This window comes from Burkholderia sp. FW306-1C-G01B, assembly GCF_058781685.1.
Window position 1 is genome coordinate 343,461 of sequence record NZ_JBYSWZ010000001.1, and the last position, 451,071, is coordinate 794,531.

Sequence of the window (451,071 nt, forward strand, 5' to 3'; positions counted from 1 at the left end):
GTGCGTGTGTCGTGTGTGCGTCGCCGCGATGCCGGATCAGAACACGGCCAGCGACGCGTTCGTGATGTCGGTCATCAGCATGTGGCCGGGCGTATGCGCGATCGCGATCGGCAGCTTCGCGTCCATCAGCGCGGTTTGCGGCGTCACGCCGCACGCCCAGAACACCGGCAGCTCGCCGTCGCGGATCGTCACCGCGTCGCCGAATTCGGGTGCGTTCAGATCCGCGATGCCCAGTTCCTGCGGGTGGCCGATATGGATCGGCGCGCCGTGCACGCCCGGAAAGCGGCTCGTGATCTGCACCGCACGGATCGCATCGGCGCCGCGCATCGGCCGCATCGACACGACGAGCCGGCCGCCGAAGATGCCTGCGCGCCGGTTCGGAATCGACGTGCGGTACATCGGCACGTTGCGGCCCTCCTCGACGTGGCGCAGCCCGATCCCTTCACGGGCGAGCATCTCCTCGAACGAGAACGAGCAGCCGATCGCGAACACGACGAAATCGTCGCGCCACAGCGCCTCCAGCGACTCGACGCGTTCGGTCAGGCGGCCGTCGCGGTACACGTTGTAGCTCGGCACGTCGGTGCGGATGTCGAGATCCTCGCCGAGCGCGTCGATCCGGAACGCGCCCGGTTCGCCGACGCCGAGCAGCGGGCACGCCTTCGGATTCGCCTGACAAAAGCGCAGGAAATCGTGCGCGTACGCATCGGGCAGGATCGCGAGATTCGCTTGCGCGAACGGGCCGCAATGGCCTGCGGTCGGGCCGCGGAACGCGCCGCGACGCACGGACTGGCGGAATTCGGAAGGCGTCATGAGATTCAATGGCAGATCGGGATGTGGTCGGGATGACGGTGTCGCGTCATCGGATACGGCGAAGAATAGAAAAGAAAAAATTTTGTCGCCAACGAGTTTTTTTGCGCTGCGTGTATAGAATTTCTTAACGTATCTTCGGGTTTTCCCCGGTCCCGTTCATTTTTTCAGCGGGGCAAGCTGCGCGCCCAATGCCTTGCCGACCGCCATGAACACGCGTTTTCTCGAAACCTTCGTCACGCTCGCGAAGCTGCGCAACTTCCGCACGACGGCCGCCGCGCTGCACGCGACGCCGGCCGCGATCTCGCAGCGCCTGAAGGCGCTCGAGGACGAATTGCAGACGGTACTCGTCGACCGCGACAGCCGCGAATTCCGGCTCACGCCGAACGGCGAGTACCTGCTCGGCTATGCGAAAGCCGTGGTCGAGGCGACGCAGGAGCTGCAGGCCGCCGCGTCCGGCGAGAGCGCGCTGCGCGGCAAGCTGCGGCTCGGCGTGATCGAGACCGTCGTGCATAGCTGGCTGCCGCACTATATGCGCCGCCTCGCGGCCGACTACCCGCAACTCGAGATCGACCTGACCGTCGACGTGAGCGTCGTGCTGCAGCGCCGGCTGATGGCCGGCGAGCTCGACCTGATCATCCGCGTCGAGGGCAGCGACGAGGCGTCGGTCGTCTGCGACGCGCTCGCGAACTATCCGGTGCGCTGGATCGCGCGCGCGGGGCTGCTGCCGAACACGCGCACGGGCCTTGCGCGGCAGGTGCTGCGCCAGCCGATCCTGACCTACGGGCGCGGCACCGCGCCCCACCGCGCGCTCGAGGACATCGTCCGTACGCTCGCGCATGCGCATGGCGTGCCGCTGTCGGACACGCGCATTACCGGATCGCCGTCGATCTCGGTGATCGTGCAGCTCGTGCGCGACGGCTTCGGCGTCGCCGCGATTCCGGTGCTGTTCGTCGATGCGCTGATCGAGAGCGGCGAAGTCGTCGAACTGCCGCTGCAGCCGTCGCCGCCGTCGATCGTCGTGTCGATGTCGCGGCGCGCGGATGCGCCGCGGTTCGTGCACGGCGCGTCGATTGCCGCGCGGGCAGCGTGTCATGAGTACTGCGAGAAGAGTACGCGGCGGCTGGTTGAGGCGCTTTGAAGCGGCGCGGCACAGCCGGACGCCGTGCCGTCATCGGTTCGCCTGAATCAGGCAGCCAGTCACGCGGATTGAGCCGCATGCGGCTGCGCCAGCTTGCCGTCGCCGTACTCGCGGAGCACCTTCGAGATCACGACGCGATAGCCGTCGAGCCAGCGCGCCTGCTTCGCCTTCGCTTCGAGGTGCGCCGGATGCTGCATCAATTGCTGCAGTGCCGCTTCCGATTCCCAGTAGTAGACGTTCTGGATCAACCCCGCTTCGGCGTTCTCCCACGTCTCCTCGCCGAGATAGCCGGGCGTCGCGCGCGCCATGTCGGCGATCTGCCGGTCGAGCCGGTGGAATTCGTCATCGTATTGCCCGGCACGAAAAATGAAGGTCGACGCGTACATGCCCGCTCCGTCGGAAACGATCGAAAGAGCGCCAAGTGTAAGGCACGCGACGGATCGTCAGCGCGCCGACGAAGCGGTGCCGATGCCGGAACAGTTCGCGCAGCGACAGCGTCGGCGCGCTGTTGCAACAGCGTCCGCATGCATTGCACGCGAGCAGGTACGTGTCTACCACGGCCGCCGCACCGAATCCTGGTAACGCGTGAGGATGAAGCGCGCGACGTCGTCCGAGTGATATGCGGCGACGAGCTGCGCGACCCACGGTTTCGCGCGATCGGCGTTGCGCACCGTCAGCACGTTCGCGTACGGCGAACGCGCGTCCTCGATGCCGATGCTGTCGCGCGCGGGCTGCAGCCCGACGCGGGCGGCATCGTCGCTGTCGATCGCGACGAACGCAGCCGTGTCGAGCGCGGCGTAAAGACGATCGCGGCGCAGCGCGACAAATTTCAACCCGAGCCGGTTGCCGGTCACGTCGCGCAGCGTTGCACGCAGGCCGGCCTGCTCGCGCAGCGTCACCAGCGTGTCGTTCTGCAGCAGCACGAGCGCACGCGCCATCCCGCGCCGATCGGCGGGAATCGCGACCGTCGCGCCGGGCGGCAATTCGTTCAGGTTTTTCAGCTTGCGCGAATAAAGCGCCATCGGCAGCGTGACGGTCGGCGCGACTTCGGTCAGCGCGTAGCGTTTCCGCGCACGCGTCGCGGCAAGCTGTTGCGCATCCTCGAAGCTGGCCGCGTCGATCCGGCCGTCGGCGAGCGCCGCGTCGATGCGCGACGCATCGTCGAATTCGACGACGTCGACACCCAACCCGCGTGCAGCAGCGACCCGCTTCACTTCGTCCAGGATCTGCGCATGCACGCCGCGCGTCACGCCGACGCGCACGGCCGGGGCAACCGATTCGGCCGCAACGGCCGATCCCTGATGGACGACACCGCACGCGGCCAGCAGCCATACGGAAACGGATCGCACGATGCGGTTCCTCACGATGCATCCCTCAGGATCGTGCGAAAGCCGATGTGCGACGCGCCGAGATCGGCCTCCTGCTGTTCGCGCGATGACGCGCGATAGCGCACGCAGTAGTCGCGCGAGCACAGGAACGAGCCGCCCTTGATGACCATCGGCGTATCGTGCCGGCGCGTCGGCGGTGCGACGGCCGCCGTGTCGCCGTTGGCGTGCGGCTGATGCGGGCCCGTGTACGCGTCCTTCGTCCATTCCCAGGCATTGCCGATCATGTCGTAGAGGCGGAAGCCGTTCGCTGCATAACAGCCGACGGGCGCGAGACCCGCATGACCGTCCTCGGCCGTATCGAGCACCGGGAACGCGCCCTGCCAGTAGTTCGCGGCCGGCTTGCCCTGCGCATCGCGCGGCGCCGCGTCGAGCGACGCGTCGTCGCGGCCGGCCTTGCCCGCGTATTCCCATTCGGCCTCGGTCGGCAGATCGCGGCCGAGCCAGCGCGCATAGGCCAGCGCATCGCGCTGCGTGACGAGCGTGACGGGCAGGTTGCCCAGCCCGTCGACGCCGCTGCCGGGCCCGCGCGGATGACGCCACGATGCCCCCTTCACCCACGACCACCATGCGAGGTCGCGCGCATTCATCTCGTCGCGCGTCGGCATGTTGAACACCGCCGCACCGCCCTGCTGCTCGGCCTCGGTCACGTAGCCGGTCGCCTGCACGAATGCGGCGAACTGCGCGATCGTCACGTCGGTCTGGTCGATCCAGAAACCGCCGACGTGCGTGCGGCCGTCGCCGGCCGGACGCTCGTCCGCATAACCGCGCGTGCTGCCGAACACGAACGCGCCGCCGCGCAGATGCACCATCCCGGCCTTCGGGTCGTCGCGCCACTTTGCCGGCAGCCCCGAGTAGCGCTCGCACTGCCGCTCCGAGCCGAGCGGCGCGAGCGCGCGGCCGCGATTCGCGTCGTCGAAAGCGCCGCCCGCCGGCGCCGCCGGATTCGCATAGCCCACCGCGAACGCGGCGGCGAACAGCGTGGCGGCGAGCGCCGCGCCGATCGTCCAGAACCGGAACCGCATCGTGTCGTCCTTTCAAGAAAGCGCCTGCCCGCTCCAGGTTTTCCGCCCCGAAGGAAGCTCCCTTGGGGGATGCCCCGTCGGGGGCCCTGGAGCGAAGCGACAGGCCCGGGGGCGCTCAGTAATAACCGCGCGGACGCAGCGGCTCGACGCCGCCGACGTTGCTCATGTACGTCTTCCACTGGTCGACGAGCGTGCCGATCACCGACGGGTTCTGCGCCGACACGTCGGTCGTCTCGCCGCGATCCGATGCGAGGTCGTAAAGCTGCCAGTGACCGTCGAGCGGCCCGAGCGGCGGCTCGGTCCACAGCGCCTTCCAGCGCCCGTCGGCGCTGCGCAGGTACGCGCGGCCGTATGCTTCGTCGCCGAACGGCGCCGTATGCACCTCGCCCGTCGCCGAACCGGTGAGCACCGGCAGCAGCGACTGGCCCGTGACCGGGTACACGTAGCGGTTGTTGTAGATCACCTTGCCCTTGTTCTGGTCGACGCCCGTCAGCGTGTTGACGAGCGGCGGCGCCGGCTGCGACGGCGGCGTGACGCCCGCGACCGCGAGGAAGGTCGCCGTGTTGTCGGTCACGTGCGTGAACGCGCGCAGCGTCGGCAACTGCTGCGACTGGCCCGGCAGGCGCACGATCGTCGGCGTCGATACGCCGCCTTCGGCCGAGTAGCCCTTCGTGTGCCGGAACGGCGACGCGCTCACTTCGGCCCAGCGCAGCCCGTACTGCAGGCGCTGCGCGTTCTGCTTGCCGTTGTCGGTGCCGAGCGCCGAATAGGTCGGCTCCTGCGCGTTCGCGGTGTCGGTCGCCGTCGGGTCCGCGCCGGAATCGATCGGCCAGCCTTCCGCGCCGTTGTCCGACTGGAACATGATGAACGTGTTGTCGTATTCGCCGATGTCCTTCAGGTGCTGGATCAGCAGGCCGATGTTGTAGTCGAGGTTCTCGACCATCCCCGCGTAGATCTCCATGTAGCGCGCCTGCGCACGGCGCTCGGCCGGCGACAGGCTCGACCACAGCTTGTCGACCTTGCCGGTGCCGTAGTCGCTGTAGCCGTCCGCGGCCGGATGCACCGCGCTGATGTATTTCGCGCTCGCGGTGCCGTTGTTCGCGGTCGCGGGCGACGCCGCCGTCGTTTCGGGCACGCCGTCGAACGGCTTGAAGTCGGCGGGAATCAGGCCGAGCGCTTTCTGCCGCGCGATCCGCGCGTTGCGGATCGCGTCGTAGCCGGCGTCATAGACGCCCGCGTACTTGTGCAGCCACGGTTCGGGCACCTGCAGCGGCCAGTGCGGCGACGTGTACGCCGCATATGCGAAGAACGGCTTGCCGTCGCGCTGGTTCGAATCGATGTACGAGATCAGCTTCTGCGTATAGAAATCGGTCGAATAGAACACGGCCGGGCTGCCGCCCGTACCGCCCGGCTGCCCGGGCTGACCAGGCTGCACGTAACGGCCGTCCTCCGTGTAGTTCGACGAGCCGGCCGGCTCGTGCGCGAAGTGGTTGGTCGCCGCGCCGCCGAGCAGCACGTAGCTGCGCTCGAAGCCCCACTGGTCGGGCGTCTGCCCACTGCCCGTCGCACTGCCGACGATCCCCGAGCCGATGTGCCACTTGCCCGCGATATAGGTGTGGTAGCCGGCGTCCTTCAGCAGTTGTGCGAACGACAGCGCACGGTCGTTCAGGTAGCCCTCGTAGCCGGGCAGCCCGCGCCGCTCGTCGGTCGGCACGCCCATCGTGCCTTCGCCGACGAGATGGTGATCGGTGCCGGACACCAGCATCGCACGCGTGATCGCGCACACGGTGCCCGTGTGATGGTTCGACAGGATGCGGCCCGATGCGACGAGCGCGTCGAGGTTCGGCGTGTTGATCTCGCCGCCGAATGCATGGATGTCGGAATAGCCGAGATCGTCGGCCATGATGTACAGGATGTTCGGGCGCTTTGCGGCCTGCGGCGGTGTCGTGCCGGCCTGCGGAGGCGGCGGATCGCTGTCGACGCCGCCGCACGATGCGAGCGACACCGCGCCGGCGATCGCGGCGCAGACGACACGGAAACGGAAAGCATGCAACGGCGACGCGGACTTTTTCATTATCGTGAACGCTCGATCTACGGGATCGGCGATCTTATCTTCGCGCGCGCGGCGCCCAAAGTCGGATTCGTCACATGCTAACGGGGTGCGGGAATATGCGATGCGGGCCCGATGCAGGCCGTTTGGCGCGGCCCGCGCCGCGATGCGTCAGCTGCGCCCGCCGAGGCTGCCGCCGCCGTCCACGGCCAGCACCTGCCCCGTGACGAAACCGGCTTCGTCGGACAGGAAGAACGCGATCGCGGCCGCCACGTCATCGGGCGTGCCGAGCCGGCGCGCGGGAATCGTCGCGAGCACCTTGCGTTCGGCTTCGCTGCCGACCGGCCGCGTCTGTCGGAACAGTTCGGTCTCGATCGGGCCCGGCGCGACCGCGTTGACGGTCACGCCATGCTCGGCCAGTTCGAGCGCCCACGTGCGCGTGCAGCCGACGAGTGCGCTCTTCGCGGCCGAATACGCGGTGCGATCGAGGCTGCCGAAAATCGCGCGGCTGCAGATGTTGACGATGCGCCCGCGACCGCGCGCCTTCATCGCATCCGCAAAGTGCTGAGTGACCTGGATCGCGGCACGCACGTTCAGATCGAACACCGCCTGCAGCGACCCGAAATCGATCTGCCCGAGCGGCTGCGGCAACACGATGCCGGCGTTGTTGACGATGCCGTCGACGTCGTGCCGCTCGCTGATGCGCGCGAGCGTTGCCGCCGTCCGTTCGATGTCGGCAAGATCGCACGCGAGCAATTCGCCGGGGAAATCGATGCCCTGCGCATGCCGCGCTAGGCCGATGACGCGATGGCCGCGCTGCGCCAGAAATGTGCTGACCGCGAAGCCGATGCCGCGCGACGCGCCTGTGACGAGGTAGGTGCGGGATGACATGATTCGTGCCTGTGTGGAAGGAATCGAAGAAGTCGCGATGCGTATGCAGCCACGCGGCGCATCCGCGTTCCGGACGATTGTGCATCGGATCGGAAAAACGCGTACGGTCGCCACGCCCGCATCGTTCAGCCGCTCCGCCCGGATGCGGTGCGCGCTTGTGCGGGTCGCCTTCCCGCCTCAGTCTTCCGACGCCAGCATCCGCGGAATCTCGTCGACGAGCGCATCGATGACGACCCGCACCTTCGACGGCACGTGGCGCGACGACGGCCGCACCGCGAACACCTCGGCGCCCGACACGCTGTTGCTGTCCATCACGAGCACGAGGCGGCCGTCGCGCAGGTAAGGCGCCATCAGCCAGCACGGCAGCCACGCGAGGCCCGCGCCGGCAGCGGCCGCATCGGCGATCGCCTGCAGGTCGTCGAATCGCAGGCGGCCGGCCGCGCGGTGGTCGTGCACCGCGCCGTCCGCACCGATGATCCGCCATGGTGCCGGCTGCCCGCCGCGCGAATATGCGATGCCGACGTGCGACCCGAGTTCGTCGAGCCCCGTCGGCCGGCCGTGACGTTCGAGATACGCGGGCGATGCGCAAATGCCCATCCGCTGTACGCCAAGCCGCCGCCCGACGAGCGTGCTCGTATCCGCAAGCTCGCCGATGCGCACCGCGACGTCGAAACCGTCGTTGATCAGGTCGGCCAGGCGATCGCTGAACGACACGTCGATCTCGAGCCGCGGATGACGCTCGACGAGGCGCCGCATGACGGGCGCAACGCATTGCCGCCCGAACAGCACGGGCACGCTGATGCGCAGCCGCCCCGACGGCTCGCGCCGGCCCGCGTCGAGCGCGGCCTCCGTTTCGCCGAGTTCGGCCAGCAGCCGGCGGCACTGCTCGTAATAGACGAGCCCTTCGTCGGTCAGGCTGAGCTGGCGCGTCGTGCGCTGCAGCAGCCGCGCGCCGAGACGGCGTTCGAGCCGCGCGACGACCTTCGCGATCGCCGAACGCGTGACGCCGATGCGCAGCGCCGCCGCCGCGAAGCTGCCCGACTCCACGACGTCGACGAATTCGGCGACGCCTCTCAAACGCTCGTCCATGCGATTCCGCTCCGGTTGGATGACAGGTTTGTGTCCATGACGGCGACAGTCAGTGGCCGAATTCTCGCCAATGCGTCCCCGTGCGCAACACTATGATAGTTCTACCTATCTCGAAAAGGAGTCGACATGCACGCATGGCAAGTCAAACCCGGCGACGGCGCTGCCGGGCTCCGGCGCATCGACGCGACACGCCGGCCCGTCGGGCCGACCGACCTCGTCGTGAAGATCCACTCGGCAGGACTGAACTACCGCGACCTGATGTTCGCGCGCGGCGACTATCTCGGCATCGGCAAGGACGCGTTGATTCCTGTTGCCGACGGCGCCGGCGAAGTCGTCGAAACCGGCCGCGACGTCACGCGCTTCAAGCCGGGCGATCGCGTGATCAACACGTACTTCCCGCGCTGGATCGACGGGCCGCCCACGCCGCAGAAGGTCTCGGGTTCCCCCGGCGCGCAATTCGACGGCGTGCTGGCCGAGCACTTCGTGTCCGACGAAGCGGCGCTGGTCGCGATTCCCGCGCATCTCGACTACGACGAAGCGGCGACGCTGTCGTGCGCGGGCATCACCGCGTGGAATGCGCTGTTCGCCGACGGAGGCGCGGGGCCGGGCTCAACCGTCGTGCTGCTCGGCACGGGGGGCGTCTCGATCGTCGCGCTGCAGCTCGCGCACGCGGCGGGGTTGCGCACGATCGTCACGTCGTCGAGCGATGCGAAGCTCGAACGCGCCCGCGCACTCGGTGCGGATGCAACGATCAACTATCGCGCGACGCCCGAGTGGGAGCACGAGGTGCTGCGGCTCACCGGCGGCGCGGGCGCGGATCTCGTCCTGGAAGTCGGCGGACACGACACGCTGCCGCGCTCGGTCGCCGCGACGAAGCTGGGCGGCATCGTGTCGGTGATCGGCGGCGTCAGCGGCTTCGGCGGCCCCGAACTCGGGCTGCTTTCGCTGATCGGCGGCATTCGGCAATTGCACGGGATCATGGTCGGCAGCCGCGCGATGCTCGACGACGTCGTGCGGTTCGTCGATGCGAAGCGGATCAAGCCGGTGGTCGATCGCGTGTTCGGCTTCGACGAAGCGCCGCAAGCGTATGCGTACCTGCAGTCGGGACAGCATTTCGGCAAGGTCGTGATTCGCGTCGCTTCGTGATGGATGAAGGCGGCGGGCCGCCGCCTTCTTTCCGGCGGGTTCCATCAGAACTTGTGCCGAATCCCCGCATGCACCATCAACTGCTTCGACGTCGACGACAGATCGGCCGCGCCCGGGATATACGCCTGATCGAGCGACGAGCCGGTCGCGTCTCCTGCGATCCGCTGATACGCGCCCATCAGATACACATCCGTGCGCTTCGACAGGTTGTAGTCGGCCATCAACCCGATCGAATGAATCCTCGGCTTCGCGGCGCCGGTCGTCGCGTCGTAGCGCACCGTCGTGTACACATATTGCGCGCCGACGAACAACGCCGGCGTGAACTGATACTTGCCGTTCACTTCGAAGTTCTGATACTTGATCGACGTCACCGCACCACCCGCAAGCGGCCCGGTCACCGGTGCGATCGTTTCGTCGCCGAACAGGTAGCCGACGTTCGCGGTCGGCCGCGTGACGTTGCTGTTCGTGTACGCGAATCCGACCGTCGCGGGCCCTGCGGTGTAGTTGATGCCCGCCCCGAAGATCCGCAGCCGTGCCGACGCGAAGTTCGCATCGGCGCCGACCGACCCGGAACCCGCGATCGCACCGCCCGATGTTGCGCCCGGGTTGTCCGCGTTCAGGAACGCCGCACCGACGAGCAGGCCACCCTGCTCGTACTGCGCGCCGACGCTCCAGACCCGGTTGTTCGCGAAACCCGTGTCGTTGCTGAAGCTGTACGTGCCGCCGAACGAGAAGCCGGAGAAATCCGGACTCGCATACTTCACGGTATTGTTCGTGCGGAACGTGTTGCCGGTGTTGTCGTTGTCGAGCGGGTGCGAGAACGGATAGACGCCCCAGCTCCCGTTCGCGGTCGTCGGCGCGAGATAGTCGACGACCGAATCGTATTGCCGGCCGAGCGTCAACGTGCCGAAGCGCGTGCTGCCGAGCCCGACGTAGGCCTGACGCCCGAACATGCGGCCGCCCTGCGCAAGCGTGCCGCTGTTCACGTTGAAGCCATTCTCGATCTGGAACAGCGCGCTGTAGCCGCCGCCCAGGTCCTCGGTGCCCTTCAGCCCCCAGCGGCTGCCCTGCGCGAAGCCGCTCGCCATCTGCCACGCACTGTGCCCGCCAACGTTGTTCGTATAGTCGATTCCCGCATCGACGAGGCCATAGAGCGTGACGCTGCCTTGCGCGAACGCGAACGCGGGCGCTGCGCACAGCGCCGGAAGCGCGACAAAAATCGATCTCCAGTTCATCCGTAATCCTTATTTATTTATGGTCGATCGCGCACATTGCGTGCGCTGCTGCTTACTTCGTGCCGTAGATATCGAAGTCGAAATACTTCCGGTTGATCCGCTGGTACGTGCCGTTCGCGAGAATCGTTGCGAGCGCGCGGTTGAATGCGTCGCGCAGGTCGTGGTCCTGCTTGCGCAACCCGAGGCCGTCGCCCTGCCCGAAGTACTTCGCGTCGTCGATCGGCGCGCCGGCGAACATGAAGTCCTTGCCCTGCGGCTTCTTCAGAAAGCCGTCGCTGGCCGCGATCGATGCCTGGAACGCCGCGTCGAGCCGCCCCGTCACGAGATCGGCGTACACCTGATCCTGGTTCTGGTACGACACGATCTGCACGCCGGCCGGCTGCCAGTTCGCGACCGCGTAGTCGGCCTGCGCGGAACCCTGCTCGACGCCCACGCGCTTGCCTTTCAGCGATTCGGCCGTCGGCAGCAGCGGCGTGCCCTTGCGCGCGATCAGCCGGGCGGGTGCATTCGAGATGCGGTTCGTGAACGCGATCTGCTGCATCCGCTTCGGCGTGATCGTCATCGACGACGCGATCACGTCGAACTTGCGCGCGAGCAGCCCCGGGATCATCCCGTCGAAGCTCGACTCGACCCACACGCAGCGCGCGTGCAGCTCCGCGCACAATGCATTCGTGATATCGATCCCAAAGCCCGTCAGCGTGCCGTCGGGCAGCTTGTATTCGAGCGGCGGGTAAGTCGGATCGACCGCGAGGCGAATCTCCTTGTCCGTCCAGTCGCCCGCATGCACCGATCCTGCCGCCAGCGCTACCGCGAGCGCCGCCATCCACTGTTTCATTGCCCGTCTCCTTGTGTAAATCGTGAATCGTGACCCGAAATCGTGCAGCCGCATCACCCGAGGTATCGCTCCGCGAGCGCGGTCCAGTAGCTCGCACCCGTCGCGAGGCAAGCATCGTTGAAGTCGTAGCCCGGGTTGTGCAGCCCGCATCCAGCCGTGCCGTCGCCGTTGCCGATCGACAGGTAGCTGCCCGGGCACGCCTCGAGCATGAATGCGAAATCCTCGCTCGCCGCGATCGGCCGCAGATGCGGAATCAGCGCCGCGTCGCCGCCCCATTCGCGGGCCACGTCGCGCGCGAACGCCGTTTCCGCCGCGTGATTGACGAGCACCGGATAGCCGTATCGATAGTCGATCTCGGCCGTCGCGCCGTAACTCGCGGCCTGCCCATCCACGATCTCGCGGATGCGTCGCTCCAGCAGCGCGCGCACGTCCGGCGACAGCGCACGCACGCTGAGTTCAAGGTCCGCATGCGGCGGGATCACGTTCGATGCGGTGCCCGCATGGATCGAGCCGGCCGTGACGATCGCCAGTTCCTGCGGATTCACGTTGCGCGACACGACCGTCTGCAACGCCATCACGATCGACGCGCACACGACCACCGGATCGATCGTCGTGTGCGGCGCGGCGCCATGCCCGCCGCGCCCGATCACGCGCACGCACACCTCGTCGGCCGACGCCATCGCCGCCCCGTCGCAGAAGCCGAGCACGCCGGCCGGCAGGCCCGGCACGTTATGCATCGCGAACACGGCATCGCACGGAAATTGCGTGAACAGTCCGTCGTCGATCATCCGCTTCGCGCCGCCGAGCCCTTCTTCGGCCGGCTGGAAAATCAGGTTCAATGTGCCCGCGAAGCGCGCGCGCCCCGCAAGACAGCGGGCCGCCGCAAGCAGCATCGCCGTGTGGCCATCATGGCCGCACGCGTGCATCACGCCGTCGCGCCGGCTCGCATGCGGCAGCCCGGTTGTCTCGCGGATCGGCAGCGCGTCCATGTCCGCGCGCAATCCGAGCCGTTTCCCGGCGCCGCGCGTCAGCGTGCCGACCACGCCCGTGCCGCCGAGCCCGCGCGTCACCCGATAACCCCACGTTGTCAGGCAATCGGCAACGAGATCGCTTGTCGCGTGCTCCTCGAAGCCAAGTTCGGGATGCGCGTGCAGCCGATGACGCAGCGCGATCATCTCCGCCTCGATGGCCGTTATTTCCGGATGAATATGTTTCTGGTCCAACCCCGATTCTCCTGAATGCATTCCGGTCGTCGATCGCCCGGATGACCGATCGTGGCCGAATCGTATGCAGCGAAAATCCCGGCGACCAGCCTCGGTTTCGTTATGATGACAACCTTTCGTTGTCGGGTATCGCACCATGAGCAACATCAAGCTGCATCAGTTGCAGGCGCTCGTCGCGAGCGCGGAGGCCGGCAGCATCCGCGGCGCGGCACGCACGCTCGGGCTGTCGCAGGCGGCCGTCACGCGCGCGCTGCGCGAGCTGGAGGCGAGCGAGCGCCTGCCGCTGCTCGTGCGTGCGCCGGAGGGCATCGGCTTCACCGAATACGGAAAGACGCTGCTCACGCACGCGAAGCTCGTGCTGAAGCAGCTCGAACACGCGCAGAGCGATCTCGAACGCATGCGCGGCCGCGTCGAGGGCCGGCTGAGCATCGGCGTCACGCCGTGGCTCACGATGACGTTCCTCGCGGAAGCCGTGCTGCGTTTTCGCGAGCGGATGCCCGACGTGCGCCTCGAACTCTACGAAGCGCTGATGGCCGTCGCACAGCCGCTGCTGCGCGACGGCAGCATGGACTTCGCGCTCGGGCACGTGCAACCGGGCGGCACGCAGGAATTCGCGTTCGAGCCGATGCTGCGCTACGAGACCTCGGTCATGGTGCGCGCCGGCCATCCGCGCGAACGCGCACGATCGATCCACGACCTGCTCGACAACGACTGGGTGCTGAATTTCGCGGCCGACGGGCAAGCCGCGCTCGTCGACTACCTGTTCACGCGCCACGGCGCACGGATCGACGAACGGCGCATCGTGCGCGCGCAGTCGGTCGCGATGCTGCAGACGATGCTCGAGCAGGCCGACATGTGCACGTGGTGCCCGACGGTACTCGCGGCCGTGCCGCCGTTCGGCGAACGGATGCGGCCGTTGCAACTGAAGGAGACGTTCGAGCCGCGCGACCTCGGGATCGTCACGCGCCGCAGCAGCACGCTGAGCGACGCCGCTCGCTGCTTCATCGACTGCCTGCTGCACGTGATCCGCAGGCATGCGCGCTCCGCGCGCAGGGAGGATCTCGCGCTGTTCAGGACGGTATCGCTGCTGATCTGATCTCCGCCCCGCCCGTCTCCCGTCCATAGCGCATCCGCGCGAATGCTTTTCCGAATCCGTTATTGGATCGCGCCGCCGAGCGTTTTTATACTCGTCAGCACTCTCTCCCAAAGAGTGCCAGCCAATTTCGACAGAACAGCACAGGACGAAAAGATGAGCCTACGCCCCTTGCACGACCGCGTCATCGTGAAGCGACTCGACCAGGAAACCACCACCGCGTCGGGCATCGTGATCCCCGACAGCGCCGCAGAGAAGCCCGACCAGGGTGAAGTGATCGCCGTCGGCCCCGGCCGCAAGGACGCGGACGGCCAGCGCATCGTGCCCGACCTGCAGGTCGGCGAGCGCGTGCTGTTCGGCAAGTACGCGGGCCAGGCCGTCAAGGTGGACGGCAATGAGTTCCTCGTCCTGCGCGAGGAAGACATCGTCGCGGTCGTCAATCAATAACGGAGCGCAATCATGGCAGCGAAGGAAATCATTTTCAGCGACGTCGCACGGGCGAAGCTGACCGAAGGCGTGAACATTCTCGCGAATGCGGTGAAGGTCACGCTCGGGCCGAAGGGCCGCAACGTGGTGCTCGAACGCAGCTTCGGCGCGCCGGTCGTCACGAAGGACGGCGTATCGGTCGCGAAGGAAATCGAACTCGCGGACAAGCTGCAGAACATCGGCGCGCAGCTCGTGAAGGAAGTCGCGTCGCGCACCAGCGACGCAGCCGGCGACGGCACGACCACGGCCACCGTGCTCGCACAGGCGATCGTGCGCGAAGGCCAGAAATACGTCGCGGCCGGGCTCAACCCGCTCGACCTGAAGCGCGGTATCGACAAGGCCGTCGCAGCGGCCGTCGACGAGCTGAAGAAGATCAGCAGGCCGACCACCACGAGCAAGGAGATCGCGCAGGTCGCGACGATCTCCGCGAACGGCGAGGAATCGATCGGCCAGCGCATCGCCGAAGCGATCGACCGCGTCGGCAAGGAAGGCGTGATCACCGTCGAGGACGGCAAGTCGCTCGCCGACGAGCTCGACGTCGTCGAGGGGCTGCAGTTCGATCGCGGCTACCTGTCGCCGTACTTCATCAACAATCCCGACAAGCAGATCGCCGAGATCGAGAACCCGTACATCCTGCTGCACGACAAGAAGATCTCGAACATCCGCGACCTGCTGCCGGTGCTCGAACAGGTCGCGAAGTCGGGCCGGCCGCTGCTGATCATCGCGGAAGATGTCGAAGGCGAGGCGCTCGCGACGCTCGTCGTGAACAACATCCGCGGGATCCTGAAGACGGTTGCCGTCAAGGCGCCGGGCTTCGGCGATCGCCGCAAGGCGCTGCTCGAGGACATCGCGATCCTCACCGGCGGGCAGGTCATCGCCGAGGAAACGGGCCTGACGCTCGAGAAGGCGACGCTCGCCGAACTCGGCCAGGCGAAGCGCATCGAGGTCGGCAAGGAAAACACGACCGTGATCGACGGCGCGGGCGATGCGAAGAACATCGAAGCGCGCGTGAAGCAGATCCGCGTGCAGATCGACGAAGCGACGTCGGACTACGACCGCGAAAAACTGCAGGAACGCGTCGCGAAGCTCGCGGGCGGCGTTGCGGTGATCAAGGTCGGCGGTGCGACCGAGATCGAGGTGAAGGAGAAGAAGGATCGCGTCGACGACGCGCTGCACGCGACGCGCGCGGCCGTCGAGGAAGGCATCGTGCCGGGCGGCGGCGTCGCACTGATCCGCGTGCGGCAGGCGATCCGCGAGCTGAAGGGCGTGAACGCCGACCAGGATGCGGGCATCAAGATCGTGCTGCGCGCGCTCGAGGAACCGCTGCGCCAGATCGTCGCGAATGCGGGCGAGGAAGCGAGCGTCGTCGTCGCGAAGGTCGCGGAAGGCTCGGGCAACTTCGGCTACAACGCGCAGACGGGCGAGTACGGCGATCTCGTCGAATCGGGCGTACTCGATCCGACCAAGGTCACGCGCACCGCGCTGCAGAACGCGGCATCGGTCGCCGGGCTGCTGCTGACGACCGATGCAACCGTGTTCGAAGCACCGAAGGATGCGGCGCCGGCCGCGACGCCGGGCGGCCCCGGTGCGGGCGGGCCGGGGTTCGATTTCTGACGATGCGCCGCGCGTGATGGTTCGCCGGCATGCGCTGTCTTGCGGAAACATGCAACGCGTGGCGACGGAAGTCGTCACGCGTTTTTTTGTTTGGGATCGACGCAACACCGTGGTGCGCAGGCCCGTTGCAGCGCTCGGGTAAGATAAAGGCCCATCCCGCCGCGCCGTCTTCCACGCCATGTCGACCACCGTCAACGTCTTGCTCCCGCTCGCCGGCGTCCTGCTGCTGAGCGTCGCCAGCCCGGGCCCGAACTTCGTGATCGTCACGGCGACCGCTGTCGCATCGCGCCGCGCCGGCGTGATGACGGGGCTTGGACTGGCCGCCGCGTCCGGTACCTGGGCTGCGATCGCGATCGCCGGGCTGAGCCTGCTCGTGACCCACGTGGCGTGGATACACACCGCACTGCGGCTTGCGGGTGCCGGCTACCTGATCTGGCTCGGCCTGAAAATGATTCTGACCGCACGCAAGCCATTGCCCGTTTCCGCACCGGCCACTGCCTCCGACTGGCACGCCGCGAAAAAGGGCTACGTCGTCAGCATGACGAACCCGAAATCCGTCGCGTTCTACGGCAGTATCTTCGCGCTGATGGTGCCGACCCACGCGCCGGCATGGCTCGATCTCGCGGTCGTCGCGTTGTCGATCGCGATATCGTGCGCGTGGTATTGCGCGATGGCGCTGCTGGCGTCGCACCCGTCGGTGCGCCGGCTGCTGGTTCGACGCAAGGCCGTGCTCGATACGACGGCCGGCTTGCTGCTGATGGGCGTCGGCGGCCGGATGCTCGCCGGGCGTTGAGCGACGTGCCTGACGCATTGCCCTCACACCTTTACGACCTTTTTACTTGCGCCCGCGTGTGCGTTCACTAGAATGTGTTCGCAATCCACCACCGAGCACGCGACATGCGCATCCGAAGTCCTCGTCCCCCGAGTTGCTTTTCTGCCTGACAGGCAGGGCGCCTGCGTCTCTCTTTCCCGAGCCGCCGTCCTGCCGACAGGCGGACGGTGCGCGCCGTAGTCACATCCGCGCACGCTTGAATACGACGTCGATGCGGTAATCGCGCATCGTGCGCTCAGGCGTGTGCTCGCGGCAAATCCCCTGCAACGACGCGCGATCGATCCGCCGCCCCGGCAATGATCGATCGCCTGCCCGCATCCGGCATGGCGATACGGTCAGTCGTCAGCGAACCGCCGACCGCACCACTCGACTGCGCGCCTTACGTGCGCAACAGCGGCTTCACGTCCGGGCAGATCTCACGCGTGCTGAAGCTCAGGCGCTGCTGACACGTTTGCACGGCGCATTGCGCGCCGCGTCTCGATCGTCTTTCATACAGGAGCAATCATGCTTGGCTTGACGTTCTGGAAACACGTGATCGGCGCGCGGGCCGATGCCATCCGCGAAGACAAGGCAACTGCGCACGACCGGCACCGCCGGCGGTCGAGAACGCTCGTGCTGACCAGCGCCGCGGTGGCGTTCGCCGCCATCGCGTTCGGCGCGCCGGTCGTCGGCATTTCGGTCTTTCTGCTGACGACGCTGCCGTTCGTCCTGTCGGGCACGTGAAGACGTCCGTATCGCGCACGCGGCGCAAGCCACGCCGCAATCGATACGAAATTTTAATGCCGCCCCCCGCGTCTCTGACACCGTCTTTACGCGGATGTGTCTAGGATTTCCGTGTCATCACGACACGGAGAGATCCGCATGCAAACGCAGCAGGCCGCCGTCGGCGGCCAACCCGACCTTCCCCATCGACGCGGCGGCTTGCCGCTCGCGACCCGGCTGGCGGATGCCTGTCCGCCGGACAACATCCTGCTCGACGTGCCGGTCGAAAGCGCGATCCAGTTGTTCGACCTCGCCGCGCGATACGTCGCGCGCAGCAGCGGAGTTTCCGCGGAACGGATCCGGACCGAACTGGCGAGGCGCGAACGGCTCGGTTCGACCGGCCTCGGCCAGGGCGTCGCGATTCCGCATGCGCGTGTCGACGGGCTCGGCTCGGCCGTCGCGCTGTTCGTTCGCGCGCTGGCCCCGTTCACGTTCAATGCGCCGGACCGCAAGCCCGTGCGCGAATTCATCGTGCTGGTCCTGCCGAAAGAGGACGACCGCGCACACCTCGAACTGCTCGCCGACGCGGCGCGGTGCTTCAGCGAACGCCCGTTCCGGCAGGCGTCGCGCGACGCGCTGACGCCCGGCGAGATTCACCGGCTCATGCAACGCACGCACTGACGCCGCGTCGTGCGGCGACAGGCACTTCCATCATTATTTCGGATTCCCATGTTCCCAGACCCTGAAAGTCCCGCTCTTGCGTCACGGCGCGTGGCCGGCTTGGCTCGCTTGCTGCCGTTCATGCAGGCCCTGCACGGGCAGACCGTCGTCATCGTCGATGGCGGCGCCGCGAGCGATACGCACGCTCGCCAGGCATTCGCGCAGGACGTCGCGCTGCTCGCGCTCACCGGCATTCGTCCGGTCGTCGTCCAGGGCGTGCCGGCCGCGTCCGGCAAGCAGCCGGTCCAGGCCACGCGCGCCGCGCTGGCCGACATCAACCACGAACTGGTGCGCGCGATCGGCAGCCACGGCGTCAAGGCGATCGGCATCGACGGTCACGACGGCGGCCTGCTGATTGCCGGCGCCGAATCCGACCGCGCGAACACGAGCCCGGTCGCGCAATTCGACGGCACCGCGTTGAACGCGTTTCTCGGGAACGGGCTGGTGCCCATCGTGATGCCCGTCGCGCCGGACGACGCAGGCCAGGATCGCCTGCTGCGCCCCGAACGCATCGGCAGCCTCTTCGCGCAGCGCACCGGCGCCGTCACGCTGGTGATGATGGTCGAAAGCGCGCTGCTGCGCGAACTCGGCGAACTCGCGGGGCTGTACGGCATCACGGAACTCGAGCAATGGCTCGCCGAGCATCCGGCAGCCGATGCGGCGCCCTGCATACGGGAGGCGCTCGATGCGCTCGCGCACGGCGTGCAGAACGTCCATCTCGCCGATATCGGGCAACCCGAATCGCTGATCGACGAACTGCTGACTGAGGAAGGGTCGGGCGTGGTGTTCTGCCGTCGCGGCAATACCGACCTGCTGTCGGAAACGCGCCGCTACTTCGCCGATTCCGCGTGCGTGCTGCGCGACGGCTTCAGCGTCGAGCAGAAGCAGGTCGTGCGTTTCTGATCGGGTAGCAGGAAATCGCTTGCGGCAACCCACGAGGGCCGCCGCAAGCGAACGACGTCAGCGGTCAGCGCCGTGTCGCGAGACGCCGCACCACACGAACGAGCGCATCGACCTCGTCGCACGTGTTGTAGAACGCGAGCGAAGGCCGCACCGTTGCCTCGAGCCCGAAACGCCGCAGGATCGGCTGCGCGCAGTGATGCCCCGAGCGCACCGCGATGCCCTCTTCGTTCAGCGCCTGCCCGACTTCCTCGGTCTCATAGCCCTTCAGCACGAACGACAGCACGCTCGCCTTGTCGCGCGCGGTGCCGACGAGCCGCACACCCGGCACCGGCGCGAGCACGCTCGTCGCATACGCGAGCAGGTCGTGCTCGTAGCGAGCGATGTTCTCGATGCCGACACGGTTCACGTAGTCGAGCGCCGCGCCGAGCCCGACCGCATCCGCGATGTTGCCGGTGCCGGCCTCGAAGCGGTTCGGCGGCGGCTGGAACACCGTACGCTCGAACGTCACGTCCGCGATCATGTTGCCGCCGCCCTGCCACGGCGGCATGTCGTCGAGGATCGCGCGCTTGCCGTACACGACGCCGATCCCGGTCGGCCCGTAGATCTTGTGTCCGGAGAACACGAAGAAATCCGCGTCGAGCGCCTGCACGTCGACGCGCATGTGCGAGATCGACTGCGCACCGTCGACGAGCGCCTTCGCACCCACGCGATGCGCGAGCTCGACGATCTCCTTCACCGGCACGACCGTGCCGAGCGCATTCGACACCTGCGTGACGGACACGATCTTCGTGCGGTCGTTGAGCAGCTTCCGGTATTCGTCGAGCAGCACCTGCCCCGAATCGTCGACCGGAATCACGCGGAGCTTCGCGCCCTTTTGCGCGGCAAGCTGCTGCCACGGCACGATGTTCGCGTGATGCTCGAGATGCGACACGACGATCTCGTCGCCCTCGCCGACGTTCTGCACGCCCCACGTCTTCGCGATCAGGTTGATCGCCTCGGTCGTGCCGCGCACGAACACGATCTCGTCGGGCGACGACGCGCCGATGAAACGCCGCACGGTGTCCCGCGCATGCTCGTAAGCATCCGTCGCGCGACCGGCCAGCGCATGCGCGGCGCGGTGGATGTTCGAGTTCTCGTGTGCGTAGAAATACGCGAGGCGGTCGATTACGGCCTGCGGCTTGTGCGTCGTCGCCGCGTTGTCGAACCAGATCAATTGCTTGCCGTTCACGCGCTCCTGCAGGATCGGGAAATCGCGGCGAATCGCGTTCACGTCGAACGGCGGGTGCGCGCCGCGATGCAGGTTGCCGTGCGGCTCGACCGCATGCGTATCGTCGATGAAGTAGCGCGGCACGTCCGCGCCCGATGCGCGCGACACCGGCACGTCGCGATGCACGGCGAGCAGGTCGCGCAGCGCAGCGTCGCCCGGCAGCCCGAACGCTTCCGGCGACGCGAGGCCGTTCGACGGCACGACGATGTCCTGCGGCGTCGCCTGCCAGCCCTGCAGCGAACCGTCGGTGAAGTAGTACGGCGACGCAGCCGGCGCTGCCTTCACCGCGCCTTCCGACGCCGCCGCATTGCCCTGCGGCACGCCGAGCGCCGCGCCGCCGATGCGCGGCTCGAGCGCGGGCGCGATCGACACGACGTTGTCTGGCAGCCCGTTCTGCGCGGCCGCATGCGGCGCGAGCGCGGGCACGCGATTGCCGAGCGACAACACGTGCGTCGGTGCGGACGGCGCGAGGTTCGTGCCGGGCGCCTTGCCCTGCGGCAACGCGAAACCCGGCACGCCGGTGCCGGTGCCGCCCGGCCCCGCGAGCGGCGAGCCGGCCGGCGCCGGGTTGCTCACCGACGCGAGGATCGGCGCGGCGGCCGGCAATGCCGACGGCACGCCGCCGACCGCACCGCTGCCCGCCGACAGCCCGGGCGCGGTGGCCTGCCCGGGCGGCGTCGAGAAGAACTCGGACGCAAGCCGCGCCAGTGTCGCGGGATCGGGCAAGCCTGCCGGCAGCGGCGCGTGCGGCAGCGCGTGCGCGTCGCCGCCGGCCAGGCCGGGATTAACGGTAGGTGTCGGGATAGTCATGGAACTTGGCGATTTCGACGTCATCGAGGACAGCCAGCGCATCCGGCGAATGGACCGCGAGCGAGCAATACAGCGAGATCAGGTACGACGCGATCGCCTGATTGTTGATCCCCATGAAGCGCACCGACAGGCCCGGCCCCTGCTCGCCCGCGACGCCCGGCTGATAGAGGCCGACGACGCCCTGCCGCTTGTCGCCGACGCGCAGCAGCAGGATCTTGGTCTTGCCGTCCGCGACCGGCACCTTGTCCGACGGGATCAACGGAATGCCGCGCCACGTGAGGAACTGCGAGCCGAACAGGCTGACCGTCGGCGGCGGCACGCCGCGCCGCGTGCATTCGCGGCCGAACGCGGCGATCGCGAGCGGGTGCGTGAGGAAGAACGCGGGCTCCTTCCACACCTTGGTCAGCAGCTCGTCGAGATCGTCCGGCGTCGGCGCGCCCGTCAGCGGGAAGATTCGCTGTTCGTCGGTCACGTTCGCCAGCAGCCCGTAGTCGGGGTTGTTGATCAGCTGGCTTTCCTGCAGCTCCTTGATCGTCTCGATCGTCAGGCGCAGCTGTTCCTTGATCTGGTCGTGAGGACTGCTGTAAAGATCGGAGATCCGCGTATGCACGTCGAGCACCGTGCTCACCGCGTTCAGGAAATATTCGCGCGGTTGTTCCTCGTACGGCACGAAGGTCTGCGGCAGCACGCTTTCGTCCTCGAGCTGCGTGCATGCGGCACGCACGGCTTCCGGGTTCTTCACCTGGTTCAAGCGGTAGATGCCGGCCTCGACCGGCACCCACTGCAGCAGATGGGTCAGCCAGCGCGGCGTGATCGTGGAAAGCTGGGGGACGGTCTTGGTAGCGTTCGCTAGTTGGCGGGCGGCGTGATCGCTCAGCGCGGCCGTGCCGCTTGCAACGGTCGACATGTGTGGCTCCGGGTTCTTAAGATGAAAAACGGGATTGCTTATGACGCGAGGGGATTATCGGAAGCACGCCCCTGCCGGCTCAACATGCTATAGCCGTCATGTCGTGCAACCGAAAGGGAAACGAAACGGGGCGGCCTCAGGTGACGTACGCGCCCGGCAGCAGCGTCGAGATCGACACGTCGAACGCGCGCGCGATCTTGTCGGCCGTGACGATCGACGCGATCGCCTCGCCGCGCTCGATCTCGCCGACATACGAGCGGTTCAGCCCCGCGTGCTCGGCAAGCTGCTCCTGCGACCACGTGCGCGCTTCGCGCAGCTTGCGCACGTTGGCGCCGAAGTGATGGATGAGGTCGCTCATCGCGCCTCCCAGGCGACACGCGCCGCCGCGCGCGGCGCGGCGTTCGCTTCGCTGCGCAGCACGGCCTGCGTGACGTTCGCGCCTGCCGGCACGTCCTGCGTGAGCCACACGTTGCCGCCGATCACCGCGCCGCGCCCGATCGTCACGCGGCCGAGGATCGTCGCGCCCGCATAGATCACCACGTCGTCCTCCACGATCGGATGGCGTGCAAGCCCTTTCTCCAGATGGCCGGCCGCATCGCGCGGAAAGCGCTTCGCGCCGAGCGTGACGGCCTGGTACACCCGTACGCGCTCGCCGATGATTGCCGTCTCGCCGATCACGACACCCGTGCCGTGGTCGATGAAGAAACCCGCGCCGATGCGCGCGCCCGGATGAATGTCGATGCCCGTTTCCGCATGCGCCTGCTCGGCGATGATCCGTGCGAGCAGCGGCAGGCCGAGCCCGTACAGCTCGTGCGCGAGCCGGTGGTGAATCATCGCGAGGATGCCCGGGTAGCACAGCAGCACTTCGTCGACGCTGCCGGCCGCCGGATCGCCGTGAAAAGCAGCGAGCACGTCGCTGTCGAGCAGCCGGCGAATCTCCGGCAGCCGCGCGGCGAACGCCTGCACGGCCGTCGAAGCGACTCCTTCGACGTTATCGATCGGCTCGTCGGCATTGCGCTGGCGCGCCGCGTAGCGCAACTCGAGCGTCACCTGCGCGAGCAGCGCGTTCAATGCCGCGTCGAGTGCATGGGCCACATGAAAGTTCTCGCTCTCCTGGCGCAGGTCGGGCGGCCCGAGCCGCATCGGGAACAGCACGCCCTTCAGCGCGCCGACGATCTGCGCGAGCGCCTCGCGTGCCGGCAGGTCGCGCCCGCCCGGCTCGAGCGAGCGACGCTGCTTCTCGCGCCACGCGCGGCGGACGGTCTGCAGCGATTGAACGATATCGTCGATGTCGAATGCGGCCATGCTGACTTCTCCCCTTGTCGGCCGTGAATCAGTCCTGCGCCCACGGCAGGCCGCGAAAACGCCAGCCGTTGCTGCCGCCGCGATGCCGCCCTTCGTCGAGGTCGCCTTCGAACCCTTCGAGCACGTTGAATACCTGCGTGAAGCCGCCCTTCGTCGCGGCCTCGGCCGCCTGCGCGGACCGGTTGCCGCTGCGGCACAGGAGCAGCACCACCGCGTCCTTGCCGGTCTTCGCTTCCAGTTCGCGCACGAAGCGCGGGTTGCGCGTCAGGCTCGTGCCGGTCGCCCACGGCACATGCAGCGACTCCGGCACGTGGCCGACGAATTTCCGTTCCTCGGCGGTGCGCACGTCCACCAGCAACGCGTCGCCGGCCGAGAACAGCGCCCACGCGGCCTGCGGCGCGACGCCGCCCGCGTAGGGCGTGCCGGCCGCCGCGGCCGCCGCACGTGCGTCTTCGAGCGCCTGCTGTGCAGCGGTTCGTTGTTCCAATGCAACCGTCATGACACTTCCTTGTTTTCGCAGATTCGTATGATCAAAAAACACCGGGAATGCGGCCGTTGCAGCTTGCGTGCTGTCTATAGCCGTCAGCGCCACTATGCGAGTGCGGCCGGGCAAGCAGAACCAATAAAAATTCATTTCCTAATCAGCGGCGCGCGAAATGCAATAGCAGACGCGCGTGATCGGGCGAATTGCTGCCTGGCGAGAGGTAATGCCGACGAAAGGCGCCGGGCGGTATGCGTGCCGCCTGATGCGTGGGTGCGTCGCTTCCTGGGCGGAAAGGTCCGGCGAGTCGGGCCGCCGAACGGGACCCGAACGAATGATGCGGATAGCTATAACGTTGTTCCTGCAACGATATCGACGATGAATCCGCGGCGTCGAACCGTCTCGACGCAAGGCGCGCTCGCACATGCGTCGAGATGCGCCGCCGCCGCGCAGTGGCGCCTCATCCGCTTACTGTGCGTCGTGCTTTGCACGTTCCGCGGCCGCGATGATCGCGTCGGCCACCGCCTTCGGCTGGCTCAGCATCGCGACATGGCTGCCGTTCACGCGCGTGACCGTCGCGCCGATCCGCTTCGCCATCGCCTCTTGCAGCTTCGGATCGATCATCCGGTCCTGCGTCGCGACGACGAACGTCGACGGCTTCGCATGCCACGCAGCCTGCGCGACCTTCTCCGAAATGCAGCCGCCATACCACGGCCCCTGGGTCGCCGCAACGATGCGCTGCTGCGCGGGCGGCAGGTCCGGCGCGAAATCCTGCGCGATCGCCTTGTCCGACAGCCGCGTGAAGCCGCCCGCGTCCTTGCGCAATTCACCAGCCCATGCCGGTGCAGGCAGCCCCTGCGTGACGTCGGCGATCGACTGGCCGTTGTCGGGCGCGAATGCCGCGACGTAGACGAGCGACTTCACCTTGTCGTCGTTGCCCGCATCGCTGATCACGACGCCGGCCCACGAATGGCCGACCAGCACGACCGGCCCCTTCTGCTCGTCGATCGTGCGCTTCGTTGCGGCCGCATCGTCGGCAAGCGAGCTCAGCGGATTCTGCACCGACACCACGTGCAGCCCGCGTGCCTCGAGCAGCGGAATCACGCGGTTCCAGCTCGAACCGTCGGCGAACGCGCCGTGCACGAGCACGACATTCGTGCCCTTCAGGTCGTCCTTCGGCGCGGCCTGCGCCGCGACCGCACCGAACAGTCCGCCGATCACCGCCGCGGATACCAGAACCCGTTTCATCGAACCGGCCATCGTCATGCTCCTTTCTCTGTTGTGTTGTTACATGAAGTGAAGTGCTGCGGTAGCGGCCGCGCCTGCATGCGGCAGGCGCGGCAACGGATCACGAATGCGCGTACAGGTCGTCGTCGGCGTTCCGCGCGGAGCGCGCCGGTGCCGCGTCGCGATGGCTGGCGGGCGTCGACGCATCGGCCACGTTGTCGCCCTGCGACTTCGACGGGCCGTTCTGGTCGGAACGCACGACCTGCAGCGCGGCGGCAACATCGTCCGGGTAATGCGGTTCGCTACGGGCCGGGTTGTAGCCGGCCTGCTCGAGCCGGACGAGTTCGGCGCGCACGTCGGCACGCGACAGGCCGTGGCCGGTATCGGCGAACGACAAAGCGGGGACGGCAGCGAGGACAGCAACAGCGAGGATTCGGGCGGCTTTCATGAGTGTTCTCCTAGACGGAAGTTGGGGTGTCGATCACTTGGCATCCGATGCGAACGTCAGGCATCGAACGTTTCCTGCATGTCGACAGTAGAACCCGCCCACGTATCCGGCATGTTTCCGAAACCGGTGCTTTGTGCATGCCATTTTTTCCGGAACGGCCGCAGATACAGTGCGATACAAACCCGCCTGCCGAAGTGATCCCCGACACACACGCACTACACACGCGCCACAAAAAAAGGCGTGCCTCGCACGGCACGCCTTTCCGTCAAACCCGTCGCTTCGCGTCACGTCACGGCGCGAGCCGCGTGAACACGTAGTCGTGATTCTTCACAAGCGCCTGGTGACACGCGAAACACGTCTGGTGCTGGCCGATATCGGCCGGCACACCGTTGATGAAGCGCCCGAAACCCCAGCCGCCCGTCGACGCATAACGACGCGAGTCCTTCACCATCACCTGCACGGTCGTCGCCTGGCCCGGCACCGTCGCCGGCGCGAACTCGTCGGACTGCTTGCGCTTGTATGCGAGCTTCACCAGGATCGTGCCGTCCGGAAACGGCAGCGTCGCCTGTTCGAGCGCGCGGATCGCGACGGGGTTGCCGAGCACCACGCGCAGCTCGTCGAGCGGCGCGGCCTCTTCGGCCGGCGCGACCATTTCCCACTTCCGGTAGCCGGGCGGGATCGTCACGCCGTAGATCGGCGACGCGGCCGGTTTCGGCTGTTCCGCGAACGCGGCCGGACCGCTCGCCGACAGCGAGCCGGCCAGCAACGCGCCCGCGACGAGCGCGCGGCCCATGCCGCGACGCCGGATGCCACTGCGAGCCCGTATCACAGATGCTCCACTTGCAGGATCGCGTCGGCAAACGCCTGCGGCGCTTCCTGCGGCAGGTTGTGGCCGATGCCGCCGTTGATCGTCCGGTGCTGGTACTTGCCCGTGAATTTCTTCGCGTACGCGGCCGGGTCCGGATGCGGCGCGCCGTTCGCGTCGCCTTCCATCGTGATCGTCGGCACGGTAATCGCGGGCCCGGCGGCGAGACGCCGCTCGATGTCGTCGTATTGCGCTTCGCCCTTCGCGAGCCCGAGACGCCAGCGATAGTTGTGGATCACGACGGCCACGTGATCGGGGTTCTGGAACGATGCGGCCGAGCGCGCATAGGTTTCGTCGGAGAACTGCCACTTCGGCGACGCGAGCTGCCAGATCAGCTTGTTGAACGCGTCGCGGTTCGCCGCGTAGCCGAGCTCGCCGCGCTCGGTCGTGAAGTAGAACTGATACCACCACTGGAATTCGGCCTGCGGCGGCAGCGGCTTGCGGTTCGCCTCCTGGCTGCCGATCAGGTAGCCGCTCACCGACACCAGCGCCTTCACGCGCTGCGGCCACAGCGCCGCGATGATGTCGGCCGTGCGCGCGCCCCAGTCGTAGCCGCCGAACACCGCGCGGTCGATTTTCAGCGCATCCATCAGCGCGACGATGTCGACGGCCGTCACCGCCTGCTGGCCGTTGCGCACCGTGTCGGCCGAGCGGAACGTCGTCGACCCGTAGCCGCGCAGGTACGGCACGATCACGCGATAGCCGGCCGCGACCAGCAGCGGCGCGACTTCCGCGTAGCTGTAGATGTCGTACGGCCAGCCGTGCAGCAGGAACACGACCGGGCCCTTCTTCGGCCCAAGGTCCGCATACCCGACATTGAGCACGCCCGCGTCGATCTGGTGGATCGTGCCCAGCGACGCAACGCCGGCCGCGCGCTTCGCAGTCGATGCATCGGGCGCCGACTGCGCGCGCGCCAGGTTGCCGAACCCGAGGTCGGCGAGGCTCAGGCTCGCCAGCGTCGTACCCAGGATCAGGCGGCGGCGGGTGTTCACGGTATCAGGCATGATTCGTTCTCCATTGTCGATCGTCAAGGAAGGGGCCCGCGGCACGTGCGGGCATGCGGGTATCACCGTTCGCAGCGGCTGCGCATCGCGCTGCGCCGCCGTGTGAAACGCTTCACCGGTTTTATATCCGAACCATCCGGATGCTTTGTATCCCAACGTATCTGTGTGCGAACACGACACACAGCGATTCAAAAATAGCTCGGGAAACGATGCTTGCGGCCGGCCCCGCGACACACGCGCCCCCCGTGCGCCCGTGCGTCGGAACAGCCTGGCGATCGCGGGCGGGCTGAGCACCGCGACGGGTAGCCCATGAACGCTCAATCCGTCGTGATCGTCAGCCGGACAAGGCTGAAATGCATGTGGGTGCTCGCGGCGCTCGACCGTCTCGGCGCACTGGCCTGTCGTCCGTCCGCGTATTGCCATTCAATGTCGCGCATCCGGCGGACAAACGGTTCGCGCAGCCGCTGAGCGCGGTTGCGTAGAAGCGAACGCGGGCCGCCATCGGCCAGCCCGCGTTCGCCGCTCAAACCACCCTTACCCGCGACGCAACGGCCGGAACCCGGCACGCACTTCGCGAGCAAACAGTTCCGGCTCCTCCCATGCCGCGAAATGCCCACCCTTGTCGACTTCGTTGAAGTAGATCAGGTTGTGATAACTGCGCTCGGCCCAGCTGCGCGGCGCCTGGTAGATCTCGCCCGGAAACACCGTGATCGCCGCCGGCAGCGAGATATCCACCGCGTTGAAGTTGTTCGAGTGATCCTCCCAGTAGATCTGCGCGGCCGACGTCGCGGTGTTCGTCAGCCAGTACAACGAAATGTCGTCGAGAATCTCGTCGCGCGGGATCGAGCGTTCGGGCACGCCGCCGCTGTACGTCCACTGCGAGATCTTGTCGTACATCCACGCGGCCTGACCGGACGGCGAATCGGCGAGCGCATAACCGACCGTCTGCGGACGCGTGACCATCATCGCCGAGTAGCCGCAGTTGTCGCGATAGAACGTCGCGAGCTTCTCGTACGCGGCCTTCTCCTTCGGCGACAGCGAAGCCGGCGCGGGCGAATCGGTCGCGAGCAGCGCAGCGATGTCCGGCGGTACCGTCGCCGGCATGTTCACGTGAATCCCGGCCAGGCCCTGTACGCGCTGCATCGCCATCCGGTGCGAGATCACCGAGCCGCAGTCGCCGCCCTGCGACACGAAGCGCGTATAGCCGAGCCGCGCCATCAGCTCGCCCCACGCGCGCGCGATGTGGTCGGAACCCCATCCCGTCTGCGTCGGCCGGCCCGAAAAACCGAAGCCCGGCAACGACGGCACGACGACGTGAAACGCGTCGTCCGCGCTCGCGCCGTGCGCGGTCGGGTCGGTCAGCGGGCCGATCGCCTTCAGCAGCTCGAAGATCGAACCGGGCCAGCCGTGCGTCATGATCATCGGCATCGCGTTCGCGTGCCGCGAGCGCACGTGGATGAAATGAATGTCGAGCCCGTCGATTTCCGTGATGAACATCGGGAAACCGTTCAGGCGCGCCTCGCCCTTGCGCCAGTCGTAGTCGGTGCCCCAGTAGCGCAGCAGCGCCTGCATGCGCGCGAGCCGCACGCCCTGCGATTCGTCGGCGACGGTCTCGCGGCCCGGCCAGCGCGTCGCCGCAATGCGGCGGCGCAGGTCGGCCACGGCTTCATCGGGAATGTGCGCGGTGAACGGGCGTATGCCGCTGCCGCCGGTCGCGGCATACAGCGCGGTGGGTAGCATCGCCGATACCCCGGCGGCCACGGAAGTGGCCAGCAGGTGGCGACGCATCGGGGAAAACGGTGTGGAAGACATCGTTCGGCATCTCCTTTCGTGAAGTGGAAAGTGAACATGCCGCGCGCTCGCTCGCGCCCTGGCTTTCAATCCGGCGCGCCCTGGTCACGCGGCGTCGCCCATTTGAAAGGTCTGATGTATCCGGGATTTGTCTGATTTGTACGCGTTTGTAGCCGCTGCGCGGCGAGCGAGCGGCACGCGCGCCGCTCGCCGGTACGATGCTCAGAGCGCGTTGACGATCGCGCCGTCGACGCGAATGTTCTGCCCGGTGATATAGCCCGCGCCGTCCGACAGCAGGAACGCGACCGTCTTCGCGATCTCGCCGGTCTTGCCGAAGCGGCCGGCCGGAATGCGCGCGACGATCTCGGGCGTTTCCGGCCAGCTGTCGATGAAGCCCGGCAGCACCGCGTTCATCCGGATGTTCTCGGCCGCATAGCGTTCCGCGTAAAGACGCGTCCATGCGCTCAGCGCCGCGCGCAGCGCCGACGACACCGGCATCGGCTGCTCGGGCGCGTCCGCCGCGAAGCTCGAGATGTTGACCACCGCGCCGCCGCCCTGTTTCTGGAAGATCGGCGTCACGCGGCGCATCACGCGCACGACGTTCAGCAGGATCAGGTCGAGCCCTGCGTGCCAGTTGTCGTCGGTGATCGCCAGCAGCTCGCCCTTCGGCGGATGCCCGGTGTTGTTCACGACCGCGTCGATCCGGCCGTAGCGCGCGACCGCCTCCTGCACGAGCCGGTCGATATCGGCTTCTTCCGTCACCGAGCCCTGGATGCCGAACCCGCCCAGTTCCTCGCCGAGCGCCACCGCGCTGCCCGACGGCGACATCAGCGCGACGCGGTAGCCCGTGGCTGCCAGTTCGCGCGCGATCGCCGCGCCCATGCCCTTGCCCGCCGCCGTGATCAACGCCACTTTTTCTACAGTCACGATCTGCTCCCTCGCTTGAATCCTGCCGCCGCGCAGCCGCCATTCGGCGCGCCATGGTGGTAATGTAGGCGCATCGCAGACGACTGTCGAACCAGTATTTCTGCCTCCAGACGATAGTTTTTCTACATCCTGACAATGCTGCCCCGCTCTTCCCGCCTGCCGCCGCTGAATGCGCTTCGCGCGTTCGAAGTGTCCGCGCGGCACCTCAATTTCCGCGCCGCGGCCGACGAGATCGGCGTCACGCAAGGCGCCGTCGCGCAACAGGTGCGCCACCTCGAGGACGTGCTCGGCCTGAAGCTGTTCGAGCGCCTGCCGCGCGGCCTCGCGCTGACGCACGACGGCGCCGCGTATTTCTCCGACGTGCAGCGCGCGCTGCACGCGATCGCCGATGCAACCGACAAGCTCGTGAAGCGGCGCGCGGCGCTGACGATCAGCACGACGCCGTCGTTCGCGTCGAAGTGGCTGATCCCGCGGCTCGCGCAGTTCACCGACGCGCATCCCGACTACGACGTGCGCGTGATCGCCGACCAGCAGCTCGCGACGTTCCGCCACGACGGCGTCGATCTCGCGATCCGCTACGGCAAGCCGCCGTTCGGCAAGCATCTCGCCGCGCATGCGCTGTTCCCGCTCGATGTGTGCGCCGTATGCAGCCCCGCGCTGCTGGCCGCACCCGCGTCGCCGCGCGCACTCGCCGGCCACGTGCTGCTGCACGACGCGCACGACCTGTGGCCGGAGTTCATTGAAGCGATGCCCGAGCCGGTCGATATCGATCCGCACAAGGGGCTGCGCTTCAACCAGACGTCGCTCGCGATCGATGCGGCTGTCGCCGGCCAGGGCATCGCGCTCGCGACCGATCCTTTGGTCGAACGCGATATCGCAGCAGGCCGGCTGTGCAAGCCGTTCGATTTCGCGTTTCCGCTGTCGGTGGGGTTCTATCTCGTGTATCCGGCCGAGCGCCGCGACGACGATGCGATCGTGATGATGCGCGACTGGATGATCAGGCAGGCGGTGGCGGACGAGCGGCCTTGAGCGGCCTCGAGCGGCCTTCGTCCGGATCAGGGGGCGATCCAGCGGCCTTCGTAGCCGCTTTCTTGCAGATCGAATACCGCTCGGCGATGGCCCGCGCGCGCGAGTTCGAGCCAATCGATCCGCGTTACCGTCATGTGGATCACGCAAAAGTTTTCGTAGCCGTCGCCGGAAGGCGCGGTGTCTTGCCTCGCCGAGACATGCGCTGCTTCAGGCGACTCGACCGGCGTGCCGGGCGGCAACGGTGCGCGATACAGCAGCAGCGTATGCGGACGGCTCGATTGCCAGATCGCGCGCCGCTGCGCTTCGTCGTCGCAGATCGACGCAACGCCTTCCGCGCGAATCTGCACGAGCGCATCGAGATCGCTCGCGACAATCGCGATACGCGGATCGCGGCGCAGCTCCGCAACCTTCTGCGAACGCGCATCGGTATGAAACGACAGCACGCGATCGGCGCGGCTCACCTGGCGCAGCACGATCGTACGCACCTTCGGCGCGCCATCGAGGCCCAGCGTTGCCGCCTGCAGCATCGTGAACGGCGAGCGCTGCACGCCGACGCCGGATTCGAGGCAGGACCACAGGCGGTCGTACGTTTGCGCGAGCGATTCGGAAGTCGAGTCGGACATGACGGGCGGCGGCGATCGGACGTGTTTCGATCGCGCAAGCTTAACCGTTTGCCCCGGCCACGGCTCGCGTGCGATGCGGCCGCCGCCTTGGTGCCGCTCAGTTGTAGCCGAGCACGACCGGCGCCGCATCGCCGGCATCGGTCGCCGGCTCCGCGCCGAACCGGCCGAGCACGTCGGCCACATACTGCGGCCCCGCGCTGATCTGCGACGAGCGATGCGCAACCGGGCGGTCATCGCCGGCGCGTGGTGCCAAGCCGATCGATGCGGTGTCGTTGACGGCGATAGTCACGTTCATGTCTCCTCACGCGGCCAGCGCCGCACCATACGCGCGCACGAGGCGCGCGACGCCTTCCCGGATCGCGTCGACGTCCGGCGCGGCGAACGACAGGCGCAGCGATGCCGCGTCGACGTTGTCCGCGAAGAACGCGTTGCCGGGTACGAACACGATCCTGTTTGCGATCGCCTGTTGCAGCAGCACGTCCGACGACACCGCGCCGATCCGCGCCCACACGAACATTCCCCCTTCGGGGCGATGGAATTCGATCGCATCGCCGAAACCGTCGCGCAGCGCGTCGCACATCGCGTCGCATTTGCGCTGGTACGCGGCCGTGATGCGCGGCAGATGGCGTTCGAGCGCGCCGTCGGCCAGATATTCGGCGGCGGCCGCCTGCGTCCATGGCGAGCTGCACAGATCGACCGTCTGCTTCGCGATCACGCAGCGCCGCGCGATTTCGGCCGGCGCGATCGTCCAGCCCACGCGCAGCCCCGGTGCGACGATCTTCGACAGGCTCGCGAAATGCACGATCCAGTCGCGTGCGCCGTCCACTTCATCGGCGAGCGCGAGCATCGACGGCACGGCTTCGCCCGCGAAGCGCAGGTCGCCGTACGGATCGTCCTCGACGATCAGGAAACGGTATTGCGCCGCAAGACGCAGCAGCTTCAGCCGGCGTTCGCGCGTGAGCGTCGCGCCCGTCGGGTTCGCGAAGGTCGGGACGGTATAGAGCAGCTTCGGCTGTACGATCGCGCCGGACGCGAGTTGTGCTGCGAGACGATCGACGTCGAGGCCGTCGCCGTCGACCGGAATCGTGACGATGCGCGCCTGCTGCAGACGCAGCGCCTGCAGCGTCGCCGGGTAAGCCGGCTGTTCGGTCAGCACGACGTCGCCCGGCGACACCATCACGCGCAGCAGCAGGTCGAGGCCCTGCTGCGAGCCGGTCGTGACGAGCAGTTCGGCCGGCGTGCACGCGACGCCGCGACGCCCCATCAAGGCGATCAGTTGCTGCTTCAGTTCGGCGAGGCCGTCGGTCGGGCCGTATTGCAGGCAGCGGACGGGCTGCGCGTATGCGCGTTCGGCGGCCGTGTTCAGGCCGTCGACGTCGAACAGGTCGCTGGCCGGATAACCGCCCGCGAACGAAATCATGCCCGGTTCGGACAGGTACTTGAACAACTCGCGGATCGGCGAGCCGGCGGGATTCTGGAATGAGGGCGTGAACGCGTACATGTCGTCGTGAGCAGGATGGCGCGGACGGCCGGGATAGCCGCCAGGCGCCTGCCACCGGGGGCGCTTCTGGCGCCACGGCGGCGAATTCGAGCCACGATTGTCGATAGTCATTAAGGCCGCGGCAAACGATATCTATGCACTAGGTCTTGCGGTTTGGTCATCAAATGGGGTTGTCGCGGCGATCCAGTCCGGCCGATTGTTTCGTCACGCGCAGCCCTTGCCTGCCCCTGTTTGCCGGGGTGAAGCAGACTCAGCGCCCCGTCCCGGCGGGCTCGCCCGCGGGCGGCTTGGCCGCCCGGTTGGTGAGTTCGCGCATGAGGTCGTCCGACACATAGTGGGGACCATCGAACAGATAGACCGGATAGCCGCGATAAACCACGAGCTGCTTGCTCAATTCCTCGGCGCTGGCTGAACGGAATCCGCCACGCTCGGCCGGCCGGAAGGCCTCGGCGATGACCCGCACGCGCCGTTTGCCCAGGCGTGAAGCCAGCTCGTCGACGTAGGTGCGCGCGACCTGCGGCTCGCGGGCATAGACGCCGCAGCCGTCCTGGAAGAAGACCCCGACGTCCGCGGGCAGCCACGTTGCGAGCCAGTCCGCCAGTGCTTTTCCGCCGATGTTGGTCTGGTCGTAGACGCTCACCCAAAGCGGACGAGGCAGCCGCTGCAGGATCTCGGCAAGCTTGGGCGCCTCCTGCCAGGTCGGATCGATTTCGACCGGGAAGTAGTAGCCGGTGACATGCAGCGGCAGATGCACGCGCGCCACCTCCGCGGACTGGTCCGCGAGCGTCGACAGGTGGGTGCGTGCGCGTTTTTCGTCCTGGTAGCCGGCCAGGCCCAGGATCACGTTTCTGGCCCACGGCGCACGACCGATGCGTTCCCAGTCGGGAAGGCGCGCCGCGGTATGGATGCGGGTATTGGCAACGAACGCGGTATCGTCCACGACGACCCATTGGATCAACAGATCGTGTACGCCGAGCATCTGCCAGTTTCCGACGGGATTCGTCGTCGTGTTGTCCACCTGCCAGACGATTCCGTCGGCGTGAACGTCGTGCGCCGTCCAGCTGCAAGCGGCCACGACGAGCGATGCGCCGATTGCCGCGAGCGTCGCCGCCCGGTGCGAACGCGGCGCGCTGGAGAGCCGACGCGGCCGCCCTGCCGGTCGAAACTGGCCCATACGCTGTTGAATTTTGCGCACGGCCGGGATGGCGGATGTGGTCATCGCTGGCTCCCCTAGCATTGTCGCGCGTCATCGTAGCCGATCAAACGCAAACGTGGGACCCCCATTTCCGATGCGGGTCGCACGAGGTTACCACCACACTCGCGTCACTTGGCAGTCGTGCCGTCTACCCACTTGTAGCCGAGATTCGTAATGCCGGTGATCAGACTCTGGAAGTCCTGGTAGGCCGGTAATCCGAGATCGGGTTCAAGCCAGTACGGATGGAAGAAGAAGGACGCGAAACCGTCCCGCACCGCCAAACCATATTGAGCATTGGTCACGAGTTGCTGCCATGGATACGAGATACACGAGAACGGGTCGATATTGCAGATGTTGTATTGAACACTGCCCAGGTTCTCCGGGATGATCCGTACCCCATAGTAATCGGCGTTGATGATGTACGGGAAGAACTGCCCGGCCGAAAAGTCCTGGTTGGGCGCCCCCGTTCCGATTTGCGGCTTGGTCGCGGTGTAGTAAACGGCCCGCTGGAACGTCGTCGGGAACGTGAGGGCGGTGGCCGCCGCTGCCAACGGCGACACCTGGTACTGCGGCGCGGCCCAGCCGACGATCTTGTAGCCGTTGGCCGTGAACTCGAGTATGCCCTCGGCCATCCTGCCTTCCGCCCATTGAACGGAGTCCTCATCGACGGGACGGTTCTGGACCGCATACCAGAACTCATAGTCGCTGCCGCTGACCGCGGTGAGAAGATTCGGCGTCGAATTGTACTGGTGCGTAAGGCCGTGCACCACGATCGAACCGCCGCGCGCGACCGCGTAGTTCAGCGAACTCCTGAGGCCCGTTGCCTGAGCAAGATGTATCGTCTCCGGGACGCCGCCGGTGTAATAGCCGTTCGGATCCGTATACACGGGGATGGTGGCCATCGTGAACGGAATCCTCTTCAAGTACAGGTAGTCCGTGAGCCTTTTCATCGAACTCACCGTTGTATATGCGTCAAGGTCCTCCAGACGTACGAGAGCACGGTGATTCACCGGTGCATTGGTCTGCAGGATGTCGTGCAGGATGTCGCATATCACCAGATACCGATCCGTCGGGCCGATGTAGGAAAACGGCATATCCGCGAAATACCAGAACTTGCCCGAGCGCATGACGTATGGCGTGGTCGCGCCGGTCTTGCTGTTCTTGATGGTGACGAGTGCCTGCGCCTTGGTGGCATCGACGATCTGGGTCAGCCCGACATCCGGGTCCGCACTGATGGCGCCGGTTGACGCGTTATACGCGTAGTACTTGACCATCGGCAGATTCTTGTACGTGACCGTGTCGTAGAAGCCGGGATTCGGATTGCTCGACGATGGTGTCGCGTTCAACCCGGCAATGCCGAGAAAGCTGAACCCGAAGGTCTGGTTGAAGGTATAGGCCGTGTTCCATGCAAGCTGCCACAAGTTGTATTTGAACCAGACCACGGTCTTCGTGGCGGTCATCACGTCGCTCATGAACGCCGTCGGAATCGGGTTGTTGTAGTAATCGCCGATGTAGAACGTGACGTCATGGTTCGTGACCATTCCGGCCGTGTAGTTCTGTATCGGAACCAGATCGACCGTCGCGTTGAAATGGCCAAGCAGGTTCCTCAACATGATGCTGTACATCAGGCCAAGCTTCGAATACGGGTCGTTGGCCGGGTTATCGTATAGCACGAGCGTACGTGCCGTGGTGACCTGCGCGTGCGCCGTGCCCGGCAACGTCATTTGCGCGAGTCCGGCAAGCAGGGCTATGACAAGCAAGATCTTTTTCATGGCCGTTTCTCCCTAGTCGCGTTGCACGTTGCCACCGGCTTTCTTGACGGACTTCAAGTTGAACTTGGGGCGCCCCGTCTCCTTGTATGCCTTCTCCCATTCCTCGTCGGACATACCCGGCTTCACCTTGACCTGGGCGGAACCGTTGGGTAACGGAGGCGGCTTGATCTTTGCGGCAGACGAATTGCCCTTCTCCTGTGCATTCGTATCCTGAACAGCGGCGGCGAAGGCGAGCGCGGAGATTAATGTGACGAGTGATCCAACGGTGCTCAATCCGCTCCGAAAATATCGATTGCGATGAGAAATCATGATTTTCATCCTTTGATATGCAAAATAAATTCATCCAATTAACGAAACGAGCACGGCTGGCGCCATTAATAATCAGGGTGTTATGTCGTTATTTTTTCATGCGCACTTGATGCCAGACAAAAATACAGGACGCGATTGTTTTTCTTTCAAGCTAGAAACGTACCATCGGTCGCAAATGGGCACGGGATCAAGGCGCCGAAATCGGCACGCCATGGCAATCCAAAATTGTTTAGAAAAAACGTTTCAGGCGTGCAACGTATCCGCTTTCGAGGCTGTCATCTGACAAACAAGTGAAGCCTGTTCCGACGATTCAGGGAAAAACCAGTTCCATCAATGCTTTGCGCATGGTGACGCGGAAATCGACTCGTATGACTCGAACACGTCTTGGCGACCGGAGAGGCCGGTGATCGCCGGAATCGCGTGACGATTTCCCGACGGAGGCAGCCGGGGCGCGACAACGGGTCCGCAAATCACGTTTCGTCAGATCAATCGATCATGCGTTTCAGCACTGAAACGTTTGGCTCGAATTCGGTGGGTCGATCTTGTGCGACGCCCCGCAGACGCCCGGACGGTCAAGGGCGGCGCGGCAATGGCGCGCGACTTGCTTTACGAACTGCGTATTGAAACGACTGAAACGACGGTGCGCAGGAAGCGCTGCGGGGAGCTGGATCGAGAGCGGATGCAAGCATTAATGGTGCAGGATCCATTCCGACGGGAGACGGAAGTAAGCGAGGCAAATACCAACTTTGAAAAGTCACCCACTTAACACGTTTCATCTTCAAGGATATTACGTGATCGCATCGAGAAAGTTCCAGGCTGACAGAGTCTTTTTCGAGCGACGGGATTTTTTGTGGCGCAAGCCGCGAAGTGGGAGTGACGGGGTCGACGAGGACGGGCAGATATTCGTCCTTCGTTGGTGCAAGGGAGAAAAATTGCATACAAGATAAAATCGCGGGGAAATGATGGGTAACACAATATGGATTGCATATTTATATGCACTTAACATCATCGCCATTTTTACCGCGATCGTCATCCTGGTAAGCACACTGGATGACCTTACGCTCGACGCCTGCTATTGGTCATTCGAAATCGGGCGGTTTCTGCGTCACGAAAAAACACAGACTATCGATATCGGCATGCTGCGCGCCGAGGAAGAGCGGTATCTGGCGCTCATGGTGCCGGCATGGAAAGAGTATGACGTGATCGCCAAAATGATCGAAAACACATTGGCGACCATGGAATACGAGCGATATGTGATCTTCGTCGGAACCTATCACAACGACGCCGAAACCACGGCGGAGGTCGATCGGATGGTCCGCCGTTATCCGGGCAGGGTGACGCGCGCAACGGTCATGAACGATGGGCCGACCTGCAAGGCAGACTGCCTGAACTGGATCATCGAAGCGATCCTGCGCTACGAAGATACGCATCATATTCAATTCGCGGGCGTCGTGATGCACGACTGCGAAGATGTGATTCATCCGATCGAACTCAAATACCTCAGCCATGCAATTGCGGATAGCGACCTGGTCCAGCTCCCCGTTCTGTCATTGCCGCGGAAATGGAACGAGTTCGTGGCCGGATGCTATATGGACGACTTCAGCGAAACGCACCAGAAGGACGTACCGGCGCGAGCCCGTCTGACCGGCGTCGTCCCCGGCGCGGGTGTTGCGTCCTGCTACAGCAGGCGCGCCATCGAAGCGGCGATGAAGGAGAGCGGCGGCTGTCCGTTCAACACCAGTTCGCTGACCGAGGACTACGACTTCAGCTTTCGGTTGAGAGACCTGGGTATGAAGGAAACCTTTGCCCGCTTTCCGCTTTCGGATATCCCGCAGGATGCAGGGGCCAAGCGCGCAAAGGGCAGTGCCGCCAATCGAAACCTGCTGGCCACCCGCGAATATTTTCCAAAGACATTTCGCACCGCATATCGGCAGCGTGCGCGCTGGATCCTCGGCATCGCCTTTCAGGGGTGGGAGCAACTCGGCTGGAAGGGCGATTTCCTCACCCGCTACATGTTCTTCCACGACCGCAAGGGTATCGTTACCTCACTTTTTTCAGTGATTGCTTACGGTGTACTGATCAATTTCGTAGCGCTTGCCGCCCTTCAGAAATTCGGTCATGCCGTCCCCGTCAGCGCCCCCCTCGTCACGGCGAGCGAATGGATAGCCCCGCTGCTCTGGGTGAACACCGTCATGCTGTTTGCCCGTGCCGCGCAGCGCTACTACTTTGTCAGCAAGCTGAACGGCCCGGTCCAGGGGCTACTCTCGATTCCGAGGATGTTCGTCAACAACCTGATCAATTTCTACGCGGTTTGCCGGGCGTGGCGCATCTATCTCGGCCACCTCGCAAGCGGCAAGCCGATCGCCTGGGACAAGACCAGTCATACCTACCTGTCGAACGAACAGCTCGGGAAAGTACGCCGCAAGATTGGCGAAATCCTGGTCGGTTGGGGCGTGGTCTCACTGGAGCAATTGCAGGCAAGCCTGGAGAAACAGCTGACATGCGGCAAGCGGCTGGGCGAACTGTTGATCGAAGGTAGTGCGATCTCCACCGAATCGCTGGCGGATGCGATCGCGGAACAAGCGGAACTCCCGCGGGTCAGCCTGGGCAATGTGGCGGTCGGCCACTTCGCGGATTCGCTGGCATTCGAACTGCAGTACACGTATCGGGCTATCCCGTTTTCAACCGCAGACGACGGAACGTTGAACGTGGCGGTCGGGCGGCCGCTCACGCAAGACGAACAGGATATCGTGAGGCGCGGCGCCAAAGCGAACATAGCGTATTTCATTGCCTGCGATACGGAGATTGCAGCCGAACTCGCCCGACACTCGCGCCTCGTCGAACTCGCGCGAGCACGCGACGGCGACGATGCAGCGTGGCAGGTTGCTCCAATGCAAAAGCCGTCGGGAGAACAGGCATGAAACGCTCCAGACTCCCGATCGCTGCTGGCCTCAAGCGCTGCGCGCGATTGAGTGCATTGGCGATCGCCGTATCGTTGGCCTGGCAGGCCCCCGCACACGCCACGCAGCCGCTCGCTCCCAAGGCTTATCGGCTCGCCGATGGCGCATACAAGGCAATCAGTGCCGGCGACCTGCCCCGCGCGGAAGAGTATGCACAGCGCGCCCTCAAGATTCAGCCCGGAAGCGAACAGCTCGGGTTGCTGCTCCTCGATGTATTCAAACGTGAAGGAAAAATCGACGAAGCGGACGCCATGATGGAATCGTTAAGCGTTCGGTTTCCGAAAAGCGCCGCGGTACGGGCCGAGCATGGCTACCTGGCGCAGCGGCAACAGCGCTACGACGTGGCGTGCAGCGATTTCTCGGCCGCCGTCGCGACAGGTAAATGGAGCAAGGAGCAGCAGCGCAACCTGCGTCTCGCATGGTCGGACAGTGCGCTCGCGGCGCATCGTCCGCATGACGCCGGCATTGCACTGGCGCCGCTGGCAGATGAAAAATCGGCCGCGGTTCAGTTGCGTATCGCGCAGTTGAGCTTGATGTCGGGCGATCGCGAAAGCGCGATCCGCGTGGCGGATCTTGCCGCCCGCGACGCGACGACGGACGCCGAGCGGAAAATGGCCGCGTCGATCGTGACGCAGGCCCAGCAACCCGAGCAGGCGCCGCAGATACCGGTGGACGATACCGCGACACAGAAGTTGCAGCAGGCCTATGACCTGCTGCGCGAACACAAGGATCGCGAGGCGCTCGACGCATTCCAGGAGGGTTTCGACGGCGGAGCCGGCAACGCGATGAACTACGCGGACGCAGGTTATGCCGCCAAGCGTATCGGCTTGAACGAGCAGTCCGTCGAGCTGTTCGAGCACAGTCTCGACGCCGATGAAAACGAACACAAGTTCGATGCGCAGCACAAGTTCGGCTATCGGCGAGAAGTCGAGCAACTTCAGCGCACCTGGGGCTTCGTGCTGAGCGCGCCCTACCAGTCGGCCGCGTTCGGCCCGCAAGGCACCATCAGCGTGTTGCAGCCGGGTATCGAAGCGTACTGGCAGCCACCGAAGATCGGCTACCAGAACGGACGCATTCTCCAGTTCTTCGTGCGCGGATACGGCACGGCATACGACGGAAGCGGCAACGTGACCGGCATGCCGACCGTGCAGGGTTCGGTGGGGGTTCGCTACAAGCCGATACCCGACCAGAACGTGGTGATGACCGCCGAGCGGCTTTTCCACGTCGGCAGCCTGTCGATGACGGACTGGCTGATGCGCCTGGGCTATTCGTCGGAGGCGGGGACCGACCTGCGGGTCACCGAACCGAGCTGGCGTAGCTGGCAGGCCTATGTCGAAGGTGCGTACTTCATCAAGGCAGGCCGATACATCATCTATTCGGAGTTGCGTTACGGGCACACCTGGCGTTTGACGGCGCTCAGCGATCGGCTGACCGTCTATCCGCATGCCGCGGTGGCCGGCGATCACGACAACCGCCAGCCGGACAAGACGGCGATCGGTGCGGGGCCCGGCATCCAGTTCCGGTACTGGTTTCGCGAAGGCAGGTATAGCGCGCCGGCGAGCTATCTGGATGTCACGGTGCAATACAGGTTCCCGTTGACGTCAGCGGTACGCGCACGTGGTCTCGTGGTACGCGCAACATTGTGGTTTTAACCTGCGACGCTGACGCTTACGCGCGGATGGCGCGATCAGCTGGGAGACTTGAGCGTGATGATCGTTTGACGCAGCAGCTGGAAGTAGGAGCTCGTCGAGTACGGGAGCATTTGTTCGACGTAGTTCCACCAGAAGAAACCACCGATGAAACGCGGGTCGTTCATGGTGTTGACCATCGGGTAATAGGTTTTGATCAGGTTCTGCTGCACCGACGCCGGCGCGGAGATATCCGACGTACCGATTTCGCCGAAGCCGACCTTCGCGTTCGGGAAAATGCTTTCCAGCGCCGCGAAATCGTTCTTCCACGACGGGCTCAGCCCCGGGCAATCCTGGTACGGGTAATAGCTGAACAGCGCATAGTCGGCCTGCTGGCGAACCGTCGAGGACAGGAACGTCGTCGGCCAGGTCTTCCAGTAATCCTGGGGTTTCTCCCAGCAGTTGGTACCCTTGCTGTCGTCGTTGTAGTACAGCGTGATCGCAGTCTTGCCGCCGTTCGATTTGACGATCGTGTTGGCCGCGGCGACCATCTGGCCGATCTGCTGTTCTTGCGAATTGACCACCGAGTTCGTACCGCTCGGGTCGTTGCGCAGCCATTCGCCGTTGATTTCGTTGGCGATCTCCCACACGTCGACGGTGTTCTTCAGTTGCGACACCAATTCCTGCGTTCTCGCTTGATACGTGGAGAGCGTCGTCGGGAAATAGTAAGAATCGTAGATCTCGCCCATCACATACGCGACCGAATGCAGGCGCAGCAGCGGTGCGTAGTAGTCCGAGGCCGGCGTACCCGGATCGAACACGACGCGCACGGTCGGCCGGTACGGCAGGTTCTGCAGCGACGCGATGATCGCATCGAGTTTCGTCAGGTCGTCGAGCGTGACGCCGTAGACCGGATTCTTCAGGGGTTCGACCTGAGCTTGGGCGGACTGGGAAAAAGGCAAGAGCCCAGCATAAGCAATGCACGCGGCAACGGCCGTGCGCGAGATGTTTTTCGTCAGTCTTTTCAAAACGTCCTTCCGTCCTAAAGTAAGAAGAAGCGCGATTTTAGACGAAAATAAAAGCCAATTATCGGATGATATCGACAGAAATGGCTCCGGAACATCGCAGGGCGATGCCTCGCGCAGGAGAAGTTGCGACGCGATGCCTTCGGGAGAAATGTCCAGCATCCCTAAACGAACACCCAGCAACATTGGTTCACAAGGCGGCCAAATAGTGAAACCCGTCACCAGCGGGATTCGGCTATGGATGCCTTGCGAACCCGTCGCCGCCCTGCTTCCGACGCTCGATCACGCAAACGTATGCGGTTGGTTTCAATCACCGTCAACGCCGCCATAGTCACCATCCGCAGCACCGGCGAACTCGAAGTGAGGGTGTTTACGGATGCGCTGACGCTCGGCAGGAACGGTCCCACCGCCGCGTTACTACCCGTTTCGGTCTTGAGCCGGCTGTACGCGATGTGGCTGGCGTCCACGTTTGGACCGACCGGCAGGTTGGCAGCGCTCTTGAGCAGCGACGTCGGACCCGCGATTTACGGCGGGTATGGAAGCAACGATCACCGTAGGGTCGACCCAGGGTCGCCTGGTCGTGAAACGCACTCGCTGCGGCAGGTAATGAGTTGGGGTATGCGGCGCAACGCTCGCACCTACCGCGCGGCCGATGCTGACATAGAATGAAAAAATGCTCGGTTGAAGATGAGCTGATGGCAAAAAAAAGGAGTGCCAACATGAGACGCCTTTATTTCCTCGTACCCGATACGCAGATGGCGAAGGCGATCGTCGACGACTTGCTGCGCGCGCGCATCATCTGGCGCCATATCCACGTCCTCGCCAATCACAGTGTCACGCTCGATCAGTTACCCGAAGCATCTTTGCTGCAAAGCAGCGATGTCGTGCACGCGCTCGAGCGCGGCGTCGCACTCGGCGGCGCGACAGGCGCGCTTATCGGTCTCGTCGCGCTTGTGTTCCCCCCTGCGGAGCTCGTGATTGCGGGCGGCGCCGTCGTCGCGTTGACGTTGGCGGGAGCGGGCTTCGGGGCGTGGACGGCCGCTATGATCGGCATCGCCGAGCCGAACGCGCGACTCCAGCGATTTCGTGACGCCATACGGGACGGCCAGATTCTGATCATGGCCGACGTGCCGGCATTACGAGAGCAGGAAATCGAGGAGATGGTCGCCCAGCATTTTCCGAAGGCGGATCTGGAGGGCGGCGAGCCTACGACACCGATCTTTCCCTGAAACTCGAAAACCGGCATACGCAACACCGAGGCCGGCTCTGCATCGAGCGTGCCGGCTTCACGCCAGTGTGAAATCGGCATACGTCCACGCGGGAGAATTGCCGGGGTGCTCCCCGGTACAGGGGCTATTCCGTGACGTCACATGCCTCTTTGCGTCGCATCCAATCAGACGCCCGCAATCGCGCGGCGCCGCAATCCCCGTTCCCTATCCCGACACGCGCCGGCGCCCTCGCCAGCATTCATCGATGCGTATCGCCGAGCGCGCTATCGCATAACCGCAACCTCGGGCGGCATGCTGCCGCGCGCCAACTGCTTGCCTGCCGACACGACGATGCCGAACTTCGAGCGGAACGCCGTCGTGTCATCCATCGCGCAGGGTTTTTGTACCTTGCGTTGGCACCCATATCTGCCATTCTGAATCGAATAAGGACTTACTTTTGACGCGAGTGGCGCCTTCTGAACCTGAGTGCTGAAGCTGAACTGTCGGCAAGGAGGTCATATGGAACTGAACATTCAATCGCACCATTGGCAACGGCGCAGGCCCGACTGGCTCGCCGCTGCCGTGGCCGGTCTTGCGGGCGGCGCCCTGGTGATCGTGCTCGAATTCTTCTGGTCGACCATGGTGATCGACGAAAGCCCGTGGCAACCGACCCACAAGATCGCGGCAATGGTGATGGGCCGCAGCGCGCTCGAACAGATGTCGGTCTTCAGCTTCGGCATCGTGGGGATGGCGCTGGTACTGCACTACGTGCTCGGCGCCATCATGGGGATGATGCTCGCCGCGATCATTGCGCCGTTCCGCTTCGATTCGAGCGTCGGCATGGAGGCCGTCATCGGGCTGGCCTTCGGGATCGTCGCGTATGTGTGGAACTTCTATGTGATGACAGCCGTGTTCCCATGGTTCGTCTCGGAGCGGGGTTCCGGGCCCTTGTTGGCAAACCTGCTGTTCGGCGTGGTCACCGCCGTCGTCTACGGCACGCTCGAACGGCGCAAGCAGGACGCGATGCACTGACGCGCCGTTTTTTTCCGCCGTGCCCAAAACCGGCGCCCTCGCGGGACGGCCGCCTCGACAACCGATGCCGGAGGCGGCCATTTTGCATTGCATCGCAGCGAGCGGCTCCTCCATTCGCGCGATACGCCTATGGCGCGCGCTGCCCTATTGCGCTGCCTTGCACGATGCAAAGGAGAGGACTACCTTTGCTTTAACGCCGCTTGCAACGCTTGGCGAATCGGACCTGGCAGAGTGCCGGCGAAAACAACAATACGAAGTACGGCAAGGCGGCACAACGACGCCAGGAGCGCTTGTCGGCGGCTCCGGCGAGTGACACGCAGCGAGGCGGCCCATGGCGCTTGCGATTGCCCTGATCCTGATCATCGTACTGGCGGTGGGGTTTCACTTTGCCAGTCCCTGGTGGATCACGCCGATCGCGTCGAACTGGGTGCGCATGGACGACATGCTGACGATCACGATCGTCATTACCGGCGCGCTCTTCATCGCGATCAACCTGTTCATCGTGATCGCACTGATGCGCTACCGCCACCGCAGCGGGCATCGCGCGGCCTACGAGCCGCACAACAGGCGGCTGGAATGGTGGCTGATCGGCCTGACCGCTGTCGGCGTGGCGGCGTTGCTGGCACCGGGGCTTTTCGTCTACGCGGACTACATCCGGCCGCCGCGCAACGTGCTGCAGATGGAGGTGCTCGGCCAGCAATGGCAATGGCGCTTCCGCTTCGCCGGCCCCGGCGGCAAGCTGGGCACGACGGACGTGCGCTACATCGGCAACGACAACCCCTTCGGCCTGAACCCCGGCGACCCCAACGGCCGTGACAACTACCTGATCGAGGCGCCCGAGGTACACCTGCCGCTCAACCGGCCGATCCAGGTCCTGGCACGGTCGCGCGACGTGCTGCACGACTTCTACGTCCCGCCGTTCCGTGCGCGCATGAACATGGTGCCCGGCATGGTGACCACCTTCTGGTTCACGCCGACCAAGGCGGGGCGCTACGACATCCTGTGCGCACAGCTTTGCGGTATCGGGCACTCCGGCATGCGCGGCGTGGTGGTGGTGGAAGACGAAGCATCGTTCTCGCGCTGGCTCGCGCAGCAGGCCACGTTCGCGCAGCGGCAGCAGGCCAGGGTGCAGGCAGCAGCAGCCGCTACCGGCGGCAGCGCCCAGGCGCTTGCCGACCAGGGCAAGACGCTCGCGGCGGCCAAGGGCTGCGTCGCCTGCCATACCGTGGACGGCAGTCCGCGCGTGGGCCCCACCTGGAAAGGCCTGTACGGCAAGACCGAAACGATGGCCGACGGCAGCACCGCGAAGGTGGACGAAGCCTATCTGCGCGCCTTCATCCGCGACCCGAAGGCCCGCGTCGTGAAGGGCTTCTCGCCCGTCATGCCGACTTTCGACCTGAGCGAGCAGGAACTGACCGCGCTGGTGACCTACATCGAGTCGCTAGGCGGTCCGGCCGCCAGCAGCGCAACGAATCCCTAGCGAATTCCCAGCGGAGCACATGCAATGCCCTACGCGCACACCGACCACGCCCCGCAAAGCTTCTGGACCCGCTATGTCTGGAGCCAGGACCACAAGGTCATCGCCGTGCAATATGCGCTGACGGCCATCGCCATCGGCCTGGTCGGCATGGTGTTGTCGGACCTGATGCGGCTGCAGCTCGGCTTTCCGGGCAAGTTCAGCTTCATCGACGCCAACCATTACTACCAGTTCGTCACCATGCACGGGATGATCATGGTGATCTACCTGCTGACGGCGCTGTTTCTGGGCGGCTTCGGCAACTACCTGATCCCGCTGATGCTGGGCGCGCGCGACATGGTGTTCCCGTTTCTCAACATGCTGAGCTACTGGGTCTACCTGCTGGCCGTGCTGGTGCTGGTGGCGAGCTTCTTCGTGCCGGGCGGGCCGACCGGCGCGGGCTGGACGCTGTATCCGCCGCAGGCCATCCTGCCGGGCACGCCGGGCGTGGAATGGGGCATCGTGCTGATGCTCGTGTCGCTGGCGATCTTCATCGTAGCGGCAACGATGGGCGGCCTGAATTACGTCACCACCACGCTGCAGGCGCGCACCCGCGGCATGACGCTCATGCGCATGCCGCTCACGGTGTGGGGCATCTTCATCGCGACCATCATGGCGCTGCTGGCGTTTCCGGCGCTGTTCGTGTCGGCGGTGATGATGCTGCTCGACAGGATACTCGGCACCAGCTTCTTCATACCGGCCGTGGTGTCGATGGGGCAGACGCTCAAGCATGCCGGCGGCAGCCCGCTGCTGTTCCAGCACCTGTTCTGGTTCTTCGGGCATCCGGAGGTCTACATCGTCGCGCTGCCGGCCTTCGGCATCGCGTCGGACCTCATCAGCACGCACGCGCGCAAGAGCATCTTCGGCTACAGGATGATGGTATGGGCCATCGTCGTCATCGGCGCGCTGAGCTTCGTGGTCTGGGCGCACCACATGTTCGTCGCCGGCATGAATCCGTACTTCGGCTTCTTCTTTGCCACGACCACGCTCATCATCGCCATCCCGACCGCGCTCAAGGTCTACAACTGGGTGCTGACGCTGTGGCGCGGCGATATCCACCTGACCGTGCCGATGCTGTTTGCCATCGGTTTCATCAGCACCTTCGTGCTGGGTGGGCTGACCGGGCTCTATCTCGGCAACGTGAGCGTGGACATTCCGCTGTCGAACACGTATTTCGTGGTGGCGCACTTCCATATGGTGATGGCCGTGTCGCCGATCCTGGTGGTGTTCGGCGGCATCTACCACTGGTATCCGAAGGTGACGGGCCGCATGCTGAACGATACGCTCGGGCGCGCGCACTTCTGGATCACCTTCGTCGGCACCTATGCGATCTACTTCCCGATGCACTATCTCGGCATCCTGGGCATGCCGCGGCGATATTACGCGTACGAGGGCTACAGCTTCATTCCCCATTCGGCGCAGACGCTCAACACCTTCATCACCGTCGTTGCGCTGATCGTCGGGGTGGCGCAGTTGCTGTTCGTGTACAACCTCGCGTGGAGCCTCGTGCGCGGCAAGCGCGCCGACGGCAACCCGTGGCGGGCCACCACGCTCGAATGGCAGACGCCGCAAACGCCGCCCGTGCACGGCAACTGGGGCGCCGCGCTGCCCGTCGTCTACCGCTGGGCTTACGAATACAGCCCGCCGGGGCACAAGGAAGACTTCGTCCCGCAAAACCAGCCGCCTGCGACAGCGCCCGAGCCGGCGGCCCACCCGACGCTTCAACCCGGCGAGGCTCGCGAATGACCACACTGCCCCGCCCCTACGTTCCCGACGCGCCGCCGGTCCTGCCGAATGCGAGCCGCATCGGCCTGATGGTCTTCATGGCGGTGGCGACGACCTTGTTTTCGCTGCTGCTGCTCGCTTATGGCATGCGCATGCGCGAGCCCGACTGGCAGCCGATCCCGCATCCGGCGCTGCTGTGGTGGAACACCGGCGCGCTGGTGCTGGCAAGCGTTGCCATGCAGCGTGCCCGGCAGCTGACCTTGCACCGCGTGGCGTGGCTCGCGTCCGGCGGCGTGCTGGCGGCCGTGTTCGTGATCGGGCAACTGATCGCCTGGCGCATGCTGTCGGCGGCCGGGCAAACCGTCACCGTCAATCCTTCCAATAGCTTCCTCTACCTGCTCACCGGCCTGCACGGATTGCATGTGCTGGGCGGGCTGGCGGCCTGGGCCGTGACGATCGCGCGTCTCCGGCGCACGGACCCGTTCCGGGCCCAGCGCGCCATCGCGCTGTGCGCCCTCTACTGGCATTTCCTGCTGGCGGTCTGGCTCGTGCTGCTGGCGGCGATGTGGTGGCTCACCCCTGCGTTCGTCGCGGCCATCTGCGGGCCGCTGTATGGAGCCGCGCCATGACCGCCCCCACGCTTCCCACCGAATCCGCCGACACCCCGCCCACCGACGCCGGGCCTGACGGCTGGCGCGGCATCGTCACGGACTGGTCGGCCGACCGCGAAGCCTTCAAGGTGCCGTGGGGCAAGGCGATGATGTGGATCTTCCTGCTGTCGGACACCTTCGTCTTCAGCAGCTTCCTGATCGGCTACATGTCGGTGCGCATGTCGACCACGGTGCCGTGGCCCGATCCCTCCAAGGTGTTCGGGCTCACGGTGGGCGGCGTGGACGTGCCGTTGCTGTTGATCGCCATCATGACGTTCACGCTGATCACCAGCAGCGGCACCATGGCGATGGCCGTCAACTTCGGCTACCGGCGCAACGCCAGGCGCGCCGCCGCCCTGTTGCTGGCCACCGCGCTGCTGGGCGCGACCTTCGTGTCGATGCAGGCCTTCGAATGGACCAAGCTGATCGTCCATGAAGGGATTCGCCCGTGGAGCAACCCGCTGGGCGCGGCGCAGTTTGGCGCGTGCTTCTTCATGATCACCGGGTTCCACGGCTTTCACGTGACCTGCGGCGTGATCTACCTGCTGCTGATCGCGCGCAAGATCCTGCAACCGGGGTTTACCGAGCACGGCAACTTCCAGATCGTCGAGATCGCCGGCTTGTACTGGCACTTCGTCGACCTGGTGTGGGTGTTCATCTTCGCGCTGTTCTATTTGTGGTGAGGCAGGCCATGGACCACACCGATCCCGCCGATCGACCCGACGCCGCGCACGGCCAGCAGCATCCGATCGGCCTTTACCTGAAAATCTGGGGCCTGCTGTTCGTGCTGAGCACGTTGTCGTACATGGTGGATTACTTCCACGTGCAGGGCCTGCTGCGCTGGGTGCTGATCGTCGTGCTCATGATCGCCAAGGCCGGGCTGATCGTATCGATTTTCATGCACATGATGTGGGAGCGGCTGGCGCTGGTGTACGCCATCCTGATCCCGCCCCTGTGCCTGCTGGTGCTGATGGTGCTGATGGCGGCCGAAGCGCATCACACTTTCGGCATGCGGGAACTCTTCTTCCACTGATCCCTTCGCCGCCCGTTCGTCACGCGACGAGCGCTTCGCACATGCAGGAGGACGCCATGAAATTTTCACGCCGACGTTTTATTGCAACCACCACCGTTCTGGCATCCGCGCTGGCATTTGGACGCCGCGCGACGGCGGCAGATGCCGGCGCCGTTCAGGAATCCGATGCAAATGCCCAGGCCCTCGGTTACAAGACGGATGCAAGCCGGGTCGACCATGCGAAGTTCCCGAACTTTCAGGCGGGCCAGGCTTGTGCGAACTGCCAGTTCTTCCAGGGCAAGACCGGCGTCGCGATGGCACCGTGCACCATTTTCAGCGGCAAGCAGGTCAATGCCAAAGGCTGGTGCAGCGCCTATGCGAAAAAGGCGTAGCAGAAACGGCGTGGCGGCCGTGCTGCCGGCGGCCTGAAACGGCATCGGCGTGCCAAAGTGGAATTGCGTCTCGTGTGCGCGTTGGAGCGGCCGCTCGCCGATGCGTGTTGGGCGGCAGCAACCGGCCGAGTACCGACAAACGCGGGGGGTGGCCGTAGCCCTCCCCCACAAGCGCCGATCGATCAGGCAGAAGCACTCCGATTGGCCTCGATCACCGTCAACGCCGCCATATTCACGATCCGCCGCACCGTCGAGCTCGAAGTGAGGATGTTCACGGGCGCGTTGACTCCGAGCAGGAACGGCCCCACCGCCACATTGCTGCCCGCCTCGGTCTTGAGCAGGTTGTACGCAATGTTCCCCGCATCGACGTTCGGACAAACGAGCAGATTGGCAGCGCCCTTGAGCGGCGACATCGGAAGCAGCCGCGACCGCAGCCCTTCATCGAGCGCACAGTCGCCGTGCATCTCGCCATCCGCCTCGATATCAGGCGCCTGCTCCCGGACGATCTCCAGCGCCCGGCGCATCTTCACACCCGAAGCCGCGCTGCCTGAACCGAAGTTCGAGCGCGACAGCAACGCAGCCTTCGGCGTCAGGTTCAGCCATTCCATCTGCCGGGCCGCAGCAATCGTGAATTCCGCGATCTGCTCGGCATCGGGATTATCGTTCACGTGCGTATCCACCAGCGCCACCGTCCGCTGGTCGAGCAGCAGAATGTTCATCGCCGCGTAGGTGGACGCACCGGGCTTCTTGCCGATCACTTCGTCGACGAACCGCAGGTGATTGTGATACTCGCCGACCGTCCCGCAAATCATCCCGTCCGCATCGCCGAGCCGCACCATCATCGCGCCGATCAAGGTCAGGCGACGCCGCATTTCGACGCGCGCCATCTCCTTCGAAATGCCGTCCCGGCAGCGCAGTTCCCAATACGTTGTCCAGTATTGCGGGAACCGCTCGTCATATTCCGGATTGGTCACTTCGACATCCTGACCGAGCCGAATACGCAGACCGAACCGCTCGATCCGCGCCAGCAGCACCTCCGGACGCCCGACCAGGATCGGACGCGCAAGCTTCTCGTCGACGATCACCTGCACGGCGCGAAGCACGCGCTCGTCCTCGCCTTCGGTGAAGACGATCCGCGCCTTGCCGCCGTCACGCACAAGCTGACGCGCCGTCGCGAACAGCGGCTTCATGAACGCGCCGGAGTGGTAGACGAATTGCTGCAATTGCTCGACATACGCGTCGAGATCCGTCAGCGGGCGCGTCGCCACGCCGCCTTCCATCGCCGCCCTGGCCACGGCCGGCGCGATACGCACGATCAGGCGCGGATCGAACGGCTTGGGAATCAGGTATTGCGGGCCGAAGGCCACGTCGTACGCGCCATAGGCCGCCGCCACCACTTCGTTCTGCTCTTCCTCCGCAAGCCCCGCGATCGCGTGAACGGCGGCGATTTCCATTTCGCGGGTGATCGTCGTCGCGCCCACGTCCAGTGCGCCGCGGAAAATGTACGGAAAGCAGAGAACGTTGTTGACCTGGTTCGGATAGTCCGAGCGGCCCGTCGCGATGACGACATCGTCGCGCGTCGCATGCGCCAGTTCCGGGAAGATCTCCGGCGTCGGGTTGGCCAGCGCGAGAATCAGCGGACGCGCCGCCATCTCCTTCAGCATCTCCGCGCTCAGGATGCCGCCGACCGACAGGCCCAGGAACACATCCGCGCCGCCGATGACTTCGGACAGCTTGCGCGCATCGGTTTCCTGCGCGAAGCGCGACTTTGCCGGGTCCATCAGCGTGGTACGGCCGCGATAAACGACGCCTTCGATGTCGGTCACCCAGATGTTTTCGACCGGCAGCCCGAGGTCGACCAGCAGGTCCAGGCAGGCCAGCGCGGCCGCACCGGCCCCCGACGTCACGACCTTCACCTCCGAGATCGACTTCCCGACGACCTTCAGCCCGTTGATGAAAGCAGCCGATACGGTAATGGCGGTGCCGTGCTGATCGTCATGGAAGACGGGAATCTTCATGCGTTCGCGCAGTTTCTGCTCGACCGTGAAGCACTCCGGCGCCTTGATGTCCTCGAGATTGATGCCGCCGAACGTGGGTTCGAGGCCGGCGATGATGTCGACCAGCTTGTCCGGATCGGTCTCGTTGATCTCGATGTCGAAGACGTCGATCCCGGCGAACTTCTTGAACAGGACGGCCTTGCCTTCCATCACCGGCTTGGATGCGAGCGGGCCGATGTTTCCCAGACCGAGCACCGCGGTGCCGTTGGTGATCACGCCCACCAGATTGCCGCGGCTCGTGAAGCGGTGCGCCTGCAGCGGATCGGCCGCGATCGACTCGCACACCCCCGCCACGCCCGGGGTGTAAGCCAGCGCGAGATCGCGCTGGGTCACGAGCGGCTTGCTGGCGACGACCGAGATCTTCCCCGGCGTCGGAAACTCGTGATAGTCGAACGCTGCCTGCTGCTGTGTCTCAGTCTGTTTCATGTCTTTCGGTCCGGGCACGGGCGCCAGGCCAGTCCCGGCGCGATCCTTGGAGGTGATTCTAGAGATCCGCCATAAGGAGATGATTCTGTTTTAATATCGGTCCATCACTTTTTCATGATGGGTGCGTGGCCAGTCAATGACTTTTGACGCAAACGACGTGGTCAGGCGGCTTGGCGCACGTCTGAAGATTCGGCATCTGGTGCTGTTGCTGCAGATCCAGCAGCACGGGTCGCTGACGCGCGTCGCGGAGCACATGGCCAGCAGCCAGCCCGCCGTGACGAACGCGCTGTCCGAGCTGGAGAGCATGTTCGGCACGCCGCTCTTCGAGCGCTCGTCGCGCGGCATGCGGCCGACCGCGCTCGGCGCGGTCGTGCTCGAACGGGCGAAGGCGATGATCAAGGATCTCGACCACCTCGCCCGCGAGATGGAGGCCGTCGCCGCCGGGCATGCGGCCCACCTGCACATCGGCGTGATTCCGTTCATCTCCGGCCAGATGCTGTCCGCGGCGCTGAAGCGGCTGCAATCGCGCATGGAACGGCGCCTGACCGTGACGATTCACGAAGGCACCAGCGATCAGCTGCTGCTGCAGCTCAAGGATCACAGCGTCGACATCGTGATCGGGCGAGCGTCGTCGGCGATCGATCTGGGCCGGGTTTCGTTTGAGGTGCTGTACCAGCAGCAGCCGCGCATGATCGCGAGCCGGCGCCTTGCCGCGAAACTGGCCCGCACGACGCTGGACTGGAACAAGCTGCACGCGCTCGACTGGATTCTCGGCGCGCCGCATACGCCGATGCGGGAACAGGTGACCGACCTGTTTCTGTCGGCCGGCATCCCGCCGCCCGTTCCGATCGTCGAAAGCTACTCGTCCAAGCTGATCGGCGAAATGATCGCGTCGAGCGACGAGGCCGTCTCGATCGTGCCGGCCGATATCGCGGAGGAACTGGTGCGGATTGCCGGCGTGGCGATCGTGCCTTACTCGCTGGTGTGGACGCTTCCGCCGATTGCGCTGTTTACCCGCTCCGCCGATTCGCACTCGCCGGCGCGGGATTTGCTCGTCGAAGCGCTACGGGAGGTGTGTAAGGAGACGTATGGGGAGGCGCGGAGATAAGGTTTGTCCCAGGCAAGGGACCTGCTGCACGGCTACGAACAATTCATACTCGCGGTGCGAGCGGTCAATCTTGGCTGCTTCTCATATTCGCGCATGCACGCTCTCGGTCACGCCAATGTTCACTCGTGGCTTCGAAGACATCCGTCTACCGCTATCGATAAAAGCGTGACGCGAGAGACAGTCCCGCCGCCCAACGCGGCTCGACAGAAATTCACCCCTCCGCCCGCTGACAAACCACCTCGATATTGTGCCCATCCGGCCCGATGACGAACGCCGCGTAGTAATTCGCGTTATAACGCGGCCTCAACCCCGGCGCGCCATTATCTTTCCCGCCCGCCTCGAGCGCCGCACGATAGAACTCGTCGACTTGCCGCCGATTCTCGGCCTTGAACGCGATGTGAAGATGCGCGGGCTTCTCCGTCGTCTGGAACAGACACAACGAAGGCTGCCACGGCCCCGGCGGACAAAGCTCGACGCCGTACGAAGGCTCCCCCTCCCCCGCAACCACCACACCAAGCGGCTCGAGTGCCTTGAGGAAAAACGCCTTGCTCGCTGCGAAATCGCTGACTCCGAATTTGACGTGGTCAAACATCAGTTCCCCCTCGGATAGTTGGGCTCGCCCGCGCCCCGACGTGAAGTGCGGATCACCGCGATGTTGCCACATGCAGCCATCGACGGCAGCCCCGTCCGCCCCATCACCCCAGCTCGAACGACGTCACCCCGAACACGCGCTCGAGCGCGATCGCGGGTGCGTCTTTCGTGTACATCCGTGCGGTTTCGAAGACGCTCGTCATGCCGTGCCGTTCCGCCAGCGCGACGGCCGCGGGATTCGTCTCCGGCACGTCGAGCACGATGACCTCGCCGGGCATGCTTGCCGCCAGCGCGCGAAACAGCCCGGTGGCAACGCCCGCATCATCGGCGAAGAGCGGGCCGATCTTGCAGCCCGCCTCACAACGGCGCACGACACCGTATCCGGCGACACGGCCGGCGTCGACCGTTGCGAGCGCAACGGCATCCGGTTGTGCGATCCACGCGGAGACGAAACGCTCGCGCGCTGCGGGGAAACACTGGCGATCGTAGTCAAGCAACTGCTCGAACGGCACATCGCCTGCTGCCGCTACATGCGCGCACCCGATGCCGTTCACGCGGCCCTGATAGCGGATGTTGCGGTACGCGAGCCGGAACCCGGACTTCCCGTAGTTCGCCTGCTGGGCGACGACACCATCGAGACCGATGTTGCGGTCGCCAAGATAACGCATGCCGTGCTGCCAGATTCGCATACCGAAGCCTTTGCCGCGAAACCCGGGCTTCACGATGTAGAGGCCGATGAAACCGAAGTGTTCGTCATAGGCGACGGCGGAAAGGCACGCGACCGGCTCGCCGCGCCAAACACCGACGAAGAACCCTGCCGGGTCCGCTTCCCTGAAACAGTGCGGATCATGCCAGCCGGGGTTCCACCCTTCAGCAGCCGCCCATTCGACCGACATGGCCAGCTCGTCGGCCGACATGGTGCGCACGATAAAGTCACCGCTTTGATCCATGGTTCGCCCCACTCGCGGCTTTAGAGATCGCCGCCTCGTGTTACGGAAAATGCATCGGGAAAGCGCCAGCAAGCGAGCACCGGCCAACTGACGGAACAGGCCGGGCAATCGTGCCCGAAGCCACGGCCGCCGATCGCGTCATCATAATCCCAAGGGCGGGCATTCCTCGAATGTCCGAACGGTCGACCGGCTGCAACGGGTCGCCGAGCACCCACCACCAAAATCCGCGAAGAACAAAAAAAGCCCGACAAAGTCGGGCCAATGGGTTTGAGACACAAGGAGAATACCGCCCACCCCACACCGGGCGGTCACGCCGCGCTACACGACGTTCTTTTCGACGATCGGCCGGTTTTCCAGCACCCGCGCCCAGCCGAGCGGCGACAGGTCGAGCGTTTCGTAACGCCCGCCCAGAATGAGTTCACTAACCCCGCGCCCCGTCGCCGGCCCCTGCTGCAGCCCGTGGCCGCTGTAGCCGTTCGCGAACACGACGTTATCGAGTTCCGGGTGATACCCGATGATCGCGTTGTGGTCGAACACGTTGTACTCGTAGTACCCGGACCAGCAGTTCTCCACGCGTAGCGCCTCGAACTCCGGCACGCGATTCGCGAGCGTCGGCCAGATCACGTCGTCGAACAGGTCGTGATCGACTTCGTCGAGCGGCAGATCGTCCGGGTCGCGATCCGGGCTCGGCGACGTGCCGCAAATATACGTGCGCCCTTCCGGCCGGAAATACACGCCCGTCGGATCGATCAGCAGCGGACAATCGGCGAGCTTCGCCGGCGACGACACGTTGAAGATGCTGCGGCGCCGCGCATACACGGGAATGTCGATGCCCATCATCGACGACAGCGTGCGCGTCCACGCACCGGCCGCGTTGACCAGCGTGTCGCACGCATAACGCTCGCCGTCGCCCGTCACGACATGCGTGATCTTCCGTCCATCGCGTTCGACCGACTTCACGTCGGCGGCCACATAACGCGCACCGAGCGCCTGCGCTTTCTTGCGCAGCGCCTGCACGAGCCCGTAGCCGTCGAACCAGCCTTCGCCGCTCACGCCGTACGCACCCGACACGAGATCGTCGACGTTCAGCCACGGAAACTTCGCGCGCAGTGCATCGCAATCCATCAACCGGATATCGGCGCCGAGGCTGGTCTGCAGCGCGTGGTTCTCGCGCAGCGTCGCATCGCCGGCCGCCGTCGCGAGGAACAGGTAACCGCCTTCGTGCAAATCGATCGACGGCCGGTTGCCGTCCACTTCGAGCCGTTCGCCGATCGTGCGCAGGAAGCCGATGCCGAACAGCGACATCTCGATCGACAGCGGCGTCGAGAACTGTTGGCGAATCGACGCGGCCGACAGCGCCGACGACGATCGCGCATAGGTGGGGTCGCGTTCGATGACGGTCACGGCGACCGTCGGATCGGTGGCGCGCAGGAAATAGGCGATCGAGCTGCCGATCACACCACCGCCGACGATGACGACTTGAGAACTCACGACTGACTCCAGTTGCACGTAAAAGGCACGGCCAGCCGGCCACGCCCGTTGGTTGTTCGTGCCGCGTCGCACGCGGCGTCGCGTCCGCAGACTTCCCCGGCGATCGCCCCGGCATGCGCCGCGATCGCAACCGATCGCTCACGGTATTTCAGCACGTCCGGCATCGCCGCGGAAGTCCGCGCGCGCTTGCGTTCAATCCGCCGATTTCGTCGTGACGGGCTGCCACGCGGCGTTCTTCACTTCATACAGCGTCGAGCTCGGGTTCTTCAGGTCGCCCGTGTTCGTGAACGCGATCGTGCCCGTGATGCCGTCGTAGCGCGTGTCCTTCAACGCGCCGTTGAAATCGGCCGGCTTCGTCGAATTGGCCTTCTGCATCGCGTTGATCGCGATCCACGTCGCGTCGTACGCGAACGGCGCATACGCGAGCATGTCGACGCCGTACTTCTGCCTGAATTTCGTTTCGAACAGCTTGCCCTTCGAGAGGCGCGACAGCGGCTGCCCGTATTCCCACACGGCCGCGCCTTCCGCCGCGTTGCCGGCCAGCCTGATGAAGTTCGCGTTCATCACGCCGCCGCCCGCGAGAAACTGCGCGCGGATGCCGAGTTGCCGCATGCGCTTCACGAGCATCGCGGCCTGCGCGTCGAGGCCGCCGAAGAACACGAGATCGGCATTCGTGCTCTTGATCTTCGTGAGCTGCGCGCTGAAGTCGACGGCCTTGTCGTTCGTGAATTCGCGCGCGACGATCGTGCCGCCGTTCGCCTTCACGGCCTTCTCGAATTCGTCGGCTTCGCCCTGGCCGAACGCGGTGCGATCGTCGAGGATCGCGATGCGCTTCGCCTTGGTCACGCTCGCCGCGTAGGCGCCTGCGTTGCCTGCGTTCTGCGTGTCGGTCGCGATCACGCGGTACACGGTGCCGAGCCCGGCCCGCGTGATGTCGGGATTGGTCGCCGACGGCGTGATCATCGGAATGCCGGCCTTCGCGTAGATCTTCGACGCGGGCAGCGTCGTGCCCGAATTGAAATGGCCGATCACGACGGCCACCTGCGCATCGGCGAGCTGCTGTGCGGCTTGCACGCCGGTGCGCGGATCGCTCTGGTCGTCCTGCGACGCGACGACGAACTTCACGGGCTTGCCGCCCACCGTCGTGCGCGCGGCATTCGCTTCGTCGACGGCCATGCGCACGCCGTTCTCGATGTCCTTGCCGTACGCGGCGCCGCCGCCCGTCAGCGGGCCGGCCACGCCGACCTTGACGACCGTCTCCTGCGCATGGGCCGCGCCCGTCTGGAACGCGAGGATCGCGGCGGTCAATGCAACGCCGGAAAGCGAACGAATGCGGAACGTCATGGCAATCCTTCTTCTGTGGGTCGGGATGCAACGCGCGACTGCCGCGCGTCGGCGACCTCTCGCGTGCCGGTGATGTCGTCCGCCGCCGGGGCGCCATTCGACGAAGGCGTCAAACCGGTCGGCCGATCACTGCGGTTCCGTCTCCGAAGAACCTTTCACCGCGAAAGAGGTGAACGGATTGTGGGTAGCCAATACCCGTGCAGCAAACGAATTATCGGAACTACGTTGTGAGGATTTTTCATCAAGTTCCGCGCGGCCGGCCCGCGCGACGGCCGGCCGTGAGCCGAAGGCGCCAGTGGAGATACGCGTCGGCGCCCGTCCAGAAAGGCCGGCTGCGGTCATGCCGATGAAGCATCATCGCCGCGACGCCGGCACGCCATCGCGACGCCCGCAGCGTCGCGTCATCCGGTCAGTGCCGATCCGCGCCCGTATGCTTGCGCACCGCATCGGCCGCCTCGCCGGCTTTCTCCTGGATCTTGCCGGCCTGCTGTTCGGCGATGCCTTCCGCTTCCGTCTCGCGGTCGCCCATCACCTTGCCGAGCGCTTCCTTGACCGACCCCTTGACCTGCTTGAGCTTGCCTTCGATGCGATTCCTGTCCATGGTCGTCTCCTGCGACGGTTGGGAAAAGCCGGCGGCGTGACGGCCTGCGCCGCACCGCCGAGTGGACAGGTTTGCACGCATCCGCCGCGCATGGCAGATGCGGATGCACCAGCGCGCATGGTGCATTCGCACCGGCGGCGTCAGTCCTTGCCCTTCTCCCCACCCTTCTCGCGTGCGCCGTTCGCTTCGGCTGCGCCGACGATCCCGCGCTCGCGCGCCCACACGATCGCCTCGCCGCGGCTGTGCACGTCGAGCTTCGCGTAGATCGTCGCGACGTGATTGCGCACGGTGTTCGGCGCAAGCCCGAGGCGGCCGGCGATCTCCTTGTCGGCGAGACCGTGGCACAGCAGATCGAACACGTCGCGCTCGCGCGCGGTCAGGTCCGACAGTTGCGCCCCCGCGTCCGGCGCATTCGCGCGCCGCACGTTCGCGAGCTTCTCGATCAGCGTGCGGCTGAACCACGACGCATCCTGCATCGCGGTTTCGATCGCGTAGACGAGCTCCATCTCGGTGCGCTTGCGATCGCTGATGTCGAGCAGCGCGACGAGCAGGCAATCCCGCCCGTGAATCGCGACAGGATCGGCCGACACGACGCAATCGCGCACGTCGCCGTCGCGCGTGCGGATCTGCACATCGGCGTTGCGCACATTGCCGTCGCGCGCGAGCCGGGCCTCGATACGCTGCCACGCACCGCGTTCGGCCCACAGCCCGATCTCGTCCGCGGATTTGCCGAGCAGGTCGTCCTGCGGATGGCCCGTCATCGCGGCGAAGGCATCGTTGACGTCGAGCAGCTCGCAACGGTCGGCCGTCACGATCGCGGTCGCGACCGGCGCCATCCGGAATGCCGTCGCGAAGCGCTCCTCGCTCTGCCGCAGCGCGCGCTCGGCCTGCTTGCGCGGTTCGAGATCCATGAACGTGAACAGCATGCAGGCTTCGTCGTTCATGTCGATCGGCTGCCCGGCGACGACCACCGCCTTCGTGCCGCCGTCGGCGACTTTCAGCACGGCTTCCATCTGCGGAATCGTCGCGCCTTCGCCGAGCCGCTCGATCGCAAGCTCGCGCCGCTCGGCCTGTTCGAGCACGTCGATCTCGTACACCGAGCGGCCGAGCACGTCGTCGCGCGCGTGGCCCGTCAGGTCGAGAAAGCCCTGGTTGACCTTCACGTAGCGCAGATCGTCGAGCCGGCAGATCACGGCCGGCGCCGGGTTCGCGTTGAAGGTGCGCTCGAAGCGCTCCTCGGCGCTCGCCCATTCGGTCGCATCGTGCAGCACGAGCGCGAGGCAGTCCGGCTCGCCGGCCGCGTTCGTCAGCACGAGGCTGCGGATCCGGTGAACCCAGCTCACGGTTTCATCGGCGGCCGATTCGACTTCGACCGTCACGTCGCTGAACTCCTCGCCGGCGATCACGCGATCCATCGGATAGTGGCCGTCGCGCACCGGATGGTTGTTCCGGTAGCGCAGCCGGAAGCGCTCGCGATATTCGGTGACGGTCGCGCCGAGCGCCGTCAGCTCGGTCACGCCGTGCATCGCGAGCGCGGCCTCGTTCGCCCACACGATCCGCTGGTCGGGCTCGACCAGGATCACGCCCTCGGTGAGCCCCGCGATGATCTGGTGCAGCTGGCGCCGATCGGTATGCGACTTGAGCGCCTGTTCGTTGACCTGTTCGTTCATCGAATGGTTGTCCATGTCATCAACATGACTGCCGGCCCGGCCGCGCCTCTGTCGACACGCGCCGGCCGGCGCGTGTGGCGATGATCGCTTGTCGCCCATCGGCGCGACAGGCGCGAATGCACTACCCGCCATAGTACATTCGCACGGCCCGCCGCTACCGTACGGCATCGCGCCGATCGTCGCCGCTTCCGTCCCGCCCTCCCCCGCATCTCGGGCAACCGACGCACTCCATCCCCGTCACCGCCCCCGTGCAAACGCACTAGTCGAACAGGTGAATTTGCGCGATGTCCCCATCCGTTCGCATCGGTACGCTGGTACTGCATCGGCGCTCATGCGCTGCTTTCCGAACCGCACAGGAGAAGCACGATGAAGCTGCATCAGACACCCGATCCGACGCGGCCCGAACCGCCTCCGGACAGTCCGCCCGAACCGTCTCCCGGCACGGACCCGCCGGTTCCGCTGCCGCCCGACGTGCCGCGCCCGGACATCCCGCCGCGCGAGCCCGGCTACGACACGCCGATCGCCCGGTGATCGATAACGCCGTTCGCACTTACCCATTCAACACGCCAATCGACGGAGAACTTCAATGAACAAGACCCGGCATTTTTCGACCCTGCTCGCCGTTGGCGCAGCCTTCCTGCTGAGCGCCGCGCCGCTCGCGAGCGCCTATGCGCAGGACACGTCGGCCGACAACGGCAACGGCATGCAGGCCGAATCGAACCAGCCCGTCACCGACACGTGGATCACGACCAAGGTGAAGACCCAACTGGCCTCCACCGACGGCGTGAAGAGTCTCGACATCGGCGTGAAGACGGTCGACGGCGTCGTCACGCTGACGGGCGTGCTGCCCTCGAAGATCGCCGTGAAGAAGGCGATCGCCGTGTCGCGCGCGGTCAAGGGCGTGAAGCACGTCGACGCATCCGGCCTGAAGGCAAAGGCCTGACCTCCCGCGCGGCGGCTGCCGCGCTTTTATCCCATTCCGACAAGGAGCACACGATGAACGAGGACAAGATCAAGGGCCAGTGGAAGCAGCTCACCGGCAAGCTGAAGGCCAGGTGGGGCAAGCTGACCGACGACGATCTCGCGGTCGCGGAAGGCAATCGCGACTATCTGACCGGGAAGATCCAGGAACGTTACGGGATCGCCCGCGACGAGGCCGAGAAGCAGTTGAAGGAATTCGATCGCGAGCTGTAACGCAACCGGCAAACCGCAACCCTTACCCCGCCGCGGCGCCGCCGGCGTCGCGGCCGCCAGGACAACGACATGGGCAAATATCTGATCGCCTGGCTGCTCGGCGTGCCGGTCGGGCTGCTGGTGCTGTTTTATCTGATCACGCACATCTTCTGACGGCGGCGCGGCGTCCGGCGCGCTCCGCCTGCGCCTGCGCCTGCGCCTGCGCCTGCAGGCTACCCACCCGACAGCGCCATCGACGGCGATCTGCCGCTGCCGATCGAACGTCCGCGCGCATCCCGCTGTATCACGGGCCACCCAACGCAAATCGGGCAGGACGCATGCGCTCCCTGCCCGATCGGCTCGTTGCTTCGGCAGCGGGGCGCAGCGCCCCGCTTTACGTTCGTTACTTCGCCGCGTTCGCCGTCATCTTGAAGATGCCCTGCGCGTTGCCCGCGTCGAAACGCAGGTCGGTCACCCAGCGGCGCGCAGCCTGGTCGAACGTGCGCTTGCGCGTGATGAACTCGTAGAACGAGCCCGGCACGTTGCGCTTCACCGTGCCGCCGTCGCGCGTGCGGAACTCGCGCTCGACGGTATCCGCGCGATACGCGGTCTGGAATACGCGGCCCGAGCGCGAGCGCTCGACTTCCGGCTTCATCGGCCGGCCTTTCGCCTTCTCGTCGTCGGACAGCTTGAACACGTCGGCGACGCGGTCGGTCGCATGGTTGAACGCGTTGCCTTCGGTCGAGATCCACGCCATTTCCGCCGATTCCATCAGCAGCGTTTCGTAGTCGAGTTCGTTCGGCAGATCGTGCTGGCGCGCGAAGGCGCCGACGATCTCCGGCAGCAGCGCGTGCGCGGCGTCGAGCGACAGCCAGCCTTCGCGTTCGACTTCCCACAGCAGCGCGACGGCCGCCGGCGACAGCGGATCGCGCGACGAGCTCACGACGTTCGTCACGGCCTGCTGGAATTCCTTCGAGAAACGTTCCGGATGCAGTTCGCTGACGAAGAACTGCGCGATCTCGTCCGGCGCATCCTCGTGTGCATACGCGCGGCCGGTCATGCCGAGCTTGTCGAGCGGATAGCGGCCGTTCAGGCGGAAGCCGAGCGGACGCAGGATGCGCGTGAACGCGGCCTCGCCCGGCGGCAGCGCGCCCGTGTGCGGCCAGCGCACCGTGCGGAGCGCGCCGTGGTCGAAGTAGACCGAGCCGCCGCTTTCGATCGCGTCGGCCGTGTACGCGCGGCCGTTCGCCGAACGCTCGAGCAGCCCTTCGAACAGCGCCATGTTCATCGCCTGCGCGATCTCCGCGCGCGTCACGACGCCGTCCTCCCATTCTTCGAGGATGGCCGGCATGTTCAGGGTCGAGAACAGGGCGTCGGTCTTCGCCTGTCCCAGCAGCTTCGTCAGCAAGCTCTCGATATTCGGATTGCGCATCAGGATTCTCGTCTCGGGGGACCGCCGGCAAACGTGCCGGCCACTCGTCGGCCGGCCGCCCGGCGGGCGCCTGACCTTGCGTGGGGAGCATTATTCAAAGGGTTGCAGCCGGGCGTAAAGCGAGATTAAATTGAAACGTGATGAGTTTTTGGAATTATCGACCGTCCCCGACCCGCTCGCCGGCCCGCGCCGCGCGGGTCAGTTCGTCAGACAAATAGAGCATCATGCGCAAATTCAAGATCCCCAACATGGGCGCACTGGTGGCTTTCGAAGCCGCCGCGCGCCACGAGAGCTTCACGCACGCGGCCAAGGAGCTGTTCCTGACCGAAAGCGCGGTATCGCGGCAGATCGCGACGCTCGAGGCAAGCCTCGGTGTGCGGCTGTTCGCGCGCGTGAAGCAGCGCGTCGTGCTGACGCGCGCCGGCAAGCTGTATGGCACGCAGGTGCGGCGCGCGCTGGAAGCGCTCGACCGCGACACGCTGTCGATCATCGCGCACGGCAGCGGCGGCGGCTACCTGGAGCTCGCGGTGCTGCCGACGTTCGCGTCGCACTGGCTGATCCCGCGCATCAAGAGCTTCTACGACCGCACGCCCGACGTGCGCGTGAACATGGGCAGCCGCACCGACCTGTTCTCGTTCGAGGACACCCATTTCGAGGCCGCGATCCACTACGGCAAGCCGACCTGGCCCGGCACGTCGTCCGACTACCTGTTCGGCGAGGAAGTCGTGCCGATCTGCTCGCCCGCGCTGCTCGACGGGCCGGTCGAGCGTGTCGAGGATCTGCTCGCGTATCCGCTGCTGCACTCGACGACGCGCCCCGGCGCGTGGGCGCAGTGGTTCGAGACGCATGGCGTCGAAGATATCCGCACGATGCAGGGCGTGCGCTACGAACTGCATACGATGCTGATCAGCGCGGCCGCGGCCGGGCTCGGGATCGCGCTCGTGCCGAAGTTCTTCGTCGAGGAGCAGTTGCAGCAACTCGGCCTGGTCGTGCCGTGCGACGCGGCGACGGTCGGCGATTCGGCGTACTACCTCGTGTATCCGACGGAATTCAGCCACAGCAAGCCGCTGGAGCTGTTTCGCGGCTGGCTGCTCGAGCAGGCGAGCGCGTATGCGGCGCCGGACGGGGATGCGAACGGCGCCGACGCGGAGGATGACGAGGACGTCGAGTAACGCGCTCGCTTCAGTCACAGCGCCCGGGCGCGGCCATTCATGCTCGACACATCAAACGCTTTCCGGAACATTGGCAGCAAGGTGCGGGTCGTCGTGACGAAGACCCGCATTGTCGCGCAGCGCGAGCGTTACATGTGCCACTTCACCGTCGCGGTCAACGTACGCGGATCGCCGGGCATGTTGTACAGGTCCGCGTTGCCGTGCGCGGCAATGAAGTAGCGGCGATTGAACAGATTGTCGAGCGTGAGCGTCACGTCGACCTTCTTGCTGCGATAGCCGGCGCCCAGGTTGAACACCGTGAACGACGGCAGCGTGACGAGATCGCTGGCCGACGTGTAACGCGCCGACTGGAACTGCATGCCGGCCGCCGCATAGAAGCCGTACGGCAGCTCGCGCTTCAGCCACAGGTTCGCGCTGTGACGCGGCATCAGCCCCGGCGTGTTGCTCGACAGCGCGAGGCCGGCCGCCGTCGATTGCGGCGAACCGTCGACCGTGCCGTTCATGTAAGCGTAACCGGCGTACACCGACCACTTCGGCGCGATCTCGCCGGTGAAGCCCAGCTCCATCCCGCGCACGTGCTGCGTGCCGATCGGTAGCGCATAACCGGGATTCGCGGGATCGCCGATCTGCTGGTTGGTCTGGCGCATGTCGAACAGCGCGACGCTGGCCGTCGCCTTGCCGCCGAGGTCGAAGCGCGAGCCGACTTCATACGCGGTGGTCTTCTGCGGCGCGAGCGCGGCGCCGTTCGCGAACGCGCCGGAACTGATCAGCGTATCGGCGAGCGGCGAGAACGACTGGCTGAACGAGCCGTACAGCGTCAGCCAGTCGAGCGGTTCGTAGATCAGGCCGACGCGCGGGCTCCACGCGTGGTCGGTGCGGTCGAGATTGACGTTCGACGACGTGTAGTCGTGGCGGATCTGGTTCAGGTAGTCGAAGCGCAGGCCGGCGAGCACCTTCCAGTGTTCGGTCAGCGAGATCAGGTCCTGCGCATAGACGCCCGCGAGCCCGACGACGGTCGACGCATTCGTCTTCGCACGCGCGCCGGTCGGCACGCCGGGCAGAATCACCTGCTGCGGATTGAAGAGATCGTAGGTGGCGACCTTCGTCACGTTGTAGATCGTGTCGAACTTCTGCTGCTGCGACAGTTCCAGCCCGTACAGCAGCTCGTGGCGCATGCCGAACAGCGACGTCTTCTGCGTGAGCTCGAACAGGCCGTCGATGCCGTGGTCGGTGCGCTGGCGCGTCGACTGGTCGAGCGTCACGACCGGACGCGCGGCCGTCTTGATCGGCTCGAACGTCACGTAGTTCTTGCGTTCGAGCGAGAAGTCGTACGCACGGATCGCGCCATGGAACGACAGCGTATCGCTGAAGCGGTGATCGAGCGACACCGTCGCGCTCTTCGCGGAGACGTCGTTGTACGAGCTGTTCGCCGCGTCGGCCGAGCCGTAATACGTGTTGATCGGCACGTCGACCGGCCGGCCGCGATACGCGGGCAGGCCCTGGTCGGACGTGCGGCGATCGTGCAGGTAGTCGAATTCGACGTTCAGCACCGTGTTGCTGTCCAGCTTGAACTGCGCGGACGGCGCGATCGCCTGGCGATTGAGCTGGAACTGGTCGCGAAAGCTGTTCGAGTTCTCGGCCGCGCCGGTGATGCGGAAGCGCGCCGCGTCGTTCGCATTCCAGCCGAGATCGAATTCGCCGCGCCGCTCGCCGCGCGTGCCGAGCGTCACGCCCACGTCGCGCACCGGGTTCGCGTCCGGCCGCTTCAGCACGCGATTCACGATGCCGCCCGCCGAGCCGCGCCCGTACAGCACGGCCGCCGGCCCCTTCAGCACCTCGACGCGCTCGACGTTCGACAGGTCGCGATAGTAGAGCGCGTCGTCGCGAATGCCGTCGACGTACTGGTCCGTGATGCTGTTGAAACCGCGGATCGTGATCTGGTCGCGCTGGCCGTCGCCGACCGAGAAGCCGACACCCGGCACGTTGCGCAATGCGTCCTGCATCGACGTCGCGTTCTGGTCCTCGATCACCGCGTGCGGGACGACGTTCACCGTCTGCGGCACGTCCATCAGCGACATGTCGGTCTTGGTCGCCGCGCGCGACCGGCCCGCGTCGTACGACGCATGCTCGGCGGCCGCATTGACGGAAATCGCGGGCAAGGTCGCCGCGGCGTCGCTCGCCTGCGCGAACGAAGTGCGGGCGCCGGCCAGCGACGTGACGATCAGAAGCGCATGGCAAGCGCTCGTGTTGAGTTTCATCGTAAGCGTAGGGGGTGAAGGAAAAACGGCGAACGGAAACGCGTCCGGTCGACGCGCGAATCGCGCAGCGACCGACGAAGCCTTTCCGTGAACTCGATGGCGCGCGGGGGATCGCCCCGTCGCGCATGCCGGCGGCGAACGGCCGGCGCGGGTGGATGCCGGCCGGCACGACCGGCACGAAAAAAGCCGTGACATCCCGTCACGGCTCGTAATGGTGCGAAATAATAAACGAGAATGATTCGTGTTTTCGATTAATTTTTAACGTGTCGCCTACCCGCAACGTGCATGCGCATCGCGTTCTGCATTCCTGACGAATACCTTTCGTTTTGAGGCGCTGATCCGCATATCGCGTAAGCGCGTCGAAAGAAATCGATCGGCCGTATCGAATGGATTGTGCGGAAACGGTCAGGCAGAAGGTGGGGTTCGGGATACGACGACGAAAAGCCTGGAGAGGATCACGTATTCAACGGTCCGGTGCGCGCCGGACCGGGCAACCCCGACCCGGCGCTCCGGGCAGCCGACCTCGCATCGGCAGCGCGGCGGACCTTCTTCTTTTGTTCACTACGTCTGCTCTCTCAGGCTCGCTTCATTTTTTTTCTTCGTCGCGCTGCGCCATTATCCGCCTAAACCGGCCGGAGTGAAACGTTTGCGCCTGCAACAAACGCGTTATACCCGCCATTCGGCAACATTCTTTCTGAATGCTTACGATGCATGCGATACGATCCGGCAATTCTTGCATTCGCATCGGCGTTCCTTTTTAATGGAACTGGTTCCAATCGCCGATTCGGCCATGTTCCCGCGTGACGTGCCGTCGTGCCCGCGTCATCATGCCGATTCAGGATCGAGGATCATTCAGCTCAGGATTCGCATCGCCCGTCCTTCCCGGACACCTAGTCAAACGAGACCGTCATGCCCGATTCCGCCTCCCTGCAGCAACTGTTTCCCGCGTATCAAGACATCCCCGCCGAGTTCCGGCTCGCTTCGCCGATTCACCAGCGCGTGTCGCTCGTCGACGGCGAGCTTCGACCGTGGAACGGCGCGACCAAGACCGTGCTGTCGCCCGTGTGCGTGCGGCAGGCGGACGGCAGCGTCGAGCAGGTCGAGATCGGCAGCTATCCGGTAATGGGCGAAACGGAAAGCGACGCGGCGCTCGACGCCGCGGTGCGCGCGTACGACTCGGGCCGCGGCGAGTGGCCGACGATGAAGGTCGAGCAGCGCATCGCGTGCATGCAGGACTTCATCAAGCGGATGGTCGCGCAGCGCGAGCTGGTCGTGAACCTGATCATGTGGGAGATCGGCAAGAGCCTCGCCGATTCGCAGAAGGAGTTCGACCGTACCGTCACGTACATGACGCAGACGATCGATGCGCTGAAGGAGCTCGACAACGCGAACTCGCGCTTCGTGATCGCGGAAGGCACGATCGGCCAGATCCGCCGCACGCCGCTCGGCGTCGTGCTGTGCATGGGCCCGTACAACTATCCGCTGAACGAGACCTTCGCGACGCTGATCCCCGCGCTGCTGATGGGCAACACCGTGGTGTTCAAGCCGCCTCAGTACGGCACGCTGCTGTTCGAGCCGCTGCTCGAAGCGTTCCGCGACGCGTTCCCGCACGGCGTGATCAACACGATCTACGCGCCGGGCGCGGTGGTCGTGCCGCACATGCTCGCGTCGGGCAAGATCAATGTGCTCGCGCTGATCGGGTCGAGCAAGGTGGCCGATCACCTGAAGAAGCAGCACCCGAAGTCGCACCGGCTGCGCGCGATCCTCGGCCTCGACGCGAAGAACGCGGCGATCGTGCTGCCCGACGCCGATCTCGACCTCACCGTGAAGGAATGCCTGCTCGGCGCGCTGTCGTTCAACGGCCAGCGCTGCACCGCGCTGAAGATGCTGCTCGTGCACCGCTCGATCGTCGACGAATTCCTGAAGCGCTTCACCGCCGCGCTCGAACAGCTGAAGATCGGCATGCCGTGGGAAAAAGGCGTCAGCATCACGCCGCTGCCCGGCATGCATCGCACGGCCTACATGACGGAGGCGATCGACGACGCGAAGGCCAAGGGCGCACAGGTCGTCAACCACTCGGGCGGCGAATTCAGCAAGACGCTGTTCTATCCGGCCGTCGTGTATCCGGTGTCCGAAGGGATGAAGCTGTACCGCGAGGAACAGTTCGGGCCGATCATTCCGGTCGCGCCGTTCGACGACGTCGACACCGCGCTCGACTACGTGACGACGTCGGATCACGGCCAGCAGGTCAGCATCTTCGGTTCCGATCCGGTGCAGATCGGCGCGCTCGTCGATCCGCTCGTGAACCAGGTGTGCCGCGTGAACATCAACTGCCAGTGCCAGCGCGGGCCCGACGTGTTCCCGTTCGCGGGCCGCAAGGATTCGGCCGAAGGCACGCTGTCGGTGAGCGATGCGCTGCGCGCGTTCTCGATCCGCTCGATGGTCGCGGCGAAGCAGACCGACAGCAGCAAGCAGTTGCTCGACTCGATCGTGTCGGATCACACGTCGAAGTTCATCAATACGGGCTTTATTTTCTGAAGCCATCGTGAAGCGGGAACCCTCCGCCGCGCGTCGATGCTGCGGAGGGTTTCGGCGAACACCGCGCTGTTTGTCATGCGTTCGACGCCAGCAGCCTGATCCCCGCCACGCCGAACACGACGGCGAGACACGCTTCCATCGCGCGACGGCCGCGCACGTACAGCCGGCGCGCGCCGTCCATCGAGAACACGAACGCATAACCGCCGAACACCAGGCACCCGATCACGACACAGCCCGGCACGACCGCGCCGTGCGACGCGCCCGCGCCGTTCGACGACAGTGCGACGATCGACACCCACACGAGAATGGCTTTCGGATTGGTCAGGTGCAGCATCGCGCCGCGCATGTAGAAGCGCGACAGCCGCTGCTCGCGCGCCGCGTTCAGCGATGCCGCCGCCGTGCCCGACAGCGCCGTGCGCCCCGACTTGAATGCGAGCCACAGCAGGTACAGCCCGCCGAAGATCTTGATCGCGACCAGCAGCTTCGACCATGCGAGTAGCGCAGCCGACACGCCGAGCGCCGCCACGGTCGCCCAGAACATCGACCCCGAAATGACGCCGAGCGCGAACGCGAGCGCCGCCTTGCGGCCCTGGTTCGCGGCGACCGACATGATCGCGAGATTGCTTGGCCCCGGGCTGGCCGTACCGATGAAATAGGCCGTGTAGGCCAGCAGCAGGTTGGCCGAGAAGAAGGCGTGGACGCTCATGTCGAATCTCGCAGGGTTGGTTCCGGGATTGTTGGCAAACGCGAGCCGTCTGCCCATGGACAATTGCGCGGCCAATCGCTGGGCCAGTTCGACGGCCACGCCAATCGAATCGTCGTTCGTGAAACCGTCTCGGATATGAAACACCCGGCGCATTCACCGCCCGTTTCCGCCATGCAACGGAGCTCGTCCCGTTTCGACGTTCCCGCCAGCGAACGCACGGCAGACGCGGGCGGAACGCGTGGATCGGCACGTTTCGGCCGTTCGCCGGCAGAAACGCACCGCGCGTTCCGCCCGCGTTACGTTACATCCGTGAAGCATTTCGCGTCGCCGCGCCCCTGCGTGCGCCTGACGTCCACTACGCCCCGCCTGTAGACACCCTCCTCGACCGACCGCGCAACCCACTACCGGCGGGACTCGCCGGCCGGCGCCGGATCGCCGCTCGACATTGCCCGACAATCGGATCGCGGCGCTGGTACGGAAACTGCATTCCGTTCCGGTAAAAGCCGCGCCGACGACTCGCGCGGACACAAATTCAACCTCGGGCGCATCCACGAATACGCCCGAACGATCCGCACAAGTAACGAGGCCCCTCATGGATGCGCTGCCCAATTCGTCCGACACGGCGTTCCAGCTCTTTCTCGCGAAGGTGCTCGAACAGCCGCTACCCGACTGGACCGACAAACAGCAGATGGAACTCGAGATGGCACGCACGCTGTCGACCGAAATGGTTCACCTCGCCGAAGAGATGCGCGGCCGCGCGCCCGATCTCGCGCGCTGCCTCGTGCTGCTCCGCTACGCGAAGGTGCTCGACTTCATGCTGACGTCGCTCGCCGCGCGCCGCGACATTCATCCGCAGACGCTGCGCACGCTGTTTCGGCTCGCGAACCTGAAGGTCGATGATTCGTATCCGGCGTGACGCGGCCTGGCGAGGCGGATTCCGTCAAGGGCACTTCCCGATACGACGGAATGCGCGCATCGATCGCCGCCGCGATCACGAAACCGGACGACGCATGACGCGGTAACCCCGCGCACACGCCCGCTCGCGCGCCGGCTTATCCCGATCATCAGCGCTGTGGCCGGCCCCTCCCCGCAAACGGATGTACAATCGCGCGCCATGAACGCACTTCGCCGCTTCCTGCTCCGGCAAGGCGTCGCGCGACAGCTTCTGTGGGGTTTCCTCCTTGTGACGCTGCTGTCCCGCGCGCTGATGTCGGGTGCCGTGATGCTCGATCCGGACGGTCCGGATGCGGGCTCGGTGGTGCTGTGTTCGGGCCGTGGCCCGCTGATCGTCGACGTGGCCGCACTGGCCGCCCGCTTCGACGCCAGCGCGCCGATCACGCCGGCCAACGATGCGCTCGCGCTCGTCGATGCGCTGAAACATGACGCGCACGCCGACAAGACGGCGCCCTCAGGAAACGGCGACAGCCTCTGCGCATTCGGCGCCGCACTGTTCACGGCACTCGCGTCGTTCGTGCTGCTGGTGCTGCTGTTTCCCGCCGCGGTTCCGCGGCGCTTCCGGATTCCTCCCGATTTTCTTCCTGTCGTGCGATCGATATTCGACGATCGCCCGCCCTCCCGCGCCCCTCCTCTGTTCTGCTGAACGTTCCGCCCAGCGGCTCGTGCACGTCGATGTGCATGGGCCTTCATGCCGTTCGTTTCACCACACCTGATTCAAGCGTCCACCCAACTGCCCGCGTCGCGCGGGCAACGCCGCCTTGCGCATGGCCTGCGCATCGGGCCGCGTTGCCCGTTACGTCGACGCTTGCATTCCGGTGTGTGGCGCGTTGACGGCGGCCGGCCCGCGCCGGCCTCGCCGATCGACGATCATGAGGAGCTGACATTATGTCGACCACCATCGAGCGGGCGATCTCGCCCGCCCATTCCGCAAGCGCCGGTTACCGGACGCTCTGGCGCTGGCACTTCTATGCCGGCCTGTTCGTCATGCCGTTCCTGGTGATCCTCGCGATCACGGGAACGCTTTATTGCTTCCAGCCGCAGATCGAGCCGCTGCTGTATCCGCACCGGCTGCTCGTCGAGCCGCGCACCACGCAAAGGCTCGATCCGGACACGTTGCTCGCCAACGCGCGTACCGCGATGCCGGCCGGTGCGACGCCGGTTTCCGTCCAGGTCTCCACGGCGCCCGACCGTAGCGCCGAATATGTGTTCCGGCTGCGCGACGGCAGCCGCGAGAGCGTGTACGTGAACCCGTACGATGGCAGCGTGCTCGGCACGCTGAGCGTCGAGCGCCGCTTCATGCAGGTCGACCGGATGCTGCATCGCAAGCTGCTGCTCGGCAAGACGGGCGAATTGCTGATGGAGCTCGCCGCGTGCTGGACGTTCGTGATGATCGGCACCGGCATCGCGCTGTGGTGGCCGCGAGGCACGGCGCGCGTCGGGCGCGCGCTGCGGCCCGACCTGTCGCTGCGCGGCCGGCCGCTGTGGAAGAACATCCATGCGACGGCGGGCATCTGGCTCGCGGCCGGCACGGTGGCATTCATCCTGTCGGGGCTGCCGTGGTCGGGCTCGTGGGGCAAGAACTTCAAGGCGCTCGCCGCGACCGTGAACCTCGGCGCGCCGGAGGGCGCATGGGGCGGCGCGTCGGTGCGTTCGAGGCGCCCGGGCGCAGCCGCAGAGCCTGCACATGCGCAGGCCGCCGCGCCGTCCGGCCAGCACCACGAATCGGGCGAGTCGATGCCGGGAATGGTGATGGACGACCTGCCGCTGCCGCAAACGCCGTGGGCGGTCGGCAACGTGCCCGTTCCGCATTCGCCGTCCGCGCCGACGCCGGCGCCGCTGCCGCTGGCACGCGCGATCGCGATCGTCGCGGGGCTCGGCGTGACGAGCGGCTACACGCTCGCGCTGCCGTCGGGCGCGGACGGCGTGTTCACCGCGTCGTACTTCCCGGCCGACCCGAAAGCGGAGCGGACGATCTACATCGACCAGTACAGCGGCGCGGTGCTGAAGGACATCCGCTACGACGACTACGGCGCGGTGTCGCAAGCCGTGTCGTACGGCACGTCGCTGCACATGGGTCGCTACTTCGGGCTTGCGAACCAGATCGTCTGTGCGGTGCTGTCGCTCGGGCTCGCCGCGATGGCCGTCACGGGCGCGGTAATGTGGTGGAAGCGCCGCCCGGCCGGGAAGCTGGGCGCGCCGTCGCGCGAACGCGGCACGCCGCCGATGCGCGGCTGGATCGCGGGGCTCGTGCTGCTCGGCATCGCATTCCCGCTGATGGGGATGACGATCGTCGCGGTCTGGTTGATCGACCACCTGCTGTTCGGCCGTGCGGCGCGCGCGGCAGCATGACCGCGAAGCGATTCCACCGATTCAAAGGATTCCGAAGCATAAAGTTCAGACTAATGCTACCCGCTGCCGTTCTCACGGCTTTCGTGCCTGCCCGGCAGGCACGGGAAAGCGACGTCACGCGCGCGGGCCCGCCACGCGCCCCGCCATCCACTTCCGATAGCGCCGCGTCTGGCATTGGGCGGCGAGTTGCTGCCGGACCAGCGCGCGCAGCGGCGACACCTGCGGGTTCGTGCGGCGCCCTTCGCTGAGCCGCGTGAGCTGGAACTTGACGACGGCCATGTTGGCCAGCGCGCCCAGCGCCTTGTTCTTCCACCGGATCGGCTGCAGCACCGGCGCGCTGTCCTTGCCGGCCCGCCAGTCGCGTGGCAGGTTCGGATCGATCGACAGCGCGGTCGCGATGCCGACCATCGCCACGCCGCTTTCAACCACCTGCTCGGCGACCGCGCGGCGCCGGATGCCGCCCGTGACCATCAGCGGCATCCGTGCGACGGCCGTGATGTCGCGCGCGAATTCGAGGAAATACGCTTCGCGCGCAAGCGTGCGCCCGTCGCGCGCCTCGCCCTGCATCGCCGGCACTTCATAGCTGCCACCCGACAGTTCGACGAGATCGACGTCGAGCGGGTTCAGCAGCTCGACCACGCGCTTCGCGTCGTCCGCGCTGAAGCCGCCGCGCTGGAAGTCGGCCGAGTTCAGCTTGACCGCGACGACGAACGCGGGCGACACCGTCGCGCGCACGGCCCGCACGATGTCGAGCAGCAGGCGCGCGCGATTTTCGATGCTGCCGCCCCACTGGTCCTGCCGGCGGTTCGTCAGCGGCGACAGGAACTGGCTCAGCAGATAGCCGTGTGCCGCGTGAATCTGCACGCCGGTGAAGCCGCTTTGCTCCGCAAGCTGCGCCGCGCGCACGAAACGCTGCTGCACGTCGGCGATATCGGCTTGCGTCATTTCCTTCGGCACCGGGAACTGCTTCGACAGCGCGCCGAGCGCGAGCGGCACGGCCGACGGCGCGAACGTCGTCTGTCCGAGCGCCGCCTGCATCTGGCGCCCCGGGTGGTTGATCTGCATCCACACGTGCGCGCCGCCCGAGCGCGCGATCTGCGCCCAGCGGCGGAAGCGGTCGAGATGCGCGTCGCTCTCGAGCACGACACCGTTCGGCCCGGTCATCGCGCGGCCGTCCACCATCACGTTGCCGGTCAGGATCAGCCCGGCCTGGCCGTCGGCCCAGGCCTGGTACAGGCGCAGCAACGCGTCGGACGGCGCGTGGTCCGCATCGGCCATGTTCTCTTCCATCGCGGCCTTGGCCAGCCGGTTCGGGATCACCGCGCCGTTGGGCAGTGTCAGGGGCGTAAACAGGTTCATGGAGTGCATCCTCGATTGACGATGCCCAACGATAACTTTAAAGTCAACTTTAAGGTCAAGCCCCTTTGGAGCACCCCATGAAAATTGGCGAACTGGCGCGGGCCAGCGGCCTCGCGGCGTCGCGCATCCGCTTCTACGAAGCGAGCGGCCTGCTCGAACCGGCCCGCCGGCAGGCGAACGGCTATCGGGAATACGGGCCGGAAGCGCTGACGCGGCTCGCGATCATCGACCGCGCGCAGCGCGCGGGTTTCGCGCTCGACGAAATCCGCGCGGTGCTGCCGCCCGATCTCGGCGCATGGCCGCGCGACGAGCTGCTGGTCGCGCTGCGGCACAAGGTCGACGAAATCGCGCTGCTCGAACAGCGTCTCGCGCAGAACCGGCGCCATCTGGAGACGCTGATCGACGAGATCGAGAACAAGCCGGAGGGCGAGGATTGCGCGGGTGCCGCGCAACGCATGCTCGAGCGGCTGTGCGAGCAGGCCGGCGAACCGCTGGCGCCTGCGCCCGTCGCACGGCCGACGCGCAAGCGCGCGTGACCGATTGCACGGCGGCACCCACCGATCCATCAACCCGCGCGGCGGCGAGACGAGACGACGCGTATGCGTCGGCTTCCGCACCGCGATCTCATGACCTTGTCGCGACGGCACGATTGTCGGTTCAAACCGACGATCCGCACAATGCGTGACCGCGACGGGCCTCGCTGCAACGACGCCACGGGGAGTTGACAAGGGGCTTCGCGAGCGTTTCCTTTCTCCTCATCAAGGCCGACTGGCGAAGTGACATCTCTCGTTCGCAAACGGTGACGACATCATTTCGGCCTACGCGTGCCAGACATGCGCTTTCGGCCAAAGATCCAGGATTCGGGCGACAGCCATTCCGACGTGGGGGCGTATCCATGGCGGAGTTCCCCCCGTACACCGATCCGTTTGACGTGCAATGTCCGGCGAAACGGGCGGACTATCGTCGTACCGGAAATAACGTGCGCACGACGCGGGATATCCGGTATCCGAACCTGCCATAGCTAACAGGTTCCGGTCCAAAGGCTTTCTCTTACATTAACGACCGGGCCCGCGGAGGTGGAGGCGTGTGCCGGCCGGTTGTAGCCGCCAGACAAGATCCACAATACCGAGAGAACCGCGCGATGAGTGAGCCGAGGGCCGTCGTATTTTTCATCAACCCGCCGAACAGCAACGACCTGGATGCGGACGGCGCGGGCCAAACGAACGACATCGTCGTATCGAAGGGCATTCAACATACCGACTGGGCCAATTTCCCGCATCTCGGCATCCTGTCGCTGGCTTCTTATGTCGATGCGCTGCCGGGTTTCGAAGGCCACTACGTCGATGGCGTGATTCATCCGCTCGACCGTATCCTTGCGGCTATCCGCGAGCGGGCCGGCCGCACGCTCGCCGTCTGCCTCAGTGCGATCACGGCCAATTATGAAGCCGCGATCCGGATCGCCCGCGCGGTCAAATCCATCGATCCGCATATCGCGATCGTGGTCGGTAACGATCATTTCACGGCATTGAGCCGCGAGATCCTCGATCGCCACGGTGAACTGATCGATTGCGGATTTGTCGGCAACGAAGTGTATGGCGGCCTGGTCGATTTCCTGAGGGATCGGCAGCAATCACGCACCGACGGCGTCTATCCCGGTTCGGTTCGCCTGGAATCCGGGCGGATCGTCGCCGATCCGGCGATTCGCGAGGCGGTTAACCGCGTCATCGACTATGGCCTGATCGACCGGACCTTGCCGCATACCGCCGTCTACACCGAGAATTTCACCCGGCGCCTGGGCCGGCGGATCCTGGCACTGACCGGGCGGCAGGTGCGCAAGGGCGTGCCTGTCGAAATCGGGCGCGGCTGCATCAAATTCAGCGGCGACGATGCCTGTTCGTTCTGCTCGATTCAGTACGGCAGCATGTGGAAGAACGAACTGCCCGCGGACCACGCGTGGTCCGCCGTCCGCGGCGCATGGGAGGCGGGTTACGATTACCTGTACGTGACGGCCGACGAACTGCCGCTCACGTTCGCGCGGCTGATGCTCGACATGGCGGAGTCGCCGCCGCCATGGTGGCGCGCGTTGCCGGCGGACGCGCGCCCGGTCCTGGTCGGCTACGCGCGCGCGGACGGCATGGAGAAGGAACAGGTACTGAAAGCGATGCGCGAGATCGGCTTTCGCATTCTGTTCGTGGGCGTCGACGCGGGCGCCGCGCGTTCGCTGCAGGCGCTCAACAAGCCACTGCGGAACAAGGACCCGGTGGCGGCCGCGCAGCGGATGTCCGACGCCAATCTGCGGGCGCTGGACAACGCACGCGCGCATGGCGTGGCGATCAAGGCGGGATTCGTGCTGGGGCATCTGGGGATGAACGAGGCGTTGCTGGAGGAAAACATCGAAACCTACATCGCGTTTCTGAAGGCCGGGCGGGATGTGATCATCAGCGCCGACATCGAATTGCTGTCGCCGGAACCGGGCTCGAAGGATTTTCGCTATCTGACCGATCCGGACGAGGCTGAAACGATGTCGGCTCGATTGGGTCTCGCGCTCGGAAGCCGCGCGCAGCGGCAGGCGGTGGCCGATCGCTACCGGAACGTCGATATCTTCGATCGCGAGGCTGCCATCGACGACTATATCGGCGTGTTCATGCCCGAACTGTCGAAGGAGCGGCTCGCCACCGCGCGCGATCGCGTGCGCACCGAATGCGGCCGGCTCGGCATCGTGATCGGAGACGATCTCTGATGTCGCCAGAACAAGCGCTGCTCTTCGGCCTGACCTGCCTCGGCTTCGGTTTCATTCCGGGGCCCGCGCTGCTGCAGACCGTCTCGTTGACGCTTCAGCACGGGCGCCGGGCCGGCTTCCTGTCCGCGCTCGGCATTCACCTCGGCGCCTTTTTCCAGATCTGCATCGTCGCGCTCGGTGCGGTCGCGGTACTGAAGACATCGCCGATGCTGTATCACGTGCTCAAGGTGATCGGCGGCGCCTACCTGGTCTGGCTCGGCATCCAGCGCATCCGCGCGCCCGTCGGGCAGGACGCGGCGATCGACGTGCCGCGCAACGTCGTGTCGTCGAGCGCGTTCATCGAAGCGTCGAATCCGAAGTCGGCGCTGTTCTATTTTTCGTTCCTGCTGCAGTTCACCGATCCGGTCGCGTCGCTCGGGCTCGGCTGGCAACTGTTCCTGCTCGGCGCGTGCGCGAACCTGCTGTTCTCCGCCGCCGACGTGTTCTGCATCCTGCTCGCCCATCCGTTGCGTGCCCGCGTGTCACCGGAAGGCCAGGCGCTGCGGATCGGCCAGTTTCTCGCCGGCACGCTGTTCGTCGTGCTGGGCGTGATTGCGATCGTCAGCGATTAGCGCGGGAAGCCCGCACGAGGCAACGACCGGCGCACCGACCGCACGACGCCAGACCGCGCGAGCGGTGGGCAGGTCGGCACGCTTGCGCGCGGCTGTGCGTGGGTTCACTTACGTCGCAGGTAATCGACGCGCGCGTTGCGAGGCTCGATCATGGTTACACCGATCACCGAACCGCATCACGCCAGGGAGCCCGCCATGACCGCCTACGCCATCGCCCATCTGCACGACGTCGACATGTGCGACGACATCGTCGAATACCTCGAACGCATCGACGGCACGCTCGCGCCGTTCGACGGCCGGTTCGTCATTCACGGCGCACGGCCGGAGGTACGCGAAGGCGTGTGGCGCGGCGACCTGATCGCGATCGCATTCCCGGATCTCGACACGGCGCGCGCATGGTACGAGTCGGATGCGTACCGGCAGATCCAGCCGCTGCGCGCACGGCACGCGAGCGGGCCGCTGATCCTGATCGACGGCGTCGATGAACGACACAAGGCGACCGACATCCTGCGGTGAATCGCGACGCCGGCACCGCTTGCGACACGTCACGCGCATCGGCCCCCGCGAAGTCGCCGGTGCGCGCCGCGCGACTGGATACCGCGTTACATTCCCTTGAGCGGCTGCCCCGGTTGCCACGCATCGATGATCGCCTTCGCCTGCGCGCGATCGCGTGCCGACAATACGGCTTCGAGCTCGCGAGCCGTCACCTCCGAGAATTCGACGTCGCGACTGCCGTTTCCGGCCTTCACCGCGGCGAGATAGAACGTGTAGGCGGTCAGCAGGTTCTTCTGCACGCCGCCACGCCCCCGCTCGTACAACGTCCCCATGCTTTCGAGGCCCTGCGGATAGCCCTGGCGTGCAGCCGCGCGATACAGCACGACGCTTTTGTCGACGTCGAGGGGCAGCTTCATCCCCTGGTCGTACATCATGCCGAGCGTGCTCTGCGCGGGCGCGTAACCACGGTCGGCCGCCAGCTGGAAACAATCCGCGGCCACGCGGAAATAGCGCTTGGCCGGATTCTCCTCGTACCGGAACAATTGCCACGCGATATCGTCGATCCGCACGCCCATGTCGTACTGCATCTTCACGTCGCCATGCTGCGCGGCGATGAAGCTCCACTTCACCGCCTGCTCGTCGTCCTCGTAACGGTAATGCTCGCCAAGCAGCGCAGCCGCTTCGGCGTTACCCGCGTTCGCGGCGGTTGTCAGCTCGGGGATCGCCGTCTGCCAGTCCTTCTTCGCGAGGGCGTCAAGGCCGGCCTGCAGGTCGGCAAACGCCGGCGCCATGGCCAGCACGAGGCTCAGCGCCACCAGGGTTTTCTTCATTGCTCTCGATATTGTGATTATTCGATCGGATTGCGGCGAAGCGCGACGTCGTGCCCCCGAGCGTCGCGCCGCGCATGCGGCCGTCCGGCGTATTCGTCGTTTTCCGGCCCCGCATGGCGGAACCCGTTGCACCGGATGGCTTTCCTTTTACCGCAACTGCAAATCCGTCGTCAATGAAGCGCCCCTCGGAACGCGCTGCCGCCTACGCGTTCCGCTCCATCGGCTCGCCGACGACGAAGCCGCCGCCCTGGAACCGCTGCGCGGGATCGTCGTAGTCGGCAGTCGGCGCCGTGACCGGGAACAATCCCGCGAACTGCTCGGAGCTGTCGCGCGGGCGAAAGCCGAGGAAACCGGCCTTCGTGTTGTCCCACCACTTCACCGGGTTGTCCGACGCGCCGTAGACGATCGCGTGCCCGACGCGGTTCGTCAGCAGCGAGCAGCGCACGAGCTCGATGAAATCGCGATAGCTGAGGAACGTCACGAGCATGCGCGGGTTCTTCGGCACCTCGAACGACGAGCCGATCCGCAGGCACACGGTCTCGATCCCGAAGCGGTCGAAGTAGTAGCGCGACAGCGATTCGCCGAAGCATTTCGTCACGCCGTACAGGCTGTCGGGGCGCAGCGGCGAATCGGCGTCGAGCACTTCCGTGACCGGATGGAAACCGATCGCATGGTTCGAGCTCGCGAACACGACGCGCTTCACGCCGTGCTTGCGCGCGGCTTCATACAGGTTATACGTGCCGGTAATGTTCGCGCCGACAAGATCGTCGAACGGCGCATCGACCGAAATGCCGCCGAGATGAACGATCGCGTCCACGCCGTCGACGAGCTGCATCACCGCCGGCCGGTCGGCCAGATCGACGACACGGGTTTCTTCATGCGCGGCCGCGTCGCCGAGCGCCGCGATATCGCTGACGCGCACGACGTCGGCCCATTGCGCGAGTGCGCCGCGCAACTGGCGGCCGAGGTTGCCGGCCGCGCCCGTCAGCAACAGGCGCCCGAACGGTTTGCGCGCGCCGGTGGATGAGGCGTTCATCGAATCTCCTTCTCCTTGAATCTGACCTGGACTCCGATCCGGTTTTTACGTCGAATCGGAAAACGTTTTCCAACTATACGCGGGACCGCAACCGAACGTCAATGGTCGAACCTGTTCGCAGCCATCCGCACTTTCCCGATATCGGCGCGTGGCCGCGTGCCGGCTTTTTCTGCCACAATCCGGCGTTATCGAACGAAAACGTTACCCTTCCGATGAAAAAAGTTTCCCCGACGATCCGCGACGTGGCCGCGGAAGCCGGCGTGTCGGTCGCGACGGTATCGAAATACGTGAACGGCACGCAGCGCTTCTCGCCGGCGGTCGAAGCGCGGCTCAAGGAGGCGATCGACCGGCTCGGCTACCGTTCGAACCCGCTCGCGCGTTCGATGATCACCGGGCGCACGCGCACGATCGGCCTCGTGATCCTCGACATCAGCAACCCGCACTTCACGAATGTGGTCAAAGGCGCGAACCGGATCGCGCTGCAGCACGACTACACGCTGCTGCTCGTCGATACCGAGGAGAACCAGGCACGCGAACGCTCGCTGATCGAGGCGCTCGCGCAGCGCGTCGACGGGCTGATCGTCAGCACGCGGATGCCCGACGACGAGGCCGGCTGGATGCTCGATCTCAACAAGCCGCTCGTGCTGCTGCGCCGCAGCCCCGGCCTGCCGATTCCGAGCGTCGGCATCGACAACCGGCTGTCGACCTACATGCTCGCGCGCCACCTGCTCAATCTCGGGCACACGCGCATCGCGTATCTCGGCTTCGGCACGGCACGCGTGAACGACGAACGGATCCAGGGCGCGCGCGACTGCCTCGCCGAAGCGGGGCTCACGCTCGACGTGCACGACGCGCACGCGCCGACGGCCGAAGCCGGCGAACGCGCGTGCTCGCGCGTGATGCTCGGGCCGCAGCGCCCGCAGGCCGTGATCTGCTACAACGACCTGATCGCGCTCGGCTTCATGAAGGAAGCCGCGTCGCTCGGCTTCCGGCTGCCGCAGGACGTGTCGGTCGCGGGCATCGACAACGTGCCGTACGGCGAATACGCGGCGCCCGCGCTGACCACCGTCGACATCCAGAGCGAGAACATGGGCGAGCTCGCGATGCAGAAGCTGATCGACGCGCTCGCGGGGCGCACCGATGCGAGTTATTCGACGTTCGAGCCGCGGCTGATCATGCGCGCGTCGACGGCAGCGGCCGGTTGAGTCACCTGTCCCGCGCCCCAAAAAGAAAACGCGCCGCACTAAGCGGCGCATTCGTTCGCCGACATACGATCAAGCGTCGAGTTTTGCGGGCTTCATCTTCGGCGTGAGCACGTGCATGATCGCCAGCGCGAGCAGGTACGCGAGCGCGCCGATCGCGAACAGCACCCAGTAGTGGCCCGTGCGTTGCAGCACCTGGCCGATCACTTCCGAGAACAGCACGCCGCCGATCGAACCGGCCATCCCGCCGATGCCGACCACCGACGCGACCGCGCGGCGCGGGAACAGGTCGGAGGCCGTCGTGAACAGGTTCGCCGACCAGCCCTGGTGCGCGGCGGCGGCGAGGCCGACGATCAGCACCGCGATCCACAGGCTCTGCACCTGCGACACGAACGCGATCGGCAGCACGCAGCACGCGCAGATCAGCATCGCCGTCTTGCGCGCGCGGTTCACGCTCCAGCCCGCGCGCAGCAGCATCGACGACAGCCAGCCGCCGCCGATGCTGCCGACCGTCGTCAGCGCATAGATGCAGACGAGCGGCAAGCCGATGTGCTGCATGTCCATCCCGCGCGACTCGTTGAGCCACTTCGGCAGCCAGAACAGGTAGAACCACCACACCGGGTCGGTCAGGAACTTGCCGACCAGGAACGCCCACGTCTCGCGTTTGCGGATCAGCTCGCCCCAGCGCGGCGCGCCGGCGTTCGCGTTCGCAGCGTCCAGCGCTTCGGCTTCGTCGCGCGGCTCGTCGTATTCCGCGGCGAGCGCGCGCGTGTCGGCCTGCCGATAGAGCACGAGCCACACCGCGAGCCAGATGATGCCGATTGCGCCGATGATCACGAACGCCGCGCGCCAGCCGTAGGCCACCGCGATCGCCGGGATGATCGCCGGCGCGAACACCGCGCCGATGTTCGCGCCCGAGTTGAAGATGCCGGTGGCGAGCGCGCGTTCGCGGCGCGGAAACCATTCGGCCGTCGTCTTGATCGCGGCCGGGAAGTTGCCGCCCTCGCCGATCCCGAGCAGCGCACGCACGAACGCGAAGCCCGTCACCGAGCCGACCGCCGCGTGCAGCATCGCGGCGATGCTCCATACCAGCATCGCCACCGCATACGACACACGCGTGCCGAGCCAGTCGACGATGCGCCCGAAGCCGAGCAGCCCGAGCGCATAGAACGCGGAAAACGCCATCACGATGCGGCCGTACTGCACCTGGCTCCAGCCGATGTCGTGCTGGAGCATCGGCGCGAGCAGGCCGAGGATCTGCCGATCCATGTAGTTGATGACGGTCGCGAAAAACAGCAGCGCACAGACGGTCCAGCGGTAGCGACTGGCGACGGCGCGCACCGTGCCGACGACGGCAGATTGCATGAATGTCTCCGATGCGCGGCCGCGCCGTCGCGCCGCACGATATTCGTTGACCGGCGATCGGCGCCGGGGCGGACGGCCGTCGCACGCTATCGCGGCACGGCCGATCGCCAACCAATCTGGAAAACGTTTTTCAAAGCATAGGGCGTCGGCCGGCACGCTGTCAGTCGGGGATTTCGATGAGTCATCTCAAATTGGTCTCGGTAAAAGAGACGACTGTTTCGAAGAGTGGTATTAACCGTTTTTCCTGGATTTTCCAACGCGCGAATCGGGGCACGGACGCCGATACACATGTCCGATTCCAGCCAGAATCGATGACGGGGATGGTTTACAGTCGTTTCATGCGCCTCGATCCCGACACCTGCTACGACGCCCTGCTTTCGCGGAACCGCCGCTTCGACGGCTGGTTCTTCGTCGGCGTCGCGACGACGGGCGTGTATTGCCGCCCCGTCTGCCCGGTGAAGCCGCCGAAAGCGCAGAACTGCAGCTATTACCCGACCGCCGCGGCCGCCGAGAAAGCCGGCTTCCGGCCGTGCATGCGCTGCCGCCCCGAGCTCGCGCCCGGTCACGGCTTGCTCGACCTCTCAGGCAATCTCGCCGATGCGACCGCCACGCTGATCGAGGACGGTTTCCTGAACGAGCATTCCGTCGACGCGCTCGCGCGGCGCGTCGGCGTGACCGAACGCCATCTGCGCCGGATCTTCGCCGCGCAGTTCGGCGTATCGCCGGTCGAGTTCGCGCAGACGCACCGGCTGCTGATGGCCAAGCGGCTGCTGACCGACACCGCGCTGCCGGTGGCCGTCGTCGCATCGACGGCCGGGTTCGGCAGCGTGCGGCGCTTCAACGACCTGTTCCGGCAGCGCTACGGCCTCAATCCGCTGCGGCTTCGCAAAGGGTCCGGCGCGTCCGCCGATGGCGACATGACGTTCCCGCTGCCATACCGGCCGCCGTTCGCGTGGGCCGACCTGATGCGCTTTCTCGCGCAACGGCAGATCGGCGGCGTCGAGCGGATCGACGCGCAAGGCTATGCGCGCGTCGTCGAATTGCCGAATCGCAACGATGGCAGCCGCCTGACCGGGTGGTTATCCGTCGCGCATGTGCCGCAGCGCTTCGCGCTGGCCGTCACCGTGTCGCCCGCGCTGACGCCGGTCGTGCCGGCCGTGCTCGCGCGCGTGCGGCGGCTGTTCGATCTCGACAGCCGCCCCGACGTGATCGACGCGCATCTCGGCGCACTCGCGAGCGGCTCGCCCGGCTTGCGCGTGCCCGGCGCGTTCGATGGCCTCGAAATCGCACTTCGCGCGATAGCGGGCGAACAGCTCGCGGCCGCGCATGCGGGTGCGGTGCTCGCGCGCATCGCCGAACGCTTCGGCACGATGGTAGAAGGCGCGCCGCCGGGGCTGACGCATGCGCTGCCTCCCGCGGCGACGCTGTCCGCCCTGCCGCCGGCGGCGCTTGAAGAACTCGGCATTACGCGCGAAACGGCGCAGGCGATCCTGTCGCTCGCACGCGCTGTCACCGACGGCATGCTCGCACTCGAACCGATGGCGCCGCTCGACGCGACGCTCGCCGCGCTGCGCGCGATGCCCGGCTTCGACGAGCGCGCGGTGCAGTACGTCGCGATGCGTGCGATGGCCTGGCCGAATGCATTCCCGGCCGACGATGCGTTGCTTCCCGCACGCGGCGAACACATCGAACGCTTGCGCATGCCATCATCTGCGCCGCATGCCTCGCGCTGGGCGCCGTGGCGCGCGTATGCCGCATTGCATGTGTGGCGCCTTCAAGGAGACGTATTGCGATGACTCCCGCTCACCTGATTCCGAGCCCGCTCGGCGACATCGCCGTGCGCATCGAGGACGATGCGCTGACGGGCCTGTTCTTCGTCGGCCAGAAATACTTCCCGTCGCTTTCGATCGCGCCGGAAGCAAACGCGCTCGTCACTTCGCCGATCGCGCGCAAGGTCGCGGAAGAAATCGCGGAATACTTCACCGGCATGCGCGAAACGTTCTCGGTGCCGATCCACCTGCGCGGCACGACGTTTCAACGGCGTGTATGGAAGGAACTGCTCGCGATTCCGTTCGGCGAGCTCGTGTCGTACGGCGACATCACCGAACGCGTCGGGTTGCCGATGAGCGCCGCGCGCGCCGTGGGCGGTGCGGTCGGCCGGAACCCGGTGTCGATCATGGTGCCGTGCCATCGCGTGGTCGGCGCGTCGGGCAGCCTGACCGGTTATGCGGGCGGCATCGACCGCAAGCGCGCGCTGCTGTCGCTAGAAGGCGCCGGGTTCGAGCGTGGCGCACATCATCCGGTGCAGACAGCGCTCGCGTTCTGAGTGACGGCGCGGCGCGGCACGCGTGGCCGCATCACGCGTTCAATACAGGCCGGCGCGCTTCACGCTTCGCATACGCACCGGGCGTCATGCGGAATTTCGCCTGGAACAGCGCGATGAACGACGACGTCGAGTCGTAGCCCAGTTGCGCGGCCACCGCGCCGATCGGCTCGCCGGCATCGAGCAGCGGCAGCGACGCGAGCAGCCGCACGGCCTGCCGCCATTCGGTAAACGACAGCCCCGTGTCCTGCCGGAACAGCCGCGACAGCGTGCGCCGCGTCGCGCCGACCTGATGGCCCCATTCGTCGAGACTGCGCGTATCGCCCGGATGCGCATGCAACGCGCGCGCGATTTTCAGCAGGCGCGGATCGCGCGGCAGCGGCACCGTCAGCGGCGCCGGCCGCATCCGCGCGATCCGGTCGGCGATCAGGCGTACGAGCGCGCCGTCCGGCCCCGCTTCGTCGTAGTTCACCGGCAATTCGGCCGTGGCAATCACCAGCTCGCGCAGCAGCGGCGTCATGCAGAGGATCGCGCAATCGTCGTTCGCATCGCTGCGTGCGATCGCTTCGTCGAGATACAGGCTGTGGAACGCGACGCAATCGCGCGTCGTCACCGCATGCGGCACATGCGGCGGAATCCACATCGCGTAATGCGGCGGCAGCAGCTGCCGGCCCGACGGCGTCGACACCTCGAGCACGCCGCTCGTCGCATACATCAGCTGGGCCCACGGATGACTGTGCGCGTCCACGCTCACGTTGCCGGGAATCCCGAACGCACGCACGTACAGCGGCCTCGGCAGGCGCGCCATCGGCGGCACTGCATAAGGGTCACCCGATTGTCCCGCCAGCAACATAAGACGTCCTCCGAAGGTCATTGCACGAACGAGTGCGATGCTACCGTGGCGGCTCTTCTTTCACACGGCTTCCGAACATGAGCGCTCATACCCGCACCACCCGCAAGACCGTCACCGCGATCCGTTCGACCAAAGGCATCGGCAGCCTCGTGTCGCTGACCGCGTATTCCGCGCCGATGGCGAAGCTCGTCGACGACGTGGCCGACGTGATCATCGTCGGCGACTCCGTCGGCATGGTGCTGTACGGGATGCCCGATACGCTGCGCGTCACGCTCGACATGATGATTGCACACGGTGCGGCCGTCGTGCGCGGCGCCGCGCAGGCGTGCGTCGTCGTCGACCTGCCGTTCTCGACGTACCAGGAATCGCCCGCGCAGGCCTATCGCTCCGCCGCGCGGCTGCTCGCCGAAACCGGCGCGCAGGCCGTGAAGCTCGAAGGCGGCAGCGAGATGGCCGACACCATCCGCTTCCTGACCGAGCGCGGCATACCGGTGATGGCGCATGTCGGCCTGATGCCGCAGCAGGCCAACGCGACGGGCGGCTTCCGCGCGCAGGGCATGGACCCGCGTTCGGCCGCGCAGGTGTTCGACGCCGCGTGCGCGGCCGAGCGGGCCGGCGCGTTCAGCGTCGTCATCGAAGGCACCGCCGAAGCGCTCGCGCGCCACCTGACTGCAACGCTGACGATCCCGACGATCGGCATCGGCGCATCGCCCGCGTGCGACGGACAAGTGCTCGTGACCGAGGACATGATCGGCGCGTTCGATGCATACACGCCGCGCTTCGTGAAACGTTACGCCGATGCGAATGCGGTGATGCGCGACGCGATCCGCCAGTACGCGCACGACGTGCGGCAGCGCGTGTTTCCGGAACCGGCCCATTGCTTCGGGTACGGCAAGCCGCTGCAACTGGCGGACGCGGCCATTGCCTGATGTCACGCGAACGACGCGATCACGCGCGCTTGCGCATCGCATGCGTGACCCGCGCGTTCGCCTCGAATTTCGCGCGATGCGTCGAGAAGAACGTCCGCACGTTGCGGACGTTCGATGCGCCGGTGAACAGCCGCCGCGCGAATTCGTCGTATTCGGCGACGTCGGCCAGATCGGCCACCACGACGAAATCGGGCCCCGGCGACACGCGGTAGCACTGCGTGACGGCCGGCTCCGCGCAGACGTACGCTTCGAACGCGTCGTAGTCTTCGGCCGTCTGCCGGTCGAGGCTGATCTCGATCAGCGCCGTGACGGCCGTGCCGATCGCGACCGGATCGAGCACCGCGACCTGCCGGCGGATCACGCCGGCTTCCGTCAGCCGGCGCACGCGACGCATGCAGGTCGGCGGCGACGACAGCGCGCGCTCGGCCAGTTGCAGGTTCGACACCGACGCGTCGTCCTGCAGGATCGCGAGGATGCGCAGGTCGAGATCGTCGAGGGTGATGCCGGCCATCGGCGGCTCCTTCCGGTCAGGGCGTGAAATTTAATTTCAACATGATAGACGATCTACGCGTCGTTTCATTTATGTCGATATTTTGAAATTTAATTCCATTCAACCGCCTCTACCATCGCTCTCACTGATCCAGACAGGACATTTACGGAGCGCGATATGTGTGGAATTGTCGGGGCGGTCGCCCAGCGGGACATCCTGCCGAACCTTGTCGACGGCCTGAAGCGGCTCGAATACCGCGGCTACGATTCGTGCGGCGTCGTGGTCTACCGCGACCGTGCGCTGGCACGTGCCCGCAGCGTCGATCGCGTGGCCAACCTGCAGCGCGAGATCGCCGAGCATGCGTTGTCGGGTTACACCGGCATCGCGCATACGCGCTGGGCCACGCATGGCGCACCCGTCACGCTCAACGCGCATCCGCACTTCTCGCCGAGCGACACCAACGCGCGCATCGCGCTGTCGCACAACGGGATCATCGAGAACTGCGACCAGTTGCGTGCGGAACTGCAGGCACACGGCTACGTGTTCGCGAGCCAGACCGACAGCGAGGCGATCGCACACCTGATCGACCACCTGTACGACGGCGACCTGTTCGATGCGGTGCGGCGCGCGGTCGCGCGACTGCGCGGCAGCTACGCGATCGCGGCGATGTGCCGCGACGAGCCGCACCGCATCGTCGGCGCGCGCGACGGGATGCCGCTCGTGGTCGGCGTCGGCGAAGGCGAGAATTTCCTGGCGTCCGACGCGATTGCGCTGTCGGGCATCACCGATCGCATCGCGTATCTGGAGAACGGCGACGTCGCCGATATCCAGCTGCATCGCTACTGGATCGTCGATGCGGCCGGCCAGCGCGTCGAGCGCACGGTGCAGCGGGTCGCCGCGCATAGCGGTGCGGCCGATCTCGGGTCGTACCGCTACTACATGCAGAAGGAGATCTTCGAGCAGCCGCAGGCGGTGGCCGATACGCTGCTCGACGTCGCGTCGATCATGCCCGAGCTGTTCGGCGACGGTGCGTGGCGCGTGTTCAATGAAGTCGACTCGGTGCTGCTGCTCGCGTGCGGCGGCAGCTATCACGCGGCGCTGACCGCGAAGTACTGGATCGAGAGCATCGCGAAGCTGCCGGCGAGCGTTGAAATTGCCAGCGAGTTTCGTTATCGCGACAGCGTGCCGAATCCGCGCACGCTGGTTGTCGCGGTGTCGCAGAGCGGCGAGACGGCTGACGTGCTCGGCGCGGTGCATGTCGCGAAGCAGCGCGGGATGATGCATACGCTCGCGATCTGCAACGTCGCGACGAGTGCGTTGATGCGCGAATGTGCGCTGCAGTTCGTGACGCGTGCGGGGATCGAGATCGGGGTGGCTTCGACGAAGGCTTTTACGACGCAGCTCGTTGCGTTGTTCTTGCTGACGTTGTCGCTTGCTCAGGTGCGCGGGCGGTTGAGTGATGAAGAAGAGAAGGAACATCTGCGTGCGCTGCGGCACCTGCCCGATGCGATGTCGAAGGTGCTCGCGCTGGAGCCGCAGATCATGGCGTGGTCGGAATTGCTCGCGCGACGCGACAACATGCTGTTTCTCGGACGCGGGATGCATTACCCGATCGCGCTTGAAGGTGCGTTGAAGATGAAGGAGATTTCTTATATCCACGCGGAGGCTTATCCGGCGGGGGAGTTAAAGCATGGGCCGCTTGCGTTGGTCAGTAACGAGATGCCGGTGATTGCTGTGGCGCCGAATGACATGCTGCTTGAGAAGCTACGGTCGAACATGCATGAAGTCAGTGCGCGGAACGGGCGGCTTTTTGTCTTTGCGGATGTGGACTGTGGGCTGGTGCCGGGTGACGGGATCGAGGTGATTCGGCTCAACGAGTACTACGGGCCGCTTTCGCCGATTCTGCATACGGTGCCGATGCAGTTGCTGGCGTATCACGCTGCGTTGGCAAGGGGGACGGATATTGATAAGCCTCGGAATCTGGCTAAGTCGGTGACGGTGGAGTGATGACATCTGCTCTACGGTGAGCACGTGTTCGCGAGAAATGAAAGCGTTCCGCGATCTCCGTTAGAAGCGTTCCGCGGAGGGAGTCAAATTCCCCTAAAAAACCTTGCTGGACAGGGCACGGAACGCTTTTTCCATAGCTCCAGAATTGCGAAAAAAAACGGAGCTCGCGCCCCCCTATGATCCGCTTTTATCTGGTGCGAAAACATCAGGCATGCGCTCGCCCTGCTGCACCATCACGCCAGGCGCGTGGTGACCCTGTGCCTTCCAGATGCCCGTCTCGGGACAAATCTGCCCGGTGCGAACGGTTGCAGGCGCAACCGAAACTGTGGTCGACTGGGTTGGTTCCTGAAACGTGCGCGCGAAGTCCACAAGGTCCAACGGGTAGACGATGTGCTCGCGCAACGATGGGTCGTCCAGCTCCGGCAGGTACGCGAGGGCAGCAACCTCGATAGCCCAGTAGCCGAAAATAGATCACGCTCCTCCGAAACGTCGAGGTGGCTGTTATGTCTTTATGGAGCCAAGAATCTGCGACGCTACCAGCTTCGGTAATGGTTCACATTTGCATTGGCACAAATCGTTCTCCAATGCGACCTGCTTACCCATCATCGTCATCGAACGTGGGGAGCCGTCGCTTATGATGACGCCCGTCGTGCCGCAGGCCGGACACTGAACGGAGGCGCCCAGATATGCGAAAGGTTGACCTTGAAACGAGGTCCCTGCGATACCGTCAACCACAACCCCACTGCGGTCGGTCTTATCGCCCTGACGAATGAACCGTCGGCTCATGCTGTAAGCCCGTTGGACGGCGTCGCAGCGTTGCACGCCCGCTCGACCTCCTCGGGCCACACTGGTTCGCGACAGGTCAGTTGCGCGATGTAGTAGGCAACCGCAAGGACGAGTGTCGGTAGCGCAGCAATAACCGTCACCAGAGACATAACCAGATTCCCCGACTTCAACAGGTCTGATGCGCCGTCGAACTGCAACTTTAGAGAATTTCGGAACGAGACTTCTGTACTGAGAAATTCGGCTACCGGAGGTACGGCAGATGGCCCCTCTTCCATGAAGCGCCGATAGTATTCAAAGTCTTGGTAGAGCTCTTCCATCGCCTGCTGTCCAGCCGAGCTGTTCTCGTCAAATGCCAGCTCTACGTACTTTCCGACGGAGAACGTCCCGACAACCACCCCCTTGTCGTTAAGCACAAGGCAACGGACCACACGAGGTGCGGTTGCCGCGAGACCAGCTTTGGGCTTGCGCTCAATATATAAAAATGCGCTATCCCACGGAACTGAGAAGACGCCGCCTGGCCCATTGTGACGGAAGGCGTATATCGTGCGGTCCAGGCGGTTAAACCGTATAGGCTTGCGAGTGTAATTAAAGCAATCGACGAGAAGCGCTCGCACTGTTACTGCGAGCCCGCCAATTCCAGCTAATGTGAAAATAGCCAGCAGGAAGTAAACAATACCCTCCTGCCCTTTTGCCCGGACAGCGATTGGCATGTGTGTCGCTATCCACATAAACATCGCGACTAGGCAGAAGAAGAGAAGTCCAGCGGTAGAAAACGCCAGTAACCCCCAGCCCTTTTCACGATAAAGGCCATCACATACCTCCAGGTAGGTATCGGTTACTTTGAAGACCGTACCCGCGCTCTTTGCCCTGTCAGTACACGGTTTGTTGATGTGCAGCTGTGCCGATGACTCCGTATCCGTTACCGGTCGATTGAGCTTGTACCGGGAGTGTCCGTCGAAAGCCATACTGGTTCCATTTAAGAAAAAATTACTGTGAACGCCTTCCGGTCCTCTTCCAGGCGTTCAAATCTTTCGCTAGTCGCCTTGATACCGAAATAGCATTGCTCTAGCCAATCGTCAATTTCTCGACTCTTGAAATAGTTAATCAACACGCCGATAAGAGCAGCCAGAAGGAGCAACGGCAAGGTCAAAACACTTCCTAAAAATGCAGCAACGACCAAGGCCCCTCCGATAAGTGCCGACGTAGTGTAGAGCGCAAACATAAGGATATTTCCGTGCTCGAGTTCATCATAGGCGTGGTATGCGTCGATAGCCGCCGATACTAACCCGACAACAGCCCCGCCGAACCGAGCAACGATTCCCAGGAATCGCCCGACCTTGGCCATGCCTTCGGATAGCTTTACGCCCGCCTTCTCCAGCTGTTCCAGCGCAGACGAACCATATTGCGCAACGCCCGCCACGAGCCCACCAATTGCGTTGTCGAACTTGATGCCAGCTTCCGTTTGATTGAACCGGTTCGACTTCTTCAACTCTTCACGAGCAAAACGAAGATTGATGGCACTGAATATCGCCCCGATGCCAGCAAACCCAGGTTCCCCCTTCGTCATAAGTCGGAATTTCGGCATGTAAATCGTCTCTACCACGTCTGGCGTCAGCGTCGCGCTAGCCAACTTCTCGAAGCCAGGTTTAGCCTTGACGCTTGCCAAGGCCGCGGCCTCTGTTGCCGGGCTTTCGACTGGCACGAACTGCTTCGCCTTGATTTCCGGGTCGACGCCTCCCCCGACGGTGGCCTTGTCCTGAAGCTGCTTTTTCAGGTCCTGCACGCTGATTTTCTGCCGGCCCGGCATCACTTCCTGCATCTGACGGGCGATGTAGTTCACCCACTGGTTTACCGAACCGTATACGGCCTTAAACTCGAACAACTGTTTCGTCCGCATGCACAGAGTCGCATACAGCACTTTGGCCGCAGCCGTATCTACGCTCGCACTGATAGCTTCGGCCACGGGCCCACCTGTCTCATGGAGAAGCCACGCTAACGCCTTCGCAACAGCAACCTTGATACCCTTATCCTTCGACTCCTCCACCTGCTCTATCTTGCTGTATGACTCGATGAGCTTCGCCACAAACTCCCTCAGCTCCATATACGGATAACTGGAGACTTCTTTGACCTTCTCGGCCAACACTGGACTATTCAGAACGAACGCCCTCAACAACGGATTGCGGGTATCGGATACGCTGCCTTTAGCCCATTTGACGAGCACATCAACGACATCCTTGCGGTCAGCCGAGCCTTCGATGCATCGTGTAAACGTGTTGGTGTAGCTCAGTCCGCATCGCCAGCTTCCCGGCTCGTAATCCGACTCGAAAACATTCAGCAGTGCGGAACTGGACAGCCACGCCTGATGGTCTTGCGACAGCGGTACAAGCGTGCTCGCCTGCTCCGACTTCATCGCGTTCGCCATCTGTTGCCGAAAGTCGACGATAGCCTGCTGCCGATAGTGGGTCGTATAGGGCTTCCATGCCTCCGGTCCGGCCGTGGCAAGTTCAGACTCCTTCTGCGCATCAATGCTTTTGAGCCGTTTCTCCAACGCCTTGCCACCATCGAACAGAGAGCCGGCGCCCGAACCGTTATAGGCACTGACTTCTTGCAGGTAGGCAAAACGCTCGACGTCCTCTTTCGCCGACACCGCGACCGCCTTTTGCAGCGCGTCGATTGCGCTGGCAGCCCAGATGCCGTGCCCATACGGCGCGAGCGCGGCGCCGAAAGCGACGCGCTGCTCGAAGTTGAGTTCCTGCGTGATACCAACCGGGTCCCACAACGCAAAGAACAGCCCCTTGTTCGGCAGAATGGAATCCATCGCCTTTTTCAGGACCGGCTGCTGCCCGGCACGGTCGTGGTACGGAAAGCAACCGGTGACGAGCGCATCGGGACTGCCTCCCTTGTATTCGCTCAGAAGCCCCTCAAGATGGTCCAGGCCGTCCGCGTGCGATTGTTTCATGTTGCCGTTGTACCAGGCGGTCGCATCGAACTTCTGCATCCGTTTGTCACGACAGCCCATGAAGTTCTTCGCATAGGTGTCGCGGACTTTCTGCGTCCAAAGCTCGTCGCTGAACGCTAGATACACGGTTCCGGCATGTTCGGCGTCTTCAATGGTGATGCACTGTGCCAGTTGCGCATGCCCGGGTTGATGGCAGCTGAACGGTTTCTCGAAGCTACGGTCGAGCTTGATGCCGACCGGATAGTCGTACAAGTATCCTTCCGCCGTAACCGCATATATCTGCCACCGCTGTGTCTTCGGATAGAAGATATACACATAGCCGTAGCGCAAAGTGCGCAACGTGTACTTCGCTTTCTTGAGCGCAATGCCGACGACGCCGTCGCCGAACTTGCTGCCCATGAGCGACATCGCGCCAGCAGAGCTGTGAGCCTTCGAGTTGGCCACGACCCCGTAGCGGACGGGCAGAATCGGCAATCCCTTCTTCTTGCACATGTTGCATGAATTCGGCGCACGCGAGCTTGTCTGCATCGCAGACTGCGTGAGCTGGGAAATGCTCGCAAAATTTGTGTCGAGTGCCATTCTCTATCTCTCTCGTGCCGCCACTCGGGCTTGTTTATTGATATTGGATGCTCTCGCGCGCAATCGTTTCCCAGTCTGCTGCGCTCCAGTTCGCGACCGCTTCAGCATACGGGGCTTTCTGCGGCGCCTGCAGAACGGCCCGAATACGCGGGTGACGGTCGAAGTAGGGGGAAACGAGTGTGCCATGAAGTGCAAAAGCAAGCAGGTCCCCGCCGGCGAGTCCATGGGCTTCGCCTTTTGCAAGCTGCGCATCAAGCAGCGCCGGCATATCGGGACGAGACACCGTACCGTTGCGCCGGAGCAGGTCAAGCGCGCTCTGAACCAGCTCGATACGCGCGATTCGCGCGTGCTGGTCCGCCGTAACGACGAAGGCTGCTTCCGGTTCGGTTACGCCGTTGACCACCGTCCAGCCGCTCGTGGGGTCGAGGTACGTCCACGTTTCAACCGGCCCCAGAAGCGCCCTCATCTGCTCAGCCTTCAAGATGCGACCCAAGTGCGGAAACACGCGCGGGTCGTAGTAGCGGAAGACCGCATCGCCCGGAGTCGGCGCCTGCAGTATCAACCGGTCCGCCAGATGTTGCTGCAGCCGGCCCGTCGCCTTGCCGCATTCGACAATGGCGCAAACGACCGGCGGCAAGCCGTTCTTCAGGTCCGACTCGGCGCGTTCTCTCAACGCTGACAATTGCAGCTCGGGATGCTCGGCACAGTAAAGTACCGGAGCCACGCCCTCGAGTTCGGGCCGCGCCGCAGGAACCAACTCACCGACTTCATAGACCGGGGGCACACCGGACAGCTCGAGCTTCCCGTTGACAGCCTCAACGATGACGTAATGAACCATACCAACCGCCCTACACGAGCGCCGAGCCGGCCTGCGCGGCGGCGGCAAACTGCTGGGCGCACGATTTCGATGACGCGAGCTGTGCCGACGCATTGTCGCCCGCCGGGCCATCGAAGACGAGGGGACTGCCCTTGACCTCGACCGTACCCGGTGCATGGACGTAGATATTGCCCCCGGCGATACGAATGGTGGCACCACCGGCGCTCAGCGTGATTTCCTTCTCGGCCAGCACGTTGACGGCATCTGCGGTGGAAACGACCTTCACCGTCTTGTCGGCGGTGATTTCGATGTTGTCCGACTGTGCCTGCACTTCGACCTTGCCCTTGCCGGCAAACAGCTTGATACCGGCGTTCTGCACGAAGAAGCTCAATTTCTCGCCAACGCTGGCAATCCACGACCTGGCCGCCGAAACGTAAGTGCTCTCGCCGCTGACCAGATTGACGTGCTGGGTCGCTGCTGCGTGGAGCGACTTCTGCGTCGACAGGCCCATGTCCGCCGGACTCGCGAGCAGCATGACAGGCTGCGAAAACGCATTGGCGCTTCCAGTGCCTCCGCCCGCTGTCCTGCCCCCCGCCATAGAGCCCTGCGCATCGCTCTGCGTGGCTGCGGCGAAGTCCTTGATGGCATCCTGGACATCGTCCAGGGTCTCGGCCTTGCCGTCCGCTGCTGCCAGCGACCGATGCTGAATCACGCCGCTCGAATCGATAAGGTGCTGCGTGGCTTCCTTCACATCCAGCGGCTGATTCGACGTACCGCCGCGGGCATAGGTCGACACATAGAGTCCGCGTCCGGCCCGCAGTGCGCCTGACGCCTCAGTCTTCAGCTCGAAGCCCGTGCCAAGGTAGTTACCGCGCGTATTGCCGTTGTGGTCAATGAGATAGCCGATGTGCAGATACGAATTCGCCGTCGAGCTGTAAAGCTGCGCCCGGTTCTGCGACGTGGAGTCGTCGAAAACGAGTTGATTGAAACCTTGACCGCTGTACTCCTGGGACTTGAAACCGGACAGCAGGCCGTTCGAATGCCAATGCGGCGCGTTGACGGAGTGAAAGAGCACTCCACTGACGACCGGGCGGTCACAATCCCCGTCGAGGTAGTTGACCGCCACCTCCTGACCGATTCGCGGCACAAAAACACCACCGAACCCTTTGCCTGCGTGCGGCAGTATCACTCGCATCCAGCACGATGATGTCTCGTTGTTGCCGCCCAGACGGTCCCAGTGCATTTGAACCTTCACGCGGTTCAACTCGTCCGTGTACACCTCCTCGCTCGCCGGTCCGACGACAGTGGCCGTCTGCATGTGCATGACCGGCTTTGCGTGCTCGAACGGACTGCGGAAAGGCACGGAGCGACGCTGTGCCTCAATCTCGACTAGCACGAAGCTTTCATTGCCCAATCGGTCTTTGGACACGAATGCGGCTTGCTGGTCCTTGTACTCTGCACGCAGACGTGACAGGCGCCGCTGCAGGCTACCCTGAAATGGACGGCTGTTGCCCAGCGGCAGATTGTTCTGGATAGCCCAACGCACACCGAGAATCGCGAACTCGCGGTCTTCGCGCTTGTCGCCATCGTGTTCGGGGTGGTCTTCCAGTGTGAACCACCGGCCGGCGTCCATGCACGACACGCTGCCCGCTCCATGAAAACGTTTGCTGCGTGAGGCCATTTCTTCGAGACGGACCCGCACCGCGCGCTCTCCACGGTCATATGATTCGCCAGTAACCGGGAAGCTGTAGTGGCCGGTGTATTCGTACATCTCTAGCTGCTGAGGGATATCGCCTTGGTCGGCCGGGGAACGGCCCGCCCGCTGCAAAGCGCGCGACGGACGTTTGTAATCGGCCGTGCTGAACGCGTAGCCGACGCTTTGCGTCGTGCGCTCGCTGCTCCATTCGACGAGCGTACCAGCTTGACCATCCCGGTCCCCGCGATAGAACGATACCTGCTGGATGGCGAGTGCCTTGCACTTGAAAAGGTCGTCGGTCACGACGACCGTATGCGACTTGCCGTCCTCGGCGTGCTCGATATACGTGAACCAGCCCTCCGACTCCATCAGCCGATGGATGAAATTGTGGTCGGTTTCGTACTGGGTGCAATACGACCGAACCGCACCCGGGTCTTTCACATCGACCCGGAAGTGCCCCCGTGCCTGCGAATGGCCATTGAACACTTCGGCCAGGATGTCGGCGGTCGTCAGGTCCTGGAAGATGCGTGCGTCCTTCCGGTACTGCAGAAAGCGCATCCATGATGAAAACGAAAGCTGATAGTAAGTGAGCCCCCCGTCCGCTCCGAGGCGCCGCGTCGCATAGACGTAGCCGTGCCACGGAAGATACGACTCGTCGGCTTGACGCACCCATAGCGTGACGGGTTGCGCCATCAGCTTCTTCAGCTGGAGCGCAGACTCCCTGGAGACAACGTCGACCGCGAGGTCGAAATCGCGGCCCATACGCGATTCGCCGATAACGCGCTGCGGCAACAGCACTTTCGCCCCGAGGGGAGTGTCCAGGATGAGCGTCCGGTTCGTCTGCTCGATACCTGCGTCGAGCATCAACGCGTTGGGCAACCTACCCATTTCGAATATCTCCTCGGGAGGTAAAAAAAGAACATAAAGCGAAGTGGCACAACATCAGAAGAGATTTTGCCACAACGACCTGCTCGATTTGATAACAAAGGTAAAAGGGCCTCAGACGCCTGCGAACGCGATTCAACGCAACGAAACCTTTCGTCTCGGTAATATTGATACTCTTGCACCACCCTAACAACGAGTGCCACGTCTCTCGCTCCATCGGCAGTGAAACGGCATAATTATCTCGCGAGCCATCTCTCAACGCATAATCCTGAAAAATTCACAAATCGACCGCCGAGCAATCATTTTTTTATTTCGCTCGCAAGCATTTATATTGATAGAAAACAACTGCCAGAAATAACAGGCCGCGTACATTCCGCTCGGCGTTACCGACGCCAATGGTTGCTGAAATCATCCATCGTCAACACAACTGGCCCATCGCCGTGTGCGAGCATCTTGCGCTCCGCCATGGCCACGAGGCGACCGCGGCCGTCGGCAAACGCCTGGAGAATCCGAGCCTCGCTGGCGCCGGGCGGCACCCAAAAGTGCCGCTCCAGGACCTCACGCGCCACGTGACACGCGACCGCCTGACCACAGTTCGACAACACAAAAGCAACGCTTCGGCCGTCCGGCGCGACGCGGGGTTGAAGTTCTGCTGTTTCCACGATTGAGGTTCATCCACCTAGTTCGACAGTAACGCCTGGCATCTGACCGGTTGGGGCGGCAGCCGGTCGCTTGCTGGCCTCGTCACCGAAACTGCCGGTTCATACCGGTCATCGAGACGCGATAGGTGTACATCCTCTTGCTCACACCGTATTCCACGGTGACCTCGTCGTCGGACAGCCCTTGGCGCCGGAATGGACAAGAGCGTCGCGGGGAAGTAGAAGCACACCTGCCAGCCAGTCCGCCTCCTCCTGCTCCTTGTCGTACGCTCTCAGCAACATCAGGCCTTCGGTGGAGATGCTCATCTCTTCCGGTTCACGGTTACGAATACGATGAGCAAGCTCGTGCATCAGGTCACTCGCCTGCCGTGCCGGCGAGTGCGACGAATTCAGAATAACCAGCGTCTTTTCGCCGACGATGAGCGTCACAGCAGACCAGCAACTCGGCGTGCCGTCATTGCGCAGGAGCACCGCCCTAGCCTCAGGCTGCAACCCAGGAACGTCATCAGGCGTCCAAACGCGTATTCCAATATGAGCCGCCAATTGCCGAGCGCTCAAGGGCGCGGTCGAAGGCAAATCAAGCTCGCGGCGAGTGTCGGCTGAAAACCGCTCGCACCAGGCTTTGTATCCACGCTGCACAGTATGCTCAGACCTCTTCCTTCAGAAGTGCCTCCTGAGCGAGAACAATCATCTCACTCAACCGCACCGCAAGCCCCCCATCACGCGATGTACCTATTCTTGATACGAATATCGCGCCCCCGAAACGGGCCGGTATCGTGATCGTGCACATGCACGATCACCTGCTTCGATTCGAACAGCCTCGATACCTCGCGAAAATCCTGATTCACGCGCTTCATGCCCTCGAACATCTCGGCATGCAGCACTGCGTCGTCGAGCTGCATTTGCGCGCTTCCTGCGGCCCGTTCAAGATGGACGTGCAGGAAGCTCGTCAAGTACTCATCCTCGGTCGCGGCGAGCTGGAACGTGCTGATCGCATCGTGCAGCACCGGCGAAGCGGACAGAACCTGCTCGATATCGGACGGGAACACCTTCGCGCCGTAGAACGGCACACTCGAATCGTTGCGGCCGTAGACAAACAAAAACGGGAAATGGCTGGTCCGCGACGCGAAGTCCGTCAGGCGCATGCCATGTGCCGACAGGCGCTTGTTCAACACCCGGAATGTATACGTCCCTCCCGAATCGCGAATGTTGTAGCGGATCTTCGGCGCGGCGCCGGACTGGCGTCCGATGGTCACCAGCAGTTCGCCGTCGGCATTCGTTTCGATCACGTAGTCGAGCGCGTTGTACTGGAAAATCATCGGTGGCGTATCGCGGCCGAACAACTCGCGGCACAACTCCGGGCGGCTCATCAGCGCGCGCCGCAGACCAATCGTCGTCGGTGTCTCGACGCCGATGTTGATCTCGAGGTCCGACGCGCCATACGACGAAATGACCGTGCTCGCCTTGCGCAGCAGATGGTCGCGCAGCGCTTCCGACAACCCCTCCCCGCCAACGATGAAATCGATGTGATAAGGCGTCAGGTCGAGATCGCATTCGTCGACCACCGAACGGATAAACGGCGGGTAGCCAAATATCAGGTACTGATATTTCGGCCCGAACAGTTTCAGCGTGTTGATCAGCTTGGCCTTGTCCGGTCCGATGGACTTCATGATGCCCACGTCGACGAGCGACATCGATACGTTCATGCCCGTCGCCCACGGCCCGAGCGCAAAGCAGTTCAGCAACATCTTGCCGGAGTCGCGAAACACGAGCTGATAGTTCAGTTGCAGGATGCGCTTGACGTCGCTGCGTTCGGCCGCGCTGCGCACCCAATTGTTGGGCTGGCCGGTCGACCCCGACGACTCGTCGATGACGACGCCTGACTTTGGAATGGCTCCGCCATAGCAGCGCTGCTCGATCGAATAGCGCTTGATGTAATTCTCCTTGGTCATGGCGGGCAGGTCCGCCAACCGCCACTTCCCGCCGGCCCGGTAGCCCTCGGCCTTCAGGAACTCGATGTACGCCGGGCAAGCCGTGCTCGCCTTGAGAAATGCCACGCGGGCGCGCATGCGGCCGACATAGGCCAGATAGGGCTGAAACACCGGTGCGTTGAGGAACACATAAAGGCGGCCGTCGACGCTGATCACGCGGCGAAGGAACCATAGCGTCCAGAGAATGGCCTCGAGAAACAGGCGATAGAGCGTATTCATGCGGATCTCGGAGAGTGGGACGGAACCGGCGCATCGACGAGGATATCGGCGAGCGCCCTGCGCTGGCTTTGCGGCGGCGTACGCGAGTAGCCGACCTTGAAAACGAGCCATGCCCTGTCTACCTGGGCATGCGCGTTGAACCACGCGGCGGCGTCAGGGTTCGTGACCAGATTGCCGTACGGATGCAGATACAGGCCGAGGCTCGTCAGCGCCAGCCAGAAGCGCAGCAGGAAACGGCCCGACTCGATCGCATTCTCCGGGTTGAAGAAATCGCCGCTCAGCACGCCGATTGCGGGTACATGGCCCAGTTGCGCGCGATATCGGCGCTTGAAATAGAAACGCGTCGGCCTGAACGTCAGGATTTTCGACAGATGCGCGGAAAGCCAGAACTCCGCGCGCGACAGGTTCATGCAGCGCCAGTCGAGACCGTCGCGATGGCGGGCGGTCGAGCGTTCGGTGAAGCGAAACCAGGCGGTGATTTCGTCGTGGTAATCCGCGACGTTCATGTCGTGGAACACGGCGTCGATGTTCGCAGCGATGATCGGCTCGACAAGTTCGGCGCCCGACAGGTGCGTATATCGATGTCCCCATTCGTCGGCCAGCGCCGCCAGTTGCGTGACCGCCACGTCCGGTACCGGTGTCGGATCCATCGAAATGCGCGACGTGCGGCGCGCCATCATCAGCGCGGACGGGTCGTCGCGCGACACCCCGGCGTTGGCGACGAGCCGCAATGCTGAAAACGGAATCAGCCCCGGCGGGGTCGGCCGGGACAGGATGGCCGCGAATTCCTGCACCGGACGATGCAGTTGCCATTCGACACGCAAGCCGTGCGGTGCCGCGAGCAGATCGATCGCTTCGATGAACATGCCCATCGCGGACAACAGGAACGAACCGGTCGCGTCTTCTTTCGGCAGCGTGCGCGTGCCATCGACGAAAAGCTCGGCGCAATCGTCCGAGATCAGTTGCACACGCCACGGTTGAACGTTATGGGGCGACGGTGCATGTCGGGCAACGGACAGGATCGCGTGCCAGACGGAAAAGGCTTCAGTGGAAATCCCCGGCATATCTCGTGGCTTCCTTATTGTTGTTCGGCGAATTGCCGTTGTGCGCGAGAACCCGGTCCCTCTCAAGACCGGGGTTAAGCTGTGCGCATCTTACATGATGGTCAATGTCCCTTCACGCGTGCCCTGGCGGACCACAACCGGGAGAAGGGGGCTCGCCTCCCACTTGCCCGGCCGATCAAACCTTTCCTTACTTTGCAATGGCGACCCAGCCGCGGTTCTTCACGTCGCGAACCCAGAGCGACGCAACGCCCCATCGACAGCGACATACCGGAACATTGGTGCATTTCGCGCACGGCTGTATTGTTTCGACCGGACGCCGACTACACCGCGGACGCACGCATTCGTGCAGAGGATCGGCGTCGAAGCACGGGACATGCGTGCACTCCGGAAGCCGGTCAAGATCATCGCGTCGTACAGGAAAAACGCTACTTCGACAGACGCAGCTTCTTCGACAGCACGACACCGCTCGACGGGCTCACCAGCCAGATGGCATGGATATCCATGTGCAACCTGGAGATTCTGGTCGTAATGTCCGTCGGCTCGTCAATGCTCGGATCGACATGCTCGATTTGTTCGGTCAGGTAAGGCCGAACCAGGCGCCCGGAAAAAACGAGTGCGAAGTCGCCATGCGTTTGGGCGTACACGGCGGGCGAAAGCCGCATGCGGCTACGAACCGTGGTCATTTTGCCTTTCCCGGACTCGAGTTCGATGATGTCGACCTGCTGGATGTACCCTTTTGCCTTCGCTTCGGGTGCAATCACGAGCCCTCGCCCTCGTGGCCCCGTCGTGACCTTTCTGAGCAGGATGTCCGTCCGGTCGTCGAGCTCTACGTCGAACAGGTCGACGTCCAGCGTCAATAGGCGCCGCTGTGACTGGTACCTCAGCCCGTACCGCACCGGCACCACGAACGTCACGTCACGATCCAGATCGACGGCCGCCAGGTCGGGATTCGGGCCATGCCGGCCGGCAGCGCCGGAGACCAGGCCGCGAACCCGGTTGCTCAAGGAAGGTGGGATGGTGCTGATGTGCTGCTTCTTCAGCGCATCCCGAATTGCAACCGGGTCGTCGCCGACAATCGGTCGTGCGGGTGACGTGTCGTGATTGACAGCGGACGCGATGCGCGTCGTGCCGTCGACAGCCTCCGCCTCTGCATGCGCCGCGATTGGCGCCAGCATCATCGTCAAGGCGACGACGCACACGAAGTTCGAACGACCCAACTTGGATTTCCGGTGAAACACGGCGAACTCCTGATTTTCTCGCAGATCGGTCAACGACGAGCACTATAGAGTGGAATGATCGGCAACGCATCCACTGCTTGAATTCACCGGTGGTCGGCGCGTCTCATCGTAGGCTCATTGTCGGCCCGGCAGCAGGTCAACGGGCACACTGCCGTGTTGCCCGGGCAACAACAACCGACCGGAAGCGAGCGGCGGCGCACATGTCGGCATGTCGCCGCGCGACCAGTCCGGTGCCGGGCGGACCTTGACGCAAGTTCCGCCCGCCGCCCCACCCCCAATCAAAACACCGTATGCAACCCCACCCGCGCCACCGTCTGGCTCGCCGAACTTGAAGCCGCATTCGGATCCAGCACGCCATTGACCTGCGCATTCGCGCCGCTGTTCGCGCGCTGGTAGTCGGCCGAAACATAAACCATCGTCCGTTTCGACAACAGGTATTGAAGCGCCACGCTGAGCTGATGAGCATGGTTGTTGTTCGCCGCTTCATTCCCCTTCATGTACATGTATTTCGCCCCCAGGACGACATCCGGCCTGACGTGCCACACCCCGCCGCCTTCGGCCATCCACACCCCGGCATCGTTGAACGAATTCCGCACGGTAGTCACCAGCGCACTCGCGGTAACGACACCAAAGTCGTAGTGCATTCCGACGCCCCAGTTGCGCACGCTGGTCGACGGCACGCCCGGCGCCGGGCCGTACTTCTGGTTCGTATAAGCCGCGCCCACACCAAACGCTCCCACCTCATAGTTCAACCCGGCGCTGACCGCATTGTCCGCGCCGATCGAGCCGGCCACCCCGCCGAACGCATACATCACGCCGCCGGACAAACCCGCGACCGTCGGCGAACTGTACTTGACGGAATTCGCGATCGGCTTGCTGCCTGCCGTGCGGTCCCAGTCAAACGCACCGGTCGGATTGTTCGGCAGCGCGAGACGCTGGAACGGGCCATTCCGGAAACCGTATAGCCCATTGATGTCCCTCGCAATCGCATTTCCCTTGGAAAAAAGGGAATCCACCATGAAGTCGTACTGATTGCCCAGCGTGATGCTGCCGTACCGGTCGCTTTCGAGGCCCACGTAGGCATTACGCCCGAAAATTCCGGACCCGATGATCGCGCCGTTCGCCATCGAGAACTGGTTCACGAGCGCGAACGTGGCGCGATATCCGCCGCCGAGGTCTTCGGTGCCACGGAAACCGAAGAGATTGGGCGCGTATATCCCGTCATCGAATTTGACGTTCTTTCCGCCGCCCTCGTTGCTGACGTACGTGATGCCGCTGTCGATCAGACCGAACATCGTCACGCTGCTCTGCGCCCATGCGCCCTGCGCTACGGCAAGAATCGCCACTGCTCCAAACCTGAGTTTCATTCTGTCTCCGTCTTTTTGTGGAAATGCGAGCCTGCTACCCGCTACGTGGCGGGTACTCGCTCAATGCTTCGTAAAACAACGCCTTCACCCCGGCAGATATAACGACGCCTGGAATATGATTAGTTTTACTGATTTATAAATTCGAAGATCGCCGCATGGAAAATGGATTGCCCCACCCATACCGATCAGAAAACTCGAATCAAGCGCCTCGCCAGATAACCCACGCGGCAGAATCCACCTCGACAGCCACGGCTTCCAACGCCGAACCCGAGCAAGGTCCGTCGATACAAACACCGTCATCGAACCGGAACAGCGCGCTGTGATGGGCACACATCAACACCTGCGACCGGTAGCAGGAAACATTGCCCGGCACAAAATCGAGCGGCACCGAGAAATGCGGACAACGATTCACGTACGCCCACACCCGCTCGCCTCGCCGCACCACGATCACAGGCCGTCCGATGCAAGCATCGTCGATGACCCGCGCGCCGCCGTCCGGCACATCGGAAAAGCGGCAGAGTTGCGTTGCGTCCACGCTTCACACTCTCTGCTCGGGGTTTCCCAGGCTCCAGTCCCACGGACGCACTTCCACGCGCGAGAACAACCCCTCCTTCACATACGGATCGTTTCCGACGAATTGCATCACCGCATGGATGTCGTCGGCCTCCACGACGAGCAGCGTTCCGTTCATCGCGTCCCCCTGCGGGTCCAGCGTCGGGCCGCCGAGCCGCACATACACGCCGTGCTGCGAAGCCGCGCGCAGGTAGCTCCGATGACTGAGCCGCACGCGGTCGCGCACGTCGCGCATACCGGGCTGGTCCGTCGCAAACACCGCGAAAAATCGAGCCATTCGATCAGCTCCGGTCGAGGACGAAGTCGTACGTCGCTTCGCGGTACGGGCCGTTCAGTCCGAACTGACGGGCGAGCTCGTCATCCGCGGCGCGCGGGCGATACGCGACCATCAGCGACGGCTTCACGCCGAAGACGGCATCCGACTTCAGGTACGGGTCATCCTCGTCGAAAAGATGCGTGACGAGCGTACGGAAGCCCGGCGCGTCGATCATGAAGTGCAGATGCGCGGGCCGCCACGGATGGCGGCCGGTGGCATCGAGCATCTTCCCGACCGGGCCGTCGGTCGGAATGGGATAGCTGACCGGCAGAATCGTCGTGATCGCGTAACGGCCTTCGGCATCGGTCCGGTAGCGGCCGCGCAGGTTGCCGTGCGGCTGCGCCGTGTCCTGCCCGGAATACATGCCGTTTTCCGCGGTCTGCCACACGTCGAGCACGGCGTCCTTCACCGGAACACCGTCGGTGGTCAGCACGCGCCCATGCACGACGACCGGTGCGCCCGGCGTGAGCGCCATGTTCTCGCCATACGCACGCTCGGGCATCCCCTTGATGTAGAACGGGCCGAATACCGTCGTCTCCGTTGCGCCGGTTGCGAAGCGATGGTTGATCGCATCGACGAGCATCGAGACGCCGAGCGTGTCCGACAACAGGATGAACTCCTGGCGCACCACGTCGTCGCACATCTGCCCCGTCTCGGTCAGGAAGCGAATCGCCGCCATCCACTCGGCTTCCGTCAGTTCCGTCTCGCGCACGAACGCATGAAGATGCCGCACGAGGCTCTGCATCAGCACGCGCAAGCGCGGGTTCGGCGTGCCGTCGAAGCTGGCGACGACCTGCTCGGTCAGCCTCGTGTCGCTGTCATGGTGGTCATTCGTCATGTCTGCCTCCCTTTTTGCTTCCAGCCGTTCAATGCGGCGTGCGCCCTTCCCACGCGTCCTGAAGCAGCGCACGAATCGCCGCGCGTTCGATCGGCCGCGGATTCGCATACGGGTTCCGGCATGCGAGGTCGGCCGCTTCGTCGAGGCCTTCCTGCGGCATCCCGATGTCGGCGAGCGCCGGCGTGATGCCGAGTTGCTCGTTCAGCCCGAACAGCAGCGGGCCGGCTTCGGCCGCATCGTTCCCGCCCAGCGCTCGCGCGACGCGGCGCAGCGCGTCGGGCGCGGCGGCATGGTTGTAGTGCGCGGTATGCGGCAACATGGCCGCATGCGTCTGCGCGTGCGGCAGGTTGAAGGTGCCGCCGAGCGTATGACAAAGCTTGTGGTGCAACGCCATGCCGACCGCGCCCAGGCAGGTTCCCGCGAGCCACGCGCCATACAACGCGCGGCTGCGCATCTCCTGGTCTTCCGGATCACGCACCACGACGGGCAACGCTTCGCCGAGCGCGCGAATCGATTCCTCGGCCATCAGGCTGATCACCGGGTTCGCGTCTTCCGCATAGAGCGCCTCGACGGCGTGCGCCATCGCATTGATACCGGACGCCGCCGAAATGCCCGGCGGCAGCGACAACGTCAACGACGGGTCGTAGAGCACGGTACGCGGCAGCACGCGTGCGTCGCGCCCGGTGCGCTTCAGCCGGCCTTCGGTGAGCCCGTAGATCGGCGTCATCTCCGAGCCGGCGTAAGTCGTCGGCACGGCCAGGATCGGCAGCGACGATTCGAGCGCAATGGCCTTGCCCAGCCCGATCGTCGAGCCGCCGCCGATCGCGATGCAACAGTCCGCGCCCAGTTCGGCGGCCATCTCGCGCGCGGCACGCGCGACTTCGACTGGAACGTGCATCACCGCCTGTGCGCACACGCCGGCCGCACGCTCGCCCAGTACCGCCTTCACGCGGTCGGCGAGCGGCCGCTGCTCGGGCGTGGACAGGATGAGTGCGCGGTGCGCGCCGAGCGCCGACAGCTCATCCGGCAGCCTGGCGAGCGCGCCCCATTCGAACACCACGCGGGAAGGCGTGCCTTGATAGACGAAACGTTCCATGAAAGCCTCAGCGCTTGAAGTGCGGCGGCACGTTGCCGTCGACATTGACCCAAACTGACCGAGCTTCAGTGTAGTCGTGCATGGCCTCGAAGCCCATCTCGCGGCCATAACCCGACTTGCCCACGCCACCGAACGGGCTGCCCGGATTGACGCGCTTGTAGCAGTTGATCCAGCACATGCCCGCGTTGATCTGCGACGCCATCTTGTGGGCGCGCGAAAGGTTTTGGGTCCAGAGGCCGCTGCCCAGCCCGTATTCCGTCGCATTGGCGATGGCAAGCGCTTCTTCGTCGCTGCCGAAGCGCAGCACGGTGACGAACGGGCCGAACACTTCCTCCTGCGCGATGCGGTCGGTCGCGCTCTTCGCTTCGATGACCGTCGGGCGCACATAGTAGCCGCCGGCGAGCGCCGGATCTTGCGGCGCGCTGCCGCCGGCGAGCACGCGGCCGCCCTGCTCGCGCGCGACGTCGACGAACGACAGCACGCGCTCGAGGTGCTGCTTCGACGTCAGCGGGCCCATCTCGGTATCGGCGTCGAGCGGGTTGCCGATCCGGATCGACGATGCGAGCGCAACGAATCGCTCAAGGAACGCGTCCGCGATACGCTCGTGCAGCACGAGGCGCGACCCCGCGATGCACGCCTGCCCCTGGTTGTGAAAGATCGCCCAGGCGGCGCCGTTGATGGCCGCGTCGAGGTCGGCATCGTCGAAGACGATATTGGCGCCCTTGCCGCCCAGCTCCAGTTGAACGCGCTTCAGGTTGCCCTGCGACGCGTCGACGATCCGGCGGCCGGTTGCCGTCGAACCCGTGAACGCGATCTTGCCGACGCCCGGGTGTTCGGCGAGCCGCTGGCCGGCCGTATGCCCGTAGCCGGGAACGATATTGACGACGCCCGCGGGGAACCCGACCTCGGCCATCAGCTCGACGATGCGCAACGTCGACAGCGGCGTGATTTCGGACGGCTTGAGCACCACCGTGTTGCCGGCGGCCAGCGCCGGGCCCATCTTCCAGCTCGTGAACATCAGCGGGAAATTCCACGGCACGATCTGGCCGACGACGCCGATCGGCGCGCGCTGCACATAGTTCAGGAAGCCGGTTTCGACGGGAATCACCGAGCCCTGCAGCTTGTCGGCCATGCCGCCGAAGTAGCGGAAGCACGCCGCCGTGCGCGGCACGTCGAGCGCGCGCGAATCGCGAATCGGGTGGCCGGTGTCCAGCGATTCGAGCTGCGCCAGCTCCTCCGCATGGGCCTCGATCGCATCGGCAAGGCGCAGCAGCAGCCGGCCGCGTTCGGCTGCCGGCATGGCCGACCATTTCGGGAACGCGCGGGTCGCCGCTTCGACGGCCAGGTCCACGTCCGCCGCGGTGGCCGCGGCGATCTTCGTGATGACGGAGCCGTCGTGAGGATTCAGCACGTCGATCGTGCCGCGGTCGACGGCGTCAACGAAGCGCCCGTCGATGAAGAGTTGGGTTTGCATGAATCGTCCTCGGTGTATTGCTTAAGCGAAAGCTGAAGCGCTGCTCAGAACGCGATCGGATACGGCGCGAGCTCGCCGCTCTCGTAGCGTTGCGGCAGGTCCGGCGTCGCGTTTTCCCAGACCAGCAGCATCGAACGCTTCGTCGAGTAGCCCTGGTGCCGGATGTCGGCGGGCATCGCACAAATGTCGCCTGCGCGCATCGTGACGCGTGCCCGCGGTGCGCCGGTGTTCTTGTCGCCGATGTCCCACACGATTTCGTCGGACAGTTGCAGGAACCATTCGACGCGGTCGTTGCCGTGGAAGACCGGCAGGATGAATTCCTCGGTGGTCGGGCAGAACAGGCTGCGCCCGCACACCGACGTGACCGACGGATTCCACGTCACGTCCGAGCGCGACAGGTACTTGAACAGGTTGAACGCGTGCAGTTCGCCTGCGAAGCCCGGCTCGACATGCACTTCCGGCTCGTCCTGCGCGACGTCGAGAAACGCGCGGTTGACCGGCAGTTCGTCGCGCAGCGGCGAATCGCCTTCGAGGCCCGGCATGCGGCGCGTCGCGATGCGCGTGCGCTCGATTGCCGAGCCGTTGTCGCCGTGCTTGCGCCCGAATGCCGTGCCCGTTTCCTCGGGCGCCGCGAACGGGTCGAATCCTTCGTTCGTCCAGTCGTGCAGCATCGCCTTGAAGGTCGCCATGATCGTCGGCGTTTCGAAGGTCTCGGTGTAGTCGACCCCGGCGTCTTTCAGGATGCCGTTGAAGGTACCCGCATACATGTCCACCTTGCCGTAGTGATTGCGCGTGCCGAACACGTGATCGAAATTCACCCAGCCGTAGAAGAAGCCCCACGCCACGTCGCGCATCATCGCGCGCAGGAACGCGTCGGCCGGCATCGCATGCGTGCGCGTCTGACCTTTCGCGGGCCAGCTGATCTTCACGAAATACTCATCGCGCTGAAACGCGAACTCGCCGAGCTGGAAGCGGCGGTAGCCGGTAACGGCATCGGCTTCCGTGGCTCGCACCAGATCGGCGGCAAAGCCGGCGGAAGGGTCGAGGGTCTCGAGGGTGGCCATAACGTGTCTCCTGGGATAGTCGAATGTGTGCGGTCGGAACGGTCAGTGCAGGCAGATATCGGCCCACTTCTCGACGGACAGCTCGCCGAGCACGGTCTGTACGAGCGCGACGCCCGGCTTGCCGGCGACGAAGCGATACGCACAGCCGGCCGGCAGCAGCGCTTGATGCCCCTTGCGCAGGACGACGTACCCCATCTTGCGGCCGGCCGGTTGTGCGCCGGCGCTGACGGTGCCGCGGCCCGAGGTCGGCGGCATGTCGAGCTTGATGAATTCGATCCGGACTTCGCCGTCCATCTGGATCGTGAACTCGTCATGGGCGCACGCGAACCAGGGCGACTGGCCCTCGGTCCTCAACACTTCGATCACGTATTCGAGATTCTTGCCGGCGACGACCTTTTCGTAAGGGGCCGACTTCGATGCCACCTCGAAGACGTTCGAGAAGGCGTAGTGCTGGGCGCTGCCGCTGGTGATTTCGATCTCGCCCTTCCTGTAGCTGTCGAGCGAGCCAAAGACGGTGTGGAATGCCGCGTCGGTCATTGCTGTCTCCTGAGTTGAACTGCTTGTTGGATTCAACTCTAGGGGCAAGAGACAGCGGCAACAAGGCAACGGATGGCGATTACGGCATTTGCGTTTCGCGAATAATCGCGCGGGTCACCGCACCCAGCCACGCTCCAGAAGCGGAAGATCCCATGGGGGCTCGTCGCCGATGTATTCGGCGAGGAATTCGACCAGCGCCTTCACCTTCAACGCCTGTCGCTGCGTTGCGGGATAGACGGCGGCAAAGCTCAGCGGCGCGAGCTGGTAGTCGGTCAGGATCGGCACCAGCCGGCCCGCGACGAGCGCGTCGCTTGCCACGAGCGTCGGCAGGCAGACGACGCCGCCGCCTGTCAGCGCGCACTCGCGCAGCAGGTGAACGGAGTTCGAGCGAATCATGCCCGGCAGCTCCATTTCGACGACCTCGTCGTCGCGCGTCATCGTCCAGCGATTGCGCGACGGATAACCCGAATACAGCGCGGTGGTGTGCTGCAGCAAATCGCGCGGATGTTGTGGCGCACCATGCGCTTCGAGGTAAGCGGGCGACGCGCAGAAGAGACGCCTGACCGTGAACAGCCGCCGCTCGATCAGCGATTCGGAAATCGGCGGAAAGATCTGGAACGCGATGTCGAACCCTTCTTCGACGGGGTCGACGACGCGATCATTGACGATAACGTCGAGCTGGATGCCCGGGTAGCGTCGATTGAATTCGACCAGCGGCGCGCCGAAGTGATCGAGCGCGAACCCGGGCAGCATCTGGATGCGCAGCCGCCCGGTCGGCGTGGCGCGAAGCTCGCGCATCTGGTCCGTCAACTCGTTGACGCGCCCCACCACCTCCGCGCACTCGCGATAGAACGCCTCGCCCACTTCGGACAGGCGCACGTGGCGCGTGCTGCGATGGAACAGCGGCGCATTGACGAACTTCTCCAGTTGCTGGATGCGGTTCGTCACGACCGAACTCGTCACACCAAGCTGCCGCGCGGCCTCGGCGAAGCTGCTCGCCTCCGCGACCCTTACGAATGCCTCGATGCTCAGGAACCGGTCCATACCGCGCCCTTTTTTCGACAGCGAAACCGGCAGTCTACCCGCACCGGGCAACGGGCTGTGTCATGCGAAAAGCGTCACTGTGTCGCCGAATCGATGTCAATCGCGGAGCGCGCCGGCTCAGGCATTACCTCGGCTGCTTTCCGGCTGCCAGCTCCGGTTGAACGACCACGCGACGCTGCAGCACGGCGGGCGCGGTTTCCTTCAACAGCATGCTGACCACGATGCCCAGCATGACCGCGCACATCGGCAACCACAGAATGTTCTGGATGCCGAAGTGTGCGGCGACGTAGCCGCCCATCGCCGGCGCGATGCCGCCACCGAAAATCTCGCCGACGCCGACCACCACGCCGATCGACGTCGACACGAGACCGACAGGCGCAGCCTCGGTCGCGACCGGGCCGGACAGCAGCGACACCAGCCCGAGCGTGAAGAACGACGCGACGAACAGGACGCCGAACAACGCGAGCGGCTGCGGGCCGAGGCCGCGGAAGATATAGAGCATCACGGCCGTTCCCGCGAAGCCGACGATACTCGCGAGGCGGCGCCCGACCAGGTCGGAGAGGCCGGGCAAACCGAACTGCCCGAGAAAGCCGCCGAAGCCGATCGCCGACACCACGAGGCCCATCTTCTGCGTGCCGAGCGACAGGTAATCCGTCAGGTACAGCGGCAGCAGCGCGCCGAGCACGAAGACGCCGGTCATCGCGCAGCACAGTGCGGCCATCGCGACGAGGATGTTGCGGCTCTTGAGCACGTGGCCGAGCGAAGCCGGCGCGTGTTCCGACGCGACCGCCTTCACGACCTTCGGCTCGCGGATGACGAAGAACATGATCGCGCCGAGGATCAGGCCGGGAATCGCCACCAGCGCAAACACCCAGCGCCACGACACGAAGCCGAGCAGCTGCGTGGCGATGATCGGCGACAGCGCCAGGCCGAACAGCGCGAAGCCGCTTTGCTGCAGGCCGAGGTTCAGGCCGCGCCGCCGCGGATGCGATGCGTCGGCCGTCGCCGCGAAGCTCGTCGGGCAGAACGAGCCCTCCGCGACGCCCATCAGCCCGCGAATCGCCATCAGCCCGAGCAGGCCGCCCGCGAGCCCCGAAAAGCCCGACAGCAGCGAGAACGCGATGATGGCCGGAATGAGCACCTTCCTGCGGCCGACCTTGTCCGAGATGCCGCCCATCAGCGCCGCGAAGACGCCCCACGACAGGCCGAGCACGCCGATGCAGTTGCCGACGTCCTGAGCGGTCAGGTTGAGGTCCTTCATGATCGAAGGGAACAGCGGCGCGATGAGCCAGCGGTCGAGGCCGACCAGCCCGAAGCCGAGCGCCAGCAGCGTTACCGCCTTCCACTCATAGGAGGTATCCCACTCGTTTGCTTTCATTTCCGTCTCCGAGGACGTTGGTTCGCCTGCGCGCGCCGCAGCGCCTGCGCATGAGCCAGGTCCGATGTTTTTTGTGTGGTGTGCGACGTGAATCGCGACGAAGTGCCGGCTGCCTTTCCGGTTCGACGCATCGAATCCAGCCAGCCGACGCCACCACGATAGGTGCACGGCCGCGGATCGGGTATGGAACAACCGGCGAACGCGCCATTCGCGAAATGCAAATAATCGGACGCAAGGGGGCGGGAAGTGTCTGCGGGGAAGCATCGGGCGAATCGCCGCAACGCTGGAATGGCGCTGACGCGTGCGACACGGGGGAATCCCTCATAGACATCGAGGCAGCCGCGAGCGGCCTGGCCCGGGCCATCAAGAAATCAATTCCCCCATTCCACCTCGGAGGAAAACGTTATTCCATATCGAGCGGGTTTCCCAAGCAATTTTGGATTCTTTTTCCCTCCTGTCCCCCGTATCATCTCTTCCATTCCGAAAGAGAAAGACCAAGAGAAGGACATGAGCGATACCACCACGCTGCATTACCTCGACTACGCGGCAACGACGCCCGCGGATCCGCGCGTGATCGAAGCGATGACGGCCTGTCTCGGCTTCGACGGCATCTTCGGCAATCCCGCGTCGAGTTCGCATGCCGCCGGCCGGCTGGCGCGGGAGCAGGTCGAGCGCGCACGCGCGCAAGTCGCCGCGCTGATCGGCGCGGATGCCGACGAGATCGTCTGGACGTCGGGTGCCACCGAATCGAACAACCTCGCGCTGAAGGGCTATGCGGAAACCGCGAGCGACAGACGCCACCTGATTACGAGCCGCCTCGAGCACAAGGCCATTCTCGACACGATGGCGAACCTGTCGAAGCGCGGGATGTCGGTCACCTTCCTGACGCCCACGCGCGACGGCGAAATCACCGCCGACGCGGTCGCCGCGGCGATCGGCCCCGATACCGGCCTCGTGTCGCTGATGCTCGTGAACAACGAGATCGGCACGCTGACCGACATCGCCGCGATCGCGCGCATCGTGCACGCCGCGGGCGCGCTGCTGCACGTCGACGCCGCGCAAGCGCTCGGCAAGACCCCGATCGACGTGCGTGCGCTCGGCATCGACATGATGTCGATGTCGGCCCACAAGGTGTACGGCCCCAAGGGCATCGGCGCGCTGTTCGTGCGCCGCGACATCGCGGACCGGATCGCTCCGCAAATTCATGGCGGCGGACACGAGCGCGGGTTGCGCTCGGGCACGCTTGCGACGCATCAGATCGTCGGCATGGGCGTCGCATGCGAACTGGCCGCTGAAAAACTCGGCGGCGAAGCCACGCGGATCGCGGCGCTCGGCGCACGGCTGACGGATGCGCTGCTCGCGCTCGGCGACGTCACGCAGAACGCCGCTGCCGCGCGCCGCATCCCGCACACGCTGAGCCTGACGGTAAACGCACCCGGCTTTTTCCCGTTCATGCTCGGCGAAGCGCTCGCCGTGTCGTCTACATCCGCATGCAACTCGACCAGCGGCGCACCGTCCCACGTGCTGACCGCAATCGGCCTCGACGCGGAGACTGCCGGCCGCACCGTGCGCGTGAGCTTCGGTCGCTTTACGACGGAGCAGGACGTCGATTTCGCGATCGCCTGTTTCCGGAAAGCGATCGAACAATGCCGCGCGACGGCGTCGAACGGGTTTTCCGCTTCGCGGCAGATCACGCCGGCCGACCTGAAAGCGATCCGGAATGCAGGTTTCCGCTCGGTCATCTGCAACCGTCCGGACGGCGAAGGCGACGATCAGCCTGCGTTCGACGAGATCGCAGCCGCAGCCCGCGAACTGGGCCTCGAAGCGCGCTACCTGCCCGTCGAGCGCGATCGCATCGGCGACGCGGAAGTCGATGCGTTCGGTGCGTTGGTCGATTCGCTGCAAAAGCCGGTGCTCGCGTATTGTCGAAGCGGGAGCCGCTCCGGCATGCTGTGGAACCGTTTGTCGAGCCGGCGTACGGCCTGACGCGGAACACTGCCCGAGCACGCCGCACCACCCGCCTTCGCACGCAAAGGATGCCGATGCGTTGATACACCGCCGGGTGGTGATGCAGCGCAACCCATCAAGCCTCGGCCTCCCGGCAGACGACCGCCGTTGCATGACCCGCCGGCAATCCTGTCGCTCGCGCGCCCCTATTCGCCGACGCCCCCATCGCCACTCACCGGCGTATAAATCGCCAGCTTCAACGCGGGATCGTCGTTCGCCTGGAACGTCGCGTATTCATAACGCTGCTTGCCGCGTTGCGCATGCACGAGCACCTTCTGGCCCGACGCCCCGCTGCGCACATCATGCGCGCCCCACCATTGCGCAAACTCGTCGCTGCTCGCGCGCAGGCGCTCCACCAGCGCAATGAACGCCGGATCGTTCGCATGGAGATCATGGTTCGTGCGAAACAGCGCGATCATCCGGTGCGCTTCGTCGGCCCAACGCTCGGCGAAGAGCCGGCGCGCGTGCGGCTCGACGAACATGTAGACCAGGATGTTGCGATCGGCTTCCGCGAGCCGATCGACGCCGAGCAGGTCGGCCGCTGCGGCATTCCACGCGAGGATGTCCCAGCGCCGCCCGGTCACGTACGCAGGCAGGTGAAGATTCGCGACGAGCCGCGCGATGACGGGCGGCACGCTCTCCGGCACGAACGCACGCGACGTGTCGCGCCGCGCGAGCGCGCGCAGATGGGCTGCCTCGGCCTTGTCCAGCCGCAGCGCGCGTGCCAGAGCGTCGAGCGTCGCATCCGACGGGCTGACGTCGCGCCCCTGCTCGAGCCGCACATACCAGTCGACGCCGATGCCCGCCAGTTCCGCGACTTCCTCGCGCCGCAGGCCGGGCGTGCGCCGGCGCGGGCCGTCGTGCAGGCCGACGGCATCCGGCCGCAGCTTCTTGCGCCGCGAGCGCAGAAAATCGCCGAACGGGGTTCGCGTGGTGGCGGTCATCGGGTTCGCTCCGTGCAGGGTGGTATCGGGCAATCCTGGGCTCGTGCCAGGCCTTGTTGCGAATTCTAAGCCTGCCAGAATCGGCGCGTCCCCCAACCCTCTGGAACAGTCATGAAAGCTGCGATTCTGAAGTCGCTCGGCATGCCGCTCGCAATCGAAACGATGCCGGACCCCGTGCTCGGCACCGGCGAGGTCATCGTGGATGTCGTCGCGACGCCGGTGCTGCCCTATGCGCACGAAGTGTTCAGCGGCGAGCGCCGGTATCCGATCGAACTGCCGATCGTGCCCGGCTGCGGCGCAATCGGCCGTGTCCGGCAAACCGGCCCCGACGCGACGAAGTTGCAGCCGGGCGACTGGGTGTTCTGCGATCCGACCGTGCGCTCGCGCGACGATGCGCTGATGCCCGACATCGTGCTGCAGGGCTGGAGCGCGCGCGGCGAAGGCGGCAAGCAATTGCAGCGCCATTTTCACGACGGCCCGTTCGCCGAACGACTGCGGGTGCCGACCGAGAACGCGGTACGCATCGGCGACATCCCGCGGGCCGACGCCGCGCGCTGGTGCGCACTCATTACGTTGCTCGTGCCGTATGGCGGGCTGCTCGCGTCCGATCTGCGGGCGGGCGAGATCCTGCTCGTCAGCGGCGCGACCGGCAACTTCGGCAGCGCAGGCATCGCGGTCGCGCTGGCGATGGGCGCACGGTGCGTCGTCGCGCCCGGCCGCAATGCGCGCGCGCTCGCGGATCTCGAACGCCGCTTCGGCGAACGCGTGCGCACCGTCGCGCTGACCGGCGACGAAGCCACGGATCGCGCCCGCATGCAGCAGGCGGCGCCGGGGCCGATCGACTGCGTGATCGACCTGATGCCGCCGTCGGTGCCTGCGACGACGGTGCGTGCCGCGGTAATGGCGGTGCGCCCGTATGGGCGCGTAGTGCTGATGGGTGGCGTCGGCATGCTCGGCGGTGCGGGGCTCGAGCTGCCGTATCCGTGGCTCATGCGTAACGACATCACGCTGCGCGGCAAGTGGATGTGCCCGACGGAAGCCGTGACGTTGATGACGGGACTTATCCGCGGCGGGCTGCTCGATCTCGGGCATTTCGATGTGACGGTCTTCGCGCTCGACGATGCGAACGACGCGGTCGCGCATGCGGCGGCAAACGGCGGGCCGTTCAGGATGACCGTGATCGCGCCTTGAGCTCGGCGCGTGGTGCTCGGGCGAGCGATCGTTGCGGCGCGCGATTCGACGGAAGGCGCGCGGCACGCTCTGCGCGAGTTTCCGCCCGCGAAGGCCGGGCTCATCGACCGGGAGATCATTCCGCGCGGGGCCTTCCTCGGCCGGGAGGCGTTGTTTGCGGCGGGCGATGCACGAATTCCGCCCGTTCAGCGCGCGCCCGGCACCGCACGCTGCAGCAGCTACCTCGGATACTCCAGTTGCAGCGCGACCCAGCCTGACGTCGCGTCGCCGTAGCGTGCCGCGATGTCCGCGAGGACGCCGGGAAGCACCGCTTCGCCACGCCGACCGTCCGGAATCGTCACGCGCTCGTGCCGGACATTTGCCGGCTGCGTCAGCAACCGCAGCCCGTGCTTCGACTCGATCACGCGCGCATCCGCCGTCGCGACAACATCGCTGCGCCATGTCCGCGCCCAGGCGTCGGCGGTCAACGCAACCGAAAGTTCGTCAAACCCGTTCCCGACCGGAAGATCGAACGTCTCATGCCGCCAGAACGCAATGCGGTCCATCAGCGCGGTCGTCACCGCACGCGCGGTCAACACGAACCGGCTACCGTCGTGAACATCGCTCCATGCTTGCGCGCCGACGCTCCGCGCAGTCTCGCGCGCCGCTGCCGGCCCGAGCAGCGCACTCACCAATGCGAGCGAAGCGGGAATCGACGCCGACACGCCGGTCGTCGTCATTACGTTGCCGTCCATCACATAACGACGATCGTCGACCCACATCGTATCGGCGAAACGGCGACGCAGGCGGTCACGCGAATACCAGTGAGACGTCGCGGTGCGATGCCGCAGCAGGCCGGCGTTCGCGAGAACCTCTGCGCCGTCGCAGATCGCCACCATCGTCGCGCCGGCGGCGGCCTGCCTGCGCAGCCACGCCAGCACCGCCGGCCGGTCGGCACGATGCAGCGCGGGCACGATCACGACATCCGCCCCCGACGGGACGGTGGCGTCGAACAGGTCGAACGTGGTATCGGCCAGCACGCGCAGCGCGGGCATCAGTTCGACGGCGCCTTCGTCGGCCGACACGGCAACGACATCGGCCGCACCGGATGTCTTCAGAATCGCGTAAGGCACGATGAAATCGGTCGTCTCCGTTCCGGCGTTGTCCGCGACGACCGCAACGAGAGGCCGCCTGCGGCCCTCTTTCGGTACGCTCATCGTCAGTGTTTGTACGACCGGCAGCGTGTCTTCCGCCATCGTCTTCATCGGCCGCCCCAACGCCCACGCACCAAGCATCCCGCACACGAGCAGCATCGCCGTCGGGCGCGCCGCCCAGCTTGTCTTCCGTTCCCGCATCGTCCACCCGCGTCAATCGATTGCACGTCCGGGAAATTACAAGGATCATGCTCGCGGTCACAAGGACAACTCCACCGCACTTTCTGCCATGTCCCAGTCAACCTGTTCGGCACGCGACATCGTTGTCGTCGGCTTCGAGGGCGTCCAGTCGCTCGACATCACGGGCCCGATGGAAGTGTTCGCGGTCGCGAACCGTCACCTTCCCGGCCATGCCGTGCCGTACCGGCTCACGCTCGCATCGCAAGACGGGGACGACATCGTCACGCACGCGGGCCTGCGCCTGGCCGGTGCGACCGCACTTGCGGCGCTGCCCGCGCGTATCGACACGATCATCGTCGCCGGCGGCAACGAAGCGGCGCTGCGACGCGCTGCATCGGATGCCGGCGTGCTGCCGTGGCTGCGCACGCGGATCGCGGACACGCGGCGAATCGCGAGCATCTGCACGGGCGCGTTCGTGCTCGCCGCGGGCGGATGGCTGGACGGCAAACGTGCGACCACGCACTGGAACCAATGTTCGGCGCTACAGGCGCTTTGTCCTGAAGCACGGGTCGAGCCGGACGCGATCTACGTGAGCGACCCGCCGTTCCATACCTCGGCCGGTGTGACGGCCGGCATCGACCTGTGTCTAGCACTCGTCGAGGCGGACTGCGGTGCGCCGACCGCGCTCGCGGTCGCACGCGAGCTCGTGCTGTTCATGCACCGTCCCGGCGGACAAGCGCAGTTCAGCGTCGGGCTCGACATCCAGGCAAGCGCGACGCCGCGCATGCGCTCGCTGCTCGCCGACATCGCCGACGATCCGACCGGCGATCTTGGCGTAACCGCGCTGGCCACCCGCATGCACATGAGCGAACGGACGTTTGCGCGCAATTTCTTCAAGGAAACCGGGCTCTCGCCCGCGCAATACGTGCTGGCGGCGCGGGTCGAGCGCGCCAAGGTGCTGCTGGAGCGCGCCGACTGGCCACTCGAACGGATAGCGGAGCGTTCGGGATTCGGCAGCGTGGACGCGTTGCAGCGTGCATTCGCGAAACGGGTCGGCACGTCGCCGCGCGACTATCGTGCGCGCTTCGGGCAGCGACGCGACAAGCGGCAGACAGGATAGGCCGCCAACGGTTTCGGCGTCCGTAGCGATCGAGCTGCGATCACGCCACGCCGGGAGGCCGCTTGTTCCGCCGCTACCGCATTTCGACACAGGCGGGGCATCCGTGCTTCGTCCGACATTCAGGACGAGAAAAGAACGGGCAGGCACGCCCTCAAACGGTGCACGCATCCGGATTTTCACTACGTTGCCGAAATCCGATATTGTCCGGAAATTTGGTTTCATACCGTTCACGCATCGGACCGGAACGCGATTGCCGTTCAACCGCGGCATCGCGTGCCGCCGACGAGTTCCAGGAGCGGGCCGTCGCACGAGGCCCGGGCGGCGATGACAGTCCTGCCACGCGGGACATTCGTGACGGAGCGAACATGGACGCAAAACTCTTGCCTGATTCAGGCACCGACAGTGACGTAAGCCTCCTGCACAAGATGGGCTACGCGCAGGAACTGTCGAGACGTATGAGCGGTTTCTCGAACTTCGCCGTGTCGTTTTCGGTGATCTGCATCCTGTCGGGCGGCATTACCGCGTTTCAGCTCGCGTTTTCCGCCACCGGCGGCGCATCGATCGGCCTGGGCTGGCCGTTGGGTTCGCTCTTCGCGCTGATCGTCGCCGTGTCGATGTCGCAGATCGCGTCCGCGTTCCCGACGGCGGGCGGCCTCTATCACTGGGGCGCGATCCTCGGCGGGAAGAAGTGGGGGTGGATGACGGCGTGGCTCAACCTGCTCGGCCTCATCTTTGTGATCGCCGCGATCAACTTCGGCACCTACGATCCGTTCTTCAAGACGTTGATCGCGCCGATGTTCGGCGTCAGTCCGGACAGCCTGACCTGGTGGCATCAAACGGCGTTCATCGCGTTCATCACGCTCTCGCAGGCGATCCTGAACGCACGCGGCATCCGGATCGCGAGCAGGATCACCGACCTGTCGGGCTATCTGATTTTCGTGGTGACGATTGCGCTGGTCGTTTCGCTGCTCTACTACTCGCCCGTCGCGTTCGATGCGCACCGGCTGATCACCTTCACCAATTTCACTGGAGTCGACGGCGGCGCGTGGCCGAAGCAGGCCACGCCGCTCGCGTTCCTGTCCGGCCTGCTGCTGGTGACCTACACCATCACCGGGTTCGACGCTTCCGCGCACACGTCGGAAGAGACGCACGATGCGGCAAAGAACGTGCCGCGCGGCATCATCGGGTCGGTGTTCTGGTCCGCGATCTTCGGCTACGTGATGGTATGCGCGTTCGTGCTGGTGATGCCCGACCTGACCGCCAGCATGAAACAGGGCACCGGCTTTTTCGAAGCGATACTCGCGCCGATTCCGAAGACCTTGCGCGTCTGTCTCGAACTCGCGATGTTCTTCATCAACTACGTGTGCGGGCTCGCCGCGATCATGTCGACGTCGCGGATGGTGTATGCGTTCGCGCGCGACGGCGGGCTGCCGGCGTCGAAGCTGCTGCGCAGCGTGAATCACGCGCACCGGACGCCCGGGCCCGCGATCTGGACGTGTGCGGTGCTCGCGATCGTCGTCACGTTGTATGGCGATGCGTTCTCGGTGCTGAGTGCCGGTAGCGCGGTGTTCCTGTTCATCTCGTATGCGATGCCGATCGGCTCGGGGATGCTGGCCGAAGGCCGCACGTGGACCGAAAAAGGTCCGTTCCAACTCGGCATCTGGTCGAAGCCGTGTGCGTTGCTCGCGCTGGTCGGCGCCTGTGTGCTTGCGTATGTCGGCATCCAGCCGCCGAATGAAAAGGTGCTCTACGTGCTCGTCGGCTTCGTCGCGGTGCTCATGGTGATCTGGTACGGCTTCGGGGTGCGCAACACCTTCGCGGGGCCGCCGGTGCTGAAGGACACGCGAAACCTCGACCGCATCCGCGAACTCGAGGCGAACGTCGATCCGTCGGTCTGAAGCGCCTTTGAAGCGCCTCTGAAACAGACTGAAGCCGCCGACTCGCAGGTGTCACGCCGCGAGTCGGTTTTCTTGTTCCGACATCGATGTGGAACGACGAGGTCAACCGCAATGCGGCGGTCGAACCTCGCGAACGTCAGCCGTAGACGGGGAAACGTCGCGTCGGCTCGGCCACTTGAGCTCGTACGCGCTCGAGGGTTTCAGCATCGTCCGGGCTGTCGAGGACATCGGCGGCCAGAAGGATTGCGACAATCCGCCAGAACACACCGCGCGACACGGACGCAAAAAAATCGAAGGTTCGCATTGCTGCGGAACCTTCGACCCGGTTCGCCGACCATGCAGACGCGGCGCCTGCCCTTCAGCTTCTTGCGAGCATCGGCATCAGACGGCGGAAAAGCAGTTGTCGACGAACAGATGGGTGCCGTTGACGAAACTGGACTCGTCGGACGCCAGGAACAGCGCGGCCGCCGCGACCTCCGACGGCTCGCACAGCCGGCCCTGCTGAATCGCGATCGCCGCTTCGGTCGCGTCGACGCCCATCGCCTGCAGGTCCCTGAGTTCGCGCATCCCGTGCGGCGTGCGGATGAACCCCGGCGCCAGCGCATTGCACCGAATTCCGCGGTCGCGATACTCGACGGCAATAGCCCGCGCGAACATGTGGCACGCACCCTTGGTCGCGTCGTAGAGCACTTCGCCCGGCGTCGCGCAAACCGCGGAAATCGACGACGTACACACGATGCTGCCCCGCCCCTTCTCGAGCATCTGCGGCAGTACCGCCTTCGTCATCAGGAACATGCTCTTGACGTTCACGCCCATCAGCCAGTCCCATTCCGACTCCTCGATGTCGAGGAACGGTTTGACGATCAGCGTCCCGGCGTGATTGAACAGGATGTCCGCATTGCCGTACTGCTCCCGCGCCGCATTGACGGCCTGCCGGACCTCCGCCTGTTTCGACACGTCGGCGCCGAGGCCGATCGCCTGCAGGCCGGCATCGCGCAGCCTGGACGCGAGCGCTTCGGCGGCGTCGCCGTCCCGGTCGACGATTGCAACCTTCGCGCCCTGTGCGGCGAACAGTTCGGACGCAGCCCCGCCGCACCCGCCGGCGCCGCCGCTCACGATGGCGACCTTGCCGGCCAGGCGGCCGTCAATCTTGACATTCATTCTTCGTTCTCCTGTCTGGTTCGATCGGCACGCTCAACTGAACAGCGTCCGAAGATGATCGTTGAGGAAGTAGCCCTCGGGGTCCACGCTGCGGCGCAGTGCGCGGAATGCTTCCGCCTTGGGGAACCAGCGGTCCACGTCCTCGCGGTTCGTGAAGTGCAGCTTGCCCCAGTGCGGACGCGAGTCGTAGTCGCGCAGGATGTCGTCGACGTCCTTCAGGAACGGCCAGTAGTCGACACCGTTCGGGCCGCCCGAGCATGAAATGGTGACGCTGTCCTGATGGTTGAACGGGCTGATCCACGCCGGATCGCCCTTCGTGAAGCGATACTCGACCGGGAAAATGCAGTCGCGGTGTTTCGTGAGAATGAGCTCGCGTACGCGGCGCAGCGCTTCCTTTCCGTGTTGCGCGGGCACCGCGTACTCGAGTTCGTGGAAGTTCGGCACGTAATGGATCGCATACACCTCGGAGCTGTATGCGATCTTCTCGTGCTCGCCTTCATGGAACGTGCGCTCGGCGGTGATATCCATCACCTTGATCTCGCACACGTCGTAGTCTTTCTTCGAATTCGACACCTTGGCGGTGTCGGGCAGGCAATACAGGTGGCGGCTTTCGGACGTCGGACACCAGAAGAAGCCGAAATGCCGATGCTTCGCCGCCAGGTCGTCGTATTGCTCCATCAGCGCTTCGAAGTCCTCGCGCCAGACGCGGTCGTGCAGCCAGAACGCATCGGTCACCTGCAGCGTCATCTCCGAGACCACGCCGAACATGCCGATATTCACCTGAGTCGCATGGAGCAGGTCGAGGTCCTTCCGGTCGCTCACTTCCATGATCGAGCCGTCCGGACGCACGATGCGCATCCCGACGACCTGCGACGACAGGTTGCTCAGCGTCGTCCCCGTGCCGTGCGTGCCGGTTGCGAACGCGCCGGCAATCGCCTGCGAATCGATGTCGCCCTGGTTGACGAGCGACAGGCCGATGTCCTTCAGGTGACGCGTCACCGCATTGAGCCTGGTGCCGGCCTTCACCGTCACGCGCTTGCGCGCTTCATCGACATCGATGATGCCCTGGTAGTCTTGCAGCGACAGCAGCAGGCCGCTCGTCGCCACGACCGGCGTGAACGAGTGCCCCGACCCCGAGCAGCGGACGTGCTTGCCCTGGCGCGTCGCGGTGCGCACCAGTTCCGCGATCTCGGCCTCGCTGGCCGGCGACGCCAGGTGCGCGGCCACGCACGACTGATTGCCGACCCAGTTTCTCCAGAATCCGCCACGGGGAAGTTCCATCAACGTCTCTCCAGATAGGCACCGCGGTGCGTTGTCGGCATGGGTCGGCGGGGCGGCGGTTGGCGGTTGGACGCCCCGCCGAACCGCTCGGTGAACTGCGTCGCATTCGTGCCAAAGGTAGGGTACCGAAACGCTTTCCACTATCGGATTTCGGCAAGCGAGGGTTTCCACGAGGCGGCGCTTTTTGACCGGCTCGCCGAGCGGCTACAATGATTCGACCCGGCCCGCCCCTTCCCGCCCCGATGACGCCGTCTGCCCACCCGAGCGATTTCTCTGGCGCCCCGTTGTTCGCGCGAACGGTCGCGTTCTGCGCGTTCACCGACGTGGAGGAACAGGCGCGGTCGTTCGAAGGCTGGAACCTGAATTACACGCAGATCTCGGGCGGCCTGTTTCACGGCTCGTCGTCGATCGTGTCGCTGGGCGGCATCAAGCTGCTGGTCGAGGATCTCGACAAGGTCATCCTGCAGCGGGGCGCGGTGCCGTCGGACCGGATCGCCGTGGCCGTGCCGCTGGAACTGGAAGGGCATGCGCGCATGTGCGGCGAGAAGAGCGGGCGCGACAGCCTGCACGTGTTCTCGAGCCTGCCTGAATTCGAGTTCTACTCGCCCGACCGGCACGTGCTCGTGAATGTCGAAATCGAGCCCGACAAGTTGTCGACGCCGGCGATGCGCACGGTCGCCGCATCCCTGCGCGCGCGCACGCTCGCACCGCTGATCCCGATGCCGACCCACGTCGCGGACAATCTTCGCGATCTGCTGCGCCGGACGCTGGCCGCCGCGGCGAAAAGCACCTCCGTCGAAGACGTGACGACGCAGGACCGGATCGAACTGCTGGAGCGCACCGTCCTGTACGCGATCTCGGAAGTATTGACGGCGGCCGCGCCGGAGGCCGGCGCGCAGGCCGCGCGCCCGACGAAGTACTGGTCGCTGGTCAACGCCGTGCAGGAGCGGCTTCAGGACGCATCGACCTGCCCGCTGTCGATCGCCGAACTGTGCGTGCAACTCGGCATCAGCCGGCGCACCGCGCAGTATGCGTTCCACGACGCACTCAACCTGAATCCCATTGCGTATCTGCGGGCCGTTCGACTGAATCACGCACGCCGCGAACTTCGGCTCGGCGAATCCGTGACGTCTGCCGCAACCAAATGGGGCTTCTGGCACCTGAGCAGTTTCGCGCAAGACTATCGCGCGATGTTCGGCGAGTTGCCATCGGCCACGGCCAGGCGCTACGCGCGCCACGCAACCTGAGCGCGTGGCGCGGTTCGGCGGCCGGTGCCGACCTCGCACCGGCCGCCGCCCTGCCCGCTACGTCACTCGTCCTGCTGTTCCTGCTGCGCCTGCACCTGCCGCTGCTGGATGAACTGCCGTACATCGCTCATCGTCACGCGGCCCGTGTGCTTCGCATCGATCTCGTCGAAGTGCTTCGACACGAAACCGAGCCCGCTGCTCTGCGCCTGCGCCTTCGTCACGGCCGCGCCGTTGCTCAGCACCGTATTGGCGCCGAGCCTCGCGTCGACGCGCCGCTGCGCCTGCTGCTGCAGCGTCGCGCCGGTCGACGGCAACACCGGCGCCGCACGCGTGGCAGGAAAGAACGGACCGTCGACACCGCGCCCGCCATGCGGCAGCTTCACCGGCGCCACCGCCTGCGGCGGCAATGCGTAGGCGCTGCTCAGCGCGGCACCGAGGACGATCAACGCAGACGTACGCCGAATCAATTTGATTAGGGACATGATCACTCGCATTCAATGGATGAATAGAGGGTTCCTTTGACAAGGAGTCCGTCGCTCAAGGGGCCGCCGCCAGCGTCGTCGCGGCCGTCGCGCCCGGGACGCTGCCGGTCGGCACGCTGGGCGGGTTCTCGTCCGGCCAGGGCGGCGGCAGCGTATGCAGCGTCAGCGCCGTCGGAATCCGCTTGCCGCGATAGAACGTCACCAAGTCCCGCTTCATCTGCGGACGCGCGACATCGTCCAGGTAAGTCATGTGACCGCCCTGGAAGAAGTTCACCTGCAGCTTCGGGTTCAGCCCCTTCACCGTCTGCAGCCGCGCGAGTTGCTTCTCGGTGTTGAAGAACGGCGTCGCGAGATCGTGGAAGCCATTCTCCGCGAGCACGCGAAGCTTCGGGTTGAGCTGCAGCGCACCGAGCAGATCGGGGATCGTGTCGGGCATCGGCTGGCCGTCGTGCGAGAAGTCCCATACGCCGATGATGTTGTCGTTCAGCGGCAGGTAGGTCGCATTCGGCGCGGTGTAGCCGAGGTAGTCCGGCATCTGCGTCGCGAGCGCGTTCGTGAACGGCTGCGAGATCAGGATGTCGGACGGGTCGCCGTCGGTTTGCAGACGCGGATCGGAGTTCGGCAACGATACGCGTCCGTCATAGCGGCCGACCGTCGTTCCGGGCAGCAGGCTCGTGCCGAACGGATTCGCGTTGAAGTAGCCGCGCAGCGCCTGTTGCGTCAGGCTCGACGGGATCGACCACAGCTGGAGCGTCGCATCGCTCGGGAACACCGGCGTGCCGAGCGCATCCGGAATGCCGAGCTGGCTCAACACCCACGACTGCGAATACTTCTGCAGCTGGTTGTAGATCAGCGTCGTGAACAGTTCCGTCTGCAGTGCGTACAAAGCCTGGTTCACCGGCGCCGGCGATACCTGGTTGAAGTACGCCGCGACCGCCGCATAACCGGGTAGATAGCCGGCCACCGTATCGGTTTCGAGCAGCAGCCCTTCCGTCGACTGCGTGATCGCCACCGCTTCCACCGCATCCGCGAAGTAGTTCAGGATCGCCGACTGCAGCACGATGCCCGTCAGGTGCACACCGGCCGATTCGAGCGCGAGCGCCAGCATGTCGGTACGCGGCGTGCCGTACGATTCGCCGTACAGGTAGATCGGCGAGCTGCCGCGGCCGTTGACGTTCAGGTAGCGCTGGATGAAGTCGCGCATGATGTTCACGTCCGCATCGGAACCCCAGTACTTCTGGTTGGTGTTCGGCAACACGGCTTCCGACAGCCCGGTTCCCGGCGGGTCGATGAACACGAGATCGGTGGTGTCGATCAGGCTTTCCGCGTTGTCGACGAGCGGATAGTTCGGCCAGTTGCTGCCGAACAGCGGATCGGGCGTGGCGACGCGGGTCGGCGCGAACGAGCCGAGGCGCAGCCAGATCGACGACGAGCCGGGGCCGCCGTTGTACACGAACGTGATGGGACGCGGCTTGCCGTTCGTGCTCGGCGCGGTGTACGCGACATACGACATCGACGCTTCCGCATTGCCGTTCGCGTCCTGCGCGGTCAGGTGGCCGGTGGTCGTCGTGTAGTTGATGGTCGTGCCGCCGGACTTCCACTGGTAATGCATGACCGCCGCTTTCTCGGACACCTGCGCGGCGGCGAGGCCGTCGGTCGCATTCATCGAATACGCGACCTGATCGACGTAAGGCTGGTTGGCCGCCGGCGTCTGGCTGCCGGCCGATTGTTGCGCGCTGGCCTGCTGGCTGGCGGTCGCCTGCGCGAGGCTCGACGCGCCGACGGACGACGAATCGTCGCCGCCGCACGCCGCGAGCGCCAGTGTCATGACGGTCAATGCACCTAGCCCGGCCAACCGGCCGTGACGGCCACGGCGGCCATGGCGGCCATGGCGGCTGCCGGTACAGCTCCTGTCTGGTTTCATCTCTGCCCTTTGATTTGGTTCGGATACCGCTTCACAAAGGCCGCCTTCGCCGGCGAGACACGCAGCAACACCCGCCACTCGCGCAAAAGGCGGTTGGGATCGGACTGCTTCAAGAGACTGAACGTGATACAGACACAGCAAACTGCCGGCGAGAATCGTGCTTGAACCGCCCCCTGCAGTTTGGACTTCTTTTCTGATTACCGAAATTTACGACATCGACAAAATAGGCGGTGCTGCGCCGCGTTGTCAAAGATCATTCCGATATTAAAAATCATGCAATGATGCGAAGGCCGATCAGTGTCTGGCTTTTGAAAGAGATCTGGATTATTCGTGAAAGGTGCGCTTTCTCTGCAACGCTTCGCCGAATATTTTTACTTTTCGTACACATCGCAAAAGCCTTTGCTGTATTGATGCAGTGCCTCAAAATCCCTCAGATCGACAGTATTTTTCTTTCATTTTTATTATTCTCAATCGATTAAGACGGCACAGCGGCATGCATACATGATTCGATGATTCGATTCGCTGCTACCGTTATTTAATCCTGGTGGCTTATGCATACCTCGCCATCCACAAAATACCGATTTTGCTAATTCTCATCGGCCGCAACGGAATTATTTACCCGATATCCGGCCGGATTTTCCGCAGTGCGAGCGGCGCGCGACACACACGCCGCCGCCTGCACAACGACGTGCGGCAGTGCCGCACGTCGTCCATCGCAATTACTCAACCCGCCATCAATGCCCGCCGCCCGGCAGCGCGATATCGATCAGCACCGGATCGTGATCCGACGAACGATATGCATCCGGTGCGTAGTACGTCTTCTGCTGCTCGGCCGACTTGTACGCCATCGTGTATTGCAGCGCGAGCGGCTCGTCCGCGTTGATGTGCCATTCGTGCACGGCCTTCACGTGCGATGCAAGCGGCAGCGTCGCGAGCGCGTGATCGAGATAGCCGGCTTCGCCGTTGTACACATAGCTGTACGCATTCGCGCCGATCCAGCGCGCGACGAGGTTGCGGTAGCCGCGCGATTCGAGCGTGCGGATCGGGTCTTCATGCGTGTAGCTGTTGAAGTCGCCGATCAGCAGCACGCCCTGGCCCGCGACACCCGTCGGCGTACCGGCGAGCCAGTCGGCAACCTTCGCCGCCGCACGCGTGCGCGTCGGGTTCCAGCAGCCCTGGCCGTCGCCCTGGTCGAGATCGTCGTTCGCGGCGTCCGGGCAATTCTTCGACTTCAGGTGGTTCACCGCGATCGTCAACGCCTGCTTGCCGCCGATGCGGCGGAACGACTGCGCGAGCGGCTGGCGGTTCTTGTCGTCGATCGCGAGCGTGGCCGCGCGGCCGACCGGTTCGACCTTGCGGCCGTCGTAGATCATCGCGACCGCGATCGCATCGCCGCCGAGGCGCGACGTGCCCGGATCGACGACGCGCCAGTTGTTGCCGAGCTTCGCCGCAAGCTGGCGCACCGCGCTCAGTTCGCCGTAGCCGTTGTTCTGGATTTCCATCAGGCCGATCACGTCGGCGTCGAGCGCCTTCAGCGCGCTGACGATCTTCGCTTCCTGGCGCTGGAATTCCTGGTAGTTCTTCGCGCCGCGGTTGTTCGGATCGTCGAAGCCGCCGCCGAGACCGTTGCCGTTGAAGTAGTTGAGGACGTTGAACGATGCGACGCGCAGGTTCGATTTCGGATCGCGCGCGGGCGCGTTGGTGCGCGGGTTCGTGCGCGCGTCGAATGCCGGCACGGCCGCGCCGGGCAGCGGCTGCACGCGCCACGCGCCGTAACGCACTTCGAGCACGCCTTCGACGTCGCGCACGGTGTAGCCTGCGCGCAGCGTGTTCGCGGCCGACAGGCCCGGCGCCGGATACGGCACGGTCGCGGGGTTCTGCTTGTTCGAGCCGTCGTCGAGGACCAGCCGGTTGCGTGCGTTCGCATCGATCTGCGTCTGCGCCTGGGCGGGCGGCACGACGCTCGTCGGCGTGCGCAGGCGGCCGTTGCTGAGCAACACGCTGCCGTAACGGCCGAGCTCGTAGTTGTCGGTGACGTTCAGCGTCTGCGGCAGGCGCACGAGCATCCCTTCATAGGCGGCGAACGCGTTCGGGCTGTCGACCGGCAGCGCGAGCGTCGCGGGCGTGACGGTCTGGCCGTTCGCGCACACCGCGATCGCACCCGACTGCGTGAGCTGCGTCTGCCCGTATTTCTCCTCGACCTTGCCTGTCACGTGCACGAGATCGCCGGCCTTCGCGCGCACTTTCGGCGCATAGACGAACAGGCCTTCGGACACGCCCGGCTGGTTGCGGCGCTGCGCGTCGGCCTGCTGGACGAAGAAGCCGCCGAAACCGTCCGTCCCGCCGAAATCGGCAGTGACGACGGCTTCGATCGACACGTTCTGGCCGGCGAGCGGCGACGGCGCGCCCGGCCCCTGGATATCGGCGATCGGCGTCGCGCTGCCGCCGCAGTTCGGGCTGACGGGCGCGGCGGTGGCGGCGATCGCCGGCGCAGCGAGCGTGGGCAGAAGCAATAACGGGGCAAACAGGCGGATTGTCGAGCGCATGGCGGGGAATCCCGGTTGTGAGGGTGGCGAAAGCTTAGCGGCGCTCAATGACAGTTTTTGGTAATCGGCAGACAGGCCGATGTAATTTCCGTTATCGCGTCGCGATCGCCACCGGCCACACGATCGCGCATAAAAAGCGGGGAATCGTCCGACAAAAATTCGCCATGCTCGCGACGATTCCCCTGAGTGACTTTGTCAACGCACCGTCGCGCTAGACCGTCCCCGGCAGCGCGCTCGACACGAGCACGGCCGCCACCATCAGCACGCCGGCCAGCACGACCGCCTCGATCCGCAACACCGCGCCGAACCGGCGCAACGGGCCGGCCGGCATCGCGGCGGCCGGGTCCTTCAACGCGGCCAGCAGCTTCGGCATTCCGAAGAACCGGTTGTGTCCGCCGAGCGCCGCTGCGATCAGCACGAGCGCGAGCTTCAGCAACAGGATCTGCCCGTATGTCGATGCGAGCAGGTTGGCGGGCGTATCGACGCCGCGCCATCCGTTGTACGCGCCGGTCGCGAACAGCACGATCAACGCATAGGTCGACGCATCGGAAAGCGACTGCACGAACGACGCGCCGGTCTCGCGTTCGCCCGCGGGCATGCCGACGAGCCGCGGCATCACGCCGAACGCCGTCACGAGCACGAGCCCGACCCACGCGCTGATCGCCAGCAGATGCAGCCAGTCGACCCACACCGGCACGCTGAACAGCCCTGCGTCGACCGGATGCCCGCCGTTGCTGCGCGCGAGCGCGACGCATGCGAGCGCTGCCCACATCGCGAACGGAAAGCGCGTGTCGTTCGCATGTCTGATGAACGACAGCAGCACGACAACAGCCATGAACACGGCGCCGGCCAGCCACGCATGGCCGAAGCCGGTGCCCACGAGCATCGCGCGGACGGCCGGCCCGGCGTCGAGCATCGACACTTCGCTCATCAGCGCGCAGTGCGCCCAGAACGTGGTGATGCTCGCGAGCAGCGACGCGACGGACGCGATGCGCAGCGTCGCGACGAGACGCCGCGCGATGCCGTGCTGCCACGCCGACGCGCCGCGCGCGAGCCAGTGGCTGCCGAGCAACGCGCCGACGATCACCGCGAACCCGGCGTTCTGGATCGCCACCGATACGAGCCGCAGCAGGCCGACGAAACCCTCGTTCACCCTTTCACCTTGAACGTATAGGTGCCCTTGGTGCGATGCGCGTCGGCCGTCATCACCGCCCACTGCACCGTGTACGCGCCCGGCGCGAGCTTCGGCATCGCGATGGTCATCACGCGCGGATTCGACGCATCGACCTTCGCCTTTTCCTGCGTGACGGCGTTGCCGTTCGCGTCCGACACCTTCACCGAACTGAATGTCGGTTCGAGGTCTTCGTTGAACGTAAGCCGCAACGCGTCGGGCGCCGTATCGACCGTGCTGCCTGTCGCGGGCGCGGCGCTTTCGAGCTTGCCGTGCGCCGATGCCGCGACCGGCGCGGCCGCGAGAATCGCGCCGGCCGCGGCGAAGGCGGCCAGCCGCGTGAGAGTCGTGATCTTCATGTTCATGCCCGGCGTCACGGCTTCTTCAGCTCGACGACGGTCAACGCACCGCCCACGTCCTCGGCGACGAAGTCGATCTTGTCGCCTGTCTTCACCTGCGACAGCATTGCAGGGTCCTTCACCTTGAACACCATCGTCATCGCGTCCATCCCGAGGTTGTCCAGCGGGCCGTGCTTGATCGTGAGCCTGCCCGCGGCCGTGTCGACCTTGCGGATCTCGCCGTGCGACATCCCGCGCTTCGCGTCGGCGCCCTGCTTCGCGCCGCCGCTCATGTCCATGCCGGCCATGTCGCCGGCCGCGTACGACGCGGCGGAGAACGCCAGCGCGCAACCCATTGCAATCGAAACCAGTCCCTTCTTCATCATGCTTGCTCCCGAGTGAGTGAATCGAAACCGGCAGCCGCATCGGCACGGCCGCCGCTTGCTGCTACTGCTGCTCAGCCGTCCGGCAATTCGCCGGTGTATTCGTACGCGACGGTGCCCTTCGGATGCCGGAACCAGCCCGGATCGCGATAGTCGTTGCGGCCGAGCCCCTGCCGCACCTTGAGCACCGTGAACATGCCGCCCATCTCCAGCGGCCCGAACGGGCCCGTGCCCGTCATCATCGGCAGCGTGTTGTCGGGCAGCGGCATCTCCATGTTGCCCATCGCACCGCCCGTGCTGCCCATCGCCATGTAGTCGGGCACGAGCTTGCCGATCTTTTTCGCGAGATCCTTCTGCGGCACGCCGATCAGGTTCGGCACCTGGTGGCCCATCGCATTCATCGTGTGATGCGACTTGTGGCAATGGAACGCCCAGTCGCCCGGGCGATCGGCGGTGAACTCGATCGCGCGCATCTGGCCCACCGCGACATCGGCCGTCACTTCCGGCCAGCGCGCCGCCGGCGGAATCCAGCCGCCGTCGGTGCCCGCGACTTCGAAGCTGTAGCCGTGCAGGTGGATCGGATGGTTCGTCATCGTCAGGTTGCCGAAACGAATCCGCACGCGGTCGCCCGCGCGCACCGGCAGCGGGTCGATGCCCGGGAACACGCGCGAGTTGAAGGTCCACATGTTGAAATCCGTCATCTCGTTCACGCGCGGCGTGTAGCTGCCGGGATCGATGTCGTACGCGGCGAGCAGGAACACGAAGTCGCGATCGACCGGCATCGTGCCGCGATCCTTCGGGTGCACGATGAACATGCCCATCATCCCCATCGCCATCTGCACCATCTCGTCGGCGTGCGGGTGATACATGAACGTGCCGTGCGATTCGAGCTGGAACTCGTAGACGAAGGTCTTGCCGGGCGGGATATGCGGCTGCGTGAGGCCGCCGACGCCGTCCATCCCGTTCGGCAGCCGCAGCCCGTGCCAGTGGATCGTCGTGTGCTCGGGCAGCCGGTTGGTCACGAAGATGCGGACCTTGTCGCCTTCGACGGCCTCGATCGTCGGGCCCGGCGACTGGCCGTTGTAGCCCCACAGGTTCGCGTTCATGCCGGGCGCCATCTCGCGCACGACCGGCTCGGCCGTCAGGTGGAATTCCTTCCAGCCGTTCTTCATCCGCCACGGCAGCGTCCAGCCGTTCAGCGTCGCGACGGGCGTGTACGGGCGGCCGTTGGGCGGCACGAGCGGCGGCTGCGTGGCGGTTTTCGCCATCGTGGGCGCTTCGGGCAGCGACGCGGCGCCGGCCTTGCTGACCATCGCCGCGCCCAGCAGCGCGGCGCCCGAGCCGCTGAGAAATTGTCGACGGGACACCATGTCAATGACCTTCAGGATGCGTTGCGGGCGCGGGTTGCGCCGCGGGTGAGGAAGCCGGCTGCGGCGCAGCGTCGGTTCCGGGTTCGGGTTCGGCGGAAACCGCCGCGCGCGGCGCGGGGCCCGAAGTCGGCAGCCGGCCGCCGACGGCCATCTGCAGATCGGTTTCGGCGAGCCAGTAGTCCTTCAGCGAATCGATGTAGCCGTTCACCGCGCCGACCTGCTCGCGCGCATCGGCCAGCAGCTCGAACACGCTCGCGAGCATCCCGTTGTAGCGCAGCAGCAGTTCGTCCGAGATCGTCTTGCGCAGCGGCACGACTTCGTCGCGATAGTGCTTCGCGACGTCGTAGCTCGTCACGTATGCCGCGTACGACTCGCGCACTTCGGAGCGCGCGTCGATGGCCGTCTTCGCGAGCCGGTTCGCCGACTGCATGTAGACGGCCTCGGCCCGCGCGACCTTCGCGCCGCCCCAGTCGAACAGCGGAATCTCGACGCTGATCTCGTAACCGTGCTCGTGGCCCTTGCCGGTCTCGTAGTTGTTCACGTAGCCGAGATCGACCGCGTTGACGAAGCGCGTGGCCTTGCTGAGGCCGAGCGACGACGCGACGCCCTGCGTCTGCAGCTTCGCGGCCTGGATATCGAGACGGTTGCTCATCGCGAAGCGTTCGAGATCGGGCAGGTCCGGGCGCGCGTTCGGCAGGTCGGGCAAACGGTCGGGCAGCGCGTACTGCGCGCGCTCGCCCCACAGCCCCATCGCACGCGTGAGCTTCTCGCGCGCGGTCACGGCCTGTTGGCACGCCTTCGCGTGCTGCGCGACCGCGTCGGCATGGAACGCCTGTTCGCGCGCGTAATCGAGCCGGCTGAAGTTGCCGGCCTGCCGCATGCGCTGTGCGAGTTCGGCAGCCGCGCTCGCAGCATCGCGCACCTGCTGCGCATAGTTCGCGGCCTGCTCGGCAGCGACGGCCTCGACATACGCGCGGCGCGCGTCGGCCGCCACCTTCAGCATCGCGTCGGCCGTTTCGAGCTTGGTCTGTTCGAAACGGCGGCGCTCGAGGTTCGTCGCGAGCGGCATCGTCAGCAGCGCGAACACGTTCGCCGAGAACGTGCGGCCGAGGCTCAGCTCGCCGTCGCCGGCGCGCGTGCGGCTGAACGAGAAGCGCGGGTTCGGCAGTCGGCCTGCCTGCACTAGGTCGGCCTCCGACAGCCCGAGCTCCGCGTACGACGCCTGCAGGCCGCGGTTGTTCAGCAGCGCGACCTGAACTGCATCGTCCATCGACAGCGGCTTCGCGAGCAATTCCCGGGTCCGCTTGTCGACGGCTTCGCGGTCGGCATCGGTGCGGACGACGACGGCGTCTTTCCCGATCCGTTCCGACGCGGTGGACGACACGGCGCCGAAGCCGCCGTCCTTCGAAAACGTCGTGCAGCCCGCGAGGAATGCCAGCGCGACTGCGGCCGCGCCGATTCGCGGCGATATCGCCAGGTTCCTCATCGCGCGGCCCCTCCGTGCGTCGAATGGGCGCCGCCGTTGCCCGCCGGGTTGCCGGGCTTCGCGGCGCCGGTCGTGTGCCCCTTCACGGGCCGCTCCATCACGTCCCGGTTCAGCTGCTTCCAGCCCGGGCCTTCGTCGTCCCGATACGGCCGGTAGCCGTCGAACGCGGACGTCACGGTGACGTCCGGCACCGTCGCGGCGGCGTCCGCCGGATCGGGAAGCGGGGGTTGCGCAGGCGCGAGCGACGGCACGATGGCCGCCGCGCTCAACAGCGCCGCAGTGATCAATCGCATGAAAAAGTCTCGTCGTGAGTCGTCCGGCGGCTGGCGTGCAGCCGGCGGAGCGGATTGCGGGTCGCGGCCGGTCGGCCGCGGGCAGGGACTAGACGGGAATCCGGCGAGGCGGCCGCTCGATGCCGCCGGTCAGGAACGACACGACGACTGCCGAAGGCGAATACGACGCGATCGCGATGCTGGCGTCCGACGCAGCCGGTACCGCTGGCACACCGGACATGCTCGTGCCGAAGCAGCAGGACACACAGGCGGCGCACGACGGCGCGTGGCTGTCGTGATCCCCCTGTTTCTCCTGCGTGCCCTGCGCGATCGACATCGTGTGCGGCGCCTCTTTCGCATGCGGCACCGCAGCGCCCGCGCACTGCATCGACAAGGTCGCGAACGACTGGATCGGCAGGCTCAGCGCCAGCAGCAAGACGAGGATGAATTTGCGCCAATACGACATGGAAACGGAATCAGGCAAGCAACGACCGGATGGGCCGGCGCAGCACCGCGACGGCGCGCTCCGGGGACAGGACGGCTGCAGCTTATCGCCGCCGCCGTGACGACGACATGGTCGAAACATGACAGGATTTTCATGAAACGCGGGCGAAGCGACGAGTCAGCACTTCATGAAAATTCCGTCATCCGCCGGTCATCTTTCGCGCACGCGCGGCACCGTAAGCTCAGGCGTTACACTGACCGGCTGGAACCACGGACAGCCTGCCTCACCATGCGGATACTGATAGTCGAAGACGAACCCAAGATGGCGTCGTACCTCCGGAAGGGGCTGATGGAGGCGAGCTACACGGTCGACATCGCGGAGAACGGCAAGGACGGGCTGTTCCTCGCGCTGCACGAGGATTTCGATCTCGTCGTACTCGACGTGATGCTGCCGGAGATGGACGGCTTCGAGGTGCTCCGGCGGCTGCGCGCGCAGAAGCAGACGCCCGTGCTGCTGCTCACGGCCCGCGAGGCGATCGAGGACAAGGTCGCCGGCCTCGAACTGGGCGCCGACGACTACCTGCTCAAGCCGTTCGCGTATGCCGAGTTCCTCGCGCGCATCCGCTCGCTGCTGCGCCGCGCGCCGCGCAACGTGCGCGACATCCTGAATGTGGCCGATCTCGAAGTCGACCTGATCAAGCGCCGCGTACGGCGCGCCGACCACCGCATCGACCTGACCGCGCAGGAATTCGCGCTGCTGCAACTGCTCGCGGAACGCGAGGGCGAAGTGCTGACGCGCACGTTCATCACGTCGCAGATCTGGGACATGAATTTCGACAGCGACACGAACGTCGTCGATGCGGCGATCAAGCGGCTGCGCGCGAAGATCGACAATGCTTACGACAGGAAGCTGATCCACACGATCCGCGGCATGGGTTACGTGCTCGAGGATCGTTCGTGACCGCCAGCCCGGCTTCGTATTCGCTGCTGCGGCGCCTGACGCTCGCGTTCGCCGTCGTCGCCGCGCTCGTGTTCGCGCTGACCGGCGCGTACCTCTATCGTTCGCTGTCCGCCGAACTGACGCGGCGCGACGACATCGAGATCTCCGGCAAGCTCAACCAGTTCCTGCAGCTCGCGCACGCGAGCGGATCGACAGCCGCGCTGCGCGCCGATCCGGCCGTGTTCCACGAGGTGCTGCTGTCGCATCCGGGCGTCTATCTCGGCATCTACGACGGGCAGAACCGCCCACTCGTCGAGCACACCGACGAAGCCGGCAATACGCTCGCCACGGTGATCGCCGCGCCGCATGCGGCCAGCGGAACCGGTAAACCCGGCGACCCGTTCACCTGCTCGCCGCCCGGCATCGGCGCGTCGCGCTGCGTCTATGCACGCGCCACGCTGCCGTCCGGCGAGGCGATCCAGGTCGCGCTCGCACGCACGGCGACGGATCGCCAGTCACTGCTCGAAAGCTATCGCGTCGACATCTGGCTCGCGGCCGCCGTCGGCGCGCTGCTGGTCGGCGCGCTCGGTTATGCGGTCGCGTCGCGCGGCCTGCGCCCGGTCGAGAGCCTCGGCCGGCAGACGTCGCTCATCGAGGCGCACAACCTGAACGCGCGCCTCGATGCGCGCGGCGGCCCGGTCGAGCTGCGCGAGCTCGCGACCTCGGTCAACCGGATGCTCGACCGTCTCGAACGCGCGTTCGTGCGGCTGTCGCAGTTCTCGTCCGATCTCGCGCACGACATGCGCACGCCGCTCGCCAACATGATCAGCTCGTCGCAGATCACGTTGTCGCGCGCACGCACGACCGAAGAATACGAAGCGCTGATCGATTCGAATATCGAGGAATGCGAACGGCTGCAGCGGATGATCGAGAACATGCTGTTTCTCGCGCGCACCGACAATGCGCGGCAGCACCTGAAAACCGCCGAACTCGACGCGGGCAGCGAACTGCGCCGGCTCGCGTCGTATTTCCAGGCACTGGCCGACGAGGCCGGCGTGCGCATCGACGTGCGCGGCAATGCGCCGGTCGTTGCGGACGCAACGCTATTCCGGCGTGCAGTCAGCAACCTCGCATCGAACGCGCTCGAACATGCGCAAGCCGCGTCGACGATCGAACTGGCCGTTTCCGTGCAGGCCGGTTACGCGGTCGTCGAGGTCACGAATCGCGGCGCCGCGATTCCGCCCGAACAGGTCGACCGGATCTTCGAGCGCTTCTACCGCATCGATTCGTCGCGGCACGGTGCGGCGCGGAACGCGGGGCTCGGGCTCGCGATCGTCAAGTCGATCATGGAACTGCATCGCGGCAAGGTCGAGGTCGCAAGCAGCGACGGACGCACGACGTTCGCGCTTTACTTTCCGCGCGGCACCGATAGTTAGTTTGGCAGTTCGCTGCCGGCTTGCGATCACCGCGCTTGCACGGCATCGAACGATCCGCGCAAGCGGACGAGCAGCGCAATGGTCGCCGCGCTGAACACCGCCCCCGCGTAGAACGTCGCCGCGGCGCCCGCCCTGTCCCACAGGATGCCGGCGACGACGCTCGATACGAGCGTCGCGACGCCGCTGAGCAGATTGAAAACGCCGAACGCCGTGCCTCTCAATTCGGACGGCGCGGCATGCGCGACCATCGTGGCGAGCAACCCTTGCGTCATCCCCATATGGAGCCCCCACAGCGCCACGCCGACGAGTACAGTTCCCCAGTGCGTGCCGTGCGCGAGCACGAGGTCGGCTGCGATCAGCATGACGAGTCCGGCCACCATCAGCTTCGTGTGGCTCGTCGTGTCGGCGAGCTTGCCGAACGGATAGGCCGACAACGCGTACACGACGTTCATCGCCACCATCACGAGCGGAACGAGCGCAACGGGTACACCGCTGCCCATCGCGCGCAGCACCAGGAAAGCCTCGCTGAAGCGGGCCAGCGCGAACACGGCACCGACGGCGACGACCCACCAGTAGCGCGCGCCGAGTTGCTTCACGACGTCGCGGCGGATCGGGTTGACGCGCTTGTCGCCCGGTGCGCGCGCCGGCTCTTCGATACCGAACGCGAGCAGCGCCACGGCCAGCATGCCCGGGATCACGGCCAGCCAGAACGCGAGGCGGAAGTCGTCGCGCCACATCAGCATGATGGCGACGGCCAGCAGCGGCCCGAGAAACGCACCCACCGTGTCGAGCGACTGCCGCAGCCCGTACGCGGCGCCGCGCAGGTGGACCGGCGTGACGTCGGCCACGAGCGCGTCGCGCGGAGCGCCCCGGATTCCCTTGCCGATCCGGTCGACGATCCGCGCCGTCACCACGACGCCGATCGTCGGCGCGATGGCGAACAGCGGCTTGCTGAGCGCGCCGAGTCCGTATCCGGCGACCGCCAGCCACTTGCGATTGCGCAGATAGTCGCTCAACGTGCCGGAGAACACCTTGACGACCGGCGCCGTCGCCTCGGCGATCCCCTCGATGACACCGATCGCGGTCGCGCTCGCGCCGAGCCCCGCCATCAGGAACATCGGCAACAGGCTGTGGATGATCTCCGACGATACGTCCATCAACAGGCTGACGCAGCCCAGTACCCAGACGCTGCGCGGGATCTGACGAAGAATGCCGGTCGACGATTCGGTCTGCATGGGTCGCTCTCGATTCGGGAATCCTGACACGGGACGCCACCGATACTACTGCGGGCCGGTGAAACGCGGCACACGGACGCGCCGACGTTAATAGAGAGTCAGGGGCTTCGCTTGGTTTTCGGATCAGCCGCCTGGCCCGGCATTGTTGCGCACGGCCGCCAGTAAACCGCAAGGTGAGTTCGTCATCAGGTTAAATTGAATGACGCATTTTGAGGGTTATACGACCTTTGAGCCATCCAATCCAGGTTTCATAATTTGCGCAGGTATCAAGCCGGAACACGTGCACGAACGCGATTGCACCTTGTGCCTCCGGTGTGATCAATCTCGAGAAAAGAAAGGAACGGAAGATGAGGCTCAAGAACAAGTCAGCTTTGATTACGGGCGGTACCAGCGGCATCGGTCTCGCGACCGCCAGGCTTTTCATTGCAGAAGGCGCCCGAGTTGCGGTTACCGGTCGCGACGATGCAGTGTTCGAGCGCGTGAAGGCCGAGCTTGGCGAGAATGCGTTGGTTCTCAAGGGCGATGTACGTTCGATCGAGGACATGCGAGCGATTGCCGCAGAGGTAAAAGAGCAGTTCGGCGGACTGGATGTCGTGTTCGCCAACGCTGGCTGGGCTTTCCCGTCCGCGGTCAACGACATCGACGACCACCTCTACAACGAGATCATGGACATCAACGTCAAGGGCGTGGTGTTCACGCTTCAAGCGGTTCTGCCGGACTTGCGAGAGGGCTCCTCAGTCATCCTCAACACATCGTTCGTCGCCCAGACCGGCAAGCATGGCATCTCGTTGACCGCAGCGGCGAAGGCCGCCGTGCGATCGCTTGCCCGTAGCTGGTCCCACGAGTTTCTCGATCGCAAGATCCGGTTCAACGCGATCGCGCCTGGCGGCACGGACACGCCCCTGCTCAGCAAGTGGGGGATGTCGGACGAGGATGTCCGCAACTTCAAAAGCGAGTTCGCGAAGACCATCCCGGTAGGCCATCTGGGAAAGGCAGAGGACATTGCCTACGCGGCGCTCTATCTCGCCAGCGACGAATCCTCCTACGTTGTCGGCAGCGAGCTGGTTGTCGATGGCGGCGCCTCGCAGCTTTAAGCCTGCGCGTTCCGATTCAAGAGCCCTGCACGTTCTTCCGGCTCATCCACACCTTGATCACACGTCCACCCGCATGCGTGTCGTGGTGGTTTTCAATCCGGCCCCAACCCTGTTGCGCACGGAGGGGCCGAAGCGCAAGGAGAAATGATCTTGACCGACAGCAGCGAAAAGAATGCCTACGGAAAGGCACTCACCGGAGCAGGCCGCTCGCGCCGCGATATTCTCAAGCTCGGCAGCATCGCCACGCTGGGCGCCGTGCTGGGTGGCGGAGCCCTGCTTGGCCACACCACGCCTGCTCTCGCGCGGGCCGCCAGCAACGGAGAACTTGCTCCGGATGACCCGCTCAACATTTTGATTGTCAATTACGACGGCGGGACGCTTCTCGACTTCGCCGGCCCCAGCGAAATTTTCCACCGGTTGCCGAATACGAACGTTCGCTATGCGAGCCTCAATGGGGGCAACGTGACCCTCGAATTCGGGGTCGTGTATGGCAAGACCGAACGACTGGCCGATATCGAAAAGACGGACCTGATTCTGGTGCCCGGCGGGTCCGATTTGACGGCGCCGATGCGGCCCGAGTATCAAGCGCAGATCCGGCGTTTGGCGGAAAGCGCCAAACATGTAACGTCGGTTTGCAACGGATCGCTGGTGCTCGCTGCGACGGGCATTCTCAAGGGCAAGCGAAGCGCCTGCCATTGGGCCTTCGTCAACAAGCTGTCCGAATATGGCGCGATCCCCGTGCCGGATCGGTTCGTGGAAGACGACAACGGCCGCTTCATGAGCGGCGGCGGCGTGACGGCGGGCATCGATTTCGCACTTCGCGTCGCAGAGAAGCTGCGCGGTCGGCAGGCCGCCGAATTCACGCAACTCGTGATCGAATACGATCCCGCTCCGCCGTTCCATTCCGGTCATCCCAGAGACGCACGGCCGGAAATCATCGCGATGGTCGACAAGGAACTGCCTGGTGCATCCAGGGGGCTCGCACGCATCCCTGGCGTTCGCTGAGATGCCCGCGGCCAATGTCGGTGGGACTTGCACGCGTTTCGATGAAGCCGCGGCCGACATCGCTTGCCTCACCTGCCCAAACTGGCGCAGCCCCTTCGATTCAAACCCTGATCGGAAATCCTCAAATGCAACAGATTCGTCGTTTTACTGCAGCCCTTGCAGCCTGCTCTACCTTTTTCGCGTTTGCGGTGCCAGCCATTGCCGGCGGCCCGCAGCCTCAAACCGAAGCGGCCATCAAAGCCGAAAACGCGCGATGGGCGGATGCCTTTGCGCGAGGGGACTATGACGCGATAGGCCGTCTGTATACGAAAGACGGCGCACTCCTGCCGCCCGGCGGCGACAGGGTGACGGGGGGCAGCGCGATTGCCGCGCACTTCGCCAACGGGTATGCCGGGGCAAAACCCGACACCGTATCGTTCAGCAATTACGAGTTCTACGGTAACGACCGGACCGTGACGGAGGTTTCGGATGCGGAAATCCGCGACCATGTTGGAAACCTCAAATACCGCGGTAAGCAGATCCTCCTCTTTCTGAAGGAGGGCGGCGCGTGGAAATTGCATCGCGACATCTGGAATGATTACGCTGCCCAGAAGTCCGATGGCCATTGAACGCCCCGCGATCCAGGTAGTCACGTACCGCGAGCGCCAATAGCCCGGCGCTCGATCAGCGCGCACTGTTCAATCTGCTCTCGCGCCGGATCGCCTGCGGAGGGTGGCCATACAGTTTGATAAAGGCCCTCCGCATGCGTTCCGGATCAGTGAATCCCACGGCCAGAGCAATTTGTTCGATGGGTTCACTACCGTCCTGCAGGCGCAGCCTCGCAGCTTCGACGCGCAAACGTTCGACCGCCTTGGCAGGTGTTTCCCCGGTTTCCCGACGAAACGCTCGTCCGAACTGCCTCGGACTCAATCTTGCCGCATCGGCGAGTCGCTCCACGGGTAGCGCTTCGGCCAGATGTTCTCTCGCGAAGTTCAGGGCGATGCGGATACGATCCGATTCAGGCTCCATTTGCGACATGGCAGAGAATTGGGACTGCCCGCCCGGTCGACGGTACGGAACAACCAGAAGCCTGGAAACAGCGCGCGCGACTTCCGCACCCATATCTCTTTCGATCAAGCCGAGCGCCAGGTCAATTCCGGAGGCAATGCCTGCCGACGTCCAGATGCGGCCGTCTACGATATAGATGCTGTCACCCTCGACCCGGGCGCGAGGGAAGCGGGACTGCAACAGCGCAGCGTACCGCCAGTGCGTGGTTGCTCTCAAGCCGTCCAGCAAGCCGGTTTCCGCAAGCAGAAACGCTCCCGTACACACGCTCGCCACCCGCGACGCCCTGGCGCACAATTTCCTGGCAGCGGCGATGTTCCCCGGTGTCTGCATCGGGCTGATATCACCGCCCACGAAAACGACGGTGTCAAACATGCGCCTTCCGACCGGCTTGGTTTCGATCGAAAGGCCGGTATTGCCACGTATCGGGCCCCCAGACTCCGAGAGGACATGAAGATCGTACGGAGTATGGCCAGCGGCTGTGGCCACCTGATTAAAGGCCGACAGTGGCCCCCCAAGATCGAGAGCGTCGTAGCCACTGCAAACAAAAAACCCGATTCGATGCATGACGGAGTCGTTGGCCAAATACCCTGAGAAGGCGTATTTTACGGACATCCCTCAAATCGTGCCATGCAGGCGGAAATGACGGAAAAACGTCATATGCCCCTCACCCACCAGCTGAAGTGTCATTGGAACGGTAACGACTTCGACCGATTACGCGCCGTGCGGCAGCCGGTCCGCACCGCATGCGTCAGTCAACCCGCCGGCGCGTGAACGCGCCGCGGCGCGCCCCGCGACCGGCTCACTCTGCCAGCAATTCAGCGCCGCGGCGCGACGAGATGCCGGCCAGCTGGTCGGCGGGCTGCGGCCGCGCGAACAGGAAGCCCTGCCCCTGGTGGCAACCGATCTCCTGCAGGAAGGCCAGCTGCTTTGCCGTCTCGACGCCCTCCATCACGACATCGAGCCCCAGCGCGCGCCCCATCGCGACGATCGCTCGCACGATCGCGTCGTCCGTGCTGCCCGAACCGCAGTCCGCGAGGAACGACTGATCGATCTTCAGCGTATCGACGGGCAGATCCTTCAGATACACCAGCGACGAATAGCCCGTACCGAAATCGTCGATCGCCAGGCTGATCCCCCGCGTCGCCAGTTCGCGCAGCAGGATGCCCATTTCCTCGCGGGTGTTCATCGCCATGCTTTCGAGCAACTCGAGCTGCAGGCATTCGGCCGGCAATGCGGTTTCGCTGAGAATGGTCGTCAGGTCGCTGAGGAAGTGGTCGGTAAAGCACTGCCGTGCCGACACGTTCACCGACACACGCCCGAACTCGAAGCCCTCGTCGAGCCAGCGACGCGCCTGCCGGCAGGCTTCGTGCAGCACCCACCTGCCGATCGGGACGATCAGCGCGGACCGCTCCGCCAGCCCGATGAAATCGCCCGGCGGCACCAGGCCCCTGCGCGGATGCAACCAGCGCAGCAGCGCCTCCACGCCGACGATCCGGCCGCTGGCCAGATCGTATTGCGGCTGGTAGAACAGGCGGAATTCATTCTGCTCGAGCGCGCGGTGCAACTCGCCGAGCGTCTCCAGCTGCTCGATCGCCGACGACGTCATCTTGCTCTCGAAGAACTGGAACACGTTCCTGCCGCGGCTCTTCGCGCCGTACATCGCCTGGTCCGCGAGCAGGATCAAGTCCTCCGCCTCGGTGCCGTCGTCCGGATAGATGCTGATGCCGATGCTCGGCGTCACGAAGATCTCGCGATCACCGATATCGATCGCCCGCCCCACTTCGTCCAGCAGCTTGCGCGCAACTCGCCCGACGTCGCGGACATCGTCGACCTCCTCGAGCACGAGCGCGAATTCGTCACCGCCCATGCGCGCCACCGTGTCGTTCGCGCGCACTTTCGCGACGATGCGCTCCGCGACCATCTTCAGCACCTCGTCGCCGGCGTTGTGGCCGAGCGTATCGTTGACCAGCTTGAAGCGGTCGAGATCGAGGTACATCACCGCGACCTTGCGACCGAGCCGCTTCGCGTGGACGATCGCGTGCGCGAGCCGCTCCTCGAACAGCATCCGGTTCGCGAGATTGGTGAGCACGTCGTGCGTGGCGAGATAGCCCAGCCGCTCCTCCGCCTGGCGCCGCTGCGTGATGTCGGAAAAGATCGCCGCGTAGTGGGAGATCTCGCCTTCGCTGTCGCGAATGCTGGTGATCGTCAGGTATTCGAGAAACAGCTCGCCGGTCTTGCGGCGATTCCAGATTTCGCCTTGCCAGTGGCCATCGGTCGTTAGCGAATGCCACAGCTGCTTGTAGAAATCGGGCGTCTGGCGCCCGGAACTCAGCAGGCCCGGGTTGCGCCCGATCACTTCGTCCTCGGTGTACCCGGTCAGGCGCGTGAAGGCCTGGTTGACGCGCTCGATCTTCGCGTGCCGGTCGGTCACCATGATGCCTTCGAGTGCCGATTCGAACACCCGGTCCGCCATGCGCAGGTTGAAGCGCGCGAGACCCAGCGCTTCGTCGCGCTCGCGCAAGGCGCTGCGCAGCTCGTTCGCGTATTCGTGCTCGATGCTCTGCAGCACATCCGCGAAACAGAGCAGCCCGGTCAGCCTGCCATCCTCGTCCTGGATGCCAACATGCCGCATATTGTGCTCGGTCATGAAGCGCTGCGCCGCATACAGGCTCTGCTTGGCGGTCAGCATCTGCAGCGGCTTGCTCGCATAGGCCCCGACCACACCTTGGGCCCCGCCGTCCGCCAAGAGCCGGACGATGTCCCGTTCGGTCAGGATGCCATGCTCGCCGTCGTCGTAGCTGACGAGGATCGCATCGAGCCGTTGCGCGCGCATCCGCGCGATGACTTCGTGCAGTGCGACCCGCTCGGGCACCACAACGGGCGGATGGACGCAGATCGATTCGATCGGCTTCAGGTGCAGGAAAAATTCCGGCCCCTGGTTCACGACGACGTCGGTCTGCGTCAGCACGCCGATCGCGGCGCCATCCCGGACCACCACGAAGTGCCGCACGCCCGACTGCTTGAACTTCATCGCGGCTTCACCCAGCGGCGTATCGGCCTCGAGCGTCAGCACCGGATGACTCATCACCTCGCTGACCGGCCTATCGAGTTCGCGCGGATCGTCGCCGGCCGACAGTGCATCATGCTCGGTCCAGATCCCGACGACCTCTTCATCCTGCATCACGACGATCGAGCTGCAACGTTCGGCGAACATGCGTCGCGCGACCTCCCGCACCGGCGTGGCGGGCGCGCAGGACAGAATCTGACGCGCAACGAGGCGCGCAATCGGAACATCGTAGCTGTTCGGATACATTCTCTAACCAAGACGAAAAATCCTCGCCGGCGCACGTCGATCCGGCAACCTTCGGGCTCGCCCGCGGCGGCAGGCAAGATACGATCTCACTTGCCCCGAATGGTTGCGTACTCATCGAACTCGCAAACGGGGAATCGACCCATCGCTTGAGGCGTCGTGGCGACGCGCGCGGCACTTTGACCCCGAGACCACGGCCGACGCCCCCTTGTCCGGCGAATCCACACGCCGGCGCACCGCCCTCTCAGGGGCAGCCGCCCTGAGTTAACGGCAGATTCGGACAAGAGTTGAGTGCCAGGACGACATCCGGGTTGCGCGGCGGCAAGTCGAGCGGCTGCGGGCAGGGTGACACGTGCCATCGTGTTCGGATCGACATCGCATGCTCCGCCGATCCCGCTCGCGGCGGGATCGACGCCGTCGGCGACTGCCGGGAAGTCTGGGCGATCGAGGCGAGAATATAGATCGGGCGGGAGAGCGCTTGCCGGCCAGTTCAGAGACGGTTTCAAAAAGGCCCAGTGAAGCTGTCAACTTTCGCGGCGAGCGGTTCGCCCCAGGCATTGGAGCAACCGGGATCGTGGAGATGGGCAAGCTCGTCATCGACGATGAATTGCCGACACTGATCGAGTCGTTACTACCGTCACCAGGCCGCAGCGCGAGAAGAACCCACGCCGCATGCCTGTTTCGAATCGCGCTGCGGCGGGCGGGCCCCACGCATGGTTACCTCGCCTGCCCGTGAGCCGACTTACGGAATCGGAACGGCTTGATCTTCCGGTTTGAAATGAAAATCGTAGTCGTCACTCATCGACTGCGGCGGGGTGATACGGACGATCGGGACGAAGCCGCCGTTGGTGACGTTGTAATAGTCTTTCTGATCCTTTTGCGCATTCGCGAGCGCTTGGCCACCGGGCTCCGAACCGTTCGCCACATAGAAGAACGATTGAATCGGTAGCTCTGCGGGATTGAGGTTTGCCGGCCACGCGGCGATCACGAGCTCATTGTGGTCGCGGAACTCGGTCTCGCCCAGTAGTTGCATTGCCCTGATCAACTGGTTAAATGCGCCAGTTGTATCACCAAAGGGTGAACCGTGCCGCACATCGAAACCGCATTGATAAAGGTTTCTATTACTTCCTGCAGGCGCCGCGTTCCAATCGTTCAACCATGCTTCAGCGGTAACGATTCCTTGCTGCTGACAAAGGACGCTCTGCGCAGGAAACGTCTGCGTCGGTCCGCACCCATGGTCCGTCGATCGGCGGTCGGTCCAGCCGTCCATGGGAAAAGCGCACAGTACCTCGAGCTTCGTTTTATCCGCCGGCCCCTTGTACGGGCCGAGAACCGGAAACAGCGTGAAGCCGTTCGAGCCGCCGTTCTTGAATCCGCCGAATTTTGCGTCTTTGCGAAGATAGGAAAACGAGACGCGACCGGTTGCCACGTCTTCAGGAGAAGGTTGCCACGAATAATAGCCTGGCCCCGGTACGGTTTCGCGAATGATGATACCGGTGCATAAAAATACGGGAGCGGTATTGCTGCCGCAGTCTCCGTGCGTATCCATGTATTGATGCCACATGTCGCGCGCCGTGTGGGCGGTTGCGGCGCTTAGCACCTCGGCGGCGTTGACCGAAGCGGCCCAGATAAATGTCGCGACGAAAGCAAGCCGATACAGCATCTTTCTCATCTATCTCCTCCACCTACTAAGCACTGGCTCTTTATGTTCGTCGTATCCATACGCCAGCATTTAATGGATGAACGGACGTTATTCCCAATCACTAAAGTGGGTAACTGTCATTTACGACAGTTGGGCACGATAGGTATTTGTGTCCTTAGAGACGGTCCCGTAAAGATCGGCCGGCCCGGTGAACGGTATTCCAGCAGATCAGGCCGCAGCCGAGTTCGAGGAACGCGCCGTGAATGCCGGTACGGTACCTCGCGATCACCGGCTCGATACCGCGATTGAGCAACGCTCGTCGATGTCGCTCGAAGTCTTAGCCGCGATCGGCGTAGGCCAAACGCGGTTCCGTGCAGCGGGTGGCCGCGCAATCGTGGAGTAGTATTCCCCCATGTCCAAGTCATTGCTCGGCCTCTGCGGCGCACCGCCAACCATCCGTGACGAGGGCGGCAAGCTCGTTAAAGGGTTTGGAAACCGCTTCAACGATACGTGTGGTGGCGTCGGCCGTGACAACGGCATTGATTGATGGGAATGCATCATGTCAGCTGATTGGAAGCACCGTGCCAGGCTATTTATCCAGCGTTTCTGGCAGCCGACCAGTGCATGTATGACCTGCATGCCGGGGAGCTGGGGCAGTATTACGAGCGTTGCCCACTGGACGATTGCATTTCATACAGGTCTGCTTACCGGGCTCCTGGCTGTACTTTTGACTTTCACGCCTGCGGCGAAACTCTACGAGCATCGATACGGCAATGCGCTGGTCGTTGGCTTCCTGACAACGCTAGGCGACGCCTACTCGCATACGAGTCACTACCGTATCCCCTATGTCGAGCACATCTTGACGGGTGCAATTTCAGGTCTCTTGACGCTGGTGGCCTCATATCTTTTCGAAGACCGCGCGCGACGCCTTCGGGCGGTATGGGCCCGAGTTTTCGGATAGCTTATCCGGTGACTTTCTGAACCCTCCTGGCCGAGCGGAAAGAGGCTCCCCGGTGTGGCTACGCTTCATGATTGGGCGACTGCGTATGGACAACGGGAGTTCGCGGCCGTTACATGCCCCAGCGTCAGGGTGCGGCCACGAGCGGTCATAGCCGTAAAGCGCAAAATGTTCTCCATAGCGGTCGTGGGTGGCGTCTATTTCGGACAAAAACAGTGCCCCACGCAGTGCACAATCCGGGATCGTCGCACGTTGATTAGCCTTTCCGATATTGTCTCGAGCCTCGTCGCTCCAGGGTCATGTTATGTCGACGAGGATTCTGCGGCCTTGGCCAGCTTCGCCATTGCCTTCCTTGCCGAACGAAGTTGTTCATCGCCCATCCGACGGGCGAGTTCCGCCTTGGCCCAATTCCACACCGGGAACGCGTCGACCATGAGTTGACGCCCCGATGTCGTCAGAACCAGCCGCTTTCCAGCGCGACCACGTCCGCCTGTCGCGCTGACCAAATCTCTGCTCTCCAGATTCTGAACATTCCGGCTGAGGGTAGTCGGATCGACCCCGGCACTATCGGCAAGCTCGACGAGCGTCGCCCCTTCGGCCGCACCGATCCCAACCAAGAGGCTGAATTGCTCGGCCGTCAGCCCGAGCGGCTTGAAACAGGCATTGTAGTAGCGCGTTAGTGCACGCGCCGTTGCACGAGCCTGGAAGCCCGGACACTCCGCTGCGACGTCTTTCAAAGATTCTGGATCAAAACCGTTCACGTCTACCTCGTTGACAGCACTATCCTTGCATAATAATGTATATGCATTATTAGTGAGGGCACAATGCCAGCATACGTACACGTCAACCTACGCGTCATCGACTCCGCCAAGCAGGCCGCGCTCGCCCCACGTTTTCAGGCGGCGCTAACAGAGGCGGGCGGGAAGATCCTGCATTTCGGTCCTGTTGCGCAGATTCTAGAGGGGGATGAGGCGCCGCTGCCGATGGCCGGCGTGTTTGAGTTTCCGACTCTCGCCCAGGCGCTGGCCTTCTACAATTCCGAGAGGTATGCGCCGATCAAGGCCGAACGTCGGGAAGCCCAGCAAGCGCGGATGTTCATAGTCGAAACGCACTCGTGAGTGACCGCTTTCGGAAGGCGTGACGGTCCAGATTGGGTCGAACCGCGACATCCGCGAAAAACCATTCTTTCGAAACGAAGGCTTGTCGAAAGAAATCCGCTCCGCTAGACTGCTCTTCGTCTTTGGGGAGTAGCCTGCTTTCCGCCCCGCGGAAAGCGAACGCGTCAACACACTCGGCTTTCGGCCGTGGCGCGTTCGGCCGATTCGGTCTGGCGAGACCATGGGCACATCGCGTCGTTCCTGGTCGGACGTCGGCGGATGTGCCATGGTTCGTCAGCGTCCGACCACGGAGTCCCCATGTTCCTCCCAGCCGTTCCCCCGCGCCCCATCGCCCGCTACGCACCAGCCTGCGGAGGTGCCGCATGACTTTCATGTTCGTCGAACTGGCGTTCATGCTGATCGTGATCCTCGTGGCCGCCGAACTCTTCACCAATGCGCTCGAACATCTCGGCGAACGTCTGAAGATTTCCGAAGGCGTGACCGGTTCGCTGTTCGCGGCCGTCGGCACCGCGCTGCCCGAAACGATGGTGCCGCTGCTCGCGCTGGCCGGCGGCACGGCGAACCAGGCGGTGAACGAGGAAATCGGCGTCGGCGCGATTCTCGGCGCGCCGCTGATGCTCGCGACGCTCACCACCTTCCTGATGACGCTCGCCGTGATCCGCTCGCGCGGCCTGCGCGGCACGATCGCGCCCGAACGCACGGGTTTCGTGCGCGACATGAACTACTTCCTGGCCGCGTTCTCGCTGGCGACCGCGGCGATGTTCGTCCCGCATCACGACTGGGCCGTGCGCGCGCTGCTTTCCGCGATGCTGGTCGGCATCTACGCGATGTACGTCGTGATGACGTTCCGCGCGTCGAACCAGCTCGTCGATGCCGGGCACGGCACCGAGGCGCCGCATACGATGTTCCTGGCGCGCACGGGCCTGCCGACCAACCTGGCGACCATCGCGCTGCAGTTGCTGCTCGGCGTCGCGCTGCTGGTCGGCGGTGCGAAGGGCTTCATTCACGGCGTGGAGGGCGTGTCGCACGTGCTCGGTATATCGGCGCTGCTGCTGTCGCTGATCATCGTGCCGATTGCCACGGAATTGCCAGAGAAGGTCAACAGCGTGCTGTGGATCCGCCGCAAGAAGGATACGCTCGCGTTCGGCAACATCACCGGCGCGATGGTGTTCCAGGGCACGTTGCTGCCGGCGATCGGCATCATGCTGACGCCGTGGGAACCGCGCCTCGAAGTGCTGACCGGCGTGATCATTACGCTCGCGGCGGCGGCGTGGCTGCGCGTCAATGCCCGCCCGCGCGGGCTCGCGATCTGGGCGTTGCTGGCGAACGGCGCGGGTTATGTGGTGTATCTGTTCCTGACGCTGGCGCGCTGACGCCGGAATCGGGCGCATTGCCCGATACGCGCACACGCGCGGACGCGGCAACGACCGCCGCGCCGGCGCGGTGTGCATCGTTGCACGGATGCTGGCGAAAGCAACACCCGCACCCGGACGATCAGGATGCCTTCACCAGCTTGACGATCGTCATCGTGCCGTTGACGTTCTCGATCCGGACCTTGACCTTGTCGCCCACATGCACCTGCGCGAGCATGGCCGCGTCCTTCGCCTTGAACGCCATCGTCATCGGCGGCATCCCGACGTTGTCGAGCGCGCCGTGCTTCAGCGTGACCTTGCCGGTCGCGGCATCGACCTTCTTCACTTCGGCATCGGTCAGCGCGGCATTCGACTCGGCCGAGCCATCGGACGACATCTTCATGCCCGACATGTCGCCGGCGGCAAAGGCCGGCGTTGCAAGAGCGCCGATCGCGAGAACGGCAGCGGTGGTAGCAATCAGTTTCTTCATCGTGATTCTCCGGTTTGGGTGGATGGCACGTTCATGCCGTGAGGAACTGCATCGGAATGCCGCGCATCGCTCGCGCTTCGCACACGACGGCGCTGAAGCAGAAGCCATGCGGCGGGAATGACGAACATCGACAGCAGCGGCGCGGTGACCATGCCGCCGACCATCGGCGCGGCGATGCGCTGCATGACTTCGGAGCCGGCGCCGTGCCCGACCATGATCGGCACGAGGCCGGCGAGCACGACGGCAACCGTCATCGCCTTCGGCCGCACGCGCAGCACCGCGCCTTCGCGAATCGCATCGAGCAGCAAAGCATCGGTCAGCGGTTCGCCGACGTCGAGCCGGCGCGCCAGCGCGCCCTTCAGGTAAAGCAGCATCACGACGCCGAACTCGGCGGCCACGCCTGCCAGCGCGATGAAGCCCACCGACGTCGCGACGGACACCGCATGACCGAGCGCCCACACGAGCCAGAAGCCGCCGACCAGTGCGAACGGCACCGTCGACATCAGCAGCAGCGCGTCGGCCGCCGAGCCGAACGTGAGGAACAGCAGCAGAAAGATCACGACGAGCGTCACCGGCACGACGGTGCGCAGCGTCGCCGCCGCGCGTTCGAGATACTCGAACTGCCCCGACCACGCGATCGAATAGCCGGGCGGCAATGCGACCTGTTGCGCGACGGCCTGCTGCATCGCGCGAACCGCCGTGCTCAGATCCGTGCCGCGAAGGTCGACATACACGTAGCCGGACAGCCGCGCGTTTTCGCTGCGGATCATCGGCGGACCATCGGCGATCGCGATGCGCGCGACATCGCCGAGGCGGATCTGCGCGCCGCGTGCCGTGACGACCGGCAGTTGCCGCAGGTTCTCGAGCGAATCGCGGATCTCGCGCGGATAGCGGATGTTGATCGGAAAGCGCTCGCGCCCCGCGATCACTTCGCCGACATCGTCGCCGCCGACCGCCGACGACACGACCGACTGGATATCGGCGACCGACAGCCCGTAGCGCGCGGCGGCGAGCCGGTCGATATCGACGTCGATGTAGCGGCCGCCGTTCAGCCGCTCCGCGAGCGCGGACGTGACGCCCGGCACGTGCTTCACAGCTGCCTCGACCTGCGTCGCGATCGCGTCGATCTCCTTCAGGTCCGGCCCGGAGATCTTCACGCCGACCGGCGTCTTGATGCCGGTGGACAGCATGTCGAGCCGGTTGCGGATCGGCGGCACCCACACGTTCGACAGGCCCGGCACCTTCACCGTGCGATCGAGTTCGTCGACGAGCTTCTCCGGCGTCATGCCGGGCCGCCATGCGCTGCGCGGCTTGAAGCGGATCGTCGTCTCGAACATCTCGAGCGGCGCCGGGTCAGTCGCGGTATCCGCGCGTCCCGATTTGCCGAACACGGTGTCGACCTCGGGCACGGTCTTGATCAGCCGGTCGGTCTGCTGCAGCAGCTCGCTCGCCTTGTCGGCCGAGATGCCGGGCAGCGCAGTCGGCATGTACAGCAGGTCGCCTTCGTCGAGCGGCGGCATGAATTCGCCGCCGAGCCGCGACAACGGCACGGCCGTCAGCACGAGCGCGACGATCGCGACGCCGATCGCGAACCACGGGCGCCGCAGCGTCGCTTCGAGCAGCGGCCGGTAGAGCCGGATCAGCACGCGGTTGATCGGGTTCACGTGCTCGTGCGGAATGCGGCCGCGCACGAGATAGCCCATCAGCACGGGCACCAGCGTGACCGACAAGCCGGCGGCCGCGGCGATCGTGTAGGTCTTCGTGAACGCCAGCGGCGCGAACAGCTTGCCCTCCTGCCCTTCCAGCGAAAACACCGGAACGAACGACAGCGTGATGATCAGCAGCGAGAAGAACAGCGCCGGCCCGACTTCCGCGGCCGACGCCGCGACGAGTTCCCAGCGGCGCGCGGCTGTGATCGGCTCGCCGGGATGCGCGTGGCCGTATGCTTCCAGATGCTTGTGCGCGTTCTCGATCATCACGATCGCCGCATCGATCATCGCGCCGATCGCGATCGCGATCCCGCCGAGCGACATCAGGTTCGCGTTCACGCCCTGGTAGCGCATCACGATGAACGCGGCCAGCACGCCGAGCGGCAGCGACAGGATCGCGACGAACGCGCTGCGCAGATGGAACAGGAACACCGCGCAGACGATGCCGACGATCACGAATTCCTCGATCAGCTTGTCCTTCAGGTTGCCCACCGCGCGCTCGATCAGTTGCGAACGATCGTAGGTCGTGACGATCTCGACGCCGGGCGGCAGCGAACGCTTCAGGTCGGCGAGCTTCGCCTTCACCGCGTCGATCGTCGTCAGCGCGTTCTTGCCCGAGCGCATCACGATCACGCCGCCCGTCACCTCGCCCTGCCCGTTCAGCTCCGCGATCCCGCGCCGCATCGCCGGACCGACCTGGATGCGCGCGACGTCGCCGAGCAGCACCGGTGTGCCCGCGTCGTCGGTGCGCAGCACGACGTGCCGAAAATCGTCGAGCGTGCGCAGGTAGCCGGACGAACGCACCATGTACTCCGACTCGGCCAGCTCGACGACCGATCCGCCGGACTCCTGGTTGGCCTGGCGAAGCGCGTCCGCCACTGCCGCCTGCGTGATCCCGTACGCGCGCAGCTTGTCGGGATCGAGCACGACCTGGTACTGGCGCACCATGCCGCCGATGCTCGCGACTTCGGATACGTCCGGCACCGCCTTCAGCTCGAACTTCAGGAACCAGTCGTTGAGCGCGCGCAGTTGCCCGAGATCGTGACGGCCGGTGCGGTCGACCAGCGCGTACTCGTACACCCAGCCGACGCCGGTCGCATCCGGCCCGAGCGACACGGTCGCGCCGGCCGGCAGCCGGCTCTGTACCTGGCTCAGGTATTCGAGCACGCGCGAACGTGCCCAGTACGGATCGGTGCGGTCGTCGAACAGCACGTAGACGAATGCGTCGCCGAACGACGAGTACGCGCGGACGGTTTTCGCGCCGGGCACGCCGAGCAGCGTCGTCGTCAGCGGATAGGTCACCTGATCCTCGACGACCCGTGGCGCCTTGCCCGGATACGACGCCTTCACGATCACCTGCGTGTCCGACAGGTCGGGCAACGCATCGAGCGGCGTCTGCCGCAGCGAATGAACGCCCCATGCGGCGATCAACACGGTGGCCAGCAGCACGAGAAAACGGTTGCGGACGGACCAGCGAATGATGCGCGCGATCATTGCCCACCTCCTTGCGGCTCGACCTTCGTCAGCCGGTAGCCGTCGTCGGTCTGCGTGAACGCGAAACGCACCGTCTGGCCCGGCTTCACGTCCGGGAACGCCTGTGCCGACGGCTTGCCGAACGCCATCGTCATCGCGCCCCAGCCGAGCGCCGGAACAGGTTGATGCGAAAACGTGATGTCGTCGGCAGTGATCTTCTCGACCTTGCCGGTGGTTTCGTAGATCGGCGCGGCGGCGGCGGACGATGCCGGCGTGCTTGCTCCCGCGGCCTGCTCCAGCTTCGGCAGCACGCTTTTCATGCTGGCTTCCGAATCGATCAGGAACTGCCCCGATGCGACGACCGTATCGCCTTCGTTCAACCCGTCGAGCACTTCCGTGTCGCCGCCCGCGTCGTTGCCCACCGTCACCGATACCGGCTGAAGCCTGCCGTCGCCGTTCTTCACGATGACGATCGTGCGCTTGCCGGTCGCGATCACCGCTTCGGCCGGCACGAGCAGGCGCGACACCGACTCCTTCGCGGCGACGCGCACGCGCATCAGCATGCCTGGCGTGAGCTTCAGCGTTGCGTTGTCGAGCTCCACGCGCGCCTGCAGCGTGCGGCTGCCCGTGCTGATGCCGGGCAGCACTTCGCGGATGCGCCCGGTGAAGTGCCGCGCCGGATCGCCCGCGAACGTCGCGTCGACCGACATCCCCGGCCGCACGTTCAGCGCGAGCGCTTCCGGCACCTCGACGATCAGCCACAGCGTCGACAGCCCGGCGATCTTCGCGAGCGTCTGCCCGGGCGCGACCATCGCGCCGTCGCGCACGTTCAACTCGCTGACGACACCGGTTTCCGGCGCGGTCAGCACGACGTGCGTCTGCGCGCGGCCGGTGCGATCGAGATTCGCGATCACGCCGTCGGGAATCGACAGCGCCCGCATGCGCGCACGCGACGCATCGAGCAGGCTGCCGTCCATCCCGCCGCGCTTGAGCGCGAGATATTCCTCCTGCGGCGCGAGCCAGTCCGGCACGAACAGCGACGCGACCGGCGCGCCCTTCGCGATGCGCTGCATCGGCGCGCGCGCATAGAGACGGTCGATGTAACCGGTGACGCGCGACTGGACGACGTCCGCGCGCGATTCGTCGAACTGCGTGGTGCCAACCGCATCGAATCCGGCCGCCGTCTGCTGGCGTCGGACGGTCGCATAGCGAATGCCGAGGTTCTGCTGCAGGCCCGGATCGATCCGGATTCCCGAAGAACCTCCGCCTTCGTCCGCATAGACAGGCTGCAACTGCATGTCCATGAACGGCGATTTGCCCGGCTTGTCGAAGTGCTGGTTCGGCACCATCGGGTCGTGCCAGTACAACACCTTGCGTCCCGCCTTTGGATCGGTCTCGCCGGCTGGTGCGACAGCGGGCGCTGCGACCGCCCCCGCGCCGCCCGCCGCATGGCGAACGCCCGCGAAATAGCCGGCGCCGAGCAGCGCCGCGGCAGCGAACGTCATCAGCACCGCGCGCGCCAGTGATTGCTTCGTCATGAGGTTCTCCTTCACTGCGCGGCGGCCAGCGTCGCCGGCACGACCTGATATTCGAGCTGCGCCCAGGTCTGCGACACGTCGCGCCTGAGATCGAGCACCTGCAACTGCACTTCCAGTTGCGCACGCCGCGCGGCGAACGTGTCGGCAAGCGAACCCGTGCCGGCCCGGTAGGCGGCGTTGGCAAGCTGCACGCGCTGATCGGCGGCGGGCAACAGCGATGCGCTCAGGTTCGCGATGCGTTCGCGGCCGTTCGCCAGCGTTTCGGACTGCGTGCGAATATCGGCCTGCACCTGACGCAGCGTGTCCTCGTACATCAGCCGCGCCTTCGTCGCGAGCGCGGCCTTCTCGGCGACGTCGCGGTTCTGGCGATTCTTGCGGTTGAGCGGCAACGGGATCGAGACGCCGACCGACACCATGTTCGAATACGCGCCGCCGCGCTGCTGGTACGCGATTTCCCACGTCCAGTTCGGGCTGCGCTCGCTGTTCGCGACCGCGGTGTCGGCTTCGGCAACCGCGATGTCGCCTGCGGCGGCGACGAGCGCCGGTTGCGACAGACGCAGCTCGTCGGGCGGCAGCGACGACACGAAGGATTCGGGCGCGGGTGGCGTGCCCGTCACGTCCGCGACCGGCGTGGCCGTCCAGCGGGCAAGCGCGACGAGTGCGGAGCGATACGCCTGCTGCGCCTTGAGCACCTGATCCCGCGTTTGAGCGAGCATCGCGCGGGCCTGCACGACATCGCCCGCGCTCGCCTTCGCGCCGCGATACGACGCCTGCGTCGCGTCGAGTTCATGGTTCATGTGCGCGAGCAGCGCCTGCTGAAGCGCGAGCGCCTGCTTTGCATAGACGGCATCGAGCCAGGCCGTCGCGGTCTGCCGGCGCACAGCGGCGAGCTGCACGAGATACCCCGCACGTTCGCGGCCAACCTGCTGGTCGGCCAGCGCCGAGCGCAGCCGCCGCTTGTCGCCGGACACCCATTCCTGCTCGATGCCGATGCGACGCATCGTCATGAAGTCCTGGCCGACGGTGAAGCGTTGCCCGCCGTTGACCGGCAGGTTGTCGATGCCGGCCTTGAGCATCGGGTCCGGCAACTGGCCGGCCTTGACGGCTGCTTCCGAACTCGCGCGCACCGAAGCCTGCGCGGCCTGCATCGACGCGGAACGATCGGTGGCGGACCGCAGCGCGGCGTCCAGCGTGAACGGCGACTGCTGCGCGTGAACGGCGCCCGCCGCCAGCAGCGCGGCCCACAGCACGGGCGCGCGCCGACACGCACGCCGCATGCGCGGCGTGCCGAAATCGAATGACATGGTCTAACCCCAACGTCGGAACCCAAAGGGATTCCACGTCCTGAGCACAGGACGAACCTCACCGCCTGGGCGGTGAACCGGTCGGACGGGATCAGCTAATGCGTGGAGGGCGCCACAACCCGCTCGGGTCGCGGACCGGGACGGACTGCGTGTAGTGGAAGACGATCGTGCTGGCGAATGCAGCGGGACGGGTGACGTCGACGCGGGCGGCAGGGTGATAGAGACTGCCGAACTGGCATTGGGCCGTCACCTTGCAGGCCATGCCCTTGGCTTTGGCCTTCGCTTTCGCGCTGTCGGCGGCGGGCGACTTCATCGAATCGCAATCGCTCATGTCGGCGGACATCTTCATGCCTGTATCCGCTTCCATCGACATCGTGTGCTGCATCGGACATTCACCGGTCAGGCCGCTGGCTGCCAGCCCGCTGATGGGCAGCACCGCGCAAAGCAGCAGCAGGATGAAGGTCCGAAGCAGTTTCATGGCGGCGATTATAGCGCGGCATTTTGCTGCATGGCGGCGCCGATATTGCGCGAAACGGTCGCGGTGCAACGGGATGACGCGCCGTATCCGTGACCGTGCCGCCGTCGTCGCCGTCGCCGCGCGCTACCGCGACAGGCCGTCCGCCGCCAGCACGACCTGCACCGCCGGCCGTTCCCGCACGCGCTCGTACCACGCCCGCAGATGCGCATACCGGCTCAGGTCGATATCCGCGTTGTACACCGAGCGCATCCAGTCGGCCTTGCCCCAGCCGGTCAGCGCGAACAGGTACGGATCCGCGACTGTGAACGTGTCGCCCGTGACGAACGCGTTGCCGTCGAGCTGACGGTCGATCCATGCAAAGCGGCTGTCGAGCTTCTGCCGCGCCGGCTCTACGTACTTCCCCGCCTGCACCGCATACAGCAGCGGGATGAAACCCTTGTGGATCTCGGTGCCGAGGAAGTTGAGCCATTCCATCAGCCGGTAGCGCGCGAGCGTGCCGTACGCGGGCGCGAGCGCGGCTTCCGGGCGCAGATCCGCGAGATACTGCGCGATCACCGGCCCTTCGCGCAGCATCGTGCCGTCGTCGAGTTCGAGCAGCGGCACGTAGCCGAGTTCGGTCACGTCATAGTAGTTGCGTCCGCCTTCGACGACATGCTTGCGCGCGTCGACGTCGATGATCTGCGCGTCGATGTCGCCTTCGTGCAGCACGATGCGGATCGCCTGCGAACAGCTGCCGGGAGCGTGATAGAGCTTCATGCGTTTCCTTCGTTGGTTGTCCGTGTATCGATTCGCCGCGACGCGGGCGCTAATATCTCGCATCGGCGCATGGCCGGGAAGACGGCAGTCGTTTGTGCCGTAGTCACAAAAAATTTACCGACCAGGGTTCAGCAGGATGAAAACGAGTGCGACAGGATGTTCCGTTGAAGAAGCGATGCGCCTGCTCGGCGGCCGCTGGCGGCTGCTGCTGGCGTCGTATCTGCTCGACGGGCCGCGGCGCTTCAGCGACCTGCGCCGCGACATGCCGGGCATCTCGCAGCGCATGCTGACGCTCGACCTGCGCGCGCTGGAAGACGCGGGGCTCGTGCGGCGGACCGTCTATCCGGAAGTGCCGGTGCGCGTCGAGTACGATCTGACCGCGGACGGCGACCGGCTGCGGCCGGTGGTCGAAGTGATGCGCGAATTCGGGCTGTGGCTGAAGGCGCGCGATGCCGATGCGTCGTGCGATACCGGCGTGGCGCCCGAAGCCGCGGCTGCGATCGAAACTGCAAGCCGCTCACCCCAATAACCTATTACGCAGGAACCTACGTTCATGGACCTTCACGCTACCGTCGGCGCGGCAACGTCCGACCTCGACGACGACGAAAGCTTCGCCAACATCTACTGTCACGACGCGGAGCAGGACTATTGCTTCGCGCTGTCGCGCTTTCCGGACGACACGCTGATCGAAGTGATGGTGCGCGACCAGATCAATATGCGCGTCAAGGATCTGTCGGTACGCCTGACGGACGACACGATCGACGTCGAGATCGAACCGGGCATCGCCGCGCGTCTCGACGGTCAAACACGCTATGTGATCCATCTCGCGCCCGGCCAGTACGATCCGGTCGCACTGCGCGCCGCACTGAAGGAGATCTTCGTCGGCAAGAGCGGTTATCGCGACGAAAGCGCGGGCGGTTAGTCGATCGCCTGCATGCCGGCGCGGTGCAGGGCTGGGTCAACGCGAAGGAAGCGGCGACCAACTGATGCACGATGCGGCGCCACCGCCGCGCTCTCCCACATATTGAACACTCGACTTCCTATTAATAGGGATGCCTGCCCAAATGTTGACGCGATTCGCTCCACGGCTCTAACGTTCGCCCCAACGCCCTTCGATTCGGCCGCACCCCGCTCGCGGGCGCCGGCCGGGCACCGAACACAGGAGACGACCGTGGCCCAATCCGCGTCACGCACCCACGCCAATCCGCCGGAGCGGCCGCTCGCGCGAAAGTCGCGGGGACACCTGCCGGTGTTTCCCCTTAATGACGTTTTTCACCGCAATCGCTACAATCCCGCCGCTTCTCACCGGGGAACCGCATGCTGCCGAACGTGAACCCCTTCCACCGCGACAACGACCGCTTCAACGTGTCGTTCAAGGCGCTGGGCGAGCTGATCGAGACGGTCGGCACGCCGCACTTCGTGCCGAGCCTCACGCAACTGCTGAACGACGTGGTGCCGCTCGACGTCGTGCACGTCGAACGCTCGCGCGTCGACGGCACGATGCCCACCGGCTACCGATGCGAATGGATCGGCAGCAGCGGCATCGGCACCGCGACGTCGGACATCTCGGACGTGATGACGCTCTACTACGAGCGCTTTCTCGACAGCGATCCGCTGTTCGCGGGGCTGCGCGGCAAGACGGGCACGATGCTCGTCGTGCGCGACATCGCGGCGATCCCGCCCGGCGAATTCCGCCAGCGGCTGTTCGACGACGTGCATATCGGCCACGAATGCGTGCTTGCGCGCGGCACGCGCTATTCGCAGCATTCGATCGCGCTGGAGCGCGGCCGCGACCGGCCGCCGTTCACGCTCGCCGAGATGAACCGCTTCCGCGGCATCAGCGACGTGCTGTTCCCGCTGCTCGAACTGCATGCGTCGACCACCGCCGTGCGGCGCGTCGCGCATCCGGCGCCCGAAGTCCATCCGCTCGCGCAGTTCGATGCGCGGATCGCGGCTGACGGCGTGAAGCTGTCGAAGCGCGAATACGAAACCTGCAAGCACCTGATCTCCGGCAAGACGGTGCCGGAAACCGCCGGGATCCTCGGCGTGCGCGTCGCGTCGGCCGAGTCGTACGTGAAGCGCGCATTCGCGAAGCTAGGCGTGCGCACGAAACGCGAGCTCGCTGCGTGGGGTTCGGCCACCACCGCGTTCCCTTCCGCCAGATAGCACGACGGCGCCGCGCCAGATCCGCACCGAATCCGTGCTGCTGCGCCCGTACGACATGGCCACGCGCGCAGCGCCGTCATTGTCGATGGGCCGCCGCTTCCGCCTCGGTATCGTGATACTCGGTAAACGCCGTGATCTTTCCGTTTTCGATCGTGAACAGATGCACCCACTCGTCCTCGTACGTGCGCCCGGTCGAGTGGACATACCAGCGTTGTGCGCCGAGCACGACGACCCGGTTGCCGCTGGCGATGAACTCGAGCGGCTCGAACCGCTCGACGGTCTGCGTCGACGCAAGCGCCCCGAAGAACGCCGCGACCTCTTGAGGCCCATGTCGTCTGCCAGCGAACGGAATGATGCCGGTCGGCCCTGGTATGAACCAGTCGACGCTTTCGGAAAGCGTCTGCAGGATGCCGTCGATATCGGCCCTGCCGAACGCCGCGTACGCCTGCTGCACCAGTTGAACGTTGCTTTGCTCGGTCATCGTGCCCTCCCGTCATCGCCGGTTGCAGCGTTGCGGCGCGAAGCCCGGGCTGCAGTCATTTCAGCATAGTCGAACCGCAGCGCGACACACTTAGGGTTGGCGAGCAATCGAGCGGCGCCGATTTGATATGAGCAATCAGGGACCGCTATCCTGCCGCGACGATGACATGCGCCGGAATCTTGCCGGCCACCGGCCCGTCGCCAGCGTCATTGCCGCATCACTTGCGCGTCGCCACGATGAACAGGCGCGGGAACGGCAGCAGCACGGTGCCGTCGTCGAGTGCCGGATAGCCGTTCGGCCCGGCAAGCGCCTCGCGATAGCGCGCAAGGAACGCACGCTGTTCGCCGTCGTCGAGCGCCGCGAGGAACGGCCGCAGCGCACTGCCCTTGAACCATTCGACAACCGCGTCCGCGCCGCCGCGCAGCGGGTGGTAGTAGGTCGTGCGCCACACGTCGACGCGCGAACACAACGGCGACAGCAGCGCGTAGTAGTAACGCGCGTCGAACCGTTCGGTGCGCGCCGCGCCTTTCAGCTTGTCGGCCCACGGCCCGGCCGCAGCGACTTCGCGCATCAGCCGGTGCGCGGGTTCGTCGAGGTTGTCGGGCATCTGCACCGCGAGATGGCCGCCCGGCGCGAGCCGGCCGACGAGCATCGGAAACAGCGTGTCGTGCGCAGGCACCCATTGCAGCACCGCGTTCGACAGGATCAGGTCATAGCCGCCCGGATCGTCCCACGCGGCCACATCGGCGATATCGAAACGCAGTGCCGGCAGGCGCTTGCGTGCGGCCGCGATCATGTCCGCCGATGCGTCGATCCCGTGGATCGTCGCGTCGGGTGCGCGTGCGATCAGCGCTTCCGTCGAATTGCCGGGCCCGCAGCCGATGTCGATCGCCGTGCGGATCGGCGTACGCGGCACGGCGGCCAGCAGGTCGCGCACCGGCCGCGTGCGTTCGTCCTCGAATTGCACGTACTGGCTCGCGTACTGATCGAGTGGGGTCGTCACGATGGCTCTCCTTGTCGGCACGGGCGGCGTCGCCGCATCCGGGCGCGGGATGCATTCGGCCGCCGATGCAGCGCATTCTGCGACTGTGCCGCACTTCAGTAAAATGAATTTAATATTGCTATTGATTCAAATTTCTGATGAAGATCGATACGCTCGGTGTACAGGCTTTCGTCGCAATCGCCGACGGCGGCAGCTTCAGGCAGGCGGCCGACACGCTGCACGTGACGCAAACGGCAATCACGCAGCGGCTGCGCAAGCTCGAGTCATTTCTCGGCGTCGCGCTGGTCGAACGCACGACGCGCCGCACCACGCTGACCGAGATCGGCCTGCGCTTCCTGCCGCAGGCGCGGCGGCTGCTGAACGAACTGTCCGATGCGCTGACCGAAATCCGCGAGACGGGCCTGAGCCAGCGCGGCGACGTCACGATCGCGTGCGTGCCGACGGTCGGCGTGCAATACCTGCCGCGCATCCTGCGCGCGTTCTCCGGTCACCGGCCGCACGATCGCGTGAAGATCCTCGATCACGCGTCGGCGTCGGTGCTGCAGGCCGTGCTGCAGCGCGAAGCCGAATTCGGCATCAGCATCGCCGGCGACCAGCACCCCGAACTCGTCAGCGTGCCGCTCACGCACGACCCGTATGTGCTTGTCTGCCGCGACGATCATCCGCTCGCGAAGCGGCGGCGCATCCGCTGGGCGGCACTGCAACCGCACCCGCTGATCTTCGCCGGCGAAGTGAGCGGCAATCGCGGGCTGCTCGAAGGCGCGCTGAAGACCAGCGGCGTGTCGCTGCATTCGTTCTACGAGGTGCAGCGCAGCTCGACCGCGCTCGGGCTCGTCGCCGAAGGGCTCGGTGCCGCCGTGGTGCCGAAGCTCGCGATCCAGAAGAACGCGTATCCGATGATCCGCACGATCGAGCTCGTCGAGCCTTCGGTATCGCGCACGCTCGTGCTCGTCACGCGCAAGAGCGCGCAACTGTCGCCCGCGGCGCGGGCGCTCTACGACATGATCGTCGAACGCGCGACGCCTGGGCGGTGATTCGCGAGCAGGATGGGCATTGCGCTTGCCGCCACCGCCTGCGATGTCGGCGGATGTCAGGAACAGGCTCGTAACCGCGACAACGCGCTCAAAGCGTCTTGACCATGAACACGCGCGCGGTCCCTTCCGGCTCGCACGGCACTTCGCCGAAGGTCTCGTAACCCTGCTTCCGGTAGAAGTCAGGCGCCTGGAACGAGATCGTGTACAGCACCGCGCGTGCGCACCCGCGCCGTTTCGCTTCCGCTTCGGCCTCGCGCAGCAGCCGGCTGCCGAATCCACCGCCGCGCAGCGATTCGGGCAGGTAGAACAGATCGATGAAGAACAGGCCGAGCGAAGTCCGGCCGGTGAGGCCGCCCAATACCTCACCGGTCGCGGGATCGGTCACGTAGACGTCGAGCGCGGCCGCATCGGCGCGCCCCGTCATCGCGTGGTTGAATTCGCCGAGCTTGCGGCTGATGAAGTCTCGTGCGGCCGGCTGCTCGGTGTCGGTCAATTGAAGGGTGACGTCGGGATGGGCTGTCATCGGGCGAACGCGTGCGTGAAAAGGCCACCGGGCGTGCAGCACCCTGCGGGCGTCGCACGACTATAGCGCGTCGCCCGCGCATCGGCATGCGGCCGAATCGAGTGCAACCGGCGCTGCCGCTGCAACAGCACAAACGGCGGGCGCATCGCGCGCCCGCCGCTTCGTTGCACGTTGTCGCGTTGCGTCGGCGCACGCCACCGCGAACGCCGCCTTCATGTCGGTCGCGCCGCGCCGCTCGCGCATGATCTGCCCGGCGACACGAAAGCCGCCAAGCGAACCAAAGGATGGAGAAAACGCGCAGCCGAGGCGGCTACGCCGTGCGACCTGTGCATCGCGCGGATCACGTCACTTCGCGTTCAGTTCCTGCCAGCGCCGGTAGACGCCGATCGCGTCGCCGTGCTTCTGCTGCACCATCGGCAGCCGCCGCTCGCCGATCGGCTTCGCATACTCGGCATAGAACGTGTCGAGCTCGAAGTACTTGCGGTCGTCGCGGTAGAACGGCGCGTAGTCCTCGCGCGTCGTGATGTAGATCACGCGCTTCGGGCTGCAGTAGTACAGCGATCCGAGGCACATCGGGCACGGGCTCGCGAGGATGTAGATCTCGCAGTCGGTCAGGTGTTCGGTGCCGAGCTTGCGGCACGCATCGCGCACCGCGAGGATCTCCGCATGCGCGGTCGGGTCGCTGGTCTGCGCGACGAGGTTCGGGCTCTCCGCGACGATCTCGCCGTCGCGGACGATCACCGTCGCGAACGGGCGTCCGCCCTCTTCCACGTTCTTCATCGCGAGATCGATCGTGCGTTTCACAAAATCCATGACTGTGTCCTCATTGAAACGGAATGGCGGGAACGTGCGCCGGCCGATGGCCAACTCACGTCGGGCGAACCTGCGCGGCGCCGCGCCGGCGGCGGAACGGTCTGAACAGTCAGAACGGCTTGGTCGGCAGGTACTTGCCGTCGAGCGTGATCACCGCGCGCGAACCGCCTTCGGGATCGTCGACCTTCTTGACGTCGAGCCGGAAATTGATCGCGCTGATGATGCCGTCGCCGAACTTCTCGTGGACGAGCGCCTTCAGCGTCGTGCCGTACACCTGCAGCATTTCGTAGAAGCGGTAAATGGTCGGGTCGGTCGGCACGCGATCGTCGATGCTGCCGCGCAGCGGGATCGTCTGCAGCAGCAGCACCGCGTCGTCGTCGAGGCCGAGCTTGTCGGCAACGACGCGCGCGGCGCCAGCCGGCAGCGCGTGCTGGCCGAGCAGCGCGGCCGTGACGAACGCTTCGCTCAGGCCCGTGCCTTCGGTGAGCTGCGCGAACGACAGGTTCTTGCGCGCCTTCGCGAGAACGACGGCCTCCGCAAGCGCGTGGCGGGCGGTCTGACTGTGCTGGGACTGGATCATGGCAATACCTCGTGGTTGGGTAGGAACGGTTCAGGCCGCGGCGGGAAGCGTCGCGGGTGTGGCGCGGACGCCGGGATGGTCCGCCAGGGAGACGAACCGGCCGGTCGCGCCGTCGTGGGCATCGATGCAGCCTGATTCGATGTCGTAGACCCAGCCGTGCAGCGCAAGACGCCCTTCTTCGAGCGCGAGTCGCACGGCAGGGTGCGTCTTCAGGTTCGCGAGTTGCGCGACGACGTTCTCGCGCACCATCGAGTCGATCCGCTCGCGTTCGCTGCGATGCATGCGCGCCTCGTTCACGACGCGCGCCGAATCGGCGTAGCGCAGCCAGTGGCCGACGGCCGGCATATGGTCCATGCACTGGCAGGTCGCGATCGCGGTCATCGCACCGCAATCGGAATGCCCGCAGATCACGACGTCGGTCACGCGCAGCGCGGCCACCGCGTATTCGACCGAGGCCGACACGCCGCCCGGCTCGGGGCCGTACGACGGCACGATATTTCCGGCGTTTCGGATCACGAACAGATCGCCCGGTTCGCGCTGCGTGACGAGCTCGGGCACGAGCCGGCTGTCCGAGCACGAGATGAACAGCGCACGCGGGTTCTGGCTGCGCGCGAGATCGCGGAACAGCGCGGCGCGCTCCGGATAGGCGTCGCGCTGGAACTTCAGAAAGCCTTCGATGATGTCCTTCATCGCGTGTCCTCCGGCGTGGGTGAAATCGATGAAGGGCAGGTTACGCCGGACTTCCAATAACGTAAAAGACTGATTTATGATCCACCGGATAAGCACGACTTATAGGAATCGCCATGCTGCTGCGCCATATCAACTACTTCCTGGCCGTCGCCGAACACCGCAGCTTCACGCGCGCGGCCGCCGCGCTGCATGTTTCCCAGCCCGCGCTGTCGCAGCAGATCCGCCAGCTCGAGGAAACGCTCGGCGCGCAACTGTTCGACCGCACCGGGCGTGTCACGCGATTGACGGACGCCGGCGACGTGTATTTCCGCTATGCGCGGCAGGCGCTGCACGATCTCGCGGAAGGCCGGCGCGCCATTCACGACGTGCAGGATCTCAGCCGCGGCTCGCTGCGGATCGCGGTCACGCCGACCTTCACGAGCTATCTCGTCGGGCCGCTCGTCGAGGCGTTTCACGGCCGCTATCCGGAAGTGTCGCTGTCGGTGCGCGAGATGTCGCAGGAGCGCATCGAGGCGCTGCTCGTCGACGACGAGCTCGATGTCGGCATCGCGTTCGAGGAGGTACAGACGGCGGATATCGAAGCTAAGACGCTGCTGGTCGAGACGCTCGCGCTCGTCGTGAACCGTCGGCATGCGCTCGCCGGGAAACGCAAGGCCGGCCTGCGCGTGCTGCACGACGCGCCGCTCGTGCTGCTCACGGCCGAGTTCGCGACGCGCGTGCAGATCGACCGTTATTTCCGCGAGCACGACGTGCGGCCGCGTGTGCTGATGGAAGCGAATTCGCTCGGTGCGGTGATCGAGATCGTGCGCCGCACGAATCTCGCGACGCTGCTGCCCGCGACGATCGCGACCGGGCACGACGATCTCGTCGCCGTCGCGCTCGATCCGACCGTGCTGCGGCGCACGGCCGTGCTGCTGCAGCGCAAGGGGGCGTACCGGAGCGCGGCCGCGCGCGCGTTCGTCGAGTTGGCGCTTGCGCAGGGGGCGGGGAAAGCGAAGAGGGAAGGCGATTCACGTCTGGCGCGCCAAAAGGCGGCCGGCAAATGAACGCCCGAATTACGTCGAATCGACGCGAAAAAACACGTCAGTTGTACCCGAGAATCGCCACCGCCGCGACGTCCGGCCGATCGTGCGTATTCCCGACGAGCGACGTCATCGGCTCCTGCAGCACGGCCTGATACGACGTCACGCGCGCCTCCTCCGGCATGCCCGCTTCATCCGATACCGGTTCGTCAAACGCGTCGAAACCGCTATCAAACCCCGGCTGCTTCTGCGAAAAAGTCATCTCCACTCCTTCGATATGTCGTTGATGTTCTAACTGACCTGCTTCAACTCCGCCGCATGCACGGGTGCGCCGTCATGCACGGCCTCCGATCGCGCAAGCTGCGCGCGCGTGCGCCGCGTGATGTGAATCACCGCGAACACGACCGGCGCGATCAGCAGGCCTTCCGCCAGCTCCGGATCGACCGGCAGGTTCATCACGTGCAACGCCTTGAACGCCGCCGTCGCGAGCGACAGCACGTAGTACGAAATGGCCGCCACCGACAGCCCTTCGACCGCGTGCTGCAGATGAAGCTGATTGCGCGCGGTGCGCTCCATGCCGGCCAGCAGGCGCGTCACGTCCTTTTCCTGCGCGAGGTTCACGCGCGTGCGCAACAGGTCGACCGCACGTGCGATCCGCGCGGCGATCTGCTCGTGGCGCGCCCACACGCTGCGGCACGTCTCCATCGCCGGCGCAAAACGCCGCTCCATGAATTCGGCGATCGTCGGCATTCCTTCGATACGCTCCTCGCGCAATTCCTGGATGCGCGCCAGCACGAGCTTCTCGTAAGCGCGCGATGCACTGAAACGCGCGCCCGAACCCGACAGCGATTCGACCCGCACCGCGAGATGCGTAAGCTTGACGAGCAGCGCCGCGTCGTCGCCGTCGGCGCCGCTCGCGTCCATCCGCTGCATCAGCGCATGCAGTGCCGCGTGGATCTCGTCGAGTTCGCGGCTCATCCGCCGCGCGACGGGCAGCGCGAGCAGCGCCATCATCCGGTACGTTTCGATTTCGTACAGACGCTGCAGCAGGCGGCCGCCCTGCTCCTCGCGGAAATCCTCGTCGACGACGAGAAAACGCATGAAGCCGTCGTCACGCACATGCCAGTCGCAGAACACCTTGCCGCCGCCGAGCACGTTGCTGCCAACGAGCGCGGGCCCGTCGATCCAGCGGCGCAGGTCGCCGCAGACGAGCCGCGCGGCGTCACCCGACAGCAGTTCCATCCGCACCGCGACGAAACGGATGCCCGCGAGTCGCGCGAACCACGCGGCTGGAATGCCTTCGATCGCGAGATCGTCGAAATAGCCGGTGTCGCGACGCGGCGCGACGAACGTGAAGGTCGAGAATTCGGTGTGACGTTCCCACTTCAGGTGCCAGCCGCACGGCGACTGCACCGCGTAATGCGTCGCGCCTTCGTGCGGCGCGGCAATGCCGGTATCGCGGCACAGCGCGTGCAGCAGCGTTTCGTGGATGTCGGGCTGGCCGTCCGCATAGATCGCGTAATGCGTGAGCGACATGGCTTCGGCAAGCCGCAGGAACGGCCGCGCATGCAATTCCGCGGCCAGTGCGGCGCGCAACGGATGGTCCATCATCGATACACCACTCTTCCCTGTTCAAGCCTGCGTGCCGGGCGGAGCGCCAGCGTGATCGCACTATGGCAGACACACAGCAACAATAAAAACGCATAATGCTGATCGTTACGTTCAGTTTTCCTGATACCCATGAAGATGCTCGATCACGACGTGCTGGCCACCGTCGTCGCCGTCGCGGAGACCGGCAACATGACCCGCGCCGCCGAAGCCGTGAACCGCTCGCAGTCGGCCGTGAGCATGCAGATCAAGAGCCTGGAAGACGCGATCGGCCGGCCGCTATTCGTGCGCAAGCCGCGCAGCATCGTGCTGACGCGCGAGGGCGAGGTGCTGCTGGGATTCGCCAGACGAATGCTGGCGCTGCGCGACGAGGCGTGGGCGGCCGTGGTGCGGCCGGAAGTGACCGGCAAGGTCGTGATCGGCGTGCCGGACGACTATGCGTCGTCGCTGCTGCCGTCGGTCCTGAAGAAATTCTCGGCGACCTACCCGAAGGTCGAGATCCAGGTGATGGGGCTGCCGAGCAGCGCGCTCGCGCCGCTGATCAAGGACGGCACCGTCGATCTCGTGTGCGGCACGCGCATCAAGGGGCTGACCGGCGACTTCATCCGCCACGAGCCGATGGCGTGGGCCGCGATGACGAACGGGCCGCGCGTGTGGGAAGAGCGGCCGCTGCCGATCGCGGTGTTCATGCCGGGCAGCGTCGCGCGCGAGAACGCGATCCGCAGCCTCGAACGCGCGAAGGTGCCGTATCGCACCTCGTATGAAAGCCCGAGCCTGCTCGGGCTGCTCAGCATGGTCGAGGCCGGCCTCGCGGTCGCGCCGCTCGCGCGCTGCGCGATTCCCGCGCAACTGTCGATGCTCGGCCGCTCGCACGGGCTGCCCGACCTGCCGCCGCTCGAACTGATTCTCGCGCGCAGCACGAAATCGAAGCGGCCGCCGTGCGACTTTCTCGCGGAGCAGTTGATGGAAGACCTTCAGCGTCAGACCGGGCAAACCGGCGACGCGTGATCAGCGCGTCGCGCGAAACCCGGCCGCGGCCAGCGCCGCATTGACGTTCGCCGCGACCGCATCGACGAGTGCCTCGAGCGTATCGCCGTGCACGTGCGCGTGTTCCGGCGCGACATGCTCCGCACGTTGCCAGCCCCACTGCGCGCCCGACGCGACCGACAGCGTCGCGCCGAACCGCTTGCCGTGACGGCGGCCGAAGATGCTCACGCGCCGCTCGTCCAGATACGCCTGCTCGGGCAGACAAAGGCCGATCTCGATCGCGACCTGATCGGGGTCGTTGACCCGTGCGGCCGGATTGACCGCCGGCGCGAACACCTTGCCGATCCGCAACGTCACGCAGGTCTCCCAGGCCGCGAGCGGTCCGCCGGCCGCGTCGACGCGCTCGGTGTCGACCGACCACTGATGCCCGTCGGGCACGACGATCGCCTGATGCAGCAACATTTCGGCCACGCGCACCGTCGTCACGAGCTGCCGCGCGAGCTGCCGGCCCGACGGCAGCGACGCCGTCCGCGCGCGGCGGCTTGCCGGCCGCGCGACATGCACTTCTTCCGTGAGGTACATGAACCCTCCGTATTCAGGATCGGGGCCGCGCACGACGCGGCGCACGAACATCCGCCGCCGGCGGGCGGACGTCACCGCGACCGGCGATCCGGCGGCGAGTCAAACGAGCAACAAGCAACGAACGCGCAATAACCGTTCCCGGCTCACCGGGCCTGCGGCCCGATGCGCAACCGGCGCGCGACGGGCCCGATCACCGCATCGGCCTGCTGCGCGATCAGCATGTGCAGCGTGAAGTCCAGATCCTCCGGCGCGATCTCGAAATGCACATGGATCACGTCGCGCACGGCGCGCGCGCTGACGACATACACGCCGAGCGGCGAATGCAGCAGCGCCGCGAGGCGGGCGCGCGCAAGTTCGCCGGAGTCGGCCGTCAGCGTGACGGGCAACTGCAGGCGCGGGCGCGGCGGCGGGAACGGGATGACGTTGTCGGGTGTGCCGGCGCGTAACCGGCGGCCGGCGACATCGAAGGCGGGAACGGGATGAATGAAGGTCATGGAGCGGACGGAGGCCGTCTCGGCTGTTCGACACGTCCCCAGCTTAGAAGACCGCGCATAAACGCCGTGCAAAAAAACGGCGCGGCGGTGCAAAAAACGGCATGCGGGCCACGGCCCGCCGTCATCGGGCCGCACGGTGGACGAACACGCGCCAGGCTCGCGCCCTTCGCGTCAGGCTCGCCCGCGCCCGGTCGTCCCTGTCGCCCCGCTACGCGAACGCCTCGAGCGACGCACGCCGCCGGCTGTTGCGCATGAACAAGTGTGTGTCGAGCCGCTCCTCGAGCGTGCGGATGCGCAGGCTGATCGTCGACTGCGTGCGATGCAGTTGCCGGGCCGCCGCGGTGAAGCCGCCGCTTTCGACGACGGCGACGAATGCCCGGATCAGCTCCGGATCGAGCGAAGTCAGCTTCGATCGGCCCTGGCGCACGAGCAGCTTGTGTGCAACCGCAGGTGGATCAGCGTCTGCAACCACGTCGAAGCTGGAACTCATGCGTTCGCGCTTGGAACCGTCGGCGGCAGGCGCAGGCAGCCCCAATTCCTCACAAAGCGTCGGCAGCATGGTGTGCGTGCCGGCATCTTTCAATCCCGTGACGAGCGGCTCCAGCAGTTTGCGAAGTTGCGCGCAGTCCATCGGGCGCGACTCAGTCTCGCAGCGCCATGGCGCGCAGCAGCGCATCGATCTGCCCGAACGCATCCTGCTGCCACTGTTCGGGTGTGCGATCACCCAGCACATGCGTGTCTTCGACGAAGCGCCTCACGCAGGTGGGACCGTATCCGTCGAAGGTATCGAATTTCTCGGCGATGTGCCGAAAGCCGTGTTTGCCGCTTGCATGCCCCAGGAGTGGGAGACATTCTTGTGCAAGCGCCTCGATCTCTCCAGGGTAGTTCCGCACGCAGTAGTAGATGTCATAAGCGTCCTTCTGCTTGTAGCGGCCCGCCAGCGCATGGCCCATCATCGCCAGCAAAGCAGGAATCGAGCACACCGCGATCTCCACGCGGTTCGTCCCTCCGTCCGGCATATTTCACTAAAAACACCACCTTCAGCAAATGCTGAAAGTAGCTTTTACATTGAAATTCTTGAGCGAAGTAGCACCGTAGCTCACGCCCAGATCAACAACCGAGTTCAGCCACACTGAGTGTCGGTCCTGGACTTGGGTGGATATCCGAGGATTTATCTGACCCCGATTTAAGTCGAACCGATACCGGTAGGAACGTCGATTTGAGGAGGGGGTAGACACGATCAGTCTTCTGTTGCCGCAACTGTTCGCAGGCGGGCTTCGGAGTGCGCCTTACCCCGAGCAACAGCGACGCCATAGCGTCGACAAGATCACAGCCGCCGGCAGCCATGACCGGTCGACATTCGCCGCGCAGCCGATACACTGTGTGCCGCCTCGAGGGTTCGCTCCGGCAATCACCGTCTATCCCTCTGTCCGATTGAGCGCGCCCCGTCGTCATGATCCAGTGGCCGTTCCGCCCGGCGCGCATCCCGATCCAATGGAGTCCCGCTTGAAACACTGGCGCCGCACGCTGCTTGCATTCACCGCCGGCCTTCTGGCCGCAGCATCCGCGCATGCCCGCCCCGTCTGTACCTTGGTTGCAGATGCGACCACCGGCCAGGTGCTCGTGCAGCAAGGCGATTGCGCGACCCGCGTCACACCGGCGTCGACCTTCAAGGTGGCGATCAGCCTGATGGGCTTCGACGCCGGCTTCCTGAAGGACGAACACACGCCGACACTCGACTTCCACGCAGGCTATCCCGATTGGGGCGGCGCCCCGTGGCGCGAGCCGACCGACCCGGCGCGCTGGATCAAGCTGTCGATCTTCTGGTACTCGGAACAGGTCGCTCAAGCGCTCGGGCCGGCGCGCTTCCAGCAGTACACGAACGCATTCGGTTACGGCAATGCGGACGTGACCGGCAAGCAGGGCGAACTCAGCGGCGTGATGGGCGCATGGGTCAATTCATCGCTGCGAATTTCGCCGCTCGAACAGGTCGCGTTCATGCGCAAGATCGTGCACCGGACGCTGCCCGTCAGCGCGCATGCGTACGACATGACCGAGCGCATCACGCTGATCGACGCGCAGCCGGGCGGCTGGACCGTGCATGGCAAGACGGGCACGGGCTCGCCGGGCTTCAAGTACGACGGCGCGCACGCGTACGGCTGGTTCGTCGGCTGGGCGACGAAGGGGCCGCGCACGCTCGTGTTCGCGAACCTGATCCAGGACGACAAGCGGCAGACGCCGAATGCGGGCCTGCGCTCGCGCGATACGTTCCTGGCCGCGCTGCCGGCGCTCGCCGAACCGGCCCGGCCGCAATGAGCGCCGGCCCGCGCAACGCGCGGATCGACCTGCTGCGCGGCGTGTCGATCGTGCTCGTCCTGCTGCATCACTTCAACATCGCATATCCGCTGCGCGATACGGCGCTCGCGCGCGTGCTCGCGCCGCTGCGCTGGAGCGGCTGGCTCAGCTACGAGCTGTATCTGTTCCACATGATCGTGCTCGGCACGCTGCGCACGTTCTGGCCGCCGTCCGCCACGCATGGCGACGGCAAGCTGGCGTTGCTCGTCGCGTATCTGGTGCTGTCGGCCGGCTTGAGCGCGGTCATCGCGCGCGCGGTCTCCATCATTTGCCCTTGCACTGCGCATGCATGTTCGCCGCCCCAAGCTCGCGCCACGGCCCCCATTCGCCACCCTGGCCGGGACCGTCGCCCAGCACCCACCAGCCGTTGAGCCAGTGCTTGCCGGCGTAAGCCACTTTCTGGCAGGGCGTGGAATAGGTTTGCTTCGGATCCCACGACGCAACCGTCTCGCCGGCGTCGGCGCGCACCGTCACGCGATGGGTTGCCGCCGATTTGCGGTTCAGCGTATCGGTCACGGTCAGGCGGAAGCCGTATTCGTGCGCGCTGCCGGCCTTCGGCGCGACGAAGCTCACGGTTGCGCCCTGTTGGACGACCTGTAAGCCGGCCGGGCTCGTCCACGCGTACGACAGTCCCTTGCCGCTCGATTGCGCGCCCGACAGCGTCACGTGCTCGCCGCCCGCGACCGCCGACGGTCCGGCGATCGATGCGCCGGGCGGCGCGATCGCCTCCTGCGCCTTCACCTTGAGCACGTGGGTCTTGCTCGCCGCATAGCCGTTGGCGTTGATCACGGTCAGCCCGAATGCATAGTCGCGATCCTTGTCGGACGGCGGGACGACGACGCTCGCGCTGCTGCCGGCCGGTTTTAGCGCGACGCCGGCCGGCGCGCTCCATTCGTATCGCAGGCGTTCGCCGACCGACGTCGCGCCGGACAACGTGACCGTTGTGTTCGCATCGGCTTGCGCGGGCCCCGTGATCGCCGCCTCCGGCAGCAGCACACCGTCGTTTTGCACGGTGACCACCGCGCCGTCCGGCCCGACCGAGTTCACCGTGACGATCTTGCCCGACAGCGTGTCGTGCAGCGCGTGCCCCGGCATCAACGGAGCATCCTTCATGCCGTTCGCGCTGCCCGGCGTCGTATCCACCAGCGTGTTCATCAGCGCGTTGCCCTGGTACTTGACAGTTCTCACGATCACGCCGTTGACGAACGGATCGTCCGCTTTCCAGTCGTCGAAGCCGCGCAACGGCTGCCGGAATTCGAGCCACAGCTGCGTACCGTCGCTGCGCACGATGCGATAGCCTTTCGAGCCGGCCCGGTCGCCGAACAGCGGCGCCAGCTTGTAGGTGCCGGACTCGCGAATCTCCGGGGCATCCGTTTGATCGAGCCAGCCGGAGAACAGCTGGTAGCTACCCGGATAAAGACGACGGCCGCCGCCGCCGACCGTGTCGGACGGATCGTCGACCTTGCCCGTGCGGCATGCGGCGCCCACCTGCACGGCGCCGCCGACGGTCGGGCAATCCACCCGCGAATCGGGATGGGACGCGCCGAGCGAATGGCCGAATTCGTGCGTCCACATCCAATACGCGTGGCCGCTATTGTTCGACAGGATCCAGTTGCCGGGCTTTGCCGCCTGCCCGGCCCAGTTGCAACTCCCCAGCTTCGGAAGGTCGACGAACAGGTAGTCGAACTGCGCCGGATCGACACCCCGCCCCTGCGCGGCCTTGCGTGCCGAATCGAGCAGCGCGCTCGACGTGCAGGTTGCCGGGCGCGCGCCGAGGTCGACGTCGGCAAGCACCGTCCCGGCAAGCGTCGCCTTTCCGTGAGAAGCCACTTCGATGTAGCGGCGCAGCGACGAATAGTCGTCGCCATCGCCGAACACGGCCTTGCGGATGACCTCATGATCTTTCGCTGCGACATCGCTGAAGCGTGCGGCCAGCACCAGCGCCGTTTTCTTGCCCAGCAGCGGGCGCTGCGGCGGCGCGAACGTCGCCGCCGATACCCACGTCGCCGACGGCTCGCCACGGGCGGACTGCATCGCGACACCGTCGCCGCCCTCCCGGATCGCGAGCACTTCGTCCCGGCCCGTCGAAATCCGGTACGCGTTCAGCATGCCCAGCCGTCCGGCCGGCCCGGTCTCGAAGCGCCACTGAGACATCTTCGCATCGCCGCCGGCGCATGGCTCGACCGACACACGGCCCATGCCGGTATTGCCGGCCTGGGTGCGCAGACACATGTCCTGGCCGCGCGCCTGCGCGGCCCCCGCATTACGGATCTGGTAGTAGCCCGCGCTCGGCACGAATGCCCAGTCCTGCGCGGCGCCGCCGTCGCAGGCGGCGACGGCGGGATCGATGCTTCCCGGTTGCCACGCCAGGCATCGCTCGGCGCCGTCCTGGTAATGTTTGATCGGGTCGTAGGCGGGGGCGGCGGATGCGCCGGACGGTATCAGCAGGGCTGCGATGGCCGCTGACAGGGCCGTCAGCGCGAAAGTCTGGTTAAGGGGCTTCACGATCATGAGATAACATTCGGCGCAAGCGGTGCGCATTGAAAGGAGTGCCCATTGTTCCGGCGCCCCGCAACCCGCTCAAACAACCTCAACCTTTCCTCAATCCGATTCAATGTCTCGCCCGCGGAGTCGATTTCATGCGGGATCGGTACGCGCGCCCGCCTGCTCCGGGCCGGCCGAAACAGAGCTAGACTGTTGGACGGAAAATGCGGGGTCGCGTGTTCCGGGCGGCATGGGCCGCCGTGTCGTCGCCGTCATCCGAAAACATCGTATTCGGGGAAATTCCGCCCAATGCTCGACTGGCTCCGCCGGATTCCAACGCTCGCAGCGTCGATACGACCGTCCACGTGGCTATTGCTGGCCGGCGTCGCCATGCTTGCGGCGCTGAGTTGCACGCCGGCCGTCGAGACGCTGCTTTCGCCGCTCGACCGTCTTTACTGGGACCTGGTTTCATCCGGCTTCGATCACGGCGCGCGCGACAAGGTCGCCGCGATCATGGTCGATAAAAAGACCATCGCCGAGATGGGCGACAGCGGGAGCTTCACGCGCACGGCCTATGCGAAGGTGCTGGACCGCGTCGCCGGCGCATCGAGCGTCGTGCTCGACATGACGATGATCACGGCGTCCCAGGACGATGCGGTTCTGGCGGCGGCGATCGCGAAGCACGGTCGCGTGGTATTGCCTGCGCAGGGGGCGCCGGTCAACGGAAGCGCCGAGACCATGATTTTTCCGGCGCGGCCGCTGCGGGAAGCGGCTGCCGCGGTCGGCCAGCGCAGCGTCGTGCTGGGCAGCGATCATCTGGTGCAGGGCATCGTGCCTTACGTCAGGAATGGCGACGGCACCGAGATTCCGCACGTCGGCCTGCAGGCGATCCGCGTCGCGAACACGCCGTTGCCGGACGTGCGCCGCCATGTGCAGGTTCATGTGACCGGGATGGGGCATGTCGAAGGCGGCTCGATCCTGCTGCTCCTGCCGTCGCGCTTCGACCTCGACCGCTATTCATTCGTCGACGTGCTGAAAGGTCGCGTTCTCGCGTCGACATGGCACAACCGCATCGTGTTCATCGGCGACGGGGTATCCGATCTGTCGGGCGTGTTCTATCTTTCGCCCCGCAGCGACGGGAGACTGCGGCGCGTCGAGATCGATGCGCTCGTGACCGATGCGCTGCTCGCCGGGCGCCTGATGGTGCGCATGCCCACTTCGATACAACTGGCCGTCAGCATCGCGGTCGCGACCGGCATGCTGTTGACCTGCATGTTCGTGCCGGGCTGGCGCATGTACGGATTCGCGCTGGCGTGGCTGGCCGCATACGTCGCCGGCGAAACGGCGCTGCTCATCTACGGCGCGTACTGGACGCCGGTCGGGCCGTTGCTGGCGGTGTGCGTGACGATCTTCGCCGTCTGTGGCTGGCGGCGGGCAGGCAGCCTGCGCGCGGCCCTGATGAAGGAATACCGCGGGTTGCGCGGACTGGCCGGTCGGCATGCGTTCGCCGGTCTCGCGCAACCGGCGGACGCCGGCAACGCGGTGTCGATCGACGACGACGTCGCGCAGGCGATGTCCCGCATTCGCGAATGGCAGTCGACCTATGTCGACGTGATCCATACGCTGCCGTATCCGATCTTCGTCGAACAGGACGGCCGCCTGCTGATGTGCAACGAACGCGGCAGCGCGATGCTGAAATCGATCGACGTCGACAGCGATGCGGCCGCCAGGCAGGTGCTCGCCATCGCGTACGACGAGATCCTGGCCGCGAAGGGGACGGGGAGGATTCACTCGGTCGAACTGACCTTGAATGCGCGCACGCACATGATGATGGTGACGCCGTTCGGCGACGGCGATCACCATCGCTCCACGGCGAGCATGATCTGTCTCGTCGACATTCACAACATCAAGGCGGCGGTCGAAAGCGACCGGATGACGCTGCGCCACATGGCGCACGATCTGCGCAATCCGCTGTCGACCGTGCTGTCGCTGCTCGAGCAGCGCACCGTCGCCGACGGCGCGGCAGATACCGATTTTCTGGCGAATCTGCACAAGCTCGTCGACTACAGCTTGCGCGTCGCGCAGGATTTCACCCAACTGTCGCGTGCCGAACATCTCGACAAGAACGCCTATGTGCCGGTGTCCGTGAGCGATCTGACGACCGAGGCGGTCGACCAGGTCTGGCACAGCGCGAGCGCGAAGCGGATCAGCGTCGAAGGTCCGCATGAAGACGGCGACGAGGCGTTCGTGCTCGGCACGCGCGACATGCTGCTGCGCGCGTTGATCAACCTGCTCGAAAATGCGATCAAGTATTCGGACGAGGAGACGGTCGTCGACGTGTGGATCGGCGTCGGCGAGCGCAATGTTTCCATCACCGTGGAAGACAAGGGCATCGGCATTCCGGCGGAAGCGATGCCGCGATTGTTCGAGCCGTTCTTCCAGGTCGACGGCACGCATCGCGATGCGAGCCGCGGGGTCGGGCTGGGGCTGCCGTTCGTCAGGACGGTCGTCGAGCGTCACGGCGGATCGATCGACGTGACGTCCGCGCCGGGGCTGGGCAGCCGCTTCACCGTGCACTTGCCGGTGACTCGCGCGGAGCTGAACGGCCCGGCGTAACCGGCCGCCGCCGAAATGAAAAAGGCCCTCGCGCGAGGCGAGGGCCATGCCGGCATCGGTCGATGCCGGTTGAACGATGCGGGTTTCGCGCCGGCCCGGGCGTGCGCCGCGGGCCGGTGCTCGTCGGGATTCGCGTCAGTCCTTGTGCTCCTCCCAGGCCTGATCCCACGCGGTGCCCTTGCCCGGCTCATACGCCCAGGCAGCCATCGAACACCAGTTGGTGTACGGGAACGGCTTGCATCGGTACAGCTTGCCGTTGTTCGACACGATGTCGCCGGCGCCGTACTTGGTGCCTTCCTTGTATTGCGGATGGTTGCCGCCGCCGCCTTCGCCGCCGCCTTCGCCGCCGCCGTTGCCGCCGCCGCTTTCGCCACCGCCGTTGCCGCCTTCGCCGTTGCCGAAGATCGTCCACGCATCGCTCCACGCAGAGCCCTTGCCCGGTTCATAGGCGGCCGGCGCACCCGAGCACCAGCCGCTGTACGGGAACGGCTTGCACTGGTACAGCTTGCCCAGGTTCGATACGACGTCGCCGGCCTTGTACTGCGTACCGGCCTTGTATGCCGGGTACTGGCCGCCTTCGCCGCCGCCGTTGCCACCACCGCCGTTACCGCCGCCGCCCGTATCCGTCGCCTTCACGAGCACCGTGTGCTGCGCGGTGGACGACAGCTTGCCGTCGCCGACCTTGACCGAGAAAGTGAACGACTGGTCCTTCGCAAGCTTCGGCGCGGTGAAGCGCAGCGTCGGGCCGGAAGCCTGCGCGTCGACGCCGGACGGAGTCGTCCACTGGAACGTCAGTTTGTCGCCGTCCGGATCGGTCGATTTCTCGGCCGACAGGACCACGGCCTGACCGCCCTCCGCCTGGGCCGGGCCGTTGAGCCGTGCGACCGGCGGACGGTTTTCGGCCGGCGGCGGTTCGACCGACGATTCGGCCTGAGCGGTCACGACGACCTGGGCGGCATCCTTCAGTCCCGCCGGATCGGTCACCGTCACGCGGAACGTATAGCGGGTGTCCTGCTTGACCGCCGGGACGTCGACTGTCGCCTTCGCACCGGCGGGATTGCCGATCGTCAGCGGATCGCCGCCGATCTGTTCCCACTTGAAGGTCAGCTTGTCGCCGTCGGGATCGCGCGAGTTCGATGCGTCGAGCGTCACCGTCTGCGGCCCGGTGACCGTCATGCCGGCGCCCGCGTTCGCGATCGGCGGATGATTCTCCGCGCCGCTACCGCCGTCGCCGTGACCGAGGCCCTCGTGCATCGCGTTCAGGATGTCGCCGTTGTCCGCGTCGATTTCCCACGAGAACATCCCGCCCAGTTGATGCTTGCGCACGTAGTCGCCCTTCGCGTTCACCGAGCGCGGATCGTCGAACGTGAGGAGCTCGCCGGTGCTCTTGTTGAACACGTACGGCGCCTCGGCGGTCTGGTCGTAGTGGTACTCGTAGCCGTTGATGCCCGCATTGTTCGGCCCGATCATTTCCGACTTGAGTTTCTTGTAGTCGAGAATGCCGGCTTCCCACTGCCCCTTGTGCGGCCCCTTCGCGGTGCCGGTGAACGGATTGCCGTCCGTGTAGCCCGACACGCCGGTCCAGCCGCGGGCGTATGCCGCCGCGCCGACGACGAGCTTCTTCGGATCGACGCCCTGCGCGAGCAGCGCCTTGATCGAGTTGTCGGTCGTGTACTTGGTGTCCGGCCGCGCGGCGGGTGCGTACAGCGCCGTCTGGTGACCCAGCTCCGTCAGACTGAACGCACCGTAGAAGTCGTACGTCATGTCGAAGATGTAGTCCATGTACTTCGTGGCTTCCTTGTAGTTCACCACGTCGATCTTGTCCTTGCCCGCGCCGATCGCCGACGTCAGCTCGTAGGTCTTGCCGGTGTCCGCCGACACGCGATCGAGCATCTGCCGCAGTTCCTTCATCAGCGTCACGTACAGCGCGCCGTCCGTCTGCGGATTGCCGATCGCGCCGTTCGCACCCTTGCCGCCCGGGAATTCCCAGTCGATGTCGACGCCGTCGAAGAACTTCCAGGTGCGCAGCAACTGCTCGGTCGAATCGACGAACACCTTGCGCTTGGCCGGATCGTGCAGCTGGAAGAACGGATCGGACAGCGTCCAGCCGCCGATCGACGGCAGGATCTTGAGATCCGGGTTGCGCTTCTTCGCGGCCATCATCTGGCCGAGCACGCCCTTGAGCTTCGAGTTCGCGGTCTGGCCTGGCAGCGTCATGCCGAGCTCGCCCCACGTGTCGTGGATCGCGACGCTGAAGTCGGGCAGCCCCGCGCACGTCTGCTGCAGCGCGCGGAACGAATTCGGCACGTCGCGCGCGAGCGACGCGTTGATGTCCGCACCGCCGCAGATCGGAACGAAGCCGTACAGCATGTGCGTCAGGTTCTCGACCGGCACGTTGTCGACGTTGAACTTGCGGTCGTAGACCGACCACGCCGCGAAGTAAGTGCCGACCACCGAGCCGGACGTGTTCTTGAAGCGCTTGTGCGCCTTGCTCGCGTTGTCGGGCAGCGTGTCGGCCAGTTCCGGAATCGTGTCGAAGACGATCACGTCGATCGGCGCGCTGTCGGTCGACGCGCCGTTCGCGTCGATCACCCGGACTTGCATCTTCTTCACGCCCGGCGTCTTGACGTTGGCGACTACGGTCCCGCTCTGGGCGCCGCCGGGCGTCAGCTTGATTTCCGACGCGGCGTCGACCGCGCCGTCGACCACCGCGACCGCCTTCACCGCGGTTGCGTTGCTCCAGATATCGAAGGGCAGCGGCACGTCGACCTTCTTGTTGAGCTTGACGATGTCCTTGTAGGGCGCGCTCCCGGCTTTCTGCAGGTCGATTTCGACGAAACCGTGCGGCTTCGACGTGATTTCGTACTGCTTGAGGCTGGGTTTGCCGGGGGCTGCGAATGCCGCGTTCGCGAAACACAGCGCGCTGGCCGTGGCGATCGCCGCGAAAGCAAGCGTCTGGTTACGGCCGGATGCAGCAGCGATGCGCGATCGATGGAGGTTGAGTTTATTCAGGCGCAATTTGATCGTCGTCCTTGAGTAATTGAAAGAGTGTCTGAATCGACCTTTGCATTGTTTTTTATCCGCCGTCTCGCGCAAATCAATCTAAAGGATGTCTCAAGAAATGCTGGCCCCGAAGGAGCCGGACGCCGGTTTCTTGATGAATCGCTCAAGAAGATTCACGGCCCGGTCACGCTCGCGGAAACTGCAACCCGTGTCACATCCCAGTCGATGCATGACGCACATACGCCGGGCCTCGCACAGGCACCGATCAACCTCTCTTTCGAAAGCAGTATCGCCAGATACGATCAATCACCAATACACCATGAACAAACACACCGCGAGCCGAACGCTCTTCAAACTGTCGCCGCTGGTTGCATGCGCTTCCATGTTCTTCGCACAACATGCGGTCGCGCACGGCTATCTCTCCGATCCGCCGTCGCGCAACCTGATGTGCAGCTCGAAGCAGGGTCCGGCGACGAACTTCAATTGCGGCTCGGTCACGTGGGAACCGCAGAGCGTCGAGGGCAAGCAGGGCTTTCCTCGGGCAGGCGCGCCGGACGGGCAAATCGCGAGCGGCGGCGTCGTGCAGTTCAGCGAACTCAACGAGCAGTCCGTCGATCGCTGGAAGACCAACGACATCAAGCCGGGCGCGCACCAGTTCAAATGGACGTTCACCGCGCCGCACGTGACGAAGGAGTTCAAGTACTACCTGACGAAGCCGGGCTGGAATCCGAACCTGCCGCTGACGCGCGACCAGTTCGACCTGACGCCGTTCTGCACGATCGACGGCGGCATGAAGAAGGCCGATGCGATCGGGCCGCACGGCTGCACGATTCCGTCGGACCGGACCGGGCATCACGTGATGCTGAGCACGTGGCACGTCGGCGACACGGCCGGCATGTTCTACAACGTCTCGGATCTCAACATCAAGGCGGACGGCGGTCCGACCGATCCGGGCAAGCCGAGCTGGTCGTCCGTGGGCAACATTGCGCCGACCGTCGATCTGAAGGCCGGCGACAAGGTCATGAACCGCGTGTTCAAGTCGGGCGGCGAAGTGCCGTCGATGAAGACGACCGTCACGATCGGCACGGCGGAACAGGGTGAACGCAACATGTGGCCGATGCTGCTCGCGAAGGAAATCAACCGCGTGCAATCGGCAAGTCTGCTGGCCGGCGTCGAGCGCGACGGGCGCATCGAACCGTCGCTCGGCGCGAACGACGTGTTCGCGAAGAGCGGGAGCGGCATCGTGCGTACGGAAACGACGGTCGAGAAACAGCCGGAATCCGGCATCGACGAAAACTTCAGTATCACGAACAACCCCGAATTCAAGATCGAGAACGGCAAGGCGACGGCGAAGTTCTTCCTGAAGTTCAACCATTCGAAGGACACCAGTGTCACGGTGAAGGTTTACGACGCGGCCAATTCGCTGGTCGGCTCGAAGTCGACAACGATGCGGATGCAGGGCGACCTGGGCGTCGATATCGCGAATGCGAAGGCGGGCGCGCATACGGCCGTGGCGACGTCGCAGATCGACGGCGGCACGCTGAAGCAGGAAACCGTCACGTTCAAGCTGACCGGCGGAGCGGGCGGCGGCGAAGGCGCGCAGTGCCAGGCGGCGTGGAAGCAAGGCACGGCTTATACGGGCGGCGCCAAGGTGCAGCACGGCGGCCGTACCTACGAGGCGCGCTGGTGGACCCAGAACGACGTGCCCGGCTCGCCGGCGACGACAGGCGCCGACCACACCGGCAAGGTCTGGAAGGACCTCGGCGCATGTAGCAAGTAAGGACGCCGGGAGGCGTCGTTCGAGCCGCACGCCGCCAGGCGTGCGACTCGTTCGTCGCCGACGGATGCATGCGCAGCGCGTTTCGGGGCAGGTCGAACCTGCCCTTGCGAAACCGGCTGCGCCTGCATCGCGCTCGAAAAACGTCGTTATCGAAAGGCGCTTCGACTCGATCGAGTCCGTATCCGGGAAAGCGTCCAATTAATTCGTCATCGAAATGAGATGACGTTCCCAACCGCGCATCGCGCCGGATTTTCAACCGAGGGCATACAACGTGAAAACGAATATTCCGAAATGGACGAACAGGCGAGGCCAGCGAGGCTTCACCTTGCTGGAACTGCTGGTGGTGCTGCTGATCATCGCGCTGCTGGCGGGCTATGTCGGCCCGAAGCTCTTCTCGCAGGTCGACAAGGCAAAGGTCCGCTCGACCGAGTCGCAGATGAAGACGCTCGGCGACGCCGTCACGCAGTTCAGGCTCGATACGGGCCGCTACCCAAGCTCAGACGAGGGGCTCGACGCCCTGGTCAAGCAGCCGCAGAACGTCGACGGATGGAGCGGCCCGTATCTCGCGAAGGCCGTGCCGAAGGACGGCTGGGGGCGCGCCTATCAGTGGAACGTCCCAGGCCGCGACGGCGAGGCGGAGATCGTGTCGCTCGGGCGGGACGGTCGCGTAGGAGGGGGTGGCATCGATGCGGACCTCGTTTATGGCATGTAAGGGTCTGCGTCGCTGGACCGTCGCGGCGACGCTGTTCGTCGCATGCGCGTCCGGCGCCGCGGCCAAGGATTGTTTCACCCAGGCCGGCGAGCGGCACGGCATCGATCCGCTCCTGCTCGTCGCAATCGCAAAGGTCGAATCGTCGCTGAATCCCGACGCGATCAATTACAACCGAAACGGCACCTACGACATCGGTCTGATGCAGATCAACAGCTCGCATCTGCCGCGCTTGATCAAGACCGGCGTCACGCACAAGCGCCTGATCGACGAACCGTGCACGTCGATCGATACCGGCGCATCGATTCTCGCCGGCTTCATCGAACGGCACGGCTATACCTGGAACGCGGTCGGCGCCTACAACGCCGGTTCTTCCGAGAAGCGCAAACCGGCGCGCCAATCGTATGCGACCAAGGTCTGGCGCGAGTATCGGGCGCTTACCGGCGATCGCGGCGCCAGCTTGGCGGCGCTCGACGCGTGGCGGAGGTAGCCATGGAATCGTTTCGGATACGGGTGCTCGTCGACGGCAAGGTCGCGCAGCAGACGATCGAGGCGGCGAGCGAGGCGGATGTGCGAGCCCGGATCGCGACTCAGGGCGGCGCCGTGCTCGATATCCGCCGCGTGCGCTTCGGCAGCCGGAAGCGCGCCGCGAAATTCGCGCTCGCGCTGTTCCTGCAGGAACTGTCGACCTTGCTCGATGCGGGCCTCGTGTTGATCGAGGCGCTCGAGGCATTGCGCGACAAGAACGACGCGGGCAAGGCGTCGAAGCATGTGATCGACCGAATTCTGTCGGTGATGTACGAGGGGCAGCCGTTTTCCGCGGCGCTCGCCCGGCAGCCCGACATATTTCCGGAACTGCTCGTCGCGACGATCGCGTCGTCGGAGGGCAGCGGTCAGTTGCCGGTCGTGCTGAAACGCTACCAGCAATACGAAGTGCGGATCGAGCAGATCCGCAAGCGGGTCACCGGCGCGTTGATCTATCCGGCTGTCGTGATCGGCGTCGGCATCGCGATCCTGCTGTTCATGGCCTTCTTCGTGATTCCGCGCTTCGCGGTGGTGTTCGAGTCGCTGACCGAGTTGCCGCCGACCGCGCAGGCGATGCTCTGGTGGGCGACCGTGTTGCGCGAGAACGGCGCGGCGGTCGGCTTGGCAGTCGCCGCGGCGTTCGTCGGTGCGGGGCTGGCGTTGCGCTCGGCTGCCGTCAAGCGCGCGGCGCGGCGGTCGATGTGGCGCGCGCCGAAGGTGCGCGACGTCTGCGCGCTGTTCGCGCTGACCCGCTTCTATCGGACCGTCGGGCTCCTGATCGCCGGCGGCACGCCGGTGATCGATGCGCTGGCGTTGTCCGGCAAGGTGCTGCCCGAGCACTTGCGGCCGCGCCTTGCGGCCGCACTGAGCGAGTTGCGCGCCGGACGCCCGGTTTCGACCGTGTTCGCGGCCCACGCATTGACGACGTCCGTCGCCGAGCGCCTGTTGCGCGTCGGCGAGCAGAGCGGCGATCTGGGCGGGATGTGCGAACACATCGCGCAGTTCCACGACGGCGCGCTCGACCGGTCCATCGAGATGATCAGCAAGGTCTTCGAACCGGTGCTGATGCTCGCGGTCGGCGCAACGGTCGGCGCCGTGGTTTTGTTGCTTTACATGCCGATCTTCGAATTGGCCGGCAGCGTCGGATAACGATCCGCGCCGATGACGCGTCGGCGACGCGATCCCACTGCCCTACTGGAGAATGCACAATGAATACGCAACACATGATTCAACGCTGGAAGACGGAATCCGGTGCATCCGGCGCCGGATTCGCGCAGTACGCGGACGATCTGATGCGCGCCGACGCGACTCGGCTCGCCGACGTGGCGGCCTGCCTCGGCATCGAGCCGATCGACGCCGACACGCTGCGTGCCGCGCCGACGCGTTTCGATCTGCTGCCGCTGCATGACGCGCTGTCGCTGCGCGCGCTGCCGATCGAGTTCGACGGCGGGTCGCGCATCGTCGTCGCCGACCCGTTCGCGCGCACCGTGCGCGACGAGCTGCTCGCGCGCTTCGGCGCGAAGCCGGTCGGCGTCGCGATGAGCGTACCCGGCGAAGTCGAGCGCGTGCTCGGCGACATCGAGTCGAACGAGCGCTTGATGGACGACGTCACGATCGATGCGCCGGGCGAGACGCTCGCGCAGGTCACCGAATCGATCTCGCTTGCCAGCATCGCAAAGGACGAAAGTCCGATCATCCGGCTCGTCAACACGACGCTGTACGACGCGCTGCAGAGCCGCGCGAGCGACATCCACCTCGAATCGGCGGCCGATGGCCTGGCGATCCGCTATCGGATCGACGGCGTGCTGCAATCGATCCGTCACATTCCCGGCGTCGAAGCGGCGACGCAGACGATGTCGCGGCTCAAGGTGCTCGCCGCACTCGACATCGCGGAAAAGCGCGTGCCCCAGGACGGCCGTTTCAAGGTCGTGATGCAAGGGCGCGAAATCGATTTCCGCGTGTCGATCATTCCCGGAACCTACGGCGAAAACGCCGTGATGCGCGTGCTCGACAAGTCGCAGCGCGGCGACAGCGTGAGCCTCGACGTGCTCGGCTTCGACGCGCCGACCGCGCGCCGCGTGCGCGCGCTCGCGCATCGCCCCTACGGGCTCATGCTCGTGACGGGGCCGACCGGCAGCGGCAAGTCGACGACGCTCTATGCGGTGCTGTCGGAGGTCAACACGGGCGACGACAAGATCATCACGATCGAGGACCCGGTCGAATACGAGCTGAAAGGCGTGCTGCAGATTCCGGTCAACGAGCGCAAGGGCCTGACGTTCGCGCGCGGGCTGCGCTCGATTCTGCGGCACGATCCGGATACGGTGATGGTCGGCGAAATCCGCGACGAGGAAACCGCGTCGATCGCGGTGCAGTCGGCGCTCACCGGCCACCGCGTGCTGTCGACCGTGCACGCGAACGACGGCTTCAGCGTGATCGACCGGTTCATCTACATGGGCGTCGAGCCGTCGACTTTTCTCGAGGCGCTCAACGGCGTCGTATCGCAGCGTCTCGTGCGGCGGATCTGCACGAGCTGCGGCGGCGCGGCGACGGACGGCGCGGATCTGGCCGGCGCGTCGCTCGACGCGCTGCGGCGCGAGGTGGTGCCGGGCGGCGGCTGCGACACGTGCCGCGGCACCGGCTATCACGGCCGGATCGGGCTCGCCGAGGTGCTGACGCTGGACGCGCCGCTGAAGGCGGCGCTGCTCGAACGCTCGGTCGAGAAGCGCGCCCGCGCGCTCGAGAACAGCACCGACTACCAGTCGATGCGCGATGCGGGGCTGGCGGCGGTGCGCGCGCGCATGACGACATTTCAGGAGGTGCAGCGTGCGATCGCTCTGGAATGACGTCACCGCGCTGATCGACGCCGATACGCTGAGCGTTTGGGTGCACGAGGGCCGCCGCGCGCGGTGCGCGGGCGCGCCGCATGCGGTCGTCGCACACGAAGGCCGGCCGGCCGACGCGCTCGAGCGCGTGCTCGCCGGTCTGCCGAAAGCGCGCCTGCCGATGTGCAACCGCATTCACGTCGTCGTCGGGCATCCGTGGTCGCACGGCGTGGTGCTGCCCTGGCAGGAAGGTTTGGTGTCGGACGCCGCATGGGAAGCGTACGCGCGCATGCTGTTCGCCGCCCGCGCGCAACGCGGCGCGCTGCGCATCCTCGTCGAGGACGAGCGGCGCGGCCGCACACGCCTCGCGGTGGCGGCATGCGACGCGCTCCTCACTGCGCTCGTCGACGCGAGCCGCGCGGCCGGCTGGCGGATCGCGAGTTTTCGCGATGCACTGTCGGCGTCGCTCGACGCACACGCCGCCCGGCTGGGCGGCGACGATTTCAGTTTCGCGCTGCGCCAGCCGCACGTGGTGACGTGTATTTTCCGGCGCTCGGGCGAATGGCGCGACGTGGTCACGTTGCCGCGCGCCGGCGAGCGCGCCGACGACTGGTTTGCCGCAGCGGCGCTGATCGCCGGGCAGCCGGCCGGCGGCGACACGTATGCAAGCCGGTTCGACGGCTCGATGTTCTCCGGCGGCGACGCCGCGGGCGCATCGCCGGATCGCGCCGGCGTCGAACCGACGGGCGCCGCAGCGGAGGAACCGGCATGAAGCGCCTGACGGGATTGAATTTCGTCGCGCCGCGCACGCGCGTCACGCCGTGGGCGGGCTTCGCGCTCTGTTGCGCACTGGCGGCGGGGATGTTCGCCGGCAGCGAATGGACCCGCGTCGATGCGCTTCGCGACGACGTCGACCGGATCGGCAAACAGATCGAGCAGCGGCAGCGCGTCATCGAGCGCGAACAGCGGCGGGAGAAGGCCAAGACGCCGGAACAGCGGCGCATCGAGCGCGTGCTTGCGGAGCAGAAGATGAGCGGCAAAGGCTCGGGCCTGTCGGTGGTCGACTGGATCGAGCACGCGTGGACGCCGCAGATCGCGCTGAAGTCGCTGACGGTGGACAAGGCGGGTCGCGAGGCGCGCATCGAAGGCGGCGCCGCGGATCTGTCGCATATCTACCTGTTCGTCGACCGCCTGAACGACCGTCATCCGGACCGCAAGATCGGCCTGCTTCAGCATCGGACGAAGATCGAGGACGGCAAGAGCATCTTTCATTTCAGCTTGAGCATCGAACACCCATGACAAACCTGAAAACCATCGACACGACGGCGCTCGCCGCGCGCTTGCGCTGGGGCGCCTACGCGGCGACCCGCAAGCTGCGCGTGCCCGGGCTGCTGGCGGCCGGCGCGGTCGTCGGGCTGCTCGGCCTGCACGCGCTTTATCTGCAGCCGGACGGCGCGCGACTCGACGCGACGCGCGATGCGCTCGCGAAGGAACTGGCCGCGTTGCCGAAGCCGGGCCCGCAGGCGGGCGACGGCAGCATGACACTGCGGGACGTCCAGCAGTTGCGCAACAGCGAGCAGGCGTATTCGCTGTTCGAGATCCTGTCGCAGAACGGCCTGGAGCGAAAGCAAGCCACCTACCGGCGCGAGGCCGAAGTGAAGGGGAAGCTGCGGCGGCTCACGATCAACATGGCGATGAGCGGCAGCTACGCCGGGCTGCGCAACGCGATGCGCACGATCGCCGACCAGCCGATGGTGCGCATCGAGAGCGTCGTCATCGAACGCGAAAAGATCGACAGCCCCGTCGTCAACGTCGACCTTCGGGTCAGCTTGCTGGGGCCCGACGCATGATGCCCCGATCCCTTTTTCGACTGGCGGCGGCGTGGGCCGTCGCAGTCGCCGCGGGCGGCAGCCTTGCAGGCGAGATCGCCGGTCAGCCGCGCGTCGTCGACGTTTTTCCGGCACAGAACTGGGCATCGCTCGGCGCGGAGGATGCGTCTGCCGGCGCGCTTGCCGAAGCCGGCGCGTCCGAAGCGAAAGCGCCGGCGCTGGCTGATCCGATCGACGCCGCGCCGGCGCCTTCCGCGCCGCCGGCGCCGTTCGAGATCGCCGGCGAATGGCGCGAGCAGGGGCAACGCATTGTCGTGCTGGATGGCGGCGGCCGGACCTTTCTGCTGTGCGGGCGCCGTTGCGGTGTGCGCGACGCCGTATTGCCGGGCGCCGAGATCGCCGACGGCTATCGGCTGAAGGCGCTGCGCGAAACGGGCCCGGTCGTGATGACCCGCGACGGTGCGGATGTCGAGCTTTCGCCTCCGTCGCCGACCCCTTGAATTCCGAATCGAACCTTTATCGAACACCATCATGAAACGTACCGTCAGTCTATTACTCCTGGTCTCGGCGCTCGCGCTGGCAGGCTGCGCGAGCGCCCCGTTCAACGCCCCCGCGGCCGACGCCGGAACGCCTGCCGAACGCCTCGGCACGCTCCAGCGGCAGAAGGAGATCGCACCGGAAGATATCCGGATCGCCACGTCCGTCGAGCTGACCCGGCAGGAATACGTGCGCGCCGAATTGAAGGCCGCCGAGCGGCAAAGCACGCAGGGGAACCACGCCGCGGCGATCGATCACCTGAACAACGTGCTGGCCGAGGACGCCGGCAATCTCCGCGCCCGTCAGGAACTCGAGCAGGTCGCCAGCCGCCAGCAGATGGCGATCGAGCTGTCGCGCGCGCAGCGCATCCGCGGCGAACAGCCGCAGGAAGCGCTGGAGATCGCCCGGCGCATTCTTGCCGAGCAGCCGAACCATGCGGAGGCCAAGCGGCTGCGCGATTCGCTGTTGCGCGCGTCGCAGGCGAGCCGGCCGGTGCGTCCGCAACTGTCCGACGCGTTGCGCAAGCCGGTTTCGCTCAATTTCAAGCAGCAGCCGATGTCGAACATTTTCGACGTGATCTCGCGCGTGTCCGGCGTGAACTTCGTGTTCGACCGCGACGTCGATACGAGCCAGCCCGCCACGATGTTCGCCGAGCGCACCACCGCAGAGGACGCGATCAACCTGCTGCTGCGCACGAACCAGCTCGAGAAGAAGGTGCTCGACAAGCACACGCTGCTCGTCTACCCGTCGCAGCCGGAGAAAAGCCGCAACTACACCGAGTTCGCGCTCAGGACGTTCTTCCTGTCGCACGCGGACGCGAAGTCGGTGATGGCCGCGCTGCGCCAGATGATCAAGCCGAAGGACATCTACGTGGACGAGCGGGTCAACGCAGTTGTCCTGCGCGACACGCCCGAAACGATCCAGGTTGCGGAACGCGTCGTGATGGGGCTGGATATTCCGCAGTCCGAAGTCACGCTCGATGTGCAGGTACTGGAAGTCAACATGAACGACAGCGTCGATCTCGGCGTCCAGTATCCGGGCCGCATTCAGTTCGGCGCGCTCGGCGGCGTCGACGGCGCCGTGCTGACGCTCGGCGACCTGCTGCGCGTGAACCGCGACCGGATCGGCGTATCGAGCGAATCCGGCGCGTTGTCGCTTGCGATCGACATGCTGCAGAAGCAGGGCAAGACCAAGACGCTCGCGAATCCGAAGATCCGCGTGCGGAACATGGAGAAGGCCAACATCAAGATCGGCGAACGCGTGCCGATCGTGACGACCACGAATGCGAACGGCGTCGTCACGGAATCGGTCAGCTACCAGGACGTCGGCCTGATGCTAAAGGTCGAGCCGCGCATCAGCCTCGACGACGAGGTCAGCGTGAAGGTCAACATGGAAGTCAGCAGCATCCTGTCGAAGGAAACCACCAAGACCGGCCTGGTCGCCTATGCACTCGGGACGCGCAATGCGGAAACGCTCATGACCGCGAGAAACGGCGAAACGCAGATCCTCGCCGGTCTGGTCAAGCGCAACGAGATCGAGAACGTCTCGGGGCTGCCCGGCATGTCGGGCCTGCCCGTCGTCGGCCGGCTGTTCGGCTCGAACGGCCGCAGCAACGAGCGCTCGGAAATCGTGCTGCTGATCACGCCGCACATCGAGCGCAACCTCGACTTGCCGACGTCGGCGGTCACGACGTTCCTGTCCGGGACGGAGGCGCGCATCACGACCGAGGCGCTGACGCTCGAAGCCGCGCCCGTCCCCGCGCGGACGGTATCCACGAGCGGCCCGGACCTCGATGCGTCGATCGAGCCGACCGTACCCGCCGCGCAACCGAATACGGACAAGGTCGCCGACGGCGCGCCGGAAGCGGATGCGGAAGCGGATGCGCGTCCGGCCGGCGAGCCCGGCGCCGCCAAAGACACGGCGGGCGAGCGCGGCGCGCATGGCGGCGGCATGATGCGCGTGCGCGCGGAGGCGGCCGCCCGGCCGTCGACGGTCGCGCCTGCGATCGACGGACAGACGGCGACTCCGGCCGCACAGCCGTCGACGGCCAAGGCCGTCGCTAACGCGGACTCGGGCTTCGATCCGGAAGCGTCCGCATCGGCGAAGCGCGGGCTGGTGGCCATGCTGCGTTCGCTGATCGGCTCGCTGGTGTCCTTCGTTGCCTCCGTCCGAAGCGACGGCTTGCCCGGCGCGACCCTGCAAGCCGATGCGCCGGAGTGGCTACCGCGCGCCGGGGGCTTCGCATGATCGCCCGGCGACGCGTTCGCGCGCGCGGCTTCACGCTGATCGAACTGATGGTCGCGCTGACGCTGCTTGCGTTGCTCGCAACGGCGGCCTTGCCGCTGACCGATCTCGTCAAGCGTCGCGCCGCCGAAGCCGAGTTGCGCCGCTCGCTGGTCGTGATCCGTTCGGCGCTCGATGCGTACAAGGCCGCGGCCGACGACGGACGGGTCGAGCGCAGCGCCGACGCCAGCGGCTATCCGCCGGACCTGCGCACGCTTGTCGAAGGCGTCGAGGACAAGACGTCTCCGGGCGGCGCGCGACTGTATTTCCTGCGCAAGATTCCCGCCGATCCGATGTGCGAATGCGACGGCAAGGCGACCGACGAGATGTGGGAAACGCGCAGCTACGCGAGCGATCCCGCATCCTTTTCGTCCGGCGAGGACGTATTCGATATTCGTTCGACCAATCGCAAGGAGGGCCTCAATGGCGTCCCGTACAACCAATGGTAGGCGAGCGCGGCGTGTCGCCGGCTTCACGCTCATCGAACTGCTCGTCGTCATGGCGATCATCGCGACGCTGACCGCGTTCGTCGCGCCCGGCTATCTGAAACAGGGCGACCGCGCCAAGGAAACGGTGCTGCGCCACAACCTGAACACGCTGCGACAGTCCATCGACGACTACCGGGCCGATCACGGTCGCAACCCGGATTCGCTCGACACGCTCGTCGCCAATCGCTACCTGCGCGAAGTGCCGCTCGACCCGGTGACGGGCAAACGCAGTTCGTGGCTTCTGCTGGCCGGAGACGCCGGCGGCGTAGCCGACGTGAAGAGCGGCGCGAAGGGCCGCGCACTCGACGGAAGCGGCTATGAGACGTGGTAACCTGCGGCGACGTCCGCGCGCGCAACGCGGCATCGCGTATCTCGGCGTGCTGATGCTCGTCGCGGCGCTGGGCCTGGGGATGACCCAGGCAGCGCGCATCTGGAGCACCGTTCAGCAGCGCGACCGCGAAGCCCAGTTGCTGTTCGTCGGCGACCAGTTTCGCGCGGCGATCGCAAGCTACTACAATGCCGCAGGGCAGAACCGCTATCCGGCGTCGCTCGACGCATTGCTGGAGGATCGCCGGACCTTGCCGACGCAGCGGCATTTGCGACGCCTGTATGCCGACCCGCTGACCGGGTCGACTTCCTGGGGGCTCGTGAAAGCGCCGGACGGCGGGATCATGGGCGTGTTCAGCGAAGCGTCCGGCCGGCCGCTGAAACGCCAGGGGTTCCCGGTCCGCTACGAGGCCTTCGGCGATCGCGACACGTATGGCGAATGGACGTTTGCATATTTGCCGCCTGCGCCCGGCGACGGCTCCGCGAACGGAGCCGGCACGTCGACGGGCGGGGCGGCACACTGAGAGTGAAACGACATGATCGTTGCAATCCTGGAAGACAATGCGATGCAGGCGGGCGTCGTGGCCCGCTGGCTCGAGAAGGCCGGCTACGAGATCGAGGTGCGTCACGATGGAGGGAGTTTTGTCGAGCTGGTGCGTTCCCGGCGTGTCGACGTGCTGCTGCTCGACTGGGACGTGCCCGGCATGTCGGGCATCGACGTGATGCGATGGGCGCGGGAATCGTTCGCCGATGCGCTGCCGATCATCATGATGACGCAGCACGACGGCGAGGACGATATCGTCTTCGGTCTCAACAACGGCGCCGACGACTATCTCGTCAAACCGCTTCGAGAGCGCGAGCTGATCGCGCGCGTGAGCGCCCAGGCGCGAAAATACTATCCGGAAACCCGGCGACCGAAGTGCGTCGAGGTCGGCAAGTTCGCGCTCGACACGGGCAGGCATGTCGCGACCGTGGACGGCGAACCGGTCGAACTGGCCCAGCGCGAATTCGATCTCGCGCTGATGCTGTTCGAAAGCGTCGGCCAGATCGTGTCCAAGGACATGATGATCAAGCAGGTATGGGGCGTCGTCGACCGCAAGTACGACGCGACGCTGGCCACCTATGTGAGCACGCTGCGCAAGAGTCTGGGACTGCGGCCGAAGAACGGGCTCATCATTTCGACGATATACAACTACGGGTACCGGCTCGAACGGACCTGACCCGCTGGCGGGCCCGCTTTGTTCCTGCGGCCGTCATGGAGACGGTCGCGGGCGTTTAGAAATCGTTCAGGTTCTTTTGCATCCTGCAACGCGGCCGAGATAATTCTCATCTTTGAGTCATGCCGATCAATCGGTCGGCAACAGATAAAGGATGTTGAATCATGTCTTCCGTTTCGCAGGTACACACATGGCGCCGATCGCCGAACGTCGACCGATACGATCGGCTTTCCCGCTCGCTGCACTGGGTATTCGCGGCCATCATTCTCTATACGATGGTTGCAGGCATCTCGCTTCATTTCATCACGCACCCGAAGATCTGGGGTTTCGTGTCGACGCTCAACATGTCGCTCGCGACGTGCCTGATTGTCCTGTTTCCGCTGCGGTATTTGTGGTCGTTCTTCCGCAGGACGCCGCCGGAGATTGGTTCGATTCCGGACAAGCAGCGCGCGATTGCGCATCTGGTTCATTCGCTCATTTACGCGCTGATCGCCGTCGTCCTGGTGAGCGGCTACATGATGGTGCCTGAAGGGTACTGGCTGTTCTGGACGGTATTCGTGAAAACGCCGTTCTCCGCCGGCCCGGTCACCGAGCACTGGTTCGCACTGCACAAGGTTGCATGCTACGCGCTGGCCGCTCTGGTGGCGGCGCATGCCGGCGCCGCGCTGAAGCATCATTTCGTGTCGAAGAACGATGTCCTGAAGCGCATGCTTTGATAAAGCGGGCTGGCTGCGAAGCAGCAACAACTCGGTCATTCGGAATACTCAAAAAACCGGCCAGAGCCCGGCCGTATCGCGACGATACCGGCCGGCCTGACCGCAAGCCCCGCTTACGAAACGTCGATCGGCCGCGCAAACGCGTCATCGGTCGCGCCGGTCAATCCAGATAGTCCGCGTATTCCTTGTGCGCGTAGCCGGCGAGCGCCTGCCAAGGCAACGGCTCGCGCCGCGACGCCGGCGTCTGCGTGAGCGTCAGCTTGCGCACGACGCGACCGTCGGCACTCCGGTATTCGACCGACAGCGGCGCCTGCAACCGTTCGCTCCACAGGATCCGGTTCACGCCGCGCGCGCCGGGCGACTCGACCGCCTGCTCGTACCAGCGGGTGCCGGGCGCGTCGCCGCGCTTCGCCGCCGCGAGCCGCTTCAGTTGCGACGGCGGCGTCACGTAGTACGCGTTGTCCCACGAGCCGTCGAAGCCCGTCGTCTCATACTCGGCCGGCGGCACGCTGACGACCGTCCGGGTCGCCGCGTCCACATACTCGATGCGCGCCGTCTTGCCGTCATAGGTGACGTGTCGTGCGGCCGCCTGGAAGTTGAAATGCTTGTGGCCCGCATGGGCGGCCGCCGGCTGCACGCCGGCGCGCGGCGGATCCTGGCGCGCATGGCCCGCGCCGTGGTCATGGTCATGGCCGTGGTGATCGTCGTCATGACCGCCGCCCGCCGCCGCGACGGGCAGCACGCGCTCGACCCACACGTGCCCGTCGCGCCGAACCATCCGTTCGCGATACATCGTCGTGCGCGTCACGCCGTCGGCCGTGACGGTGCGGCTTTCGTGCAGCAGCACGGCGTCGAGATCCGCGGCCGCAAAGGCCGGGAGCGCGGCCAACCCGCAAGCGAGCGCACCGAGAAGCTGGCGTTTCATCGGGAGTTCCCGTTCATCATCATGAAGTCGCCGGCCTCAGAAACCGAACGCCGATCGCACGAGGCCGAACACCTTCGTGTTGTCGATCGTGCCCTTGAACGCCTTCGCATCCGCGCCGTCGGCAAACAGCATCACGTCGCCGCCGCCGTGCGTCTCGGAGCCCGCACTGCCCATCCGCACGCCGACTTCCTGCAGGTACGCCTCGTTCATCGCCGTGGCCGAATCGACCGACGCGCGCACGTTCGGCCGGTTCGCGCCATTGCCGAACACCAGCGTCGTGTAGGTATTGCCGTCGGCATCCCTGCTCGGCTGGCCGTCGCGATAGTTGCGGCTGATGTCGAGAATCGGATTGCCGCGCTTCGAATAGCCGTTGATCGTCATCGTGTGGTCGTGGTCGGCCGTCACGACGATCAGCGTATTCGACAGGTCGACCTTCGACAGCGCGACGCGGATCGCTTCATCGAATGCCGCCGTATCCTCGAGCGCGCGCTTCGCGTTGGTGCCGTGCAGCGCATGATCGATCCGGCCGCCTTCGACCATCAGGAAATAGCCGTTCGAGTTCTTCGACAGCACGTCGATCGCCTTCGACGTCATGTCCGCGAGGCTCGGCTGCGAAGGCCCTTCGCCCTTGCCCGCGACGCGGTCCAGCTCGTACTCGAGATGGCTCGTCGAACTGAAGAGACCGACCAGCTTGCCGTTGCCGGCTTGAGCGAGCTGATCCTTCGTAGCCACGACCGTGTAGCCCTTCGCCTTCATCTCGTCGAGCAGGTTGCGCCCGTCCGCGCGGCCGCGCTTGTTCGCGACCGGATCGAACGGCGTCCAGTGATTGCGGCCGCCGCCCATCAGCACGTCGACGCCGTCGCCGAGCGCCGCGTTGTAGCCGGCACCGCCCGGCGCCGCTTGCGCGGCGATGTCGTACTGCGCGTCGCGATGGCAGATGTGCGAATAGGTCGCGGCGGGCGTCGCGTGCGTGAGCTCGGTCGTCGTGATCGCGCCGACCGCCTTGCCGCGCGCCTTCGCCAGTTCCAGCAGCGTCGCGACCGGCTGGCCGTTGCCCGACGCGCAGTGGTTGACGGTCTTGTTGCCGTTGACATCGCTGCCCGGCGCGACCGCGCGCGTGTCGGACGACATCGACAGCACTTCGTTGTTCATCTTCACGCCGGTCATGTACGCGGCCATCGACGGTGCGCTGTCGGTCGTCTGCGCGTCGTTCGAGAAGGTCTTGACGCGCGCGGTGCGGGCCAGCTTCTCCATCGTCAGTTGCCCCGACTCGCCGACCTTGTAGATCCGGCTCGCCGTCACGGTCGTCGGCCCCATGCCGTCGCCGAGAAAGAAAATCACGTTCTTCGCCTGGCCGGCGGCCTGCGCCGGGCCGCACGCGAAACCCGCGACGGCCAGCGCCGCCGCGATGCACTTGATGGTCGACATCCTGTATTCCCCTGTACCCGTGTTGTCGGCGCTCAAAGCTGCACCGCGTTGCGCACCAGCTCGAAGACCTTGTTGTTCTCGATCACGCCGTGGAACGCATCCGCGCCGCGGCCAATCGCACCGAGGAACACATCCGTGCCGCCGTGCGTCTCGCTGCCCTTGTCCATCCGCACGGCCGCCTCCTGGCGATAATCGTCGGCGCCCGTCACCGCATCGGTGAGCGCGGTGCCCGCACGGCTGCCCTGCACGCGGTTCTCGCCGTTGCCGAAGCCGATGATCGTGTACGGCGCGCCGTCCGCGTCCTTCGCGACCGCGCCCGTCTGGTAGCTGCGCAGCACGCCCAGCACGCCGGGCTTGCCCGATTCGGTCTTGCCGGTGCGCGCCGCATAACCGTTCAGCACCAGCGTGTGATCGTGATCGGCCGTGACGACGATCAGCGTGTTCTTCAGGTCGGGATCGGTCTTGCGCACCTTGTCGAGCGTCGCCTTGATCGCGTTGTCGAACGCGACCGTGTCCTGCAGCGCGCGCTTCGCGTTGGTGTCGTGCAGCGCGTGATCGATCCGGCCGCCCTCGACCATCAGGAAATAGCCGTTCGGGTTGTTCTGCAGCACGTCGAGCGCGCGCGTCGCCATGTCGGCAAGGCTCGGTTCCCTGGTCGCGCCGCGGTCGAGGTCGTAGCTCATGTGGCTCGACGAAAACAGGCCGACCAGCTTCCCGCTCTTCGTCGCATCGGCGGCCAGCAGGTCGTCGCGGTTCTGCGCGAACGCGTAGCCCTTGGCCTTCAGTTCGTTGACCAGGTTGCGTCCGTCGGTGCGCTTGCCGCCGCCGTCCTTCGGTACGAAGAATTGCATGCCGCCGCCGAGCACGACGTCGACGCCGTTGCCGAGCGCGCCGTTGTAGCCCGCGCCGCCCGGCACGAGCTGGGCCGCGATGTCGTTCTCGGCATCGCGATGGCACACGTGCGCATAGGTCGCGGCGGGCGTCGCGTGCGTGACGCGCGTGGTCGTCACGACACCGGTGGCCATCCCTTTCGCCTTCGCGATCTCGAGCAGCGTCGACACCGATTTGCCGTTGTTCGCGCCGCAGTTGCCGGTGAGGCCGGCGGTCGGCTCGATCGCCTTCGTGTCGGGCGACATCGAAATCACTTCGTTGTTGGTCTTGACGCCGGTCATGTACGCCGACATCGACGGCGCGCTGTCCGTCACCTGCGCATCGTTGGAATAGGTCTTCACGAACGCGGATTCGGGCAGCGTGTCGATCGTGAGCGCGCCGTCTTCACCGACCGCATAGATGCGCGCGGCCGTCAGCGTCGTCATCCCCATGCCGTCGCCGAGGAAAAAGATCACGTTGCGCGCCGCCTGCACGGGCGCGGGCGTCGAGCTGGTCGGGCCGTCGTCGCTGTTGCATCCGGCAAGCGCAAAGGCGCCGGCACACAGCAGCGCCGCCATTTTGATTCGATTCATGTTGCCGGTTCCCCCGGTGTTGCTGCTTTCGAAATGAAAGGCGATGGTAGGAACCTGATGTGACGGCAAGATGAATGGAAATTGGAAGGATCGGTATGAATTATGAAAGCAACCGGCGCGGCGCCGTGTCCTGGCGCCCTGCGCGCGGCCGCGTCAACCGGCGTGTTCGGTGGCGGCGCCGCGCACGGTCACGATGCGCGCAGGCGGAATATTTGCCCAGACGATACGGCTGCCGCAGGCAACGAATGCCGAATCGCCCAGCGGATGACGGCCTGGCGAGCGCAGGTCGTACGTGAATTGAATCATCACGCCGTCGGCCGACAGCACGCGATGGCATTGCTCGACGATGGCCGTCACGTCCTCGCGCGGCAGCGTACGCAACGGCAGGCACGACACGATCGCATCGACCCGCGCGGCGGGCGGCAGCAGCCGTTCGAGCTGCCGCGCATCGCCCCATACGATCGAGACGTCCGGAAAGCGTCGCCGCAGGTGCTGCACGAACGCCGGCGAACGCTCGACCACGACGAGGCGCCGTGGCGCGACGCCGCGTTCGAGCAACGCCGCGGTGATCGCGCCGGTGCCGCCGCCGAGTTCGACGACCAGCCCGTCGCCGTCCGGCACCGCACCGGCCATCTCGCGCGCCAGATGCCGCGAACTCGGACACAACGCGCCCACCGCGGCCGGGCGGCCGACCCACTCGCGCACGAACAGTGCCGAGACACGCCACGCGTTCGGCCAGATCATTGGCCGGCCTCGATCTGTTTTGCCTTCAGCGTTGACGTGCCGATGACTTCGCGAGGCAGGGCAACGGCGACACGGGGCTTTTGCATGGGCATCCTCCTGGACGATCCGGTCCGCCGCAGGAAGAGCGACGATCCAATCGATTCTAGGAAACGAAAACTTAAGGCGACGTGAAGATTGTCCCTAATATCCCGCGCCGCCGCGCGCCCGGGCCTGCGCCGAATCGGCGCCGACGGGCACGGGCGCCGGATCGGCCGCGCGCGAACGGGCGGTACAGCACGGCCTCGGGCACGACCGGCGGGGCGCGCGCGCCGCACGCCGCGTCACGCGCGGCGCGAGGTCACCTCAGGTTGGTTCTCGCCAGCTCGACGATCTCGTCGCCGCGCCCGCTCAGGATCGCGCGCAGCATGAACAGGCTGAAGCCCTTCGCATGCGCGAGCTCGATCTTCGGCGGCATCGCGAGTTCGTATTTCGACGTGACGACGTCGACCACCGCCGGCCCGTCATGCGCGAACGCCGTGCGCAGCGCTTCCTCGACGTTCTCCGAATGCTCGACGCGCACGCTGAAGATGCCCGCGCCCTTCGCGATCGCCGCGAAATCGGTCGGGCTCAGGTCGACGTTGGTGTCGAGATAGCCGGCCGCCTTCAGCTCCATCGACACGAAGCCGAGCAGGCTGTTGTTGTACACGACGATCTTGATCGGCAGGTTGAGCTGCCGCGCGCTCAGCAGATCGCCGAGCAGCATCGACAGCCCGCCGTCGCCGGACAGCGACACCACCTGCCGCCCCGGATGCGCACCCTGCGCGCCGAGCGCCTGCGGCATCGCGTTCGCCATCGAGCCGTGATTGAACGAGCCGTGCAGTTGCCGCTTGCCGTTCATCGTCAGGTAGCGCGCGGCCCACAGCGTCGGCGTGCCGACGTCGGCCGTGAAGATCGCATCGTCGGCCGCGACTTCGTCGACGATCTTCGTCAGGTATTGCGGATGGATCGCGCGGCCTGGCGGCTCGGCCACCGCGAGATCGTCGAGCCCCTTGCGCGCGGCGGCGTAATGCTTCAGCGCATTCTCGAGGAAGCGCCGCTGGGTCTTGCGCGTGAGGCGTGGCAGCAGCGCGGCGATGGTCTCCTTCACGGTGCCGACGAGGCCGAGCGCGAGCGGCGCGCGGTGGCCGAGCTGCGAGCCCTTCCAGTCGATCTGCGCGACCTTCGCGTTCGACGGATAGAACGGCCGGTACGGGAAATCCGTGCCGAGCATCAGCAGCGTGTCGCACGATTCCATCGCGTGATAACCGGAGCTGAAGCCGATCAGCCCGGTCATCCCGACATCGAACGGGTTGTCCCATTCGACGAACTGCTTGCCGCGCAGCGCATGCACGACCGGCGCGCCGAGCGTGTCGGCCAGCGCGACCACTTCGTCGTGCGCGCCCTGCGTGCCGCTGCCGCACAGCAGCGTGACCGCGTCGGAGCCGTTCAGCAAGGCCGCGAGCCGGTCGAGATCGGCATCGGCAGGCAGGATCGACGGCGGCGCCGATTCGCTCCACGCCGGCGCTTCTTCCGGGCCGTCGCCGAGCGCGATGTCGCCCGGCAGCACGATCACCGCGACGCCGCGCTCCTCGATCGCGGTGCGCATTGCGCGCGCGAGCACGCGCGGGAACTGCGACGCATTCGTCACGAGCTCCGCGAAGTGGCTGCACTCGCGGAACAGTTCCTGCGGATGGGTTTCCTGGAAGTAGCCGAGCCCGATTTCGGTCGACGGGATGTGCGCGGCGATCGCGAGCACCGGCTGGTGATTGCGGTGGCAGTCGTACAGCCCGTTGATCAGGTGCAGGTTGCCGGGGCCGCAGCTGCCCGCGCACACCGCGAGCCGCCCGGTCGACGCGGCATCCGCGCCGGCCGCGAACGCGGCGCTTTCCTCGTGCCGCGTGTGCATCCAGCGGATCGCCCCGATCTGGGCCAGGCTGAACGACAGGCCGTTCAGGCTGTCGCCCGTCACGCCCCAGATGCGCTCGACGCCCGCCGCCGCCAGCGTCTTCGCCAGGTATTCCGCCATCGTCTGTCTTGCCATCACGCCCTCACTCGTTGATTGATAGAGACATGCATGAACCGGCCGTGCGTTCGCACGCATCGCCCACCGGACGAGCATACGCGACTGGCCCGCGCCGCGTCGCGACGGTGCAACCGGGCCGACTGCCGTATGAGGCGCACGCACGCGATTGGTTCGATCCGTCGCCGCGCCGCGCGGCGGCTGTCACCGTTTCGTCATCGTCATGTCGGCCAACGGACAGGCTGGCAGGCGTCGCGCTCAGCTCCAGTCGGACGCCGACTCGTCCGGATCGACGAGCGTGAGCCCCGCCGCCGGCAGCGGCAGCGCGGTCTTGTAGCGCACCTGCTTCAGCGCGAAGCTCGACCGGATGTTCGACACGCCGGGAATCGTCGTCAGCCGCTCGATGATGAAGCGCTCGAGCGTGCGCATGTCGGGCATCACGACGCGCAGCAGATAGTCGGCGTCGCCCGACATCAAATAGCACTCCATCACCTCGGGCCGCTGCGAGATCGCTTCCTCGAAACGCTGCAGCGCGTCCTCGACCTGCTTCTCGAGGCTGACCTGGATGAACACGTTGATCCGCAGCCCGAGCGGCTCGGGATCGAGCAGCGTGACCTGCTGCCGGAACAGCCCGAGCTTCTCCAGCGCGCGCACGCGGTTGAAGCACGGCGTGGTCGACAGGTTCACCGCGCGCGCCAGTTCCGCGTTCGTGATCCGCGCGTTCTGCTGAAGCTGGTTCAGGATGCCGATGTCGATGCGGTCGAGCCGCTTCGGGGAGGTGCTCATGGTTCGAATATTCCTTCTCTCGCGACGATTCCGGAATATTTACACTATCCATAAACAAATTCCCAATGAAATCAGACGCATATTCTGTGAATCGGCGCGTAGCATGAGTCCCATTGATGCGTGCCGCCGCCGGCGCGTGGGAGACTCATATGACGGATCTGTCGAACGGTATCGAACACGCGCAGCGCGCGGCCCTCGCGCGCGCCGATGCAGACCCGGAAGAAACCGCCGAATGGCTCGAGGCGCTCGACGCGGTGGTCGCGCACGTCGGCCGCGACCGCGCGCAATACCTGTTCGACCGGCTCGCCGAGCATGCGCGCGCAACCGGCCTCGCGTCGCAGCGCGCGCCCGTCACGCGCTACCTGAACACGATTCCGCCAGCCGAGCAGCCGCCGTATCCGGGCGACCTCGACCTCGAGGAACGGCTGTCGGCCGCGTTGCGCTGGAATGCGCTCGCGATGGTCGTGCGCGCGAACCGCGCGTACGGCGAACTCGGCGGCCACATCGCGAGCTATGCGTCGGCGTCCGACCTGTTCGAAACCGGCTTCAACCACTTCTTCCGCGCGGCGGCGACCGCGGCCGGCGACGCACCCGGCACGGCCGGCGGCGATCTCGTGTACTTCCAGCCGCATTCGTCGCCGGGCGTCTATGCGCGCGCGTATCTCGAAGGCTTCCTCACCGAGGACCACCTGAAGCATTACCGCCGCGAAATCGCCGGCCCGGGCCTGTGCTCGTATCCGCATCCGTGGCTGATGCCCGATTTCTGGCAATTCCCGACCGGCTCGATGGGGATCGGCCCGATCAACGCGATCTACCAGGCGCGCTTCATGCGCTACCTGCAGCATCGCGGCCTCGCGAACACCGCGGGCCGCACCGTGTGGGGCTTCTTCGGCGACGGCGAGATGGACGAACCCGAATCGCTCGGCGCGCTGTCGCTCGCCGCTCGCGAGGGGCTCGACAATCTCGTGTTCGTGATCAACTGCAACCTGCAGCGGCTCGACGGCCCGGTGCGCGGCAACGGCCACGTGATCGACGAACTCGAGGCGCAATTCGCGGGCGCCGGCTGGAACACGATCAAGGTGCTGTGGGGCTCCGACTGGGATCCGCTGTTCGCGCGCGATCACGCGGGCGCGCTCGCACGCGCGTTCGCCAATACGGTCGACGGGCAGTTCCAGACCTTCTCCGCGAACGACGGCGCATACAACCGCGCGCGCTTCTTCAGCCAGGATCCCGCGCTCGAAGCGCTCGCCGCACAGCTCACCGATGCGGAGATCGACCGCCTGCGCCGCGGCGGCCACGACGCGCGCAAGCTGCACGCCGCGTATGCGCGCGCGCTCGCGCACCGCGGCCAGCCGACCGTGATCCTCGCGAAGACGATGAAGGGTTATGGGATGGGCACGGCCGGCCAAGGCCGGATGACGACCCATCAGCAGAAGAAGCTCGACGTCGACGATCTGAAGGCGTTCCGCGACCGCTTCCGGTTGCCGCTGTCGGACAGCGACGTCGAGCAGTTGAAGTTTTACAAGCCAGCGGAAGACAGCCCGGAAATGCGTTACCTGCATGCCCGCCGGGCTGCCCTGGGAGGCTATCTGCCCAGAAGGCGGACAGCGGCATCGAAGGGGCTGACCGTCCCTTCGATGCCGGCCTGGGGAGCGTTCGCGCTGGACGCGGCCGGCCGCGAGATGTCGACGACGATGGCGCTCGTGCGCATGCTCGCCGCGTTGATCAAGGATCGCGACATCGGTTCGCGCGTCGTGCCGATCGTGGCCGACGAAGCGCGCACGTTCGGCATGGCCAGCCTGTTCCGGCAGGTCGGCATCTACTCGCCGCTCGGCCAGCGCTACGAGCCGGAAGACCTCGGCTCGATGCTCTACTACCGCGAGGACACGCGCGGCCAGATCCTCGAGGAAGGCATTTCGGAAGCGGGCGCGATCTCGTCGTGGATCGCCGCCGCGACGTCGTACAGCGTGCACGACCTGCCGATGCTGCCGTTCTACATCTACTACTCGATGTTCGGCTTCCAGCGCATCGGCGACCTGATCTGGGCCGCCGCCGACCAGCGCTCGCGCGGCTTCCTGATCGGCGCGACGTCCGGGCGCACGACGCTCGGCGGCGAGGGCCTGCAGCACCAGGACGGCAGCAGCCACCTCGCCGCGTCGACGATCCCGAACTGCCGCGCGTACGATCCGGCGTTCGCGTACGAAGTCGCGACGATCGTCGATGCGGGCATGCGCGAGATGGTCGAGCAGCAGCGCGACGTGTTCTATTACGTGACCGTCATGAACGAGAACTACGCGCAGCCGTCGATGCCCGACGACGATCCGGCCGCGCGGCGCGAGGGCATCCTGAAGGGCATGCACCGGCTGCCGTCCGGTTCGAACGCGACGGCACGCGTGCAATTGCTCGGCTCGGGCGCCATCCTCGGCGAAGCGCTCGCCGCGCAGCGGATGCTGAAGGACGACTGGGGCATCGACGCGGCCGTATGGAGCGTCACGAGTTTCACCGAACTGCAGCGTGACGGGATGGAAGCCGAGCGGCTGTCGCGGCTCGGTGCGCCTGCAGCCGATCCGTACGTCACACGAATGCTTGCGGCGACGCGGGGCCCCGTCGTCGCCGCGACCGACTATGTGCGCGCGGTGCCCGAACTGATCCGCGCGTACGTACCGCGCCGCTACGTGACGCTCGGCACCGACGGGTTCGGGCGCAGCGACACGCGCGACGCGCTGCGCGCGTTCTTCGAGGTCGATCGCGCGAGCATCGTGCTCGCCGCGCTGAAGGCGCTGGCGGATGATGGAGAACTCGATGCGACTATCGTGCGCGACGCGCGAGAGCGTCTCGGCAAGTCGGCATATCCAGGCGTCGCGCCATGGCAGCGCTGATCGGGCGACGCGACCGCGCAGCAGCCGACGACTGTTCGTTAACCAAAACAATACGGCCGACTAGCCAAAGAGGCGCGGATCCAGCGCGAACGCTTCTTTGCCGATCACTTTCACTCTCGAAGCAAAATCCGCATGCAGCGGGTTCAGCAGCAAGTTGAAGTCGGTCGGGCAGACGACCGACGGTACGCGCATCGCCAACTGCTCGCCCGCTTCAAGCCAGACCTGCCCGATCCGCGCGGTCGACTCCGGATCCTGCGACAGTACGGCCCAATCGTCCGGCAGGTCCGGCTGGTACGCGTTGTCATAAACGGTGTCGGGCACTTCCAGCGTCACTAAAAAAAATCCGCCAGCGGGAAGCAAGCCGGACATATGGACGAGTAACTCGAGCAACGACGTCGACGCATGGCAGCAGGTGTATAGCACCCGCATGCCGCGAGGATTCCAGCGGCCACCGGCGATCGCCGCGCCGTTCCCGCTCAGGTCGTCGGCCAGGTAGTGCCCCTTTCGTTCTTTCGCGAGACGATACAACCTCACGCGCCGACCCCGAACTGGGCACGGTTCAGAATGTCGCGCACCCGGTCGTAGCCGGGCTGTACATCGAGCACTTCGAGCGGCTTCAAACCGTCGAGCTCTGCGTTCGCCCGGCTCATCCACGCCGCTGCGCGCTCGCTGTCCTCAAACAGATCGGTGGCGAGATCCAGTACGTAGAGCACGCGCGCAACGCGATCGGACTCGCCTTGCGACAACCGGTCGTGTTTGGCGATTTTCCGCAGAATGGTCGAGCTGGGCAGGCTCAGCGCGCTCAAGAGGGACTGAACCGGCACGCCGAGCAACTCGCGCGCGACGCGCTCGATGATGACCGCGTCGAAACCCTCCGCGATCGCGCGCCGCTGCAACATCGGCGCCATCCGGCCAAAGGTGTCGAAATCGCCCTTGCCGGCGCCCAAACCGTTCGAGCCGCCCGCCGGCGTCGCGGCGCGGGATGCGGCAGCCCGCTTGGCAGGCTGACGGGCCGCAGGTGTGGTTGCTGTCATGGCGATTCCCAAATGGGCTAATTTGAATTCTCATTGTATACACCCAAACGGGAATTTTCAATTAGCCAAACGGCATAGCCTAGGCCGATGGGAATCGACGACGCTCCGCGCTACACCGGCAGCGCATGCGTCGACAATATCTCCTTGAGCACCATGAACGACCGCACCTGCCGCACGCCCGGCAGGTAGATCAGTTGCTCCGCGTGCAGCCGGTTGAAGCTCTCGTTGTCGCGTGTGCGCACCAGCATGAAATAGTCGAACTCGCCCGTTACGACGTGACATTCGACACACCCCGAAACCTTCTGCGCGGCCTTCTCGAACGCGGCGAACGCTTCCGGCGTCGAGCGATCGAGCACGAAGCCGATCACGACCAGCATGCCGGCCCCGAGCGGCTTCGGGTCGAGCAGCGCGACGATCCCGCGAATCATCCCCATTTCCTTGAGCCGTTCGACGCGCCGCAGGCACGCCGGCGCGCTCAGCTTCACCTTCGCGGCGAGGCTCACGTTCGAGATCGACGCGTCCTGCTGAAGCTGCCTGAGGATCGCGCGATCGATGCGATCGATGCGATCGAGCGCGGGCGCGGCATCGACAGGCGTCGCCGGTCTTCCACTTAATTTCATTGCGTCTTCCTCGATTTTTCAGAACTCGAATTGCTTGATTAACGCTGGATTCGTTATCAACGTAGGCCGACGATATTTATTTCGCAAGCTCATTTCGCGCGTGCTTGCCTATCATTTTTCCATCGGGACACCGCGTGCCGGCCCCTCCCGAGCGCACCGATGCCCGCGCCAACCCCGCCTTTCCGGAGACAAGAATCGATGAACCTGCAACGCTTCCCCCGTTACCCGCTGACGTTCGGCCCCACGCCCATCCAGCCGCTCAAGCGCCTGAGCGCGCACCTCGGCGGCAAGGTCGATCTGTATGCGAAGCGCGAGGACTGCAACAGCGGCCTCGCGTTCGGCGGCAACAAGACGCGCAAGCTCGAATACCTGATCCCCGATGCGCTCGCGCAGGGCGCGGACACGCTCGTATCGATCGGCGGCGTCCAGTCGAACCAGACGCGCCAGGTCGCGGCCGTTGCCGCGCATCTCGGCATGAAATGCGTGCTCGTGCAGGAGCACTGGGTCAACTATGAAGACCCCGTGTACGACCGGATCGGCAACATCCAGCTGTCGCGCATGATGGGCGCCGACGTGCGGCTCGTTGCCGACGGCTTCGACATCGGCATCCGCCGCAGTTGGGAAGAAGCGATGGAGAGCGTGCGACAGGCGGGCGGCAAGCCGTATCCGGTTCCGGCCGGGTGCTCCGAGCATCCGCTCGGCGGGCTCGGGTTCGTCGGCTTCGCGGAAGAAGTGCGCGCGCAGGAAGCCGAACTCGGTTTCAAGTTCGACTACATCGTCGTGTGCTCGGTGACGGGCAGCACGCAGGCCGGCATGGTCGTCGGCTTCGCGGCCGACGGGCGCGCGGATCGCGTGATCGGGATCGACGCATCCGCGACGCCGGAGAAGACGCATGCGCAGATCACGCGCATCGCGCGGCATACGGCTGAAATCGTCGAGCTCGGGCGTCGCATCGACGAGCAGGACGTCGTGCTCGACACGCGTTATGCAGGCCCCGAATATGGGCTGCCGAACGACGGCACGCTCGAGGCGATCCGGCTGTGCGCACGGCTCGAAGGCGTGCTGACCGATCCCGTGTACGAAGGCAAATCGATGCACGGGATGATCGACAAGGTGCGGCGCGGGGAATTCGAGCCGGGGTCGAAGGTGCTGTATGCGCACTTGGGTGGGGTGCCGGCGTTGAGCGCGTATGCGGAGATTTTCCGCAACGGGTGAGGCGGGCCCGGTGGAGGCACGGCGCGCACCGGCGTCACGCATCCGTCGAACCGGCATCGCATCCGCCCGGTCCGGCTCCGCTCATCGGGCCATCTCACGTAGTGCCTTCATCTCGATGTCGCCGTAATATATCGTTCGCTCGGTCACATCGGACGGGCGGGTCTTCCACCACCATTTGTAGAGGCCGAGCTTGAAGTAGGCGTCGCGATCGTTCGGATACGCGTTCGGTACGCCCGTAACATGCACGACGCGTTCGCCGTTCCGGAAAACACCGGTCAGCGCGTCGACGCCTCGATCGTCCGGTCGATACCGCAGCACCCACCAGACCCGTTTCCCGCGATCCGCCGACGGATCGCCAAACGCAATGGATCGGCCCGGCATGCCCGGCGCGCCACGCACATCGACTTCGTACTTCCCGTTATTCAGCAGCAACGCAAACGGCGGGGATCCGTCGCTGCCGCCCTGATGCAACTGCGCGACGAGTTCCGGCTGTCTGGAATCGAACCGGTAGTCGGCGGGAATGACCGTCGACCAGCGCACCTCGTAGTCGCGACCGTTGACGAAGCGAAACACCGGAGAGAAGCTGATCTCGGAACGTGGCGTGCCGCTCGCCACGCTGCTGAAGTCCTGCGAGCGGTTCATCGTCACCCTCAACAGCGTGCCGTGAATACCGGAAATTTCGGCGGTGCCGATGTTCTGCACCGCCGGCTCCTGCAAACGAAGCCGCGAATCGATGCCGCTCGCCCAGTCCGACCGATAAATGCGCGCATCGTCATGCTTGCCGCCTTCCGCGCCCGCGTGACAAACCGATGCGACGAGCACGCATGCGGCGACAGCGAATCTACCGCGCATTCCGCTCTCTTTTTCGCCGAATCAACCGCGACACATACGCGCGCGCCAGCATCGCCAGGAACCGGCTGTTGGTCGACAGATAGCGCTTCCACATCCGCCCCGGCTCCTGGATCACGCGAAACGCCCACTCCAGCCCACTTCGCTGCATCCACGGCGGCGCCCGCTTGACCTTCCCCGCCACCACGTCGAACGTCCCGCCCACGCCCATCACGAAATCGACGCCCAACTGCGATTTCCAGCGATTGATGAAGTTTTCCTTGCGCGGCGACGTGATCGCGACGAACAGCAGCCGCGCACCCGACCGGCGGATATCGTCCACGACCGCCTGTTCGTCGTCCCAGAAATAGCCGTGGTGATATCCGGCGACCGGCAGCCGCGGATAGCACGCCGCCGTCACCGCGACGACCCGCTCGACGACCTCCGGCGTCGCGCCGAGCAGATAGACCGGCAGCCCTTTCGCTTCGGCCAGCGCCAACAGCCGATCGAACAGATCCACGCCCGCGACGCGTTCCGGCACCGGGATGCCGAGCAGCCGCGCGCCCCAGACGACGCCCATGCCGTCGACATTGACGATGTCGCATTCCCGGACCGACGCGGCGAGTTCCGCATCGCGCTGCAGGTTGACGATCTTCGCGACGTTGACGACGACGTGCTGCGTGAATTGCCGTTTCTCGACTCTCGCGCCGATCCAGTCCACCGTATCGTTCATCGACATCAGATCGATCGGGCATGAAAAGATTTCAGCGCGATTCATTGCAAGGCCTCGCTATCATTTTTTTCGGCATCCGGAATATCGTTGGAAAATCTCGACGACCCATGCAGCAACGCATACAGCGCCTTCAACTTCGCCGACACATCGGCGGAGAAGTAACCGAGCGCCGCAAGCTTCTCGCGCCCATTGGATCGCGCGCCGGCCTTCAACACATCGGCAAGCTCGTTCGTCAGACGGCCCGCGTCGTGGTCGAACACCACCATGCCCGGCGACACGCCATCGAGCAGTTGCCGCACGTTGCCGACATCGACCGATACGACCGGCAGATCGAGCGCCATCGCTTCCTTGACCGATTGCGGCGACCCTTCCCGGGTCGACGTCATCAGCAGGCACGCGGCATGCGCCAGCAGGTCGCGCACCTCGCCGCGATCGAGACCGTCGATATGCCGCTCCTGCACCCGGATGCCGTGTTGTTCCGCAAGCTGCCGCAGCACCTGCGAAAACAGCGGATAGTTCTTCTCCGGACGCTTCGGCGACGACGGGAAGACAACGATCGGCACGGCGGATTTCACGAGCGCATCGTCTCGATCCTCGGCGAAGACCGTCTCGTTGACAGCACACGGAATCGTCGCGCAGCGGCAGCGCAGCCGGATCAGACGTGCTGAAATTTCCGCACTCACGCCGATGCACGCATGCGCGAAGCACGCCATCGATTTCGACACCGCGCGCATCCAGAGCGGACCCAGGATGTCCGTGCCGTGGAACGTGATGACAATCCGTGCTTTCGTCAACAGCCGGACCAGCGGTGCGGAACACGCGCTCAGGCCGAAGTGGTAATGCACGACGTCGTACCGGCCCGCACGAGCGGTCTTCCAGACCTGCCAGATCGAGCGCAGGTATTCATGCTTGTCGCGATGCCCGTCGATGACGAGCACATCGACCGTGCAGCCGCCGGAACGCCGCAGCGCGTCGACCTGCTCGGTCACGAACACGCCTTGCCAGGGGTTCGCACGGTTGCTGCCGAGATACATGTTCGTAACGACGAGAATTTTCATGAGCGAACCTCCACCGCCCCGCCGCGATGCGCCGGGCCGACGCGCGTCCGCCCCCACGAAAACGCATACATCGCCAGCAGCGCGGAAAATACGTAAGACGGCGACACAAATGCCATCGAGAACAGGTTGTCGAAGCAGAACGCGCCGACGATGTAGAACCAGACAGCCGGCTTGCGCCGCCCTTGCCCGTATCCCAGCACGAACACCAGCCACGCGAGCGCGCCGAACGCGCCCATCTCGACGAACAGGTGCGGGTAGAACGTGTCGGTGGTCTTCAACAGCCCGCCGAGCCCGTACCAGTCGAAGTGATAGAGCTGGTAGAGCGGCGACGAGAACTTCACCGATGCCGGGCCGCCGAAGCTGCCCAGGCCTTCGCCGAGCAGATTGCCGTTGCGGATCGACTCGAACATCACGCGATAGGATTCGGCGCGCGCCGAATTGCCCGCGACGACGTAGAACAGGATCTTCGCCATGCCGACCTTCAGCAGCGAATCCAGCACGCCCATCGCAGTCAGCACGAGCATCGTGCCGGCGATGCCGGCAGTGGCCAGCCACGCGCGCACGTCCCTGACGTTCCTCACGAACGGATAGAGCGCCAGCACCGCGAACAGCTTGAACGAGAAGCCGAGCAACGCGAAGAACAGGAAACCCCACGACGCGATCGCCGCCCGACGGCCGGACCAGTACCAGCGGCACAGCAGAAACGCGCAGAGATTGATGAAGCTGAACTCCGAAAAGAATCCCATCCACCCCTGCGCGCGCAGGAACAATCCCGAGTCGATCCTCACCGGCATGAACAGCGGCAACCCGGTCGCATACGACACGTAGAAATACAGCTGGAACAGGTCGTTGCTCACAACCACGCCGATGAACGTCCTGACCAGCACGTCGAGCCGGTCGCGGTACGGGAAGATCGCCACCGTGATCACGACCGGAAACGGGAAGCGGACGAGTTCCTCGATCCCGGCATGGACGTTGAACGACAGCAGCATTCCGATGCAGAGCGACACGGCAATGGGGAGCGCGACGACGGCCAGCCGGTGAAAGCGCGGGCGCAGCAGGATCGCCGCGAACACGAGGCCGAACGCGCCCATCTTTACGACCTGCGAACGATCGTCGTCGAGCGTGAGCAGCGTGTCGCTGACGCAGAAGACGAAGTAGGCGAGCGCCAGCAGTCCGGCGCCCAGGTCGGCCACGCGCGATCGACGATGCGGCACGATCGCCGGGAATCGAGCGGCCGCATTCACGGACGCGCTCCCGACGCCGCCGGCATCGCTTTCATATCGGCGACGTCCAACGCCCGGATCGATTCCGCATAAGCCGCGCATACCCGCTGTGCATGCGTCACGACGATCGCGTTCCGGATCAACGTCACGATCACCGCGGACGCCAGCATGCAGAAGAACCCGGTTTCGCCGCCGATGGCGATGCAACCGCCGAGCAGTGCAACGAACAGCGCCGATGTAACGATGTTGATCCGCGCGGTGACCGCGCTCTGCTCGAACGCCATCATCACGTTGCTGCCGACGACGCCATGCACGCCGGCCGCGCACTGGATCGCCAGCAGCACGCCGCCCGCGAGCACCATGTACACGCTATCACCATCGAGCCCGTAGCGCCAGGTCAGCCCCGCCACCATCGCAAGGTTCGCGACAAGTACGACCAGATTCGACAGGTCGATATTGCGCCGCATCGCGCCCAGCGTCGCATCGAGCGGCGCCTTGTCCTTCTTCCGCTTCACGAGGTCCGGCAATTGCGCGATCGAAATGGCGCGCGGCAGCAGGTTGCCGATCGCGGTCACCGAAGAAAACAACGACAGCATCCCCGCGAACGACGCACCGCACATCGCCTTCGCCATCGGTACGGTCGCCAGCGCGATGCCGCCGGACAGGAAATTGGTCAGCCCGAACTGCAGCCCCTTCACGTCGATGCGCAGCGAGAACGCGCGACGATCGGGCGCGCCGATCGCGGCGAACATCGCGACGGCCACCACGACCAGCGCAACCGCCAGGCACGGCGACGCGGAATAGCCGTGGCGCATGCCGATCCACAGCATCGCGCACGAGCCCGCGATCAGCAGGCAGTCGAACGCGATCGTGATCCGGTAGCGGCGGTACGACACGAAGAAATGTCGCGCGAGCTGATACACGGTCCAGCCCCACATCAGCGCGACCACGCCGCCGAGGTCGAACGCGACGAGGCCTGTCGCGGACACCAGCACGCATGCGAGCGTGGCGGCCACGGCGGTCCATCCCGCCATCGACACCAGCGAGTAAAACGCGCCACGCGCCGCCTGCTTCCCGTCGCTCGCCGGTACGCGTACCAGAATCAGCGTCGCCCAGCCGATGGCCGTGAAGAAACCGATCATCTGTGCAATCGCCAGGTTGGACGCCGCAGCCCCAAGCTCGTCCAGCGAATAGATCCGCTGGACGACCCAGAACGTCAGCACGCGATAGAGGCCTGGCGCGCCGGTACAGACAAGCGCCTCGAGACGGCCCAGCAGCTTTTTGGCGTCGGCATTTCGCAGCATGACTGTTGCGCGCCCGTTACCCGCGCGCCAGCACGCCGCGCGTGTCGATCACGACCTTGGTCTGCAGCCGCACCGGGTCCATGCGCCGGAACGGCGCATGATCGACGAGGATCACGATCACGTCGGCTTCGGCCAGCGCGGTGTTCAGACCGCACAGCCGGGCCTTCGCCTCGAGCGATTCGGGCAGCGCGGCGATGTTGGGTTCGACGACCAGCAGCGTCGCACCGGCGTTCTGCGCCAGCGCTTCGACGATCTCCATCGCCGGGCTCTCGCGCAGATCGTCGATGTCCGCCTTGAACGCGAGCCCGAGACACGCGATCACGGGCTCGCGGAACCGGCTCGCCGCCTGCCGCACGCGCTCGTAGACGAAATGCGGCTTGTCGTCGTTCACGTTGCGCGCGGTGCGGATCAGACGCGCGTGCTCCGGCGCGGAATCGACGATGAACCACGGATCGACCGCGATGCAATGGCCGCCCACGCCCGGCCCCGGCTGCAGCACGCTGACGCGCGGATGGCGGTTCGCCAGCCGAATCAGTTCCCACACGTTGATGTCCAGTTGGTCGCAAATCACCGACAGCTCGTTCGCGAACGCGATGTTCACGTCGCGAAACGCGTTCTCGGTCAGCTTGCACATTTCGGCAGTACGCGCATCGGTCAGGATGCACTCGCCGCGCACGAACACCTCGTACAGCTCCTGCGCACGCGTGCCGCATCTGCGCGTCATCCCGCCGATCACGCGGTCGTTCTCCACGAGTTCGCGCACGACATGGCCCGGCAGCACGCGCTCGGGGCAATGCGCGATACGGATGTCCGAGCGCTCGCCGGCCTGTTGCGGAAAGGTCAGGTCCGGGCGTTGCGCCGCGAGCCACGCGGCAATTTTTTCGGTCGCGCCGACCGGCGAAGTCGACTCCAGCACCACCAGGTCGCCCTTCTTCAGCACCGGCGCGATCGATCGGCATGCGGCCTCGATATAGGTCAGGTCCGGCTTGTTGCCCTCGGCAAACGGTGTAGGCACCGCGATCAGGAACGCATCGGCCGGCTCGGGCGTTGCCGTCGCGCGCAGGTAGCCTTGCGTCACTGCGGCATGCACGAGCATGTCCAGTTCGGGCTCGACGATATGGATCTCGCCGCGATTGATCGTGTCGACCGCATGCTGCGACACGTCGACGCCGACCACGCTTTTACGGCGCGCGGCAAAGGCCGCCGCGGTGGGCAGGCCGATATAGCCCAGCCCGATGACGGAAATGGTTTCGAATGACATGAATGAGGTTCTCCAGACGTCGGGGGATTCAGCAGGGCGAGCCGGCCAGGTATGCCGGCCCCTGCGTCAGGATCGGCGGCGAGACCAGCAGATCCGCAATCCGCTCGCTTGCACGGCCGTCGCCGTACGGGTTGTGCGCGCGGCTCATCGCGCGATAGGCAGCGTCGTCATCCCACAGCTCGACCACCGCGCCGACCAGCCGCTCGACTTCGGTGCCGACCAGTCTCACCGTGCCGGCCGCGACGGCTTCCGGCCGTTCGGTGGTGTCGCGCATCACGAGCACCGGCTTGCCGAGCGACGGCGCCTCCTCCTGGATCCCGCCGGAGTCGGTCAGGATCAACCACGCGCGGCTCATCAGATAGACGAACGGCAAGTACTCCTGCGGCTCGATCAGCACGACGTTGCCGATGTCGCCGAGCAGCCGCGTGACGGGTTCGCGCACGTTCGGATTCAGGTGCATCGGGTAGACGATGCGGCACTCCGGATAGCGCTTCGCGATGATCGCGATCGCTTCGCAGATCTGCTCGAACCCGCGGCCGAAGTTCTCGCGGCGATGGCCGGTGACGAGGATCATGCGCCGCGCGTCGTCGACGAACGGGAACCGCTCGCGCATCTGCTGCACCAGCGCCCGGTCGTGCTCGAGGCGCGCGGTGATCGCGAGCAATGCGTCGATCACGGTGTTGCCGGTCACGTGCACGCGGTCGGCTTCGACGCCTTCGGCCAGCAGGTTCGCCCGTGAGGTTTCGGTGGGTGCGAAGTGATGCAGCGCGAGCGCGCCCGTCACCTTCCGGTTCGCCTCTTCCGGCCATGGTGAATACAGGTTGCCGGTGCGTAGCCCGGCTTCCACGTGTCCGACCGGAATGCGCCGGTAGTACGCCGCGAGCGTCGCGCCGAGCGTCGTGGTCGTATCGCCGTGCACGAGCACGAGATCGGGCCGGAACGATTCCAGCACCGGGTCGAGCGCATTGAGGATGTGCCCGGTCAAGCTGCCGAGCGTCTGCCCTGCCCGCATCAGGTCGAGATCGAAATCCGGCACGATGCCGAACAGGTCGAGCACCTGATCGAGCATCTGGCGATGCTGGGCCGTCACGCAGACGCCGCAGCGCACGCCGTCGCGGGCCCGCAGCGCGTGGACGAGCGGCGCCATCTTGATGGCTTCCGGGCGGGTGCCGAACGTAACGAGGATGTTTTCGTGGTGATGGGTCATCGGAATCTCCGTCGGCAGATCACGTGCGATCCGCAGCGGTTTGCGAATCGGCGTCGTCATACCCGTACGCGCCGTAATTGCCGTACCGGGCGGAGCGCAGCCCCGGCCGGAAGCCGTTGAACACGACCGCGGTCGCGCGCGCGCCGGCGCGTTCGATCCGCTTCGCCGCTTCGAGCAGTTCGCCCGAGGTCGTCACGCCGGCACGTGCCGCGAGCAGGATCGTGTCCGCATGCGCGGCCAGGACGACGGCGTCCGTCACCGGCAACAGCGGCGGCGCGTCGAGCAGCACGACGTCGTAATCGCGTGCGACGTGCGTCAGCAACGCCGACAGACGATCGGACGACAGCAGTTCGACGGGCCGGTCGGCATGCGTGCCGGCCGGCAGCAGGTCGACGTTCGGCGCGACGTCGCGCACGATGGCGTCGGCGGCGGCCGCGCCGCCGCGAAGGACGGTCGACAGGCCGATCTCCGGCCGCATGCCGAAGCGCCTGGCCAGCTCGCCGCGACGCAGGTCGCCGTCGATCAGCAACACCCGCTTGTTCGACTGCCCGAGCAGCGCGGCCACGTTGGCCGACACGAACGATTTCCCGACACCCGCGGACGGCCCCGTGACCAGCACGCGGTTGCCGTCGGGCCGGTCCATCAACTGGAACCGCAACGCCGTGCACAGGCTCCGCAGCGCCTCGACCGCGGGTTCGTTCGGTCGCGCCAGCGCCAGGACCGGCGCCCCGCCGGCCGCGGCGCCGCGCTGCGCGAGCCGGCGCTGCGCAACGCTGTGCGGAATCGTCGCCATCACGTTCAGGTTCGTGTCGCGCTCGATCTCCGCAGGATCGGTCACGCCGCCGAACAGCACCGCGCGGCCGATGACGGCGCACGTGCCGAGCACGAGCCCCATCAGTGCCGCAATCACCGTGACCAGTGCCGGCTTTGGCCGCACGGGCTCGTCCGGCACGATCGCGCGATCGATCACGCGCACGTTGCCGATCTTGCTCGCGGTCGCGAGGCGAAGCTGCTGGATGCTGTTCAGCAAGCCGACATAGATCTCCGTTTGCACGGTCACATCGCGGCGCAGGCGTACGACGTTCTGCTGCGCGTCGGGCAAGCGCCGGATCGTGTCGTTGATCGTCCCGATCCGGGCCTTGGCGGCGGCGATCTGCCGGTCGACCGCCGCGCGCTCCGGGTGCGCCGGCGTCAGCGTCGACGCCAGCGCCAGCCGCTTCTGTTCGAGCTCGAACAGCGACATCTGCGCGGCGGTCGATTGCGTCAGCATCGCCTTCGCCTGCTCGCTCAGATCCACGATTTCATGGCGGGCCTGATAGGCATTGAGGCGATCTTCGGCCGCACGCAACTGACGCTCCACGGTCGGTACCTGGTCGCCCAGGAACGCCAGCGACTTCTCGGCGGTAGCCGCCTTGCGGCTCGCGTTCTGCCGCACGTAGTTGTCTGCGATCGCGTTCAGCACGGCGGCCGCGCGCTCCGGATCATGGCTTTCGTACGACACGCCGATCACGCCGGACTGATCCTTGCCGCGATTCGCTATCGTCAGTTTCTTCTGCAATTCGGTGAGCACGACCTGCCTCGAATCCGCCTTCACGACGAACTGCGCGCCCGCTTCGGCTTCGATGCCGGCCACCCGCAGCGTCACGTCGCCGGCGGCCGTCTTCACGTGCAGCGGCTCGCCGATCGCGCCTTCCACATCGCGCTCGAGATCGCCGCCGGACAGGCGATAGCGCCCGTCGCCCAGCGACGTGACGATGAACGCATGTTTCTGGAAACTGCGCGGCACGTCGAATGCCGGAACATCGATACGCTCGTTGCCCCAGACGAACCCGCCGATCCCGAACAGGCCGGGCGTCGACAGCCCGCGATTGAAGCGCGCAACGGCGGAGCCGATCACGGGTACGCGGCGCGGACGCGCTTCGATGTGCAGGTGCTGACCGTCGACGACCGGTTCGGTCACGAGCCGCGAGCGCAGGATTTCCATCTCGCCGTCGTCGGTCGATTTCACGTCGAACAGCGCGCCGAGGCCGCCGACCAGCCCGCCCTCCGCCATGCTGCGCAGGTCCGAGCCGCCGCTTTCCACCTGCACGGCAATGTCTGCCTTGTAGACCGGCTTCGCGACGAACGCATAGCCGGCGCCGAGCGCGGCACACGCCGCCGTGACCGCGACGATGCGGCCTGCATGCCGGATCAGCACGTCGAGGATGCCGCGCACGTCGAGTTCATCGGCATCGCGTAAATGGGATTGGCGTGGGTTCGATGCGTTCATTTGAGGCTCACTGCAAGTGTTACGGCGCATCCGCGCCGGTATCCGGGTGCTGCTGCAGGTTCGGTTCGAAGGTGGCGATCCGCGCGGCCCAATCGGCAACGCCGTGCTCGATCAGCTTCGTCGCGTAGTCGTAGACGTAGCGGCTTCGGCGGTACGGATCAGGAACGTCGGTCCGGTAGCGCTCGGTCAACCGATACACACGGCCACGCATCATCGGGAAGGTCCGCTCGATCAGTTCGCGATGCGCGACCTCCATCACCAGAATCAGGTCGGCCCACCGGCAGGTCCGGTCATCGACGCGTCGTGCCCGATGCGCCGACAGGTCGAAGCCGCGCGCGACCAACAGCGCATTCATCACAGGGTCGACCGGCGTCCCGCCGATCGCCGCGACGCCGGCCGACTCCACCGTGCGACCGGGCAGCACGCGCGACAACAGCGCCTGCGCGGCCGGGCTGCGGCATACGTTGCCGGTACACACCACCAGGATCCGTTTCATCATTTCGTGACGATCGCCGCCGTCAGGCCCGCGTTGATGGCCGGAAGCAGTTGCGCGAGCACGCGGCCGAAGCGCGCCAGCTTCGTGCTGTCGACGTACACGACGTCGCGCGGCTGCAGCTCGAACTCGTTGGCGAGCACCATCGACACCGGCGAGCTGCCATCCAGATGAAACACCTGCGCCTGCCGGTCCGCGCCGGCGCGAATCACGTAGGTTTGCTTCGGATCGGCCGTACCCTGGTTCACGCTGCCCGCTTGCGACAGCGCGTCGGCCAGCGTGAGCCGGCCGTTGCGCAGCGGCAGCGCCGTCGTCGGCTTGTTGACTTCACCCATCACGTACACGCCGAACTGGTCGCGCGCGCCGACCTGCAGCAGGTCGCCGTTGCGCAGCACGATGCGTGACGGATCGACGCGCTCGCGAATCAGCCCCGGCAGGTCGACCGGATAGGCGGCACCGTCGCGCACGAGCGTCATGCGGCTCTGATCGGCGTCGGCCGTGAAGCCGCCCGCGCGCGTGACGGCTTCGAGCAACGTCATCGGCGTGTCGTTGAGCGGTTGTGCGCCCGGTGCTCGCACTTCGCCGTCGACGTAGACGCGATTCGCGCGATACGACGCGACGCGCACCGTCAACTGCGGCGCGACGAACCACTTCGACAGCCGCGCGCGAAGCGCGGACTGAATCTCGCTCGTGCTCATGCCGGCGACATGCAGTTCGCCCACGTACGGAAAGGCCAGGTTGCCGCCCTGATCGACGACGAAGCCCGCCGGCGGATCGGCAGCACGCACCTGTTGCGTGCCCGGGTTGCCCTGTGCTGCGGCCAGTTCGGGGTGGTCCCACACGGTGATCTGCAGCACGTCGCCCGCGTCGATCGCGTATGGCGCCGGCGCCGCAAAAAGCGCCGCGCGCGTACGTTCATCCTGTGTGCGCGCCTCGCGCCGCTGGGCCGCGATCAGCTCGCCGTCGATCGGCCCGATCGGCACCCGCGCCGCCGCTTCACGCGAAGCGGGCGCGTTTTGCGGTTGGCCGGGCGATGCCGCAACGATGCGCTGCATCGATACCGTCAAGCCGCCTTCGTATGTCTGCGTCGCGATACCACCATCCTGCGGCGCATCGTGCGCGAGGTTCATATGCATGCCCGGTTCGACCGCGCACGCGGACAGCAGCACGACGGGCAGGACCGTCATCGCCGATCGCAATCGTTGCGCCCGTGAGCCGGGCCGTTTTCCAGTTTCCATTTCCGTTATCCAGACGACGTGCGTCGACGCGTCAATCAATAGGCATTGCGATGCGTGAATCCATACAGAACGGTCGCCGCCACGATCTTCACGTCCATCCCGAACGACCAGTTGTTCAGGTAGTAGAGATCGTGTTCGACCCGCTTCTGCATCTTCTCGACGCGATCCGTCTCGCCGCGATGCCCGTTGATCTGGGCCCAGCCGGTGATGCCCGGCTTGATCCGGTAGCGCTGGATATAGCCGTCGACAAGGTGCTGGTAGAAGCGGTCGTGCTCCACCGCATGCGGGCGCGGCCCGACCACCGACATGTCGCCCTTCAGCACGTTGAAGAACTGCGGGAGCTCGTCGAGGCTCGTGCGCCGCAGCAGCGCGCCGACACGCGTGACGCGCGGGTCGCCTTGCGTCGCCTGCCGGACTTCACCCGGCTCGCGCGTGTCGCGCACGCGCATCGTCCGGAACTTGTAGATGGTGAAGACGCGCCCGTAAGCGCCCCTGCGTTGCTGCCGGAACAGCACCGGCCCCGGCGACGACAGCTTCACCGCCAGCGCAACGACAACCATTAGCGGCGCGATTCCGATCAACGCCAGGCCCGCGAACACGCGATCGAACATCGCCTTGCCCGCCAGCGCCCGCGCGGACAGCGGCGATGAGACGAGATCGAGCGCGCGACCACGAATCGCCCCGTCCGGATGGAGCGGCGTCATGCCGGTGAGGTCCGGCATGAAGCGGATGTCGACCAGATCCTCGGCGAACGCGCGGACGATCTCGCCGACACGATCGGCCTCCGACAACGGCAGCACGATCCAGATCTCCCCGACCTGCGCGCGACGCACGTGCTCGACGAAGTTGGCCAGGTCACGATGCACGGCCGGCTCTTCCGGCCCGATCGGCGACAAACCGGACATGTCGAAGATCGCGGCTATCCGGAACGGCCGCCACGTTTCACGCGCATCGCGGCCAACGAGCGTCCGGCAACGTTCGCGATGCCCGACGAGCGCAACCGGTTTGCGCCGCGCATGCCGCGCCGCCGCGCAAACGCCGAGCCACCACCGCACGGCCTGCGACACGACGAGCGCGACCGCCGACAACGCGAACCAGCCGGCTAGCCAGTCGAACGCGACCGGGAATTGCCGGTCGCGCGCCATGACCGAAATCGTGCCGACACATAACGCGACGGCCAGACAGGCCAGCGCGAGCCACATGCGACGCCATGACAGCCCACGTTCGGGATCGCCATACAAGCCGGCCAACGAAAACAGGACGAGCGCACACGCAATCGAAACGGCCATCAGCACGGCATCGGATTCAGCAGACGGCGAGCCGCCCAGCCAGCTTCTCGCCGCCCATGCGGTGACGACAAGCAGCGCGGCATCCACAAACCTGAACCGTGAAGCTTTTCCGCGAACGGCGGGAGTGAATCTAGTTTGGTTGAACGAAGGCATAACCCTGGGCGATCACCGCCGCGATCGATTGCCAATGGAATGGCGGCGCATCGACACGCAATGCTCGCCACGCCGGCACGGATCGACGCCCGGACCGATGATCGATTTCATCTTTTGTTTAGTAATGCGAATCTGAATCGATTGAAATGGCCCCTCAATCAAACGTCACAGATCGTTAAATTTCGAGCCCGGTTGACATGGCCTGACAACTTCGACGAGACCGACGCCCTCTGTCTACCGCGAGCCCATCGCCTATCGATACGATGTAAGACTCGATACTGCCACTACGATCTGGCGTTTTAAATCGGTCATGTCCTAAACAAATTGATATAGAGACGTTTCTTGTCCGATTTACCAATGAAGCCGCTGCCTATATGGCGGATTGATTGATGTCAAGGGATCAAACGGAGCAGCGTGACGCGCATCGGGTCACGTCGCGAGACAATGTGGAAGCACCGCCATCCCGCGAACACGATGACCGACGACTGCGACGTGTGTCGGCGTTGCGATAAGCGCGACGTCGATGCGTCGCGGCGCACGGGCGACCGCCCGCCGCTCGTGCGCATCCGTCGCGGCAGCGTCAGTGCCCGGTTCGCGCGTGAGAACAGGCAAGTCCGCTTTGAACGTGATCGAAATCTTGCAGCGAGATCGCGTACGGGGCGCGGCCCGAGCGTAAACGAAATACCGCCGGCAAGCCGGCGGCAAAAGATGCGTCCACGCGTGACGTGGCGCACCTGAGGCACTCGATTCGGCGGGCGCGGGTCATTCAGCCGTGAATGACCCGCGCGATGCCGCTGCGCCTGACGCGCCCGCTCAGTTCTGCTTGAGCGGATTCAGCGTCGTGCACAGGAGGCCCGTGCAGTTGGCCGGCTTGAAATAGAACGACACCATCACCGGAGTCGACGCGCCAAGCGCCGCAACCAGCGCACCTTGAGTGAGCCGATGGGAAAGGATGGTCTTCATGTCGTTATCGATCGATAGAGTCGTTGTTCGGCTTATGCGTACCTGCGAACTTCGATAAGCCCCCGGCGTGGCGCGCGATGGTGGTCTCCCCGCTGCCGCCCCCGTTGCTTCCGGCCCGGTCAGTAGTACCAGTACGTCTGATTCCAGACGCCGTAGTACGGATAGCCCGAGTTCCAGCAGCCGTAATAGACGTCACGCCATTGCGTGCGCCATTTCCAGTCTTCTTCGTCTTCCTTCTTCGCCTTGCGCGCGAACTCGAGCAGCTTCTTCGATTCCTTGCCGCCGCGGGCGGTCGCGCTCGGCGGCGTCGCGCATCCACTTGCGTGCCTGGTAGCTGTCCTGGCGCACGCCATCGCCGCGGAAATAACGCAGGCCGAGATCGTAGGCCGCCTTCGGCTGGGCCTTCGCGGCCTGCTTCAGCGCGACGATGCGCGCGTCCTCGCGCTCTTCCGCATCGTTTATTCGCGCCGCAATTCTTCGAGCTATTCCACCCCGCGAGATCGTACCCGGCTTGCGCGCGGCGCAGCGGATACAATCCGCCGACGCCGACACGCAGTCCAAGGCTCTCTCAGGCTCTCTCTTTGAATCGTTCCATCACTACTTCATTGCCGTCGCCTTTCGCCGTATCGGCTGTCGCCGACATTGGCCCCAAACATGACGCGACAAACAATAGTGACGTGGTGAGCAATAATAATGGAGAAAAATGGCATGTCAAGGTCCTTCGCGTTTTCAAAGTTTGCGTGACGCGTCACTTTTGATATGCTCTTCCTCGCCCAAACCCCTGGAGACCCCGTCGAGATGTCCAACAGCGAGCAGGCCAACGTCGATCTCATCACCGCCAACAAGGTGCGCGACCTCCTGAACCGGAACGGCATTCCGCCGCGAAGTCACAACACGACGATCGCGAATGTGCTGGGCCTCAGTTTCTCGGTCGTCACGCGCAAGATGAAAGGCCTGATCCCATGGAACCTGTCGCAGTTGCAGGACATCGCGACGCACTTCGGCGTGCCGCCCGCGATCCTGCTCGACGACAAGGGCGCGCAGCCGGCCGCCGCCGAGATGATCGACGCGACGCTCGTGATCGAGTCGCGGCGCTTCCGCTGCCGCGCCGCGATCTCGACGAAGGCCAGCAGCCAGATCGAAACGGATTTCGTCGCGCTGCAGTGGCAAGGCGAATGGATCGTCACGGAGCGCCAACACGCGCGCGAAGGGCGCACGTATGCGGTCGACGTCGTCGAGCTGCGTTCGACCCAGCCGAACGTGTACGCGGCACGCATCGCCGTGGTCGACGATTCCCGGGACGTCGCCGAAACGGTATGTGAATATTTCATCGAAAAAGGCGTGAACGCGATCCCGTACTTCGACGGCGCCACGTTCCGCAAGGCGCTGGAAGTCGAGGATTTCGACGGCTACATCCTCGACTGGATGCTCGGCGACCAGACCGCCGCCGATCTCGTGCGCGGCATCCGTTCGAGCGAGAACAGCGGCGCGCCGATCTTCCTGCTGACCGGCAAGATCTCGACCGGGGAAGCCAGCGAAGACGAAATCGCGCACATCGTGTCGCACTACAACGCGCGCTGCGAGGAAAAGCCGGTGCGCCTGCCGATCCTGTTCGCCGAAGTGGCGCGCGAACTGAAGATCGCGCTGCCCGCCGCGGCCGCCGCGAGCTGAGGCCGGATCGACAACCCACCACCGCACGAACGAGGGAAAGACATGCGAGTTTCGACCATCTGGACCAAGAGCCTGCTGACGGCCTGCCTGCTCGGCATGGCCGCCGCGGCATGGGCGGCTTCGTCGTTTACGTTCACCGTCGACGGCAAGATCGACAAGAGCAACCAGCAGGGCAGGACGGCCTACGTGTTTTCCGAGCAGGCACTGATGGCGCTGCCGCAGCATACGATCGTCACGTCGACGAGCTGGACGCCGAAGGCGACCTTCACCGGCCCGCGCCTGTCCGACGTGCTGAAGACCGTCGGCGCGCACGGCACGCAGATCGAATTCCACTGCATCGACGAATATACGTTCACGATTCCGGTGTCCGATGCGGACAAATACGGCGTGATCCTCGCGCGAACGATGAACGGCAAGGTGCTCGGCAACGACAACTACGGCCCGCTGTGGATCATGTATCCGCGCGACCAGTATCCCGACGAGCTGAAGACGCCGCTCGGCGAAGCCAAGTTCGCGTGGCAGATCATCGGCCTGACCGTGAAGTGAAATGACGCGGCCGCGACGGAAAAACAGAAAAATCATTCTGATCCTCGGGTCGCTGTGGATCGCGGGATTCGCCGCGTGGGCGTTCCTGCTGTGGGACCTCCTCGCAACCTCGGTCAACGAGGGCGTGCTCGAAGGGCCGCGCGAAGGCGTGTTCTGGACGGCCGCGCAATACCGCAACGTCTATACGCGGTTCGACCGGCAACTGATTCTCTACGCGACGCACGAAGACGACGACTTCGATCGCGTGCAGATGCAGCTCGACAGCCTGTCGGTATCGTTCGGGTTTCTGCAACGGCCGTCCGAAGTATCCCAATACTGGCTGCGCATTCCGCGGGCGCGCAACGAGATCGACGCGCTCGGCGAATTCATGACGCGCCTGAAGCACGACGTGCCGTTGCTGCGCGGTGCGCCGAAGAACGCGCGGCAGGTGATCGACGAGGTCAATGCGTACTGGCCGAAGGTCAACGGCCTCGCGAACTACTTCCGCGCGATCGAGATGGCGCAGCGCGATTTCACGTTCCATCAGTTGAAGGAAAAGCAGCGCGCGATCCTGATCCTTGGCATCGTGCTGGGCGTGATCCTGTGCGCGCTGTTCCTGCTGCTGTTCTATACGATGCGCACGCGCGACGACCTGCTCGAACGGCAGGATGCAGCGCTCGACGCGGAGCGCAAGGCGTCGGATCGCGCGTTCGAGATGATCGAGGCGAAGAACGCGTTCCTCGGGATGGTCAGCCATGAACTGCGCACGCCGCTGCAGGCGATCTGCGGGTCGATCGAGATCCTGCTCGCGCGCCCGCAATCCGACGCGAACCTGAAGACGATCCGGCGGCTGCAGAATTCCGCGCTGTCGCTCGAAGCGCTCGTCAAGGACCTGACCGACTACATCAAGCTGCGCTCGACCAAGCGCCTCGCCGAACTGGAAACGGTCGGCATGGCATCGCTGCTCGCCGAAGTCATCGAGCCACTGCGCGAAAAGATCGCGGCCAAGCGGATCGCGGTCGCGCAGCAGGTCCAGCCGCACGATCTGTCGATCCGCTCGGACCGCAAGCTGTTGCGGCAGGTGCTGTCCAACCTGGTCGAGAATTCCGTCAAGTACACGCTCGGCGGGTCGATCGACGTATCGATCGCGCTCGCCGACGCGCCGGCCGGCAAGCAACTGACGATCGTCGTGCGCGACACGGGCACCGGCATCGCGAAGCAGCATCTGTCGAAGATCTTCGAACCGTTCTACCGCGCGAACGACGCGGTCGGGCTGCACGTGGACGGGATCGGCATGGGGCTCGCCGTCGTGCGCGAAATCGTCACGACGCTGCGCGGGCATGTGGACGTGCGCAGCGTGGTCGGCGAAGGCAGCGAATTCGTCGTGACGCTGCCTGTCGAGGTGCCCGACTTCACCGAGACGGCCGGCGAAACGCCCGCGTTGTCGGCGGCCGCCGCGCATCGCGACCGGCGCGCGCTGGTCGTCGACGACAACGACAACGCGCGCGAAACACTTGGCGCGATGCTGTCGGCGCTCGGCATCGACGCCGATCTGTGCGGCACCGGCCAGGAAGGCGTCGCACGCTTCGGCACGGACCGCTACGACATCGTCGTGCTCGATCTCGAACTGCCGGACCTGAGCGGCTTCGAGGTCGCGCGGCGCATTCGCGCGGTCGCGCAGCCGGACGACGACGGCCGCCATCCGGCGATCGTCGGCGTCAGCGCGTATGAATCGGCCGCGCTGCGCGAGAACAAGCACGTGTTCGACGAATTCCTGCCGAAGCCCGTCCACCTGCGCGAGCTCAGCGCCCTTGTCGAGAAGCTGCTCGCCTGAAGCGGTGCGCCGCGCGCAAACGCACACGGCATCGCGCGCCGGCGCTGCATCACGCGTTCCCGCTCACGTTCCCGCTTATTCGCCGATCAGATGCAGTACGATGTCGCGCCGGTGCGCCGCGCGACGATGCTCGAACAGGTAGATCCCCTGCCAGGTGCCGAGCACCATGCGCCCGTGCTCGACCGGAATCGACAACTGCACCTGCGTGAGCGCCGTACGCAAATGGGCGGGCATGTCGTCGAGCCCTTCGGTGTCGTGCTCGTAGCGGCTTTCGTCTTCCGGCGCGAGCGTCGCGAAATAGCGTTCGAGATCGCGCCGCACCGACGGATCCGCATTCTCCTGGATCAGCAGCGAAGCCGACGTATGGCGGCAGAACACGGTGAGCAGGCCCGTGCAGATCGACTGCTGGTCGACGAACGCGCGCACCTGCGGCGTGAACTCGACGAGGCCGCTGCCGCGCGCGTCGACGGCGATATGCGTGATGGCCTGTTGCATGATCGTGACGTCAGGCCAGCGCGGCGAAGCCGTCGGCTTCGATCTGCTTCGCATCGGCGGGCCGCACGACGCGCGCGACCTCGACGCCGTCGCGCAGGAACACCAGCGTCGGCCACAGCTTGACGCGGAACGAGCGGCCGAGCGGGCGGCCCGGACCGTCCTCGATCTTCAGGTGGCGCACGGCGGGATGCGCAGCGAACGATTCGACGATCGCGGGCTGCGCGCCCGCGCAGATGCCGCACCAGTTGGTGCCGAATTCGATGACGGTCGAACCGGCGAGCGCATCGACTTCCTCGCGCGTCGGTGCGTTGGCGGTATAGCGTTGCGGCGTGTCCATCGGGGCCCTCATGTGCAATTCCGGATTGCGGTCGCGCGGCGCGCGAGGCGCGGCGGCGTGCGGCCTGCGATTTCTTACTGTAGCGGAAAAGCAGGCGTGGTGCCGATGCGCTGATGGCCGTTCGCGTACCGCATGCTCGCGCCGTTGCAGCGCGTTGCAAGCGCTGCTCCGCGAGCAATTTTCGTGCGTCGCCGCAGCGCGCCGATCTCCGGATGACACGACAAGAATCGGAGCGCCGCGCGGCCGCGACAGGATCAGCATGCGGACTGATCCCTCAACGAAGCGAAGGCCCCGACCATGAACGCTCCGCATCGCGTCACCGAACCGAACATCCTCTATTTCGGCACGCCCGTCGTGCTGGTCAGCACGCTGAACCCGGATGGCACGGCAAATCTCGCGCCGATCTCGTCCGCGTTCTGGCTGGGCTGGCGCGGCGTGATCGGCATCGCCGCCAGCTCGCAGACCACCCGCAACCTGATGCGCACCGGCGAATGCGTGCTGAACCTGCCGTCGTCCGCGCAGGCGCACGCGGTCGACCGGATCGCACGGACGACGGGCACGCATCCGGTGCCCGAATCGAAGCGCGCGCGAGGCTACGTATACGAACCCGACAAGTTCGGCACGGCGGGGCTGACGGAGACGCCATCGCAGACCGTGTCGCCGCCGCGCGCGCTCGAGTGCCCGATTCACCTGGAAGCGGTCGTCGCGGCCGTGCACGGGCTCGCCGATGAAACACCCGACCTGCGCGGGAAGATCACGGTGTTCGAGGTGCGCATCCAGCGCGTGCACGTGCATCCGGACCTGCTGATGGAGGGTCGTCAAGACCGCATCGATCCCGACAAATGGTCGCCGCTGATCATGAGCTTCCAGAAATTCTATGGCCTGGGGCCTCGGCAGGTACATGCATCGCGGCTCGCCGAGATTCCCGAGCGCGCGTATCGCAGCCCGGACATCGAGCGCTCGCGGGAAGCGGGCGTGCCGGCCGACGCCGGGCGGTGACGGAACGCGATGCCGCCGGCCGCACCGGCCGGCCGCGCCGGCCGGTGCGCCGAAACCGATCGGATAAAATACGGCCGGCCACGCTCATTGGCCCATGACCGAACCGACGGAGTGTTTTCAGTGATTCAAGCTACCCCAGTATTCAAGGACAACCTCGCGCAATTGCCGGCCATCGACGGCATCGCGCGCATCGATCTCGTCGGCGCGAACGGCGATGTGGTCGCCAGCATCGAAAACCAGCCCGGCAAGCAGGGTTCGCTCGCGGTCTACCACTACCTGAAGCAGGCATTCGGCACGCTCGACGCGAAGGCTGCCGAGCATGGTCTCGCGGTGTTCGCGGAGCACACCGCCGACGCACGCAACCGCCCCGGCGCGCACCCGAACGTCGATCGCCTGCTCGCGATCGTCGCCGGCGGCGACGCGCTGCGCATCGACGTCGTCGCGAAGGGTTGAGCGACAGGCGGGAACATGAGGCCGCGCTTCAATGCGCGGCACGCTCGTGCCTCTCTTCAACGGGTGCCAATGCATGCCGGATCATCGTCCCGCACGCAGCGCCACGGCAATTCAGTCATGCTCGAATCGCTGTTTTGCGTATCGCAGGAACCGGGAGTCATCTCGCGGTCAGCGTCGCGCCGGCGAGAGCGCACAAGCAGGCAACATCGCCGGATTCGGCGGCGGCCACGAGAGAAAGGGGAGACTCATGGAAGTATCACCAGGTTTCCGACTCGTCAGGAAACCGGATCTCCACACCACACCCACCAACGATTCCGAGCCCGTCTGTCGGCTCGCACGTCAGCGTCTAAGGGTACACGCCGTGTCATTCGGGTAATGCAGGCGATATGCGAATGGAGCGGTTGTCCATTTCGCATCGAAACGACGGATTATCCCTCGTGGCCGTCACACACCGGATGCCTTGGAATCTTCACGACGCGCCCAGGCACGGGCAGCGATACCCCCGGATAGACATTGAAATCGTCGAGCTTATGGCCGTCCGCCTCGGCACCCGTTACGGGGTAGCGCACGGTACCTGTCGCGGTTACGCGCGCACCGTTGGCTTCGCACGTGACGGAAAGCGTCCGGCGCTCGTTCTCGGGCAACTGGCGAACCAACCCGCTGAATCCGAGATTGACGACGATATTGGCGGTCGCCGCCTTTTTCTCGGCCGCCAGCACCTTGACGACCGGTTTGACGTCGAGCCGGTAAACAGTCTCCGTCTCGACCGCGCGCAATGGCTTGAGCGTGATCGTCTTCGTTTGGCCGGGCGAAAGCGTCATGCGGAACGGATACGCATAGATGGACGGATGCGTCGATTCGCCAACCGACTCGAGCCGCTCATCCTCCAGCGGCACGCCCGGGTTGAGCAGACGCGACAGCGAAATGCTCACGTATTCGGGCCGATCGCTGTTGTTGACCACTTGCACGGCCGTCGCCTTCGCGTCGACCTGTACTTCTTTCGGCATCAGGTCGATCGCGGCAAGCGACGGGGGCGACATGGACAGACAGGCCGCCGCACAAACGCCGAAGAATACGGAAGAAAGCAGCTTCATGTGCATGTATCAGTCAATCAATGGAAGATGGGGGTGACACCTGGAATGACGGTGGCTCGTCAAGGCGCCTTGATGACCGGTTCGAATACCATCGACAACACACCGGAGTATGTACCCACCGTGCTTTTGAAATCGCCTTCCGGCGGATAGGCCGAAATGGCGAGACCGTAGTAGCCCACCGAATCCGTACCGGCCACGGGCGGCGCCGGGTTCTGGAACTGCACGCTCTGGCCAACCGACAGCGCCTTCGAATTCCCGCCTTCGTTGCCGAGGAGCACCTTCGGCGATCGGAACACCTGGGCGGCATTCGACTGGTTGCGAATCGTCAGCGGTTCGTCCATGCGAACCTGGAACACTCCGCTCGTCGATACGACCTTCAGTCGCGCCTGCACCTCGTACGGCGTCGTCCAGCCACCGAGCTGCTGCATTTCCAGCCCCTTGTCGAACCAGCCACCCTTGTCGTCGGTCACGGTCAGCACGTCCCGCTTGGTCACGTGCGCGGCGATCTTGCTCTGGGTCTTTCCCGTGAGGTTCACGGTCTGCGGCAGTGCGACGGCAGGCACGAACAGCAGCGCAACCAGTACGTTACAGCGTGTAGACGCTTTCACGGGATCTCCTACGATTTGGTGACGACAGTGAACGTCAGCACATCACTGTAATCGCCGTCTTTCACGGTCGAGTCGACCGTCGTCTTGAAGGTCGGTACGAAGCAGGTTCTGCCCGAGCTATTGAGAGGCAGCGACTTATTGCTCGCATTCGGCAGCGACACATTCGACGTGCCGCTGTCTAGCGTCACGTTGTAGGGTACGAGTTGCGAAGCGTCCTTCAGGTTTTTGAGGCGATAGCGGCTGCCGGCAACGCCATTGGCACTGTCAGCGTTGATGATGAACTGCTTGCCGCTCACCGCCGCGCCCAAATAGGTAAAGCAAAGCTGATCCGGACTGTTCGGGAAAATTTTCTCTCCATTCCCCTCGGGCAGCTCACCCAGGTTCCAGTCCGGCGCGGTCATGCTGATAGCGATGACGGGCGGCAGCGGCGTCTCCGGGTCAATGACCGTACAGTTAGCAGTGTTGTTGTTCCGAGCGAAATACGCACCACCCGTTATTTCGCCGACGTCATTTCCGGGCGCAGTCAAATTTGCAGCTTGAATTGAGACCGCAGGCCAATCGGAAATCTCTTCATCAGAGATTAAAATTTCAACATGGCCGCTGAATGGGGAAATGTTCCTCCATGGCGTCCCAACAGTTGTACTATGAGAATACACTTTATACTTACCCCCAGTGCCATTCTCAACGAAATCATTTTTCATGCCATCCAGCCAAATGGCAATGGCAGCTCGGGAACTCCTATCTAGAAGACCATCCTTAGTATACGTGTACACAATAAAACCGCGCGCCGCGAACTTTTTATTATTCGAACTACCAAAACCCTGCTTGAAATTGACAACCATATTTAGCGTGGAGGTTCCATCTCCATTATTCCGCCAGGTACACCCCTGATAACTATTGACGACAGATCCACTTTCGAGATACCACGCATGCGCGGGAAGCGAAACCAAAAACAAACTAAGCAACGACAGCAAAGCAGTTCCGATTTTTATTCGCATTTCGCATTTCCTCAACATCCCCCCTCCATTCTCATCGATCAGAGAACAATCTCACCAGACGGAAATTTCCGGAATTCGCATTTCACCGGCGAAATAGAATCACAGCCATTTCCGACAAAAACAAAGAACAGATACTTTCACCGCCCACCAGTTCGTCACTGCAGCCGGTGAACCATTTGATAAATCACGGCGCCGTATCCAACGTTGATGACAAGCGGCGCCTGCGTCCCTGATTTGTCAGCCGCAGCCACAACAAGCCGCTCTCTCGGCCTGAACGTCAGACGCCATGCCAGGTCGAGCCGGCCGCCTCGACACGAAGATGCCGCCGTTGATCTGCGCGGTCAGCGTGATTTTCTTCGACACGGTATCGGCTTGTGCCATATGCGCCATGCCGAACAGGGCGATCTCAAGAGTCAAGTGCGACGTTTAGCTAAACCGGCTTTTTCCAATTCCCTGGCCATTGCTTCTTCGGGGGTGCTCCAGCCAAGCGTCTGACGGGGTCGCCCATTGAGCAACTTGGCGATGTCGTTCAGTTGCATCTAGCTGATGCGTGGAACGTCAATTCCACTGACGTCAGTTTCGATGACTCACACGCAGCGGGAAATAGGACGAATTTTAATTAACCGGCAAAATGTGGTCGCACTTGTACGAAATGACGAATCCATCCTTTTTGCATCATTGATCGAGAGGTGGCCCCGCGTGTGGCGCCACCGGCTTCGCGTTGCCGGCAATCCCCGTACGCGCCATCGATCCGGATTCCAGAGCGAACCTCACTGATAGCTCATGGTGAACGTGGCAACACCGTTCGCCTTGCCGACCACCACGTCGGAGGACGTTCGCACATAACGAGCCCTGAAAGGAATCGTGACGTCGACATTGCCGAAACTCCCGACCGCCCATTGATTGGGATTTCCTGTCTGAGCGGAATCCGGACCGTAACTCACAAGCGTATTGTCCGAGCCACGCAATATCTGAATGCCGACGCCTTTGGCGGTCGAACCGGGCGCAAGAGAGAGCGTATCGGAACGGTTACCGGAATTTGCCGAGTCCGTGAGCGTCATGAACATTCTCGTCGACGTGCCGGGATTCCCGCCTGAACACTTGAGACGCACCTCCAGGGGCTTGGGTAACGACGTTGCGCCAACGCCTTTCAACTCACCCATCGATGCTTTCCCAAGATCGACTGCTATGTTCGGAGTCAACAGATTGCAGGTCGGTACTTGCGGACGAATATTGATCGCGCCATTGGTCACGATCGAACGGATTTTCGTTCCCTGAGTTAACGCATAAGTCATTCCAATTTCACCGTTCAGAACACCCGGCGCCGTGATATCACCAGTTTTCACGAGCTCAACCGTAAACTCCGAACCCGCATAGTAAATAGCCGACGTGGTGGTGACAGTACTCGATTGTGGCCACCATTGACTTACATTGATGCCACCCTTTATACGAACCCCCACTCCGGAAACTGGAGTGGGATATGTGTTGTATTTTCCGGGAGCGGAGCCTGTCCTTCCGACATAGATAACGTCACCAACTACTGAACTGCAATATAACGTTCCACCCAATCCGCTCGACGCCCCAGACGACGAAAAAATCACCGTTCCATCCGGAACATTTGGATCAAATGGTGGCGGACTGAATTTTGGGAGAGTAACAACAAGTGACGGCACTGTTACACCATCACTTCTTTTCATGGTGCAAGACGCGTGAGAATAATTCGACAATAAAACCAAAATTAAAATTGGTATGAATTTCATTTTCCGTTTCCCAGATCATTGTCCGTGCCCGTTCTTTAGCAAACAGTCACGCGAAAAGCTTTCCGGACACCTGTCATCTGGCGCCGACCATCGTGCCGGCGCCCCTGCACATCGCCGCCCGGCGCTCGTACGCCAGTTCCTTGTTCAGCGTCGGCAATTGATAGGTCACCTTGCAACTGTCGTCACCCCACCGCACATCGATGCTGCCCTGGTCCTCGATGCCGAACACGAGCAAACGCGACTGGTTGTCCACCATGCCGAGCAGCTTGCCCTTCGCGTCATACGCCTGCGCGCCGAACGGCACCTTGCCGCCTGCGTCCTGGCTCAGCTCGAACTGCACGCGCCGGCCCGACTCCGCGTCGAAGCGGGTCTTCACGATCGCCCCTCGCGTGGGCACCACCATCTTCGCGTTGTCGGTGATCTCCGTATGCGTGCCGACACTCGACGGATCGATGTTCAGCCAGTTCTGACGGTACGGCTGCAGATACGGCACGATCGCGTAGCCGCGCCGGTCGGTGCGCACCGTCGGCGCTCCACCGAACGTCACGTCGCGCACCTTCGGCACCTGGACCACCGCGAACGTCTCGCCGAGCGGCTGGCCAAGCGTGACACCGCCGCCATGCACGACGACGGAGCCCGATGCGCCCGCGTCGAAATGCCGGCCCGAGCGGTCCTGCGTGAAGTTGCCGGTCAGCTTCGCGTTCGGCGTATCCCAGCCCGCGCTGACGCCGCCCGAGCCTCCGCCGTCGCGGCTGTAGCCGGCCTGCACGCCGTAATTGACGGTGTTGCTGTCGTTCAGGTAACCCGACACGCCGGTCTGCACGTTGAAGTCGCCGCGCGTCGACGAAACCGCATTCGCATACAGGCGATGCGTGCTCGATGCCTTGCCCAGCGGAATGCTGACGGACACGTTGAACTGCGTGTCAGGCCGCGCGAACGGCCCCGACTCCTGGATGTGCGACGCCGACAAGCTGTAGCTGACGTTCTTGTAGCTGTTGCTGTAGCCGACCTGCAGGCGCCGGCTGCGTCCCTCGCCGTTCCAGTAGGTCGTGTCGCCTACGCCGGCGAACATCGAGCCGCTCCCGAGCGGCTGGTTGACGTTCACGTCCAGGCGGCTTTTCTGACGCGCGACGCGCGGCCCGTACGAACGGTCCGCGTCCTCGACGTGCTGGCTCATCGTACGGTAGCCGTCGGTCGAATAGCGATAGCCGACCATCGTGAACGTGGTGTTGGTCGGATACAGCGTCTTCGAATACAGGAACCGCACACTCTGCCCTTGCCGGGTACCGGCCGACGTGCGCGACCGGCTCGTCGTGACGTCCAGCGACATGCCGCCAATGCGCGTGTTCACGCCGATGCCGAGGGCGGCCGCCACGTAGTTGTCCGCGGCGATAATGCCGCCGTAGCCGGTGAAGTTGTCGGACACGCCGTACACCAGCGTGCCCTGCGTGAACTTCGGGCTCGACTGGCCCTGGACGCGATATTGGCCGGCGGCAAACGCGTAGCGCAGGCTGCCGCGCCGGACCATCACCGGCAGGTATGAGTACGGCTGGGTGAACCGGCGCACGCGTCCGTCGGCCTCGGTGATCCTGATCTCGAGGTCGCCGTTCGAGCCGCTCGGATAGATGTCGGTGATCTCGAACGCGCCGGGCGGCACCGGCGTCGAATAGATCACGTAGCCGTTCTGCCGCACTTCCACCACCGCATTGCTCTCGGCAATCCCGCGCACGACCGGCGCGAAGCCGACCTCGCTGTCGGGCAGCATGCCGAGATCGGTGCCGATCTGCGCGCCGACAAAGCGCACGCTGTCGAAGATGTCGCCCGACGTATACAGCTCGCCGGCCGCCACCTTGCTGCGCAAACGCCGGATGTCGCGCTCCACGTAGCTGCGGTTGCTGGTAAAGCGGCTGCCCGCCCCCGTGGTGCCGGTGAGCGTCGATTCGTTGCGAAAACGCCAGCCGCCGGCATTGAAGCCGTTGCGCAAACCGACGAAGTAATACTCGTTGTTGTGGCCGTGGCTATCGTTGCGGCTGTAGCTGACCTGATAATCGCTGTACAAGGCGGGCACGCCGTCGTCCCACAGCGACTGGTCCACGTAGCCGCGCGAGGTTCGCGACACATACAGTTGCGGAAAGCTGATGTTCAGCGACAACGTATTGGACTCGAATTCCACCGAAGCGCCGTCCGCCACGGCGCGGAGGTCCACGATCGTCGCGTCGTCCGCACCCGCGGCGATACGCCCGTCCTTCTCGAGCCGCGCGACGTTGACGCCAGCGGCACGCAACAGCCCGAGCGTCACCGCCGGCTTGACGGTGCCTTCTGCATCGGCACGGAACGCGACGTCCTGACGCTTGACCAGCGTGTGATTCAGATAGACGTCGACGTCATAGCTGCCGGGCGGCACCGAACTGCCCTTCTCGAAATAGCTCAGCTCGACCGGCCCTTCCCCCTTGCGCAGAAAAGACTCGTTGAACTCCACCGCGTGGCCGTGCGCCGGCAGCATCAGGCCAAGCAACGCAAGGCACGGCATGCCGATCTGCGCGGCCGTCCATACATCCCGTTCCTTTGTGAAGTTCTCCATACCTTTTCTCTAAGTTGATTCACCTCCCGAGCGGAATCGCAAGCGCGAACACTCCCCTCCCCACGGCAAGGGCCCGGGGATAACGAAGATGAAGAGGAATACGATGTTTCTAACCGGTCGCTTCAACCGGCGGTGGTGCCGTCATGCGGTTCGACGGCGCCGTAGTCGTTGATCGACTCGAAGTGGACCTTCATGCCCGCTGAAGCAGTGCCGGCCGGCAGATCCTTGATGGCGAACTGGCGCGTGGAGGACGGCGGCACCATCTCGGCCGCCGCGGCATAGTCCCGGCTGCCGCTTTGCACCTTGACCGAAGCCAGCGAGACGAAGAAAGCCGACGGATTGCTGACTTCGAGCTGCGTGCGACCATCGCGCTGAACGAGCCGCCAGCGAAGCTGCGCGGGCGCGTCCTCGACTTTTCCGGGCAGGCCGGCGGGCCGGTAGAAGAACTTGACGCGCTGACGCACGGCAATCTGCAGCGTGTTGTCGGCCTTGGCTTTCTGCGGAATTTCCTGCACGTTGAGCCAGAACACCGACTCGCGATCGGCGGGCAGACCCTGACCGTAGTAGAGAATCCGCAGCGTCTGCTGTTTCTCCGCACCCAGGCGACTGAGCGCCGGCGTGATCGCAAACGGCACGTCCGACTTCCCGTCGCTCGCATCCATCCACGACTGGATCATCACGTCGGCCGGTGCGCGGTTGCGGACCAGAATTGACGCCTCCTTGCTCGGCGCGGCCAGCACGACGCGGGTTCCGTCGAGCGTGATGCCGGCGAACGAGGCGCCCGTAGACAACAGCAGCGAACTGGCCAGGGCCAGCCCGGCAAAGTGGAATCGTTTCATGTCGTATGGGAAATCGTTGGTCGGGCGAGGGATGCCCTCGCCCGAAGGTGGATTACTCGTAGGTCAGCGTGAACGGCAGCGTGCCGTTGGCGGTACCGGCCACGACGTCGGTGCCGGCCTTCACGTAGCCGGCGTTCAGCGCCAGATTGGCCGTATAGGTCGGCGCTTCTTCCGTGCCACCCTGGACCAGCGGTGCGTCGATCGTCTCGTTGGCGTTCAGGTTCAGCAGCGTGCCCGCGGTGTTGAAGAGGCCGATGGCCACGCCCTTGGCCGTGCCGGTGGTCTTCAGCAGCTTGTTGTTGTTGGCGTCCAGGCCCGACCCGCTGGCCGGATCGAAACGCACCTTGACCGTGTTCAGGCCCTTGCCGGTCGCACCGCAATCGAGGTTGAGGTTGATCGCGGTACCGGCCGCGATGCCGCCGCCGGCAGCGCCGCCCAGCGCGTCCACGCTGACCTTGCCCAGCTTGACGTCGATCGACTGATCGCCCTTGCTGCCGGTCACGGACGTCCCGCTGCCGCCCGTAATGCCGCACGACGCAGCCACGATCTCGCCCGTGAAGTTGATCGTGCCGTCCGCAGCTTGTGCAGCGTTCATCGCCGCACATGCGAAACCGGCAGCAGCCACCATCATCGTGATTTTTTTCATTTCCAACTCACTCAATATTCAATAAATAACCTTCAGTCGCATTTGCCGGAATCGACATCTGCAAACCAACCATTTGCATAACTAATTTTCACGGAATTTATCGGTCACTCACCCCCAATAATTTTTGATAAATGGACTTGATCGACACTTCGACCGAGGTTCGAAAGATCGTGAATCCGCAGTCGCATTGCCCTGGCACCTCGAGATGCCGCTTCAGATTTAATTGATACTATTTAATAGGACGCGAACTGTGTGATAATGTTACCAACCATCCACTCCCCCTCAAATAGGACAAGTTCTATAACCATGAGATGGGTATCTGAGACAAGTACGAATCTCCGCATCCCACGGATTCAGGCCGCCAATCGTCAAATAGATTTAACAAAATGTGCGGCAATCCGATTGCAACGCGTCGCGTGGATCGCATAGGCGCGTAGGGTGAAGACCACGGCCACTCCCTTGTGCCGGATTTTGCTTTCGGGTTTTTTCAATTACCTCACCGCCTGCAAGGCGGATATCGGGGGCGGAATCAACCGGGCGATGCAACTGATCTCTGGAATCTCGCAGTTGGTGTATCAACTGCCCAGGGGCCTTTCACGGACGCGCTCGTTGAGCCATCCAGCTAGGCCGCCAAGTTCAGCCCGCGAATGAACCGGGAGACTGGTTCCCGTGACGGAGTATTGCCTCGATGACCCATTGATGTTTTCGCTTGAATCGCATCGGCGCGTACCGCGCTCGCTCAGGAGGGAAACGGGGATACGCAGGCAGCTGACGGGCTTCAAACTGCGCCCCAGGACACGTCGGACGACAACGGAAAGTTTGAAGAATCGCTGCAGGAAAGCGACAACGGCGATTGCGAAACGGGTCACGAGTCGAAACGACTCGACCAAACGGTCATGCAGCGGCTCCCGGGAGCCGCACTACCCGAATGTTCGAGTAATTCGCCCCTCCCTGAAGACCCTGGGTCGGCGACCGCCGTACCGATCCGCAACGACGCGCCGCTTGTTCGCGAATCAGACGGGCTCGCACGATCCATGCGGCCCTGCCCCGGACAGCCGCTCGAGCGCACATTCGATCTGCCGCTCGAACGCCGGCCAAGCAGCCTTCATTGCTTCGATGCCGCCGTCTGTCAGGGTCTTTTCGGCACGCGTGCACGCATCCGTCGCTTCCGTGGCACCAGCAAGTGCGAAGCCGCCGCGCATCGAATGAAGCTCGATCTTGACCAGATCGGCATCGTCATTCGACAGCGCAGTATCGAGCACCGTCAGCGAATGCAACGAGGCCGCGTGCAGCGTCTGCCTGATCTCGTCCGTCATCACGGGTCGCGCGACTTGATCCGGACGCCCGTGATTCATTGGTCCCGGGTGCCTCGCATGCCGCCGCAACGCCGCGTCGAGCGTCTCGATCGACAGCGGCTTGAGCACGACCTCCGCCACGCCGACCTGTTCGCAGCGCCGGCGATCCTCGTCGGTCGCGTGCGCCGTCATCGCGATCACGGGCACGCGGGCGCCCTGCTCGCGCAGGAAGTTCGCGAGCGCGAAGCCATCGAGTTCCGGCATGCCGAGATCGGTCAGCACCACGTCGTACGGCTGCTCGAAGAAGGCGCGCATCGCCTCGATGCCATTGGAAACGATCGTGGCGTCGTAGCGCAGCGCGTCGAGCTGATCGCGCAGCAACGCCCGGCTTGCCGGATGATCCTCGGCGACGAGCACGCGCAGCGGTTCGTCATCGTCGGCCTCCGCTTCCGCCTCTGCGCCCGCTTCGGACTCCGCCTCTGCGTCATACCCGTGCGCGGTATCCGCAAACGTCCCCGGTTCCGGCGCATCGTCTCGCCAGCCGGACGGCGCTTCGGGCAGCGGCAACGCAGCCACGAAAACCGTGCCTTCGCCAAGACGGCTGTCGACACTCAGTTCGCCACGCATCAGCGTCACGATGCGCCGACACAGCGGCAGCCCGAGCCCCGTGCCGCCGAAGCGCCGGTAGATCGACGCATCGGTCTGGACATAGACGTCGAACAGGGTCGGCAGGCTGTCTTCGGGAATGCCGATGCCCGTATCGCTGACGGCGATTTCGACGCCATGGCCGGCCGGGCCCGCCTGTGCAAGCCGCACGTCGATCGTCACGCCGCCGCGCTTCGTAAACTTGATCGCATTGCTGACGAGGTTCGACACCAGTTGCCGTAGCCGGGTCGAATCGCCCACGTAACCATCGGCGAGATCCGGGGCAATGCGGCACGTCAGCGCCAGGTTTTTCGCGTCCGCGAGCGGGCGGAAGATCGCGGCCACGTCGTTCACGACACGACGCAGGTCGAACGGAATGCTTTCCAGCACCATCTGGTTCGACTCGGCCTTCGACAGGTCGAGCACGTCGTTGATCACGCGCAGCAGCGCATCGGACGACGACATGATCGTCCCCAGCCGCCGCCGCATCGGCGCCGCCATCTGCGCGCGCTCCATCAGTTCCAGGTTGCCGATGATCGCGTTGAGCGGCGTGCGGATCTCGTGGCTCATCGTCGCGAGAAACGTCGACTTCGCCTTGTTCGCAAGCTCGGCGGCTTCGCTCGCCTCGCGCAGCTTCTCCTCCGCCTGCTTGCGGGCCGTGATGTCGAGCAGCGTGCACAGCAGCACGTCGATCCCGCGATACCTGGTGCGCACGATGTGCGCGTCGAGATAGACGGTGCCATATCCCGCGCGCTCGACGGCCAGCTCCCGCGTGACGCGCCCACGCGCGTTGCCGGCGGGCGCACCGTCCCGATACGCGCGCCACAAGCGCTTGCCGAGCGGCTCGCCCGACACGTCCCGCTCGTACGCGATCAGCGCGTCGTTGCGCATGATCGCTTCGCCGTCGACGAACGACAGCAGCACGAGCCCGGCCGGCGCCGTGCGGATCAGCGTCCGGTTGAGCGCCTCGCTTTCGATCAGGCGAATCGCTCGCCGATTCGCCGGGCGCAGCGCGCGCTTGTCGAACATCACGATTGCGATCCACAGCAGCGCGATTGCGAAGAGCGCCGGCGCGACCGTCAAGCTCGCGCGCAAGGCTACGTCACTCAGAACGGCACGCCATGAGATGGCCGCCATCACCACCTCGTCCGATCTCGGTATCCTGTCGCTGACGACGAAGTTCATGCCGACGCGATGTGCGCCCGCTCGCTCGCCGTCGTCGTGGCTCGCATGCTCGAGCGCGCGAGCCACCATCGTGCGGTCGGGTTGCCGGCCGAGCAGGAGATTTCCGCTGGAATCGACGAGCGCGTATTCCCTGCCGGCACCCGGCGAACGCAGTATCCCCTCTATCAGCGGCGGGCTGTTGATGACGAACCAGACGACCGGCCTGCCGTTCGCGCCACGCACCCATTGCACCATCCGCAGCACGGAGCGTCCGAGCACCGGATCGTATCGCCGCTCGAGCACAATCGTGTTTTGACGAGCGACGGGCGCCATCGAAACGGCTGTATCGGTCGTCATCGGGCGCAGTTGCTCGACGAGTGCCTTTACATCGAAACCGCGTGGCAGCGCAATCGCTCGCTTCACCAGCGAATGCCCTGCCGCAACGATGAAATCGCCGTTCGGATCGATCAGATAGGAAGTACCGCCCGGATCGGCCGGTTGTGGCGGCGGCAGGACGCCCGTCACCTCGACCGGCTCGAGATAGCGCGCGAGGTAAGGCAAGTGACTGCTCGCTGATGCGGCCAGCGGGATGTCGGCGAATGCAGCGATCGCAATTCGCCCTTTCCGCCCGACGAACGTCTGCTTGCCGTGCTTGCCGGCGAGCACCCCGGGCAGGCTTCGCGAATTTTCAACGACGCTGTCCCATTGCAGCTCCATGTCCTCGACATAGCGATTCCGCAGCGCCCTCATGATCTCCACCTCGGCAACGAGTTCGGCCCTGCGCTCCGTGAACTCGACCCGGAAGCGCTCGAGGGACTCCTGCACGTCGAGCAGCAAAACGAGTGCCGCGCACACCAGAATGAACACCGAGATCGCCGCGCCGCTTGCGTACAGCAGGAACTGCTGCTGCCGCCGGACGCGCCCCGGCTCGAATGGCTTGCGAACCGCCATGGCCGCGTGAGATACAAGTCTTTTCAGCTTTGCAGGCATGTTCTATCGATCTCGTCGCTCGCGGCCGGATACCGCATCATTCGTCGATGCCGGCGCATCGGTGCCCTGGAAAACAGGGTAGTCGCGTGGCGTGGCGTGCGTCTGCCCACACGCAATGCATCACTTCGGCGGCGTCTGCCCCGAAGCCGATCCGGAGCGGCAGCCGGCCCTCGCGATCGTCACGCCGGCGACGCATCGTCGTCGGATGCGCCCGCAAGCTTTTGCTCGTCGTTATAGCGGATCAGATCCGCGTCGCGAACGATCCCGAGTTTCTTCATCGCACTCGACTTCTGCGAACTGATGGTCTGCTTGCTGCGATGGAGCTGCGCGGCGATCTCGCCCACCGTGTAGCCCGCGCCGAATAACCGGACAACCTCGATCTCGCGCGTTGTCAGCGCGCGAGTAGCGGGCTCGGATTCGACATCGTGCAGCACCTGCTTGATGAATGGCGACATGTAGTTCGCACCAACGTACGCGGCATGCACGGCGCCGATCAGGTGCGAGATCGCGTCCGACTTGCTGAGGATGCAACTCACGCCCTGCTTGTGGATCGCGCGCAGCACGCTCGGATTGTCGATCATCGTGATCGTCACGATATGCAGCGCCGGATAGCGGCGCTGCAGGAACGACAGCAGCACGAGCCCGTCGCCGTACTTGCCGCCCGGCATCACATAGTCGAGCACGAGCACGTCGCTCTGCTGCGCGTCGAGCGCCGCGACCAGGTCCGTCGAGTTCGAAACGGTGCCCACGAGCTTGATCGTGCTGTTGCCTTGCAGCGCCTGCGACATGCCGAGCGCGGACGCCGGATGATCGTCGGCTACCATCACGCGCACAAAGAATTCGTCCATGTTCCTGTTTCCCCGAGGCTTTCAGTCACGCATCCGGTCCCCGCTGCGACGGGGAGCATGCTCGCGCCATCGTGTCGATGGCTGGCCGTATTCGGCACACCGGACAAATAGTGCCTCAATTTTAAGATAAATCCCGGTTTGCCCTGCAATCGGCGCGGGCCACGCAGCGAACGGTGTACGCCGGTGCCTATGCCAGCGGTGCGCACGACGTATCCGCACGACCGCACCGTGCAGATTTGCCGAGGCTCACGGCGGCTCGGCGCCGTTACAGGATGCCGGCCACGCTCTCGCGCAGCGCGGCCGTGCCGCGACCCGGCGCGCTATTGGCGGCTCGAATCGCCGGGCACGTCACGCTGGTTGCCATCCACCCTGTTTTTCCACTCGACAAGCGTACGTCGCCTCTGAATTGGCGACATGAGCAAGAACTCGTTCATCATCGTCAGGAACTCCCGACGAGACTTCTCAGAAAGTGCGGCGAAATCGAGCAACAGTGCGAATATCTTCCCTACATGACGCACGATGTTCCCCTCCGGTGTTGATTTGAAATCTGCCGCGCAATGTGCGTCGGCACCCTGCCGTTGTTGTTATCTCGAATGCTTGTTGATACGTTCGATGCCGTTGGTTACTTGTCATGCAATTCCGTTTCATGATGAGTTGAGCCCACTGGGCAAGCGGCCACGCATCCGTCCTGCGCCGGCGTCGCCGCACGTCGCTGCCATGCGTGCGCAAGCGCGCCGCGCAGGTGCCGGAGCGTCACGGGTTTGGTCAATACGCGCCGGACACCGGCTGCCGTGCAGCGACGCATGCCTTCGGGCGTCAAATGCGACGTCACGACCAGTACGTCGCACGCGGCATCGACGCCCCGTGCCGCCTCGGCCAGTTGATGCGCGCGCATGTCGGGCAGATCGTCGCCGATCAGCAGCACGTCCCACGCGTCGCCGGCTAGCGATTCGAGCGCCGCGCGCCCCGTTCCGACCTCGGCTGCGACGCAGCCGAGCGCGTACAGTTGCTCGCTGAAAATCGAGCCGTTGATGGTTTCGTCGTGTGCGACGAGCACACGCAATGCGCGACTGCCGTGCGCGGCCGCGTCGCGCGACGTTGCGGCCATCGCCGAATCGCGAGCATGCGAATCGTCACGCCGCAGCGCGTCGCCCGATACGGCATCGATCCTGCGTTCACCGCCCATCGGGCCGCCGAGCGCCAACGCGGCGCGCAAACCGCGGAGCGAGTAACTCGACACGCGTACCGTGTCGCCCGCGCGATACGGTTCGAGCGGGCCGTCGGGTATCGCGAGAATCAGCAGTGCGCAATCGCTCAGGCTGTTCAGATCCGCTCGCGACCACGTGTCGGAATCGCCGAACAGCACGACCGCGCCGCGTCGTGCCATGCCGGCCGGCAGAGTCGACGGACTGTCGTACACGCTGACGTCGAATCCCCATGCACTTAGATGCGGCAACGCAAAATCGCGCCACTCGGGATGCGCGGCGATCAGCGCCAGCGCATGTGCGCGAGCCGCGCGCGGCCGGTCGAGCGCGACGAGGTCCATGCCGAGCGGCAGAAGCACCTTGAAACGGCTGCCGACGCCCGTCTCGCTCTCCACCGCGATGCGGCCGCCCATCGCCGCGACGAGCCGGCTGCATAGCGCAAGCCCGAGGCCGGTGCCGCCGTAACGCCGCGTGATCGACGTGTCGACCTGCGAAAATGCCTTGAACAACTTGTGCCGATGTTCGGAAGCGATGCCGATGCCGGTATCCTCGACCTCGATCGACAGTTCGGGCGCGTCGTGCCCCCCGGCGACGACGGCAACGCGCACGGTCACGCAGCCCGCATCGGTAAACTTGAGCGCGTTGTTCACCAGATTGCGGAGCACCTGCGCGAGCCGCGTCGGATCGCCTCGCATTTTCTGCGTGCTGCACGCATGGATCTCGCAGAACAGCTGCAGTCCCTTTGCCTTCGCGATCGTCGCGAACGCGTTCAGCTCGCGCTCGATCGTCTCGATCACGTCGAACTCGATCGATTCGACCGACATCGCGCCGGCCTCGATCTTCGAGAAATCGAGAATGTCGCCGACGAGCGCGAGCAGGCTCGTCGCCGATGCCCGCAGCGTGTGCACGCGATCATGCTGGACCGCGTCGAGCGCCGAGCGCTCGAGCAGTTCCAGGTTGCCGAGAATCACGTTCAGCGGCGTGCGGATCTCGTGGCTCATCGCCGCGAGGAACGACGATTTCGCAGCATTCGCCGAATCGGCCGCACGCACGGCCTCCTCCAGCTTCTGAACGAGCTGCTGCTTGGCAGTCACGTCGGCAACCGCGACGATCAGTACGTCCGTGCCCTGATAGCGTGCGCCGCATGCGGCGAATTCGAGGTGCTGACACGTGGCCTGCACATCGCCCAGCAGCAGGCCGTCGTGCTGCACGCCGCCGGCATCGCCGCGCGCCTGCCACGCGTCGACCACGTGGTTCGACAGCGCGTGATAGTCGCCGCCGGTCCGCTCGACCATGTCCGTCAGCGCGGGGCTCGCGAGCATGAAACGCCCGTCGTCGCGCGCGATCAGCCCGAGGCCGATCGGCGCCATCTCGATCACACTGCGGCACAGCGCTTCGCTGTCGAACACGCGTTGCGAGTGCGCGTAGAGCGGCACGAACTCTCGCCGATGAAAGCGCAGCAGCAACCCCCACATGACCATGAGCGCAAGTAGCGTCGCGGCGCCGAGCGTACCGGCCGAGCGCGCGACGCCGGCCGCGATGTCGGTCCACGACAGCGCATAGGCAAGCGTCCAGCCCGTCGATTCGAGCTTGCCGTGAAACAGCAGGAAGCCGTCCCGGAACACGGGCGCGCTCGACGACGACGCGCCGCCACGCCACGGGCTCAGCTTCAGCAGGCTTTCCACGCGGCCGGTTTCGCCCGCCGTGGGATCCATCGTGACGAGCTGGCCATCGGCCGTCGTGATGTAGAACATGCCTTCGGGGCGATAGTCGGCGAGCCAGGACAGCAGGTAATCGGTCGGATATTCGGTGACGAGCACCGCGAACGGCTTGCCGTTGTCGCGCGCCTCGGCCGCGAGCCGGATGCGCGGCTGCCCCGACACGGGATCGGTGAACGGCGCCAGCCAGCGCACGTGCGGGCGCGCATCGACGATGCCCGGATACGGGCGCTCGAAATCGACGCGCAACGCGTCCAGCACGCGTGCACGGCTTTCCGGCGAAACCAGCGCCGGATCGTCGCGGTTCCGATGGGGTATCAGCGCGAACAAACCGGTGCGCGTGCTGTAGTGGTAGCCCTCCAGCGTGCGCCCGCGATTGATCGAACTGGCCGCGCAGATGCGTGCCAGCAGGACCGACAGCGACAGATAGCGCGCGACTTCGGCCCGATTGCCGGTTTGCGCTGGCACACCGATGACGAGCGACGGATGCGGGCGGGTCGCGACGCGCTGGTCGTTGAGGAGGAATTCGTCGACGACCGCCGCCGGCGCGGCGCTGGCCTCCTGCCAGATCAACTGCGCGTTCGCGACGCCGTTTCGGAACGAGGTTTCGCTCACCTGGATTTCGTTCAGCGTCTGCTCCAGGCCGTTCAAGTAGCTGCGCCGCGCGCCCTCGACATAGCCCGAGACGATCGACGCCATCCCGAGACCGCAAGCGATCAGGACAAGGACGGTGACGACGATGCCGCCACCGAACACCGAAATGCTCTGGTAACGACGAATGGACTGAAGCGGGCTCTGCGACATGGCGCGCGGCGGCGATCGCGAACGCAGCCGGAGCAACGCTGTTCCGACATCCGTGATCGTCTCGGAAAACACCTGGAAAGAAGGGGAGTTCCGATCATGCCAAAGGCCTGCGGGGGTGTCCGCATCGTACGAACCATTTCGTACACGTCAAATCGAATGGCATCACACTTTCGGACTTGAACGAACTTTGACGCGGTAAATACGAGTCGTTTGTTTCGCATTGCGTTGACAGAGCGTTCGGCGGGTTAGCCGCTCAGGCAACACAATCGGTTGGAATTTTTTTGGGATAGCCCGGTCGCACGGCTACCTTGATACGTAACGACGGCGCCGAATACCGACTGTCCCACGATTTTCCGGCCGTGCCCGGCTCGCCGCCAAAAGAAAGGGTTCTTCGCGGATCGACGTGAAGAACCCTTGAAAAACATCGTTGCGGCGAAGACCGACCGGACGACGGCTCGCGTGCCGCTATCGCCGGCCGGCCGACCCGCACGGCACCTATATCGAACGGGCGTCGGATCGAAGTCGCGACAGCGCGACGTGCCCGGGAGGCGGGCGTCACTGCAACCAACCCCGCCTCCCGGAACGGGACCGATCAGTTCTGGATTGCGCCGAAATTGCGGCCCGCAAGCGGCACCGCCGCCGCGTTTCCGCTCACGTCATTGCCGCGCATCCGGCCGAAGTTAAAGCCGGCCAGCCCACCGTAGAGCTGATCGTAGCCGGCCCTATACGCAATAAGGCTGCTCGAGCTCGAATAATCGACGTTGCCGAAGCTTTCGCCGGCTATGCCGCCCAGCCGTGCGCTGCGCCCGCCGGACACCGCACCCGACGACGACGACGACGCGATCTTGCTGTCGTTCTTGCCGACGAGACCGCCGACCGAACTGCCATCGCCGCCCTTCGCCGAACCTGAGGCCTCGGATCCATCGATCGATGCGCCCATGAAGTTATGGCCGACCAGACCGCCGACGTAGCTACCGGCGCCCGCAACGACGTCACCCGACGCGCTCGACGACGACACGCTGCCCCGGTTGAGTCCGACCAGGCCGCCTGCCCTGCCCATACCGGCGGCGTTCACGCCCCCGCTTGCCCGGGCGCGCTCCACCTTGCCGGCATTCGTGCCGACGAGCCCGCCGACCACGCCCGACGCACCGGCGATGACCTTGCCGCCCGCCGTCGACGCGGCGATCTTGGCGAGATTTTCCCCGACCAGGCCGCCCGCCGTGCTGTTGTCGCCCACGATCACGTCACCTGTCGCGTCGGACGCCTCGATCAACGCGGCGTTGTAGCCGACGAGGCCGCCCGCCGTCGCGTCATGACCGCCTCGCACGCTCGCGGTCGACGAAGAGGCCTCGATGCGCCCCGCCTTGTCCCCGCCTTCGTTGAAGCCGACGAGGCCACCGACGCGCGCGCCGCGGGCCAGGGCGCTGACGCTGCCCGCTGCCGTCGACGCCGTGATGACGCCCCGGTTGATCCCGACCAGACCGCCCGTATCGCCGCCCGACCCGATGACGCCGCTCGCCCCGCTGATGACCGTTACGTCGGCGTGGCTGTTACTGATGGTAGCGTCGCGCTCATTCGGCCCGAGGAACGTGCGGTTTTCGCCAGCCAGACCACCGACGTACAACGCATCCCTGCCGCCTTCGACACGGCCCGAAACGGAAGCGCGATCGATGCGTCCGCTGAGATTGCTGCCGACCAGACCACCGAGGATCGCGCGGCCGTAGCCAGTCACCACGACGTCTTTCGCCTTTACGTTGGTGATGTCACCCGTGTTGTAGCCGGCCAATGCGCCGACGCTGACCGGCGACCTCGTGTACCCGGCCGACCCGCGCGCCGTGATTTTCTCCAGCCCGAGGTTGGCGATGCGGCCGATGTTGACCGCAAACAACCCGACGACCGCACTGTCGGGATTCGAGACCGACAGATTGTGGATAGTATTGCCCAGACCGTCGAACACGCCACCGAACGCCGCACGGTCGCCGCCGAGGCTGCGGAATTGCGCACCGCCGCCGTCGATCGCGTTACCCAGCACGTAACGGCCGTTCATGTTGCCGTCGACAGCGCGCAGCCCCGCGAGATCGTGAATCACGCGATACGCTTCGCCGTTCGCCGAGAACGATGCATTGCGACCCGACAGCGTGACCACAGCGTCGTCCGTCAGCGTATGGCCGCTGCCCGAGTTCAGCGCCAGGCTCGCGTTTTCGCCCGTCAGCGTCACCTTGTTGCCGATGCGAATGCGTTGCGCCGCGTTCACCGTCACGCCCGCTTTCGCGCCGCTCGCCGTCAGCGACCGATTCAGGTTCACGCTGCCCTTTTTCGACGTCAGCGTCAGCGCGTTGTCGCTCGCCCAGTTCACCGCGTCGCCCACCGTCAGGTCGCCCGACGTATTGGTCAGCGCCACGTTCGTCGTGCCCAGGTTGCGCGACAGCGTCTCGCCGTCGATCGCGACGCCAGCGTTACCGCCAACCCCGGCGTTGGCCGCCTCGATCGTCCACTGGCCCGTGCGGCCCGACGCCGCGCGCGTATCCACCTGCACGTCGCGCGACACCGCCACCCGCTCGCCGCGCGTCGTCACCGTGCCGCCCGCCGTCGATGCGTCCTGCGCGCTCGCGTCCAGCTTCCCGCCGACTTGAACGTCGCCGCCGTCCAGCGTGATCTTCCCGGCGCGGCTGCTCAGGCCCTTCGCCTCGATCGTGCCGCTGTTCCTGACCACCGAACCCAGCAGATCGCCTGCCGCGCGCGCCGTCATCAGCACTTCCCCGCCGTCCGCCTTCAGCAACCCGCCGTTGTGCGCCTGCGCGTCCACCGCGCCGCCTTCAACCTGCAGGTTCAGCAGCCCGTTGCCGTCGAAGTTCACGTTGAACGCATTGCCCGCACCCAACGCCACGCGGCCCATCTGCGCGCGGATCACACCCGTGTTCGACACCCGCGCGCCCAGCAGCGCCACGCTGCCGCCGTCCGCCGCCGTGATCGTCCCGGCGTTCTCCACCGACTGGCCCGACGTCCCCGCGAACCGGTAGCGACCGGCCAGGAAATCCGCGTCCGACAGGTTTTGCGTCGACGCCACCAGGCCGCCCACGTTCACCTGCGCGCCCGCGCCGAACATCACGCCGTTCGGGTTCACCAGGAACACGCGCCCGTTCGCGTCCAGCTGGCCGTGAATCTGGCTGCCGTTCGCGCCGACCACCCGGTTCAGTGCGATCGACTGGCTCGTCGGCTGCCGGAACGACACCCGCTCGCCGCTGCCGATGCTGAAGTCCTGCCAGTTCGTGATCAGCTTGTCCGTGTGCTGGTTGACCGACATCGTCTTGTTGTCCGCCGACTTCGCGATGTCCGCCTGCCCCGACATGATCTCGCCGCCCGTCGGCAGCGCGTACGCGCCCGACGCAGCCGCCAGCCCCAGCAGCGACACGCCCGCCGCGAGCAGGCGCTTGCCGCCGCCCGACTTGCCGCGACGGCGCGCCGTTTCCCCGACCGCGCACCAGCCACCCTGTGCTTCATTCCACACCAGTGAATAGGCCTTATTCATTTTGGTATCCTCTTTAATTACCCTATAAAACCCGCCCTGCCGGACGGACCGATCACGCGCACTCAGAAATACTGAGCGGCCTGAACCCATACGCTCGGCGCGCGGGTCGGCGAGCCGAACGCCGCGCCGAGCGGCCACGCGGCCGTCAGCGTCACCTGGCGCTTCGCGCCGAACCAGCTCGCGCCGACACCGCCGGCCTGCATGTGCTGTATGTTTCGCCCTTGCGTCCACGGGTACTTGTCGGCCTGCACGCGCCCGGCGTCGACGAACGTGCTGACCTGCCATCCCGGCGCGACCAGATAACGCAACTCCGCGCTGGCCTGCCAGCCCTGGTCGCCGCTGCCGGCGCCGAGCGCGTACGCGCGGACGCCGTACGGGCCGCCGAGACTGAATTTCTCCGATTCGTCGAGATTGCGCGACGCGAGCTGCGCACTGAATTGCGTGTACAACTCGAACCGGCGCCCCAGCGCCTGCACTCGCAGCGCGCTCACATTCAGCTTCGTAAAGCTGCCGATCGATTTTTTCAGCGCATCCGCTTCGAACGGATCGTTGCTGCGCAGCCGCCCGACGCCGAACATCACCGAGAACCCGTTGCGGCCGCCGCCCAGCCAGCCGTCCTGACTGTTGCCGCTGACGCCGAAGGTCCACAGGCCGATGTTCTTGTCGCGCCGGATGTCGAATACGCCATAGTCGTCGCGCAGGTTCTTGTTTTCGTACTGGATCTGCGCAGTGACGCTCAGGTTTCGCGCGCGCACGAGCGGCTGCGTCACGTACGCGGTCTGCACGCTCGCACGCCCGCTGGAATCGAGATCCGAGAATGCTCCGCCGAGCCGGTAGCGCAGCGACGAATACGCAACGCCGACCCGTGTCGACGCGGGCCCGACCGGTAGCTGGTAGCCGGCGCGGTAGTAGCGCTGCAGCTCGTTGCTGACGAGCCCGCGCAGGCTCAGGCGATCGCCGAGCCGCAGCGGAGAATTGACGTCGACGCTGCCGCCGACACGGTAGCGCCCGAGCGCTGCGTCGCCGAAGTTGTCGAATTCGAGCGATCCGGACGCGAGCGGCCCTTGGTCGGCGTCGACGACGAGATCGGTGGTGCCTGGCATATCGCCCGGACGCAATGTGCCGCGCGCGGCGACGCCGGCCAGGTCGTCGAGCAGCAACAGGCTGCGCTCGAGACCGGACCCGCGCACGACATCGCCCGGATGCAGCGCCGAGAGCGGCTGGCGCAGCGCGGCGCCGAGCACGCGCGAATGATTCTGGATCGTGATTGCGCCGTAGCGTCCTTCGGCGATTTCGATACGCACGACGCCGTCGTCGATGTCCTGGCGAGGCAGATAGGCACGCGCAAGCACGTAGCCATGGCGGCGATAGTAGGCAGTGATGCGCGCAGCGGCGCGTTGCAGGTCGGCGAAACCCAGCGTGCTGCCGGCAAGATCGGCGACGAGCGGCTGCAACTCGTCGTTGCCGAACACGGTATTGCCGTCGAGCGCGAATGCGCGAACGAGCACGCGAGGCCCCGACTCGGGCGCGCTCTCGGCAGCCTCTTCCGACGGCGCCACCGTCAGCTCGGGCACAGCTTCCGGCGGCAGATCCGGCCGTGGTGCCTCGATATCGCGCATCGCTCGCCCCGCATCCGGCACTTGCGCATGGACCGGCTCGAACAGGCTTGCGGCGCCGCCGCAGATCAGCGCCACGCACAATGCGTGGCGAACCCGCGGGACCACACCGACGTCGCGCGACACCGACCGCGAACCGACCCCGCGCGACCGCGTCGCTTCGACGCGATCGATGTCGGCCGAACGGCGGTCGACGATTTGCATATGATCTACCCACATGGAATTCATTCAGACCTGGCCGGCGAGGCACTTGCCGGCTGTGACTCAATCGCCGAATGCTACAGACAGACATTCCGCATGTATTTAGATCACGTACGAAAATTCGCGACAGAATTGTTAGTTGCTGACGCAACCGAGCGGCATGCCCCGATAGTAAAAACGGCTTCCGCTTTATCGGAAGGATGGAAGCAAGTCGGCCGTCGGCCGGATCCCGGCGCGAGCACGGTTGACCACCTGCAGCGGCACGCCTAAAGTGGCATTTCTTTTTACGCCGCTCACGCGAAAAGGATTCCCATGATCGACTTCTCCACGCTCGCGTTGTTCTCCGGCGCGTGTCTGGCGCTGACGGCCACGCCGGGCCCCGACATGCTGCTGATCGCATCGCGCAGCGTGAGCCAGGGCCGGCGCGCGGGCTTCGCGACGCTCGCCGGCATTCAGGCGGGCACCTACTGTCATGCGCTCGCCGCCGCGCTCGGGCTGTCGCAGCTCTTTCTCGCGGTACCGATCGCGTACGACATCGTGCGTTTCGCCGGCGCGGCCTATCTGCTCTATCTAGCGTGGAAGACGTTTCGTTCGGACGCGACCGCGCTATCGCCCGTCGCGTCGCAGCGCCGGCACTCGACCGCCGCGATCTTCCGTCAGGGCCTGACGACGAACCTGCTGAATCCGAAGATGGCGCTGTTCGTGCTCGCGCTGTTCCCGCAGTTCGTGCGACCCGGGCACGGCTCGATCGCCGTGCAGATTCTCGTGCTCGCGACGGTGCTCAACCTGATCGGGCTCGTCGTGAACGGCGCGGTGATTCTCTCCGCGAGCCGGCTGAGCCAGCGGATCGGCGCGCGCCGCCGTCCGTCGAAGCTGCCGCAATATCTGCTCGGCACGGTGTTCGTGGGGCTCGCGGCGCGACTCGCGGTGGCGGGACGGAACTGAGTTCGCACCCTCCCGAAGCATGCGGGAAAGCCTGATATCCATTCGGATCACTAGTCGAATTCAGGCCACCGGCAAACAATCTGGCTCGCACACTTCCGCGCATTCGGCGCGCCGCCGATTGAAGGGGATTCGATATGGCAACCTATAAGGCACTGCGCGAGCGCGCATTGTCCGATCCGAAGGTACGCGCCGAATACGACCGGCTGAACCGCGAGGAATTCGCGCTGCTCGACGCAATGCTGGCCGCCCGGCGAGCCGCCGGTCTTTCGCAGGCCGATGTGGCAGAGCGCATGGGCACGAAGGCGCCTGCCGTCACGCGGCTCGAACGGGCGCTCGCGACAGGCCAGCACTCTCCATCGATCGACACGCTGCGCAAGTATGCCGCCGCGTGCGGCAAGAAACTCGTGATCTCTTTCGCCTGAGTCGCACCCGAGCCCGAACATGCATGAATCGGCCGTCGGTGCGCGGGCGGAGACTAGGCGGGAGGCGGAGCAGGTGGGCCGCCAGTCGCAAGCGACATCGTCGTGACGCGCGATGCCGAGCGGTCAGCGCGTCGCGCCCAGCGCCACGCGCAGCCGCTCCATCAGTTGCGTGTAATACCGCAGCACGTCGTCCCTGGGCACGACATTCGCGGTCGCGAAGCGATCGGACCACGCCGGCTTCCATTCATACGAGCCGTGCACGCTGCGGTCGCCGTCGGGCGCCTGGATCAGCGAGCGGATCCGCGCGTCGCGGCCCGGGCCCGTGTGCATGTCGAACAGCGCGTGGATATACGTGTGATACGCGTCGTACACGTCGTCGTCGAACAGGTAGCGGTAGATGTGGAACGTGCGGTCGAGCTCGCGCTTCGCGCGGATCACGTCGTCCGGCGAGATGTCCTTCCAGTAGCCGATCCACGTGTAGAAGCACAGCAGCGCATTGAGCTGCGGCGCGACCGCGTCGTACAGCGCGAGCCGCTTCTCGATCAGCCGCTGGTTGGTCCACTGCACGAGTTCGAGCCGCTTCAGCCGGCGCGCGACGAGCCAGCCGAGACACGCGACCGACAGCGGCGTCAGCACGCCGAGCACGAGCTTGACGATTTCCAGCGAATTCCACGGATTGTTGAATGGCTGCATGGTGACCCGACAAGAAGAAACGCATCCGCACCGGCGCATGACCCGGCGCGCAGCGCCGCCTGCCCGATCGCATCGACATTGACCGTTAGTTGCTTGTGCATCGAACGTCGCACCGCGGTGCGAACAATACATTCGAAGCGGCGTGACACGCCAGTTTATCCGGCGATTGTCGCCGAGCCGTGACCGTTCGTCGACTCGTCGCCGCACGCACGCGCCGCGCTAGGTCGGAAGCGCCGACGTGAGCTTGACCTTCTGCATCGGAATATCGGTCTTCACGCTCAGCACGCCCGGGATGCGCGTCAGGGTTTCCATCTGGAAGCGCCGGTAGTCGTCGATGTCGGCCGCGACGACACGCAGCAGGAAATCGCAGTCGCCGGCCATCAGGTGGCACTCGACGACTTCCGGCATCTGCTGAACGGCATCGGCGAAACGGTTCACGGATTCCGCGTCCTGCCCCTTCAGCCATACGCGCGTGAAGATGGTCAGCCCCTTGCCGACCTTCGCGGGATTCAGCACGGCCACGTATTTCTCGATCACGCCCGCTTCCTCGAGAAGCCGCACGCGCCGCAGGCACGGCGATGGCGACAGCCCGACCTCGTGCGCGAGTTCCACGTTCTGCATGCGGCCGTCGCGCTGGAGCGCGCTGAGGATCCGCCGGTCGATGGCATCCAGTTTCATTTGGCATCCGATTCCAAGAAATTCTCAAATCACGCGTTCAATGCCAAATTCTCCGAAATCCATGGCGACAACGCAACCCGATTCGAGTCAAAAAAGCAGACAATCCCTCCCCCGAAGGAGGAGTCATGAGCAGTAGCGTTTCAACGTCGTCCGGGCTTCGCGACAAGCCCGCCTATGTCGCCGAGATGGGTCGCGGATTGCGCGCGGCGCTGCCCGTCATGCTGGGTTTCGTGCCGTTCGCGCTGGTGCTGGGCGCGCAGGCGGCGCAAAAAGGGTTGAGCCTGTTCGAGGTACCGATGATGACGGGCCTGAACTTCGGCGGCGGGTCCGAATTCGCGGCGATCCATCTGTGGACCTCGCCGCCGCATATCGCGCTGATCGTCGCGATGTCGTTCCTCGTGAACTCGCGGCACATCCTGATGGGCGCCGCGTTCGCGCCGTACATCCGGCGCCTGCCGCGCCGCCGCGCGTTCGCGGCGCTGTTCTTCATGTGCGACGAGAGCTGGGCGATGTCGCTCGCCGATGCGCGCTCGCGCTCGGCCACGCACATCAGCGTGCCCTATTACGCGGGCATCTGCGCGGGGCTCTACCTCACGTGGATCTCGATGACCACGCTCGGCGCGGCGGTCGGCCCGACGATCGGCAACGTCGAGCAGTACGGCTTCGACATGGCGTTCACGGCCGTGTTTCTGGTGCTGCTGCGCGGGATGTGGAAGGGGATGCGCGCGAGCCGCCCGTGGTTCGTGAGCCTCGTCGTCGCGGCAGCCACGCACCTGGCCGTGCCCGGCGCGTGGTACGTCGCGGCCGGCGCGTGCGCGGGACTGATCGCCGCGCTGCGGTGGGAGCCGCGCGATGCCTGAGCTTCCGGATTTCAGCACCGTCGCGACGATCGTGCTGATGGCGTCGACGACCTACCTGTCGCGCATCCTCGGCTACGTGCTGCTGCGCAACCGCACGCTCAGCCCGCGGATGGCATCGGTAATGGAGAACGTGCCCGGCTGCGTGCTGATCTCGGTGATCGCGCCGGCCTTCGTGTCGACGCGCCCGGCCGACCTGCTCGCACTCGCGATCACGCTGCTCGCGGCGACGCGGCTGTCGATCCTGCCGACCGTCATCGTCGGCGTCGTGTCGGCGGGGCTGCTGCGGCACCTGCTCGGATAAACCGTTCCGACCCGCCGCGCACGCGGCACCTCCACCGACGAACGGGCGCGCGATGCGCCCGTTTTCACGTCCGCGCCGGCGACACGACACGACGATTCTCACGCCGGGATGCTAGCCTTGTGGCTTGCGCCACGCTGCACTTCCCCCTCATCGCCCATCTCCGCGAGGACCGCTCCGATGCAAGAAACCCACCCGCTTTTCGACCGCGTCCTGCTGACCAACGACGACGGATTCGACGCCCCCGGCCTTGACGTGCTCGAACAGGTCGCCACGCAACTGGCGCGCGAAGTGTGGATCGTCGCGCCGGCCGAAGACCAGAGCGGCACGTCGCATTCGCTGAGCCTGCACGAGCCGCTGCGCGTGCATCGCAAGGGCGAACGCCGCTTCGCGGTGCGCGGCACGCCCGGCGATTGCGTCGCGATCGCGGTCAGCCACCTGATGAAGGACGCGCGGCCCGACGTCGTGCTGTCCGGCGTGAACCGCGGTGCGAATCTCGGCACCGAAACGGTGTTTTCCGGCACGGTCGGCGCCGCGATGACGAGCATGCTGGTCGGCGTGCCGGCCATCGCGCTGAGCCAGGCGTTCACCGATCGCAACGCGGTGCCGTGGAATACGGCGCTCGCGCATGCGCCGGACGTCATTCGCCGGCTCGTCGCCTCCGGCTGGGATAGCGACGCGTGCCTCAACGTGAATTTCCCGGCACGCCCCGCGCAGGACGTGCGCGGGCTGAAGGTGACGAACCAGGGCGCCGGCACGCTGCAGGGCGTCGAGATCGTGTCGGGCCGCGACCCGCGCGAGATCGACTATCACTGGCTGAAGCTCGCGCGCGCGCCGCGCGACGACGACGCGGATTCGGAAACGGTCGCGCTGGGCGAAGGGTATGTGGCCGTCACGCCTCTGAAGTTCGAGCGCACGCACGACGGCGCGCTCGCGCGGCTGCGGTCGAATCTCGGCTGATCGGGTTGGCCGGGTTGGCGGCTTCGGCGGCTTCGGCGGCTTCGGCAGCTTTGGCCGGGCGGCCGCTTCGGCGCTTGCGCACGACGCCTGCGCGAGGCGCCCCCATTGCCCGGTCGCGTCGGCGCACAACGTCGCGTACGCGGCCGCCCGCACAGCGTCACGTCAGGTTCAATCCCCCGTCGAGCATCACGATCTCGCCCGTCACGTAATCGGACGCGACGAGCATCGCGACCGTCTGCGCGATGTCGTCCGGCGCCGCCGCGCGACGCATCGGCGCGCGTTCTCGCCAGAGCTGCTGCGCTTCGGTCCAGCCGGCGGTCAGCGGCGTATCGACCAGCCCCGGCGCGACCGCATTGACGCGAATCGCCGGCGCGAGCGTGCGCGCCAGCAGCCGCGTCGTGTGATTGAGCGCGGCCTTCGCCGCCGCATACGGAATCGACGCGCCTTTCGGCCGCACGCCCGCATGCGAGCTGACGTTCACGACGCAACCGGCCCGCCCGCGCGACGCCGCTTCGAGCAGCGCGGGCTGTGCTTCGGCGACGAGCCGGAACGGCGCGATCACGTTGATCTCGTGTATCTCGCGCCACACGTCGGGCGTCGCCGCCGCGAGGTCCTCGTGCGGAATCACGCGGCTGATCCCCGCATTGTTGACGAGCACGTCGAGCCGCCCGTGCACGGCGAGCGCGTCGCGGATCAGCCGCACGCGCTCGGCATCGTCGGCGAGATCGGCCTGCACGTAGGCCGCGCCGAGTTCGCGCGCCATCGCGCGTCCGCTGTCGGCCGAACTGCGGGAATGCAGGATCACCGCATAGCCGTCCGCCGTCAGGCGGCGCGCGATGGCCGCGCCGATCCCCGACGTCGAGCCGGTGACGAGTGCGACGGGCCGATGCAGGCGCGACGCGCGCGGCTCGGCAGCGGCTTCGGTTTCAGGCTCCGTTTCGGAAATCGGGGCATGCATCGGCGGGAGCGGCGCGTCCATATCGGGGAACCCTGTCGGTGGCGTTCCCGCATCATAAGCGCGACGACGCGACCGGGATATCCATCGTCACTTCCTCGAACAGCGGCGTACCGAGGCAAAACACGCTACCGACCGGGTTCAGCGAACAGATGCCGGGCACAGGCAGCACGTACCACGCGGAAAGCTGGCCGCAATCGTCGTTGCCGGGAATCGGGAAGGCGGTCCGACAGGATCGCTCTCGCGTCGATACAGGCCAGCCGCACGAGCCGCGATACCAGCGAAAACAGGGGGCAGCGACGATCGTCACAACCGCTTAACCCAGCGATCGCCGGGCGCGGTGACCTGCAGCCTGCATCAGGGCATCGCCGATCGGCTCAGCGCTGCTTCGGCAGGTCGACAAAATCCTCGAGCTCGCCGGCCACGTACAGCCGCTTGCCGATTCTCGGGTATTCGCACACGTCGTGTTCGAGGCGCTGCCCGGCGACGATCAGTTCGAGCGGCACGTCACCCGTGTTCTGCAGCGTGTGCGCTTCACCGCCGCGCGCGAAGCCCAGGAAATCGCCGGGCCCGACGTCGTAAGGGCGTTCGCCGATCGTGACCGTCCCCGTGCCGGACAGCACGTACACGCATTCTTCCTCGTACAGGTGACGGTGGTATTCGGCCGATTCGTGGCCAGGCATCAGCGTGAGCAGGTGGAAGCCGAACTGCGTGATACCGGTCAGGTCGCTGAGCGGTCTTTTGAAACGAACGGCATTGGAATTCAGCGAATGCACGGCGCGCGTCGGTTCCATCTTCGCGATATCGGCGGCCTTCAGCAATTCCCGGGGAGGGGTGATCGACATGGGGGACTCTCGTTAGCGTGACTGCATCGGTTGGACGCGCCACCCGGGGCCGGCGAACGGGCGATGCGGCGCATGGGCGCGCTCCGGCATTGTCCGACATTTCCGGCCGCGTGGAGACACGGCATCGCATGGCGACGCCGGTTCGCCGCCGCTCCGGCCCCCGCCACCCGTCAGCGCACGGGCGTGCCGCGCAGTTCGGTCAGCAGCGCCACGAGCCGATCGATGTGCGCGTCTTCCGTGCGCCACGACGACACGCTGATGCGGAACGCCGGACGCCCCTGCCACACGGTCGCGCCGAACCACACGTCGCCCGAATCCTGCGCGGCCTCGCGGATCGCGACAGTTTCCTCGTCCGTGCCGGCGCGCACCAGCACCTGGTTCAGCACGACGCGGTTCAGCACGTCGTAGCCGGCCGCACGCAGGCCGTCCGCGACACGCGATGCCTGCGCGCAATGCCGCTCGACCATCGTGGCCAGCCCGGCACGGCCGAGCGAGCGCAGCGCGGCCCACACGGGAATGCCGCGCGCACGCCGCGAGAATTCGAGGTTCAGGTTCTTCTGCGCGTCCGGCGCGCCGCTCAGGTAGACGGCATCGCTGTTCATCGCGGTCGCGAGCGCGTCCGCGTCGCGGCAGATCACCATCGCGCCGTCGTACGGGGTGTTGAGCCACTTGTGGCCGTCGGTCGTCCAGCTATCCGCGCCGTCGATGCCGTCCGTCAGCGCGCGTTTCGACGACGCGCGTGCCCACAGCCCGAACGCGCCGTCCACATGCACCCATGCGCCGGCCGCCTTCGCAGGCGGAATCAGCGCCGCGAACGGATCGAATTCGCCGGTGTTCACTTCGCCGGCCTGCAAGCAGAGGATCGTCATGTCGTCGAGCGGCGGCAACTGCGCCGGGTCGATGCGACCGTGTGCATCGACCGGCGCGACGACGAGACGCTTCAGCCCGAAGCCGAGCACGCGCAGCGCCTTCTTCACCGTGATGTGCGCAAGCTCGGAGATCACGACCTTCACCTCGGGCGCGCCGATCAGGCCGTCCTCGTCGACGTCCCAGCCCTTGCGTGCAAGCAGCGCGCGCCGCGCGGCCACCAGCGCGACGAGCGTGCACGCCGTCGCGCTCGTGCCGAAACCGACCGCGCTGCCTTCGGGCAACGCAAGCGCGTCGACGACCCAGCGCGCGGCCCGACGCTCGATCGTCGCGGCCACCGGCGAATTCGCGTACGACGACGCGCACTGATCCCACGCGAGCATCAGCCGCTCGGCCGCCGCCGCGGCCGGCAGCGCGGCGCCGATCACGAAGCCGAAGTAGTTCGGGCCGTTCGACGCGACGGTCGCGGGCGAGCCCTGCTCGTCGAGCAGGCGCAGCACGTCGTCGGCCGGGCGGCCCGTATCGGGCAGCGGCTCGTCGAAGGCGGCGAGACCGGCCAGCGCGGCTGCGTCGGGAAACGCCCGCCGTTCGTTCGTCGCCGCGAGATACGCATGCGCGCGCCGGTCGGCGTCGGCCAGCAATGCAAGTTCGTCCATATCGATTGCCTCGGTGGGGATCGGTCGAATCAGAGTTGCGAGAGATCGCGGCCGAGCTGCTGCAGCGCGCCGTCGATCCGCTTGTAATACGTGAACTTGCCGACGCGGGTCGCCTGCACGAGCCCGGCATCCGCGAGGATGCGCATGTGGCGCGTGGTCGTGGCCGGCGCGATGCCGAGCTTCTCGGTGATGTACGTGCAGCACACGCCGAGTTCGTCGAAATCGCCGTGCGGCTGCGGCGGGAAATGCTTGCGCGGCTGCTTGAGCCAGCGCATCACGGCCAGACGGCTTTCGTTGGCCAGTGCGCTGATGCGGGTGACGTCGTCCATGGGGTTGGAAGGCTTTGTTTAACGTTTCGCATATTAGCTAAATGACGAAACGTGGGCAATCTGCTCGAGGTTCGATTTCAGGCTGTCGCGTCACGTTCGGGATCACGACATCGGCATTCGATGCGATCGCGGCAAAACGGCTGCCACACCCTCCCGCAGGCAGCGTGAGCAACGCGCCTTTACGCCCCCGCCAGTGCCTGCGCCAGCCGCTCGATCAACGCGCGCACGCGCCGCGGCTGCACGGCGCTGCCCGGATAGACGATCTGCAAATCGACGTCGCCCGGCGAGAACGCGCGCAGGACCTCGACGAGCGCGCCGGACGCCAGGTCCCGTTCAACGTCGACCAGCGACTTCAGCGCGACGCCATGCCCCGCGATGCACCACGCACGCACGAGCGCGCCGTCATTGGCGACGCGCCGGCCGCGCACCATCACGCGCTTCAGTTCGCCATCGATGCTGAACGGCCATTCGGCATACAGGTCGGGCCCGAAACGCATCACGATGCAGTCGTGCGCCGCGAGATCGTCCGGATGCCGTGGCGTGCCGTGCGCAGCGAGATACGCGGGCGACGCGCACACCACGCGCCGTGCACGGCCGAGCGAACGGCTGCGCAGCGAACTGTCCGCCAGCGTGCCGCGGCGGATCGCGAAATCGAGCCCTTGCCCGACGAGATCGACGTAGCCGTCGCCGAGATGCAGGTCGACCGTGACGCCCGGATGCTCGACCAGGAACGCGTCGACGACGGGCACGACGCGCTCGCGCCCGAGATCGGCCGGTGCGCTCAGGCGCACGGGCCCCGACAGCGTCTGTGCGCCTACGCGCACGCGGCTTTCGAGTTCGTCGGCCTCGGCCAGCAGGCGCCGCGCGCCGGCAACCAGCGTGCGGCCCTCGTCGGTCAGGCTGATCGCGCGCGTCGTGCGCGTGAGCAGCGCCGCGCCGTAGTGGCGCTCGAGCGCCGCCAGCCGTTCGGACACCGTGGCCGGCGACAGACCGACCTCCCGGCCCGCCGCAGCCAGCCCGCCCTTTTCCACGATGCGCAGGAACAGCGCGAGGTTATCGAGCAGCATTGTTCGCCTTATCCGAGGGATATTTTCGAATTCTGCCCAATTATCTGAAATATCCGCAAGCGATACAGTGTGATTCCGCCGACGAGCGCCCGTCCGGCACGCGCCGGGCTTCGACCATTCAAAGGAAACGCACATGGAATACCGTACGCTCGGCCGCTCCGGCCTCAAGGTTCCCGTCCTGAGCTTCGGTGCCGGCACGTTCGGCGGCACCGGCCCGTTGTTCGGCGCATGGGGCAACACGGGCGTCGACGAAGCGCGCCGCCTGGTCGACATCTGCCTGGAAGCCGGCGTCAACCTGTTCGACACCGCCGACGTGTATTCGGACGGCGAATCCGAACGCGTGCTCGGCGCGGCGCTCAAGGGGCGTCGCGACCGGGTGTTGATTTCGACGAAGACGGGCCTGCCGACCGGCGATGGCCCGAACGACGCGGGCACGTCGCGCGCACGGCTTGTGCGCGCCGTCGACGCCGCGCTGCGCCGCCTCGACACCGACTACATCGACCTGCTGCAACTGCATGCGTTCGACGCGGGCACGCCGGTCGAGGAAGTGATGTCGACGCTGGACGAACTGGTGCGCGCGGGCAAGCTGCGCTACATCGGCGTATCGAATTTCGCGGGCTGGCAGATCATGAAATCGCTTGCGGCAGCCGATCGCTACGGGTGGTCGCGTTACGTGGCGAACCAGGTCTACTACTCGCTCGTCGGCCGCGACTACGAGTGGGACCTGATGCCGCTCGGCGCGGACCAGGGCCTTGGCGCGCTCGTGTGGAGCCCGCTCGGCTGGGGCCGGCTCACCGGCAAGATCCGCCGCAACGCGCCGCTGCCCGAAGGCAGCCGCCTGCATGAAACGGCCAGCTACGGGCCGCCGGTCGACGACGAGCGCCTGTACGACGTGGTCGATGCGCTCGACGCGATCGCGGAGGAAACCGGCAAAACCGTGCCGCAGATCGCGCTGAACTGGCTGCTGCAACGACCGACCGTGTCGTCGGTGATCATCGGCGCGCGCAACGAGGAACAACTGCGCCAGAACCTCGGCGCGGTCGGCTGGTCGCTGACCGATGCGCAGGTCGCGACGCTCGACGCGGCGAGCGCGGTGCAAGCGCCGTATCCGTACTTCCCGTATCGCCGGCAACAGGCGTTCGCGCGACTCAATCCGCCGATGCGCGGGTAAGGGGCGACGGCCGACGGACGTGGCCGTGCCGCACTACGCTGGCACGCCCGCGTCGCCGAGCCGCACGACCTTGTCGGTCGCGCCGATGGCCGAACGCCGGTGCGTGATCGCGATCACCGTGACATCACGGGCCAACAGCCGCACATGCTCCATGATGTCGCGCTCCGTGGCTTCGTCGAGCGCGGAACTCGCGCCCACTCCTGATCGAAAGGTCCGCAAACATGAACGCCAACGACGCCGGCCTGACCGTACGCGCGGTCCGGGAAGACGACTATGACCACTGGCTGCCGCTGTGGGACGGCTACAACCGCTTCTACGGACGCTTCGGCGACACGGCACTGCCACCGGCCATCACGCAGCTCACGTGGTCGCGCTTCTTCGACGGCTACGAACCCGTACATGCTTTCGTCGCGGAGCGCGACGGCAAGCTGGTCGGGCTCGCGCATTTCCTGTATCACCGCAGCACGACGCTCGCCGGGCCGACCTGCTATCTGCAGGATCTGTTCACGCTCGACAGCGAGCGCGGCAAGGGCGTCGGCCGCGCGCTGATCGAGGCCGTGTACGACGCCGCGCGCCAGCATCGCGCCGAACGCGTGTACTGGCAGACGCACGAGACGAATCACACGGCGATGCGGCTGTACGACACCGTCGCGGAAAAATCGGGGTTCGTGGTCTACAGGAAGGTGTTGCCGCGCTGAGCACGGCGGGGCGGGTGGTCAACCCAGCGGCCGCGCCTTGATCCACGGAAACGGCGGCACTCGTGACCATTGCTTCAATGAGCCAAATGGCGAAACATGGGCAGCGCCGCCTCCGGAATTGCCCCGCACGATTGAATCCCATGCTCAATCCCGGAAACGGTCGCCTCGGCAGCCTTGGTAGCCCCGGGGCCACAAAATCTTCCTCTTCGCCAGCTCCTGTATCCCCAAGGCGACAATTTAAATATGTCATTTTGTAGCAGAAGGGCTACAATCAGAACCAATCTGGCAATTTTTGATGCCTCGGGGCTACAAATGACAACACTGGCCGATGTTGGAGAAATGCTGAGAGAAGGCCGCCGCGCGGCAGGTCTCTCACAGCAAGAGCTGGCCGAGCGCGCCGGTGTCGCGCGTACGACGCTCGCCCGCATGGAAACGCTTGCGCGAGGCGACATGAGCGTATCTGCGCTCGTTCGCCTCCTTGAAGCAGCCGGTTATGACCTGCGAGCGGTCAAGCGCGGACATGGACGCACGCTGGACGACATACTGACCGAACAACGCACGATGGGAGATTCGTGACATGCGCCTCCCCGTCTACGTCAAAGACAGACTCGTTGCTCATCTCTATCGCCAGGCGGACGACTATGCGCTGCGTTACACCGCGGACGCTACCGCCGAAGATTTTGCCAGCCTGACCATGCCCGTTCGCGAAGATCCCTGGGTCTGGCCTCGCGACTTGCATCCCTTCTTCCGGCAAAACTTGCCGGAAGGTTTTCTCTTTCAGGTGATTCGCGAAGAGTTCGGCCCCTATCTCGATGGAACAGACCTTTCGCTTCTGGCCGTCATCGGCAGCGCCGGCATCGGCCGGGTAACCGTCGCCCCAGAAGATGGCGCGCCAGGCGGTGAACTCGACCCGCTCGACCTGAAGAGCCTGCTGCACGAGGACATCACAACCGCTCGCTTTGCGGAACTTGTACGGTACTACGCTCGCGCGGCAATTTCAGGTGCCGTGCCCAAATTCCTTGCGCCTGAACTCTCGCCGACCCAGGCACAGGTAGGCAAGCAAACACTCCGCACGAGCCGACACATCATCAAGGGATCCGATGAGCAAACACCCTATCTTGGTTTCAACGAGCACTACTCGATGCAGGTGCTGGCAAAACTCGGCGTCGCCCGGGTAGCCAAGACCGCGATGTCGGACGATGGCCGCGTGCTCGTCGTTGACCGGTTCGACGTCGACGAGCAAGGCAAACCGACGTTTGGCCTGGAAGACGCTTGTAGCCTGCTTGGGCTTCCTCCTCACGAGAAATACCGCCCGTCGACCGAACAGATCCTCAACGCAACGAAGCCTTATATCAGCGCCGCCAATTGGAGACGAGAGGCCGAGCAACTCGGCTGGCAGCTCATCGCCAACTATGTTGTGCGCAACGCGGACTGCCACGCCAAGAACATCGCTCTCCTCTACTCGAACATCGATGACGTCGTCTACACGCCAGCCTACGACATTGTCACCACTGAGGCCTATCCGCGCTTTGCGAACAATCCCCCCGGCCTGAGCGTCGAAGGTCGCAAAACGTGGGCACCTGGCAAGACGCTGGAACGCTTTTTCAACACGCGTCTCGGCATTCCGCCGAAGCAATATCGCGAAATGGTCGAAGCACTGTGCGACTCCGCCGTATCAACAGGAAAAGACATCGTCGAAGCGGCGAAAAATGAAACGCGGTGGCACTGGATCGCGAAGCAGATGCTGCACGCATGGAACGAAGGCATGGGGTCGCTCCGCAGCGCCAAGCCACAAGTGGCGCTCAAAGCACTCACGCCGGTCATCGAGGCCGCCGGGTTCTCAGACGCGGACCGGGCTGATAACGCGAGAGAGGTGATTGGCCGCTCGGAATTGCTGGCAAATCACGGCAAGGAAAACTGATACCCGCGCAGATTCAGCCGACGGGAACAAGTCCGACCTCCTGCGCCTGCCTCACCCCGCCGGCCTCCCCTTGATCCACAGAAACAGCGGTACGTGCGCCCACTGCTTCAACCGATCCATCCGTATCGGCATGGTCCGGCAGCGGTTCGCATGACCGGGTTGCGCCACATCCGGCGCTTTCCGTTTCCGGCGGCGAAGTTCTACAGTTACAGAAAACAACCCGCGCCGCCGTGCCTCGTCCCCGTTCGACGATACGCACCCGATTCCGAGGAAAGCCCATGCCGAGTATCGTCGCCGCTCCCGCCAATCTCCCCCCGAGCCCCGTCGCGGCGGAAACGCGCATGGTTCACGATGTCGCCACGCTGAAGCCGTCCGACTACCGTTCGGCCAATGGTTCGTCGTGGGTCATCTCCACCATCACGCCGGCCGCGGACAGCGGCGCGAACGTGACCGGCGCGACGTATTTCGACACCGCGAAAGGCCGGACCGTCCCGGTGCCCGACGCGCGCCGCCGTTATGCGAATCGCGGCACGTGGCAGGTCGTCGCGAGTTCGAGCCCGTCGGTGCCCGCGACCGGCCGCTACGACTGGCTGACGCTCGCGTGGCTGCCGATCAATCGGCGGCCGCTGCCGCAAACGCCCGAGCATCTGTATTCGCCGTTCATTCGCGGCGGCACGATCGTTTATCGATGGAATCCGGCGGCAGAAGGCGGCGAACAGTTCGGTAACGTGCGGATGATCTTTCCGGAATGGACGCAGCAGGTGGCGGATGCGTTGCGATCCGCGCCGCCGTCGTTGCCGGACGGCGCGTCGGCCACGCCGGCTGCGCTCGATCGCCTGAAATCAGACAGGAATCCGATGGCCGCCGTGCTCGACTTCGGCGACGCGCTGCGTGAAGAGCCGGTGGAACGGATCGTCGCGCGGCTGCCCGCCTTGCTGCAGGTGAACGACCTGCATGAACTGTCGGCCATCGTATTCCTGTGCCTGTCCGGGTCGCGCGCCGAAGACCGGCCGCGCTTCGTCGAAGCGATCGACGCGGCGATCGCGGGCACCGACGACAGCGCACGCCTGCTCGCGATCGCGTATGGCGCGTTCGCGGCGGGAAGGTCCCGGCCCTATCCATTCAATGACGCCGCGCAGACGGCCCGCATCAACAACGTGTTCGGGGCGCTGAAGCGACGCATATCGGCGCTCGGCGTACCGATTGCGGAAGGTTCGCCGTGGTACGAATTCTTCACGGCCTACAGGCTCGGCGGCGCGGCATCCGGCAACGGTCAGTGACCGCACGTAAGTGATCGGCGGCGCGGCAGCGGATGCCTGTTTACCGCGCCTGCGTCACCGCTTCTCCTCGTTCGGATTCGGGTAGAACGAAACCGGATCGCCGCGCAGCGTGCTCATATCCTCGATCCGCGAAAAAAAAACGCCCGTGGCGAATAAATGCCGGGGCGTTTTCTGTCAATTCGACCATTTGAATCAGATCCCCCCGTGATAAATTTTCGCCCGGCCACAGAGCCATCTCAAATAACCTTAATCAATAGACCAAATCATGAAATCTGTTATCCGTCATGCCACTCTGGCACTGGTGACGATCGGCTTCCTGTCGGGCTGCGCAAGCAGCGTGACACGCGACGCAGGTAATCAGGCGGGGGCCACCGCGACTGCGTCGACGTCCAAATTCGGCACCAAGCCGGTTATCGTGAAAGTTACGCTGGACGCGGCTGCCCAGGAAGCGTTGAAAGACAATCTGAAGTTCAGCCCCAAGAAACTGCAGGAGCAAATCGAAAACGCACTGTACGCACGCAAGCTTCTGGCAAAGGCCGATTCAACCGATGCAATGCACCTGAACGTCGAAGTCACCGGCATTCGGGTGCGCTCGAGTTTCTCCGCGGTCATGTTCGGCTTCATGGCGGGCAGCGATCATGTCGACGGCACCGTGACGCTCGTCGGCACCGACAATCGTCAGGTCGACCGCTTCAAGGTGTCGGCATCGTATGCACTCGGCGGTATCGCCGGTATGGACGGGACACGCATGGACTGGCTGTACGAGAATTTCACCGAGAAGACGCTGTCGACGCTCGACCCGTCGGCCGGCGCGCAACAAGCGGACGCGGCTCACGAGAAGAAACTGTAATGTCCGCCGCCCGACGGACCGCGGATTCGCGGCCCGTCGGGCAGCAGCCGCTGCGCTCACCCAACGGCTACGATGCGGGTTGCGACCGCAACGATCTTCATCGAGCAGATTCTCCTTTGAGCATGCCCCTTGGCAACAGGCACGCGTCGCGGCTTCGATTACCGCATTCCGATCGGACATGCGCTCGTCCGTGTCTTCGTTGTATTGGCGATCGGCGTCGTACGCAAGGCGGCAAAAAAACGGCTGCCCTGAAGCAGCCGTAAAGGAGAGGTCTTCCGTGTTCAGACGGAGACACCGGCCAGCCACCACGCCGTCCGGTAGATCCATTGTTGACGAGCGCTCCGCATCCGGGAATCAGTCTGGTCTGATTTTCGGGCGCAAGAAGATCCACCGGCAATTCAGACAGGTCCGATAGGTTTGGCGTCGGGCGGCTCGTAAACTCCGACCCGTGAACCTCTCGACCTCCCCCTCGTCCATACGATGCGCGACGCGATCCGCGACGCGATCCGTCGTCCCCGCCTCCTCCGCAGCCTCGACATCGCGGTGCTCGCGCTGATCGTCGCGAGCGTGTTCGTCGTGATGATCGACAGCGTGCAGGAACTGCACGCGCAGTACCGGAACGCGCTGTACGCGGCCGAGTGGGCGTTCACGCTGCTGTTCACCGTCGAATATGCGATGCGGCTCTTCACGGAGCCGAAGCCCGCCGCCTATGCGCGCGGCTTCTTCGGCATCGTCGATCTCGTGTCGATCCCTCCGACCTATCTCGCGTTTTTCTTCCCCGGCCTGCATGCGCTGATCGACGTGCGCCTGCTGCGGCTGCTGCGCGTATTCCGCATACTCGGGCTCGCGATCTATCTCGAGGAAGGCCAGATGCTGATCCGCGCGCTCGCGCGTGCGCGGCGCAAGATCTTCGTGTTCATCGGCGGAATGTTCATGATCGCCGTGATCCTCGGCACGGTGATTTTTCTCGTCGAAGGCCCCGAGAACGGCATCACGGGCATTCCGGTCGGCGTGTACCGGGCCGCCGTGACGATGAGCACGACCGGTTACGACGACCTGACGCCGCATACGCCGCTCGGCCGGCTGATCACGTCGTGCGCGATCCTGCTCGGTTACGGCATCATCGCGTTCCCGACCGGTATCATGGGCGCGGAGCTCGTCGCGTCCGTGCTCGAACGCGGACGGGCGCAGCAAGCATCGTCCGGCGATGCCAGTGCGGCGGTCTGTCCGCATTGCGGCGCATGCGCATCGAAGCAACGCGACGATGCCAGCGCCACGGCAACGCAGCGTGTGCCTGACCGCCAATCATCAACGCATTCCTCATTCGATCAACGACAATGAACGCTTCCTCATGCTGAGCATCGGCCCCTTTTCCGTAAGGGTCGTGGCCGTAGCCATCGCCGCCCTGATCGCGTGGCTCGTCGCGCGCTTCGCGCAGCGCACTCGACCGGACGGTCAGCACAAAACTTCCGCGAGCCTGCTGCTCGACGCGCTGCTGATCGGGCTGATCGCCGCTCGCGTCGGCTATATCGCGCGCTGGTGGCCGGACTATTTCGCGTCACCGAAATCCCTCGTCGCGCTCGGCGACGGTGGCTTTACCTGGTGGATCGGCTTGCCGGTCGCGCTCGCCTATATCGGCTGGCGGTCGCGCCGCCTGCCGGGGCTGGCGCGCCCCGCGCTCGCCGGCATCGCCGCCGGCATGTTGGCTTGGGGTGCGGCGCAGGGTGTGCTGGCGACGTTCGACCGCACGGCGCCGCCGCTGTCCGCGCTACGGGTCGAGACGCTCGATGCGACGCCCGTCGCACCGAACCGCTACGCGGGCAAACCCGTCGTCGTGAACCTGTGGGCGACCTGGTGCCCGCCGTGCCAGCGCGAAATGCCGATCCTGGCGCAGGCACAACAGGATTACCCGGGCGTCAGTTTCCTGATGATCAATCAAGGCGAGGATGTGCAGACCGTGCGCGCGTTTCTTGAACGCAAAGGGCTGCGCTTCGACCACGTGCTGCTCGACCGCTCGCTCGGCGCGATGCGGACCTACGGTTCGCGCGGGCTGCCGACGACGCTGTTCTTCGATGAAAAAGGCAAACTCGTCGAGTCGCACATGGGCGAGATCACCGCCGCAAGGCTCAAGGACACGGTGAATACGCGCTTCGGTCTCTGAGGTGCGGAAACGGCTGCGCCGACGCATCGTCAGGCGTCGCGGCAATAGGCCCGGCGAACATCCCGGGGCTGCGTCGTCCGGCGCAGGCCGGCGAACGCGAAACGCGAGGCCGGCTTGCGACGCAGCGGCCGAACTGTTTCCCGCTCGACCGGCCATCATCAGGGTGTTTCACGCGCCGGCAAACACCACCGCGCAGCAATCGCGAAATCCGGGCGCCGTCCCGATCAACCCGCCGGACCGCTTCCCGCACGACCGGCCATCGCCGGGGTGTTTCATGTGCCGGCAAACGCTGACGGCGCGGCAATCGAAACCGGCCCCGTCCTCGCTCAACCCGCCTGTGCACCGATCGATCGCGCGAACTCGGCGATACCGGTCAACATGATCTGCACGCCGACGCACAGCAGCAGGAACGCACTCACGCATCGCGACCTGAAGGTGGCGCGCACGGAGATCCACAGCATGCGCGGCGCATTCGCGATGATCGGGGAAAGCGGGATATCGGATCTCTGCGCGACGCTGGAGCGACTCGCGCTCGCGGGTGACTCCGCCGCGTTCGCGAGGGGGTTCGAACGTTATCGCGAGCAGGCCGGCGATGCGCTTACGCGACGCATGGCGGCGGAGACGGCGCACGGCATCGATGCGATGCCGATGGTGGATGTGCCGGAGCATTGACATTTGGAGACGATGTGACGGCGTCCGGCCAACGCGGCAGACACAAGCGCACGTGTCTTGTCCTGATGGCTAACGTGGGCAGAACGCAATTGACCGATGCCTATTCCACCGTCGATTCGTCTACAGTGGATGCACGTTTGCGCGAATGGATGAATCGGCTTCCCGATCATTCGCAATGCGAGGGCATGCCGAAATCCCCGCGCAAACGAGCGCGGGCCGTGAGTGTAGGAGCACCCACGACCCGCTGACCACAGCCAACTTCAGCAAGGAGTCAACCATGGCTGACGCGAATCATAACGCACCGGCAGTTTTCAACGATTGTTTCGTCACGGCTCGAGCGTCCGCTCGATATCGCCGCACCATTCCGCACCTCCGGTTCGCCGACAGGGCACCGCCCGTGCTGTATCTGTGGATGAAGCTGTCCGGCCGATGGATCGAGGCAGCGGGTTTCGAGCCCGGGCAGCGCTTGCAGCTCGACGTGACGCACGGTCGGCTGGTGATCACGCCGATGATGGACGAAAGAGACGGCGCCCCTGTCGGGCAGGACGCTTTCCCGATGTCGATCCCGCAACGGGACACCGGCAGTTTTCGTTGATGGCGGGAGGCGCGCAATGAATCGCAACGACTCGCATCAAGACACTGACAACGTGCCGCTCGACCCCGATTTCGACGACGCAGGGGTACTGTCGGCCAAGTCCGCGCTCGCGCTGAAACTCAACGCACTGATCGCCTCGTATGGGCTGTGCGAGGCCGAGACTGCGGCGCTCGCGGAGATGGCCCGGCCGGTGGTCACCCCGGAGCAGCGCGACAGGCTTCGGAACGTTTCGCTGGAGTTGCTGATGCAGACGCTGGTGTCGTTTGATCAGCATGTGGAAATCGTGGTGCGGCCTGCGGGGCACTCGCGGTCGGCAGGCGTTACCGTTGCGAAGTAAAGCGGGAATCGTTCGACTAAATCACCTTCAGCATGATGGCCGCAGATGCCGGGCACACACCTGCGAACTGACCGGACGATAGCAGCGGTCCAGGCACGTCACTGAGCATAATGCGCACAAAACCCTGCCGAGCAAAATAGCGCTCCGCCGTGGTCGTGCGCAACGCTACCGCTTCGACCGCGCGACTGCGGCATTCCGCCAGCAAGCGCGAAACGATCGTCTTTCCCAGTCCGCCCCCGCGCGCTTGCGCAGCGACGGCAATCGAACGGATCAGCGCGAAGTTGCCGTAGTGTTCGATACCGCCGCATGCAATGATGGTCCGGGCGTCAACGGCCACTGTGAAATTCGGCAAGTGATCCGCTACACCGGCAACAGGTAAGTCGGAGGCACGAAGCAGGGCCTCTATCGAGACCAGATCGGATGCCGCCGCAGCGCGTAGTTGCATGATGCCGATCCTCGAAAGGTGGAGTCTTTTCAGGCGGTAGTGATTCGCGAGCGCCGAGGTGTACGTGGCCGACGATTCGCTGCGGATCGTCATGCCCCTCGGCACCGGGGCGCGTCAGATACTGCGCTGATTGACGCGCTTCGACAGTTCCTCCGCGCTTTCCTTCCGCTCGCTGTATCGATCCACCAGATAAGGCCCGATATCCCGCGTCAGCAGCGTGAACTTGACCAGTTCCTCCAGCACATCCACCACGCGATCGAAATAAGCCGACGGCTTCATCCGCCCTGCCTCGTCGAATTCCGCGAATGCCTTCGCCACCGACGACTGGTTCGGGATGGTCAGCATGCGCATCCAGCGTCCGAGCACGCGCATCTGGTTCACCGCATTGAACGATTGCGAGCCGCCGCTGACCTGCATGACGGCGAGCGTCTTGCCCTGGGTCGGGCGAACGGCACCCATCGACAGCGGAATCCAGTCGATCTGCGCTTTCATGATGCCGGTCATCGCGCCGTGCCGCTCCGGCGAGCACCACACCATGCCTTCCGACCATTGCACCAGTTCGCGCAATTCGACGACCTTCGGATGACTCTCGGGCGCATCGTCGGGCAGCGGCAGGCCGCTCGGATTGAACACGCGCACTTCGGCGCCCATCGCCGTGAGCAGGCGCGCGGCTTCCTCGATCAGCAGGCGGCTGAACGAACGCTCGCGCAGCGAGCCGTACAAAAGCAGGAACCGGGGCGGATGCGTCGACGGCACCGCCGGCCGCAACTGGCCGGCATCCGGCACGCGGAACGATTCGACGTCGAGTTGCGGCAGGTTATCCAGACGGTCAGACATGCGTACCCTCCGCGTGATCGCAGTGAATCGTGACGTAGTTCATGCAGATGGATTCTCCCGTTTGCTCAAGCACGTTCGTACCAGCCCTTCGACCGGTTCACAATGCGCACCACCAGCAACATGACCGGCACTTCGATCAGCACGCCGACGACGGTGGCCAGCGCCGCGCCGGAATGAAAACCGAACAGGCTGATCGCAGCCGCGACTGCCAGCTCGAAGAAATTGGACGCGCCGATCAGCGCCGACGGACACGCGATGTTGTGCTTCTCGCCCACGGCGCGATTGAGCCAGTAAGCGAGCGCCGAGTTGAAAAACACCTGGATCAGGATCGGCACCGCGAGCAACGCGATCACCAGCGGCTGCTTCAGGATCGCTTCGCCCTGGAACGCGAACAGCAGCACGAGCGTGGCCAGCAATGCGGCGATCGACCACGGGCCGATCTTGGCCATCGCGGCATCGAACGCCGCCTGCCCGTTCGCGAGCAGCCGCTTGCGCCAAAGCTGCGCGAGGATCACCGGGATCACGATATAGAGCACGACCGACGTGAGCAGCGTCGCCCACGGCACGGATATCGCCGACATCCCCAGCAGCAGGCCGACCAGCGGCGCGAACGCGATCACCATGATGCTGTCGTTCAGCGCGACCTGCGACAGCGTGAACAGCGGATCGCCGCCCGTCAGCCGGCTCCATACAAAGACCATCGCCGTGCACGGCGCGGCGGCCAGCAGGATCAGGCCTGCGACGTAGCTGTCGAGCTGATCGGCCGGCAGCATCGGCGCGAACAGATGCCGGATGAACAGCCAGCCGAGGAACGCCATCGAGAACGGCTTGACGAGCCAGTTCACGACGAGCGTGACACCGATGCCCTTCACGTGCTGACGCACTTCATGCAGCGCGCCGAAGTCGACCTTGACGAGCATCGGGATGATCATCAGCCAGATCAGCAATCCGACCGGCAGATTGACCTGCGCGTATTCCATCCGGCCGATCTGCTGGAACAGGCCGGGCAGCGCCTGGCCGAGCGCGATGCCGGCGACGATGCAAAGCGCCACCCAGACGGTCAGATAGCGTTCGAAGAAGTTGATGGAAGGCTTGGCGACAGCCTGCTCCGGAGGAGCGGCGTTGGACGTGTTCATTGGACGGGTATCGGCCTCGAAGTTGCCGGCGGCCGGTGAATTCGGCCGGCCGCCATGCGAACGGTCAGCTCCGGGAAATCTCGGTCAGTGCCGCCTGGAGTTCGGCGTTGCTCATGCGATCGAGCGGCAGCGCCAGCAATTGCAACATCCGGTAGCCGATCGCCTGGCGCGCGAGTTCGAACGCGAGCCGCTTGCCTTCGTCGCCGCCCACCGCGTTCGACGGATCGGCATAACCCCAATGCACTTTGACGGGGCTGCCGGGCCAGTACGGGCACGCCTCCGCGGCCGCGCTGTCGCACACCGTGATGACGACGCGCATTTCAGGCGCGCCGTCGCCCGTGAATTCGTCCCAGCTCTTGCTGCGGTAACCGCTTACGTCGACACCGGCGTTCGTCAGCGCTTCCAGCGCGAACGGATTGAGCCGGCCACTCGGCGCACTGCCGGCGCTGTACGCGCGCACGTCCTTGCCGAGCTTCGCGGCCCAATGATTGAGCATGCCTTCCGCGAGCACGCTGCGCGCGGAGTTGTGGGTACAGAGGATCAGGACGTTCGTGGTCATGAGCGAGGTATGCGAAAGCGCTTCAGCAAGGTTGCGGGCCGGACGTCGAACACGCGGACACCGGCGAGCACGGATTGCCGCCGCAGCAGTTCTCCGTGAGATAGGCCAGCAAGCCGTTCATCGTCGCGAAGTTCGCGCCATAGATGACGAAGCGGCCTTCCTGCCGGCTCGTGACGAGCGCTGCATGGGCCAGCTCCTTCAGATGAAAGGACAACGATGAAGGCGGTACATTCAGCAGCGTGGCGATCTGCCCGGCCGGCAGACCTTGCGGTCCCGCCTGCACGAGCGTGCGGAAGACGGCGAGTCGGGATTCGTGTGCGAGTGCCGAGAGCGCGGCGATGGTCTGGTTCGTTTCCATTATTCGATAATAATCGAAATATCGAATTCCGAGAAGCCACCTCGAGATGAAGCGGCGGCCAATGAACGGGGACAAACAAAACGACTGCGCCAGCGGGCGAACCCTTCACCCGACGACAGCCCGGCCTTCAACTACGCGCCGCGCGCTTCCCGATGCACGTCCCGATGCGCTCCCCGGGCCGTCAGCATCGGGTTCGACGCACGGCTCACGGTTGCGAGAACACCATCACGCGCCCCGACACGCGCTGCAGCTTGAGCCAGCCCATATCGGCCGTGAAGCGCAGTTGCTGCAGCGGGAAGTCGAACGACGCCTTCTCGGCCGCGCTCACGACCGACTTGGCGATCCAGCGGATCAGCGCCTTCCCTTCCTCGGTCGTCACGCTGCCGTTCTGGATGCCGCCGTAGAAGTAGCGATTCCCGGCGTTGACCTCGTTCTGCAACTGCATCCAGTGACCCGGCAAGCCCGGCAGCGTCCGGAACAGGTCGGCCACCCGCTTGGTCGTCAGGCCGCGCGCCCACAGCGCACCGTTTACGTCCGGCCGAACCAGGTTGTGGCGATCCGCTTCCTGGGCCTGCCCCTTGATGTCGCCCCGCAGGGCATCGAGCTTCGACATGACGCATTCCTCATGGTGATGGGCGCGGGAAAATGGCCCCGCGCGCGCCGCTAGCACGATACGCCCGTTGCGTGAAGTCATCTCCTGTCAGGTTTGTCAGGCCGCACCGCCCCGCCGGCGCGGCCGTCACCATCCCGTTTACGCGACGGCCTTCACCGCCGCCTGCGCGCCAAAGAACGTCGCCTGCGCCGCTTCGTCCGCCCGCGCATACGCGCGGTTGACGCCGCTGATCACCGCGCGAATCGACGCGGTCGTCAGGTTCGCGTCGATGCCCACACCAAACGCGCTGCCGCGCACGCCCGAACCGGCCAGTTCCGCGATCGCGATCGCCTTCGCATCGGCGCCCTGCGACAGCGCGCGTTCCTCGTAGTGCTGGATTCGCAGCGGCGTGCGCAGCGCATGCATCAGCGCATCGAGCGGACCGTTGCCTTCGCCGCGCAGCACGCGGCGCTCGCCGTGCACGTCGGCGGTCAGCACGATCGTCTCGCGGCCGTCGCGCTCCGACAGTTCATGGCCGACATAGCGCAGCGGCGCGTCGCCCTCCACGTATTCCTGCTGGAACAGCGACCAGATCTGCGCGCTCGTCACCTCGTGCCCGCTGTCGTCGGTCAGGCGCTGCACGGCCGCGCTGAAGTCGACCTGCAGGCGACGCGGCAGCGCGACGCCATAACCCTGTTCGAGCAGGTACGCGATGCCGCCCTTGCCCGACTGGCTGTTCACGCGAATGATCGAATCGTACGTGCGGCCGAGGTCGCTCGGATCGATCGGCAGATACGGCATTTCCCACACGGCGTCGGCGCGCTGCACCGCGAAGCCCTTCTTGATCGCATCCTGGTGCGACCCGGAGAACGCGGTGAACACGAGGTCGCCGACGTACGGATGACGCGGATGGATCGGCAACTGCGTGCATTCCTCGGTGGTGCGCGCGACTTCGTTGATCTGCGAGAAATCGAGGCCCGGATCGACGCCCTGCGTGTACAGGTTCAGCGCGAGCGTCACGAGATCGACGTTGCCGGTACGCTCGCCGTTGCCGAACAGGCAGCCCTCGATCCGGTCGGCACCGGCCATCACCGCGAGCTCGGCCGCCGCGACCGCGGTGCCGCGGTCGTTGTGCGGATGCACGGACAGGATCAGCGCATCACGACGCGCGAGGTTGCGGTGCATCCATTCGATCTGGTCCGCATAGAAGTTCGGCGTGCCGACCTCGACGGTCGCCGGCAGGTTCACGATCGCCTTGTGCTCAGGCGTCGGCTGCCATACGTCGAACACGGCGTCGCAGACTTCCTTCGCGAAGTCGAGCTCGGTCGCCGTAAACGTTTCCGGGCTGTACTGCAGCGTGAACTGCGTGTCGGTCGCTGCATCGGCGCAACGCTTGATCGTGCGCGCCGCATTCACCGCGAGCTGCTTCACGCCGTCGCGGTCGAGGCCGAACACGATCTTGCGGAATTCCGGCGCGGTCGCGTTGTACAGGTGCACGATCGCGCGCTTCGCGCCGCGCAGCGATTCGAAGGTGCGCTCGATCAGATCGTCGCGCGCCTGCGTCAGCACCTCGATCGTCACGTCGTCGGGAATGTGGCCGCCTTCGACCAGTTCGCGCACGAAGTTGAAGTCGGTCTCGGACGCCGACGGGAACGCCACCTCGATCTCCTTGAAACCGATCGCGACGAGCGTCTTGAACATCCGCATCTTGCGCGCCGCGTCCATCGGCTCGAACAGCGCCTGGTTGCCGTCGCGCAGGTCGGTGCTCATCCAGATCGGCGCGTGCGTGATGGTGCGCGACGGCCACGTGCGGTTCGGCAGGTTGACGGGCGTGAACGGCCGGTATTTCGTTGCAGGGTTCTTCAGCATCATGATGCTCGGTCCTCGGTCGGTTTGTCGGGAAACCGCGGCGCGGCGGCCTTCAGCAGCGGAGGCCGGCTGCGCACGCAGCGATCAAAGCGGTAAAAAAGCGGCACAACGGCAAAGCGGTACGGCGAACGACGGCCTTGACGGTTGGGCGACCGGGACGGAGCGGAGCGATACGGAGAAAAGACGAACTCAGGCGCCGGTCGACAACCGGGGCCAGGTCGGTGATACGGGGGAAATCTGGCGCTTCAGGAAAGAAGCAGATGGAAAGCGCGCAGCCGCAGACCCAGCCCGGAACAACGGGCTAGTAGTCGTAGCGAGAAGAGGGGCTGGGCGGCTTGCATGGCCGGAATCAGATCACAGGGTGGAGGGGGCTGTCAACGGGGCGCGCGTGCATCGCATGGCCGCGCCGCCTGCAAAATCAGTCCCGTCCGATAGGCGGCGGCCGCGCCCGTCGCTATGCTTCACGGGTGCGGCGCCGGTGAGGCCCTATTCATGTTCGGAGTGAGTCGGTCCATCCTCTTCGCCGGTCGCCGCGCACCCTTCTCTTGCGATCGGGCTTCGGCGTGGGCGTTCGGTGGTGGCCGGTGGGCGCGGCCACGACAGAGATGCTGATGTTGAAACGAACGCTGCCAGATGCGAACACCGAGCGCTCGCCCCGAAGCCCGATTGCACCGCAGCCGATCCGCCTGTACCGCGCACTATTCAGAAAAACGACACGCGCGCCGGCATAGTTTCCGGAATATATAAAAACATCCTCGATTAAACATGTTTCATTAAATCGATTCACCTTGGTTTTCGATTTACTGAACAATTCCCATTCTCATCTGAATATTTTCTTATTTATTTTTCGACATGCTTGTTGAACCGCGTTTCAAACGGCAAACGTTTGCGAGACGCGGGGAGACGCCTTACTACTGATCTTCAGGAGGAAAGCATGGCCGATTCTCAAACGTCATCCAATCGCGCCGGCGAATTTTCGATTCCGCCGAATACCGATTTCCGCGCGATTTTCTTCGCGAATGCCGCCGAACAACAGCACATCAAGCTGTTTATCGGCGACAGCAAGGAACCCGCCGCTTATCACAAGCTGACCACGCGCGACGGCCCGCGCGAAACCACGCTGAATTCCGGCAACGGCAAGATCCGCTTCGAGGTGTCGGTAAACGGCAAGCCGTCGGCCACCGACGCACGCCTCGCGCCGATCAACGGCAAGAAATCGGACGGCTCGCCGTTCACGGTCAACTTCGGGATCGTCGTGTCGGAAGACGGCCACGACAGCGACTACAACGACGGCATCGTCGTGCTGCAATGGCCGATCGGCTGATCGGCCGCCCGCCGATTGACCGATGACCGATGACCGCCGGGCCGCCTGCAAGGAGGCCCGGCGGTTCCGCATCGAAAACGCGAAGCCACTCAATCCAAACCCGTTTCGCCTTCAGGAGACCGCCATGCCCATCATTTCGGCATCGATCAACAGCGCGCCCGTCGTCACGTCCGAGACTTACGTCGACATTCCGGGCCTGCATATCGACCTTGCGAGAGAGCAGGCAAACATTCGCGACGGCAAGCTGCTCGTCACGCTCAACGTGCCGACGCCGTACGCGACCGGCAACAACTTCCCCGGTATCTATTTCGCGATCGCGACCGATAAGGGCGTCGTCGCGGACGGCTGCTTCACCTATTCGTCCAAAGTGCCCGAAAGCACCGGGCGCATGCCGTTCACGCTCGTCGCGACGATCGACGTCGGCAGCGGCGTGACGTTCGTGAAAGGCCAGTGGAAAAGCGTGCGCGGCAGCGCGATGCATATCGACTCGTACGCGAGCATTTCCGCAATCGGTAACGCCGTCGCGCAATCGTCGTCGCAATCCGGCGGGAATCAGGGCGCCGAAACCGGCAGCGGAACCGGCGGCGCCGGCAACATCGGCGGCGGCGGCGAACGCGACGGCACGTTCAATCTCCCGGCCAACATCAAGTTCGGCGTCACCGCGCTCACCAACGCGTCGAACGACCAGACGATCGACATCTACATCGACGACAACCCGAAACCGGCCGCCACGTTCAAGGGCGCGGGCGTGCAGGACCAGAACCTCGGCACGAAGGTGCTCGACTCCGGCAAGGGCCGCGTGCGCGTGATCGTGACGGTGAACGGCAAGCCGTCGCGGCTCGGCTCGCGACAGGTCGACATCTTCAAGAAGTCGTTTTTCGGGATCGTCGGGTCGGAAGACGGCGCGGACGACGACTACAACGACGGCATCGTGTTCCTGAACTGGCCGCTGGGCTGATCGACGGACGTCAATAACAGGGACGCACGGCGCGGCATGGATTGCGCGCCGCTTTCGGTATCGCAATGGCGACAGGGGCCAACCACGCATTGCGAATCATTCGGGCAGTCACGACTGACCCACGCTTTGCTCCGCGCGCGACACGGCGAAACCGATTCGTCGGCCGCGCGACGCGAGACCTTCCATTACGACGAGGACGACATGCCACAACCGTTTACCCATGACGATCTGTACGCGCTCCTGCAACTCGCCGGCAACGACGCGACTGCCGCGCAATCCGGCGGCGATCAGGCGGTGCTCGACCGGATGCGTCAGTTCATGAACGCGCAGCTCGTGGAGAAGCTGCCGCAATACGACGTGTTCGTCGACCTCTCCACCGTGCCGTACAGCTTCGACATCAGCAACTGGCAGAACAAGGTCAAGACCGATGCCACGGGGCAGGTGGTCGCCTGCACGGTGACGTGGGCCGGTGCACCCGGCGTGCTGCCGGGCGCTGCCGCGAAGTTCGGCATCGGTGCGGTGGTCACGTACTTCGCGAAAGCGACTGCGCAACCGCAACCCGCGCAGCCCGCCCCCGCGACGAATGCCGGCGGCGAACGCGACGGCATCTTCAACCTGCCGCCGAACATCGCGTTCGGCGTGACGGCGCTCGTCAACTCGTCTGCACAGCAGACGATCGAGGTGTTCGTCGACGACAACCCGAAACCGGCCGCGACGTTCCAGGGCGCCGGCACGCAGGACGCGAACCTGAACACGCAGATCGTGAACTCCGGCAAGGGGAAGGTGCGGGTGGTCGTGACGGCGAACGGCAAGCCGTCGAAGATCGGCTCGCGGCAGGTCGACATCTTCAAGAAGACCTACTTCGGGCTGGTCGGATCGGAGGACGGTACGGACGGCGACTATAACGACGGGATTGCGATCCTGAACTGGCCGCTCGGTTAAGCAGCAGAATCCTGCCGACCATCGCCACGCCGCCCGGCGTGGCGATTTGCTTGAGCGCGCCCGCCAGGCCAAGCCGCGTGTCGCAAGAACGATCAAATGCTCCCGCCACCGATACCATATAGTCCGCCCGACACCTTCATTGGCACACCATGAACCCGGTTGGAAAAGCGCTCTGGTTTATCGAAACCGAACTGGACAGGGAACTGACACTCGACAGGATTTCCGCCGATTGCGACATGACGCGCTTCGGTTTTTCGCGCCTGTTCTCGATGAATACCGGCTGGCCGGTGATGCGCTATGTCCGGTCGAGGCGGCTGACGCGTGCGGCGCGGGCATTGGCGCAAGGCGCGCCGGACATCCTTCACGTGGCACTCGATGCCGGATATGGCTCCCATGAGGCGTTTACGCGCGCCTTCCGCGATCTTTTCGGCGTCACGCCGGAAGACGTGCGGGCACGGCGCACTCTCGACGGGTTGTCTCTTGTGGAGCCGCTTCGCATGAAAGAGCTGAAAATCATCGCCGTTACGCCATCGCGCTTCGAAGCCCCCGAAAGGCAGTTGATCGCGGGCATGAGCAGCCGGTATACCTTTGAAACCAATGAAGGGATTCCGGCGCTCTGGCAAGCCTTCATCCCGTATATCGGCAACATCCCCGGCCAGGTCGGCGGCGTAACGTATGGCGTGTGCTGCAACCCGGATGCGGATGGCAGCTTCGAATACATCGCGGGCGTGGAGGTCAAGAGTCGCGACCGGTTGCCCGCGCCATTTCGTTGCGTCGAACTCGAACCGCAACGTTATGCGGTCTTCGAACACAGCGGGCATATCTCCACGCTTCACCAGACCTTCTACAGCATCTGGAACGGCTGGCTGCCGACGTCGGGGTTCAACGCGGTGGACGCGCCCGAGTTCGAACGCTACAGCGAGGACTACGACCCGGTGACGGGCACCGGCGTGCTCGAAATCTGGTTGCCTGTAGAAAAATCCGCGTGAGTTGGCTGTCTGCGCCGATCTGCCCTGCCGCTTGAACGCCGGCGCGCACGTCGATGCGCGCCGGCAACGATGCCGGCCGGCGTGGCCGACATCCGGTCAACGGTCCACGATCAGCGGTCAGCCGGCATGCGATGCGGCAGGCGTCGACATCGCGACAGGCTGCGACCACGTGGCCGAGGCCAGACGCGTGCGCGCATCGAGGGCTACGCGGTTGAACGCGACACGCCGCTCGCCATTCAGCTTCGCCGCTTTGGCTGCTTGCACGAGCGCGACCGGATCGACGAGACGGTCATGCCGCCGGACCTCGAAATGCAGATGCGGGCCGGTCGCGGTCCCCGTACTGCCGACGGCGCCGACACGCTGGCCGCGCTCGACGCGCGTGCCGGTTCGCAGCGTCGGCTCGAACGCCGACAGGTGCGCGTAGTACGACGCATAGCCGCCGTCGTGACGAATCACCACGTACTTGCCGTAGCCGCGCGGCTCGGTGCCGATGAACGACACGACGCCGTTCTCCGACGCATGGACGGCACGGCCCGTCGGCGCAGCCAGATCGACGCCGGAATGCACGTGGCGCGCGCCGGTCACCGGATGCACGCGCGCGCCGAACTGCGAGCTGATCCGCGTCGCGGCGACCGGCATCGCGAAATGCGCACCGCCGAGCGGCACGCCGTCGAGGTCGTAATACGCGCCCGGCGAGCCTGCGTCGGGCGCAAACCACACGCCCGCCACCTGCTGGCCGCGAAAGCGCACGTCGAGCGCCGTCACGCGCACGCCGCCCGGCAGCGTCGCGTCGTCGTCCGGTTCGAATGCCACGCGGAAGGTGTCGCCGATCGCGCCGTGCTGCTTCGGGTCGATGCGCCCGGCCAGCAAACGGACGACCTGCGCCGCGACGCCGGCAGGCAGTTCGGCGCGCGCCAGCGACGCCCGCAGGCTGCCGGTAATCGCACCGGCGCGCGTGCCGCGATCCGGCGTTGCGAGCATGAACGGCTCGGCCGACGCCAGATCGACGGAGCCCCGCTCGAATGCCGGCTGCGCGCCCATCGACGGCAACGGCGATGCAATGCCGTAGGCGAACCGCGTCGCGTAGCCACGCTCGATCGCACCGCGCGCCGCGTCGCAGAGCACGCGGTAGGCCACGCATGCGCCGAAGCGGGCAACGGAATCGTCGCGATCGGCACCCGTCGGCAGGTTCGACGCAGGCGATGCGTACGCGACGTCGAGCGGCGCTGCCGACGATGCACGCAAGCCGCCCCACATCGTCCGGGCGGAACTGAAAAAAGGCACGTCGACAAGGTCTGCCGTTTCCGCCGTCACGGGCGTGAACGGCGCGGCGTCGTGAAACGCCTGTGCTGCCGCACCGTGTGCGCCGGCGACGCAGGTCGCCGCGACGAAACCGTACAGCAGCACGCGGCGAATCGGGAAACAGCGAACGCCGCGTCGGGCGGGTTGACCTTGTTCGCGTGCGAGACGGAAACGCTGGTTCAACCGCATGACGTCGTCACTCGCTATCAATGAAAAATCGGGAAAGGACCGGGTATCGCGGACGAACGATCGTCGCGATCCGGCAACTTGAAACCGAGTGTATCGGGGGGCTTGAAACCGCTGAATAGGACTAGTCCTATTTTATGGAACAGTCGATTAGTACTAGAACGAAATCGCGATTTCGACGTCCGACGACAGGGCAATTCGACCTCATGCATTCGCGCGAAACATCGTGTGGCGTGTACAGTCGAGGGCTGCCCGCGCGAGCGCAAGCCTTGCCGACCGAGACGGAAGCGCTGCGCGTCGCGCCATGTGTCTTCAAACCGGAATCCCGTCATGTTTCTCGATCATCTTCATCCGGAACGCTGGACGTTCCTGTGGAACGCGCTGTCCACCCTTTCCATCAAGCTGTGCGCCGGCCTTGCGCTGCTCGTCGCGGGCTGGTGGCTGTCGAAACGCGTCGGCAACTGGCTGAACCGGCTGCTCTCGAACAAGGAGCGCGTCGACGACACGCTGCGGCCGATTCTCTGCGACGTCGCCGCGTGGGGCATCCGCATCGTCGCGATCGTCGGCGCGCTGTCGCAGCTCGGCGTCGAAACCGCGAGCATCGTCGCGGTGCTCGGCGCGGCCGGCCTCGCGATCGCACTCGCGCTGCAGGGCACGATGCAGAACATCGCGGCCGGCATCATGCTTCTGCTGCTGCGGCCGTTCAAGGTCGGCGACTATATCGACGGCGGCACGGGCGTCGCGGGCACCGTCGACGAGGTCGGGCTGTTCATGACGCGGCTGACCAAGCCGGACGGCATCTGCGAATTCGTACCGAACAGCGCGCTGTGGGGCAGCTCGATCCGCAATTACACGCGCAATCCGACGCGCCGCCTCGATCTCGAAGTCGAAGTATCCGTGCATGACGATATCGATCGCGCGCTCGACGCGCTGCGCGCACTGGCCGAAGCCGATCCCGACGTGCTGCAGGATCCCGCGCCGGACGTGATGGTGATGCGCTTCGACGACAGCACGGCCGTCGCGAACATGCGCGTGTGGACGCATACCGACAACTTCTGGGCGATGCGCTGGCGCCTCGCGCGCCAGGTGCGCAAGGCGCTCGCCGATGCGGATTGCGCGCTGCCGATCCGCACGCGCGAGCTGCACATCGTGCACGACGCGGAACGTCGCGCGGAAAGCGTGCGCGTACGGGCATAACGTGTAACGACATCGGGGCGCGCAACCGTGTGCGACGCGCGGCGTGCGCCGGCGTCGGCGTCGGCGTTACATCTTCACGATATCGAGCAGCGTCTTCTTGCCGCTCTTGTATGTAAACACCGAGATCGCGCCGTGTTTCAAATCACCCTGCGGCGCGCGCTCACGCGCGCCCTTCGAAACCCAGCAGCACGTTCACCGCGTTGATGCCGATCTCGTCGTCGTCGCGGCCGATCTCGACGCGTATGCGGAATTCGTCGAGCGCGTGCTGAGGAAGCAAGGCGGCGTGTCGTCGATCCAGTCGAGCCTCGCGTTGCGCGAAGTGAAGTTCTCGTCGCGCGTGCCGGTGCCGGACGCATGAACGGTGCGATGAACATGCAGGCCGTCATTCCGTTCCCTCAAACCCATCCCATGGAGCACGACCCCATGAAACGTTTCATCCCCTCCGCCTCGCTTGCCGCCGCGATCGCGTTCGCATTGAGCGCCTGTGCGGCGCAATCCACCGCACCTGCCAATGCGTCGGCGCCGATCGACGCTTCCGCGCCGGCCGCGCCGCCAATGGTCGGCGGCGATCGCGATGCGCACGGCTGCATCGGCTCGGCCGGCTACGCATGGTGCGAACAGACGCAGCAATGCGAGCGCCCGTGGGAACTCGCGAAGCAAAAGGGCTTCGCGAATTCGGCGCTGTCGTACGAGCAATTCTGCAGGAACAATTCGGCGAAGTGAGCGGATCGCGGCGCGCCAATCGCGAGCGCCGCACCGTCAAATTCCCGCCGGTTTTCCGGCGCGGCACACCCCGATTCCGGAAACCCGGACACGCGAAAAACCCCACAAAAACAAGGACATTTTTCGCGTGCGACACGTTGTCCGAGTTCGGTTATATTACGCGCCCCTTGCCACCCCGCCACCGCCACACGCGTCGCGCGCGGCCTCTTTCCACGCAGCCTGAAGCGTCGTCCGCACAGGCTTGCCGCAGGGGCCCGGGCGCGTTGCGCGCCACCGCGACGCAGGTGATTGCCCGCCCGCAAGAAGCCGATCCGAAGGTGTCCTTCTCAACGGTTTCGCGTGCGCAAATGCAACGACGAGCAGCGTCGATCCGGAATTCCGGAATCGCGATCCGGATCTCCGGATGCGCGTATCGGCCGCGATCGAAACGCGCGTCGGGCGGCATGGCAAACCGATGCATCCAAGTTGAAGAAGGGATCTGCTGTGATCAAAACGTTACGGGTAATACTGTCGGCGCTCGCGCTATGCGTCGCCGCGTCGTCCGCGCACGCGGCCGATACGAAGAAGGTCGACGTCCTGCTGGTGGGCGGCGGCATCATGAGCTCGACGCTCGGCGTCTGGCTGCACGAGCTTCAGCCTGACTGGTCGATGACGATGGTCGAGCGCCTCGACGGCGTCGCGCTGGAAAGTTCGAACGGCTGGAACAACGCGGGCACCGGCCACTCGGCGCTCGCCGAACTCAACTACACGCCGGAAAAGGCGGACGGCAAGGTCGACATCTCGAAGGCCGTCGAGATCAACGAGTCGTTCCAGATCTCGCGCCAGTTCTGGGCATGGCAGGTCAAGCAGGGCGTGCTGAAGAACCCGCATTCGTTCATCAACTCGACGCCGCACATGAGCTTCGTGTGGGGCGACGACAATGTCCGCTTCCTGAAGAAGCGCTACGAAGCGCTGCAGGCGAGCCCGCTGTTCCGCGGCATGCAGTATTCGGAAGACTACGACCAGATCAAGCAGTGGGTGCCGCTGATGATGGAAGGCCGCGACCGCAAGCAGAAGGTTGCCGCGACGTGGACGCCGATCGGCACCGACGTGAACTTCGGCGAGATCACGCGCCAGTTCGTCGGCTACCTGAAGACGCAGCCGAACTTCACGTTGTCGCTGTCGAGCGAAGTGCGCGAGATCACGCGCAACGCCGACGGCACGTGGCACGTGTCGTGGGTCAAGCTGCATTCGGATGAACCGCCGCAATCCGTCGACGCGAAGTTCGTGTTCATCGGCGCGGGCGGCGGCGCGCTGCACCTGCTGCAGGCGTCGGGCATCCCCGAGGCGAAGGACTACGGCGCGTTCCCGGTCGGCGGCTCGTTCCTCGTGACCGACAACCCCGACGTCGTGAAGCAGCACCTCGCGAAGGCGTACGGCAAGGCGTCGGTCGGCTCGCCGCCGATGTCGGTGCCGCACCTCGACACGCGGATCATCGACGGCAAGAAGATCATCCTGTTCGGGCCGTTCGCGACGTTCTCGACCAAGTTCCTGAAGAACGGCTCGTATTTCGACCTGCTCACGAGCACCAACACGCATAACGTCGCGCCGATGATGCGCGTGGGCGTCGACGAATTCCCGCTGGTCCAGTACCTCGCCGGCCAGCTGATGCTGTCCGACGACGACCGCTTCAACGCGCTGAAGGAATACTTCCCGAACGCGAAGAAGGAAGACTGGCGCCTGTGGCAGGCCGGCCAGCGTGTGCAGATCATCAAGCGCGACCCGGTGAAGGGCGGCGTGCTGAAGCTCGGCACCGAGATCGTCAGCTCGCAGGACGGCAGCATCGCGGGCCTGCTCGGCGCGTCGCCGGGCGCGTCGACGGCCGCGCCGATCATGCTGAACCTGATGAAGAAGGTGTTCAAGGACAAGGTCGCGACGCCCGAGTGGCAGCAGAAGATCCGCCAGATCGTGCCGAGCTACGGCACCAAGCTGAACGACAGCCCGGCGAAGGTCGTCGAGGAATGGACCTACACGAGCGACGTGCTGCAGCTCGCGCCGCCGCCGAAGATCGACGTCAACGTGCCGTCGCAGGCGACGGGCACCGCACCGGCCCGCCCGGCGAAGGCGTCGGCCGACATGGCGCTGTAAGCAGCGAACGCCGCCGCGCCGCACGACACGGCCGCCCTCCGGGGCGGCCGTTTTTCATGGCGCGCACGGGCGGCGTCGCCAGCTTCCGCTAGAATTGCGGCACGCGCGACCCCGTCGCCGCCCGATCCATCATCCGCATCGACGCAGTCCAAGCGACCGCCGGTGCGGCCCGCGCCCGAGCCGCGCGAGCGCCGCACACCGTTGCCGCGCCCGCCCGGGCGCGCCACCAACCGAATTCAGCTGGAGAAAGACCGTGTTTACCTGCAGAAACCAGAGCTGCGGCACGCAGTGGGAAACGTCCGACGTCGTCATCAAGGACGAGGGCCAGGGGCTGCTGTTCCGCTGCCCGCTGTGCGGCGCGCGCAACTATCTCGAGCGCTTCGAAGCCGACGACGGCACGATCGTCTACGAACAGATGGAAGGCCGCCCTTACCTCGGAGACCTGGAATGACCCAACCGACCGCAGCGCCCTTCAGCGCGCTGCCGCTGACGCCCGCCACGCTCGCCAACCTCGCGCAGCTCGGTTATGTCGACATGACGCCGATCCAGGCTGCGAGCCTGCCGATCGCGCTGGCCGGCCAGGACCTGATCGCGCAGGCGAAGACGGGCAGCGGCAAGACCGCCGCATTTTCGCTCGCGCTGCTGTCGCGCCTCGACGCGCGCCGCTTCGACGTGCAGGCGATGATCCTGTGCCCGACGCGCGAGCTCGCCGATCAAGTCGCGCAGGAAGTGCGCCGCCTCGCGCGCGCCGAGGAAAACGTGAAGGTGCTGACGCTGTGCGGCGGCACGCCGATGCGCCCGCAGGCGCAGAGCCTCGAGCACGGCGCGCACATCGTCGTCGGCACGCCGGGCCGCATCATGGATCACCTCGATCGCGGCAACCTGAAGCTCGACGCGCTGAACACGCTCGTGCTCGACGAAGCCGACCGGATGCTCGACATGGGCTTCTTCGACGACATCGCGAAGGTCGCGCGGATGTGCCCGCCGACGCGCCAGACGCTGCTGTTCTCCGCGACCTATCCGGACGGCATCGTGAAGCTGAGCCAGCAGTTCCTGCGCAATCCGAAGGAAGTGAAGCTCGAGGAGCGTCACGACAACAGCAAGATCCGCCAGCGCTTCTATGAAGTGACCGAGAACGAGCGGCTCCACGCGGTCGGCCAGTTGCTGAACCACTACCGCCCCGTGAGCACGATCGCGTTCTGCAATACGAAGCAGCAGTGCCGCGACCTGCTCGACGTGCTGCATGCGCAGGGCTTCCACGCGCTCGCACTGCACGGCGAGCTCGACCAGCGCGAGCGCGACCAGGTGCTGATCCAGTTCGCGAACCGCAGCTGCTCGGTGTTGGTAGCAACCGACGTCGCCGCGCGCGGGCTCGACATCGCGCAGCTCGAAGCGGTGATCAACGTCGACGTGACGCCCGACCCGGAAGTGCACGTGCACCGCATCGGCCGCACGGGCCGCGCCGATCAGGACGGCTGGGCGCTGAGCCTCGCGAGCATGGACGAGATGGGCCGCGTCGGCGCGATCGAGCAGGCGCAGAAGCGCGACGTCGAATGGCATCCGCTCGCCGAGCTGAAGCCGGCCGGCGACGATACGCTGCTGCCGCCGATGGAAACGCTGCAGATCCTCGGCGGACGCAAGGACAAGATCCGCCCGGGCGACGTGCTCGGCGCACTGACCGGCGATGCAGGGTTCGACGGCAAGCAGATCGGCAAGATCAACGTGACCGAGTTCTCCACCTATGTCGCGATCGAGCGCGGCGTCGCGCACGACGCGCTGCGCAAGCTCAATGCGGGGAAGATCAAGGGCAAGCGGGTCAAGGTCCGGTTGATGGACGAGGAGTGACGGGAAGCGGCGCGGACGGTCGCACCGTTTCGCGCCGCCCGGCACTTGCCCGCATCTCACGCCAGTTCCGGATACCCGTGCGCGGCGGCCTCCCGCGCAAACCGCGCAATCGTGTCGTAGTCGTCCGGCGACAGCCGTTCGAATCCCTTCAGTCTCAGCATGCGCGAGCGTTGCGCATCGGCCGCGACCGCGCGATCGAGCGCATCCTGCAATGCGGCGACCTGCCTTTCCTCCAGGGCCCGCGAGGCGATAAACGGCAACCCCGGCGCGGATGCCGTCGTGCCGATGATCCGGATCTCCTTCAGCAATTCGGGCAGTGCGTCGCGCACATACGCGAACGTTACGCAGTCGATCGCCGCACAATCGGCTTCGCCTGACGCCAGCGCACGCAACACGTTCAGGTGCGAGCCGAACGGCGTGACCGACCCGAAGAATCTTCCGTCGTGCGCATGCGGCGCGACCGCGTGCCGAAACGCGTTCATTCCGCTGTGCGAATCCCCCCCATTGAATGCGGCCCGCAGCCCGCGACAGCCGGCGAGCGTGGTCGCGCCGCCCGCGTGCGCGCGGGCCGACACGACCAGCACGCTGCGGTAGCGTGCCCGCTGGCAGCCGTCCGCGTCGAAAACCGGTGTCGCGATCAATCTCACGGTGCCGCGCAAGCCAAGCATCCGATACGGATAGCCGCAGGTCTGCGACAGCAGCAGATCGTCGCGTCGCCACAGCGCGTGCAGGTCGTCGAACGGTTCGTCGGACAGCACGACGTCCGCCGGGCCGCCCGCGTCCGCGAACGCATCGAGCGCGTCGCGCAGCAGCGCGCGCCACAGCACGGCGTGGCGCGCCGTCACGTTGTACATCGGCAGTTCTGCGATCCATTGGCTCATGCGCGCATTCTACGCATCGGCGCACGCGCCGCGGAACCCGGTTCGATCGCACGAAAACGGGCACCGAACGCGCCGCGGCGGCCTGAAAGCTTATCGGCCGCGCGACGATAAGCAAATGCGAATCGATTGGTTGGCCGTGCCGCGCCATCCCGGTAACGTCCCGATGCCTGCTCCCGCATCGCCGCCGCGCGCATGCCGGGCAAGCCGACCGTGAGCATCCGGGCCGGCTCCGCGCCGCCCGTTCCATCCCGCATCAGCACCATGGCCGAATACTTCGACGTCGACCACGCGCGCGCGATCGCCGCGCTCGACGCCCGCTTCACCGCCCGCACCGAATGGCCGACCTGGCTGCTGATCGTCGCGATCTACGGCGGCTGGCTCGCCGTGCTGCTGCTCGTGCGCGCGCGGCACCTGTCGCTCGCCGCCGCGACGCCGCCGCTGATCCTGCTCGGCGCGTGGCACCTGTCGCTGCAGCATGAGCTGCTGCACGGCCATCCGACACGTTCCGCCTTCGTGAACAAGCTGCTTGGCTATCCGCCGCTGACGGTCTGGTATCCGTACGCGCTGTATCGCGACACGCACCTCGACCATCATCGCGACGAAGACCTGACCGTGCCAGGCGTCGATCCCGAAACGAACTACGTATCGCGCGAACGCTGGGCGCGGCTGCCGCGCTGGCGTCGCGCGCTGACGGTCGCACGCACGACCTTCGCCGGGCGGATCGCCGCCGGGCCGCCGCTCGCCATCGCCACGACATTCGCCGATGCGTTCGTCGCATTCCGGCGCGGCGATTTCCGCTACCTGCCGATGTGGGCGACGCACGCTGCATGCGTGGTCACGCTGCTCGCGTGGCTGCAATGGGCGATCGGCGTGCCGTGGTGGTACTACCTGCTGGCGGTCACGTGGCCCGCGCTGTCGCTCGCGATGATCCGCTCGCTGTACGAGCACCGCGCCGCGCGGCATCCGAAGGCGCGCATCGCGATCAACGAAGCCGGCTTCGCGATGCGGCTGCTGTACCTGAACAACAACTATCACCTCGTCCATCACGACCTGCCGAAGCTGCCGTGGTACGACCTGCCGCGCGCGTACCGGATGCGGCGCGACGCGTATGCGGAAAAATGCGGCGGCTTCGTGATCCGCGGCGGGTATCGCGAGCTGCTGGCGCGCCATGCTTGGACGCCGACCGATGCGCCCGTGCATCCGTTCGATCAGGGCACCGCGTCGCTGTCGACGGGTGGCGGGGTGAAGGTGGCGGTGGTCGACAAGGTGCTGCAGATCAGCACGTAACGTTCGACGGCGCCGCGCTTCGTCGTGAATTCGTCGTGAAGTCGCCCGATTCGACGATGCACGCGCAAGGCCGCACGGCATGCCGATCCGCTCGTTCCTGCGCGGATTTCTTACGAAATGCCGACAAAACAGAGACGCGTCGGCTAATTGCCAATCGCGTCGGCGATGCGCAGAATGGCGGGTCATCCGGGGTTCCCGTCACAAGCCGATCGCCCCGGCTCTGCCCGTGGCCGGGCACCTCGCTCTCCGACGACGATGCAACCGAACACCCCGCCCGGCGCGATCCGCGCGATCGGCAACGACTGGTCCGTTTCCGCGATCACCGCCGGCTTTCTCGCGGTGCTGATTTCCTACGCGGGCCCGCTCGCGATCTTCTTCCAGGCCGCGCAGGCGGCTCACTCGCCGAACGCGATGGTGTCGTCGTGGGTCTGGGCGATCTCGATCGGCGCGGGCGTATCGGGCCTGTTCGCGAGCTGGAAGCTGAAGGTGCCCGTCGTCACCGCATGGTCGGCGCCCGGCACCGCGCTGCTCGTCGGCCTGTTTCCGCAACTGACGTTGAATCAGGCCGTCGGCGCGTACATCACGGCCGCGCTGATCATCCTGGCGATCGGCGTCACCGGCTATTTCGACCGGCTCGTGCGCCACATTCCGCGCGGCATCGCGTGCGGGATGATGGCCGGCATCCTGCTGCCGTTCGGCACGCATGCGTTCGCCGCCGCATCGGAACAGCCGGCGCTCGCGTTCGGGATGATCGCGGCCTACGTGATCTTCAAGCGCCTGCTGCCGCGCTACAGCATCGTGCTCGTGCTGCTCACGGGCGCCGCGCTCGCGACGCTGCTCGGGATGACGCATCTCGGCAACGTATCGCCGAGCGTCGCGCGGCCGATCTTCATCGCGCCCGAATGGACGCTCGGCACGACGCTCAGCCTCGCGCTGCCGCTCGTCGTCGTCAGCCTCACCGGCCAGTTCCTGCCGGGGATGACGATCCTGCGCGTGTCCGGCTATCACACGAGCGCGCGCCCGATCATCACGGCGACCAGCGTGATGTCGCTCGTCGTCGCATGCTTCGGCGGGATCACGATCGTCGTCGCGGCGATCACCGCGGCGCTCTGCACGGGCAAGGACGCGCACGAGGATCTGGATCGGCGATACATCGCCGGGCTCGCGAACGGCGCGTTCTACCTGATCGGCGGGCTCTTCGCAGGCACGATCGTCACGGTGTTCTTCGCGTTGCCGAAGGCGTTCGTCGCGATCCTCGCGGGGCTCGCGCTGATCGGTGCGATCGGCGCGAACGTGCACGGGATCTTCGAGGACGAGAACCACCGCGAAGCGTCGGTGATCACATTCCTCGCGACCGCATCGGGGATGACGTGGCTCGGGCTCGGCGCCGCGTTCTAGGGGATCGTGATCGGGTCGCTTTCGTATGTGGTACTGAACAAGGTGCGGCGCCCCGCGTGATACACGTTGCGACCGTCATGCATGCCGCTCGGCGCCGCTGCGATCATCGCGCGTGCTGGCGCACCAGTTGCGCGAGCGCGTCCGCCAGCGTCGTCGTGCCGTAAAGCCGCTCCGACACGCCGGCCTCGACGTCGATCTGCCCGGCGTTGTGCACGTCGTACAGATCGACGATCAGTTGTGCATGGCGTTCGCTGAGGCCCGCGCGCAGCAGCGTCTCGTTCCAGGTGTCGCGCGGCAGCTCGTGCGCGACGATCGCGCGGCCGGCCGCCGTGCCGAGCGTATCCGCGATCGCCGTCACGCTCACCCGCCGCGGCCCTTCGATGCTGACGATGCGCGGCCTGTTGCCGCCTTCGGGCGCATCGAGCAGCAGCCGCGCCGCGACGACGCCCACATCGGGCGCCCAGACCGTCGGAAATACCTTGGCCACCGGATGATGAAAGCTCGGCAGCACACCGGTACCGAGCGCGACCGGCAGGATCCGCGTCCAGTTCTGCAGATGCTCGGCCGAACGCAGCAGCGTCAGTTGCGTCGGGATCGTCTGGAGCCGTTCCTCGAAGTAATGAAAGAGGCGCGTGATGCCCGTATTGCCGTCGCGCTCCGCGCCGTAGTCCGACAGCGCAAGCAACGCCGGCGGCGGGCTCGCGGCGAGCGCGGCGGTCGCGACGTCGATTGTCCGCTCCATCGTCGCGGCAGGATCGGGGTCGGCGACGGGCACCGGGCACAGAAGCTGCACGGCCCGCGCGCCGTCGATCGCCGACGCGACCGCGCGCTCATCCGTCAGCGCCGCGATCGCCACGTCGCAGCCGAGCTGCGCGAAACGCTCACGATGGCGCACGTCGTGCAGCACCGCGCGCACGGGATGGCCTGCGTTGCGCAAGGTTGTTACGGTCGACAAGCCGACGTTGCCTGATGCACCGAAGATCACGAACACGATCCGCTCCTGGGGGATGAAGGTGTGGTGATTGTCTGCATGCGCGGCCGGGACGGCGCGCAGGGAGGGATGATTCGGACAGGAACGGATGAAGGATTGTGTAGTGGTGGCGGCGACGCGTATTGCCCGCTTCGTTGCCGCTCACTTTGAATCGTACGGTCTGCCGATGACGGACAGCGACACGCCTGCGATGAATGAACCGTTCACGCAGAAGGCATTGCGGCTCAACAGGCCGACGGTGCAGCGGTAAGTGCGCCGTTGCAGTCGCGTTTTCTGCATTTGAACGACTGGCACGGCGAAGAAATTGTGAGCTTTGATCCGTACGCCATCCCGCCGGCAACGCCGGCTGGATGAACGCGCGTGGGCCGGCGCGTTGCGGTATGGGCGCCGGCCGCCAATGACCGCTATGCGTGCGCCGCCGGGCGAGCGCGCGAGCGCGCACGCGTTGGTGCGGGAGCAGGCGCCGACGCCGATTCGGCCGCTGGCGCGGCCGGAGCTACGGTCAGGTGCAATCCCAGCGCGCTGACAACCTTCATGATCGTTGCGAATTCGGCGTTTCCACCTTCCGACAGTGCGCGGTAGAGCGCTTCACGTTTCACGCCAGATTCGCGCGCCAGCGCCGTCATACCGCGTGCCTTCGCGACATTCCCGAGCGCGGCCTGGATCAGCCGCGGATCCCCATCTTCGAACGCTTGCGCCAGGTAGTGACGAATCGTTTCCTCGTCCTTCAGGTACTTCGAGCCGTCGAATTCGGCCAGTTCGCTTATTTTCATACTCAATCCTCCAGTTCGCCGGCGATTTGCTTCGCCACCCTGATGTCCTTCTTCTGGGTCGACTTGTCCCCACCGCACAACACCACGACGATGATTTTCCCGCGTCGCACGAAGTAGGCTCGATATCCCGGCCCGACATCGATCTTCATTTCGTTGACGCCGTCGCCGACTGCCCGCCATTGGCCGAGGTTGCCGAGCTTCGCCCGCTCGATGCGCAAGTTGATCGCCGCGCAACCGACAGGGTCGCGAAGCCCATCGAGCATTCATCAAATTGGGGAGTGGTCAGGACTTTGAACATGAAGCCACTGTAACCCATAGGGGACAATTTGGCTGCCGAGTTTTCTCAATCCCACGCTCGTTGGTCCAACATGGTTGGTCCTGGGGCATGCCGTTGCACGCACTGGAGATCGGTGTACACGCCCGCTGCACGGCGCTTGCGTGATCGACGAAGGGGCGCCACAGATTTCAGCGTCGACGGCAAGCCAGCCGCATCCGACGGGCACAAGACTCCATGCGCGCGACGTTGATCTCTTCGATCTGCTACTCCAGACGAACATAAACCGCGCAGCAGATCGAGCACCAGAGCTCGATCCCGGCGAGAGAATCGACACTCACACGTCGCCCCCGCTACCCTCACCACCGTAAGCCAGCCGCAGCCCGCCCCGAGCCCCCGACCGCACGATCTCCATCGGCGTCGCGCCGAGCACGCGGTTCATCCAGTTCGCCATGTGGCTCTGATGCGCGAACCCCGCTTCGAGCGCGATCTGGCTGATGCTGAGCCGGCCTTCGAGCAGCAGCGCCTTCGCGCGCTCGACCCGGCGCCGCACGACGTACTGGTGCACGGGCATCCCGAGCGTCTCGCGAAACAGCACCTTGAAATGCGGCACGCTGATCGATACGAGCGCCGCGAGTTCGGCAAGCGTCAGGCGCCGGTCGAGGTTCGCTTCGACATAGTCGATCACGCGCGCCGCCGCTTTCGGCGCAAGCGTGCGCCGGCGCTCGCGGAACGCCGGCTGGCTGTCGACCAGCCTCGCGACGAGCGCCGTGCACAGGCTTTCCGCATAAAGCGGATCCGACGCGTCTTCCGCTTCGAGCTCGGCGGCCATCGCCCACGCGATGTGCTGCAGGCGCGGATCGCGCACCTGCAGCCGGCGGCGGATCTGCGCCTGCGACGGCTTCAGTTCGAGGTGCTCGAAGGTGCGCCGCACGAACGTGTCGCCGAGCATGATGTGCAGGATCCGGCAGTCGGCGCTGTCGGTCCACTGGCCGGGCACGCCGGCCGGAATCACGTCGACGTCGCCATGCGCCTGGATGCGCGACACACGCTCGCCGTCGCACACGCAGTCCGCGCGAACGGGCCCGCCGATGTGCACGCCGATGCGGTAATGGTCGGCCGCCGGAATCCGGTACGTGCCGGCGCGAATGTCGAGCAACGCCGCGCCGAAGCCCCGCCAGCCGAGCCCGCGGCTGGAACGCAGGCTGACCGGCACACCGTTGTCCGGCGGCGCGGCAAGAATCGCATCGCTCATGGCCTGGCTCCACCAGATCGTGTATCGAACGCGCATTGTGACGCGTTTTCGGCCGGCGTGCCGGGCCTGCGGGGGCCGCACCCGGACGGACAGAAAAAGATCATCCGTTTCTGCTCAGGACGATCCTTGCGTGCGCGCCGGCCTGCGCCGCGACGCTTACGATCGCACCATCCGACACCTACGGAGACCGTCATGCCCCATTGCTGTCCGCAACGCGCCGCGCTCACCGCGCCATCGCCGTCCTCTGCCACCCGCCTTTCATCCGGCCCGCGCTCCCGCACCGCCATCGCCGCCTGGTGCCTGCGTATCGTCGGCTGGTATCGGCTCGAACGGCTGCTCGCGTCGATTCCCGACAGCAACGACGACTTCGGGCTCGTCTGACCGAGCGGCCGCCCGGCCGACGTCATCCACCTACTTGCGCCGCCGCTCGTGCGGCGCCACCGTCGCGCCGTCGATCACCGGCGCGCCCTGCTTGATCAGGAAGTCGCGAAACAGCCCCGTCACCTGCGAGATCCGCCGGTCGGCGAGCGTGACCACATACCATTCGCGCTCGATCGGGTTGCCGGGGAACGGCAGTTGCCCGAGCAGCCCCGTGCGCAGTTCGAGTGCACACGCGTGCAACGACAGGAACGCAATGCCGAGCCCCGCTTCGGCCATCTGCTTGATGGCCTCGTTGCTCGACAATTCGGACCCCACATGGAAGCGGTAGCCGGCCGTCTTGAACAGGCTCTCGACGGTCGAGCGCGTGCCCGCACCGCGTTCGCGCACGAGCAGGTGCGCGGATTCGAGATCCTTCAGCGCGACGCGCTTGCGCTGCATCAGCGGATGGCCGGGTGCCGCGACGAACACCATCGGATGCTTCGCGAACTCGACCGCGTGCGTGCGCAGCTCCTTCGGCGCGCTGCCCATCACCGCGAGATCGATTTCATGCGTCGCGAGCATGCGGATGATGTCGTCGCGGTTGCCGACCTTGAAATACGTCTTCACATGCGGGCGCGTCGCGGTGAATTTGACGAGCAGCGGCGGGATCAGGTACTCGGCCGTCGTGATCGCGCCGATCCGCAGCGTGCCGCCGAGATCGCCCGTCAGCGCGGCCACTTCGTCGCCGGCCTCGCTCCACAGATGCAGGATCTCGCGCGCATAGCGCGACACGATCTCGCCGGCCGCGGTCAGCTGCACGCCGCGCCCCACCCGCTGCAGCAACGCGGCGCCCACGGCCTCCTCGAGCAGGCGAACCTGCAGCGACACGGCCGGCTGCGTCAGGTTCAGCTCCTCGGCCGCGCGCGACACGCTGCCGAGCCGCGCAATCATGTCCAGCGCCTTCAACTGCCGGAACGTCGCGGTCTTTCCTATAAGTGAATACATATGAGTCGCTTATAAACATTAAATTGTTCGACTGGGTTCGAAACTATATCGTCGGTTCTTGAGCAATGTCATCCGAATCGTCATCAGCGGGAGCCCAACATGGACAACATCACGCCCAACCTTGCAACGGACCGCGCGCCGCGCATGCCGCGCATCGTGATCGTCGGCGGCGGCGCCGGCGGCCTGCAGCTCGCCACGCGTCTCGGCGATACGGTCGGACGCCGCGGGCAAGCCGAAGTCGTGCTCGTCGACCGCTATCCGACGCACTTCTGGAAGCCGCTGCTGCACGAAGCCGCATCGGGCCATCGCGACCCGGCATCCCACACGATCGAATACGCGGCGCAGGCCAAGCGCCACGGCTTCCGCTTCGTGCAGGGCGCGCTGCAGCAGGTCGACCGCGCGGCACGCACGGCGACGATCGCGGCCGTGCACGATGCGGACGGCACGGAAATCCTGCCGCAGCGCGAGCTCGGTTATGACGATCTGGTGCTGGCGGTCGGCAGCGTGACGAACTTCTTCAACGTGCCGGGCGCCGCACGCCATGCGCTGCCGCTCGAAAACCTCGACCAGGCCGAGGATTTCCGCCGCAAGTTTCTCGCGGCCTGCACGAAGGCGAATCATCAGGCCGAGCAGCATCCGGCGAAGCGCGCGGCGCCGATCTGCATCAACGTGATCGGTGCGGGCGCGACGGGCGTCGAGCTGGCCGCCGCGCTGCGGCACGCGATCCAGCAACTGACGACGTACCGCTTCAAGGCGCTGGTGTCCGCGCGCGACGTGCACATCCGGCTGATCGAAGGCGGCCCGCGCATCCTGCCGGTGCTCGACGCGCGGCTTTCCGCGAAGATGCACGCGCAGCTTCGCGCGCTGAACGTCGACGTGCTGACCGATACGCGCGTGGCGGAAGTGAGCGCCGATGCCGTGACGACCGCGACGGGCGAACGGCTCGCGAGCGACATCACGATCTGGGCGGCCGGTGTCGCGGGCCCCACGATCCTGCGGGAGATCGGCGACATCGCGCTCAATCGTTCGAACCAGGTGATCGTGACCGACACGCTGCAGACGCCGGACGATCCGCACGTGTATGCGTTCGGCGACTGCGCCGCGTGCCCGTCGGCCGGCGCGCGCGGCTTCCTGCCGCCGCGCGCACAGGTCGCGCACCAGCAGGCCGTGTATCTGGTCCACGCATTCGCACGGCGCGTCGCCGGCAAGCCGGTGGCCGGCTTCACGTTCCGCGACGCGGGCACCGTCGTGTCGCTCGGGCACGCCGGCGCCGTGTACCAGGCCGACCTCGGCGTACGCTCGCGTTCGCTGATCGTCGACGGGCTCGCTGCGATCGGCCTGTACAAGTTCCTGTACCGCAAGCACCTGTTCAGCGTGTACGGCGCGAAGCGCGCGCTGTTCCAGTCGCTGAGCCACTGGCTGCAAAGCCGCAACCAGCCGTCGATCAAGCTGCACTGATCGACTGCTGAAAGCGGCAGCGCATGACGGCGTATCGGGCACGCATCGCCCGATACGCCGTTTTTTTCATTTGCATATGACCGGTGCATGCGCAACGTGCGCGAGTTTGGTGCATCACATCGAAGGCCGTCGATACGATGCATTGCGTGAAAAAACATTGCGCGGTACGCATCCCGCGCCCACGCTGGCTCACAACCAGATTCATTAGTCGAATCGTATGAGTCGGATAAAAATATTAATTGGTTGCATATTCCGGATCGACGCTAAGGTGTGTGGCATTCCCGTCGGCGAACGGATCATCACGTCTCTGAAGAGGAATCACCGTGGTTATCGAAGCCATCGTCACCCGTCTCGACGCTGCATTCGCACAGATCGAAGCAACACCGGATTCGCGCGAATCGCGCCATCAGCGCGACGCAATCATCCAGTGGCTCGACCGTGCGTCGGAAGAAGGATATCGACTCGGTCTCGTCACGACGCTGCCGGCCGCACGGCTCAGCGACATGTTCGAAGGCCAGTTCGGCCGCGCGAACCTCGACCGCTTCTCGGTCGTCGTCACAGACGCCAATCAGCATGACTCCGAATCAAACCGGCATCCTTTCGACGTGGCACTGCAAGCGCTCGGCGTGCCGCCCGAACGTGCGGTGGCGATTGCGAGCAGCGAACCGGAACGCCGCGAAGCCGAGCATTTCGGCCTGTCGCGCTGCGTGAACATCACCGATACGGTGCGCTCGATCGCATCGGCCGGCCTGCACTGAACGCCGGCACACGGGCCGGCGGCAGCCGGCCATCGTCGATCGGGCCGCAATCCGACGATTGCCCGACTCGATCCTGACATTCCGCTGTCAAAGTCGCTTGCAACACTTCCGGGCTTGAACGATCTCCCCCGGAAACGGAACGACGCGATACCGCATCGTCCCGCCCGTTACACGCCACGATGACACGCCCGACCCACACCACCGCCGCACTCGCAATCGCCTGCCTGCTGCTTGCCGCCTGCGGCGGGGAAACCTCGACACCGCCCGCCACGTCGAGCGACAACAGCGGCTCGACGCCCGCACCGCAGCCGCAACCTCAGCCAACGCCGGTTCCCGCGACCTACTACCAGACGAAGACGCCGTACCGCCCGCAGCAGGACGCCGCGACGTACGAAGCGCCGCCCGCCGGCTACGCGCCTGTCTACGCCGAACTCGTCGCACGCCACGGCTCGCGCGGGCTGTCGGGCTTCAAGTACGACGGCGCGATCTACGCGATGCTGGTCAAGGCCGAGGCCGACGGCGCGCTGACCGCGCTCGGCGCGCAGCTCAAGGCCGACACGTACGCGATGATGAAGGCCAATGCGCTGCTCGGCTACGGCGTGCCGGGCATCTCGACGCCCGGATACGGCAATCTCACGCAAACCGGCATCCGCGAACACCAGCAGCTCGCCGCGCGTCTCGCGCAGCGGCTGCCCGCGCTGTTCTCGGCGGGCAACCGGCAGGTCGTCGTCGTCAACTCGGGCCAGGATCGCGCGGTCGACAGCTCGACGTTTTTCTCCGCGGCGCTCGTCGCCGCGCAGCCGGCGCTGGCCGCCGCGATCACGCTGCCGGCCGCGCCGTCCGGCTATCCGGCGAACGCACCGGCCGTGCAGCCGGCCGGCACCAACCGCTTCCTGCTGTATTTCCATTCGCTGAAACCGGCCACCGATCTCGTGACCGACGCGAGCGATCCGTACTACGCGACCTATCAGGCAAGCCAGGCCTACCAGGCCTACGCGAACGACACGGCGGTGGCCGCGAAGCTGAAGGCGATCAAGGCCGCACCGCAAGCGGCCGACGTCGCGCAAACGGTGCTGTCCGCGCTGGTGTCGCCGGCGTTCATCGCGAAGCTCGGCACCGATGGCTACACGTTCGCGAACACGGGAACCTATGCGTTCACGTCGGCGGACGGCAAATTCACCAACACGCTGAAGGGCGACGGCAAGACGAAGATCGCGACGGCTGTCGATGCGGTGAACGTGCTGTACAACCTGCTGCAGATCGCGCCGGCGATGACGGCGGAAACCGGCGGCGTCACGATGGAGAAATACATCGGCGCGGAGCAGGCGCAGTATCTGGCCTATCTGCAGGATGCCGAGGACTACTACCAGAAGGGGCCCGGCATCCAGGAAGCGAACCCCGTCACGTACCGGATGGCGAAGGTGCTGCAGGACGACTTCTTCGGCGAAGTCGACGCGATCGCGCGCGGCGACTTGACCCGCGCAGCGAAGCTGCGCTTCACGCATGCGGAGATCGTGATTCCGTTCGCGTCGATCATGAACCTGAAGAACGTGTTCGTGCCGACGCCGCAGGCGCAGACCTATACGTATGCGAACAACCCGTGGCGCGGCGACCAGGTGTCGCCGATGGCCGCGAACATGCAGTGGGATGTCTATCGCAACGGGTCGCGGCTGATCGTGAAGATGCTGTATAACGAGCGCGAGACGGATTTCCAGGCCGCGTGCGACGGCGCGAAAATCGCGCCGGGCAGCCACTTCTATGACTATGCGGGGCTGAAGCAGTGTTACGGGTATCAATGATGTGACGCGCGGTGCACGCGTCGCGCGGATGAGAGGATGAGCGGGCGCCGCGGCATCGACGAACTCGCGTCCGCCCGCGCGGTCGAACGTACATCGCCGGAGAATCCCATGAAACGCGTTGCCGCTGTCGCTGTCCTGACCCTGCTTGCCGCCGTCAGCTTGCCGGCAGCCGCCGGCGCATCATCGTCCGGCGCCAATGCGCCGGTTCCGCTTCAAGCAAACGCAAAAAATTGCGTCCCGTCCCGGGACGCCGCGCACGGCACCCGCTCCCCGTCGAAGGCGCCGCCGATCCGCGTATGCGTCGGCGATTCCGACACGCAACTGAACCTGCCGTGGTTCCTGACCGATGTCCTCACCGCGGTCGACACGCACCAGTCGCCCGGCGACCTGCTTCGCAAGATGCGCGACGATTTCTGAATCGCGGCCGGTGCGACGCGCCGGCACCGCATCGATCATTCGACGTCGGACCGCTTCAGCACCTGCATGAACGTGCCTGCGATACCGGCCCGCATCGCGGGATCGGCAATGCGATCGAGCAGCGCCCAGCCATTCCTGTCGTTCACCTTTCAACAGCACTCCGTGCTCTGCGCTGATGGCGTCGTAACGCGGCGTGCCGCGCGCCCGACTTCGTGCACCGACCGCTCATGCACCGGCATCGAATCGACGAAAACGGCGCCCGCATAAATATTTCCTGTCGAGATGCAATCACAAAACCACACCATTTGTTGAATAACAATATTTCGCAATCTCGCGTCGCGCCTTATACTTGGCGCGCACCATCCTCGTGCCAAGAGAAGGTGTCTTTCGTCCCGGCCGCACGACCTTGCGGCCGGGGTTTTTTTCGGTGTGCTCCGTCAACGTACATGCGCAACAGGCACATGTTATGGACGCGAGCCTCCGGATGAATGGCCGATCGCGAGGTGCCGCCGCCCATGGCCCTCGCGACCGTTGAATCGATTAGCATCGGGATATCGGCGCACGCGCCGTATTGCCGGACCCGGCATGACGCATGCTCGCCGTTTGCGCATCGACCGGTTCGGCCTGCGTCTCCATGCGAACAACACCAAAGGCAACTGCGGGAATGTCGGCGCTCACGCCAGGCTCTAAGCCAGTTTTCCAGCGCAGCGGCGCGTGGCCGCGGGTTGTCTTTTTCGTTGCGCTAATCGTTTGCGTGCTCGTCCCGACCTTGGCGATCGTGCTTGCCGATCGCTACGCGCGCGATGCCGTCACCACACACGAGCGCGTCACCGCGAACGACATCGTGGCATCGGTGGACCGCATCCTCGACGGCGTTCGTCTGCGACATGCGGACGAGCTGACCGCGCTCGTCGGGCGGCCATGCGCGACGATCTTCCGGACGCTGGCCGAAGTGGGCACTCGCCTGCGCTACCTGCGTGCCGTCGGGCTGGTGAACCACGGTCGCGTCACGTGCTCGTCGGCGCTCGGCGCGATCGACGTGCCGCTCGACGCGTACACGCGCGAGCCGGAACCGGGATCGACCATCGTCACGCTGTTGCGCCAGACGCCGTTTCAGCACGACATTCCGGTGCTGTCCGTGTTTCGCGCCACCGCGCGCGGCGCGGGTGTGCTCTACCTGATCGAGGGCGACTACGTGGCCGACGCGCTCGCGCGCGGCGCCCATCACGGCACGGAAACCGCGACGCTGTCGATCGCAGGTTCGGGCCATCTCGACCAGAACGGAAAGTACGCGCCGGAATCGGACGCCGGCCTCGCAGACGGAAGCACGATCGCGTCGCACCGATGGCCGTTCACGGTGTCGGTCGCCGCGTCGACGCACTACGCGTCGCAGGTCCAGCGCCACTATCGGTTGATCTGCATGACGATCGCGCTGCTCGCCGACGGCCTCGTGATGGCCGCCTACCTGCTGGCGATGGCGCCGCGGCGGCTGTTGCTGAAGGCCGTTCGCCAAGCGCTCAGGCGCAACGAGTTCCATGTCGTGTACCAGCCGATCGTCGATGTCCGCACGTGCAGGACAGTCGGCGTCGAGGCGCTGCTGCGCTGGCACCATCCGAAATGGGGGCCAATCAGCCCGGCCCTGTTCATCCCGCAGGTCGAATCGAGCACGATCCTGCCGAAGGTGACCGAATTCGTGCTGCGGACGGCCGTGTCCGAACTGACCGCGCTGACGCCGTCCGTGCCGCTGCGCATCGCCGTGAACGTCTCGCCGAAGGATCTCGAAAGCGCGCGGTTCGTATCCGTCGTCGACGAAACAATCCGCTCGCTGCCGCCCGGCTTTACGCTGGTGCTCGAAGTCACCGAGCGCATCCTGCTCGAAAAGAACGCGCGGACCACCGCGATATTCCATGCGCTCAGGTCGAAGGGCGCGAAGTTCGCGATCGACGATTTCGGCACGAATCACAGCAATCTCGACATGCTGTCGCGCTTTCCGTTCGATTACGTGAAGATCGATCGCCAGTTCATCGCACGACTGAGCGATGGCGGCGCAGGGCTGATCGAGGGGATCGCCGCCGTCGCGCATTACTACGGCTTGAAGATCATCGCCGAAGGCGTGGAAACCGAAGCACAGCATTGCGCGCTGGAGGCGATCGGGATTCAGTATGCGCAAGGCTACCTGTATCAGTGGCCGCAGCGGGCGGAGAACCTGAGGCGCGATTGCGCATGGGCGTAGCGGCATCGCCGCCGAGGTGCGCGGCCATATTGCGCGCACCTCGAACGCTCAATCCTGCGCGACCGCCGCCCGCTCGATGCCGGCCGCTTCCGGGCGATGCCCGAGCCGCGCCGAAATCGCCTGCCCCGATTCCTTCAGCAATGCGATGTAATGCGCCTTCGTATCCGCGCCGCAGCGCATCGTCGGAAACGAAATCGACAGCCCAGCGATCACGCGGCCGAAACGATCGAACACGGGCACGGCAAGACACATCAGGCCGTCTTCCTGTTCTTCGTTGTCCTCGCCGTAGCCCTGCTGCCGCACATGCGGCAGGATGCTCATCACCGCGTCCGCCGACGACAGCGTCTTCGCGGTCGACTTCCTGAACTCGATGCCGGCCAGCACCGCGCGCGCCTCGTCGGGCGACATCCACGCGAGCAGCACCTTGCCGATCGCCGTGCTGTAGAGCGGATTGCGCCGGCCGATCCGCGACTGCATGCGCAGCCCGTAATCGGCGTCAATTTTGTGGATGTAGATGATCGCGTCCTCGTCGAATGCGCCGAGGTGCACGGCTTCGCGCGTCAGTTGCCCGATGCGGCGCATCTCGAGATCGGCCTCGCGCACGAGGTCCACGCTCTCCAGCGCCTTGCTGCCGAGCTCGAACAGCCGGATCGTCAGCCGGTAGCGGTCGGTCTCGCCTTCCTGCGCGACATAGCCGAGTGTCTTGAGCGTTTGCAGGAAGCGATGGACCGTCGTCTTCGACATGCCGAGCTGTTGCGACAGCTCGCTGATGCCGATCTCGCGGCGATCGCCGAGCGCCGCGAGGATCGTGAAAACCTTCCCGACGGCCGCGACCGAATCGGCCTTCTCCGCGGCGCCGGCCGCCGACGGGTCGGCCGCCGGACGGCCGGCCCGCGGTGCCATGTTCGCCTGATCGCGCTTGCGCTGCGTGGGCGTTGCTGTCATGTCCGTGAATCCATGAGATGCGAATCGGGAGAGCATAACGCGTCCGCCGCGCGATACGCTCAGCGCGCGAGCCACCCGCCGTCGACGGCGAGCGTGTGGCCGTGCACGTAGTCCGATGCACGCGACGCGAGGAACACGGCCGCACCCGCGAGATCGTCGGGCACGCCCCAGCGGCCGGCCGGGATGCGGCCGAGGATTTCGTCGCTGCGCCGGCTGTCCTCGCGCAGCTGCGCGGTGTTGTCGGTCTCCATGTACCCGGGCGCGATCGCGTTCACGTTGATCCCGCGCGCGGCCCATTCGTTCGCGAGCAGCCGCGTGAGGCCCAGCACGCCGCTCTTCGACGCCGTGTATGACGGCACACGGATGCCGCCCTGGAACGACAGCATCGACGCGATGTTCACGATCTTGCCGCCGCGCCCCTGCCGCACCAACTGCCGCGCAACCGCCTGCGACAGGAAGAACGCGCTCTTCAGGTTCACGTCGACGACGGCGTCCCAGTCCGCCTCGGTGAAATCGAGCGCATCGCAGCGGCGAATCATGCCCGCGTTGTTGACGAGGATGTCGACGTGACCGAACGCATCGACCGCGCCGCCGACGATCCGCTCGACCGGCTCCAGCGTCGACAGGTCCGCGCGCACGTCGACGAAGCGCCGCCCGGCCGCTGCGACGCGCGCCGACGTCGCATCCGGCGCCGAGCGGTTCGCACCGACGATGTCGCAGCCGGCCGACGCGAGCGCGACAGCCATCGCCGCGCCGAGCCCCGTGTTGCAACCGGTGACGATCGCGACCTTGCCGGTCAGGTCGAACAGGCCGGCGAACGCGGAACGCGCATCGGCGGAAGAAAGATCGGGGTTGTCGCGTTTCATGGTGTCAGCGCAAGTCGGCGACGGCGATATGGTCCATGTCCTTGAACACCTGGTTCTCGCCGACCATCCCCCAGATGAACGTGTACGCCTTCGTGCCGACGCCCGAGTGGATCGACCAGCTCGGCGAGATCACGGCCTGCTCGTTGTGCACGACCACGTGGCGCGTTTCCTGCGGTTCGCCGAGCATGTGGAACACGGCCGCATCGTCGGCGAGGTTGAAGTAGAAATACACCTCCATCCGGCGCTCGTGCGTATGGCACGGCATCGTGTTCCACAGGCTGCCCGGCTCGAGCTTCGTCATCCCCATCGACAACTGGCACGTGGGCAGCACGTCGGGCACGATGAACTTGTAGATCGTGCGGCGATTGCTCGTCGCCGCATCGCCGAGCGTTTCGGGCGACGCTTGCGCGAGCGTGATGGTGCGCGTCGGATACGCGGTGTGCGCGGGCGCGCAGTTCACGTAGAACTTCGCGGGATGCGCGCGATCGTCGCTGCCGAACACGACGCCCTGCCCGCCTTGCCCGATGTAGATCGCCTCCTCGGTGCCCACCGCGTGACGCTGCCCGTCGACCTCGACCCAGCCGCGCCCGCCGATGTTGATCGCGCCCAGTTCGCGCCGCTCCAGCAGATGGCTCACGCCCATCGAGGCGCCGAGCGACGCGGGCACCTCGACCGGCCGCGTGGCCGGCCACGCGCCGCCGACGATGATGCGGTCGATATGGCTGTAGGTGAGCGACAGCGCGTCCGGCTCGAACAGGTTTTCCACCAGGAAATGCCGGCGCAGGCCGGCCGTGTCGAGCGCTTTCGCGTGTTCGCTATGTATGCCCTGCCGCACTTCCATGCCGGTTCTCCATGGGGGATGGACACGCCGCCGATGCCTGTGCGGCCGACGGTCATACGATGAATTGAAGCACAAATTTTGCAGATTCGGAACGACGAACCGAATTATTCGCAACGCGCCACGGCGCAATTAATCCATTTTTTATCAGCAATTTATTGGATTACGGGTATACGACTAGCCGACAAATTCATAAAAATGGACCGATGTTCCGAATCATGTCCTATAGTCAGTCAGCAGACATCATTTGACAACGGGACGCATCGACGTCCACGGAGGAGACGTGAAGCTGAAACAGGCCATCGACCGCATTCCCGGCGGGCTCATGCTGGTTCCGATGCTGCTCGGCGCGTGCGTGCATACGTTCGCCCCGAACGCCGGGAAGTATTTCGGCTCGTTCACCAACGGCCTGATCGCGGGCACGGTGCCGATCCTCGCCGTGTGGTTCTTCTGCATGGGCGCGACGATCAACCTGCGCGCGACGGGCGTCGTGCTGCGCAAATCGGGCACGCTGCTCGCGACGAAGATCGTGGTCGCGTGGCTCGCGACGTTGATCGCCGCGCAGTTCATCCCCGACGACGGCATCCGGACGGGCCTGTTCGCGGGCCTGTCGCTGCTCGCGATCACGACGTCGATGGACATGACCAACGGCGGCCTCTATGCGGCCGTGATGCAGCAGTACGGCAGCAAGGAGGAAGCCGGCGCGTTCGTGCTGATGTCGATCGAATCGGGGCCGCTCGTCAGCATGCTGATCCTCGGCGCGGCCGGCGTCGCGGTGTTCGAGATGCGGCTGTTCGTCGGCGCGGTGCTGCCGTTCCTGATCGGCTTCACGCTCGGCAACCTCGATGCGGACCTGCGCGAGCTGTTCGGGCGCTGCGTGCATCCGCTGATCCCGTTCTTCGGCTTCGCGCTCGGCAACGGCATCGATCTCAACGTGATCGCGAAAAGCGGGCTGCCGGGTATTGTGCTCGGGCTTGCGGTGATCGTCGTGACGGGCGTGCCGCTGATCCTCGCCGACAAATTCGTCGGCGGCGGCAACGGCACGGCCGGGCTCGCGGCGTCGTCGACGGCCGGCGCCGCGGTCGCGAACCCGGCGATCATCGGCGAGATGATTCCGAAGTTCAAACCGATGGTGCCGGCCGCGACCGCGATCGTCGCGACTGCTTGCCTCGTTACAGCGATACTCGTGCCGATTCTGACGGCGATGTGGGCGCGGCGGGCGGCGCGGGAGTCAGGGGCGCCGGTGGTGGTTGCGGCACGGGCGGGGCGTGGCGGGACGATCGAGCATGAGGGGCATGTTTGAGGGTGCCGGTTCGAGTCCGGTCCCCGGCACAGGTTTCGAGTCTGTCAATGTTCTACAGTGCCAGCCAGTAGCCGGTCACGGGAACGAATTGGGCACCGCTGATTGCCGGCGCGCTGCGATCGAGCGCAGCAACCGCGTGCCCATTCGGAACAAAGGATCGCCCCGTCCGCGCGCGAAGATTCGACGCCCAGCCCTCAACCGATGGGCACACACAGGATGGCGCGTCGCACAGCGGCTTCCTGCCACCTGATGCCATATGCGCCCGCCATCGGCACGGACCGCGCCCAAGCGCTAAAATCCGCCGCCTGAGCATCCACGACGAGCAAGCGTTTTGACGGAGTTCGAGCAGGGTTTCATCCTCACCCGCCACTGGCGGGACACCGCGACCGGTATCGAGATCGAGTTCTGGCTGGCAACCGAGCACGGTCCGCGCCGTGTGCGGTTGCGCCCGCAGGAAGCCGTCGCGTTCATCCCGGCCGAACAGCAGGCGCTCGCCGAACGCACACTGGCCGGCGAACGCGATGCGGAACTGCGCCCGCTCGCGCTGCGCGATTTCAGCCAGCGCCCGGTCGTCGGCCTTTATTGCCGGCGCTATCGCCACCTGTCCGGGCTCCAGAAGCGCCTCGCGGCGGCCGGCGTCGACGTCTACGAAGCCGACGTGCAGCCGCCCGACCGCTACGCGATGGAGCGCTTCATCACGGCATGCGTGCAGTTTCGCGGCCAGCCCGGCAACGACGACACGCTGACCGGCGGCGAGCTGAAGCCCGCGACCGGCTACCGCCCGGCGCTGCGCTGCGTGTCGCTCGACATCGAAACCAGCGTCCACGGCGAGCTGTATTCGATCGCGCTCGAAGGCTGCGGGCAACGACAGGTCTACATGCTCGGTCCGCCGAACGGGGACGAAAGCGGCGACGCGAGCGCCGTCGACTTCCGCCTCGACTACTGCGACAGCCGGCCCGAGATGCTCGCGCGGCTGAACGACTGGTTCGACGAACACGATCCCGATGCCGTGATCGGCTGGAATCTCGTGCAGTTCGACCTGCGCATCCTGCATGCGCACGCGGAGCAATACGGCGTGCCGCTGAAGCTCGGGCGCGGCGGCAGCGTGCTCGACTGGCGCGCGCACGGCCAGCAGCCCGACCACTTCTTCGCGGGCGCGGCCGGCCGCCTGATCCTCGACGGCATCGACATGCTGAAATCCGCGACGTGGACGTTCCCGTCGTTCAGCCTCGAATACGTGTCGCAAGCGCTGCTCGGCGAAGGCAAGTCGATCGACAATCCGTACCAGCGGATGGACGAAATTCAACGCCGCTTCGACCACGACAAGCCCGCGCTCGCGCGCTACAACCTGAAGGATTGCGAGCTCGTCACGCGCATCTTCGACAAGGCCGACCTGCTGTCCTTCGCGCTCGAACGCGCGAGCGTCACGGGGCTCGCCGCCGATCGCACCGGCGGCTCGGTCGCGGCGTTCACGCACCTGTACCTGCCGCGCATGCACCGGCTCGGCTATGTCGCGCCGAACCTCGGCGACGTGACGGGACAAAACAGCCCCGGCGGCTTCGTAATGGATTCGCGCCCCGGGCTGTACGACTCGGTGCTCGTGTTCGACTACAAGAGCCTCTATCCGTCCATCATCCGCACGTTCCTGATCGACCCCGTCGGGCTGATCGAAGGGCTCGCGAACCCCGGCGACGACGCATCGGTGCCCGGTTTTCTCGGCGCGCGCTTCTCGCGCACCGCGCATTGCCTGCCCGATATCGTGCGGCGCGTGTGGGAAGGCCGCGACGACGCGAAGCGGCAGCGCAACGCGCCGTTGTCGCAGGCGCTGAAGATCATCATGAATTCGTTCTATGGCGTGCTCGGCTCGACGGGCTGCCGGTTCTTCGACCCGCGCCTCGCATCGTCGATCACGATGCGCGGCCACGAGATCATGCACCGCACGCGCGAGCTGATCGAAGCTCAGGGCTACGAAGTGATTTACGGCGATACCGATTCGACGTTCGTCTGGCTCGGTCGCGCGCACGACGACGACGAAGCGGGACACAAGGGCCGCGCGCTGGTCGAGCATGTGAACCGCTGGTGGCACACGCACCTGCGCGACCGCTTCGGGCTCGAAAGCGCGCTGGAGCTGCAGTACGAGCGGCATTACCGCCGGTTCCTGATGCCGACCGTGCGCGGTGCGGAAGAAGGCAGCAAGAAACGCTACGCGGGCCTCGCGGCGACGGCCGACGGCGGCGAGGACCTCGTCTTCAAGGGGCTCGAAACGGTGCGCACCGACTGGACGCCGCTCGCGCAGCAGTTCCAGCGCGAGCTGTACCGGCGCGTGTTCCGGCGCGAGCCGTACCAGGATTTCATCCGCGACTACGTGCGGCGCACGCTCGCCGGCGAATTCGACGACCAGCTCGTCTATCGCAAGCGCGTGCGCCGGCCGCTGCGCGAGTACGAGCGCAACGTGCCGCCGCATGTGCGCGCGGCGCGGATCGCCGACGAGTTCAACCAGGCGCACGGCAGGCCGCTGCAGTACCAGCGCGGCGGCTGGATCAGCTACGTGATGACGACGGCCGGCCCCGAGCCGCTCGAAACGATGCGCTCGCCGATCGACTACGCGTTCTATCTGAGCCGCCAACTTCAGCCCGTCGCCGATGCGATACTGCCGTTCCTGCGCGACGATTTCGAACGCGTCATCTCCGGGCAGGGGCAGTTGTTCGGCGACTGATGCAACGGCGCTGCGCACGCCATCGCAACCTCTCCTCCGCCTGACGTCGATCTTCGTCGTGTTGCGCCCGCACGTTCACTCTGACTCATCCTGCAACACAGCTGGTCAGGAATCGCCATTTATCCAGCCAGTCCGGGTTCCTAAACTTGTCTCGTCGGTTCAGCGAAGCGAATTCGTGCCGAACCGCAACGAAATCGTCTGAGGAAACCGTGAAACCCGTCATCGTCACCATCGCCGCCGTCGCCGCTACCGCCACCGCTCTTCTCGCCGCACCGGCCGCGTCGTACGCGCAGTCGTCGCATTCGACGCTCACGCGCGCGCAAGTGCGCCAGGAACTGCTCGACCTCGAATCGGTCGGCTACGAGCCGGTTGCCGGCGACGGCGACAACTATCCGGGCGACATCGTCGCCGCGCAGGAACGCCTGGCCGCCAAGCGCCTTGCCGAACGCAAGAGCACCGAAACAGCCTACGGGGCGAACGGCGCACCGGGCACGGATTCGGGCACGCCGGCGGTCGCGACAATGAAGCGGTAACGCGCCGCCGGTCGTTTCGGGGGCGCGCTCGTCCGGCTAAAATACCGGCCTGCCGCGCCTCCTGCCGCGGCCGGAGGACATCAGTCATGACCGCACGTCGCGGAACCGCGGTCGCCATCGCGCCCAACCACGAGACAGCCAGCCTGTCGAAAGCCCAGAAGACGTTCAATACGCTCGTCGAGCAAATCGAAAAACGGCGCGAACGTCTCGGTGCGTGGGAAGCCGTCATACCGGTCTTCCAGAAAAAATTCGTCGACGGGCTGTTGCCGCTCGAACAGGCGTCGACGGCGTTGCGGATCCGGTTGCTCAATCTGCTCGACGATGCGTTCCTGCAGAAGGGACTAAGCAAGGCCGACCAGCGCACGCTGTCCGGGCTGATCGCCGATATGGCGCGCGACCTGCTCGACATCAGCGACGACGCGGCGTTGAAAGTCATCTACTACCGGCACGGCGCATCCCGCGACGACGGCCACGCAGCGGCCGCCCCGGCGCGGACGAAGCCGGAACCCGAACCGATACCCGCCGCCGAACCGGCAGACGATCTCGACACGCTGTCACCCGACGAACTCGCCGAGCGCATGCAAGCCGAACTGGACGAACAGTTCACGCGCGACATGGCCGCCCACGAAGCCCGCGAGGCGCAGCGCGCCAAGCGGAAGAAAGCACCCCGGCAATCGGCCGCGGCGGCCAAACGCGAAGCCGAGCAGGCCGAATCGAGCAAGTCGATCCGCGAGGTCTATCGCAAGCTCGCGAGCGCGCTGCATCCCGATCGCGAAACCGATCCGCAGGAGCAGGAACGCAAGACCGTGCTGATGCAGCGGGTCAACCACGCGTATGCGAAAGGCAATCTCCTGCAACTGCTGGAGCTGCAACTGGAGATCGAACAGATCGACCGGCGCGCGATCGACGGCCTGAGCGAAGACCGGCTAACGCGCTACAACGGCATCCTGGAGGAACAGATCCGCGAGCTGGATCAGGAGATCCAGCACGTCGAGAACGATTTCCGGCGGACTTACGGAATCGCGTCGTCGGTCAAGGTGGCGCCCGATACCGTGATGCGCATGCTCACGCGCGACATTGCCGGCATGCAGCGCAGCAACCACGACCTGGCCGTGGCGCTGCGCGAGTTCGACGATCCGGAAAAGGTCAGGGACTGGCTGAAAGACATGAAGCGCCGGCAGGCATCCTCCCGCTTCGACGACGAGCCGTTTTAAGCGCGCACGCGCTCTGCGTGCGGAACGTCGCGCGTCACCGCACCTCGCCCATCCCGCCCATCAGCGTCATCAACTGGTCGCGCAGCCATCGGCTGCCCTGGTCCTGATCGGCGCTGCGATGCCAGTAGCAGAAGTAATCGAGCCCCGGCATCTCGAACGGCAGTTCGAGGATGCGCGCCGGATAGCGCTGCAGCAGCCGCAGCGGCGCCGTCAGCGCGAGATCGCCGCGCATCGCGATCAGCGGCGCGACCATGTAGTGCTGCACGCGCATCTGGATATTGCGGCGCAGCCCGAGCCGCGTCAGTTCCGCGTCGACGTGCCCGCTGCCCTTGCGGCGGCTCGACACGTGGATATGCCCCATCGACAGGTAGTCGTCCATGGTCAGCGTGTTGCCCTTGAACGGGTGGTCGTCGCGGATCATGCACGCGTAGCGGTCGCGCACGAGCAGCGCCTGGTGCAGATGCGGATCGCCGATCAGCGGCGCGTCGATCGCGATGTCGACCGAGCCGTTCGCGAGCGCGGTGGCCACTTCGCGGCGGTCCATCGTGTAGCTGCGCACGTGCATGCCAGGCGCTTGCCGCTGCAGCAGTTCGCCGAGCGCGGGCAGCAGCAGCGCTTCGGTCAGGTCGCTCATGCTGAGCCGGAACACGCGCGCCGACGATGCGGGATCGAACACGTCGCCTTCGTGCGCGCTCGAGTCAAGCAGTTGCAGCGCCTCGCGCACACGGCCGACGATGTTCTCGGCCATCGGCGTCGGCATCATCCCGGCCGGCGTGCTGACGAACAGCGGATCGTTCAGCGTCTTGCGCAGCCGCGCCAGCGCATTGCTGACGGCCGGCTGCGTGAGGTTCAGCACCTCGGCCGCCCGCGTCAGGTTGCGCTTGTTGTAGATCGCCTCGAATACGACGAACAGGTTCAGATCAATCTTCGAAAGGCGCATCGCCGGATCTCCTTGCCGGCATCTTACGGCGTGCGCCTCTCGTCCGTCCATGCCGGCCCCGCGGGCTGCACCACACGCGTTGCGCATCCCGGCGCGCCGCTCAACCGCGCAGCGGCGGCGTCAGGTAAGGCGCCGTCGAGCCCGGCACGCCGTCCTTGATCTCCATCCGCGCGATCGCCTGCAGATGCACCTCGTCCGGGCCGTCGGCGAAGCGCAGCGCGCGGCCCCAGGTCCACAGGTCGGCGAGCGGCGTATCGGGGCTCAACCCCGCCGCGCCGAACACCTGCATCGCGCGGTCGCAGACGTCCGTATACACGGTCGGCACGAGCGCCTTGATCATCGAGATCTCCTTGCGCGCGGCCTTCGCGCCGACCTTGTCGATCATCCACGCGGCCTTCAGCACGAGCAGGCGCGCCTGGTCGATCTCGATGCGCGAACGCGCGATCCATTCGCCGACCGTGCCGTGCCGGTTCAGCGGCTTGCCGAACGCGACGCGCGACTGTGCGCGGTCGACCATCAGCTCCAGCGCGAGTTCGGCCGCACCGATCGAACGCATGCAGTGATGGATGCGGCCCGGCCCGAGGCGTGCCTGCGCGAGCGCGAAGCCGCTGCCCTCTTCGCCGAGCAGGTTGCGCGCCGGCACGCGCACGTTGTCGAACGTGATCTCGCAGTGCCCTTCCGGTGCATGGTGATTGACCACCGTGATGTTGCGCACGACCGTCACGCCCGGCGTGTCGCGCGGCACGAGGATCATGCTCTGCTGCTGGTGCGACTCGGCGTCGGGATCGGTCTTGCCCATCACGATGAAGATCTTGCAGTTCGGATGCGCGGCGTTCGTGATGAACCACTTGCGGCCGTTGATCACATACTCGTCGCCCACACGCTCGATGCGCGTCGTGATGTTCGTCGCATCCGACGACGCCACGTCCGGCTCCGTCATCGCGAACGCCGAGCGGATCTCGCCGCGCAGCAGCGGCAGCAGCCACTGTTCGCGCTGCTCGGGCGTCGCGAACATGTGCAGCAGCTCCATGTTGCCCGTGTCCGGCGCATTGCAGTTGAACACCTCCGACGCCCAGCTCACGCGCCCCATGATCTCGGCGAGCGGCGCGTATTCGAGGTTCGTCAGGCCCGTGCCGGGCTCGTCGTCCTTCAGGTGCGGCAGGAACAGGTTCCACAGCCCCTCCGCCTTCGCGCGTTCCTTCAGTTCCTCCATGAACGACACGGGATACCGGCCCGCATGCACTTCCTCGTTCCACTGGCGGATGCGCGGCACGATGTGCGCGTCCATGAACGCGCGCACGCGCTCGCGCAATTCTTCCACTTTCGGGGTGTAGCCAAAGTCCATGATCGACTCCTCGAGATTCCGTGTTCGGTTCGGTCAGAAGGCCGAGACACCGCCGTCGACGGCGACGGCCTGCCCGGTCAGGTAAGTGTTTTCCTTCGCGCACAGCGTCAGCATCGTCGCGACGATTTCGTCGGGCCGGCCGAGCCGCTTCATCGGCGAGCCCTGCGCGAGAAAATCCTGGCGGTCGCCGATATCGCTGTCGGTGACCATCGGCGTCGTGCTGTAGAACGGGCACACCGCGTTCACGCGAATGCCGTGGCGCGCGTATTCGAGCGCAGCCGTCTTCGTGAGCCCGACCACCGCATGCTTCGACGCCGCGTACGCGGCCAGCTTCGGCGCGCCGCCGAGCCCGGCCATCGACGCGACGTTCAGGATCACGCCTTCGCGCTGCGCGAGCATCTGGCGGATCTGGTGCTTCATCCCGAAGAACACGCCCTTCGCGTTCACCGCGAAGCTCAGGTCGAGATCGGCTTCGTCGGTGTCGATCAGCGCCTTCATCGACGGTGCGATGCCCGCGTTGTTGATGCCGACGTCGAGCCGCCCGAAGCGCGCGGCGGCTTCGTGCACCAGCGCCGCGACGTCCGCTTCGACACGCACGTCGCAGCGCTGCGCGATCACGTCGGCGCCGGCCGCGCGCAGCGGCGCGGCCACGCGTTCGAGCGCTTCGCCGTTCAGGTCGCCGAGCGCCAGCCGTGCGCCCATCGCGGCCAGTTCGCTCGCGAGCAACGCGCCGAAGCCGCTCGCGGCGCCGGTGATCATCACGGCCTGCCCGGCGTAGCTGTCGATTTTCATCGCGCGCTCAGATCGTCAGGCCGCCGTCGACGACGATGCATTCGCCGTTCGTGTAGCTCGCCGCGTCCGACACGAGATACAGCACGGTGCCGGCCATTTCGCGCGGCTCCGCGTGGCGGCGCAGCGGGATCTTCGCCATCCAGTTTTCGTAGATGTCCTTGTCGGCGAACAGCGCGCCCGCGAACTTCGTTTTCGTCAGGCCCGGCAGCAGCGCGTTCACGCGGATGCCGAGCGGCCCGCATTCCTTCGCGAACGCCTTCGTCATGTTGACGACCGCCGCCTTCGTGATCGAGTAGATGCCCTGGCGATCGCCCGGCTGCAGCGCGTTCACCGACGCCGTGTTGACGATCGCGCCGCCGCCGTGCGTCTTCATCAGCTTGCCGGCCTCGACCGACATGAAGAAGTAGCCGCGGATGTTCACGTCGACGGTCTTCTCGTACGCGGCGAGATCGGTATCGAGGATGTGCCCGAAATACGGGTTCGCGGCCGCGTTGTTCACGAGGATGTCGAGGCGGCCGTGCTTGCCGCGGATATGCTCGAACGTCGCGGCGATATCTTCCAGCCGCCCGACGTGGCATGCCAGCGCCTCGGCGCGGCCGCCCGCCGCGACGATCGCGTCGGCCACGGCCTGGCAATCGTCGAGCTTGCGGCTCGACACGATCACGTGTGCGCCCTGCTCTGCAAGCAGTTTCGCGATTTCCTCGCCGATGCCGCGGCTCGCGCCCGTCACCAGCGCGATCTTGCCGGTCAGGTCGAACAGATTGGTTGCCATGTCGTCGTGCTCCTCCATTGTTGGGTTGTCGTATCGCCGCTCGGCGAGCCGGGCGATCCCGGCGATTTCAGCGACGCGCGTCGATCACGCTGACGGCCAGTTCGGCCAGCCGGCCGGCCATTTCGCCGACGCGCAGCGCTTGCTCGCTCGACGCATTGCCCTGCAGCGCGCGCGCCTTCACGCCCTGCGCGATCGCCGCGAGGCGGAAGAAACTGAACGCGAGGTAGAAATGCCAGTCGCGGATCGGCTCGATTCCGCGCAGTTCGCAATAGCGTGCGACGATCGCCGCTTCGTCCGGTACGCCGAGTTCGGCGCGATCCAGGCCCGCGATCCCGCGCACCTGCCCGCCGGACGGCAGCCGCAGGCACATGCAGAAATACGCGAGATCGGCGAGCGGGTTGCCGAGCGTCGACAGTTCCCAGTCGAGCACGGCCTGCACGCGATAGCCGTCGCGCGCGAACATCAGGTTGTCGATCCGGAAATCGCCGTGCACCAGCGCCGGCCGGCCCGTGTCCTCGGGGCACGCCTTCGGCAGCCAGTCGATCAGCGTCTCCATCGCGTCGAGACGCTCGGTTTCGGCCGCGCGATACTGCTTCGTCCACACGCCGATCTGGCGCTCGAAGTAGTTGCCGGGGCGGCCGTAGTCGGCGAGGCCCACCGCGTCGACATCGACGTCGTGCAAGGCGGCCATCGTCTGCAGCAGCGCGTCGTAGCACGCCGCGCGATCGGCCTTCGGCAGTTCCGGCAGCGCGGGATCCCAGAAGATCCGGCCGTCCTCGAAGCTCATCACGTAGAACATGCTGCCGATCACGTCGCGGTCGACGCAGAGGTGATACGGACGCGCGACCGGCACCGCGGTGCCCGACAGTGCGGTCAGCACGCGAAATTCGCGGTCGACCGCATGCGCGGATTTCAGCAGTTCGCCCGGCGGCTGGCGGCGCAGCACGTAGCGGCCGCTCTTCGCGTGCAGCAGGAAAGTCGGATTCGACTGGCCGCCGGCAAACTTCTCCGTGTCGACCGGGCCTTCGAAGCCCGGCACGTGCGCTTCCAGATAGCGCGTGAGGCGGGCCACATCGAGTTGCTGGGAAGGGTTTGTCATCGTCGCGATCGTTCGTGGGTCAGCCGTAGGTTCGCAGTGCGTGTCGTTCGGGATCCTCCAGATGCGGGATGCCGTTGAACGACGCGAGGTGGAACGCATCGGCGTTGAAGAAAAACTGCGAAAGACTGCTGTTGCGGATCTGCAGGTTCAGCGCGATCGCGCTCGACGGCGGCGCCGCGAGCACCTGCTGAACGGTGACCGCGATCGGGCCGCCGGAGCTCACCGCGAGCACGCGCTGGCCGCCTGCGTGGCGGATCGTGGCGCGCGCATCGGCGACGCGCTGCTGAAAGTGCGCCCAGGTCTCGGGGGCCGCATCGCCGAGCTTGTCCTCGGACCACAGCTGCAACACCTGCCGGAGCGCACGGAAATGTTCCTTCATCGAGCCGGCCGCGAGCCGCGCGATCTCCGGATAGTCGCCGGCGGCCGCCGCGAACAGCCCATGGAAGTCGTATTCGTTCAGGCCCGGATGGCGGTCGTACGACACGCCTTCGCGGCCCATCCCGCGCAGGATCGCGTCGACCGTCTGCGCGTGGCGGTTCAGCGTGCCGCAGATCACGCGCTCGAACGCCAGGCCCTGCCGCGCGAAGTATTCGCCGAGCCACACGCCCTGCTGCTCGCCGGCCGCGGACAGCCGGTCGTAGTCGTCGGTGCCGAACGACGCCTGCCCGTGCCGTACCAGGAAGAGTTCAGCCATCGCATGCCCGCCAGATCAGAAGGATTCAGCATAGGGGGCTGCCATGCATTTTTAAAATTTATTTTTTGAATCGGCCGGTATTCATTTCATGAATTCAATCGCCCTCCCATCGGGCTCTTTTGCCGGACTCCGCCCGGCGGCACGGGAATTGCGGCGCCCACCGCCGTCAAGTCGACCCATTCCAGGAGGGATGCGATGCTCGGTACGATCCTTATCGTCATATTGATCTTGTTGCTCATCGGAGCATTTCCTACATGGCCGCACAGCCGAAGCTGGGGCTACTGGCCATCGAGCACCGTCGGGCTGATTGTCGTCATCGTCGTCGTGCTGGTGCTGCTGGGTCAAATCTGAGGCCCGGAAGCGCCGGTCGTGCCGGCGGGATGCGGCCGTGTATTCAGTGTCATCGATTGCCAGGCATTCCCCGCCTGCGGCTTCAGCCCCTCCGACGGGGCTGAAGCCGCGGCCGATCATGTGGAATGCCTGGTGTTTCCTTCGACGGCGGCCTTCAGTGATCGATCCGCCGCGGGCGTCACCAGTACGATCTTGCCGATATGGCCGCCCGAATCCATCAGCTCGTGCGCGGCGCGCGCATCGCGAAGATCGAACAGCCGGTAGACCTGCGGCTTAACGGCCCCTTGGCGGATCAGCGGCCACACGGCCTCTTCGAGTTCGCGAATGATCTGCGCCTTCTCCGCATAGGTGCGCGAGCGCAGCGTCGAGCCGATGTGCGTGAGCCGTTTCGTCAGCATCGGAAACAGGTCGAGCTCCTTCGCGGGGCCTTTGATCACGCCGATCTGCACGATGCGACCATTTACAGCGGCCGCCGCGAAATTGCGCGCGACGTAGTCGCCGGCGATGATGTCGACGATCACGTCGACACCCTTGCCGCCCGTGAAACGCTTGACCTCCTCGACGAAATCCTCGCTGCGGTAGTCGATCGCGAGATCGGCGCCGAGCCGCATGCTCGCGTCGCGCTGCGCGTCCGACCCGACGGTCGTGATGATCGTCGACGCGCCGAACGCTTTCGCCAGCATCGTCGCCGTCGTGCCGATCCCCGACGCGCCGCCGTGGATCAGCACGCTCTCGCCGGCTTCGAACCGGCCGCGCTGGAACAGGTTCAGCCAGACCGTCATGAAGGTCTCCGGCAGCGCCGCCGCTTCGGCCATGCCGCGGCCGTCGGGAATCGCGAGCGTGTTGCTCTCGTTCGCCACCGCGTATTCCGCGTAGCCGCCACCGGGAATCAGCGCACAGACGCGGTCGCCGACGACGAACCGCGTGACGTCGCGCCCGACCGCGACGACATCGCCGGCGATCTCGAGGCCGGGAATGTCGGACGCGCCGGGCGGCGGATCGTACAGCCCCTTGCGCTGGAACACGTCGGGGCCGTTTACGCCGGCCGCGTGAATCCGGATCAGCACTTCGCCGGGGCCCGGTGACGGCACGACGCGCGTGGCCGGTACGAGCACTTCAGGGCCGCCGGGACGCACGATTTCGATCGCGGTCATGTCGGCGGGGAGGGTTTGGGCATCGTCAATCACGATATGATCCTCAACGTTCGTCGATGCGCGGCCGATTCGCGGGCCATCCCCGAATCGCGGCATCGCAATGTGTGTGAGGCCAGTCTATGGGCGATGCCGCTCGCAGGCACGCAGCGAATTGCCGATCGGGGAATGCAAAAATGCATCAGTCCGGACAAACGATGAATTGGGACGACGCACGCGTATTCCTCGCGATTCATCGCGAGCGCACGCTGCGCCGTGCGGCACAGACGCTCGGCGTTGATCAGGCAACGGTCGGGCGGCGGCTCGCGACGCTCGAGCACATGCTCGGCGCGACGCTGTTCCTGCGCTCGTCGAAAGGCTATCTGCCCACGCCGGTCGGCGAACTGGCGCTGCGCGCCGCCGAGGCGATGGAGCAACATGCGCACGAGCTGGTCCGGCTGACGCAGGGCGTCGACCGGCGGCTCGCCGGCGAGGTGAAGATCACGACGACCGACGCGCTCGCGATCGAGTTCGTGATGCCGTCGATCGCGCGACTGCATGCGAAGCATCCCGACGTCTCCTTCGCGCTGAACACGTCGACGCAAATCCTGAATCTGGCGAAGCGCGAAGCCGACATTGCCATCCGCACGGTGCGGCCCGACAACCCCGATCTGGTCGCACGCCGCCTCGCGCACTGGGACATGGGCCTGTTCGCGTCGCACGACTATCTGCACCGGCACGGCGAGCCCGAGCGCGGCCACGCATTCGCGGGCCACGACCTCGTCGTCTACCAGCCGTACATCGACGCCAGCCGCAAGCCGACCCTCGCCGGCGAGCCGATCGACGGCGGGCGCATCGTCGCGCGCATGAACTCGAACCTGATGGCGCGCGCCGCGGTGCGCTCGGGCCTCGGCATCGGCGAGATTCCCGTCTACATGGGCGAGCGCGACGGGCTCGTCCGCCTGTGGCCGGAGCGCGTGAGGCAGGCGCCTTACGAGGTCTGGCTCGTCACGCACCGCGACCTGCGCCACACCGCGCGCATCCGCGCGGCGATCGACGAGATCGTGTTCGCGTTCGCCGCGCATCGGTGAGGCGGATGGCACGCGGGCGCGTGCCGGTGGCACCGTCGACATGACCGGCAGCTTCCATAAGGAGCGCGAACCGATCACGGGCGACAACCCGCTCGCGTCGAACGGCATCGGCAAGCGCGCCGCGCCCCGGCGGCGTTCTGCCGGAGCGCGGCGGCATGGCGGCATCGCGCCGCCTTACTCGCGCGTCCAGCCGTTCTGGTAAAGCTGCCCGGCCAACACGCCGAGGCGCGACGCAAGCACGTAGTTCTCGCCATCCTCGATCAGCGCCGAGCGCACGTCGCGGAACAGCTTCTCGATCGGGAACTCGCGCGTGGTGCCGTTCCCTCCGAACAGCTGGAACGCCTCGTGCGTGATCTTCATCGCTTCCTCGGTCACGCTCACCTTGGCCTGCGCGGTCGCATACGGATGGCTCTGCGGCGACAGGCGCGAGAACGCGAGGCTGCGCCGCGCGATCGCACGCGCCATCTCCAGTCGGCGCAGCATCTCGCCGATGCGCAGGTGCGTCATCTGGTGATCCATCAGCAGCGCGCCGCCCTGCTTGCGCTCGTGGCAAAACGCGAGCGCCAGTTCGAACGCGGCGCGCGCCGCGCCGACGAACACCTGGCACATGTGCGTGCCGGCGTACGACCACGTCGAAGCGAGGTTGCCGAGATAGTCGTCCTTCAGCGCGACCGCGAAGCGCTTCGGCACCTTCACGTTGTCGAAATAGATCTCGCCCTGCGGCAACGCGCGCTGGCCGATCTTGTCGAGCGGCTTGCCGCGCGACACGCCCGGCAGGTCGAGCGGCAGGATCATCGCGATGCCGTTCGTGAACGCACTGCGCTCGCCTTCGCCGTAAAACCCGTCGCCGTAGTCGGCCGCCATGTATGCGAGCGCGACCTGCGCGACCGACCCGTTCGAGATCCACGCCGAACTCTGCCCGTTGATCACGATTTCATCAGCGCCGACCTTCGCGGACACGTTGCCCACCGGCTGCCTGCCGTTCGCATCGAGTTCCTGCCGATACAGGATGGCCGCATCGGAGCCGCGATCGGGCTGCGTGTTCATCCAGCAGCCGACCTTGCCCGCGCATATCTCGATCAGTTCCTGATTGCCGACCGTCTGCGCCATCATCAGCGGCATCGTCGCGGCGCCGATCGACACGGCAAGGCCCGAATCGCCCCAGCCGAGTTCCTCGCCGATCAGCGACTCGATGCGCACTGCCGTCTCCGGCGGAAATTGCGCGATCAGTTGCGGATCGAGCCCGAGCTTCGCACTCTCGACGATCGCGGCCCAGTACGGCGAGCCGGGCGCGATCACCTCCTCCGGCGTCATCCGGTCGAGCTCGCGGCCGATCGGCCGCAGCACGTCGCGCGCAAAGCGATGAACCGTGTGCTGGATTGCGCTTTCCTCTTCGCTCAGCGGCGTCTCGAAGCCGGTCATGCCGACCAACGGCAGCGCCGCGGACTTGTTCAGACGAATCATCTCCGTTCTCCTCCTGGACTCGAATCATGTCGACCAGGCAGCAGACGCGCCCGGCCATTCCACATCTAGTAACACATACCAAACATAGGTCATCATGACAAACACAGGAAGCAAAAAAAAGACAGGGTATTCCCCTGTCTCTTCTTGCGTTGCGGCTGTGAGGGCCGGCAGCTATTTGCCGGCTGGCGCTGTCAGCGTGCCGTATGCGAGCGCGCGAGACGTCGCCGTGAAGTACGCGTCAAGCGCCTGCGTGTGCCGCCCGGTGCCGTACTGCATCGCCAGGCCGTCGGCCAGCGCGATGAGCATCGTCGCCGCATGCCGGCTGTCGGCCGCGCTGAACGCAGGATTGACGGCGCGCAGCAGCTGCGCGAGGTCGCGCGTCAGCGTCGCATACCATTCGTCGTAAAGCTTGAAGCACTCGGGATCAGTCGCCGCGAACGACAGGAAGTGCCGGAACAGTGCGTTGTACTTGGCATCCTTCGCATCGCGGATCGAGCGCTCCAGGATCTCCTCGAACACGTCGCGCGGCGACGCGTCGCTGCTGAGCGCGCGCTTCATGTCGTCCAGATACGTGTCGATGACCGGCTCGATGACAGCCCGCAACACGGCGATCCGGGTCGGGAAGTAGTACTGCAGATTGCTGACGCTGATGCCTGCCGCCGCGGCAACCGCGCGCTGCGAGAATTCCAGCGGGCCGCCTTCCAGCAGCAGCTTCCGCGCGACGCGAATAATCGTGTTGCGGGTGCGCAGGCCTTGCGCCCGCAAACCGTCCGGGTTGCTTGCCGCTGCGGTGGTGGCAGTCGAAGTGCGCCGCTTTTTGCCGCTGCGCTGCTCGTTGGGCACTGTCATCGTGTTCGTCGTGAAGGTGGCGTTTCGGCTTCGTCGAATTGACGCTCCGTACCTTACGGAGCGCAAACGACTATACCCGATGCGAGCCTCATTTTCCATCGAGACGCCCGTCGGCGGGGCAGTCCGGCCTGATGCACGTTTCAGCGTCGCTGACGATCGCGTGCGCTGCTACCTCTGCCGCGCCTTGCGGTTCACGCGTTCGTCGAGCAGGTTCGCGACGCCCAGCAGCGCGTTCATCGCGCACCATCGCAACGGCTCCGGCAGCACCGACGGCGTCTTGTGCGTCAGTACCGCGAGCAGCGGCGATTGAGCGCCCTGGATCCGTTCGGCCAGCACGCGCCCGATCAGCGACTGCGTGCCCACGCCGTGCCCCGAGCATCCGGCCGCATAAAACACGTTCTGGTGTGCGCCGGTCGCGCCGACCACCGGCAACGCATCGCCGGCGAACGAGATATAGCCGCTCCAGCACGCGCGCACCGGCACGTTGCCCAGTTGCGGAAAGCGCGCGTGCAGCGTCTTCACGAGCGCGCGATACGCGTCGTCGTCCGGCACGTTCGGCGTCTGCGAACCATAGACGTAATGCAGCCGCTTGGTCGTCAGCAGCAGCGTATTGCGGGCGGTGAGGCGATGGCTCTCCATCGTCAGGTGCGACGTGACGATGCCCTCGCGGCGCGGCCAGCCCAGCGCCGCGAGTTGCGCATCGGACAGCGGCTCGGTTTCGAGAGCCGACACGCGCAACGGCATCACCTTGTCGCCGAGCAGGCCGAGCTGCGGCGTATATGCGTTGGTGGCAAGCACCAGCGCCGGCGCACTCGCGCTGCCGCGTGCCGTGCGCACGCGCACCGTCTCGCCTTCGTCGAAATCGAGCAGCGCGGTGTTCTCGTAGAGCTTCACGCCGGCCGCGAGCGCCGCGCGCCGCAACCCCGTCACGTACTTGCCGGGATCGAGCGTGCCGCCGCCCGGCACATACGCGCCGAACAGGAAGGCCGGCGGAATCCCGCGCGCGCGCATCGCCGCGCCATCGAGAAACTGTGCGGGCGAGCCGAGTTCGATGCCGGTTTCCATGCTCTCGCGCAACCGCTTCTCCTGCGACGGATGCACGCCCGCGCGGATGATGCCCGACGCACGGTAGTCGCAGTCGATCGCGTATTCGGCGAGCTTGCGCTCGACGTAGGCCACGCCTTCGTCGTAGAAGCCGACGATCTGCTTCGCCTGTTCGCGCCCGACACGCTTGAGGAACAGCTCGTATTCGAGCCCCTGGCCGCCGGCGAGATAGCCGGCGTTGCGCCCGCTCGCGCCGAAGCCCGCGAACTCGCGTTCGAGCACGACGACGCGCGCGCCGCGCGCAGTCAGCTCCAGCGCGGTGGACAGGCCGGCAAAACCGGCGCCGACGACGATCACGTCCGCGCGGACGTCGCCCTCGAGCTGCGGCTGCGCGCGATCCGGCGGCTCGATCCATGCGCCGACGGGACGATACTTCTGCAACGCGGCGTCGGCCCGGATTTCCTCGCCCCAGCGCGCCAGCGGTCCCGCCGCGTCCGCGCCCACTGCCTGCATCGACGCCGCCGCGCCGACCCCGTCCGACGCTCGCCGCGCCGCCCGCCTTGCCCGCCCGAGCGCCATCGCGCCGTGTGCGTCGCTCATGTCCGCCTCCGTCAGTCCCTGCTGAGAATGTGAATCGCCAGCGCTGCTTCCTCGACGCCCTGCAATCCGCCGCCGTTTTCCTGGATCGCATGGCGCGCGCCCTGCACCTGGCGCCCGCCCGCCTCGCCGCGCAACTGCGTGACGAGCTCGTACAGCTGCCCGATGCCGGTCGCGCCGAGCGGATGGCCCTTCGATTCGAGGCCGCCCGACGTGTTGATCGGGATCCGCCCGCCGAGCGTGAATTCGCCCCGCTCGGCAGCCGGGCCGCCTTCGCCGAACGGCACGAAGCCGAGGTTCTCGGCCTGGATGATTTCGCCCATCGCCGACGCGTCGTGCACTTCGGCGACGTCCATGTCCTCCGGCCCCGCGCCGGCCTGTTCGTAGGCCTGCAGCGCGGCGAGCCGGCCGATGTGCTTGTGCGGCTCGTCGATGCGCCGGCGCGTGAAGCTGCGCAGCACGCTCGCGGCGATCCGGATGCAGCGGCTGCGATCGGCGCCGATGCGCTCCAGCCCTTCGTCGGTGCAGAGGATCGCGGCCGCCGCGCCGTCCGACAGCGGCGCGCACATCGGCAGCGTGATCGGGTACGTGATCGGCGGCGCCGCGAGCACCTCGTCGATCGTGAACGGCTGGCGGAACTGCGAGTACGGGTTGTGCACCGAATGCCCGTGGTTCTTCGACGACACGGCAGCGATCTGCCGCTGCGTCGTGCCGTACGTGCGCATGTGATACCGGCACAGCGCCGCGTAGATCTTCATGAAGCGGCTGTACGGGCGGTCGGATTCGGAACCGGGAGGCGGCTCGATCCCTTCGCCGAGCTGCGCGAGCGTCGCGAAGTTCTCGTCGATGCGCGACACGTCCCAGCCCGCCTCGAACAGCGCGAAGGATTTCGCCTTGTCCGCGACGTTCATCTTTTCCGCGCCGAGTGCCAGCGCGACGTCGCACGCGCCCGACTGAAGCTGCCGCACGGCCAGGTGCACGGCCGTACTGCCGGACGCGCACGCATTCTCGACGTTGAACACCGGAATGCCTTCGAGGCCGATCTTGCTGAACACGACCTGACCCGGAATCGACAGCTGCCCCTGCAGCGCACCGTTGGTGATGCCGGCGTAGAACGCCGCGCGGATCGCATCGGCATGGCAGCCCGCGTCGCGCAGCGCACGCTGCAGCGCCTCGCGCGCAAGGTCGTCGACACTACGGTCGAGGTGCCGGCCGAACACGGTCATCGCAATGCCGGCGATGTAGATGTTGCTCATCGTTTGGAATCCGTATGAAGCAGGTTCATATCCTGCGTTGCCGGCCCTGCCAGTACTGTTCGCGCAGGTCCTTCTTCAACACCTTGCCGGCCGTGCTGCGCGGCAGCGCGGCGACGAAGTCCACGCTCTTCGGCGCCTTCACCGAGCCGAGCCTCTCCTTGCACAGCGCGACGAGCTCGTCCGCGCCCACGTTCTGGCCGGCATTGAGTTCGACGACGGCCTTCACGGCCTCGCCCCACTTGTCGTCGGGCACGCCGATCACCGCGCAGTCCCGCACCGCCGGGTGCGCCCAGATCACCTGCTCGACCTCGCTCGGATAGACGTTGAAGCCGCCGCTGATGATCATGTCCTTCTTGCGGTCGGTGATGTGCAGATAGCCTTCCGTATCGAGATGACCGATGTCGCCGGTGTGCAGCCAGCCGTCGACGATCGTCTCGGCCGTCTTGTCCGGCGCGTTGTAATACCCCTTCATCACGAGATCGCCGCGCACGCAGATCTCGCCGGTCTCGCCCTGCTTCAGCACGTCGCCGCGATCGTCGACGATCTCGACGCGCACCAGCGGATTCGGGCGCCCGACCGACGCCAGCCGCTCGTCCGATGCGAGCCGGCCGTCGACAAAGTGCTCGGCCGGCGTCAGGTACGAGATCGACGCGGGCGCTTCGGTCTGACCGTAGCCGCCCGTCATCACCGGGCCGAATACGTCGATCGCGCGCTTGAGCTTCTCGACCGACATCGGCGCGGCGCCGTACAGGAAGTAGCGCAGCGACGAGAAGTCGACCTTCTCGATGCCGGGGATGTCGAGGAGCCGGTAGATCACGGTCGGCGGCAGGAAGAACTCGGTCACGCTGTGCTTGACGATCGCGCCGAGCAGCAGCGCGGGATCGGGCTTCGGCAGGACGACCACCGTGCCGCCGCGCGCGGTGCACGGCAGCGACATCATGCCGGCGGTGTGCGTCATCGGTGCCGCGGCGAGGTTCACCGGCCGCCCGGCGCCGTAAGACATCGCGATCATGAAGTTCGCGAAATACGTCTGGAACGAGCGGTGCGTGTTCATCACGCCCTTCGGCAGGCCGGTCGTGCCGCCGGTGGACGACAGCGTGACGACGTCGTCCATCGCGTAGTCGACGGCCGGCATCGTCGCCGGCTGGCCGGCGCTCCACGTCGCCAGCGACGGTGCCCACGGCAGGTCGGCATCGATGCATACCCACAGCCGCACCTTCGGCAGGCTCGGCCGCAGTGCGTCGATCGCATCCGCGAACGCGTGGTGGAAGAACAGCACCTCGCAGTCGAACGCGTCGAGCACGTACTGGTTCTCGGCCGGCGCGTTGCGGCCGTTGACCGGGATATACGCGAGCCCCGCACGCCACATGCCGAGCGCGCAGCTCCAGCCGGTCACGTCGTTGTCCGCCCACACCGCCGCCTTCGCTTCCTTCGCGAAGCCGGCGGCGATCAACCCGTTGGCGATGCGGCACGACAGCTCGCCGATTTCCTGGAACGTGTAGCTGCGTTCGTCCTGGATATAGGCAATACCGCCGGGATTGATGCGCCACCCGCGGTCGTAGAAATCGATAATGGCCATTTCACATGTTCCGTTGGGTCTGTATCGGCAACGCGGCGGCCGTCACAGTTGCGTGACGGTCGCACGCGCGAGCCCGCGCTGTTCGAGGAAGCCGAGCAGGTAGCGATGGCCGAACGCCTTCGAGCCCGATGCGAAGCCCGTACGGGCCACGTCGCCGTCGAGCAGCTTGAGCACGCCGGCGGTATGAATCGCGCCCGTCGAGATGTACGGCGTGATGCCGTGCACCGTCGCGCGCACCGACGCGAGCTGGCCGCGGCCGATCGCGAAGTCGACGCTGCGCTGGATCGTCGTGCGTTCGCGCGGCGGCATCGCCGGCGTGGTCGAATCGACGACCTGCTTCAGCACCGCGTCCTGATGCTCGCGCGGCAGGTGCTTGTATTCGGCTTCCCACTTCTGCCCGAACTGGTGCACCAGCTTCATCACGTTGTTGTCGTAGAAGCCCACGCACGAGATGCAGCTGCGCACGCGCGGATCGCGCTCGAAGTAGACGGGCAGCGACGTGCCGCCCCACGGCAGGCAGAACACCGGCTGCATGAACTCGGGTGTCGCGACGGTGAACGACGCGTCGGCCGTATGCGGGACGAGCTTCTTCTCCCACAGGTAACAGGACTCGTGGCGCACGCCGTCGAAGATCGTCGCGGTCGAACCGATGCTCACGCCGGCCGCGTTGCGCGGGCCGCGCGTCAGCGTGGCGGTCTCCAGCGCATCGATGCCCGGCGTTTCGAGCGCGAGCTCGGCGGCGATCTCGGCAAACGTGTACATGTACGCGTTCGACGACGACACCAGCAGGCCGGCCTGCCGGTACTGCTCGCCGAATTGCTCGCGCACGTCACGGATATACGACTGCTCGCCGGTCGTATCGAGATGGTGGCAGCCGGCCTTCAGCGCGGCCTCGACGCCGATCAGCCCGAAGCTGGAGAACGGCCCGACGGTATTGCAGACCACCTTCGCACCGCGAAACGCCTTCACGAGCGCATCGACGTTGTGCTCCGCCTCGATGATTTCGTATTCCGCCGATTCGAGGCGCACGACGCGCTGCGCCATCATTTCCTTCGCGCGGCCCGCGTTGCGCGCGACCGCGGTGAACGGGATGTTCTGGTCGATCAGCCAGTCCATGATCAACATGCCGGTGTAACCGCTTGCGCCATAAACGACGACGGGGTGCTTAGCCATGGTTGTCTCCTGAAACGTGAGTTGTTGAAAACCGGTTCGGCCGGACGGCCGCTACTGCCGCTTCACATTCGAGTACTAATTTGTAGAACACACTACCAATCTTAGGTCACTATGACAAAGTAAACGGCAAGGAAAAAGGCAGGGTATTCCCGACCCCGACGCACCGTCCGCATCATCGGGCAGTACTACCCGCACCACCCGCGCCGTCCGGCGACAGGCCGGCCAGGTAGTGTGCAATGGCCCGCGTGTCGTCGCCGGACAGCGTCGCGGCCACGCCGTTCATCGCGCCGGTCGGATCGCGGCGCTGCCCCGAGCGGAATGCCGTCAGCTGCGTCTCCAGGTAGCGCTGCCCCTGTCCCGCGAGGCGCGGCATGTGATCCTTGCCCGTCAATGCCGCGCCGTGGCACGCCTGGCAGCTTCGTGCGGCGACCAGCGCCATCCCGCGCTGCGCGAGCACCTCGTCGGCCGGTACCGCCTCGTTGCGCTCGGGCGCCTGCCGCGCGAAATAGGTCGCCAGCGCGTCGATCTTCGCGTCGTCGAGCTCGCGCGCAAGCGGCCCCATGTACGCATTGCGGCGCGTGTCGCTCGCGAACGCGCGCAACTGCGCAGCGATATAGCCCGCAGGCTGTCCCGACAGCGACGGATACCACGCGTTGCGCGACTGCCCGTGCGTGCCGTGGCAGAACGCGCAGGTCTCCTGCGGCTGCGGCCACGCGCCGCCGTTCGCCTTGTCCGCGCCGCCGATCGCGGCCATCGCCTTCTCGTAACGCATGCCGTCGACCAGGTCGGGACCGTACAGCGTGCCGGCCGTCGCGACGCCTGCGATCACGAGCGCGGTGCCGATCATCCAGGCTCGTTTCATTCACGCCTCCTTGCCGCGGCCGGCCAGCTTGCCGAGTGCCTGCAGCGCCGCGCGGTGCCCGGAGCGCACCGCGCCGTCCATCGCGCCGGCCCACAAGTCCGCCGTCTCGGTGCCCGACCAGATCAGCCGGCCGACCTCCGGGCGCAGGAACTTGCCCCACTTCGTCCAGAAGCCCGGCGGCAGCGGATGAATGCACTGCAGCGTCCACGGATCGACGCGGCCCCAGTCGTAGTCGTGAAACTGCGCCGGATGCAGCGCACGGTTGCCGAACGCGCGTGCATAGACGCCCGACAGCGCGCGCTCGGCCGCCCTCGGCTCCGCCGGCAGCGCGCCGGGCGCGACGAACGCGGCCAGCACGCCGACCGAGGCGTCCGGCGGCGAGTTGTCGTACGCCATGAAGACCGGGCCGCCGACTTCGAAGATCTGCCCGTTATAGCCGTCGCCACGCCAGAACGGCTTGTCGTAGACGTGCACCGTCTTGCGCATCGGCGCGTTCGCCGGCCAATTCCGGTGCAACTGCGCGCGGCCGTCCGGCAGCGGCGGATCGAACGCGATCTGGTTGCACAGCGCTGGATTCAGCGCGACGATCACGCGCCGCGCGCGGATCACGCCGCGATCGGTCTGCACGTCGACGACGTCGCGATCCCAGCCCGAGATCCTGCGCACCGGGCAGGACAGTTGCACCTTCGCGCCGAGTTCGTTCGCCATCCTGACGCTCAACACCTGCGAGCCGCCGACGAAACGCGTTTCCTGCGCGCCGCCCTTGATCGATTCGAGCTTCGCGTAGTCGCACTCCGCGCTGTTGATGATCGACAGGTAGTGCAGCAGCCCGAGCTGCGCGGGCGCGCCGCCGAGCGACAGCTTCGCCGCGAGGCCGAGGAAGTAGCCGTCTTCGTAGGTCACGCCCTGCCGCAGCAGCCAGTCGCCGTAGGTCAGCTTGTCGAGTTCGGCCGCGTGCTGCGCCGTCCACGGTTCGCGTGACGGCACGCCGCGCGCGAGCGCGCCGAGCTTCGCGCCGATCGCGTCGTCGCCGCCCGAGCCGCCGTGGAAATCCTGCGCGACACGCGTGTCGCCGGCGAGCACCACCGTCTTGCCTTCGTAGAACGTCGGAAACGTGTCGACGCCGAGTTCGCGCGCGAGATCGGCGATCGCCGTCTGGCCGGGCCCGATCCACTGGCCGCCGGCTTCGGAGACGACGCCGTGCCCGAGATCGTGGTTGTAGGTGCGCCCGCCGACGCGGTCGCGCGCTTCGACGACGACGAACGCGTCGCATCCGGCGCGCTTCAGGTCGCGCGCGGCGGTGAGCCCCGCGAGCCCCGCGCCGACGATCACGACGTCGAGCACGCCGCTCGCGGTTGCGGCAGGTGTCGCACTTTCCGCGAACGAGATCTCTCCGGCCGCGAGCGATGCGGCGCCTGCCGCCGCGACGCGCAGTATCCGGCGCCTGGCCCGCGGATCCGGCCTGTGGTTGCGATTCATGTCTAACGCTCCATCCTTCGTTGCTCTTCCATTGGCAGATTCATTTCATCGCCCGGCCAGCACGCCGTCTTGCGAAAACAGGATCGGCTTGCCGCGCGCGTCGATCAGCGCGGCGGTGAGCGTCGCGCGATCCGCGCGCTGCGCGACGTCGATCGGGCCGCCGGCAACGCGCTGCGCGAGGGTCAGCCCGTCGAGCCCGACGCCGACCAGGCCGCCGCCGGTCGCGACGAGATCGGTGATCGAGCTGCGCGTGCCCGTGTTCAATGCGGCCCACGTCGCGCCGCCGTCGCGGCTCTCGAACAGGCTGCCGAGCAACCCGCCGACCACGAGCCGGCCGTCGGGCATCGCGACACCCGACCACAACGTGCCCTTGCCGCCGGTCGGCAGATAGGACCAGTTCGCGCCGGCATCGGTCGACTTGAGCACCATCCCCTGCTCCGACACGATGTAGAGCGCATGCGCGGCATCGGCGAACACGTGATACAGGTTGCGGTCGGCCTTGCCGGCGCCGGGCGGCTTCGGCAGCGTCGTGCGCGTCCATGTGCGGCCGCCGTCATGGGTCTGCAGCATCAGCGACCACAGTCCGACGGCAATGCCGTCCCGCGCGCTCGTGAACAGCACGGAGAACAGCGGCTGGTCGACCGACGTATCGAGCCGTTGCGTGACCCACGTGTCGCCGCCGTCGTCGGTCGCGAGAATCGCGCCCCACTGGCCGACGGCCCAGCCGTGCTTCGCATCGGCAAACGACACGGCCGACAGCGTCGCCGACACCGGCACGCGCCGCGCCTGCCGCCACGTGTTGCCGTCGTCGTCGAACAGCAGCACGATGCCGTGTTCGCCGACCGCGACGATCCGCGAACCGGCGCGCGTCGCGTCGGTGAGCATCATGTGCGCCGGTGCGGCCCATGGATGGGCGGGCTTTGCGGCCCAGGCCGCGACCGTGCCGTCCTGAGGTTGCGCGAAGGCCGCCGTGGCGGCACAGAGCGCGGTACAGGCAATGAGCGTCTTGATCATGGTGAGTCTCTGTCGTGGTGTGCGCGGGTGTCAGTGGTTGAACAGATCCGACCAGCCTGCATTCGCTACGCCGAGTGCAACGACGGGTGGCTTGTCGGCACCCTGCGCGGCCGCTGCCTGCAGCCCGGCGTTGCCGTCGTTCGACGACGGAGCGACTCCCGGTTCGGCGGCCGGTCCGGCGACCGCGGCGTGACGCACACCGACGCGTCCGGCATCGGTCGCGAGCGCATGAGCCGGCGCGGGCCGGCCCGCGGCCGATTCATGAAATCGCGGGAAGGCAACCGCCGCGATGCAAAGTGCGGCGCAGGCAGCGAGGGTCTTGAACATGGCTGAATCCCCGTCAGGATGTTCCTGAGCGTCAGTGGCTGAACAGGCCCGGTGCGCGCGCGGGCTTGCGACGCGGGAACCAGCGTTCGAGCAGCGATGCGAGTGCGGGCAACGCGGTCATCGCCATCACGAGGTTCACGACGAACATGAACGCGAGCAGCTTGCCCATGTCGGCCTGGAACTTGAGCGCGGAGAAGCTCCACGTCGCGACGCCGATCGCGAGCGTGATCGCGGTGAAGATCGTCGCGACGCCCACTTCGAGCATCGCGTGCTGCACGGCCTTCACGATGTCCTGTCCGCTCGCGAGATGCACCTGCAGCCGGTTGTAGATGTAGAACGCGTAGTCGACGCCGATCCCGACGGCCAGCACCATGACCGGCAACGTTGCGACGGTCAGCCCGATCTGCAGCTCCTTCATGAACCAGTAGCCGATGAACGTCGCGACCGACAGCGGCACGCAGCACGCGAGCATCGCGCGCCAGTCGCGGTACGCGAGAAACACGAGGATCAGGATCGCCGCGTACACGTAGAGCATCATCGGCAGCTCGCTCTTCGCGACTTCGTCGTTCGTCGCGGCCAGCACGCCCGCGTTGCCGGCCGCGAGCCGGACCGTGATGCCCGGGAATGAATGCGCCGCGCGATACTGCTTCACGTCGTCGAGGATCCGGTTGATCGTGGTCGCCTTGTGGTCGGTCAGGAACAGGTGCACGGCCGTCATCCCGCAATCGCGGCTCATGAAACCCTTCACGCGCGACACGTCGACCGACACCGCGCCGTAGTTCTCCGCATCGATCGGCACGACGTTCATCTTCGGGTAGTCCTCGTTGTAGCCCTGGTTATAGGTGCGCAGCATCGCCGGGTACGACTGCACCGACACGACACCCGGCTCGGTGCGCATCGCGGCCGAGAAGTCGTCCTCGTACAGGCCGACCGCCGGGTTGTCGCACGCCTTGCCGGTCGATTCGATCGCGACCGTCAGCCAGTCGAGGCCCATGTCGTAGTTGCCGGCGATCGACGTTGCGTCGCGGTTGAAGCGTGCATCGGCCCGCAACTCCGGCGCGCCTGGCTGCAGCGTGCCGATCACGCGGTCGCGGCTTTGCCACGCGGCGAGCGCGAAGATCGCCACCGTCAGCGCGACGGCGATGCTCGCGTACTTCGGCTCGGCCACCCTTGCGAGCACGCGCAGCGGCTTCGCACGCTGCTGCGCACGTTTCAGCGAGTTATCCGCGTAGGTTTTCGTGAAGTTGAAGCAGGAAGCCGCCACCGGCAGCAGGATCAGGTTCGTGACGATCTTGTATGCGACACCGAGCGACGCGGTGATCGCGAGCTCGCGCACCATCGGGATCGGGATCAGCAGCAGCGTGATGAACGACACGAACGCGGTGATCAGCGCGAGCACGCCCGGGATCAGCAAGCCGCTGAAGCTGTGGCGCGCCGCATCGAACGAGCTCTGCCCGTGCGCGATCTCCCGGACGATGAAGTTCACTTGCTGCACGCCGTGCGACACGCCGATCGCGAACACGAGGAACGGCACCAGCACCGCAAGCGGATCGAGGCCGAAGCCGAGCAGTTTCAGCGTGCCGAACTGCCACACGAGCGACGTCAGCGAACACGCGATCAGCAGCACCGTGAAGCGCACCGAATGGCAGTACCAGTACACCGCCAGCGCGGTCAGCAGCAGCGCGACCGCGCAGAAACCGAGCACGGCCGTCGCGCCGTCGGCGATATCGCCGATCTGCTTCGCGAAGCCGATGATCTGGATCTCGTAACCGGCATCCTCGAACGGCTTGCGAATCTTTTCTTCGAGAAGGTGATTGAACGCGACGTAGTCGAGCACCTTGCCGGCGCTATCGCGCTCGTTCAGCTCGGCCGTGATCATCGCGCTGTCCTCGCCGTGCGACACGAGCGTGCCGACGTAGCCGCCGAGCGTCGTCGCGCGGCGTACGCGGGCCACGACGTCCGGCGTCAGCTGGTCGGGCGTGATGGTGCCGGGAATGATCGGCTCCGCGCGAAAGCCTTCGTCGGTCACTTCGTTGACGAACGCGTTCGGCGTCCACAGCGAGCGCACGCCGATGCGGTCGACGTTCGGTAGATACGTGACGGCCTGCGTGACGTCGTACAGCCGTGTCAGCCCTTCCTTCGACCAGATCGACCCGTGCTTCGCATGCACGACCACCGTGACCCGGTTCGCGCCGAGCAGGTCGTTCCGATACTGCTGGAACGTGCGGATGTACTCGTGCCCGATCGGCATCTGCTTTTCGAAGCCCGCATCCATGCGCAGCTGCACGGCGAACACGGCCATCACGACGGTAAACAGTGCGATCGTCGCGAGCACGATCGCGCGATGACCGAAGAAGAGCCTTTCGAGGCGTCTGACCAGACGATTGAGCACGACATGACCCCTTCATGATTGGCGGCGGCGCACGGCGCGCGCCGCCCGTAAGCACGTCACCGTCAGAAATTGCGAGTGACGAACAGCCCGACGAAATTGCGGTCTGCGTACGGCTGGCCGACCGTGTTGTGCCCGCCGAAGAACGCGGTGAAATTGATGCCGGCCTGCCAGTTCGGCGGGTTCTGGTTGAACAGCACGTAGACGTTCACCGACTTCGCGCCCTGCATGTAGTTCGCGGTGAAGGTCGGCGTGTAGCCGTAGAGCCCATCCGAGAACGTCACGCCCGGCGTGACCTGCCAGCCCGGGATCAGCGTGCCGTCATAGGTCCAGTTGAAGTCGATCGTCGCGCCGACCGAGCTCGCGGTGCCCTGCCCCATCCCGATCGGGTAGCCGAGCGCCGAGCCGTTGTTCAGCCACGGCAGGTAGCCGGTCTGCGGCGCCTGCGTGACGGTCTGCCCGTTGATCGTGCGCATGACGCCGCTCGGACTCAGCCCCGGGTAGTAGATCCACGTGAGCTCCCACGTGAGCGCGGCCGAATCGGCGCCGAGCCATTTGAGGAACGGATACTCGCTGCGCGTGAGCGCCAGCAGCCCGTTGATGTCGTACTGGAACTTCTTCTTGTCGACCCATTGCGGGCAGTCGATGCCGGCGACGCCGTTCGTGTTCAGGTCGAGCGGGCCGCCCGCGCCATAGCAGGCCGACAGCGCGACCGCATCGCGCGGCCGGTACGAAAGCTCGGTGCCGATCGCCCAGGGCCCGAGCCCGAAGTTCGCGCTGACGCCGAACAACTGGCGGCGGCCGAGATACGACCACTGCTCGGTGCCGTTCGCGAGCGACGCCAGCACCGGCGACTTGTCCGTGTAGTTCAGGTAGTAGAACGCGAAGTTCGCATCGAACGAGCGCGGCGAGTAGTTGAATTTCACGCCGAACTGCGGCCGGTACTTCGCCGGCAGGTTCGTGACGGACGGCAGCCCGATGTCGTTGAACGGCGGCCCCGCATAGTCGCCGTTCACGAGGCCGTTCTTGATCGCGTTCAACGTGCCCTGGTTACCCGCAGCGGCCCCGCCGCCGATCGCATTCGCGATCGAGCCGGCGCTCGGCCCGGTCACGTTCAGGTTGCTCGTGTTGATCGTGAACGGCTCCGCGCCGCGGCCGAAACCATTCGTCACCGACCAGTACGAGCCGACCGGCGGATAACGGTTGCCGTTCCACTGGAACTGATAGTAGGCCTCGGTGCTGAATCCGTGCGACAGGTCTGCAGCAAAGCTCACCATCGGCGCCGGCAGCAGCGCCTGCTTGAGCTGCGAGCCGGGAATCAGCAGCTTCTGCACGTCGATCGAGTTGGTCGCGTTGATGCCGCTCTGCGCGAACATGCTCTCGCCCCAGTTGATCACCTGGTTGCCGAGCCGCACGTGCGCGTTGCGCCCGCCGATCGTGAAATCCTTTTGCGCCCACAGATCGAGCAGTTGTGCGTTGTAGACCACCTGCGCGGAAGCGGTGCTCGACAGCGGCGTTCTCGCCGTATTCCCGGCGAGGAAGTCGTACATGCCGGTGCCGCGCACCATGAACTTCAGCCCCTCGCTCGGCATCTTCAGCAGCAGCTCGCTGGTCGCGCTGATGTAGGTGCTGAACGGCTGACCCTTGCGGTAGTTCAGGTCGCCGTTGTCCGCGAAGCCCCATTGGTTGGTGTTCGCGGCCGCGCCGCAGCCGTATGCGTTCGGATCGCCGGTGAGCGAGCAGCTCGGGTTCTTGGTCCGGATGCCGGCGCCGGCCGTCAGGTTGGTCACCCACGAACCCTGCAGGTCGTTGATGCCCGTCGTGAAGTCGTAAGCGTATGCGTTCGACGCCGCGGCACCCGCGAGCACGACCGATACCGTAGTATTCCTGATCAACCTTGCCGATTCCATGATCCGTCTCCCACCCCTTTGCGATGCCGGCGCACGGTCGTTGCGCGCGCCGGTCCCTTGTGCTTCGGCCGATGACGGTCAGCGTTCGCTGACCGAGCGCAACGATTCCGCCGTGTAGAAATCCTGCTTGAAGCGCGGATCGTCGGCCTGTTCGAGCCAGCGAACGTCCTTGCCCTGCCCCATCGACGTCGCATCGAGCACGTAGCGGCCGTTGTTCATGTCGTACTGCGCGAGCGGTTCGTTGTCGCACGTGCCGCCCAGCTCCCACACCGGGATCGGATAGCTTTCGCGCACCTTCCACAGCTTGCCCTGCGCGTCGTAGTCCTCGCCGACCAGCGCGAGCCAGCTGTCCTCGTCGAGATAGAACACCTTCTTCGATGCGACGTGCCGTGCGCTCGGCTTCAGTGTCGCCTCGACGACCCACATGCGGTGCGTCTCGTAGCGCCGGCTCGCCGCCGCGACACCGTCCGGCGTCGCGACGTCGTGCAGCTTGCTCTTGAACTTGTACATGCCGAACGCGTTGTACGGGACGATCATGTCCTTCTTGCCGATCAGCTTCCAGTTGAAGCGGTCGAGCGAGCCGTTGATCATGTTCCCTTCGTCGATCAGGTACTGGTTCTCGAAGCCGATCAGCGGCGCGTCGTGCGTATAGGCCGGCATGCGCCGCACGCGGCGCTGGCCGGGGAAGTAGTAGTACGTCTCCGACGGCTTGTCGAAGTACTGGCGCTGCACGAACGCCTGGCCGGCCAGCGCGGCCGGCGAGTTCATCTGGAAGTACACGGCCACGTTGAGCTGGTCGACGTCCTGCAGCGAGCGCTTGCCGAGCTTGCCGGACGGGAAGTAGAACGTCTGCGGGCCCACCGCGTCGATCCATTCGCTGCTGCCCGGACGCGGCGATACGGTCGTCGCCATCTGCGCCCAGTCGACGCCTTCGCCGCGATAGCGCATTTCGTAGTTGAGGATCGCCTCGATACCGCTCTTCGGCTGCGGGAACGGCACGCCCGGCAGCACGGCCGACCCGAGCGTGTCACCCGTCGGCCCGAGCTTCGCGGCGGTCAGGTTCGCCTTCGAGTTCTGTTCGACCGCATCCGGCAGCTGGCATTCTCGATGGGACGGATAGACGTCCATCCGATAGCCCTTCTTCTGCTTGATCAGCGCGACCTGTCCGGGCGACAGCTTGTCCGCATACTTGTCGACGTTCGCCGCATCGATCGAGTACAGCGGTTTCTCGTTGCGATGCTTCCAGAAATCGGCGCGCACCTTGCCCCATTCCCAGCCGGCGTCGGGCGACTGCTTGCCGGCATAAGCCGGCACCGAGCCGTCCTTGTTCGCCGACCGATCGGCGCCGGCCGGCGTCAGGTCGTCCGCCGCGACGGCCGTGCCGATCGCGAGACATGCGGCCGCCGCGAGTGCGGACACGGCCCAGAATCTATGCTTGTTCATCATGGTTCTCCTTCCCACTGCGCGTTCGCTCGCCCGTCCCGGGTGCTACGCATTCACTCCGCTCGCGACCGACGACCGACGATCGCATCGCTCCCTGATGGCGGCCGCCCGTAATGACGGCCGTCCGCCCGCCCGTTTCGAATGCCTTTGTCATTCCATCAGGACTGCGATTCATTTCGAATGCGAGCCTGGAGGGAATGACGCACTGCCGCCGGTGTCAGTCCTTGTCCGACCCGGCCACCGCGACCGCACGCACTTCGACGCACAGCCCCGGCAGCGCCAGTTGCGACACGCCGACCGCCGTCCACGACGGGTAGCGGTTCGGGAAATACGTGTCCTTGACCGCCGCGAAATCCTGCGTGTCCTGCTGCAGGTTCGTATGGAAGGTCGTCAGTTCGACGACGTCGGCAAGGCTCGCGCCGGCCGCTTCCAGGATCATCTTCAGGCTCTCGAACGCGATTCGCGCCTGCGCCGCCACGCCGTCGGCCGGCTGCATCTGCGCGTCGAGTCCGACCTGGCCCGACACCCAGATCGTGTCGCCGACGCGCGTGGCCGGCGAGAAGTGGTACGCGTCGTACCAAGGCTGGAACGGCGGCGGAACGATCGATTGCCGCTTCGGGGTAGCTGACATGATTGAAGACTCCTTGCTCAGACGAGTTGACGGAAACACGGTGCACGGAACGGATCGCCGGCCTTCAGCCCGGCGAGCTCGTCGACGAACAGCACGCCGGCCGGCGTGAAGCCCGAACGGCTTTCGTCGGGCAGCGGGCTGAACGTCGCGTCGTCGCCGAAGAAGCGCAGCACGAGCGTGTGGCGGTCGGCGAACGCGGCATCGACCGCGCCGCCGCCGTGCAGCACGCCCGGATGGAGCAGCAGCACGTCGCCCGGCTTCGTTTCCCACGACACGATGTCGTATGCGTCGGGCGCCACGCGACGCTCCGCTTCGATGTTCGGCAGCCGCGGCCACACGTCGCCGCCGTGCAGCGGGTCGGTCGGGTCCTCGGCGTTCTGGAATGTGGTGCCGTCGTGGCGCACGCCGCGATGCGAGCCGCGCACGATCTCCAGCGCGTTGCGCTTCGGCACGTGCTCGAAGCTGATCCACGCATTGCCGAAGTGCATGCCTTCCCACGGCAGGTACGACGTGTCCTGGTGCCACGGCGAGCGCGCACTCTTGCCACCGGCCTTCATGAACAGTTCCTCGGCGAAGTACCACACGTGCTTCGAGCCCCACAGATCGGCGAACAGCTGCCCGAACGGCAGCGTGCCGACGAGTTCGTCCAGCCGTGCCTTCGCGTACGGGTTCGCGTTGTCGTTGTGCGACTTGTACTCGGTGCCGTCGAGCAACGCCGACGCCATCGGGCCCGGGTTCTCCATCCCCCAGTCGAACGCCGCGCGGCATTGCGCCAGCTGTTCGTCGTCGAGAAGCCCTTCGATGAGGACCGCGCCGTCCTCGAAGAATGCCCTGCGCTTCGATTCGTCCATCGTGGATCTCCTGATTCGTCAAACGGCAGCCGGCATGAACGTTCACTGCCGGCCTTTTCAGTAGAACATGATGACAATGTTAGGTCATCATGACAAAAATAAAATAAAGAAACAGACGGGGTATTCCCTGTTTTGTCTGCGGTATCTCACGACCATTGCAGCGGACTTTCGGTCCGCCTGCAAACAGGCGTCGACGCTCCGCCCCGACTTCAACGCCACATCATTCGCGCACGCGATCGAACACCGTGCGCGCCAGGAAGCCGGTCAGGACCGCGTCGGCCAGTCTGTCGGTCGCATCGCAAGGATCGGCCGCACAGCACGACTGCACCCCGTCGCACAGCGCGGTCAGGCCGAGCGCCAGCACGTCCGCCGGCAACGACGGCGACGCCCCCGCGCGCTGCGCGAACGCGTGCAGGCACGCCGCCGCCTGTTCCTGCCGATCGAGCAGGAACGCACCGAACTGCGCGCGGAACCCCGGATCGCGGGCGGCCTGAAGCTGCGCCTCCGCCCACGTCAGACACGAGGCGTGCCGGCTCGCGCGCCGCCGCCAATAGTCGAGCAGCGCCCGCCCCGCGTCTTCGCACGTGCCGTCCGCATCGACGATCCGCCGCAACTCCTCCGCCGCCGCGGCGTGATCGCGCCGCATCAGCTCGAACAGCACGTCGATCTTGCCGCGGAAATTCGAGTAGAACGCACCGCGCGTATGGCCGGCCGCTGCGGCGATGGCCTCGATGCTCGCGGCCGCGTAGCCTTGCTCCGCGAAGATCGTTCGGGCGGCGTCGAGCAGGCGTTCGCGCGTCAGGTCCTGCTTGCGCGCCCGGGTCAGGCGCCTGGTTTCCATCGGCGCGTCCGGCTGGCACCGGCAACACGAATCCGCACGCTTCGGAACCCGCCCATTCGATCAGGATAGCTATTCATTTCGGATACGACAGCACGCCGGTTGCCGACTTGACCGGCCCCCGCGCCCGCTCCAGCGCACAGTACGCGTAATAGATCGCGACCGTGAAGTACGACCAGGAGAGCAACGCGAGCACGTAGAAATTGAACACGACGTTGGTTGCCTCGCCGGGTATCTTGTAGAAATCATAGATGCCTGCGATCGCCAGCGAGCAGACCAGCGCCACGCTCGTCGCCAACGCGTGGAACGCCTGCCCCGCGCGCAGCAGCCGCACCACGAAATACCCCAGATAGATCGCCAGCAACGTCCACATCGCGACGTAGAAGTAAGGCAGCACGCGATCCATCAGGCCGGACATCGACATCACGATCGTGCCGACCACGGCGAGCGCGAACAGCAGCACGTCGTGGCGCACCGACGGCCGGTAGCCGTGCGTGACGACCATCAGGCCCGCGACGGCGACGACCGGCATGCCGAACCCGCGCGAGAACGCATCGAGGAAGTGCGAGATGCCATACGAATATGGCGAGCCTGTCATGAAGAAAATCAGCGCGTTGGTCGCCGAGAAGGTGACGACCCACCACTCGATGCCGAGCAGGTAATTGTGCTTGCGGACGAACTTGAGGCCGTAGATGCCCGTCGTGGTGGCGAGCACCGCACAGGCAAGACAAAGGACTAGGGATCGAGGATCCATGATGTGCGCTCCTGGTGCCGATTGGGTTCGATGATTCAGTGCTTGTCGGGGTCGACGCTCGCGAGATAGGTCGCGATCGCCGCGCGGTCGTCCGCCGTCATCGCCTGCGCAACGCGCTGCATCGTGCCGGTGGCTTCGCTGCGCGCGCCGATCGCGAACGCGTCGAGCTGTGCGAGCAGATAGTCGCGGCCTTGCCCGGCCAGGCGCGGGAATGCACCCTGCCCGCCGAGCCGCGCGCCGTGGCACGCGACGCACGCGCCGCCCGACACGAGTTGCTCGCCTTTCGCGCGCAGGCCCGCATCCGGCTTGAAGTGGCGGTTGCGGAGCGCCGGCTGCTTCGCGTAGTAATCGGCCAGATGCCGGATCTCGGCGTCGCTCATCGTCATCGCGAGCGGGCCCATCGTCGGATTCGCGCGCTGTCCGCTCGCGAACGCGCGGAGTTGCGCGACCACGTACTGCGCCGGCTGCCCGGCAAGGCTCGGGTAGGCCTGATGGAGCGACGAGCCCTTCACGCCGTGACAACCCATGCACGTGTCGGTGACGCGCGGCCACGCGCCGCCGTCGATCCGCTCGGCCTCCGCCGCCGCGTCGATATGGCGCTGCAAGCGGTACAGGCCGAGCAGTTCCGGGCCGTACACGGCGAGCAGCGCGGCGGCGACCACGGCGAGCGCGACTGCGCCGAGCAGCAGTTTGCGTTTTTTCATCCCTGCTCTCCTATGCGCGACGCAGAGCGTTGAGCGCCTGCAGCGCGCCCTGGTGCCCAGACCGGACCGCACCGTCCATGTAGCCGGCCCAGATGTTCGCGGTCTCGGTGCCCGACCAGATCAGGTTCCCGCACGGCGCGCGCAGCGCTTCGCCGTGCGCGCTCCAGAAACCCGGCGGAATCGCGGATACGCACGTGATCGTCCACGGGTCGTCGCGCCCCCAGTCGCGATCGTGGAACGACACCGGCTGCAGCGCGTCGGCACCCCACGCCTGCGCATAGAGCTCGGCGAGCATCTGCTTCGCTGCCTGCGGATCCGACGGCAGCATCGCGTTCTTGACGAACGCGTTGATCACGCCGATCTCGCCGCCGGGCGGCGAATTGTCGTAGGCCCAGAAGATCGGCCCGTCGGTCTGGAAGATATGGCCGTTCAGCCCCTTGTCGCGCCAGAACGGGCGACGATAGACCATCGCCGTCTTGCGCGCCGGCGAATGCGCGGGCCACGCGCGTTGCAGTGCATGGCGCTTGTCAGGCAGCGGCGGATCGAACTGCACCTGGTGGCAAAGCGCCGGATGCAGCGCCATCACGACCTTTCTCGCGCGCACCGTGCCGTGGTCCGTCTGCAGCGTGACGACGTCGCGATCCCAGCCGACGATCCGGCGCACCGGCGACGTGAGCCGCACCTTGTCGCCGAGCTGTTGTGCCATCCGGATGCTGAGAAGCTGCGAACCGCCGACGAAGCGGGTTTCCTGCGCGCTGTGCTTGATCGAGTCGAGCTGCGCGTAGTCGCAATCGGCGGAGTTGATCATCGACAGGAAATGCAGCAGCCCCATCTTCGCCGGCGCGGTGCCGCCCGACAGCGAGATCGATGCATTCCAGCCCATCCGGTCTTCGGGCTTGATGTCCTGCTGCGCGAGCCAGTCGCCGACCGAAAGCCGGTCGAGTTCGGCGACCTTCGGCGATGCCCACGGCGCGCCCGACGACACGTCGCGCGACAGCTTGCTCAGTTTTCCCGCGACCGCCTCGTCGGTGCCAAAGGTGCCCTGCAGGTCGATTTCCACGCGACCGTCGCCACCGAGAATCACCGTCTTGCCGGTGTAGTAGCTCGGGAACGTGCCGACCTCCAGCTCGCGGGCGAGATCGGCGACCGCTGTCTGCCCCGGGCCGATCCACTGGCCGCCGACTTCGGTGACGAAGCCGCTGCCCACGTCGTAGTTGAGCGTGCGGCCGCCGACGCGATCGCGCGCCTCGAGCACCACGAAGGATTCGCAGCCCGCGTAGTGCAGGTCGCGCGCGGCCGTCAGGCCGGCCAGCCCTGCGCCGACGATCGCGACGTCGAGCACGTCGCCCGGTGCGGGCGCCGCATCGGCGCTCGCACGCGACGCGCTCATTGCAAGGCCGCCGATCGCGACGGAGGCGCCCGCGGCCTTGAGCCACTGCCTGCGCGACAGGTCGGCCGCGCCGTTGGGGGATGACTTCGTGGACATGATGTCTTTCCGGGTTACAGCCTGAAATGACGCGGGCGGCGGCCGCCTGGGCGGCACGCGCATATCGCACGCGCGGAATCTGACGACCGAACAACCTCAAGCAACTTCCCCTGCCGCCGGCTCGGGCATCGAGCCCGATGCGCGAGTCGGTTCGCGAACACCCGCGCCCGCATGCGGCCGTGCAATCGGTCGCACGACGCTCGGAGCGTTCGCCATTCGCAGTCCTGCCTGTCTCCGTGCCGATCGTCCTTTTTCTGATAAGGAATCGTCGATCTTTTTAATTAGTACATGTTGCAAAAGTTAGGTCATGATACATAAAACAGAAACAGAAAAAAAAGACAGGGTATTCCCCTGTCCCGATGACAATCGCAAGGCTCCAGAAAGGTTGCTGCACGATATCGCGTTCGTGGCGATCGCGTGACGCGGTCCCGCATGCCGCGCATCGGGCAACGCCGCGCGCCGGCGCCCGCCTCCGTTCGATGATGTTTCCCCTGCGGTAGTATGGCGATTCGATGGATACACCCGATGGATGCACGCGAATGGCCCTGCCCGATCCCTCTTCATCTTCCGGCGCCGGCCAGGGCGCCCAGGCGCTTGTCCTCATCGCCGAGGACGAACCCGAGATCGCCGAGATCCTGATCGCCTATTTCGCGCGCAGCGGCCTGCGCACCGTACACGCCGCCGACGGCCGCCGCGCGCTCGAACTCCACCTGTCGCTCAAGCCCGACCTCGTGCTGCTCGACGTGCAGATGCCGCACGTCGACGGCTGGAAGGTGCTCGCCGAGATCCGCCATCGCGGCGACACGCCCGTCATCATGCTGACCGCACTCGACCAGGACATCGACAAGCTGACCGGCCTGCGCATCGGCGCCGACGACTACGTGGTCAAGCCGTTCAATCCCGCCGAAGTCGTCGCGCGCGCGCAGGCCGTGCTGCGCCGGTCGATGGCCGGCTCGCGCCACGAGGAACAGCGTGTGCTGCGCGCCGCGCCGTTCGAGATCGATCTCGAACACCACGAAGCGACGGTCGAGGTCGGCAGCACACGGCACACGCTCGCGCTGACGCTCACCGAATTCAAGCTGCTCGCGCAGCTCGCGCGCGCGCCGCGCCGCGTGTTCAGCCGCGCCGAGCTGATGGCCACCTGCCTGCCGGAAGGCGATGCGCTGGAGCGCACCGTCGACAGCCACGTCAGCAAGCTGCGCAAGAAGCTCGACGATCTCGGCGTCGCAGGCGTGCCGGTGAGCGTGCGCGGCGTCGGCTACAAGCTGTGGAGCGGCGAATGAAGCTCGGCGGGCTGAGCCGCCAGATCGCGCTGACGATGGGCGCGATGGCGTTTGCCGTGACGCTGCTGATCGTCGTGACCGCCTACACGTTCTACTACCTTGCATTCAAGTATTGGCCAGCGGATTTCAACCAGTCCGATTGGCTGCCGACCGGGCCGGAATGGGTGTGGCTCGTGTCGACCACGCTGGTCGGTCTCGCGCTCGCCGTGCTCATCGCGATCCATCTCGCGCGCCGCATCCTTGTGCCGCTCAACTCGGTAACGGACAGCATCCGCCGCGTCGCGCGTGGCGATCTCGGCGCGCGCGCCATCGCCGGCGACCGCTCGCTGCACGAAGCGGCGTTGCTCGCCGACAATTTCAACGCGCTCGCGAGCGAGCTGCAGCGCATGACCGAAGAGCAGACGTTCTGGAACGCCGCGATCGCGCACGAACTGCGCACGCCCGTTACCGTGCTGCGCGGGCGGCTGCAAGGGCTCGCCGAGGGCGTGTTCACGCCCAGCGAAGCGCTCTATCGCAGCCTGCTTGCGCAGGTCGAAGGGTTGACGCGACTGATCGAGGATCTGCGCGTGGTCAGCCTCGCCGATAGCGGCCACCTGAGCATCGAGATCCGCGACACCGATCTCGCCGCCGACGTGCACGCCGTGGTCGACGTGTTCGCGCACGCGCTGCAGGCCGCCGGCCAGCATCCGGTGCTCGATCTCGACCCGCGGCGCATGTGCTGCGATCCGGTCCGCATCCGCCAGGCGTTGCTGGCACTGCTGGAAAATGCGCGACGCCATGCGGTGCCCGGCGCGATCCGGGTCCAGACGCGCACCGAACACGGGATGTGCCGGCTGCTTGTCGAGGACGACGGCCCCGGCATCCCGGCCGATTTCGCGCCGCACGTGTTCAAGGCATTCAGGCGCGTCGACGATACGCAGCCTGGCGGCAGCGGCCTCGGGCTCGCCGTCGTCGCGGCGATCGCGCATGCACACCACGGCGAGGCTATCTGCGTGCCGACGGGCGCCGGCGGCACGCGGTTCGAGGTGCAGTGGCCCGACAACCTCGTGCCGGTGCCCGAAAGCGAGCGGTTCCCGGCTTAGGGCCTGTTCCGACCAATAACCGGCCTGCGGTGGCACCGCCTTCCCGCCGTCATGCGCGCGGCTCGCACCCGACGTGTTCGAGCGGTGGGCTGAACCCGAGCACCGTGTACTCCGTCACGGACACCATCCCCTTCCCGGCCGCGCCCTGCACGACCACCGCGCGCACGGCGCCGGCCCGGTCGAATTTCAGCTTCGTGCCGACGGTCGCGTTGCGCAGCGCCTCCAGTTCCTCGATCCGCGCGATCGCCAGCTTGCGCACCGCGCCGGACACGTACACCGGCAGGAACACCAGCGCGATAAAGATCGACACCGCGTCCTTCGACACGCTGTCGAGCATCGGCTGGCCCGACATCACGAGCGACAGCGACGTCGCGGCGACGAAGATCGCAAGCACCGTCGCGCCCACGCCGAGCGACGAGAACCGCTCGGCCGCCTTCTTCATGCGCGCCTTCACGAGTGCGCGTGCGGCCGCGGACGTCACGAGCCATTCGCGCTGCGCGCCGTGGAACCCGGCGATGCCGAGGAACAGCGTCGCGACGGCGCTGACGACGATGCCGCTGTACAGCGCATCGAACATCACGCAGACGAGTTCGAGCACGAACACGATGACCAGCGGAACCAGCAGCAGGCGGAACGAATAGCCGTCGCGGCCGTGGCCTTGGATCCACCATTTCACCAGCGGCAACTGCCAGAAGCGGCTGTCCTGGTGGAGCGAAAGTTTTTCGATGTCGTTCACGGTCTCACCTGCCTGTGCGATCCCGCCCCGCCCGGGCATCGCGTTGTCTCGCCCGATCCGGCGCGGGCAGCGGGCCGACAGGCAAACGAATGCGTCAGGTTATCAAATGATCCAGAAGATTCATCAGCCCCCTTCGCCGACGTGCGATGCCGGCCTCGCCTGTCAACGCGGTCAAAGGCGGTCCGCTCCGCTTGCGCTCGCGTTCGCATCCGCCGGAGCGGACCCACCGCGACACGCCGGATGCCCCGGGATTTCGACGACGCGCCCTTGCAGCGGCCGCGGCACGCCCGGGTACACATTGAAGGGTTCGACGGCCTGCCCATCCACCTTCGCGTCCTTCACGGCATAACGCACGGTTCCCGTCGCCGTGAGCCGCGCACCACGCGCATCGCACGCGACGGACAATGCCTCTTTCCGGCTCTCCGGCATCTGCCGGACAAGCGCACTAAATCCCAGATTGACGACGATGCTCCCGGTCGCCTTCTGCTGCCCCTGCGGCATCACCTTGATCTCGGGTTTGACGTCCAGCCGATACACCGTCTCGTCCTGAACCGCCCGCAACGGCTTCAACGCAATGTTCTTGGTCTGCCCGGGCGCGAGCGTCAGCTTGAATGGAAATGCATAGAGCGCCGGCTTCGCCTCGTTGCCGACCGGCTCGAGTTTCTCGTCTTTCAGCGGCACGCCGGGATTGAGCAGGCGCGACAACGAAATGGTCACGTACTCGGGGCGATCGCCGTTGTTGATGATCTGCACGTTTGTCGTGCCCGAATCGATCGAGATTTCCTTTGGAAACACGTCGATCGTCGCGAGGGCGATGCCTGGAATCAGCCCGGCGAGCGTGGCCGCAATCGGAAGAAAGAATGAACGCAATCTCATGTTGGAGTCCAGTTGAGTCGGCACCCCGGGGAAGGCATGCCGGTGCTGCCGTCGTGCACAGTTTGTCATTCGCATGCGCGCACGCAGGCTTTGACGCAGACGACAATCGGAAACGGAAAATCCAAAGCACACCGCCCGCGAGACGGCGGGCGGTGAGGAGCCGGAACGTCTCCGCAACGGGGAGACGACCACCGCTACTGCTGTTTCACCACGATCGGTTCGAACACGAGCGACAGTGTGCCCGTATAGGTGCCGACCGTGCTCCTGAAATCCCCTTCCGGCGGATATGCGGAGACGGCGAGACGGTAATCGCCTTCGGAATCGACATTGGGCGACGGCGGCGCCGGGTTGTCGAACTCGATCGCCTGCCCGACGACGAGCGGCTTCTGGTCGGCGCCTTCGGCGCCGATGCTGACCGCCGGCTTGCGGAACGCAAGCGTCGGCTTTGCCTGATTCCGGATATCCAGCGGCTGATCCATGCGGACCCGGAATTTTCCCGTCGTCGATACCACGCGCAGCCGTGCGTCCACCTCGTACGCAGTCTCCCAGCCGCCGAGCTGCTGCATCGTCAGGCCCTGCCCGAACCAGCCGCCCTTGTCGTCGGTGATGATCAGATTGTTCGGGCGGACGACCTTGGCCGTAATCGCGCTCTGCGTCTTGCCCTTGACCAACAGGGTTTCCGCCGACGCGAACATCGGCAGGAACGCCAGCGCCGCCAGCAAGCCGTTCAGGATGGTTTTGCGCATTTCGCCTCCTATGATTTCGTGACGACCGTGAACGACAGCACATCGTTGTAGTCGCCAGCGTCCACGGTCATGTCCACCGAGGTCCTGAACGTCGGCACAAAGCAGGTACGATAGTTGTTGTTCAACCTCACCGCGCTTGCGCTCGTATTTGGCAACCGGAACGTTGCGCTACCGCTGTCCAGCGTCATGTCATACGGAATCGTCTGGGACGGCTTGCTGGTATTCCTGAGCAGATACCGATTACCCGAAATACCGTTCGTGCTCGTCGCATTGATCACGAAATTGCGATAGCCGTCGAGGCCCGTGTACGTGAAGCAAAGCTGTTGTGCCGCACCGGTGAGCGTCTTTTCGCCATTGCCTCGCGGCAATTCTCCGAGATTCCAGTCGGGTGCCGCCACATCTACCACGAGAGAGGGCGGCGGTTTTGGCGGCGGGACTTCGGGATCGATCACCTGGCATGCGTTGGCAATGCTGGCGTTGGTGACATAAACCCCGCCGGTGATCTCGCCAACGTCGTCGCCGCTCGTATAGTTACCGGCACGAATGGAAATGCCGGGCCAATCCTTGATCGCGGCATTGTCGATCAAGACCTCGACTAGGGCCGTGTACGGCTCCTTGGTACCCCATTCCGGTGGCGGGTTCAGTGACTTGGCATACATCACATAACCGTTGCCCGTATAGGGGTACGCGCTCTGTATGCCATTCATCGTGACATACTTCGCCGCAGCACTGCTTGGCTGCAAATTCCCCTTCGCATCATATGTATAGATCAGGACGCCTCGAGACCGAAAGGGGTAGTTCCCGCTGGCACCCGCTATCGATCGATAATTAAAGACCACCTGGATCGTACTGGTTCCGTCCCCGTTGTTTCTCCACAGGCACCCCCCATAGCTGTCGGTCACATTGGCGTACCGAAGTTCCCAGCCGAACGCAAATGCATTGGACATAAGCACCATCAGACATGCGCCCAATAGGCAACCTCGCCATCGCCGAATAATTCCGAATTCTTTCATCGATCTCTTCATTCCGATTAGGTCAATACGTCAAGCCTGACATCACCGAAAATGGCCTCTGCGGCCTGCGATGCAGGCTTGACGATGCAATGACGCGGCATCGCATGCGCGATTGCATTCAGCCATTAGTCATCTCGATGGCACCGGCGCTCATCGTTTCGACAAGCCCGTATTACTGCGCCAACGCCGCACGTTGGTAGATCACCACGCCATACCCAACCTTGACGAACAGCGGGGCCGGCGCACCTTCGCTCTGTTCGGCATCGACAGCGATCCGCTCGTTCGGCCGGAACGTGACTCGCCATACCTGCGTTTTCGAAGGCACAGCCAGTTGCTTCAGCCCGATTCGATATTTCTGCCCCGGCGCCAGCGTCAGACGCCCGGGCACCACCAGCAACGTGGGCCGCGGCACGTCGGCTACCGGCACCAGGTGCTCGGGGGAATCACCCGGATTGGTCAGCAGGTGCTGCTCGATATCCAGATAAAGCGGCGTATCGCCGACGTTCTCGACATACAGTTCGGCCGCCGGTTTCTCCGGCTCGAGCGTCAGCTCCATGCGCGACAGCTTCAGCACGCCGGCGGCCATGCTGCAGGTGCAGGCCAGCGCGGCCAGCATCCCGATTGCGGAGCGCGCTACGCGTATCATCACGGGCACTCCAGCGTCTGCGGCTTGTCGTCGACACGCAACGTCATCCGCTTCGTCGCGAAGTGCTGAGGCGTGCCCGGAAATACGGCGATCGTTTGCGCGGACGGTGCTCCGTCATACTTCACATCGGTGAAGACCTGACGCACGTTGCCCGTGTTCTCGAGCGTCAGACCGCCGCTCTCGCAACGGTGCGCCCAGCTCACGCGCTGCTTGCCCGGCGGCGGCATGTGCCGCACCAGCACGCCATAACCGACGGATACCGACATCGGCGCGGTGATCTTGTCCTGCGGCGCATCGTCCACCTTCAGCGACCTGACCGGCACGATATACAGCCGGTACAGTTCTTCGTTCTCAGGCTCCGCGAGCGACCTGAGCGTGATCGCGCGCGTCTGGTTCGGGCCGAGCGTCAGCTTGTCCGGGCTGGCAAGCATGCCGGGATGCTGCAGCTCGCCGAGGTTCTGCTTCTCTTCCGGCGTCTTGCCCGGATTCATCACTTTCTGCACCGAGATCGACAGGTAGAGCGGCGCGTCGCCCATGTTCTTCACGGTGACGCCCTGGTCGTGGTTGTTGAATACCTTGGTCGTGGCAGGCATCACCATCAGCTCACCGTCGGCATGCGCCGGTTGAGCGGCGGCAAACATCAGAGCGCACGCTATCGGAAGCGCGGTTCGCAAGTTCAGATTCATGTCGTCAATCCCTGTAAATGGTTGGGTGCGCCATCATTGGCAGCGGAAGTCGTTTCCGCTGGCGTCCTTCAGGCTGCACGTGTAGCGATGCCCGTTCTGATCGAGCGTGATCTGCGACAGCATTGTCTTGCTGACGATCGAGAACAGCCCGTTCGGATGCACCGTGTCGCCGGTTTCGATCACCTTGCCGCTTACCGGCTTGCCGTTCGTATCCTTCAGGAAGCCGCTATACACCATATTGATGTCGACCTTCGCCGATGCCACGTAGACCTGGCCCGGGTGGGCCCGGACGATGTTCGCCGGCACCTCGACGTTCATGTCGAACTGCTCGCTGTTGCTCATCACGCGCGCGAACGGCACGTCGCGATATGCATTGAGCGGCACCGCATACGTGCTGTTGCCGGCGACCGGGCTGCCTTCGACGTTGAACCCGTACTTCATGCCCGGGATATTCGGCGTTTTCAACAGCATCGCGCTGCCGCTCGAGCTGTATCGGCCGAACGCAATGCCGTCCTTGCTGGCCGCGACCATGCCGCGGTAGTTGAAATCCACGTTGCCGCCGCCGGTGCTCTGGCCCAGGTTCAGCGACGCGTCGCCGCGCGTGCCGGAGCGCGTGCCGTAGACGTTCACGCCGTAATTGGTGCCGATCCGGTTCGCCGACAGGCCGACGGATGTCGTGCCGAAGCCGTCCTGGAAATCCTTGCGGACGTCGCCGCTGATCTGCGTCTGGCCGCCGGAATGCGCGGCACTGAAGCTCGCCTGCGCCTTGTCCAGCATCATCGTCATGTTGAAATACACGCCGTAGCCGCCGCTGCCCTGATAGCCGCCCTTCTGCACGCCGAGCGCGAACGTGCCCCACAGACCGTTCGGCCGGTAGTTCCAGCGTGCCTCGGCCTGCTGCGATTCGCTGAACGCCGAGCGCTGGTAGTTGTAGCCGAACGTCACGCCGCGGAACATGCGGCTATAGGACACGGCCGTGCTCGGCTGACCTACGTAGAAGCGCGACACCTCCGTGTTCTGGTAGCGGCTGACCATCAGGCTGCCGAGCGCCTCGCTCGCCATCGACAGGTTGATATAGCCGCCCGTGCTGCGTTCGCCGCTCAACAAGCCCAGCGTGGGCGTGATATCGACGCCGCCCAGTTGCATCGGTCGCGTGATGTTGACTTCAGCCGCCCATTTACCGCCCTTTCCGGCAAGCATCGACCCGTTCAGGTAGAACTGCTTGAAGTTCCGGCTGACCGCGGCCTCGAGCAGATAGCCGCCGTCGCCCATCTCCTTGCCGGCCGTCACATGCCATGCGTTGCCGCTGTTCGCGCCGAAATTGAGGTTGTTGACCTCGCGGGTTTCCCGGTTGACCACATTACCGTTGCGGTCGACGAGGCGGACCTCGACCGAGTAGTAGCCGCCCGGCAGGTCGGCGAAGCTGATCTCGTTGCGGCCGAGCACCGCCGGCCGCTTCAGGATTTGCCGGCCGTTCCGGTAGAACTCGTAGTTGCCTTCGGCAGACGCGTAGAGAACCAGCGAGCCGGCCTTGCTGTCGACCTGCAGGTGGGTCTGGCTGCCGACCGTCACGAACTGGTCGAAGCTCGGCGACAGCAGCGTGTTGACCGTGCCGGCCGCGTAATCGATGTTGTTCTGCTTGCCCGCCCGCACATACGTTCGGGCAAAGTTCTTCTGCAGGTAGTACGACGACAGCCCCTGTTGGCTGCCGCTGAAATTGCGTGTTTCGGTACGGTTCGCGTACCAGCTCATGTAGCCGAAGCTCTGGAACGGAAGCCCGACATACGTGTTGCCGTTCACGTTGACCGCACGGTAACCGTCGGACGCCGCCCGCAAGTCGATTGCCTGGTTGTTGACCAGCCCGAAACCCGTTTCCGGCGCGATGTAGTCTTCGCGCGAATCGCGGATCGAGATCGACCGCTTCAGCTTGTCGACGGTAACGTAGTACCCGGCTATCAAGTCGTCGCAGCCTTTGCTGCAGCGCTTGTAGTCGAGCTGCGAGATCACGCTCCGAATGGTGTCGACATCGTCTGGCGAGATACCGTTTGCTGCATATTTGGCCGCGTCGAATTCAAGCGACGCGACCTTTGACGAATAACTGATGAACCCCGGCAGCGTGCGCCCGTTGAAGGTGGCAACATAGTTCGCACTATCGTCCAGTTCGGCCGCACTGAATCCTTCAGGCACGCCATACGTGACTTTTAGTTCTGCGAATGAGTGCGACGAAACAAAAAGAAATGCACCCAACCACAGCTTGTTGAAACGGAAAGGAGCTTGATAGGCGACCACGCTGATTTCTTCTATGGAGGGGTGGGAGGGGCTGGCATCGGAGTTCTTCGGAAAGAGCCCCGATCGAATCGGGGCTCCATAAGGGACGGTTACGGCGCTGCTGCTGCGACCGGCTCGAACACCATCACGAGATCGCCGCTGTAGCTACCGTTCGTGCTGTTCGTGCCGTTCTGGGTCGGTGCGTCGACGTTGATCTTCAGGTTGTGGATTTCGTCGAAACCGCCGTTGCCGGCCGTCACTTGCGTGATCTTCTGGACCGCGCCGAACTTGACTTCAGCGTCGCCGCTGTTGCCGGACAGCGACACCTTCGCGTTCTTCATTTCATTCCGGCCGCTCGCCATCTTCAGCGGTTGTGCGAGCGACACGTTGAAGTCGGCGTTCTTCGACCAGACGCGGACCGGCAGCGTCTTCTCGAACTTGGCTTGCGTGTAGTCGGTGGCCTGCAGTTCTTCCGTGCCGTACCAGGTCGAGCCGTCCGGCTTCGACACGAAAATGCCGTCGTTGATCTGGGCGGTCAGCGTGATCTTCTTCGACACCGTATCGGCCTGTGCCGTATGCGCCATGCCGAACAGTGCCGTGGTGACGCCCATTGCCAGAACGAGTTTGCTGAGTTTCATCGAATGATCTCTATTAAATAAAAATGAGTTTCGGGAATCGAACCACGACGAGTTATTAATCAATCGAAATTCGATGCGTGGGAGATAAATCCCACTGGCGCTAGTCTATGGACATTGCCGTCGGCGGAATATGGGACGAATTCGGAGTTACGCACCGAAACAGCTAGTACTAGGACTAAAAATAGAAATTCGCCCCCCTTAAATCCCTGATTGTTAAGTCGATTTAAAGAATTGTTCGAAACGAGGTAAGCAAAACGCTTGTCTCGACGGATCGAGCACGCGTGGTTGCCGCGCTCAGGCGTCGAGCGGCACGACGCCGGCCGCGGCAGGAAGCGGCTGTCGCGTGGCGATGCGGCTTGTCGTGCCGGGCGAGCGCGTCCACGCGCATTCACGCATGCAACGTGCGTGGAGCGGGACGTTCGGAATGGCGCGCGTGCCACGCGGCGCATGCGATGCGTCAACGCATCGAGGGGCGAGGGAAAGCACTACTGCGCGAAACCTGCGGTCAACCGCGCCGCCACGGAACACGCCGATGCGCTCGCGCGGAAATGAATGCCTCAGGTTATCAACCGATCCAAAAGATTCATTAGACGGCCCCTCCCCGGCGCGCGATGCTGGCTCCGCCAATCAACGCGGCGTCTGTGCAACGCCGCGCCCGGGCACGGAGCGAGACACATGCCTAACGATCACCGTCAACGGCGCCACACGCTGTGGCTGCTGTGCGCGCTGTCATTCATCCTTTACGTCGACCGCGTGAACCTCGCGACCGCGGCCGGCGCGATCAAGGCTGAACTCGGGTTGTCGAACACCGAACTCGGTATCGCGTTCTCCGCGTTCGCGTATTCGTATGCAATCTGCCAGGTCGGCGGCGGCTGGATCGCCGACCGGTTTGGCGCCCGCATCACGCTGATCGGCTGCGGGCTGATCTGGGTCGTGTCGACCTTCACGACCGGGCTCGTGCACAGTCTCGCGCTGCTGTTCGCCGCGCGCCTGCTGCTCGGCATCGGCGAAGGCGCGACGCTGCCCGCCCAGGCCCGCGCGATCACGCACTGGTTCCCGCGCGAGCGGCGCGGCGTCGTGCAGGGCTTCACGCATTCGTTCTCGCGGCTCGGCAACGCGGTCACGCCGCCGATCGTCGCCGCGCTGATGACGTGGCTGTCGTGGCGCGCCGCGTTCTTCGTGATCGGCGCGGTGACGCTGGCGTGGCTCGCGTGGTGGATCGTCGGCTTCCGCGAGCATCCGCTCGGCGACGACGACGGCCACGCGCGCGGCGCCGCCCGGCCCGCGCCGCCGGCCGGCCCGACGCCGTGGGGGCCGCTGTTCCGCCGGATGGCGCCGACCATCTTCGTCTACTTCTGCTACGGCTGGACCGCGTGGCTGTTCTTCACGTGGCTGCCGACGTTCTTCCTGAACGGCCAGGGCCTGAACCTGAAATCGACCGCGCTGTTCGCGTCCGGCGTGTTCTTCGCGGGCGTCGTCGGCGACACGCTCGGCGGCTGGCTCTGCGACCGGATCTACCGGAAGACCGGCAACCTCGCGCTGTCGCGCCAGAGCGTGATCGTGACGAGCTTCGTCGGCGCGCTCGTCTGCCTGCTGCCGCTCGCGTTCGTGCATTCCACGGCCGGCATTGCGCTGTGCCTGTCGGGGTCGTTCCTGTGCCTCGAACTGACGATCGGGCCGATCTGGGCCGTGCCGAGCGACATCGCGCCGACCCACGCCGGCATCGCGAGCGGGATGATGAATGCCGGTTCCGCGATCTCGGGAATCCTGTCGCCGATCCTGTTCGGTTATCTGGTCGACCGCACGGGCAGCTGGACGGTGCCGTTCATCGGTTCGGTCGCGATGCTGATGATCGGCATCGTCGCCGCGCTGCGGATTCGTCCGGATCGCACGCTGTCGGAATCGATGCCGTCGCTCGCCGATGCGCCTGCCGCGCCGCCGGCACGCTGAAGCGGTTCGCCGCACCTTCGCCTGCGTCACCCGTACAGCCCTCTCGCCCGTATCGCACCGGTCGCCATCACGCATCGCCACGTTCCGCGATGCGTGACCGGCGCGGCCGGCGAACCGCTCCGTCAAGCGCCGTCGTCGTCCTCCGCGCCCTCCCGGTGAAACAGCGCGAGAAACTGCTGCGCGGGAATGCTCAGCGGCCGGTCGCGCCGCACGAGGCTGCCGTACGACGGCAGCTTTTGATCGAGCTCGTAATCGAGGATCGCGACGAGCCCGTGCTCCGCGTTGCGCTGCGCGACGGTCAGCGGAATCACGCCGAGCATCGTCGAACGGTCGACGAGATTCATCGTCGTCAGGATCGAACCCGTTTCGACCAGCCCGCGCGGCATCGGCTGGTGACGCGCGCGAAATTCGCGCTCGACAACCTCGCGCGCCGGGCTGCCGGCCGGCTGCAGGATCCACGTGTAATCGAGCAGCGCGTCGAATTCGACCGGCCCGGCGCCCGCGAGCGGATGGTCGCGGCCCGCGATGATCGCGAGCGCCTCGTCGTCGACCACGCGGAAGTCGCAATCGGTTCCGACGTTGCGCCCGATCACCACTTCGAGCACGCCTTCGCGAAGCTGCGGCATCAGCCGGTCGCTCGTGTCCACCGCGATGTCGATCGCGAGCAGCGGGTAACGCGCCTTCAATTGCACCAGCGCCTCGGTGAGCCGCCCCGGCGACGCCGCCATGATGCTGCCGATCGCCAGCCGCCCCGCGCTGCCGAGCTGCAGCTCGGCGAGCTCGCGGTTCAGCGCCTCCATGCTGCCGCGGATTCCGCGGAAATAGCCGAGCACGCGCGCGCCGGCCGGATTCAGCACCAGCCCGCGCCCGATGCGATCGAACAGCCGCTGGCCGAGCGCGCTCTCGAGTTCGGCCAGCATCTTTGTCGCGGCCGGCTGCGTGAGGCCCATCTGCTCGGCCGCCGCGCGCAGCGTCGAGCATTCGTCCACGGCAAGCAACAGCGCGATCTGCCGCATGCGCAGCCGGTTCAGCAATTGCGGAGTCGAGTCTCGTCGATCGATCGAGCCCATTTCGATTACTCCAGGTTATCGATTCATCAAGAGTTTTCAATTTACCGACTCATTCCGTCTACCTAGCATGAACCCCATACACGAACGGCCACGCGCCGCCACCGGAGACGCAGCATGAACACGAAACCGACCGCCGCCCGACGCGCGGCCCGCCACGGAGACGCCGCATGACGACCGCCGCCCCCCTGCCCGTCGTCGCGCTGACGCTTGGCGACCCCGCCGGCATCGGCGCCGAACTGATCGCAAAACTGCTCGCGCGGCCCGACGCGACGGCGCACGCGAATCTCGTGCTGATCGGCGATCGCTGGCTGTGGGAAGCCGGCCAACGCGTCGCCGGCGTGCAGGTCGACGTCGAACCCGTCGCTTCGCTCGCCGCGGTGCGCGGCCGGCCGTCGACCGCGCGCGCCGCGTTCGTCGAAGTCGATACGGTCGCTCCCGCGCAGGTCACCGTCGGCCAGGCCGGCGCGGCCGGCGGCCATTCGACGCTCGCCGTGCTCGACCGGTGTCTCGACGCCGCGCTCGCCGGCGACATCGACGCGATCTGCTTCGCTCCGCTGAACAAGTACGCGATGAAGCTCGGCGGGCTCCGGCACGACGACGAGTTGCACCACTTCGCCGAAGCGCTCGGCGTGACCGGCTATTTCTGCGAATTCAATACGCTCGGCGAGCTGTGGACCGCGCGCATCTCGTCGCATATCCCGCTGAAGGACGCGGCAGGCTGCCTGAGCATCGAGCGGATCGAACAGGCATCCGAGCTGATCTACCGGTCGCTGCTCGCGAACGGCGTCGCCGCGCCGAAGGTCGCGATCGCCGCGTTCAACCCGCACGGCGGCGACGGCGGCAGCTGCGGCCGCGAGGAAGTCGACATCATCGAGCCCGCGGTGCGCAGGCTGCAGTCGCGCGACTGGCCGACCGGCGCGCCGTTCCACGGCCCGTTCCCCGCCGACACGATCTTCCTGAAGGCGCAGGCCGGCGACTACCAGGCGATCGTCACGATGTACCACGACCAGGGGCAGATCGCGATCAAGTTGCTCGGCTTCTCGCGCGGCGTGACCGTGCAGGGCGGGCTGCCCGTGCCGATCACGACGCCCGCGCACGGCACCGCGTACGACATCGCGGGCCGCGGCACGGCCGACGTCGGCGCGACCTGGCAGGCGCTGCAGATCGCGTGCCGGATGGGCGCCGCGCGCCGCACCCCCGCCGTTTCGGCGTGACCGCCACGCCGGCCGCCCGCCTTTCACACACGACAACATCGATTCTCGGAGACACCATCATGAAGATCCGTTCCGTACGCGCCCGCGTATTCCAGTGGAAAGGCAAGACCGTCCCGCCGCAGGGCAACTTCTGCTCGAACGCGATGGACCTGCTGTACGCGCCGCAGGAAACGATGAGCACGTTCCGCTTCCATGCGTGGACGGTCGTCGAAGTCGAGACCGACGACGGCATCGTCGGCCTCGGCAACGTCGCGCTCGCGCCGCACGTCGCGAAGGTCATCATCGACCAGTACCTCGCGCCGCTCGTGATCGGCCAGGACCCGTGGGACTACGAATACCTGAACCAGCGGATGTACCGCGCGACCCACGCATGGGGCCGCAAGGGCATCGGCATGGCGGCGATCTCGGCGGTCGACATCGCGATCTGGGACATCCTCGGCAAGAGCGTCGGCAAGCCGGTGTTCAAGCTGCTCGGCGGCCGCACCAAGGAAAAGATCCCCTGCTACTACTCGAAGCTCTACCGCACCGACCTGAAGGCGATGCAGGACGAGGCGCAGCGCTATCTGAAGGAAGGCTTCCGCGCGTTCAAGATGCGCTTCGGCTACGGGCCGGCGCACGGGCAGCAGGGGGTGGTCGAGAACCTGAAGTCGGTCGCGGCGATCCGCGAGGTGATCGGCTACGACAACGACCTGATGCTCGAGTGCTACATGGGCTGGAATCTCGAGTATGCGAAGCGCGTCCTGCCGAAGCTCGAGAAATACCAGCCGCGCTGGCTCGAGGAACCGGTGATCGCCGACGACATCGACGGCTACGCGGAGCTGAACCAGTTGACGCGCATTCCGATCTCCGGCGGCGAGCACGAGTTCTCGCTGTACGGCTTCAAGCAGCTGCTCGACCGCAAGGCCGTGTCGGTCGTCCAGTACGACACGAACCGCGTCGGCGGGATCACGATGGCGCACAAGATCAACGCGCTGTGCGAGGCGTACAGCGTGCCGGTGATCCCGCATGCGGGCCAGATGCATAACTATCACCTGACGATGAGCACGCTCGCGTCGCCGATGAGCGAGTACTTCCCGATGTTCGACGTCGAGGTCGGCAACGAGCTGTTCTATTACATCTTCGACGGCGAGCCGGTGGCCGAAAACGGCTTCCTGCAACTGCGCGACGACGCGCCGGGCCTCGGCCTCACGCTGAAGACCGAATTCCTCGACCAGTTCGACATCGTCGAGTGAGGCCGGCCATGAACGCACGCTACCAGGGCGTCTTTCCGGTCGCGCCGACGATCTTCGACGCGCACGGCGCGCTCGATCTCGACGGCCAGCGCCGCTGCATCGACTTCATGATCGATGCCGGTTCGCAGGGCCTCTGCATCCACGCGAACTACTCCGAGCAGTTCGCGCTCGGCGACGACGAACGCGAACTGATCACGCGCACCACGCTCGAGCACGTCGCGGGCCGCGTGCCGGTGATCGTCACGACGTCGCACTTCAGCACGCGGATCTGCGCGGAACGCAACCGGCACGCGCAGGCGCTGGGGGCGGCGATGGTGATGGTGATGCCGCCGTACCACGGCGCGACGTTTCGCGTGCCGGAGGCATCGATCCGCGCGTTCTTCCACGAGGTAAGCGACGGCCTCGACATCCCGCTGATGATCCAGGACGCGCCCGCGAGCGGCGTCGCGCTGTCCGCGTCGTTCCTCGCGACGCTCGCGCGCGAGATCGATGCGGTGTCGTACTTCAAGATCGAGACGGCTGGCGCCGCGTCGAAGCTGCGCGAACTGATCGCGCTCGGCGGCGACGCGATCGAGGGGCCGTGGGACGGCGAGGAAGGCATCACGCTGCTTGCCGATCTCGACGCCGGCGCGACCGGCGCGATGACGGGCGGCGGTTATCCGGACGGGATTCGCCGGATCGCCGACGCCTATTTCGCCGGGCGCCGCGACGAAGCGTGCGAGCAGTACGCGCGCTGGCTGCCGCTGATCAACTACGAGAACCGCCAGTCGGGCTTTCTGACCGCGAAGGCGCTGATGCTGGAAGGCGGCGTGATCGCGTGCGACCGGCCGCGCGCACCGTGGCCGGAATTGCATCCGCAGGTGCGGGCCGGGCTGCTCGACGTCGCGCGGAGACTCGACCCGCTCGTGCTGCGCTGGGGGCATTAGACGTTCGGGCGCATGCGGTGTGCGCTTCACGGCTCCGGCCCGACGCGCACGCCGCGCGGCCGGACAGACGTTCGCGCCGATGGGGAATGCGCGCATGCGTTGCGCATCGGCGGTTAACCCCCGTGCGGATTCGTCACGGCGTGACAGCGGTCCATCAGAAGATCGCTGAAGCAGATCAACAATATTGGAGACATCATGAATTCGTTGACCCCGGCCACCCCGGCATACGAAGCCGGCGAAGCCGTTCCGCGCCGCCGCTGGCTGCGCGTGATTCCGCCGCTGCTGCTCGCCTGCATCATTTCCTACATGGACCGCGTGAACATCGCGTTCGCGATGCCCGGCGGGATGAACGCCGAGCTCGGCATGGACGCGACGATGGCCGGCCTCGCCGGCGGCATCTTCTTCTTCGGCTACCTGTTCCTGCAGATTCCCGGCGGCCGGCGCGCGGCGCTCGGCAGCGGCAAGAAGTTCATCGCGTGGTCGCTCGTGAGCTGGGCCGTGCTGTCGGTGCTGACCGGGCTCGTCACGCATACCTGGCAGCTGCTGGCGCTGCGCTTCCTGCTCGGGGTGGCCGAGGGCGGCATGCTGCCCGTCGTGCTCACGATGGTCAGCCACTGGTTCCCCGACCGCGAACGCGGCCGCGCGAATGCGATGGTCATCATGTTCGTGCCGCTCGCCGGCATGATCACCGCGCCGCTGTCCGGCTTCATCCTCGCCGCGTATGACTGGCGTCACCTGTTCTTCAGCGCGGGCGCGCTGTCGCTGCTGTGCCTGATCGCGTGGATGATGTTCGCCGACGACGGCCCGGAGACCGCGCGCTGGGTGTCGCCGCGCGAGAAGGCGTACATCCTCGACGCGCTGCGCGACGAGCAGGAACGCAAGCGCGCGGCCGGCACGCCGGCCGCCGCATCGTTCGGCGAGATGCTGCGCAACCCGACGATCTGGCTGCTCATCGCGATCAACTTCTGCTATCAGGTCGGCATCTACGGCTATACGATGTGGTTGCCGACGCTGCTGAAAAACCTCACGCACGGCGGGATGGGAAAGGTCGGCCTGCTCGCGATGCTGCCGTATGTCGCGATGGTGATCGGGATGTTCGTCACGTCGTATTTGTCTGACCGAACCGGCAAGCGACGCCTGTTCGTGCTGCTGCCGCTCGTCGGCTTCGCCGCGTGCCTCGCGCTGTCGGTGCTCACGCATGAATCGATGGCCGTGTCGTTCGCGTTCCTGATCGGCTGCGGCTTCTTCCTGCAGGCGGCCGCCGGCGTGTTCTGGGCGATTCCGCCGAAGCTGTGCAGCGTCGAGACGGCCGGCAGCGCACGCGGCCTGATCAATGCGCTCGGCAATCTCGGCGGGTTCTGCGGCCCGTATGCGGTCGGCGTGCTGACCCAGCACGTGAGCGCGGCGGCCGGTGTGTACAGCCTGGCGGTCACGCTCGCGGTGGCCGGCCTGCTCGCGCTGACGCTGCCGAAGCGCTGCGAGGACTGAACGCTGATACCTGATATGCAGGCCCGCGAACGAAATAACGGAGACACGCCATGAACGACATCCTGCTGCTGGTGCAGAAATGCGCCCATACCTTCAGTTTCTACGACCTCGACACGAAAGCCGCGCTCAAGCACATCGTGCTGCCGAACTTCCCGCACGAGTTCACCGTCGACGCGAACGAGCGCTACGCGTACGTCGGCATCTTCGGGATCGAGACCGCATGGTCGCGCGGCCATGAAGGCGACCACCGGATCGCCGAGATCGACCTCGTCGAGCGCACGCACACGCGCATGCTCGACCTGTGGCCGTACTACCGGCCGCACGGCATGGCGAGCGACCGCGACGGCCGGTTGTACGCGATGAGCGAGGCGCACGACATGCTGCTCGTGTTCGACGAGCCGACCCGGCAGCCCGTGCCGAACATGGCCGTGCCGTCCGGCGGCGTGAAGACGCACCTCGTGACGCTCACACGCGACGCGAGCCGCGCGTACGGCGTGCACCTGCTGTCGAACACGGTCACGCAATTCCATCCACGCGACGCGACGGTCGCGCCACGCGCGGTGATGCCCGGCCCGCGCCCCGAAGGCAATGCACTGTCGGCCGACGAGCGCACGCTGTTCGTCGCGAATCGCGGCGACGACACGCTCGTCGAGATCGACACGGAGACGATGACCTGCGGCCGCCGCGTGAAGACGCGCAGCGATCCGAACCGCATCTACCGGACCAGCGCGCCGGACGGCCGCGACCTGCTGCTACTGACCAATTCGGGCGAACGGTCGATCTCCGTGTTCGATGCACGCCAGCTCGAGGAAATCGAACGCATCGCGCTGCCCGCGAACCCGACCGCGCTGTCGTTCCATCCGTCGCGGCGCGTCGCCTACGTGTCGTTCCAGGACGACTACGTGCGCGAACTCGATCTCGATACCTGGCGTTTCGTCGGCGCGCTGGCGACGCTGCGCGAGCCCGACGCATCGTATGTGCTCACGGGAGCACGCTGACATGCGCGACGGAGCGCCGCCCGACGGATCGCCGCCCGACGGCATGCCGGATGCGCTCGTCGATGCGCATCACCACCTGTGGAAGCTCGATGCGGGCGTGCACTATCCGTGGTTACAGACGCAATACGATCCGGCGCGCTTCATGTTCAGCGATTACGCGGCGCTGTGCCGCGATTTCGGCGTGGACGATTTCCGGCACGCGGCGCAACGCGCGCCGATCGTCGCCAGCGTGCACGTCGAGGCCGAACGCGCACGCGACGAAGCACTGGCGGAAACACGCTGGCTGCACGAAGTCGCGGCGGCACACGGGTTGCCTTCGGCAGTCGTCGCGTGGGTCGACCTGCTGGCCGGCAATGCGGACGAACGGCTCGCGGAACAGGCCGCGTGGCCGCGCGTGCGCGGCGTGCGCTTCAAGCCGCGCACCGCGTCGTCGCCGGATGCGCCTGTCGACGGGCCCGGCACGCTGCACGATCCGCGCTGGCCGGCCGCGCTGGAACGCGTCGCCGCGCACGGCCTGTGCTGGGATCTGCGCGTGCCGTTCTGGCATCTCGGCGACGCGGCCGCGCTGCTCGCCGACGCACCCGCTGTCGACGTCGTGCTCGAACATGCCGGGCTGCCGTGGGATCGTTCGGACGCAGGGCTCGCGCGCTGGCGCCGCGGCATGGAAGCGCTTGCGGCATCGCCGCGCGTGGCCGTGAAGATTTCCGAACTCGGCTTGCGCGACGCCGCGTGGAACAACGCGGACAACGCGCGGATCATTCGCGACACGATCGCGATCTTCGGCTGGGAACGCTGCCTGTTCGCCAGCAACTTCCCGGTGGCCGGCCTGCGCGTGTCCTATCCCGCGCTGCTGCGCACGTTCGCCCGCGCGATGGCGAACCTCGACGACGCGGCACGCCGCGCGATCTGGCATGACAACGCGGTGCGCGTTTACCGGATTGCGCTCGATGGGCCATCCCGGCCGGCTCGCGGATAACGCCGCTTTCCGCGCCTTTCCCCATCTCGTCGATCGGGCATCACGCCGAGCCGCTGCCGCCGGCCAGGTGGCAGCGCGGTCGCGTATTCGCCCCTTCGCCCGTAATCGTGCTTGACCCGGCCCTTGGGGTCGCCTTTATGCTGTCCACAACGAATCGACAGCAGAGAGAGGTGACGGATGGGTACGTCCACGCCCCGTTTGAGCGCATCGGCGGCCGCCGCGCAGCTCGGCGTATCGGTCAAGGCGCTGCGGCTGTACGAACAGCACGGCCTCGTGACACCGGAGCGCACACCTTCCGGATACCGTGCCTACGGCCCGGACGACCTCGCACGCGCGGCCGACATCGCGGCGCTGCGAGCGCTCGGCTTCAGTCTGGCACTGGTGGCGAGCGTGCTCGATGGCGATGCACGCAGCCTGGACGACGCGTTGGCCGCTCACGAAGCAGTGCTTGAGCAGGGCATTCAGGATCTCGTGCGCAAGGTCGACAGCGTGCGCGCGATCCGCGCCGGCCTTGCGCGCGGCCGGATGCCGGCCGACGGCGAACTGGCGCGGCTGCTCGACGATACCGGCGCCGGCGTCGCGTTCAGCCTGCCGTGGCCGTGGGGCGGCGAGTGGTTCGAGTGTCGCGATATCCGGCCGTTGAACTACATCATCGGCTCGCTGGGAAGCGGCAAGACGCGGCTGGCGCTTCGGCTGGCCGACGCGCTGCCCGGCGCCGCGTTCGTCGGCCTCGATCGGCTGGAAAACGATGGCGCTGCCGCATGCGATTCGTTGCGCGTCGATCCGGAACTGAAGTCGCGCGTCGACCACGCATCGGCCGCGCTTGCCCGCAACGGCGCGACGCCGTCGGCAGCGTTGACTGCGCTGCTCGTCAGTCTCGAAGCGGATGGCCCGCGCGCGCTGGTCGTCGACATGATCGAACAAGATCTCGACCGGCCCACGCAACAGGCGTTGATCGCCCATCTGCGCGAACGCGCAACCGCCGGCATGCGGCCGCTGTTCCTGCTGACGCGCTCGTCGGCCATCCTCGATCTGTCGGCGGTTGGTCCGAACGAATCCATCATCCTGTGCCCGGCCAATCACAGCCCGCCTTCGCGCGTGGCGCCTTACCCGGGCACCCCCGGCTACGAAGCGGTTGCCACGTGCCTTGCGTCGCCCGAGATCCGCGAGCGGATCGCGCGTCGGCCGGAAGTGGCGTAAGCCGTCATCGGTTCCTGGCGCCGGCGACAGGCCGGCGCATCGACCGTCACGACTCCAGCCGCCCCCTCCTGCGCGCCATCGCCGGACTCACCGCACACCCCGGATCGAACCCGAAGAATTCGAGCACGTGCCGCGCGACGTCGTCGCGATCGTTGTCCGCGCAGATCATGTGATAGCTGTTCTCCAGCACGATCCCGCGCGCATCGGGCATCTTCTCCAGCAGGAAATCGGCCGAGCGCAGGCTCGTCAGCTCGTCCTCGCGCGCATGCAGCACGAGCGTCGGGCATCGCGTATCGGCCGCGGCCTCGAGCGCCCAGTCGCGCATCCGGTCGACCTGCCGCACGCACGCGAGCGGCACCCACGCATAGTGGAAACCGTCCTGCCGCTCGAACTTCTTCTTCACGATCGCGCGGATCGTCGCATTCTTGATGCCGAACGGCTCGCCCTCCTCGACGCGCATCCGCTCGGCCACACCCGGCACGCGATACAGCACATGCCGCAGCGACCGATACCACGGCGTCGACCAGCCGTCGATGAACACCGGCGTGGCCAGCAACGCGAGCCGGCCGCGCGCATGCTGCACGCGTTGGCACAGCAGCAGCGCGACCAGCGCGCCCATGCACATGCCCGCGACATGCAGCGTGTCGTACTCGCGTTCCAGCACGCGATATTGCTCGGTCACCGCGTCGAGCCACGTCTCCGCGCGCACGCCGACGAGATCCTCGGGGCGCGTGCCGTGCCCCGGCAGCGTGATCATGTGCGTGTCGCCGCCCGCGCGCCGCATCGCCTTGTGCAGCGAACCGAGATCGTATTGCGTGCCGCCGAGCCCGTGGATCAGCAGGACGCCCGTGCGACCTGTCATGACGCGTGTCCGCTCATTCGTCCGCCGGCCACACGCGCTCGATCTGCCAGACGCCCGCGACCACCGTCACGTCGACATTCGAATCGAGCAGCGGCGCGCCGTGATCGGTGATCGTCTGCGTACCGCCGTCGCGCTGCACGACGCGCAACGACAGCGACGCGCGATCCTCGCCCGCGATCTCCGCATTCCAGTAGTCGCTCAGCGCAGCGCGGTCGCCCGGCTGCACGCGTTCGAGCACGAGCGGCACGCTCGCGATCTGTGCGTGTTCGACGCCGACGCCGAACACGCGCTCGACGTCGCCGCTCCACTCGATCCGGCCCGACTCCGGATCGAGCACATATGCGATCTGGCCGGCGCTGGCGAGCGCGAGCTCCATGTTGTTCTGCAGCACCGCCGCATGCTCGTGCACCCGTTCGCGCGTCGTCTTCAGCGTGCTCACCGTCAGCACCAGCAGCGACGCGACCGCCAGATAGAGCTGCGCCTCGAGCAGCGAACTGCCGTAGTGCTCGTGGAACGACGCGAACGGGCCGTCGCCCTGCGCGGTCTGCTCGATCACGATCAGCGCAAGTATCAGCACCGACGACGAACCCGCGCGGCCGCCGAGCAGCAGCGTCACCGCGACGGTCAGGAACAGCGGGACATACGTGAACGCGAAGCCGGCGCCCGTACCGAATTTCCGCGACGTGTCGCCGTCGAAGATCACGAGCGCGACGATCGCGAGCAGCACGAACGCGACGACGCCGAGCATCAGGTCGAAGCGCTCGTGATCGCCCGAACGGTGCGCGCGGAAGCGCGACCACGACGCGAGCACCGGCGTGACCAGCAGCACGCCGACGAAATCGGAAGCTGCCCATACGAACCACACGTCGAAGAACGACGCGTCCTTGAGCGTCGCGTACCACGCCGCGCCGCCGATCGCGCCGACGACGCCCGCGATCAGCCCGGCGAGGATCACCGAGCGCAGGAAATACAGCCCTTCGAGCGAGAAGCGCACGCGCTGAACGAGCCACACCGCGAGCGCGGCCGCGCCGACTTCGTCGACCGTGAACAGCACCGCGTTGACCAGGCTGCCGTGTTCGATGCCGGTCAGCGCGAGCTGCGCGACGAGGAACGCGCCGGCCAGCGTCAGCCATTCGCGCAACGGCCGCAGCATGAACGCGCCGACCGTCACGCCGGCCGGCAGCCAGATATAGCCCGTCAGCCGGACGGGGCCGTTGAACTCGTGCGAGATGTAGCCGGTCGCGAGATACAGCACCGCCCAGAGCAGCGCGGCGACGAGCCCCGGGCGGGAACGTTTGGTGTCCATCGAGGATTCCTGTGTGCTGCGCCGTGCGGGCGAGCGCGCCGGCCGCGTTGTCAACGGCAGGCGCGCCGGCCACCGGCGCGTACGCGATGTGCGCATGATATGCGGCGGGAGCGGACGGGGGAATACCGGAGCCGGAAGCGCATCGATCGGCCGGCGGTACCCCCGCAAGTCGGCGCTTGTGACCGGCAAAGTATCGGAAAAGTTCGTCGTTTGCCGGACGCTATCAGGACAGGTCAGCGTGTCGTCCTGGCCGGACGGCCAAAATCGCGCGCAGCCGGTCGATCACGACTGACATGAAAGGCATCCGAAAGCGTTCGTTTCAGGTATCGTCCACGTCTCCAGCCAACATTCCGGATGACCGCACCCAATGGAAACCGTACCGGCACGGCCGATATCGGCCCCTTTGATGCAATGAGCAGATTTCGCGTCACGTACGACGGGCCCGCGCTCGAATCGTCCGAGATGGACGTGCGCGAACTTGCACCCGCATTGTTTGCAATCGGCGATTTGCTCGACGCGTCGACCCGCGCGCTGTGCGGCGATCAGGTTCGGCCGCAGGTAAACGTGCGCGGCAGCTTCAAGACCGGCAGCTTCGGCATCGACTTCACGCTCGCAACATCGCTGCTCGGCCGCATGCGCGACATGCTGAGCGGCAACGAAGGCACGGCGCTCGCCAATGCGGTCACGATCCTGACCGCGCTCGGCGTCGCCGCGCCCCGCGCAAGGAACGGGCTCTTCGCCGTCCTCAAATGGTTGCGCGGGCGCGAGATCCAGCAAGTGCGGATGCAGGACCACACCGCGGTGCTGCACGTCGACGGCGACGAACTCGAGATCGACCTGCCCGTCCTCACCCTGCTGCGCGACGTCCGCGTTCGCAACGCAACCGCACAAGTCCTTGCGCCGCTCGCGCGTGAAGGCATCGTGATTTTCGCGGCCGGCACCGATACGGAAGTCATCGAGACGGTCACCCGCAACGAGATCGCGTGGTTTCTCGCGCCCGAACAAGCCGATGCGCTCCTTCTCGACGAACATCGAAAGATGGCGTTCTCGATCGTGTCGCTCGCGTTCAAGGACGACAACAAGTGGCGACTGTACGACGGCTCATCGACGATTCACGCGGCGATCACGGATACCCGCTTCCTGTCGCGCGTGAACAACAGCCAGATCCGCTTCAGCAAGGGGGACGTGCTCGTCTGCAATGTCCGAATGCAGCAGTGGCAAACCTCGGACGGCGCAAAAACCGAATACGAGGTCACGGATGTCCTCGAACATCGCCCGGCCGGCCGGCAGATTCAGTTGCCCGGCCTTTGATCCGCGTCGAAGATCAAGCTCCCGACACAACCCGTCATCCATCATGAAACCGACGATCGATCTGCGTCCTGCCTCCTTGGAGGACCTCCCGTTCCTGCGGGCCCTCCGCCGGCTCACGATGACCGAGCACCTGCAACGGGTCGGCGCGCCGACCGACGACGAAGCGCACGACCGGCGCATCCGCGCGCACTTCGAAGACGCGATGATCGTCTGCGAAGGCGCCACCGCAATCGGCTTGCTGAAGGTGACGCGCTCCGCCGGCGAATGGCACGTCCATCAGATCCAGATCCTCCCTGCCCGCCAGGGCCGGGGCATCGGCGAAGCCGTGCTGCGCGAACTGCTGACCGATGCGGCACGCGAGAACGTGTGCGTATCGCTCAGCGTGCTGCACGGCAATCCGGCGCGGCGCCTCTACGAACGGCTCGGCTTCCGGCCTGCATCGGAAACGGAAACGAGTGCGAGCCTCGTCTGGCGCGCATGACGCGTCACTATCGACGCCGCGCTATTGCGTGATCTTTGCGTCCTTCAGCAACTTGCCGATCATCTGTGCACTCGCCTTCTCGACCGCAATCGCCTGCAATTGCTGCTGAAGCACCGGCTTCGCAGTCTCGAAGCCCGGCACCTGCGTCGGCCGCTTCGCATCCAGCTTCACGATGGCCCGCACGCCATCGACCGGGATCGAATCCTTCGTCGCTGCGCCGACCGTCAGTTTCTCGAGCGCCTGCGCGATCGGCAGCGGCAATCCGCCCGTCTTGCCTTCCGCCGCCGGCGTATTGAAACTCACCCACGGCAGCTCGCCGCCGGCATCGCGGCTCGGCGCCATGCTGTACTGGCGCGCCAGCCCGTCGAACGACTTGCCCGACTTCAGCTCGCTCAGCACGGTCGCGGCCGTCGCCGGATCCCTGACGACGATCAGCCGCGGCTTGTACTCGTTCTTGCCAAGCGCCGCGACGAGCGCGTCGTAACGCGCCTTGACCTGCTCGTCGGTCACCGGCTCGGGCTTCACGTTGTCGCGCACGTACAGTTGCACCTCGGCATTCGTCTTCGCCTGCTGGATCGCCGCCTTGACCTCGGGCTTGTCCGCGTAGTTCGCTTTCTCCGCGGCCTGCTGAACCAGCACGCGCGTGATCAGTTGTTGCTTGATCGCGTCGCGGATCTGCGGCGAGTCGGGCTGCCCCGACGCGCGCAGCATCGCATCGACGTCCGCCTGCGTGATCGCCGTGCCGTTGACGGTCGCAACGGTTGCCGTCGCGCCGGACGGCTGCGACGCAGCCGCCGTCTGGGCGAGGGCAGGACCGCTCAGCACGCCCGCCAGCGCGGCAATCAGCAACAGGCGGTTCGGTGTCGTTTTCATCTTCATCGTTTGATCGCTTCGTGCTCAAGGAACGCGGCATGGGGCTGCCGCGCAGGTTCGCCGGCGCAGCAACGCATCGGCGCAACCGCTCATTCAGGTTCGACATCACGAGCACAGGCAGCCTCCGCCCGTGCCGCTGTCATTGTGCACGGAACCGCGTTTGCGCGTCGGGAGGTTGGGGACGGCCGCACAAGGCGGCGAAGCGCGCGTTGCGCGCGCCGTTCATCGTAAACGTCGAATACGATCGTTGCTTCGCGGGCCCGGCCGCCAGTCGAAGCGGCGACAGGCACGCTTCACCGGCACCGGCCGCACCGCCGTCAGGGCGTCCATCGATACACGGTGATGCTGTTCCCCTTCACGTTGTTCTTCATCACCACATACTCGCCGTTCGACCGGCGGTACGCGCGAATGCTGTACATCGCGTCGATCGCGCTGCTGGTATCCACGGTCGCGGGGCTCGCGTTGACCAGCGTGGTGTCGAGGTTGCCGGTGGTGAGGTTGAACGCGTCGACATTAGGCCACAGCGGCCCGCTGCTGCTGAACCAGTAACCGACGAACAGATGGTTGCCGGCCGCGTCGATCGATTTCGCGCCGCTGTGCGGCAGCGTGATCACCGGATCCGGCTTCGTCGTGTTGCCCGCGCTCCAGCCGTGATACACCTCGATGCGCGTGCCGATCGACGTCCAGTCGTTGGTCCCGACCGCGCCCTGCGCGAGCACCATCGTGTCGCTGTCCGCGAGGTAGACGATGCGCGTCAGCGGCTGGACGCTGGCGGGAACGCGGATCGCGACGCCCGGCCCCCACGACGGCTTGCCGCTCGCGTCGAAACCGGTCAGCGGGTAGTGATAGATCGCGCCGGTCTTGTCCAGGCCGGCCCACACGCCGCCCTTGCTGTCGAGGCTGAACCCGCTCGTGACGCGCTGCGTCGTGTTGAACGCGGGGCCCGGAATCGATCCATCCGGAATCGCGATATAGCCGTTCGCCGCGTTGAAATGGAAAAAATAGAAGACCGGCGGATTCTGCCCCGCCGCGACGAGGATCCGGTTCGCGCCGACGGACGTGAGCAGCCCGAAATGCTCGTCGCGCTGCGTGTCGCTCATGTTGATGCGCGGATCCGACGGGTACGCGAACGGATCGACGGTGTTCGCGACGAACGTGCCGCCCGCGCTGCCGCTGTATACGTGCGTGCCGCCATAGAACAGCGCGCCGTCCGTGACCGGGTCCGGCGCGGCGATGCCTTCGAAGTTCAGCGACTGCAGCGTCCAGCGCAGGCTGCCGGCGCTGCTGTACGCATGAATGTCGGTGGCGCCGTTGCGGCCGAGATCCCAGCTTCCGCCCCACGGGTTGTTGAGCACATAGAGATTGCCGGCGCTGTCCTTGCCGATTCCGGCGATGCGCGTGAAGCGTTTCGCGCCGACCTGCCCCTTGATGCCCGTCGTCGTGTCGAGATAGCCGCCGCGCACGCCGAACGTGCCGGCCAGCGCGGGCCGGCCCGACACCGTATAGCGCTTGACGTTCATGTCGGGGCCTTCGTCGCCCACCATGAGCTGCCCGGCCGCCGCATCGAAATACAGCGCCGACGGCTTCGACCCGGCCGGCAGCCGGATCGTGTTCAGCAGCGCGCCGGCCGGGCTGAAGCCGACGACCGAACCCGCGCTCTTCTGCGCGACCCACACGTTGCCCGCGCCATCCACCGCGAGCGCGCCCGGCCCCGACACGTTGATGTCCCGCTGCCAGACGCCGTCGGTGGTGAACACGCGCACGCGATTGCCGTAGAAGTCGCTCGCATAGAGCAGCGAGCCGGCCGTCGCGAGCCCGGTGACGACGTCGATGCGCGGCTGGTTGGTCGCCGCGCTGATCTGGATCACGCGGTCGCGATACTTCGTGGCGCGGTTGTACCGCCCGACCGCGCCGCTGCCGTAGGTTTTGCCGGGCTGCAGCGCGACGAACAGCGACGTCGCGTTGCCCGTGATCGCGCTGCCCTGGAATTCCGAATGCGTGCCCATCGAGCCGACGCTCTTGCCGTTCTGGTAGATCGCGACACCGCCTTCGTCTTCGTCCCACATCGACGCCGTGTAGATGACGCCTTCGGGCGCAACCCACATCGAGCGCGCGACGTTGCCGACGTGGGCCGCGAGCGTGCCGTACGTGTTCGCCAGCCAGTCGGTGGTGTTGCCTGCGTGAGCGGCCGGCGCGATCGCGGCGATTGCGGCGATTGCGCCGGCAAGAAGCGCAGCCTGAATACGTTTTCCAGCGACCATGACTGATGCTCTCCTGAATGGGGCAAACATTCACATGAGGGGGCGGCCGGCCGGATGGCTTGAAATGCGCGATGCGTAAATTGTTCCGCTGAATCATCCGGCTCAGTCGGTATTACGTGCGGCATGCGTTCGATAATGAGCAGGGCGAGAATAGCGTTATATAAATCGAAAAAAATTGCGGACCGGCCGTGCCATGGCGCTTTTCGCCGAATCGGCTTCGATCGCATCGCCCGTGGCAACCAGGCACCCCGACAGCGGGCGCGGCGGTGCGACAGTGAATGTTCACTTGCGCGCTCGATCGGGAATGGGGGAAACCGGAGAAATCAGGCCGTTCGCCTGCGAGAATATCGCAGCTGGTTCAACGACGAAAGATTGAAACCGCGAATGCCGTTTACGGCGAATCGGGAAAAAGCTACCGCATGCAATGCGGAATCATTGCCCCAAAAACAAATCGCCGGCCTGAATCTGTTTCGAATCCAGGCCGGCGATTGTCATTTACTGTGGAGCAGGCAATGCGCCGTCGCCGCCGCGTTGCCACACATCATGCCGATGCCGACGTCTCCGGCACCTTCACCTGCATGACGCGCCCTCCGTCTGGATCATCGTCGTCGCGCGGCGCGTCGAGCTGCCCTTCCCACTTCGCGACCACGGCAGCCGCGATCGAGTTGCCGACGGCGTTGGTGGCCGAGCGCCCCATGTCGAGGAACATGTCGACGCCCATGATCAGCAGCAGCCCTGCTTCGGGCATGTTGAACTGGTTGAGCGTCGCCGCGATCACGACCAGCGATGCGCGCGGCACGCCTGCCATCCCCTTCGACGTCACCATCAGCATCAGCAGCATCGTGATCTGCGTGCCCAGCGGCAGATGGATGCCGTACACCTGTGCGATGAACAGCACGGCGAACGTGCAGTACATCATCGAGCCGTCGAGGTTGAACGAGTACCCGATCGGCAGCACGAAGCTCGAGATCCTGCGGTTCACGCCGAAGCGGTCGAGCGCGTCCAGCAGCTTCGGATACGCGGCCTCGGAGCTCGCCGTCGCGAACGACAGCAGGAACGGCTCGCGGATCAGCCGGATCAGCGTGAACGCGCGCTTGCCGAGGAACGTCACGCCGGCAAGCGTCAGCACGCCCCACAGCAGCGCCAGCGCCAGATAGAAGCTCGCCATGAACTTCGCGAACGTGAGCAGGATGCCGAGCCCTTCGGTCGTGATCGTCGACGCCAGCGCCGCGAACACCGCAACCGGCGCGAACCACATCACCGCGCCCGTTACCTTCAGCATCACCTGCGCGAGATCGTCGATCACGCCGGTCAGGCGCTTGCCCGCTTCGCCGAGCGCGGACAGCGCGGTGCCGAAGAAGATCGAGAACACGACGATCTGCAGGATTTCATTGTTCGCCATCGCCTCGGCGATCGACTTCGGCACCAGGTGAACCACGAAATCCTTCAGCGTGAATGCGCCCGTCTTCAGGTTGAGGGCCGCGTCGGACGCCGGCAACGGCAGGCTCAGATGGCTGCCCGGCTGCAGGATCGTCGCGGTCAGCAGGCCGAGCAGCAACGACGTGAACGACGCGATGAAGAACCAGCCGAACGCCTTGACGCCCACGCGGCCGACCGCGCCGCCGTCGCCCATCTGCGCGATGCCGACGGTCAGCGTCGCGAATACCAGCGGCGCGATGATCATCTTGATCAATCGTAGGAACACGTCGGACAGCAACGACACGTAGCCGGCGACTTCCTTGGCCATCTTCGGGTCCGGAAACGCGCTATGGCACGCGTAACCCACTGCGATACCAAGAATCATCGCGACGACGATGTACTTGGTAATGTTGTGCTTCTTCTTCATTAGCAATCCAAATTACAGAGCGTGTGCTTCTAACGGCTGGAAAATTATTCGCGTCCGGCTGCGAATCGGAACTCACGTCGCCATGCGTGCGACAGGCCCGCGTCCGGCGGTCGCCAGGGCGGACAGGGGGGGCATTCTAACGCAAATGGCGCGCCGGCTTTCAAATCTGAAAGAAAAGGCGGTTGATCTGCGTCCATGCGGCCGCCGGAAAGGCGGGCTTTGTCGCGATCCGGCCGAACGGCGCGAGCGGCCATCGAGCGCCGCGACCTCGACGGACAGGCCGCCCGCGTTGACCCGCGACGACACGGAAAGACGATCGCGACACATTCGCACAAAGATGCGCAGACCTCGACACTACCGCGCGTAACCTCTATGTAATATTTCGAAATGATTCGCGTTGCCGTCACGCCCGAGCGGCAATGCGCAATCGCGAGTCGGGAATGCGCAGCCGCGTTCGAGCCATTGTTCCAGACAGGGCAAGTCGTTCGCTTGATAAGCAGTCCTCCCAATGAATGAACGGGAAAAATCGGCATCGTGATGAACATTCTGTACACCAACTTCCACGGCGACTATGGCGGCGGCCAGGATACCTACGTCCGCGATCTCGCCGCCGCGATGAGCCGGCATCACCGCGTGACCGTCGCGTCGCCGGAAGGAAGCCGCCTGTCGCGGCTGTTGAAGGACAGCCCCGACGTGGCCATCTTCGACATGGAATTCAAACCGCGCTGGAACCGGCTGTGCCAGGAGCTTGTCCGGCTGCGCCAGCGGATCGTCGCCGAGCGCTTCGACGTCGTTCACGTCAACGGGTCCGCCGATCACCGGCAGGTGATGCTGGCGCTGCTCGGGTGCCGGCACCGGCCCGCGGTCGTGCTCACCAAGCACAACACGTATCGCGCCGACAGCTTCGGCAACCTGCTGCGTGCACGGCTTGCAACCGACCACACCATCGCGGTCAGCGACTATGTCGCGAGCATGCTCGCGCTCCGGTCGCCGTACGGGAACGTCACGGTCGTCAAGCACGGCGTGCGCAGGCAGGCTGCGGAACGACCGGCGGGCGACGAGATCCGTCGCCGCAAGGTCGCGCTGTTCGGGCCGTCCGGCGCGGACGCGATCGTGCTGGGCAGCAGCGCCGGCACCGCGCCGGAAAAAGGCTGGATGGATCTGATCGCGGCGTTGGGCCGCCTGCCCGAACACGAGCGCGAGCGGTTTCGCGTGCTGCTGGTCGGTGCTGAGCCGTCCTGCGACCAGCGCGAGCAGATCGCGCGGCACGGCATGACGTCGCGCATCGCATTCACCGGACGGCTCGACGACGTATGCGCGCCGTTCTCGATCATCGACGTGTCGTTCGTGCTGTCGTACCACGAGAGCCTGTCGTACGCGTGCCGCGAAGCAATGTCGCTGGGCTGCCCCGCGATCGTGACGCGCGTGGGCGGGCTGCCCGAGAACGTCGAGCCGGGCGTGGACGGATGGGTCGTTCCGCCGCGCGAGCCCGAAGCGATCGGGGAGATCCTGCGCGCGATCGTGCGCGAGCCCGGCTGCGTCCGCGCGATGGGACGCAGCGCGCGGCTGAAAGGCAAGCGCGAGTTCTCGTTCGACACATTCGTCGACGCGACTTTGTCCGTCTATCAGAAATCGATTCGACACAACCCGTATCGCTGGATGGCGTCCCTGAGGTCCATGTGATGGCCATGAATATCTGGAAGAAGTATTGGGGCCTGCGGACGCAGGAGTGCCCGTGCGACGTGCACTTCGTCGAGTGGCTGGAATCCGTTCGCCTCAACGGCATCCGCATCTATCACTTCGGCACCGGCGGCCACCACCATGTCGGCGTGGAATGCGCACGGCCTCACCTGAACAACACGGTCTTCGGCGTGACGGCGTCGCCGAAGGAATACAAGTCGTATGTCGACCTCGTCACGCGGCAACCGGAAGTCAGCAAGACCTACCTCGCGTATTTCGGCGACGTTTATACAAGCAACTCGGACCTGCTGCCGTCGTTCGACGTCGTCACGCTGTTCCACCTGTGCGAATTCCGCGACGAGACGAACAGCCGATATGGAGCGAAGACCGACGCGGAAGTGCTCGACCTGTTCGCCCGCCATACCGCACGCGAAGGTCACCTGCTGTTCTACAAGGGCTCGTCGGCCTATCGGAAGGCCGAACCTGTCATCGAACAATGGGCGGCGAATGCCGATTTCGTCGAGGTCGGCGACTTCAAGACCCTGCGGATTTTCCGCAAGGCCGCGTAACCCTGCGTTGTCACGATCCACCGATGCTTCTGTCCGCCACGCGCTATCCGATCCTGATGTATCACCAGATACGCCCGCTGCCGCCGCCGCCCGACCGGCTGCGCGGCCTGAGCGTTGCGCCCGACGCGTTCCGCCGCCAGATGACGCTGTTCAGGCGGCTCGGCTACCGCGGCCTGAGCGTGCGCGAACTGCAGCCGTATCTGCGCGGCGAGCGCAGCGGAAAGGTCTTCGGCATTTCGTTCGACGACGGCTTTCTCAACGTGCTCACGCATGCGATGCCGGTGCTGGACGAGCTCGGGTTCACCGCGACCTGCTACTTCGTCGCCGGCCGGTTCGGCGGCGAGAACGACTGGGATGCGGGCGCCGATACCGCACGCTCGCCGCTGATGACGTGCAAGGACATGCTCGCGTGGCGCGATCACGGCCACGAAATCGGCTCGCATACGCTCGATCACGTCGCGCTGTCGCACGTGCCGGCGCACGTGTCGGATCTTCAGGTAACCGAGTCGAAGCGGCGGCTCGAAGCGCTGAGCGGCCGGCGCGTCGAATCGTTCTGCTATCCGTACGGCGATCTGGACGCGCGCGTCCGCGACCAGGTCGTCGCCGCCGGGTACGGCAATGCGACGACGACCCGGCGCGGTTGCGCCGATACGTCCGACGATCCGTTTCTGCTGCCGCGAATTCCGGTAGCGGGCGGCGTCGGTGCGCTTCGATTGCTGTTCAAGTGTGCGCGTTGGCGGGTGCGCAAGCGCGGGTAGCGCAGGGAACAGCGCTTGTGACATGGCGAAATGGTAAAGCGTCGGCACCGAATTCGATCCGGCCGATGCCGGCGCACGGATCGATGCCTTTGTCGAATCAAGGTTTTCCGGATCGCGGCCGCCGCCGCGATCGCCGCGCGTGCGCGATCAGTCCGATGTTTCCCGCGCGAGTTTTGCCTGCCGCCGGGCCCGGTCGTTCACGATCTGGTGGCGCCGATGGTCCGTCATCTTCTTCCACGCGCGCGCTTCGTCCCGCGTTCGCAGGCACGCCACGCAGTAGCCCGTTCTGCCGTCGAACGAGCACACGTCGATGCAGGGCGATTTGACCGCCATGCTTATTGCCCCCGCGTCGCCGGCACGACTTCGACGGTGACATGCGACAGATCCTTGAACCGCTGGAGCACGCCGTGATAGAAGCGCGAATCCCGCTTCGGGTCGTCCGTCGCCACCGACACGACCGCACTCATGTGCCCCGGCCCGAGACGCCAGACGTGCAGGTCGTTGATCGTGTCGCCGCCGCCTTCGATTGCGCTGCGCACGTTGTCCGCCAACCGACGGTCCGCACTCATGTCGAGCAGGATGCCGCCGGTGTCGCGCATCAATCCGTATGACCAGTTCGCGATCACGAGCGCACCGATGATGCCGGCCAGCGGATCCATCCAAAGCCAGCCGAACGCGCGCGCGAGCAGCAGCCCGACGATCGTCAGCACGGAGACCGCCGCGTCGGCAATCACGTGGACGTAGGCCGAACGGATGTTGTGATCGCGCGCCGCCGCGGACGCGCCATGGTCGTGCTCCTCGAATGCGAGTTCGTGCTCGCGCCCGTTCAACCGGACAATCGCCCTGAATTCATGCGGCTCGGGAATGTTCTCGACCGACTCCAGGCACGCACCGCGCACGCTCATCGCGAACGCCTGCCGCGTACCGTCCGGACGAATCGTCGTGATCGATGCAGCCGTGACGTCGCCGAGCGTCGTGCCGGAGATCGCCGGTGAGATGCGGAACATCGGCGGCACGCCGTCTTCGAAGATCGACACGAAGAACGCGCCGCTTTGGTCGAAGACCTTGTGCGTCACCTCATCGTGGTCATGGTCGTGATCGTCGTGCCCATGCCCGTGGTGATGCCCATGACCGTGCCCGTGGTGGTCGCCGCTCAGCAGCCAGACGCTCGCGATGTTGACGAGCAGGCCGGCAACCGCGATCGGAATGGCCTCGCCGAAATGGATCGGAACGGGCTCGAGCAAACGCGCGACCGCTTCATAACCGATCAGCAGCGCGATCATCGCGAGCACGATGGCGCTCGTGAAGCCGGCCAGGTCGCCGAGCTTGCCCGTGCCGAACACGAATCGCGGGTCGCTCGCATGCCGGCGCGCGTACATGTACGCGAGCGCGGCGATCAGCATCGCGCCCGCGTGCGTCGACATGTGCAGCCCGTCCGCGATGAGCGCCAGCGAGCCGAAAATCGACCCGCCGACGATCTCGGCCACCATCATTGCCGCGCACAGCGCGATGACCATCCAGGTCCTGCGTTCGTTCTGTTCGTGTGCGGCGCCGAGAAAAATGTGGTCGTGCCCTGCGCCGAAGGCGGCGTTCCTGAAGTCGCTCATCCCTGCCCCGATTATTTGAAGTAGCTGTGAACGACTTCGATCAGCTGTTCGGTCGCGCTGCCCTCGTCCTCGTGCCCCTCGGCATCGACAAGATGGCTGCGGATGTGATCCTCGAGCACGACCGCAAGCAGGCCGTTCATCGCACCGCGGCCGCTCGTGATGAGCTGGAGGATTTCGTTGCAACCGCGCTCTTCCTCCAGCGCGCGTTCGATCGCTTCGACCTGTCCCTTGATCCGGCGGACACGATTCAGCAGCTTCTGCTTTTCCTTGACGGTGTGGCTCATGGCGATCCTTTGATATACCGGGGGGGAGTATATCCGGAAAGGATTTTCCATATAGGGGGTGGGGGTATGTCGGACAAGATAACAACGCTGTCGCTTCGCCTGCACAAGGATTTCGACGTCCTCGGGCGATCGATCATTTCCCGGGCAACGCGGTGATCCAGGCCGAAATCGCGCGGCAGGACTGCAGCGCGCTCGTCGACACCCTGCCGTCGCCGTGCGAGCCACACGCCGAAGATCCGGCTTTGCGTCGGCCGCCTGTGTCCTTGGCCGCTTGCGAAAGTAGAACGAGTGTCTTGTGCACGATCCTGCTGCCGCAAACGGCCTCAACACCGAGCACAAATGCGGGTCATGTCGCTGAAGTTACAGTCGACGCAAACGAGTGCGACGGAGACTCGCTCCAAGCAGCGCGCTCGCTTCAACCAAATTGGGCGGTCAGCCATCCTTCTGCCCATTTTGTCGCGTATGCAACCGCGTCATCGCGCGCATCGAAACCAGCCAGATCGCCGCTGGCGTGTACTTCCCGCTCGCCTCCGTCCAGAAGAACCGTGGTGATCCTCACATGCGCGATGTACTCTCCGTCCGCCCTGCGGGGTGTCGGATCGATTCGGAACCGTGTCGAATTGAAGAGCATGGGCTCCTCCCTGTTGGGTTACCGCGAACCAGGCTGTCGCGGGAGCAGCGCGAGAAAGCGTCGGACTTCAAGAAGTGCCATTGTCCGATCAGCCTCCTGACAGGATTCACGACTCGCCATCCCGCTTTTGCAGTGTGGCGCACGACCCGATACGAACATCAGGAAAGCATCCGCATCGACCTCGCAGCGATGGTCGCGGATAGACCGGCGAGCGAAATGCTGCCCCTGGGTAGGGATTGAAGCCCGTTGCTCCGGAATTCCTTCGGAGCCGCACTCGAGCGGTGGGACAAGAGAGGGGTGTCAAACACTTAGCAAGGGTGCCCAGCTGATCGGTCGCCTTTCACCAGATTCGACGAGAAGCCCGATCGCATTCGTGGGAGCACGCTGAGCAATGCGTTGGAACCGGTCAGGGGTCATCCAACGATTCGATGGTACGCCGTTCCATAAATTTGCATAGCGAAATTCCCTGCGAACGCGTGCCTCCAAGGCGTGTCGTCACACGACAGCACGGCACGAATCACGGCGACAGCGCGTATAGTGGAGCCAGCTTTCCTCGACATTCGCGCGTCTGTTCGAGAATCGGGCACCCGCAAGAGGTTCGAGGTCTGGCCGGTCGTTTTCGTACGTATCCTCGCCGGTTCCGGAAAGCAGTCGCGGCACTTGTGGGGCGACATCATTCATGTGCCGGGCCATGCATGGGGGCCGATTCGCATGGATGCTTCATCAGGCGTCGCGGGCTTCGAGCAGGCAGTGCCGGCCGGAGATATCAACGGGTGCATTCGCGCGATGTCCTGCGAATCGAACAGCGTCGACACGAGTTGGACCGGCTAACGTAAGCCCTCCCTGGAACAAACAGCGCCACCATGAAAATCGACCGCAGTTCCATTCCCCACTACCTCGTCCTACGTGCCGGCTGGCCACCCTACGTGTTGAATGCAGACCGCCTGGTGCTCCGTCGCGAAGCGAGCCCGCTGCTGCGCGCGTTCGCGCGAACGCGCGGAAGGTGCGCACATGTCGATGACGTCGCGTGGAACATCTTCTCCGATGCAGAGGGCCTTTCGATGATCGAGCGTCGGGAAACAGGGTTCTTCACGTTGATCACCGGAACCGAGACCGAGCATCAGTTGCATTTGCTGGCAACCCTCTGACGTTGCAATCGGGACGGCGTACGGCCAGGGCCGACGAAGGGCCGCGCGCGGGGATTTTTCGCGCATTTTTTTTGGAATGCTGATTTTCCCGGGCAGTCGCTTGTTCTGCCCCTCGGCCGAAAGCGCTTGACACCTTCGTTGCCGAGGCGTACTGTCAGCCGCTGAAGTATTCAAGAAGCGCGATTGCTGCCCATCATTAACCGCGGCCTGCGGTATTCGTTGTCCTCTCCCTCCTTGATTATTTTTTCCCGCGTCCATTCAGGGCGCATACGCTCGTCCATTTTCAGGAGATCTAACATGGATACCGGTACCGTCAAGTGGTTCAACGACAGCAAGGGCTTCGGCTTCATCACGCCCGACGCAGGCGGAGACGATCTGTTCGCGCATTTCTCGGAGATTCGCGGCGACGGCTTCAAAACGCTCGCCGAAGGCCAGAAAGTCAGCTACGAAACCAAGAGCGGCCCCAAAGGCCTGCAGGCGTCGAACATTACCGGCCTGTAAGTTCCCACAAGCCGTCAGTCCCGTTCACGGAGCGGCACGTAACTGCCGCTTCCTGCGCATACGCACCTCCATCGCGGGCGCCACGCGTCCCGATGCAAGCTCGACCGGGTCATCCGTTTCGCATTCGGACGTCGAACATGCGCGTATGCAGATGCCCAGCCCCTCGCAGCGCGCGTGTCCAGCCGCGCGTGCGTGATCGGACGAGTCCCGCTCGGCGGATCGCTCAAGCCGCGCAGCAGGAGAACCCGCATGACCAGAAGTCAACCTCGCAGTAATAAGGCGCCTCCGCGTGCCAAGCCTGCCATGACCCTGCCCAAGCTCGGCACGGCATTGAACTGGGTGCCGCCCAAGGCTCCCGCTATCGAGAAATCGCGCCCGAAGAAGCGCCCGCCTGCTCCGTAATAGCGGAACGAGCCAACCGCTGCGCGACGAAGAGGCAAAGAGGCGGCCGCCGCTGCCGTGCAGCGCGATCTCGGCGTGATGGGCCGAAGCGCGTCGACGCGCGCAATCCGGAATAAGTTGAACGCCCAACAAACGAAGCGCGTATGATGGGTTTATTCGGGCGATCACTTGCCGTCTGACTGCTCACCCCTCCATCTACCCTCTTGCTGCATCGCCCCTCCCTCGCGCTGCAACGTTGTCCCTTTCACCCCACCGGCACGCCCTGCAACGGCGATACCGGCCGGATGTGTTCGCCCATGCAATTCGTGGTGGCCGAACGCCAGGAGTTTGCCATGAGCATGCATGTCTACCGTGGATTCGAGATTTATCCACTGATTTACCCCCACGTACCGGCGCCGGATGGCAGTCCGCATAACTACGATGCCGGTTTCGACGCAGCAGTCAAGATTTGCCTTCGCGGCACCCCCGACACGGTGACGCAGAGCCAGACGTTCAGATTGCGCGACAACTCCCCGTTTGACAGCGCCGGTGACGCACGTCGCGCTTCGCTGCGCTACGCCGAGAACATCATCGACGACAATCGCGAGAAACAGGGCTTCTTTTCCAACGGGCTCTGACACGCAGCGGCAACGCAACGCAATCTGTCGGCGATTTGGAGGACAACATGATCATCGACGAACTACTCGGCTTGATCAGGCGGCGTGAGGTCAGCTGGACCGGCACCGTCCTGCCCGCCGGAATCGCCGACTCGGCACGAAGCCATCAGCAAGAACTGCAAATGTTCGTGGCGGTACGCGCGCTATCGATGGGAGCCGGATATTCGGAATTCGAGTCCGACGAGATAGCGAGCGCCGTCATGACACGACTCGGCTAGTTTTCCGTTCAAACGTTCCCAAACAGGATCCACATGACAACAGTCACACTCAAGGTCAACGAACCGATCGACGTCGCGCTGCGGCGATTCCGACGCACCATCGAGAAAACCGGGCTGATTCGCGAGTTGCGCAGTCGCACCAGCTACGAAAAACCCACGACTGAACGCAAGCGGAAAAAGGCCAGCGCCGTTTCCAGGCAGCGCCTGCGCGCGAAGCGCATGTTGCCGCCCCGCAAAATGTACTAGGGAGCACATCGTGTACAAGATGCCGGACGACGAGCCGCCATTTTTCCCGTTGACGAAATGCGAAGTCGATTTCGATCAGCAGAAAGACATGGTGACACTGCTGCCGAGCTTCTATGCGTTCGGATGCGAGTACACCAGCCGCGGTTTTCTGATCGGGCGGGACGATGCGTTCAAACTGATTGCCGCGATCGAGAAGGCGCTCAGCATCCAGGGATGAGCCGACGCCGGCACACTCGCGAGCATCGACAACCAGAAGATGGACTATGCGCGTCCCGACCAAGTACGTTGATCTGCTCTATTTCCTCGTTGTCCTGCAACTCGTCACCCAAAGGCAGTCTCGCGAATGGCTGTCGCCCTTTCAGCTCGTCGAATCGCTGCAAGGCTGGCTGATCGTCCATCGCGCGAAATGCGAGTGGCGCGATCGTGTCTGGATAGGCCATGCGTCGCTCCAGATAGCGAAGTCGGTCCGCCCGGTCGGCAACGCTGCATTTTCGGAACCGCTCGTTGGTGCGGCGAAAGACCCGGCGCCCCCTCCACGAGACGCTCTCGCGGGTCGGGCGAGTCTACGGATGAAATGCATCCGCTACCTCAGGGAGCATGTCTGATCGCGGCAGCACTCGCACGAGCGACAATGCGTCCAATCACGCAGATGGCGCAGACCGCCGTCTGCAACCGCATCACTCGATCGATCGGCAACCGTGCCGCTGGCTGCTGCCCGGCCTCGACCGCCTCCGCGGCCGCGCCGCGCGACACGGCCGTTTTCCACGAAGGCGCGCCGCAAACGGCGGTGTTCGCCGTCGAACTGGCGATGCAATTCGACAGGGACATCGTCGATGGCGAGATCGCTCCAGCAGAGATCCGACCCACCAACCGCGGCGAATTCGCCGCGACTGGCCGACAACCCGCTCACCTCGCTCCGAGGGAACCATGAAATACCAGGAAAGCACGGCAATCGATCGACGCGATCAGGCAACCCGGCAAAAGCTGCGCGACGACCTCGCCCGCGCCGACATCAAACGGGCCGACAAGCGTACGCAAAACGACGCCCGCATCGACTCCAATGCGAGCAAGTGGCGCTATTTCAGTCCCGACCATCGGGTGAAGTAGATGACGCGGCACTGCTCCCGGCGCAGGCGGCGGTTGACGTTCGCGCCTCGCGTCGTCGTGCGCGCATCGCGCAGGCTGCACCGCAGACGTTCCGGCGTCAGATACCCTGGCGCAGGCGGATCGAGAATTCGACGCTGGCCTTGATTCCGCGCTGCTCCGCGCAACGACATCGCGGCATTGCAGGCGCCGTTTGTCGTAACGAGCGACGTGCCAAAGTAAAAAGCCGGCGCTTGGCCGGCTTCGAGTTCCGCCTTGCTGGGGCGGCTCCTCGTTCTGTTTGAGAACGAGGAGTTTTGCTACGCCTGGGTTAATGATTCGACATAAAACCCATGCCCAGACGTTTCCTTGCATCGGAAATGCGTTGCTTGGGTGTGACGGCTTTCCACGAAAAGGTATGGCGTCTTTGCCAGTCCGGATGAACAACGGGCATTCCATCGTCGGTCGCGCGTGCGTCCGCCTGTTCCTGTTGCCCGTCCTGCGGATTCTTTTCTCGTTTCAGATGATCGTTCATCGACAAGCTCCCTCAGGAAACCGCGTTTCGTCATGGATTGGCTTGCGCCGCCCGAGTCGGGATAAAACTGCGCAAGCGATACGGATCGCAACGGCCCGCTTCCGTCACGGCATACGTCTCTCCATGAAGTCTGCGGCCGATCTGCAGTCTGTGCGTCATGTACCACCATGCACCTGCGGGCTTCGGCAGTCGGTACGCTGCCGTACGAACCCGATGGCACGGACAGGCGCGTGGCCTCGGTGCCGGTTCTAAAGGCGCTTCAAATCAGGAAGCAAGCGGTCGAATTCTCTCCTGACCACGCCGTAGCATTCGCACACACGCTTTTCGAGCCCGGATCGATCCAATACTTCGATGTGCCCATAGTTGTACCAGATCAATCCGGCATCCTGAAGTTTCAGCGCAGCTTCCGTCACGCCCGATCGTCGGACACCGAGCATGTTGGCGATCAACTCCTGCGTCATCTTCAGTTCGCTCGACGGCAGCCGGTCGAGACTGAGCAGGAGCCAGCGGCACAGCTGCTGATCGATTGAATGATGTCGATTGCAGACGGCGGTCTGCGCCATCTGGGTGATGAGCGCCTGGGTGTAGCGCAGCAAGAGCCGCTGCATCGACCCGCCTCGACGGAACTCGTCTTTCACGATGCGTGCATCGAGTCGGTAAGCGTGTCCGGCGCTTTGGACGATCGCGCGGCTCGGGGTCGTTTCGCCCCCCATGAACAGCGCGATGCCGATCAGCCCGTCGTTGCCGACGATGGCAATTTCGGCTGACGAACCGTCCTCCATCACGTACAACAGCGAGACGATGGAGGTCGTCGGAAAATAGACATGACTGAGTGCACCACCCGACTCGTACAGCACCTTTCCCAACGGCATGTCGACCAGCACAAGCTGCGGCGAAATATGCGCCAGAGCTTCTGCCGGCAAGGCTGCGAGCAGATGATTTTCAATCGGGGACGGCTGCGCCGACATAGCTCGCTCCTGCAGTGATTGCGGCCTTCCCCCAACGCGACTCGACGCCACGAAGCGTCATCGGCTCAAGACTCGAACTCGCGAAGCAGACGTTGCGCGAGAATCTTGGCGTCTTCGAGCGCGAGATCGTACTGCTCCCGATCGACATCGGTCTGGTATGGGGGATCATCGTTCGGCCCCTCGTCGGTGCGGCGCAAATACACATGACCTCGGTACACACCACGCGCAGATTCCATCACACGAATGCGTGCGAAGTGTGTTTTGGTACTGAATGTGAAATCGTCCATGATGTGATTTTCTGCACATGTTCAATCATCCTAGCACTCCGGGTGAAATCGAACGGAGAGGTCGAATCCGGACAGGATCGACGCGTGGGCTGTCCGTCAAGGCTGTCTCTCGTACGGCGGAAATTCCGACAGACGTGGATCGTCCACCGCGCCACCGACGGTGAAGTGATACAGGGATTGCCAGACATGGTCCTTCGCGCCGAGCAATGCATGCATTTCATCATCGAAAAAGCAGCCGATCCCCGTCGCGCGCACGCCGGCGGCTTCTGCTTCGAGATAGAGCGCCTGGCCAAGCATCCCGCATTCCCAGAACAAATGGCGATAACGCCATGGCTGCTTCAACGCGATTTCGAATCTCGCGATCATCCCGAGCGCAAAGCAGGAATCGGCGGCGATATCCTGGTGGCAGCAGATCAACCTTGCCGCCGCGCGCAAATCGTAAGGCAGTAGAAGATAGAGCGGCAGGTCGTCCGGCCCGGTCTTTTGCCACAGCCATTCCGGACGCAGGGATCGCTTGAGATCCGGCAGTGCGTCAGGGTTTCTTGCGAGCATATAGAGGCCCGGCTCCAGGCCGTCGACGCGATGCACCAACAGCGCCGCCTGCACCGCGGCAGGAGACGTCAGCGCATTCCACGGCGGTGTGCCGGGACGTGCCAGCAGGCATGTCAGCATGCTGAAGAAGGCCGCGTCGCCGATGCGCGTCGTGCCATCGAAATTCACGGCGCTGCGACGCTGCCTGGCGATTCGGGCGAAGCCGAGATCGAGGGCTGGCGTCGACGGCGCCGGGCACGGCTCCGGGTTCGGCGACGGTGGTTCGCGAGTACGGGTCTTGTACGTGGCGCAATGAATCGAATCGATGTCCGGCCAGGCCACATGCCCCGAACTCAGTTGATTGGCGCGCCCGTGCCATTGTGCGCTGCCCAAAGCGAGCCGCATGCTGTCGAGATCGGGTCGCGTCTCGGGGTTGCCGATCCAGAGCAAAAGATCCGGCGCCTCCGCTTCGGCTTCGCTGAAATCTTCGCGGCGGTCCACGCCAAGCAAATCGGCCACTGCATCATCCGCAGCCGCCTCAATCAATCGCGTCTGCCAGCCGAGCGCAGCTGCTGCATAACTCATCGCAGCGACGACATGGCCGCAATCCTGTTGGCAGTAGCGCCAGGCGCGCATGCCATATTTCCACGCTTCGCGCCAATGGATCGAGCTGATGCCGACCAGGATGCCACTTCCCGAAAACGCGTCGGTCCATTGCGGCTTGTCCACCGCGGCACGATGTTCAAACGCATGATCCCGGCTCAGGTAATGGTAGACGCCTGCGGACAAGCCGGGCAGGGCCGGACACAGAAGATAGCCCTCGGTCGGATGCAGATTCCCGCTCGAAGGATTGCAGCGCAGTGCCCACCGCTGGGCGCCATAGGATTTCCACCCCGACAAGCCGAGCGAGAGTTCGAACAGGATTGCCAGACTGGACAGATCGAATTCGTGCGCGGTCGGCAGGTTGCCGCAACGCAACGCGTTGTAGCGCGTGGCCAGCGTGTCCGCGGCTAATGGCAGAGCAACGCGCGGTGCGCCGCGAAACACCCGGAACGGGTCCGGCTGGGTTGCCCAGTCGAGCCTCCCGGGGCCGGGAGCGTAGAAGTCGAGACGGTGCTTGCTGCGTTCGTGATAATCAAGCAGCGCATGCCTTAACCGATCCATGTCCACCTCAGACCCGGAATACCGCATACGCACTGTACAAAACCGGATGGCTCGACGCTGAAGCGCGGCCGTCATCACGTCAGGGAATCCGGCGCGCGCCTTCCTTCAACGTCGAATTCGCCGAGGTGCGAGTGCTTGTTTTCCCCGAGCTCTTCAGCATGCGATCGACAGGAAATAGTCGCGGGCCCGCCGGACCGAGCCGTCCGTGCTCTCCGCCCGAACGATCGGCAGTCCCGACGCCCGCAGACGACTACTCACGGCCAGTGCAGGTCAGAAGGAAGGCACACGTCGGGTCGGGTGCATGCGCAAACCGGCCCCGCCTCACGAGATCATGTACCTGTTCTGGGGGCCGCCCTTGTAAAGATCTCTGGCGAGCCCCAGAATCCGGTCGCGGTTGCGGTCGAAGGCCGCCAGCAACGCGGGCTCGCTCGAATCCATGTCGGAGTTCAGTTTCGCCAGCATCGCATCGTCGACCAGAAAGGTAATCTCGCGAGCATTGTCGTAGCCCCAGAAGCACACGCAGTGTCTGGACATGTCGTAGGTGCGACTGGGATTAGGGAAGTTGAGTGCCGCGTCGATTTTTCCCATCTAACCCTCCTGGCAGATATAACGCCACTTGCTCGCGTTGACATCGAGGCGGGCATCGTTTTCGCGTCGCTTCTCGGCGCGCTCGATGTCCGCGCGCTTCAGTGCCTGGGCGCGGGACTTTTGCGCGTCGACGTAATCGTTTTGCCTGACGGACGTGGCTGACTTTACTTCGGTTTGCTTGGGCATGCCGGTTCCCGAAAAATGAATTTCAAATGTCAGGACCGTCGCGGTGACCGAATTTCGTCGTCGTCCGGCCCACAGGAGGCACGAACGGACTACCCGCGGGCTTGCCGCCGACGGCCTCTGTTGCGCACTGAACTGCCGGATCGAGCCTCGCGGGGAGGCCGGGTTGACGCACGACGTTCGCAGCTTCGACGTTCGCGCGCGGGGTCATTGTGGTGAGCGTTCTGCGGAACCCGTGCGGACAGGGGGAAGCGTAAGGAGTCGAAACAAAATCACCGGTCGCGCACATCGAACCTCATGAGAATGCGCCCTATATCATGGCCATGCAAGCGCTATCTCGCGTCAAGGGCCATCAACGGCACGATTCCCTCCAGGCCACACTACTGTCATCAACCGGACTGGGCGGCCGCCGGCCAGCATTTTCCCGGCCCCACGACCCAAACGATGCGCAGCGTGCGCGGCGGCTTGTTCAGCGTCGCGCCCAACTGTCGTCGCTGCTTCGTGGAGCGGGATCGGAATCGCATCATCGACCACGCCGTCAGTGCTTGTGGTGCAACCAGCCCATGTGATGTGCGTCAAGCCACTGAACCATCCCTTCGCCCTTGTGGTCGCGCAGGTAACGCAGCGCCAGCATGACCGCGATGGCGAGTACGACCGCCAGGCCAACTACAAAGCTAATCATTGACTGAGTCATGGCAGCCTCCTTGACAGGTCGCGACCATCTTTACATTGTAGGTGATGCACTCGCGGAAACCAGCGTCCGGCACGGCTTCTGTCCCTCAGGAAAACGAATCAGCGTTTCCCTGGCCCGGCGGTCGATGGAGGCCGGCAGCTTCGCTCCGGTTCCGGCCGATTTTCTGGTCCGCCGGACAAAAAGGGGCCGGCGTTTGGCTGGCTTCTGCCGTACGCGAAAACGAAATACCGCCGGCAAGCCGGCGGCAAAAGATGCGTCCACGGATGACGTGGCGCACCTGAGGCACTCGATCCAGCGGGCGCGGGTCATTCAGCAGCGAATGACCTGCGCAATGCTGCTGCGCCAGAGGCACCCGCTCAGTTCTGCGTGAGCGGATTCAGCGTCGTGCACAGGAAGCCCGTGCAATTCGCCGGCTTGAAATAGAACGACGCCATCACCGGGGTCGTCGTGCCGAGCGCGAGATCGCCCAGATACGCGGAGCCCTGCGCACCGAAATCGTTCGACTGCTGGACGAAGCCGGCGCCGGTCGCCTGGATCGCGGCCGACTGGTACGTGAAGGTCGGCGACTGCGTCTGGTCCTTCACGTAGACCCACGAAATCGTGCTGCCGAACAGCATCCCGCCTTTCGCGCGATAACCCTTCGCGCCTTCGCTGTTGGCCTGCGCGATGAAGTCGCTGACGTTCGACGTCGGCACCAGTGCATCGTACGTATAAGTCGAATTCGACGCGTTGTTCTTCATGTACACGTTCGCCTGCACCGATCCGACCATCATCGGGCCCACGAACCAGTAGCCCGACTGGCCCTGGCCGTTCGCCTGCGCGAGGAACGCGTTCGTGTCGGCCGGCAGGCCCGTTGTCGCATACGTATAGGTAGCCGACGAGCCGCCGTCCTTGCGATAGAGATAGCCGTATGTGAGCGGCCCTTCGAAGCGGTAACCGCTCGCGCCTTGCGCGTTGGCCTGGCCGACGAAGCCCGTCATGTCGGCGGGCGTCGACTGCAGCTGGTACGTGTAGGTCTGTGCGGTGCCGTCGCTCACGAAGATCGAGCGCGAACCGCCGTTGGACGCGTTGTAGAAGTAGTCGCCCAGATAACGATAGCCCTTCGCGCCTTCACTGTTGAGCAGCGTCAGGAAGCTCGCTTGATCCGCAGCGGTCGGCTGGGCGTCGTAGCGCAGCGTCAGCGTGCTGCCGCCCGAGCCACTCGAACCGCCGCTGCCACCGCTTCCCGTACCGCCGGAACCCGTGCCGCCAGTGCCGCCGCTTCCGCCGTTATTGCTCGTGCCCGATCCGCTGCCGGACGATGCGGGCGAGGAATTGTCGTCGCCGCCGCAAGCGGTCAGCGCCAGACAGGTCAATGCGATCAATGCAAAGGCTTTCATCTGAGTCACCTCGGAACGAAAAGGACGAACGAAGCCGATACGCGCAGATCACGCCGCACGCACGGACATTCACGTATCGGAAATCGACCGGCGGCGCACCCCCGGTCAGGGGACGTCAGTTGACCTGGAGCTGGCCGCCGCGGCCGAGGCCGCCCTTGACGTCCTGCGCCTTGTAGCTGCGCAGTGCGACGACCATCTTGTTGTACGCGTCGATGAACGCGACGACCGTCGCCTTGCCCTCCGGCGTCGACGAGAAACCGGCGAGCGCACCGCCCACGCCGCCGCCGAAACCGCCCAGCGCCGCGCCGTAGTTGGTCGCCGTCGAGCTGCCTTCCGACGCCGCGATCTGCACGGCCGAGCGCACGTCGAACAGCGTCAGCGTCACGACCGATGCCTTCGCCTGCAGGTGGCCCGCCACCGCCGCCACCGCGCCGTTGCCGATCAGCCCGCCGATCATGCTGCCGATGCCGCCGATCGGCGAATCGTTGATGACGATCTGCGGTTCCATGTAGTAGTCGGCCGCGACGCGCTGGCCCTTCTGCTGCTTCGAGCCCGCGCGGTATTCGCCCGAGCTGCGCTGCAGCTGCGTGATGCGCGACAGGCGCGCGTCGCTCTTCTGGTTGCCGATCGACGTGATCACGAAACAGTTCGACTGCTGCACCGCCAGGCGCAGCAGCGGGTCGATCGTCGTCATCTTGGTCGCGCTGCCGAACGGGCCCCACCAGTCGGCGTTGCGGCCGTCGTCGACCGCGATCGTGCCGAGCGGCGACGCGCAGCGCTGCAGCCCCGAATCGGCGCCGGCGCTCGTGCCGCCTGCCGCGGCGCCCGTCACGCCGGCGTTCTGGCCGCCGGGCGTCACCACGCCGCCGCAGCCCGCGACGGACGCGCAAAGCGCTGCAACCAGCGCACCTTGGGTGAGACGATGGGAAAGGATGGTCTTCATGTCGTTATCGTTCGATAGAGTCGTTGTTCGGCTTACGTGTCCGTACGAACGTCGATAAGCCCCCCGGCGTGGCGCGCGATGGTGGTCTCCCCGCTGCCGCCCCCGTTGCTTCCGGCCCGGTCAGTAGTACCAGTACGTCTGATTCCAGACGCCGTAGTACGGATAGCCCGAGTTCCAGTAGCCGTAATAGACGTCACGCCATTGCGTGCGCCATTTCCAGTCTTCTTCGTCTTCCTTCTTCGCCTTGCGCGCGAGCTCGAGCAGCTTCTTCGATTCCTTGTCGCCGCGGCCGGCCGCGATCGACAGCCACTTGTCCGCTTCGCGCGGATCCGAGCCCATTTCCTCGAGGCCGAACAGGTAGAAACTGCCGAGCGCCTTCTGCGCACGCAGGTCGCCGCGCTCGGCGGCGTCGCGCATCCACTTGAGTGCCTGGTAGCTGTCCTGGCGCACGCCGTCGCCGCGGAAATAACGCAGGCCGAGATCGTAGGCCGCCTTCGGCTGGGCCTTCGCGGCCTGCTTCAGCGCGACGATGCGAGGGTCTTCGCGATCTTCCGCATCGTCCTTCTTTTGGTAGGAGACCTGATCTTTAGGACGATCGGAACAGCCGGTGTCGTCGCAGATCCGCACCGTGTTGCTGGTCACGGACGGATCCTGCGCGCATGCGGCCAGCAGCAACAGCAGCCCCGGTGCGAGTAAACGGCGGTACATGGGTCTTTCCTCGAGTTTTATTTGCGCCGACTGCTGCGCGCGATCCCGCCCCGCGAGCGCGCACCGGTTTGCGCGCGGCGCGGCGAATACCATCCGCCAGCACCGACACGTAGCCCAAGGCTCTCTCAGGTTCTCTTTTCGTCTTGCATTACCACTGCACCGTCAGAAGCCGGCGAGGCGCACAGGGCGCCGCTCCGGCATTCCTTCAATTCCGCCACGGTGCCCGCTGCGGCACCGTCGAGCGGTAAATCGACGGCTGGCGTTCCTGTTTTTTCAAAGCACGCATCATCGACCGTCATTTTCCAGTTTCAAATGATACATATCGGTCTATATCATAGTCAAGACAACTTGCGAACGCATATCAAGGCCAGGCCCGCCAAGTCAGGGAGGTCGGTGGCCAGACCGGATGTGACCGAGCGGTACGATGCTAGAATGTTCAATCTACGCAGTCGGAAGGATCAAGGAGGGAACCGTTCGTGCGAGCCAGCAAACGCCAGTTGGTGGTAGATAAAGCTACCGAACTGTTCTCGAAGCACGGTTTTCACCCGGTCGGCGTCGACTGGATCATCGACGATTCTCGCGTCGCCCGCATGACGCTATATCGGCATTTTCCGAGCAAGGACGAACTGATCCGGGAAGTGCTGGTCCAGCGTTACGACCTGATCGTAGGCAGTATCGACGCGCAGTTGCAGCACGTCGCCGATCCGGTCGAGCGGGTCAAGACGATCTTCGACTGGTACGAAGCGTGGTTCAATACGCCGGCATTCGCCGGTTGCCTGTTCGAGCGCGCGTTGGCCGAATTCGGAACGGCGTATGCGCCCATCTCGGATGTCGCGATCCGCTATCGCCGCAAGATGGTCGAATGGATCGCCGAACTGCTCGCGGATCTCGTTTCGCCCGAAACCGCACAACGGCTGGCGGCCGTTTATATGATGCTGCTGGACGGTGCGACAGTCGAAGCGAGAGCGTTCAACGATTCGGCGTCTGCGGGGCGAGCGTGGCAAGCTGCGAAAGCGCTTCTGGAACAGGAAATACGTGGCGGCACCGGGCACGCGAAACATGCGGACGCCGATACGCAACGCGCGTGACGGGTTGTCCTGATAGGTAGATAACTTGCTTCGCTATGTTGTTCGCTCGAAGCAGCGGCGACCGGGTAACGCGGCAAACACGCTTTGCGGGTCTACAAAAAGACCACCTGTGGGCTCTCAGAAAAGGTGTCTTTGGCACCCTATTGAAATCAATAACTCGGACATCTTTTCCGAGATGACTCGATATCGCCCGTCTCAGAAATGACGTCCTTGGGTGCGGGAATTCCCAGAAAAGTTGTCTTTGGAAAAATCTCCCGCATAGTCACGCCGCCTCGCAGCTGATGACTGTCGTCGGCCGTCAAAAGACGTCCACACCGTGAGATCTAATGACCGAAGCTCGGCGTAGGTGGTCCTGCAGTCGCGCGCGGTCCTCCCGCCTGATCTGCCACGGCCTCAGAATTCCGCTCACGCCCTTGTCGATCGTTTCCCGGAATCTGACTATCAGTTCTTCACCCGCTAACTGCATGTCCATGGTTTCCCCCGCCAACGGAAGACGCTCAGGAAATGCGATTGTCGCCTAGGTCGTCGCGGCGAATTGCGGCACGTCAGATCCGGCCACGCCATTCGATGCCAATCACTGGAGGAACTCCGAGTTGGCCTCGGCCGGCCGTGCCCACACGAGAACGTCTTGGTACGCACCGGAAATCGCTCTGCTTGTTCGCTACGTCGCGATCGCAAGGCAGTGTCGCTGCCAGGGAACACCGCCACGGATTATGTCGGCAAGCCAGGCAACCCACAAAAAATGTAGATAAACTACATTGCTCCTGCCCAGCCTCACCCCAAACACCTCCAAGGCAGATTTACATAATCACCGGAAATTCCCCCATATCCCGCTCTTGACCAGCCACGCCATCAGCGGTTAATGTTGAAAAACTACATGATTTAGCCGGCCATTCTGTTACGGGCACTGGCTTGCTTTTTCGTGGCTTCGCTTCCGCTGAGAGCAGGACAATAATTTCTTACACAAAAGAAAGGAGTGCGAATATGTTCGTCAGGAACCTGAGAGACGTCGAAAAGGATGGGCTGCTTGTCGAATGGGGCTCCGGCACAAGCCATCGCTTGTTGACGGAAAAGGACGGCATGGGCTACGGCGTGTGCCATACGGTGGTGCGTGCGGGTACAGAATCGCTCCTGCAATACCGCAACCATCTCGAAGCCTGCTATTGCATTGCAGGCGAAGGCGAGGTCGAGGACATGAACGGTAACGTCTTTCCGATCCGCCCGGGCACCATCTACGTGCTCGATCGACACGACCAGCATTACCTGCGCGGCGGCAAAGACGGGGATCTGGTGCTTGTCAGCGTCTTCAATCCCCCACTCAAGGGACACGAACGGCATAACCTGGGGTCTGCAGAAGCGTCCGCTTACTGAGGCTCGATACGCTCATTCCGGGAGGCCCCGGGGTACCAGACCTCCCGGCAACGTCCGTAGGAGCGCGCATGCATCGCGTGCTCCGCGCAAAAGAAAGGTGATTGTTCGTGCGCGCCCAGCATCAAGCCTTTTTCCATTCGCTTTTCCTTGCCCGCCTCGCCGACCAGATTCTGTTGTTTCTCGTGCCGCTGGTCATCTTTCAGATGACAGGACGCGTGTCCTGGTCGGGCATCGCGTTTTCGCTCGAAACACTGCCGAGATACCTGTGCTTCCCGTTTCTAGGCGCGCTTTGCGACCGGTATTCGCCCACGAAACTGATGCGAGTCAGTCAGGTTCTCCGCGCGGCAGTATGCGTCGCGGGCGTCGTCGCCTACGACCTCGTCGGCGGCATCGGATGGCTGATCGCGCTGTCCGCGTTGTGCGGCATGCTGACGAGTCAGGGCATCGTTGCGCGCGAGGTGATGCTGCCGCAGATATTCAGCAACCATCGCTTCGAAAAAGTGTTGTCGTATTCGCAATTGGCCGACCAGCTTGGTCTGGTGCTCGGCCCCATGCTCGCGGCGATCCTGCTGTCGTGGTGGCGCTGGGAATTCGTCGTGGTGGCCGCGGCCGTGCTGTTTGTCACAGCCGACGTCGCGCTCGCCTATTGGCAAAAGGCCAGCGCGTTCGAATTCGTGATGCCGGAAGGGACGCACGGCACCTGGTTCACGCCGATCAAGACGGCCTTGTCTCACGTCATCCGTCTCCCTGGCCTCAAGTCCGTCATCATGTTGGCTGCCGCGGAGAACCTCGTGATCGGCGTCACGCTCGCGACATCCGCCGCGATGGTCACCGGCTTTCATCACGAAAGCGGACGCTATTACGCAGGACTGCAAACGGCAGGCGCGTGCGTGACGATCGCGATTCTGCTGATGACGGCGAGGTTGCATGTCCCGAGGCGCGTCCTCGGCCTCGTCGGCTTCGGTTCGATCTGTATCGGCGGCGTTATCGCGGCAGCCAGCCCGGGAATTGCAGGGTACGTTTTCGGCTTCCTCCTGATCGTCGGATTCGACAAGATGTTCAACGTGTACATCCGGAGCACGCGGCAGAAGATCATCCCCGCGCGCGACTACGGCAAGACGACGGGAGTCGTCATCCTCCTCAACAACATGACACAGCCGCTCGCGGGCGTCGCGGTAGGCGCGTTCTCGACGCGTTTCGGACCAGACACGGTAATCATGGTGCTATCCGTGTGCATGGGTTGCCTCGGGTTGCTGGTCTCGCTCGCGCCCCGCATTCGAAAAGGCCACAGCCCCTCGCCGGCCTCGGTGTCCTCACATGAAGGCTGATGCCATGATTGAACGATTCCCGCAATACTTCGAGCGCAGCGCGAGCAGCCGGCGAGACAAAGTCGCGCTGGTGGTCGACGGACGTTCGGCAACCTACGGCGAATTGCTGGACGTGATGTTGACGATAGCCGATACGCTTCACCGTCTCGGCATTCCCGCCGGCGCGCGCGTCGCGATCTATTCGGAGATGTCCGTGCATGCGGTGGCGGCTGCATTCGGCATCCTGAAGGCCGGATGCGTACTGGCATGCATCAGGCACACGATCGACACCGCCGAACTGGAGCAGCAGATCGCGGATTGCGGCGCCAGCGCGCTCGTGGCATCGCGATCGACCTCGCCCCGCATCGCGTCCCGTCATCGCGCGGTCACGATCGACGCGACCCGCGGCGACCTGTCGGAATATGTCGTCTGCTTCGCGGCCGACGGCGCATCCGAAGCTGGCAATCCCTCCATGGATGACGCAGCAACGATCTTCTACACATCCGGCTCGACCGGCGATTCGAAGGGCGTGCTCGTCACGCACCGGAACATGATTGCCGCGTTCCGCTCGGTCTCCGGCTATCTCGCCAATAGCGAACGCGACATCGTGCTCAGTTTCTCCCCGGGCTTGAGCTCGGACTACGGCTTTTACAACACGGTCATGCCGCTGCTGTTCGGGGGCCGTGCCGTGGTCGAGACGGCGTTGCCAGCTTCAGCCGCCGCCATCGTCGACATCATCGAGCGACACGGCGTAACCGGCCTGCATGTCTTTCCGCCGGCGCTTTTCCGTCTGTGCGAATCGGGCGACCTGCCTGCCTCGAGACTGCAATCGCTGCGGTATGTCTCGACCAGCGGACAGGCGTTGCCCGGCAAGTACATTCGCCTGCTCAGGCGTGCGCTGCCGGCTGTCCTGATCTACTGCAACTACGGTTCGACCGAGTGCAAACGCATCGCCTACCTGCCGCCCGCCGAACTCGATCGACGTATCGGCTCGGTCGGCAAAGCCATTCCGGGCATCAGAACCTACCTCGTCGGCAACGACAATGCGCTCGTGGTCCAGCCCTGGCAGGTCGGTGAACTGGCGGTAGCCGGCGATCTGCTGATGGAGAAATACTGGGGGCGCGAAAGCGATACCGCCCGCGTCATTCGCAAAGGATGTTTCGGTGAATCGCGCGTGTTCATGACCGGTGATCTGTTCGCGATGGACGAGGACGGATTCCTGTTCTTTCAGTGCAGGAAGGGCGACCTGTTCACTCGAGACGGCGTGCCGGTGAATCCGCGCGCCGTCGAGCGGGTATTGCTCGACCACGAATCCGTTGCGGAAGCGCTCGTCGTACCGGTTTCTCGGTCAGACGGCGCACGCGTCCCCAAAGCCTATGTCGTTCCGGCTGCGATATCTGCGGCCAACGCAATCGAGCTGCTCGATCATTGTCGCCGCCATCTGGATTCCGCCGCGGTTCCGGCAAGCATCGACTTCCTGCGAGCGCTGCCAAGAACGTTCGGCGGCAAGGTGTCCGCCCAGGGTTTGAACTGATACCACATGCGAAGAGGCCAACCATGACGTCAAGCGGAATCGAGGACGGCGCGGAGCAATACCTGGAAAGCGCGCCGATGATCCGGATGGCAAGTTATTTTCACAGCCTTGCGACGGGCGCGACGCAGGTGCCGAAGCAATCGGTCGCGAGCCGCATCCGCCATTTGCTGCGCGATCCGGACGTGCTTGCGTATCACGACCTGATGGTCGCCGAAGCCGGGCCGCTGTTCACGCATTTTCTTGCCAGCGTGCCAGCCATACTGGAGGAAATGTCGCGCGTCGGCGTCGCGCTCACGCGGTATTCCGAACGTCGCAGGCAGCACGCGGATCAGCACTTCGAGTTTTACGAAGTCGATGCCTTCGACGGCACCAACGGCAGAACGCTGGCAAAACGATCGAACGGCCTGATCCGCACTTTCACGAACTCGCCCAATCCGGCCAACGAAACGGCGTTCAACCAGTTCGCCAATCACGACTTCTCGACGTTCCACCCGCAGGCATTCGCCCACGTCACCCCTCGGCTGTTCCGGGAGCATGCGCGCCTCGACCGCTTCTCCGGCACGTTCGACTACATCTACGAGACTGCCGCATTTCAGTTCTATGGCGTGGATCGCGCGGACCAGATTCGTCATGTCGCGCGTCTGCTCAAGCCGAACGGATTGATCTTCTTCCTCGAGAAGCTCAACTGCGATTCGCTCGACGAGTACGACAAGCGCGAGAGCGTCAAGGACGAACTGCACAAGAGTCGTTACTTCAGCCGCGAGGAAATCGACTGGAAGCGCAACCAGATGCTTTCGCAGATGCAAAACGGACAGGTGACGTTCGATACGCTCGTCGCGTCGATCCACGAGCAGTTCGAACATGTCTATCTGCTCTGGAACGGGACGAATTTTCACGAGTTCGTCGCCTCCAACGACGCACGATCGATCGAGGAATTCGTCTCGCTGCTCGGCGAACCCTGCATCGAGCCCGTGTTCTGCTTCGATCACCCCGTACCGCGCAGAGTGGCCGGGCCGCGAGGAGACGCGACGTGATGCAGCTGCATGATGACCTCCTGTCAATGGATACGATCCGGTCATGCGTGGACGGGCTCGAACTCGAGCGCACGCAGATCGGCCGACGCATCGAACAACTGCTCCCGCGCTGGCAGGCTCGCGCACAGGCGGCCGATCAGTTCGCGCGCCTGTCGCCCGAGACAATGGCCGAACTGCACGACGCCGGGCTCCTCCACCTGCTGACACCGCGCCGCTACGGCGGATTGCAACAGGACTTCCCGACACTTGTCGAAGCTGCGCGGCTCGCAGCCACCGCGTGCGCGTCCACGGCCTGGATGTTAAGTGTCGTCGGCGGACATGTGACGACTGCGGCGCGCCTGCCCGCCGCCTGTCAGGACATCATCTTCGCGAACGGGCCGCGACAGCTGTTCGCGACGGCCACGGTTCAGAACGGCACGTTCGTCAGGGACGGCAGCGGATTCCGGTTGAACGGCATCTGGCGCTACAGCTCGGGCATCGATCACGCAACCTGGGTGATCGTCTCGGCACGACTCAGCGGGACGGACGCACCGGAGGCCCAGGAGATCTTCAAGGTCGTGGTTCGACGCGAAGACGTCCGTGCGCTCGACACGTGGCACGTGTCCGGCATGCGCGCGACAGGTTCCAGGGATATTGCATTCGACAATCTGTACGTATCGGACGAGTGGATCTTCGCTCGTTCGAACTATTTTGGCCCGCATCCCGCCGGCGCCGACCTGCATCCCGACGCGTATCTGTACGACGTGCCGCTCATCCCGTACAGCACGACGTGGATCATCGGACCGATTCTAGGCTGCGCACAGGGCGCGTACCGGCACTGCATCAATACGCTCCGCAGCCGCGGTAGAAGCTGCGACGCGATGCTTTGCGGGCACATCGCGAAAAGCGACGCGGAGCTCACCTGCGCGGGTCGTCTCTACGACGCGCTGGTCCGCACCTTGCACACGGCCGGCACCGCGCGGCGCGCGGTGTCGCCTGCCGAGACGGTCCGCATCAGGCGTGATCGCGCATTCATCGCGCAGCTTTGCGTCGACGCGATCCGACGACTGATCGGCAGCATGGGCACCGCCGCGGCATTCGACGCCCATCCTGCACAACGTCACTGGCGCGACCTGCAGGTCATGGCATCGCACATCGACGTCGGCTGGGACGCGGCGGCTGTTGCGTATGGCGGCCACGCGATCGCGCATTCGACGGGCACCTCCCGCGATTCCCCGCCGGTGTATCAATGAATACCACAGCGCCGGACGACGAAACGGAGATGATCGACATGAACCGGGACGCGATATTCCGCGGAATTGCCGATGCGCTGGGACTCGCCGTAGACGACGACTTTGGTGCGGCCGGGCGGTACGCTCCGCTCATGCGCTGTGACAACCAGATCTTCGTCAGTGGACAAATTCCGAAGCTTAACGGCGAAATCGCCATTCGCGGTTTGATCGGATCGGAAGTGTCGGTGGACAATGGTCGGCGCGGCGCGATGATCTGTGCCGCACGCTGCATCGCGCTATTACAACGGTCACTCGGCACCCTCGATCGGGTCCGGGCAGTTCCGCGCATCGGCGTCTACATGCAAAGCGACCCTGCATTCGAAGAACACAGTGCCGTCGCCGATGGCGCATCGGAGGTGGTGTATTCCGTGTTCGGCGAAGCGGGCGTACACGCCAGAACGTCACTCAGCGCATTCCGGCTGCCTCGATACGCTGCGGTCGAAGTGGATCTGGTTGCATTCGTCTGGCAGGATTCCGCTGAAGGCGGCCTCACGGCGAGGGGTAAGGCGCAGACGTAAAATTCCAAAAATTGCGCGGGTTAAAGCGGATTATTCCAAGGCGTTTTCATCATCAATTCAAAGACAACTTATTGAGACTGCGGACATCTTTTCTGAGAGACAACAACAACTGTGGGCTCTCAAAAAAGGTGTCTTTGGCACCCCAGACAGATCAAAGACTTGGACATCTTTTTTGAGAAATCTACATGCCTCTCGTCTCAGAAAAGATGTCCGTAGCCCTGGGAATTCTCAGAAAAGTCGTCCTTGGAAATATCGCGGCCCGGCCTAGGTGTCTCGACGGTACTTGGCGACCAGCGGCGTCATGGATGAGCGTTTCAGTGGCTATAAATGTGCAAATAGCGTGCGTCGAGTAATCTGCCATGAACCATGATCTGATCCCAAATTCAGCGCCGCCCCTCAGTTTCGATCAGTTCATGACGTCTTTGAGAGACTCAGAGAGTGCCGCGCCGATCGTCTCGGCGCGACGCTTCGTGACTGCTCTGCATATCGATATGCAAACACTCGCACGTCTGGTCCATGTACACCGCAATACGGTGAGCCGCTTGGCTGGTTCCGAAAGCGCGCAAAGTACCTTCGAGACGCCCTCCGGGTCATCCGAGCTGCAAACCGATATCTCCGGAGACGTACGAAGCACGCTGTTTTGGTATCGCAATGAACCGCTGCCAACCTTTGATTACAAGACTGCTGAACAGCTCGTTTCCAAAGGGCGCACTGAAGACATGCTGCTATACGTCACATCGCTCGGGGCTGGCGCGGCTGGATAGGTCAGGTGCACACGTTGCGGATCTGCAAATTCACGGCTACTCTCATGTTGTAGCCGACGGATGCGCGGCCCTAGAAAATAGGGAGCGGGATTTACCGGATTGGGCGTGATCCTGCGGTATGTTCCTGTCCCATCTCCTCAAATTCCTGCCTGATGAGCCGGCATTTTCTTTTTCGCGCTCATTTAACCGTAGGTCTACCCGGAAATTGCGTATCTCGGAGCCGATAGTGTCGGCAGGCCATAACCACGATCGGCCAATGTCCCAGCCAAACAGCTGATAGCCCTCCAGCGATACCCCGATTGCGGCCCCTACTCGGGCGGCCCCCAAATTGAAGATGAATTTCCCATAGCGGTCGATATAGCTTGAAGGGTTTCCGCCCACGTAGGCATACAGATTAGCCCCACCCGCCAACCCGATCAGATCCTCGGCCACAAACCGACTGAAGGCAGGGCGATAATAGCGCGCCCGGTAGTAGTACAACGCAGTGCAGTCGCCTTCCTGCCCCGTGTACTATACCGCATTGATATTCACCTCGCCGCTCGCCGTCGTGTTGCCGTAAAGCTCATACGAGCGGCTTATTTATTGGGGCGCCGCTCACTCATTAACTCCACGGGACCACAACACGAGGAGTTTTGTAAAATAATTATATTTCACAATTTATCCACAACTGTTACTTTTCCAAGCGGAGCCTCCCTAACCTCAACCCTGATGTTGTATTGACGCACATATTGGTTAATTATTTTAATTAGCTCATCGAAATTCACAAACCGCTCCGAGAAAAATATCTTTCCGGACGGCGTCAATCTGAACGCAGGTTTTTTTAACGGAAAAATATTGAGTGCGCGAACGGACTCCCCGGCGCGCCCAGAGACGGGAAATGAGGTTATTTTACTTATATTATCCCATGACAAACTTTGATATTCTACACCAAATAACACTCTATGTATTCCATCATCGCCCACCTCGACATTCGCTATAATATTTACAATAATAATTACTGAGAAAATTATTAATATCGGAAAAAGGATTGCAAAGGGAACTGAAATTTTTTTATTTGAAAACGCGAGCACTCCGATAGTTGCCGTGATGATGATCATTGCCAGTAGCAGCACAACGAAAACGGCATTCCGGCATTTTAATTTAAACACGAATCTTTTTTTTAAAGATTTATCTTCGGCGTGTTCCATAATTTACCTCGACCTAAACCCATGCGCTGCGCCGGGATCCGTTGCCGCGCCAACAACTCCAAATGCTCCGGTAAGGGCTGTGAACGCGTTTGAAATTGCAGTTCCGAACGCTGCCTCCCCTCCTGCGCCTACGAGAAAGGCCTCTGCGCTCATCATAGGGGCAAGCCCTCCAATCGCCGCTCCCCAACCGACTCCGTCACCTATGCATTTGTGCGCCAATGCGTTGCCTAGCATGGTCGATGCCGCGCCGGCGATAGCGCCCATTGCTCCATTTGTTGCTGTTACTGTAAGCATGCCAGCCACCCCAGAACCAACAGCTGCTCCGGCGGCCTCAGACGCATACGGTGCGGCTACTCCGACCACTCCGCCGACGACTGCTCCAGCGACCAAACCCCATCCACCTCCGGAGACGTACCCAGCTGTGCCTCCAGATACAACCCCAATCGCTGCTCCGGCAATCCCGAATAGTCCGCTCGGATCGACGTTGCTTATAGGATTGCCCTTTACATAGGCATATAAGTTCGCGCCTCCATTCAAACCGATCGGGTCTTCGCTCAAGAAGCGTCCGAGAACGGGTTGATAATATCTCGCTCGGTAGTAGAAAAGGCCCGTGCCGTCGTTCTCGCGTCCGGCGTATTGAGCGCTATTACTGCTGGTTTCGCCCGTTGCGGACGACTTTCCGTACGGTTCGTAAGCATAGGATGTCTTGAGCACACCGCTCGTATCCGTGAGCGCGACCGTGCTGCCCAACGCATCGGTGATGAAGCTCCGAGCGCCAAGGCCATCGATTCGGCTATAGATTTCGTCTATGCGGAGGCCGCTGAGCAAGTTCGCAGTGGGCGTAGCCCCTGCCAATTCCTGCACCGCGTTCGGTCCATCATAAAGGAAATTCGTTGCAGTCCCATTGACCGTCTTCACAGTTCGCCGTCCGATCGCGTCGTAGACAAAGCTCGCAGTCGCCGTCCCAGACAGGGAGGCTACCTCAGTAGTCAGTGCCCCGCTCATCCGGGTCGAAAGAACCAATCCGTCCTAGATGGGTTGGTTTTTTCTTTTCTGTCGAATAGGCAGTTCTCCTAAATCAATAGGTTGATGGGGAAATGTATTTTTCGCGTGGCGCTACCGATCGAGCCTCGCAACCAATTGGTCCAGCAGCGTGACCTCGTCACTGTTCAGGCGCGTCGATGGCCAATATGTGGCTCATGTCATCGCAGGCATGCCACTTAAGACGAACGCAGTTGGAGGAGACCTGGCCGAGTTACGTCCTGCGTAGCTTAGCGTTAGCCGTTCGCGCTCCCCGCTCCTGCCTCTACCGATAAACGTTCGAAGTGAAGTGGCGGTTGAGTGCCCGCAGTGCGACAACAACGACACGATGATGCCGATCTAACATTGCGTCAAAACCCCACACTGCCAAATATTAACCTGCAGATTCTCGCAGAGCGAGTCAGATCTCATCCCCAACGCTTGGGACGCCGTCTTTTATTCAAAGACAACTTATTGAGACTGCGGACATCTTTTTTGAGAGACAACAACACCCACCTCCCGAAAACCACCCCCGCCCCTCCCCCGTACCGGCAATCGCCAACCTAACTGTACCGGTACTGTACTGCAAACCGTCGCTAAACTGACCTCCATCCCAGTCCAGAACCGAATGGAGAATCCGCGATGGAATTCCTCACCCTGAGCGCGCTGCCTGCCGGCATGCTGTTCGCGCTCGTCACGTCGATCACGCCCGGCCCGAACAACACGATGCTGCTCGCATCCGGCGTGAATTTCGGTTTCCGCCGCACGATGCCGCACCTGTTCGGCATCAGCATCGGCGTCGCGATCCTGATGCTTTGCGTCGGCTTCGGCCTCGGCGAAGCGTTCAAGCGCATGCCGCTGCTGTACACGATCCTCGAAGCCGCGAGCGTCGCGTACCTGCTCTATCTCGCCTGGCGCATCGGCACGTCGGGCGAAGTGAAAGCGCACGGCGCCAAGCCGCGGCCGATGACGTTCATCGAAGCCGCCGCGTTCCAGTGGGTCAACCCGAAAGCCTGGATGATGGTGCTGACCGCCGCGACGACGATCCGCCTGTCCGCCGACTACGGCATGAACGCCGCATGGATGGCCGTCGTGTTCATCCTGATCGGCTTTCCGTGCATCAGCCTGTGGGCCGCGTTCGGCCTCGGCCTGCGCCGCTTCCTGTCGAACCGCCGCGCGTTGCGCATCTTCAACGTGACGATGGCCGTGCTGCTGATCCTGTCGCTGTATCCGCTCATCGCGCACCTGCTGCCGCAGTGAGCGCTCACAGCGCGCCCGTTGAGATTCATGTGATGCAGGCGTACCCTTTCGGTACGGGCGCGCGCAGCCGCTTCGCGGTCGCGCCGCTGCTGCCGGGAGAAAGCCGATGAAACCCATGCTGAGGACGGGCGAGCATATCGAGGGGATGCACTGGATCGCCGAGTATCGCCCGCTCACGCACGACATCCGCGTGCTGCGCGAGAACATCGAAGTCGGCACTTACTGCGCGCCGCCCACGCTGTTCGGCGACGAGGAAGAGATGGGCGCCGCGAACCTCGCCGATCATCGCGGCCGGGAGGCCGCGCTGCGCGCGTATCTGCGCAACTTCGTCAAGGAACACGACGCGGAGGAATAGCGGCGCGAATGGCGCCGTTCGCAAAGGGCCGGAGCATCGCACCGGCCCGCGCTGCGCTCAATGCCCGAGCGATTCGATCTTGCCTGCCGGCTGCGCGACGCCATGCGGCCGCGCCATCTGCTTGATCAGCAGCGCGACACACGCGAGCACGCCCGCGACGGCGATCGTCGCGAACACGCCCGCGAACGTGAAGTGCCGGCGCGTCAGTTCGGCGACGAGGAACGACCCCGCGATCCCGCCGAAGCGGCCGACGCCGAGCATCCACGCGACGCCGGTGCCACGTCCCTCGGTCGGATAGAACGCGGCGGCAAGCGCCGGCATCGACGATTGCGCGGTGTTCATCAGCACGCCGGCCACGAACACGACCAGCACGAGCAGCTCGACGTTGCCGGCCGCCTGCCCGATCGCATACACGCTCACCGCCGTCAGTGCATAGCACACGGCGATCACGCGGTTCGCGTTGAAGCGGTCCATCAGCACGCCGCACAGCACGGCGCCCACGCCGCCGAGCGGGAACAGCGCCGAGATCAGCGTCGCGCTCTTCGGCGTCAGGCCGGCATCCTTCAGCAGGATCGGCATCCAGTTGATCGACGCGTAGAAGATCACGAGGCCCATGAAGTACGCGATCCACAGCATCGCGGAGCCGACGATGTACGAGCGCGACAGCACGACGCCGAGCCCCTTGCCGCCCGTCTGCGGCGCGGCTTCGGTCATCGCGAACGAGCCGGCATTCAGCGCGTCGCGCGAGATGCGCGCGAGCGTTGCGCGGATCTTGTCGACGGCCTGGCCGCTCGCGACCATGAAACGCACCGATTCAGGCATCTTCAGCAGCAACAGCACGCCGAGCAGCAGCGGCGTCACGCCGCCGAGCATCAGCACGCTGCGCCAGCCGAAATGCGGAATCATCCACGCAGCCAGGAAACCGCCGAACGCGGCACCGAGCGGGAAGCCGCAGAACATCAGGTTGATCACGGTCGCGCGGCGCTTGTCCGGGCAGAATTCGCCCATCATCGTGACCGCGTTCGGCATCGCCGCGCCGAGCCCGACGCCGGTGACGAAGCGCAGGATCGTCAGGTGTCCGATGGTCGTCGAGAACGCGGACACGAAACACGCGACGCCGAACAGGAATACCGAGCCGAGCAGCAGCGAGCGGCGCCCGAGCCGGTCGGACAGCGGGCCCGACACGAGCGCACCGCACGCGAGGCCGAACAGCGCGGCGCTCAGCACGGGCGCGAGATCGGGCTTGGTCAGGTTCCATTCGCCGAGCAGCGACGGCGCGATGAAGCCGATCGCGGCCGTATCGAAGCCGTCGAGCAGCACGATCACGAAACACATGAGGAACACGAGCCACTGAAAGCCGCCGAACGGCTGCTCGTTGATGAAGGTCTGGACATCGACCGTGGTTGCGCGATTCATCGCGAGTCTCCTGTGTCGACCGGAGTTGGCGCTTCAGCGTTTACTCCGGTCCCATATATGTATGAGCAATACGGCATGGCAGCCGCGCCCTTCCTTTGTTCGCCCACCGGCCATCCGGTGCGCCGCGCGCCGATGCTCTGCCGGCGCGTTCATCGATCCCGTCGTCGACGGCACGCTTGCGACAGCGGGCCACACGATCGGTTGCGGTCGCCCTCAGCCGGCCGCTCCTGACCGGCCGTCTTACGCGGCCTCGTCCTGCTCCTTGAAGATCTTGTCCGCGAGATGGAACGCGGAATTCGCAGCCGGCACGCCGCAATAGATCGCGGTCTGCAGCAGCACTTCCTTGATCTCGTCGCGCGTCACGCCGTTGTTGCGCGCGGCGCGCAGATGCAGCGCCAGTTCCTCGCCGCGGTTCAGCGCCACCATCATCGCGATGGTCAGCAGGCTGCGCGTATGGCGCGGCAGGCCGTCGCGCGTCCAGATCTCGCCCCATGCATAGCGCGTGATCAGGTTCTGGAATTCGTCGGTCACCTCGGTGCGGTTCTCGAGCGAACGGTCGACGTGCGCATCGCCGAGCACCGCGCGGCGCACCTTCATCCCTGCTTCGTAACGTTCCTGGTCGTCCATCGCCGGTGCCTCACGCAGTCAGGAAATCGAGCAGCGCGCGGTTGAAGCCGCCGGTGCACTCGATGTTCGAAATGTGCGCGGCGTCGAATTCGACGTGAAGCGCACCGGGAATCGCGGCAGCCAGCGCACGGCCCTGGTCGGGCGGCGTCGACATGTCCTTCGCGCCGGTCACGACGAGCACCGGCAGCGTGATGCCTTTCACCTCTTCGCGCAGGTCGGCCGCGTTCAGCGCGTCGCAGTTCGCCGCGTAGCCGTCCTTGTCGGTATGCACGAAGGTGTCGCGGATCGCGTCGAACAGGCGCGGCTCGCGTTCGACGAACGCATCGGTGAACCAGCGCGGTAGCACGGCGTCGGCGAGCGCGGCCATGCCTTCGGCGCGCGCCTTCTGCGCACGCGGCGCCCACACTTCCGGCGAGCCGATCTTCGCGGCGGTATTCGACAGCACCGCGCGAACGATGCGCGACGGGTAGCGCGCGGCCAGCGCGGCGCCCGTCAGCCCGCCCATCGAGATCCCGCAGAAATGCGCGCGCGCGATGCCGACGTGGTCGAGCAGGCCGATCACGTCGCCCGCGAGCTGGTCGATCGTGTACGAACCGGCCGGCGCGTCGGAATGGCCGTGGCCGCGCGTGTCGTAGCGCAGGATGTTGAAGTGCTGCGTGAGCGGACGGATCTGCGGCGCCCACATCTGCAGGTCGGCGCCGAGCGAGTTCGAGAAGACGAGCCACGGCGCGTCGTCGCGCGCGGCACGGTCGATCCGGTAATGCAGTTTCACGCCGTTGACAGTGGCGAAAGGCATCAATGTTCTCCTGGTTGGGTCGTGCCCGCATGCAGCGCGAGCACGGCGTCGACATAGGCCTGCGCCTCGCCGACGTAATGTGCGGGATCGAGCAGCCGCGCGAGCGCGTCGCGCGACAGGTGGGCGGACACGGCTGCATCGGCGGCGAGCACGTCGAACAGCGTCGCGCCGGTGCGCACGGCTTCCTTCGACGCATGCTCGACGACATGATGCGCATCGAGCCGGCCGATCCGGTCGCCGAGCGCGAGCATCACGGCTTCGCCGAGGATCAGCCCGTGCGTCAGGTCGAGGTTCGCGGCAAGGCGTTCGGTATTGACGTCGAGGCCCGCGACGATCTGCGCGATCTGCGCGAGCGCGCCGCCCGTCAGCCGCGCGAGGTCGGGCAGCGCATCCCATTCGGCCTGCCAGCCGCCGAGCGCGCGCTCGTGCTCCTGGACCATCCCCGCGAACACCGTCGCGACGAGGTTCGGCGCGCGTACGGCGGCGGTCAGCACGGCCGCGCAGCCGACCGGGTTGCGCTTGTGCGGCATCGTCGACGAGCCGCCCTTGCCGGCGGCTACCGGCTCGCCGAGTTCGCCGACTTCGGTCTGCATCTGCAGCGACACGTCGCGCGCGATCTTGCCGAGCGTACCCGTCAGCATCCCGAAGCATGATGCGGCTTCCGCGATGCGGTCGCGCTGCGTATGCCACGGCACGGCCGGCACGGCGAGCTTCAGGTCGGCCGCGAGTGCGGCCGTGACGCCACGCGCGTGCTCGCGCAGGCTCGCGAGCGTACCGGCCGCGCCGCCGAATTGCAGCACCAGCATGCGCTCGCGCAATTCGGCGAAGCGCGCGCGATGGCGCAGCAGCGCATCGAGCCATTGGGCGAATTTCAGGCCGAGCGTGATCGGCAGCGCCTGCTGCAGCCAGGTGCGGCCGATCATCGGCGTCGCGCGATGCGTGCGCGCGAGCGCCGCGAGCGATGCGCACGCCTGGTCGAGCATCGGCTCGAGCACGTCGAGCGTGTCGCGCAGCTGCAGCACGGTGGCGGTATCGATGATGTCCTGGCTCGTCGCGCCCCAGTGCACGAATTTCGCGGCCTCGGGGTCGTCGGCCTTCACTTGCGCGGTGAGCTGCTTGACGAGCGGAATCGCGAGATTGCCGCCAAGCGCCGCGCCGTGCGCGAGCGCGTCGGCGTCGAGCCGGCTTGCGTCGCACGCCCGTTCGATCGGCGCGACCGCGGCGGCGGGAATCACCTGCTGCGCGGCGAGCGCGCGCGCGAGCGCGGCCTCGACGTCGAGCATCCGCTGGATCGTCGCGCGCGGCGACCAGATTCGGTTGAGCGGCTCGGTGCCGCAGATGAGGGAGGTCAGGCGGGCGCTGTCTTCGAGCATGGCATCAGATTGGGGAAACGGCGTGCGCCTATTGTCCACCCAAGCGCGCCGGCGTGCGCTCGATCGCGCGCGCCGGCACGCCTGCGGTTCAGGCAGCGGCCTTTTGCGTCGCGTCGATCAGCGGCACGCCGGTCAGCTTCTGCAGTTCGTCGAACGACAGGTCGGTGAAGATCTCGCTCACCGCGAGGCCGTCGGCCGTCACGTCGAGCACGGCGAGATCCGTATAGATACGGCTCACGCATTGCACGCCGGTGACCGGATACGAGCACTGCGCGACGATCTTGCTTTCGCCCTGCTTCGTCAGGTGCTCCATCATCACGAACACCTGCTTCGCGCCGATCGCGAGGTCCATCGCGCCGCCGACGGCAGGAATCGCATCGGGTGCGCCCGTATGCCAGTTCGCGAGATCGCCGTTCGCGGACACCTGGAACGCGCCGAGCACGCAATAGTCGAGGTGGCCGCCGCGCATCATCGCGAACGAATCGGCGTGGTGAAAATACGCGCCGCCGGTGAGCAGCGTCACGTGCTGCTTGCCGGCGTTGATCAGTTCATCGTCTTCTGCGCCCGGCGCGGGCGCGGGGCCCATGCCGAGCAGGCCGTTCTCGCTGTGCAGGAAGATTTCCTTGCTCGGGTCGAGGTGGTTCGCCACCAGCGTCGGCACGCCGATGCCGAGGTTCACGTACGCGCCTTCGGGGATGTCCTGCGCGACGCGCTTGGCCATTTCATCGCGGGTCAGTCGTTTCATCTGGATATCTCCCTCAAGCGGCTTGCGATGCAGCGTGTTCGGCGGCCAGCTCGGCCGCATGGGCGGCCTGCGGCACCTCGACGATGCGCTGTACGAAAATGCCCGGCGTCACGATGTGTTCCGGGTTCAGCGCGCCGAGCGGCACGACTTCCGACACCTGCACGATCGCGACCTTCGCGGCGCTGGCCATGATCGGCCCGAAGTTGCGCGCGGTCTTGCGATACACGAGATTGCCCCAGCGATCGCCCTTGTACGCCTTCACGAGCGCGAAATCGGCGTGGATCGGCGTCTCGAACACATACGGCTTGCCGTCGATCACGCGCGTTTCCTTGCCTTCCGCGAGCTTGGTGCCATAACCCGTCGGCGTGAAGAAGCCGCCGATGCCGGCGCCCGCCGCGCGGATGCGCTCCGCGAGATTGCCCTGCGGCACGAGCTCCAGCTCGATCTCGCCCGCGCGGTACAGCGCGTCGAACACCTGCGAGTCGCTCTGGCGCGGGAACGAGCAGATGATCTTGCGCACCTGTTTCGCCTTGAGCAGCGCCGCCAGGCCCGTCTCACCGTTGCCCGCGTTGTTGTTGACGATCGTCAGGTCGCGCGCGCCCTGTTCGATCAGCGCGTCGATCAGCTCGGACGGCATGCCGGCCGTGCCGAAGCCGCCGATCATGATTGTCGCGCCATCGTGGACGTCGGCAACCGCCGACTGAAGCGATTCGAAAATCTTGTTGACCATGTCTCTTCCTGATACGAACCCGCGGCACGATGCGCGGCCTGTCGAGGGGACACGCGCGTGCCGCGTGCCGCGCCGGGCCGATTTCGACCCCGGCATTTGTTCGCTATTCGAACCTAGATTCGATTAGCGAACGATGGGCCGATCATAGAGTCGCGCACAGCGCGTTGTCAAGGCGGGTTGCCTCGGGGGTCACTGCATCGTCGAACGGCAGCCCGACGTAGTTTTCGGCGAGCGACTGCGCGGCGGCCCGCGAGCGCGTCACGTATTTCAGTTCGGCAAACTTCAGGCGATTGACGAACGGCGAATCCTCCGGCGACGAATGCAGCATGTTCGTCATGAAGTACGAGAAGTGCTCGGCGCGCCATACGCGCTCGAGGCAGGTCGCCGTATACGTGTCGAGCGGCGTCGCATCGCCCGTCCGGTAGCGCGCGCCGAGCGCGCGGGACAGCGCGCGGACGTCGGCGACCGCAAGGTTCATCCCCTTCGCGCCGGTCGGCGGCACGATGTGCGCGGCGTCGCCGGCGAGGAACAGCCGGCCGTGCTGCATCGTCTCCGACACGAAGCTGCGCATCGGCGTCACGCTTTTCTGCGTGATCCGGCCCTCGGTCGGCGTCCAGCCCGTGTCGTTCGAGAAGCGCGTGTGCAGTTCGTCCCAGATCCGCGCGTCGGACCATTCGGCGAGGTTTTCGTCGGGCTTGCATTGCAGGTACAGGCGCGTGACGGTCGGCGAGCGCATCGAGAACAGCGCGAAGCCGTTGTCGTGATGCGCGTACACCAGTTCGTCGAGCGACGGCGCCGCGTCGGCGAGGACGCCGAGCCACGCGAACGGGTAGACGCGCTCGAACGTGTTCAGCCGCTCGGCCGGGATCGTCTGGCGCGCGATGCCGTGGAAGCCGTCGCAGCCGGCGATGTAGTCGCAGTCGATGCGGTCCGCGCGGCCGTCCGCGTGCTTGAACGTGACGAACGGGTGTTCGCCTTCGACGTCGTGCAGCGCGACGTCGCTGACTTCGAAGTGCATCGGGTGGCCGTGCTCGACGCCGGCCGCGATCAGGTCGCGCACGACTTCATGCTGGCTGTAGACGGTGATCGCGCGCCCGCCGGTCAGCTCGGACAGATCGATGCGGTGGCGCTGCCCGGAGAACAGCAGCTCGATGCCGTGATGCTCGAGCCCTTCGCGGCGCATCCGGTCGCCGAGGCCGGCTTCGTTCAGCGTATCGACCGTGCCCTGCTCCAGCACGCCGGCACGGATGCGGTTCTCGCAGTATTCGCGCGAACGCGCTTCGACGAGGATGGAATCGACGCCTTGCAGGCGCAGCAGATGGGAAAGCAGAAGGCCGGCCGGACCGGCGCCGATGATCGCGACTTGGGTGCGCATTGTTCGTCTCCAGAACATTAATTCGAATCGTGGAACACATTTGAGCGCTTTCCCGACTATGCGGCAACGCGATTCAGGAGATATGTTGTATACGTTTTGAAGATATTGGCCCGATGATGGATTCGCTCGATCTGAACCTCATTCCCTACCTCGTCGCGCTCGACGACACGCGCAACGTGAGCCGCGCCGGCGACCTGCTCGGCGTGAGCCAGCCGCGCGTGAGCACGGCGCTCGGCCGGCTGCGCGAGTATTTCGGCGATCCGCTGTTCGTGCGCACGTCGCGCGGGATGGAGCCGACGCCGCGCGCGCTCGCGCTGCTGCCGGCCGCACGCGACGCGCTCGCGCAGATCGAGCGCGGCCTCGTCGCGCCGCACGACTTCGATCCGGCCGCGAGCACCCATACGTTCTCGATCGCGCTGTCGGACGTCGGCGAGATCGTGTTCCTGCCAAAGCTGCTGCAGTCATTCGCGACGCGCGCGCCGCACGCAAACCTGCGTTCGGTCTCGCTCGCGCACGACGAAGTCGGACGCGGCCTCGAAGCCGGGTCGATCGATCTCGCGGTCGGCTACTTCCCCGATCTGGACGGCAACAACTTCTTCCAGCAACGGTTGTTCACGCACCGGTTCGTGTGCCTGATGCGCCGCGGCCATCCGCTCGAACAGACGCCGCCGTTCACGGTCGAGCAGTTTCTCGCGTGCGGGCACGCGGTGGTGCGCGCCGAAGGGCGCAGCCAGGAAGTGCTCGAGAAATACCTGGCGAAGCAGCGCATGCAGCGCCGCGCGGTGCTCGAGACGCCGCACTTCATGAGCCTGCCGTTCATCCTGAGCCGCACCGACCTGATCGCGACGGTGCCGCATGCGATCGGCTATGCGTATGCAGCCGAGCATGCGTTCATCGTGCCCGTCGAGCCGCCGCTCGCGCTGCCGCGCTTCGACCTGAAGCAGCACTGGCATCGCAAGTACCACAACGATCCGCGCACCGCGTGGCTGCGCGGCGTCGTCGCGTCGCTGTTCAACGACGAGCAGGACGAATGGCCGAAGTGAGCGCCAGGGCCTGTTCGCGCTAGCACGCACGACCCGCGAAAGCATGAAACAATTGCCGGATATCGGCCGCCGCAGGCGGCCTTCGATGGAGCCACTACATGGGTAAAAAATCCGCACGGCCCGAGCAGGCCGCATCCCGGCCGAGCCGCGAAGAAGCAGAGGCCGCCGTTCGCGTGCTGTTGCGCTGGGCCGGCGACGATCCCGCACGCGAAGGCCTGGTCGACACGCCCGCGCGCGTCGTGCGCGCGTACGAGCAGTTCTTCGCCGGCTATGCGGTGGAGCCGCGCGACATCCTCGCGCGCACGTTCAGCGAAGTCGACGGCTACGACGAGATGATCGTGCTGAAGGACATCCGCTTCGAGAGCTACTGCGAGCACCACATGGTGCCGATCATCGGCCGCGCGCACGTCGCGTATCTGCCTAACCATCGCGTGGTCGGCATCTCGAAGCTCGCGCGCCTCGTCGACGCGTTCGCGAAGCGCCTGCAGATCCAGGAAAAGATGACCGTGCAGATCGCCGATACGCTGTTCGACGTGCTGCAGCCGAAGGGCGTCGGCGTGATCCTCGAAGCCGCGCACCAGTGCATCTCGACGCGCGGCGTGCACAAGCCGGGCGTCGAGATGGTCACGTCGCGCATGCTCGGTTCGTTCCGCACCGATCCGTCGACGCGGCGCGAATTCCTGTCGATCGTCGCCAATCCTTCTTCAGTCAACCTGACGAATACGTAATGGAGTCGACGAAGCAAACGGCGCATGCGCCCGTCGTGCTCGTGACCGGCGCCGCGCGCCGGGCCGGGCGCGCGTTCGCCGAGTATTTCGCCGCACACGGCTATCGCACCGCGGTGCACTACGATCGTTCGGCCGATGCCGCAAACGCGGCGGCCCGCGCGATCGCCGAGCGCGGGCACGATTCGGTCGCGCTGCAGGCCGACCTGTCTGATGCCGCGCAGATCACCGCGCTGATCGACCAGGTGTATGCGCGCTTCGGGCGCCTCGACGTGCTCGTCAACAACGCGTCGGTGTTCTGGCAGGACCATTTCCCGAGCTTCGATCTCGCGGCATTCGACCAGGCATGGGCCGTCAACTGCCGCGCGCCGATCCTGCTCACGCGCGCATTCTACGAACGGGCGCGCGCCGCCGGCACGCAGGGTGTCGTCGTGAATGTGGTCGACCAGAAGATCAAGGAAAACTTTCACCGCGACCATTTCAGCTACACGGTCGCAAAGGCCGCGCTCGGCAACCTCACGCAGATGCTCGCGCTGTCATGCGCACCCGTGCTGCGCGTGAACGCGGTATTCCCGGGGCTGATGCTGCCGAGCGACGACCAGACGCAGGCCGACTTCGAACACGCGAGCCGCGCATCGACGCCGCTCGCGCGCATCGCAGGCCCCGACGACGTCGCGAGCGCGATCCTGCTGCTGACGGGCAACGCCTACAACGGCGTGGATTTCGTGGTGGATGCGGGGCAGAACCTGATCCGCGTCGACCAGGACGTGCTGTACAAGCACCGCTCGCCCGCCGGCAAGCACTGATGCACGCGCAGCGGCGGCCGGCGGCCGCGCGCCGCGTTACGGCTTGTCGGCGCTGCCGCCTTCGCGGGCCCTGGTCTGCGCGACGCTCGTGCCGGGCGGCACGCTGTGCGTAAGCCACACGTTGCCGCCGATCACCGAGCCGCGCCCGATCGTCACACGGCCGAGAATCGTCGCACCCGCATAGATCACCACGTCGTCCTCGACGATCGGGTGCCGTGCGTTGCCCTTGACCAGCGCACCTTCGCCATCGGCAGGGAAGCTCTTCGCGCCGAGCGTGACGGCCTGGTACAAGCGCACGCGCTCGCCGATGATCGCCGTCTCGCCGATCACGACACCGGTGCCATGATCGATGAAGAAGCTCGGGCCGATCTGCGCGCCGGGGTGGATGTCGATGCCGGTGGCCGAGTGGGCGATTTCATTGATGAAGCGCGCGAGCAGCGGCACGCCGAGCTGGTGCAGCGCGTGCGCGAGCCGGTGGTGCATCATCGCCAGCACGCCCGGATAGCACAGCAGGATCTCGGTGATGTGCTGCGCGGCCGGATCGCCTGCGTACGCGGCCTGGATGTCGCTGACGAGCAGCGCGCGGACCGCCGGCAACTGCCGGCCGAACTCGCGCGCGATCTCGAACGCGCGCTCGTCGAGTTCCGCGAACGGCGTGTCCGCATGCTCGGGCAGGAACGGCAGCGCGCGGCGAATCTGCTCGCACAGCACGCGCAGCGTGCTTTCGAGCGTGTGGCCGACGTAGTAGTCGACGCTTTCGTCGGTGAGATCCGGCGCGCCGTAATGCGTCGGAAACATCGACGCGCGCAGGCCGGTCACAATCTTGCAGATCGCATCGCGGGACGGCAGTTCGCGGATGCCGCGCGGATGGCGCGTGCGATGGAGTTCCTCGCGCGACTCGCGCAAGCCGGCTACGATTTCTTCGAGGCCCCACTGACGGACGGGTGATGTCGACATATGCAAATGCAGGCGGCCGCGCTCGGTCGCACGGCCGCTAATAAAGTGACGGGTTCCGCAAGATTACCGCGTTTTTTGTCCGGGAGCGGCACACCGGGGGATCGGCCGGACGGCCGACGATGCAGGAAACGCGATGGCGTCAGATCACGATGCTGCTCGCGTCGATCCAGCGCACGGCCCAGTCGCGCGCGTGCGCGATCGCGGCGCCTTCGTCGTTGAACTGGAGCTCGGTCGGGAAAAAACGGTTCGCAACCAACTCCCCGTCGCTCGATCGGGAGATCACGACGTAGGGCTTGAACGAACCGTCACTGGCGCGCGCGGGCGCGCAATTCAACAGATAACCGCGGTGCGTGAAGGCAGTAGTCGCTTGCATGAATCCGCCACCTCTAGTCCCTTGCTTTGTTGTTCACTACCCGTCTTTAAGGGTGCTGCGGCGCCCCGGCGCGGGCAGAGGCGGCGAGATCGAATCCCCTGTCGCCGCTTCGCAGGAAAAGAATCATACTCTGTAGAAAACGCGTCTTCTAGCTGAAATAAATCATGACAAATCAGTGCGCGTCGCGCGACCGCGGCGGTCGCCCGCGCGCCTTTTCCCGTCGAACCCGGAACGGGATTTGCTTCGATCCGAAGCGCTTCGCCGCCAGGAGAGCCGTGATGGAATCATCCGGTCAAACAGGTCGTTTGCATCCGCACAGCGTCGAGCTCGACAACGACAACACCCACGACAGCACGGTCGACACCGACGGCAAGAACCGCGAGGCGTGGCTTCTCGCCGGCGGCGGGCCGATCTCGCCCGACCAGATCACGGGCAGCAACGCGTCGCTCGTCGATTCGATGCCCGAAGCCGGCGACGGCCTCGCCGGTTTCGACAGCCGCGCCGGCGGCAACCATCCGGCGTTCGCGCTGCGCGCGGGCTACGTGATGATCGAGAAAGGCTTCGCCGCGCCGTCGCCCGCGGACGATGCGCAGTTCGGCCCCGTCCACCGGATGTACGGCAGCGCGTACTGGCCCGGCCACGGACGGCGGCCGGAACGCGTGATCGAGTTGACGGCCGTACCGAGGTAGCCGGCGCGGCGTTTGAATCGATCGTTCGTTTGCGGATCGGCATCGGTCGACGATCGATGCCGGCGGATTGGCGCGCGCGACGAGTGCGCAAGCGAACGATTCCGCGCGCCGGCATCGGCGGTTTTATGCATGCCGCGAATCGCGCCGACGCACATGCGTTGATCGAAGTCATGTCGAAACGGCGCGGTTGCGATTGAATGACGATGCGCGCGGTTCATCGGCGCGGCTGTTGCACCGTGTCGGTGCGGCATGCACGCGCCGCGATGCGTGCACCTGTGCAACGCGCGATTCCGATACCCGCGCATCCGTTCCCGGCGACGATGCGGTCTTCATCCACCATCGCTCGGAACCGGCTGTCGCGAGCCGCGCGGCGGCCACGCGAACGACGGATGCGACGCAGCCATGCGATACGCGCCGCGCAGTGCGGCATGCATCGCGTGCATGGCCGTGCGCCGCGGCGCCGGAGGCGCTGCTGTAGCGCGGCAGGACAGGCACCACACTGCGAAGTCCCCGCCATTGGTTTACCCTGCCTCGCAGCATTGTTCAGACTGATCGGCCATCCGGCCGACTTCGTTTCAACCCGCCACTCGGAGACACTATGTACAAGCGTATTCTGGTTGCCGTCGACGGCAGCAACACGTCCCGCCATGCGTTCGATGCCGCGCTGGCGCTCGCGAAAGCACACGGCGCCGAGCTGCAACCGTTCTACGTCGTCGAGAACGCCGAGATCTACTACAACGTGCCGGGCTACGATCCGTCCGTGCTGCGCGATCAGCTCGTCGCGCAAGGCAACGAGCTCGCAAAGGATTTCACGAAGCTGATGCAGGCAGCGGGCGTGAAAGGCGATACGAAGCTGGCCGAAGCGACGTCGCTCAACGATGTGTCGCAGTTGATCCTCGAGGGCGCGAAGGCGTTCGGCGCCGATCTGCTCGTGCTCGGCACGCACGGCCGCCGCGGGTTCCGCCGTCTCGTGCTCGGCAGCATCGCCGAACAATGCGTGCGGCACGCGACGCTGCCCGTGCTGCTGATTCCGGCCGCCGCCAACACGGACGAGCAAGCCGCATGAACGGCGTTCGGCATCCGCGGCCGGTCGCGACGTTTTGTCACCCGACAGCGACAACTTGCGGTGGGACAATGATTCAGTCGATTCAATGCCGGAGTAAACGATCATGCTGACGCCCGTCGCCACACGTCCCGCCGCCACGCCTCATGCCGGCAGCTGGGCTCCTCGCCAGGCCGCGCACTGCTCGTCGTGCGCAATGCGGCACCTGTGCATGCCGCAGGGCCTGGCGCCCGAAGCGCTCAGCCGCCTCGAATCGGTCATCTGCGCGGCGCGCCCCGTCAAGCGCGGCGAAGCGCTGTTCCGCGAAGGCGACGCATTCGACAACCTGTACGCGGTGCGCTCGGGTTCGCTGAAAACCGTCGCCACGCGCCACGACGGCCGCGAACAGGTCACGGGCCTGCATCTCGCGGGCGAAGCGCTCGGCCTCGACGGCATCTGCGACGACACGCATCCGCGCACCGCGGTCGCGCTCGAAGACAGCTCCGTCTGCGTGATTCCGTACAGCGCGCTGAAGGCGCTGTGCTCGGAAGCCGGCTCGATGCAGTTGCGCATGCACAAGCTGATGAGCGAACAGATCGTGCGCGAAACGTCGCAGACGATGCTGCTCGGTTCGCTGAATGCCGAAGAACGTGTCGCCGCGTTCCTGCTCGACGTATCGTCGCGCTACCTGAAGCGCGGTTACTCGCCGTCGGAATTCAACCTGCGGATGACACGCGAAGACATCGGCAGCTACCTCGGCATGACGCTCGAAACGGTCAGCCGCACGTTGTCCAAGTTCCAGAAGCGCGGCCTGATCGAAATGCAGGGCCGTCATGTGCAGATCATCGACTTCGACGGCCTGCATCACGTCTGATCCCGCACGGCGCGCGCATCTCGCGCGCCGCCCGCGTGACGTTACCGATCAGTCGAGAAACAGCGCGGCGCGCGCCTTCAGCGCCGCGCTGAAATCGTCGAGCCAGCCGATCGACAGACGCCAGCTCTGCCAGTAAAGATCGATGTCGACAGTGCGCCCGCGCGACATGTCGACCAGTTCGCCCGCCGCCAGTTGCCGGTCGACCATCCGGTCCGGGCACATCCCCCACCCCAATCCCGTTTCGCATGCGCGCAGATAGCCCGCGACGTGCGGTATCCAGTGCTGCGGCGGATCGAGATCCGCGCGCGTCACGCGCCGGATGAAACGCGCCTGCAGCCCGTCCTTCGGATTGAACATCACGCACGGCGCACGGCGCAGCGCATCGCGCGTGATGCCCGCACTGAAATAGCGTTCGTAAAACGCCGGCGAGCACACCGCGCGATAGCGGATACGCCCGAGCCGCTCCGACCGGCATCCCTGGATCGGCTCGGCCTGCGCGGTCACGGCGCCCTGCACGCTGCCGTCGCGGATGCGCGCCGCCGTGTAGTCCTGGTCGTCGATCACGAGGTCGAGCAACGTTTCGCGCTCCGTGCAGAACGGCCCGACCGCGTCGATGAACCACGTCGCGACGCTGTCGTCGTTGACGGCCACGCGCAACATCGGCCATGCGCTCGCAATCTGGCCCGGCAGCGCCGGCATCCGGCCGCCAAGCTCGGCCTCGAGCAGTTGCACGCGCTCGGTATGCCGGCACAGCAGTGCGCCCGACGTCGTCGCGACGCACGGCTGCCCGCGCTTGACCAGCACGCTGCCGACGCGCTCCTCCAGCAGCTTCACGCGCTGCGACACCGCCGACGGCGTGACGTTCAGCTCCTTGGCCGCACGCTCGAACGAGCCGTACCGGATCACGGCTGCGAGGGCATCGAGCAGGGCGTAGTCGAGCATTAGATTTCCTTAATCTGCATTAGGTGAATTAGCTTCTCTTATTCTCATGCTGACCGCAGACTAGCGCTACACGATTCATCCGTCTACTGCTTCTACTGCTGTCACCACCATGAACTGGCTCGCTTTTTCCCACGGCGCCGCACTGTGCGCGTCGCTCATCGTCACCATCGGCGCGCAGAACGCGTTCGCGCTCCGCCAAGGCATCATGCGCTCGCATGTCGGCAAGATCGTGCTGCTGTGCGCGCTGTCCGACATGATCCTGATCGGCGCCGGCGTCGGCGGCGCATCGGTGCTCGTCGAGCGTTATCCGACGTTCGTCCACGCGGTGCTGTATGTCGGCCTCGCGTATCTCGCGTGGTTCGGCATCAACGCGCTGCGCCGCGCGTTCAAGCCGGGCCACGCAACGCTCGACGTGCGCGGCGACGCGGTCGCGCCGCCGCCGCAGAGCGGGCTCGCGATCGTGCTGATGACGCTCGCGTTCACGTGGCTCAACCCGCACGTATATCTCGACACGTTCCTGCTGATCGGCACGGCCGGCGCGCGCGAGCCGGAAGGCGCGCGGCTCGCGTTCGCGATCGGCGCGATGGCGGTCAGCGTCGTGTGGTTTCTCGGGCTTGGTTACGGTGCGCGATTGCTGGCGCCATGGTTCCGCAAGGCCGTTGCGTGGCGCGTGCTGGATGGCGCGATCGGCAGCATGGTGCTGTTTCTCGCGGCCGTGCAGTTGCGCTGAGATTGGGAGCGTCGCGGCAGATCCGGTCTGCCGCGACGTCAGGTCGTCCGCTCGCGGTTGCGAACGGTGTCGCGTGCGGCGTCAGGCCGTCGACGTCGCATCGGGCAGCGCATCGCCGCCGACCGCCGCGGGTTGGTTGCTGGCGAGCTGCGGCTCGCCGACCGCCGTCGGGTCCGCCTGCTTGGCCGGATCGGCCTTGGCCACTTGCGTGGCGGCCTGCTCGGCCTTGTCGCCTTCGTAACGCCAGTATAGGAACTTCTTGCCGCGCTTTCCCATGAAGTACTGGCGGTTGACCGTCCAGCGGCTCGACTCGGCAAAGCCGACGTGACCGTCTTCCATCTGCTTCTTGAAACCGGCAATCGAATCGTGCACATAACGATCGAAGAACAGGTCGAACGTCGCACGCGCTGCCTGGTCGATGCCGCCCAGCCAGTTTCCCGTGACCCTGACGGCCGCGTCAATGGCTTTCTCCTGATCCGAAACAGATACAGTCAGATATCCGCCATTGGCATGACGGAGGCGATCCGTATCTTCATTCCACTCGCTATCGGTAATGGCCATGTAGGAATTCACGCCGCCCGGCGGCTTCAGCCGGCCATCGTGCAGGCGTCGGCTGCGGCTGGCGCGCCACTGGTAGTAGCGGTTCATGTGCCAGATGACCTGCGGTTCGAGCCGGCCGCTGTTCGGCGCCACGCCCGCGCGCTTTTCGTTGCCCTGGCCCATGTACACGTTCCAGGCTGCCTCCAGATCCTTGGAAATCTCGAACAGTTGTCCCGCGTTCGCCATCACCTCTTGCGGCGAACGGAACGGTACGCCGGCCTTCCATGCCTCGATATAGAGGTTGTTCAACGCGACGTTGGCCAACTCGTTGGTGCGCCCTTCCTGGTAGTTGCGCTCGTAACCGCCGCCCACATCCGAGTGCATGCCGGGGTAGTACACCTCGCGGCAGTTCCCCGGAACCATCTGGTCCTCCCGCACCGAGTCGCCGGGGAATTTCTCCCGGACTTCCTGCGAAGCCACATAGTGAACGCACTGCCGCACATAGCCCGGAATGCGGATATCGTTCGCCCACTCCGCGTGACCACCTTTGTCGATATAGCGCAATACGCCACCGGCAATCGTCCCCAGAACCGGCCCGAGGACAGGCTGAACGAGGACAGGTGCATTCTTCTCAAGGCGGCTGCCACCGAAGCCCGTCGACGACACCGTATCCAGAATTCCCAGGAAATAGACAACCACTTCGGGGCGGTGCCCCTTCATGTTCTTCTTGTTCCACCAGATCCGCCCACCGATATTCTCGGTGAGCTGCTCGGTCAGCATGCGGACGAAAGCGCGCGCTTCGGTCGCGCCGCGCGAGAAGCCGAATACGGCCACGTTGATCTGGCTTACGGCCGGCATGTATCTGGTCACGTGCCGGTCGAGTTCGTTGAGCATCCAGCGGATGCGCAACTCGCCTTTGCTCGCAGCAGCCATACCGAGCGCGTTGTCGAGACCTTTACCCGTATCTCCCACCTTGCTGCACGGTGTGCCAACGCCCTCTACATAGTTGCGGACAGTACGAGGGAACACGTCGTCTTCCGCATGCGCAAACTGCCAGAGCTTGGCGATGTTGCTGTACTTGGTCCGGTTGACGTCCGTCGAACCTCCGCCATCGACGCCATAGTTGTTACCCGTTCCATCGAAAAACGCCGTAAACCAGACCGGTTTCGGACACTCCTTGCACTGCTCGATCAGCATCGGATCGAGCGCCTCCCGGTTGGCGCTTCGAATGGCGTCCTCGACAGGTGTGATATCGGTGATACGTCGGATGATGGGGGGATTGCTCATGGCAGTTATGCTCCTGTTCCGGCAATGCGCCCGGCGTCAATTCCACTGCGCGGGTTTCTTGCGTCCGTAGAACGGATTGGGAATTTCCTTCAGGCACGCGCGCCCCGTCAGCTTCGACTGCTCGTCGCGCCGGGAAAGCTCGACCTTGGTCGGCGCACGACCCAAGCTGAAATCCATGTCCCCATCGACACGTCCGTCCGGAAAGAAATGCAGCAGCACGTTGCCATCCTTGTCCTTGATCGGCGGACGCGTGATCGTGATTTCGCCCTCGCACCACGCCATCCCCGGCTGGGTTTCGCGATGCGTGTATTCGTCGTAATTCGGGGATGACACTTCCATCGCGCGCTTGTCGACCACGCGCTCCCACCACACCTTGAACCTCTTCGGTGTTTTCCAGCGGAAATCCCATGCGAGACTGGGCCGCGACCCCTTGCCTCCGCTCCAGTAGTTCTGCGTGCGCGGCGTCGCCCGCGCGCCGTCGACACTCGCGGCATCGTCCAGGTTGCTCTGGTCCAACGGCAGCAGATAGACCCGGTAAATGTCATAGTCTGAATAGTTGTACGAGCCCGCCTTGATGATCTCGTAGTTCGGATCATTCCATTTTGCGGTCTCGCCGGTTCCGAGACTTTCCGAGCCGCTCTCGGCCTTGCTGCATCCGGCTGTGAAGAAAGCCAGGACCGACAGCAGCGTGATCCAACGGTGTTTCGTTCTCGACATCATTTTTCTCTCATGACATTCATTTGGTTGCGCATAACGCCCGCAGGACAAACCTGAATCGATCGATTGCATCCGCTGCGCGCGCCCGTCACCCCGCCGCTTCCTGTATCCACTGCCAGCCTTCCGCCGGCACAAGCGCCAGCGCCTGCGGAAAGTCCTGCCCTTGCGCCACCGCGTCGAACACGGCGGCCATCGCCGGATGCTCGTCGAAGCGCGGGCCGTACCGCAGCGCCAGTTCGCAATAGATCAGTAGCGACGCCGCGCTTTCAGCGCCATGTGCCTGGCATCGCGCGAGTTGATCGCGCACGAAACCGTAGTGCTGCGCGGCCGGCAACGACGCCAGCAGCGCGGGCTTCTCGGCGCGCAGCCGCTCGAGCATCGTGTACGGATAGCAGGCGGCCAACAGGCCGTCCTCCTGAGCCTGGGACAACTGAAGCGGAAACTCAGCGGCGTCCTTGACGTTGGCAGGCGCAGCGATTTCCGCCGTCCGGATCTGCAGTTCGGTATCCAGATGAATCCAGTGCCGCACGCTCTGCGCCAGATACGCGCGATGCGCCGCGGGCAGCATGTCGAGCCAGAACGGCAGCACGCGCGGATCGAAAAAGCGCATCAGCATCGCGCTCTCCATCTGCTCGAGCTGAACATCCACCATCGGCGCGAGACGCACGGCCAGTTGCGTGAGCGTCAGCGGCGAAACGATCACGCTCGCTGCCGACCATGGGATGCTGCGCGGATCGGTCGCGTCCGCCGCGCCGGCACCGTCGGCACTATTAGCGGCAGGCTGCCATTCGAACAGCAGTGGCCCGACGACCCGCGCATCGTCGTCAGCGTTGTCGAGCAGCGATGCCGCGACAAACGCCGGCCACGGCGCTTTTTCGTCATCCGGCAAGGTATCCAGCAACGCGCCGTCGATCAGTACATAAGCACGCAGCCCATCCTGCGACGACAGCGCGGCCCGCAGCGCATCGGCCGCCTGCGCGGCCATCGGGTCATTCGTCATTCGGCGCCCTGTCTCAAGCCTTGGCCGCGAACGGCGACGCCATCGACGCCGCATTGACCATGCACGGCGCGCACGCCGTGCCCGGGAACGCCCGCGCGGGCACCGGCAGGCTGTCCGGCCCGATGAACGTATGCGACGCGGCATGTGCGGTCCATTCGCCCTTGGTCCCATGGACGATGCCGCTGCCGCTCCAGCGCGTATAGCTGGTGCCGCCATTGATCAGGACTTCTTCCTTTGCGGTGATGGTGATGCGGTTCGCGTCGACCTTCACGTCCAGCTTGGCCAGCACGTTGATGCTGTCCTTCAGCGCCTGGATGTCGATGTCGGCAGCAGCGGCAACGAGCCGGATGCCCTTCTCGAATGCGGCGACGCGCACCGCCTCCTTCGCGCTGACCAGCATGCTCTTTCCCGCGCCGATGCTCGTGTGGGCACCGCTCGTCAGCGCGACGTGCTGATCGCTCGCGACGTGGGTCGACCCTGCCGTCGTGGCCAGGATGCCCGCCGGGCTGGCGAGCGCCAGGAACGGCTGCGAGAACTCCGGAAACTCTCCCTGCTGCGGATTGCCGCCGCTGCCCTTGAGGCCGTCATTCTGCGTCCTGAGCGCCTGATGAACGGCATCCTGGTCGCCGGATTCCTGCGCCTTCACGTCATGCGCGGAACTCGACAGCGATTCGTGCAGGTCATGCGCCGCCTCGAGGCGAGCAACGGTCTCGCCGATGTCCGTCGCATGGGCACGCGCATCGTAGCGCGCTTCGCTGGTCACCAGCAGGCCCTTGGCTGCCCGTACGGCACCATGCGCGTCGGTCCGCAACTCGAAACCGCGCGCGCGCTGATCGGTGCGCCCCTGCGTATTGTCGATGCGGACGTTATGTCCCAGTGTCAGTTCGCTGGCGTCGATATCGCTGCGCAGCTTCAGCTGGAGCTGTTGCGGTGTGTCATCGAGCAGCACGTGATTCGAACGACCGCCCGCCGCATTGCCGCCGTCTCCCGACAGCTCGCGGCTGCGCAGCCCCGTCAGCACCTGCTGGTCCGGAAGCACCCACGGCGGCATCCGTTCCGCGTTGTACGTGGTGCCCGACACGACGGGCCGGTCGGGATTGCCGTCGAGGCACATCACGAGCACCTCGCTACCCACGCGGGGATGCGCGATCATGCCCTTCTCGCCGCCCGCCCAGCCGGCGGCCACGCGAATCCGCGCGCTGGTCTGCGCCGCGCGATCCCAGTGGTACACGACGCAGACCCGGCCGTATTCGTCGACGTCGACGCTGCCGGCGCCCTTCGCGCCCGCGACTGTCGCGGTTTGCGGCGCAAGCACCCGCACGGGTTCGCTGTTGAACCCGCGGCCCGGACGCCATGGCGTATGCCGATGGCCCGCGACGAAGCGGTTGCGATATTCGGGCTTGCCGTCGGCCTGCAGATAATTGTTCGCCGCCTCGTGACGGGCCTCGAGAATCAGGTACCGGTGGTCCTCCGGGCTGCCCGACGACGTGCTGAAGTGGTCAGACAACTGGAACCAGCGTCCGGGCAGGATGCCGTGATGGTTGCCGGCCGCGTCGAAGCGCGACGCCGCAGCCTCGATCTCTTCCATCCGCACGCGTGCCAGCGCATCGCCGGAACGCGTTTCCTTCACGAAACCGTAGTGCCCCACGTATTCGTGGTGCTCGACCTGCGGCGCGACACCCGGCGGATGAAGCGTCGGTATCTGCGCATTGGCGGCACGCGGCGCCTTGAAGTCGAACGCCGTCGCGCTGTAACTGCCCGCGGCCAGCGACCGCACCGCGGACCATTGCGAAATGGCATCCGCGGCCATCGGGCCGTCGTGCGTCTGGAAACGGATCTCCTGCGAGCGACCGTCGACCGCCGGGCACTGTACCGTGCTGTCGTCGCCGACGATCAGCTTCACCCCCGTCTCGTCGTGCTCCCACCAGTACAGGAACCCGACGGCTTCCAGATGGCGGACGATGTAGTTCCAGTCGCTTTCGCCGAGCCCCCCGCCCTGAACGTTCATGGTGCGCGCAGGATCGTCGCCGCGCACGCGCCACTCCCAGGACGGCGCGAGCCCCTGGTAATCGGCGAGCAGCGTGCCGATCTGCTGCTGAAGCGATTGTCCGAGGAACAGGCGGTTGTTCACGCGTGTCCGCAGGAAGTGGCTCCACGGGCGCAGCACCGCGCGATATTCCGCGATCGAATCGTCGTTGCGGACGAGCGAAAACTCCGTGCAATAACCCGTGAAATGGCGAAGGCTGCCGTCCGGGCGCACCATCGACACCGCGAGTAGCTTGCCCAGCATGTCGGCCAGCGTGACGCCCGCCTCGCCGGACAGCAGCGTCAGTTCGAACGTGAAGTCGATCCCGAGCCCCTCGTGCGCGACGAGACGCTCGGCGACCAGCCGCGCCGGACGATGCCGGCCATACGAGTCGGTGACGGAAGGTGCGTCGTCGTAAGGAAAAGACAGCGCAAGCAAGCGCTTGTCTTGCAGGAAAAACGGGGCTCGAATGAATGCCGCTAGGTCAGCCATGACCGCCTCAGAATGATTTTTTTCGTTCGTATGGCAGCGGCCCGCTGCCTCCCTTAATTTTGGGATGAAAGGATATCGTAGACGACGGCTCACGACAACGCTGACGCGCTACGTCAATTCCCGAGTCCGGCGCGGCAGATCGGTAATAAATACGGAATCCCGATGCATGCCGAGCGGCGTTCGAACGGACAACGTCTCCATGACGACATCGCCTTGTGCGACATCCCGGCGCGCGGCCGTGAAACACACCGGTTTGCGCGCTGACGGCGGAACCTCGTGATGCGCTTCGCCGTCTCAACGCGACCGGCTTCATCTCGCGCAATTCAATCCCATCACCTCTCAGTACTCGGGGAGAAACATGGCACTACGCACTCTCGGCACGTCGAACATCCAGGTTTCGCCGCTCGCGTTCGGCGGCAACGTCTTCGGCTGGACCGTCGACGAAAACGCATCGTTTTCGCTGCTCGACGCGCTCGCCGACACCGGCATCAACTTCATCGACACGGCCGACGTCTATTCGGCCTGGGCGCCCGGCAACAGCGGCGGCGAATCGGAAACGATCATCGGCAAGTGGCTCAAGCGTTCCGGCAAGCGCGAGCAGGTCGTGATCGCGACCAAGGTCGGCCTGCTTTCGACACGCGCGGGCCTGACGAAAGACAACATCCTGCAAGCCGCCGACGATTCGCTGCGCCGCCTGCAGACCGACTACATCGACCTGTATTTCTCGCACCGCGACCTCGCCGATACGGCCCCGCTCGAGGAAACGCTCGGCGCGTACCAGACGCTGATCGACTCGGGCAAGGTGCGCATCATCGGTGCATCGAACTACAGCGGCGCGCGCCTGCGCGAAGCCGCCGACATCAGCAAGCGCGACGGCCTGCCCGCGTACCAGGTCATCCAGCCCGAGTACAACCTGATCGACCGCGCCGACTACGAACGCGATCTCGAGCCGGTCGTGCGCGACCTGAAGCTTGGCGTCGTCAACTACTACGCGCTCGCGAGCGGTTTCCTGTCGGGCAAGTACCGCAGCGAGGCCGATCTGAAGAAGAGCGTGCGCGGCGATCGCGTCGCCGGCTATCTCGACGAACGCGGCCTGCGCATTCTCGCGGCACTCGATGCCGTGTCGGCGAAGCACGGCACGCAGCCGGCCGCGATCACGCTCGCGTGGCAGATCGCGCGGCCGACGATCACCGCGCCGATCGCGAGCGCGACGTCGCTCGCGCAGCTCGAATTGCTCGGCGAAGCGATCCGCATCCGGCTCGATCAGGACGACATCCGCCAGATCGACGAGGCCAGCGCAACCTGAAGTCGGGGGCCGCAGGCCGGCGGTACCTGTCGGCAGCGCGTGGCGATACGCGCGCTACGTAGCCGAAAATCGCACTCGCGTTTTGACTCGCACGGCCGCTTCCGTTGACCCAGCCGGACATCGATCGCACGTCCGGCCGCAACGCCCCGCTGCAAGCGCGTCGCACACCGGCCCCGGTCTTTCACGGATTGACCGCGACATTCGACGTGCCCGAGACTGCGCCGCTCGGGCGGTCATTGGGAGAACGTCATGCCGGATACCAGCACGGGGATCGTCACGATCTCGACGCGCGCCGTACGCGGCGCCGAGCGCGTCGACTTCTGGGTCGACCACGTCGCCCGCACGCTCGTGCGGATCGAATGCAGTGGAAAATCGTCCGAAGGCATCGACGCGATGCTGCGCAAGCGCGATCTCGGGCTGTTCAGCGCATGCGACATCGTCGCGAACCGGCACGCGGTCGTGCGTACGCCGCACAACATCCATGCCGACCAGCGCGACGCCGTGTTCATCTGCCTGATGCACGAAGGGCAAGGCTATACGTTCCAGGACGTCGACTGCATGCAGCACGCGTCGGGCGATATCGTCCTCTACGACACGTCGGTGCCGTACGGGCACGGCTTTCCCGCCGACATGGCGATGACCGTGCTCGACGTGCCGCGCGACGTGTTCGAAGCACGTGTCGGGCCGTGGCGCTACCGCAGCCTCGTCAAGATCGATCGCGACGACGGCGTGACATCGTGGGCCGTGCGGCAGCTGTACGCGCTGCTCGCCGCGCCGCAGGAGCCGGCGCCCGGCGCCCGCGAGCCGCGCGCCGTTGCGATACTCGAGCTCGTGCAGTCGATGCTGCGGCTGCGCGACGGCGATGCGTCGCCGACGAAGTCGACCGTCCACACGTTGTCGCGCGCGAAGGCGTTCATCGACAGCCATCTCGCCGACGACGATCTCGACAGTCAGTCGGTGAGCCGCGCGATCAACCTGTCGCCGCGCCAGCTCGCACGCGTGTTCGAGATCGAAGGGATGCCGCTCACGCGCTACATCCTCGCGCGGCGGCTCGAACGTTGCCGCGCCGACCTGCGCGACCGGTCGCTGAAGCACCTGACGGTCAGCGAAATCGCGTTCCGCTGGGGCTTCAACAACAGCGCACACTTCAGTCGCAGCTATCGCGCACGCTTCGGCGAGACACCAAGCGACACGCGCGCGCCGGCCGACGCGCGGTAACCGGACGCCGCAAAACCCGCCACCCGCCGCCGTGTCCGTGCGAGGCAAGCACGGCGTCCGTCCCGGTCAAATGGGCCGCATATCGCTCGCTAAGCTGGCTTCCTGCGCGGCGGCACTCGTTCCGCCGCCCGACAGCAAGGAGAAGAAGCGGGATGGAGACATACGACCATATCGTCGTCGGCGGCGGTTCGGCCGGCTGTACGGTCGCGCATCGGCTGGTGAAGGCCGGCAGGCGCGTGCTGCTGCTCGAGGACGGCCCGAAGGACGACAGCCTGTTCATCCGGATTCCGGCGACGTTCATCCGCGTGCTCGGCACGCGGCGCACGGTCACGTTCGAAAGCGAGCCGCAGCCCGGCGCTGCGGGACGCAAGACCTACGTGCCGCAGGGCCGCACGCTCGGCGGCGGCAGTTCGGTCAACGCGATGCTGTACGTGCGCGGCACGCGCGACGACTACGACGACTGGGCCGCGCTCGGCTGCACGGGCTGGGGCTGGGACGACGTGCTCCCCGTGTTCAAGCGCGCCGAATCGCACCTGCGGCTCTCCGAGCCGTTCCACGGCACCGACGGGCCATTGAAGGTCAGCGACACGCGCTACCGGCATCCGCTGAGCCTCGCGTTCGTGAAGGCCGCGCAGGAAACGGGCCTCGCATACAACGACGACTTCAACGGCGCCGCGCAGCACGGCGTCGGCTTCTATCACACGACGATCTTCGACGGGCAGCGCGGCAGCACCGCGGCCACCTATCTCGCCGACGCGATCGGCCATCCGAACCTGCGCGTGCTGACCGGCTGCCGCGTGACGCGCATCCGGTTCGACGGCCGGCGCGCGACCGGCGTCGAATGGCGAACCGAAAGCGGCGCGACGGGTTCGGCGGCCGCGCGTGCCGACGTCGTGCTCGCGGCCGGCGCGCTGAGCACGCCGAAGCTGCTGATGCTGTCGGGCATCGGGCCCGGCGCGCACCTGCACGCGCACGGCATCGACGTGCTGCATGACAGCCCCGACGTCGGCGCGCACTACCAGGACCACCTCGAAGTATCGATCTACGGCTATAGCCATGCGCCGGTCAGCCTGTTGGGCGAGGATCGCGGGCTGAAGGCGTTGCGGCACGGGCTGCAGTGGATGCTGTGCCGCACGGGCCTGCTGACGTCGAACGTCGTCGAATCCGGCGCGTTCGTCGACACGACGGGCAGCGGCCGGCCGGACATCCAGTTCCACGTGCTGCCGACGCTCGTCGGCGACGTCGGCCGCGAGCCGCTTCCCGGCCACGGCCTGTCGATCAACCCGTGCCTGCTCAGGCCGCGCTCGCGCGGCTCCGTGCAACTGCGCGGCAACGATCCGGCCGCACCGATCCGGTTCGACAGCGGCGCGCTGTCCGACCCGGCCGACGTCGACGGCCTCGTGCGCGGCGTCGCGCTCGCCCGGCAGATCATCCGCGCGCCGTCGCTCGCGCGCATCGTTCGCGAAGCCGAGCCGCTGACCGATGCCGCACTTGCCGACTACGTGCGGCGCCGCGCGAAAACCGTCTATCACCCGGCCGGCACCTGCCGCATGGGCAACGACGAGAACGCGGTCGTCACGCCGCGCCTCGCGGTGCAAGGCATCGACGGATTGCGGATCTGCGACGCGTCGGTGATGCCGCGCATCGTGTCCGGCAACACGAACGCGCCGACGATCATGATCGCGGAGCGTTGCGCGGAGTTCATGCTGGCGGAGTGACGCGGCGCGCGGGCGCCGCACTGCACTGCACTGAAAACAAAAACGGCGCGTGACACACGCGCCGCCGCTACCTCCACTGCCCGGATCAGCACTCCGCCGCGCGCGCCGCATCGCGCAGCGCCATCGGCGACGCGCCGTAGCGCTCGCGAATCGCGCGGCTGAAATGCGCCTGGCTCGAGAACCCCCAGCGGAACGCGATCTCGCCGACGCTCGTCTTGCGCAGCCGCGCATCCGTCAGCTCGCGATACGCGTGCGACAACCGTTCCGACCAGATGTGCTGCGTGATCGACTCGCCTTCGGCCGCAAAGAGCCGGCCGAGATGGCGCAGCGACAGCCCGACCGCATCGGCAACCGCCTGCGGCCCGAGCTCCGGCTCGCCAAGATGCGTCGCGATGTACTGCTTCGCGGTCAGCAGGTACGACAGCGACGCGCGCGATGCGCCTGCGCCGTTCACTTCCGCACCGATGAGTTCCGCGATCAGCGTGCGCGTGTGCTCGGCGAACGCCGCGGCATCGCGCTCGACCGGATCCTTCATGAAGCGCTCGACATTCGCCCTCAGCGTCGCGCCGAGCATCGCGCCCGCGCCCGGCTTCGGCGCGATCCGCAGCGGCAGCGCCGCCAGTTCCGCATCGAGCCGGTCGTCGAACGTCGCGATCGGGATATCGATCAGCAACTGCCGCATCGGCGTCAGGAATCCGAACAGATAAGGCACGCGCGTGTCGTAGACGACGACATCGCCGGCTTCCGCGAGCAGGCACCGGTCGCGCTGGATGAAGTACGCGCGCCCGCTCAGGATCTGGCATGCGAACAGCGATTCCTTCGGCAACTGGCGCACCAAAGCGGGGCTGCGCTCGATCACGTGATCCTGGCCGCTGATGTCGGCGATGCCGAGGCCCGGCAACGCGATGTCGGCCTTCTCGACTTCGAGCCCGGCCGGCGACAGCGACGAGCAGCGCAGGCCGACCAGCGTCGCCGCGTTGAACGCATCCCAGTACGCCATCCGGTCGCGCGCCGGCACGTCGGCCGTCGAGCCTCGCGTGCGTGAAAAAACGGTCGAATTCGTCACGTCGCCTCCTGCTGGCGCCCGTCGTACGGAGCGGCATGCATTGCGGAATTGGGGGATGGATCGTTTAAACGTCGTGCAGTGCGATGTCCGGCGCGGTCAAGCAATTCGTCCAGCCCAGTCAAGAGCGGCGCGCACCGGCTGGCTAAAGTCGAACCCACGACACCCATACACAAGGAGACAAGCCGTGGTCGACAAAGCCGTAGCCGAATTCTGGCAAAACATCCCGCCGATTGCCAATCCGTTCAAGCCCGATGCGCTGCCCGAGGCCTACATCGCGAACGCGGCCACCGACGACGAGCGCTATTACGTTCCGTTCACCGAAACGGTTTCGTCGCGGCCGCTGTGGATCTCGCCGTCGCAGAACAAATGGTGCGACATCCTGATGGCGAAGGAAGCAGGGCTCGTGAACCGGCACTATCACCCGCACGAGGTATTCGCATACACGCTGTCCGGCAAATGGGGCTACCTGGAACACGAATGGACCGCGACGAAGGGCGATTTCGTGTACGAGACGCCGGGCGAAGGCCACACGCTCGTCGCGTTCGACCATCCCGAGCCGATGCGCGCGTTCTTCATCGTCAAGGGGCCGCTGATCTGGCTCGACGATGAAGGCAACCCCGACGGCTATTTCGACGTGCATTCGTACATCGCGATGTGCAAGGCCCACTACGAGAAGGTCGGCCTCGGCGCGCAGGCGATCGAGAAGCTGTTCCGCTGACGCGCGACGAGGCCCGCCATGACATCCCGCCCTTCCCCCAAACTCGCATGGACGTACGAGAACAGGCTGCTGCTGATTCTGTTCATGACGTTCGGCTTCGTGTTCTTCGACCGCCTCGCGCTGTCGTTCCTGTTCCCGTTCATGTCGGCCGAACTGCACCTGACGAATGCGCAGCTCGGCATGGTGTCGTCCGCGCTCGCGCTCACGTGGGCGCTGTCCGGCGCCGCGACCGGTGCGTGGTCCGACGCGCGCGGCACGCGCAAGCCGCTGCTGATCGCGGCCGTGCTCGGCTTTTCCGTGTGCTCGGCGCTGTCGGGGTTCGTCGGCGGCTTCGCGAGCCTGATCGCATTCCGTGCGCTGATGGGCATCGCCGAAGGCCCCGTGCTGCCGCTGTCGCAGTCGCTGATGGTGGAGAGTTCGACGCCGAGCCGCCGCGGGCTGAACATGGGCCTGCTGCAAGGCTCGGCCGCCGGCCTGCTCGGCGCGATGATCGGCCCGCCGGTCGTGATCGGCATCGCGACCGCATACGGCTGGCGCGAGGCGTTCTACGCATCGTGCATTCCGGGCTTCCTGATCGCTTTCTGCATCTGGCGCTGGGTTCGCGAAGTGCCGCCCGGCGGCGCACGGCATGCGCAGGCCGACACCGTCGGCGCGGCAGCGGCGGGCGGCGCCGCGATCAACCGCTGGGCGCTGCTGAAGGAACGCAACATCCTGCTCTGCGTGTTGATCAGTTGCTTCTTCCTCACGTGGTTCGTCGTGGTCATCTCGTTCGCGCCGGTCTTCCTCGTCGACAGCCGCCATCTTTCGCCGTCCGACATGGGCGTCGTGATGACCTGCCTCGGCGCCGCATGGGTGTTCTGGGGCTTCGCGGTGCCGGCGATCTCCGACCGGATCGGCCGCAAGCCGACGATGATCGTGTTCGCGCTGGTCGCCGCCGCGTGCCCCGTCGCGATGATTCACGCGAATTCGCTGTGGGCGCTCTGCGCGCTCGTGCTCGCGACCTACACGGGCCTTGGCTGCTTCACGCTGTTCATGGCGACGATCCCGGCCGAAACGGTGCCGCCGCGCGCGATCGCCAGCGCGCTCGGGCTGATCATGGGCGCCGGCGAGCTGATCGGCGGCTTCGTCGCGCCGACCGTCGCCGGCTTCGCGGCCGACCGCTACGGCCTGCAGTTCGCGATGTGGACGTCGGCAACCGGCGCGATCCTCGCGGGCGTGCTGTCGTTCGGCCTCGTCGAAACCGCGCCTGCCGTGCTGCGCAAGCGCGCGCTCGCCGGCGCCGCCGCGAACCGTCTCGATGCGCAAAACCTCGGAGGACGCTGACATGCGCGCACTTCAATGGCATGGCCCGCGCGACGTCCGTCTCGTGGAAATCGACACGCCGCGCGCGGGGCCGGGCGAGGTGCGCATCGCGGTCGCCTATTGCGGCATCTGCGGCAGCGACCTGCACGAATATGCGGACGGCCCGCACGCGATTCCGGTCGACGCGCCGCATCCGCTATCGCGGCGCACCGCGCCGCTGACGCTCGGCCACGAGTTCTGCGGCACCGTCGTCGAAGTCGGCGCGGGCGTGACGACGCTGAACCCGGGCGACTGCGTCGCCGTCGAGCCCGAGTATCGCTGCCACCAATGCGCATACTGCCGCTCGGGGTCGTACAACCTGTGCGTGTCGATGGGCTTCGCCGGGCTGATGGGCGACGGCGGGATGGCCGACTTCGCGGTCGTGCCGGCCTACATGCTGCATCGGCTGCCCGACGGCGTCAGTCTCGAACAGGCCGCCGTGATGGAACCCGCCGCCGTCGCACTGCATGCGTTGCGCCGCGCCGAACTCCGGCTCGGCGATACCTGCGCGGTATTCGGGCTCGGGCCGATCGGCCTGCTGCTGATCCAGCTCGCGAAGCTGCAGGGCGCGACGACCATCGTCGCGGTCGATGTGTCGCCCGAGCGCCTCGCGGCCGCCGCGCGTCTCGGCGCGACGCACTCGTTCAACGCGCGCTCGCTCGACGCGGCCGTGCTGCGCGATGCGATCCGCGAGGCGTCGGGCGGGCTCGGCGTCGATGCGAGCTTCGAGGCGGCCGGTTTGCCGGCCACGTTCGAAGCGGCGATGCACGCGCTGCGCAAGGGCGGCCGCGTCGTGATGGTCGGCCTGATGCCGCGTGCGGGCTTCGATGCGTTCCGCGCGGTCAACGACGAGCTGACCTTCACGGCAAGCGTCGGCTATCGGCATGCATACGAAGACCTGCTGCGCATCGTCGCGTCGGGCGCGCTCGACCTCACGTCGATCGTTACGCGCACCGTATCGCTCGAAGATGCCGTCGCCGACGGCTTCGACGCACTGCTCGCCGATCGCACACAGATCAAGATTCTGGTTTCCCCCGCGCAGCGGTACGCCCGCCGCGCACACACTGTCGGGAGCATCGAGCATGAGTCGTCCGTTGGCGTTTGAAGGCAAGACTGTCGTCGTGACGGGCGGCACATCGGGCATCGGCGCGCGCACCGCATGGCGGTTCGCGCAAGCCGGCGCATCGGTCGTCGCGCTCGGGCTCGACGCCGCCGGCCCGCATGCGCCCGTGCACGAGCGCATCCGATGCGTCGAACTGAACGTGATCGACAGCGATGCGCTGACAGGCACGATCGCCGCGCTGCCGCGGCTCGACGTGCTCGTCAACGGCGTCGGCATCAGCCGGCACGCGGACGAATACCGGATGGACCAGTTCGAGCTCGTGCTGAACGTAAACCTGACGTCGGTGATGCGCGCATCCGACGCCGCGTTGCCGGCGTTGTCCGCGCACGGCGGCAGTATCGTCAACGTCGCGTCGATGTACACGTACTTCGGTAGCAAGGACCGGCCCGCGTACAGCGCGAGCAAGGGCGGCATCGCGCAGCTCACGCGTTCGCTCGCGCAGGCGTGGGCCGAGCGCGGCATTCGCGTGAACGCGGTCGCGCCCGGCTGGATCGACACGCCGCTCAGCAGCGGGCTGATGGCCGACGGGCACGCGTCGCGGCAGATCCTCGAGCGCACGCCGCTCGGGCGCTGGGGCACCGCCGACGAGGTCGCGAACGTGATCCTGTTCCTGTGCTCGCCCGGCGCGTCGTTCGTCAACGGCGTGGTCGTGCCGGTGGACGGCGGGTATTCGACGGTATAGCGCTCAGCGCGCGGCGTGTCGGCGGGCAGGCAGCCGCTCCCGATGCGCCGTGCGCGACCCGGTCCCTTTCGGTTGCACCTGAATCCGGATCATTCAGGTTCGGGTTTTTCATATCAATCAGTAGTCCAATCAAAAAATATCCGACCCGATCGGAAACATGTGAGGAGCATTTGGAGATGACGAAAAAGACCCTTCTGGCACTCGCGGCCTGCGCGATTCCGGCGGCGGCGTTCGCGCAGAGCAGCGTGACGATGTTCGGATTGATGGACGCCGGCCTCAGTTTCGTCAGCAACGAAGGCGGTCGCGGAAACGCGAAATTCGACGACAACATCTTCTTTCCGAACCTGCTCGGTTTCGAAGGCAAGGAGGATCTCGGCGCAGGCACGCGTGCGATCTTCCGGCTCGTGAACCAGTATTCGCTCGGCAACGGCTCGATCATCGGCGGCGGGTTATTCGCGCGGCAGGCCTACGTCGGGCTGGAAAACGACCGCTACGGCAAGCTCACGCTCGGCAACCAGTACGAGTTCATGGTCGATGCGCTCGCCGCGAGCGGCAACGAGATCGCGCAGGATCTCGTCGGCCTGTACGGCTTCCGCAACGGGCCGTTCGACAAGCTCGCGCTGCCGAACAACCCGACCGGTGCGTTCGACTGGGATCGCGTTGCAGGCAGCAATCGCGTCGCGAACGCCGTCAAGTACACGAGCCCGTCGCTGTCGGGCCTGACCTTCGGCGCACTGTACGGTTTCGGCAACGTTGCGGGGTCGGTCGGCGCGAACAACACGGTCAGCGTCGGCGCGAGCTACGACAACGGCCCGTTCGGCGCGGGCGCGGCCTATACGAATCAGAAATACGGCGCGGCGGCGGGGCTGCCGCCGACCAGCGTACGCAACTGGGGGGCGGGCGTGCACTACACGCTCGGCACGGTCACGGGGAAGGCACTCTTCACGACCGTGCGCAACGCGCAGAACGGCGCGGGCGCGTGGTCGGCGGAGGCCGGTGCGGCGTGGCATCCGTCGCCTGCGTGGGTGGTCGGCACGAGCTACACGTACATGAAAGGCAACGACACGCTCGACAACGCGCATGCGCATCAGATCCTGGCGGCCGTCCAGTACTGGCTGTCGAAGCGCACGATGGTGTACGTGGCAGGCGTTCACCAGCGCGCGAGCCACGGCAGCAACGCGCAGATCAACGGCGTGATGGATGCGAACGGCGCGTCGAGCGGCGCGCTGCAGTCGATCGCTCGGGTCGGGTTCAGTACGCGGTTCTAGGTTCCAGCCTGTCGGCAAATCCTGCCGGCGATCCGCGGCCGGCCTGTCCGGCCAACTGCAGGACGCAGGTTCCGGCGACGCTGGTATATCCGTGTACCGGATGCGGGATTCACATGCACGCGCCGCACATCTCGTCACGCGTGCACTGTAACCACGTGTAATCGATTCGCGGATCAATTCCTCGTACGCTGTCGGTACTCTTCCACGCGCCCGATTTCTCCGCAGGCGCTGCTTCGCAGGATGGGGAGAGATGCCGGCGCCGCGGGCGTCGTCGCTCAACAGAGTGTTCTTCAACGATAAAACGTGAAAGGAACTGCCATGTCTCATACCTTGGATAGCTTCAAATTCATTGACGTCCTGATTGCGTTCGATGTCCAGGAGATTCTGAAACAGAACAACAATACGCTCGGCACGACGCCGGATAAGGCGACCCCGCTCGGGAACAACCCCGATACCGTCTACATGATCACCCCGCTGGCGGATGCGGCGTCTGGCTTTGGCCAAGGCTCGGTGCAAGGTATGTACCAGGGCGAGGGCGGCAGCAACTTGATGCTCAAGGCCAACGTCAACGACATGATTTACTGGCGCACCGTGTCGCTGACGGACACGGAAAACTACAAGTGCTTCCTGTACAGCATCCAAGCGATCAGCGGCAACCTTCTGGGCTATGTTTCGCACATGACCGAGAACACCACCGAGCCTTACCCGGCACAGGGCTGGCCCGACAACAACAGTGTGAAAACAGAGCTGCGCGCGGACTACTGGGCGCAAGCCACCGTGCTCAGTCCCGGCCAAGAGACCTATGCGTTTGTTGCTGCCGTTTACGACCGGCACGCGCACCTGAAGGGCTACGTCACCTGGAAGGCTTACCTCGCCATCAGCCACGGGTGATCTCGAACCGGCGCCTCGACAAGACCGCGGCGTGATCGGCGCGAGGCGCCCGGCAGCACCGGGCGGGAGCAATCGGCCCGCCCGCCGCTTTCCGCTGGCGAAGCCATCCCGCCGCGATGAAACGACAACCGGTTACGTCACAGAAACAGCAGCGCCGGATTCAGTTCCTGTTCGCCGCACGGCTGCGCGCGCCATCCCAGTGCCACCGGAACCGAGTAAAGCCGTCGCGCGCCGAAACGCGGCCAGAAATGGCACAGCCCCGGCGCGATGACCTGCACCACGGATAAGCCGATGTCGGGCCGCGTCTTGTCGACGACGAGCACGTCCATGCCGGCCGCCGCGATGCGCCCGACGCAATGCGCGAGCGCCGCCGGCAACGACTCAGCGTCGCTCGGCCGCCACGTCGAGCGCGTCGTGCAGCGCACGCCGTTCGCCGGATACAGAAATCCGGTTGCCGACAGTTTGTCGCGATCCCACGGGTGCGGCGCCTCCGCTGCGACGTCGAGCAACTGGTTGACTTCGGTCAGCGCGCGCTGCACCGCGATTCGGCCGTCCGGATGGCAGCCGAAGCCGATCGAGAAACGCCCGTCCTGCGGATTTTCCGCCAGAGCGGCCACGGTCGGCACCCCGAGATCGGTAGTGATGTCGAGCGCCCACAAACGCCACCCGAACGTCGCGTATTCGCGCACGAGCGCATCGAAATACGGATCGTCGAAACTCGCGAGATCGATGCCGGGGCGCGGGATCCGGTTGTACCACCAGATCGCGACCGCATCGCGCTCGATCAATTCGAGCATGCCCTGCAAAATCGCCTCGTCGACGTTCGATCCCGCCGCGCAGCCGTTGGGATTGTGCACGCATGCGGCATGCACCCGCGCACTGTCGGGCGTTTCCGCATAGCAGTAGCTCAGCGGCACGAGATGGCGCCTGCCGGTCACGAGCGACCAGGCCGGCGTCCAGTCGATGACGTCGCGCGCGGTGAAACGCGGCGGTACCTGCTTTCGAACATCGCGGGTCAATGCGTTGATCGCGTCGCGCGCGTCGAATTGCCGTTCGCTGAACTGCTGAAGATCGTTCACGTGAATCGGTAGGGCATCGCATGCCGGATCGGCGAGCAGGCTTTCCATGCTTCCCGTCAACGTCGCCTCGTCGCCTTGATACACGCTGCTGAATCGTTCGAGCGCCTCGCATAGCGCGCTCACGCGGGCCTGATCGTCGGTGCGGCCTTTGCCCGAGCAGATCCTGTCGAACCGGTTGCTGCCCGGTACGGCGGCCGGGCACACGAGAAAACCCGACGCATAGACCTTGCGCAGGCCCGCGTGCCGCTTCGGCATCGGGTGCAGATACGCGATCGCGCCGCTGACCGGCGATATCAGATGGGCATAACGCTCGAACACCTGTTGCGGATCGGCGGTACGGTAGCCGCCGTCGGCGCGCGCCAGCGGCGCATGATCGGCGAGTTGCGGCGCCCGCGCCGCCTGCTCGCGCATCCATGCGGAATTGCCGCAGCACGGGCATTGCGGACGCTTCAGCACGCGGTGCCGCTCGGCGGCCAACGTGTCGATGCGCTGCGCCACGATATGCGTTTCCAGCCGTTCCGATGCCGTGCGGCTGACCGCGATCTGCTCGACCGTCGCCGCCACGAGCGCCGCCGCTGCTGCTGCCCCGGCACGCGAGGCGGCCGGCGGCAGACGCGTCGCGTCGCTGCCGTGATGGCGCGCAAGCAGCGCCTCGACAGGCCGGTTGATGCGAATCCAGTAGCGCACGCATTCGATGCACGGCGCGTCGGCCAGCGCACCGCGGCCGGCCAGCAACGGCCCGATCAGCGTCTGCACGCCACCGGCCGCCACGACGAGCAATGCGCCGCCGCGCGCCGCTGCGCGGGCGGCGCACGCGGCGAGATCGTCGCGGTCGTGCGTATCGGTGATCGCGACGGTCAATTCGGCGTCCGGCACGACATCGATGCCGGCCGTGTCGAGCGCGCGCCTGAGCGCCGCATCGTCGGCGCCGAACGCCTCGACCGCGACGCGCAGTTGAGCGACGCGCGCGCAGGCCGCGTCGCCGTCGAGTCCGGCGCGCTCGAAGAAGCCGCGCGCCGCATCGTCGTCGTGCGGCGCGTCGGCGCGTACGTACCCGCGGCGCACCAGATGATCGAGCCGCGCGAGCACGTCCCATTCTCCGAACGTGCCGCCAAGCGATGTCACGATCTCGGCGATCGACATCCGCGCCCGCAAACAGGCGGCGATCTGAACGAAGATCGCACCGGACAGCATCGCGCGTTTGAATTCGTCGACGACGAACAGCGTCTCGGGGCCCGCATCGAGCACGAGCAAATGCGGTTTGAAGCGCAACACGCGCGAAAGGTCATCAAGCATAGTCGGGTTCCGTGCGGCGGGTAAAAAAACATCGCGTGCCCCGGACAGCCGGCCCGGGGCACGCGACGGTGCGCGGCTCGGCCGCGGCAGGTCAGCAGCAGGTGAACAGGTAGCTCGGCCCGGCGTCGCAGTAGGCCGCGAGCGCGACGGCCTCTTCGTCCAGGTTCGTCGGTTGCTCCGGTATGCCGACCGTCATCACGTTGCGCGGCAGGTTCCAGCTACCGCTGCCGTTTCCGTGGCTCGTCCAGCCATGATCGCCGCCCGTTTTGACGACCTCGATGTCGATGATCCACGGGCACTGGTAACCGAAGTATTTCGCGAGTGTCTCCAGCGGCTTCTCCAGCAGCTCGCCCTTGAACTCCGGGTTCCGCCACGAAAGCGCGATCGCACGCAGATAGACCTTCTGAAACTCCAGCATCGATTCGAGCGTCGGATTAGCGTTGTCCTTTGCCATGTCGGTTTCCCCGAGGTCATTCCATGATGGTGATGTGGTTCGCGTTGTACGCGGCCAGCGCCTGCGCGAATTGCGCCTCGTCCGCCGGTGCGGGCGGCAGAAACAGGGTGAGCTTGTTTTTCCGGCCGCCCGTCCAGTCGCCGTTGACGCCCGGTGTCCAGGCCGACGATTTGGTCTGCACCTTCAGGTCGAGGCTGAACGGAAAGTGATAGTCGAAATGCTCGCGCAACGCGTGGACCGGATCGGCCTCGAGTTCGTCGAGAAACGCCGGGGAATGCCACGCGAGGGCGATCGCCCGGATGACGGTTGCCCGGTATTCGAGAAACTGTTCGTACGTCGGTAATCGAAGATCCTTGCTCATCGGTATGTTCTCCTGATTGACGAATGGAACCACTTACGGCAACGACTGCAACATCGCTTCGGCGAGCCTGGCAATGCGGCCCATGCCCGCCGTTGCTGCGACTTCGCATGCACGCCGGCACGCGGCCAGCGCGGCCACGCCGCCGCATCGCGGATCGGCCTGGCGCAAGTACTCGGACTTCTTCAGCAGCAGCTGTGCTTCGTAATACCGTTCTCCGGTCGACTCGCACCATGCGAGACACTGCTCGATCTGCGCGAGCGCGGCGTGGTAATCGCCTCGCCCGGCGTCCAGCTCGGCAAGCAGCGACGCATAGTAGGTCAGGCCGAGCAGGCCGCCCGACCGCCGCTGCGCATCGAGATGCGCGATGATGCCCGCACGACTCCCTTGCGCCCACGCATGAATGATCGCGGCGTAGTGCTCGACCGCGCGCAGCCGATGCACGTCCGACAGACGGAGAATCGCTTCCGACAGCGTGCGGGCCGCGTCTCGATCGCCCGCCAGCTGGTGCGTGCGCGCGAGGTACATCATCGTGACGCCGAGCGTCGGCAGATGATCGAGGCAGGTCGCGCAATACACCGCGTCGCGCGCCATCGCGAGCGCGGCTTGCGGATCGTCGTCCATGCACCAGCGCACGCTCGCGAGCGACGCCATCGTCCACGCGCGCGTATCGAGCCCCAGGATGCGCCGATGATCCGCGTCGCGCCGCACGTCGTAGCCGGCCAGCACCGCGTCGAACGCGGCGCGGGCGCGCGCATAGTCGCCGTCGACCCACAGGCTCATGCCGCGCATCGCGTCCGCCGCGACCTGGACGCCGGCATCGCCGCGCTCGGTCGCGAGCGCGTCGAGCCGCATGCCGATCCCGCGCACGGTGGGACGATCGCCGGCGACGTGGTAGTAGGTCGACAGCGTCCATAGCGCGCTGATCTCGAGCTCCGGGTCGTCGAGCGTCTGCATCTGCCGCAACAGTTGCTCCGCATGCTCGCGCACCTGCGGATCCGCCCAGCCGAACCGCGCCATCATCGCGTGCGTCAACGTGGCGCGGATGCGCGCGCTGTCGTGCTCGCGGTGCGCGTAGTCGGCGTTGCCGAGCCAGTCGAACACGGCCTGCCCGTAGCGGATCGCGTCGTCGTACCGGGAACGTTCGAGTGCGCGGCGCGCCGCGTCGATGCCGTGGGCGATCGCGTCGGCGAAGGCACCCGCGCGCGCGAAGTGCCCGGCGACGCCGAACGCATGCGCACCGGCGCCGCGGTCGGCTTGCGCGACCAGCGCGCGGCCGACGCGGGCGTGGTTGCCGCGCCGCACGGCGGGCGGCATCGATTCATAGGCCGCATCGCGAATCAACGCGTGGCGGAACGAATAGAACACGCGATCGCGCCGATGTTGCGCGTACACGATCCGCTCTTCGAGCAGCAGCCGCAGATGCGCGTCGAGCGTGACGCGATCATGCGGCGATGCGTCGGCGAGCAATTGCGCATCCACCTCGAGCCCGATGGTCGCGGCGAGCTGCGCGGTGTCGCGCGCGTCGTCGATCCGGTCGAACACAAGACCGAGCATGCCGCCCAGGCTGAGCGGAAGCGGATAAGGATCCGTTGCCCGCAGCCCCGCGAGCGCGCCGTCCGCGCCGTTCATCATCAACTCGCGCGCGACGGCCTCGATGAACAGCGGGATGCCCGCCGTGCGCTGGGCGAGCTGATCGAGCCAGGCTGGATCGAGCACGCCCCGGCCCAGACACGCCGACATCAGGCGCTGCGCGTCGTCGCGCGGAAGGCGGCGCAGCACCACGCGTTCGGTCGCGCCGCGCCAGCGCCCGAGCTTGTCGGGGCGCGACGTAAACACGATGCCGAGCGCCGCCGCGTGCGGCGAGCGCTGCAGGTACGCAAGAAAGTCCTCGGTCGAGCGATCGATCCACTGGACGTCCTCGACAACGAGCAGTACCGGCGCGCCGTTGCCGAGCGACACGATCAGTTGCCCGAGGACGTCGAACAGCGCGTGCTGTTCGCGCGCACTCGACCACAGGAACCCCTTCGCATCGCAGGGCAGCCCCAGCCAGGTCGCGAGCGCGACACGGGCCGCCGCGTGATCGCATTCGAGCGGCGCGATCATGGCGTCGATCGCCGCGAGCGCCGGACCGGCCGGGCTGTCGGCGTCGATATGCCAATGCGCACCGATGAATCGCAGGATCGGAAACAGCGCATGATTCTCCCGCTCGGGCAGGCACCCGCAATGCGCGAAGGCGTGGCCCTGAATCCGGACAGCCTCGCACAACTCGTGCACGAGGCGCGACTTGCCGATTCCCGCGTCGCCGACGACGAGCCGCGGCACACCGTGCGGCGCAGGCTCGCCGCGCATCACGCGACGATGCCGCGCGAGCGTCTCCCGCCACGCGCGCAACAGCGCGTCGAGTTCGCGCGTGCGGCCGACCATCGGCGCCCGCATGCCGGCGTCGAGCGAATCGAACGGCGTATCGGCGCGACGCTCGCCGAGCAATTCATGAACCGGCTGCGGCACGAGGCCCGCCCGCGCCAGCCGCAACGAGGTCGGCCGACAGTCGGCATGCCGTTCGAGCGCAAGCCGCGCATCGTCGCTGATCAGGATCTGCCCGGGCCCGGCAAGCCGCAGCAGCCGCGCCGCCGCGGCGGGCGTCGAGATGCCCGACATGCGCGACGCATGAGCGAGAACCTGCCCGACGTGAATCGCGGCGGCCACTTCGACGCGCCAGCCTTCGCCGCCGGCCGCTACCGACGCCGGCAGCCGTGCGCGCTCGGCCACCCGCACCATGTCGAGCGCCGCGCGCGCCGCACGGCGCGCCGGCCGGTCGATGTCGCCGTGCAGGCCGAAATGGAACAGCAGCGTGTCGCCGAGCCGTCCGTCGACCTGCGCGCCATAACCGACGGCGATGTCGGCGCACTTCGTCAGCCATTGCTCCTCGTAGCCGTCGAGCAAGTCGCCGTGATCGGTTCCGGCATGGCGCCGCCGCCCCTCTCCGGAGATCGTCACGCAACAGCACAGCGTGGTGATCTGACGGTACTCGCCCACCGTTGCGATCGTCTCGCTGCGCGGCGCGAACGGGCGCGGACGCGTCTGCCCGCTTGCGCGGCCGGCATCGAACTGGCCGACGAGCGCGGCGAAGTTGAGCGCGCGAAACGGCTCCGCGAGTTCGTCGGCCGACGCGGCGCGCTGTTCCGGATTCTTGCTCAGCGCACGCCGCAATACCGAGCCGAGCGGATGCGACGCGATCGACCGAGGGAGCGCGACATCCACCGGGCTGAGCTGCTGATAGAGAATGTCGGCCACGCTCGCGCCGTGCATGACGACATCGCCCGTCAGGCATTCGATCACGATCAGGCCCCACGCATACAAATCGCTCCTGGGCGTCGGCGGCTCGTTGCGCAATTGCTCGGGCGCGCAGTAGGGCGGCGAGCCGAGCACCTCGGTCGCCAGCGTCGAAGTCTGACGCGCGATGTCTTCCGTGCCGGGCAGCAACGCGCCGATGCCGAAATCGAGAAGCTTCGCGTGCGGCCCGTCGTCGGCCATCGTGATCGCGATGTTCTGCGGCTTCAGGTCCCGATGCACGATGCCCCGCCGATGCGCGGCCGCGAGCGCGTCGAGCACCTCCGTCATCAGCCGGCCCGTGTCGACGGCCGACAGCGGCCCCTGAGCCGCGAGCCGATCGCGCAAGGTCCGGCCCTGTACCAGCTCGAATACGGCGAACAGCCGGCCGTCGGGCGCTACCCCCTTGTCCAGCAACGCCACGATGTTCGGGTGCCGCAGCGCTTCGCACAGGCTCGTCTCGCGCTGAAAGCGCACACGCTGGCGCGCGCGCTCCGTCGCGGTACGCGCGGCGTCGTCCCGCATCAGCTTGATCGCGACGTCCTGCCCCGTCTCGCCGCAGGTCGCGCGAAACACCACGCCATTGCCGCCTTCGCCGAGCAGTGAGCCGAGCCGGTAATGCCACTTGCCGGCAAGTTCCGCGAAAGGCGCGGCGCTCTGGCGGGGTTGCCGGGGTTCAAGTGCTTCCGGCACGACGGGCGCGCGGGACACGGTCGGCAACACGGCCGGTTCTCCCGTGCTCACGAGTAATGGGCGACCGGGTCGGGCGCCGGACGATGCACGCCGATACGCGGCAGGGCGGCCGGCACCGACTGGCATTCGAGATGCTCGCCGCGCATGACGCGGAACGGAAACTCGCCGAACCGGACGCTGCCGCGCCGGCGCTCGACGAGCTGGCTCGCGTCCAGCCCCGGCAGGGCCGCAAACTGGCTCCGGGCGCGGTGAATCTGCACGTTGACATGGGACGTGTCGATGCCGAGCATGCGCGCCAGCCGGTCGAGTTCGATCCAGCCTTGCGTGGCGGCGTCGTAGCCGGCCTGCATGTCGGCCGCGCGCGCCCGGGCGAGCGTGACGAGACTGTAGTGATGGGCGCGCTCGCCGAGGTCGACCACGCCGCCGCGGACATGCAACAGCATGCGCACGTGCTCTTCGTCGCGGCTGACGAAGAATTCGAGCAATTGCGCCGGCGCGGCCGGATCCGCGGGCGCGGCGAGCATCATTGTCGAGCCGTTGCGCACGACCGCCAGGCGCCACGTGACGTCGCCGGTCGATACTTCATCGCCGTCATGAAGCGCGCGCGGCGGCAACGTGTCGTCGCACAGCCATTCGCCGGCCGGCGACCGGACAATCGTGACCGGCTGCGCGGCGCGTGTGGCCAGGATCTGGCGCGGCGCGAGCACGATCGGATGCGCGGCGCCTCGTATCGGCCACAGCGTATCGGCCGGATCGTCGAGCGCATCGACGCGCCATGGCGCGATACCCGCCCTGCCGAACCGGATTACGTCGCCTGGCTGAAGCACCACGTGCTCGCCGTGGCGCAACGGCACGCCCGAAACCGACGTGCCGTTGCTGCTGTGATCGTGAAGCTCCCACCGCCCGCCGATCCAGCGGACATGGGCATGGACTCGGGACACCGACGCGTCCCGGATGACCGTGTCGCAGCGCGCGGCATCGCGGCCGAACACGTGATAGGCGCGGAGCAGGCACGCTTCTCCGGATGAATCGTTCTTGAGTATCGCCATGGTCGCCCCGCGTCGGATTCGCCCGGATCGCTCGAGTGACGCATCGGCGCTGCCGGGCGAGCGATTGATTCAATGATCGCGAACAATATCGACTGTTCGCCGCCTCGTTACCAAATTTCTCGTCAGCTTCCTTTCGAATCGTTGCTCATCCGGCACCTGTTATTTCGGTAAATTGAATGGTCGACTGTTTTGTTGTTTTAATATCGAGCAACTTGTTGAAAATCCTGCCAAATAAAATCACGCGCCGCAACCGGAATACTCAATCACGGGTTTTATATTGCAATGCTTTACAATTTTCGATGAATTTTCGGGTTGCAAATAAAGGGTCGAAAATCTTCATCGACGTGCAAGCCATGGCCGACGTGCGTCGCATGGATGAGATCACATTGAATGACGGGGCGGATTTAAACACCTTTGCCGCCGCGGAAATTTTGTTTGATGAACCGAAAATAAATTAAATCATTTCAGTTATTTAAATAATAACCTTTGGCGTTTTGGTAATCGGCATTACTTCATTTATTGCGACATGCCGATGTATCAACGGCGAAAGTCTTGCGGTGTCATCGACAGGCAAATGAGGGTCGGCACGGCTGTGTCTCATGATCGATTGCGTCAACGACTGGGAAAGCGCACATGGCGCCCCCGGTCCGATCGTCAGGATCGACTCGCCAAAGAGATTGAGAGAACGCATCGACGGGAATTCTCATCGCAAGCAGACGGACGCGGACGCCCTCCATCCAACCCCAATAAATCCCTCTTGACGCCCTATCTTTCGATATATATCTTTAGATATGTTTTACGACATACAGGACACGATCATGCGACACCCCCCCTCCCGCGGCCATGCCCGATGCGACGGTCATGGTGCGCATGCCCGCCCTGACTGGTTCGCCGGTCTCTGGTACGCGATCGGCCGCCACCGTCGCGGCCACGATCCGTTCGGCGGCGGCCCGTTCGGCGGCCGTGGCGGGCGCGGCGGCTTTGGCGGTTTCGGCGACGACGGCATGCCGCGCGGCCGCCAGTTCACGTCCGACGATCTCCAGCTGCTGCTGCTCGCGCTGGTCGCCGAGCAACCGAGCCACGGCTACGAGCTGATCAAGGCGCTCGACACGCGTTCGAACGGTTTCTACAGCCCGAGCCCCGGCATGGTGTATCCGGCGCTCACCTATCTCGAGGAAGTCGGCTTCGTCGCATCGCAGGCGGAAGGCAATCGCAAGCGCTATGCGCTGACCGACGCCGGCCGCGCGCATCTCGACGCACAGCGCGAACGCGTCGACACGCTGTTCGCGCGCCTCACGCACCTCGCACGCAAGATGGAATTCATGCGCCGCGCGTTCGCCGGGGAATCGGCGGGCAACGAAGCTCAGGACGAATCGCAGGCCGGCTGGCTGCCGGAGTTCGTCGAGGCGCGCGTCGCGCTCAAGCGGGCGCTGCTGCACAAGAGCGCCGCCGGCCCCGACGAACAGCGCCGCATCGCGGCAATCATGCGCCGCGCAACAGCCGAAATCGAAGGCGGCACCGGCGCGTAATCCGCGCCGCCCCGTCAAACATCAGGAGAACGGATTGATGCAGAACACATCCGAGCGCACCGTGACCCGCGTGCGCCATACCCTCAAGTTCCGCCTGCTGCAGGTCCTGCGCGTGCATGCCGTGACGCCGCATCTGCTGCGCGTCACGCTCGGCGGCCCCGATCTCGCGGATTTCGAATCCGCATCGTTCGACGATCACGTGAAGGTATTTTTCCCGCCGCCCGGCGCCGAACGGCCCGCGATGCCGACGCTCGGCGCGAACGGCCCCGAGTTTCCCGAAGGCGAACCGAAGCCGGTCGCGCGCGACTTCACGCCGCGCCGCTTCGACCATGCCGCGTGCGAACTGGATCTGGAATTCGTGCTGAACCATCCTGGCCCCGCGTCGCAGTGGGCAGCGCAGGCGCGCGTCGGCCAATGGCTGGGTATCGGCGGCCCGCGCGGTTCGTTCGTCGTCCCGACCGGTTTCGACTGGCACCTGCTGATCGGCGACGATACGGCGCTGCCGGCTGTCGCACGGCGTCTCGAGGAACTGCCGGCCGGCGCGCGCGCGGTGGCCGTGCTGGAAGTCGCGGACCGCACCGCGCAGATTTCGTTCGATACGCGCGCCGACGTGCATGAAATCTGGCGCTTCCGCGCGGAAGCCGACGCGGCGGACGGCGACGTGCTGCTGAATGCGGTTCGCGACCTGCCGCTGCCGCCGTCCGGCGACGGCTACGTGTGGGCGGCCGGCGAAGCGCTGTCGATGCGCGCGGTGCGCCAGCACCTGACCGGCGAGCGCGGCGTCGACAAGTCGCGCATCCGCGCGGCGGCCTACTGGAAGCGCGGCGCGGCGGCCGTGCACGAAACGCTGGAAGATTGACGCGACGGGCATCCGGGCATACGGGCATCCGGCGTACGCGCACCCGGCCGGCGAACGGGTGATGCGACCGTGGCGCCGGCGCACCAACGGGCTTGGCATCGGCATCGCGGCTGGTATATATGTACGTCTGCGTCGCCGCTGTCACGCGACAGCCGCCGCAGCCCGTCCAGGAGCGCCCGGTCATGACAAAAGAAAGCCACGCTTCGCCGTTCCTTCGCAACCTGAAGATCGCCGGCTATTGCGGCCTCGCCGCGGTCGTACTCGCGCTGTTCGTCGCGATGTGCGCAATCCTGAAGGAAAGCGCCCTTGAACGCGACGCCGCGCAGCATCCGGCCGATACGCCCGAACTGCACGATGCGGGCGGCGGCCCGTCCGCATCGGCCGAATCGGCCCACACGCCGGGCTCGCCCGGCTGACGGCCTCCTGCCCGACGTCCTTCCGCTTACGGCGCGTGCCGGCGCCCCATCACGGCCGCGTGCACCGAATCGCCGAACCGTTCGAGCAGCGCAGTCACACGTTGCCCGTAGAGGTGCGCAGCCAGCGCGCCGGCCGTGCCGACCAGCACGCCGCCCGCCATGTCGAACGGCCAGTGCACGCCCGCATAGATACGCCCCCACGCAATCGCCGCGGCCATCGCGGCCATCACGAACCCGGTGAGCCGGGTCGTGCCGCCGAGCATCAGGCCAAGCGCCATGCTCCATGCGAACGTCATGTGATCGCTCGGAAACGAGCTGTCCGGCGCGTGCGGAATCAGCTGCGCGCCGACGCCGGCCATGAACGGCCGCGGCGAGAACCAGAAATGTCCGAGCAGCTGCGCGAGCGCGAGCGCCGCGCATACGCCGACGCCGGCTTCGATCGCCTGGCGCCGCGTCGGGCGCGTGCCGAAGATCCAGGTCAGCAGCAGCATCGCGGGCAGCGCATAGACAAGCCAGTCGGCGGCGAAGATCGCAACGCGAGCCATACCCGGCTGCGGCGCATGCCCGGCGTTGATGGCGGAAAAGAGGGCGAGATTGAGGTTCTGCATGAATCCGGTTGCGTGGGGCATAAAGATTCGACCGGTTGCCCGATCGGACACGAACGATGCTAGGGCGCGCCCGCTTAAGCGATGCTTAATGCGGCAGGCCTGCGGGACAGGGCGCGACCGCTGCGGCGAACGCACTTAGAGCCTGCAGCTCAATACAAGTTCACGAAATTGTCATATTCCCGCGCGACCGTCTCCCGGAAAGGCTCACCTGACATCCCGTAAAGACTCACCTTTTTCACATCGTGGCGTCATCGACGCGTGCGAGCATCGGGGCGCCGGGCGCCATTCAGGCCGTTTGCGTCGTTCGTCTCAATATTTGCGCGGTAAATCCGTCGAAATCGGCAACAATTAATTCCAAATGCGGCATCGCACAACGGCAACGCACAGGCATACGATTACGAGCACTCATCCACGAAGCGATCAACAACAAGGAGTCCGCATGAAACCCAGCGATGTCCGATCGAAAGCGTTTGCGATGCCGTTGACCAGCCCTGCCTTCCCGATGGGCCCGTACCGTTTCGTCGACCGTGAGTTTCTGATCATCACGTATCGCACCGATCCAGACCGTCTCCGCGAAATTGTCCCCGAGCCGCTGCAGGTCACCGAGCCGCTCGTGCATTACGAATTCATCCGCATGGCCGATTCGACCGGTTTCGGCGACTACACCGAAAGCGGCCAGGTGATTCCCGTCGAATACGACGGCCAGCCGGGCGGCTACACGCTCGCGATGTATCTCGACGATCACCCGCCGATCGCCGGCGGCCGCGAGCTGTGGGGCTTCCCGAAGAAGCTCGCGTCGCCCACCCTGCACGTGAACACCGATCACCTCCTCGGCACGCTCGACTACGGCAAGGTGCGCGTCGCGACCGGCACGATGGGCTACAAGCACAAGGAACTCGACATCGACGAGCAGACGAAGCGTCTCGCCGGCCCCAATTTCCTGCTGAAGATCATTCCGCACGTCGACGGCACCGCGCGCGTGTGCGAACTGGTGCGCTACTACATGCAGGACATCAAGATGAAGGGCGCGTGGACGGGCCCCGCATCGCTCGAGCTGGCGCCGCACGCGCTCGCGCCGGTGGCCGACCTGCCCGTGCTCGAGATCGTCGAAGCCCGGCATCTCGTCGCAGATTTGACACTCGGTCTCGGCGAAGTCGTCTACGATTACCTGGCTCAGTAACACGTCCGCAGTCCTTCTCCCTGTCAATCCTTTCACCACGGGAATTCGAAATGAGCAACCTGAATGGCAAGACCGCAGTCGTCACGGGCGCCGCAAGCGGCATCGGCAAGGAAATTGCGCTGGAACTCGCGAAAGCGGGCGCGGCTGTCGCGATCGCCGACCTGAACCAGGACGGCGCCAATGCGGTCGCCGACGAGATCAACAAGGCAGGCGGCAAGGCGATCGGCGTTGCGATGGACGTGACGAACGAGGAAGCCGTGAACAGCGGCATCGACAAGGTCGCCGAAACGTTCGGCTCGGTCGACATCCTCGTGTCGAACGCGGGCATCCAGATCGTCAACCCGATCGAGAACTACGCGTTCTCCGACTGGAAGAAGATGCAGGCGATCCACGTCGACGGCGCATTCCTCACGACGAAGGCCGCGCTCAAGCACATGTACAAGGACGATCGCGGCGGCGTCGTGATCTACATGGGTTCGGTGCACTCGCACGAAGCGTCGCCGCTGAAGTCGGCATACGTGACGGCCAAGCACGGCCTGCTCGGCCTCGCACGCGTGCTCGCGAAGGAAGGCGCGAAGCACAACGTGCGCTCGCACGTCGTGTGCCCAGGCTTCGTGCGCACGCCGCTGGTCGACAAGCAGATTCCGGAGCAGGCGAAGGAGCTCGGGATCAGCGAAGAGGAAGTGGTGAAGAAGGTGATGCTCGGCAACACGGTCGACGGCGTGTTCACGACGGTGCAGGACGTCGCGCAGACGGTGCTGTTCCTGTCGGCGTTCCCGAGCGCCGCGCTCACCGGCCAGTCGTTCATCGTCAGCCACGGCTGGTTCATGCAGTAACGTCCTCGCCTCCCTAAAGGGAGGCGATTCCCACACCTGGCGATGCACGTCCGCATCGGGACTTCCTGTTCCGCTTGAGCGTGTGCCTCCATGTGTCGTTGCAGAAGTTCCAGACGTAGTTCACCGCACGGCTCTGCTTGTTCAGGAGTCCGTTGAGCGACTTCACGCGATAGCGGTAGACAAGGATCATGCTGGTCATTCTAACGATGGAATGCCGTCTGTCGACGTCACTCCTTTCCTCTCCGCCATCGATGGCGGGATTTCTCGGAGCAACTGATGAAACCGCATGCCCGTACAGAAAAGCAGGCCGTCGATGAGACGGATCTGCACGAAGCCGGCGCGCCGACCGCTGCGCGGTCATTGCCGTACGAAACGATCGCGCTCGTCCTGCAGGGCGGCGGCGCGCTCGGCGCGTATCAGGCCGGCGTGTTCGAAGGGCTGCACGAGGCGGGCATTCCGCTCGACTGGATCGCGGGCATCTCGATCGGCGCGCTCAACACCGCGCTGATCGCCGGCAATGCGCCCGAGCATCGCGTCGAGCGGCTGCGCGAGTTCTGGGAAACGATCTGCCAGCCGGCGTTCTTTCCGGCGATTCCGGCCGCGTTCGAATTCGCGCTGTTCAACAGCATCGACCAGATCCGCACGTTCTTCACCGCGTCGCAGGCTGCAAGCGCGATGATGCAGGGCCAGCAGGGCTTCTTCTCGCCGCGCTTCCCGCCGCCGCTGCCGGGCGTATCCGACCATCCGGAAAAGATCAGCTGGTACGACACGTCGGCGCTGCGCACGACGCTGCTGAAGCTATGCGACTTCGACCGGATCAATTCGGGCGAGACGCGCATATCGGTTGGCGCGGTCAATGTCGGCACCGGCAACTTCGTGTACTTCGACAACTCGCGCATCCGTCTCGCGCCCGAGCATTTCATGGCGTCCGGCGCGCTGCCGCCCGCGTTCCCGCCGGTCGAGATCGACGGCGAGTATTACTGGGACGGCGGTGTCGTGTCGAACACGCCGCTGATGGAAGTGCTCCGCGCACGGCCGCGCCGCGACACGCTCGCGTTCCAGGTCGATCTGTGGAGCGCGCGCGGGCCGCTGCCGCGCACGATGGCCGACGTCGCCGAACGCACGAAGGACGTGCAGTATTCGAGCCGCACGCGTTTCGTCACCGATACGCTGCAGCGCGAACAGCGCTACCGCAACGTGCTGCGCCACGTACTCGAGCAGGTGCCGGAAGAGCAGCGCAAGAGCGACCCATGGTGCGTCGAAGCCGACGCGATGTCGAGCGGGAAGAAGTACAACATCCAGCACCTGATCTATCAGCAGAAGGCGTACGAGCATCACTACAAGGACTATCAGTTCGGTCTGTCGACGATGCGCGACCACTGGTCCGCGGGCCTCGACGACATCCGCAAGACGCTCGCGGTGAAGGACGGCCTCGCGCTGCCCAACAACGACGCGGGCTTCGTGACGCACGACATTCACCGTCGCCGGTGACGCCGTGTGCGACGGATCGGTGCGATGCATGCGCCGGTCCGTCCTCTTCTCCGATCTCCGATTCGACATGCCGATTTTTATCGCACTGTTCGCGCTCATCGCTATTGGATGGGGCGCGGTTCGCCTGTTTCACGTCATCGCCGCGCAGTTCGGCCAGCCGGTCGCGATCGCGGCCGCCGTGCTCGCCGCCGCGGTCCTGATCGCGCTGGCCGCGTGGTGGCTCAAGCGCCGCCGCGACATCGCTCCGAACACCAGGGAAGAAGGCTGGACGCATATCGTGCATCGCGCGTGGGGCGAGTTGCGCCTGTCCGCGACGCAAGGGCTGCTGTGGCTGTCGCACGACGGTGCGGACGGTCGTTATACGCTGTCGCAGCTCGAAGTCTGCCAGGTCGCGCCGATCGGCGGCCGCTGGCATCTCGTCGTGCGCGTGCGCGACGCGGTGCGCAGCGAATGGAAGCTGCCGATGACGGACAAGCGCGATGCCCAGCGCTGGGCGCGTGTGCTGACGCTGGCGAAGGACAACCGGCTCTGAACGCGCGGGCCGCCCGCACGGGCAGCCGTGCCACGATCCGCTATCGCGCGCCGAGCGCCCACAGCGCATCGAGCACGTGCTGCGTCGCCCGCTCGACCGGTCCCGCCCGATGGGCGATCCCCAGTTCCCGCCACAACGCCGGTCGCAGCGCGCGCATGACGATGCGCGCATCCGGCAGCGGCGCTCCGGCCTCGTGCGGGAGTAGCGTCGCGCCATAACCTGCGGCGACCAGGCTCTTGATCGCATCGTTGTAGTTGAGTTCGATCCGCGGCTCGGGCCGATGGCCGCCGAGCGCAAACCATTCCGTCGTGAGTCGCGACAGGCGTGTGGTCGCATCGTTGAGAATCAGCGGACGCGCGGCCAGATAGGCCGGTGTCACGCGAGCCGGAAGCCGCCAGTCCGCGGGCAGGAAGGCCATCACCGGATCGCGCCGCCATGCGCGGATCGACAGCCCCGCGACCGGCGCCTGCGGCAACGCGACCAGCCCGACGTCGAGCGTGCCCTGCGCAACGCGTGCCAGCGTGTCGTGCGACGTGAGCACCGCGATCTGGACGTCGATGTCCGGATGCTGTTCGCGCAGCCGCGCCACTGCCTGCGGCAACAGGTGCGCGATCGCCCCGGTCGATGCGCCGAGGCGCACCCGTCCGGTCAACCCCTGCACCTGTCGCTGCACGTCGTCCAGCGTGGATTCGACCTCGGCCAGCAGACTGCGCGCCCGCTCCACCAGCACTTCGCCGATAGCCGACGGCCGCACGTTTCCGCGCGTGCGGGACAGCAGCGGCGCGCCGACGCGACTTTCCAGCTCGGCGACATGAAGACTGACGGTCGGCGGAGCGAGATGAAGCAATTGCGCCGCCGCCACAAAGGATCCCTGGTCCGCGATCGCGACCAGCGTGCGCAGGCGATCCAGACTGATCTCGCGCATCACACACCTCTCGTTCAGAAATGCTGAATCAGATGGTCAGTAAATTCAACTTTTCCTATTCTAGGCGTTCGATGGACGATACGGTTTTCCTGACGACCGAGCGCAAGGAACGCGACCATCATGGGCTTCCCCATTGTCTATATCGACGGCGATCAAGGCACGACCGGATTGCAGATTCACGAGCGGCTGCGCGAGCGCACCGACTTGCGGCTCGTCACGCTGCCGGATGCCGAGCGCAAGGATCCCGTGCGGCGCGCTGAAGCGATCAACGCAGCCGACATCGCGATTCTGTGCCTGCCCGACGCGGCCGCGCGCGAAGCGGTCGGCTTCATCCGGAATCCCGAGGTACGCGTGATCGATGCGAGTTCGGCCCATCGCACGCAGCCGGAATGGGTCTACGGCTTTCCCGAGATGGCCGACGGACATGCGCGGAAGATTGCGCATGCGCGGCGCGTCACCAATCCGGGCTGCTACCCGACGGGCGCGATCGGCCTGCTGCGGCCGCTGCAACAGGCCGGCCTGCTGCCGCGCGACTACCCGGTGAGCATCCATGCCGTCTCCGGTTACTCGGGCGGCGGGCGAACCGCCATCGACGCATTCGAATCGGACGGCGCCGCGCACACGAAGCCGCTGCAGGTCTATGGCCTCGCACTCGCGCACAAGCACGTGCCCGAAATCCAGCAGCATGCCGGTCTCGCGCACCGGCCGCTGTTCGTGCCGGCTTACGGCGCCTATCGGCAAGGCATCGTGCTGACCGTGCCGATCGAGCTGCGCCTGCTCCCGGCCGGCGTGACCGGTGAGCAGCTGCATGCGTGTCTCGCTCACCACTACGCCAGCGCGCGTCACGTCGACGTCACGCCGCTCGCGGACGCGCGCGCGATCACGCATCTCGATCCGCAAGCGCTGAACGGCACCAATGACCTGCGGCTCGGCGTGTTCGTCAATGCCGATCACGGTCAGGTGCTCCTGTCCGCCGTGTTCGACAATCTCGGCAAAGGGGCATCCGGCGCAGCCGTGCAGAATCTCGACCTGATGCTCGGTGCGTCGAGCGCGGCGTGAGTCTCCCGCGGGCACCGTCGAAGGCCTGCGCGGCAGGCCGATCAGCGTCGCGTGCGGCGATGCGTCGGCGCCTGCGCACGCCCCCCCGTAAAAGCTCACCTTTAGCCGAATTCAGGCCGCATCGTCACCCGCTGCGGCATTCAGGCCGGCCAGCGTCTCCACCAGAAAATCCACGCACACGCGCACTTTCGCCGATGCCGCGACGCGTTCCGGATAAACGGCCCAGATGTTCGCGGGCTGGATCGCGTCCGGCAGCACGCGGCACAACGCGCCGCGTTCGATCAGCGGCCCGGCTTCCCAGATCGAGCGCAACACGATCCCGCGCCCGGCCAGCGCCCATTGCACGGCCACCTCGCCGTGGTTCGTCGACAGTGCGCCGCCGACCTTCACCGTGGCCGTTTCACCGCGCACGTTCAGCCGCCACACCCCGAACGGGTGATCGCGCTCCTTGATCGCGAGACAGTCGTGCGACGTGAGATCCGCGAGCGAACGCGGCGTGCCGCGTCGTGCGAGATAGTCGGGCGACGCGCACAGCACGCGGTAGTTCGCGGCGAGGCGGCGCGCGATCAGGTGATCGGAGATCTCGTCGCCGATACGCACGTCGAGGTCGTAGCCTTCGCCCGCGACGTCGACGAGCCGGTCGAACAGATCGAGCCGCACGTTCAGTTGCGGATAGCGTGCCGAGAAGTCGAGCAGCGCCGGCGCGACGACGTGCCGGCCGAAGCCGAAGCTGCTCGAAATGCGCAGCGTGCCGCGCGGCACCGTGCGCGTCGTCGACACGTCCTCGACGAGATGATCGACGTCGTCGAGAATCTTCTCGGCGCGCGCGAACACGCGTTCGCCGGCCTCCGTGACCGTCACGCGGCGCGTCGACCGATGCAGCAGGCGCGTGCCGAGCTGCGCCTC

At 65.4% G+C, this 451,071-nt stretch carries 430 protein-coding genes, 13 pseudogenes and 1 riboswitch (1 of these 444 cut by a window edge); of the genes and pseudogenes, 185 read left to right on the forward strand and 258 right to left on the reverse strand.

What is annotated here, in order from left to right; all coding sequences use genetic code 11:
- Positions 1-36: 36 nt before the first annotated feature.
- Positions 37-810, reverse strand: coding sequence for a putative hydro-lyase (locus AC3WLY_RS01505; protein ID WP_034182034.1), 774 nt, complete (start codon positions 808-810; stop codon positions 37-39).
- A gap of 205 nt (positions 811-1,015) precedes the next feature.
- Here AC3WLY_RS01505 and AC3WLY_RS01510 point away from each other — a divergent pair, with 205 nt between their 5' ends.
- On the forward strand, positions 1,016-1,948 hold the full coding sequence (locus AC3WLY_RS01510; RefSeq protein ID WP_065502871.1) for a LysR family transcriptional regulator: 933 nt from the start codon (positions 1,016-1,018) through the stop codon (positions 1,946-1,948).
- Positions 1,949-2,007: 59 nt separating this feature from the next.
- Here AC3WLY_RS01510 and AC3WLY_RS01515 read toward each other — a convergent pair whose 3' ends face one another.
- From AC3WLY_RS01515 to AC3WLY_RS01545, 7 genes and pseudogenes are all read right to left on the reverse strand, one after another.
- Positions 2,008-2,334 (reverse strand): antibiotic biosynthesis monooxygenase family protein, encoded by a 327-nt coding sequence (locus AC3WLY_RS01515; protein ID WP_175960762.1) that lies wholly within the window; start codon positions 2,332-2,334, stop codon positions 2,008-2,010.
- 16 nt (positions 2,335-2,350) lie between these two features.
- Positions 2,351-2,506 (reverse strand): annotated as a pseudogene (locus tag AC3WLY_RS01520) (flagellin N-methylase); the annotation flags it as partial.
- Positions 2,500-3,312 carry a MetQ/NlpA family lipoprotein gene (locus tag AC3WLY_RS01525; RefSeq protein WP_492309555.1) on the reverse strand — a complete coding sequence of 271 codons (813 nt, stop codon included), beginning with the start codon at positions 3,310-3,312 and terminating at the stop codon, positions 2,500-2,502. The gene AC3WLY_RS01525 and the pseudogene AC3WLY_RS01520, both read right to left, overlap by 7 nt.
- Positions 3,309-4,358 (reverse strand): formylglycine-generating enzyme family protein, encoded by a 1,050-nt coding sequence (locus tag AC3WLY_RS01530; RefSeq protein ID WP_492309556.1) that lies wholly within the window; start codon positions 4,356-4,358, stop codon positions 3,309-3,311. The genes AC3WLY_RS01525 and AC3WLY_RS01530 overlap by 4 nt, the downstream gene beginning before the upstream one ends.
- A gap of 115 nt (positions 4,359-4,473) precedes the next feature.
- Positions 4,474-6,432 carry an arylsulfatase gene (locus AC3WLY_RS01535; RefSeq protein WP_175960764.1) on the reverse strand — a complete coding sequence of 653 codons (1,959 nt, stop codon included), beginning with the start codon at positions 6,430-6,432 and terminating at the stop codon, positions 4,474-4,476.
- Between the two features lie 147 nt (positions 6,433-6,579).
- Positions 6,580-7,299: an SDR family oxidoreductase gene (locus AC3WLY_RS01540; RefSeq protein WP_492309557.1), complete on the reverse strand. Its 720-nt coding sequence runs from the start codon at positions 7,297-7,299 to the stop codon at positions 6,580-6,582.
- A gap of 177 nt (positions 7,300-7,476) precedes the next feature.
- Positions 7,477-8,388: a LysR family transcriptional regulator gene (locus AC3WLY_RS01545; RefSeq protein ID WP_492309558.1), complete on the reverse strand. Its 912-nt coding sequence runs from the start codon at positions 8,386-8,388 to the stop codon at positions 7,477-7,479.
- A gap of 126 nt (positions 8,389-8,514) precedes the next feature.
- On the opposite strand from AC3WLY_RS01545, the gene AC3WLY_RS01550 reads away from it, so the two are divergent.
- Positions 8,515-9,534 carry a zinc-dependent alcohol dehydrogenase family protein gene (locus AC3WLY_RS01550; protein WP_492309559.1) on the forward strand — a complete coding sequence of 340 codons (1,020 nt, stop codon included), beginning with the start codon at positions 8,515-8,517 and terminating at the stop codon, positions 9,532-9,534.
- Positions 9,535-9,578: 44 nt separating this feature from the next.
- Here AC3WLY_RS01550 and AC3WLY_RS01555 read toward each other — a convergent pair whose 3' ends face one another.
- From AC3WLY_RS01555 to AC3WLY_RS01565, 3 genes are read right to left on the reverse strand one after another with little or no spacing between them, the layout of a single operon-like run.
- Positions 9,579-10,769, reverse strand: coding sequence for a porin (locus AC3WLY_RS01555; protein ID WP_492309560.1), 1,191 nt, complete (start codon positions 10,767-10,769; stop codon positions 9,579-9,581).
- 52 nt (positions 10,770-10,821) lie between these two features.
- Positions 10,822-11,604, reverse strand: coding sequence for an ABC transporter substrate-binding protein (locus AC3WLY_RS01560; RefSeq protein WP_492309561.1), 783 nt, complete (start codon positions 11,602-11,604; stop codon positions 10,822-10,824).
- 53 nt (positions 11,605-11,657) lie between these two features.
- Complete coding sequence (locus AC3WLY_RS01565) at positions 11,658-12,848, reverse strand: M20 aminoacylase family protein (RefSeq protein ID WP_175960772.1); 1,191 nt, start codon at positions 12,846-12,848, stop codon at positions 11,658-11,660.
- Positions 12,849-12,963: 115 nt separating this feature from the next.
- Between AC3WLY_RS01565 and AC3WLY_RS01570 the strand changes: the two genes are divergently transcribed.
- The 7 genes from AC3WLY_RS01570 (at position 12,964) to AC3WLY_RS01600 (ending at position 19,177) form a co-directional block, all read left to right on the forward strand.
- Positions 12,964-13,923, forward strand: a complete 960-nt coding sequence (locus AC3WLY_RS01570) for a LysR substrate-binding domain-containing protein (protein ID WP_492309562.1) — start codon at positions 12,964-12,966, stop codon at positions 13,921-13,923.
- A gap of 153 nt (positions 13,924-14,076) precedes the next feature.
- Positions 14,077-14,367 (forward strand): co-chaperone GroES, encoded by a 291-nt coding sequence (locus AC3WLY_RS01575; RefSeq protein WP_011356207.1) that lies wholly within the window; start codon positions 14,077-14,079, stop codon positions 14,365-14,367.
- A 12-nt stretch (positions 14,368-14,379) separates the two neighbouring features.
- Positions 14,380-16,020 (forward strand): chaperonin GroEL, encoded by a 1,641-nt coding sequence (groL, locus tag AC3WLY_RS01580; protein ID WP_425131861.1) that lies wholly within the window; start codon positions 14,380-14,382, stop codon positions 16,018-16,020.
- A gap of 178 nt (positions 16,021-16,198) precedes the next feature.
- Positions 16,199-16,813: a LysE family translocator gene (locus AC3WLY_RS01585; protein ID WP_175960775.1), complete on the forward strand. Its 615-nt coding sequence runs from the start codon at positions 16,199-16,201 to the stop codon at positions 16,811-16,813.
- Positions 16,814-17,356: 543 nt separating this feature from the next.
- Positions 17,357-17,575 (forward strand): hypothetical protein, encoded by a 219-nt coding sequence (locus AC3WLY_RS01590; protein ID WP_244137292.1) that lies wholly within the window; start codon positions 17,357-17,359, stop codon positions 17,573-17,575.
- 138 nt (positions 17,576-17,713) lie between these two features.
- A complete protein-coding gene (locus AC3WLY_RS01595; protein WP_175960776.1) occupies positions 17,714-18,235 on the forward strand; it encodes a PTS sugar transporter subunit IIA in 522 nt (173 codons plus the stop codon).
- Positions 18,236-18,283: 48 nt separating this feature from the next.
- Positions 18,284-19,177 carry an amino acid kinase family protein gene (locus AC3WLY_RS01600; RefSeq protein WP_175960778.1) on the forward strand — a complete coding sequence of 298 codons (894 nt, stop codon included), beginning with the start codon at positions 18,284-18,286 and terminating at the stop codon, positions 19,175-19,177.
- Positions 19,178-19,241: 64 nt separating this feature from the next.
- On the opposite strand, the gene AC3WLY_RS01605 is transcribed toward AC3WLY_RS01600, so the two are convergent.
- From AC3WLY_RS01605 to AC3WLY_RS01655, 11 genes are all read right to left on the reverse strand, one after another.
- On the reverse strand, positions 19,242-21,254 hold the full coding sequence (locus tag AC3WLY_RS01605; protein WP_492309563.1) for a family 2A encapsulin nanocompartment cargo protein cysteine desulfurase: 2,013 nt from the start codon (positions 21,252-21,254) through the stop codon (positions 19,242-19,244).
- The gene (locus tag AC3WLY_RS01610; RefSeq protein WP_006479760.1) at positions 21,229-22,161 is read right to left on the reverse strand and encodes a family 2A encapsulin nanocompartment shell protein; all 933 of its coding nucleotides are present in this window, start codon (positions 22,159-22,161) and stop codon (positions 21,229-21,231) included. The genes AC3WLY_RS01605 and AC3WLY_RS01610 overlap by 26 nt, the downstream gene beginning before the upstream one ends.
- Positions 22,162-22,297: 136 nt before the next feature.
- Entirely contained in the window at positions 22,298-22,519 is a 222-nt protein-coding gene (locus tag AC3WLY_RS01615) for a helix-turn-helix domain-containing protein (protein ID WP_011356215.1), read from the reverse strand.
- A complete protein-coding gene (epsC, locus tag AC3WLY_RS01620; RefSeq protein ID WP_492309564.1) occupies positions 22,516-23,466 on the reverse strand; it encodes a serine O-acetyltransferase EpsC in 951 nt (316 codons plus the stop codon). The genes AC3WLY_RS01615 and epsC (AC3WLY_RS01620) overlap by 4 nt, the downstream gene beginning before the upstream one ends.
- Before the next feature lie 28 nt (positions 23,467-23,494).
- Positions 23,495-23,965 carry a rhodanese-like domain-containing protein gene (locus AC3WLY_RS01625; RefSeq protein WP_425131866.1) on the reverse strand — a complete coding sequence of 157 codons (471 nt, stop codon included), beginning with the start codon at positions 23,963-23,965 and terminating at the stop codon, positions 23,495-23,497.
- 450 nt (positions 23,966-24,415) lie between these two features.
- A complete protein-coding gene (locus AC3WLY_RS01630; protein WP_492309565.1) occupies positions 24,416-25,207 on the reverse strand; it encodes an alpha/beta fold hydrolase in 792 nt (263 codons plus the stop codon).
- 88 nt (positions 25,208-25,295) lie between these two features.
- Positions 25,296-25,622, reverse strand: coding sequence for a DUF4148 domain-containing protein (locus AC3WLY_RS01635; RefSeq protein ID WP_492309566.1), 327 nt, complete (start codon positions 25,620-25,622; stop codon positions 25,296-25,298).
- 289 nt (positions 25,623-25,911) lie between these two features.
- Positions 25,912-26,448: a cytochrome P460 family protein gene (locus AC3WLY_RS01640; protein WP_072442281.1), complete on the reverse strand. Its 537-nt coding sequence runs from the start codon at positions 26,446-26,448 to the stop codon at positions 25,912-25,914.
- On the reverse strand, positions 26,448-27,491 hold the full coding sequence (locus AC3WLY_RS01645; protein WP_111019556.1) for an alpha/beta fold hydrolase: 1,044 nt from the start codon (positions 27,489-27,491) through the stop codon (positions 26,448-26,450). Before AC3WLY_RS01645 ends, AC3WLY_RS01640 begins: the two co-directional genes overlap by 1 nt.
- A 534-nt stretch (positions 27,492-28,025) precedes the next feature.
- On the reverse strand, positions 28,026-29,303 hold the full coding sequence (locus tag AC3WLY_RS01650; protein ID WP_492309567.1) for an epoxide hydrolase family protein: 1,278 nt from the start codon (positions 29,301-29,303) through the stop codon (positions 28,026-28,028).
- Between the two features lie 201 nt (positions 29,304-29,504).
- Positions 29,505-30,209 (reverse strand): SDR family oxidoreductase, encoded by a 705-nt coding sequence (locus AC3WLY_RS01655; protein ID WP_072442285.1) that lies wholly within the window; start codon positions 30,207-30,209, stop codon positions 29,505-29,507.
- Positions 30,210-30,344: 135 nt separating this feature from the next.
- Here AC3WLY_RS01655 and gcvA point away from each other — a divergent pair, with 135 nt between their 5' ends.
- A complete protein-coding gene (gcvA, locus tag AC3WLY_RS01660; RefSeq protein WP_175960793.1) occupies positions 30,345-31,238 on the forward strand; it encodes a transcriptional regulator GcvA in 894 nt (297 codons plus the stop codon).
- Positions 31,239-31,264: 26 nt separating this feature from the next.
- Here gcvA and AC3WLY_RS01665 read toward each other — a convergent pair whose 3' ends face one another.
- The 6 genes from AC3WLY_RS01665 to AC3WLY_RS01690 all read right to left on the reverse strand — a co-directional run bounded on the left by AC3WLY_RS01665 (position 31,265) and on the right by AC3WLY_RS01690 (position 36,638).
- Entirely contained in the window at positions 31,265-31,861 is a 597-nt protein-coding gene (locus AC3WLY_RS01665; RefSeq protein WP_310130921.1) for a pyridoxamine 5'-phosphate oxidase family protein, read from the reverse strand.
- Positions 31,862-31,958: 97 nt separating this feature from the next.
- A complete protein-coding gene (locus AC3WLY_RS01670) occupies positions 31,959-32,150 on the reverse strand; it encodes a hypothetical protein (RefSeq protein WP_492309613.1) in 192 nt (63 codons plus the stop codon).
- A 12-nt stretch (positions 32,151-32,162) separates the two neighbouring features.
- Entirely contained in the window at positions 32,163-33,362 is a 1,200-nt protein-coding gene (locus AC3WLY_RS01675; RefSeq protein WP_175960799.1) for an aminotransferase-like domain-containing protein, read from the reverse strand.
- A 250-nt stretch (positions 33,363-33,612) separates the two neighbouring features.
- On the reverse strand, positions 33,613-34,581 hold the full coding sequence (locus AC3WLY_RS01680) for an alpha-amylase family protein (RefSeq protein ID WP_492309568.1): 969 nt from the start codon (positions 34,579-34,581) through the stop codon (positions 33,613-33,615).
- Between the two features lie 104 nt (positions 34,582-34,685).
- Positions 34,686-36,329: a DUF2334 domain-containing protein gene (locus AC3WLY_RS01685; protein WP_492309569.1), complete on the reverse strand. Its 1,644-nt coding sequence runs from the start codon at positions 36,327-36,329 to the stop codon at positions 34,686-34,688.
- A 12-nt stretch (positions 36,330-36,341) separates the two neighbouring features.
- On the reverse strand, positions 36,342-36,638 hold the full coding sequence (locus AC3WLY_RS01690; protein WP_492332636.1) for a hypothetical protein: 297 nt from the start codon (positions 36,636-36,638) through the stop codon (positions 36,342-36,344).
- Between the two features lie 959 nt (positions 36,639-37,597).
- On the opposite strand from AC3WLY_RS01690, the gene AC3WLY_RS01695 reads away from it, so the two are divergent.
- Entirely contained in the window at positions 37,598-39,559 is a 1,962-nt protein-coding gene (locus AC3WLY_RS01695) for a glycosyl transferase family protein (protein WP_492309571.1), read from the forward strand.
- A complete protein-coding gene (locus AC3WLY_RS01700) occupies positions 39,556-41,250 on the forward strand; it encodes an NfrA family protein (RefSeq protein ID WP_425130443.1) in 1,695 nt (564 codons plus the stop codon). The genes AC3WLY_RS01695 and AC3WLY_RS01700 overlap by 4 nt, the downstream gene beginning before the upstream one ends.
- A gap of 35 nt (positions 41,251-41,285) precedes the next feature.
- Here the strand turns inward: AC3WLY_RS01700 and AC3WLY_RS01705 are convergent, their stop codons facing one another.
- Together AC3WLY_RS01705 and AC3WLY_RS01710 are read right to left on the reverse strand one after the other, a co-directional pair.
- Positions 41,286-42,254 (reverse strand): hypothetical protein, encoded by a 969-nt coding sequence (locus AC3WLY_RS01705; RefSeq protein WP_425130537.1) that lies wholly within the window; start codon positions 42,252-42,254, stop codon positions 41,286-41,288.
- A gap of 215 nt (positions 42,255-42,469) precedes the next feature.
- The gene (locus tag AC3WLY_RS01710) at positions 42,470-42,775 is read right to left on the reverse strand and encodes a phosphate acyltransferase (protein WP_492309614.1); all 306 of its coding nucleotides are present in this window, start codon (positions 42,773-42,775) and stop codon (positions 42,470-42,472) included.
- 195 nt (positions 42,776-42,970) lie between these two features.
- Between AC3WLY_RS01710 and AC3WLY_RS01715 the strand changes: the two genes are divergently transcribed.
- From AC3WLY_RS01715 to AC3WLY_RS01750, 8 genes are all read left to right on the forward strand, one after another.
- Positions 42,971-43,480 carry a DUF1269 domain-containing protein gene (locus AC3WLY_RS01715; RefSeq protein WP_175960810.1) on the forward strand — a complete coding sequence of 170 codons (510 nt, stop codon included), beginning with the start codon at positions 42,971-42,973 and terminating at the stop codon, positions 43,478-43,480.
- Positions 43,481-43,978: 498 nt separating this feature from the next.
- Positions 43,979-44,491, forward strand: a complete 513-nt coding sequence (locus AC3WLY_RS01720; protein WP_175960812.1) for a hypothetical protein — start codon at positions 43,979-43,981, stop codon at positions 44,489-44,491.
- Between the two features lie 331 nt (positions 44,492-44,822).
- Positions 44,823-45,971 carry a c-type cytochrome gene (locus AC3WLY_RS01725; RefSeq protein WP_492309572.1) on the forward strand — a complete coding sequence of 383 codons (1,149 nt, stop codon included), beginning with the start codon at positions 44,823-44,825 and terminating at the stop codon, positions 45,969-45,971.
- 24 nt (positions 45,972-45,995) lie between these two features.
- Positions 45,996-47,753, forward strand: a complete 1,758-nt coding sequence (ctaD, locus tag AC3WLY_RS01730; RefSeq protein ID WP_175960816.1) for a cytochrome c oxidase subunit I — start codon at positions 45,996-45,998, stop codon at positions 47,751-47,753.
- Positions 47,750-48,361, forward strand: a complete 612-nt coding sequence (locus tag AC3WLY_RS01735) for a cytochrome c oxidase subunit 3 (RefSeq protein ID WP_492309573.1) — start codon at positions 47,750-47,752, stop codon at positions 48,359-48,361. Before ctaD ends, AC3WLY_RS01735 begins: the two co-directional genes overlap by 4 nt.
- A complete protein-coding gene (locus AC3WLY_RS01740; protein ID WP_072438472.1) occupies positions 48,358-49,065 on the forward strand; it encodes a heme-copper oxidase subunit III family protein in 708 nt (235 codons plus the stop codon). The genes AC3WLY_RS01735 and AC3WLY_RS01740 overlap by 4 nt, the downstream gene beginning before the upstream one ends.
- A gap of 8 nt (positions 49,066-49,073) precedes the next feature.
- Positions 49,074-49,415 (forward strand): cytochrome C oxidase subunit IV family protein, encoded by a 342-nt coding sequence (locus AC3WLY_RS01745; protein WP_034181991.1) that lies wholly within the window; start codon positions 49,074-49,076, stop codon positions 49,413-49,415.
- Between the two features lie 56 nt (positions 49,416-49,471).
- Positions 49,472-49,786 (forward strand): high-potential iron-sulfur protein, encoded by a 315-nt coding sequence (locus AC3WLY_RS01750; RefSeq protein WP_175960822.1) that lies wholly within the window; start codon positions 49,472-49,474, stop codon positions 49,784-49,786.
- A 182-nt stretch (positions 49,787-49,968) separates the two neighbouring features.
- On the opposite strand, the gene AC3WLY_RS01755 is transcribed toward AC3WLY_RS01750, so the two are convergent.
- Positions 49,969-52,269: an NADP-dependent malic enzyme gene (locus tag AC3WLY_RS01755; protein WP_072438470.1), complete on the reverse strand. Its 2,301-nt coding sequence runs from the start codon at positions 52,267-52,269 to the stop codon at positions 49,969-49,971.
- A 136-nt stretch (positions 52,270-52,405) separates the two neighbouring features.
- On the opposite strand from AC3WLY_RS01755, the gene AC3WLY_RS01760 reads away from it, so the two are divergent.
- Positions 52,406-53,377, forward strand: coding sequence for a LysR substrate-binding domain-containing protein (locus AC3WLY_RS01760; protein WP_492309574.1), 972 nt, complete (start codon positions 52,406-52,408; stop codon positions 53,375-53,377).
- A 211-nt stretch (positions 53,378-53,588) separates the two neighbouring features.
- Here AC3WLY_RS01760 and AC3WLY_RS01765 read toward each other — a convergent pair whose 3' ends face one another.
- The 6 genes from AC3WLY_RS01765 to AC3WLY_RS01790 form a co-directional block, all read right to left on the reverse strand.
- The gene (locus tag AC3WLY_RS01765) at positions 53,589-53,969 is read right to left on the reverse strand and encodes a VOC family protein (protein ID WP_072438466.1); all 381 of its coding nucleotides are present in this window, start codon (positions 53,967-53,969) and stop codon (positions 53,589-53,591) included.
- A 103-nt stretch (positions 53,970-54,072) separates the two neighbouring features.
- Complete coding sequence (locus tag AC3WLY_RS01770; RefSeq protein ID WP_492309575.1) at positions 54,073-54,918, reverse strand: GNAT family N-acetyltransferase; 846 nt, start codon at positions 54,916-54,918, stop codon at positions 54,073-54,075.
- Positions 54,919-55,236: 318 nt separating this feature from the next.
- Entirely contained in the window at positions 55,237-56,409 is a 1,173-nt protein-coding gene (locus tag AC3WLY_RS01775) for an NAD(P)/FAD-dependent oxidoreductase (RefSeq protein ID WP_492309576.1), read from the reverse strand.
- Between the two features lie 192 nt (positions 56,410-56,601).
- Positions 56,602-57,753 (reverse strand): branched-chain amino acid ABC transporter substrate-binding protein, encoded by a 1,152-nt coding sequence (locus tag AC3WLY_RS01780; RefSeq protein ID WP_492309577.1) that lies wholly within the window; start codon positions 57,751-57,753, stop codon positions 56,602-56,604.
- A 409-nt stretch (positions 57,754-58,162) separates the two neighbouring features.
- Positions 58,163-58,354, reverse strand: a complete 192-nt coding sequence (locus tag AC3WLY_RS01785) for a CsbD family protein (RefSeq protein ID WP_492309578.1) — start codon at positions 58,352-58,354, stop codon at positions 58,163-58,165.
- A gap of 140 nt (positions 58,355-58,494) precedes the next feature.
- Positions 58,495-60,024 carry a PAS domain S-box protein gene (locus AC3WLY_RS01790; RefSeq protein WP_492309579.1) on the reverse strand — a complete coding sequence of 510 codons (1,530 nt, stop codon included), beginning with the start codon at positions 60,022-60,024 and terminating at the stop codon, positions 58,495-58,497.
- 366 nt (positions 60,025-60,390) lie between these two features.
- Between AC3WLY_RS01790 and AC3WLY_RS01795 the strand changes: the two genes are divergently transcribed.
- From AC3WLY_RS01795 to AC3WLY_RS01805, 3 genes are read left to right on the forward strand one after another with little or no spacing between them, the layout of a single operon-like run.
- Positions 60,391-60,555: a hypothetical protein gene (locus AC3WLY_RS01795; RefSeq protein WP_175964246.1), complete on the forward strand. Its 165-nt coding sequence runs from the start codon at positions 60,391-60,393 to the stop codon at positions 60,553-60,555.
- Positions 60,556-60,610: 55 nt separating this feature from the next.
- Positions 60,611-60,967: a BON domain-containing protein gene (locus AC3WLY_RS01800; protein WP_425130448.1), complete on the forward strand. Its 357-nt coding sequence runs from the start codon at positions 60,611-60,613 to the stop codon at positions 60,965-60,967.
- Between the two features lie 53 nt (positions 60,968-61,020).
- The gene (locus tag AC3WLY_RS01805; RefSeq protein ID WP_175964248.1) at positions 61,021-61,218 is read left to right on the forward strand and encodes a CsbD family protein; all 198 of its coding nucleotides are present in this window, start codon (positions 61,021-61,023) and stop codon (positions 61,216-61,218) included.
- A gap of 382 nt (positions 61,219-61,600) precedes the next feature.
- On the opposite strand, the gene AC3WLY_RS01810 is transcribed toward AC3WLY_RS01805, so the two are convergent.
- On the reverse strand, positions 61,601-62,629 hold the full coding sequence (locus AC3WLY_RS01810) for a DUF1338 domain-containing protein (RefSeq protein ID WP_065502925.1): 1,029 nt from the start codon (positions 62,627-62,629) through the stop codon (positions 61,601-61,603).
- A gap of 224 nt (positions 62,630-62,853) precedes the next feature.
- On the opposite strand from AC3WLY_RS01810, the gene AC3WLY_RS01815 reads away from it, so the two are divergent.
- Complete coding sequence (locus AC3WLY_RS01815; RefSeq protein ID WP_425130449.1) at positions 62,854-63,801, forward strand: LysR family transcriptional regulator; 948 nt, start codon at positions 62,854-62,856, stop codon at positions 63,799-63,801.
- Positions 63,802-63,929: 128 nt separating this feature from the next.
- Here the strand turns inward: AC3WLY_RS01815 and AC3WLY_RS01820 are convergent, their stop codons facing one another.
- Positions 63,930-66,059 (reverse strand): TonB-dependent siderophore receptor, encoded by a 2,130-nt coding sequence (locus AC3WLY_RS01820; RefSeq protein ID WP_310130849.1) that lies wholly within the window; start codon positions 66,057-66,059, stop codon positions 63,930-63,932.
- Between the two features lie 909 nt (positions 66,060-66,968).
- Between AC3WLY_RS01820 and AC3WLY_RS01825 the strand changes: the two genes are divergently transcribed.
- Positions 66,969-68,597: an NADP-dependent glyceraldehyde-3-phosphate dehydrogenase gene (locus AC3WLY_RS01825; protein ID WP_175964251.1), complete on the forward strand. Its 1,629-nt coding sequence runs from the start codon at positions 66,969-66,971 to the stop codon at positions 68,595-68,597.
- A gap of 73 nt (positions 68,598-68,670) precedes the next feature.
- On the opposite strand, the gene AC3WLY_RS01830 is transcribed toward AC3WLY_RS01825, so the two are convergent.
- On the reverse strand, positions 68,671-69,303 hold the full coding sequence (locus tag AC3WLY_RS01830) for a LysE family translocator (RefSeq protein ID WP_492309581.1): 633 nt from the start codon (positions 69,301-69,303) through the stop codon (positions 68,671-68,673).
- Between the two features lie 592 nt (positions 69,304-69,895).
- Between AC3WLY_RS01830 and AC3WLY_RS01835 the strand changes: the two genes are divergently transcribed.
- The 3 genes from AC3WLY_RS01835 (at position 69,896) to AC3WLY_RS01845 (ending at position 72,609) form a co-directional block, all read left to right on the forward strand.
- Positions 69,896-70,219, forward strand: a complete 324-nt coding sequence (locus tag AC3WLY_RS01835) for a DNA-binding protein (RefSeq protein WP_310130842.1) — start codon at positions 69,896-69,898, stop codon at positions 70,217-70,219.
- Between the two features lie 198 nt (positions 70,220-70,417).
- Complete coding sequence (locus AC3WLY_RS01840) at positions 70,418-70,903, forward strand: hypothetical protein (RefSeq protein WP_105389780.1); 486 nt, start codon at positions 70,418-70,420, stop codon at positions 70,901-70,903.
- Between the two features lie 242 nt (positions 70,904-71,145).
- Positions 71,146-72,609, forward strand: a complete 1,464-nt coding sequence (locus AC3WLY_RS01845) for a PepSY-associated TM helix domain-containing protein (RefSeq protein ID WP_425130451.1) — start codon at positions 71,146-71,148, stop codon at positions 72,607-72,609.
- Between the two features lie 114 nt (positions 72,610-72,723).
- Here AC3WLY_RS01845 and AC3WLY_RS01850 read toward each other — a convergent pair whose 3' ends face one another.
- Positions 72,724-73,968 carry an NADH:flavin oxidoreductase/NADH oxidase family protein gene (locus tag AC3WLY_RS01850; protein ID WP_175964254.1) on the reverse strand — a complete coding sequence of 415 codons (1,245 nt, stop codon included), beginning with the start codon at positions 73,966-73,968 and terminating at the stop codon, positions 72,724-72,726.
- 77 nt (positions 73,969-74,045) lie between these two features.
- On the opposite strand from AC3WLY_RS01850, the gene AC3WLY_RS01855 reads away from it, so the two are divergent.
- The 4 genes from AC3WLY_RS01855 to AC3WLY_RS01870 all read left to right on the forward strand — a co-directional run bounded on the left by AC3WLY_RS01855 (position 74,046) and on the right by AC3WLY_RS01870 (position 77,835).
- Positions 74,046-74,504: a MerR family transcriptional regulator gene (locus AC3WLY_RS01855; protein ID WP_175964255.1), complete on the forward strand. Its 459-nt coding sequence runs from the start codon at positions 74,046-74,048 to the stop codon at positions 74,502-74,504.
- Positions 74,505-75,052: 548 nt separating this feature from the next.
- A complete protein-coding gene (locus tag AC3WLY_RS01860; RefSeq protein ID WP_425130453.1) occupies positions 75,053-76,708 on the forward strand; it encodes a B12-binding domain-containing radical SAM protein in 1,656 nt (551 codons plus the stop codon).
- Positions 76,708-77,319 carry a LysE family translocator gene (locus tag AC3WLY_RS01865; protein ID WP_492309582.1) on the forward strand — a complete coding sequence of 204 codons (612 nt, stop codon included), beginning with the start codon at positions 76,708-76,710 and terminating at the stop codon, positions 77,317-77,319. The genes AC3WLY_RS01860 and AC3WLY_RS01865 overlap by 1 nt, the downstream gene beginning before the upstream one ends.
- 195 nt (positions 77,320-77,514) lie before the next feature.
- Positions 77,515-77,835 carry a DUF1330 domain-containing protein gene (locus AC3WLY_RS01870; protein ID WP_175964257.1) on the forward strand — a complete coding sequence of 107 codons (321 nt, stop codon included), beginning with the start codon at positions 77,515-77,517 and terminating at the stop codon, positions 77,833-77,835.
- Between the two features lie 86 nt (positions 77,836-77,921).
- Here the strand turns inward: AC3WLY_RS01870 and AC3WLY_RS01875 are convergent, their stop codons facing one another.
- Both AC3WLY_RS01875 and AC3WLY_RS01880 read right to left on the reverse strand, forming a co-directional pair.
- Positions 77,922-78,644, reverse strand: coding sequence for a tetratricopeptide repeat protein (locus tag AC3WLY_RS01875; protein WP_492309583.1), 723 nt, complete (start codon positions 78,642-78,644; stop codon positions 77,922-77,924).
- Positions 78,645-78,846: 202 nt separating this feature from the next.
- Positions 78,847-79,680 carry an NAD-dependent epimerase/dehydratase family protein gene (locus AC3WLY_RS01880; protein ID WP_425130456.1) on the reverse strand — a complete coding sequence of 278 codons (834 nt, stop codon included), beginning with the start codon at positions 79,678-79,680 and terminating at the stop codon, positions 78,847-78,849.
- Between the two features lie 101 nt (positions 79,681-79,781).
- Here AC3WLY_RS01880 and AC3WLY_RS01885 point away from each other — a divergent pair, with 101 nt between their 5' ends.
- The gene (locus AC3WLY_RS01885) at positions 79,782-80,885 is read left to right on the forward strand and encodes a LacI family DNA-binding transcriptional regulator (protein WP_072438426.1); all 1,104 of its coding nucleotides are present in this window, start codon (positions 79,782-79,784) and stop codon (positions 80,883-80,885) included.
- A gap of 69 nt (positions 80,886-80,954) precedes the next feature.
- On the opposite strand, the gene AC3WLY_RS01890 is transcribed toward AC3WLY_RS01885, so the two are convergent.
- Positions 80,955-82,247, reverse strand: coding sequence for an MFS transporter (locus tag AC3WLY_RS01890; protein ID WP_204422331.1), 1,293 nt, complete (start codon positions 82,245-82,247; stop codon positions 80,955-80,957).
- Positions 82,248-82,567: 320 nt separating this feature from the next.
- Here AC3WLY_RS01890 and AC3WLY_RS01895 point away from each other — a divergent pair, with 320 nt between their 5' ends.
- Both AC3WLY_RS01895 and AC3WLY_RS01900 read left to right on the forward strand, forming a co-directional pair.
- A complete protein-coding gene (locus tag AC3WLY_RS01895; RefSeq protein ID WP_492309584.1) occupies positions 82,568-84,043 on the forward strand; it encodes a DNA-3-methyladenine glycosylase 2 family protein in 1,476 nt (491 codons plus the stop codon).
- Positions 84,040-84,573 (forward strand): methylated-DNA--[protein]-cysteine S-methyltransferase, encoded by a 534-nt coding sequence (locus tag AC3WLY_RS01900; protein WP_175964261.1) that lies wholly within the window; start codon positions 84,040-84,042, stop codon positions 84,571-84,573. The genes AC3WLY_RS01895 and AC3WLY_RS01900 overlap by 4 nt, the downstream gene beginning before the upstream one ends.
- 31 nt (positions 84,574-84,604) lie before the next feature.
- Here AC3WLY_RS01900 and AC3WLY_RS01905 read toward each other — a convergent pair whose 3' ends face one another.
- A complete protein-coding gene (locus AC3WLY_RS01905; protein WP_492309585.1) occupies positions 84,605-85,423 on the reverse strand; it encodes an AraC family transcriptional regulator in 819 nt (272 codons plus the stop codon).
- Positions 85,424-85,500: 77 nt separating this feature from the next.
- On the opposite strand from AC3WLY_RS01905, the gene panB reads away from it, so the two are divergent.
- Positions 85,501-86,352 (forward strand): 3-methyl-2-oxobutanoate hydroxymethyltransferase, encoded by an 852-nt coding sequence (gene panB, locus AC3WLY_RS01910; protein ID WP_492309586.1) that lies wholly within the window; start codon positions 85,501-85,503, stop codon positions 86,350-86,352.
- A 19-nt stretch (positions 86,353-86,371) separates the two neighbouring features.
- On the opposite strand, the gene AC3WLY_RS01915 is transcribed toward panB, so the two are convergent.
- Positions 86,372-86,863, reverse strand: a complete 492-nt coding sequence (locus AC3WLY_RS01915; RefSeq protein WP_021160045.1) for an Lrp/AsnC family transcriptional regulator — start codon at positions 86,861-86,863, stop codon at positions 86,372-86,374.
- Positions 86,864-87,019: 156 nt separating this feature from the next.
- Here AC3WLY_RS01915 and glmS point away from each other — a divergent pair, with 156 nt between their 5' ends.
- On the forward strand, positions 87,020-88,849 hold the full coding sequence (gene glmS / locus AC3WLY_RS01920) for a glutamine--fructose-6-phosphate transaminase (isomerizing) (protein ID WP_492309587.1): 1,830 nt from the start codon (positions 87,020-87,022) through the stop codon (positions 88,847-88,849).
- A 174-nt stretch (positions 88,850-89,023) separates the two neighbouring features.
- On the opposite strand, the gene AC3WLY_RS01925 is transcribed toward glmS, so the two are convergent.
- From AC3WLY_RS01925 to AC3WLY_RS02025, 21 genes are all read right to left on the reverse strand, one after another.
- Positions 89,024-89,317, reverse strand: a complete 294-nt coding sequence (locus AC3WLY_RS01925; protein WP_492309615.1) for a PoNe immunity protein domain-containing protein — start codon at positions 89,315-89,317, stop codon at positions 89,024-89,026.
- Between the two features lie 33 nt (positions 89,318-89,350).
- Complete coding sequence (locus tag AC3WLY_RS01930) at positions 89,351-89,635, reverse strand: PAAR domain-containing protein (RefSeq protein WP_492309588.1); 285 nt, start codon at positions 89,633-89,635, stop codon at positions 89,351-89,353.
- The gene (locus tag AC3WLY_RS01935; protein ID WP_492309589.1) at positions 89,632-90,600 is read right to left on the reverse strand and encodes a DUF6708 domain-containing protein; all 969 of its coding nucleotides are present in this window, start codon (positions 90,598-90,600) and stop codon (positions 89,632-89,634) included. Before AC3WLY_RS01935 ends, AC3WLY_RS01930 begins: the two co-directional genes overlap by 4 nt.
- Before the next feature lie 11 nt (positions 90,601-90,611).
- On the reverse strand, positions 90,612-93,173 hold the full coding sequence (locus AC3WLY_RS01940) for a T6SS effector BTH_I2691 family protein (RefSeq protein WP_492309590.1): 2,562 nt from the start codon (positions 93,171-93,173) through the stop codon (positions 90,612-90,614).
- Positions 93,174-93,207: 34 nt separating this feature from the next.
- A complete protein-coding gene (locus tag AC3WLY_RS01945) occupies positions 93,208-94,011 on the reverse strand; it encodes a DUF4123 domain-containing protein (RefSeq protein ID WP_492309591.1) in 804 nt (267 codons plus the stop codon).
- 10 nt (positions 94,012-94,021) lie between these two features.
- Positions 94,022-96,574, reverse strand: coding sequence for a type VI secretion system Vgr family protein (locus AC3WLY_RS01950; protein WP_492309592.1), 2,553 nt, complete (start codon positions 96,572-96,574; stop codon positions 94,022-94,024).
- A gap of 380 nt (positions 96,575-96,954) precedes the next feature.
- Entirely contained in the window at positions 96,955-97,233 is a 279-nt protein-coding gene (locus AC3WLY_RS01955) for a DUF1488 family protein (RefSeq protein WP_492309593.1), read from the reverse strand.
- 141 nt (positions 97,234-97,374) lie between these two features.
- Positions 97,375-97,701, reverse strand: a complete 327-nt coding sequence (locus AC3WLY_RS01960; protein ID WP_492309594.1) for an ImmA/IrrE family metallo-endopeptidase — start codon at positions 97,699-97,701, stop codon at positions 97,375-97,377.
- A 248-nt stretch (positions 97,702-97,949) separates the two neighbouring features.
- Positions 97,950-99,440: a phenylacetate--CoA ligase family protein gene (locus tag AC3WLY_RS01965; RefSeq protein WP_492309595.1), complete on the reverse strand. Its 1,491-nt coding sequence runs from the start codon at positions 99,438-99,440 to the stop codon at positions 97,950-97,952.
- Positions 99,437-100,408 (reverse strand): hypothetical protein, encoded by a 972-nt coding sequence (locus tag AC3WLY_RS01970; protein ID WP_492309596.1) that lies wholly within the window; start codon positions 100,406-100,408, stop codon positions 99,437-99,439. The genes AC3WLY_RS01965 and AC3WLY_RS01970 overlap by 4 nt, the downstream gene beginning before the upstream one ends.
- Positions 100,409-100,929: 521 nt before the next feature.
- Positions 100,930-101,742 (reverse strand): hypothetical protein, encoded by an 813-nt coding sequence (locus tag AC3WLY_RS01975; RefSeq protein ID WP_492309616.1) that lies wholly within the window; start codon positions 101,740-101,742, stop codon positions 100,930-100,932.
- A gap of 278 nt (positions 101,743-102,020) precedes the next feature.
- The gene (locus tag AC3WLY_RS01980; RefSeq protein ID WP_492309597.1) at positions 102,021-103,109 is read right to left on the reverse strand and encodes a porin; all 1,089 of its coding nucleotides are present in this window, start codon (positions 103,107-103,109) and stop codon (positions 102,021-102,023) included.
- Between the two features lie 199 nt (positions 103,110-103,308).
- A complete protein-coding gene (locus AC3WLY_RS01985) occupies positions 103,309-103,644 on the reverse strand; it encodes a Rieske (2Fe-2S) protein (protein WP_492309598.1) in 336 nt (111 codons plus the stop codon).
- Positions 103,645-103,647: 3 nt separating this feature from the next.
- Entirely contained in the window at positions 103,648-103,959 is a 312-nt protein-coding gene (locus AC3WLY_RS01990; RefSeq protein WP_492309599.1) for a YciI family protein, read from the reverse strand.
- 4 nt (positions 103,960-103,963) lie between these two features.
- On the reverse strand, positions 103,964-104,836 hold the full coding sequence (locus tag AC3WLY_RS01995; RefSeq protein WP_492309600.1) for an intradiol ring-cleavage dioxygenase: 873 nt from the start codon (positions 104,834-104,836) through the stop codon (positions 103,964-103,966).
- Positions 104,837-104,864: 28 nt separating this feature from the next.
- Complete coding sequence (locus AC3WLY_RS02000) at positions 104,865-105,932, reverse strand: maleylacetate reductase (RefSeq protein ID WP_492309601.1); 1,068 nt, start codon at positions 105,930-105,932, stop codon at positions 104,865-104,867.
- 7 nt (positions 105,933-105,939) lie between these two features.
- Complete coding sequence (locus tag AC3WLY_RS02005) at positions 105,940-107,406, reverse strand: aldehyde dehydrogenase family protein (RefSeq protein ID WP_492309602.1); 1,467 nt, start codon at positions 107,404-107,406, stop codon at positions 105,940-105,942.
- Positions 107,407-107,450: 44 nt separating this feature from the next.
- Positions 107,451-108,470: a hydroxyquinol 1,2-dioxygenase gene (locus AC3WLY_RS02010; RefSeq protein WP_492309603.1), complete on the reverse strand. Its 1,020-nt coding sequence runs from the start codon at positions 108,468-108,470 to the stop codon at positions 107,451-107,453.
- A gap of 42 nt (positions 108,471-108,512) precedes the next feature.
- A complete protein-coding gene (locus AC3WLY_RS02015; protein WP_425130466.1) occupies positions 108,513-109,007 on the reverse strand; it encodes a cupin domain-containing protein in 495 nt (164 codons plus the stop codon).
- A gap of 114 nt (positions 109,008-109,121) precedes the next feature.
- Entirely contained in the window at positions 109,122-110,051 is a 930-nt protein-coding gene (locus AC3WLY_RS02020; RefSeq protein ID WP_072438373.1) for a LysR family transcriptional regulator, read from the reverse strand.
- Positions 110,052-110,175: 124 nt separating this feature from the next.
- Positions 110,176-111,429: an MFS transporter gene (locus AC3WLY_RS02025; RefSeq protein WP_492309604.1), complete on the reverse strand. Its 1,254-nt coding sequence runs from the start codon at positions 111,427-111,429 to the stop codon at positions 110,176-110,178.
- A gap of 507 nt (positions 111,430-111,936) precedes the next feature.
- Between AC3WLY_RS02025 and AC3WLY_RS02030 the strand changes: the two genes are divergently transcribed.
- Positions 111,937-113,415: an aminotransferase class V-fold PLP-dependent enzyme gene (locus AC3WLY_RS02030; protein WP_492309605.1), complete on the forward strand. Its 1,479-nt coding sequence runs from the start codon at positions 111,937-111,939 to the stop codon at positions 113,413-113,415.
- 167 nt (positions 113,416-113,582) lie between these two features.
- Here the strand turns inward: AC3WLY_RS02030 and AC3WLY_RS02035 are convergent, their stop codons facing one another.
- Entirely contained in the window at positions 113,583-114,380 is a 798-nt protein-coding gene (locus tag AC3WLY_RS02035; RefSeq protein WP_492309606.1) for a helix-turn-helix transcriptional regulator, read from the reverse strand.
- A gap of 111 nt (positions 114,381-114,491) precedes the next feature.
- On the opposite strand from AC3WLY_RS02035, the gene AC3WLY_RS02040 reads away from it, so the two are divergent.
- Positions 114,492-115,571 carry an alcohol dehydrogenase catalytic domain-containing protein gene (locus tag AC3WLY_RS02040; protein WP_492309607.1) on the forward strand — a complete coding sequence of 360 codons (1,080 nt, stop codon included), beginning with the start codon at positions 114,492-114,494 and terminating at the stop codon, positions 115,569-115,571.
- 218 nt (positions 115,572-115,789) lie between these two features.
- Here the strand turns inward: AC3WLY_RS02040 and AC3WLY_RS02045 are convergent, their stop codons facing one another.
- Positions 115,790-116,905, reverse strand: a complete 1,116-nt coding sequence (locus AC3WLY_RS02045) for a DJ-1/PfpI family protein (protein ID WP_492309608.1) — start codon at positions 116,903-116,905, stop codon at positions 115,790-115,792.
- An 88-nt stretch (positions 116,906-116,993) separates the two neighbouring features.
- On the opposite strand from AC3WLY_RS02045, the gene AC3WLY_RS02050 reads away from it, so the two are divergent.
- Both AC3WLY_RS02050 and AC3WLY_RS02055 read left to right on the forward strand, forming a co-directional pair.
- Positions 116,994-118,004: a GlxA family transcriptional regulator gene (locus tag AC3WLY_RS02050; RefSeq protein ID WP_492309609.1), complete on the forward strand. Its 1,011-nt coding sequence runs from the start codon at positions 116,994-116,996 to the stop codon at positions 118,002-118,004.
- A gap of 365 nt (positions 118,005-118,369) precedes the next feature.
- A complete protein-coding gene (locus tag AC3WLY_RS02055; RefSeq protein WP_492309610.1) occupies positions 118,370-119,902 on the forward strand; it encodes an amino acid permease in 1,533 nt (510 codons plus the stop codon).
- A 136-nt stretch (positions 119,903-120,038) separates the two neighbouring features.
- Here the strand turns inward: AC3WLY_RS02055 and AC3WLY_RS02060 are convergent, their stop codons facing one another.
- The 3 genes from AC3WLY_RS02060 to AC3WLY_RS02070 all read right to left on the reverse strand — a co-directional run bounded on the left by AC3WLY_RS02060 (position 120,039) and on the right by AC3WLY_RS02070 (position 122,344).
- Positions 120,039-120,206 (reverse strand): hypothetical protein, encoded by a 168-nt coding sequence (locus AC3WLY_RS02060; protein WP_175960241.1) that lies wholly within the window; start codon positions 120,204-120,206, stop codon positions 120,039-120,041.
- A gap of 77 nt (positions 120,207-120,283) precedes the next feature.
- Positions 120,284-121,063, reverse strand: coding sequence for an SDR family NAD(P)-dependent oxidoreductase (locus AC3WLY_RS02065; protein ID WP_492309611.1), 780 nt, complete (start codon positions 121,061-121,063; stop codon positions 120,284-120,286).
- Between the two features lie 33 nt (positions 121,064-121,096).
- Positions 121,097-122,344: a D-arabinono-1,4-lactone oxidase gene (locus tag AC3WLY_RS02070; RefSeq protein WP_492309612.1), complete on the reverse strand. Its 1,248-nt coding sequence runs from the start codon at positions 122,342-122,344 to the stop codon at positions 121,097-121,099.
- 284 nt (positions 122,345-122,628) lie between these two features.
- Here AC3WLY_RS02070 and AC3WLY_RS02075 point away from each other — a divergent pair, with 284 nt between their 5' ends.
- A complete protein-coding gene (locus AC3WLY_RS02075) occupies positions 122,629-123,591 on the forward strand; it encodes a helix-turn-helix domain-containing protein (RefSeq protein ID WP_244137283.1) in 963 nt (320 codons plus the stop codon).
- 62 nt (positions 123,592-123,653) lie between these two features.
- Here AC3WLY_RS02075 and AC3WLY_RS02080 read toward each other — a convergent pair whose 3' ends face one another.
- The 10 genes from AC3WLY_RS02080 to AC3WLY_RS02125 form a co-directional block, all read right to left on the reverse strand.
- A complete protein-coding gene (locus tag AC3WLY_RS02080; RefSeq protein ID WP_492332637.1) occupies positions 123,654-124,073 on the reverse strand; it encodes a 2-oxoglutarate dehydrogenase in 420 nt (139 codons plus the stop codon).
- Positions 124,074-124,128: 55 nt separating this feature from the next.
- Positions 124,129-125,997: a S10 family serine carboxypeptidase-like protein gene (locus AC3WLY_RS02085; protein ID WP_492310155.1), complete on the reverse strand. Its 1,869-nt coding sequence runs from the start codon at positions 125,995-125,997 to the stop codon at positions 124,129-124,131.
- Positions 125,998-126,731: 734 nt separating this feature from the next.
- The gene (locus AC3WLY_RS02090) at positions 126,732-128,543 is read right to left on the reverse strand and encodes an ExeM/NucH family extracellular endonuclease (RefSeq protein WP_492310156.1); all 1,812 of its coding nucleotides are present in this window, start codon (positions 128,541-128,543) and stop codon (positions 126,732-126,734) included.
- 211 nt (positions 128,544-128,754) lie between these two features.
- Positions 128,755-129,696 (reverse strand): copper resistance D family protein, encoded by a 942-nt coding sequence (locus AC3WLY_RS02095; RefSeq protein ID WP_175960425.1) that lies wholly within the window; start codon positions 129,694-129,696, stop codon positions 128,755-128,757.
- Entirely contained in the window at positions 129,693-130,073 is a 381-nt protein-coding gene (gene copC / locus AC3WLY_RS02100; RefSeq protein WP_175960423.1) for a copper homeostasis periplasmic binding protein CopC, read from the reverse strand. The genes AC3WLY_RS02095 and copC overlap by 4 nt, the downstream gene beginning before the upstream one ends.
- Before the next feature lie 14 nt (positions 130,074-130,087).
- Positions 130,088-130,435 carry a copper-binding protein gene (locus AC3WLY_RS02105; protein ID WP_175960849.1) on the reverse strand — a complete coding sequence of 116 codons (348 nt, stop codon included), beginning with the start codon at positions 130,433-130,435 and terminating at the stop codon, positions 130,088-130,090.
- 74 nt (positions 130,436-130,509) lie between these two features.
- Positions 130,510-131,805 (reverse strand): multicopper oxidase family protein, encoded by a 1,296-nt coding sequence (locus AC3WLY_RS02110; RefSeq protein WP_072438338.1) that lies wholly within the window; start codon positions 131,803-131,805, stop codon positions 130,510-130,512.
- Position 131,806: 1 nt separating this feature from the next.
- Positions 131,807-133,291, reverse strand: coding sequence for a TolC family protein (locus tag AC3WLY_RS02115; protein ID WP_492310157.1), 1,485 nt, complete (start codon positions 133,289-133,291; stop codon positions 131,807-131,809).
- A complete protein-coding gene (locus AC3WLY_RS02120; RefSeq protein WP_492310158.1) occupies positions 133,288-133,584 on the reverse strand; it encodes a hypothetical protein in 297 nt (98 codons plus the stop codon). Before AC3WLY_RS02120 ends, AC3WLY_RS02115 begins: the two co-directional genes overlap by 4 nt.
- Before the next feature lie 88 nt (positions 133,585-133,672).
- Complete coding sequence (locus AC3WLY_RS02125; RefSeq protein ID WP_492310159.1) at positions 133,673-134,029, reverse strand: hypothetical protein; 357 nt, start codon at positions 134,027-134,029, stop codon at positions 133,673-133,675.
- A gap of 267 nt (positions 134,030-134,296) precedes the next feature.
- On the opposite strand from AC3WLY_RS02125, the gene AC3WLY_RS02130 reads away from it, so the two are divergent.
- Both AC3WLY_RS02130 and AC3WLY_RS02135 read left to right on the forward strand, forming a co-directional pair.
- Positions 134,297-134,968 (forward strand): heavy metal response regulator transcription factor, encoded by a 672-nt coding sequence (locus AC3WLY_RS02130; RefSeq protein WP_175960414.1) that lies wholly within the window; start codon positions 134,297-134,299, stop codon positions 134,966-134,968.
- Positions 134,965-136,383: a heavy metal sensor histidine kinase gene (locus AC3WLY_RS02135; RefSeq protein ID WP_175960412.1), complete on the forward strand. Its 1,419-nt coding sequence runs from the start codon at positions 134,965-134,967 to the stop codon at positions 136,381-136,383. The genes AC3WLY_RS02130 and AC3WLY_RS02135 overlap by 4 nt, the downstream gene beginning before the upstream one ends.
- Positions 136,384-136,409: 26 nt before the next feature.
- On the opposite strand, the gene AC3WLY_RS02140 is transcribed toward AC3WLY_RS02135, so the two are convergent.
- Positions 136,410-137,618 carry an MFS transporter gene (locus AC3WLY_RS02140; protein WP_492310160.1) on the reverse strand — a complete coding sequence of 403 codons (1,209 nt, stop codon included), beginning with the start codon at positions 137,616-137,618 and terminating at the stop codon, positions 136,410-136,412.
- A gap of 347 nt (positions 137,619-137,965) precedes the next feature.
- Between AC3WLY_RS02140 and AC3WLY_RS02145 the strand changes: the two genes are divergently transcribed.
- The 3 genes from AC3WLY_RS02145 to AC3WLY_RS02155 all read left to right on the forward strand — a co-directional run bounded on the left by AC3WLY_RS02145 (position 137,966) and on the right by AC3WLY_RS02155 (position 140,325).
- On the forward strand, positions 137,966-138,712 hold the full coding sequence (locus AC3WLY_RS02145; protein ID WP_425130488.1) for an SDR family oxidoreductase: 747 nt from the start codon (positions 137,966-137,968) through the stop codon (positions 138,710-138,712).
- 150 nt (positions 138,713-138,862) lie between these two features.
- Positions 138,863-139,717 (forward strand): DJ-1/PfpI family protein, encoded by an 855-nt coding sequence (locus AC3WLY_RS02150; protein WP_175960406.1) that lies wholly within the window; start codon positions 138,863-138,865, stop codon positions 139,715-139,717.
- A gap of 125 nt (positions 139,718-139,842) precedes the next feature.
- A complete protein-coding gene (locus AC3WLY_RS02155) occupies positions 139,843-140,325 on the forward strand; it encodes a YybH family protein (RefSeq protein WP_175960404.1) in 483 nt (160 codons plus the stop codon).
- 55 nt (positions 140,326-140,380) lie between these two features.
- On the opposite strand, the gene AC3WLY_RS02160 is transcribed toward AC3WLY_RS02155, so the two are convergent.
- The 4 genes and pseudogenes from AC3WLY_RS02160 to AC3WLY_RS02175 form a co-directional block, all read right to left on the reverse strand.
- Positions 140,381-141,328 (reverse strand): GlxA family transcriptional regulator, encoded by a 948-nt coding sequence (locus tag AC3WLY_RS02160; protein WP_492310200.1) that lies wholly within the window; start codon positions 141,326-141,328, stop codon positions 140,381-140,383.
- Between the two features lie 235 nt (positions 141,329-141,563).
- Positions 141,564-144,077, reverse strand: coding sequence for an EAL domain-containing protein (locus tag AC3WLY_RS02165; RefSeq protein ID WP_492310161.1), 2,514 nt, complete (start codon positions 144,075-144,077; stop codon positions 141,564-141,566).
- A gap of 739 nt (positions 144,078-144,816) precedes the next feature.
- Positions 144,817-145,746, reverse strand: coding sequence for a hypothetical protein (locus AC3WLY_RS02170; RefSeq protein WP_310130700.1), 930 nt, complete (start codon positions 145,744-145,746; stop codon positions 144,817-144,819).
- Between the two features lie 145 nt (positions 145,747-145,891).
- Positions 145,892-146,108, reverse strand: a pseudogene (locus AC3WLY_RS02175) (IS5/IS1182 family transposase); the annotation flags it as partial.
- 20 nt (positions 146,109-146,128) lie between these two features.
- Here AC3WLY_RS02175 and AC3WLY_RS02180 point away from each other — a divergent pair.
- Both AC3WLY_RS02180 and AC3WLY_RS02185 read left to right on the forward strand, forming a co-directional pair.
- Positions 146,129-146,263, forward strand: a complete 135-nt coding sequence (locus tag AC3WLY_RS02180; RefSeq protein WP_279610699.1) for a hypothetical protein — start codon at positions 146,129-146,131, stop codon at positions 146,261-146,263.
- 12 nt (positions 146,264-146,275) lie between these two features.
- Positions 146,276-146,677 carry a hypothetical protein gene (locus AC3WLY_RS02185; RefSeq protein WP_244137281.1) on the forward strand — a complete coding sequence of 134 codons (402 nt, stop codon included), beginning with the start codon at positions 146,276-146,278 and terminating at the stop codon, positions 146,675-146,677.
- A 299-nt stretch (positions 146,678-146,976) separates the two neighbouring features.
- On the opposite strand, the gene AC3WLY_RS02190 is transcribed toward AC3WLY_RS02185, so the two are convergent.
- A complete protein-coding gene (locus AC3WLY_RS02190) occupies positions 146,977-147,435 on the reverse strand; it encodes a MarR family winged helix-turn-helix transcriptional regulator (RefSeq protein WP_310130691.1) in 459 nt (152 codons plus the stop codon).
- Between the two features lie 63 nt (positions 147,436-147,498).
- On the opposite strand from AC3WLY_RS02190, the gene AC3WLY_RS02195 reads away from it, so the two are divergent.
- Complete coding sequence (locus tag AC3WLY_RS02195) at positions 147,499-147,792, forward strand: DUF1330 domain-containing protein (RefSeq protein WP_175960396.1); 294 nt, start codon at positions 147,499-147,501, stop codon at positions 147,790-147,792.
- Positions 147,793-147,904: 112 nt separating this feature from the next.
- Positions 147,905-148,081: riboswitch (yybP-ykoY riboswitch) on the forward strand.
- 73 nt (positions 148,082-148,154) lie between these two features.
- A complete protein-coding gene (locus tag AC3WLY_RS02200) occupies positions 148,155-149,165 on the forward strand; it encodes a calcium:cation antiporter family protein (RefSeq protein WP_310130686.1) in 1,011 nt (336 codons plus the stop codon).
- Between the two features lie 121 nt (positions 149,166-149,286).
- Here AC3WLY_RS02200 and AC3WLY_RS02205 read toward each other — a convergent pair whose 3' ends face one another.
- From AC3WLY_RS02205 to AC3WLY_RS02230, 6 genes are all read right to left on the reverse strand, one after another.
- The gene (locus tag AC3WLY_RS02205; RefSeq protein WP_492310201.1) at positions 149,287-149,640 is read right to left on the reverse strand and encodes a copper-binding protein; all 354 of its coding nucleotides are present in this window, start codon (positions 149,638-149,640) and stop codon (positions 149,287-149,289) included.
- Positions 149,631-152,837, reverse strand: coding sequence for an efflux RND transporter permease subunit (locus AC3WLY_RS02210; protein ID WP_492310162.1), 3,207 nt, complete (start codon positions 152,835-152,837; stop codon positions 149,631-149,633). Before AC3WLY_RS02210 ends, AC3WLY_RS02205 begins: the two co-directional genes overlap by 10 nt.
- Positions 152,834-154,354 (reverse strand): efflux RND transporter periplasmic adaptor subunit, encoded by a 1,521-nt coding sequence (locus AC3WLY_RS02215; protein WP_492310163.1) that lies wholly within the window; start codon positions 154,352-154,354, stop codon positions 152,834-152,836. The genes AC3WLY_RS02210 and AC3WLY_RS02215 overlap by 4 nt, the downstream gene beginning before the upstream one ends.
- 11 nt (positions 154,355-154,365) lie before the next feature.
- A complete protein-coding gene (locus AC3WLY_RS02220; protein ID WP_492310164.1) occupies positions 154,366-155,658 on the reverse strand; it encodes a TolC family protein in 1,293 nt (430 codons plus the stop codon).
- A 91-nt stretch (positions 155,659-155,749) separates the two neighbouring features.
- The gene (locus AC3WLY_RS02225; protein ID WP_175960385.1) at positions 155,750-156,136 is read right to left on the reverse strand and encodes a hypothetical protein; all 387 of its coding nucleotides are present in this window, start codon (positions 156,134-156,136) and stop codon (positions 155,750-155,752) included.
- A gap of 123 nt (positions 156,137-156,259) precedes the next feature.
- Positions 156,260-156,892: a glutathione S-transferase C-terminal domain-containing protein gene (locus tag AC3WLY_RS02230; protein WP_492310165.1), complete on the reverse strand. Its 633-nt coding sequence runs from the start codon at positions 156,890-156,892 to the stop codon at positions 156,260-156,262.
- 136 nt (positions 156,893-157,028) lie between these two features.
- Here AC3WLY_RS02230 and AC3WLY_RS02235 point away from each other — a divergent pair, with 136 nt between their 5' ends.
- The 3 genes from AC3WLY_RS02235 (at position 157,029) to AC3WLY_RS02245 (ending at position 159,058) form a co-directional block, all read left to right on the forward strand.
- Positions 157,029-157,421 (forward strand): winged helix-turn-helix transcriptional regulator, encoded by a 393-nt coding sequence (locus AC3WLY_RS02235; protein ID WP_425130497.1) that lies wholly within the window; start codon positions 157,029-157,031, stop codon positions 157,419-157,421.
- A 24-nt stretch (positions 157,422-157,445) separates the two neighbouring features.
- Positions 157,446-157,814 carry a hypothetical protein gene (locus AC3WLY_RS02240; RefSeq protein WP_175960379.1) on the forward strand — a complete coding sequence of 123 codons (369 nt, stop codon included), beginning with the start codon at positions 157,446-157,448 and terminating at the stop codon, positions 157,812-157,814.
- 395 nt (positions 157,815-158,209) lie between these two features.
- Positions 158,210-159,058, forward strand: a complete 849-nt coding sequence (locus AC3WLY_RS02245; RefSeq protein ID WP_492310166.1) for a helix-turn-helix transcriptional regulator — start codon at positions 158,210-158,212, stop codon at positions 159,056-159,058.
- A 76-nt stretch (positions 159,059-159,134) separates the two neighbouring features.
- Here AC3WLY_RS02245 and AC3WLY_RS02250 read toward each other — a convergent pair whose 3' ends face one another.
- Together AC3WLY_RS02250 and tam are read right to left on the reverse strand one after the other, a co-directional pair.
- Positions 159,135-159,539, reverse strand: a complete 405-nt coding sequence (locus AC3WLY_RS02250; RefSeq protein WP_175960375.1) for a nuclear transport factor 2 family protein — start codon at positions 159,537-159,539, stop codon at positions 159,135-159,137.
- Positions 159,540-159,756: 217 nt separating this feature from the next.
- Positions 159,757-160,542, reverse strand: a complete 786-nt coding sequence (tam, locus tag AC3WLY_RS02255; RefSeq protein WP_492310167.1) for a trans-aconitate 2-methyltransferase — start codon at positions 160,540-160,542, stop codon at positions 159,757-159,759.
- A gap of 137 nt (positions 160,543-160,679) precedes the next feature.
- Here tam and AC3WLY_RS02260 point away from each other — a divergent pair, with 137 nt between their 5' ends.
- Complete coding sequence (locus AC3WLY_RS02260) at positions 160,680-161,576, forward strand: LysR family transcriptional regulator (protein WP_492310168.1); 897 nt, start codon at positions 160,680-160,682, stop codon at positions 161,574-161,576.
- Between the two features lie 88 nt (positions 161,577-161,664).
- On the opposite strand, the gene AC3WLY_RS02265 is transcribed toward AC3WLY_RS02260, so the two are convergent.
- The 4 genes from AC3WLY_RS02265 to AC3WLY_RS02280 form a co-directional block, all read right to left on the reverse strand.
- Positions 161,665-162,099 carry a GNAT family N-acetyltransferase gene (locus AC3WLY_RS02265; protein WP_175960369.1) on the reverse strand — a complete coding sequence of 145 codons (435 nt, stop codon included), beginning with the start codon at positions 162,097-162,099 and terminating at the stop codon, positions 161,665-161,667.
- 345 nt (positions 162,100-162,444) lie between these two features.
- Positions 162,445-162,912 (reverse strand): nucleoside deaminase, encoded by a 468-nt coding sequence (locus AC3WLY_RS02270; RefSeq protein ID WP_034181908.1) that lies wholly within the window; start codon positions 162,910-162,912, stop codon positions 162,445-162,447.
- A 109-nt stretch (positions 162,913-163,021) separates the two neighbouring features.
- A complete protein-coding gene (cynS, locus tag AC3WLY_RS02275) occupies positions 163,022-163,492 on the reverse strand; it encodes a cyanase (protein ID WP_111019456.1) in 471 nt (156 codons plus the stop codon).
- A 30-nt stretch (positions 163,493-163,522) separates the two neighbouring features.
- On the reverse strand, positions 163,523-164,182 hold the full coding sequence (locus AC3WLY_RS02280) for a carbonic anhydrase (protein WP_492310169.1): 660 nt from the start codon (positions 164,180-164,182) through the stop codon (positions 163,523-163,525).
- 113 nt (positions 164,183-164,295) lie between these two features.
- Here AC3WLY_RS02280 and cynR point away from each other — a divergent pair, with 113 nt between their 5' ends.
- Positions 164,296-165,228 (forward strand): transcriptional regulator CynR, encoded by a 933-nt coding sequence (gene cynR, locus AC3WLY_RS02285; RefSeq protein WP_492310170.1) that lies wholly within the window; start codon positions 164,296-164,298, stop codon positions 165,226-165,228.
- A 37-nt stretch (positions 165,229-165,265) separates the two neighbouring features.
- Here the strand turns inward: cynR and AC3WLY_RS02290 are convergent, their stop codons facing one another.
- A complete protein-coding gene (locus AC3WLY_RS02290) occupies positions 165,266-165,466 on the reverse strand; it encodes a hypothetical protein (protein WP_492310171.1) in 201 nt (66 codons plus the stop codon).
- Positions 165,467-165,495: 29 nt separating this feature from the next.
- Entirely contained in the window at positions 165,496-166,815 is a 1,320-nt protein-coding gene (locus AC3WLY_RS02295; RefSeq protein ID WP_492310172.1) for a DUF3422 family protein, read from the reverse strand.
- A 129-nt stretch (positions 166,816-166,944) separates the two neighbouring features.
- On the opposite strand from AC3WLY_RS02295, the gene AC3WLY_RS02300 reads away from it, so the two are divergent.
- A complete protein-coding gene (locus AC3WLY_RS02300; protein ID WP_034181902.1) occupies positions 166,945-167,820 on the forward strand; it encodes a LysR family transcriptional regulator in 876 nt (291 codons plus the stop codon).
- On the opposite strand, the gene AC3WLY_RS02305 is transcribed toward AC3WLY_RS02300, so the two are convergent.
- The 4 genes and pseudogenes from AC3WLY_RS02305 to AC3WLY_RS02320 all read right to left on the reverse strand — a co-directional run.
- Entirely contained in the window at positions 167,821-168,381 is a 561-nt protein-coding gene (locus AC3WLY_RS02305; RefSeq protein WP_204422282.1) for a hypothetical protein, read from the reverse strand. It lies immediately after the preceding gene.
- A gap of 143 nt (positions 168,382-168,524) precedes the next feature.
- Positions 168,525-168,875: a hypothetical protein gene (locus AC3WLY_RS02310; protein ID WP_310130632.1), complete on the reverse strand. Its 351-nt coding sequence runs from the start codon at positions 168,873-168,875 to the stop codon at positions 168,525-168,527.
- Between the two features lie 208 nt (positions 168,876-169,083).
- The gene (locus AC3WLY_RS02315) at positions 169,084-169,506 is read right to left on the reverse strand and encodes a helix-turn-helix domain-containing protein (RefSeq protein WP_244137280.1); all 423 of its coding nucleotides are present in this window, start codon (positions 169,504-169,506) and stop codon (positions 169,084-169,086) included.
- A gap of 10 nt (positions 169,507-169,516) precedes the next feature.
- Positions 169,517-169,894, reverse strand: a pseudogene (locus tag AC3WLY_RS02320) (hypothetical protein); the annotation flags it as partial.
- Between the two features lie 475 nt (positions 169,895-170,369).
- On the opposite strand from AC3WLY_RS02320, the gene blaOXA reads away from it, so the two are divergent.
- Both blaOXA and AC3WLY_RS02330 read left to right on the forward strand, forming a co-directional pair.
- Entirely contained in the window at positions 170,370-171,191 is an 822-nt protein-coding gene (blaOXA, locus tag AC3WLY_RS02325; protein WP_432207772.1) for an OXA-1043 family class D beta-lactamase, read from the forward strand.
- Positions 171,192-171,271: 80 nt separating this feature from the next.
- Positions 171,272-171,601, forward strand: a pseudogene (locus tag AC3WLY_RS02330) (hypothetical protein); the annotation flags it as partial.
- Here AC3WLY_RS02330 and AC3WLY_RS02335 read toward each other — a convergent pair.
- Positions 171,495-173,741: a PKD domain-containing protein gene (locus tag AC3WLY_RS02335; RefSeq protein WP_244137279.1), complete on the reverse strand. Its 2,247-nt coding sequence runs from the start codon at positions 173,739-173,741 to the stop codon at positions 171,495-171,497. The pseudogene AC3WLY_RS02330 and the gene AC3WLY_RS02335 sit on opposite strands and share 107 nt — an antisense overlap.
- A gap of 45 nt (positions 173,742-173,786) precedes the next feature.
- Between AC3WLY_RS02335 and AC3WLY_RS02340 the strand changes: the two genes are divergently transcribed.
- A complete protein-coding gene (locus AC3WLY_RS02340) occupies positions 173,787-176,330 on the forward strand; it encodes an ATP-binding protein (protein ID WP_492310174.1) in 2,544 nt (847 codons plus the stop codon).
- A gap of 135 nt (positions 176,331-176,465) precedes the next feature.
- Here AC3WLY_RS02340 and AC3WLY_RS02345 read toward each other — a convergent pair whose 3' ends face one another.
- Positions 176,466-179,348: a glycosyl hydrolase family 18 protein gene (locus AC3WLY_RS02345; RefSeq protein WP_492310175.1), complete on the reverse strand. Its 2,883-nt coding sequence runs from the start codon at positions 179,346-179,348 to the stop codon at positions 176,466-176,468.
- A gap of 304 nt (positions 179,349-179,652) precedes the next feature.
- Between AC3WLY_RS02345 and gbpA the strand changes: the two genes are divergently transcribed.
- The 15 genes from gbpA (at position 179,653) to AC3WLY_RS02420 (ending at position 192,566) form a co-directional block, all read left to right on the forward strand.
- Positions 179,653-181,113: an N-acetylglucosamine-binding protein GbpA gene (gbpA, locus tag AC3WLY_RS02350; RefSeq protein WP_492310176.1), complete on the forward strand. Its 1,461-nt coding sequence runs from the start codon at positions 179,653-179,655 to the stop codon at positions 181,111-181,113.
- Positions 181,114-181,384: 271 nt separating this feature from the next.
- Positions 181,385-181,825, forward strand: a complete 441-nt coding sequence (gene gspG, locus AC3WLY_RS02355; protein WP_175960356.1) for a type II secretion system major pseudopilin GspG — start codon at positions 181,385-181,387, stop codon at positions 181,823-181,825.
- On the forward strand, positions 181,815-182,312 hold the full coding sequence (locus tag AC3WLY_RS02360; RefSeq protein ID WP_492310177.1) for a lytic transglycosylase domain-containing protein: 498 nt from the start codon (positions 181,815-181,817) through the stop codon (positions 182,310-182,312). Before gspG ends, AC3WLY_RS02360 begins: the two co-directional genes overlap by 11 nt.
- 2 nt (positions 182,313-182,314) lie before the next feature.
- Entirely contained in the window at positions 182,315-183,496 is a 1,182-nt protein-coding gene (locus tag AC3WLY_RS02365) for a type II secretion system F family protein (protein WP_175960353.1), read from the forward strand.
- 59 nt (positions 183,497-183,555) lie between these two features.
- The gene (locus tag AC3WLY_RS02370; RefSeq protein WP_492310178.1) at positions 183,556-185,190 is read left to right on the forward strand and encodes a GspE/PulE family protein; all 1,635 of its coding nucleotides are present in this window, start codon (positions 183,556-183,558) and stop codon (positions 185,188-185,190) included.
- Entirely contained in the window at positions 185,171-185,941 is a 771-nt protein-coding gene (locus AC3WLY_RS02375) for a hypothetical protein (protein WP_492310179.1), read from the forward strand. Before AC3WLY_RS02370 ends, AC3WLY_RS02375 begins: the two co-directional genes overlap by 20 nt.
- Positions 185,938-186,468, forward strand: a complete 531-nt coding sequence (locus AC3WLY_RS02380) for a hypothetical protein (RefSeq protein ID WP_175960351.1) — start codon at positions 185,938-185,940, stop codon at positions 186,466-186,468. Before AC3WLY_RS02375 ends, AC3WLY_RS02380 begins: the two co-directional genes overlap by 4 nt.
- Positions 186,465-187,019 (forward strand): hypothetical protein, encoded by a 555-nt coding sequence (locus tag AC3WLY_RS02385; RefSeq protein WP_425130513.1) that lies wholly within the window; start codon positions 186,465-186,467, stop codon positions 187,017-187,019. The genes AC3WLY_RS02380 and AC3WLY_RS02385 overlap by 4 nt, the downstream gene beginning before the upstream one ends.
- Positions 187,019-187,498, forward strand: coding sequence for a hypothetical protein (locus AC3WLY_RS02390; RefSeq protein ID WP_244137275.1), 480 nt, complete (start codon positions 187,019-187,021; stop codon positions 187,496-187,498). The genes AC3WLY_RS02385 and AC3WLY_RS02390 overlap by 1 nt, the downstream gene beginning before the upstream one ends.
- Positions 187,499-187,529: 31 nt before the next feature.
- A complete protein-coding gene (locus AC3WLY_RS02395; protein WP_492310180.1) occupies positions 187,530-189,782 on the forward strand; it encodes a secretin GspD/PilQ domain-containing protein in 2,253 nt (750 codons plus the stop codon).
- Entirely contained in the window at positions 189,779-190,267 is a 489-nt protein-coding gene (locus tag AC3WLY_RS02400; RefSeq protein ID WP_492310181.1) for a type II secretion system protein, read from the forward strand. The genes AC3WLY_RS02395 and AC3WLY_RS02400 overlap by 4 nt, the downstream gene beginning before the upstream one ends.
- Complete coding sequence (locus tag AC3WLY_RS02405; RefSeq protein ID WP_492310182.1) at positions 190,242-190,637, forward strand: type II secretion system protein; 396 nt, start codon at positions 190,242-190,244, stop codon at positions 190,635-190,637. Before AC3WLY_RS02400 ends, AC3WLY_RS02405 begins: the two co-directional genes overlap by 26 nt.
- Complete coding sequence (locus AC3WLY_RS02410; protein WP_492310183.1) at positions 190,624-191,157, forward strand: type II secretion system protein; 534 nt, start codon at positions 190,624-190,626, stop codon at positions 191,155-191,157. Before AC3WLY_RS02405 ends, AC3WLY_RS02410 begins: the two co-directional genes overlap by 14 nt.
- 12 nt (positions 191,158-191,169) lie before the next feature.
- Complete coding sequence (locus tag AC3WLY_RS02415) at positions 191,170-191,853, forward strand: response regulator transcription factor (protein ID WP_425130517.1); 684 nt, start codon at positions 191,170-191,172, stop codon at positions 191,851-191,853.
- A gap of 161 nt (positions 191,854-192,014) precedes the next feature.
- Positions 192,015-192,566 (forward strand): cytochrome b, encoded by a 552-nt coding sequence (locus AC3WLY_RS02420; RefSeq protein WP_492310184.1) that lies wholly within the window; start codon positions 192,015-192,017, stop codon positions 192,564-192,566.
- A gap of 160 nt (positions 192,567-192,726) precedes the next feature.
- Here the strand turns inward: AC3WLY_RS02420 and AC3WLY_RS02425 are convergent, their stop codons facing one another.
- The 6 genes from AC3WLY_RS02425 to AC3WLY_RS02450 all read right to left on the reverse strand — a co-directional run bounded on the left by AC3WLY_RS02425 (position 192,727) and on the right by AC3WLY_RS02450 (position 199,950).
- Entirely contained in the window at positions 192,727-193,491 is a 765-nt protein-coding gene (locus AC3WLY_RS02425) for a hypothetical protein (RefSeq protein WP_492310185.1), read from the reverse strand.
- A gap of 36 nt (positions 193,492-193,527) precedes the next feature.
- A complete protein-coding gene (locus AC3WLY_RS02430; protein ID WP_492310186.1) occupies positions 193,528-194,919 on the reverse strand; it encodes an alkaline phosphatase in 1,392 nt (463 codons plus the stop codon).
- A 32-nt stretch (positions 194,920-194,951) separates the two neighbouring features.
- Positions 194,952-196,382, reverse strand: coding sequence for an alkaline phosphatase (locus tag AC3WLY_RS02435; RefSeq protein WP_492310187.1), 1,431 nt, complete (start codon positions 196,380-196,382; stop codon positions 194,952-194,954).
- A 153-nt stretch (positions 196,383-196,535) separates the two neighbouring features.
- Positions 196,536-197,126 (reverse strand): class I SAM-dependent methyltransferase, encoded by a 591-nt coding sequence (locus AC3WLY_RS02440; protein WP_347065285.1) that lies wholly within the window; start codon positions 197,124-197,126, stop codon positions 196,536-196,538.
- Between the two features lie 337 nt (positions 197,127-197,463).
- Positions 197,464-199,185, reverse strand: coding sequence for a ubiquinone-dependent pyruvate dehydrogenase (poxB, locus tag AC3WLY_RS02445; protein ID WP_175960327.1), 1,722 nt, complete (start codon positions 199,183-199,185; stop codon positions 197,464-197,466).
- Positions 199,186-199,422: 237 nt separating this feature from the next.
- The gene (locus AC3WLY_RS02450; RefSeq protein WP_047901851.1) at positions 199,423-199,950 is read right to left on the reverse strand and encodes an Lrp/AsnC family transcriptional regulator; all 528 of its coding nucleotides are present in this window, start codon (positions 199,948-199,950) and stop codon (positions 199,423-199,425) included.
- 149 nt (positions 199,951-200,099) lie between these two features.
- Here AC3WLY_RS02450 and mdeB point away from each other — a divergent pair, with 149 nt between their 5' ends.
- Positions 200,100-202,829, forward strand: coding sequence for an alpha-ketoglutarate dehydrogenase (gene mdeB / locus AC3WLY_RS02455; protein WP_492310188.1), 2,730 nt, complete (start codon positions 200,100-200,102; stop codon positions 202,827-202,829).
- Positions 202,830-202,889: 60 nt separating this feature from the next.
- Here the strand turns inward: mdeB and AC3WLY_RS02460 are convergent, their stop codons facing one another.
- The 3 genes from AC3WLY_RS02460 to AC3WLY_RS02470 all read right to left on the reverse strand — a co-directional run bounded on the left by AC3WLY_RS02460 (position 202,890) and on the right by AC3WLY_RS02470 (position 204,483).
- The gene (locus AC3WLY_RS02460; protein WP_310130601.1) at positions 202,890-203,363 is read right to left on the reverse strand and encodes an RES family NAD+ phosphorylase; all 474 of its coding nucleotides are present in this window, start codon (positions 203,361-203,363) and stop codon (positions 202,890-202,892) included.
- A complete protein-coding gene (locus AC3WLY_RS02465) occupies positions 203,360-203,863 on the reverse strand; it encodes an Xre family toxin-antitoxin system antitoxin (RefSeq protein WP_263343568.1) in 504 nt (167 codons plus the stop codon). Before AC3WLY_RS02465 ends, AC3WLY_RS02460 begins: the two co-directional genes overlap by 4 nt.
- 110 nt (positions 203,864-203,973) lie before the next feature.
- Positions 203,974-204,483 (reverse strand): Lrp/AsnC family transcriptional regulator, encoded by a 510-nt coding sequence (locus AC3WLY_RS02470; protein WP_492310189.1) that lies wholly within the window; start codon positions 204,481-204,483, stop codon positions 203,974-203,976.
- Between the two features lie 198 nt (positions 204,484-204,681).
- On the opposite strand from AC3WLY_RS02470, the gene AC3WLY_RS02475 reads away from it, so the two are divergent.
- The gene (locus AC3WLY_RS02475; RefSeq protein ID WP_492310190.1) at positions 204,682-205,698 is read left to right on the forward strand and encodes a 1-aminocyclopropane-1-carboxylate deaminase; all 1,017 of its coding nucleotides are present in this window, start codon (positions 204,682-204,684) and stop codon (positions 205,696-205,698) included.
- An 81-nt stretch (positions 205,699-205,779) separates the two neighbouring features.
- Here the strand turns inward: AC3WLY_RS02475 and AC3WLY_RS02480 are convergent, their stop codons facing one another.
- The 13 genes and pseudogenes from AC3WLY_RS02480 to AC3WLY_RS02540 all read right to left on the reverse strand — a co-directional run.
- Positions 205,780-206,520, reverse strand: coding sequence for a heparin lyase I family protein (locus tag AC3WLY_RS02480; protein WP_492310191.1), 741 nt, complete (start codon positions 206,518-206,520; stop codon positions 205,780-205,782).
- Between the two features lie 19 nt (positions 206,521-206,539).
- The gene (locus tag AC3WLY_RS02485) at positions 206,540-207,304 is read right to left on the reverse strand and encodes a WecB/TagA/CpsF family glycosyltransferase (protein WP_492310192.1); all 765 of its coding nucleotides are present in this window, start codon (positions 207,302-207,304) and stop codon (positions 206,540-206,542) included.
- Complete coding sequence (locus tag AC3WLY_RS02490; RefSeq protein WP_492310193.1) at positions 207,301-208,317, reverse strand: glycosyltransferase family 4 protein; 1,017 nt, start codon at positions 208,315-208,317, stop codon at positions 207,301-207,303. The genes AC3WLY_RS02485 and AC3WLY_RS02490 overlap by 4 nt, the downstream gene beginning before the upstream one ends.
- Entirely contained in the window at positions 208,314-209,513 is a 1,200-nt protein-coding gene (locus AC3WLY_RS02495) for a hypothetical protein (protein WP_492310194.1), read from the reverse strand. The genes AC3WLY_RS02490 and AC3WLY_RS02495 overlap by 4 nt, the downstream gene beginning before the upstream one ends.
- 47 nt (positions 209,514-209,560) lie before the next feature.
- Positions 209,561-210,847 carry a hypothetical protein gene (locus AC3WLY_RS02500; protein WP_492310195.1) on the reverse strand — a complete coding sequence of 429 codons (1,287 nt, stop codon included), beginning with the start codon at positions 210,845-210,847 and terminating at the stop codon, positions 209,561-209,563.
- 16 nt (positions 210,848-210,863) lie between these two features.
- Positions 210,864-212,108, reverse strand: a complete 1,245-nt coding sequence (gene wecC / locus AC3WLY_RS02505) for a UDP-N-acetyl-D-mannosamine dehydrogenase (protein ID WP_175960310.1) — start codon at positions 212,106-212,108, stop codon at positions 210,864-210,866.
- Positions 212,109-212,136: 28 nt separating this feature from the next.
- The gene (gene wecB, locus AC3WLY_RS02510) at positions 212,137-213,315 is read right to left on the reverse strand and encodes a non-hydrolyzing UDP-N-acetylglucosamine 2-epimerase (RefSeq protein ID WP_492310196.1); all 1,179 of its coding nucleotides are present in this window, start codon (positions 213,313-213,315) and stop codon (positions 212,137-212,139) included.
- Positions 213,316-213,334: 19 nt separating this feature from the next.
- Complete coding sequence (locus tag AC3WLY_RS02515) at positions 213,335-215,584, reverse strand: polysaccharide biosynthesis tyrosine autokinase (protein WP_492310197.1); 2,250 nt, start codon at positions 215,582-215,584, stop codon at positions 213,335-213,337.
- A 19-nt stretch (positions 215,585-215,603) separates the two neighbouring features.
- The gene (locus tag AC3WLY_RS02520) at positions 215,604-216,083 is read right to left on the reverse strand and encodes a low molecular weight protein-tyrosine-phosphatase (RefSeq protein ID WP_175960304.1); all 480 of its coding nucleotides are present in this window, start codon (positions 216,081-216,083) and stop codon (positions 215,604-215,606) included.
- On the reverse strand, positions 216,080-217,264 hold the full coding sequence (locus AC3WLY_RS02525) for a polysaccharide biosynthesis/export family protein (RefSeq protein WP_492310198.1): 1,185 nt from the start codon (positions 217,262-217,264) through the stop codon (positions 216,080-216,082). The genes AC3WLY_RS02520 and AC3WLY_RS02525 overlap by 4 nt, the downstream gene beginning before the upstream one ends.
- Before the next feature lie 86 nt (positions 217,265-217,350).
- Positions 217,351-218,757, reverse strand: coding sequence for an undecaprenyl-phosphate glucose phosphotransferase (locus AC3WLY_RS02530; protein ID WP_492310199.1), 1,407 nt, complete (start codon positions 218,755-218,757; stop codon positions 217,351-217,353).
- Between the two features lie 813 nt (positions 218,758-219,570).
- Positions 219,571-219,720, reverse strand: coding sequence for a hypothetical protein (locus AC3WLY_RS02535; RefSeq protein ID WP_425132868.1), 150 nt, complete (start codon positions 219,718-219,720; stop codon positions 219,571-219,573).
- A gap of 119 nt (positions 219,721-219,839) precedes the next feature.
- Positions 219,840-220,179: pseudogene (locus AC3WLY_RS02540) on the reverse strand (SEL1-like repeat protein); the annotation flags it as partial.
- 339 nt (positions 220,180-220,518) lie between these two features.
- On the opposite strand from AC3WLY_RS02540, the gene AC3WLY_RS02545 reads away from it, so the two are divergent.
- The 3 genes from AC3WLY_RS02545 to atsR are packed head-to-tail and all read left to right on the forward strand — an operon-like array spanning position 220,519 to position 223,750.
- The gene (locus tag AC3WLY_RS02545) at positions 220,519-221,391 is read left to right on the forward strand and encodes a helix-turn-helix domain-containing protein (protein ID WP_310130559.1); all 873 of its coding nucleotides are present in this window, start codon (positions 220,519-220,521) and stop codon (positions 221,389-221,391) included.
- Between the two features lie 42 nt (positions 221,392-221,433).
- The gene (locus AC3WLY_RS02550; protein WP_175960298.1) at positions 221,434-221,937 is read left to right on the forward strand and encodes a putative pterin-binding protein; all 504 of its coding nucleotides are present in this window, start codon (positions 221,434-221,436) and stop codon (positions 221,935-221,937) included.
- Between the two features lies 1 nt (position 221,938).
- Complete coding sequence (gene atsR / locus AC3WLY_RS02555) at positions 221,939-223,750, forward strand: hybrid sensor histidine kinase/response regulator AtsR (protein WP_492310418.1); 1,812 nt, start codon at positions 221,939-221,941, stop codon at positions 223,748-223,750.
- Between the two features lie 75 nt (positions 223,751-223,825).
- Here the strand turns inward: atsR and AC3WLY_RS02560 are convergent, their stop codons facing one another.
- Together AC3WLY_RS02560 and AC3WLY_RS02565 are read right to left on the reverse strand one after the other, a co-directional pair.
- Positions 223,826-224,245: a secondary thiamine-phosphate synthase enzyme YjbQ gene (locus AC3WLY_RS02560; RefSeq protein ID WP_492310419.1), complete on the reverse strand. Its 420-nt coding sequence runs from the start codon at positions 224,243-224,245 to the stop codon at positions 223,826-223,828.
- A 10-nt stretch (positions 224,246-224,255) separates the two neighbouring features.
- Positions 224,256-224,582, reverse strand: coding sequence for a thioredoxin family protein (locus AC3WLY_RS02565; RefSeq protein ID WP_072438204.1), 327 nt, complete (start codon positions 224,580-224,582; stop codon positions 224,256-224,258).
- A 297-nt stretch (positions 224,583-224,879) separates the two neighbouring features.
- On the opposite strand from AC3WLY_RS02565, the gene AC3WLY_RS02570 reads away from it, so the two are divergent.
- Positions 224,880-225,581: a flavin reductase family protein gene (locus AC3WLY_RS02570; protein WP_425132871.1), complete on the forward strand. Its 702-nt coding sequence runs from the start codon at positions 224,880-224,882 to the stop codon at positions 225,579-225,581.
- 120 nt (positions 225,582-225,701) lie between these two features.
- Positions 225,702-226,034, forward strand: a complete 333-nt coding sequence (locus AC3WLY_RS02575) for a DUF2322 family protein (protein WP_310130546.1) — start codon at positions 225,702-225,704, stop codon at positions 226,032-226,034.
- Positions 226,035-226,462: 428 nt separating this feature from the next.
- Here the strand turns inward: AC3WLY_RS02575 and AC3WLY_RS02580 are convergent, their stop codons facing one another.
- The 14 genes and pseudogenes from AC3WLY_RS02580 to AC3WLY_RS02645 all read right to left on the reverse strand — a co-directional run bounded on the left by AC3WLY_RS02580 (position 226,463) and on the right by AC3WLY_RS02645 (position 248,458).
- Positions 226,463-227,128, reverse strand: a complete 666-nt coding sequence (locus AC3WLY_RS02580) for a hypothetical protein (RefSeq protein ID WP_492310420.1) — start codon at positions 227,126-227,128, stop codon at positions 226,463-226,465.
- Between the two features lie 59 nt (positions 227,129-227,187).
- Positions 227,188-227,736, reverse strand: a complete 549-nt coding sequence (locus AC3WLY_RS02585) for a CS1 type fimbrial major subunit (RefSeq protein ID WP_175960288.1) — start codon at positions 227,734-227,736, stop codon at positions 227,188-227,190.
- Positions 227,737-227,744: 8 nt separating this feature from the next.
- Positions 227,745-228,734 (reverse strand): hypothetical protein, encoded by a 990-nt coding sequence (locus AC3WLY_RS02590; RefSeq protein ID WP_175960286.1) that lies wholly within the window; start codon positions 228,732-228,734, stop codon positions 227,745-227,747.
- A gap of 237 nt (positions 228,735-228,971) precedes the next feature.
- Entirely contained in the window at positions 228,972-229,151 is a 180-nt protein-coding gene (locus AC3WLY_RS02595) for a hypothetical protein (protein ID WP_244137272.1), read from the reverse strand.
- A pseudogene (locus AC3WLY_RS02600) lies at positions 229,148-229,270 on the reverse strand (IS30 family transposase); the annotation flags it as partial. The gene AC3WLY_RS02595 and the pseudogene AC3WLY_RS02600, both read right to left, overlap by 4 nt.
- 234 nt (positions 229,271-229,504) lie before the next feature.
- Positions 229,505-230,494, reverse strand: a complete 990-nt coding sequence (locus AC3WLY_RS02605; protein ID WP_492310421.1) for a fimbrial protein — start codon at positions 230,492-230,494, stop codon at positions 229,505-229,507.
- Between the two features lie 73 nt (positions 230,495-230,567).
- Positions 230,568-233,075: a fimbria/pilus outer membrane usher protein gene (locus tag AC3WLY_RS02610; RefSeq protein WP_492310422.1), complete on the reverse strand. Its 2,508-nt coding sequence runs from the start codon at positions 233,073-233,075 to the stop codon at positions 230,568-230,570.
- 122 nt (positions 233,076-233,197) lie between these two features.
- Complete coding sequence (locus AC3WLY_RS02615) at positions 233,198-233,914, reverse strand: fimbrial biogenesis chaperone (protein ID WP_492310423.1); 717 nt, start codon at positions 233,912-233,914, stop codon at positions 233,198-233,200.
- Positions 233,915-233,966: 52 nt separating this feature from the next.
- Positions 233,967-234,560 (reverse strand): fimbrial protein, encoded by a 594-nt coding sequence (locus AC3WLY_RS02620; protein WP_175960280.1) that lies wholly within the window; start codon positions 234,558-234,560, stop codon positions 233,967-233,969.
- A 1,013-nt stretch (positions 234,561-235,573) separates the two neighbouring features.
- Complete coding sequence (locus tag AC3WLY_RS02625) at positions 235,574-238,654, reverse strand: ATP-binding protein (protein ID WP_492310424.1); 3,081 nt, start codon at positions 238,652-238,654, stop codon at positions 235,574-235,576.
- Positions 238,655-238,833: 179 nt separating this feature from the next.
- Positions 238,834-239,502 (reverse strand): response regulator, encoded by a 669-nt coding sequence (locus tag AC3WLY_RS02630; RefSeq protein ID WP_175960277.1) that lies wholly within the window; start codon positions 239,500-239,502, stop codon positions 238,834-238,836.
- A gap of 622 nt (positions 239,503-240,124) precedes the next feature.
- Positions 240,125-243,229 (reverse strand): ATP-binding response regulator, encoded by a 3,105-nt coding sequence (locus AC3WLY_RS02635; RefSeq protein ID WP_492310425.1) that lies wholly within the window; start codon positions 243,227-243,229, stop codon positions 240,125-240,127.
- A gap of 592 nt (positions 243,230-243,821) precedes the next feature.
- Entirely contained in the window at positions 243,822-246,758 is a 2,937-nt protein-coding gene (locus tag AC3WLY_RS02640) for a two-partner secretion domain-containing protein (RefSeq protein ID WP_492310449.1), read from the reverse strand.
- A 62-nt stretch (positions 246,759-246,820) separates the two neighbouring features.
- Positions 246,821-248,458: a ShlB/FhaC/HecB family hemolysin secretion/activation protein gene (locus AC3WLY_RS02645; protein ID WP_492332642.1), complete on the reverse strand. Its 1,638-nt coding sequence runs from the start codon at positions 248,456-248,458 to the stop codon at positions 246,821-246,823.
- 429 nt (positions 248,459-248,887) lie between these two features.
- Between AC3WLY_RS02645 and AC3WLY_RS02650 the strand changes: the two genes are divergently transcribed.
- Positions 248,888-249,520, forward strand: a complete 633-nt coding sequence (locus AC3WLY_RS02650; protein WP_012365191.1) for a LysE family translocator — start codon at positions 248,888-248,890, stop codon at positions 249,518-249,520.
- A gap of 134 nt (positions 249,521-249,654) precedes the next feature.
- The gene (locus tag AC3WLY_RS02655; RefSeq protein WP_138849857.1) at positions 249,655-249,942 is read left to right on the forward strand and encodes a helix-turn-helix domain-containing protein; all 288 of its coding nucleotides are present in this window, start codon (positions 249,655-249,657) and stop codon (positions 249,940-249,942) included.
- Positions 249,943-250,065: 123 nt separating this feature from the next.
- Here AC3WLY_RS02655 and AC3WLY_RS02660 read toward each other — a convergent pair whose 3' ends face one another.
- Both AC3WLY_RS02660 and AC3WLY_RS02665 read right to left on the reverse strand, forming a co-directional pair.
- Entirely contained in the window at positions 250,066-250,635 is a 570-nt protein-coding gene (locus AC3WLY_RS02660; RefSeq protein WP_175960271.1) for a hypothetical protein, read from the reverse strand.
- A 219-nt stretch (positions 250,636-250,854) separates the two neighbouring features.
- Positions 250,855-251,313, reverse strand: a complete 459-nt coding sequence (locus AC3WLY_RS02665) for an Lrp/AsnC family transcriptional regulator (protein WP_006749370.1) — start codon at positions 251,311-251,313, stop codon at positions 250,855-250,857.
- Between the two features lie 125 nt (positions 251,314-251,438).
- On the opposite strand from AC3WLY_RS02665, the gene AC3WLY_RS02670 reads away from it, so the two are divergent.
- The 3 genes from AC3WLY_RS02670 (at position 251,439) to surE (ending at position 253,431) form a co-directional block, all read left to right on the forward strand.
- Complete coding sequence (locus AC3WLY_RS02670; RefSeq protein ID WP_072438172.1) at positions 251,439-252,173, forward strand: AzlC family ABC transporter permease; 735 nt, start codon at positions 251,439-251,441, stop codon at positions 252,171-252,173.
- On the forward strand, positions 252,166-252,474 hold the full coding sequence (locus AC3WLY_RS02675) for an AzlD family protein (RefSeq protein ID WP_175002410.1): 309 nt from the start codon (positions 252,166-252,168) through the stop codon (positions 252,472-252,474). Before AC3WLY_RS02670 ends, AC3WLY_RS02675 begins: the two co-directional genes overlap by 8 nt.
- Positions 252,475-252,651: 177 nt before the next feature.
- Positions 252,652-253,431 (forward strand): 5'/3'-nucleotidase SurE, encoded by a 780-nt coding sequence (gene surE / locus AC3WLY_RS02680; protein ID WP_492310427.1) that lies wholly within the window; start codon positions 252,652-252,654, stop codon positions 253,429-253,431.
- A 157-nt stretch (positions 253,432-253,588) separates the two neighbouring features.
- Here the strand turns inward: surE and AC3WLY_RS02685 are convergent, their stop codons facing one another.
- From AC3WLY_RS02685 to AC3WLY_RS02710, 6 genes are all read right to left on the reverse strand, one after another.
- Complete coding sequence (locus tag AC3WLY_RS02685; RefSeq protein WP_310130502.1) at positions 253,589-254,410, reverse strand: SDR family oxidoreductase; 822 nt, start codon at positions 254,408-254,410, stop codon at positions 253,589-253,591.
- Between the two features lie 31 nt (positions 254,411-254,441).
- Positions 254,442-254,696, reverse strand: a complete 255-nt coding sequence (locus AC3WLY_RS02690) for a glycoside hydrolase domain-containing protein (protein ID WP_279610696.1) — start codon at positions 254,694-254,696, stop codon at positions 254,442-254,444.
- A 67-nt stretch (positions 254,697-254,763) separates the two neighbouring features.
- A complete protein-coding gene (locus AC3WLY_RS02695) occupies positions 254,764-255,231 on the reverse strand; it encodes a cupin domain-containing protein (protein ID WP_175960263.1) in 468 nt (155 codons plus the stop codon).
- Positions 255,232-255,401: 170 nt separating this feature from the next.
- Complete coding sequence (locus tag AC3WLY_RS02700) at positions 255,402-256,754, reverse strand: pyridoxal-dependent decarboxylase (protein WP_310130499.1); 1,353 nt, start codon at positions 256,752-256,754, stop codon at positions 255,402-255,404.
- A gap of 29 nt (positions 256,755-256,783) precedes the next feature.
- Positions 256,784-257,083 carry an ArsR/SmtB family transcription factor gene (locus AC3WLY_RS02705; RefSeq protein WP_034181860.1) on the reverse strand — a complete coding sequence of 100 codons (300 nt, stop codon included), beginning with the start codon at positions 257,081-257,083 and terminating at the stop codon, positions 256,784-256,786.
- 179 nt (positions 257,084-257,262) lie between these two features.
- Complete coding sequence (locus AC3WLY_RS02710; RefSeq protein WP_492310428.1) at positions 257,263-258,150, reverse strand: LysR family transcriptional regulator; 888 nt, start codon at positions 258,148-258,150, stop codon at positions 257,263-257,265.
- Between the two features lie 133 nt (positions 258,151-258,283).
- Here AC3WLY_RS02710 and AC3WLY_RS02715 point away from each other — a divergent pair, with 133 nt between their 5' ends.
- A complete protein-coding gene (locus AC3WLY_RS02715; protein WP_175960257.1) occupies positions 258,284-259,321 on the forward strand; it encodes an aldo/keto reductase in 1,038 nt (345 codons plus the stop codon).
- Positions 259,322-259,354: 33 nt separating this feature from the next.
- Here the strand turns inward: AC3WLY_RS02715 and AC3WLY_RS02720 are convergent, their stop codons facing one another.
- Complete coding sequence (locus AC3WLY_RS02720) at positions 259,355-259,519, reverse strand: P-loop NTPase family protein (protein ID WP_208457416.1); 165 nt, start codon at positions 259,517-259,519, stop codon at positions 259,355-259,357.
- A 23-nt stretch (positions 259,520-259,542) separates the two neighbouring features.
- Here AC3WLY_RS02720 and AC3WLY_RS02725 point away from each other — a divergent pair, with 23 nt between their 5' ends.
- From AC3WLY_RS02725 to AC3WLY_RS02735, 3 genes are all read left to right on the forward strand, one after another.
- Positions 259,543-260,019 carry a GNAT family N-acetyltransferase gene (locus AC3WLY_RS02725; RefSeq protein WP_310130485.1) on the forward strand — a complete coding sequence of 159 codons (477 nt, stop codon included), beginning with the start codon at positions 259,543-259,545 and terminating at the stop codon, positions 260,017-260,019.
- Positions 260,020-260,331: 312 nt separating this feature from the next.
- Positions 260,332-260,595, forward strand: coding sequence for a helix-turn-helix domain-containing protein (locus tag AC3WLY_RS02730; protein WP_152855977.1), 264 nt, complete (start codon positions 260,332-260,334; stop codon positions 260,593-260,595).
- 1 nt (position 260,596) lies between these two features.
- Complete coding sequence (locus AC3WLY_RS02735) at positions 260,597-261,940, forward strand: type II toxin-antitoxin system HipA family toxin (RefSeq protein ID WP_492310429.1); 1,344 nt, start codon at positions 260,597-260,599, stop codon at positions 261,938-261,940.
- 51 nt (positions 261,941-261,991) lie between these two features.
- Here AC3WLY_RS02735 and AC3WLY_RS02740 read toward each other — a convergent pair.
- Positions 261,992-262,088: pseudogene (locus AC3WLY_RS02740) on the reverse strand (class I SAM-dependent methyltransferase); the annotation flags it as partial.
- Between the two features lie 130 nt (positions 262,089-262,218).
- On the opposite strand from AC3WLY_RS02740, the gene AC3WLY_RS02745 reads away from it, so the two are divergent.
- From AC3WLY_RS02745 to AC3WLY_RS02760, 4 genes are all read left to right on the forward strand, one after another.
- A complete protein-coding gene (locus tag AC3WLY_RS02745) occupies positions 262,219-263,220 on the forward strand; it encodes a hypothetical protein (RefSeq protein WP_492310430.1) in 1,002 nt (333 codons plus the stop codon).
- A 265-nt stretch (positions 263,221-263,485) separates the two neighbouring features.
- The gene (locus AC3WLY_RS02750; RefSeq protein ID WP_310130476.1) at positions 263,486-264,070 is read left to right on the forward strand and encodes a DUF4410 domain-containing protein; all 585 of its coding nucleotides are present in this window, start codon (positions 263,486-263,488) and stop codon (positions 264,068-264,070) included.
- Positions 264,071-264,550: 480 nt separating this feature from the next.
- Entirely contained in the window at positions 264,551-265,411 is an 861-nt protein-coding gene (locus AC3WLY_RS02755) for an ion transporter (protein ID WP_310130473.1), read from the forward strand.
- A 10-nt stretch (positions 265,412-265,421) separates the two neighbouring features.
- Positions 265,422-266,231 carry a TlpA family protein disulfide reductase gene (locus AC3WLY_RS02760; protein ID WP_175960243.1) on the forward strand — a complete coding sequence of 270 codons (810 nt, stop codon included), beginning with the start codon at positions 265,422-265,424 and terminating at the stop codon, positions 266,229-266,231.
- A 326-nt stretch (positions 266,232-266,557) separates the two neighbouring features.
- Here the strand turns inward: AC3WLY_RS02760 and AC3WLY_RS02765 are convergent.
- Positions 266,558-266,650: pseudogene (locus AC3WLY_RS02765) on the reverse strand (MarC family protein); the annotation flags it as partial.
- 40 nt (positions 266,651-266,690) lie between these two features.
- On the opposite strand from AC3WLY_RS02765, the gene AC3WLY_RS02770 reads away from it, so the two are divergent.
- The 3 genes from AC3WLY_RS02770 to AC3WLY_RS02780 all read left to right on the forward strand — a co-directional run bounded on the left by AC3WLY_RS02770 (position 266,691) and on the right by AC3WLY_RS02780 (position 267,835).
- Positions 266,691-266,903, forward strand: coding sequence for a hypothetical protein (locus AC3WLY_RS02770; RefSeq protein WP_244137267.1), 213 nt, complete (start codon positions 266,691-266,693; stop codon positions 266,901-266,903).
- 277 nt (positions 266,904-267,180) lie between these two features.
- Positions 267,181-267,498: a SymE family type I addiction module toxin gene (locus AC3WLY_RS02775; protein ID WP_492310431.1), complete on the forward strand. Its 318-nt coding sequence runs from the start codon at positions 267,181-267,183 to the stop codon at positions 267,496-267,498.
- Between the two features lie 16 nt (positions 267,499-267,514).
- Entirely contained in the window at positions 267,515-267,835 is a 321-nt protein-coding gene (locus AC3WLY_RS02780; protein ID WP_310130464.1) for an XRE family transcriptional regulator, read from the forward strand.
- A gap of 16 nt (positions 267,836-267,851) precedes the next feature.
- Here AC3WLY_RS02780 and arsN2 read toward each other — a convergent pair whose 3' ends face one another.
- The 7 genes from arsN2 to leuA all read right to left on the reverse strand — a co-directional run bounded on the left by arsN2 (position 267,852) and on the right by leuA (position 273,631).
- Complete coding sequence (arsN2, locus tag AC3WLY_RS02785) at positions 267,852-268,373, reverse strand: arsenic resistance N-acetyltransferase ArsN2 (protein WP_310130461.1); 522 nt, start codon at positions 268,371-268,373, stop codon at positions 267,852-267,854.
- A 21-nt stretch (positions 268,374-268,394) separates the two neighbouring features.
- Positions 268,395-269,117 (reverse strand): arsenical resistance protein ArsH, encoded by a 723-nt coding sequence (gene arsH, locus AC3WLY_RS02790; protein WP_492310432.1) that lies wholly within the window; start codon positions 269,115-269,117, stop codon positions 268,395-268,397.
- 65 nt (positions 269,118-269,182) lie between these two features.
- Positions 269,183-270,253, reverse strand: coding sequence for an ACR3 family arsenite efflux transporter (gene arsB / locus AC3WLY_RS02795; protein ID WP_492310433.1), 1,071 nt, complete (start codon positions 270,251-270,253; stop codon positions 269,183-269,185).
- Between the two features lie 64 nt (positions 270,254-270,317).
- Complete coding sequence (locus AC3WLY_RS02800) at positions 270,318-270,812, reverse strand: arsenate reductase ArsC (protein WP_425130347.1); 495 nt, start codon at positions 270,810-270,812, stop codon at positions 270,318-270,320.
- Between the two features lie 22 nt (positions 270,813-270,834).
- Entirely contained in the window at positions 270,835-271,170 is a 336-nt protein-coding gene (locus AC3WLY_RS02805; protein ID WP_072438139.1) for an ArsR/SmtB family transcription factor, read from the reverse strand.
- A 205-nt stretch (positions 271,171-271,375) separates the two neighbouring features.
- Positions 271,376-271,783 carry a peptide ABC transporter ATPase gene (locus tag AC3WLY_RS02810; protein ID WP_072438137.1) on the reverse strand — a complete coding sequence of 136 codons (408 nt, stop codon included), beginning with the start codon at positions 271,781-271,783 and terminating at the stop codon, positions 271,376-271,378.
- Positions 271,784-271,921: 138 nt separating this feature from the next.
- Complete coding sequence (gene leuA / locus AC3WLY_RS02815) at positions 271,922-273,631, reverse strand: 2-isopropylmalate synthase (protein ID WP_492310450.1); 1,710 nt, start codon at positions 273,629-273,631, stop codon at positions 271,922-271,924.
- A 934-nt stretch (positions 273,632-274,565) separates the two neighbouring features.
- Between leuA and AC3WLY_RS02820 the strand changes: the two genes are divergently transcribed.
- The 4 genes from AC3WLY_RS02820 to AC3WLY_RS02835 all read left to right on the forward strand — a co-directional run bounded on the left by AC3WLY_RS02820 (position 274,566) and on the right by AC3WLY_RS02835 (position 277,844).
- On the forward strand, positions 274,566-274,955 hold the full coding sequence (locus tag AC3WLY_RS02820) for a fucose-binding lectin II (RefSeq protein ID WP_034181081.1): 390 nt from the start codon (positions 274,566-274,568) through the stop codon (positions 274,953-274,955).
- Positions 274,956-275,079: 124 nt separating this feature from the next.
- Positions 275,080-275,913 (forward strand): fucose-binding lectin II, encoded by an 834-nt coding sequence (locus AC3WLY_RS02825; RefSeq protein WP_492310434.1) that lies wholly within the window; start codon positions 275,080-275,082, stop codon positions 275,911-275,913.
- Between the two features lie 201 nt (positions 275,914-276,114).
- Positions 276,115-276,855: a fucose-binding lectin II gene (locus AC3WLY_RS02830; protein WP_492310435.1), complete on the forward strand. Its 741-nt coding sequence runs from the start codon at positions 276,115-276,117 to the stop codon at positions 276,853-276,855.
- A gap of 149 nt (positions 276,856-277,004) precedes the next feature.
- Entirely contained in the window at positions 277,005-277,844 is an 840-nt protein-coding gene (locus AC3WLY_RS02835; protein ID WP_425130349.1) for an AraC family transcriptional regulator, read from the forward strand.
- 117 nt (positions 277,845-277,961) lie between these two features.
- Here the strand turns inward: AC3WLY_RS02835 and AC3WLY_RS02840 are convergent, their stop codons facing one another.
- Positions 277,962-279,335 carry a M23 family metallopeptidase gene (locus AC3WLY_RS02840; protein ID WP_492310436.1) on the reverse strand — a complete coding sequence of 458 codons (1,374 nt, stop codon included), beginning with the start codon at positions 279,333-279,335 and terminating at the stop codon, positions 277,962-277,964.
- 327 nt (positions 279,336-279,662) lie between these two features.
- On the opposite strand from AC3WLY_RS02840, the gene AC3WLY_RS02845 reads away from it, so the two are divergent.
- The 6 genes and pseudogenes from AC3WLY_RS02845 (at position 279,663) to dbpA (ending at position 285,224) form a co-directional block, all read left to right on the forward strand.
- Positions 279,663-280,529: a mechanosensitive ion channel family protein gene (locus AC3WLY_RS02845; RefSeq protein WP_492310437.1), complete on the forward strand. Its 867-nt coding sequence runs from the start codon at positions 279,663-279,665 to the stop codon at positions 280,527-280,529.
- Between the two features lie 202 nt (positions 280,530-280,731).
- A pseudogene (locus AC3WLY_RS02850) lies at positions 280,732-280,887 on the forward strand (Lrp/AsnC ligand binding domain-containing protein); the annotation flags it as partial.
- Positions 280,888-280,952: 65 nt separating this feature from the next.
- Positions 280,953-281,252, forward strand: coding sequence for a hypothetical protein (locus tag AC3WLY_RS02855; RefSeq protein ID WP_072438121.1), 300 nt, complete (start codon positions 280,953-280,955; stop codon positions 281,250-281,252).
- Between the two features lie 465 nt (positions 281,253-281,717).
- Positions 281,718-283,379: a malate dehydrogenase (quinone) gene (gene mqo, locus AC3WLY_RS02860; RefSeq protein WP_492310438.1), complete on the forward strand. Its 1,662-nt coding sequence runs from the start codon at positions 281,718-281,720 to the stop codon at positions 283,377-283,379.
- Positions 283,380-283,632: 253 nt separating this feature from the next.
- On the forward strand, positions 283,633-283,830 hold the full coding sequence (locus AC3WLY_RS02865) for a hypothetical protein (protein ID WP_072438116.1): 198 nt from the start codon (positions 283,633-283,635) through the stop codon (positions 283,828-283,830).
- Positions 283,827-285,224: an ATP-dependent RNA helicase DbpA gene (dbpA, locus tag AC3WLY_RS02870; RefSeq protein ID WP_034181069.1), complete on the forward strand. Its 1,398-nt coding sequence runs from the start codon at positions 283,827-283,829 to the stop codon at positions 285,222-285,224. The genes AC3WLY_RS02865 and dbpA overlap by 4 nt, the downstream gene beginning before the upstream one ends.
- Before the next feature lie 56 nt (positions 285,225-285,280).
- Here the strand turns inward: dbpA and AC3WLY_RS02875 are convergent, their stop codons facing one another.
- Complete coding sequence (locus AC3WLY_RS02875) at positions 285,281-286,105, reverse strand: phosphate/phosphite/phosphonate ABC transporter substrate-binding protein (RefSeq protein ID WP_492310439.1); 825 nt, start codon at positions 286,103-286,105, stop codon at positions 285,281-285,283.
- Positions 286,102-286,368 carry a hypothetical protein gene (locus AC3WLY_RS02880; RefSeq protein ID WP_175959754.1) on the reverse strand — a complete coding sequence of 89 codons (267 nt, stop codon included), beginning with the start codon at positions 286,366-286,368 and terminating at the stop codon, positions 286,102-286,104. The genes AC3WLY_RS02875 and AC3WLY_RS02880 overlap by 4 nt, the downstream gene beginning before the upstream one ends.
- Between AC3WLY_RS02880 and AC3WLY_RS02885 the strand changes: the two genes are divergently transcribed.
- Positions 286,367-287,392: a fatty acid desaturase gene (locus tag AC3WLY_RS02885; protein ID WP_310130412.1), complete on the forward strand. Its 1,026-nt coding sequence runs from the start codon at positions 286,367-286,369 to the stop codon at positions 287,390-287,392. The two genes, AC3WLY_RS02880 and AC3WLY_RS02885, sit on opposite strands and share 2 nt — an antisense overlap.
- A gap of 255 nt (positions 287,393-287,647) precedes the next feature.
- Positions 287,648-288,790: a benzoate/H(+) symporter BenE family transporter gene (locus tag AC3WLY_RS02890; RefSeq protein WP_492310440.1), complete on the forward strand. Its 1,143-nt coding sequence runs from the start codon at positions 287,648-287,650 to the stop codon at positions 288,788-288,790.
- A 103-nt stretch (positions 288,791-288,893) separates the two neighbouring features.
- Here the strand turns inward: AC3WLY_RS02890 and AC3WLY_RS02895 are convergent, their stop codons facing one another.
- Positions 288,894-289,781, reverse strand: a complete 888-nt coding sequence (locus AC3WLY_RS02895; protein ID WP_492310441.1) for an NmrA family NAD(P)-binding protein — start codon at positions 289,779-289,781, stop codon at positions 288,894-288,896.
- Between the two features lie 103 nt (positions 289,782-289,884).
- Here AC3WLY_RS02895 and AC3WLY_RS02900 point away from each other — a divergent pair, with 103 nt between their 5' ends.
- Entirely contained in the window at positions 289,885-290,031 is a 147-nt protein-coding gene (locus AC3WLY_RS02900) for a hypothetical protein (RefSeq protein WP_492332638.1), read from the forward strand.
- Between the two features lie 154 nt (positions 290,032-290,185).
- Here the strand turns inward: AC3WLY_RS02900 and AC3WLY_RS02905 are convergent, their stop codons facing one another.
- From AC3WLY_RS02905 to AC3WLY_RS02915, 3 genes and pseudogenes are all read right to left on the reverse strand, one after another.
- A complete protein-coding gene (locus AC3WLY_RS02905; protein ID WP_072438104.1) occupies positions 290,186-290,554 on the reverse strand; it encodes an addiction module antidote protein in 369 nt (122 codons plus the stop codon).
- A 2-nt stretch (positions 290,555-290,556) separates the two neighbouring features.
- Positions 290,557-290,852 (reverse strand): annotated as a pseudogene (locus AC3WLY_RS02910) (type II toxin-antitoxin system RelE/ParE family toxin).
- A 313-nt stretch (positions 290,853-291,165) separates the two neighbouring features.
- Positions 291,166-292,083 carry an AraC family transcriptional regulator gene (locus tag AC3WLY_RS02915; protein WP_492310442.1) on the reverse strand — a complete coding sequence of 306 codons (918 nt, stop codon included), beginning with the start codon at positions 292,081-292,083 and terminating at the stop codon, positions 291,166-291,168.
- Between the two features lie 192 nt (positions 292,084-292,275).
- On the opposite strand from AC3WLY_RS02915, the gene AC3WLY_RS02920 reads away from it, so the two are divergent.
- Entirely contained in the window at positions 292,276-292,464 is a 189-nt protein-coding gene (locus AC3WLY_RS02920; RefSeq protein ID WP_175959760.1) for a hypothetical protein, read from the forward strand.
- A 30-nt stretch (positions 292,465-292,494) separates the two neighbouring features.
- Here AC3WLY_RS02920 and AC3WLY_RS02925 read toward each other — a convergent pair whose 3' ends face one another.
- Positions 292,495-293,448 (reverse strand): LysR family transcriptional regulator, encoded by a 954-nt coding sequence (locus tag AC3WLY_RS02925; RefSeq protein ID WP_047901940.1) that lies wholly within the window; start codon positions 293,446-293,448, stop codon positions 292,495-292,497.
- A 99-nt stretch (positions 293,449-293,547) separates the two neighbouring features.
- On the opposite strand from AC3WLY_RS02925, the gene AC3WLY_RS02930 reads away from it, so the two are divergent.
- From AC3WLY_RS02930 to AC3WLY_RS02950, 5 genes are all read left to right on the forward strand, one after another.
- Positions 293,548-294,906, forward strand: coding sequence for an NAD(P)/FAD-dependent oxidoreductase (locus AC3WLY_RS02930; RefSeq protein ID WP_492310443.1), 1,359 nt, complete (start codon positions 293,548-293,550; stop codon positions 294,904-294,906).
- 323 nt (positions 294,907-295,229) lie between these two features.
- On the forward strand, positions 295,230-295,664 hold the full coding sequence (locus AC3WLY_RS02935; RefSeq protein ID WP_492310444.1) for an HAD family hydrolase: 435 nt from the start codon (positions 295,230-295,232) through the stop codon (positions 295,662-295,664).
- Between the two features lie 179 nt (positions 295,665-295,843).
- Positions 295,844-297,463, forward strand: a complete 1,620-nt coding sequence (locus AC3WLY_RS02940; protein WP_492310445.1) for a histidine-type phosphatase — start codon at positions 295,844-295,846, stop codon at positions 297,461-297,463.
- 108 nt (positions 297,464-297,571) lie between these two features.
- Positions 297,572-297,880 carry a hypothetical protein gene (locus tag AC3WLY_RS02945; RefSeq protein ID WP_175959764.1) on the forward strand — a complete coding sequence of 103 codons (309 nt, stop codon included), beginning with the start codon at positions 297,572-297,574 and terminating at the stop codon, positions 297,878-297,880.
- 592 nt (positions 297,881-298,472) lie between these two features.
- A complete protein-coding gene (locus AC3WLY_RS02950) occupies positions 298,473-300,113 on the forward strand; it encodes an EAL domain-containing protein (RefSeq protein ID WP_492310446.1) in 1,641 nt (546 codons plus the stop codon).
- Positions 300,114-300,161: 48 nt separating this feature from the next.
- Here the strand turns inward: AC3WLY_RS02950 and kdgR are convergent, their stop codons facing one another.
- The 3 genes from kdgR to kduI are packed head-to-tail and all read right to left on the reverse strand — an operon-like array spanning position 300,162 to position 302,765.
- Positions 300,162-301,058: a DNA-binding transcriptional regulator KdgR gene (kdgR, locus tag AC3WLY_RS02955; RefSeq protein WP_425130362.1), complete on the reverse strand. Its 897-nt coding sequence runs from the start codon at positions 301,056-301,058 to the stop codon at positions 300,162-300,164.
- Between the two features lie 59 nt (positions 301,059-301,117).
- Positions 301,118-301,924 carry a 2-dehydro-3-deoxy-D-gluconate 5-dehydrogenase KduD gene (kduD, locus tag AC3WLY_RS02960; RefSeq protein ID WP_492310447.1) on the reverse strand — a complete coding sequence of 269 codons (807 nt, stop codon included), beginning with the start codon at positions 301,922-301,924 and terminating at the stop codon, positions 301,118-301,120.
- 4 nt (positions 301,925-301,928) lie between these two features.
- Positions 301,929-302,765, reverse strand: a complete 837-nt coding sequence (gene kduI, locus AC3WLY_RS02965; RefSeq protein ID WP_310130372.1) for a 5-dehydro-4-deoxy-D-glucuronate isomerase — start codon at positions 302,763-302,765, stop codon at positions 301,929-301,931.
- Between the two features lie 280 nt (positions 302,766-303,045).
- On the opposite strand from kduI, the gene kdgT reads away from it, so the two are divergent.
- From kdgT to AC3WLY_RS02985, 4 genes are all read left to right on the forward strand, one after another.
- The gene (gene kdgT / locus AC3WLY_RS02970) at positions 303,046-304,065 is read left to right on the forward strand and encodes a 2-keto-3-deoxygluconate transporter (protein ID WP_492332639.1); all 1,020 of its coding nucleotides are present in this window, start codon (positions 303,046-303,048) and stop codon (positions 304,063-304,065) included.
- A 331-nt stretch (positions 304,066-304,396) separates the two neighbouring features.
- Positions 304,397-306,781 (forward strand): DNA polymerase II, encoded by a 2,385-nt coding sequence (locus tag AC3WLY_RS02975; protein WP_492310286.1) that lies wholly within the window; start codon positions 304,397-304,399, stop codon positions 306,779-306,781.
- Between the two features lie 209 nt (positions 306,782-306,990).
- Positions 306,991-307,314, forward strand: a complete 324-nt coding sequence (locus tag AC3WLY_RS02980; protein WP_175959767.1) for a DUF4148 domain-containing protein — start codon at positions 306,991-306,993, stop codon at positions 307,312-307,314.
- An 86-nt stretch (positions 307,315-307,400) separates the two neighbouring features.
- The gene (locus tag AC3WLY_RS02985; RefSeq protein ID WP_492310285.1) at positions 307,401-308,528 is read left to right on the forward strand and encodes a J domain-containing protein; all 1,128 of its coding nucleotides are present in this window, start codon (positions 307,401-307,403) and stop codon (positions 308,526-308,528) included.
- 34 nt (positions 308,529-308,562) lie between these two features.
- Here AC3WLY_RS02985 and AC3WLY_RS02990 read toward each other — a convergent pair whose 3' ends face one another.
- The 6 genes from AC3WLY_RS02990 to AC3WLY_RS03015 form a co-directional block, all read right to left on the reverse strand.
- Entirely contained in the window at positions 308,563-309,468 is a 906-nt protein-coding gene (locus AC3WLY_RS02990) for a LysR family transcriptional regulator (RefSeq protein ID WP_492310284.1), read from the reverse strand.
- Positions 309,469-309,568: 100 nt separating this feature from the next.
- Positions 309,569-310,813 (reverse strand): acyl-CoA dehydrogenase family protein, encoded by a 1,245-nt coding sequence (locus AC3WLY_RS02995; RefSeq protein WP_492310283.1) that lies wholly within the window; start codon positions 310,811-310,813, stop codon positions 309,569-309,571.
- 33 nt (positions 310,814-310,846) lie between these two features.
- Positions 310,847-311,605 (reverse strand): SDR family NAD(P)-dependent oxidoreductase, encoded by a 759-nt coding sequence (locus AC3WLY_RS03000; protein ID WP_425130372.1) that lies wholly within the window; start codon positions 311,603-311,605, stop codon positions 310,847-310,849.
- A gap of 7 nt (positions 311,606-311,612) precedes the next feature.
- A complete protein-coding gene (locus tag AC3WLY_RS03005) occupies positions 311,613-312,377 on the reverse strand; it encodes an SDR family oxidoreductase (protein WP_047903689.1) in 765 nt (254 codons plus the stop codon).
- A 67-nt stretch (positions 312,378-312,444) separates the two neighbouring features.
- The gene (locus tag AC3WLY_RS03010) at positions 312,445-313,476 is read right to left on the reverse strand and encodes a phosphotransferase (RefSeq protein WP_492310282.1); all 1,032 of its coding nucleotides are present in this window, start codon (positions 313,474-313,476) and stop codon (positions 312,445-312,447) included.
- Between the two features lie 19 nt (positions 313,477-313,495).
- Positions 313,496-314,170 (reverse strand): histidine phosphatase family protein, encoded by a 675-nt coding sequence (locus tag AC3WLY_RS03015; protein WP_175959774.1) that lies wholly within the window; start codon positions 314,168-314,170, stop codon positions 313,496-313,498.
- A gap of 195 nt (positions 314,171-314,365) precedes the next feature.
- On the opposite strand from AC3WLY_RS03015, the gene AC3WLY_RS03020 reads away from it, so the two are divergent.
- Positions 314,366-314,521 carry a DUF3309 family protein gene (locus AC3WLY_RS03020; protein WP_072438058.1) on the forward strand — a complete coding sequence of 52 codons (156 nt, stop codon included), beginning with the start codon at positions 314,366-314,368 and terminating at the stop codon, positions 314,519-314,521.
- Positions 314,522-314,637: 116 nt separating this feature from the next.
- Here AC3WLY_RS03020 and AC3WLY_RS03025 read toward each other — a convergent pair whose 3' ends face one another.
- On the reverse strand, positions 314,638-315,675 hold the full coding sequence (locus tag AC3WLY_RS03025) for an NAD(P)H-quinone oxidoreductase (RefSeq protein ID WP_175960190.1): 1,038 nt from the start codon (positions 315,673-315,675) through the stop codon (positions 314,638-314,640).
- A 194-nt stretch (positions 315,676-315,869) separates the two neighbouring features.
- Here AC3WLY_RS03025 and AC3WLY_RS03030 point away from each other — a divergent pair, with 194 nt between their 5' ends.
- Together AC3WLY_RS03030 and AC3WLY_RS03035 are read left to right on the forward strand one after the other, a co-directional pair.
- Complete coding sequence (locus AC3WLY_RS03030; RefSeq protein WP_492310281.1) at positions 315,870-316,742, forward strand: LysR family transcriptional regulator; 873 nt, start codon at positions 315,870-315,872, stop codon at positions 316,740-316,742.
- Between the two features lie 40 nt (positions 316,743-316,782).
- Positions 316,783-316,944, forward strand: coding sequence for a hypothetical protein (locus AC3WLY_RS03035; protein WP_492310280.1), 162 nt, complete (start codon positions 316,783-316,785; stop codon positions 316,942-316,944).
- On the opposite strand, the gene AC3WLY_RS03040 is transcribed toward AC3WLY_RS03035, so the two are convergent.
- The 19 genes from AC3WLY_RS03040 to AC3WLY_RS03130 all read right to left on the reverse strand — a co-directional run bounded on the left by AC3WLY_RS03040 (position 316,917) and on the right by AC3WLY_RS03130 (position 339,392).
- Positions 316,917-318,206 carry an acyl-CoA dehydrogenase family protein gene (locus tag AC3WLY_RS03040; protein ID WP_492310279.1) on the reverse strand — a complete coding sequence of 430 codons (1,290 nt, stop codon included), beginning with the start codon at positions 318,204-318,206 and terminating at the stop codon, positions 316,917-316,919. The two genes, AC3WLY_RS03035 and AC3WLY_RS03040, sit on opposite strands and share 28 nt — an antisense overlap.
- Before the next feature lie 171 nt (positions 318,207-318,377).
- The gene (locus AC3WLY_RS03045; RefSeq protein ID WP_492310278.1) at positions 318,378-319,154 is read right to left on the reverse strand and encodes a TetR/AcrR family transcriptional regulator; all 777 of its coding nucleotides are present in this window, start codon (positions 319,152-319,154) and stop codon (positions 318,378-318,380) included.
- 69 nt (positions 319,155-319,223) lie between these two features.
- Positions 319,224-320,699, reverse strand: coding sequence for an NAD(P)/FAD-dependent oxidoreductase (locus AC3WLY_RS03050; protein ID WP_492310277.1), 1,476 nt, complete (start codon positions 320,697-320,699; stop codon positions 319,224-319,226).
- Between the two features lie 11 nt (positions 320,700-320,710).
- Positions 320,711-321,952 carry a thiolase family protein gene (locus tag AC3WLY_RS03055; RefSeq protein WP_492310276.1) on the reverse strand — a complete coding sequence of 414 codons (1,242 nt, stop codon included), beginning with the start codon at positions 321,950-321,952 and terminating at the stop codon, positions 320,711-320,713.
- Between the two features lie 25 nt (positions 321,953-321,977).
- Positions 321,978-323,531, reverse strand: a complete 1,554-nt coding sequence (locus AC3WLY_RS03060) for an AMP-binding protein (protein WP_492310275.1) — start codon at positions 323,529-323,531, stop codon at positions 321,978-321,980.
- A gap of 42 nt (positions 323,532-323,573) precedes the next feature.
- Positions 323,574-324,704 carry a saccharopine dehydrogenase family protein gene (locus AC3WLY_RS03065; protein WP_175964084.1) on the reverse strand — a complete coding sequence of 377 codons (1,131 nt, stop codon included), beginning with the start codon at positions 324,702-324,704 and terminating at the stop codon, positions 323,574-323,576.
- Positions 324,705-324,876: 172 nt separating this feature from the next.
- Positions 324,877-325,566, reverse strand: coding sequence for a c-type cytochrome (locus AC3WLY_RS03070; protein WP_492310274.1), 690 nt, complete (start codon positions 325,564-325,566; stop codon positions 324,877-324,879).
- Positions 325,567-327,045: a flavin monoamine oxidase family protein gene (locus AC3WLY_RS03075; RefSeq protein ID WP_492310273.1), complete on the reverse strand. Its 1,479-nt coding sequence runs from the start codon at positions 327,043-327,045 to the stop codon at positions 325,567-325,569.
- A 45-nt stretch (positions 327,046-327,090) separates the two neighbouring features.
- Complete coding sequence (locus tag AC3WLY_RS03080; RefSeq protein ID WP_175964081.1) at positions 327,091-328,059, reverse strand: WD40/YVTN/BNR-like repeat-containing protein; 969 nt, start codon at positions 328,057-328,059, stop codon at positions 327,091-327,093.
- Positions 328,060-328,089: 30 nt separating this feature from the next.
- On the reverse strand, positions 328,090-328,386 hold the full coding sequence (locus AC3WLY_RS03085) for a hypothetical protein (RefSeq protein WP_175964080.1): 297 nt from the start codon (positions 328,384-328,386) through the stop codon (positions 328,090-328,092).
- 31 nt (positions 328,387-328,417) lie between these two features.
- On the reverse strand, positions 328,418-330,778 hold the full coding sequence (locus tag AC3WLY_RS03090) for an efflux RND transporter permease subunit (protein WP_492310272.1): 2,361 nt from the start codon (positions 330,776-330,778) through the stop codon (positions 328,418-328,420).
- A gap of 62 nt (positions 330,779-330,840) precedes the next feature.
- Positions 330,841-332,685 (reverse strand): DUF1302 domain-containing protein, encoded by a 1,845-nt coding sequence (locus AC3WLY_RS03095; RefSeq protein ID WP_492310271.1) that lies wholly within the window; start codon positions 332,683-332,685, stop codon positions 330,841-330,843.
- 78 nt (positions 332,686-332,763) lie between these two features.
- Positions 332,764-334,131: a DUF1329 domain-containing protein gene (locus tag AC3WLY_RS03100; RefSeq protein WP_175964077.1), complete on the reverse strand. Its 1,368-nt coding sequence runs from the start codon at positions 334,129-334,131 to the stop codon at positions 332,764-332,766.
- A gap of 214 nt (positions 334,132-334,345) precedes the next feature.
- Positions 334,346-334,759: a RidA family protein gene (locus tag AC3WLY_RS03105; RefSeq protein ID WP_492310270.1), complete on the reverse strand. Its 414-nt coding sequence runs from the start codon at positions 334,757-334,759 to the stop codon at positions 334,346-334,348.
- 17 nt (positions 334,760-334,776) lie between these two features.
- Positions 334,777-335,610, reverse strand: a complete 834-nt coding sequence (locus tag AC3WLY_RS03110; RefSeq protein WP_492310269.1) for a phytanoyl-CoA dioxygenase family protein — start codon at positions 335,608-335,610, stop codon at positions 334,777-334,779.
- Positions 335,611-335,830: 220 nt separating this feature from the next.
- On the reverse strand, positions 335,831-336,451 hold the full coding sequence (locus AC3WLY_RS03115) for a TetR/AcrR family transcriptional regulator (RefSeq protein WP_492310268.1): 621 nt from the start codon (positions 336,449-336,451) through the stop codon (positions 335,831-335,833).
- Between the two features lie 73 nt (positions 336,452-336,524).
- Positions 336,525-337,202 carry a hypothetical protein gene (locus AC3WLY_RS03120; RefSeq protein WP_492310267.1) on the reverse strand — a complete coding sequence of 226 codons (678 nt, stop codon included), beginning with the start codon at positions 337,200-337,202 and terminating at the stop codon, positions 336,525-336,527.
- 35 nt (positions 337,203-337,237) lie between these two features.
- The gene (locus tag AC3WLY_RS03125; RefSeq protein WP_492310266.1) at positions 337,238-337,906 is read right to left on the reverse strand and encodes a c-type cytochrome; all 669 of its coding nucleotides are present in this window, start codon (positions 337,904-337,906) and stop codon (positions 337,238-337,240) included.
- 10 nt (positions 337,907-337,916) lie between these two features.
- Complete coding sequence (locus AC3WLY_RS03130; protein WP_492310265.1) at positions 337,917-339,392, reverse strand: flavin monoamine oxidase family protein; 1,476 nt, start codon at positions 339,390-339,392, stop codon at positions 337,917-337,919.
- A 545-nt stretch (positions 339,393-339,937) separates the two neighbouring features.
- On the opposite strand from AC3WLY_RS03130, the gene AC3WLY_RS03135 reads away from it, so the two are divergent.
- Positions 339,938-340,675, forward strand: coding sequence for a response regulator (locus AC3WLY_RS03135; protein ID WP_492310287.1), 738 nt, complete (start codon positions 339,938-339,940; stop codon positions 340,673-340,675).
- On the forward strand, positions 340,672-341,757 hold the full coding sequence (locus AC3WLY_RS03140) for an ATP-binding protein (RefSeq protein ID WP_492310264.1): 1,086 nt from the start codon (positions 340,672-340,674) through the stop codon (positions 341,755-341,757). The genes AC3WLY_RS03135 and AC3WLY_RS03140 overlap by 4 nt, the downstream gene beginning before the upstream one ends.
- Positions 341,758-341,806: 49 nt before the next feature.
- Here the strand turns inward: AC3WLY_RS03140 and AC3WLY_RS03145 are convergent, their stop codons facing one another.
- The 8 genes from AC3WLY_RS03145 to AC3WLY_RS03180 all read right to left on the reverse strand — a co-directional run bounded on the left by AC3WLY_RS03145 (position 341,807) and on the right by AC3WLY_RS03180 (position 349,366).
- Positions 341,807-342,493: a hypothetical protein gene (locus AC3WLY_RS03145; protein WP_492310263.1), complete on the reverse strand. Its 687-nt coding sequence runs from the start codon at positions 342,491-342,493 to the stop codon at positions 341,807-341,809.
- Positions 342,494-342,664: 171 nt separating this feature from the next.
- On the reverse strand, positions 342,665-343,393 hold the full coding sequence (locus AC3WLY_RS03150) for a hypothetical protein (RefSeq protein WP_492310262.1): 729 nt from the start codon (positions 343,391-343,393) through the stop codon (positions 342,665-342,667).
- Positions 343,394-343,563: 170 nt separating this feature from the next.
- Positions 343,564-344,115, reverse strand: a complete 552-nt coding sequence (locus tag AC3WLY_RS03155) for a CS1 type fimbrial major subunit (RefSeq protein ID WP_492310261.1) — start codon at positions 344,113-344,115, stop codon at positions 343,564-343,566.
- An 8-nt stretch (positions 344,116-344,123) separates the two neighbouring features.
- Complete coding sequence (locus tag AC3WLY_RS03160; RefSeq protein ID WP_310130328.1) at positions 344,124-345,128, reverse strand: hypothetical protein; 1,005 nt, start codon at positions 345,126-345,128, stop codon at positions 344,124-344,126.
- A 172-nt stretch (positions 345,129-345,300) separates the two neighbouring features.
- The gene (locus tag AC3WLY_RS03165; protein WP_492310260.1) at positions 345,301-345,774 is read right to left on the reverse strand and encodes a fimbrial biogenesis chaperone; all 474 of its coding nucleotides are present in this window, start codon (positions 345,772-345,774) and stop codon (positions 345,301-345,303) included.
- Positions 345,774-346,460, reverse strand: coding sequence for a pilus assembly protein (locus tag AC3WLY_RS03170; RefSeq protein WP_492310259.1), 687 nt, complete (start codon positions 346,458-346,460; stop codon positions 345,774-345,776). Before AC3WLY_RS03170 ends, AC3WLY_RS03165 begins: the two co-directional genes overlap by 1 nt.
- Positions 346,461-346,493: 33 nt before the next feature.
- The gene (locus AC3WLY_RS03175) at positions 346,494-348,749 is read right to left on the reverse strand and encodes a TcfC E-set like domain-containing protein (protein ID WP_492310258.1); all 2,256 of its coding nucleotides are present in this window, start codon (positions 348,747-348,749) and stop codon (positions 346,494-346,496) included.
- 89 nt (positions 348,750-348,838) lie between these two features.
- The gene (locus AC3WLY_RS03180; RefSeq protein WP_175959783.1) at positions 348,839-349,366 is read right to left on the reverse strand and encodes a CS1 type fimbrial major subunit; all 528 of its coding nucleotides are present in this window, start codon (positions 349,364-349,366) and stop codon (positions 348,839-348,841) included.
- Between the two features lie 675 nt (positions 349,367-350,041).
- Between AC3WLY_RS03180 and AC3WLY_RS03185 the strand changes: the two genes are divergently transcribed.
- Positions 350,042-351,316 (forward strand): MFS transporter, encoded by a 1,275-nt coding sequence (locus AC3WLY_RS03185; RefSeq protein ID WP_492310257.1) that lies wholly within the window; start codon positions 350,042-350,044, stop codon positions 351,314-351,316.
- 122 nt (positions 351,317-351,438) lie between these two features.
- Here the strand turns inward: AC3WLY_RS03185 and AC3WLY_RS03190 are convergent, their stop codons facing one another.
- Positions 351,439-352,386 (reverse strand): LysR substrate-binding domain-containing protein, encoded by a 948-nt coding sequence (locus AC3WLY_RS03190; protein ID WP_310130316.1) that lies wholly within the window; start codon positions 352,384-352,386, stop codon positions 351,439-351,441.
- 167 nt (positions 352,387-352,553) lie between these two features.
- On the opposite strand from AC3WLY_RS03190, the gene AC3WLY_RS03195 reads away from it, so the two are divergent.
- From AC3WLY_RS03195 to AC3WLY_RS03225, 7 genes are all read left to right on the forward strand, one after another.
- Positions 352,554-353,600 (forward strand): 4-hydroxythreonine-4-phosphate dehydrogenase PdxA, encoded by a 1,047-nt coding sequence (locus AC3WLY_RS03195; RefSeq protein ID WP_492310256.1) that lies wholly within the window; start codon positions 352,554-352,556, stop codon positions 353,598-353,600.
- A 59-nt stretch (positions 353,601-353,659) separates the two neighbouring features.
- A complete protein-coding gene (locus tag AC3WLY_RS03200) occupies positions 353,660-354,832 on the forward strand; it encodes an L-rhamnonate dehydratase (protein ID WP_175959786.1) in 1,173 nt (390 codons plus the stop codon).
- Between the two features lie 8 nt (positions 354,833-354,840).
- Positions 354,841-355,758, forward strand: a complete 918-nt coding sequence (locus AC3WLY_RS03205) for a dihydrodipicolinate synthase family protein (protein ID WP_492310255.1) — start codon at positions 354,841-354,843, stop codon at positions 355,756-355,758.
- Between the two features lie 195 nt (positions 355,759-355,953).
- Positions 355,954-357,246 (forward strand): MFS transporter, encoded by a 1,293-nt coding sequence (locus tag AC3WLY_RS03210; RefSeq protein WP_175959788.1) that lies wholly within the window; start codon positions 355,954-355,956, stop codon positions 357,244-357,246.
- A 50-nt stretch (positions 357,247-357,296) separates the two neighbouring features.
- On the forward strand, positions 357,297-358,244 hold the full coding sequence (locus AC3WLY_RS03215) for a YncE family protein (RefSeq protein WP_492310254.1): 948 nt from the start codon (positions 357,297-357,299) through the stop codon (positions 358,242-358,244).
- 1 nt (position 358,245) lies between these two features.
- A complete protein-coding gene (locus AC3WLY_RS03220) occupies positions 358,246-359,220 on the forward strand; it encodes an amidohydrolase family protein (protein ID WP_492310253.1) in 975 nt (324 codons plus the stop codon).
- A 177-nt stretch (positions 359,221-359,397) separates the two neighbouring features.
- Complete coding sequence (locus tag AC3WLY_RS03225; RefSeq protein ID WP_175959791.1) at positions 359,398-360,420, forward strand: MerR family transcriptional regulator; 1,023 nt, start codon at positions 359,398-359,400, stop codon at positions 360,418-360,420.
- 46 nt (positions 360,421-360,466) lie between these two features.
- On the opposite strand, the gene AC3WLY_RS03230 is transcribed toward AC3WLY_RS03225, so the two are convergent.
- Both AC3WLY_RS03230 and AC3WLY_RS03235 read right to left on the reverse strand, forming a co-directional pair.
- The gene (locus tag AC3WLY_RS03230; RefSeq protein WP_175959792.1) at positions 360,467-361,282 is read right to left on the reverse strand and encodes an alpha/beta hydrolase; all 816 of its coding nucleotides are present in this window, start codon (positions 361,280-361,282) and stop codon (positions 360,467-360,469) included.
- A gap of 13 nt (positions 361,283-361,295) precedes the next feature.
- Positions 361,296-362,588 (reverse strand): MASE1 domain-containing protein, encoded by a 1,293-nt coding sequence (locus tag AC3WLY_RS03235; RefSeq protein WP_072438037.1) that lies wholly within the window; start codon positions 362,586-362,588, stop codon positions 361,296-361,298.
- Positions 362,589-362,942: 354 nt separating this feature from the next.
- On the opposite strand from AC3WLY_RS03235, the gene AC3WLY_RS03240 reads away from it, so the two are divergent.
- Complete coding sequence (locus AC3WLY_RS03240) at positions 362,943-363,899, forward strand: LAPAL motif-containing putative phage structural protein (RefSeq protein ID WP_492310252.1); 957 nt, start codon at positions 362,943-362,945, stop codon at positions 363,897-363,899.
- A gap of 43 nt (positions 363,900-363,942) precedes the next feature.
- Positions 363,943-364,380, forward strand: a complete 438-nt coding sequence (locus AC3WLY_RS03245) for a GNAT family N-acetyltransferase (RefSeq protein ID WP_310132015.1) — start codon at positions 363,943-363,945, stop codon at positions 364,378-364,380.
- Between the two features lie 21 nt (positions 364,381-364,401).
- Here the strand turns inward: AC3WLY_RS03245 and AC3WLY_RS03250 are convergent, their stop codons facing one another.
- The 3 genes from AC3WLY_RS03250 to AC3WLY_RS03260 form a co-directional block, all read right to left on the reverse strand.
- Entirely contained in the window at positions 364,402-365,259 is an 858-nt protein-coding gene (locus AC3WLY_RS03250; protein ID WP_492310251.1) for a peptidylprolyl isomerase, read from the reverse strand.
- Between the two features lie 311 nt (positions 365,260-365,570).
- Positions 365,571-367,514 carry an SMP-30/gluconolactonase/LRE family protein gene (locus AC3WLY_RS03255; protein WP_492310250.1) on the reverse strand — a complete coding sequence of 648 codons (1,944 nt, stop codon included), beginning with the start codon at positions 367,512-367,514 and terminating at the stop codon, positions 365,571-365,573.
- Between the two features lie 541 nt (positions 367,515-368,055).
- Positions 368,056-369,360, reverse strand: coding sequence for a dicarboxylate/amino acid:cation symporter (locus AC3WLY_RS03260; protein ID WP_175959797.1), 1,305 nt, complete (start codon positions 369,358-369,360; stop codon positions 368,056-368,058).
- A gap of 537 nt (positions 369,361-369,897) precedes the next feature.
- Here AC3WLY_RS03260 and AC3WLY_RS03265 point away from each other — a divergent pair.
- From AC3WLY_RS03265 to AC3WLY_RS03275, 3 genes are read left to right on the forward strand one after another with little or no spacing between them, the layout of a single operon-like run.
- Positions 369,898-371,043 (forward strand): glycosyltransferase, encoded by a 1,146-nt coding sequence (locus AC3WLY_RS03265; protein ID WP_492310249.1) that lies wholly within the window; start codon positions 369,898-369,900, stop codon positions 371,041-371,043.
- A 5-nt stretch (positions 371,044-371,048) separates the two neighbouring features.
- Positions 371,049-371,609 carry a hypothetical protein gene (locus tag AC3WLY_RS03270; protein ID WP_492310248.1) on the forward strand — a complete coding sequence of 187 codons (561 nt, stop codon included), beginning with the start codon at positions 371,049-371,051 and terminating at the stop codon, positions 371,607-371,609.
- A gap of 23 nt (positions 371,610-371,632) precedes the next feature.
- The gene (locus tag AC3WLY_RS03275) at positions 371,633-372,367 is read left to right on the forward strand and encodes a polysaccharide deacetylase family protein (RefSeq protein WP_310130271.1); all 735 of its coding nucleotides are present in this window, start codon (positions 371,633-371,635) and stop codon (positions 372,365-372,367) included.
- Between the two features lie 147 nt (positions 372,368-372,514).
- Here the strand turns inward: AC3WLY_RS03275 and AC3WLY_RS03280 are convergent, their stop codons facing one another.
- The 4 genes from AC3WLY_RS03280 to AC3WLY_RS03295 form a co-directional block, all read right to left on the reverse strand.
- Positions 372,515-372,700, reverse strand: coding sequence for a DUF1289 domain-containing protein (locus AC3WLY_RS03280; protein ID WP_152855903.1), 186 nt, complete (start codon positions 372,698-372,700; stop codon positions 372,515-372,517).
- 2 nt (positions 372,701-372,702) lie between these two features.
- Positions 372,703-373,974: a CDF family Co(II)/Ni(II) efflux transporter DmeF gene (gene dmeF, locus AC3WLY_RS03285; protein WP_492310247.1), complete on the reverse strand. Its 1,272-nt coding sequence runs from the start codon at positions 373,972-373,974 to the stop codon at positions 372,703-372,705.
- Positions 373,975-373,985: 11 nt separating this feature from the next.
- Positions 373,986-374,258, reverse strand: a complete 273-nt coding sequence (locus tag AC3WLY_RS03290) for a metal/formaldehyde-sensitive transcriptional repressor (protein ID WP_072438025.1) — start codon at positions 374,256-374,258, stop codon at positions 373,986-373,988.
- 415 nt (positions 374,259-374,673) lie between these two features.
- Positions 374,674-374,889 carry a hypothetical protein gene (locus AC3WLY_RS03295; RefSeq protein ID WP_072438024.1) on the reverse strand — a complete coding sequence of 72 codons (216 nt, stop codon included), beginning with the start codon at positions 374,887-374,889 and terminating at the stop codon, positions 374,674-374,676.
- 863 nt (positions 374,890-375,752) lie between these two features.
- Here AC3WLY_RS03295 and AC3WLY_RS03300 point away from each other — a divergent pair.
- The 9 genes from AC3WLY_RS03300 to AC3WLY_RS03340 all read left to right on the forward strand — a co-directional run bounded on the left by AC3WLY_RS03300 (position 375,753) and on the right by AC3WLY_RS03340 (position 379,167).
- Positions 375,753-376,037 (forward strand): hypothetical protein, encoded by a 285-nt coding sequence (locus AC3WLY_RS03300; protein WP_175959803.1) that lies wholly within the window; start codon positions 375,753-375,755, stop codon positions 376,035-376,037.
- A 297-nt stretch (positions 376,038-376,334) separates the two neighbouring features.
- Positions 376,335-376,538 (forward strand): cold-shock protein, encoded by a 204-nt coding sequence (locus AC3WLY_RS03305; protein ID WP_034181431.1) that lies wholly within the window; start codon positions 376,335-376,337, stop codon positions 376,536-376,538.
- A 734-nt stretch (positions 376,539-377,272) separates the two neighbouring features.
- Positions 377,273-377,557 carry a hypothetical protein gene (locus AC3WLY_RS03310; RefSeq protein WP_072438497.1) on the forward strand — a complete coding sequence of 95 codons (285 nt, stop codon included), beginning with the start codon at positions 377,273-377,275 and terminating at the stop codon, positions 377,555-377,557.
- A gap of 47 nt (positions 377,558-377,604) precedes the next feature.
- Positions 377,605-377,814 (forward strand): hypothetical protein, encoded by a 210-nt coding sequence (locus AC3WLY_RS03315; RefSeq protein WP_492310246.1) that lies wholly within the window; start codon positions 377,605-377,607, stop codon positions 377,812-377,814.
- A 33-nt stretch (positions 377,815-377,847) separates the two neighbouring features.
- The gene (rpsU, locus tag AC3WLY_RS03320) at positions 377,848-378,060 is read left to right on the forward strand and encodes a 30S ribosomal protein S21 (RefSeq protein ID WP_034181433.1); all 213 of its coding nucleotides are present in this window, start codon (positions 377,848-377,850) and stop codon (positions 378,058-378,060) included.
- A gap of 19 nt (positions 378,061-378,079) precedes the next feature.
- On the forward strand, positions 378,080-378,277 hold the full coding sequence (locus AC3WLY_RS03325; RefSeq protein WP_425130435.1) for a hypothetical protein: 198 nt from the start codon (positions 378,080-378,082) through the stop codon (positions 378,275-378,277).
- 46 nt (positions 378,278-378,323) lie between these two features.
- The gene (locus tag AC3WLY_RS03330; protein WP_175959805.1) at positions 378,324-378,665 is read left to right on the forward strand and encodes a hypothetical protein; all 342 of its coding nucleotides are present in this window, start codon (positions 378,324-378,326) and stop codon (positions 378,663-378,665) included.
- A 26-nt stretch (positions 378,666-378,691) separates the two neighbouring features.
- Positions 378,692-378,991 carry a hypothetical protein gene (locus tag AC3WLY_RS03335; protein WP_425130395.1) on the forward strand — a complete coding sequence of 100 codons (300 nt, stop codon included), beginning with the start codon at positions 378,692-378,694 and terminating at the stop codon, positions 378,989-378,991.
- The gene (locus tag AC3WLY_RS03340; RefSeq protein ID WP_492310245.1) at positions 378,988-379,167 is read left to right on the forward strand and encodes a hypothetical protein; all 180 of its coding nucleotides are present in this window, start codon (positions 378,988-378,990) and stop codon (positions 379,165-379,167) included. Before AC3WLY_RS03335 ends, AC3WLY_RS03340 begins: the two co-directional genes overlap by 4 nt.
- Positions 379,168-379,474: 307 nt before the next feature.
- Here the strand turns inward: AC3WLY_RS03340 and AC3WLY_RS03345 are convergent, their stop codons facing one another.
- The 7 genes from AC3WLY_RS03345 to AC3WLY_RS03375 all read right to left on the reverse strand — a co-directional run bounded on the left by AC3WLY_RS03345 (position 379,475) and on the right by AC3WLY_RS03375 (position 384,093).
- The gene (locus tag AC3WLY_RS03345; protein WP_175959808.1) at positions 379,475-379,678 is read right to left on the reverse strand and encodes a hypothetical protein; all 204 of its coding nucleotides are present in this window, start codon (positions 379,676-379,678) and stop codon (positions 379,475-379,477) included.
- Positions 379,679-379,926: 248 nt separating this feature from the next.
- Positions 379,927-380,646: a Crp/Fnr family transcriptional regulator gene (locus tag AC3WLY_RS03350; RefSeq protein ID WP_492310244.1), complete on the reverse strand. Its 720-nt coding sequence runs from the start codon at positions 380,644-380,646 to the stop codon at positions 379,927-379,929.
- A gap of 65 nt (positions 380,647-380,711) precedes the next feature.
- Positions 380,712-380,933: a hypothetical protein gene (locus tag AC3WLY_RS03355; protein WP_175959810.1), complete on the reverse strand. Its 222-nt coding sequence runs from the start codon at positions 380,931-380,933 to the stop codon at positions 380,712-380,714.
- A gap of 96 nt (positions 380,934-381,029) precedes the next feature.
- Complete coding sequence (locus AC3WLY_RS03360) at positions 381,030-382,628, reverse strand: SagB/ThcOx family dehydrogenase (protein ID WP_492310243.1); 1,599 nt, start codon at positions 382,626-382,628, stop codon at positions 381,030-381,032.
- Positions 382,629-382,949: 321 nt separating this feature from the next.
- Positions 382,950-383,216, reverse strand: coding sequence for a DUF1488 family protein (locus AC3WLY_RS03365; RefSeq protein WP_034181437.1), 267 nt, complete (start codon positions 383,214-383,216; stop codon positions 382,950-382,952).
- On the reverse strand, positions 383,217-383,402 hold the full coding sequence (locus AC3WLY_RS03370; protein WP_175959812.1) for a hypothetical protein: 186 nt from the start codon (positions 383,400-383,402) through the stop codon (positions 383,217-383,219). It lies immediately after the preceding gene.
- Between the two features lie 535 nt (positions 383,403-383,937).
- Positions 383,938-384,093 (reverse strand): hypothetical protein, encoded by a 156-nt coding sequence (locus tag AC3WLY_RS03375; protein WP_175959813.1) that lies wholly within the window; start codon positions 384,091-384,093, stop codon positions 383,938-383,940.
- On the opposite strand from AC3WLY_RS03375, the gene AC3WLY_RS03380 reads away from it, so the two are divergent.
- Positions 384,092-384,463 carry a hypothetical protein gene (locus tag AC3WLY_RS03380; RefSeq protein WP_492310242.1) on the forward strand — a complete coding sequence of 124 codons (372 nt, stop codon included), beginning with the start codon at positions 384,092-384,094 and terminating at the stop codon, positions 384,461-384,463. The two genes, AC3WLY_RS03375 and AC3WLY_RS03380, sit on opposite strands and share 2 nt — an antisense overlap.
- Here AC3WLY_RS03380 and AC3WLY_RS03385 read toward each other — a convergent pair.
- From AC3WLY_RS03385 to AC3WLY_RS03400, 4 genes are all read right to left on the reverse strand, one after another.
- Positions 384,450-385,472, reverse strand: a complete 1,023-nt coding sequence (locus AC3WLY_RS03385; protein ID WP_175959814.1) for a hypothetical protein — start codon at positions 385,470-385,472, stop codon at positions 384,450-384,452. The two genes, AC3WLY_RS03380 and AC3WLY_RS03385, sit on opposite strands and share 14 nt — an antisense overlap.
- Before the next feature lie 115 nt (positions 385,473-385,587).
- The gene (locus AC3WLY_RS03390) at positions 385,588-386,415 is read right to left on the reverse strand and encodes a hypothetical protein (protein WP_072438013.1); all 828 of its coding nucleotides are present in this window, start codon (positions 386,413-386,415) and stop codon (positions 385,588-385,590) included.
- A 120-nt stretch (positions 386,416-386,535) separates the two neighbouring features.
- A complete protein-coding gene (locus tag AC3WLY_RS03395) occupies positions 386,536-387,123 on the reverse strand; it encodes a tetratricopeptide repeat protein (RefSeq protein WP_175959815.1) in 588 nt (195 codons plus the stop codon).
- Between the two features lie 125 nt (positions 387,124-387,248).
- Complete coding sequence (locus tag AC3WLY_RS03400; RefSeq protein ID WP_175959816.1) at positions 387,249-387,422, reverse strand: hypothetical protein; 174 nt, start codon at positions 387,420-387,422, stop codon at positions 387,249-387,251.
- Between the two features lie 177 nt (positions 387,423-387,599).
- Between AC3WLY_RS03400 and AC3WLY_RS03405 the strand changes: the two genes are divergently transcribed.
- The 5 genes from AC3WLY_RS03405 (at position 387,600) to AC3WLY_RS03425 (ending at position 393,457) form a co-directional block, all read left to right on the forward strand.
- Positions 387,600-388,211 (forward strand): TetR/AcrR family transcriptional regulator, encoded by a 612-nt coding sequence (locus tag AC3WLY_RS03405; protein WP_175959817.1) that lies wholly within the window; start codon positions 387,600-387,602, stop codon positions 388,209-388,211.
- 984 nt (positions 388,212-389,195) lie between these two features.
- Complete coding sequence (locus AC3WLY_RS03410; protein WP_072438009.1) at positions 389,196-389,582, forward strand: ectoine synthase; 387 nt, start codon at positions 389,196-389,198, stop codon at positions 389,580-389,582.
- 107 nt (positions 389,583-389,689) lie between these two features.
- Positions 389,690-390,910, forward strand: coding sequence for an MFS transporter (locus tag AC3WLY_RS03415; RefSeq protein WP_492310241.1), 1,221 nt, complete (start codon positions 389,690-389,692; stop codon positions 390,908-390,910).
- Complete coding sequence (locus tag AC3WLY_RS03420) at positions 390,900-392,423, forward strand: class I adenylate-forming enzyme family protein (RefSeq protein ID WP_208457408.1); 1,524 nt, start codon at positions 390,900-390,902, stop codon at positions 392,421-392,423. Before AC3WLY_RS03415 ends, AC3WLY_RS03420 begins: the two co-directional genes overlap by 11 nt.
- Positions 392,318-393,457, forward strand: coding sequence for a class I SAM-dependent methyltransferase (locus AC3WLY_RS03425; RefSeq protein WP_492310240.1), 1,140 nt, complete (start codon positions 392,318-392,320; stop codon positions 393,455-393,457). The genes AC3WLY_RS03420 and AC3WLY_RS03425 overlap by 106 nt, the downstream gene beginning before the upstream one ends.
- A gap of 41 nt (positions 393,458-393,498) precedes the next feature.
- Here the strand turns inward: AC3WLY_RS03425 and AC3WLY_RS03430 are convergent, their stop codons facing one another.
- Entirely contained in the window at positions 393,499-393,636 is a 138-nt protein-coding gene (locus AC3WLY_RS03430; RefSeq protein WP_233465565.1) for a hypothetical protein, read from the reverse strand.
- Here AC3WLY_RS03430 and AC3WLY_RS03435 point away from each other — a divergent pair.
- The 3 genes and pseudogenes from AC3WLY_RS03435 (at position 393,622) to AC3WLY_RS03445 (ending at position 396,010) form a co-directional block, all read left to right on the forward strand.
- Complete coding sequence (locus AC3WLY_RS03435; RefSeq protein WP_492310239.1) at positions 393,622-394,689, forward strand: acyl-CoA dehydrogenase family protein; 1,068 nt, start codon at positions 393,622-393,624, stop codon at positions 394,687-394,689. The genes AC3WLY_RS03430 and AC3WLY_RS03435 overlap by 15 nt on opposite strands.
- Positions 394,686-395,246: a RidA family protein gene (locus tag AC3WLY_RS03440; RefSeq protein ID WP_492310238.1), complete on the forward strand. Its 561-nt coding sequence runs from the start codon at positions 394,686-394,688 to the stop codon at positions 395,244-395,246. The genes AC3WLY_RS03435 and AC3WLY_RS03440 overlap by 4 nt, the downstream gene beginning before the upstream one ends.
- A 359-nt stretch (positions 395,247-395,605) precedes the next feature.
- Positions 395,606-396,010 (forward strand): annotated as a pseudogene (locus AC3WLY_RS03445) (DUF2384 domain-containing protein).
- A gap of 42 nt (positions 396,011-396,052) precedes the next feature.
- On the opposite strand, the pseudogene AC3WLY_RS03450 reads toward AC3WLY_RS03445, so the two are convergent.
- The 3 genes and pseudogenes from AC3WLY_RS03450 to AC3WLY_RS03460 form a co-directional block, all read right to left on the reverse strand.
- Positions 396,053-396,508: pseudogene (locus AC3WLY_RS03450) on the reverse strand (RHS repeat-associated core domain-containing protein); the annotation flags it as partial.
- 152 nt (positions 396,509-396,660) lie between these two features.
- On the reverse strand, positions 396,661-397,197 hold the full coding sequence (locus AC3WLY_RS03455; RefSeq protein WP_492310237.1) for a hypothetical protein: 537 nt from the start codon (positions 397,195-397,197) through the stop codon (positions 396,661-396,663).
- 3 nt (positions 397,198-397,200) lie between these two features.
- Complete coding sequence (locus AC3WLY_RS03460) at positions 397,201-398,202, reverse strand: RHS repeat-associated core domain-containing protein (protein ID WP_492310236.1); 1,002 nt, start codon at positions 398,200-398,202, stop codon at positions 397,201-397,203.
- Between the two features lie 657 nt (positions 398,203-398,859).
- Between AC3WLY_RS03460 and AC3WLY_RS03465 the strand changes: the two genes are divergently transcribed.
- Positions 398,860-399,477 (forward strand): LysE family translocator, encoded by a 618-nt coding sequence (locus AC3WLY_RS03465; RefSeq protein ID WP_492309151.1) that lies wholly within the window; start codon positions 398,860-398,862, stop codon positions 399,475-399,477.
- A gap of 106 nt (positions 399,478-399,583) precedes the next feature.
- Positions 399,584-399,832, forward strand: coding sequence for a hypothetical protein (locus AC3WLY_RS03470; protein WP_175959823.1), 249 nt, complete (start codon positions 399,584-399,586; stop codon positions 399,830-399,832).
- A 57-nt stretch (positions 399,833-399,889) separates the two neighbouring features.
- Here the strand turns inward: AC3WLY_RS03470 and AC3WLY_RS03475 are convergent, their stop codons facing one another.
- From AC3WLY_RS03475 to AC3WLY_RS03505, 7 genes are all read right to left on the reverse strand, one after another.
- Positions 399,890-401,248, reverse strand: coding sequence for an MFS transporter (locus tag AC3WLY_RS03475; RefSeq protein WP_492309150.1), 1,359 nt, complete (start codon positions 401,246-401,248; stop codon positions 399,890-399,892).
- Between the two features lie 240 nt (positions 401,249-401,488).
- Entirely contained in the window at positions 401,489-401,875 is a 387-nt protein-coding gene (gene pcaC, locus AC3WLY_RS03480) for a 4-carboxymuconolactone decarboxylase (protein ID WP_096475453.1), read from the reverse strand.
- Between the two features lie 10 nt (positions 401,876-401,885).
- A complete protein-coding gene (gene pcaD / locus AC3WLY_RS03485; protein ID WP_175959826.1) occupies positions 401,886-402,671 on the reverse strand; it encodes a 3-oxoadipate enol-lactonase in 786 nt (261 codons plus the stop codon).
- A complete protein-coding gene (locus tag AC3WLY_RS03490; protein ID WP_492309149.1) occupies positions 402,671-404,044 on the reverse strand; it encodes a 3-carboxy-cis,cis-muconate cycloisomerase in 1,374 nt (457 codons plus the stop codon). Before AC3WLY_RS03490 ends, pcaD begins: the two co-directional genes overlap by 1 nt.
- An 88-nt stretch (positions 404,045-404,132) precedes the next feature.
- Positions 404,133-404,789 (reverse strand): CoA transferase subunit B, encoded by a 657-nt coding sequence (locus AC3WLY_RS03495; protein ID WP_047903702.1) that lies wholly within the window; start codon positions 404,787-404,789, stop codon positions 404,133-404,135.
- Positions 404,790-404,802: 13 nt separating this feature from the next.
- On the reverse strand, positions 404,803-405,519 hold the full coding sequence (locus AC3WLY_RS03500) for a 3-oxoacid CoA-transferase subunit A (RefSeq protein ID WP_310130217.1): 717 nt from the start codon (positions 405,517-405,519) through the stop codon (positions 404,803-404,805).
- Between the two features lie 142 nt (positions 405,520-405,661).
- On the reverse strand, positions 405,662-406,894 hold the full coding sequence (locus tag AC3WLY_RS03505) for a 4-hydroxybenzoate 3-monooxygenase (protein WP_492309148.1): 1,233 nt from the start codon (positions 406,892-406,894) through the stop codon (positions 405,662-405,664).
- Positions 406,895-407,010: 116 nt separating this feature from the next.
- On the opposite strand from AC3WLY_RS03505, the gene AC3WLY_RS03510 reads away from it, so the two are divergent.
- The 3 genes from AC3WLY_RS03510 to AC3WLY_RS03520 all read left to right on the forward strand — a co-directional run bounded on the left by AC3WLY_RS03510 (position 407,011) and on the right by AC3WLY_RS03520 (position 409,468).
- The gene (locus AC3WLY_RS03510; protein ID WP_425130436.1) at positions 407,011-407,937 is read left to right on the forward strand and encodes a LysR family transcriptional regulator; all 927 of its coding nucleotides are present in this window, start codon (positions 407,011-407,013) and stop codon (positions 407,935-407,937) included.
- Between the two features lie 98 nt (positions 407,938-408,035).
- Complete coding sequence (gene folE / locus AC3WLY_RS03515; RefSeq protein ID WP_034181462.1) at positions 408,036-408,665, forward strand: GTP cyclohydrolase I FolE; 630 nt, start codon at positions 408,036-408,038, stop codon at positions 408,663-408,665.
- On the forward strand, positions 408,665-409,468 hold the full coding sequence (locus tag AC3WLY_RS03520) for an SDR family oxidoreductase (RefSeq protein WP_175959830.1): 804 nt from the start codon (positions 408,665-408,667) through the stop codon (positions 409,466-409,468). Before folE ends, AC3WLY_RS03520 begins: the two co-directional genes overlap by 1 nt.
- 36 nt (positions 409,469-409,504) lie before the next feature.
- On the opposite strand, the gene epsC (AC3WLY_RS03525) is transcribed toward AC3WLY_RS03520, so the two are convergent.
- The gene (gene epsC, locus AC3WLY_RS03525) at positions 409,505-410,425 is read right to left on the reverse strand and encodes a serine O-acetyltransferase EpsC (protein WP_175959831.1); all 921 of its coding nucleotides are present in this window, start codon (positions 410,423-410,425) and stop codon (positions 409,505-409,507) included.
- Between the two features lie 139 nt (positions 410,426-410,564).
- The gene (locus tag AC3WLY_RS03530) at positions 410,565-410,798 is read right to left on the reverse strand and encodes a hypothetical protein (protein ID WP_034181465.1); all 234 of its coding nucleotides are present in this window, start codon (positions 410,796-410,798) and stop codon (positions 410,565-410,567) included.
- A gap of 278 nt (positions 410,799-411,076) precedes the next feature.
- Between AC3WLY_RS03530 and AC3WLY_RS03535 the strand changes: the two genes are divergently transcribed.
- The 3 genes from AC3WLY_RS03535 (at position 411,077) to fnr (ending at position 413,403) form a co-directional block, all read left to right on the forward strand.
- Positions 411,077-411,487 (forward strand): DUF3005 domain-containing protein, encoded by a 411-nt coding sequence (locus tag AC3WLY_RS03535; protein ID WP_175959832.1) that lies wholly within the window; start codon positions 411,077-411,079, stop codon positions 411,485-411,487.
- Positions 411,488-412,085: 598 nt separating this feature from the next.
- A complete protein-coding gene (locus AC3WLY_RS03540; RefSeq protein WP_425130409.1) occupies positions 412,086-412,553 on the forward strand; it encodes a universal stress protein in 468 nt (155 codons plus the stop codon).
- 103 nt (positions 412,554-412,656) lie between these two features.
- On the forward strand, positions 412,657-413,403 hold the full coding sequence (fnr, locus tag AC3WLY_RS03545) for a fumarate/nitrate reduction transcriptional regulator Fnr (RefSeq protein WP_039344517.1): 747 nt from the start codon (positions 412,657-412,659) through the stop codon (positions 413,401-413,403).
- A 48-nt stretch (positions 413,404-413,451) separates the two neighbouring features.
- Here fnr and AC3WLY_RS03550 read toward each other — a convergent pair whose 3' ends face one another.
- A complete protein-coding gene (locus AC3WLY_RS03550) occupies positions 413,452-414,345 on the reverse strand; it encodes a LysR family transcriptional regulator ArgP (protein WP_174416869.1) in 894 nt (297 codons plus the stop codon).
- Between the two features lie 109 nt (positions 414,346-414,454).
- Between AC3WLY_RS03550 and AC3WLY_RS03555 the strand changes: the two genes are divergently transcribed.
- Positions 414,455-415,075: a LysE/ArgO family amino acid transporter gene (locus tag AC3WLY_RS03555; protein WP_492309147.1), complete on the forward strand. Its 621-nt coding sequence runs from the start codon at positions 414,455-414,457 to the stop codon at positions 415,073-415,075.
- 81 nt (positions 415,076-415,156) lie between these two features.
- Here AC3WLY_RS03555 and AC3WLY_RS03560 read toward each other — a convergent pair whose 3' ends face one another.
- From AC3WLY_RS03560 to AC3WLY_RS03575, 4 genes are all read right to left on the reverse strand, one after another.
- Positions 415,157-416,902: a T6SS phospholipase effector Tle1-like catalytic domain-containing protein gene (locus AC3WLY_RS03560; RefSeq protein ID WP_175959836.1), complete on the reverse strand. Its 1,746-nt coding sequence runs from the start codon at positions 416,900-416,902 to the stop codon at positions 415,157-415,159.
- 36 nt (positions 416,903-416,938) lie between these two features.
- Positions 416,939-417,622 carry a DUF3304 domain-containing protein gene (locus tag AC3WLY_RS03565; RefSeq protein ID WP_244137246.1) on the reverse strand — a complete coding sequence of 228 codons (684 nt, stop codon included), beginning with the start codon at positions 417,620-417,622 and terminating at the stop codon, positions 416,939-416,941.
- 85 nt (positions 417,623-417,707) lie between these two features.
- On the reverse strand, positions 417,708-418,619 hold the full coding sequence (locus tag AC3WLY_RS03570) for a DUF4123 domain-containing protein (RefSeq protein ID WP_492309146.1): 912 nt from the start codon (positions 418,617-418,619) through the stop codon (positions 417,708-417,710).
- Positions 418,620-418,632: 13 nt separating this feature from the next.
- Positions 418,633-421,137, reverse strand: coding sequence for a type VI secretion system Vgr family protein (locus tag AC3WLY_RS03575; RefSeq protein ID WP_175959838.1), 2,505 nt, complete (start codon positions 421,135-421,137; stop codon positions 418,633-418,635).
- A gap of 358 nt (positions 421,138-421,495) precedes the next feature.
- Here AC3WLY_RS03575 and AC3WLY_RS03580 point away from each other — a divergent pair, with 358 nt between their 5' ends.
- The 3 genes from AC3WLY_RS03580 (at position 421,496) to AC3WLY_RS03590 (ending at position 425,379) form a co-directional block, all read left to right on the forward strand.
- Entirely contained in the window at positions 421,496-422,443 is a 948-nt protein-coding gene (locus AC3WLY_RS03580; protein ID WP_492309145.1) for an aldo/keto reductase, read from the forward strand.
- A gap of 249 nt (positions 422,444-422,692) precedes the next feature.
- Positions 422,693-423,661, forward strand: a complete 969-nt coding sequence (locus AC3WLY_RS03585; RefSeq protein WP_492309144.1) for a helix-turn-helix domain-containing protein — start codon at positions 422,693-422,695, stop codon at positions 423,659-423,661.
- Between the two features lie 152 nt (positions 423,662-423,813).
- Positions 423,814-425,379: a GMC family oxidoreductase gene (locus AC3WLY_RS03590; RefSeq protein WP_492309143.1), complete on the forward strand. Its 1,566-nt coding sequence runs from the start codon at positions 423,814-423,816 to the stop codon at positions 425,377-425,379.
- A gap of 85 nt (positions 425,380-425,464) precedes the next feature.
- On the opposite strand, the gene AC3WLY_RS03595 is transcribed toward AC3WLY_RS03590, so the two are convergent.
- Positions 425,465-426,445: a helix-turn-helix domain-containing protein gene (locus tag AC3WLY_RS03595; RefSeq protein ID WP_492309142.1), complete on the reverse strand. Its 981-nt coding sequence runs from the start codon at positions 426,443-426,445 to the stop codon at positions 425,465-425,467.
- 184 nt (positions 426,446-426,629) lie between these two features.
- Here AC3WLY_RS03595 and AC3WLY_RS03600 point away from each other — a divergent pair, with 184 nt between their 5' ends.
- The 6 genes from AC3WLY_RS03600 to AC3WLY_RS03625 all read left to right on the forward strand — a co-directional run bounded on the left by AC3WLY_RS03600 (position 426,630) and on the right by AC3WLY_RS03625 (position 432,468).
- Positions 426,630-427,163, forward strand: coding sequence for a 2,4'-dihydroxyacetophenone dioxygenase family protein (locus tag AC3WLY_RS03600; RefSeq protein WP_072445113.1), 534 nt, complete (start codon positions 426,630-426,632; stop codon positions 427,161-427,163).
- A gap of 18 nt (positions 427,164-427,181) precedes the next feature.
- Positions 427,182-428,486: an MFS transporter gene (locus AC3WLY_RS03605; RefSeq protein ID WP_492309141.1), complete on the forward strand. Its 1,305-nt coding sequence runs from the start codon at positions 427,182-427,184 to the stop codon at positions 428,484-428,486.
- 1 nt (position 428,487) lies between these two features.
- Positions 428,488-429,609, forward strand: a complete 1,122-nt coding sequence (locus AC3WLY_RS03610; protein ID WP_204422171.1) for a 2,3-butanediol dehydrogenase — start codon at positions 428,488-428,490, stop codon at positions 429,607-429,609.
- A complete protein-coding gene (locus tag AC3WLY_RS03615) occupies positions 429,587-430,309 on the forward strand; it encodes an SDR family NAD(P)-dependent oxidoreductase (protein ID WP_425130415.1) in 723 nt (240 codons plus the stop codon). Before AC3WLY_RS03610 ends, AC3WLY_RS03615 begins: the two co-directional genes overlap by 23 nt.
- Before the next feature lie 176 nt (positions 430,310-430,485).
- On the forward strand, positions 430,486-431,577 hold the full coding sequence (locus AC3WLY_RS03620; RefSeq protein ID WP_310130159.1) for a porin: 1,092 nt from the start codon (positions 430,486-430,488) through the stop codon (positions 431,575-431,577).
- A gap of 318 nt (positions 431,578-431,895) precedes the next feature.
- On the forward strand, positions 431,896-432,468 hold the full coding sequence (locus AC3WLY_RS03625; RefSeq protein WP_175959848.1) for an AidA/PixA family protein: 573 nt from the start codon (positions 431,896-431,898) through the stop codon (positions 432,466-432,468).
- 137 nt (positions 432,469-432,605) lie between these two features.
- Here the strand turns inward: AC3WLY_RS03625 and AC3WLY_RS03630 are convergent, their stop codons facing one another.
- The 5 genes from AC3WLY_RS03630 to AC3WLY_RS03650 form a co-directional block, all read right to left on the reverse strand.
- Complete coding sequence (locus tag AC3WLY_RS03630; protein ID WP_492309140.1) at positions 432,606-434,843, reverse strand: TOMM precursor leader peptide-binding protein; 2,238 nt, start codon at positions 434,841-434,843, stop codon at positions 432,606-432,608.
- Positions 434,844-434,934: 91 nt separating this feature from the next.
- Positions 434,935-435,297: a BMA_0021/BMA_0022 family TOMM bacteriocin gene (locus AC3WLY_RS03635; protein ID WP_425130418.1), complete on the reverse strand. Its 363-nt coding sequence runs from the start codon at positions 435,295-435,297 to the stop codon at positions 434,935-434,937.
- A gap of 16 nt (positions 435,298-435,313) precedes the next feature.
- Positions 435,314-435,658, reverse strand: a complete 345-nt coding sequence (locus AC3WLY_RS03640) for a BMA_0021/BMA_0022 family TOMM bacteriocin (RefSeq protein ID WP_175959851.1) — start codon at positions 435,656-435,658, stop codon at positions 435,314-435,316.
- 33 nt (positions 435,659-435,691) lie between these two features.
- Entirely contained in the window at positions 435,692-439,732 is a 4,041-nt protein-coding gene (locus AC3WLY_RS03645) for a TOMM system kinase/cyclase fusion protein (RefSeq protein WP_492309139.1), read from the reverse strand.
- Positions 439,729-440,730, reverse strand: coding sequence for an FHA domain-containing protein (locus AC3WLY_RS03650; RefSeq protein ID WP_492309138.1), 1,002 nt, complete (start codon positions 440,728-440,730; stop codon positions 439,729-439,731). The genes AC3WLY_RS03645 and AC3WLY_RS03650 overlap by 4 nt, the downstream gene beginning before the upstream one ends.
- Before the next feature lie 215 nt (positions 440,731-440,945).
- Between AC3WLY_RS03650 and AC3WLY_RS03655 the strand changes: the two genes are divergently transcribed.
- The 4 genes from AC3WLY_RS03655 (at position 440,946) to AC3WLY_RS03670 (ending at position 443,534) form a co-directional block, all read left to right on the forward strand.
- On the forward strand, positions 440,946-441,188 hold the full coding sequence (locus tag AC3WLY_RS03655; protein WP_492309137.1) for a hypothetical protein: 243 nt from the start codon (positions 440,946-440,948) through the stop codon (positions 441,186-441,188).
- A gap of 360 nt (positions 441,189-441,548) precedes the next feature.
- Positions 441,549-442,259, forward strand: a complete 711-nt coding sequence (locus AC3WLY_RS03660; RefSeq protein WP_492309136.1) for a PadR family transcriptional regulator — start codon at positions 441,549-441,551, stop codon at positions 442,257-442,259.
- A 37-nt stretch (positions 442,260-442,296) separates the two neighbouring features.
- The gene (locus AC3WLY_RS03665; RefSeq protein ID WP_175959855.1) at positions 442,297-443,118 is read left to right on the forward strand and encodes a siderophore-interacting protein; all 822 of its coding nucleotides are present in this window, start codon (positions 442,297-442,299) and stop codon (positions 443,116-443,118) included.
- A 182-nt stretch (positions 443,119-443,300) separates the two neighbouring features.
- Entirely contained in the window at positions 443,301-443,534 is a 234-nt protein-coding gene (locus AC3WLY_RS03670) for a hypothetical protein (RefSeq protein WP_034181811.1), read from the forward strand.
- Between the two features lie 26 nt (positions 443,535-443,560).
- On the opposite strand, the gene AC3WLY_RS03675 is transcribed toward AC3WLY_RS03670, so the two are convergent.
- Positions 443,561-444,142 carry an undecaprenyl-diphosphatase gene (locus AC3WLY_RS03675; RefSeq protein ID WP_175959857.1) on the reverse strand — a complete coding sequence of 194 codons (582 nt, stop codon included), beginning with the start codon at positions 444,140-444,142 and terminating at the stop codon, positions 443,561-443,563.
- A 439-nt stretch (positions 444,143-444,581) separates the two neighbouring features.
- On the opposite strand from AC3WLY_RS03675, the gene AC3WLY_RS03680 reads away from it, so the two are divergent.
- Both AC3WLY_RS03680 and AC3WLY_RS03685 read left to right on the forward strand, forming a co-directional pair.
- Positions 444,582-445,322 (forward strand): acetoacetate decarboxylase, encoded by a 741-nt coding sequence (locus AC3WLY_RS03680; RefSeq protein WP_166955753.1) that lies wholly within the window; start codon positions 444,582-444,584, stop codon positions 445,320-445,322.
- A 50-nt stretch (positions 445,323-445,372) separates the two neighbouring features.
- The gene (locus AC3WLY_RS03685) at positions 445,373-446,158 is read left to right on the forward strand and encodes a 3-hydroxybutyrate dehydrogenase (protein WP_105391308.1); all 786 of its coding nucleotides are present in this window, start codon (positions 445,373-445,375) and stop codon (positions 446,156-446,158) included.
- Between the two features lie 61 nt (positions 446,159-446,219).
- Here the strand turns inward: AC3WLY_RS03685 and AC3WLY_RS03690 are convergent.
- Positions 446,220-446,348: pseudogene (locus AC3WLY_RS03690) on the reverse strand (RNA-guided endonuclease InsQ/TnpB family protein); the annotation flags it as partial.
- Between the two features lie 86 nt (positions 446,349-446,434).
- Between AC3WLY_RS03690 and AC3WLY_RS03695 the strand changes: the two are divergent.
- Positions 446,435-447,649 carry a patatin-like phospholipase family protein gene (locus AC3WLY_RS03695; RefSeq protein ID WP_175959858.1) on the forward strand — a complete coding sequence of 405 codons (1,215 nt, stop codon included), beginning with the start codon at positions 446,435-446,437 and terminating at the stop codon, positions 447,647-447,649.
- A 67-nt stretch (positions 447,650-447,716) separates the two neighbouring features.
- The gene (locus tag AC3WLY_RS03700; protein ID WP_175959859.1) at positions 447,717-448,181 is read left to right on the forward strand and encodes a hypothetical protein; all 465 of its coding nucleotides are present in this window, start codon (positions 447,717-447,719) and stop codon (positions 448,179-448,181) included.
- 40 nt (positions 448,182-448,221) lie between these two features.
- On the opposite strand, the gene AC3WLY_RS03705 is transcribed toward AC3WLY_RS03700, so the two are convergent.
- The gene (locus AC3WLY_RS03705; protein ID WP_175959860.1) at positions 448,222-449,106 is read right to left on the reverse strand and encodes a LysR family transcriptional regulator; all 885 of its coding nucleotides are present in this window, start codon (positions 449,104-449,106) and stop codon (positions 448,222-448,224) included.
- A 120-nt stretch (positions 449,107-449,226) separates the two neighbouring features.
- On the opposite strand from AC3WLY_RS03705, the gene argC reads away from it, so the two are divergent.
- Complete coding sequence (argC, locus tag AC3WLY_RS03710) at positions 449,227-450,165, forward strand: N-acetyl-gamma-glutamyl-phosphate reductase (RefSeq protein WP_492309135.1); 939 nt, start codon at positions 449,227-449,229, stop codon at positions 450,163-450,165.
- A gap of 111 nt (positions 450,166-450,276) precedes the next feature.
- Here the strand turns inward: argC and AC3WLY_RS03715 are convergent, their stop codons facing one another.
- A protein-coding gene (locus tag AC3WLY_RS03715; protein WP_204422162.1) for a LysR substrate-binding domain-containing protein crosses the window boundary here: on the reverse strand, positions 450,277-451,071 show its 3' portion. 129 nt of this gene lie beyond the right edge of the window; the window shows 795 of its 924 coding nt (coding positions 130-924); its start codon lies beyond the right edge, outside the window — the gene reads right to left on this strand; the stop codon is at positions 450,277-450,279.

What these genes read in the sequence shown, in the direction of transcription:
- AC3WLY_RS02105 (WP_175960849.1), bottom strand. Translation starts at nt 130,435, where the DNA reads ATGAAGAAGGGACTGGTTTCGATTGCAATGGGTTGCGCGCTGGCGTTC.
- AC3WLY_RS03250 (WP_492310251.1), bottom strand. Translation starts at nt 365,259, where the DNA reads ATGAAGATGAAAACGACACCGAACCGCCTGTTGCTGATTGCCGCGCTG.
- AC3WLY_RS03670 (WP_034181811.1), top strand. Translation starts at nt 443,301, where the DNA reads ATGACAAAAGAAAGCCACGCTTCGCCGTTCCTTCGCAACCTGAAGATC.
- AC3WLY_RS03085 (WP_175964080.1), bottom strand. Translation starts at nt 328,386, where the DNA reads ATGTTCAAGACCCTCGCTGCCTGCGCCGCACTTTGCATCGCGGCGGTT.
- AC3WLY_RS03495 (WP_047903702.1), bottom strand. Translation starts at nt 404,789, where the DNA reads ATGAAACGACTGACCCGCGATGAAATGGCCAAGCGCGTCGCGCAGGAC.
- AC3WLY_RS02370 (WP_492310178.1), top strand. Translation starts at nt 183,556, where the DNA reads ATGAATACGCAACACATGATTCAACGCTGGAAGACGGAATCCGGTGCA.
- arsB (WP_492310433.1), bottom strand. Translation starts at nt 270,253, where the DNA reads ATGAACACGTCCAACGCCGCTCCTCCGGAGCAGGCTGTCGCCAAGCCT.
- AC3WLY_RS02840 (WP_492310436.1), bottom strand. Translation starts at nt 279,335, where the DNA reads ATGCGGTTGAACCAGCGTTTCCGTCTCGCACGCGAACAAGGTCAACCC.
- AC3WLY_RS03065 (WP_175964084.1), bottom strand. Translation starts at nt 324,704, where the DNA reads ATGGCTAAGCACCCCGTCGTCGTTTATGGCGCAAGCGGTTACACCGGC.
- AC3WLY_RS02800 (WP_425130347.1), bottom strand. Translation starts at nt 270,812, where the DNA reads ATGACCACGAACGTCCTGATCCTCTGTACCCACAACTCCGCGCGCAGC.
- AC3WLY_RS01720 (WP_175960812.1), top strand. Translation starts at nt 43,979, where the DNA reads ATGGAACTGAACATTCAATCGCACCATTGGCAACGGCGCAGGCCCGAC.
- AC3WLY_RS02890 (WP_492310440.1), top strand. Translation starts at nt 287,648, where the DNA reads ATGCAACCGAACACCCCGCCCGGCGCGATCCGCGCGATCGGCAACGAC.
- AC3WLY_RS01605 (WP_492309563.1), bottom strand. Translation starts at nt 21,254, where the DNA reads ATGACTATCCCGACACCTACCGTTAATCCCGGCCTGGCCGGCGGCGAC.
- AC3WLY_RS03590 (WP_492309143.1), top strand. Translation starts at nt 423,814, where the DNA reads ATGGAGACATACGACCATATCGTCGTCGGCGGCGGTTCGGCCGGCTGT.
- AC3WLY_RS03490 (WP_492309149.1), bottom strand. Translation starts at nt 404,044, where the DNA reads ATGCTCGAAGACAGCGCCCGCCTGACCTCCCTCATCTGCGGCACCGAG.
- AC3WLY_RS02875 (WP_492310439.1), bottom strand. Translation starts at nt 286,105, where the DNA reads ATGAGCCAATGGATCGCAGAACTGCCGATGTACAACGTGACGGCGCGC.
- argC (WP_492309135.1), top strand. Translation starts at nt 449,227, where the DNA reads ATGGGCTTCCCCATTGTCTATATCGACGGCGATCAAGGCACGACCGGA.
- cynR (WP_492310170.1), top strand. Translation starts at nt 164,296, where the DNA reads ATGCTGCTGCGCCATATCAACTACTTCCTGGCCGTCGCCGAACACCGC.
- AC3WLY_RS02485 (WP_492310192.1), bottom strand. Translation starts at nt 207,304, where the DNA reads ATGAATCGCGCTGAAATCTTTTCATGCCCGATCGATCTGATGTCGATG.
- AC3WLY_RS03585 (WP_492309144.1), top strand. Translation starts at nt 422,693, where the DNA reads ATGCCGGATACCAGCACGGGGATCGTCACGATCTCGACGCGCGCCGTA.
- AC3WLY_RS01780 (WP_492309577.1), bottom strand. Translation starts at nt 57,753, where the DNA reads ATGACGTTCCGCATTCGTTCGCTTTCCGGCGTTGCATTGACCGCCGCG.
- AC3WLY_RS03035 (WP_492310280.1), top strand. Translation starts at nt 316,783, where the DNA reads ATGACCGGCAGCTTCCATAAGGAGCGCGAACCGATCACGGGCGACAAC.
- AC3WLY_RS01665 (WP_310130921.1), bottom strand. Translation starts at nt 31,861, where the DNA reads ATGTCCGACTCGACTTCCGAATCGCTCGCGCAAACGTACGACCGCCTG.
- AC3WLY_RS01805 (WP_175964248.1), top strand. Translation starts at nt 61,021, where the DNA reads ATGAACGAGGACAAGATCAAGGGCCAGTGGAAGCAGCTCACCGGCAAG.
- arsN2 (WP_310130461.1), bottom strand. Translation starts at nt 268,373, where the DNA reads ATGACGATCCGCAGCGAATCGTCGGCCACGTACACCTCGGCGCTCGCG.
- AC3WLY_RS01825 (WP_175964251.1), top strand. Translation starts at nt 66,969, where the DNA reads ATGCCCGATTCCGCCTCCCTGCAGCAACTGTTTCCCGCGTATCAAGAC.
- AC3WLY_RS02280 (WP_492310169.1), bottom strand. Translation starts at nt 164,182, where the DNA reads ATGAAGGACATCATCGAAGGCTTTCTGAAGTTCCAGCGCGACGCCTAT.
- AC3WLY_RS02515 (WP_492310197.1), bottom strand. Translation starts at nt 215,584, where the DNA reads ATGAACGCATCGAACCCACGCCAATCCCATTTACGCGATGCCGATGAA.
- AC3WLY_RS03650 (WP_492309138.1), bottom strand. Translation starts at nt 440,730, where the DNA reads ATGGCGATACTCAAGAACGATTCATCCGGAGAAGCGTGCCTGCTCCGC.
- AC3WLY_RS03410 (WP_072438009.1), top strand. Translation starts at nt 389,196, where the DNA reads ATGTTCGTCAGGAACCTGAGAGACGTCGAAAAGGATGGGCTGCTTGTC.
- blaOXA (WP_432207772.1), top strand. Translation starts at nt 170,370, where the DNA reads ATGGAGTCCCGCTTGAAACACTGGCGCCGCACGCTGCTTGCATTCACC.
- AC3WLY_RS01570 (WP_492309562.1), top strand. Translation starts at nt 12,964, where the DNA reads ATGAGCAACATCAAGCTGCATCAGTTGCAGGCGCTCGTCGCGAGCGCG.
- AC3WLY_RS02560 (WP_492310419.1), bottom strand. Translation starts at nt 224,245, where the DNA reads ATGCAACAGGCCATCACGCATATCGCCGTCGACGCGCGCGGCAGCGGC.
- AC3WLY_RS01945 (WP_492309591.1), bottom strand. Translation starts at nt 94,011, where the DNA reads ATGGTTCATTACGTCATCGTTGAGGCTGTCAACGGGAAGCTCGAGCTG.
- AC3WLY_RS02065 (WP_492309611.1), bottom strand. Translation starts at nt 121,063, where the DNA reads ATGAATGTCAAGATTGACGGCCGCCTGGCCGGCAAGGTCGCCATCGTG.
- dmeF (WP_492310247.1), bottom strand. Translation starts at nt 373,974, where the DNA reads ATGAGCGACTTCAGGAACGCCGCCTTCGGCGCAGGGCACGACCACATT.
- AC3WLY_RS03240 (WP_492310252.1), top strand. Translation starts at nt 362,943, where the DNA reads ATGACCGCACCCAATGGAAACCGTACCGGCACGGCCGATATCGGCCCC.
- AC3WLY_RS01965 (WP_492309595.1), bottom strand. Translation starts at nt 99,440, where the DNA reads ATGAATACGCTCTATCGCCTGTTTCTCGAGGCCATTCTCTGGACGCTA.
- AC3WLY_RS02630 (WP_175960277.1), bottom strand. Translation starts at nt 239,502, where the DNA reads ATGGACGAATTCTTTGTGCGCGTGATGGTAGCCGACGATCATCCGGCG.
- AC3WLY_RS02085 (WP_492310155.1), bottom strand. Translation starts at nt 125,997, where the DNA reads ATGAAACCAGACAGGAGCTGTACCGGCAGCCGCCATGGCCGCCATGGC.
- AC3WLY_RS02825 (WP_492310434.1), top strand. Translation starts at nt 275,080, where the DNA reads ATGCCCATCATTTCGGCATCGATCAACAGCGCGCCCGTCGTCACGTCC.
- AC3WLY_RS03675 (WP_175959857.1), bottom strand. Translation starts at nt 444,142, where the DNA reads ATGCAGAACCTCAATCTCGCCCTCTTTTCCGCCATCAACGCCGGGCAT.
- AC3WLY_RS01575 (WP_011356207.1), top strand. Translation starts at nt 14,077, where the DNA reads ATGAGCCTACGCCCCTTGCACGACCGCGTCATCGTGAAGCGACTCGAC.
- AC3WLY_RS02805 (WP_072438139.1), bottom strand. Translation starts at nt 271,170, where the DNA reads ATGGAAACGAACCAGACCATCGCCGCGCTCTCGGCACTCGCACACGAA.
- AC3WLY_RS01715 (WP_175960810.1), top strand. Translation starts at nt 42,971, where the DNA reads ATGAGACGCCTTTATTTCCTCGTACCCGATACGCAGATGGCGAAGGCG.
- AC3WLY_RS02025 (WP_492309604.1), bottom strand. Translation starts at nt 111,429, where the DNA reads ATGAAAGCAAACGAGTGGGATACCTCCTATGAGTGGAAGGCGGTAACG.
- AC3WLY_RS02775 (WP_492310431.1), top strand. Translation starts at nt 267,181, where the DNA reads ATGGCTGACGCGAATCATAACGCACCGGCAGTTTTCAACGATTGTTTC.
- AC3WLY_RS02565 (WP_072438204.1), bottom strand. Translation starts at nt 224,582, where the DNA reads ATGGACACGCCGCAACGCTATACCGCCAACGCACCGACGCGCGAGGAA.
- AC3WLY_RS03695 (WP_175959858.1), top strand. Translation starts at nt 446,435, where the DNA reads ATGAAACCGCATGCCCGTACAGAAAAGCAGGCCGTCGATGAGACGGAT.
- AC3WLY_RS01870 (WP_175964257.1), top strand. Translation starts at nt 77,515, where the DNA reads ATGACCGCCTACGCCATCGCCCATCTGCACGACGTCGACATGTGCGAC.
- AC3WLY_RS01550 (WP_492309559.1), top strand. Translation starts at nt 8,515, where the DNA reads ATGCACGCATGGCAAGTCAAACCCGGCGACGGCGCTGCCGGGCTCCGG.
- AC3WLY_RS03005 (WP_047903689.1), bottom strand. Translation starts at nt 312,377, where the DNA reads ATGGCAACCAATCTGTTCGACCTGACCGGCAAGATCGCGCTGGTGACG.
- epsC (WP_492309564.1), bottom strand. Translation starts at nt 23,466, where the DNA reads ATGGCCGCATTCGACATCGACGATATCGTTCAATCGCTGCAGACCGTC.
- AC3WLY_RS03075 (WP_492310273.1), bottom strand. Translation starts at nt 327,045, where the DNA reads ATGAATCGCAACCACAGGCCGGATCCGCGGGCCAGGCGCCGGATACTG.
- AC3WLY_RS02360 (WP_492310177.1), top strand. Translation starts at nt 181,815, where the DNA reads ATGGCATGTAAGGGTCTGCGTCGCTGGACCGTCGCGGCGACGCTGTTC.
- AC3WLY_RS01530 (WP_492309556.1), bottom strand. Translation starts at nt 4,358, where the DNA reads ATGCGGTTCCGGTTCTGGACGATCGGCGCGGCGCTCGCCGCCACGCTG.
- AC3WLY_RS01740 (WP_072438472.1), top strand. Translation starts at nt 48,358, where the DNA reads ATGACCGCCCCCACGCTTCCCACCGAATCCGCCGACACCCCGCCCACC.
- AC3WLY_RS02985 (WP_492310285.1), top strand. Translation starts at nt 307,401, where the DNA reads ATGACCGCACGTCGCGGAACCGCGGTCGCCATCGCGCCCAACCACGAG.
- AC3WLY_RS02260 (WP_492310168.1), top strand. Translation starts at nt 160,680, where the DNA reads ATGAAGATCGATACGCTCGGTGTACAGGCTTTCGTCGCAATCGCCGAC.
- AC3WLY_RS02580 (WP_492310420.1), bottom strand. Translation starts at nt 227,128, where the DNA reads ATGAAGCTGCTTTCTTCCGTATTCTTCGGCGTTTGTGCGGCGGCCTGT.
- mdeB (WP_492310188.1), top strand. Translation starts at nt 200,100, where the DNA reads ATGACGGATCTGTCGAACGGTATCGAACACGCGCAGCGCGCGGCCCTC.
- AC3WLY_RS02250 (WP_175960375.1), bottom strand. Translation starts at nt 159,539, where the DNA reads ATGACCGAGCAAAGCAACGTTCAACTGGTGCAGCAGGCGTACGCGGCG.
- AC3WLY_RS02590 (WP_175960286.1), bottom strand. Translation starts at nt 228,734, where the DNA reads ATGCGAATAAAAATCGGAACTGCTTTGCTGTCGTTGCTTAGTTTGTTT.
- AC3WLY_RS02410 (WP_492310183.1), top strand. Translation starts at nt 190,624, where the DNA reads ATGAGACGTGGTAACCTGCGGCGACGTCCGCGCGCGCAACGCGGCATC.
- AC3WLY_RS01735 (WP_492309573.1), top strand. Translation starts at nt 47,750, where the DNA reads ATGACCACACTGCCCCGCCCCTACGTTCCCGACGCGCCGCCGGTCCTG.
- AC3WLY_RS02950 (WP_492310446.1), top strand. Translation starts at nt 298,473, where the DNA reads ATGCTCGCCGTTTGCGCATCGACCGGTTCGGCCTGCGTCTCCATGCGA.
- AC3WLY_RS02685 (WP_310130502.1), bottom strand. Translation starts at nt 254,410, where the DNA reads ATGGACGCGCCGCTCCCGCCGATGCATGCCCCGATTTCCGAAACGGAG.
- AC3WLY_RS02125 (WP_492310159.1), bottom strand. Translation starts at nt 134,029, where the DNA reads ATGTCGTATTGGCGCAAATTCATCCTCGTCTTGCTGCTGGCGCTGAGC.
- AC3WLY_RS02695 (WP_175960263.1), bottom strand. Translation starts at nt 255,231, where the DNA reads ATGTCGATCACCCCTCCCCGGGAATTGCTGAAGGCCGCCGATATCGCG.
- AC3WLY_RS01795 (WP_175964246.1), top strand. Translation starts at nt 60,391, where the DNA reads ATGAAGCTGCATCAGACACCCGATCCGACGCGGCCCGAACCGCCTCCG.
- AC3WLY_RS02550 (WP_175960298.1), top strand. Translation starts at nt 221,434, where the DNA reads ATGCGAGTTTCGACCATCTGGACCAAGAGCCTGCTGACGGCCTGCCTG.
- AC3WLY_RS02905 (WP_072438104.1), bottom strand. Translation starts at nt 290,554, where the DNA reads ATGAAAATAAGCGAACTGGCCGAATTCGACGGCTCGAAGTACCTGAAG.
- AC3WLY_RS02170 (WP_310130700.1), bottom strand. Translation starts at nt 145,746, where the DNA reads ATGAGAAAGATGCTGTATCGGCTTGCTTTCGTCGCGACATTTATCTGG.
- AC3WLY_RS03615 (WP_425130415.1), top strand. Translation starts at nt 429,587, where the DNA reads ATGAGTCGTCCGTTGGCGTTTGAAGGCAAGACTGTCGTCGTGACGGGC.
- AC3WLY_RS03300 (WP_175959803.1), top strand. Translation starts at nt 375,753, where the DNA reads ATGAAAATCGACCGCAGTTCCATTCCCCACTACCTCGTCCTACGTGCC.
- AC3WLY_RS01610 (WP_006479760.1), bottom strand. Translation starts at nt 22,161, where the DNA reads ATGTCGACCGTTGCAAGCGGCACGGCCGCGCTGAGCGATCACGCCGCC.
- AC3WLY_RS01565 (WP_175960772.1), bottom strand. Translation starts at nt 12,848, where the DNA reads ATGCATTCAGGAGAATCGGGGTTGGACCAGAAACATATTCATCCGGAA.
- AC3WLY_RS01615 (WP_011356215.1), bottom strand. Translation starts at nt 22,519, where the DNA reads ATGAGCGACCTCATCCATCACTTCGGCGCCAACGTGCGCAAGCTGCGC.
- AC3WLY_RS02660 (WP_175960271.1), bottom strand. Translation starts at nt 250,635, where the DNA reads ATGCAGCCATTCAACAATCCGTGGAATTCGCTGGAAATCGTCAAGCTC.
- AC3WLY_RS02880 (WP_175959754.1), bottom strand. Translation starts at nt 286,368, where the DNA reads ATGGTGCTGATGCGGGATGGAACGGGCGGCGCGGAGCCGGCCCGGATG.
- AC3WLY_RS02160 (WP_492310200.1), bottom strand. Translation starts at nt 141,328, where the DNA reads ATGCATCGAATCGGGTTTTTTGTTTGCAGTGGCTACGACGCTCTCGAT.
- AC3WLY_RS03505 (WP_492309148.1), bottom strand. Translation starts at nt 406,894, where the DNA reads ATGCGCACCCAAGTCGCGATCATCGGCGCCGGTCCGGCCGGCCTTCTG.
- AC3WLY_RS02655 (WP_138849857.1), top strand. Translation starts at nt 249,655, where the DNA reads ATGGCAACCTATAAGGCACTGCGCGAGCGCGCATTGTCCGATCCGAAG.
- AC3WLY_RS02010 (WP_492309603.1), bottom strand. Translation starts at nt 108,470, where the DNA reads ATGGCCACCCTCGAGACCCTCGACCCTTCCGCCGGCTTTGCCGCCGAT.
- AC3WLY_RS03020 (WP_072438058.1), top strand. Translation starts at nt 314,366, where the DNA reads ATGCTCGGTACGATCCTTATCGTCATATTGATCTTGTTGCTCATCGGA.
- AC3WLY_RS02735 (WP_492310429.1), top strand. Translation starts at nt 260,597, where the DNA reads ATGCGCCTCCCCGTCTACGTCAAAGACAGACTCGTTGCTCATCTCTAT.
- AC3WLY_RS01725 (WP_492309572.1), top strand. Translation starts at nt 44,823, where the DNA reads ATGGCGCTTGCGATTGCCCTGATCCTGATCATCGTACTGGCGGTGGGG.
- AC3WLY_RS01690 (WP_492332636.1), bottom strand. Translation starts at nt 36,638, where the DNA reads ATGATTTCTCATCGCAATCGATATTTTCGGAGCGGATTGAGCACCGTT.
- fnr (WP_039344517.1), top strand. Translation starts at nt 412,657, where the DNA reads ATGCTGACGCCCGTCGCCACACGTCCCGCCGCCACGCCTCATGCCGGC.
- AC3WLY_RS02605 (WP_492310421.1), bottom strand. Translation starts at nt 230,494, where the DNA reads ATGAAATTCATACCAATTTTAATTTTGGTTTTATTGTCGAATTATTCT.
- AC3WLY_RS03040 (WP_492310279.1), bottom strand. Translation starts at nt 318,206, where the DNA reads ATGATTCGTCTGAACAAGTCCGCGGCGCTGCCGTTGGTCGGCATGACC.
- AC3WLY_RS02140 (WP_492310160.1), bottom strand. Translation starts at nt 137,618, where the DNA reads ATGCAGACCGAATCGTCGACCGGCATTCTTCGTCAGATCCCGCGCAGC.
- AC3WLY_RS03140 (WP_492310264.1), top strand. Translation starts at nt 340,672, where the DNA reads ATGAAGCTCGGCGGGCTGAGCCGCCAGATCGCGCTGACGATGGGCGCG.
- AC3WLY_RS02995 (WP_492310283.1), bottom strand. Translation starts at nt 310,813, where the DNA reads ATGGACTTTGGCTACACCCCGAAAGTGGAAGAATTGCGCGAGCGCGTG.
- AC3WLY_RS02295 (WP_492310172.1), bottom strand. Translation starts at nt 166,815, where the DNA reads ATGATGGACCATCCGTTGCGCGCCGCACTGGCCGCGGAATTGCATGCG.
- AC3WLY_RS02435 (WP_492310187.1), bottom strand. Translation starts at nt 196,382, where the DNA reads ATGAATCGAATCAAAATGGCGGCGCTGCTGTGTGCCGGCGCCTTTGCG.
- glmS (WP_492309587.1), top strand. Translation starts at nt 87,020, where the DNA reads ATGTGTGGAATTGTCGGGGCGGTCGCCCAGCGGGACATCCTGCCGAAC.
- AC3WLY_RS02380 (WP_175960351.1), top strand. Translation starts at nt 185,938, where the DNA reads ATGAAGCGCCTGACGGGATTGAATTTCGTCGCGCCGCGCACGCGCGTC.
- AC3WLY_RS02225 (WP_175960385.1), bottom strand. Translation starts at nt 156,136, where the DNA reads ATGAAACTGCTTCGGACCTTCATCCTGCTGCTGCTTTGCGCGGTGCTG.
- AC3WLY_RS03365 (WP_034181437.1), bottom strand. Translation starts at nt 383,216, where the DNA reads ATGGGAAAAATCGACGCGGCACTCAACTTCCCTAATCCCAGTCGCACC.
- AC3WLY_RS01915 (WP_021160045.1), bottom strand. Translation starts at nt 86,863, where the DNA reads ATGGCCGGCATCACCCTCGACGATCTCGACCTGCGCATCCTCGCGATC.
- AC3WLY_RS01905 (WP_492309585.1), bottom strand. Translation starts at nt 85,423, where the DNA reads ATGTTGCTGGCGGGACAATCGGGTGACCCTTATGCAGTGCCGCCGATG.
- poxB (WP_175960327.1), bottom strand. Translation starts at nt 199,185, where the DNA reads ATGGCAAGACAGACGATGGCGGAATACCTGGCGAAGACGCTGGCGGCG.
- AC3WLY_RS02040 (WP_492309607.1), top strand. Translation starts at nt 114,492, where the DNA reads ATGAAAGCTGCGATTCTGAAGTCGCTCGGCATGCCGCTCGCAATCGAA.
- gbpA (WP_492310176.1), top strand. Translation starts at nt 179,653, where the DNA reads ATGAACAAACACACCGCGAGCCGAACGCTCTTCAAACTGTCGCCGCTG.
- AC3WLY_RS03660 (WP_492309136.1), top strand. Translation starts at nt 441,549, where the DNA reads ATGCGACACCCCCCCTCCCGCGGCCATGCCCGATGCGACGGTCATGGT.
- AC3WLY_RS03230 (WP_175959792.1), bottom strand. Translation starts at nt 361,282, where the DNA reads ATGACAGGTCGCACGGGCGTCCTGCTGATCCACGGGCTCGGCGGCACG.
- AC3WLY_RS03575 (WP_175959838.1), bottom strand. Translation starts at nt 421,137, where the DNA reads ATGGCTGACCTAGCGGCATTCATTCGAGCCCCGTTTTTCCTGCAAGAC.
- AC3WLY_RS01940 (WP_492309590.1), bottom strand. Translation starts at nt 93,173, where the DNA reads ATGGCACTCGACACAAATTTTGCGAGCATTTCCCAGCTCACGCAGTCT.
- AC3WLY_RS03095 (WP_492310271.1), bottom strand. Translation starts at nt 332,685, where the DNA reads ATGGAATCGGCAAGGTTGATCAGGAATACTACGGTATCGGTCGTGCTC.
- AC3WLY_RS02490 (WP_492310193.1), bottom strand. Translation starts at nt 208,317, where the DNA reads ATGAAAATTCTCGTCGTTACGAACATGTATCTCGGCAGCAACCGTGCG.
- AC3WLY_RS02220 (WP_492310164.1), bottom strand. Translation starts at nt 155,658, where the DNA reads ATGTCATTCGATTTCGGCACGCCGCGCATGCGGCGTGCGTGTCGGCGC.
- AC3WLY_RS03000 (WP_425130372.1), bottom strand. Translation starts at nt 311,605, where the DNA reads ATGAAAATCGACAGCTACGCCGGGCAGGCCGTGATGATCACCGGCGCC.
- AC3WLY_RS01590 (WP_244137292.1), top strand. Translation starts at nt 17,357, where the DNA reads ATGCTTGGCTTGACGTTCTGGAAACACGTGATCGGCGCGCGGGCCGAT.
- AC3WLY_RS02165 (WP_492310161.1), bottom strand. Translation starts at nt 144,077, where the DNA reads ATGTATCCGAACAGCTACGATGTTCCGATTGCGCGCCTCGTTGCGCGT.
- AC3WLY_RS02195 (WP_175960396.1), top strand. Translation starts at nt 147,499, where the DNA reads ATGCCAGCATACGTACACGTCAACCTACGCGTCATCGACTCCGCCAAG.
- AC3WLY_RS03110 (WP_492310269.1), bottom strand. Translation starts at nt 335,610, where the DNA reads ATGGACGAATCGAAGCGCAGGGCATTCTTCGAGGACGGCGCGGTCCTC.
- AC3WLY_RS03335 (WP_425130395.1), top strand. Translation starts at nt 378,692, where the DNA reads ATGCGTCCAATCACGCAGATGGCGCAGACCGCCGTCTGCAACCGCATC.
- surE (WP_492310427.1), top strand. Translation starts at nt 252,652, where the DNA reads ATGCAAGAAACCCACCCGCTTTTCGACCGCGTCCTGCTGACCAACGAC.
- AC3WLY_RS02120 (WP_492310158.1), bottom strand. Translation starts at nt 133,584, where the DNA reads ATGCGATTGATCACTGCGGCGCTGTTGAGCGCGGCGGCCATCGTGCCG.
- AC3WLY_RS02185 (WP_244137281.1), top strand. Translation starts at nt 146,276, where the DNA reads ATGTCAGCTGATTGGAAGCACCGTGCCAGGCTATTTATCCAGCGTTTC.
- AC3WLY_RS01585 (WP_175960775.1), top strand. Translation starts at nt 16,199, where the DNA reads ATGTCGACCACCGTCAACGTCTTGCTCCCGCTCGCCGGCGTCCTGCTG.
- AC3WLY_RS02830 (WP_492310435.1), top strand. Translation starts at nt 276,115, where the DNA reads ATGCCACAACCGTTTACCCATGACGATCTGTACGCGCTCCTGCAACTC.
- AC3WLY_RS03070 (WP_492310274.1), bottom strand. Translation starts at nt 325,566, where the DNA reads ATGAAACGAGCCTGGATGATCGGCACCGCGCTCGTGATCGCAGGCGTC.
- AC3WLY_RS01595 (WP_175960776.1), top strand. Translation starts at nt 17,714, where the DNA reads ATGCAAACGCAGCAGGCCGCCGTCGGCGGCCAACCCGACCTTCCCCAT.
- AC3WLY_RS03470 (WP_175959823.1), top strand. Translation starts at nt 399,584, where the DNA reads ATGAAACCCATGCTGAGGACGGGCGAGCATATCGAGGGGATGCACTGG.
- AC3WLY_RS03565 (WP_244137246.1), bottom strand. Translation starts at nt 417,622, where the DNA reads ATGATGTCGAGAACGAAACACCGTTGGATCACGCTGCTGTCGGTCCTG.
- wecB (WP_492310196.1), bottom strand. Translation starts at nt 213,315, where the DNA reads ATGACCCATCACCACGAAAACATCCTCGTTACGTTCGGCACCCGCCCG.
- AC3WLY_RS03400 (WP_175959816.1), bottom strand. Translation starts at nt 387,422, where the DNA reads ATGACGGTCGATGATGCGTGCTTTGAAAAAACAGGAACGCCAGCCGTC.
- AC3WLY_RS03475 (WP_492309150.1), bottom strand. Translation starts at nt 401,248, where the DNA reads ATGAATCGCGCAACCACGGTCGATGTCCAGACCTTCATCAACGAGCAG.
- AC3WLY_RS02745 (WP_492310430.1), top strand. Translation starts at nt 262,219, where the DNA reads ATGCCGAGTATCGTCGCCGCTCCCGCCAATCTCCCCCCGAGCCCCGTC.
- AC3WLY_RS01555 (WP_492309560.1), bottom strand. Translation starts at nt 10,769, where the DNA reads ATGAACTGGAGATCGATTTTTGTCGCGCTTCCGGCGCTGTGCGCAGCG.
- gcvA (WP_175960793.1), top strand. Translation starts at nt 30,345, where the DNA reads ATGCTGCCCCGCTCTTCCCGCCTGCCGCCGCTGAATGCGCTTCGCGCG.
- AC3WLY_RS01505 (WP_034182034.1), bottom strand. Translation starts at nt 810, where the DNA reads ATGACGCCTTCCGAATTCCGCCAGTCCGTGCGTCGCGGCGCGTTCCGC.
- AC3WLY_RS03385 (WP_175959814.1), bottom strand. Translation starts at nt 385,472, where the DNA reads ATGAAAGCCTTTGCATTGATCGCATTGACCTGTCTGGCGCTGACCGCT.
- AC3WLY_RS01800 (WP_425130448.1), top strand. Translation starts at nt 60,611, where the DNA reads ATGAACAAGACCCGGCATTTTTCGACCCTGCTCGCCGTTGGCGCAGCC.
- AC3WLY_RS03010 (WP_492310282.1), bottom strand. Translation starts at nt 313,476, where the DNA reads ATGACAAACCCTTCCCAGCAACTCGATGTGGCCCGCCTCACGCGCTAT.
- AC3WLY_RS01865 (WP_492309582.1), top strand. Translation starts at nt 76,708, where the DNA reads ATGTCGCCAGAACAAGCGCTGCTCTTCGGCCTGACCTGCCTCGGCTTC.
- AC3WLY_RS03580 (WP_492309145.1), top strand. Translation starts at nt 421,496, where the DNA reads ATGGCACTACGCACTCTCGGCACGTCGAACATCCAGGTTTCGCCGCTC.
- AC3WLY_RS02760 (WP_175960243.1), top strand. Translation starts at nt 265,422, where the DNA reads ATGCTGAGCATCGGCCCCTTTTCCGTAAGGGTCGTGGCCGTAGCCATC.
- AC3WLY_RS02235 (WP_425130497.1), top strand. Translation starts at nt 157,029, where the DNA reads ATGAAAACGAGTGCGACAGGATGTTCCGTTGAAGAAGCGATGCGCCTG.
- AC3WLY_RS02770 (WP_244137267.1), top strand. Translation starts at nt 266,691, where the DNA reads ATGCGCGGCGCATTCGCGATGATCGGGGAAAGCGGGATATCGGATCTC.
- AC3WLY_RS03570 (WP_492309146.1), bottom strand. Translation starts at nt 418,619, where the DNA reads ATGACGAATGACCCGATGGCCGCGCAGGCGGCCGATGCGCTGCGGGCC.
- AC3WLY_RS03055 (WP_492310276.1), bottom strand. Translation starts at nt 321,952, where the DNA reads ATGAGCAACATCTACATCGCCGGCATTGCGATGACCGTGTTCGGCCGG.
- AC3WLY_RS01890 (WP_204422331.1), bottom strand. Translation starts at nt 82,247, where the DNA reads ATGCAATCTGCCGTCGTCGGCACGGTGCGCGCCGTCGCCAGTCGCTAC.
- AC3WLY_RS02570 (WP_425132871.1), top strand. Translation starts at nt 224,880, where the DNA reads ATGAACGCTCCGCATCGCGTCACCGAACCGAACATCCTCTATTTCGGC.
- AC3WLY_RS02145 (WP_425130488.1), top strand. Translation starts at nt 137,966, where the DNA reads ATGAGGCTCAAGAACAAGTCAGCTTTGATTACGGGCGGTACCAGCGGC.
- AC3WLY_RS01695 (WP_492309571.1), top strand. Translation starts at nt 37,598, where the DNA reads ATGATGGGTAACACAATATGGATTGCATATTTATATGCACTTAACATC.
- AC3WLY_RS01650 (WP_492309567.1), bottom strand. Translation starts at nt 29,303, where the DNA reads ATGTCTTCCACACCGTTTTCCCCGATGCGTCGCCACCTGCTGGCCACT.
- AC3WLY_RS01855 (WP_175964255.1), top strand. Translation starts at nt 74,046, where the DNA reads ATGAAAATTGGCGAACTGGCGCGGGCCAGCGGCCTCGCGGCGTCGCGC.
- AC3WLY_RS01930 (WP_492309588.1), bottom strand. Translation starts at nt 89,635, where the DNA reads ATGAGCCGACGGTTCATTCGTCAGGGCGATAAGACCGACCGCAGTGGG.
- AC3WLY_RS02885 (WP_310130412.1), top strand. Translation starts at nt 286,367, where the DNA reads ATGGCCGAATACTTCGACGTCGACCACGCGCGCGCGATCGCCGCGCTC.
- AC3WLY_RS01630 (WP_492309565.1), bottom strand. Translation starts at nt 25,207, where the DNA reads ATGGCCGGTTCGATGAAACGGGTTCTGGTATCCGCGGCGGTGATCGGC.
- AC3WLY_RS02385 (WP_425130513.1), top strand. Translation starts at nt 186,465, where the DNA reads ATGACAAACCTGAAAACCATCGACACGACGGCGCTCGCCGCGCGCTTG.
- AC3WLY_RS01510 (WP_065502871.1), top strand. Translation starts at nt 1,016, where the DNA reads ATGAACACGCGTTTTCTCGAAACCTTCGTCACGCTCGCGAAGCTGCGC.
- AC3WLY_RS03345 (WP_175959808.1), bottom strand. Translation starts at nt 379,678, where the DNA reads ATGAACGATCATCTGAAACGAGAAAAGAATCCGCAGGACGGGCAACAG.
- AC3WLY_RS03185 (WP_492310257.1), top strand. Translation starts at nt 350,042, where the DNA reads ATGCCTAACGATCACCGTCAACGGCGCCACACGCTGTGGCTGCTGTGC.
- AC3WLY_RS03325 (WP_425130435.1), top strand. Translation starts at nt 378,080, where the DNA reads ATGCCGGACGACGAGCCGCCATTTTTCCCGTTGACGAAATGCGAAGTC.
- AC3WLY_RS02315 (WP_244137280.1), bottom strand. Translation starts at nt 169,506, where the DNA reads ATGGACTGCGCGCAACTTCGCAAACTGCTGGAGCCGCTCGTCACGGGA.
- AC3WLY_RS02915 (WP_492310442.1), bottom strand. Translation starts at nt 292,083, where the DNA reads ATGAGCGATGCGATTCTTGCCGCGCCGCCGGACAACGGTGTGCCGGTC.
- AC3WLY_RS01745 (WP_034181991.1), top strand. Translation starts at nt 49,074, where the DNA reads ATGGACCACACCGATCCCGCCGATCGACCCGACGCCGCGCACGGCCAG.
- AC3WLY_RS01680 (WP_492309568.1), bottom strand. Translation starts at nt 34,581, where the DNA reads ATGACCACATCCGCCATCCCGGCCGTGCGCAAAATTCAACAGCGTATG.
- AC3WLY_RS03295 (WP_072438024.1), bottom strand. Translation starts at nt 374,889, where the DNA reads ATGCTCTTCAATTCGACACGGTTCCGAATCGATCCGACACCCCGCAGG.
- atsR (WP_492310418.1), top strand. Translation starts at nt 221,939, where the DNA reads ATGACGCGGCCGCGACGGAAAAACAGAAAAATCATTCTGATCCTCGGG.
- AC3WLY_RS02020 (WP_072438373.1), bottom strand. Translation starts at nt 110,051, where the DNA reads ATGGACCGGTTCCTGAGCATCGAGGCATTCGTAAGGGTCGCGGAGGCG.
- AC3WLY_RS01515 (WP_175960762.1), bottom strand. Translation starts at nt 2,334, where the DNA reads ATGTACGCGTCGACCTTCATTTTTCGTGCCGGGCAATACGATGACGAA.
- AC3WLY_RS03330 (WP_175959805.1), top strand. Translation starts at nt 378,324, where the DNA reads ATGCGCGTCCCGACCAAGTACGTTGATCTGCTCTATTTCCTCGTTGTC.
- AC3WLY_RS02080 (WP_492332637.1), bottom strand. Translation starts at nt 124,073, where the DNA reads ATGTCCCTAATCAAATTGATTCGGCGTACGTCTGCGTTGATCGTCCTC.
- AC3WLY_RS03270 (WP_492310248.1), top strand. Translation starts at nt 371,049, where the DNA reads ATGAATATCTGGAAGAAGTATTGGGGCCTGCGGACGCAGGAGTGCCCG.
- AC3WLY_RS03280 (WP_152855903.1), bottom strand. Translation starts at nt 372,700, where the DNA reads ATGGCGGTCAAATCGCCCTGCATCGACGTGTGCTCGTTCGACGGCAGA.
- AC3WLY_RS02665 (WP_006749370.1), bottom strand. Translation starts at nt 251,313, where the DNA reads ATGAAACTGGATGCCATCGACCGGCGGATCCTCAGCGCGCTCCAGCGC.
- AC3WLY_RS01755 (WP_072438470.1), bottom strand. Translation starts at nt 52,269, where the DNA reads ATGAAACAGACTGAGACACAGCAGCAGGCAGCGTTCGACTATCACGAG.
- AC3WLY_RS03315 (WP_492310246.1), top strand. Translation starts at nt 377,605, where the DNA reads ATGATCATCGACGAACTACTCGGCTTGATCAGGCGGCGTGAGGTCAGC.
- AC3WLY_RS02925 (WP_047901940.1), bottom strand. Translation starts at nt 293,448, where the DNA reads ATGTATTCACTTATAGGAAAGACCGCGACGTTCCGGCAGTTGAAGGCG.
- AC3WLY_RS03305 (WP_034181431.1), top strand. Translation starts at nt 376,335, where the DNA reads ATGGATACCGGTACCGTCAAGTGGTTCAACGACAGCAAGGGCTTCGGC.
- AC3WLY_RS03560 (WP_175959836.1), bottom strand. Translation starts at nt 416,902, where the DNA reads ATGAGCAATCCCCCCATCATCCGACGTATCACCGATATCACACCTGTC.
- AC3WLY_RS02155 (WP_175960404.1), top strand. Translation starts at nt 139,843, where the DNA reads ATGCAACAGATTCGTCGTTTTACTGCAGCCCTTGCAGCCTGCTCTACC.
- AC3WLY_RS02755 (WP_310130473.1), top strand. Translation starts at nt 264,551, where the DNA reads ATGCGCGACGCGATCCGCGACGCGATCCGTCGTCCCCGCCTCCTCCGC.
- AC3WLY_RS02035 (WP_492309606.1), bottom strand. Translation starts at nt 114,380, where the DNA reads ATGACCGCCACCACGCGAACCCCGTTCGGCGATTTTCTGCGCTCGCGG.
- kduD (WP_492310447.1), bottom strand. Translation starts at nt 301,924, where the DNA reads ATGAAACGCGACAACCCCGATCTTTCTTCCGCCGATGCGCGTTCCGCG.
- AC3WLY_RS01760 (WP_492309574.1), top strand. Translation starts at nt 52,406, where the DNA reads ATGACTTTTGACGCAAACGACGTGGTCAGGCGGCTTGGCGCACGTCTG.
- AC3WLY_RS03105 (WP_492310270.1), bottom strand. Translation starts at nt 334,759, where the DNA reads ATGTCAGCTACCCCGAAGCGGCAATCGATCGTTCCGCCGCCGTTCCAG.
- AC3WLY_RS03215 (WP_492310254.1), top strand. Translation starts at nt 357,297, where the DNA reads ATGAACGACATCCTGCTGCTGGTGCAGAAATGCGCCCATACCTTCAGT.
- AC3WLY_RS02420 (WP_492310184.1), top strand. Translation starts at nt 192,015, where the DNA reads ATGTCTTCCGTTTCGCAGGTACACACATGGCGCCGATCGCCGAACGTC.
- AC3WLY_RS02115 (WP_492310157.1), bottom strand. Translation starts at nt 133,291, where the DNA reads ATGAGGAACCTGGCGATATCGCCGCGAATCGGCGCGGCCGCAGTCGCG.
- AC3WLY_RS02650 (WP_012365191.1), top strand. Translation starts at nt 248,888, where the DNA reads ATGATCGACTTCTCCACGCTCGCGTTGTTCTCCGGCGCGTGTCTGGCG.
- AC3WLY_RS03550 (WP_174416869.1), bottom strand. Translation starts at nt 414,345, where the DNA reads ATGCTCGACTACGCCCTGCTCGATGCCCTCGCAGCCGTGATCCGGTAC.
- AC3WLY_RS03360 (WP_492310243.1), bottom strand. Translation starts at nt 382,628, where the DNA reads ATGGATCGGTTAAGGCATGCGCTGCTTGATTATCACGAACGCAGCAAG.
- AC3WLY_RS01750 (WP_175960822.1), top strand. Translation starts at nt 49,472, where the DNA reads ATGAAATTTTCACGCCGACGTTTTATTGCAACCACCACCGTTCTGGCA.
- AC3WLY_RS01885 (WP_072438426.1), top strand. Translation starts at nt 79,782, where the DNA reads ATGGTCGAACCTGTTCGCAGCCATCCGCACTTTCCCGATATCGGCGCG.
- AC3WLY_RS03165 (WP_492310260.1), bottom strand. Translation starts at nt 345,774, where the DNA reads ATGATACGCGTAGCGCGCTCCGCAATCGGGATGCTGGCCGCGCTGGCC.
- arsH (WP_492310432.1), bottom strand. Translation starts at nt 269,117, where the DNA reads ATGTCTGACCGTCTGGATAACCTGCCGCAACTCGACGTCGAATCGTTC.
- AC3WLY_RS01875 (WP_492309583.1), bottom strand. Translation starts at nt 78,644, where the DNA reads ATGAAGAAAACCCTGGTGGCGCTGAGCCTCGTGCTGGCCATGGCGCCG.
- AC3WLY_RS02855 (WP_072438121.1), top strand. Translation starts at nt 280,953, where the DNA reads ATGAAACGTTTCATCCCCTCCGCCTCGCTTGCCGCCGCGATCGCGTTC.
- AC3WLY_RS02130 (WP_175960414.1), top strand. Translation starts at nt 134,297, where the DNA reads ATGCGGATACTGATAGTCGAAGACGAACCCAAGATGGCGTCGTACCTC.
- AC3WLY_RS03350 (WP_492310244.1), bottom strand. Translation starts at nt 380,646, where the DNA reads ATGTCGGCGCAGCCGTCCCCGATTGAAAATCATCTGCTCGCAGCCTTG.
- AC3WLY_RS01895 (WP_492309584.1), top strand. Translation starts at nt 82,568, where the DNA reads ATGGTTTACAGTCGTTTCATGCGCCTCGATCCCGACACCTGCTACGAC.
- AC3WLY_RS02430 (WP_492310186.1), bottom strand. Translation starts at nt 194,919, where the DNA reads ATGTCGACCATCAAGTGCATCGCGGCGGCGCTGGCCGTCGCGGGTTTC.
- AC3WLY_RS01880 (WP_425130456.1), bottom strand. Translation starts at nt 79,680, where the DNA reads ATGAACGCCTCATCCACCGGCGCGCGCAAACCGTTCGGGCGCCTGTTG.
- AC3WLY_RS01700 (WP_425130443.1), top strand. Translation starts at nt 39,556, where the DNA reads ATGAAACGCTCCAGACTCCCGATCGCTGCTGGCCTCAAGCGCTGCGCG.
- AC3WLY_RS03420 (WP_208457408.1), top strand. Translation starts at nt 390,900, where the DNA reads ATGAAGGCTGATGCCATGATTGAACGATTCCCGCAATACTTCGAGCGC.
- AC3WLY_RS02265 (WP_175960369.1), bottom strand. Translation starts at nt 162,099, where the DNA reads ATGACAGCCCATCCCGACGTCACCCTTCAATTGACCGACACCGAGCAG.
- AC3WLY_RS01935 (WP_492309589.1), bottom strand. Translation starts at nt 90,600, where the DNA reads ATGGCTTTCGACGGACACTCCCGGTACAAGCTCAATCGACCGGTAACG.
- AC3WLY_RS03460 (WP_492310236.1), bottom strand. Translation starts at nt 398,202, where the DNA reads ATGAGCGGGGCACTGACTACTGAGGTAGCCTCCCTGTCTGGGACGGCG.
- AC3WLY_RS02440 (WP_347065285.1), bottom strand. Translation starts at nt 197,126, where the DNA reads ATGATCTGGCCGAACGCGTGGCGTGTCTCGGCACTGTTCGTGCGCGAG.
- AC3WLY_RS02395 (WP_492310180.1), top strand. Translation starts at nt 187,530, where the DNA reads ATGAAACGTACCGTCAGTCTATTACTCCTGGTCTCGGCGCTCGCGCTG.
- AC3WLY_RS02930 (WP_492310443.1), top strand. Translation starts at nt 293,548, where the DNA reads ATGGACAACATCACGCCCAACCTTGCAACGGACCGCGCGCCGCGCATG.
- AC3WLY_RS03390 (WP_072438013.1), bottom strand. Translation starts at nt 386,415, where the DNA reads ATGAAGACCATCCTTTCCCATCGTCTCACCCAAGGTGCGCTGGTTGCA.
- wecC (WP_175960310.1), bottom strand. Translation starts at nt 212,108, where the DNA reads ATGTCATTCGAAACCATTTCCGTCATCGGGCTGGGCTATATCGGCCTG.
- AC3WLY_RS02215 (WP_492310163.1), bottom strand. Translation starts at nt 154,354, where the DNA reads ATGACGAAGCAATCACTGGCGCGCGCGGTGCTGATGACGTTCGCTGCC.
- pcaC (WP_096475453.1), bottom strand. Translation starts at nt 401,875, where the DNA reads ATGGACGACCAGGAACGTTACGAAGCAGGGATGAAGGTGCGCCGCGCG.
- AC3WLY_RS01820 (WP_310130849.1), bottom strand. Translation starts at nt 66,059, where the DNA reads ATGAAACTCAACACGAGCGCTTGCCATGCGCTTCTGATCGTCACGTCG.
- AC3WLY_RS03625 (WP_175959848.1), top strand. Translation starts at nt 431,896, where the DNA reads ATGTCTCATACCTTGGATAGCTTCAAATTCATTGACGTCCTGATTGCG.
- AC3WLY_RS02110 (WP_072438338.1), bottom strand. Translation starts at nt 131,805, where the DNA reads ATGGTGTCCCGTCGACAATTTCTCAGCGGCTCGGGCGCCGCGCTGCTG.
- AC3WLY_RS01845 (WP_425130451.1), top strand. Translation starts at nt 71,146, where the DNA reads ATGTCGACCACCATCGAGCGGGCGATCTCGCCCGCCCATTCCGCAAGC.
- AC3WLY_RS03025 (WP_175960190.1), bottom strand. Translation starts at nt 315,675, where the DNA reads ATGACCGCGATCGAAATCGTGCGTCCCGGCGGCCCTGAAGTGCTCGTA.
- AC3WLY_RS03640 (WP_175959851.1), bottom strand. Translation starts at nt 435,658, where the DNA reads ATGAGCAAGGATCTTCGATTACCGACGTACGAACAGTTTCTCGAATAC.
- AC3WLY_RS02520 (WP_175960304.1), bottom strand. Translation starts at nt 216,083, where the DNA reads ATGATGAAACGGATCCTGGTGGTGTGTACCGGCAACGTATGCCGCAGC.
- AC3WLY_RS02060 (WP_175960241.1), bottom strand. Translation starts at nt 120,206, where the DNA reads ATGCGAACCTTCGATTTTTTTGCGTCCGTGTCGCGCGGTGTGTTCTGG.
- AC3WLY_RS03610 (WP_204422171.1), top strand. Translation starts at nt 428,488, where the DNA reads ATGCGCGCACTTCAATGGCATGGCCCGCGCGACGTCCGTCTCGTGGAA.
- AC3WLY_RS02525 (WP_492310198.1), bottom strand. Translation starts at nt 217,264, where the DNA reads ATGACGGTCCTGCCCGTCGTGCTGCTGTCCGCGTGCGCGGTCGAACCG.
- AC3WLY_RS02835 (WP_425130349.1), top strand. Translation starts at nt 277,005, where the DNA reads ATGAACCCGGTTGGAAAAGCGCTCTGGTTTATCGAAACCGAACTGGAC.
- AC3WLY_RS02290 (WP_492310171.1), bottom strand. Translation starts at nt 165,466, where the DNA reads ATGACTTTTTCGCAGAAGCAGCCGGGGTTTGATAGCGGTTTCGACGCG.
- AC3WLY_RS02710 (WP_492310428.1), bottom strand. Translation starts at nt 258,150, where the DNA reads ATGCTGCTCGATAACCTCGCGCTGTTCCTGCGCATCGTGGAAAAGGGC.
- AC3WLY_RS02300 (WP_034181902.1), top strand. Translation starts at nt 166,945, where the DNA reads ATGAAGATGCTCGATCACGACGTGCTGGCCACCGTCGTCGCCGTCGCG.
- AC3WLY_RS02090 (WP_492310156.1), bottom strand. Translation starts at nt 128,543, where the DNA reads ATGCGCTCGACAATCCGCCTGTTTGCCCCGTTATTGCTTCTGCCCACG.
- AC3WLY_RS03500 (WP_310130217.1), bottom strand. Translation starts at nt 405,519, where the DNA reads ATGGTCAACAAGATTTTCGAATCGCTTCAGTCGGCGGTTGCCGACGTC.
- AC3WLY_RS03290 (WP_072438025.1), bottom strand. Translation starts at nt 374,258, where the DNA reads ATGAGCCACACCGTCAAGGAAAAGCAGAAGCTGCTGAATCGTGTCCGC.
- AC3WLY_RS02990 (WP_492310284.1), bottom strand. Translation starts at nt 309,468, where the DNA reads ATGCGCCTTTCGAAGATTGATCTGAACCTGTTCGTCGTATTCGAGGCG.
- AC3WLY_RS02400 (WP_492310181.1), top strand. Translation starts at nt 189,779, where the DNA reads ATGATCGCCCGGCGACGCGTTCGCGCGCGCGGCTTCACGCTGATCGAA.
- AC3WLY_RS03160 (WP_310130328.1), bottom strand. Translation starts at nt 345,128, where the DNA reads ATGAAAGAATTCGGAATTATTCGGCGATGGCGAGGTTGCCTATTGGGC.
- AC3WLY_RS01900 (WP_175964261.1), top strand. Translation starts at nt 84,040, where the DNA reads ATGACTCCCGCTCACCTGATTCCGAGCCCGCTCGGCGACATCGCCGTG.
- AC3WLY_RS02535 (WP_425132868.1), bottom strand. Translation starts at nt 219,720, where the DNA reads ATGAAGACCATCCTTTCCCATCGGCTCACTCAAGGTGCGCTGGTTGCG.
- AC3WLY_RS03535 (WP_175959832.1), top strand. Translation starts at nt 411,077, where the DNA reads ATGGAATCATCCGGTCAAACAGGTCGTTTGCATCCGCACAGCGTCGAG.
- AC3WLY_RS02675 (WP_175002410.1), top strand. Translation starts at nt 252,166, where the DNA reads ATGCCTGAGCTTCCGGATTTCAGCACCGTCGCGACGATCGTGCTGATG.
- rpsU (WP_034181433.1), top strand. Translation starts at nt 377,848, where the DNA reads ATGACAACAGTCACACTCAAGGTCAACGAACCGATCGACGTCGCGCTG.
- AC3WLY_RS03210 (WP_175959788.1), top strand. Translation starts at nt 355,954, where the DNA reads ATGAATTCGTTGACCCCGGCCACCCCGGCATACGAAGCCGGCGAAGCC.
- AC3WLY_RS03200 (WP_175959786.1), top strand. Translation starts at nt 353,660, where the DNA reads ATGAAGATCCGTTCCGTACGCGCCCGCGTATTCCAGTGGAAAGGCAAG.
- AC3WLY_RS03455 (WP_492310237.1), bottom strand. Translation starts at nt 397,197, where the DNA reads ATGGAACACGCCGAAGATAAATCTTTAAAAAAAAGATTCGTGTTTAAA.
- AC3WLY_RS02405 (WP_492310182.1), top strand. Translation starts at nt 190,242, where the DNA reads ATGGCGTCCCGTACAACCAATGGTAGGCGAGCGCGGCGTGTCGCCGGC.
- AC3WLY_RS02015 (WP_425130466.1), bottom strand. Translation starts at nt 109,007, where the DNA reads ATGACCGACGCGGCATTCCACACCGTCTTTGGCTCGCTCGACAGCTAC.
- AC3WLY_RS03180 (WP_175959783.1), bottom strand. Translation starts at nt 349,366, where the DNA reads ATGAAACTCAGCAAACTCGTTCTGGCAATGGGCGTCACCACGGCACTG.
- AC3WLY_RS03340 (WP_492310245.1), top strand. Translation starts at nt 378,988, where the DNA reads ATGAAATACCAGGAAAGCACGGCAATCGATCGACGCGATCAGGCAACC.
- AC3WLY_RS02705 (WP_034181860.1), bottom strand. Translation starts at nt 257,083, where the DNA reads ATGGACGACGTCACCCGCATCAGCGCACTGGCCAACGAAAGCCGTCTG.
- AC3WLY_RS03225 (WP_175959791.1), top strand. Translation starts at nt 359,398, where the DNA reads ATGGGTACGTCCACGCCCCGTTTGAGCGCATCGGCGGCCGCCGCGCAG.
- AC3WLY_RS03245 (WP_310132015.1), top strand. Translation starts at nt 363,943, where the DNA reads ATGAAACCGACGATCGATCTGCGTCCTGCCTCCTTGGAGGACCTCCCG.
- AC3WLY_RS02245 (WP_492310166.1), top strand. Translation starts at nt 158,210, where the DNA reads ATGCTGCCGAACGTGAACCCCTTCCACCGCGACAACGACCGCTTCAAC.
- AC3WLY_RS01765 (WP_072438466.1), bottom strand. Translation starts at nt 53,969, where the DNA reads ATGTTTGACCACGTCAAATTCGGAGTCAGCGATTTCGCAGCGAGCAAG.
- AC3WLY_RS02670 (WP_072438172.1), top strand. Translation starts at nt 251,439, where the DNA reads ATGAGCAGTAGCGTTTCAACGTCGTCCGGGCTTCGCGACAAGCCCGCC.
- AC3WLY_RS03265 (WP_492310249.1), top strand. Translation starts at nt 369,898, where the DNA reads ATGAACATTCTGTACACCAACTTCCACGGCGACTATGGCGGCGGCCAG.
- AC3WLY_RS03680 (WP_166955753.1), top strand. Translation starts at nt 444,582, where the DNA reads ATGAAACCCAGCGATGTCCGATCGAAAGCGTTTGCGATGCCGTTGACC.
- AC3WLY_RS02310 (WP_310130632.1), bottom strand. Translation starts at nt 168,875, where the DNA reads ATGACCTTCATTCATCCCGTTCCCGCCTTCGATGTCGCCGGCCGCCGG.
- AC3WLY_RS02180 (WP_279610699.1), top strand. Translation starts at nt 146,129, where the DNA reads ATGTCCAAGTCATTGCTCGGCCTCTGCGGCGCACCGCCAACCATCCGT.
- AC3WLY_RS02750 (WP_310130476.1), top strand. Translation starts at nt 263,486, where the DNA reads ATGAAATCTGTTATCCGTCATGCCACTCTGGCACTGGTGACGATCGGC.
- AC3WLY_RS03380 (WP_492310242.1), top strand. Translation starts at nt 384,092, where the DNA reads ATGGCAGCCTCCTTGACAGGTCGCGACCATCTTTACATTGTAGGTGAT.
- AC3WLY_RS02240 (WP_175960379.1), top strand. Translation starts at nt 157,446, where the DNA reads ATGGACCTTCACGCTACCGTCGGCGCGGCAACGTCCGACCTCGACGAC.
- AC3WLY_RS01635 (WP_492309566.1), bottom strand. Translation starts at nt 25,622, where the DNA reads ATGAAAGCCGCCCGAATCCTCGCTGTTGCTGTCCTCGCTGCCGTCCCC.
- AC3WLY_RS01625 (WP_425131866.1), bottom strand. Translation starts at nt 23,965, where the DNA reads ATGACGGTTGCATTGGAACAACGAACCGCTGCACAGCAGGCGCTCGAA.
- AC3WLY_RS02465 (WP_263343568.1), bottom strand. Translation starts at nt 203,863, where the DNA reads ATGACAGCAACCACACCTGCGGCCCGTCAGCCTGCCAAGCGGGCTGCC.
- kduI (WP_310130372.1), bottom strand. Translation starts at nt 302,765, where the DNA reads ATGGAAGTGCGGCAGGGCATACATAGCGAACACGCGAAAGCGCTCGAC.
- AC3WLY_RS02425 (WP_492310185.1), bottom strand. Translation starts at nt 193,491, where the DNA reads ATGAAACGCCAGCTTCTCGGTGCGCTCGCTTGCGGGTTGGCCGCGCTC.
- AC3WLY_RS02450 (WP_047901851.1), bottom strand. Translation starts at nt 199,950, where the DNA reads ATGAGCACCTCCCCGAAGCGGCTCGACCGCATCGACATCGGCATCCTG.
- AC3WLY_RS03700 (WP_175959859.1), top strand. Translation starts at nt 447,717, where the DNA reads ATGCCGATTTTTATCGCACTGTTCGCGCTCATCGCTATTGGATGGGGC.
- AC3WLY_RS03080 (WP_175964081.1), bottom strand. Translation starts at nt 328,059, where the DNA reads ATGATCAAGACGCTCATTGCCTGTACCGCGCTCTGTGCCGCCACGGCG.
- AC3WLY_RS02005 (WP_492309602.1), bottom strand. Translation starts at nt 107,406, where the DNA reads ATGCAAACCCAACTCTTCATCGACGGGCGCTTCGTTGACGCCGTCGAC.
- AC3WLY_RS03045 (WP_492310278.1), bottom strand. Translation starts at nt 319,154, where the DNA reads ATGGAAAATGAGGCTCGCATCGGGTATAGTCGTTTGCGCTCCGTAAGG.
- AC3WLY_RS03050 (WP_492310277.1), bottom strand. Translation starts at nt 320,699, where the DNA reads ATGAGCGACGCACACGGCGCGATGGCGCTCGGGCGGGCAAGGCGGGCG.
- AC3WLY_RS03255 (WP_492310250.1), bottom strand. Translation starts at nt 367,514, where the DNA reads ATGGTCGCTGGAAAACGTATTCAGGCTGCGCTTCTTGCCGGCGCAATC.
- AC3WLY_RS01835 (WP_310130842.1), top strand. Translation starts at nt 69,896, where the DNA reads ATGGATGCGCTGCCCAATTCGTCCGACACGGCGTTCCAGCTCTTTCTC.
- AC3WLY_RS03355 (WP_175959810.1), bottom strand. Translation starts at nt 380,933, where the DNA reads ATGGACGATTTCACATTCAGTACCAAAACACACTTCGCACGCATTCGT.
- AC3WLY_RS03155 (WP_492310261.1), bottom strand. Translation starts at nt 344,115, where the DNA reads ATGCGCAAAACCATCCTGAACGGCTTGCTGGCGGCGCTGGCGTTCCTG.
- AC3WLY_RS01560 (WP_492309561.1), bottom strand. Translation starts at nt 11,604, where the DNA reads ATGAAACAGTGGATGGCGGCGCTCGCGGTAGCGCTGGCGGCAGGATCG.
- AC3WLY_RS02635 (WP_492310425.1), bottom strand. Translation starts at nt 243,229, where the DNA reads ATGTCGCAGAGCCCGCTTCAGTCCATTCGTCGTTACCAGAGCATTTCG.
- AC3WLY_RS01950 (WP_492309592.1), bottom strand. Translation starts at nt 96,574, where the DNA reads ATGGGTAGGTTGCCCAACGCGTTGATGCTCGACGCAGGTATCGAGCAG.
- AC3WLY_RS03530 (WP_034181465.1), bottom strand. Translation starts at nt 410,798, where the DNA reads ATGCAAGCGACTACTGCCTTCACGCACCGCGGTTATCTGTTGAATTGC.
- AC3WLY_RS02365 (WP_175960353.1), top strand. Translation starts at nt 182,315, where the DNA reads ATGGAATCGTTTCGGATACGGGTGCTCGTCGACGGCAAGGTCGCGCAG.
- AC3WLY_RS03260 (WP_175959797.1), bottom strand. Translation starts at nt 369,360, where the DNA reads ATGAAGAAGAAGCACAACATTACCAAGTACATCGTCGTCGCGATGATT.
- AC3WLY_RS02335 (WP_244137279.1), bottom strand. Translation starts at nt 173,741, where the DNA reads ATGATCGTGAAGCCCCTTAACCAGACTTTCGCGCTGACGGCCCTGTCA.
- AC3WLY_RS02945 (WP_175959764.1), top strand. Translation starts at nt 297,572, where the DNA reads ATGAAACGCGTTGCCGCTGTCGCTGTCCTGACCCTGCTTGCCGCCGTC.
- AC3WLY_RS01535 (WP_175960764.1), bottom strand. Translation starts at nt 6,432, where the DNA reads ATGAAAAAGTCCGCGTCGCCGTTGCATGCTTTCCGTTTCCGTGTCGTC.
- AC3WLY_RS02500 (WP_492310195.1), bottom strand. Translation starts at nt 210,847, where the DNA reads ATGCTGCGAAATGCCGACGCCAAAAAGCTGCTGGGCCGTCTCGAGGCG.
- AC3WLY_RS02050 (WP_492309609.1), top strand. Translation starts at nt 116,994, where the DNA reads ATGTCCCAGTCAACCTGTTCGGCACGCGACATCGTTGTCGTCGGCTTC.
- AC3WLY_RS03015 (WP_175959774.1), bottom strand. Translation starts at nt 314,170, where the DNA reads ATGGCTGAACTCTTCCTGGTACGGCACGGGCAGGCGTCGTTCGGCACC.
- AC3WLY_RS03120 (WP_492310267.1), bottom strand. Translation starts at nt 337,202, where the DNA reads ATGGATCCTCGATCCCTAGTCCTTTGTCTTGCCTGTGCGGTGCTCGCC.
- AC3WLY_RS02620 (WP_175960280.1), bottom strand. Translation starts at nt 234,560, where the DNA reads ATGAAAAAAATCACGATGATGGTGGCTGCTGCCGGTTTCGCATGTGCG.
- AC3WLY_RS01995 (WP_492309600.1), bottom strand. Translation starts at nt 104,836, where the DNA reads ATGACGAATGACCACCATGACAGCGACACGAGGCTGACCGAGCAGGTC.
- AC3WLY_RS03170 (WP_492310259.1), bottom strand. Translation starts at nt 346,460, where the DNA reads ATGAATCTGAACTTGCGAACCGCGCTTCCGATAGCGTGCGCTCTGATG.
- AC3WLY_RS01790 (WP_492309579.1), bottom strand. Translation starts at nt 60,024, where the DNA reads ATGAACGAACAGGTCAACGAACAGGCGCTCAAGTCGCATACCGATCGG.
- AC3WLY_RS01840 (WP_105389780.1), top strand. Translation starts at nt 70,418, where the DNA reads ATGAACGCACTTCGCCGCTTCCTGCTCCGGCAAGGCGTCGCGCGACAG.
- AC3WLY_RS03605 (WP_492309141.1), top strand. Translation starts at nt 427,182, where the DNA reads ATGACATCCCGCCCTTCCCCCAAACTCGCATGGACGTACGAGAACAGG.
- AC3WLY_RS03125 (WP_492310266.1), bottom strand. Translation starts at nt 337,906, where the DNA reads ATGAAAAAACGCAAACTGCTGCTCGGCGCAGTCGCGCTCGCCGTGGTC.
- AC3WLY_RS02305 (WP_204422282.1), bottom strand. Translation starts at nt 168,381, where the DNA reads ATGTACCTCACGGAAGAAGTGCATGTCGCGCGGCCGGCAAGCCGCCGC.
- AC3WLY_RS03220 (WP_492310253.1), top strand. Translation starts at nt 358,246, where the DNA reads ATGCGCGACGGAGCGCCGCCCGACGGATCGCCGCCCGACGGCATGCCG.
- AC3WLY_RS02615 (WP_492310423.1), bottom strand. Translation starts at nt 233,914, where the DNA reads ATGAAACGATTCCACTTTGCCGGGCTGGCCCTGGCCAGTTCGCTGCTG.
- AC3WLY_RS02640 (WP_492310449.1), bottom strand. Translation starts at nt 246,758, where the DNA reads ATGAATAAGGCCTATTCACTGGTGTGGAATGAAGCACAGGGTGGCTGG.
- AC3WLY_RS03520 (WP_175959830.1), top strand. Translation starts at nt 408,665, where the DNA reads ATGGAGTCGACGAAGCAAACGGCGCATGCGCCCGTCGTGCTCGTGACC.
- AC3WLY_RS03435 (WP_492310239.1), top strand. Translation starts at nt 393,622, where the DNA reads ATGGCCGAACTGCACGACGCCGGGCTCCTCCACCTGCTGACACCGCGC.
- pcaD (WP_175959826.1), bottom strand. Translation starts at nt 402,671, where the DNA reads ATGCCTTTCGCCACTGTCAACGGCGTGAAACTGCATTACCGGATCGAC.
- ctaD (WP_175960816.1), top strand. Translation starts at nt 45,996, where the DNA reads ATGCCCTACGCGCACACCGACCACGCCCCGCAAAGCTTCTGGACCCGC.
- AC3WLY_RS01675 (WP_175960799.1), bottom strand. Translation starts at nt 33,362, where the DNA reads ATGTACGCGTTCACGCCCTCATTCCAGAATCCCGCCGGCTCGCCGATC.
- AC3WLY_RS01810 (WP_065502925.1), bottom strand. Translation starts at nt 62,629, where the DNA reads ATGCGCAATCCGAATATCGAGAGCTTGCTGACGAAGCTGCTGGGACAG.
- AC3WLY_RS03205 (WP_492310255.1), top strand. Translation starts at nt 354,841, where the DNA reads ATGAACGCACGCTACCAGGGCGTCTTTCCGGTCGCGCCGACGATCTTC.
- panB (WP_492309586.1), top strand. Translation starts at nt 85,501, where the DNA reads ATGAGCGCTCATACCCGCACCACCCGCAAGACCGTCACCGCGATCCGT.
- AC3WLY_RS02000 (WP_492309601.1), bottom strand. Translation starts at nt 105,932, where the DNA reads ATGGAACGTTTCGTCTATCAAGGCACGCCTTCCCGCGTGGTGTTCGAA.
- AC3WLY_RS03540 (WP_425130409.1), top strand. Translation starts at nt 412,086, where the DNA reads ATGTACAAGCGTATTCTGGTTGCCGTCGACGGCAGCAACACGTCCCGC.
- copC (WP_175960423.1), bottom strand. Translation starts at nt 130,073, where the DNA reads ATGAAGATCACGACTCTCACGCGGCTGGCCGCCTTCGCCGCGGCCGGC.
- AC3WLY_RS02725 (WP_310130485.1), top strand. Translation starts at nt 259,543, where the DNA reads ATGAACGCCAACGACGCCGGCCTGACCGTACGCGCGGTCCGGGAAGAC.
- AC3WLY_RS03665 (WP_175959855.1), top strand. Translation starts at nt 442,297, where the DNA reads ATGCAGAACACATCCGAGCGCACCGTGACCCGCGTGCGCCATACCCTC.
- AC3WLY_RS01815 (WP_425130449.1), top strand. Translation starts at nt 62,854, where the DNA reads ATGCGCAAATTCAAGATCCCCAACATGGGCGCACTGGTGGCTTTCGAA.
- AC3WLY_RS02610 (WP_492310422.1), bottom strand. Translation starts at nt 233,075, where the DNA reads ATGGAGAACTTCACAAAGGAACGGGATGTATGGACGGCCGCGCAGATC.
- AC3WLY_RS02625 (WP_492310424.1), bottom strand. Translation starts at nt 238,654, where the DNA reads ATGCCTGCAAAGCTGAAAAGACTTGTATCTCACGCGGCCATGGCGGTT.
- AC3WLY_RS03555 (WP_492309147.1), top strand. Translation starts at nt 414,455, where the DNA reads ATGAACTGGCTCGCTTTTTCCCACGGCGCCGCACTGTGCGCGTCGCTC.
- AC3WLY_RS02200 (WP_310130686.1), top strand. Translation starts at nt 148,155, where the DNA reads ATGACTTTCATGTTCGTCGAACTGGCGTTCATGCTGATCGTGATCCTC.
- AC3WLY_RS01990 (WP_492309599.1), bottom strand. Translation starts at nt 103,959, where the DNA reads ATGGCTCGATTTTTCGCGGTGTTTGCGACGGACCAGCCCGGTATGCGC.
- AC3WLY_RS02530 (WP_492310199.1), bottom strand. Translation starts at nt 218,757, where the DNA reads ATGCCTTCGTTCAACCAAACTAGATTCACTCCCGCCGTTCGCGGAAAA.
- leuA (WP_492310450.1), bottom strand. Translation starts at nt 273,631, where the DNA reads ATGCTGAAGAACCCTGCAACGAAATACCGGCCGTTCACGCCCGTCAAC.
- AC3WLY_RS01540 (WP_492309557.1), bottom strand. Translation starts at nt 7,299, where the DNA reads ATGTCATCCCGCACCTACCTCGTCACAGGCGCGTCGCGCGGCATCGGC.
- AC3WLY_RS03235 (WP_072438037.1), bottom strand. Translation starts at nt 362,588, where the DNA reads ATGGACACCAAACGTTCCCGCCCGGGGCTCGTCGCCGCGCTGCTCTGG.
- AC3WLY_RS02270 (WP_034181908.1), bottom strand. Translation starts at nt 162,912, where the DNA reads ATGGATTTTGTGAAACGCACGATCGATCTCGCGATGAAGAACGTGGAA.
- AC3WLY_RS02820 (WP_034181081.1), top strand. Translation starts at nt 274,566, where the DNA reads ATGGCCGATTCTCAAACGTCATCCAATCGCGCCGGCGAATTTTCGATT.
- AC3WLY_RS02055 (WP_492309610.1), top strand. Translation starts at nt 118,370, where the DNA reads ATGGACGCAAAACTCTTGCCTGATTCAGGCACCGACAGTGACGTAAGC.
- AC3WLY_RS03030 (WP_492310281.1), top strand. Translation starts at nt 315,870, where the DNA reads ATGAATTGGGACGACGCACGCGTATTCCTCGCGATTCATCGCGAGCGC.
- folE (WP_034181462.1), top strand. Translation starts at nt 408,036, where the DNA reads ATGGGTAAAAAATCCGCACGGCCCGAGCAGGCCGCATCCCGGCCGAGC.
- AC3WLY_RS03310 (WP_072438497.1), top strand. Translation starts at nt 377,273, where the DNA reads ATGAGCATGCATGTCTACCGTGGATTCGAGATTTATCCACTGATTTAC.
- AC3WLY_RS03465 (WP_492309151.1), top strand. Translation starts at nt 398,860, where the DNA reads ATGGAATTCCTCACCCTGAGCGCGCTGCCTGCCGGCATGCTGTTCGCG.
- epsC (WP_175959831.1), bottom strand. Translation starts at nt 410,425, where the DNA reads ATGTCGACATCACCCGTCCGTCAGTGGGGCCTCGAAGAAATCGTAGCC.
- AC3WLY_RS01770 (WP_492309575.1), bottom strand. Translation starts at nt 54,918, where the DNA reads ATGGATCAAAGCGGTGACTTTATCGTGCGCACCATGTCGGCCGACGAG.
- AC3WLY_RS01980 (WP_492309597.1), bottom strand. Translation starts at nt 103,109, where the DNA reads ATGAAACTCAGGTTTGGAGCAGTGGCGATTCTTGCCGTAGCGCAGGGC.
- AC3WLY_RS02810 (WP_072438137.1), bottom strand. Translation starts at nt 271,783, where the DNA reads ATGTCGAAGCTCGATGCCCTGCGGGGCGACATCAAGGGGCAGGCCCAG.
- AC3WLY_RS03685 (WP_105391308.1), top strand. Translation starts at nt 445,373, where the DNA reads ATGAGCAACCTGAATGGCAAGACCGCAGTCGTCACGGGCGCCGCAAGC.
- AC3WLY_RS02730 (WP_152855977.1), top strand. Translation starts at nt 260,332, where the DNA reads ATGACAACACTGGCCGATGTTGGAGAAATGCTGAGAGAAGGCCGCCGC.
- AC3WLY_RS02545 (WP_310130559.1), top strand. Translation starts at nt 220,519, where the DNA reads ATGTCCAACAGCGAGCAGGCCAACGTCGATCTCATCACCGCCAACAAG.
- AC3WLY_RS02030 (WP_492309605.1), top strand. Translation starts at nt 111,937, where the DNA reads ATGAGCGATACCACCACGCTGCATTACCTCGACTACGCGGCAACGACG.
- AC3WLY_RS02230 (WP_492310165.1), bottom strand. Translation starts at nt 156,892, where the DNA reads ATGAAGCTCTATCACGCTCCCGGCAGCTGTTCGCAGGCGATCCGCATC.
- AC3WLY_RS03275 (WP_310130271.1), top strand. Translation starts at nt 371,633, where the DNA reads ATGCTTCTGTCCGCCACGCGCTATCCGATCCTGATGTATCACCAGATA.
- AC3WLY_RS01545 (WP_492309558.1), bottom strand. Translation starts at nt 8,388, where the DNA reads ATGGACGAGCGTTTGAGAGGCGTCGCCGAATTCGTCGACGTCGTGGAG.
- AC3WLY_RS02920 (WP_175959760.1), top strand. Translation starts at nt 292,276, where the DNA reads ATGCCCCATTGCTGTCCGCAACGCGCCGCGCTCACCGCGCCATCGCCG.
- AC3WLY_RS01785 (WP_492309578.1), bottom strand. Translation starts at nt 58,354, where the DNA reads ATGGACAGGAATCGCATCGAAGGCAAGCTCAAGCAGGTCAAGGGGTCG.
- AC3WLY_RS03705 (WP_175959860.1), bottom strand. Translation starts at nt 449,106, where the DNA reads ATGCGCGAGATCAGTCTGGATCGCCTGCGCACGCTGGTCGCGATCGCG.
- dbpA (WP_034181069.1), top strand. Translation starts at nt 283,827, where the DNA reads ATGACCCAACCGACCGCAGCGCCCTTCAGCGCGCTGCCGCTGACGCCC.
- AC3WLY_RS02210 (WP_492310162.1), bottom strand. Translation starts at nt 152,837, where the DNA reads ATGATCGCGCGCATCATTCGCTGGTCCGTCCGCAACCGTTTTCTCGTG.
- AC3WLY_RS03130 (WP_492310265.1), bottom strand. Translation starts at nt 339,392, where the DNA reads ATGTCCACGAAGTCATCCCCCAACGGCGCGGCCGACCTGTCGCGCAGG.
- AC3WLY_RS02940 (WP_492310445.1), top strand. Translation starts at nt 295,844, where the DNA reads ATGACACGCCCGACCCACACCACCGCCGCACTCGCAATCGCCTGCCTG.
- AC3WLY_RS03620 (WP_310130159.1), top strand. Translation starts at nt 430,486, where the DNA reads ATGACGAAAAAGACCCTTCTGGCACTCGCGGCCTGCGCGATTCCGGCG.
- AC3WLY_RS01685 (WP_492309569.1), bottom strand. Translation starts at nt 36,329, where the DNA reads ATGAAAAAGATCTTGCTTGTCATAGCCCTGCTTGCCGGACTCGCGCAA.
- cynS (WP_111019456.1), bottom strand. Translation starts at nt 163,492, where the DNA reads ATGATCCAGTCCCAGCACAGTCAGACCGCCCGCCACGCGCTTGCGGAG.
- AC3WLY_RS03115 (WP_492310268.1), bottom strand. Translation starts at nt 336,451, where the DNA reads ATGGAAACCAGGCGCCTGACCCGGGCGCGCAAGCAGGACCTGACGCGC.
- AC3WLY_RS03100 (WP_175964077.1), bottom strand. Translation starts at nt 334,131, where the DNA reads ATGATGAACAAGCATAGATTCTGGGCCGTGTCCGCACTCGCGGCGGCC.
- AC3WLY_RS03060 (WP_492310275.1), bottom strand. Translation starts at nt 323,531, where the DNA reads ATGGCCATTATCGATTTCTACGACCGCGGGTGGCGCATCAATCCCGGC.
- AC3WLY_RS02845 (WP_492310437.1), top strand. Translation starts at nt 279,663, where the DNA reads ATGTTTCTCGATCATCTTCATCCGGAACGCTGGACGTTCCTGTGGAAC.
- AC3WLY_RS03440 (WP_492310238.1), top strand. Translation starts at nt 394,686, where the DNA reads ATGAATACCACAGCGCCGGACGACGAAACGGAGATGATCGACATGAAC.
- AC3WLY_RS03375 (WP_175959813.1), bottom strand. Translation starts at nt 384,093, where the DNA reads ATGACTCAGTCAATGATTAGCTTTGTAGTTGGCCTGGCGGTCGTACTC.
- AC3WLY_RS01600 (WP_175960778.1), top strand. Translation starts at nt 18,284, where the DNA reads ATGTTCCCAGACCCTGAAAGTCCCGCTCTTGCGTCACGGCGCGTGGCC.
- AC3WLY_RS01830 (WP_492309581.1), bottom strand. Translation starts at nt 69,303, where the DNA reads ATGAGCGTCCACGCCTTCTTCTCGGCCAACCTGCTGCTGGCCTACACG.
- AC3WLY_RS03510 (WP_425130436.1), top strand. Translation starts at nt 407,011, where the DNA reads ATGGATTCGCTCGATCTGAACCTCATTCCCTACCTCGTCGCGCTCGAC.
- AC3WLY_RS03635 (WP_425130418.1), bottom strand. Translation starts at nt 435,297, where the DNA reads ATGGCAAAGGACAACGCTAATCCGACGCTCGAATCGATGCTGGAGTTT.
- AC3WLY_RS02780 (WP_310130464.1), top strand. Translation starts at nt 267,515, where the DNA reads ATGAATCGCAACGACTCGCATCAAGACACTGACAACGTGCCGCTCGAC.
- AC3WLY_RS03190 (WP_310130316.1), bottom strand. Translation starts at nt 352,386, where the DNA reads ATGGGCTCGATCGATCGACGAGACTCGACTCCGCAATTGCTGAACCGG.
- AC3WLY_RS02045 (WP_492309608.1), bottom strand. Translation starts at nt 116,905, where the DNA reads ATGCGGGAACGGAAGACAAGCTGGGCGGCGCGCCCGACGGCGATGCTG.
- AC3WLY_RS02470 (WP_492310189.1), bottom strand. Translation starts at nt 204,483, where the DNA reads ATGAAATTAAGTGGAAGACCGGCGACGCCTGTCGATGCCGCGCCCGCG.
- AC3WLY_RS03395 (WP_175959815.1), bottom strand. Translation starts at nt 387,123, where the DNA reads ATGTACCGCCGTTTACTCGCACCGGGGCTGCTGTTGCTGCTGGCCGCA.
- AC3WLY_RS03630 (WP_492309140.1), bottom strand. Translation starts at nt 434,843, where the DNA reads ATGCTTGATGACCTTTCGCGCGTGTTGCGCTTCAAACCGCATTTGCTC.
- AC3WLY_RS01645 (WP_111019556.1), bottom strand. Translation starts at nt 27,491, where the DNA reads ATGCCTGATACCGTGAACACCCGCCGCCGCCTGATCCTGGGTACGACG.
- AC3WLY_RS02415 (WP_425130517.1), top strand. Translation starts at nt 191,170, where the DNA reads ATGATCGTTGCAATCCTGGAAGACAATGCGATGCAGGCGGGCGTCGTG.
- AC3WLY_RS02070 (WP_492309612.1), bottom strand. Translation starts at nt 122,344, where the DNA reads ATGGAACTTCCCCGTGGCGGATTCTGGAGAAACTGGGTCGGCAATCAG.
- AC3WLY_RS02475 (WP_492310190.1), top strand. Translation starts at nt 204,682, where the DNA reads ATGAACCTGCAACGCTTCCCCCGTTACCCGCTGACGTTCGGCCCCACG.
- AC3WLY_RS02715 (WP_175960257.1), top strand. Translation starts at nt 258,284, where the DNA reads ATGGAATACCGTACGCTCGGCCGCTCCGGCCTCAAGGTTCCCGTCCTG.
- groL (WP_425131861.1), top strand. Translation starts at nt 14,380, where the DNA reads ATGGCAGCGAAGGAAATCATTTTCAGCGACGTCGCACGGGCGAAGCTG.
- kdgR (WP_425130362.1), bottom strand. Translation starts at nt 301,058, where the DNA reads ATGACAGCAACGCCCACGCAGCGCAAGCGCGATCAGGCGAACATGGCA.
- AC3WLY_RS03370 (WP_175959812.1), bottom strand. Translation starts at nt 383,402, where the DNA reads ATGCCCAAGCAAACCGAAGTAAAGTCAGCCACGTCCGTCAGGCAAAAC.
- AC3WLY_RS02390 (WP_244137275.1), top strand. Translation starts at nt 187,019, where the DNA reads ATGCCCCGATCCCTTTTTCGACTGGCGGCGGCGTGGGCCGTCGCAGTC.
- AC3WLY_RS01850 (WP_175964254.1), bottom strand. Translation starts at nt 73,968, where the DNA reads ATGAACCTGTTTACGCCCCTGACACTGCCCAACGGCGCGGTGATCCCG.
- AC3WLY_RS03195 (WP_492310256.1), top strand. Translation starts at nt 352,554, where the DNA reads ATGACGACCGCCGCCCCCCTGCCCGTCGTCGCGCTGACGCTTGGCGAC.
- AC3WLY_RS02700 (WP_310130499.1), bottom strand. Translation starts at nt 256,754, where the DNA reads ATGGACGAACTTGCATTGCTGGCCGACGCCGACCGGCGCGCGCATGCG.